384 protein-coding genes, 20 tRNA genes, 3 rRNA genes, 1 other RNA gene, 10 pseudogenes and 3 riboswitches (2 of these 421 only partly in view) are annotated in these 458,095 nt (G+C 72.4%); of the genes and pseudogenes, 229 read left to right on the forward strand and 189 right to left on the reverse strand.

Features of this window, described 5'->3' with window-relative positions:
* Positions 1-852: the 5' portion of a YibE/F family protein gene (locus OG899_RS13680; protein WP_125496722.1), read on the reverse strand. It extends 645 nt beyond the left edge of the window; 852 of the gene's 1,497 nt are visible here — the first part of the coding sequence; the start codon lies at positions 850-852; its stop codon lies off the left edge, out of view.
* A gap of 72 nt (positions 853-924) precedes the next feature.
* Positions 925-1,102: riboswitch (TPP riboswitch) on the forward strand.
* Here OG899_RS13680 and thiC point away from each other — a divergent pair.
* Entirely contained in the window at positions 1,095-2,918 is a 1,824-nt protein-coding gene (gene thiC, locus OG899_RS13685; RefSeq protein ID WP_168131830.1) for a phosphomethylpyrimidine synthase ThiC, read from the forward strand. (Overlaps the previous riboswitch by 8 nt.)
* 456 nt (positions 2,919-3,374) lie before the next feature.
* Positions 3,375-4,289 (forward strand): aminoglycoside phosphotransferase family protein, encoded by a 915-nt coding sequence (locus OG899_RS13690; RefSeq protein ID WP_168131829.1) that lies wholly within the window; start codon positions 3,375-3,377, stop codon positions 4,287-4,289.
* Between the two features lie 3 nt (positions 4,290-4,292).
* Here OG899_RS13690 and OG899_RS13695 read toward each other — a convergent pair whose 3' ends face one another.
* Positions 4,293-5,669, reverse strand: a complete 1,377-nt coding sequence (locus OG899_RS13695; protein ID WP_168131828.1) for a sporulation protein — start codon at positions 5,667-5,669, stop codon at positions 4,293-4,295.
* Between the two features lie 210 nt (positions 5,670-5,879).
* Here OG899_RS13695 and OG899_RS13700 point away from each other — a divergent pair, with 210 nt between their 5' ends.
* Both OG899_RS13700 and OG899_RS13705 read left to right on the forward strand, forming a co-directional pair.
* On the forward strand, positions 5,880-6,422 hold the full coding sequence (locus tag OG899_RS13700; RefSeq protein ID WP_168131827.1) for an ATP-binding protein: 543 nt from the start codon (positions 5,880-5,882) through the stop codon (positions 6,420-6,422).
* Between the two features lie 341 nt (positions 6,423-6,763).
* Entirely contained in the window at positions 6,764-7,063 is a 300-nt protein-coding gene (locus OG899_RS13705) for a hypothetical protein (RefSeq protein WP_168131826.1), read from the forward strand.
* 425 nt (positions 7,064-7,488) lie between these two features.
* On the opposite strand, the gene OG899_RS13710 is transcribed toward OG899_RS13705, so the two are convergent.
* On the reverse strand, positions 7,489-8,253 hold the full coding sequence (locus tag OG899_RS13710; protein WP_168131825.1) for a GntR family transcriptional regulator: 765 nt from the start codon (positions 8,251-8,253) through the stop codon (positions 7,489-7,491).
* Positions 8,254-8,412: 159 nt separating this feature from the next.
* Between OG899_RS13710 and OG899_RS13715 the strand changes: the two genes are divergently transcribed.
* From OG899_RS13715 to OG899_RS13730, 4 genes are all read left to right on the forward strand, one after another.
* Positions 8,413-8,763 carry a hypothetical protein gene (locus tag OG899_RS13715; protein ID WP_168131824.1) on the forward strand — a complete coding sequence of 117 codons (351 nt, stop codon included), beginning with the start codon at positions 8,413-8,415 and terminating at the stop codon, positions 8,761-8,763.
* Positions 8,763-10,064, forward strand: a complete 1,302-nt coding sequence (locus tag OG899_RS13720) for an FtsK/SpoIIIE domain-containing protein (protein WP_168131823.1) — start codon at positions 8,763-8,765, stop codon at positions 10,062-10,064. Before OG899_RS13715 ends, OG899_RS13720 begins: the two co-directional genes overlap by 1 nt.
* Complete coding sequence (locus OG899_RS13725) at positions 10,061-10,258, forward strand: hypothetical protein (protein ID WP_168131822.1); 198 nt, start codon at positions 10,061-10,063, stop codon at positions 10,256-10,258. The genes OG899_RS13720 and OG899_RS13725 overlap by 4 nt, the downstream gene beginning before the upstream one ends.
* A gap of 294 nt (positions 10,259-10,552) precedes the next feature.
* Positions 10,553-11,911, forward strand: coding sequence for a replication initiator (locus OG899_RS13730; RefSeq protein ID WP_168131852.1), 1,359 nt, complete (start codon positions 10,553-10,555; stop codon positions 11,909-11,911).
* 138 nt (positions 11,912-12,049) lie between these two features.
* Here the strand turns inward: OG899_RS13730 and OG899_RS13735 are convergent, their stop codons facing one another.
* Entirely contained in the window at positions 12,050-13,615 is a 1,566-nt protein-coding gene (locus OG899_RS13735) for a recombinase family protein (RefSeq protein ID WP_229814470.1), read from the reverse strand.
* Between the two features lie 50 nt (positions 13,616-13,665).
* On the opposite strand from OG899_RS13735, the gene OG899_RS13740 reads away from it, so the two are divergent.
* Positions 13,666-13,821, forward strand: a complete 156-nt coding sequence (locus OG899_RS13740) for a hypothetical protein (RefSeq protein WP_406311203.1) — start codon at positions 13,666-13,668, stop codon at positions 13,819-13,821.
* A gap of 168 nt (positions 13,822-13,989) precedes the next feature.
* Here OG899_RS13740 and OG899_RS13745 read toward each other — a convergent pair whose 3' ends face one another.
* The 3 genes from OG899_RS13745 to OG899_RS13755 all read right to left on the reverse strand — a co-directional run bounded on the left by OG899_RS13745 (position 13,990) and on the right by OG899_RS13755 (position 17,624).
* Positions 13,990-14,823: a hypothetical protein gene (locus OG899_RS13745; protein ID WP_406311043.1), complete on the reverse strand. Its 834-nt coding sequence runs from the start codon at positions 14,821-14,823 to the stop codon at positions 13,990-13,992.
* A 242-nt stretch (positions 14,824-15,065) separates the two neighbouring features.
* A complete protein-coding gene (locus OG899_RS13750; RefSeq protein ID WP_168131820.1) occupies positions 15,066-16,163 on the reverse strand; it encodes a metallophosphoesterase in 1,098 nt (365 codons plus the stop codon).
* Positions 16,164-16,511: 348 nt separating this feature from the next.
* Positions 16,512-17,624 (reverse strand): LacI family DNA-binding transcriptional regulator, encoded by a 1,113-nt coding sequence (locus OG899_RS13755; RefSeq protein WP_125496726.1) that lies wholly within the window; start codon positions 17,622-17,624, stop codon positions 16,512-16,514.
* A 529-nt stretch (positions 17,625-18,153) separates the two neighbouring features.
* On the opposite strand from OG899_RS13755, the gene hisC reads away from it, so the two are divergent.
* The 4 genes from hisC to cydD all read left to right on the forward strand — a co-directional run bounded on the left by hisC (position 18,154) and on the right by cydD (position 25,831).
* Positions 18,154-19,233 carry a histidinol-phosphate transaminase gene (gene hisC, locus OG899_RS13760; protein ID WP_125496727.1) on the forward strand — a complete coding sequence of 360 codons (1,080 nt, stop codon included), beginning with the start codon at positions 18,154-18,156 and terminating at the stop codon, positions 19,231-19,233.
* Between the two features lie 497 nt (positions 19,234-19,730).
* Entirely contained in the window at positions 19,731-21,239 is a 1,509-nt protein-coding gene (locus OG899_RS13765) for a cytochrome ubiquinol oxidase subunit I (protein WP_125496728.1), read from the forward strand.
* A 20-nt stretch (positions 21,240-21,259) separates the two neighbouring features.
* Complete coding sequence (gene cydB / locus OG899_RS13770; RefSeq protein WP_406311044.1) at positions 21,260-22,264, forward strand: cytochrome d ubiquinol oxidase subunit II; 1,005 nt, start codon at positions 21,260-21,262, stop codon at positions 22,262-22,264.
* A 57-nt stretch (positions 22,265-22,321) separates the two neighbouring features.
* Complete coding sequence (gene cydD / locus OG899_RS13775) at positions 22,322-25,831, forward strand: thiol reductant ABC exporter subunit CydD (protein WP_406311045.1); 3,510 nt, start codon at positions 22,322-22,324, stop codon at positions 25,829-25,831.
* 23 nt (positions 25,832-25,854) lie between these two features.
* Here the strand turns inward: cydD and OG899_RS13780 are convergent, their stop codons facing one another.
* Both OG899_RS13780 and OG899_RS13785 read right to left on the reverse strand, forming a co-directional pair.
* The gene (locus OG899_RS13780; RefSeq protein ID WP_185867796.1) at positions 25,855-26,778 is read right to left on the reverse strand and encodes a Cof-type HAD-IIB family hydrolase; all 924 of its coding nucleotides are present in this window, start codon (positions 26,776-26,778) and stop codon (positions 25,855-25,857) included.
* A 102-nt stretch (positions 26,779-26,880) separates the two neighbouring features.
* A complete protein-coding gene (locus OG899_RS13785) occupies positions 26,881-27,792 on the reverse strand; it encodes an LLM class flavin-dependent oxidoreductase (protein ID WP_125496732.1) in 912 nt (303 codons plus the stop codon).
* A gap of 563 nt (positions 27,793-28,355) precedes the next feature.
* On the opposite strand from OG899_RS13785, the gene OG899_RS13790 reads away from it, so the two are divergent.
* From OG899_RS13790 to OG899_RS13810, 5 genes are all read left to right on the forward strand, one after another.
* Positions 28,356-29,381, forward strand: a complete 1,026-nt coding sequence (locus OG899_RS13790; protein ID WP_125496733.1) for an ABC transporter ATP-binding protein — start codon at positions 28,356-28,358, stop codon at positions 29,379-29,381.
* Positions 29,371-30,270, forward strand: a complete 900-nt coding sequence (locus OG899_RS13795) for an ABC transporter permease (RefSeq protein WP_125496734.1) — start codon at positions 29,371-29,373, stop codon at positions 30,268-30,270. The genes OG899_RS13790 and OG899_RS13795 overlap by 11 nt, the downstream gene beginning before the upstream one ends.
* A 52-nt stretch (positions 30,271-30,322) precedes the next feature.
* On the forward strand, positions 30,323-31,234 hold the full coding sequence (locus OG899_RS13800) for an ABC transporter ATP-binding protein (protein WP_125496735.1): 912 nt from the start codon (positions 30,323-30,325) through the stop codon (positions 31,232-31,234).
* A gap of 10 nt (positions 31,235-31,244) precedes the next feature.
* On the forward strand, positions 31,245-31,964 hold the full coding sequence (locus OG899_RS13805) for an ABC transporter permease subunit (protein WP_189427947.1): 720 nt from the start codon (positions 31,245-31,247) through the stop codon (positions 31,962-31,964).
* A gap of 346 nt (positions 31,965-32,310) precedes the next feature.
* A tRNA-Ser gene (locus OG899_RS13810) sits at positions 32,311-32,396 on the forward strand.
* A 96-nt stretch (positions 32,397-32,492) separates the two neighbouring features.
* Here OG899_RS13810 and OG899_RS13815 read toward each other — a convergent pair.
* From OG899_RS13815 to OG899_RS13855, 9 genes are all read right to left on the reverse strand, one after another.
* Entirely contained in the window at positions 32,493-33,329 is an 837-nt protein-coding gene (locus OG899_RS13815) for an HAD family hydrolase (protein WP_168131816.1), read from the reverse strand.
* The gene (serS, locus tag OG899_RS13820) at positions 33,326-34,603 is read right to left on the reverse strand and encodes a serine--tRNA ligase (protein ID WP_125496738.1); all 1,278 of its coding nucleotides are present in this window, start codon (positions 34,601-34,603) and stop codon (positions 33,326-33,328) included. The genes OG899_RS13815 and serS overlap by 4 nt, the downstream gene beginning before the upstream one ends.
* A gap of 785 nt (positions 34,604-35,388) precedes the next feature.
* Positions 35,389-36,324 (reverse strand): prephenate dehydratase, encoded by a 936-nt coding sequence (gene pheA / locus OG899_RS13825; RefSeq protein ID WP_125496739.1) that lies wholly within the window; start codon positions 36,322-36,324, stop codon positions 35,389-35,391.
* 88 nt (positions 36,325-36,412) lie between these two features.
* Positions 36,413-37,711: an iron uptake transporter deferrochelatase/peroxidase subunit gene (gene efeB, locus OG899_RS13830; protein WP_168131815.1), complete on the reverse strand. Its 1,299-nt coding sequence runs from the start codon at positions 37,709-37,711 to the stop codon at positions 36,413-36,415.
* Between the two features lie 8 nt (positions 37,712-37,719).
* A complete protein-coding gene (locus OG899_RS13835; RefSeq protein WP_406311046.1) occupies positions 37,720-39,723 on the reverse strand; it encodes a copper resistance protein CopC in 2,004 nt (667 codons plus the stop codon).
* Positions 39,724-39,737: 14 nt separating this feature from the next.
* Positions 39,738-40,205, reverse strand: a complete 468-nt coding sequence (locus tag OG899_RS13840) for a copper chaperone PCu(A)C (RefSeq protein ID WP_125496742.1) — start codon at positions 40,203-40,205, stop codon at positions 39,738-39,740.
* Positions 40,202-40,864 (reverse strand): SCO family protein, encoded by a 663-nt coding sequence (locus OG899_RS13845; RefSeq protein WP_189427949.1) that lies wholly within the window; start codon positions 40,862-40,864, stop codon positions 40,202-40,204. Before OG899_RS13845 ends, OG899_RS13840 begins: the two co-directional genes overlap by 4 nt.
* 98 nt (positions 40,865-40,962) lie before the next feature.
* Complete coding sequence (locus tag OG899_RS13850; protein WP_125496744.1) at positions 40,963-41,694, reverse strand: YcnI family protein; 732 nt, start codon at positions 41,692-41,694, stop codon at positions 40,963-40,965.
* Between the two features lie 306 nt (positions 41,695-42,000).
* Positions 42,001-42,852, reverse strand: a complete 852-nt coding sequence (locus tag OG899_RS13855) for a hypothetical protein (RefSeq protein ID WP_125496745.1) — start codon at positions 42,850-42,852, stop codon at positions 42,001-42,003.
* Positions 42,853-43,073: 221 nt separating this feature from the next.
* On the opposite strand from OG899_RS13855, the gene OG899_RS13860 reads away from it, so the two are divergent.
* Positions 43,074-43,520 carry an ATP-binding protein gene (locus OG899_RS13860; protein WP_125496746.1) on the forward strand — a complete coding sequence of 149 codons (447 nt, stop codon included), beginning with the start codon at positions 43,074-43,076 and terminating at the stop codon, positions 43,518-43,520.
* A 140-nt stretch (positions 43,521-43,660) separates the two neighbouring features.
* On the opposite strand, the gene OG899_RS13865 is transcribed toward OG899_RS13860, so the two are convergent.
* Together OG899_RS13865 and OG899_RS13870 are read right to left on the reverse strand one after the other, a co-directional pair.
* Positions 43,661-45,121 carry an aminopeptidase P family protein gene (locus OG899_RS13865; protein ID WP_125496747.1) on the reverse strand — a complete coding sequence of 487 codons (1,461 nt, stop codon included), beginning with the start codon at positions 45,119-45,121 and terminating at the stop codon, positions 43,661-43,663.
* A gap of 142 nt (positions 45,122-45,263) precedes the next feature.
* Positions 45,264-46,745 (reverse strand): PP2C family protein-serine/threonine phosphatase, encoded by a 1,482-nt coding sequence (locus tag OG899_RS13870; RefSeq protein WP_406311047.1) that lies wholly within the window; start codon positions 46,743-46,745, stop codon positions 45,264-45,266.
* A 569-nt stretch (positions 46,746-47,314) separates the two neighbouring features.
* On the opposite strand from OG899_RS13870, the gene OG899_RS13875 reads away from it, so the two are divergent.
* Together OG899_RS13875 and OG899_RS13880 are read left to right on the forward strand one after the other, a co-directional pair.
* Entirely contained in the window at positions 47,315-47,980 is a 666-nt protein-coding gene (locus OG899_RS13875) for a bifunctional DNA primase/polymerase (protein WP_125496749.1), read from the forward strand.
* A gap of 55 nt (positions 47,981-48,035) precedes the next feature.
* On the forward strand, positions 48,036-48,743 hold the full coding sequence (locus OG899_RS13880; protein WP_229814016.1) for a hypothetical protein: 708 nt from the start codon (positions 48,036-48,038) through the stop codon (positions 48,741-48,743).
* Positions 48,744-49,029: 286 nt separating this feature from the next.
* Here the strand turns inward: OG899_RS13880 and OG899_RS13885 are convergent, their stop codons facing one another.
* The 3 genes from OG899_RS13885 to OG899_RS13895 form a co-directional block, all read right to left on the reverse strand.
* Positions 49,030-49,995 carry a DUF5926 family protein gene (locus OG899_RS13885; protein ID WP_168131812.1) on the reverse strand — a complete coding sequence of 322 codons (966 nt, stop codon included), beginning with the start codon at positions 49,993-49,995 and terminating at the stop codon, positions 49,030-49,032.
* Between the two features lie 440 nt (positions 49,996-50,435).
* On the reverse strand, positions 50,436-51,074 hold the full coding sequence (locus OG899_RS13890) for an ATP-binding protein (protein WP_125500836.1): 639 nt from the start codon (positions 51,072-51,074) through the stop codon (positions 50,436-50,438).
* Between the two features lie 63 nt (positions 51,075-51,137).
* Positions 51,138-51,977 (reverse strand): glycerophosphodiester phosphodiesterase, encoded by an 840-nt coding sequence (locus tag OG899_RS13895; protein WP_125500837.1) that lies wholly within the window; start codon positions 51,975-51,977, stop codon positions 51,138-51,140.
* A gap of 274 nt (positions 51,978-52,251) precedes the next feature.
* On the opposite strand from OG899_RS13895, the gene OG899_RS13900 reads away from it, so the two are divergent.
* Both OG899_RS13900 and OG899_RS13905 read left to right on the forward strand, forming a co-directional pair.
* Complete coding sequence (locus OG899_RS13900; RefSeq protein WP_189427952.1) at positions 52,252-53,745, forward strand: S1C family serine protease; 1,494 nt, start codon at positions 52,252-52,254, stop codon at positions 53,743-53,745.
* A gap of 63 nt (positions 53,746-53,808) precedes the next feature.
* Positions 53,809-53,897 (forward strand) — tRNA-Ser (locus OG899_RS13905).
* Positions 53,898-54,364: 467 nt separating this feature from the next.
* Here OG899_RS13905 and OG899_RS13910 read toward each other — a convergent pair.
* The 8 genes and pseudogenes from OG899_RS13910 to OG899_RS13945 all read right to left on the reverse strand — a co-directional run bounded on the left by OG899_RS13910 (position 54,365) and on the right by OG899_RS13945 (position 63,132).
* Positions 54,365-55,752 (reverse strand): annotated as a pseudogene (locus OG899_RS13910) (tyrosine-type recombinase/integrase).
* Positions 55,746-55,952, reverse strand: coding sequence for an AlpA family transcriptional regulator (locus tag OG899_RS13915; RefSeq protein ID WP_069779916.1), 207 nt, complete (start codon positions 55,950-55,952; stop codon positions 55,746-55,748). Before OG899_RS13915 ends, OG899_RS13910 begins: the two are co-directional and overlap by 7 nt.
* Positions 55,949-57,406 (reverse strand): replication initiator, encoded by a 1,458-nt coding sequence (locus OG899_RS13920; protein ID WP_168131810.1) that lies wholly within the window; start codon positions 57,404-57,406, stop codon positions 55,949-55,951. Before OG899_RS13920 ends, OG899_RS13915 begins: the two co-directional genes overlap by 4 nt.
* 150 nt (positions 57,407-57,556) lie before the next feature.
* Positions 57,557-57,721: a hypothetical protein gene (locus OG899_RS13925; RefSeq protein ID WP_229814017.1), complete on the reverse strand. Its 165-nt coding sequence runs from the start codon at positions 57,719-57,721 to the stop codon at positions 57,557-57,559.
* Between the two features lie 1,573 nt (positions 57,722-59,294).
* The gene (locus OG899_RS13930) at positions 59,295-59,654 is read right to left on the reverse strand and encodes an ASCH domain-containing protein (RefSeq protein ID WP_168131809.1); all 360 of its coding nucleotides are present in this window, start codon (positions 59,652-59,654) and stop codon (positions 59,295-59,297) included.
* Positions 59,651-60,768, reverse strand: a pseudogene (locus tag OG899_RS13935) (hypothetical protein). The gene OG899_RS13930 and the pseudogene OG899_RS13935 overlap by 4 nt, the downstream one beginning before the upstream one ends.
* 638 nt (positions 60,769-61,406) lie before the next feature.
* Positions 61,407-61,847, reverse strand: coding sequence for a hypothetical protein (locus OG899_RS13940; protein ID WP_125500548.1), 441 nt, complete (start codon positions 61,845-61,847; stop codon positions 61,407-61,409).
* A gap of 55 nt (positions 61,848-61,902) precedes the next feature.
* The gene (locus OG899_RS13945) at positions 61,903-63,132 is read right to left on the reverse strand and encodes a helix-turn-helix domain-containing protein (RefSeq protein ID WP_125500549.1); all 1,230 of its coding nucleotides are present in this window, start codon (positions 63,130-63,132) and stop codon (positions 61,903-61,905) included.
* 233 nt (positions 63,133-63,365) lie between these two features.
* Here OG899_RS13945 and OG899_RS13950 point away from each other — a divergent pair.
* From OG899_RS13950 to OG899_RS13965, 4 genes are all read left to right on the forward strand, one after another.
* Positions 63,366-63,454, forward strand: a tRNA-Ser gene (locus OG899_RS13950).
* Between the two features lie 934 nt (positions 63,455-64,388).
* Positions 64,389-64,700 carry a hypothetical protein gene (locus OG899_RS13955; RefSeq protein WP_125500550.1) on the forward strand — a complete coding sequence of 104 codons (312 nt, stop codon included), beginning with the start codon at positions 64,389-64,391 and terminating at the stop codon, positions 64,698-64,700.
* Between the two features lie 349 nt (positions 64,701-65,049).
* The gene (locus tag OG899_RS13960; protein ID WP_125500551.1) at positions 65,050-65,607 is read left to right on the forward strand and encodes a SigE family RNA polymerase sigma factor; all 558 of its coding nucleotides are present in this window, start codon (positions 65,050-65,052) and stop codon (positions 65,605-65,607) included.
* Between the two features lie 192 nt (positions 65,608-65,799).
* Positions 65,800-67,455, forward strand: coding sequence for a long-chain fatty acid--CoA ligase (locus OG899_RS13965; RefSeq protein WP_125500552.1), 1,656 nt, complete (start codon positions 65,800-65,802; stop codon positions 67,453-67,455).
* A gap of 91 nt (positions 67,456-67,546) precedes the next feature.
* Here the strand turns inward: OG899_RS13965 and OG899_RS13970 are convergent, their stop codons facing one another.
* Together OG899_RS13970 and OG899_RS13975 are read right to left on the reverse strand one after the other, a co-directional pair.
* Positions 67,547-72,322: a PAS domain-containing protein gene (locus OG899_RS13970; RefSeq protein WP_189427953.1), complete on the reverse strand. Its 4,776-nt coding sequence runs from the start codon at positions 72,320-72,322 to the stop codon at positions 67,547-67,549.
* 375 nt (positions 72,323-72,697) lie between these two features.
* Positions 72,698-73,216, reverse strand: coding sequence for an SSI family serine proteinase inhibitor (locus tag OG899_RS13975; RefSeq protein WP_125500505.1), 519 nt, complete (start codon positions 73,214-73,216; stop codon positions 72,698-72,700).
* A 209-nt stretch (positions 73,217-73,425) separates the two neighbouring features.
* Here OG899_RS13975 and OG899_RS13980 point away from each other — a divergent pair.
* The 10 genes from OG899_RS13980 (at position 73,426) to OG899_RS14025 (ending at position 84,119) form a co-directional block, all read left to right on the forward strand.
* Positions 73,426-73,516: transfer RNA gene (locus tag OG899_RS13980), tRNA-Ser, on the forward strand.
* Between the two features lie 493 nt (positions 73,517-74,009).
* A tRNA-Arg gene (locus OG899_RS13985) sits at positions 74,010-74,082 on the forward strand.
* Positions 74,083-74,263: 181 nt separating this feature from the next.
* Entirely contained in the window at positions 74,264-74,932 is a 669-nt protein-coding gene (locus tag OG899_RS13990) for a Type 1 glutamine amidotransferase-like domain-containing protein (RefSeq protein WP_125500504.1), read from the forward strand.
* 106 nt (positions 74,933-75,038) lie between these two features.
* Positions 75,039-75,641, forward strand: coding sequence for a UTRA domain-containing protein (locus OG899_RS13995; RefSeq protein ID WP_229814018.1), 603 nt, complete (start codon positions 75,039-75,041; stop codon positions 75,639-75,641).
* 88 nt (positions 75,642-75,729) lie between these two features.
* The gene (locus OG899_RS14000; protein WP_373296042.1) at positions 75,730-76,602 is read left to right on the forward strand and encodes a DUF2797 domain-containing protein; all 873 of its coding nucleotides are present in this window, start codon (positions 75,730-75,732) and stop codon (positions 76,600-76,602) included.
* 114 nt (positions 76,603-76,716) lie between these two features.
* Positions 76,717-77,457 (forward strand): response regulator transcription factor, encoded by a 741-nt coding sequence (locus tag OG899_RS14005; protein ID WP_125500502.1) that lies wholly within the window; start codon positions 76,717-76,719, stop codon positions 77,455-77,457.
* Positions 77,458-77,558: 101 nt separating this feature from the next.
* Positions 77,559-79,193 carry a cell wall metabolism sensor histidine kinase WalK gene (locus tag OG899_RS14010; protein WP_229814027.1) on the forward strand — a complete coding sequence of 545 codons (1,635 nt, stop codon included), beginning with the start codon at positions 77,559-77,561 and terminating at the stop codon, positions 79,191-79,193.
* 123 nt (positions 79,194-79,316) lie between these two features.
* Positions 79,317-80,735, forward strand: coding sequence for a bifunctional glycosyltransferase family 2/GtrA family protein (locus tag OG899_RS14015; RefSeq protein WP_189427954.1), 1,419 nt, complete (start codon positions 79,317-79,319; stop codon positions 80,733-80,735).
* A complete protein-coding gene (locus tag OG899_RS14020; protein ID WP_189427955.1) occupies positions 80,732-83,047 on the forward strand; it encodes a glycosyltransferase family 39 protein in 2,316 nt (771 codons plus the stop codon). The genes OG899_RS14015 and OG899_RS14020 overlap by 4 nt, the downstream gene beginning before the upstream one ends.
* Positions 83,048-83,348: 301 nt before the next feature.
* A complete protein-coding gene (locus OG899_RS14025; protein ID WP_189343440.1) occupies positions 83,349-84,119 on the forward strand; it encodes a TetR/AcrR family transcriptional regulator in 771 nt (256 codons plus the stop codon).
* Positions 84,120-84,153: 34 nt separating this feature from the next.
* On the opposite strand, the gene OG899_RS14030 is transcribed toward OG899_RS14025, so the two are convergent.
* From OG899_RS14030 to OG899_RS14045, 4 genes are all read right to left on the reverse strand, one after another.
* On the reverse strand, positions 84,154-84,654 hold the full coding sequence (locus OG899_RS14030; RefSeq protein ID WP_189427956.1) for a PPOX class F420-dependent oxidoreductase: 501 nt from the start codon (positions 84,652-84,654) through the stop codon (positions 84,154-84,156).
* 185 nt (positions 84,655-84,839) lie between these two features.
* On the reverse strand, positions 84,840-85,661 hold the full coding sequence (locus OG899_RS14035) for a YceI family protein (RefSeq protein WP_168132501.1): 822 nt from the start codon (positions 85,659-85,661) through the stop codon (positions 84,840-84,842).
* Positions 85,662-85,795: 134 nt separating this feature from the next.
* Positions 85,796-88,384 carry an MFS transporter gene (locus tag OG899_RS14040; RefSeq protein WP_125500332.1) on the reverse strand — a complete coding sequence of 863 codons (2,589 nt, stop codon included), beginning with the start codon at positions 88,382-88,384 and terminating at the stop codon, positions 85,796-85,798.
* 9 nt (positions 88,385-88,393) lie between these two features.
* Entirely contained in the window at positions 88,394-88,906 is a 513-nt protein-coding gene (locus OG899_RS14045; RefSeq protein WP_125500333.1) for a MarR family winged helix-turn-helix transcriptional regulator, read from the reverse strand.
* A gap of 340 nt (positions 88,907-89,246) precedes the next feature.
* Between OG899_RS14045 and OG899_RS14050 the strand changes: the two genes are divergently transcribed.
* Entirely contained in the window at positions 89,247-89,438 is a 192-nt protein-coding gene (locus OG899_RS14050; RefSeq protein ID WP_168132477.1) for a hypothetical protein, read from the forward strand.
* A 168-nt stretch (positions 89,439-89,606) separates the two neighbouring features.
* On the opposite strand, the gene OG899_RS14055 is transcribed toward OG899_RS14050, so the two are convergent.
* The 8 genes from OG899_RS14055 to OG899_RS14090 form a co-directional block, all read right to left on the reverse strand.
* Positions 89,607-90,524, reverse strand: coding sequence for an RNA polymerase sigma factor SigF (locus OG899_RS14055; protein WP_125500334.1), 918 nt, complete (start codon positions 90,522-90,524; stop codon positions 89,607-89,609).
* Between the two features lie 698 nt (positions 90,525-91,222).
* Entirely contained in the window at positions 91,223-92,056 is an 834-nt protein-coding gene (locus OG899_RS14060) for an RNA polymerase sigma factor SigF (protein WP_229814392.1), read from the reverse strand.
* Between the two features lie 257 nt (positions 92,057-92,313).
* The gene (locus OG899_RS14065) at positions 92,314-92,607 is read right to left on the reverse strand and encodes a Dabb family protein (RefSeq protein WP_125500336.1); all 294 of its coding nucleotides are present in this window, start codon (positions 92,605-92,607) and stop codon (positions 92,314-92,316) included.
* Positions 92,608-92,614: 7 nt separating this feature from the next.
* Positions 92,615-92,791 (reverse strand): hypothetical protein, encoded by a 177-nt coding sequence (locus tag OG899_RS14070; RefSeq protein ID WP_125500337.1) that lies wholly within the window; start codon positions 92,789-92,791, stop codon positions 92,615-92,617.
* 113 nt (positions 92,792-92,904) lie between these two features.
* Positions 92,905-92,992: transfer RNA gene (locus tag OG899_RS14075), tRNA-Ser, on the reverse strand.
* Between the two features lie 59 nt (positions 92,993-93,051).
* On the reverse strand, positions 93,052-93,483 hold the full coding sequence (tadA, locus tag OG899_RS14080; protein ID WP_125500345.1) for a tRNA adenosine(34) deaminase TadA: 432 nt from the start codon (positions 93,481-93,483) through the stop codon (positions 93,052-93,054).
* A 101-nt stretch (positions 93,484-93,584) separates the two neighbouring features.
* The gene (locus tag OG899_RS14085) at positions 93,585-94,118 is read right to left on the reverse strand and encodes a hypothetical protein (RefSeq protein WP_125500338.1); all 534 of its coding nucleotides are present in this window, start codon (positions 94,116-94,118) and stop codon (positions 93,585-93,587) included.
* Positions 94,119-94,713: 595 nt separating this feature from the next.
* Positions 94,714-94,974 carry a hypothetical protein gene (locus OG899_RS14090; RefSeq protein ID WP_229814384.1) on the reverse strand — a complete coding sequence of 87 codons (261 nt, stop codon included), beginning with the start codon at positions 94,972-94,974 and terminating at the stop codon, positions 94,714-94,716.
* 279 nt (positions 94,975-95,253) lie between these two features.
* On the opposite strand from OG899_RS14090, the gene upp reads away from it, so the two are divergent.
* Positions 95,254-95,889 (forward strand): uracil phosphoribosyltransferase, encoded by a 636-nt coding sequence (gene upp / locus OG899_RS14095; RefSeq protein WP_125500339.1) that lies wholly within the window; start codon positions 95,254-95,256, stop codon positions 95,887-95,889.
* 201 nt (positions 95,890-96,090) lie between these two features.
* On the opposite strand, the gene OG899_RS14100 is transcribed toward upp, so the two are convergent.
* The 3 genes from OG899_RS14100 to OG899_RS14110 all read right to left on the reverse strand — a co-directional run bounded on the left by OG899_RS14100 (position 96,091) and on the right by OG899_RS14110 (position 99,412).
* The gene (locus OG899_RS14100; protein ID WP_125500346.1) at positions 96,091-96,717 is read right to left on the reverse strand and encodes a LytR C-terminal domain-containing protein; all 627 of its coding nucleotides are present in this window, start codon (positions 96,715-96,717) and stop codon (positions 96,091-96,093) included.
* Between the two features lie 433 nt (positions 96,718-97,150).
* Positions 97,151-97,447, reverse strand: a complete 297-nt coding sequence (locus tag OG899_RS14105; RefSeq protein WP_125500340.1) for a type II toxin-antitoxin system VapB family antitoxin — start codon at positions 97,445-97,447, stop codon at positions 97,151-97,153.
* A gap of 1,344 nt (positions 97,448-98,791) precedes the next feature.
* Entirely contained in the window at positions 98,792-99,412 is a 621-nt protein-coding gene (locus tag OG899_RS14110; RefSeq protein WP_125500341.1) for an HhH-GPD-type base excision DNA repair protein, read from the reverse strand.
* Between the two features lie 319 nt (positions 99,413-99,731).
* On the opposite strand from OG899_RS14110, the gene OG899_RS14115 reads away from it, so the two are divergent.
* Positions 99,732-99,953: a hypothetical protein gene (locus OG899_RS14115; protein ID WP_168132475.1), complete on the forward strand. Its 222-nt coding sequence runs from the start codon at positions 99,732-99,734 to the stop codon at positions 99,951-99,953.
* Positions 99,954-100,368: 415 nt separating this feature from the next.
* A complete protein-coding gene (locus tag OG899_RS14120) occupies positions 100,369-101,334 on the forward strand; it encodes a hypothetical protein (protein ID WP_229814386.1) in 966 nt (321 codons plus the stop codon).
* Positions 101,335-101,661: 327 nt separating this feature from the next.
* Here the strand turns inward: OG899_RS14120 and OG899_RS14125 are convergent.
* Positions 101,662-101,746: transfer RNA gene (locus OG899_RS14125), tRNA-Ser, on the reverse strand.
* A 73-nt stretch (positions 101,747-101,819) separates the two neighbouring features.
* On the opposite strand from OG899_RS14125, the gene ffs reads away from it, so the two are divergent.
* The 6 genes from ffs (at position 101,820) to OG899_RS14155 (ending at position 111,308) form a co-directional block, all read left to right on the forward strand.
* Positions 101,820-101,916, forward strand: an RNA gene (gene ffs, locus OG899_RS14130) — signal recognition particle sRNA small type.
* A gap of 72 nt (positions 101,917-101,988) precedes the next feature.
* Entirely contained in the window at positions 101,989-104,283 is a 2,295-nt protein-coding gene (locus OG899_RS14135; protein WP_406311048.1) for a DNA polymerase III subunit gamma and tau, read from the forward strand.
* Between the two features lie 321 nt (positions 104,284-104,604).
* A complete protein-coding gene (gene purD, locus OG899_RS14140; RefSeq protein WP_406311049.1) occupies positions 104,605-105,858 on the forward strand; it encodes a phosphoribosylamine--glycine ligase in 1,254 nt (417 codons plus the stop codon).
* 509 nt (positions 105,859-106,367) lie between these two features.
* The gene (locus OG899_RS14145) at positions 106,368-108,599 is read left to right on the forward strand and encodes a hypothetical protein (protein WP_189428438.1); all 2,232 of its coding nucleotides are present in this window, start codon (positions 106,368-106,370) and stop codon (positions 108,597-108,599) included.
* A 181-nt stretch (positions 108,600-108,780) separates the two neighbouring features.
* Positions 108,781-110,307: a N,N-dimethylformamidase beta subunit family domain-containing protein gene (locus OG899_RS14150; protein ID WP_189428439.1), complete on the forward strand. Its 1,527-nt coding sequence runs from the start codon at positions 108,781-108,783 to the stop codon at positions 110,305-110,307.
* Between the two features lie 101 nt (positions 110,308-110,408).
* The gene (locus OG899_RS14155) at positions 110,409-111,308 is read left to right on the forward strand and encodes a phosphoribosylaminoimidazolesuccinocarboxamide synthase (protein WP_125499828.1); all 900 of its coding nucleotides are present in this window, start codon (positions 110,409-110,411) and stop codon (positions 111,306-111,308) included.
* A 62-nt stretch (positions 111,309-111,370) separates the two neighbouring features.
* On the opposite strand, the gene OG899_RS14160 is transcribed toward OG899_RS14155, so the two are convergent.
* The 8 genes and pseudogenes from OG899_RS14160 to OG899_RS14195 form a co-directional block, all read right to left on the reverse strand.
* Positions 111,371-111,446: transfer RNA gene (locus OG899_RS14160), tRNA-Gly, on the reverse strand.
* A gap of 23 nt (positions 111,447-111,469) precedes the next feature.
* Positions 111,470-112,093, reverse strand: coding sequence for a response regulator transcription factor (locus tag OG899_RS14165; protein WP_125499829.1), 624 nt, complete (start codon positions 112,091-112,093; stop codon positions 111,470-111,472).
* A complete protein-coding gene (locus tag OG899_RS14170; protein ID WP_229814388.1) occupies positions 112,090-113,391 on the reverse strand; it encodes a sensor histidine kinase in 1,302 nt (433 codons plus the stop codon). The genes OG899_RS14165 and OG899_RS14170 overlap by 4 nt, the downstream gene beginning before the upstream one ends.
* A gap of 62 nt (positions 113,392-113,453) precedes the next feature.
* Positions 113,454-114,269, reverse strand: a complete 816-nt coding sequence (locus tag OG899_RS14175) for an ABC transporter permease (protein WP_125499830.1) — start codon at positions 114,267-114,269, stop codon at positions 113,454-113,456.
* A pseudogene (locus OG899_RS14180) lies at positions 114,266-115,326 on the reverse strand (ABC transporter ATP-binding protein). The gene OG899_RS14175 and the pseudogene OG899_RS14180 overlap by 4 nt, the downstream one beginning before the upstream one ends.
* Before the next feature lie 268 nt (positions 115,327-115,594).
* Positions 115,595-115,667: transfer RNA gene (locus OG899_RS14185), tRNA-Gly, on the reverse strand.
* An 80-nt stretch (positions 115,668-115,747) separates the two neighbouring features.
* Positions 115,748-115,819: transfer RNA gene (locus OG899_RS14190), tRNA-Gly, on the reverse strand.
* Between the two features lie 505 nt (positions 115,820-116,324).
* On the reverse strand, positions 116,325-116,642 hold the full coding sequence (locus OG899_RS14195) for an Lsr2 family protein (RefSeq protein ID WP_125499832.1): 318 nt from the start codon (positions 116,640-116,642) through the stop codon (positions 116,325-116,327).
* Positions 116,643-116,997: 355 nt separating this feature from the next.
* Here OG899_RS14195 and purS point away from each other — a divergent pair, with 355 nt between their 5' ends.
* From purS to purM, 6 genes are all read left to right on the forward strand, one after another.
* Entirely contained in the window at positions 116,998-117,267 is a 270-nt protein-coding gene (gene purS, locus OG899_RS14200) for a phosphoribosylformylglycinamidine synthase subunit PurS (protein WP_125499833.1), read from the forward strand.
* The gene (purQ, locus tag OG899_RS14205; protein WP_125499834.1) at positions 117,264-117,944 is read left to right on the forward strand and encodes a phosphoribosylformylglycinamidine synthase subunit PurQ; all 681 of its coding nucleotides are present in this window, start codon (positions 117,264-117,266) and stop codon (positions 117,942-117,944) included. The genes purS and purQ overlap by 4 nt, the downstream gene beginning before the upstream one ends.
* A complete protein-coding gene (purL, locus tag OG899_RS14210; RefSeq protein ID WP_125499835.1) occupies positions 117,941-120,199 on the forward strand; it encodes a phosphoribosylformylglycinamidine synthase subunit PurL in 2,259 nt (752 codons plus the stop codon). Before purQ ends, purL begins: the two co-directional genes overlap by 4 nt.
* 138 nt (positions 120,200-120,337) lie before the next feature.
* Entirely contained in the window at positions 120,338-121,135 is a 798-nt protein-coding gene (locus OG899_RS14215) for a maleylpyruvate isomerase family mycothiol-dependent enzyme (protein ID WP_125499836.1), read from the forward strand.
* Positions 121,136-121,363: 228 nt separating this feature from the next.
* Positions 121,364-122,893, forward strand: a complete 1,530-nt coding sequence (gene purF, locus OG899_RS14220) for an amidophosphoribosyltransferase (RefSeq protein WP_125499837.1) — start codon at positions 121,364-121,366, stop codon at positions 122,891-122,893.
* A gap of 43 nt (positions 122,894-122,936) precedes the next feature.
* Positions 122,937-124,016: a phosphoribosylformylglycinamidine cyclo-ligase gene (gene purM, locus OG899_RS14225; protein WP_125499838.1), complete on the forward strand. Its 1,080-nt coding sequence runs from the start codon at positions 122,937-122,939 to the stop codon at positions 124,014-124,016.
* Between the two features lie 141 nt (positions 124,017-124,157).
* On the opposite strand, the gene OG899_RS14230 is transcribed toward purM, so the two are convergent.
* Both OG899_RS14230 and OG899_RS14235 read right to left on the reverse strand, forming a co-directional pair.
* On the reverse strand, positions 124,158-124,415 hold the full coding sequence (locus OG899_RS14230; protein WP_125499839.1) for a DUF3073 domain-containing protein: 258 nt from the start codon (positions 124,413-124,415) through the stop codon (positions 124,158-124,160).
* 857 nt (positions 124,416-125,272) lie between these two features.
* Positions 125,273-126,361: a Glu/Leu/Phe/Val dehydrogenase dimerization domain-containing protein gene (locus OG899_RS14235; protein WP_125499840.1), complete on the reverse strand. Its 1,089-nt coding sequence runs from the start codon at positions 126,359-126,361 to the stop codon at positions 125,273-125,275.
* A 230-nt stretch (positions 126,362-126,591) separates the two neighbouring features.
* On the opposite strand from OG899_RS14235, the gene OG899_RS14240 reads away from it, so the two are divergent.
* Both OG899_RS14240 and bldC read left to right on the forward strand, forming a co-directional pair.
* The gene (locus tag OG899_RS14240) at positions 126,592-127,461 is read left to right on the forward strand and encodes a hypothetical protein (protein ID WP_125499841.1); all 870 of its coding nucleotides are present in this window, start codon (positions 126,592-126,594) and stop codon (positions 127,459-127,461) included.
* A 532-nt stretch (positions 127,462-127,993) separates the two neighbouring features.
* Positions 127,994-128,200 carry a developmental transcriptional regulator BldC gene (gene bldC, locus OG899_RS14245; protein ID WP_003949541.1) on the forward strand — a complete coding sequence of 69 codons (207 nt, stop codon included), beginning with the start codon at positions 127,994-127,996 and terminating at the stop codon, positions 128,198-128,200.
* Positions 128,201-128,882: 682 nt separating this feature from the next.
* Here bldC and OG899_RS14250 read toward each other — a convergent pair.
* From OG899_RS14250 to OG899_RS14280, 7 genes are all read right to left on the reverse strand, one after another.
* The gene (locus OG899_RS14250) at positions 128,883-129,098 is read right to left on the reverse strand and encodes a DUF6274 family protein (RefSeq protein WP_125499842.1); all 216 of its coding nucleotides are present in this window, start codon (positions 129,096-129,098) and stop codon (positions 128,883-128,885) included.
* A gap of 170 nt (positions 129,099-129,268) precedes the next feature.
* Positions 129,269-129,343 (reverse strand) — tRNA-Asp (locus OG899_RS14255).
* Between the two features lie 93 nt (positions 129,344-129,436).
* Positions 129,437-133,414: an ATP-dependent RNA helicase HrpA gene (gene hrpA, locus OG899_RS14260; protein ID WP_189428440.1), complete on the reverse strand. Its 3,978-nt coding sequence runs from the start codon at positions 133,412-133,414 to the stop codon at positions 129,437-129,439.
* Positions 133,415-133,722: 308 nt separating this feature from the next.
* A tRNA-Phe gene (locus tag OG899_RS14265) sits at positions 133,723-133,796 on the reverse strand.
* Between the two features lie 25 nt (positions 133,797-133,821).
* Positions 133,822-133,896, reverse strand: a tRNA-Asp gene (locus OG899_RS14270).
* 49 nt (positions 133,897-133,945) lie between these two features.
* A tRNA-Glu gene (locus OG899_RS14275) sits at positions 133,946-134,018 on the reverse strand.
* Positions 134,019-134,098: 80 nt separating this feature from the next.
* Positions 134,099-135,700, reverse strand: a complete 1,602-nt coding sequence (locus OG899_RS14280) for a metallophosphoesterase (protein ID WP_125499844.1) — start codon at positions 135,698-135,700, stop codon at positions 134,099-134,101.
* A gap of 345 nt (positions 135,701-136,045) precedes the next feature.
* On the opposite strand from OG899_RS14280, the gene OG899_RS14285 reads away from it, so the two are divergent.
* The 6 genes from OG899_RS14285 (at position 136,046) to OG899_RS14310 (ending at position 143,290) form a co-directional block, all read left to right on the forward strand.
* Positions 136,046-136,396 carry a metallopeptidase family protein gene (locus OG899_RS14285; RefSeq protein WP_125499845.1) on the forward strand — a complete coding sequence of 117 codons (351 nt, stop codon included), beginning with the start codon at positions 136,046-136,048 and terminating at the stop codon, positions 136,394-136,396.
* A 1,007-nt stretch (positions 136,397-137,403) separates the two neighbouring features.
* A complete protein-coding gene (locus OG899_RS14290; RefSeq protein WP_189428441.1) occupies positions 137,404-139,665 on the forward strand; it encodes a DEAD/DEAH box helicase in 2,262 nt (753 codons plus the stop codon).
* Positions 139,666-139,909: 244 nt separating this feature from the next.
* Positions 139,910-139,982: transfer RNA gene (locus OG899_RS14295), tRNA-Lys, on the forward strand.
* A 491-nt stretch (positions 139,983-140,473) separates the two neighbouring features.
* Positions 140,474-141,415, forward strand: coding sequence for an STAS domain-containing protein (locus OG899_RS14300; protein WP_125499781.1), 942 nt, complete (start codon positions 140,474-140,476; stop codon positions 141,413-141,415).
* Between the two features lie 163 nt (positions 141,416-141,578).
* Entirely contained in the window at positions 141,579-142,019 is a 441-nt protein-coding gene (locus OG899_RS14305) for a DUF5994 family protein (protein WP_125499780.1), read from the forward strand.
* Between the two features lie 47 nt (positions 142,020-142,066).
* Positions 142,067-143,290, forward strand: a complete 1,224-nt coding sequence (locus OG899_RS14310) for a PP2C family protein-serine/threonine phosphatase (RefSeq protein ID WP_229814390.1) — start codon at positions 142,067-142,069, stop codon at positions 143,288-143,290.
* A 970-nt stretch (positions 143,291-144,260) separates the two neighbouring features.
* Here the strand turns inward: OG899_RS14310 and OG899_RS14315 are convergent.
* From OG899_RS14315 to OG899_RS14335, 5 genes are all read right to left on the reverse strand, one after another.
* Entirely contained in the window at positions 144,261-144,848 is a 588-nt protein-coding gene (locus OG899_RS14315) for a class IV adenylate cyclase (protein ID WP_125499778.1), read from the reverse strand.
* Positions 144,849-144,859: 11 nt separating this feature from the next.
* Positions 144,860-145,522 (reverse strand): SAM-dependent methyltransferase, encoded by a 663-nt coding sequence (locus tag OG899_RS14320; RefSeq protein ID WP_125499777.1) that lies wholly within the window; start codon positions 145,520-145,522, stop codon positions 144,860-144,862.
* Positions 145,440-146,012, reverse strand: a complete 573-nt coding sequence (locus OG899_RS14325) for a hypothetical protein (RefSeq protein ID WP_125499776.1) — start codon at positions 146,010-146,012, stop codon at positions 145,440-145,442. The genes OG899_RS14320 and OG899_RS14325 overlap by 83 nt, the downstream gene beginning before the upstream one ends.
* Positions 146,013-146,073: 61 nt before the next feature.
* Positions 146,074-146,976, reverse strand: coding sequence for a radical SAM protein (locus OG899_RS14330; protein WP_125499775.1), 903 nt, complete (start codon positions 146,974-146,976; stop codon positions 146,074-146,076).
* Between the two features lie 105 nt (positions 146,977-147,081).
* Complete coding sequence (locus OG899_RS14335) at positions 147,082-147,774, reverse strand: HAD family hydrolase (protein ID WP_125499774.1); 693 nt, start codon at positions 147,772-147,774, stop codon at positions 147,082-147,084.
* A 97-nt stretch (positions 147,775-147,871) separates the two neighbouring features.
* On the opposite strand from OG899_RS14335, the gene OG899_RS14340 reads away from it, so the two are divergent.
* The gene (locus tag OG899_RS14340; RefSeq protein ID WP_185867937.1) at positions 147,872-148,645 is read left to right on the forward strand and encodes a helix-turn-helix transcriptional regulator; all 774 of its coding nucleotides are present in this window, start codon (positions 147,872-147,874) and stop codon (positions 148,643-148,645) included.
* A complete protein-coding gene (locus OG899_RS14345) occupies positions 148,632-149,099 on the forward strand; it encodes an NUDIX hydrolase (protein WP_125499773.1) in 468 nt (155 codons plus the stop codon). Before OG899_RS14340 ends, OG899_RS14345 begins: the two co-directional genes overlap by 14 nt.
* Here the strand turns inward: OG899_RS14345 and OG899_RS14350 are convergent.
* The gene (locus tag OG899_RS14350; protein ID WP_125499772.1) at positions 149,087-149,650 is read right to left on the reverse strand and encodes an HD domain-containing protein; all 564 of its coding nucleotides are present in this window, start codon (positions 149,648-149,650) and stop codon (positions 149,087-149,089) included. The two genes, OG899_RS14345 and OG899_RS14350, sit on opposite strands and share 13 nt — an antisense overlap.
* A 113-nt stretch (positions 149,651-149,763) precedes the next feature.
* Here OG899_RS14350 and OG899_RS14355 point away from each other — a divergent pair, with 113 nt between their 5' ends.
* The 7 genes from OG899_RS14355 (at position 149,764) to OG899_RS14385 (ending at position 156,553) form a co-directional block, all read left to right on the forward strand.
* Positions 149,764-150,786, forward strand: coding sequence for a hypothetical protein (locus OG899_RS14355; protein ID WP_125499771.1), 1,023 nt, complete (start codon positions 149,764-149,766; stop codon positions 150,784-150,786).
* A 150-nt stretch (positions 150,787-150,936) separates the two neighbouring features.
* Positions 150,937-151,010, forward strand: a tRNA-Lys gene (locus OG899_RS14360).
* 379 nt (positions 151,011-151,389) lie between these two features.
* A complete protein-coding gene (fabI, locus tag OG899_RS14365; RefSeq protein ID WP_125499770.1) occupies positions 151,390-152,169 on the forward strand; it encodes an enoyl-ACP reductase FabI in 780 nt (259 codons plus the stop codon).
* A 264-nt stretch (positions 152,170-152,433) separates the two neighbouring features.
* Entirely contained in the window at positions 152,434-153,564 is a 1,131-nt protein-coding gene (locus OG899_RS14370; protein ID WP_125499769.1) for a dihydrofolate reductase family protein, read from the forward strand.
* Between the two features lie 102 nt (positions 153,565-153,666).
* A tRNA-Met gene (locus OG899_RS14375) sits at positions 153,667-153,740 on the forward strand.
* A 555-nt stretch (positions 153,741-154,295) separates the two neighbouring features.
* A riboswitch (cyclic di-AMP (ydaO/yuaA leader) is annotated at positions 154,296-154,452 on the forward strand.
* Between the two features lie 11 nt (positions 154,453-154,463).
* On the forward strand, positions 154,464-155,504 hold the full coding sequence (locus tag OG899_RS14380; RefSeq protein WP_168132381.1) for a M23 family metallopeptidase: 1,041 nt from the start codon (positions 154,464-154,466) through the stop codon (positions 155,502-155,504).
* Positions 155,505-155,608: 104 nt separating this feature from the next.
* On the forward strand, positions 155,609-156,553 hold the full coding sequence (locus OG899_RS14385) for an aldo/keto reductase (protein ID WP_125499767.1): 945 nt from the start codon (positions 155,609-155,611) through the stop codon (positions 156,551-156,553).
* Between the two features lie 159 nt (positions 156,554-156,712).
* Here the strand turns inward: OG899_RS14385 and OG899_RS14390 are convergent, their stop codons facing one another.
* The 4 genes from OG899_RS14390 to OG899_RS14405 form a co-directional block, all read right to left on the reverse strand.
* Positions 156,713-158,236: a PrsW family intramembrane metalloprotease gene (locus OG899_RS14390; protein WP_168132380.1), complete on the reverse strand. Its 1,524-nt coding sequence runs from the start codon at positions 158,234-158,236 to the stop codon at positions 156,713-156,715.
* 47 nt (positions 158,237-158,283) lie between these two features.
* Positions 158,284-159,111: a tRNA (guanosine(46)-N7)-methyltransferase TrmB gene (gene trmB / locus OG899_RS14395; protein WP_373296107.1), complete on the reverse strand. Its 828-nt coding sequence runs from the start codon at positions 159,109-159,111 to the stop codon at positions 158,284-158,286.
* A 244-nt stretch (positions 159,112-159,355) separates the two neighbouring features.
* Positions 159,356-160,570, reverse strand: coding sequence for an L-2-hydroxyglutarate oxidase (lhgO, locus tag OG899_RS14400; RefSeq protein WP_373296106.1), 1,215 nt, complete (start codon positions 160,568-160,570; stop codon positions 159,356-159,358).
* Positions 160,571-160,870: 300 nt separating this feature from the next.
* Positions 160,871-162,295 (reverse strand): MFS transporter, encoded by a 1,425-nt coding sequence (locus tag OG899_RS14405; RefSeq protein WP_125499765.1) that lies wholly within the window; start codon positions 162,293-162,295, stop codon positions 160,871-160,873.
* A gap of 746 nt (positions 162,296-163,041) precedes the next feature.
* Here OG899_RS14405 and OG899_RS14410 point away from each other — a divergent pair.
* From OG899_RS14410 to OG899_RS14420, 3 genes and pseudogenes are all read left to right on the forward strand, one after another.
* Positions 163,042-165,129 carry an asparagine synthase-related protein gene (locus OG899_RS14410; protein WP_189428443.1) on the forward strand — a complete coding sequence of 696 codons (2,088 nt, stop codon included), beginning with the start codon at positions 163,042-163,044 and terminating at the stop codon, positions 165,127-165,129.
* Between the two features lie 406 nt (positions 165,130-165,535).
* Positions 165,536-165,910, forward strand: coding sequence for a hypothetical protein (locus tag OG899_RS14415; RefSeq protein WP_125499763.1), 375 nt, complete (start codon positions 165,536-165,538; stop codon positions 165,908-165,910).
* Between the two features lie 233 nt (positions 165,911-166,143).
* Positions 166,144-166,368: pseudogene (locus tag OG899_RS14420) on the forward strand (NUDIX domain-containing protein); the annotation flags it as partial.
* Between the two features lie 228 nt (positions 166,369-166,596).
* Here OG899_RS14420 and OG899_RS14425 read toward each other — a convergent pair.
* The gene (locus OG899_RS14425) at positions 166,597-168,627 is read right to left on the reverse strand and encodes a sigma-70 family RNA polymerase sigma factor (RefSeq protein WP_406311050.1); all 2,031 of its coding nucleotides are present in this window, start codon (positions 168,625-168,627) and stop codon (positions 166,597-166,599) included.
* A gap of 186 nt (positions 168,628-168,813) precedes the next feature.
* Positions 168,814-169,590 (reverse strand): TetR/AcrR family transcriptional regulator, encoded by a 777-nt coding sequence (locus tag OG899_RS14430; RefSeq protein ID WP_125500690.1) that lies wholly within the window; start codon positions 169,588-169,590, stop codon positions 168,814-168,816.
* A gap of 397 nt (positions 169,591-169,987) precedes the next feature.
* On the opposite strand from OG899_RS14430, the gene OG899_RS14435 reads away from it, so the two are divergent.
* Positions 169,988-171,364, forward strand: a complete 1,377-nt coding sequence (locus tag OG899_RS14435; RefSeq protein WP_168132378.1) for an NAD(P)/FAD-dependent oxidoreductase — start codon at positions 169,988-169,990, stop codon at positions 171,362-171,364.
* A 241-nt stretch (positions 171,365-171,605) separates the two neighbouring features.
* On the forward strand, positions 171,606-173,279 hold the full coding sequence (locus tag OG899_RS14440) for a SpoIIE family protein phosphatase (protein WP_125500692.1): 1,674 nt from the start codon (positions 171,606-171,608) through the stop codon (positions 173,277-173,279).
* A gap of 87 nt (positions 173,280-173,366) precedes the next feature.
* Here OG899_RS14440 and OG899_RS14445 read toward each other — a convergent pair whose 3' ends face one another.
* Positions 173,367-174,635, reverse strand: coding sequence for an MFS transporter (locus OG899_RS14445; RefSeq protein WP_406311192.1), 1,269 nt, complete (start codon positions 174,633-174,635; stop codon positions 173,367-173,369).
* 197 nt (positions 174,636-174,832) lie between these two features.
* Here OG899_RS14445 and OG899_RS14450 point away from each other — a divergent pair, with 197 nt between their 5' ends.
* The 5 genes from OG899_RS14450 (at position 174,833) to OG899_RS14470 (ending at position 181,855) form a co-directional block, all read left to right on the forward strand.
* Entirely contained in the window at positions 174,833-175,396 is a 564-nt protein-coding gene (locus OG899_RS14450) for a MarR family winged helix-turn-helix transcriptional regulator (RefSeq protein WP_125500693.1), read from the forward strand.
* Positions 175,397-176,053: 657 nt separating this feature from the next.
* Positions 176,054-177,581 (forward strand): 16S ribosomal RNA (locus OG899_RS14455).
* Positions 177,582-177,891: 310 nt separating this feature from the next.
* Positions 177,892-181,015 (forward strand): 23S ribosomal RNA (locus OG899_RS14460).
* A 75-nt stretch (positions 181,016-181,090) separates the two neighbouring features.
* Positions 181,091-181,207, forward strand: a 5S ribosomal RNA gene (rrf, locus tag OG899_RS14465).
* The 16S, 23S and 5S rRNA genes sit together here, the layout of an rRNA operon.
* 81 nt (positions 181,208-181,288) lie before the next feature.
* Positions 181,289-181,855, forward strand: coding sequence for a GNAT family N-acetyltransferase (locus OG899_RS14470; protein ID WP_125500784.1), 567 nt, complete (start codon positions 181,289-181,291; stop codon positions 181,853-181,855).
* 54 nt (positions 181,856-181,909) lie between these two features.
* Here the strand turns inward: OG899_RS14470 and OG899_RS14475 are convergent, their stop codons facing one another.
* The 6 genes from OG899_RS14475 to OG899_RS14500 form a co-directional block, all read right to left on the reverse strand.
* Positions 181,910-183,547 carry a type VI secretion protein gene (locus tag OG899_RS14475; RefSeq protein WP_189427817.1) on the reverse strand — a complete coding sequence of 546 codons (1,638 nt, stop codon included), beginning with the start codon at positions 183,545-183,547 and terminating at the stop codon, positions 181,910-181,912.
* A gap of 33 nt (positions 183,548-183,580) precedes the next feature.
* Positions 183,581-184,993, reverse strand: a complete 1,413-nt coding sequence (locus OG899_RS14480; RefSeq protein ID WP_125500786.1) for an ATP-binding protein — start codon at positions 184,991-184,993, stop codon at positions 183,581-183,583.
* 14 nt (positions 184,994-185,007) lie between these two features.
* On the reverse strand, positions 185,008-186,567 hold the full coding sequence (locus OG899_RS14485) for an SCO6880 family protein (protein WP_125500787.1): 1,560 nt from the start codon (positions 186,565-186,567) through the stop codon (positions 185,008-185,010).
* A complete protein-coding gene (locus OG899_RS14490) occupies positions 186,564-187,883 on the reverse strand; it encodes a hypothetical protein (protein ID WP_168131685.1) in 1,320 nt (439 codons plus the stop codon). The genes OG899_RS14485 and OG899_RS14490 overlap by 4 nt, the downstream gene beginning before the upstream one ends.
* The gene (locus tag OG899_RS14495) at positions 187,873-188,727 is read right to left on the reverse strand and encodes a hypothetical protein (RefSeq protein WP_125500854.1); all 855 of its coding nucleotides are present in this window, start codon (positions 188,725-188,727) and stop codon (positions 187,873-187,875) included. Before OG899_RS14495 ends, OG899_RS14490 begins: the two co-directional genes overlap by 11 nt.
* Positions 188,728-188,976: 249 nt before the next feature.
* Positions 188,977-189,285, reverse strand: coding sequence for a hypothetical protein (locus tag OG899_RS14500; RefSeq protein ID WP_125500855.1), 309 nt, complete (start codon positions 189,283-189,285; stop codon positions 188,977-188,979).
* Positions 189,286-189,872: 587 nt separating this feature from the next.
* Between OG899_RS14500 and OG899_RS14505 the strand changes: the two genes are divergently transcribed.
* Complete coding sequence (locus tag OG899_RS14505) at positions 189,873-190,865, forward strand: bifunctional lytic transglycosylase/C40 family peptidase (RefSeq protein WP_168131686.1); 993 nt, start codon at positions 189,873-189,875, stop codon at positions 190,863-190,865.
* 249 nt (positions 190,866-191,114) lie between these two features.
* Complete coding sequence (locus OG899_RS14510; protein WP_125500634.1) at positions 191,115-191,825, forward strand: phosphatase PAP2 family protein; 711 nt, start codon at positions 191,115-191,117, stop codon at positions 191,823-191,825.
* Between the two features lie 158 nt (positions 191,826-191,983).
* Here OG899_RS14510 and OG899_RS14515 read toward each other — a convergent pair.
* Positions 191,984-192,443 (reverse strand): annotated as a pseudogene (locus tag OG899_RS14515) (hypothetical protein); the annotation flags it as partial.
* 238 nt (positions 192,444-192,681) lie between these two features.
* Here OG899_RS14515 and pstS point away from each other — a divergent pair.
* The 4 genes from pstS to pstB all read left to right on the forward strand — a co-directional run bounded on the left by pstS (position 192,682) and on the right by pstB (position 196,807).
* On the forward strand, positions 192,682-193,812 hold the full coding sequence (pstS, locus tag OG899_RS14520) for a phosphate ABC transporter substrate-binding protein PstS (protein ID WP_189427814.1): 1,131 nt from the start codon (positions 192,682-192,684) through the stop codon (positions 193,810-193,812).
* A gap of 107 nt (positions 193,813-193,919) precedes the next feature.
* A complete protein-coding gene (pstC, locus tag OG899_RS14525) occupies positions 193,920-194,927 on the forward strand; it encodes a phosphate ABC transporter permease subunit PstC (protein WP_125500633.1) in 1,008 nt (335 codons plus the stop codon).
* Complete coding sequence (gene pstA, locus OG899_RS14530) at positions 194,924-195,988, forward strand: phosphate ABC transporter permease PstA (RefSeq protein ID WP_125500632.1); 1,065 nt, start codon at positions 194,924-194,926, stop codon at positions 195,986-195,988. Before pstC ends, pstA begins: the two co-directional genes overlap by 4 nt.
* Before the next feature lie 42 nt (positions 195,989-196,030).
* Positions 196,031-196,807: a phosphate ABC transporter ATP-binding protein PstB gene (gene pstB, locus OG899_RS14535; RefSeq protein ID WP_125500631.1), complete on the forward strand. Its 777-nt coding sequence runs from the start codon at positions 196,031-196,033 to the stop codon at positions 196,805-196,807.
* A 116-nt stretch (positions 196,808-196,923) separates the two neighbouring features.
* Here the strand turns inward: pstB and OG899_RS14540 are convergent, their stop codons facing one another.
* Together OG899_RS14540 and OG899_RS14545 are read right to left on the reverse strand one after the other, a co-directional pair.
* On the reverse strand, positions 196,924-197,922 hold the full coding sequence (locus OG899_RS14540; RefSeq protein ID WP_168131688.1) for an inorganic phosphate transporter: 999 nt from the start codon (positions 197,920-197,922) through the stop codon (positions 196,924-196,926).
* Between the two features lie 7 nt (positions 197,923-197,929).
* Positions 197,930-198,550 carry a DUF47 domain-containing protein gene (locus OG899_RS14545; RefSeq protein WP_189427813.1) on the reverse strand — a complete coding sequence of 207 codons (621 nt, stop codon included), beginning with the start codon at positions 198,548-198,550 and terminating at the stop codon, positions 197,930-197,932.
* 219 nt (positions 198,551-198,769) lie between these two features.
* Here OG899_RS14545 and OG899_RS14550 point away from each other — a divergent pair, with 219 nt between their 5' ends.
* Positions 198,770-199,132, forward strand: a complete 363-nt coding sequence (locus OG899_RS14550; RefSeq protein ID WP_125500628.1) for a metal-sensitive transcriptional regulator — start codon at positions 198,770-198,772, stop codon at positions 199,130-199,132.
* 17 nt (positions 199,133-199,149) lie between these two features.
* Here OG899_RS14550 and OG899_RS14555 read toward each other — a convergent pair whose 3' ends face one another.
* Entirely contained in the window at positions 199,150-199,332 is a 183-nt protein-coding gene (locus OG899_RS14555; RefSeq protein ID WP_185867999.1) for a hypothetical protein, read from the reverse strand.
* 167 nt (positions 199,333-199,499) lie between these two features.
* Positions 199,500-200,333, reverse strand: coding sequence for a hypothetical protein (locus tag OG899_RS14560; RefSeq protein ID WP_125497188.1), 834 nt, complete (start codon positions 200,331-200,333; stop codon positions 199,500-199,502).
* Between the two features lie 161 nt (positions 200,334-200,494).
* Between OG899_RS14560 and OG899_RS14565 the strand changes: the two genes are divergently transcribed.
* Positions 200,495-200,710 carry a hypothetical protein gene (locus OG899_RS14565; RefSeq protein ID WP_125497187.1) on the forward strand — a complete coding sequence of 72 codons (216 nt, stop codon included), beginning with the start codon at positions 200,495-200,497 and terminating at the stop codon, positions 200,708-200,710.
* A 50-nt stretch (positions 200,711-200,760) separates the two neighbouring features.
* Here the strand turns inward: OG899_RS14565 and OG899_RS14570 are convergent, their stop codons facing one another.
* The 10 genes from OG899_RS14570 to OG899_RS14615 all read right to left on the reverse strand — a co-directional run bounded on the left by OG899_RS14570 (position 200,761) and on the right by OG899_RS14615 (position 211,929).
* A complete protein-coding gene (locus OG899_RS14570; protein ID WP_125497186.1) occupies positions 200,761-201,186 on the reverse strand; it encodes an NUDIX hydrolase in 426 nt (141 codons plus the stop codon).
* Entirely contained in the window at positions 201,183-202,256 is a 1,074-nt protein-coding gene (locus OG899_RS14575; RefSeq protein WP_189427812.1) for a CHAD domain-containing protein, read from the reverse strand. Before OG899_RS14575 ends, OG899_RS14570 begins: the two co-directional genes overlap by 4 nt.
* Positions 202,240-204,477 (reverse strand): RNA degradosome polyphosphate kinase, encoded by a 2,238-nt coding sequence (locus tag OG899_RS14580; RefSeq protein WP_185867817.1) that lies wholly within the window; start codon positions 204,475-204,477, stop codon positions 202,240-202,242. Before OG899_RS14580 ends, OG899_RS14575 begins: the two co-directional genes overlap by 17 nt.
* Positions 204,478-204,865: 388 nt before the next feature.
* On the reverse strand, positions 204,866-205,786 hold the full coding sequence (gene mshD / locus OG899_RS14585) for a mycothiol synthase (RefSeq protein ID WP_168131690.1): 921 nt from the start codon (positions 205,784-205,786) through the stop codon (positions 204,866-204,868).
* 66 nt (positions 205,787-205,852) lie between these two features.
* Positions 205,853-207,346, reverse strand: a complete 1,494-nt coding sequence (locus OG899_RS14590) for a cell wall metabolism sensor histidine kinase WalK (protein WP_189427811.1) — start codon at positions 207,344-207,346, stop codon at positions 205,853-205,855.
* On the reverse strand, positions 207,343-208,083 hold the full coding sequence (locus tag OG899_RS14595; RefSeq protein ID WP_125497185.1) for a response regulator transcription factor: 741 nt from the start codon (positions 208,081-208,083) through the stop codon (positions 207,343-207,345). Before OG899_RS14595 ends, OG899_RS14590 begins: the two co-directional genes overlap by 4 nt.
* Before the next feature lie 111 nt (positions 208,084-208,194).
* A complete protein-coding gene (locus tag OG899_RS14600; RefSeq protein ID WP_125497184.1) occupies positions 208,195-208,422 on the reverse strand; it encodes a hypothetical protein in 228 nt (75 codons plus the stop codon).
* A 151-nt stretch (positions 208,423-208,573) separates the two neighbouring features.
* A complete protein-coding gene (locus OG899_RS14605) occupies positions 208,574-209,731 on the reverse strand; it encodes a S1C family serine protease (protein WP_406311051.1) in 1,158 nt (385 codons plus the stop codon).
* A 123-nt stretch (positions 209,732-209,854) separates the two neighbouring features.
* Positions 209,855-210,877, reverse strand: a complete 1,023-nt coding sequence (locus OG899_RS14610; RefSeq protein WP_125497182.1) for a LacI family DNA-binding transcriptional regulator — start codon at positions 210,875-210,877, stop codon at positions 209,855-209,857.
* A 263-nt stretch (positions 210,878-211,140) separates the two neighbouring features.
* The gene (locus tag OG899_RS14615) at positions 211,141-211,929 is read right to left on the reverse strand and encodes a response regulator transcription factor (protein WP_125497181.1); all 789 of its coding nucleotides are present in this window, start codon (positions 211,927-211,929) and stop codon (positions 211,141-211,143) included.
* A 320-nt stretch (positions 211,930-212,249) separates the two neighbouring features.
* Here OG899_RS14615 and OG899_RS14620 point away from each other — a divergent pair, with 320 nt between their 5' ends.
* From OG899_RS14620 to OG899_RS14655, 8 genes are all read left to right on the forward strand, one after another.
* A complete protein-coding gene (locus OG899_RS14620; protein ID WP_125497180.1) occupies positions 212,250-213,131 on the forward strand; it encodes an alpha/beta hydrolase in 882 nt (293 codons plus the stop codon).
* 69 nt (positions 213,132-213,200) lie between these two features.
* Positions 213,201-213,455, forward strand: coding sequence for a MoaD/ThiS family protein (locus OG899_RS14625; RefSeq protein WP_125497179.1), 255 nt, complete (start codon positions 213,201-213,203; stop codon positions 213,453-213,455).
* 2 nt (positions 213,456-213,457) lie between these two features.
* The gene (locus tag OG899_RS14630) at positions 213,458-214,981 is read left to right on the forward strand and encodes a hypothetical protein (protein WP_189427809.1); all 1,524 of its coding nucleotides are present in this window, start codon (positions 213,458-213,460) and stop codon (positions 214,979-214,981) included.
* A gap of 404 nt (positions 214,982-215,385) precedes the next feature.
* Positions 215,386-216,111, forward strand: a complete 726-nt coding sequence (locus tag OG899_RS14635) for a DUF2993 domain-containing protein (RefSeq protein WP_125497178.1) — start codon at positions 215,386-215,388, stop codon at positions 216,109-216,111.
* A 176-nt stretch (positions 216,112-216,287) separates the two neighbouring features.
* Complete coding sequence (locus OG899_RS14640) at positions 216,288-216,395, forward strand: Ms5788A family Cys-rich leader peptide (protein WP_356849752.1); 108 nt, start codon at positions 216,288-216,290, stop codon at positions 216,393-216,395.
* Positions 216,396-216,546: 151 nt separating this feature from the next.
* Positions 216,547-217,392 (forward strand): sulfurtransferase, encoded by an 846-nt coding sequence (locus OG899_RS14645; protein WP_125497177.1) that lies wholly within the window; start codon positions 216,547-216,549, stop codon positions 217,390-217,392.
* A 58-nt stretch (positions 217,393-217,450) separates the two neighbouring features.
* The gene (locus OG899_RS14650; protein WP_125497176.1) at positions 217,451-217,738 is read left to right on the forward strand and encodes a DUF1416 domain-containing protein; all 288 of its coding nucleotides are present in this window, start codon (positions 217,451-217,453) and stop codon (positions 217,736-217,738) included.
* A 131-nt stretch (positions 217,739-217,869) separates the two neighbouring features.
* Positions 217,870-218,157, forward strand: coding sequence for a DUF3099 domain-containing protein (locus tag OG899_RS14655; protein WP_125497175.1), 288 nt, complete (start codon positions 217,870-217,872; stop codon positions 218,155-218,157).
* Between the two features lie 113 nt (positions 218,158-218,270).
* Here the strand turns inward: OG899_RS14655 and OG899_RS14660 are convergent, their stop codons facing one another.
* Positions 218,271-218,633, reverse strand: a complete 363-nt coding sequence (locus tag OG899_RS14660; RefSeq protein WP_028421438.1) for a DsrE family protein — start codon at positions 218,631-218,633, stop codon at positions 218,271-218,273.
* A 313-nt stretch (positions 218,634-218,946) separates the two neighbouring features.
* Between OG899_RS14660 and OG899_RS14665 the strand changes: the two genes are divergently transcribed.
* The 3 genes from OG899_RS14665 (at position 218,947) to OG899_RS14675 (ending at position 221,076) form a co-directional block, all read left to right on the forward strand.
* Positions 218,947-219,522, forward strand: a complete 576-nt coding sequence (locus OG899_RS14665; protein ID WP_125497174.1) for an FABP family protein — start codon at positions 218,947-218,949, stop codon at positions 219,520-219,522.
* 140 nt (positions 219,523-219,662) lie between these two features.
* Entirely contained in the window at positions 219,663-220,100 is a 438-nt protein-coding gene (locus tag OG899_RS14670; protein ID WP_125497173.1) for a Fur family transcriptional regulator, read from the forward strand.
* Between the two features lie 10 nt (positions 220,101-220,110).
* Complete coding sequence (locus OG899_RS14675; protein ID WP_125497172.1) at positions 220,111-221,076, forward strand: folate-binding protein YgfZ; 966 nt, start codon at positions 220,111-220,113, stop codon at positions 221,074-221,076.
* Positions 221,077-221,108: 32 nt separating this feature from the next.
* On the opposite strand, the gene dtd is transcribed toward OG899_RS14675, so the two are convergent.
* Positions 221,109-221,534 carry a D-aminoacyl-tRNA deacylase gene (dtd, locus tag OG899_RS14680; protein ID WP_125497171.1) on the reverse strand — a complete coding sequence of 142 codons (426 nt, stop codon included), beginning with the start codon at positions 221,532-221,534 and terminating at the stop codon, positions 221,109-221,111.
* Positions 221,535-221,785: 251 nt separating this feature from the next.
* Between dtd and OG899_RS14685 the strand changes: the two genes are divergently transcribed.
* The 3 genes from OG899_RS14685 to OG899_RS14695 all read left to right on the forward strand — a co-directional run bounded on the left by OG899_RS14685 (position 221,786) and on the right by OG899_RS14695 (position 225,401).
* Positions 221,786-222,526 (forward strand): aerial mycelium formation protein, encoded by a 741-nt coding sequence (locus OG899_RS14685; RefSeq protein ID WP_125497170.1) that lies wholly within the window; start codon positions 221,786-221,788, stop codon positions 222,524-222,526.
* Between the two features lie 94 nt (positions 222,527-222,620).
* Positions 222,621-223,958, forward strand: coding sequence for a GNAT family N-acetyltransferase (locus tag OG899_RS14690; RefSeq protein ID WP_189427808.1), 1,338 nt, complete (start codon positions 222,621-222,623; stop codon positions 223,956-223,958).
* 534 nt (positions 223,959-224,492) lie between these two features.
* The gene (locus OG899_RS14695) at positions 224,493-225,401 is read left to right on the forward strand and encodes a winged helix-turn-helix domain-containing protein (protein WP_125497168.1); all 909 of its coding nucleotides are present in this window, start codon (positions 224,493-224,495) and stop codon (positions 225,399-225,401) included.
* 141 nt (positions 225,402-225,542) lie between these two features.
* Here the strand turns inward: OG899_RS14695 and OG899_RS14700 are convergent, their stop codons facing one another.
* Complete coding sequence (locus OG899_RS14700; RefSeq protein WP_125497167.1) at positions 225,543-225,731, reverse strand: hypothetical protein; 189 nt, start codon at positions 225,729-225,731, stop codon at positions 225,543-225,545.
* A gap of 170 nt (positions 225,732-225,901) precedes the next feature.
* On the opposite strand from OG899_RS14700, the gene OG899_RS14705 reads away from it, so the two are divergent.
* The 5 genes from OG899_RS14705 (at position 225,902) to OG899_RS14725 (ending at position 231,782) form a co-directional block, all read left to right on the forward strand.
* On the forward strand, positions 225,902-226,777 hold the full coding sequence (locus tag OG899_RS14705; protein WP_125497166.1) for a winged helix-turn-helix domain-containing protein: 876 nt from the start codon (positions 225,902-225,904) through the stop codon (positions 226,775-226,777).
* The gene (locus tag OG899_RS14710; RefSeq protein ID WP_229813862.1) at positions 226,777-227,520 is read left to right on the forward strand and encodes an HAD family hydrolase; all 744 of its coding nucleotides are present in this window, start codon (positions 226,777-226,779) and stop codon (positions 227,518-227,520) included. The genes OG899_RS14705 and OG899_RS14710 overlap by 1 nt, the downstream gene beginning before the upstream one ends.
* A 47-nt stretch (positions 227,521-227,567) precedes the next feature.
* Positions 227,568-228,461 carry a winged helix-turn-helix domain-containing protein gene (locus OG899_RS14715; protein WP_189427807.1) on the forward strand — a complete coding sequence of 298 codons (894 nt, stop codon included), beginning with the start codon at positions 227,568-227,570 and terminating at the stop codon, positions 228,459-228,461.
* Positions 228,462-228,711: 250 nt separating this feature from the next.
* Positions 228,712-230,859: a phosphotransferase family protein gene (locus tag OG899_RS14720; protein ID WP_229813860.1), complete on the forward strand. Its 2,148-nt coding sequence runs from the start codon at positions 228,712-228,714 to the stop codon at positions 230,857-230,859.
* Positions 230,860-230,894: 35 nt separating this feature from the next.
* On the forward strand, positions 230,895-231,782 hold the full coding sequence (locus OG899_RS14725; protein WP_189427806.1) for a hypothetical protein: 888 nt from the start codon (positions 230,895-230,897) through the stop codon (positions 231,780-231,782).
* Positions 231,783-231,872: 90 nt separating this feature from the next.
* Here OG899_RS14725 and OG899_RS14730 read toward each other — a convergent pair whose 3' ends face one another.
* The gene (locus OG899_RS14730; RefSeq protein WP_189427805.1) at positions 231,873-232,583 is read right to left on the reverse strand and encodes an N-acyl homoserine lactonase family protein; all 711 of its coding nucleotides are present in this window, start codon (positions 232,581-232,583) and stop codon (positions 231,873-231,875) included.
* 362 nt (positions 232,584-232,945) lie between these two features.
* On the opposite strand from OG899_RS14730, the gene OG899_RS14735 reads away from it, so the two are divergent.
* The 3 genes from OG899_RS14735 (at position 232,946) to OG899_RS14745 (ending at position 234,864) form a co-directional block, all read left to right on the forward strand.
* Positions 232,946-233,545, forward strand: coding sequence for a helix-turn-helix domain-containing protein (locus OG899_RS14735; RefSeq protein ID WP_168131698.1), 600 nt, complete (start codon positions 232,946-232,948; stop codon positions 233,543-233,545).
* A 73-nt stretch (positions 233,546-233,618) separates the two neighbouring features.
* Complete coding sequence (locus OG899_RS14740; protein ID WP_125497159.1) at positions 233,619-234,386, forward strand: hypothetical protein; 768 nt, start codon at positions 233,619-233,621, stop codon at positions 234,384-234,386.
* A 133-nt stretch (positions 234,387-234,519) separates the two neighbouring features.
* The gene (locus tag OG899_RS14745; RefSeq protein ID WP_185867818.1) at positions 234,520-234,864 is read left to right on the forward strand and encodes a DUF2516 family protein; all 345 of its coding nucleotides are present in this window, start codon (positions 234,520-234,522) and stop codon (positions 234,862-234,864) included.
* Positions 234,865-235,069: 205 nt separating this feature from the next.
* Here the strand turns inward: OG899_RS14745 and OG899_RS14750 are convergent, their stop codons facing one another.
* The 3 genes from OG899_RS14750 to OG899_RS14760 form a co-directional block, all read right to left on the reverse strand.
* On the reverse strand, positions 235,070-236,455 hold the full coding sequence (locus OG899_RS14750) for a PP2C family protein-serine/threonine phosphatase (RefSeq protein ID WP_189427804.1): 1,386 nt from the start codon (positions 236,453-236,455) through the stop codon (positions 235,070-235,072).
* A 284-nt stretch (positions 236,456-236,739) separates the two neighbouring features.
* The gene (locus tag OG899_RS14755) at positions 236,740-237,855 is read right to left on the reverse strand and encodes an NlpC/P60 family protein (protein ID WP_189427803.1); all 1,116 of its coding nucleotides are present in this window, start codon (positions 237,853-237,855) and stop codon (positions 236,740-236,742) included.
* 135 nt (positions 237,856-237,990) lie between these two features.
* On the reverse strand, positions 237,991-238,728 hold the full coding sequence (locus OG899_RS14760) for a class I SAM-dependent methyltransferase (RefSeq protein WP_229813873.1): 738 nt from the start codon (positions 238,726-238,728) through the stop codon (positions 237,991-237,993).
* Positions 238,729-239,108: 380 nt separating this feature from the next.
* Here OG899_RS14760 and mshA point away from each other — a divergent pair, with 380 nt between their 5' ends.
* From mshA to OG899_RS14775, 3 genes are all read left to right on the forward strand, one after another.
* Positions 239,109-240,446, forward strand: coding sequence for a D-inositol-3-phosphate glycosyltransferase (mshA, locus tag OG899_RS14765; protein ID WP_125497155.1), 1,338 nt, complete (start codon positions 239,109-239,111; stop codon positions 240,444-240,446).
* Positions 240,439-240,939 (forward strand): YbjN domain-containing protein, encoded by a 501-nt coding sequence (locus OG899_RS14770; RefSeq protein WP_125497154.1) that lies wholly within the window; start codon positions 240,439-240,441, stop codon positions 240,937-240,939. Before mshA ends, OG899_RS14770 begins: the two co-directional genes overlap by 8 nt.
* Positions 240,940-241,087: 148 nt before the next feature.
* A complete protein-coding gene (locus OG899_RS14775; protein ID WP_189427802.1) occupies positions 241,088-242,794 on the forward strand; it encodes a glycoside hydrolase family 55 protein in 1,707 nt (568 codons plus the stop codon).
* Here the strand turns inward: OG899_RS14775 and OG899_RS14780 are convergent.
* Entirely contained in the window at positions 242,761-243,630 is an 870-nt protein-coding gene (locus OG899_RS14780; protein WP_125497152.1) for an AraC family transcriptional regulator, read from the reverse strand. The genes OG899_RS14775 and OG899_RS14780 overlap by 34 nt on opposite strands.
* Here OG899_RS14780 and OG899_RS14785 point away from each other — a divergent pair.
* The gene (locus OG899_RS14785; protein WP_125497151.1) at positions 243,629-244,084 is read left to right on the forward strand and encodes a DUF2000 domain-containing protein; all 456 of its coding nucleotides are present in this window, start codon (positions 243,629-243,631) and stop codon (positions 244,082-244,084) included. The two genes, OG899_RS14780 and OG899_RS14785, sit on opposite strands and share 2 nt — an antisense overlap.
* Before the next feature lie 37 nt (positions 244,085-244,121).
* Here OG899_RS14785 and OG899_RS14790 read toward each other — a convergent pair whose 3' ends face one another.
* Positions 244,122-245,414 carry an MFS transporter gene (locus OG899_RS14790; RefSeq protein ID WP_168131701.1) on the reverse strand — a complete coding sequence of 431 codons (1,293 nt, stop codon included), beginning with the start codon at positions 245,412-245,414 and terminating at the stop codon, positions 244,122-244,124.
* A 162-nt stretch (positions 245,415-245,576) separates the two neighbouring features.
* On the opposite strand from OG899_RS14790, the gene OG899_RS14795 reads away from it, so the two are divergent.
* The gene (locus tag OG899_RS14795; protein WP_125497149.1) at positions 245,577-246,338 is read left to right on the forward strand and encodes a phosphoglyceromutase; all 762 of its coding nucleotides are present in this window, start codon (positions 245,577-245,579) and stop codon (positions 246,336-246,338) included.
* A 153-nt stretch (positions 246,339-246,491) separates the two neighbouring features.
* Here the strand turns inward: OG899_RS14795 and OG899_RS14800 are convergent, their stop codons facing one another.
* The gene (locus OG899_RS14800) at positions 246,492-247,466 is read right to left on the reverse strand and encodes a site-specific integrase (RefSeq protein ID WP_406311052.1); all 975 of its coding nucleotides are present in this window, start codon (positions 247,464-247,466) and stop codon (positions 246,492-246,494) included.
* A gap of 71 nt (positions 247,467-247,537) precedes the next feature.
* Here OG899_RS14800 and OG899_RS14805 point away from each other — a divergent pair, with 71 nt between their 5' ends.
* Positions 247,538-247,915 (forward strand): DUF4440 domain-containing protein, encoded by a 378-nt coding sequence (locus tag OG899_RS14805; protein ID WP_125497148.1) that lies wholly within the window; start codon positions 247,538-247,540, stop codon positions 247,913-247,915.
* 88 nt (positions 247,916-248,003) lie between these two features.
* On the opposite strand, the gene OG899_RS14810 is transcribed toward OG899_RS14805, so the two are convergent.
* The 3 genes from OG899_RS14810 to phoU all read right to left on the reverse strand — a co-directional run bounded on the left by OG899_RS14810 (position 248,004) and on the right by phoU (position 249,952).
* Entirely contained in the window at positions 248,004-248,501 is a 498-nt protein-coding gene (locus OG899_RS14810; RefSeq protein WP_168131702.1) for a lamin tail domain-containing protein, read from the reverse strand.
* 480 nt (positions 248,502-248,981) lie between these two features.
* Entirely contained in the window at positions 248,982-249,137 is a 156-nt protein-coding gene (locus tag OG899_RS14815) for a hypothetical protein (RefSeq protein WP_168131703.1), read from the reverse strand.
* A 125-nt stretch (positions 249,138-249,262) separates the two neighbouring features.
* On the reverse strand, positions 249,263-249,952 hold the full coding sequence (phoU, locus tag OG899_RS14820; protein WP_125497146.1) for a phosphate signaling complex protein PhoU: 690 nt from the start codon (positions 249,950-249,952) through the stop codon (positions 249,263-249,265).
* Positions 249,953-250,160: 208 nt separating this feature from the next.
* On the opposite strand from phoU, the gene OG899_RS14825 reads away from it, so the two are divergent.
* Both OG899_RS14825 and OG899_RS14830 read left to right on the forward strand, forming a co-directional pair.
* Positions 250,161-251,576, forward strand: a complete 1,416-nt coding sequence (locus OG899_RS14825) for a cell wall metabolism sensor histidine kinase WalK (protein ID WP_185867815.1) — start codon at positions 250,161-250,163, stop codon at positions 251,574-251,576.
* Positions 251,573-252,253: a response regulator transcription factor gene (locus OG899_RS14830; RefSeq protein ID WP_125497145.1), complete on the forward strand. Its 681-nt coding sequence runs from the start codon at positions 251,573-251,575 to the stop codon at positions 252,251-252,253. The genes OG899_RS14825 and OG899_RS14830 overlap by 4 nt, the downstream gene beginning before the upstream one ends.
* Positions 252,254-252,425: 172 nt before the next feature.
* Here OG899_RS14830 and OG899_RS14835 read toward each other — a convergent pair whose 3' ends face one another.
* The gene (locus OG899_RS14835) at positions 252,426-253,109 is read right to left on the reverse strand and encodes a copper chaperone PCu(A)C (RefSeq protein ID WP_168131704.1); all 684 of its coding nucleotides are present in this window, start codon (positions 253,107-253,109) and stop codon (positions 252,426-252,428) included.
* 727 nt (positions 253,110-253,836) lie between these two features.
* On the opposite strand from OG899_RS14835, the gene OG899_RS14840 reads away from it, so the two are divergent.
* The 7 genes from OG899_RS14840 to OG899_RS14870 all read left to right on the forward strand — a co-directional run bounded on the left by OG899_RS14840 (position 253,837) and on the right by OG899_RS14870 (position 260,895).
* Positions 253,837-254,319, forward strand: a complete 483-nt coding sequence (locus tag OG899_RS14840) for a CarD family transcriptional regulator (protein WP_003953493.1) — start codon at positions 253,837-253,839, stop codon at positions 254,317-254,319.
* A gap of 311 nt (positions 254,320-254,630) precedes the next feature.
* The gene (gene ispD, locus OG899_RS14845) at positions 254,631-255,395 is read left to right on the forward strand and encodes a 2-C-methyl-D-erythritol 4-phosphate cytidylyltransferase (RefSeq protein ID WP_125497142.1); all 765 of its coding nucleotides are present in this window, start codon (positions 254,631-254,633) and stop codon (positions 255,393-255,395) included.
* Entirely contained in the window at positions 255,385-255,942 is a 558-nt protein-coding gene (ispF, locus tag OG899_RS14850; protein ID WP_406311053.1) for a 2-C-methyl-D-erythritol 2,4-cyclodiphosphate synthase, read from the forward strand. Before ispD ends, ispF begins: the two co-directional genes overlap by 11 nt.
* Before the next feature lie 114 nt (positions 255,943-256,056).
* On the forward strand, positions 256,057-256,461 hold the full coding sequence (locus tag OG899_RS14855; protein ID WP_125497141.1) for a PPOX class F420-dependent oxidoreductase: 405 nt from the start codon (positions 256,057-256,059) through the stop codon (positions 256,459-256,461).
* Positions 256,462-256,543: 82 nt separating this feature from the next.
* Complete coding sequence (gene cysS / locus OG899_RS14860) at positions 256,544-257,944, forward strand: cysteine--tRNA ligase (protein ID WP_125497140.1); 1,401 nt, start codon at positions 256,544-256,546, stop codon at positions 257,942-257,944.
* Between the two features lie 153 nt (positions 257,945-258,097).
* On the forward strand, positions 258,098-259,033 hold the full coding sequence (rlmB, locus tag OG899_RS14865) for a 23S rRNA (guanosine(2251)-2'-O)-methyltransferase RlmB (RefSeq protein WP_356850221.1): 936 nt from the start codon (positions 258,098-258,100) through the stop codon (positions 259,031-259,033).
* Between the two features lie 158 nt (positions 259,034-259,191).
* Positions 259,192-260,895 (forward strand): DoxX family protein, encoded by a 1,704-nt coding sequence (locus tag OG899_RS14870; RefSeq protein ID WP_406311054.1) that lies wholly within the window; start codon positions 259,192-259,194, stop codon positions 260,893-260,895.
* A 100-nt stretch (positions 260,896-260,995) separates the two neighbouring features.
* Here the strand turns inward: OG899_RS14870 and OG899_RS14875 are convergent, their stop codons facing one another.
* The 3 genes from OG899_RS14875 to OG899_RS14885 form a co-directional block, all read right to left on the reverse strand.
* Complete coding sequence (locus tag OG899_RS14875; RefSeq protein WP_125497138.1) at positions 260,996-261,727, reverse strand: nucleotidyltransferase family protein; 732 nt, start codon at positions 261,725-261,727, stop codon at positions 260,996-260,998.
* Positions 261,728-261,986: 259 nt separating this feature from the next.
* The gene (locus OG899_RS14880; protein ID WP_125497137.1) at positions 261,987-262,436 is read right to left on the reverse strand and encodes a hypothetical protein; all 450 of its coding nucleotides are present in this window, start codon (positions 262,434-262,436) and stop codon (positions 261,987-261,989) included.
* Positions 262,437-262,749: 313 nt separating this feature from the next.
* A complete protein-coding gene (locus OG899_RS14885) occupies positions 262,750-263,886 on the reverse strand; it encodes an ABC transporter ATP-binding protein (RefSeq protein ID WP_125497136.1) in 1,137 nt (378 codons plus the stop codon).
* A gap of 244 nt (positions 263,887-264,130) precedes the next feature.
* On the opposite strand from OG899_RS14885, the gene OG899_RS14890 reads away from it, so the two are divergent.
* Positions 264,131-264,204 (forward strand) — tRNA-Thr (locus tag OG899_RS14890).
* Positions 264,205-264,346: 142 nt separating this feature from the next.
* Here the strand turns inward: OG899_RS14890 and OG899_RS14895 are convergent.
* Positions 264,347-265,999, reverse strand: coding sequence for an FAD-dependent monooxygenase (locus OG899_RS14895; RefSeq protein ID WP_125497135.1), 1,653 nt, complete (start codon positions 265,997-265,999; stop codon positions 264,347-264,349).
* 335 nt (positions 266,000-266,334) lie between these two features.
* Between OG899_RS14895 and OG899_RS14900 the strand changes: the two genes are divergently transcribed.
* The 7 genes from OG899_RS14900 to OG899_RS14930 all read left to right on the forward strand — a co-directional run bounded on the left by OG899_RS14900 (position 266,335) and on the right by OG899_RS14930 (position 271,693).
* Positions 266,335-267,468 (forward strand): SchA/CurD-like domain-containing protein, encoded by a 1,134-nt coding sequence (locus tag OG899_RS14900; RefSeq protein WP_125497134.1) that lies wholly within the window; start codon positions 266,335-266,337, stop codon positions 267,466-267,468.
* Between the two features lie 73 nt (positions 267,469-267,541).
* A complete protein-coding gene (locus OG899_RS14905; RefSeq protein WP_229814531.1) occupies positions 267,542-267,997 on the forward strand; it encodes a cupin domain-containing protein in 456 nt (151 codons plus the stop codon).
* Positions 267,994-269,262, forward strand: coding sequence for a beta-ketoacyl synthase (locus OG899_RS14910; RefSeq protein WP_125497133.1), 1,269 nt, complete (start codon positions 267,994-267,996; stop codon positions 269,260-269,262). Before OG899_RS14905 ends, OG899_RS14910 begins: the two co-directional genes overlap by 4 nt.
* Positions 269,259-270,497 (forward strand): beta-ketoacyl synthase N-terminal-like domain-containing protein, encoded by a 1,239-nt coding sequence (locus OG899_RS14915; protein ID WP_125497132.1) that lies wholly within the window; start codon positions 269,259-269,261, stop codon positions 270,495-270,497. Before OG899_RS14910 ends, OG899_RS14915 begins: the two co-directional genes overlap by 4 nt.
* A gap of 83 nt (positions 270,498-270,580) precedes the next feature.
* Positions 270,581-270,838, forward strand: coding sequence for an acyl carrier protein (locus OG899_RS14920; protein ID WP_125497131.1), 258 nt, complete (start codon positions 270,581-270,583; stop codon positions 270,836-270,838).
* Positions 270,839-270,840: 2 nt separating this feature from the next.
* Complete coding sequence (locus tag OG899_RS14925) at positions 270,841-271,329, forward strand: SRPBCC family protein (protein ID WP_125497130.1); 489 nt, start codon at positions 270,841-270,843, stop codon at positions 271,327-271,329.
* Between the two features lie 31 nt (positions 271,330-271,360).
* Positions 271,361-271,693: a TcmI family type II polyketide cyclase gene (locus OG899_RS14930; RefSeq protein WP_125497129.1), complete on the forward strand. Its 333-nt coding sequence runs from the start codon at positions 271,361-271,363 to the stop codon at positions 271,691-271,693.
* Between the two features lie 121 nt (positions 271,694-271,814).
* On the opposite strand, the gene OG899_RS14935 is transcribed toward OG899_RS14930, so the two are convergent.
* Positions 271,815-272,852: a methyltransferase gene (locus OG899_RS14935; RefSeq protein WP_125497128.1), complete on the reverse strand. Its 1,038-nt coding sequence runs from the start codon at positions 272,850-272,852 to the stop codon at positions 271,815-271,817.
* A 131-nt stretch (positions 272,853-272,983) separates the two neighbouring features.
* A complete protein-coding gene (locus OG899_RS14940; RefSeq protein ID WP_125497127.1) occupies positions 272,984-274,042 on the reverse strand; it encodes a nitrous oxide reductase family maturation protein NosD in 1,059 nt (352 codons plus the stop codon).
* 179 nt (positions 274,043-274,221) lie between these two features.
* On the opposite strand from OG899_RS14940, the gene OG899_RS14945 reads away from it, so the two are divergent.
* The gene (locus OG899_RS14945; protein WP_125497126.1) at positions 274,222-274,932 is read left to right on the forward strand and encodes a pentapeptide repeat-containing protein; all 711 of its coding nucleotides are present in this window, start codon (positions 274,222-274,224) and stop codon (positions 274,930-274,932) included.
* A gap of 22 nt (positions 274,933-274,954) precedes the next feature.
* On the opposite strand, the gene OG899_RS14950 is transcribed toward OG899_RS14945, so the two are convergent.
* On the reverse strand, positions 274,955-275,455 hold the full coding sequence (locus OG899_RS14950) for a hypothetical protein (RefSeq protein WP_125497125.1): 501 nt from the start codon (positions 275,453-275,455) through the stop codon (positions 274,955-274,957).
* A gap of 7 nt (positions 275,456-275,462) precedes the next feature.
* On the opposite strand from OG899_RS14950, the gene OG899_RS14955 reads away from it, so the two are divergent.
* Positions 275,463-276,914: a M1 family metallopeptidase gene (locus OG899_RS14955; protein WP_125497191.1), complete on the forward strand. Its 1,452-nt coding sequence runs from the start codon at positions 275,463-275,465 to the stop codon at positions 276,912-276,914.
* 260 nt (positions 276,915-277,174) lie between these two features.
* Here the strand turns inward: OG899_RS14955 and OG899_RS14960 are convergent, their stop codons facing one another.
* Positions 277,175-277,468: a hypothetical protein gene (locus tag OG899_RS14960; protein ID WP_229813849.1), complete on the reverse strand. Its 294-nt coding sequence runs from the start codon at positions 277,466-277,468 to the stop codon at positions 277,175-277,177.
* Positions 277,469-277,532: 64 nt separating this feature from the next.
* A complete protein-coding gene (locus OG899_RS14965) occupies positions 277,533-278,108 on the reverse strand; it encodes a TerD family protein (protein WP_125497124.1) in 576 nt (191 codons plus the stop codon).
* A gap of 142 nt (positions 278,109-278,250) precedes the next feature.
* Here OG899_RS14965 and arfB point away from each other — a divergent pair, with 142 nt between their 5' ends.
* Positions 278,251-278,679, forward strand: coding sequence for an alternative ribosome rescue aminoacyl-tRNA hydrolase ArfB (arfB, locus tag OG899_RS14970; protein ID WP_125497123.1), 429 nt, complete (start codon positions 278,251-278,253; stop codon positions 278,677-278,679).
* Between the two features lie 20 nt (positions 278,680-278,699).
* On the opposite strand, the gene OG899_RS14975 is transcribed toward arfB, so the two are convergent.
* Positions 278,700-279,284 carry a flavin reductase family protein gene (locus OG899_RS14975; RefSeq protein WP_168131707.1) on the reverse strand — a complete coding sequence of 195 codons (585 nt, stop codon included), beginning with the start codon at positions 279,282-279,284 and terminating at the stop codon, positions 278,700-278,702.
* A gap of 457 nt (positions 279,285-279,741) precedes the next feature.
* Here OG899_RS14975 and cdgB point away from each other — a divergent pair, with 457 nt between their 5' ends.
* Together cdgB and OG899_RS14985 are read left to right on the forward strand one after the other, a co-directional pair.
* Positions 279,742-281,385, forward strand: coding sequence for a diguanylate cyclase CdgB (gene cdgB, locus OG899_RS14980; protein ID WP_125497121.1), 1,644 nt, complete (start codon positions 279,742-279,744; stop codon positions 281,383-281,385).
* Between the two features lie 139 nt (positions 281,386-281,524).
* Positions 281,525-282,436, forward strand: a complete 912-nt coding sequence (locus OG899_RS14985; protein ID WP_125497120.1) for a carbohydrate-binding protein — start codon at positions 281,525-281,527, stop codon at positions 282,434-282,436.
* 60 nt (positions 282,437-282,496) lie between these two features.
* Here OG899_RS14985 and OG899_RS14990 read toward each other — a convergent pair whose 3' ends face one another.
* From OG899_RS14990 to OG899_RS15000, 3 genes are all read right to left on the reverse strand, one after another.
* Positions 282,497-283,426 (reverse strand): 1-phosphofructokinase family hexose kinase, encoded by a 930-nt coding sequence (locus tag OG899_RS14990; protein WP_125497119.1) that lies wholly within the window; start codon positions 283,424-283,426, stop codon positions 282,497-282,499.
* A gap of 132 nt (positions 283,427-283,558) precedes the next feature.
* Positions 283,559-284,701 carry an N-acetylglucosamine-6-phosphate deacetylase gene (gene nagA / locus OG899_RS14995; RefSeq protein ID WP_125497118.1) on the reverse strand — a complete coding sequence of 381 codons (1,143 nt, stop codon included), beginning with the start codon at positions 284,699-284,701 and terminating at the stop codon, positions 283,559-283,561.
* Positions 284,702-284,708: 7 nt separating this feature from the next.
* Complete coding sequence (locus tag OG899_RS15000) at positions 284,709-285,644, reverse strand: ROK family protein (protein WP_406311055.1); 936 nt, start codon at positions 285,642-285,644, stop codon at positions 284,709-284,711.
* Positions 285,645-285,721: 77 nt separating this feature from the next.
* Between OG899_RS15000 and OG899_RS15005 the strand changes: the two genes are divergently transcribed.
* The 3 genes from OG899_RS15005 (at position 285,722) to otsB (ending at position 288,484) form a co-directional block, all read left to right on the forward strand.
* Positions 285,722-287,017: an extracellular solute-binding protein gene (locus OG899_RS15005; protein ID WP_406311056.1), complete on the forward strand. Its 1,296-nt coding sequence runs from the start codon at positions 285,722-285,724 to the stop codon at positions 287,015-287,017.
* 184 nt (positions 287,018-287,201) lie between these two features.
* The gene (locus OG899_RS15010; protein ID WP_125497190.1) at positions 287,202-287,465 is read left to right on the forward strand and encodes a DUF3263 domain-containing protein; all 264 of its coding nucleotides are present in this window, start codon (positions 287,202-287,204) and stop codon (positions 287,463-287,465) included.
* A gap of 125 nt (positions 287,466-287,590) precedes the next feature.
* Complete coding sequence (otsB, locus tag OG899_RS15015; protein ID WP_189427799.1) at positions 287,591-288,484, forward strand: trehalose-phosphatase; 894 nt, start codon at positions 287,591-287,593, stop codon at positions 288,482-288,484.
* A gap of 40 nt (positions 288,485-288,524) precedes the next feature.
* Here otsB and OG899_RS15020 read toward each other — a convergent pair whose 3' ends face one another.
* A complete protein-coding gene (locus tag OG899_RS15020) occupies positions 288,525-289,964 on the reverse strand; it encodes a trehalose-6-phosphate synthase (RefSeq protein ID WP_356847825.1) in 1,440 nt (479 codons plus the stop codon).
* A gap of 574 nt (positions 289,965-290,538) precedes the next feature.
* Between OG899_RS15020 and OG899_RS15025 the strand changes: the two genes are divergently transcribed.
* Positions 290,539-290,862, forward strand: coding sequence for a hypothetical protein (locus tag OG899_RS15025; RefSeq protein ID WP_406311057.1), 324 nt, complete (start codon positions 290,539-290,541; stop codon positions 290,860-290,862).
* A gap of 61 nt (positions 290,863-290,923) precedes the next feature.
* Here the strand turns inward: OG899_RS15025 and OG899_RS15030 are convergent, their stop codons facing one another.
* Positions 290,924-291,868 (reverse strand): glucosyl-3-phosphoglycerate synthase, encoded by a 945-nt coding sequence (locus OG899_RS15030; RefSeq protein WP_125497112.1) that lies wholly within the window; start codon positions 291,866-291,868, stop codon positions 290,924-290,926.
* A 187-nt stretch (positions 291,869-292,055) separates the two neighbouring features.
* Positions 292,056-292,194, forward strand: a riboswitch (SAM riboswitch).
* A gap of 17 nt (positions 292,195-292,211) precedes the next feature.
* On the opposite strand from OG899_RS15030, the gene thrC reads away from it, so the two are divergent.
* From thrC to groL, 4 genes are all read left to right on the forward strand, one after another.
* A complete protein-coding gene (gene thrC, locus OG899_RS15035) occupies positions 292,212-293,495 on the forward strand; it encodes a threonine synthase (RefSeq protein ID WP_125497111.1) in 1,284 nt (427 codons plus the stop codon).
* Positions 293,492-293,767 (forward strand): MoaD/ThiS family protein, encoded by a 276-nt coding sequence (locus OG899_RS15040; RefSeq protein WP_125497110.1) that lies wholly within the window; start codon positions 293,492-293,494, stop codon positions 293,765-293,767. Before thrC ends, OG899_RS15040 begins: the two co-directional genes overlap by 4 nt.
* A 435-nt stretch (positions 293,768-294,202) precedes the next feature.
* Positions 294,203-294,406, forward strand: a complete 204-nt coding sequence (locus OG899_RS15045) for a cold-shock protein (protein WP_004986573.1) — start codon at positions 294,203-294,205, stop codon at positions 294,404-294,406.
* Between the two features lie 448 nt (positions 294,407-294,854).
* Complete coding sequence (groL, locus tag OG899_RS15050; protein ID WP_125497109.1) at positions 294,855-296,477, forward strand: chaperonin GroEL; 1,623 nt, start codon at positions 294,855-294,857, stop codon at positions 296,475-296,477.
* Positions 296,478-296,903: 426 nt separating this feature from the next.
* Here groL and OG899_RS15055 read toward each other — a convergent pair whose 3' ends face one another.
* From OG899_RS15055 to OG899_RS15065, 3 genes and pseudogenes are all read right to left on the reverse strand, one after another.
* Positions 296,904-297,725 (reverse strand): hypothetical protein, encoded by an 822-nt coding sequence (locus OG899_RS15055; protein WP_125497189.1) that lies wholly within the window; start codon positions 297,723-297,725, stop codon positions 296,904-296,906.
* A gap of 246 nt (positions 297,726-297,971) precedes the next feature.
* Positions 297,972-298,232, reverse strand: a complete 261-nt coding sequence (locus tag OG899_RS15060; RefSeq protein WP_125500363.1) for a DUF397 domain-containing protein — start codon at positions 298,230-298,232, stop codon at positions 297,972-297,974.
* A pseudogene (locus OG899_RS15065) lies at positions 298,219-299,060 on the reverse strand (Scr1 family TA system antitoxin-like transcriptional regulator). Before OG899_RS15065 ends, OG899_RS15060 begins: the two are co-directional and overlap by 14 nt.
* 114 nt (positions 299,061-299,174) lie before the next feature.
* Here OG899_RS15065 and OG899_RS15070 point away from each other — a divergent pair.
* Positions 299,175-299,408 (forward strand): hypothetical protein, encoded by a 234-nt coding sequence (locus OG899_RS15070; RefSeq protein WP_229813845.1) that lies wholly within the window; start codon positions 299,175-299,177, stop codon positions 299,406-299,408.
* Positions 299,409-299,819: 411 nt separating this feature from the next.
* Positions 299,820-300,962: an NADH:flavin oxidoreductase gene (locus OG899_RS15075; protein WP_125500366.1), complete on the forward strand. Its 1,143-nt coding sequence runs from the start codon at positions 299,820-299,822 to the stop codon at positions 300,960-300,962.
* A gap of 341 nt (positions 300,963-301,303) precedes the next feature.
* On the opposite strand, the gene OG899_RS15080 is transcribed toward OG899_RS15075, so the two are convergent.
* The 3 genes from OG899_RS15080 to OG899_RS15090 form a co-directional block, all read right to left on the reverse strand.
* Positions 301,304-301,882 (reverse strand): hypothetical protein, encoded by a 579-nt coding sequence (locus OG899_RS15080; protein WP_125500367.1) that lies wholly within the window; start codon positions 301,880-301,882, stop codon positions 301,304-301,306.
* Positions 301,883-302,005: 123 nt separating this feature from the next.
* Positions 302,006-302,956, reverse strand: coding sequence for an N-acetylmuramic acid 6-phosphate etherase (gene murQ / locus OG899_RS15085; protein WP_168131709.1), 951 nt, complete (start codon positions 302,954-302,956; stop codon positions 302,006-302,008).
* A 125-nt stretch (positions 302,957-303,081) separates the two neighbouring features.
* Positions 303,082-304,029, reverse strand: coding sequence for a MurR/RpiR family transcriptional regulator (locus OG899_RS15090; RefSeq protein ID WP_125500369.1), 948 nt, complete (start codon positions 304,027-304,029; stop codon positions 303,082-303,084).
* 56 nt (positions 304,030-304,085) lie between these two features.
* On the opposite strand from OG899_RS15090, the gene OG899_RS15095 reads away from it, so the two are divergent.
* Together OG899_RS15095 and OG899_RS15100 are read left to right on the forward strand one after the other, a co-directional pair.
* Positions 304,086-304,469, forward strand: coding sequence for a hypothetical protein (locus tag OG899_RS15095; RefSeq protein ID WP_125500370.1), 384 nt, complete (start codon positions 304,086-304,088; stop codon positions 304,467-304,469).
* A 52-nt stretch (positions 304,470-304,521) separates the two neighbouring features.
* Complete coding sequence (locus OG899_RS15100; RefSeq protein WP_189427823.1) at positions 304,522-304,800, forward strand: DUF4031 domain-containing protein; 279 nt, start codon at positions 304,522-304,524, stop codon at positions 304,798-304,800.
* A gap of 556 nt (positions 304,801-305,356) precedes the next feature.
* On the opposite strand, the gene OG899_RS15105 is transcribed toward OG899_RS15100, so the two are convergent.
* Positions 305,357-306,019 carry a hypothetical protein gene (locus OG899_RS15105; protein ID WP_125500371.1) on the reverse strand — a complete coding sequence of 221 codons (663 nt, stop codon included), beginning with the start codon at positions 306,017-306,019 and terminating at the stop codon, positions 305,357-305,359.
* A 586-nt stretch (positions 306,020-306,605) separates the two neighbouring features.
* Between OG899_RS15105 and OG899_RS15110 the strand changes: the two are divergent.
* From OG899_RS15110 to OG899_RS15130, 5 genes and pseudogenes are all read left to right on the forward strand, one after another.
* Positions 306,606-306,695, forward strand: a pseudogene (locus tag OG899_RS15110) (XRE family transcriptional regulator); the annotation flags it as partial.
* 88 nt (positions 306,696-306,783) lie between these two features.
* Positions 306,784-306,930 (forward strand): annotated as a pseudogene (locus tag OG899_RS15115) (Scr1 family TA system antitoxin-like transcriptional regulator); the annotation flags it as partial.
* 41 nt (positions 306,931-306,971) lie between these two features.
* On the forward strand, positions 306,972-307,223 hold the full coding sequence (locus tag OG899_RS15120) for a DUF397 domain-containing protein (protein WP_125500379.1): 252 nt from the start codon (positions 306,972-306,974) through the stop codon (positions 307,221-307,223).
* 187 nt (positions 307,224-307,410) lie between these two features.
* Complete coding sequence (locus tag OG899_RS15125) at positions 307,411-308,097, forward strand: maleylpyruvate isomerase family mycothiol-dependent enzyme (protein ID WP_125500372.1); 687 nt, start codon at positions 307,411-307,413, stop codon at positions 308,095-308,097.
* Positions 308,098-308,200: 103 nt separating this feature from the next.
* A complete protein-coding gene (locus tag OG899_RS15130) occupies positions 308,201-308,929 on the forward strand; it encodes a copper homeostasis protein CutC (RefSeq protein WP_125500373.1) in 729 nt (242 codons plus the stop codon).
* 4 nt (positions 308,930-308,933) lie between these two features.
* Here OG899_RS15130 and OG899_RS15135 read toward each other — a convergent pair whose 3' ends face one another.
* On the reverse strand, positions 308,934-310,922 hold the full coding sequence (locus OG899_RS15135) for a UvrD-helicase domain-containing protein (protein WP_229813869.1): 1,989 nt from the start codon (positions 310,920-310,922) through the stop codon (positions 308,934-308,936).
* 492 nt (positions 310,923-311,414) lie between these two features.
* On the opposite strand from OG899_RS15135, the gene OG899_RS15140 reads away from it, so the two are divergent.
* Positions 311,415-312,602, forward strand: coding sequence for a glycosyltransferase 87 family protein (locus OG899_RS15140; protein WP_189427822.1), 1,188 nt, complete (start codon positions 311,415-311,417; stop codon positions 312,600-312,602).
* Here OG899_RS15140 and OG899_RS15145 read toward each other — a convergent pair.
* Both OG899_RS15145 and OG899_RS15150 read right to left on the reverse strand, forming a co-directional pair.
* Entirely contained in the window at positions 312,568-314,211 is a 1,644-nt protein-coding gene (locus OG899_RS15145) for a DNA repair helicase XPB (protein ID WP_406311058.1), read from the reverse strand. The genes OG899_RS15140 and OG899_RS15145 overlap by 35 nt on opposite strands.
* Positions 314,212-314,345: 134 nt before the next feature.
* Positions 314,346-316,895, reverse strand: coding sequence for a helicase C-terminal domain-containing protein (locus tag OG899_RS15150; protein WP_168131712.1), 2,550 nt, complete (start codon positions 316,893-316,895; stop codon positions 314,346-314,348).
* 271 nt (positions 316,896-317,166) lie between these two features.
* Here OG899_RS15150 and OG899_RS15155 point away from each other — a divergent pair, with 271 nt between their 5' ends.
* Together OG899_RS15155 and OG899_RS15160 are read left to right on the forward strand one after the other, a co-directional pair.
* Positions 317,167-318,222 carry a hypothetical protein gene (locus OG899_RS15155; protein WP_125500607.1) on the forward strand — a complete coding sequence of 352 codons (1,056 nt, stop codon included), beginning with the start codon at positions 317,167-317,169 and terminating at the stop codon, positions 318,220-318,222.
* Between the two features lie 97 nt (positions 318,223-318,319).
* The gene (locus tag OG899_RS15160; RefSeq protein WP_125500606.1) at positions 318,320-318,952 is read left to right on the forward strand and encodes an HAD family hydrolase; all 633 of its coding nucleotides are present in this window, start codon (positions 318,320-318,322) and stop codon (positions 318,950-318,952) included.
* A gap of 272 nt (positions 318,953-319,224) precedes the next feature.
* On the opposite strand, the gene OG899_RS15165 is transcribed toward OG899_RS15160, so the two are convergent.
* Positions 319,225-319,494: a hypothetical protein gene (locus OG899_RS15165; protein ID WP_125500605.1), complete on the reverse strand. Its 270-nt coding sequence runs from the start codon at positions 319,492-319,494 to the stop codon at positions 319,225-319,227.
* Between the two features lie 163 nt (positions 319,495-319,657).
* Here OG899_RS15165 and OG899_RS15170 point away from each other — a divergent pair, with 163 nt between their 5' ends.
* A complete protein-coding gene (locus OG899_RS15170; protein WP_125500604.1) occupies positions 319,658-320,038 on the forward strand; it encodes a cold-shock protein in 381 nt (126 codons plus the stop codon).
* A 130-nt stretch (positions 320,039-320,168) separates the two neighbouring features.
* Here the strand turns inward: OG899_RS15170 and OG899_RS15175 are convergent, their stop codons facing one another.
* From OG899_RS15175 to OG899_RS15190, 4 genes are all read right to left on the reverse strand, one after another.
* The gene (locus tag OG899_RS15175) at positions 320,169-321,041 is read right to left on the reverse strand and encodes a 1,4-dihydroxy-6-naphthoate synthase (RefSeq protein WP_125500603.1); all 873 of its coding nucleotides are present in this window, start codon (positions 321,039-321,041) and stop codon (positions 320,169-320,171) included.
* Complete coding sequence (locus OG899_RS15180) at positions 321,022-321,822, reverse strand: futalosine hydrolase (RefSeq protein ID WP_189427821.1); 801 nt, start codon at positions 321,820-321,822, stop codon at positions 321,022-321,024. Before OG899_RS15180 ends, OG899_RS15175 begins: the two co-directional genes overlap by 20 nt.
* Positions 321,792-322,259 (reverse strand): DUF2771 domain-containing protein, encoded by a 468-nt coding sequence (locus OG899_RS15185; RefSeq protein WP_125500602.1) that lies wholly within the window; start codon positions 322,257-322,259, stop codon positions 321,792-321,794. The genes OG899_RS15180 and OG899_RS15185 overlap by 31 nt, the downstream gene beginning before the upstream one ends.
* A gap of 107 nt (positions 322,260-322,366) precedes the next feature.
* Positions 322,367-323,797 (reverse strand): MFS transporter, encoded by a 1,431-nt coding sequence (locus OG899_RS15190; RefSeq protein WP_229813839.1) that lies wholly within the window; start codon positions 323,795-323,797, stop codon positions 322,367-322,369.
* A 418-nt stretch (positions 323,798-324,215) separates the two neighbouring features.
* Between OG899_RS15190 and OG899_RS15195 the strand changes: the two genes are divergently transcribed.
* Positions 324,216-325,142 (forward strand): DUF3027 domain-containing protein, encoded by a 927-nt coding sequence (locus OG899_RS15195; protein WP_125500600.1) that lies wholly within the window; start codon positions 324,216-324,218, stop codon positions 325,140-325,142.
* A gap of 125 nt (positions 325,143-325,267) precedes the next feature.
* A complete protein-coding gene (locus OG899_RS15200; RefSeq protein WP_168131713.1) occupies positions 325,268-328,420 on the forward strand; it encodes a sacsin N-terminal ATP-binding-like domain-containing protein in 3,153 nt (1,050 codons plus the stop codon).
* Positions 328,421-328,525: 105 nt separating this feature from the next.
* Here OG899_RS15200 and OG899_RS15205 read toward each other — a convergent pair whose 3' ends face one another.
* A complete protein-coding gene (locus OG899_RS15205) occupies positions 328,526-330,976 on the reverse strand; it encodes an HAD-IC family P-type ATPase (protein WP_189427797.1) in 2,451 nt (816 codons plus the stop codon).
* A 60-nt stretch (positions 330,977-331,036) separates the two neighbouring features.
* Positions 331,037-331,330, reverse strand: a complete 294-nt coding sequence (locus OG899_RS15210; protein ID WP_168131714.1) for a DUF2530 domain-containing protein — start codon at positions 331,328-331,330, stop codon at positions 331,037-331,039.
* Between the two features lie 413 nt (positions 331,331-331,743).
* Between OG899_RS15210 and OG899_RS15215 the strand changes: the two genes are divergently transcribed.
* Complete coding sequence (locus OG899_RS15215; RefSeq protein ID WP_125500645.1) at positions 331,744-333,195, forward strand: NCS2 family permease; 1,452 nt, start codon at positions 331,744-331,746, stop codon at positions 333,193-333,195.
* A gap of 35 nt (positions 333,196-333,230) precedes the next feature.
* Here OG899_RS15215 and OG899_RS15220 read toward each other — a convergent pair whose 3' ends face one another.
* Positions 333,231-333,413 carry a ribbon-helix-helix protein, CopG family gene (locus OG899_RS15220; RefSeq protein ID WP_125500644.1) on the reverse strand — a complete coding sequence of 61 codons (183 nt, stop codon included), beginning with the start codon at positions 333,411-333,413 and terminating at the stop codon, positions 333,231-333,233.
* Positions 333,414-333,579: 166 nt separating this feature from the next.
* Between OG899_RS15220 and OG899_RS15225 the strand changes: the two genes are divergently transcribed.
* The 3 genes from OG899_RS15225 to thpR all read left to right on the forward strand — a co-directional run bounded on the left by OG899_RS15225 (position 333,580) and on the right by thpR (position 336,105).
* Positions 333,580-334,017, forward strand: coding sequence for a MarR family winged helix-turn-helix transcriptional regulator (locus tag OG899_RS15225; protein WP_125500643.1), 438 nt, complete (start codon positions 333,580-333,582; stop codon positions 334,015-334,017).
* A 27-nt stretch (positions 334,018-334,044) separates the two neighbouring features.
* Positions 334,045-335,406, forward strand: coding sequence for an MFS transporter (locus OG899_RS15230; protein ID WP_125500642.1), 1,362 nt, complete (start codon positions 334,045-334,047; stop codon positions 335,404-335,406).
* Positions 335,407-335,526: 120 nt separating this feature from the next.
* On the forward strand, positions 335,527-336,105 hold the full coding sequence (gene thpR, locus OG899_RS15235) for an RNA 2',3'-cyclic phosphodiesterase (protein ID WP_125500641.1): 579 nt from the start codon (positions 335,527-335,529) through the stop codon (positions 336,103-336,105).
* A gap of 150 nt (positions 336,106-336,255) precedes the next feature.
* Here the strand turns inward: thpR and OG899_RS15240 are convergent, their stop codons facing one another.
* Both OG899_RS15240 and OG899_RS15245 read right to left on the reverse strand, forming a co-directional pair.
* Positions 336,256-337,248: an aldo/keto reductase gene (locus tag OG899_RS15240; RefSeq protein WP_125500640.1), complete on the reverse strand. Its 993-nt coding sequence runs from the start codon at positions 337,246-337,248 to the stop codon at positions 336,256-336,258.
* Positions 337,249-337,565: 317 nt separating this feature from the next.
* Positions 337,566-338,258, reverse strand: a complete 693-nt coding sequence (locus tag OG899_RS15245) for a GDSL-type esterase/lipase family protein (protein WP_125500639.1) — start codon at positions 338,256-338,258, stop codon at positions 337,566-337,568.
* 127 nt (positions 338,259-338,385) lie between these two features.
* Here OG899_RS15245 and OG899_RS15250 point away from each other — a divergent pair, with 127 nt between their 5' ends.
* Positions 338,386-339,369 carry a WD40 repeat domain-containing protein gene (locus OG899_RS15250; RefSeq protein ID WP_125500638.1) on the forward strand — a complete coding sequence of 328 codons (984 nt, stop codon included), beginning with the start codon at positions 338,386-338,388 and terminating at the stop codon, positions 339,367-339,369.
* Positions 339,370-339,623: 254 nt separating this feature from the next.
* Here the strand turns inward: OG899_RS15250 and serC are convergent, their stop codons facing one another.
* Positions 339,624-340,742, reverse strand: coding sequence for a phosphoserine transaminase (gene serC, locus OG899_RS15255; RefSeq protein ID WP_125500637.1), 1,119 nt, complete (start codon positions 340,740-340,742; stop codon positions 339,624-339,626).
* Positions 340,743-341,091: 349 nt separating this feature from the next.
* Here serC and OG899_RS15260 point away from each other — a divergent pair, with 349 nt between their 5' ends.
* Together OG899_RS15260 and OG899_RS15265 are read left to right on the forward strand one after the other, a co-directional pair.
* Positions 341,092-344,091 (forward strand): FAD-binding and (Fe-S)-binding domain-containing protein, encoded by a 3,000-nt coding sequence (locus tag OG899_RS15260; protein ID WP_125499867.1) that lies wholly within the window; start codon positions 341,092-341,094, stop codon positions 344,089-344,091.
* Positions 344,092-344,546: 455 nt separating this feature from the next.
* Positions 344,547-345,503 (forward strand): DMT family transporter, encoded by a 957-nt coding sequence (locus tag OG899_RS15265; RefSeq protein ID WP_168131761.1) that lies wholly within the window; start codon positions 344,547-344,549, stop codon positions 345,501-345,503.
* A 90-nt stretch (positions 345,504-345,593) separates the two neighbouring features.
* Here OG899_RS15265 and OG899_RS15270 read toward each other — a convergent pair whose 3' ends face one another.
* A complete protein-coding gene (locus OG899_RS15270) occupies positions 345,594-346,694 on the reverse strand; it encodes a citrate synthase 2 (protein WP_125499865.1) in 1,101 nt (366 codons plus the stop codon).
* Positions 346,695-347,116: 422 nt separating this feature from the next.
* Between OG899_RS15270 and pdxH the strand changes: the two genes are divergently transcribed.
* The gene (gene pdxH / locus OG899_RS15275; protein WP_125499871.1) at positions 347,117-347,746 is read left to right on the forward strand and encodes a pyridoxamine 5'-phosphate oxidase; all 630 of its coding nucleotides are present in this window, start codon (positions 347,117-347,119) and stop codon (positions 347,744-347,746) included.
* 372 nt (positions 347,747-348,118) lie between these two features.
* Here pdxH and OG899_RS15280 read toward each other — a convergent pair whose 3' ends face one another.
* Positions 348,119-349,639 carry a PAS domain-containing protein gene (locus OG899_RS15280; RefSeq protein ID WP_125499864.1) on the reverse strand — a complete coding sequence of 507 codons (1,521 nt, stop codon included), beginning with the start codon at positions 349,637-349,639 and terminating at the stop codon, positions 348,119-348,121.
* Positions 349,640-350,007: 368 nt separating this feature from the next.
* Positions 350,008-350,763, reverse strand: coding sequence for an SIS domain-containing protein (locus tag OG899_RS15285; protein ID WP_168131760.1), 756 nt, complete (start codon positions 350,761-350,763; stop codon positions 350,008-350,010).
* A gap of 264 nt (positions 350,764-351,027) precedes the next feature.
* Here OG899_RS15285 and OG899_RS15290 point away from each other — a divergent pair, with 264 nt between their 5' ends.
* On the forward strand, positions 351,028-351,720 hold the full coding sequence (locus tag OG899_RS15290) for a metal-dependent transcriptional regulator (RefSeq protein WP_125499862.1): 693 nt from the start codon (positions 351,028-351,030) through the stop codon (positions 351,718-351,720).
* Between the two features lie 353 nt (positions 351,721-352,073).
* On the forward strand, positions 352,074-352,970 hold the full coding sequence (locus OG899_RS15295) for an alpha/beta fold hydrolase (RefSeq protein WP_125499870.1): 897 nt from the start codon (positions 352,074-352,076) through the stop codon (positions 352,968-352,970).
* A 128-nt stretch (positions 352,971-353,098) separates the two neighbouring features.
* Here OG899_RS15295 and OG899_RS15300 read toward each other — a convergent pair whose 3' ends face one another.
* The 3 genes from OG899_RS15300 to OG899_RS15310 all read right to left on the reverse strand — a co-directional run bounded on the left by OG899_RS15300 (position 353,099) and on the right by OG899_RS15310 (position 356,264).
* The gene (locus tag OG899_RS15300) at positions 353,099-354,715 is read right to left on the reverse strand and encodes a transporter (RefSeq protein WP_406311059.1); all 1,617 of its coding nucleotides are present in this window, start codon (positions 354,713-354,715) and stop codon (positions 353,099-353,101) included.
* A complete protein-coding gene (locus tag OG899_RS15305) occupies positions 354,712-355,485 on the reverse strand; it encodes an ABC transporter ATP-binding protein (protein WP_125499860.1) in 774 nt (257 codons plus the stop codon). The genes OG899_RS15300 and OG899_RS15305 overlap by 4 nt, the downstream gene beginning before the upstream one ends.
* Positions 355,486-355,583: 98 nt before the next feature.
* On the reverse strand, positions 355,584-356,264 hold the full coding sequence (locus OG899_RS15310; RefSeq protein ID WP_125499859.1) for a bifunctional DNA primase/polymerase: 681 nt from the start codon (positions 356,262-356,264) through the stop codon (positions 355,584-355,586).
* A 351-nt stretch (positions 356,265-356,615) separates the two neighbouring features.
* On the opposite strand from OG899_RS15310, the gene OG899_RS15315 reads away from it, so the two are divergent.
* The 10 genes from OG899_RS15315 (at position 356,616) to OG899_RS15360 (ending at position 365,889) form a co-directional block, all read left to right on the forward strand.
* Positions 356,616-358,001: a transcriptional regulator gene (locus OG899_RS15315; protein WP_125499858.1), complete on the forward strand. Its 1,386-nt coding sequence runs from the start codon at positions 356,616-356,618 to the stop codon at positions 357,999-358,001.
* A gap of 605 nt (positions 358,002-358,606) precedes the next feature.
* Complete coding sequence (locus OG899_RS15320; protein WP_189427795.1) at positions 358,607-360,163, forward strand: hypothetical protein; 1,557 nt, start codon at positions 358,607-358,609, stop codon at positions 360,161-360,163.
* A gap of 171 nt (positions 360,164-360,334) precedes the next feature.
* Positions 360,335-360,835, forward strand: coding sequence for an SCO4402 family protein (locus tag OG899_RS15325; RefSeq protein ID WP_125499856.1), 501 nt, complete (start codon positions 360,335-360,337; stop codon positions 360,833-360,835).
* 47 nt (positions 360,836-360,882) lie between these two features.
* Complete coding sequence (gene purU / locus OG899_RS15330; protein WP_125499855.1) at positions 360,883-361,767, forward strand: formyltetrahydrofolate deformylase; 885 nt, start codon at positions 360,883-360,885, stop codon at positions 361,765-361,767.
* Between the two features lie 406 nt (positions 361,768-362,173).
* Entirely contained in the window at positions 362,174-362,542 is a 369-nt protein-coding gene (locus tag OG899_RS15335) for an STAS domain-containing protein (protein WP_125499854.1), read from the forward strand.
* Between the two features lie 626 nt (positions 362,543-363,168).
* Entirely contained in the window at positions 363,169-363,735 is a 567-nt protein-coding gene (locus OG899_RS15340) for an ATP-binding protein (protein WP_125499869.1), read from the forward strand.
* A 502-nt stretch (positions 363,736-364,237) separates the two neighbouring features.
* A complete protein-coding gene (locus OG899_RS15345; protein WP_125499852.1) occupies positions 364,238-364,837 on the forward strand; it encodes a GNAT family N-acetyltransferase in 600 nt (199 codons plus the stop codon).
* A gap of 148 nt (positions 364,838-364,985) precedes the next feature.
* Positions 364,986-365,267: a hypothetical protein gene (locus OG899_RS15350; protein WP_189427794.1), complete on the forward strand. Its 282-nt coding sequence runs from the start codon at positions 364,986-364,988 to the stop codon at positions 365,265-365,267.
* A gap of 71 nt (positions 365,268-365,338) precedes the next feature.
* Entirely contained in the window at positions 365,339-365,755 is a 417-nt protein-coding gene (locus tag OG899_RS15355) for a hypothetical protein (RefSeq protein WP_189427793.1), read from the forward strand.
* 8 nt (positions 365,756-365,763) lie between these two features.
* Positions 365,764-365,889 (forward strand): GNAT family N-acetyltransferase, encoded by a 126-nt coding sequence (locus tag OG899_RS15360; RefSeq protein ID WP_268245743.1) that lies wholly within the window; start codon positions 365,764-365,766, stop codon positions 365,887-365,889.
* Between the two features lie 59 nt (positions 365,890-365,948).
* On the opposite strand, the gene OG899_RS15365 is transcribed toward OG899_RS15360, so the two are convergent.
* A complete protein-coding gene (locus tag OG899_RS15365) occupies positions 365,949-366,614 on the reverse strand; it encodes a pyridoxal 5'-phosphate synthase (RefSeq protein ID WP_125499849.1) in 666 nt (221 codons plus the stop codon).
* 179 nt (positions 366,615-366,793) lie between these two features.
* Positions 366,794-367,429, reverse strand: coding sequence for a TetR family transcriptional regulator (locus tag OG899_RS15370; RefSeq protein ID WP_125499868.1), 636 nt, complete (start codon positions 367,427-367,429; stop codon positions 366,794-366,796).
* Positions 367,430-367,564: 135 nt separating this feature from the next.
* On the opposite strand from OG899_RS15370, the gene OG899_RS15375 reads away from it, so the two are divergent.
* The 3 genes from OG899_RS15375 (at position 367,565) to OG899_RS15385 (ending at position 371,885) form a co-directional block, all read left to right on the forward strand.
* Entirely contained in the window at positions 367,565-368,305 is a 741-nt protein-coding gene (locus tag OG899_RS15375) for a VOC family protein (RefSeq protein WP_189427792.1), read from the forward strand.
* Positions 368,306-368,600: 295 nt separating this feature from the next.
* A complete protein-coding gene (locus tag OG899_RS15380; protein WP_406311060.1) occupies positions 368,601-371,060 on the forward strand; it encodes a PQQ-binding-like beta-propeller repeat protein in 2,460 nt (819 codons plus the stop codon).
* Positions 371,061-371,315: 255 nt separating this feature from the next.
* The gene (locus OG899_RS15385; RefSeq protein WP_229813837.1) at positions 371,316-371,885 is read left to right on the forward strand and encodes a hypothetical protein; all 570 of its coding nucleotides are present in this window, start codon (positions 371,316-371,318) and stop codon (positions 371,883-371,885) included.
* A gap of 231 nt (positions 371,886-372,116) precedes the next feature.
* On the opposite strand, the gene OG899_RS15390 is transcribed toward OG899_RS15385, so the two are convergent.
* Complete coding sequence (locus tag OG899_RS15390; protein WP_406311061.1) at positions 372,117-372,305, reverse strand: hypothetical protein; 189 nt, start codon at positions 372,303-372,305, stop codon at positions 372,117-372,119.
* Positions 372,306-372,567: 262 nt separating this feature from the next.
* The gene (locus OG899_RS15395; protein ID WP_189427791.1) at positions 372,568-375,513 is read right to left on the reverse strand and encodes a BTAD domain-containing putative transcriptional regulator; all 2,946 of its coding nucleotides are present in this window, start codon (positions 375,511-375,513) and stop codon (positions 372,568-372,570) included.
* A gap of 284 nt (positions 375,514-375,797) precedes the next feature.
* Here OG899_RS15395 and OG899_RS15400 point away from each other — a divergent pair, with 284 nt between their 5' ends.
* The 3 genes from OG899_RS15400 (at position 375,798) to OG899_RS15410 (ending at position 380,353) form a co-directional block, all read left to right on the forward strand.
* Positions 375,798-378,383, forward strand: a complete 2,586-nt coding sequence (locus OG899_RS15400) for a bifunctional FO biosynthesis protein CofGH (RefSeq protein ID WP_125500159.1) — start codon at positions 375,798-375,800, stop codon at positions 378,381-378,383.
* 136 nt (positions 378,384-378,519) lie between these two features.
* Positions 378,520-379,089, forward strand: a complete 570-nt coding sequence (locus tag OG899_RS15405; RefSeq protein ID WP_125500160.1) for a hypothetical protein — start codon at positions 378,520-378,522, stop codon at positions 379,087-379,089.
* Between the two features lie 148 nt (positions 379,090-379,237).
* Positions 379,238-380,353, forward strand: a complete 1,116-nt coding sequence (locus OG899_RS15410) for an ADP-ribosylglycohydrolase family protein (RefSeq protein WP_168131754.1) — start codon at positions 379,238-379,240, stop codon at positions 380,351-380,353.
* Between the two features lie 22 nt (positions 380,354-380,375).
* Here OG899_RS15410 and OG899_RS15415 read toward each other — a convergent pair whose 3' ends face one another.
* The 4 genes from OG899_RS15415 to OG899_RS15430 form a co-directional block, all read right to left on the reverse strand.
* Complete coding sequence (locus OG899_RS15415; RefSeq protein WP_125500162.1) at positions 380,376-381,947, reverse strand: sodium:solute symporter family protein; 1,572 nt, start codon at positions 381,945-381,947, stop codon at positions 380,376-380,378.
* A gap of 404 nt (positions 381,948-382,351) precedes the next feature.
* Complete coding sequence (locus OG899_RS15420) at positions 382,352-382,543, reverse strand: DUF397 domain-containing protein (protein WP_125500163.1); 192 nt, start codon at positions 382,541-382,543, stop codon at positions 382,352-382,354.
* Between the two features lie 235 nt (positions 382,544-382,778).
* Entirely contained in the window at positions 382,779-383,636 is an 858-nt protein-coding gene (locus OG899_RS15425) for a helix-turn-helix transcriptional regulator (protein WP_125500164.1), read from the reverse strand.
* A 295-nt stretch (positions 383,637-383,931) separates the two neighbouring features.
* On the reverse strand, positions 383,932-384,738 hold the full coding sequence (locus OG899_RS15430) for a GPP34 family phosphoprotein (RefSeq protein ID WP_125500165.1): 807 nt from the start codon (positions 384,736-384,738) through the stop codon (positions 383,932-383,934).
* Between the two features lie 255 nt (positions 384,739-384,993).
* Between OG899_RS15430 and OG899_RS15435 the strand changes: the two genes are divergently transcribed.
* Together OG899_RS15435 and OG899_RS15440 are read left to right on the forward strand one after the other, a co-directional pair.
* Positions 384,994-387,453 (forward strand): D-alanyl-D-alanine carboxypeptidase, encoded by a 2,460-nt coding sequence (locus OG899_RS15435; RefSeq protein WP_189427790.1) that lies wholly within the window; start codon positions 384,994-384,996, stop codon positions 387,451-387,453.
* A gap of 210 nt (positions 387,454-387,663) precedes the next feature.
* On the forward strand, positions 387,664-389,556 hold the full coding sequence (locus OG899_RS15440; protein WP_168131753.1) for an MFS transporter: 1,893 nt from the start codon (positions 387,664-387,666) through the stop codon (positions 389,554-389,556).
* A 201-nt stretch (positions 389,557-389,757) separates the two neighbouring features.
* Here OG899_RS15440 and OG899_RS15445 read toward each other — a convergent pair.
* Together OG899_RS15445 and OG899_RS15450 are read right to left on the reverse strand one after the other, a co-directional pair.
* Positions 389,758-390,613, reverse strand: a pseudogene (locus OG899_RS15445) (MerR family transcriptional regulator).
* Between the two features lie 176 nt (positions 390,614-390,789).
* Entirely contained in the window at positions 390,790-391,299 is a 510-nt protein-coding gene (locus tag OG899_RS15450) for a glutathione peroxidase (protein WP_168131752.1), read from the reverse strand.
* Between the two features lie 202 nt (positions 391,300-391,501).
* Between OG899_RS15450 and OG899_RS15455 the strand changes: the two genes are divergently transcribed.
* Positions 391,502-391,966: a hypothetical protein gene (locus OG899_RS15455; RefSeq protein ID WP_168131751.1), complete on the forward strand. Its 465-nt coding sequence runs from the start codon at positions 391,502-391,504 to the stop codon at positions 391,964-391,966.
* 163 nt (positions 391,967-392,129) lie between these two features.
* Positions 392,130-392,630, forward strand: coding sequence for an NUDIX domain-containing protein (locus OG899_RS15460; RefSeq protein ID WP_189427789.1), 501 nt, complete (start codon positions 392,130-392,132; stop codon positions 392,628-392,630).
* A gap of 7 nt (positions 392,631-392,637) precedes the next feature.
* Here OG899_RS15460 and OG899_RS15465 read toward each other — a convergent pair whose 3' ends face one another.
* A complete protein-coding gene (locus OG899_RS15465) occupies positions 392,638-392,973 on the reverse strand; it encodes a deoxyxylulose-5-phosphate synthase (protein ID WP_125500652.1) in 336 nt (111 codons plus the stop codon).
* Positions 392,974-393,085: 112 nt separating this feature from the next.
* A complete protein-coding gene (locus OG899_RS15470) occupies positions 393,086-393,523 on the reverse strand; it encodes an ATP-binding protein (protein ID WP_125500651.1) in 438 nt (145 codons plus the stop codon).
* A 166-nt stretch (positions 393,524-393,689) separates the two neighbouring features.
* On the opposite strand from OG899_RS15470, the gene OG899_RS15475 reads away from it, so the two are divergent.
* From OG899_RS15475 to OG899_RS15485, 3 genes and pseudogenes are all read left to right on the forward strand, one after another.
* Positions 393,690-394,961 (forward strand): helix-turn-helix transcriptional regulator, encoded by a 1,272-nt coding sequence (locus OG899_RS15475; protein WP_125500650.1) that lies wholly within the window; start codon positions 393,690-393,692, stop codon positions 394,959-394,961.
* Positions 394,958-395,521 carry a flavoprotein gene (locus OG899_RS15480; protein ID WP_125500649.1) on the forward strand — a complete coding sequence of 188 codons (564 nt, stop codon included), beginning with the start codon at positions 394,958-394,960 and terminating at the stop codon, positions 395,519-395,521. The genes OG899_RS15475 and OG899_RS15480 overlap by 4 nt, the downstream gene beginning before the upstream one ends.
* A gap of 5 nt (positions 395,522-395,526) precedes the next feature.
* Positions 395,527-396,026: pseudogene (locus OG899_RS15485) on the forward strand (tyrosine-type recombinase/integrase); the annotation flags it as partial.
* A gap of 235 nt (positions 396,027-396,261) precedes the next feature.
* Here OG899_RS15485 and OG899_RS15490 read toward each other — a convergent pair.
* From OG899_RS15490 to OG899_RS15510, 5 genes are all read right to left on the reverse strand, one after another.
* Positions 396,262-396,627, reverse strand: coding sequence for an HGGxSTG domain-containing protein (locus OG899_RS15490; protein WP_356849131.1), 366 nt, complete (start codon positions 396,625-396,627; stop codon positions 396,262-396,264).
* A 13-nt stretch (positions 396,628-396,640) separates the two neighbouring features.
* Positions 396,641-397,144, reverse strand: a complete 504-nt coding sequence (locus tag OG899_RS15495; RefSeq protein ID WP_168131748.1) for an NUDIX hydrolase — start codon at positions 397,142-397,144, stop codon at positions 396,641-396,643.
* 146 nt (positions 397,145-397,290) lie between these two features.
* A tRNA-Arg gene (locus OG899_RS15500) sits at positions 397,291-397,366 on the reverse strand.
* Between the two features lie 59 nt (positions 397,367-397,425).
* Positions 397,426-399,075, reverse strand: a complete 1,650-nt coding sequence (locus tag OG899_RS15505) for an IclR family transcriptional regulator C-terminal domain-containing protein (RefSeq protein ID WP_189427788.1) — start codon at positions 399,073-399,075, stop codon at positions 397,426-397,428.
* 112 nt (positions 399,076-399,187) lie between these two features.
* A complete protein-coding gene (locus OG899_RS15510) occupies positions 399,188-400,465 on the reverse strand; it encodes a M6 family metalloprotease domain-containing protein (RefSeq protein ID WP_125500646.1) in 1,278 nt (425 codons plus the stop codon).
* A gap of 526 nt (positions 400,466-400,991) precedes the next feature.
* Between OG899_RS15510 and OG899_RS15515 the strand changes: the two genes are divergently transcribed.
* Positions 400,992-401,645, forward strand: a complete 654-nt coding sequence (locus OG899_RS15515) for a TetR/AcrR family transcriptional regulator (protein ID WP_229813835.1) — start codon at positions 400,992-400,994, stop codon at positions 401,643-401,645.
* 454 nt (positions 401,646-402,099) lie between these two features.
* The gene (locus OG899_RS15520) at positions 402,100-403,647 is read left to right on the forward strand and encodes an MFS transporter (RefSeq protein WP_125500816.1); all 1,548 of its coding nucleotides are present in this window, start codon (positions 402,100-402,102) and stop codon (positions 403,645-403,647) included.
* 143 nt (positions 403,648-403,790) lie between these two features.
* On the opposite strand, the gene OG899_RS15525 is transcribed toward OG899_RS15520, so the two are convergent.
* Entirely contained in the window at positions 403,791-404,330 is a 540-nt protein-coding gene (locus OG899_RS15525; RefSeq protein WP_125500815.1) for a MarR family winged helix-turn-helix transcriptional regulator, read from the reverse strand.
* A gap of 225 nt (positions 404,331-404,555) precedes the next feature.
* Here OG899_RS15525 and OG899_RS15530 point away from each other — a divergent pair, with 225 nt between their 5' ends.
* The 7 genes from OG899_RS15530 (at position 404,556) to OG899_RS15560 (ending at position 412,429) form a co-directional block, all read left to right on the forward strand.
* A complete protein-coding gene (locus OG899_RS15530; protein ID WP_125500818.1) occupies positions 404,556-405,323 on the forward strand; it encodes a dioxygenase in 768 nt (255 codons plus the stop codon).
* Between the two features lie 710 nt (positions 405,324-406,033).
* Complete coding sequence (locus tag OG899_RS15535; RefSeq protein ID WP_125500832.1) at positions 406,034-407,032, forward strand: RNA polymerase sigma factor RpoD/SigA; 999 nt, start codon at positions 406,034-406,036, stop codon at positions 407,030-407,032.
* Positions 407,033-407,800: 768 nt separating this feature from the next.
* Positions 407,801-408,562, forward strand: coding sequence for a DeoR/GlpR family DNA-binding transcription regulator (locus tag OG899_RS15540; protein ID WP_125500831.1), 762 nt, complete (start codon positions 407,801-407,803; stop codon positions 408,560-408,562).
* Positions 408,559-409,506, forward strand: a complete 948-nt coding sequence (gene pfkB / locus OG899_RS15545; protein WP_189427787.1) for a 1-phosphofructokinase — start codon at positions 408,559-408,561, stop codon at positions 409,504-409,506. Before OG899_RS15540 ends, pfkB begins: the two co-directional genes overlap by 4 nt.
* 97 nt (positions 409,507-409,603) lie before the next feature.
* Positions 409,604-411,805, forward strand: coding sequence for a fructose-specific PTS transporter subunit EIIC (locus tag OG899_RS15550; protein WP_406311062.1), 2,202 nt, complete (start codon positions 409,604-409,606; stop codon positions 411,803-411,805).
* 121 nt (positions 411,806-411,926) lie between these two features.
* The gene (locus OG899_RS15555) at positions 411,927-412,061 is read left to right on the forward strand and encodes a hypothetical protein (RefSeq protein ID WP_260604089.1); all 135 of its coding nucleotides are present in this window, start codon (positions 411,927-411,929) and stop codon (positions 412,059-412,061) included.
* A gap of 110 nt (positions 412,062-412,171) precedes the next feature.
* The gene (locus OG899_RS15560; protein WP_125497877.1) at positions 412,172-412,429 is read left to right on the forward strand and encodes a hypothetical protein; all 258 of its coding nucleotides are present in this window, start codon (positions 412,172-412,174) and stop codon (positions 412,427-412,429) included.
* 78 nt (positions 412,430-412,507) lie between these two features.
* On the opposite strand, the gene OG899_RS15565 is transcribed toward OG899_RS15560, so the two are convergent.
* From OG899_RS15565 to OG899_RS15575, 3 genes are all read right to left on the reverse strand, one after another.
* Complete coding sequence (locus OG899_RS15565; protein ID WP_125497878.1) at positions 412,508-413,251, reverse strand: DUF6227 family protein; 744 nt, start codon at positions 413,249-413,251, stop codon at positions 412,508-412,510.
* Between the two features lie 210 nt (positions 413,252-413,461).
* On the reverse strand, positions 413,462-414,670 hold the full coding sequence (locus tag OG899_RS15570; RefSeq protein ID WP_356849140.1) for an Ig-like domain-containing protein: 1,209 nt from the start codon (positions 414,668-414,670) through the stop codon (positions 413,462-413,464).
* Positions 414,671-415,008: 338 nt separating this feature from the next.
* Entirely contained in the window at positions 415,009-416,037 is a 1,029-nt protein-coding gene (locus OG899_RS15575; RefSeq protein WP_125497880.1) for a P1 family peptidase, read from the reverse strand.
* A gap of 512 nt (positions 416,038-416,549) precedes the next feature.
* Here OG899_RS15575 and OG899_RS15580 point away from each other — a divergent pair.
* From OG899_RS15580 to OG899_RS15590, 3 genes are all read left to right on the forward strand, one after another.
* Complete coding sequence (locus OG899_RS15580; protein WP_373296709.1) at positions 416,550-417,326, forward strand: hypothetical protein; 777 nt, start codon at positions 416,550-416,552, stop codon at positions 417,324-417,326.
* 651 nt (positions 417,327-417,977) lie between these two features.
* On the forward strand, positions 417,978-418,199 hold the full coding sequence (locus OG899_RS15585) for a hypothetical protein (protein WP_125497882.1): 222 nt from the start codon (positions 417,978-417,980) through the stop codon (positions 418,197-418,199).
* A gap of 166 nt (positions 418,200-418,365) precedes the next feature.
* Positions 418,366-418,536 (forward strand): hypothetical protein, encoded by a 171-nt coding sequence (locus OG899_RS15590; RefSeq protein WP_125497883.1) that lies wholly within the window; start codon positions 418,366-418,368, stop codon positions 418,534-418,536.
* A gap of 31 nt (positions 418,537-418,567) precedes the next feature.
* Here the strand turns inward: OG899_RS15590 and mscL are convergent, their stop codons facing one another.
* The 6 genes from mscL to OG899_RS15620 all read right to left on the reverse strand — a co-directional run bounded on the left by mscL (position 418,568) and on the right by OG899_RS15620 (position 424,919).
* The gene (gene mscL / locus OG899_RS15595) at positions 418,568-419,041 is read right to left on the reverse strand and encodes a large conductance mechanosensitive channel protein MscL (protein ID WP_125497884.1); all 474 of its coding nucleotides are present in this window, start codon (positions 419,039-419,041) and stop codon (positions 418,568-418,570) included.
* Between the two features lie 57 nt (positions 419,042-419,098).
* A complete protein-coding gene (locus OG899_RS15600) occupies positions 419,099-419,911 on the reverse strand; it encodes an RcpC/CpaB family pilus assembly protein (RefSeq protein WP_168131743.1) in 813 nt (270 codons plus the stop codon).
* 319 nt (positions 419,912-420,230) lie between these two features.
* Complete coding sequence (locus OG899_RS15605) at positions 420,231-421,064, reverse strand: S-methyl-5'-thioadenosine phosphorylase (protein ID WP_125497885.1); 834 nt, start codon at positions 421,062-421,064, stop codon at positions 420,231-420,233.
* A gap of 306 nt (positions 421,065-421,370) precedes the next feature.
* Positions 421,371-421,625 (reverse strand): FmdB family zinc ribbon protein, encoded by a 255-nt coding sequence (locus OG899_RS15610; RefSeq protein ID WP_125497886.1) that lies wholly within the window; start codon positions 421,623-421,625, stop codon positions 421,371-421,373.
* Positions 421,626-421,692: 67 nt separating this feature from the next.
* Positions 421,693-422,991 (reverse strand): MFS transporter, encoded by a 1,299-nt coding sequence (locus OG899_RS15615; RefSeq protein WP_125497887.1) that lies wholly within the window; start codon positions 422,989-422,991, stop codon positions 421,693-421,695.
* 419 nt (positions 422,992-423,410) lie between these two features.
* Complete coding sequence (locus OG899_RS15620) at positions 423,411-424,919, reverse strand: potassium/proton antiporter (protein WP_125497929.1); 1,509 nt, start codon at positions 424,917-424,919, stop codon at positions 423,411-423,413.
* A 415-nt stretch (positions 424,920-425,334) separates the two neighbouring features.
* On the opposite strand from OG899_RS15620, the gene OG899_RS15625 reads away from it, so the two are divergent.
* Entirely contained in the window at positions 425,335-428,181 is a 2,847-nt protein-coding gene (locus tag OG899_RS15625; protein ID WP_406311063.1) for a penicillin acylase family protein, read from the forward strand.
* 130 nt (positions 428,182-428,311) lie between these two features.
* Here the strand turns inward: OG899_RS15625 and OG899_RS15630 are convergent, their stop codons facing one another.
* Positions 428,312-428,935, reverse strand: a complete 624-nt coding sequence (locus tag OG899_RS15630) for a 5-formyltetrahydrofolate cyclo-ligase (RefSeq protein ID WP_125497889.1) — start codon at positions 428,933-428,935, stop codon at positions 428,312-428,314.
* A 174-nt stretch (positions 428,936-429,109) separates the two neighbouring features.
* Between OG899_RS15630 and galU the strand changes: the two genes are divergently transcribed.
* From galU to OG899_RS15665, 7 genes are all read left to right on the forward strand, one after another.
* Positions 429,110-430,012 carry a UTP--glucose-1-phosphate uridylyltransferase GalU gene (gene galU, locus OG899_RS15635; protein ID WP_125497890.1) on the forward strand — a complete coding sequence of 301 codons (903 nt, stop codon included), beginning with the start codon at positions 429,110-429,112 and terminating at the stop codon, positions 430,010-430,012.
* Between the two features lie 4 nt (positions 430,013-430,016).
* Positions 430,017-431,339 carry a gephyrin-like molybdotransferase Glp gene (glp, locus tag OG899_RS15640; RefSeq protein ID WP_168131742.1) on the forward strand — a complete coding sequence of 441 codons (1,323 nt, stop codon included), beginning with the start codon at positions 430,017-430,019 and terminating at the stop codon, positions 431,337-431,339.
* 83 nt (positions 431,340-431,422) lie between these two features.
* A complete protein-coding gene (moaC, locus tag OG899_RS15645; protein ID WP_125497891.1) occupies positions 431,423-431,953 on the forward strand; it encodes a cyclic pyranopterin monophosphate synthase MoaC in 531 nt (176 codons plus the stop codon).
* Positions 431,950-432,456, forward strand: coding sequence for a molybdenum cofactor biosynthesis protein B (locus OG899_RS15650; RefSeq protein ID WP_125497892.1), 507 nt, complete (start codon positions 431,950-431,952; stop codon positions 432,454-432,456). Before moaC ends, OG899_RS15650 begins: the two co-directional genes overlap by 4 nt.
* A gap of 20 nt (positions 432,457-432,476) precedes the next feature.
* Positions 432,477-433,157, forward strand: a complete 681-nt coding sequence (locus tag OG899_RS15655; protein ID WP_125497931.1) for a GNAT family N-acetyltransferase — start codon at positions 432,477-432,479, stop codon at positions 433,155-433,157.
* Between the two features lie 173 nt (positions 433,158-433,330).
* A complete protein-coding gene (glpR, locus tag OG899_RS15660) occupies positions 433,331-434,476 on the forward strand; it encodes a gephyrin-like molybdotransferase receptor GlpR (RefSeq protein ID WP_125497893.1) in 1,146 nt (381 codons plus the stop codon).
* An 84-nt stretch (positions 434,477-434,560) separates the two neighbouring features.
* Positions 434,561-434,634: transfer RNA gene (locus OG899_RS15665), tRNA-Ala, on the forward strand.
* Between the two features lie 103 nt (positions 434,635-434,737).
* Here the strand turns inward: OG899_RS15665 and OG899_RS15670 are convergent.
* Positions 434,738-435,220 (reverse strand): GNAT family N-acetyltransferase, encoded by a 483-nt coding sequence (locus OG899_RS15670; RefSeq protein WP_125497894.1) that lies wholly within the window; start codon positions 435,218-435,220, stop codon positions 434,738-434,740.
* An 85-nt stretch (positions 435,221-435,305) separates the two neighbouring features.
* On the opposite strand from OG899_RS15670, the gene OG899_RS15675 reads away from it, so the two are divergent.
* The 7 genes from OG899_RS15675 to OG899_RS15705 all read left to right on the forward strand — a co-directional run bounded on the left by OG899_RS15675 (position 435,306) and on the right by OG899_RS15705 (position 445,196).
* Positions 435,306-436,109, forward strand: a complete 804-nt coding sequence (locus OG899_RS15675; RefSeq protein WP_168131741.1) for an exodeoxyribonuclease III — start codon at positions 435,306-435,308, stop codon at positions 436,107-436,109.
* Between the two features lie 267 nt (positions 436,110-436,376).
* Positions 436,377-437,168 carry a hypothetical protein gene (locus tag OG899_RS15680; RefSeq protein WP_168131740.1) on the forward strand — a complete coding sequence of 264 codons (792 nt, stop codon included), beginning with the start codon at positions 436,377-436,379 and terminating at the stop codon, positions 437,166-437,168.
* Positions 437,165-439,414 (forward strand): hypothetical protein, encoded by a 2,250-nt coding sequence (locus OG899_RS15685; protein WP_189427783.1) that lies wholly within the window; start codon positions 437,165-437,167, stop codon positions 439,412-439,414. The genes OG899_RS15680 and OG899_RS15685 overlap by 4 nt, the downstream gene beginning before the upstream one ends.
* Before the next feature lie 3 nt (positions 439,415-439,417).
* Positions 439,418-441,142 carry a hypothetical protein gene (locus OG899_RS15690; RefSeq protein ID WP_125497898.1) on the forward strand — a complete coding sequence of 575 codons (1,725 nt, stop codon included), beginning with the start codon at positions 439,418-439,420 and terminating at the stop codon, positions 441,140-441,142.
* A gap of 31 nt (positions 441,143-441,173) precedes the next feature.
* Complete coding sequence (locus OG899_RS15695; protein ID WP_168131738.1) at positions 441,174-441,851, forward strand: hypothetical protein; 678 nt, start codon at positions 441,174-441,176, stop codon at positions 441,849-441,851.
* A 13-nt stretch (positions 441,852-441,864) separates the two neighbouring features.
* Positions 441,865-443,541, forward strand: coding sequence for a protein phosphatase 2C domain-containing protein (locus OG899_RS15700; RefSeq protein ID WP_189427782.1), 1,677 nt, complete (start codon positions 441,865-441,867; stop codon positions 443,539-443,541).
* The gene (locus tag OG899_RS15705) at positions 443,538-445,196 is read left to right on the forward strand and encodes a hypothetical protein (RefSeq protein ID WP_189427781.1); all 1,659 of its coding nucleotides are present in this window, start codon (positions 443,538-443,540) and stop codon (positions 445,194-445,196) included. Before OG899_RS15700 ends, OG899_RS15705 begins: the two co-directional genes overlap by 4 nt.
* Before the next feature lie 26 nt (positions 445,197-445,222).
* On the opposite strand, the gene OG899_RS15710 is transcribed toward OG899_RS15705, so the two are convergent.
* The 3 genes from OG899_RS15710 to OG899_RS15720 all read right to left on the reverse strand — a co-directional run bounded on the left by OG899_RS15710 (position 445,223) and on the right by OG899_RS15720 (position 447,198).
* Positions 445,223-445,942 carry a Crp/Fnr family transcriptional regulator gene (locus tag OG899_RS15710; protein ID WP_125497901.1) on the reverse strand — a complete coding sequence of 240 codons (720 nt, stop codon included), beginning with the start codon at positions 445,940-445,942 and terminating at the stop codon, positions 445,223-445,225.
* A 28-nt stretch (positions 445,943-445,970) separates the two neighbouring features.
* Positions 445,971-446,486 carry a Pycsar system effector family protein gene (locus OG899_RS15715; protein WP_125497902.1) on the reverse strand — a complete coding sequence of 172 codons (516 nt, stop codon included), beginning with the start codon at positions 446,484-446,486 and terminating at the stop codon, positions 445,971-445,973.
* A gap of 85 nt (positions 446,487-446,571) precedes the next feature.
* Positions 446,572-447,198, reverse strand: coding sequence for a MerR family transcriptional regulator (locus tag OG899_RS15720; protein ID WP_125497932.1), 627 nt, complete (start codon positions 447,196-447,198; stop codon positions 446,572-446,574).
* A gap of 179 nt (positions 447,199-447,377) precedes the next feature.
* On the opposite strand from OG899_RS15720, the gene OG899_RS15725 reads away from it, so the two are divergent.
* From OG899_RS15725 to OG899_RS15740, 4 genes are all read left to right on the forward strand, one after another.
* Positions 447,378-448,895, forward strand: coding sequence for an NAD(P)/FAD-dependent oxidoreductase (locus OG899_RS15725; RefSeq protein ID WP_168131736.1), 1,518 nt, complete (start codon positions 447,378-447,380; stop codon positions 448,893-448,895).
* The gene (locus tag OG899_RS15730) at positions 448,892-449,845 is read left to right on the forward strand and encodes an alpha/beta fold hydrolase (protein ID WP_189427780.1); all 954 of its coding nucleotides are present in this window, start codon (positions 448,892-448,894) and stop codon (positions 449,843-449,845) included. The genes OG899_RS15725 and OG899_RS15730 overlap by 4 nt, the downstream gene beginning before the upstream one ends.
* Positions 449,842-450,738, forward strand: a complete 897-nt coding sequence (locus OG899_RS15735) for an SDR family oxidoreductase (protein WP_125497905.1) — start codon at positions 449,842-449,844, stop codon at positions 450,736-450,738. Before OG899_RS15730 ends, OG899_RS15735 begins: the two co-directional genes overlap by 4 nt.
* Positions 450,739-450,827: 89 nt before the next feature.
* Positions 450,828-451,016 carry a hypothetical protein gene (locus OG899_RS15740; protein ID WP_125497906.1) on the forward strand — a complete coding sequence of 63 codons (189 nt, stop codon included), beginning with the start codon at positions 450,828-450,830 and terminating at the stop codon, positions 451,014-451,016.
* 78 nt (positions 451,017-451,094) lie between these two features.
* Here OG899_RS15740 and OG899_RS15745 read toward each other — a convergent pair whose 3' ends face one another.
* Positions 451,095-454,352 (reverse strand): S41 family peptidase, encoded by a 3,258-nt coding sequence (locus OG899_RS15745; RefSeq protein WP_189427779.1) that lies wholly within the window; start codon positions 454,350-454,352, stop codon positions 451,095-451,097.
* Between the two features lie 220 nt (positions 454,353-454,572).
* On the opposite strand from OG899_RS15745, the gene OG899_RS15750 reads away from it, so the two are divergent.
* The 4 genes from OG899_RS15750 to OG899_RS15765 all read left to right on the forward strand — a co-directional run.
* A complete protein-coding gene (locus tag OG899_RS15750; RefSeq protein WP_189427818.1) occupies positions 454,573-455,211 on the forward strand; it encodes a TetR/AcrR family transcriptional regulator in 639 nt (212 codons plus the stop codon).
* 108 nt (positions 455,212-455,319) lie between these two features.
* Positions 455,320-457,548: an MMPL family transporter gene (locus OG899_RS15755; protein ID WP_125497908.1), complete on the forward strand. Its 2,229-nt coding sequence runs from the start codon at positions 455,320-455,322 to the stop codon at positions 457,546-457,548.
* 82 nt (positions 457,549-457,630) lie between these two features.
* Positions 457,631-457,762, forward strand: a complete 132-nt coding sequence (locus OG899_RS15760) for a hypothetical protein (RefSeq protein WP_406311064.1) — start codon at positions 457,631-457,633, stop codon at positions 457,760-457,762.
* On the forward strand, positions 457,759-458,095 hold the start of the coding sequence (locus tag OG899_RS15765; RefSeq protein ID WP_189427778.1) for a DMT family transporter. The gene runs 509 nt beyond the window's last position; 337 of the gene's 846 nt are visible here — the first part of the coding sequence; it begins with the start codon at positions 457,759-457,761; its stop codon lies off the right edge, out of view. The genes OG899_RS15760 and OG899_RS15765 overlap by 4 nt, the downstream gene beginning before the upstream one ends.

Below are 458,095 nucleotides of genomic sequence, written 5' to 3' on the forward strand. Positions count from 1 at the left end.
GAGCAGCATGATGGCGCTCGATCCGACCACCGCCACGACGAGCGGATTCGAGCCCTGCAGGATCGCCGGCAGGATGAACAGGCTCAGCACCACGAAGCTGATGGCCAGCGCGATCAGCGCCATCACGCCCCGCATCCGTCCGACGAGCACCACGGCGAGGGCGAAGACACCGGCCAGCAGGCCCACCGGAAGGCGCCGGTTGACGTCGGTGACCGAGTACTGCAACTCCCGTGGTGCGGTCGGCTCGTAGGCCACCACGACCTTCTGGCCCTCGTGCAGCTGTCGCGGCTGGTCCGGCTGCACGATCTCGGTGAAGGTGCGGCCCTTGTCCTTGCCGGTGTCCACCCGAACGGTGGCCTTGGTGCAGGTACCGCTCCGGCCCGAGGAATCTCCGGCAGCCGTGGCCTGGCCGGTGGGGTCGTCCTCGCCGGCCGTTCCTCCGGACGTGTGAAGGGCCGTGCAGCTCGCCTTCACCACTGCGGTGACCGTGGCCTGCTGCGTCTGCCGGTCGAAACCCACGCCGGTGCGCTGGTGCGCGGGAGTGCCGCCGGGCCAGAGCACGACGAGCCCGACCACCACCGCGACCGCGAACGGGATCAGGACCGCGGCGATGACCGTGCGCAGATGCCGGGAGACCGGCGCGGCGGGCCCATGGGCATGGCTGTGTCCGTGTCCGTGCCCCTGAACCGCGCGGCTGTGCTCGTGGTGGTGGCCGTCACCGGCACGGGCCGGCTCGGCCGGTGGCGCGGGAGCCGCCCACACGGGCTCCCCCGGTGTCGGCGCGCGATGCCCGGCCCCGGGGCCACGCCGTGGGTCGGGCGGTGGGTGCGGGAACTGCTGGGTCGTCGTCACCGACCGATCATTGCAAGAACCGGGAGGGCCCACTGTTCAGCACGCTGTGCATGACGCTAGCGTGGAGGCACCTTTTGCACACGCGGGAGCTCGGAGCACCGGGCTGAGAGGGCGCTGACCTCCGTCTTCGCGATGTTTCACGTGGAACAGCGATGGTCCATCGACAGACATCGGCAGACGGTAACCGCTGCGTCGACCGCCGAACCTGTTACCGGGTAATGCCGGCGTAGGGAGTAGGTCTCATGACCAACAAGGACGTAAGCACGCCTGCCTCCGCCCAGACGTCCCCCGACGGGGCGCAGTCCCATGCCCAGGGAGAGGCCGGGAAGTCCATCGGCTGGCACAAGGCATACATCGAGGGCTCACGCCCCGACATCCGGGTGCCGGTCCGTCAGGTGCACTTGACCAACGGCAGCTCGGTGTCGCTGTACGACACCTCGGGCCCGTACACCGATCCGCACGTCGACACCGATGTCCGCCGGGGATTGGCGCCGCTGCGGCAGAACTGGATCATCGCCCGTGGCGACACCGAGGAGTATCCGGGCCGTCCGGTACGGCCCGAGGACGACGGCATCAGGCACACCTCGCCACGCGGGGGACTGCGCAACCTCGACGCCGTGTTCCCCGGCCGGCCGCGGCAGCCGCGGCGTGGCCGCGACGGCCGGGCGGTGACCCAGCTGGCGTATGCACGGCGCGGTGAGATCACCCCGGAGATGGAGTTCGTGGCGCTCCGGGAGAACGTCTCTCCGGAGGTCGTCCGCGAGGAGATCGCGGCGGGCCGGGCCGTGCTGCCGGCCAACGTCAACCACCCCGAGACCGAGCCGATGATCATCGGCAAGCGGTTCCTGGTGAAGGTCAACGCCAACATCGGCAACTCCGCGATCACCTCCTCCATCGAGGAGGAGGTCGAGAAGATGACCTGGGCCACCCGCTGGGGCGCCGACACCGTCATGGATCTGTCCACAGGCCGCAACATCCACACCACCCGCGAGTGGGTGCTGCGCAATTCTCCGGTCCCCATCGGCACGGTGCCGCTCTACCAGGCACTGGAGAAGGTCGGTGGCAAGGCCGAGGAACTGACCTGGGAGATCTACAAGGACACGGTCATCGAACAGGCCGAGCAGGGCGTGGACTACATGACGGTGCACGCCGGGGTGCGTCTGGCCTATGTGCCGCTGACGGCACACCGCAAGACGGGCATCGTCTCCCGGGGTGGCTCGATCATGGCGGCCTGGTGCCTGGCGCACCACAAGGAGTCCTTCCTCTACGAGCACTTCGAGGAATTGTGCGAGATCCTCGCCGCCTACGACGTGACCTTCTCGCTGGGGGACGGGCTGCGGCCCGGCAGCATCGCGGACGCCAATGACGAGGCGCAGTTCGCGGAGCTGCGCACGCTCGGCGAACTCGGGCGCGTCGCCCGGCGCTTCGAGGTCCAGACCATGATCGAGGGTCCGGGCCATGTCCCGATGCACAAGATCAAGGAGAACATCGACCTGCAGCAGGAGATCTGCGACGAAGCCCCCTTCTACACGCTCGGCCCGCTGACCACCGACATCGCCCCCGCGTATGACCACATCACCTCCGGCATCGGGGCCGCGATGATCGCCTGGTGGGGGACGGCCATGCTCTGCTACGTCACCCCGAAGGAGCACCTGGGCCTGCCCGACCGGGACGACGTGAAGACCGGCGTGATCACCTACAAGATCGCTGCGCATGCCGCCGACCTCGCCAAGGGGCACCCGGGTGCCCAGGCGTGGGACGACGCGTTGTCCGATGCCCGTTTCGAGTTCCGGTGGGAGGACCAGTTCAACCTGGCCCTCGATCCGGACACGGCACGGGAGTTCCACGACCAGACCCTCCCGGCGGAACCCGCCAAGACGGCCCACTTCTGCTCGATGTGCGGCCCGAAGTTCTGCTCGATGAAAATTAGCCAAAGCATCACAAAGAAGTTCGCCGGCGACGTGGCTGAAGGGGCGACGGCCGAGGAGGTCGCCGAGGGGATGATGCAGAAGTCCAGGGAGTTCGCGGAGGCGGGGCACCGGCTGTACCTGCCGATCGTCGACTGAGGCACTGATGCACATCTGCCCGTAAGAGCGGCGGTTCCGATGATCGTCGGCCCTCCATCTGAATCAAGATGGAGGGCCGACGACTTGTTCGGCAACGAGTCCCAAGCAAGACGGCTCTGTACAACCAGCGACTCGGCTCGACCTCGTCCCGGTTCAGGTGCCTCTCCGGATCGTCAGTGGCGGCCGGTACGGTTGCAGCGTCATGGGTGTGATCCGCAGCAGAGGCTCGGTCGAGAAGTGAGAGGGGTGGTCGCACATGGCGACAGGCCGTCTGACTCTGTCGTGGGTTGGCAGAGATAAGGCTCTGCTGAACGCGGATCATGGTCGTCCTTGATGTGCTCTCGCCCTGCTATCTCTGCGGTAGGTACCGTCGGGTCGTGTCTGGTACACGTCGGGGTTGGTCACCTCTAGTCGTGTGCCGGTTGATCGCGCGCGACTAGGGGAGCTGGTGCGGGCATGGCGGTTGACGCTGCTCGGTCGGATGAGGGGTTCACGTCAGCGGAGGCTGCACGGGTGATGAGTGCCGCGTGCCGAGTAGCTGGGTTGGATGACAGAGACGCTGAGCTCATCCGCCTCGGGGAGAACGCGCTGTTTCGGCTGGCCTCGGTCCCGGTGGTCGTGCGCGTTGCCCGTGGTGAGGAGTACCTGCCGAAGGCGCGCACTGAGGTAGGGGTGTCTCGATGGCTTGCTGCGGAAGGGTTTCCGGCCGCACGCGTCGTCGACGACCTGGAGCAGCCGTTGTTGGTCGAGGGCCACCCAGTGACCTTCTGGCACCTCATCGTGGAGGGTGACCGCAAGGCAACCTATGGGGAGCTGGGCAGCGTCCTGCGTGACTTGCACTCCATGACGCTGCCGGCCGGGCTTGAGCTGCCGTCGTTCGACCCTTTCGACAAGCAAGAACTGCGGATCAGCCGAGCTGCGATCCCGGACGACGACAGGGTGTTCCTTCGCAAGCGTTGGCGTGAGCTGCACGACCAATTCGGAGAGCTGAGGTTCGAGACGCCCAAGGGACCGGTGCACGGTGACGCTCACGTGCAGAACCTCATGGTGAACGAGCGGAACGAGGCGGTTCTGATCGACTTCGAAGCCTTCTGCTTCGACCACCCCGAGTGGGATCTGATGGTCACGGCGGTGGAGCATCACAGTCTTGGGTGGCAGACCGATGAACAGTACGCCGACTTCGTCCGGGCGTATGGGCGGGACCTGTACGACTGGTACGGATACGACACGCTTCGGCGGCTCCAAGAGTTCAGCATGACGACGTGGCTCATGCAGAACGTGCAGGAGGATCAGGAGACGGCGGACGAGTACCGTCGGCGTATCGCCGCCCTGCGCGACGATGATGCGCCGCGTGATTGGCGACCGCGATAGCTGTTACTCGTCCTCGTCGTCCAGGCGGGCGAGTGCTTCGCTGACTTGCTCGTTGAAGGTGACGACGGCGGGATGGGGCGCATGCTCGCTGACTTCCGCCTGGAAGTCGGTGACATAACGCTGGAAGCGTGAGGACTGGAGGGAGTCGCCACCGTCCACGGCAAGGCTTGCGGTGGCGATGGCGGCTTCCAAATCGCCGTTCAGTAGCTGGCTCTGGGCGAGCACCATGCGGCAGAAACCGAGGGTGCGGGCGTACTGGGGGTCGGTGCTGTCGACGGCGCGTTGTGCATGCTCGACGGCTTCCCTGCGCATTTTCAGGTCGCGGAAGCAGTGGCAGAACTCACCCAGGAGTTCGGCTTCGTCGAAGTAGCTCAGCCATGTGGGGTCGTCGGCGGTGTCGGCTTGCTCGAAGTGCCGTTCGGCCTGGTTCATGGCGTGGCCGGCCCCGGTGCGGTCGCCTGCGTTGGACAGAGCTCGGGCTTCCATGGCCCAGTAGTTCGCCATGGCGCGTGGGGTGGCTCGGCCTTTGGCGCCCTCGACGGCAGCACGGGCGAGTTGGATGGCTTGGGTGTGGTTGCCCAGATAGTTGGCCTGGTGGCTGAGGTTGCCGAGGATGCGGGCGCCGAACATGCGGTCGTCGATGACCTGGGACAGGCGCAGTGTGGAGGTGAGGTAGCGGTGGGCGAGTCGGTGGTTGCCGATGTCGTACGCGGTCCACGCCAGCAACTGGGACACCTCGGCGGCGGCGCTGAACAGCGCATGGCCCACCTTCTCGCTGTAGCTGGCATTGAGCAGCGGCAGGACCTCATGGCGGAAGTAGTGGCGTAAGGCTCGGTGGCCGTGGCCTCCGCCGTACTTGAAGTCGAGCTGCATGAACGTGGCCGCTGCGTCCCTGATCGCACGCACGTCTCGCATGCCGACTCGTTGACGAGCGGGTCGGTCGGCCTGGATGCCGTCAGGGCGCGCGATCATCCAGGAGAGGACAGTGGTGCTGAGGTCGGCGTCTGCTACGACCAGTCGATCGGTGACCGCCTCCTCGGCGCGCTCTTGGGCGAGTCCGTCCAGCATGGACAGAACGTCAGGGACCGCGCTCGGGTAATTCACGGGCTCCGGGGCGGTCGGCCGGCTGTGGTCGAAGAACCCGAGATCAGTCGGCGTGACGCGGCGGCCCAGCTTCGAGCTGAGCACGTCCGCCATGATCGCCGCGGTCTGGGGCTGGATACCGGCGCCGTTTCGCCAGCGCTGCACTGAGACATGTGTCGTTCCGAGCTTGATGCCTCGCTGGTCTGCGGCATCTCTCATTCGTTTGGCAAGGCCTTTGTTCGAGACTTTCGCCTCGTCCATGACGGCGATCAACTGCGCGTTCGGCTCTCGGTTCATGCTCCCCTGCCAACCCGAGAATGACGGCGAGTGTTCATCGTGTCACAGCAGGCTCTCGCTGGGGGGTTCATTGGTGAACCCCCTTTGCGTTTGTCGGTGTTCACGTGAACCCCCTGGTGAACGCTCCCGGTCAGCGGCCTTCCGCCGTGTACTGGCCTGCATGCGGCAAGCGGTGTCGTGAGGGCTGTCTCAGGCTCGGAAGGGAACGTGATGGATGCGGGGAAAGCCAAGCGTCTGGCGAGTGAGTTGGACGCATACGCCCACTGGTTCGTGGCGCCGGATGCGTCCTCCACGGGGCATTACCTGACACTGACGCTCTTCGCCGAGTGCGGAAACGCGGCACGCATCGCACGGGACCAGACGGCTGAGTTCCTTCGGGGCACGGGTGCCAGTGGCGTAGTGGATGATGCCCGGCTGGTTGTTTCGGAGCTGGTCGGAAACGTGGTGAACCACGCGGTGCCGGATCGGCATCTGGCCCGTCCGGGTGGTTGCCGGCGTATCGACGTGATCTTCAAGGTGTGGCCGAAGTGGCTGTTCATCGGTGTTGCCGATGAGGACTCGACGCCTCCCTTGCTCCCGGTGGGTGAGACCTTCTCGCCGGGGCTGGTGGGAGAGCTGTCCGAGGCGGTGTTGCCGGAGACCGGGCGCGGGCTGCTCATCGCTCAGCGACTGGCCACGTCGGTGTGGTGGACACCGGAGGACGGGGGCGGCAAGACGGTTTGGTGCCGCTTCGATCTGGATGGCGGGGGCTGAGCACAGGCCGCGCTGATGATCTCCGATCCGCCGCCTGCGATGTGCTCCCTCGCGATCGGGAGCAGGCGGCGGATCGGACACCGGCCGGAGTTCGACCAGCTCCGGCCGCGGGCGCGGTCCCTCCGGTCATGGGAGCTCCCCTCCCGGCTGAGGGACCGCGCCTGACAACCACATACCGAGACCGGGCCACCCCATCAGCCCTGGAAAGCGAAGAGGGTGGCCCGGCTGGGAACACGGCGGTTCCCGGTGCCTGATGGTACCGGGGCTGTCGTGCTGCTCGTCTGCCCTGGGCCAAAGGGAGTTGATGACTCGTTACCTAGATCAGGGCAGAGGTGGGCAAGGTGACTGGCTCGGGTGAGAGCTGGCTGAGCGATGACCTCGACGACGTGATGGGCGTCGGCCACGGCCTGTGGGTGCCGGGGGTCGACTACGTGGCGGGCTGGCGGGAGGCCCGGAAGGTCGCCGACCGGTTGAACCGGGCGCTTCTGGGCGCGGGCTTCGAGCTGCCGGCTGTGCGGGCGGTCGCCTCGACGGGTGAGGACGGACGAGGGCTCGTGCGGCTGGCGGGCTGGCCGGACGCAGTGGATCGGCTTGCCGGACTCCTGGAGGGGCTCGCCGACGGTGGTGGCGGTGCCGCGTGAGAAATGCTTTCGCTGGTGAGCGCGGTACGTGGGCACGTCGCCGGCCGGAGAGACTTTGGGCAGTAGCTGCCATGGGGCGAGGGAACAGGGGGCCTTACGCTGGCCCGGCGAATCGGGCAGGTAGCGGACCTGCCCGCGATTGTGCCCGATGGGCCCCCTGTTCTTCGAGGCTCGCCCCATGGGAGCTGCGTAAAGTCTCGGAGGCCGGCGACCCCCAGCCCACCACGCCTTGGCCTGCGACGGCCGGTCGGTGCTGCGGATTCTCTGGCTGGCTGCGGTGTGGGGCGTCCGGCGACCGGACGGGATCGGCGGCCACGCCGCACGCCCGGCCGGGGCGGCCGGGCGGCCCGGCGCGCCGCAGGCGCGCCCTTGAGGAAGTGAAGGCGGTTTCGACCGATGCCGGTCACTGCTCAGGCGTGGGCGCGTCAGGCAGGCTGTTTGTCGGCAGTGATCCGGTAGGCGAGTTCGGCACGGTCTGCGCCGATGCGCAGCTCCTCGAGGATCAAGGGGCGGTCGCCGGTGCCGTGTGTGAGGCGGGCCAGGTGCAGGATCGGAGTCGCGTCGGGAAGCTGGAGCACGATGCGTTCGTCGGGCAGCGGCATACGGGCGCGTACCGTCTCGGTCCACGACAGCTTGTGTCCGGCCTGGGTGAGTACCCAGTAAATCGCTTCCGGAGGCTTGCACGGCTCCTTGCCGAGCAGCGGGACAGCCTCGGCGGTTTCGAAGGGGATCAGGATGCGGTGCATGGCGCGCGTCCCGGTGTTGGGGTCGATGAGCAACCGATCGCAGCCGAACAATGCTTCTTCCTCATCGAGTTGAAGCAGCCGGCCGGTGTCCTTGGTGGTGTGGGTGCGGTAGGTGCTTGGTTCCTCGGCCTCCTGCCAGACGTCGCCATTGGGCATCACGAACTTGCCCTCGGCGGTACGGCCGATGCGGCGTTCGACAGTGAGGACAGGCTGCCTGCTGGAGCGTACGAAGCTGCCCTTGCCGTGGCGCACATCGATCAGGCCCTCGGCGCGCAGTGCGGCGATCGCGTTGCGGACGGTGGGGCGGGAGACACCGTAGCGAGCCATGAGCTGCGCTTCGGACGGCAGCAGGGAGTCGGGAGCGAATTCGCCTGTGAGGATCGCTTCTCTGATCGCGGCGGCCACCTGCTGATAGAGGGCTCCGGGGCGCTGGATCTCCGACATCGACTTATCTCCGGGTCGTAGGCACGTCGCACGCGCGACATCACTCGTCAGCATAAGTGGTTGCGTCCTCGCCGCGCAGGGCCTCATAGTCGTAGCTCGTAAGGACAAGTGACGTCAGAATGTGTCTGGCGTTCTCGACTGGCCAGGGAGGCCGAAGAAATGCAGTCCATTCCCGTGGACACATCACGGCTGGGCGTACTGCGGTGCGCCATCGCGCCGGAAGTGAAGATCAGCAACCCCGAGACACAGGAGGTGAAGAAGGACCGGGACGGCAACCCGGTCTATACCGTCGCCGTCACCGTGCGACAGGACCGACGGCGAATCTCCGTCATCGAGATCGCCGTAACCGGTGAGCCCAAAGGCATCGAGGAAGGACAGATCGTCAAGGTCACCGGGCTGACGGCGTTCGTCTGGTCGATGGGCGAGCGGCACGGCGTCAGCTTCCGCGCTGACGCCATCACCCCCATGCCCGGCCCGACGGCGGCACTCGGCAAGGGCGGTGGCGCCTGATGGGACCGCTCCTGCTTGCCCTTGCACTCGCCGTGCTGGCCTGGGTGCTGGTGGTCGGTGACCTGGTGCGCCGGCACCGTCCGGTCTGGCACTGGTACCTCGTGGGTTACCCGGCCGCCGCGTGCCGGGTGGTGTTCACCTGGCGCAGGGTCGCCCTGCTCAATGACCTCACCGTCTCCCGACGCTCGCCGCGCGGGCTGCTCGGGGACCTGGTGGTGAAGGGCGATCCGCTGCGGCCGGTGGCTCCGCGGATCTCCTTCCCGCGCGCCACCCGTATGGGGCTGACCGTGGTCGTGCGCCTGCACGCGGGCCAGACCCCGGCGACGTACCTGAAGGCGGCGGACGCGTTTGTGCACGCGTGGAAGGTGCACGCAGTGCGGGTCACCTCGCCGGAACGCGGGCTCGTCCTGCTGACGGCAACAGCCACGGACCCTTTGGAGCGGCCCGGCTTGGCCACGGCCCCGGCCGAACTCCTCTCCGCGCTGATCGGCGTGCTGGAGGCCGGCGGGGCGTGGGTGATGAACCTGCGGCTCGTGCCGCACTGGCTGATTGCCGGAGCCACCCGCTCGGGCAAGTCCACGTTGCTGGCCCGGCTGATCACCCAGCTTGCTGGGCAGCCGGTGGCCCTGGTCGGCATCGACTGCAAGGGCGGCATGGAACTGGGCCTGTTCGCAGGACGGCTCAGCGCGCTGGCGACCTGCCGCAGGGAAGCGGTCGCCGTGCTCTCCGCGCTGGTGGTCGACATGCAGGACCGGATGAACGCCTGCCGCTCGGCCGGGGTCCGCTCGATCTGGGAGCTTCCCAAGCAGCTACGGCCGGTGCCGGTCGTCGTGATCATCGATGAGATCGCCGAACTGTACCTGTCGGACGGCACCCGCGACAGCAAGGCAGAAGCAGAACAGTGCTCCACGCTGCTGCTGCGACTGGCCCAGCTCGGGGCCGCGCTGGGGATGCACCTGGTCGTGGCCGGCCAACGCGTCGGCTCCGACCTGGGCCCCGGCGTCACCGCCCTGCGAGCCCAGCTCGGCGGCCGGATCTGCCACCGCGTCAACGACCCCGGTACCGCCGAGATGACCCTGGGCGACCTGAACAAGGACGCCGTGGCCGTCGCCCAGTCGATCACAGCAGAGGAACGCGGCGTGGCCGTGTGCACCGGGCCGGACGGCGGCTGGAGCCGCGCCCGTTCCCATCTCACCCCCACCGAAGAGGCCGTGGCGATCACGAAGAAGTACGCGGCGATCACTCCTGAACTGCCCAGCCTGAACCGTGCCCTTGCGGCGCTGGAAGGGGAGGACAAGTGATCAATGAAGGTGCGGCATTCACGTTCGCGGTGATCTTCGGGATCATCACCGTCCTCCTCGTCCGCTCCCGCGACGTGCGCGTCTGGGAAGCAGTCTGCGTCGGCCTCTTCGGCCTCTACCTCGGCCAGACCCCTGTGTTCTTCACCATCCACGGCCTCGTCACCTGGCTGATCAACGGCTTCTCCCACCCCTGACAGAAAGGACACAGCAGCATGCCCATGCCCCGCGTGAGGTGCCCCCACTGCAAGGGCGACGGAGCTCGCCGCACCTGGACCGGACGACAGCGGCGCTGCCGTGTCTGCCGGGGCACTGGAACCATCCGCTGACCTACCCCCACCCGACCACACAACGGAGGTGATCTCCATGACTCACGACGCACCGCCCATCACCCACCCGGCCGCTACGGCGGTCCATTCCGGAAGGTCGCCACCATCACCCCGCAGATCACACCGACTGACCGGCGCGCCGCCCTGGACCGTGCGGCGCGCCTGCGTCAGCTTTCCGAAGCAGACCGCGACGCCATCCGCCTCGCCCAAGACCCCAAGTTCGGCCGTCGGCTGGAGCAGATCACCGCCACCGGCGGTTGCTCCCATCCCATCCACCTCTCCGGCTTCACCACCACCCTGGACGGCACAACCGGCGAAATCCTCCACCACTACGACACCCGTCACGAGCCTGGTGAACGCCTCCTGGTCCGCTGCCGCAACCGGCGCGCGACCGTGTGCCCGGCCTGTTCCCGCCTCCACGCAGGAGACACCTACCATCTCGTCCGCGCTGGCATCCTCGGCGGCAAGAACGTCCCCACCGCCGTCCGCACGCACCCCCGGCTCTTCGTCACCCTTACCGCCCCGTCCTTCGGCCCGGTCCATCGAGCCGAGGAGCTATGTCGTCCCCGCCGCGACGGCGGAACCTGCGAACACGGCCGTCCCCTCGGCTGCGGCGCCGTCCATGCGCCGGACGCTGCAATCGTCGGACAACCACTCTGCCCCGACTGCTACGACTACGTCGCCCACGTGCTGTGGCACGCACACGCATCCAAGCTGTGGGACCGGTTCGTCATCGACGTGCGGCGGCGCCTCGCCTCCGCTGTTGGCCTCGTACAGTCCCACTTCGCCCGCCACGCCCGGCTGTCCTTCGCCCGCGTCGCCGAGTACCAGAAACGCGCGGCCGTCCACGTGCACGCCGTCGTCCGCCTCGACGGCCCGAACGGACCCGCCGACGAGCCCCCGGCCTGGAGCACTCCAGACCAGCTCATCGGCGCCGTGCACGCCTCCGCCCGGCGGGTCATGGTCCGCACCCCCTACAGCCCGGCCGTGGGCGAGCTGACCTTGCGCTGGGGCGCACAGGTCGACGCCCGGCCCCTGCGTACCGACGGCGACGGACCCGACGATGACGCGGTAGCCGCCTACGTGGCCAAGTACGTCACCAAGGGAGCGAGCGAGACAGGCGCCGGCCTCGACCACGCGCTATCGGCCTGGGCCGACATCGAGTCGGCACCCGTGAGCGAACATGTCCGCACCCTCATGCGCACCTGCTGGCGCCTTGGCGGACTCCCCGAGTACGCGCCCCTCCGGCTCCGGGACTGGACTCACACCCTCGGCTACCGGGGGCACATCCTCACCAAATCCCGCGCCTACTCGACGACGTACGCAGCACTCCACGCCGAACGCGTCCATCACGTGGGTCATACCGACATACCCGACGCAGTCACCGAACGGCACTGGCGCTACGTCGGCTCAGGCCACACTCCCGGCGCCGCACTCATCGCAGCTGGAGTAGCAGAGGACATAGCCCTCAACCGCACGGTGGCGGCCGAATCCCTCCGCGCTGGTGGTGATGCTGCCTGAGCGCGACACGGAGGAAACCGAGCAACACAGACCGAGAGCAGGCGGCAATGCAGGCATGGATTGATCGACAGCTACGTGACTCTCCCCCACTCTCCGACGAACAACTACGGAGTGTGGGGGAGATCCTGGGACTTCAGCTCATTCGGAGGTCCGCCATACGGGCTTGAGCAGGTCCGGATCGAACGTCTTGTTGCCCTTCCCGCCAGGTACGGCGATCACTGCACTCAGTACCTTCTTGATCGCCTCCCGCTTCTGCGTGAGTGTCTTCGACCCCCACGACTTCCTGATGTCCCCCGTGGCCTCCTCGGCCTCCGCCTTCAACGCCTCGTGCGCCCTCTGGTCGGCGCGCAGTTCCTTGATCCGACGCTCGAGGATGGGGAGGTTGCGGAAGAACGTCTCGTCGTCGATGTCCGTGTCTTCGTCATCGTGCCAGCGGCGTTCAAGCTCCCTACGGCTCTTCAGAGCACGTTCCAGTGCATCAGCCTTGTCCCAGTCGGGTACTTCCTGGGCCTTGGTCGCCGCGTCCCGTTCCAGCTTGGCGATCACCAGTTCCTCGATAACGCTGTCTGTCTTGTCGCCACGCTTGTAGGTCTTGTTGCAGCCACCGTCTACTGTCTTCTTGCACATGTAGGCGTGCTCGTATTTGAGCCAGTCGTTCGCCTTGATCCCGATCATCTTGTTGTTGCAGACAGTGCCGTCCTCCAGGACGCTTCCGCAGCGCAGGATGCCGGTCAGTAGGTACTTGTGGACCAAGCCACCGCGTGGCATTCCAGTCCCGCCGCCCCGTTCCCTGATCTTGGCCGTGACGGCGAACCACTGCTTCGGAGTGATGATGGGCTCCCACTCGCCCACGATCGGCTGGTCATCGCCATCGCGGACAAGCTCCCCCTTGATCTCGCGATACCCGCAGAGCCGTGCGTTCATCAGGATCTGCTTGACGGTCTGGTACTGGAAGGGGTTCCCGCGGCTTGTGACGTATCCGGCCTCCTTCCATTGCCGCGTGATCTCTGAGATGGAAGCGCCGGCGATCACGTCGTGCACGGCCTTCCGGATTGCGTCGGCCTCGTTCTGACGCAGCGTTACCTTGTCGTCCTCCCAGCCGAAGGGGCGCCACGCTGAAACGGACTTCCCACGGATCGCCCGGCTGCGATGGCTGTTACGGCTCCTCCGCTGCTTCTTCCTGGTCTCACTGAGGGACATGGCGACTCCCACAAGTCCCTTGATCTCGAACCCTTCGGCATAGAGGTCCTGGATGCCGTTCGAGTCGTGGTAGACGCGCCCCTCATGCGAGGTGAACGCCTTCAGGTATCGCTCCCAGTCGCTTGGGCGCCGGTACAGACGGTCGTCGTTCACGGCCATAACGCCGTGGATCGGGTACCCCTCCGGTGTCACACCTGCCGCAAGGTCGACAAGTAACTGCTCGAAGTCGTCGCGAACGACGTTTTCCTTGCTGGCGCTCTTGTCGTTATCCGTGTAGCGGTAGACGATCAGCCACCCGAACCTCCTAGCGGTCTCCGTCATGTCCCGGTGCTGGTCCTCGACGCCGTGGGCGTCCTTCACCCGGCCGTCAAACGAGATCCGCGCATAGCAGACAACGCACTTCAAGTTGGGATCGGCGGCCAGCATGGCGCGTACCTCCTCGACGGACGGCAGTCCCTCCGGTGCGCCTCGCAGCTTGCTGATCACGTCTTCGCGCTTGCCCACGGCGTTCTCCCTTGGTCCATGTCTGGGCTGCTGGGGCGACCGTAGCGCATATGGTGTTTTTGATGATGCTCTGCTCGATGAAGATCTCGCAGGACATCCGCCGGGAACACGGCATGACGCAGGCCGAGATCGAGGAGGGCATGGCCCGCAAGTCGAAGGAGTTCGCGGCCGCGGGCAACCGCGTCTACCTGCCGATCGCGGACTGAGACCGGCCCTGCCCGTGCGGGGTCCGGTGGCATCGGGGGCTGCTGCCGGACCACGCCGGTACCGCGGCGCCGCCGCCTGGTGCGTGCATCGGGCGGTGCCGCCCCGGCTCGGCCACTAGGTCCTGACGGTCACTCGGCCTGGTGAGCCGGCCCGGTGAGTCGACCCGGTCACTCGGTCCGGTGCTCGGGCCCTGAGAAGTCAGGGCTGGTGTAGTCGGGGCTGGAGAAGCTCGGACGGGTGCTCGGCACACCGTCGTCCGGGCTGCTGAAGCCGGGCCGGTCGTATCCCAGGTGAGGAATGCGGCCTTGCGCGGCGTCCGGCCGTGGCCGCAGGTCCGCCGTGGCTGCAGGGTCGCTGAGCGCGTCGTGCAGAAAGGGCAGGATGCCGCGTTCGAGCAGGGCGGCGCGCCAGGCGTCCCGGGCCCGGGCCACCCGTTCCTCGGCTGCGGTGTACGGGCCCGACGACGCCGAGGGGCGGTTGCGCAGGGCGGTGATCAGCAGTCCGGCGGCGGCGACGAGGATCGCTCCGGCGGCCACCGCACCGAACACCCAGCCGGCGGTGACCAGGGTCTGACCGATGGCCGCATCCGCGTCGAGCGCCCGCAGCAGGTAGCCGATGAGCAGGAAGAACGCCGCGGCGATGACCGCGAGCACCGGAGCGAGCACGGCGACGACCGCTCCGGCGCCCGCCCCGGTCGACTCGGCGACCTCCCCGATCGTCAGGCCGAGGTCCGGGGACGCCTCGCCGGGGTCGGACGCACCGGACGGACGGCGCAGCTCCTCGCGAACGTTGACGTAGTGCTGGTATTCCGCGGCCGCGGCCGCCGTGATGAGAGCCGTGGCGTTGAGCGCCATGGCGCGCAGCTGCTCGGTGGTGAGGCGCCGGTCGGCGGCGGCCGTCTCCGGGCGGTGCGGCGCGGAGCGCAGCGCCTCATCGAGGATCCGCTCGTATTCCAGCCGGTCCTCGCTCAGCAGGTGCTGCGGAACGCTGTTCATGTGCATCCCCCGATGCTCCGTAGGGCTTGGGGCTCGCATGCCTGCGAGCCGTCGGGCAGAAACGGAGGGGAGCCTGCTACGGATAAGCCGATGGTAGAGCCGTAACGGGGCGCGGTGACAGGGGGTTTCCGCAAATTGGGTACTGAGCTGCGCGGATGCCGGCACTCGTCATATGACGGGTGAAGTCTCGGCCCCCGAAGAGGAAAGCCGAAGGAGAAAAAGGGCCCGGGCGTCGCGGGAAACAGGTGTCAGCCGTGCAGCGGAAGGCGGCGCACCAGCAGTTTCCCGGACATGGTCACCCCGCCGTCCATGGCGATGGCCAAGCCGTCGGCGTAGACGTGCGGGCCTTCCACGACCGGGCCGGTGGATTCGTCGCCGTCCTCGGAGCCGACTTCCCCGAGGAGATACGGGATCGGGCTGTGGCCGTGAACGATCCGGTTGCCGCCGTACGTATCCAGCAGCGAGCGCACGGCATCGGCGCCGCCCTCGTCGCGGAAGGCGAAACGCTTGGTGAATTTGCGGAACAGCTCCCAGACTTCGTCCACGTCGTTGCGGGTGAGCGTCTCGCGGACGGTGTCGTTGACCTCTTCGATGGAGGAGCCGTAGTCGAGATAGGCGGTGGTGTCGGAGTGCACCAGCAGATAGCCGTCGACCTCCTCGACCGCGTCGAGGCGTGCCATCCACTGCAGATGGTGGTCCTGCAGACGCTCCATGTCGGACTTCTGGCCGCCGTTGAGCAGCCAGGCCGCCTGGAAGGTGGCGGTGCCCGCGCCGGAGTTGACGGGAGTGTCCCCGAAGCGCTTGGCGCCCAGCAGCAGCAGTTCGTGGTTGCCCATCAGCGCCTTGCAGTAGCCGCCGGCCGCGGCCGCCTCGGCGGACAGCCGCATCACCAGGTCGATGACGCCCACGCCGTCCGGGCCGCGGTCGGTGAAGTCGCCGAGGAACCACAGGCGCGTCGTGCCGGCGCACCACTGGCCCGAGGAGTCGATGAGGCCCTGCTCCTGGAGCGCGGCGACCAGCTCGTCCAGGTACCCGTGCACGTCACCGACGACGTACAGGGGGCCGGGGCCGGAGGTGGGCCGGCCGGACGGGTCCAGTCCGGGCTGCAGGGTGTCCGCGCGCTGGATGACGGGCAGGTCGCGCTGGGTGGGGGTGTAGCCGTCGGGGTACGCGGCAGGGGGCGCGGGGTAGCCCGCGTCGGCCGGCGGCACGGCCTCGGCGGGGTGGTCGGCGGGGTGGGTGCTGGTGACGAACGGACCGGCCTCGTTCACATACGCGGGCACCCGGAAGTCGCGCAACGTCGCCGTCCGCTGCACCTCGGGTCCCTGACCGGCCCCCTGAGTCATCGACCCCTCCACCATTGCGCCGCATCTGCACCGCTTCGGACTGCCTGGTCGCAGCGGCCCGCGGTGTCGTGCGCCCATCATAGGAATGCCGATCGCGCCATGTGATGACCCAGGGGTGGTGAATCGCCACAGGACTCGGCTCCGCCGCGGCTTTCGCCCGGATTAGGAGCTCTTCCCCCCTCCCGTGCCCGGCCCGCCCTCAGTCTGTCGTGCGGCCCGGACCCGGTCGGGACACGGCTTCCGGACCCCGTGGAGCAGGGCACCGAGGGGTGCCGAGGGCACCCGGTGACGCCGCGGCGCGGGCGGGCGCAGGGCCCGCCGGTCCGGGCGTGCGCCGGGCGGAAGGGCCTACCGCTCCTCGGGTGCGCGCGGCGGGCTGACGGTCGTGCGGGGCGGGCGCCGCTGGGACGAGGTGCGCACGATCAGCTCGGTCGGTATGACCTGCTCGACCGGACGGTCGGAGTCGACCCCTTCGATCGCGTCGATGAGCAGCTGCACCACCGCGGTGCCGATGCGGCGGGGTTTCAGCGACAGGGTGGTGATGGGCGGCTCGGTGTTGGCATACACCGTGGATTCGCTGCAGCACACCAGCAGCAGGTCTTCGGGGACGCGCAGCCCGTAGCGGCGGGCGGCGGCGAGCAGATCCGTGCCGTTGGGGTCGAACAGGCCGTAGACGGCGTCCGGCCGGTCGGGCCGGGCCAGCAGGCGGTCCGCGGCGACGGCGCCCGCGCACGGGTCGTGGGCCGGATAGGCCTCGTACACCGGTTCCTGGCCGACGCGCTCGCACCACCGCAGGTAGGCGGTGGTCGACAGATGGGTGTAGGTGTCCGTCGTGGTGCCGGTGAGCAGCCCGATGCGCCGGGCTCCGGCTTCGGCGAGATGGTCGAGGATGCCGAGGACCGCGGCCTCGTGGTCGTTGTCGACCCAGGCGGTGACCGGCAGGGAGCCGGCCGGGCGGCCGTCGCTGACCACCGGTAAACCCTGGCGGACCAGCTCGCTGACGACGGGATCCTGGTCGGAGGGATCGATGACGACCGTGCCGTCCAGGGCGACGTTCGACCACACGTCGTGGCGGGAGGTCGCGGGGAGGATGACGAGCGCGTATCCGCGGGCGAGCGCGGCCGAGGTGGCGGCCCGGGCCATCTCGGCGAAATACGCGAACTCGGTGAAGGTGAAAGGTTCATCCCCGTAGGTCGTCACGGTCAGGCCGATCAGGCCCGACTTGCCGGTACGGAGGGTCCGGGCGGCAGCCGACGGGCGGTATCCCAGCCGGTCGGCCACCTCGCGGACATGGCGCCGGGTGGCGTCCGGGAGCCGGCCTTTGCCGTTGAGGGCATCGGAGACGGTCGTGATGGAGACTCCGGCGGCGGCGGCCACGTCCCTGATGCCCGCCCGGCCCGGCCGGCTGCCTCGGCGTGAGGTTTCCGCGCGGCTCACCTGGTGCTTCCCTGCTGCTGTCATGGCGAGCCGATAGTAGGGCTCATGCGGTGGGGTGGTGCGGCCGCATATGCACGCATTGACAGGCACGTTTCTGCATGGCCGTAAGACGTCAATGTCCTTGGAAAACAAGTCAGTTGACGGCTCATGGGCCAGGTCGTGAAGTTGTGGACGGCATGAGCCTGTCGTGCCGCGCAGGTCTCGAAGAGGTCTCAACTCACCTTGACGAGGGATGCGCGCCACGGCGCAAGCCACCGGCGCATGAAAATGTGTGCGATGCGCCCCCTCGTTCGTGCGGATTGGTGCACTGATGCCCGTGATGCCGGTGTGACCAGTGAGGCGAGGCGCCCTCCGGCCCGGTGAGAGGCCGTCGCGTCGAGCGACGCGGCCCTCCCCTGCCGGACAAGCCCGCCGAGCGACCGATCCGGCCCCCGGCCCGGAGCCGCACCGTCGAGTGATCCGGACGACGGCGTCCGCACCGTACGCAAGACCGCGCGATCCCCATAGGGTGGGCAGTAGTGGCAAGGCCGGTGTGGTCACGAGGAGGACTGCGGTGAGCGAGACGAGCCCGAAGCTGCGCGCCGAGCTGGAGGGTATCCCCACCTACAAGCCGGGCAAGCCCGCCGCGGCCGGGGGACCGGCGGCCTACAAGCTGTCCTCCAACGAGAACCCCTATCCCCCGCTGCCCGGGGTCATGGAGAAGGTGACCGCCGCCGCCTGCTCGCTGAACCGCTACCCGGACCTGGCCTGTACCGCCCTGACCCACGAGCTGGCCGAACGCTTCGACGTCCCGGTCTCCCATGTGGCGACCGGCACCGGCTCGGTCGGGGTCGCCCAGCAGCTCGTGCAGTCCACCAGCGGGCCCGGCGACGAGATCGTCTACGCCTGGCGGTCCTTCGAGGCCTACCCGATCATCTCCCAGATCAGCGGTGCGACCTCGGTGCAGGTGCCGCTGACGCCGGGGGAGGTCCACGACCTGGACGCGATGGCGGACGCCGTCACCGACCGCACCCGTCTGATCTTCGTCTGCAACCCCAACAACCCGACCGGCACGGTGGTGCGGCGGGCCGAGCTCGAACGGTTCCTGGACCGGGTCCCGGACGATGTGCTGGTCGTCCTCGACGAGGCCTACCGCGAGTTCATCCGGGACGAGGAGGTCCCCGACGGCCTGACCCTGTACCGGGAGCGCCCCAACGTCTGTGTGCTGCGCACCTTCTCCAAGGCGTACGGCCTGGCCGGCCTGCGGGTGGGGTTCGCCATCGCCCACGAGCCGGTGGCGGACGCGCTGCGCAAGACGGCCGTGCCCTTCGGCGTGAGCCGGCTGGCGCAGGAGGCGGCGATCGCCTCGCTGCGCGCCGAGGACGAGCTGCTGGGCCGCGTCGGCTCGCTGGTGTGCGAGCGCAACCGTGTGGTCGACGGGCTGCGCGCCCAGGGGTGGACGGTGCCCGAGACGCAGGCCAACTTCGTGTGGCTGCGGCTGGGGGAGCGCACGGTCGCCTTCGCGGAGGCGTGCGAGCGGGCGGGTGTGGTGGTCCGGCCGTTCCCCGGTGAGGGAGTGCGGGTGACCGTGGGCGAGGCCGAGGCGAACGACATCTTCCTCAAGGCGGCGGGCGAGTTCCGCAACGGCATGTGAGCGGCTCCTGCCTCGCCCAGGCGTCGTCCAGGGCCTGTCCGGTGCGGATGCGCCGGGCGGGCCCTTCGTCGTACCCGGGCGCGCCCTTCGTCGTGCCCGGGCGGGCCCTTCGCCGTCCCCCGGCGGCTCGGCGGGTGCCCAGGACTCGGCGCATGCGCCGCGGGACGTGGTCGCGGCACCGCGCGGACGGACGGGGCGGGCCCGCACGCGTCGATGCCGCCGTGGGCTCCTGCGACGGCGGCGGGTGCCCCGCGGGAGCGCCGTGATCCGGGGTCTCGGCCCGGGCGCGAGCGGATCAACGGTCTGTTGAGTTTTGGTCTCAGGGGTTGACGCGAGGAGCGAAGGCACCCCCCCGCCTCATGGTCCGAAAAGCGGTACGTCATAATTGCTTGTGAATGTGAACGCGTTCACAAGCTAGTCCGGTTGCTGCCTTGTTGTGCAGGACACATCGGGGCAAACCGCCGTCGTGACCACGACGACGTAAGGAGAGTGACGACGTGGACCTGGCTTTGGCGCCGGAGACACTGGCGCGCTGGCAGTTCGGCATCACGACCGTCTACCACTTCCTGTTCGTTCCCCTGACGATCTCCCTCGCCGCGCTGACGGCCGGCCTGCAGACCGCCTGGGTGCGCACCGAGAAGGAGAAGTACCTCAGAGCCACCAAGTTCTGGGGCAAGCTGTTCCTGATCAACATCGCCATGGGCGTGGTCACCGGCATCGTCCAGGAGTTCCAGTTCGGCATGAACTGGTCGGACTACTCGCGGTTCGTCGGGGACGTCTTCGGCGCGCCGCTCGCCTTCGAGGCCCTGATCGCGTTCTTCTTCGAGTCCACCTTCATCGGCCTGTGGATCTTCGGCTGGGACAAGCTGCCGAAGAAGATCCACCTCGCCTGCATCTGGATGGTCTCGCTCGGCACGATCCTGTCGGCGTACTTCATCCTGGCGGCCAACTCCTGGATGCAGCACCCCGTCGGCTACCGCATCGACAAGGCCAAGGGCCGCGCCGAGCTGACCGACTTCTGGGCCGTGCTGACCCAGAACACCGCCCTCGCCCAGGCCTTCCACACGCTCTCCGCCGCCTTCCTCACCGGTGGCGCCTTCATGGTCGGCATCGCCGCCTATCACCTGGCCCGCAAGAAGCATGTGCGGACGATGAAGACCTCGCTGCGACTCGGCCTGGTCACCGTCGTCATCGCCGGCCTGCTCACCGCGGTCAGCGGCGATGTGCTGGGCAAGGTCATGTTCAAGCAGCAGCCGATGAAGATGGCCGCTGCCGAGGCCCTGTGGGACGGGCAGAAGCCGGCGCCCTTCTCGGTCTTCGCCTACGGCGACGTGGAGAAGGGGCACAACACGGTCGCCATCGAGATACCCGGCCTGCTGTCCTTCCTGGCCGACGACAGCTTCAGCTCCTACGTCCCCGGCATCAACGACGTCAACAAGGCCGAGCAGCAGAAGTTCGGGCCCGGTGACTACCGGCCCAACATCCCCGTCACCTTCTGGGGCTTCCGCTGGATGATCGGCTTCGGCATGGCGTCCTTCGCTCTCGGCCTGGCCGGCCTGTGGCTGACCCGGAAGAAGTTCCTGCTGCCGCAGCATCTCCGGGTCGGCGAGGACGAGGTGCCGCACCTGGTGCTGTTCCGGACCAAGGCTCTGGGCCCGCAGTGGACCAGGTGGTTCTGGCGCATCGCGGTGTGGACCCTGGCCTTCCCGCTGATCGCCAACTCCTGGGGCTGGATCTTCACCGAGATGGGCCGCCAGCCGTGGGTCGTCTACGGCGTGCTGCAGACCCGGCAGGCGGTCTCCCCCGGCGTCTCCCAGGGCGAGGTCATCACCTCCATGACCGTCTTCACGGTGCTCTACGCCGTCCTCGCCGTCATCGAGGTGAAGCTGCTCGCCAAGTACGTCAAGGCCGGCCCGCCGGAGCTGACCGAGGCCGACCTCAACCCGCCCACGAAGATCGGCGGCGACGCCCGGGACGCCGACAAGCCGATGGCCTTCTCGTACTAGGCCGAGGGAGAGGCACCGTCATGGAACTGCACGACGTCTGGTTCGTCCTCATCGCCGTCCTGTGGACCGGCTACTTCTTCCTCGAAGGCTTCGACTTCGGGGTCGGCGTCCTCACCAAGCTGCTCGCCCGCGACCGGGCCGAGAAGCGCGTCCTGATCAACACCATCGGCCCGGTCTGGGACGGCAACGAGGTGTGGCTGCTCAGCGCGGGCGGTGCGACCTTCGCCGCCTTCCCCGAGTGGTACGCCACCCTCTTCTCCGGCTTCTACCTGCCGCTGCTGGTCATCCTGATCTGCCTGATCGTGCGGGGGGTCGCCTTCGAGTACCGGGCCAAGCGGCCGGAGGAGACCTGGCAGCGCAACTGGGAGCACGCCATCTTCTGGTGCTCGCTGATCCCCGCGTTCCTGTGGGGCGTGGCCTTCGGCAACATCGTGCGGGGCGTCAAGATCGACCGGAACCTGGAGTACGTCGGCGGTCTCGGTGATCTGATCAACCCCTACGCGCTGCTCGGCGGGCTGGTGACGCTGACGCTGTTCACCTTCCACGGCGCGGTGTTCACGGCGCTGAAGACCGTCGGTGACATCCGCGAGCGGGCACGCCGGCTCGCCGGGCGCGTGGGCCTGGTGACGGCCGTGCTGGCGCTGGCCTTCCTGCTGTGGACGCAGGCCCACTCGGGCAACGCCCGGAGCCTGGTCGCGCTGGTGGTGGCGGTGGCCGCCCTGGTCGCGGCGCTGGTGGCCAACCGGGCGGGACGCGAGGGCTGGTCCTTCGCCCTGTCCGGGGTGACCGTCGTGGCCGCCGTGGCGATGCTCTTCCTCTCGCTCTTCCCGAACGTCATGCCCTCCACGCTGAACGCGGACTGGAGCCTGACGGTGAGCAACGCCGCGTCCAGCCCCTACACCCTGACGATCATGGCGTGGTGCGCGGGGATCGCCACCCCGGTCGTCCTGCTCTACCAGGGCTGGACGTACTGGGTGTTCCGCAAGCGGATCGGCACCCAGCACATCGCCGACGCCGCGCACTGAGCCCGACCGGGGTGCACCCCTGGGGCGCACCCCGCTGGACCGAAGGGCGAGTTTCACGTGAAACCGATCGATCCGCGTCTGCTGCGCTACGCCCGGGCCACCCGGTTCTTCCTGGTCGCCGTGGTGGTCCTGGGCGGCCTCGGAGCCGGCCTCGTCATCGCCCAGGCCATGCTCGTCGCCGAGACGGTCGTCGGTGCCTTCCAGCACCGGATGACGGCCGGTGAGTTGCGCACCCCCCTGGTGCTGCTGGTGCTGGTCGCCTGCGGCCGGGCGGTGGTGTCCTGGCTCACCGGACTCGCCGCGCACCGGGCGAGCGCCGCGGTCAAGTCCGAACTGCGCGGACGGCTGCTGGACCGGGCGACGGCGCTGGGCCCCGGATGGCTCGCCGGGCAGCACACCGGTTCCCTGGTCACGCTGGCCACGCGGGGAGTCGACGCCCTGGACGACTACTTCTCGCGCTATCTGCCGCAGGTGGGGCTCGCGGTGGTCGTCCCCGTGGCGGTGCTGGCGCGGATCGTCACCGAGGACTGGGTCGCGGCGGCCCTGATCGCCGGAACCCTGCCGCTGATCCCTGTCTTCATGGTGCTGATCGGCTGGGCCACCCAGTCCCGCATGGACCGGCAGTGGCGGCTGCTGTCCCGGCTCTCCGGGCACTTCCTGGACGTGGTCGCGGGCCTGCCGACCCTGAAGGTGTTCGGCCGGGCGAAGGCACAGGCGGAGTCGATCCGCCGCATCACCGGCGCCTACCGGCAGGCGACCCTGCGCACCCTGCGGATCGCCTTCCTGTCCTCCTTCGCGCTGGAGCTGCTCGCCACCCTGTCGGTGGCGCTGGTGGCCGTGACCATCGGCATGCGCCTGGTCGGCGGGGACCTGGACCTGTACACCGGCCTGGTGGTGCTGGTGCTCGCTCCCGAGGCCTATCTGCCGCTGCGGCAGGTGGGCGCCCAGTACCACGCGGCGGCCGAGGGACTGGCGGCCGCCGAGGAGATCTTCGCCGTGCTGGAGACCCCGCTCCCCGCGTCCGGCACCGGCCACGTCCCCGGCGGGTCCATCGCCGTGGAGAACGTCGGTGTGCGCTACCCCGGGCGGTCGGAGGACGCCGTCTCGGGGGTCTCGTTCACCGTGGAACCGGGAGAGACGGTCGCGCTCGTCGGGCCGAGCGGGGCGGGCAAGTCGACCCTGCTGCACGTCCTGCTCGGATTCGTCCGGCCCACCGCGGGCCGGGTGCGCATCGGCGGCGCCGATCTCACCTGCGTCGACCTCGAGGAGTGGCGCTCACGCATCGCCTGGGTCCCGCAGCGGCCGCACCTGTACGCCGGGACCGTCGCGGAGAACGTACGGCTCGCCCGGCCCGACGCGGACGACGCCGCCGTCCGCGCCGCCCTGGCCGATGCGGGCGCCCTGGACTTCGTGGACGCGCTGCCGGACGGGCTGGACACGGTGCTCGGCGAGGACGGCACCGGACTGTCCGCGGGGCAGCGGCAGCGGCTGGCGCTGGCCCGCGCCTTTCTCGCCGACCGGCCGGTGGTGCTGCTGGACGAGCCGACCGCCGCGCTGGACGGGGAGACCGAGGCGCAGATCGTGCAGGCCGTCCGGCGGCTGGCCGTGGGCAGGACGGTCCTGCTCGTCGTCCACCGGCCCGCCCTGCTGCAGATCGCGGACCGGGTGGTCCGCCTCGACGCCCCGGCCGCAGGGAAACCGCCGCGCCGCACCCCGCTCGCGCCGGGCGACGGCCGGGCACCGCGCCCCGCCACCGGCAGCGCGCCCCTGCGCGGCACCGGCGCCGAGGCCGGTACCGCGTCGGCCTCGGCCGGGCAGGACACGCTGGCCCGTGTCCGCGCGATGTCCGGTCCCCGCCGGGGCCGTCTCGCCCTCGCCCTGCTGCTCGGCAGCCTCGCCCTGGCGAGCGCCGTCGGACTCATGGCCACCTCCGGATGGCTCATCTCCCGGGCCTCGCAGCAGCCGCCGGTGCTCTACCTCATGGTGGCCGTCACGGCGACGCGGGCCTTCGGCATCGGACGCGCCGTGTTCCGGTACGCCGAACGCCTCGTCTCGCACGATGCGGTGCTGCGGATGCTGGCGGACACCCGGGTCGCGGTCTACCGGCGGCTGGAACGGCTGGCCCCCGCCGGGCTGCGCCCGCTGCGCCGCGGCGACCTGCTCACCCGGCTCGTCGCCGATGTGGACGCGCTGCAGGACTACTGGCTGCGTTGGCTGCTGCCGGCCGGAGCGGCCCTGACCGTCTCCGCGCTCTCCGTCGCCTTCACCGGCTGGCTGCTGCCCGAGGCCGGGGTGGTCCTCGCCGCCGGGCTGCTCCTGGCCGGGGCCGGTGTCCCCGTGCTCACCGGTGCGGTGGCGCGGCGCGCCGAGCGGCGGCTCGCACCGGCCCGCGGTGCGCTCGCCACCCGGGTCACCGACCTGCTCACCGGGACGGCGGAGGCGACCGTGGCCGGCGCGCTGCCGGCTCGTGCCGCCGAGGCCCGCCGGGCCGACGGGACGCTGACCCGGATCGCCTCGCGCACGGCCACCGCCACCGCACTGGGCGACGGGCTCACCGCCCTGCTCGCCGGGCTGACCGTCACCGCGGCGGCCCTCGTCGGCGCCCGGGCGGTGGCCGACGGACGGCTGGACGGTGTCGCGATGGCGGTCGTGGTCCTCACCCCGCTGGCCGCCTTCGAAGCGGTCCTCGGCATGCCCCTGGCGGTGCAGTACCGGCAGCGGGTGCGCCGGAGCGCCGAGCGGATCCACGAGGTCCTGGACGCGCCCGAGCCCGTCCGGGAGCCCGAGCGGCCCGGGCCGGCGCCCAGGTCGCCGTTCCCGCTCGCGCTCACGTCCCTGACCGCTCGGCACGCCGGGCAGGACCGGGATGCGCTCGCGGACGTGCACCTGACCCTGGAGCAGGGCCGCCGGGTGGCCGTGGTGGGGCCGTCCGGATCCGGCAAGACGACGCTCGCGCAGGTGCTGCTGCGGTTCCTCGACCCACGGGCGGGCGGCTACACGCTCGGCGGGGTGGACGCCCGCACCCTGGACGGCGACGACGTCCGCCGCCTGGTCGGGCTGTGCGCCCAGGACGCGCATCTCTTCGACAGCTCGGTGCGGGAGAACCTGCTGCTGGCCAAGAAGGACGCCACCGAGGCCGAGCTGCGCCACGCGCTGGCACGGGCCCGGCTGCTCGAGTGGGCCGACTCCCTGCCCGACGGACTGGACACCCTGGTCGGCGAGCACGGCGCCCGTCTCTCCGGCGGCCAGCGGCAGCGGCTGGCCCTGGCCCGGGCCCTGCTCGCGGACTTCCCGGTGCTGGTGCTCGACGAGCCCGCCGAGCATCTGGACCTGCCGACCGCCGACGCCCTGACCGCCGATCTGCTGGCCGCCACCGAGGGCCGGACGACCCTGCTCATCACGCACCGCCTGGCCGGCCTGGAGGCGGTGGACGAGGTGATCGTGCTCCAGGAGGGCCGGGTGGTGCAGCGAGGAAGCTATGCGGAGCTGGCCGCCGTGCCGGGCCCGCTGCGGCGGATGATCGAGCGGGAGGCCGAGGCCGAGCCGCTGGCGGCCACCCGCCCGTGAGGGGGGAAGCCCCGGCCCGCCGGCTACCGCAGCCGGCTCAGGAACTGTTCGATGACGACGGCGACCCCGTCGTCGTTGTTGGCGAGGGTGCGGCCGGTGGCCGCGGCGACGGCGTCCGGGTGGGCGTTGCCCATGGCGTACGACCGGCCGGCCCAGGTGAGCATCTCCACGTCGTTCGGCATGTCGCCGAAGGCGACGACCTCGTCGTGGGAGATGCCGCGCTCCGCGCAGCACAGGGCGAGCGTGCTGGCCTTGGACACGCCCGGCCCGCTGATCTCCAGCAGGGCGCTGGGGCTGGACCGGGTGACGGTCGCGCGGTCCCCGACGGTGAGGCGGGCCAGGGTGAGGAAGGCGTCGGGGTCCAGCGTCGGGTGGTACGCGAGCATCTTCAGCAGAGGCTGCTCGGCGGTGGGGCCGTCCTGCCGGAGCAGCTCCTCGGCGGGGACGGTCGTGTCCGGCAGCTCCCGGTGCAGGTCCGGGTAGTCCGGCTCCTGGTGGAACCCGAAGGTCTGCTCGAACGCGTAGACCGTCCCGGGGGCCGCTCGGCGGAGCAGACGGACGGTGTCCAGCGCGTTCTCGCGGGCCAGCTCCCGTACCTTCACGAACCGGTGCGCCCCGGCCCCGTCATGGAGGTCGACCACGGCGGCGCCGTTGCCGCAGATGGCGAGCCCGTGGCCGTGCACATGGTCGCTGACGACGTCCATCCATCGGGCGGGCCGGCCGGTGACGAAGAACACCTCGATGCCCGCCTCCTCGGCGGCGGCGAGCGCGGCCACCGTGCGGGGCGAGACGGTCTTGTCGTCGCGCAGCAGGGTTCCGTCGAGATCGGTGGCGATCAGCCGGGGTACGGAGGGTATGCCGCCCTCCTCGGACGAGGCCGAGCGCGGGGTGGCGGCCGGGGACTCGGGTCGGCGTGTCGCAGAGGTCACCGCGACATTGTCCCGCATGGGCCGGCACGGCCGTGCGTGGATGCGCACATCTGAGCCGTTGCCTCGGTCATGTCGGCGCCGCGGGCCGCGTGAGGCTCCTGTAGGCGGAGCCCCCGCACGTCACGCCAGCTGTGCCGGGGCCTCCAGGGCGATCTGCTCGAAGATCTTCTGGTCCGCGGCGAAGTCCGAGTCCGGGATCGGCCAGTGCACCACAATCTCGGTGAAGCCCAGCTCCTGGTGGCGGCCCGCGAAGTCGACGAACGCGTCCAGCGACTCCAGGGGGCGCCCGCGGTCCGGGGTGAAGCCGGTGAGCAGGATCTTGTCGAGCTCGCGCGCGTCCCGGCCGGTCGCGGCGCAGGCCTCGGTGAGCTTCTCGATCTGCCCGCGCAGGGCCTGGACGGACTGCTCCGGTGTACCGGTCTCGTACAGCTTCGGGTCACCCGTGGTCACCCAGGCCTGTCCATGGCGTGCGGCGAGCCGCAGACCGCGCGGACCGGTCGCGGCCACCGCGAACGGAAGCCGCGGCCGCTGCACACAGCCGGGGATGTTCCGTGCCTCGTGCGCCGAGTAGAAGGTGCCCTCGTAGGTGACCCCCTCCGGGCCGTCCTCGGTCAGCAGCCGGTCGAGCAGGGAGACGAACTCGGCGAAGTGATCGGCGCGCTCTCGCGGCGTCCACGGGGTCTGTCCCAGCACGGTGGCGTCGAAGCCGGTGCCGCCCGCACCGATGCCGAGGGTGATGCGACCGCCCGAGATGTCGTCGAGGGAGATCAGCTCCTTGGCGAGGGTGACCGGGTGCCGGAAGTTGGGCGAGGTCACCAGCGTGCCCAGCCGGATCCGCTCGGTCACCGCGGCGGCGGCCGTCAGGGTGGGCACCGCACCGAACCACGGGCCGTCCCGGAAACTGCGCCAGGAGAGATGGTCGTAGGTGTAGGCCGTGTGGAAACCCAGCTCCTCGGCGCGCATCCAGGCGGAACGGCTGCCCTCGTGCCAGCGACGGTAGGGGAGGATCACGGTGCTCAGGCGGAGAGTCATGGGCGTGAGCCTACGGTGGCTTCACGTTTCACGTGAAACGCCCATCACGGGCGCCCGGCGCACCGCACCGGCCGCACGTCCGGCCGCACGTCAGGCCTCACACCCGGCCGGACGCACGCCGCCTGCCGCCGGAGGTCCGAGACGAACATCACGCGGATTTCCCCGGCGCGCAGGTTTGATCCACAGCGGAACGCGTTATCCACAGCGGTTCGACGGCCTCTCTGTGGACAACTGGCCGTTGTCCACACGGAGTTCGGAGGTGCGGACGTTCACGCCGCCGGGGCTCCACGTGCCGCGCACCGCCGCGCCGGCCAGGACACGGCACCCTCGGCGGACACGGGTCACACCCCGCGCCGTCGTCCGGCGCCGCACCTCGCCGCAGAACTCCGCGCGGCAGGAGCGCGGCAGGAGCACAGCAGGGCGAAGCAGGAGCGGAGCAGGAGCGCAGCGGCAGAATCGCCCGTGCCCACGCGTCCCCTAGGGTCCCCGTAATACTCGAGACGGACACGGAAACAGCCTTGCGGGCTGACGACCGGCGTGGTCCGCGTCCCTACTGTCGACATGTGACTGTCATCGCGACCGAAAGCCTGAGCAAGCGGTACCCCCGGGTGACCGCGCTCGACCGGCTGTCCGTGGACATCGGACCCGGTGTGACCGGGCTCGTGGGTGCCAACGGCGCCGGCAAGTCCACCCTCATCAAGATCCTGCTGGGCCTGTCCCCCGCCACGGAGGGCCGCGCCGAGGTGCTCGGACACGACGTCGCCACCGAGGGTGCCGCGATCCGCGAGCGCGTCGGCTACATGCCGGAGCACGACTGCCTGCCACCGGACGTCTCGGCGACGGAGTTCGTCGTCCACATGGCGCGCATGTCCGGGCTGCCGCCCGCCGCGGCACGCGAGCGCACCGCGGACACCCTGCGCCACGTCGGCCTGTACGAGGAGCGCTACCGCCCCATCGGCGGCTACTCCACCGGCATGAAACAGCGCGTCAAGCTCGCCCAGGCCCTGGTGCACGACCCGCAGTTGGTCTTCCTCGACGAGCCGACCAACGGCCTCGACCCGGTCGGCCGGGACGAGATGCTCGGCCTGATCCGCCGCGTGCACCGCGACTTCGGCATCTCCGTGCTGGTCACCTCGCATCTGCTCGGCGAACTGGAGCGCACCTGCGACCACGTGGTCGTCATCGACGGCGGCAGACTGCTGCGGTCCAGCTCCACCACCGACTTCACCCGGACCACGACCACCCTCGCGATCGAAGTCACCGACAGCGACGAACACCCCGACGGCACCCGTGCGGTGCGCGAGGCGCTCCGGGCGCGCGGGGTGGCCACCGAGGACGGCACCGGCCTGCCGGGCGCCGGCCATGTCCTGCTCCTGACCGCCGAGGGCGAGGAGACCTACGACCTGGTGCGTGACGTGATCGCGGACCTCGGGCTCGGCCTGGTGCGCATGGAGCAGCGCCGCCACCGCATCTCCGAGGTCTTCCGCACCGGCGACCGGGACCACGGGGACCACGGCGGTCATCACGGCGACGATCACGACGGCGAGCACGGCGGACAGCAGAAGGAGGCGGTCGGCCATGGCGGTTGAGCAGCCCCCGGCGGGTGAGCAGACCCGCATCCACAACATCGGCTACCGATCCTACGACGGCCCCCGGCTGGGCCGCGCCTACGCCCGCCGCTCGCTGTACTCGCAGTCCCTGCGCGGTGCCTACGGCCTCGGGCGCTCGGCGAAGTCCAAGGTGCTGCCGATGCTGCTGTTCGTGGTGATGTGCCTGCCCGCGGCCATCATGGTCGCCGTCACGGTCGCCACCAAGGCGAAGGATCTGCCCGTCGACTACACGCGCTACGCGATCATCATGCAGGCCGTCATCAGCCTGTACATCGCCTCGCAGGCACCGCAGGCCGTCTCGCGCGACCTGCGGTTCAGGACGGTGCCGCTGTACTTCTCCCGGCCCATCGAGACCGCCGACTACGTCCGGGCCAAGTACGCGGCCCTCTCCTCGGCCCTGTTCATCCTGACCGCCGCACCGCTGCTCGTGCTCTACATCGGCGCGCTGCTGGCCAAGCTGGACTTCGCCGACCAGACCAAGGGATTCGCCGAAGGACTCGTCTCCGTGGCTCTGCTCTCACTGCTCTTCGCCGGCATCGGACTGGTCATCGCCGCCGTCACCCCGCGCCGTGGCTTCGGCATCGCCGCCGTGATCGCCGTGCTCGTCATCTCCTACGGCGCGGTCTCCACCCTCCAGGCCATCGCGGACGCCCAGGGCACCACGGGCGCCATCCCCTGGATCGGCCTGTTCTCCCCGGTCACCCTGATCGACGGGGTGCAGAGCGCCTTCCTCGGCGCGACCTCCGCGGCGCCCGGAGGGGTCGCTCCCGGTACGGCGGCGGGCATCGTCCACGTCCTGGTCGTCGTCGGTCTGGTCGCCGCGGCCTACGGACTGCTGCTGCGCCGCTACCGCAGGGTCGGACTGTGACCCCGCCCGCCGTGTCGCCCGCCACCACCCGTCGAAGGAATGGGCCGCGCCCATGAGCACTCTCACCCTCGACCACGTCTCCCGCTGGTTCGGCAACGTGGTCGCCGTCAACGACATCACCATGACCATCGGACCCGGCGTCACCGGCCTGCTCGGGCCCAACGGCGCCGGTAAGTCCACGCTGATCAACATGATGGGCGGCTTCCTCGCCCCCTCCACGGGCACCGTCACCCTCGACGGGCAGCCGGTGTGGCGCAACGAGCAGATCTACCGTCACATCGGCGTCGTGCCCGAACGCGAGGCGATGTACGACTTCCTCACCGGCCGTGAATTCGTCCTTGCCAACGCCGAACTGCACGGCCTGGGCGCCAAGGAGGCCCAGCGGGCGCTGGCCACGGTGGAGATGGAACACGCCCAGGACCGCAAGATCTCCACCTACTCCAAAGGCATGCGCCAGCGCGTGAAGATGGCGAGCGCCCTGGTGCACGATCCGTCGCTGCTTCTGCTGGACGAGCCGTTCAACGGCATGGACCCGCGCCAGCGCATGCAGTTGATGGATCTGCTGCGCCGCATGGGCGACGAGGGCCGCACGGTGCTGTTCTCCTCCCACATCCTGGAGGAGGTCGAACAGCTCGCCTGGCACATCGAGGTCGTCGTCGCCGGACGGCACGCGGCCAGCGGCGACTTCCGCAGGATCCGCCGCCTGATGACCGACCGTCCGCACCGCTACCTGGTCCGCTCCAGCGACGACCGGGCGCTGGCGGCCGCTCTGATCGCCGACCCGTCGACGTCCGGCATCGAGGTCGACCATGCCGAGGGCGGGCTGCGCATCCAGGCCGTCGACTTCGGCCGCTTCACGGCGCTGCTGCCGAAGGTGGCCCGGGACCTCGGCATCCGGCTGCACACGGTCTCGCCGTCCGACGAGTCCCTCGAGTCCGTCTTCTCCTATCTGGTCGCGGCGTAGGAGGCCGATCATGTACGACCCCACAGTCGCGCGGCTCACCTACCGGGCGCTGCTCGGCCGTCGCCGTGCCCTGATCCTCGGCGCGCTGCCGCTGCTGCTGATCGTCATCGCGGTGGCCGTCCGTGCCCTGTCCGGCGCCGACGACCAGACGGCGGTGAACGTCCTGGGCGGGTTCGCGCTCGCCACCATGGTGCCGATCATCGGGGTGATCGCCGGCACCGGCGCCATCGGGCCCGAGATCGACGACGGCTCGGTGGTGTACCTGCTGTCCAAACCGCTGAAGCGGCCGGTGATCGTCTTCACCAAGCTGATCGTGGCGATCGCCGTCACCATGGTGTTCTCCGCGGTGCCCACGCTGGTGGCCGGGCTGATCCTCAACGGCAACGGGCAGCAGATCGCCGTGGCCTACACGGTGGCGGCGCTGGTCGCCTCCATCGCCTACGCCGCGCTGTTCCTGCTGCTGGGCACGGTCTCCCGGCACGCGGTGGTCTTCGGACTGGTCTACGCGCTGGTCTGGGAGGCGCTGTTCGGTTCCCTGGTGCCCGGGGCGCGGACGCTGAGCGTCCAGCAGTGGTCCCTGGCCGTGGCCCACCGGGTGGTCGGCGGCGACCTGGTCACCTCCGACGTCGGGCTGCCGACGGCGACGGTGCTGCTGGTGGTGGTGACGGTCCTCGCCACCTGGTACGCCGGACGGAAGCTGCGGGCCCTCACACTCGCCGGCGAGGAGTGAGACGTGCCGCCGGCACGGCCTGCGGACGGGCACTGTGCGCAGGTGCGCCGAGGGCGTCCGGTGCGGGCACGGATGCGGTGATGGCGGTCGGTACGCGAAAAACGGGTGGCATCGGCCCGGTGTGACCGGCACAGTGGTGATGTCCGCAGCGCCGGCCGTCACCGGCGCCACGGTCCGGGAGAGGAGCGAGGGCGATGCCCGCGCACGGCAGTACGCCGCGCTCCCGACAGGGCAGCCCGCGGCGGGTTCCGGAGTCACGACCGCTCCGTCGAGCCCGCCGCCCTGGGGAGCTGCCCGGGGCGGCCGCTTCGAGCACGCGACCGACGGTCGCGTGGGCCGCCCACCCGGAGGATCGGCCGAGTGGTAAGGCACCGGCTTGCTGAGCCGTGGTCGGGGTTCGCCCCCGCGCACGTTCGATCCGTGCATCCTCCGCGCACACGGCGCCCCGAGCTGAACGTCGCGATCCGCTCGGGGCGCCGGTCGTCGTCGCGGGTCCGTGCGGCCGGCGGTCCGCCGGCCGCCGTGCCGTCAGCCGAGCAGCCGTTCCAACACGACCGCGATGCCGTCCTCGTCGTTGGAGGACGTCACCTCGTCCGCGACCGCCTTCAGCTCCTCGTGGGCGTTGGCCATGGCCACGCCGTGCCCGGCCCAGGAGAACATCGGTATGTCGTTGGGCATGTCGCCGAAGGCCAGGGTGCCGGCCGCCTTCACCCCGAGCCGACGGGCCGCCAGGGACAGGCCGGTGGCCTTGGACAGGCCGAGCGGCAGCAGTTCGACGACGCCCTGGCCGGCCATGGTGACGGACACGAAGCCGCCCGCCACCTGCTCGGCCACTCGGGCGAGTTCGTCGTCCGACAGCGTCGGATGCTGGATGTAGATCTTGTTCAGCGGCGCGGCCCACAGATCGGAGGCGTCGGTGAACGGGGTGGCCGGGAGGGCGCCGACCAGGGCGTACCCGGGGCCGACGAGCACGTCGCCGTCGAGGCCGTCCCGGCTCGCGGCCAGATACAGCGGACCGGTCTCCGCCTCGATCTTGGCCAGGGCCAGGCCGGCCAGGCGCCGGTCCAGGGTGACGGAGGTCAGCAGCCGGTGCGCCGCGGCGTCGTAGACCTGGGCGCCCTGGCCGCACACCGCGAGCCCCCGGTAGCCCAGGTCGTCCAGGACGTGCCGGGTCCAGGGCACCGCCCGGCCGGTGACCACGATGTGCGCGGCACCCGCCGCGCTCACCGCGGCGAGCGCGTCACGGGTGCGTGCGGAGACCGAGTCGTCGGAGCGCAGCAGCGTTCCGTCGAGGTCGGTGGCGATCAGCTGGTACGGGAAGCCGCCGGAGCGTTCTCCGGCGGCCGTTTCGGCGGTGGTGGTCACGAAGCGACGGGCTCCAGGACCTCCCGGCCGCCGAGGTAGGGACGCAGGACCTCGGGCACCCGCACGGAACCGTCGGCCTGCTGGTGGTTCTCCAGGATCGCGACGATGGTGCGCGGAACGGCGCACAGGGTGCCGTTGAGCGTGGCCAGCGGACGGACCTGCTTGCCTTCGCGGACGCGGATCTGCAGCCGGCGCGACTGGAACTCGGTGCAGTCCGAGGTGCTGGTCAGCTCGCGGTACCGGCCCTGGGTCGGGATCCACGCCTCGCAGTCGTACTTCCGCGCGGCCGAGGCGCCGAGGTCACCCGAGGCCACGTCGATGACGCGGAACGGCAGCTCCAGCGAGGTCAGCCACTGCTTCTCCCACTCCAGCAGCCGACGGTGCTCCTCCTGCGACTCCTCGGGGGTGACGAAGGAGAACATCTCGACCTTGTCGAACTGGTGGACACGGAAGATGCCGCGGGTGTCCTTGCCGTGGGAGCCGGCCTCACGGCGGAAGCACGGCGAGAAGCCGGCGTAGCGCAGCGGCAGCCGGTCGGCGTCGATGATCTCGTCCATGTGGTACGCCGCGAGCGGCACCTCGGAGGTGCCGACCAGGTACAGGTCGTCCTTGTCGAGGTGGTAGACGTCCTGGGCGGCCTGGCCGAGGAAGCCGGTGCCGGCCATCGACTGCGGGCGGACCAGCGCCGGGGTGAGCATGGGGGTGAAGCCGGCCGCCGTGGCCTGCGCCAGTGCCGCGTTCACCAGCGCCAGCTCCAGCAGGGCGCCGATGCCGGTGAGGAAGTAGAAGCGCGAGCCGGAGACCTTCGCGCCCCGCTCGACGTCGATGGCGCCGAGGATCCGGCCCAGCTCCACGTGGTCCTTGGGCTCGAAGCCCTCGGCGGCGAAGTCGCGGATGGTGCCGTGGGTCTCCAGCGTGACGAAGTCCTCCTCACCGCCGACGGGCACGTCGGGGTGGACGAGGTTGCCGAGCTTGAGCAGCAGCTCCTGCGTGGTGGCATCGGCGGCATCACGGTCGGCCTCGGCCGCCTTGACGTCGGCCTTGAGCTGCTCGGCCCGCTTGAGCAGCTCGGCCTTCTCCTCGGGCGAGGCCTTGGGGATGCGCTTGCCGAGCTGCTTCTGCTCGGCGCGCAGCTCGTCGAAGCGGACGCCGGACGACCTGCGCCGCTCGTCGGCAGACAGGAGGGCGTCGACGAGCGCGACGTCCTCTCCACGGGCACGCTGCGAGGCGCGCACACGGTCGGGATCCTCACGGAGCAGGCGAAGGTCAATCACGCGTCCAGGCTACCGGTGCGGCGTTCTCGCTCACGACCTGGTTACCGGAACTGTGCACGACATACCGTTATGGATGAATTGCGGTGCGTATCGCGGCTCGCGCGCCGTACGGCGTCCCGCGGTGGATCGAGCCGCCGGATCGGCTTGTGTGCAGCGGTACTTGAGACGGGGTTGTCCACAGTCGAGCGGGGCTGCGCTCACAGTTATCCACAGGCTGTGCGAAAGATCTGTGGACACTGGAATTGATCGCTCCGGAAGTCGTGGCCCGAGAAGCCGGAGCGAAAGCGTCCCGTTTCAAACCCGTCCGACATCCTCTTTCGAAGGAAAGAGGTCGCCCCAAAAGATGAACCAAAGGAAACGAATGGACGAAGGGTGACCTCTCGGTGACTGGTTCCCACCCTGGGGCATGAACGGGATATGTCGGCGGAATCGACCGTTGCCACCCTTCGATGTCGACTTGTCCTCAGGTCGAGAAGGGGACCTGTGGATAACTTCTGTGGATAACCCGTCCGGGCGCATCCGGGCTGAGGATTCCGTTCCGACAGGCGGCGCGCCTCCGCCCGCATCGTCACGCCGGGCCCTCGGCCGTACGGGCCACGCCGGGCCCCGAGACGTACGGCGCGCTGCGCCCCTGCGCGTCGCTCGGCGACGGGGACGGGCCGGCGGCCAGTAGCACCCCGGCCGCGGACGGCACCGCGCCGCCTCCTCGACCCGGCGGCGTGTCACGCGATCGGATCCGGGGGGACGGGGCCCGGCCGCGCTTCGGGGTCCGTCGTTCCGAAACCCTAGAAACGGCCGTCCTGGCAGCGCGCCACCCAGTCCGCCGCCTCCATGAACTCCGCGTCCGAGGTTCCGGGATACGGTTTTCGCGCGTCCGCGACCTCGATGTCCGCACGCGGATAGGAGCCCAGAAATCGCACCTGCAGGCAGATCCGCTTCAACCCCATCAGAGCCTCGGCCATCCGGCGGTCGGAGATGTGGCCCTCGGCGTCGATGCAGAAGCAGTAGTTGCCGATTCCGGCACCCGTCGGGCGGGACTGCAGCAGCATGAGGTTGATGCCGCGGCTGGCGAACTCCCCCAGCAGATCGCGCAGCGCGCCCGGGTGGTCGTCCCGCTGCCACAGCACCACGGAGGTCTTGTCCGCGCCGGTCGCGGCCGCGGGCCGGGCGGGCCGGCCGACCAGGACGAACCGGGTCTGCGCGGTCTCGGGATAGTCGTGGATCCCCGTCTCCAGGGCCACCAGCCCGTACCGCTCGGCCGCGAACTCGCCGGCGAACGCGGCGTCGTAACGGCCCTCCTGGACCAGGCGGGCCCCGTCCGCGTTCGAGGCGGCGGACTCCCAGACCGCGTCCGGCAGATGCGCCTTGAGCCAGTTGCGCACCTGCGACTGCGCGGCCGGGTGGGCGGTGACCGTCTTGATGTCCGACAGGCTCGTGCCGGGTCGGACCAGCAGCGCGAAGGTGATCGACAGCAGCACCTCGCGGTAGATCATCAGCGGCTGTCCGGCGACGAGTTCGTCGAGTGTGGTGGTGATACCGCCCTCGACGGAATTCTCGATGGGCACGAACGCGGCCTCGGTCTCCCCGGTGCGCACGGAGTCCAGCGCGGACTGCACGGACACATAGGGCACCAACTCGCGCGTGGCGGCTTCCGGAAGCGTGCGCAGCGCGACTTCGGTGAAGGTTCCCTCGGGGCCGAGATACGCATAGCTCGCTGGCATGACCTCACCCTAATGGCCTCGGCGCGACCTGGCGCATCCGTCTCACGGCCGCCCCTCCGTCGGGTGAAGGCGCATGCCGCAGCGCGCCTCACGCCTCCAGCAGCCGCTGCCCCACGTACTCGCCCTTCGCCGCCCCGCCCGGCACCGCGAACAGTCCGCTGGCCTCGTGCCGGATGTACGGCGACAGGGCGTCCCCGCGGTCCAGCTTGCGCTGCACGGGCACGAAGCCGCGCAGCGGGTCCGCCTGCCAGCAGATGAACAGCAGGCCCGCGTCCGGGGTGCCGTCGGGGTCGTAGCCGTCGTGGTAGGAGAAGGACCGCCGGAGCATGGCGGCTCCGCCGTTCTGATCGGGCCGCGTGATCCGGGCGTGCGCATTGACCGGGATCACGTACTCGCCGTCGCGGTCCGTCTTCTCCAGGTCCATCTCGGTCGTCTCGGTGCCCCCGGTGAGCGGGGCCCCGTCGGACTTCCGGCGGCCGATGACGTTCTCCTGCTGGGCCAGGGAGAGCTTCTCCCAGTCGTCCAGCAGCATCCGGATGCGGCGCACGACCGCGTAGGAGCCGTTCGCCATCCAGGACGGTGTGCCGTCGGCGGGCACGAAGATCCGCCGGTCGAAATCGGGGTCGGTGGGCCGGGGATTGCCCGTGCCGTCGACCTGACCCATGAGATTGCGCGCGGTCATGGGGTGCGCGGTGGCCCCCGGGGACCGGTTGAAGCCGTTCATCTGCCAGCGCACCCGGGCGGCGCTGCCCGCGTCCTTCTGGATCGCGCGCAGGGCGTGGAAGGCCACCAGGGCGTCGTCGGCGCCGATCTGCACCCACAGATCACCGTTGCTGCGGGCGGTGTCGAGGCGGTCGGAGGAGAAGGCGGGCAGCGGGTCCAGGGCGGCCGGACGCTGCTTCTGCAGGCCGGTGCGGTCGAAGAAGCTGTGGCCGAACCCGAAGGTGATCGTCAGCGAGGACGGGCCGGCGTCCCGGGCGACGTCGGTGTCGCCGTGGGCGGCGGGTTCGCCCGCCATCAGCCGCTCGGCCGTCGTCGACCAGCGCCGCAGCAGGGCGGCCGCCTCGGTGCGGCCCGCCCCGGGGGCCAGGTCGAAGGCGATGAGGTGGCCGCGGGCCTGCAGGGGTTCGGTGATGCCGGGCTGATGTTTCCCGTGAAACGTCGCCCGCCGCGCGCCGAGCGAGGTGAGCGGGGTGACGTCGTCGGGGGCGGCCGCGGCGTAGCCGGCGGCGGCGCCCGCCGCGCCGAGCACCAGGCCGGTGGCACCGGCCGTGCCGAGCAGCCTGCGCCGGGACACCCCGGTACGGGCCGAGCCGTTGTCGGCGCCGGCCTGGCGGGGCACACGGGGACGTTCGGTCGCGGGAAGGGACTGGTTCTGGTCGGGCATGGTGATGTTCAGCCGATCTGCGCGTTCCTGGTGACGGTCACCTCGTCGAAGTCGGAGGTCCGCACGGACACGGCGACCTTCCAGTCGCCCGCCATCGGGATCTGCACCCCGGTCGCGGCCCAGTGGCCGGCGGCGATGCGTTCGACGGCCACCGGCAGCGGCCCGAGGTGCTGTGCGGGCAGGGTGAGGGCCACGGTGATCTCCGGAACGTCGAGGGGCTGACCGTCCGGCCCTTCGACATGGACATGCATCTCGTTGCCTCCGACGCGTGCGGGTTCGACGTCGAGCTGGACGACGCCCTTGCCGCGTGGGCCGCCGGTGTCGAACGGGAGGCGTAGGGCGACCGGTCCCGTCGACGCGGCGGAGGCCGAGGAGGACGGGGCGGCCGCGGCCTCCTGCCGGGTGCGGGCGGGTTCGGTCTGGGTGAGCACGGTGGTGACGGCGAGCACCACGACGGCGACGGCTGCCTCCGCGAGCACACTGCGGCGCAGCCCGGACCGGTTCGGGTCGGCGTCGCGCTCCCGTCGTCGGCGTGCGGCCTCCATGGCGGCACGCTGCCGCGCGAGCTGCGCGGCACGCCGGGGGTCCAGGGTGGCGGTGCCGCCGCCCGGGGTGCCGGCGCTCCGGCTCACCGTTTCCCCACCCGTCCCGGCGGCGCCGGTGCCCTCACCGCTGCCGTGCTCCGTGCCCTCGTCGCTGCTCTGCTTCGTGGCCTCGGCGGTGAGCTGCCCCGGACCGTCCGGCGCACCACGCTTCTCCACCGCCTGGACGTGACCGTCCTCCGCCTCGGCCAGCCGGGCCGTCCAGCGGCGCGAGAACCGCGCGAGGGCGACCAGGGCGAGGACCAGGGCGACCTTCACCAGCAGCAGCTGCCCGTACCGGGTGCCGGTCAGCGCGGACCAGGAGCCGACCTGCCGCCAGGCCTGATACGTGCCGGTCGCGACGAGTGCGAGCACCGCACCGAAGGCGACCGTCGAGAAGCGGCGTACGGCGCCGGCCGGCACCGGTGTCCCGGCGGGCGCCCGGTGGAGCACGGTCAGCAGGGTGACGAGCCCGCCGAACCAGGCGGCGACGGCGAGCAGATGGATCACGTCGACGGGCATGGCGACGGCCGGCTGCAGGCCGGTCGAGGCATGCTCGGCCACCGCCCAGCTGGTGGCGAGCCCCGCCGCGATCAGGACGCCGGCGATCGCCAGCCCGGTGGTCAGGCGTCGCCGGTCCTGGCCGGCCCGCTTGTCGAACATGCCGAAGAGCACCGCGACGAACAGTGCCGCCGCGGCGAGCAGCAGGAGCCGGCCGAGGAGCGCCGCACCCGCCTTGGTCTGCAGCACCTGCCCGAGCAGGTCCAGGTCGACGACGTCGCCGAGCCCGCCGGAGGTGGTGTAGGCGCCCCGCAGGAGCAGCAGCGCCAGTGTGGCGGCGGTCAGCGCGATCCAGCCGCCGACCACCACGCGCTGCACGACCCGCACTCCGGCCCCGCCCGGCCAGCAGGCCAGCACGAAGGCGGCCCCGCCGGCCAGGACGACGTACCCCGCGTACGACACGTACCGCCCGATCCCGTACAGCACGCCGACGGCTCCGCCGCCCGCTTCCCGGCCGCCGACCGTGACCGAGGTCGCGGAGGGCGCGCCGACGGAGAAGGTGTACGCACCGGCCACCGGGTGGCTGTCGGCCGAGACGACCTGATAGGTGACGGTGTAGGTGCCGTCGGCGAGGCCGTCGCGCAGCCGCACGGCGTAGGTGCTCTCGCCGGTCGCGGCGACCTGCCCGGTGTCCACGCGCTTGCCGTGCGGGTCCAGCACACGCGGTGAGCCGGGGTTGAAGGTGACCTTCTCGGAGAAGGTCAGCGACACCTGGGCGGGTGCCCGGTCGACCACCGCCCCCTGCCGGGGGTCGCTTCCGGTCAGCACGGCGTGCGCGGAGGCGGGACCGGCACCGGCCAGCAGCAGGCCGGCGGCGGCCAGGAGCAGCAGCACCAGGGTCCGTGCGCGGGGGGCGACGGTGCGGGTCACGGTGGCCCCTTTCTTCAGTGTCCGGTCGCGGGGTTGTAGGTGGCCGGCTTCACCGGGATCTCGACCTTCAGATCACCGGACGTGGCGAAGTGCAGGTCGACCGGGACCGACTGGCCCTCGACCGGCTTGCTCTTCAGGTGGTCGAACATCAGGTGGTCGCCGCCGCTGCGGAGCACCAGCCGGCCGTGCGCGGGCACGGTGAGCCGGTCCACCTCCTCCATCGCGCCGCCCTCGGTGCGGTGCAGGGTGACGGAGGCGGCGGCGTCGCTGGTGACCGAGGTCAGCTGGTCGGCGGCGTCGCCCTTGTTCTCGATGGTGAGGAAGCCGGCGGCCAGCGAGGCCGTGACCGGCTGGGGCATGTAGGACGAGGTGACGGACAGGTCGGGTTTCCCGCCGGACTCGGTGCTGCCGCATCCGGTCAGCAGGACGGCGCCGGCCAGCACCGCCGCGGCGAGCGGGATCACCGCTGCCGGCCGCCTCACGGGTTCTGCCCCTCTATGAGCTTGGGCAGGTCCTTGGTGTAGTCGTCGACGGTGGCGTCCTCGCCGTAGACGACATAGCCCTCGTCGGTCTTCGGGGAGAAGGCGACCACCTGGGTGCCGTGCACCGAGACGAGCTTGCCGTTCTTGTCCTTCGTGGTCGGCTCGATGGCGATGCCCAGGGTGCGGGCCCCGGCCTGGATGGTGGAGAAGTCACCGGTGAGACCGATGAACTGCGGGTCGATGCCGCGCAGCCAGGAGCCGAGTTCCTCGGGGGTGTCCCGGTCGGGGTCGGTGGTGACGAAGACCACGCGCAGCTCGTCCTGCTCCGCCTTCGGCAGCGACTTCTTGGCGACCGCGAGGTTGTTCATGGTCAGCGGGCAGACGTCGGGGCAGTGCGTGTAGCCGAAGTAGATCAGCGTCGGCCGGCCGGCCGTCTCCTTGCGCAGGTCGTACTTCTTGCCGTGGGTGTCGGTGAGCACCAGGTCGGGCTTCTCGAAGGGCTGGTCGAGGACGGTCGCCGCCTTGTCGGAGGCGGCTTCCTCCGAGACCACCGCGACCGGCTTGCCACTGTCGTCCCCGCTGCCGCAGGCGGTGAGGGTGAGGGCCCCGGCCGCCAGCAGGGCGGCCGCGGCGAAGGTTCTCGTGCTTCGTGTGCGCATAGAAAAATGTCCCAGATATGTGTTCTGCGGTGCGCACCGGGGCCGGACGCGAGCGTCGTAGGGCCCCGGTGCGCGAGGCGGGCGGGAGGCGGGCAGGGTCAGGCGGTGGTGCGCCGGCGGCCGGCGAGGACGCCGTAGGCCACGCCCGCGGCGCCGACGACGATCCCGACGATGCCGAGGATGCGGGCGGTGAGGTCCGTGCTGCTGCCCTCGGCGGCCGAGGCGGTGCCGGTCCGTGCGGCCGCGGCGGGGTCGGCCTCGCCGGAGGCGTGGTCGCCGTCGTCACCGGCCGGGGCCAGCGTCAGCACCGGCGCCGGGTTGTCCGGCTCGTCCTGGCCCTGCTGCGGCACCTCGATCCAGCGGACGACCTCCTTGTCGGAGTATGTCTGCAGGGCCTTGAAGACGAGCTGGTCGGTGTTCTCGGGCAGCCGGCCGATGGACACCGGGAACTTCTGGAAGAAGCCCGGCTGGATGCCGTCGCCGTCGGCGGTCCAGGTGACCTTGGTGACGGCCTCGGAGACCGACTGGCCGTGCGACTGCACGGGCTCGGCCAGCTTGGAGGTGGTGATGTCGATCTTCCAGCCGTCCACCGGCTGCGGCATCACCGAGGCCAGCGGGTGGTCGGTGGGGAAGGCGACCTCGAGCTTGGTGGTGGAGGCGTTGTCGCGCTCGTTGGGGACCTTGAAGTCGACGACCGCGTAGCCGCCCTTGGTCGCGGTGCCCTCCGGTTCCACGGTGACGTGGGCGAACGCCGGGACGGACAGGGCGAGGACGGCCGTGCCCGTCAGGGCGCCGACAGCGAGGAGCCGGGCGGGGGTGAAGGCCTTCATGCCTGGGAGCACTCCACTTCGGGTGAGTCGGGCCCGCAGGCCGCGGGACCGGGCCGGAGCCCGGCCACCGGATGCGTTCCGGTACGGCCGGCGGGATCATGTCCGCTGAGATCCGTTCCGCGGATCCGTGGTGCGGATCCGTGGTGCGGATGTGTTGCCGGGAAGGGCTGCCGGAGCACGGGCAGAGGGCTCGCCGGGGCGGGCCGTGCCGGGCGTGGGCAGCCGTGCGTGCCGCACGACGGCGGCCGCACCCCGGACGGACCCGCTCAGGGACTGCTCCGGTGGGTGCCGGTGTGCCGCGTCGTGTCAGGCAGCGAGACGGAAGGCGGCGGCCGGCGGGCCGCGGCGGATCACCGAGTGCTGCAGTGCGAGGGAGGAAGGCGCCAGGGGCGAGGAGTCGGTGGTGCGCGCGTGGCGCGGGCCGCCGGCGGGCCCCGTGGGCAGTCCGGCGCACAGCGCGCGCACCAGGGCGAGCGCCCCGCGCAGGGCACGGACCAGAGCGGCCTCGGCGACCCCGTGCGCCGACAGTTCGATCAGCCGCAGCAGGGCGAGATCACCGCGCCGCAGCAGCCAGCCCGCCGGCAGGGCGGCGAGCAGATGCCCGAGCAGCATCGGCAGTGACGGCACCATCGAGGCCGTCGCGCCCGCGGCGGACAGCACGTCCGCCGACTGGTGCAGTGCGGGGCGGGGCACCGCCGGGGCGTGCGCGGCGGAGCCGGCGTAGACATGGGCGTCGACGAGCATCCGGTAGGCCCGGGACGGGCTGATGCCGGAGGCGGGGGTGCCGCACGTGAACCGCGCGGCCTGCGCCACCAGCCAGGCGTCCGGCCCGGCGCGCCCCGCCGTGCCCGCGGACACCGCACCCGCAGCGGCGGCCGTGGGGTGCTGTGCGAGACCGAAGAGCGTGTGCAGCGCCGTCTGCCCGACCGCGAGCAGGGCCGCGATCCCCGCGAGCGACCGGGTCCGCCCCGCCAGCGGCGCCACGACGAGCAGCGTCCCGGCGAATCCGGCACCCAGCGCCCACAGCGGCACGGAGGCACAGGAGGCCAGCGCGTGACCGGCCGCGGCCAGCACGACGCAGACCGCGGCGAACACCGCGGCCCGCAGCAGCCGGAGACCGACTCCGGCACACGCCGTGCGCGTGGAGAGGGCAGACATGGCGGCCTCATCATCCCACTCGGCCCTCGCGCCCGGTACGCCAGGCTCGCCCCGTGCACCGGCTTCGTACCGCACCTGCGGCGAACGACGGGGTGTGCATACACCGATCCGCGCGCCACCGCATCCGCCGATCGGGCGGTGTGGCGTCAACGCGGTGCTTATGGCCGGGTACGCGGGGCAATACGTATCGGTACGTCGAGCCGCGGCCGGGAGGCTGGAGCATGAGCATCTGGTGGTCACTCCGTCTGCGGCGCGACGCTGCCAGCGTGCGGCTCGCCCGGCGCCTGTTCCTGGGCACCATGGAGACCGCGGGCGTCGACCCCGACATCACCTACGACCTGTCGGTCGCCCTGAGCGAGGCCTGTGCGAACGCCGTCGAGCACGGCGGCAGCGGCGAGTCCTGCGAGGCCTTCCGGGTCACCGCCTACCTGGACGGCGAGATGTGCCGCATCGAGGTGGCCGACGCCGGCCCCGGCTTCCCCGCCGCCGTGCGCACCCGGCCGCCGTGCACCGCGCCCCCGGACGCCGAGCACGGCCGCGGCCTGTGCCTCATCCAGGAACTCGCCGACCATGTCACCATCGGCACCGAACCGGGCCGCGGCGGGGCCGTGGTGAGCTTCGACAAGCTGCTCAAGTGGCGCGAGGACGCACCGCTGGCGGCGGTCTGACACCGCGCCCCGCAGGGCGCGACCTCGGGAGAGGCACCCCGGGAGAGGCACCCCGGGAGAGGCACCCCGGGAAAGGTGCCCCGGGTACGGCGACGGCCGGGCACCCGGCGTGGGAGGCCCGGCCGCGTGCCGTCCGTCCGTCAGCCCCGCAGCGCGGCCATCCAGGCCTCGACCTCGTCCGACCGGCGCGGCAGCGCGGCGGACAGGTTCCGGTTGCCGTCCTCGGTGACGAGGATGTCGTCCTCGATGCGCACGCCGATGCCGCGGTACTCCTCCGGGACCGTCAGGTCGTCGGCCTGGAAGTACAGGCCCGGCTCGACCGTGAGGACCATGCCCGGCTCCAGGGTGCCGTCGACATAGGTCTCGGTGCGGGCGACGGCGCAGTCGTGGACGTCCATGCCGAGCATGTGACCGGTGCCGTGCAGGGTCCAGCGGCGCTGCAGGCTGAGTTCCAGGACGCGCTCGACGGGGCCCTCCACCAGGCCCCACTCGACGAGCTTCGCGGCGAGCACGCGCTGGGCGGCGTCGTGGAAGTCGCGGTACTTGGCGCCCGGCTTCACCGCCGCGATACCGGCCTCCTGCGCCTCGTACACGGCGTCGTAGATCTTCTTCTGGATCTCGCTGTAGGTGCCGTTGACCGGCAGGGTGCGCGTGACGTCGGCGGTGTAGAGGGTGTGCGTCTCCACGCCCGCGTCGAGCAGCAGCAGGTCGCCGTCGCGCACCGGGCCGTCGTTGCGCTCCCAGTGCAGGGTGCAGGCGTGCGGGCCGGCCGCCGCGATGGTGCCGTAGCCGACGTCGTTGCCCTCCACCCGGGCGCGCAGGAAGAAGGTGCCCTCGATGTAGCGCTCGCTGGTCGCCTTGGCCCGGTCGAGGACCTTCACCACGTCCTCGAAGCCGCGCACGGTGGAGTCCACCGCCTTCTGCAGCTCGCCGATCTCGAAGTCGTCCTTGACCAGGCGCATCTCGGAGAGGAAGACCCGCAGCTCCTCGTCGCGCTCGGCGGTGACCTTGTCGGTCAGGGCCGCCTCGACGCCGGCGTCGTAGCCGCGGACCACGCGGACCGGGCCGGTGGCCGCCTTCAGCTTCTCCGGCAGTTCGCGCACGTCGGCGGCGGGGATGCCGTACAGCTGCTCGGCCTCGGCCAGAGAGTGGCGGCGGCCGACCCACAGCTCGCCCTGGCCGGAGAGCCAGAACTCGCCGTTGCTCCGGTCGGAGCGGGGCAGCAGGTAGATCGTCTCCCGGTGGCCGTCGGCGGTGGGCTCCAGCACCAGCACGCCGTCCTCGGTCTGGTTGCCGGTGAGGTAGGCGTACTCGACCGAGGAGCGGAAGGGGTAGTCGGTGTCGTTGGAGCGGGTCTTCAGGTTGCCCGCGGGGATCACCAGACGCTCGCCGGGGAAGCGTGCGGACAGTGCGGCGCGGCGGCGGGCGGTGTGCGCGGCCTGTGCGACCGGCTTCAGGTCACGCAGCTCGGTGTCGGCCCAGCCGGACTTCATGTTCTCGGCGAGCTCCTCGGACACGCCCGGGTACAAGCCGTTCTTGCGCTGCTTGATCGGCTTCTCGGCCTCGGTCTCCGGGGTTTCCGGAGTTAGCTCCTCCGCCACGGTCTTCCTCCTTGATAGGGCACTGGACCATTCCCCATCGTACGGTCGTGGGAACGGGCCCCCGGGCGGAAACGCCTGTCACCGCGGGGCCCGGGGCCGGTGGAAGCGCCTGTCGCCGCAGGGCCCCGGGCCGGGTGGGACCTCACTCGAAGCGGGCCGCCAGCAGGGCCACGTCCTCGGCTCCGTCGGTGGCGTCCAGGCCGTCGGGCAGCACCGTGTCCAGCACATGGTCGGCGATCGCGCCGGGATCGTGCCGCAGGGCGCGCGGCACCGCGGCGGCGGCCGCGTGCAGCCGGGCGAAGGCCAGGTCCACGGGCTGACCGGTGCGGTGCAGCAGCCCGTCGGTGTAGAGCAGTACCGTCTCGCCCGCGGCCGTCCCGAACTCCACGCTCGGCGCCTCCCAGCAGGCGAGCATGCCCAGCGGCGCGGACACCGACGTCTCCACGAACTGGGTGCGCCTCTCCCCGACCAGCAGCGGCGGACAGTGTCCGGCACCGGCCAGGGTGATCCGGCGCGCCGCGGGCTCGCAGTAGGCGAACAGGACGGTGGCCGAGCGGGCGGGCTCGGTCAGCCGCAGCAGCAGCTCCAGGTCGGACAGGACGGCTACCGGGTCCTCGCCCTCCATCACGGCGTACGCGCGCAGGCACGCGCGCAGTCGGCCCATCGCGGCGACCGCGCCGGGCCCGGACCCGGTCACCGAGCCGACCGCGAGGCCGAGCGCGTCGTCGGGCAGCGTCAGCGCGTCGTACCAGTCGCTCCCGCCGCGCTGGCCCGTGCGGTGCCGGGCGGCGAGCCGGACGCCGTCGCAGCGGGGCAGCCGGGAGGGCAGCAGTTCCTCGTACACGGTGGCCAGGCTGGAGCGGGTGCGCTCGCCGTCCAGCAGGCGGGCCAGATGCTCGGTGGCGAAGCGGGTGTAGAGCGCGGCGAGGTGACGCCGACGGGCGTCCGGCTCGGCGGGTTCGTCGTACAGCCACACGGCCGCGCCCAGCCGGCCGGCGGCCTCGCTGTGCAGGGGCAGGGCGTAACTGGCCGCGTAGCCCAGGCGGGTGGCCACCTCGCGGTGGCGCGGGTCGAGGTCGTCCTCGGCGAACAGGTCGGGCCGCACGATCTCGCCCGGTCCGCCGGGCAGTGCGGCGGTGTCCAGCAGCGCGCCGTGCGGCAGTTCGCCGCGCGGCACGGTCTCGATGTGCCCCAGGTCGGAGCGGCCCAGACCGAGGCCGACGGTGGTGTCGGGGCCGAGCCCGTCGTCCGGTTCCAGCGCGACGAGACCGCGCCGGGCGCCCACGAGGGCGGCACCGGCGCGCAGCAGTTCGTCGAGGGCGGCGTCCAGACGGTCGGTTCTGACCATCCGCTCGGTCAGCTCGTGCAGAGTGCTCAGATCGGAGACCCAGCCGGCGAGCCGGTCCTGCAGGACGGCACCCGCCGGACGCGGCGGACCGGGGGAGCGGGCGTCGTGCGCGGAGGCGGCGGACGAGGTGTCCGGAGTCGCGGACACGGAGGCGGCAGTCTGTGGCGGCGCGGGAACCGTAGGATCGATTCCAGCCACTTTCGAGGGGTGAGGAGCGCTCATGGCGTCCGGCTTTCCGACTGGCGCATACTGCTCGAAAGCATCGCAAACCCCCATGTCTTCTGCGTCGCCAGCAGTGTCTCCACATCTACACGCCCGTGCTCGGGAATGTCCAGCATTGTCCTGCTGGGATTCCTGGTGTCCGAGAGGCGGGAGAGAGGTGTGCCCGACGCTCTTGCCTCCGGCCGGAGTTGGCTTGAAACTGCCTGGGGTACTGGCCGGCTGCGGTCGACTTGATGTGCTCCACGGAGCGTCACAGCGGTCGTGCTGGGTACGTACCCGGAGAAGGCCAGGGACGGCGCGAGCCGTTCGGAACCTGGCGACGGACCCGGGCGTCCTATCCACCGACGACCGTGCCCCATCCTCGCGTGAGGGCGGCGGAGAAGCAGAACAGCGTGACGCGGTACGCCACGCGCCCGCCATCCCACGCCACGCCCGTGCTCTGACAGGCGCATGGACGGGGCTGCCGCTCAAGCAGCTCGAAGCTCGACCCCTGCTGACAGGGTGCCCCGTGTCCGACCGCGGGGAGCGCGATGCGCCTCCAGGTACGACCGGTGAACTGATCGACACATGGTGTGAGTGGCCCACGGTGTTGCCAGCGGTGCAACGGAAAGGAACGAGCGCTCATGCGCGAGATCCCCGGAAGGCGACGCAGGATCCGGTCCCGGCACGGTGACGGGACACCTGAGTCGGTCGACGCGGCCCTGACCTTCGCGACCCGGTGGCAGTGGCCGGTGGTGCCCGGTGTGGGACTCGACGCGCGGCAGCCGGATCGCTGCGCCTGCCCCGACCCGGACTGCACGGTGCCCGGCGCCCACCCCCTCGATCCCGGCCTGCTCGCGGCCACGACCGACGCCCGGATGGTGCGCTGGTGGTGGACCAGCCGGCCCGGTGCGCCGATCGTCCTCGCCACCGGAGGCAAGGCGCCCTGCGCGGTGAGCCTGCCGGCGCTCCCCGCCGCCCGCGCCCTGCGCGCGCTGGACCGGGTCGGGATGCGGCTCGGTCCGGTCGTCGCCTCGCCCACCCGCTGGGCCATCCTCGTCCAGCCCTACTCCATGGAGCAGCTCGGCGAACTGCTCTACGCCAAGGACTTCGTGCCGGGCTCGCTCCGCTTCCACGGCGAGGGCGGCTACCTCGCCCTTCCTCCTTCGCGGACCGGCGCCGGACCGATCCGCTGGGAGCGCGCCCCGCTGCCCGGATCCGCCTCGCCCTGGGTGCCCGGCGTGGAGGCGGTGGTCGACGCCGTGGTGGACGCCCTCACCCGGACGGGCGTGAGCGCGCCCGAGTTCTGACGCGCCCGGGGCGCGCCGGGGCCGGGCGCCCGTCGTGCCCGTTATCGTCCGTTTCATGCTGCGTCATGCCGAGGAGCGCGGACGCCGTGCGGGCGCGGGTCGCGGCCGCGCACGGGACGCCGGCGACTCCGAGAAGCGGGCACGCCCTTCGCCGGACGACGGCCGCGGGCAGGGCCGGGACGGTGCACAGGCCCGCCGCGCGGCGGCGTGGCGCGGGCGCCGGTACGCCCTGACGGCACTCGTGGCGTGCGCCCTGGCCGTGCTGCTGGCCGTGGTGTCCGCGGACCGGGTGGGCGACCGGGACGGTACGGTCCCGCGGCGCGCCGCCGGCCCGCTCGCCCGCGGCGACGACAAGAAGCCGTCCACCGCTCCCTCGTCCTCCGGTGCGGCCGGTGCCGGCCCACGGCTCGGCCTGGGCCTGGCGACCGCGGCCCGCTGCGGCCCCGAGGTCTCCTCGCCCGGCGGTCCGACGGCCCGGACCTGCGTCATGGCGCAGGGGCGCGACATCTGGGCGCGCACCTCCTACCGCACCACCTCCGGCGAGCGCCTGGTGGCCACGCTGACCCTGACGGGGCCGGGCGGCCGCACCGTGCGGACCCGCTGCACCCTCGACGGCGGCGACGAGCAGGGAACCTGCGAGACCCCGCGCGAGCACACCGGCGACGCGGCGGCGTACACGGCCGTCGCGGAACTCACCCGGGCCGGCGACGCCGGTCCGCTGCTGCGCTCGATGGTCAACTCGCCCAGCGAGCACGGGGGTTGACGGCATCCGTGTGGCGCGCGGTAGGCGCGTGGCTGCAGTGTGTGAGAGAGCGCCGGTACGGAAAGGCCCGGTTGCTGGCGACGGGGGATGCACCAGCAACCGGGCTATGGGAACGGTAACAAGAGATCGCCCGTTCGCAAATTCCGACCCGGCTTTCCGGTCACCGCACAGGAAAGCTTTCCGGTCATCGACTAGCCTGCTCGGTAAGGAAATTGACACCGGGTCAGCGCCGTCCGCCGGCGCGCACCCGCCGCTCCGGCGGCCGGCACGCGCACGAACGGGCAGGTCAGCTCAGGGTGACCTGCCGGTTGGTCAGCCCGCTGCGAGCACGGCGCTCCTCGGTGGTCAGGGGTGCCTGTACGGCCAGCGCCTCGGCCAGCCGCTCGGCGAATTCGGCGGCCGGTTTCTCCACGTCCTGGGCGCTCATCCCGCTCGGCAGGTCCCACACGGGCACCGTCAGACCGTGGGCGCGGAAGGAGCCGACGAGGCGGGTGCCCTCGCCCAGTCCGGAGCGGCCGGCCGCGTGCAGCCGCGCCAGGGCGTCCAGCAGCTGCTCCTCCGGGTGCGGCATGACCCACCGCAGATGGTTCTTCTCCGGTGTCCGGCACCAGTACGCGGCCTCGACCCCCTGCAGGCGCACCGTCGGGATCGCGGCGGCGTTGGCGCGCTCCAGGGAGGCGGCGACCTCCGGTGTGGCGTTCTCCGCGTCCGGCACCCAGAACTCGAAGCCGTCGTGCACCACCGGCTCGAACGGTGCCTGCAGGTCCAGCAGGTCCTGCAGACGGGGGCCGTCGGCCGGGGCGCGGCGGCCCTGGACCGGGGTGCCGGGCTCGGCCTGCAGGGCGCGCTGCAGGGTGTCGGCGAGGTCGCGGCTGATGTCCCCGGAGGCCGTGTCGTTCTGCAGGCCGATCAGCACGGAGCCGTCGTCGCGGCGCAGCGCGGGCCAGGCCATCGGCAGCACGGTGGCCAGGGTCAGCGACGGAACACCCTCGGGCAGACCGTCCCGGAGGGTCAGCTGCACGGTGGCGGCCGGGACCAGCTCGCGCAGCGCCACCCAGTCGCACTCCCCGGGCAGCCCCTCGAACGGCCGCCGCACCAGCTCGGTCACCGCGTGCGCGGCCGCCCGGCCGTGGCAGGCCTTGTAGCGCCGCCCGCTGCCGCACGGGCAGGGCTCGCGGGCGCCGACCACCGGGACCTCTCCGTCCGTCAGCTGCGGGCGCTTGGCCTTGGTCTGGGGTCGCTTCTTGGCCATCTGGGTGTCTCCCGGTTACGGCTCGTCTCGTACGGGCGGGAGCCTAGCCGCTTCGGTCCCCGACGCCGGGAAGCTGTGGACGGACGGCGGTCGTGGACAGCGTCGGCCGGTCCGGCCTGCGCCTCGGTGCGCGGTGGGCCGGTGCACGCCGGGTCGGAGCCGTCCACCGGTGCGCCGGTGAACGGGGCGCTCGGAGCGGTGACAAGGGCGCTCGGAGCGGTGACAAGGGCGCTCGGAGCGGTGACAAGGGCGCTCGGAGTGGTGAGAAGGGTGCGAGACCGGCGTGGGGGCGCGTGAAGGGCGTGTGGGCGGTGAGATGGCGGGGCAGGACGTGGTTCCCGGTCCCGGCCATGAGCCCGGACCCATGGCCCCCTGACCTCTTCGCCCCTCGGCCCCCCGACCTCCTGCCCCCCTGCCCCTCTGACCTTCCGCCCCTGCGGTCAGTCCACGTCCTCGAAAGCGTCCGCGAAGTCCAGCTCGGGCAGGGGTGCGACCGACGGTGCGGTGACACGGCTGGCGAAGTCGTCGCGGCGGTGTCCGGCGTCCGGATCGTGCACGTCGTCGTGGACGATCACCCACACGGTGACCTCGCCGTCGACGTCGTCCCTGACGCCCCAGTCGTAGCAGAGCGCCGTGACGATGTTCAGCCCGCGGCCGCCGTGCGCGGTGACCGAGGGCGTGGCCGGGGCGGGACGGGTCGGACCGCCGCCGTCCGTCACCTCGACGATCAGTCGTCCGCGCGCGTCCACCCGCCACGCGGCCCGTACGGCGCCGTCCCCGGCCGCCGCACCGCCCAGGGGCCGTCCGTGTTTGCAGGCGTTGCTGAGCAGTTCGGACAGGACGAGCACGGCATCGTCGACGACCGGTTCCGCCACGCCGCTCCTGCGCAGCTCGTCGCGCATCCGGCGCCGCGCCTCCCCCACGCCCGCAGGGCCATGGGGCACGGCCATGCTCGACGACGTGGGCACCTCCTGTGCCACCACCAACGCCACCCCCGAGACCTCCTTCGCCCCACGCCACGGTGTGGATGCCCCGCTGACCTGGACCGGAAACCGCGCAGTGCCCGTTTGGTGACGCATTCGTCACGGACGGACACCCAGTGAACGCGCCGGAGCACTCCTGGTGACGGTACCGGCGGCCGGTCAGCGGCCGAGCCGGCGCAGCACCGCGCCGGGGCGGTTGGTGATGATGGCGTCGACGCCCAGGCCGATGCACAGATCGACGTCCTCGGGCTCGTTCACGGTCCACACGTGCACCTGGTGGCCGGTCCGCTGCAGCCGCTCCACGCAGTCCGGACGGCCGCGTACGACGCGCAGCGAGGGGCCCGCGATGCCCGCTCCGGCGGGCAGCCGGCCGTCGCGCATCCGGGGGGTGAGGAACTGCGTGAGGTAGACCGTGGGCAGCGTCGGCGAGGCCGCGTGCACCCGGTGCAGGGAGCGGGCCGAGAAGCTCATCACCCGTACCTGCGACGCCTCGGGCGAGGCCGGGGCGTGCAGACCGAACCGCTTGAGCAGCTCCAGCAGCCGCTCCTCGACCTGGCCCGCCCACCGGGTGGGGTGCTTGGTCTCGATGGCCAGCTCGACGCGCCGGCCGGCGTCGGCGACGAGTTCCAGCAGCCGTTCCAGGGTCAGCACGGAGGTGTCCTCGGGGTCCTCCGGCCGCACCTGCCAGTCGGGCTCCTCGTCCCGTCCCCGCCAGAAGGCCCGGGTCCGGCCCGCGCCGAAGTCCAGGGCGGCCAGGTCGGCCAGCTCCAGGGCGGAGACGGCCCCGCGCCCGTTCGACGTACGGTTGACGCGGCGGTCGTGCACGCACACCAGGTGCCCGTCCGCCGTGAGACGTACGTCGCACTCCAGTGCGTCGGCGCCGTCCTCGATGGCTTTCCGGTAGGCGGCCAGTGTGTGCTCCGGGGCGTCCTCGGAGGCTCCCCGATGGGCGACGACCTGGATGGGCCGCTGCCGTGCGTGGGTGCGTACGTGGGTCACCGCGTCATGGTGCCACCGCGCCGGGCGGGTGTGGTTGCGAACCAGCTCCGGTCATGTGTCCCATATATCCATTACGACCCATATGAGAATGTGATTTTTATGGACCGACAACCGGTCCACAGCCACCGCTTATGGTGCTCTGACGGCCGGTGGGAAAAGCTGACGGCATAGACATGACCATGCACAGCTGGAGCACGCCGGGGTCGTCACCAGGTAGGAACGAGCGTGACCGAGTGCGACCGACAAGAACAGCCGTGGATCGAGGAGTAGAGCTGTGAGCACCGAGAACGAGGGCACCGAGGTACCTCCGGCCCCGTCCGCACCTCCTGTGCCGGTGGATTCCCCCGCAGCCTCCCCGCAGCCGTCCTCCGCCCCGCAGGGCGGCGCCACCACGCCTCCGCCTCCCAGCACCCCTCCGCGGGTCCCGGGCACCCCGCCGCAGGGCCCCGCGGCCGGCCCGCAGTCCGGCGAGGCCGCGGCCGGTGCCGCCGCACCCTCGGGCGCGGCTGCCGGACCGGCGCCCCACGGCAGCACCGCCTCGCCCGTCGACGGCTCCTGGCCGCCGCCCGCGCCCCCGGCCATGCCCGCCTCCGGCGGCGGCTGGGGCGCCGGCTACCAGCAGCCCGCCCCGGCCCGTCCGTCCGGCCGGCGCGGCGGACTGATCGCCGCGGTGATCGTGGCCGCGCTGTTCGCGGGCGGTCTGGGCGGCGGCATCGGGTACACGCTGGCCAAGAACGACGACACCGGCTCGACCACCGTCTCCGTCTCCGACAACGGCGCCTCGCAGGTCAAGCGGGACCCGAACTCGATCGCGGGCGTGGCCGCCAGGGCGCTGCCCAGCACGGTCACCATCGAGGCCCAGGGCAGCAACGGCCGGGGCGGCACCGGCACCGGGTTCGTCTTCGACACCCAGGGCCACATCATCACCAACAACCACGTGGTGGCCGACGCCGTGGACGGCGGCCGGCTCACGGCCACGTTCCCCGACGGCAAGAAGTACGCCGCCGAGGTCGTCGGCCACGCGCAGGGCTACGACGTCGCCGTCATCAAGCTCAAGGACGCCCCGTCCTCGCAGCTCAAGCCGCTCCCCCTGGGCGACTCCGACAAGGTGGCCGTCGGCGACCAGACGATCGCCATCGGCGCGCCCTTCGGCCTGTCCAACACGGTGACGACCGGCATCATCAGCGCCAAGAACCGCCCGGTCGCCTCCAGCGACGGCAGCGGCGAGAGCAGGGCGTCCTACATGAGCGCCCTGCAGACGGACGCCTCGATCAACCCGGGCAACTCCGGCGGTCCGCTGCTGGACGCGCGGGGCGCCGTCATCGGGATCAACTCCGCGATCCAGTCGGCCAACAACGGCGGGTTCGGCAGCTCCGGCCAGTCCGGCTCGATCGGTCTGGGCTTCGCCATCCCGATCAACCAGGCCAAGTACGTCGCCCAGCAGCTGATCAAAACCGGTCAGCCGGTCTACGCCAAGATCGGCGCCTCCGTCTCGCTGGAGGAGACCAGCAGCGGCGCCCAGATCACCGACCAGGGCGTCGACGGCTCCGACGCGGTCGAGCCGGGCGGCCCCGCCGACAAGGCCGGCCTCGAGCCCGGCGACGTCATCACCAAGCTCGACGACACGGTGATCGACTCCGGGCCCACCCTGATCGGCGAGATCTGGACCCACAAGCCCGGCGACAAGGTCAAGATCACCTACAAGCGGGACGGCGTGGAGCACACGACCGAGGTCACCCTCGGCTCCCGCGTCGGCGACAGCGACTGACCGGCACAGGAGCGGGACGACCCGTTACTCTTGTCCCCGCGCCGCCGATCACGGGCGGCGCGGGGAGGTGTGCCCGAGCGGCCTAAGGGAACGGTCTTGAAAACCGTAGTGACGTGAGAGCGTCACCGTGGGTTCGAATCCCACCGCCTCCGCAGGTCAGAGACATGCTGGTCAGAAGGGGTGTCCCTTGATGAGGGGCGCCCCTTCTGCATGGGGTCTGTCTCACCTTGATCCGGCCCTGTTGCGTTGTGGATCAGTGCGTGTGGACCAGGCGTGGACCAAGAGCGAGGGGAAAGCCGCAGCTCAGCGTGCATTCGGGACCAGGCCGGTTTCCGGTCCACGATCCGACAGGTGGAGGCCGGCGGGCGGGGGCCCTGCGCTTGTTAGAGGCCATGACAGCCCAGGGAGGCCCCGCCCGTCCAACGGTGCGGTTCCCGGCCCGACGCCGGTACGGAGGTGGAACCGCAGACACGATGGAGTGGGACCGTGTCGGCCTACCAACGAATCGAGGGATGCCTAGGACACGCCCCTATCAACGGTTGGGATGCCACGCGACGAACATGACGAAGTCCCGCTCACCCGGTAGGAGGTGAGCGGGACTCTGTACGGTCTGGCGTGATCAGTCAGCCGCTTCCAACGCCCGCTCGATCTGCTGGTTCGCGCGTTGCTGGTTGCGGTGGATGGCCTTGGCATAGAAGCGGAACAGGACAGCGATGCTGTGGCCCGCTCGGCGCGCGACTTCTGCCGGAGAGACGCCGGACTCAAGCCAGAGCGAGACGCCCGCATGCCGCAGGGAATACGGCACGTCAGCCAGGGGTGAGGCCGCTTCGGTCTCGGTCAGCACGGCGAGTCGAGCTGCCTTCCATACCTCCCCGTACTCCTTGGACAGTAGGTGGCCGCCTTGGGCCGCGCGGAACAGCCGGCCATCTTCGGCGGTACCGAATTCCTTGATGTGCTCGCGGATCAGGCGCACGAGGACGGGGGGAATCGGCACAGGCCGGGTCGCCTTGCGGGCCCGCTTCTTCAGGCCGCGCGTGTCGAATGACTCGCCCGTGTCGGTCCAGCCGGAGCCGACGCGGGGCATGCTCGTGGACAGGAGCACTTCCCCCCAGCCTTCTTCGGGAAGGGTGAAGTCCTCCTCACGGAGCCCAGCGGCCTCACCGGGGCGGTTTGCCGCGTAGTAGAGACAGCCGAAGAACGCCTTCAGGTGGCGCCCGCGCTCGCCCTGCTCCCCGACCGCGTCGATTAGCGCCTTCGCCAGCTTGGGGCCGGGCACGAACCGGAAGCCGATCTCATCATCGGTCTCGGGTGGGGTCCAGTCGACCTTGTCGAGGGGCAGTGTCTTCAGCAACTCCCGCTCCACGGCGTACCGCAGGCAGTTACTGAAGACCGTCCGCTTGCGGTTCACGGTGTTCTCGGCAGCAGGAGTGCCGTTCTGCTTCAGCTTCAGCGCGTCGAGCGCCGTACGCACCACAGAAGGGGTGTCCAAGTCAGTGATGTCCACGGACTTGCGGCTGATCCAGTCCAGCGCCGTCACGATCTCGGCAGGTGGCTCTTCCACGTCGATACGAGGCTTCAGCGTCCCGTCGTCGCCGAGGACGAAGCGGTAGACCCACGAGTAGAGGGCGATACGGAGCACCTTGGGGTCCGGGGCCCCCGGTTGTCCTTGACCAGCTTCGGCGTGATGGTGGCCAGCGTGTCAGCGATGCTCGCACGGTGCTTGGCCGAGGCGCCGGGCCACTTCATCTCCGAGTACGCGCGCGTATGGGCGTACCACGTGGTGGAGTTGAGCGCCTGGACCTCCGAGGTGGGCAGGCCGGTTTCCGTGTCGAACTGTTCACGGTTGCGCAGAGCGGCCAGCAGCTCCGAGCGCCGACCGTCAGCCTGAGCCTTGATCTTGTAACTCTTGGAGAAGGGCCGGTGCCCCACCCGCCAGCGGAGCTGATAGGCCGCCACGCGGTCGGGCCGCTTGCGGATACCCCAAATCTGCACGTCGTAGGTCAGCACGCTTCCCGCACCTCGCAGGAGTCGAACCAGGCGTCGAGGTCGGCCCGGCGTATGCGGATCTGCCCGTTGGGAAGCTTCAGGTGCCTCGGAGCCTGGCCCCGAGCACGCATGCGGTAGAAGGCGGCACGGGACACCCCGATCTCAGCCAGCGCTTCCTCCAGCTTCAGCGTTTGCCTGTCGGCCTTGGTCGGAGTGGTCACAGCCAGGGCTCTCCTTCGGTCTTGATGCGGTCGGCTTCGTTGAGGTCGTGGCGGACCTGAGCGGCGAGGAGTTCTTCGCCGGGGCGGTAGCCGCTGCTCAGGTACGTCCAGGAGGAGGCGGTGACGAGGGTGGTCTCGTCGGTGGTGGGGTGGCCGGCGCGGGCGCGGGCTGCTTCGACCTGGGCAAGGCGCCAGGCCCGGCGCACGTCGCGGAGGGCGCCGAGGGTGGTGGAGTAGGCGCGGGATTTGCTGGAGAAGTGGCCGCGGAAGCCGAGCATGTGAGCCCACTTCCAGAGCTTGAGGTGGGCGAACTCCGGCAGGTGGCCGAGGTCCCAGGCGGTACGGATCATCTGCCGTACGTGCTGCTGGATGGGCAGGGCCTTGATGGGTTCGGCCTGTCCGGTGCCGTCGCAGTCGGGGCACCGGTCGTGGAAGCCATCGGGGCCGCGCAGGTAGCCGCGTCCGGCGCACGGTCGGCACATCAGGGTGCGGTCCACGGTGCCCGCGCCCTCAGCGTTCTTGGTCGCGTACTTGGCGACGTATCCGGCGACCTTGGAGTCTGTGAGTTCGCCGTCGCCCAGGGCGGTGATGGGGTCCACCTTGAACCGGCGGCCCCAGGCGATGACGCGTTCGCCGATGGAGTCGGATTCGATGGTGAGCCGGGCGCGTTCGACGGCCAGGCCCACGGCGGCCTTGAGGGCGTCGAAGGTGGCCCAGGCCGGGGGCGGGGTGGTGTGGCCGTCGGGTCCGTCGAAGCGGATCACGGCGTGGAAGTGGACCAGGCCGCGCTTTTGGTACTCGGCGACCTTGGCGAAGGAGACGCGCAGGGCGGCGTTCAGCGCCTTCTGCGTCATGCCGAAGTGCTTGGCCAGGGCGCGGCGCAGGTAGGTGGTGAAGCGTGCCCAGAGCTGTCCGGCGTGCGCGTTCCAGAGCACGGCCCCGGTGTAGTCGTAGGTGGCCGGGTTGAGCGGGGTGCTCAGGGCCGGGTCGTCGTCGGCGTGCTGGGTGCCGCAGCGGCAGCGGCGGGGCTTGCCCGCGCTGTCGGTGTTGCGGTGGACGGGGCCGAAGGAGGGGGCGGTGAGGGTGACGAAGGCGCGGGGGTGGTCGCGGACGGTTTCGGCGACGTTCTTGCCGCCGGAGAGTCCGGCCCTGATCAGGTGGTAGGTGTCGGCGGCGTAGACGCGGGAGCAGGCGGGGCAGCGGGAGGCGCGGCGGTTGCCGCAGGTGGTCAGCAGGCGTCCGGTGGGTTCGTCTTCGGAGCGGTAGGAGCGGATCACTTCCTTGGTGGCCGCATCGGTGGTGATCGTCCAGCCGTGGAGGTTGACCGGGCGGGAGCAGCCGCGCAGGTTGCGGACCTGCTGCTGTACGCGGTCGAAGTCGTGAGTGTTGGCCAGTTCGATCAGGTCCCGCAGGCCGGGGCTGATGACGTGCCGCAGGTCGAGGGGGCGGCGCATGAGTGGCGGGGTCTCCTCTCTGGCGCGAGGGTGGGACCTGCGGGCAGCAGCGAACAGTGCGCTCGGGCTGCTGCCCGCAGGCATGACGGACTGGGCCCAGAGACGGGCGAGGGTGGGAGATGCCGGGAGGCCGGCGGGGAGAGCGCGGCTCTACAGGGCGGCGTGGAGGGCGGTGGCCATGGGCAGGCCGATGCCGAGTCGCCTCTTGAGCTGGGCCGCTGTGATGGGTTCGCCGTGCTCGGCTTGGTGGGATGCGGCGATGGAGCGTGCTTCGGCGAGCAGCGGCTCAGGGACCTTGACCGCAGGCACAGGCATGGCGGGGGCCGGGGCGCTGGGCGCGGCGACCGGCGCGGGTTCCGGCGTGACGGGGGGTGCGGGCGTCGGGGCGGGTTCCGTCTCGGCTACGGGGGCCGGGGTGTGCTCTCGGGCGGGTTCCGTCGCGGCAACGGGGGCCGGGGCGGGTTCTGGGGCCGTCTCGGAAGCCGGGGCCGGTCCTTCCAGTCGTCCGGGCAGTGCATCAATGGTCTGGAGAAACGCCGGTTTGGCTAACCGGGGATCGTCGGCTATGTTGCGCCGCCCGTTTCGAGCGGACGCCCATAGAGGTCGGTTTTTCGGGTCGCGTGTGACCCTGAACAGATGTGACGCCGACCACTCCTTTCACCTCTTTCGTCGCTAGCTCCGCCGGAGCGGACACCTCCACCGCGACGAGCGATCACCTGCCCTCACTTACAGACAGGTTCGAAAATCCGCTCCGGTGTGACGCCGCCCCTCCGTGACCCGCATCACAGATCATCGGGCATCTGCACTGCCAGTTCATCACTCGCCCCTGACCATGCCGCCTACCACGGAGGGGCGACCAAGGTCACAAGCGCATAACGGCCCGACTCACCACCGAATGGCCAGCACGTCGAACCGACCAGACCGCTTACCACCAAGGCGCCTCCAGGGTCACGAATGCATAACGAGGGCTGTGGTAAGTCGCTGGCTTTTCCACAGGCCACAACCATGCATCGGCCGACCTGTGGATAGTTTCCGCCGACCGCTAGAACAAAGGGGCAGCAATACGGCCATAAGCGTCCAAAGCGTCTCGAAAGTTGCGGAACGGATTGCGAGGCGGGGACAGCGCATGGCCGCATGACCGGCCACGGGCCCAGCGCAGCGGAGCTGTTCAGAGTTTCTTTACTGGATCAAGGCGGCCCGCCTTCGGCGGGCCGCGCGCGCTGGCGGCCACGGGCCGCCGCCGCTCCTGTCTGCCGCCCCGCTCCGGCGGCCCCCACCCGCTCAGCGCGCAGCAACGCCGAGGCGGACAGCCTGAGCAGGAAGCAACCCGACCAGTCCGAGCACCAGGACCAGGCCGACACCGACCAAGCGAGGCCCAGCCACCCGACCAGTCCGCACTTCGCAACCACTGGACTTCACAGCCGCAGGCAGGCCCATATGTCAGGCAGCCGCGTCGGCAACGCCCAGGCCGGGACCGGGGCGAGGGCCGTGACGAATGGAAGAAGCGTGGCTGAGGCCGGCGGGGGGTTGCTGGAGACACACGTGACGGGTGCTCGTTCGGCGGACCCGCCGCCGTGGCTGACTTTCGGTGGTGCAGGTCAGAACTGGGATGCGTCCGACCGAGCTGCAACAGTGACCCTCTCTAACTTCGCGTTGAGGCAAGGGGGTTGCAGTCGCACCCGAGTTCGGGCACGCCGACCACCCCGGTACCATCGGCACCGGGGTCCTGATCAGGGATTCCCCCGACCGGACCACCCGGCACGCTGTCCAGGCTGAGGGGTGGTCCGGTCTCTTCTGTGGGCGCCCGCCGATCGCGGCACGGGCGGCGAGCGGCGGGCGCCAGGGAAGCCGTACGCCCTCTCGGGGGACCGAGGGCGGCACGGCGGGCTTACTTCGGCAGCAGCTCGATCTCGATGGCGAGCGCGCCGAGCGCTTCCTTCTCCGCCGGGTAGATCTCGCGGATGTTGGCGAGCTGCTGCTCGCGGGAGGAGACCGGGTTGACGTTCGCAGGCCCCTCCCCGTCGAGCAGTTCCTCGAACGTCTTGTACTCCGTGACCCGCTTGACCAGGACGTCACAGGTCTCGTCCGTGCCCTTGATGCGGAAGCGGATGACGTCTCCGGCGGCCAGGTCTTCGAGGTGGGGATACTTCACCCGCACCTCGATTGTCTTCTGACCAGCGGCGACAAGGTCGAAGTACCGGCGGTAGAGGTTCAGTTCGTGGACGCGCGCGGCGGCAGTTTCCGTCATCGGGCGGGAACGCTCCTAGCAGTTGCAGTGGACATGAGCCGGCCGAGTTCACCGGCCGAGTACGAGCGGAAGAAGTGGCGGGGGTCGGCGAGTAACACGTCCGTCAGACCGAGCAAGCGGTCGACGTACTCACCCAACGAGCCGGGCCACTCTCGGGTGTCGAGCATCCAGGGGGCCGCACCGTCAGGCAAGGGTGCGCGCCCCTCGCGGATCAGGGACTTGGACAGCTTCGCGCCCGTGTCCGTGACGACCTGGGGGCAGAACAGCCGGGCGGGCAATTGCCCGCGGGTGAGGCCGACCGCCTGTAGGGCACCGTCGACGAGGATGCATCCGGGCATCCAGTCGCTGCCCTTCACCATGACGTACAGCGTGCCGACTGCCCCGCTGATCATCAGTTCCTTGACCAGATTGCGGTAGAGCGTGGCCAGGTCCAGGTAGCCGCCGTCCGCCGGTTCGATGACCACCTCGTACTCACCGTGGTGCAGGCACACGGCCGAGACGGTTGCCCGCTCGAAGCCGTCGTCACGTACGCGGGTGCGCTCGGCGTACTTCTCGGCCCCCCCCCGCAGCCGGGACGCGGGCAGGGGACACGGACGTGCGGCACGCCGGACGACGGGGACAAGTACCAGCGGGCGGCGTCCATGCGCGGCAGCACGCGCAGCCAGGTGCGCCGGAAGTGCGGGGCCGCTTGCTGCTGGGTGTACGTCTCGACCGAGAACGGCACCTTCAGCCGCTCGGAGAGCGCGGTGAACAGCGGCCGGTAGAGCTTGTCGATCTGCTCGGCGATGCCGGCCGCGCCGAGGGCGTGGGCGTAGGCGCGCTGGTAGTGGTGACCGCTCTCCTTGTCGGTGACGATGGCGTACGGGGCGTTGTCCAGTGCGCTGAACTGCACTACGGCCGGGACGCCGAACCGGTCGCGGATGCGGGCCGCCGCGGCGAAGGTGAGCGACTGGACCAGGGACGTTCCGATGTGCGGGGCACCGTTGATCTGCGTTCCCACCACGAACACGATCCGCTCGGGTTCCGCGTTTACGATGTGCGGCCTGAGCAGGTCTTCCGCACTCGTGAGCGCGTTGGCGAGCACGGTGTTCGGCGATACGGGATAGGTGGTCACCGCGTCTTCCCCTCGGTAGATGGGCAGGACAGCGCCGCAGAGCGGCGGGTGTGCTTCAGCGGTCGGGTGGTGGACCCGCCCCCGCGCTGGGGGGAACCAGGAAAAGCGCGGGGGCGGGAGTCATCGGAAGGTGCGCCGCCCTCGCGGTCTTCGGTGGCGGCCCGTCCCCGCCGGGGAGTGGGGTGGGCACCGGGCGGGGACGGGAGCTTGTGGGGGCGCTGGTCGGCGGGTGGGCAGCGGATACACGCGGAGGGAGTACCGGGCGTCGGAGTCCGTCACGGTGAATATGAACGCCCGGCCCGTGGCGAGAGAGCGCAACGTGTGCTCGTAGGCGCGGTCGTCTTCTGCCCACGCACGCAGGGCTGCGTCAGGGCGAGGAACGTCCGGGCCAGCGGCCGTGAGGGGTGCGTCTCGGAGGAACAGAGCGTCAGGGGCCGGGGACAGCAGCCGGGCGAGGCGGTGAGCTTCCGCGCGGAGCCAGCGGGCAGCGAGGCGCGGGGAGCGGCCACGGTAGGTGGCGAGCAGGACCTCGCGAGAGCCGCTGAGGTCGTGGGCGGTCGCCTCACAGCGGAAGGCTATGGGCGACCGCATCGGGGCACGTGCAGAGGCCGGCGGGGCGAGCGTCAGCACGGCCGGGCTCACCGCGTGTGCTCCCGTGCCGATTCCCTCGCGGCGATGAGCTGGGTGAACTGGATGGAGTACAGCTCAACCTGCGCCGGGGTGAGCACGAGCACCGTCTCGCAGGTGCCGCCGTCTTCGTAGTGGACGGTTACGGGCAGCGCGGCCTGCTGGGCGCGGTGGTCGTAGATGGCGTCTAGCCGCATTGGCGTGACGTGCGTGACCGGGACCGGCACGGGGCGCAGGGTGGTCCCGTCCGACTTGGCACGCCAGTCTTCTCCCCCGCCCGGCGGGCGCAGGTGGTACGACGCCGAGGTGTCGCTCGGCAGGGCGACGCATACGCCGATCTTCCCGCCCTTGGCGAGGTCGAGCGCCAGGTCGCCGAGGCGGGGGTGGAACGGGGCGCCAGCGCTTAACTCAGCGCCACGAGCGGGAAGTTGCTTCGCGGTTCGTTCGGCCATGCCCCGAAGCTAGGAATATTTCCGGGGCCGAATATGAACCGTAGGAATACGACCCTCACCCGTCGAGGTGGAAGCGGTCTGACATGCGGCGCAGCTTCTCGCGGGTGCTCGCCCGCTCGGCGTACACGATGCTGCGCAGTGTTGACCGGGCGATGGGGTGATTGCGTACGAGCTGGGGGGCGATGCGCTCGGCCTTCTCCAGTTCCTTCAGCGCCTTGTCGCGGTTCCCGTCCCACAGCCAGGCCCGTGCCAGGTCCATGTGGTGGTGACCCTGCCGGGAGTTGGGAAGCGACTCGATCACCTCCTTGCTCGTGCGCCGGTTGATCGACAGCGCCTCGCGTTGCTCGTGCATCTCCAGGGCGACGCTGATCGCGTGGATCTGCACGTTGCCCGGCGAGAAGGTGAGGCTGTGGCGGTCGTAGACCGGAGGGCCGACGGTCTCCACCATCCGCTTGGCGGCAGCCCGCGCGTGCTTGATCCGGTCTTTCGCTTCGGCCTTGCGACCACCCCGCGCAGCCGAGACAGCCGCACGCAGTTGCAGAGACCCCCACGCCCTCACGGCCAGCGGCTCACCACGGTCGTATTCCTGCTGCACGCTTCGGAGCGCGCGGTCAGACAGGGCAATGGCGTCATCCCAGTCCGCCGTGGCCCACATGTCCCACACGCGCATCCAGTCGGCGACAGCAGGCATGACCGGGTCGCCCGACAGCCGCGCGGACCAAGCGGCCCGTTCACATGCCATGGCGACCAGCTCAGGGTGCCCCAGGGCGTGCGCGGACGTGTGAGCGAACTTGCAGCACACCGCATAGATCGCGTACGCCTCTTCCCGCTCGTGGCCCGTGGCGACTTCGGCCAGGGCGCGCGTCTCACGGAAGAGGTCGGGGAGTACCTCCATGATGGCCGTGTTGGCCGCAGCATCGCGCAGGCGGTGCAGTCGAGTGGTTTCCTGCCACAGCTGACGAGCTGGCCGGGGTGTCCCGTCGAAGACGGGAGCGAGGTCGTAGCGGCGCAGTTCGCGCATGATCGCTGCGGCAGAGACCTGCCACTGATTCTCGGCCGGAGAGCTGTTGTATGGCCGTCCGATCAAGTCGTTCGGGTGTACGTGCAGCTCCGAGGCGATCAGGTTGAGCAGGCCGACGCGATCCAGTTCGATGAGGCCGCGTTCCATCTTGGACACCCAGCCCTGCGTCTTGCCCAGGGCGGCAGCGAGGTCAGCCTGAGTCATGCCCAGGCGGAGCCGGGCGCGGCGTACGCGATTGCCGATCTCTTCGGCTTCTTCCAGCATCAGCGCGCCCCCCTATAGGCGAGGCGCCGGCGGTCCAGCAGGCGGCGAGGCATCGTGCTCCATCCGTCGGGGCTTCTACCCTTGACGGTACCGACGCCGCGTGCCCCGTGTGGAGTGCTCCAGATCGGGAAGTGCCCCGAAACGGAGTCAGTGGACCCCGTGTGGACCACGAGCCCCGCGCGAGGCCCGAGACCGGTAGTCTGTAGGCGCTCCGCCCCAGGTGGGACGGGGCCGAGGTGGGTTGCCCGAGCGGCCTAAGGGAACGGTCTTGAAAACCGTCGTGGCAGCGATGTCACCGTGGGTTCAAATCCCACCGCCTCCGCAGCACCGAGCAGCAGCACGGCCCCCGGCCCGGGGTGAGGGCCGGGGGCCGTCGGCATGCGCGGGCCGTGCCGGGCGGGGCGGGGCCGGCCGCCGGTCCGCGTGATGCCTCCAGCACTCATCCGCACGGGGCCACCGGGCTCACCGCACTGCGCCTTCTCGACGGCGTCCGTGCAGGTCTCGTTCAGATGCCTCATGGCATCGGCGTCCTCGTGGCCAGAGGCACGGACCTGGATGGCCGTGTACAGCGTCCTGTCCCGGTGTGGTGGAACCGCATCGCGATCCTCGCGTTCGCGGGCATTGTCGCCCGGGACGAATGACGGTGCGTGAGCCTCGATGCCGGGGGGCGGAGAGCGCGGTCTGTTCCGGTCGGCGTCCGGCCGGTCCGTCGCAGGCAGTCGTCGTCGCGTCGTCTCCTGCTCGACTGCCCTTCCCGGGCAGTGGTGGTGAGCGTGTATCAGTGCCGGCACCGCACGAGGATGCGCGTGCGCCTGGCGCCGCCCCGGAGTGCAGCCGGTGGTTTTCGCGTCCGGGAGAGGGCGGTCCGGGACGTGTGTCTGTTCGAGCGCCGGGTGGGGGCGCACGGGCGGTGCGCCCCGGGGGCGGGGGTGCGGTCGCCCGGTCGGACGACTGCTGGGGAAACGGTTCACCCCTGGTGGCGCTTGGGGCGACCGATCGCTTGCCGGTGCCTGGGGGAAGAAGAGGGCGAGAAAGGTGGTGAAAGGGGTTTATCGACTTGTCCTCACGCTTAGGTGCGAATCGGGGCCTCAGAGGTGGTCCGGCGGTGATCCGTGGGCAACTCTGATCTTGCGACGTCGTGAGAGAGCGCCGGGGCGGTCGGCCAACTGCCCTGGTGAGAGCCGTAGTTCAGATCGCTTCACGCAGCTTCATGTACTCCCGGCAGGCAGCCGGTGCGTACCTCTCGGAGGAGCAATATGGCAAGCATCCGTACCGCCCGTGTCCTCGCCGCCGTCTCCGCTGTGCCGCTCGCGGCCGTTCTCTTCGGCGGCATCGCCGCCGCGGACACCGGCGCTGTCGCGGGCAACCGATCGAACGCGGGCGTCGCCGGTGTCGTCGGCAGCGGCGTCGGACACAACAACAGCGGCAACTCGTCCACCAGCCAGCAGCAGGCGATCGGGAACGGCGCTTCCAACCAGAGCAACACCGCTCAGGTGAACCGGTCGGCGTTCACGAACGTCCAGCAGGGCAACAGGAACGTCGCCATCACCTTCAGTCCGCTGTGGTGAGCCGGGGTGGGCCGGCGCGCAGCTCGGGGATGCGTCGGCCCTGACCTGGTGGGTGTGCTTGTGGGGATGCAACACGCCGGTGCGGCGGTGCTTCGGTGCCGCCGCACCGGCGCGTTCGGGGACACGGGGACGGGTCCGCCCGGTGCCGCGGCGGCCGTGCACGCGGCCCGCCCGAGGGCCGGCGGACTCCGGACGCGGCGCCTCACTCAGGGGCGAACCCTCAGATGAGGCCGGTGATTCCTCCACCTGCAGGAGGTGCGGCCGGCCCCACCCCTCCGACCTGAGGCGGACTCGGCTCCGACACCTGCGGGCGATCCGCCGGGGCGGGTGCCGCTTCTAGCGTGGTGCCATGACCACACCCGTCTGCACCAGCGCGCCCACCGCCGCCGTACCGGTGTCACCGGGCCCGGCGTATGTGTCGTTCAGCGCCTATGTGCGCCACCGCCGGCCGGTGCTGCTGCGTACCGCCCGGTCGCTGACCGCAAACCCGAGCGACGCGGAGGACCTGCTGCAGACCGCGCTCGCCAAGACCTACGCCGCGTGGGAACGCATCGAGGACCAGCGGGCACTGGACGGGTACGTCCGGCGCGCCCTGCTGAACACCCGCACCTCGCAGTGGCGCAAGCGCAAGGTGGACGAGTTCGCGTGCGGCGAGCTGCCGGAGCCGGAGACGGGGTCCGGCGCGGCCGATCCCGCGGAGCAGCAGGCGCTGCGCGACGCCATGTGGCGGGCGGTCACCAAACTGCCCACCCGGCAGCGGGCGATGGTCGTCCTCAGGTACTACGAGGACCTCTCCGAGGCGCAGACCGCCGAGGTGCTGGGGGTGTCCGTGGGCACGGTGAAGTCGGCGGTGTCCCGGGCGCTGGGCAAGCTGCGCGAGGACGCGGAGCTGGACTGCGTGCGGTGACCGCGGCGGGCCGGTGCGTGCACCGGCCGGGGCGGTCGCGGGCGTGGACGCCGTACGGAGCGGTCGCGGACGCCGACGGGACGGGAAACCGCTGATCGATCACTCCCGCCTAGTGACATACCGCGTGGTATGCGCGCAGAATCGGCGCAACTCGCTACCGCCGCGCAGGCAACGCGCCACGGGAGGACCGCTGTGCTGAGCACCATGCAGGACGTACCGCTGACCGTCACCCGCCTCCTCGACCACGGGATGCGTGTGCACGCACGGTCCCGGATCACGACCTGGACCGGCGAGGGCGAGCCGCGCCGGCGCACCTTCGCCGAGGCCGGTGCACGGGCGGCCCAGCTGGCGCACGCCCTGCACGACGAACTCGGCGTCCGGGGCGACGACCGGGTGGCGACCCTGATGTTCAACAACGCCGAGCACGTCGAGGCGTACTTCGCCGTGCCCGCGATGGGTGCGGTGCTGCACACCCTGAACCTGCGGCTGCCCGCCGAGCAGCTGGTGTGGATCGTCCAGCACGCCGCCGACCGGGTCGTCGTCGTCGACGGGTCGCTGATCCCGGTGCTCGCCCCGCTGCTGCCGCGGATGACGAGCGTCCAGCACGTCGTCGTCTCGGGCGCGGGCGACCGGTCCGCGCTCGAGGGCACGCACGCGCGGGTGCACGACTACGAGGAGCTGATCGCCGGCCGGCCGGTCACCTACGACTGGCCGGAGATCGACGAGCGGCAGGCCGCCGCCATGTGCTACACCTCCGGCACCACCGGCGACCCCAAGGGCGTGGTCTACAGCCACCGTTCGATCTATCTGCACTCCATGCAGGTCAACATGGCGGAGTCCATGGGCCTGACCGACCGGGACACCTCCCTGATCGTGGTGCCCCAGTTCCATGTGAACGCCTGGGGTCTGCCCCACGCCACGTTCATGACCGGCTTCAACATGCTGATGCCGGACCGGTTCCTGCAGCCCGCCCCGCTCGCCGAGATGATCGAACGGGAGCGCCCGACCCACGCGGCCGCCGTCCCCACCATCTGGCAGGGCCTGCTCGCCGAACTGAACGCCCGTCCCCGGGACGTCTCCTCTCTCGCGCAGGTCACCATCGGCGGTTCGGCCTGCCCGCGGTCCCTGATGGAGGCCTTCGACGCGAGAGGCATGCGGGTCTGCCACGCCTGGGGCATGACGGAGACCTCCCCGCTGGGCACGGTCGCCCGGCCCCCGGCGCACGCGGTCGGCACGGACGAGGAACTCGGCTACCGGCTCACCCAGGGCCGCTTCCCGGCCGGTGTGGAGGCCCGGCTGACCGGCCCCGACGGCGAACGCCTCCCCTGGGACGGGAAGTCCGCCGGCGAGCTGGAGGTGCGCGGCCCGTGGATCGCCGGGGCCTACTACAACGGACCGGACGCCGAACCGCTGCGCCCCGAGGACAAGTTCAGCCCGGACGGCTGGCTGAAGACCGGTGACGTCGGCACCATCTCGCCCGACGGCTACCTCACCCTCACCGACCGCGCCAAGGACGTCATCAAGTCCGGCGGCGAATGGATCTCCTCGGTGGCGCTGGAGAACGCCCTGATGGCCCATCCGGACGTCGTCGAGGCCGCCGTCGTCGCCGTCCCGGACGAGCGGTGGGGGGAGCGTCCGCTGGCCACGGTCGTCCTCAAGGACGGTGCCGCCGCGGACTTCGCCGCCCTGCGCACCTTCCTCGCCGAGGAGGCCAGGATCGCCAAGTGGCAGCTGCCGGAGCGCTGGACGGTCGTCGACGCGGTCCCGAAGACGTCCGTGGGCAAGTTCGACAAGAAGGTGCTGCGCCGGCAGTACGCCGCCGGGGAGCTGGACGTCACCCGGCTGTGAGACCGGAGCGGCCCGCCCGCCGCCCCACCGTGCACCGGAGGACGGCGGCGACGGGCGGGCCGCGCCGCACCGTCCCGCCCGCCGCCCGCGGTCAGTTGACGCCGATACGGGCCAGCAGATCCACGATCCGGGTCTGCACCTCGGGACTGGTGGACCGCTCCGCGAGGAACAGCACCGTCTCGCCCGAGGCCAGCCGCGGCAGGTCCGCCTGGTCGACGGCGGCCGTGTAGACGACCAGCGGAGTGCGGTTGAGGTGCCCGTTCGCGCGCAGCCAGTCGACGATCCCGGCGCGGTGCTGCTGCATCTGCATCAGGTCCAGCACGACCAGGTTCGGGTGGAACCGGCCGGCCGTGGTCACCGCCTCGCTGTCGCTCGTGGCCCGCGCCACCTGGATCCCGCGCCGCTGCAGCGCCTCGGTCAGCGCCAGCGCGATCTCCGTGCGCTCCTCGATCAGCAGCACGCGCGGCGGGTGCTGCTCGCTGTCGCGCGGCGCCAGTGCCTTGAGCAGCACGGCCGGATCGGCGCCGTAGGCGGCCTCGCGGCTCGCCTGCCCGAGCCCCGCCGTGACCAGCACCGGCACCTGGGCGGCGACCGCGGCCTGGCGCAGCGACTGCAGCGCCGTCCGGGTGATCGGACCGGTCAGCGGGTCGACGAACAGCGCCGCGGGGAACGCCGCGATCTGCGCGTCGACCTCCTCGCGCGAGTGCACGATCACCGGCCGGTACCCGCGGTCGCTCAGCGCCTGCTGGGTGGAGGCGTCGGGGGCCGGCCAGACCAGCAGCCGGCGCGGGTTGTCCAGCGGCTCCGGCGGCAGTTCGTCGTCCATCGGCTGCGGGCGCGGCGGGTCGGCGACCTCCACCGCGCCGCCCGGACCGTCCAGCGGTTCGGGTCCTTCGGCGGCGTTCTCGTCCGGGGCGCTGATGGCGTACGACCGCCCGGCGCCCTGGGTGGCCCGGGTGAGCCGGGCCGGACCGGCCGGCGGCTGCGGCTGGGCCGCGGGGGCGCTGTGGGGCTGGTCGGCCGGCGGGTGCGGGCGGGCGCCCTGCTGCTCGGACCGCTGCTCGGGGCGTGCCATCGCGTCGGACCGGGTGCCCAGCTTGCGCCGGCGTCCGGAGCCGCCGGACGAGTGCGGGGCCGGGGTCGCCGAGGGCTGCTGCACCTGGGCGGCCTGGTGGCCGAACGGCACCCCCTGACCGAGGGTGCGCACGCTGATCGCGCGGCCCTGCGTGGTGTCGGAGTCGGCCGGCACACCGGTCTCCGCGGGCAACGGCTGCGCCAGGCGCTGCGCCCGGCCGCCGGGCTGCGCCGGGGCGTGCCCCGCTGCCTGGGCGGGGGGCTGCTCGGGCGGCAGCGGGGTGGCGGCCGGTGTCCCCCGGGCCGGTGTGACCTGCGGCTGCGCTCCGGCAGCCGGGGCGGCGGGCGTACCGGCGGCGGGCGCGTCCCCGGGTGCGGGGGCGGCGGCGGGCGTCGGCGCGGTCGCCGTGGGCGGGGTGTCCGGCGTGCCCACCGGGGGCACGGGCGCGGCGGGAGCGGTGCCGTGCGCGGGGACGGGCACGCCCGGCGCGGCACCGGCCGGTGGCACCGGGACACCCGGCGCGGCCGGCGGTACGGGCCCGGCGGTGCCGGTCGGCGGTACGGCGGTGCCCGCGGCCGGGGTGGTCGCGGCGCCGTCGGCGGCCGGCCACGGCTGCGGCGCCGGGGCGGGCAGCTCCGCACCCGGCGCAGGGGTGGCACCGGAGGGCGCGGGACCCTGCTCCGTCGCGCCGGCGGTGCCGGGGGCGGCGGAGGCCGGGTCCTCGGCAGCCGGGGCCGTGGACGGCGGAAGAGGGGCGGCGGGAGCGCTCTGCCCGGCCGTGGCCGTGGTCTCGGCGGGCAGCGGTGCGGCCTGCGTCGACGGGGACTGCGGCAGCGGCTGTGCCGTCGGCCGCGCGGTCCCGGCGGCCTGTGCGGGCGCGGCATCCACGGCCGGCCGACCGGCGCCCGCCTGCGGCGCGCCCGGCACGCCCGTCGGCGGAACGACGGGGGAGAGCTGCGGCATCTCCGGCGCGTCCGGTGCGGACGATTCCTGCGCCGGTGCCCCCGCCGCCGGGCTCTCCGGGGGCAGGGCGACGGCCCGCCGCCGGCGTCCCGTCGGTGTGCCCGTGGGATGCGGCTGCGGCGCGGCGGCGTCGTCCGCGTGGTCGTGCGGTACGGCGTCGGGCTGCCCGTCCGGCTGACCGGCGGCGTCCGGAGCGGCCTGTGCCGGGATCCGGCCCACGGCCGGGGCGGCCTCGGACGGTCCGGGCACGGCCGGTGCCTCCGGTCCGGGCGACGGCCGGTCGGCCTCGGCGGGCGGCAGGGCGAACACCGCACGGGGGTTCGGCTCCTGCGCGGCGCTCCGCTCCGTGGCCGAGGCCAGGGCCCGCCGTCGGCGCCCGGTCGGCTGCGCCCCGGGCGTGCCGGCGGCGGCCACGTCGGGCTGCCCGGCCGGGGCGTGCGACGCGGCGGGCGGCACCGGCTGCGCGACCGGCGCCCCGTGCGGCGGGACGGGTTGTGCGACCGGCGCCCCGTGCGGCGGGACGGGTTGTGCGACCGGCGCCCCGCTCGGCGGGACGGGCTGTGCGGCGGACGGCGCGGGCAGGGCGCCGGCACCGGACGGCAGCGCGTGCGGCGCGTCGCCGGCCCGGCGGGCACGACGTCCGGTGGGCGCGGCGGGCATGCCCTGCGGCGGCACCGTGCCGCCGAGACCGGGACCGGACGCCGCCGTTCCCGCGGCGTGCTCCGCCGCCGTGACCACGGAACCCTGGGCCGCCTCCGCGTCCTCGGCGGGGCGCCCGCGACGCCGACCGGTGCCGCCGGAGACCTCGCCGCCGGCCTGGGCCGGGATCTGCGGGGTCTCCTCGGCCGCCCGCCGCCTGCGCCGCCCGGTCGGAGCCGGTACGGCCGAGGCGTCGCCCTCGGGCTCCAGGAAGGCGTCCGTGGACGCCCGGCGCGCCCGCCGCCGCCCGCCGGACGGCTGCTGCGCGGGCGCGGGCAGCGCGCCCGGCGCGGCCCCGGCGTCCGCGGGTGCGCCTTGCGCCTTCGCGGCCTCAGAGGGGGCAGCGTCCTCGGCGGGGGCGGTCGGTGCGGCGCCGGCGTCCGCTTCCGGCTGCGCCTCGGCGGCCGGGCCGAGGGCGGCCAGGTCGTGAGGGGCCGGCACCTGGTCCTGGCCGGCCATGACGGTGCCCGCGCCGCTGCCGAGCGGCACTTCCAGGACGTACGCGTTGCCGCTCGTCCCCGGCACCTCGTGGGTCTGCAGCACACCGCCGTGCGCGCGCACGATCCCGCGCACGATCGGCTCGTGCACCGGGTCCCCGCCGGCGTACGGGCCGCGCACCTCGATCCGCGCGACCTCGCCGCGCTGCGCGGCCGCCACCACGACGGTGTTGTCCATGTAACCGGTGGCCGACACCGGGGTGTTGCCGGTCGCGTCGACGCCGGCGACGTCCGCGACCAGGTGGGCGAGCGCGGTGGCCAGGCGGTGCGGGTCGACCTCGGCCTCGATGGGCGGCGCGTGCACGGCGAACTGCAGCCGTCCGGGCCCGACCAGTTCCACCGCACCGTCGATGCCGGCGGCCACCACGGAGTCCAGCATCACCTTGGTGCGGGTGATCTCCTCGCTGCCCGCGTCGAGGCGCTGGTAGGCCAGGACGTTGTCGATGAGGGTGGTGATGCGGGAGTAGCCGGCCGACAGGTGGTGCAGGACCTGGTTGGCCTCCGGCCACAGCTGTCCGGCGTTGTCGGCGGCGAGCGCGGACAGTTCGCGGCGCAGCTCCTCCAGGGGGCCGCGCAGGGACGAGCCGAGCAGCGTCAGCAGCTGCCCGTGCCGGGCGGCGAGCGCCTCGTAGCGTTCCTTCTCGCGTTCGCCGAGGGCGGTGTACCGCTCCTCGCTCGCGGCGAGTTCCTCCGCGTGCCGCTCGCCGAGCTTCTCGATCTCGGCGACGTGCTCCTGACGCAGCGCGGTGAGTTCGGAGGCGTGCTCCTCGGCGAGCTTCTCCAGTTCCTCCGCGTGCTTCTTCTCGGCGGCGGCCTTCTCCTCGGCGAGGGCGTCGTACGGCCGCCGGTCGGTGAAGGTCATCACGGCGCCGACGAGCTGGTCGCCGTCGCGCACCGGCGCGGTGGTCAGGTCGACGGGCACCTTCTCCCCGGACTTGGACCACAGCACCTGCCCGCGCACCCGGTGCTTGCGGCCGGAGCGCAGGGTGTCGGCGAGCGGCGACTCGTCGTACGGGAACGGCGAGCCGTCGGCGCGGGAGTGCAGGACCAGGGTGTGCAGCTCGCGGCCGCCGAGTTCGCCGGCCCGGTAGCCCAGGATCTGCGCGGCCGCGGGGTTGACGAGCACGATCCGCCCGTCGGTGTCGGTGCCCACCACGCCCTCGGCGGCGGCCCGCAGGATCATCTCGGTCTGCCGCTGCGAACGGGCCAGCTCCGCCTCGGTGTCCACGGTGCCGGACAGGTCGCGCACCACCAGCATCAGCAGTTCGTCGCCGGTGTAGCCGGAGCCGTCGTAGGCCTGCTGGCCGTTCTGCAGATTCGCGCTGGTGACCTCGACCGGGAACTCGCTGCCGTCGGTGCGCCGCGCCACCATCCGGGTCGGCTTGGTGCGGCCGCGCGGGTCGATGTGGTCGGGCCGGCGCATCGACCCGGGGATCAGCTTGGAGTCGAACTGCGGCAGCAGGTCCAGCAGTCCGCGCCCCACCAGGGCCGTGCCGGGGGTCTCGAACGCCTCCAGGGCGATGGTGTTGGCGTTGACGACGGTGCCGTTGGCGTTGACCAGCAGCAGCGCGTCGGGGAGGGCGTCGAGTATGGCAGCGAGGCGAGCAGCGCCTCGGGATGGCCTGCTGCTCACGAGACGCTTCCTCCCTGTCACCGCACCTTGCCGACCGCGGGGGTCATCTTGCCAACCGGCCCGCAGCGTGTCACGCGAGCGAGTCTATGCGCTGGGGTTGCAGCTGCGACGCCGGACGGGTGGGAGGTCACACGGGCGAACGGCCGTGAACCGGGGGGCGCACGACGGTACTTCGCGCGACCTCCGCAGGACCTTTACGCCTGCTGCTCCCGGGCCCGCGTCGGTCCTCGGACCGCCGGGTCCTGAACGGTCCCGCCCGTCCGGCGCTGTGCCGTGCGGCACACGTCCGGCCCGGTGATCCGGCCGCCCGCCGCGGCCGGACCCGAAGACGGTCCGCGAAGCCGCGGGCGGGGCGGCACCGGGCCGCCGGCGACGTCAGGAGCGCAGGTCGGGCAGGAGGGGCACCAGCCGGTTCCAGCGGTCGATCTCACAGCCGTTGCGGCGGTCGTAGTCCGCGTCCACCCGCCGCCCGGCCCAGACACCGGTGAGGTGCGCGGTGGCCGGCCCGCCGTACTGCAGCGTGCAGGCGCTGCCCTGCGGCACGGGCGCGAAGAGGTCACGCCCCCAGCGCACGCTGCGGTCGAGCAGCGCGCACGCGCCCCGCACGTCCGGGTGCGTGCCGCCCTCGGGGTGGCAGTACAGCTGCCACGTCCCGTCGTGCGCCGCGCCCGCGTGCCGCACCGTGACCGTGAGGTGGTCTCCGGCGCGGTCCTCGTCCCGGACCGGTGGCGGCGCACCGGGGGCCGCGGCGGCGGGCAGGGCGGCCACCGCGGTGAGCGCGGCGGCACAGGCGGAGACGCCGAGGAGCACCCGCCGCAGCACGCGGCGCCGGCCGGCACCCGGGAGCCGTCGCGGCCCCGGGTGCCCCGAGAGGGAAAGATTCAGCTGCATCATGCCCGGACTAACGCACCGCTGCCCGGTACGTTGCGCGGCGCACCCCCGCCCGCACGTCCCGCCGGGGCCCGCCGCCGCGCCGACGTCACGGCGAGGGCTTTGCTCTGGAGCGGTTCCGCCTAGTACCGTGGGCAGCGATTGGTGACACCCCGCGTGGCTGTGTCATCATCTGCACGCACTGCTGATGCGCATGTGTCGGTGGTTGTGCTGGAGGCGTCGCCTAGTCCGGTCTATGGCGCCGCACTGCTAATGCGGTTTGGGCCTTAAAGCCCATCGAGGGTTCAAATCCCTCCGCCTCCGCGCGTGAGCACCGAAGCCCCGGTCGTGAGACCGGGGCTTCGGCGTTCTCGCTCTGTCGTTCTCGCTCTCCGGTTCGTCGTTCCCGGTCTTCGGGGCGGCCGCCCGGGTTCCCGGTCTTCGGGGCGGCCGCCCGGGCGGGTCGGGTCCTCGGGGCGGTGCCTCCGGACTTGGCCGGCCTTCCCTCCCCGTGCCCCCTCGGTCGACCCGCCGGTGCCGCGGGCTGTGGTCCTCCGGGGCGGACGCGCGGGCCATGCGCCGGCGATCCGCCGCCGAACCACCACCGATCCACTGTCGATCTGCCGTCGATCTGGTGCCCACGGGCGTCCTCGACGCCGCCGTCCCCTGCCGCCCGCTGTACGTCACCGGACGCGTTTGCGCAGGTCAGAGGGGGTGCGGGATATGGATTTCACATGACGGCGGGGAATCATGTAATGTTCTTGGTGTCGCCGCGAGGGGCCGAAAGGAACCGGAAGCGGTGACGACAACAGAACAAGCACTCGTAGCTTAACGGATAGAGCATCTGACTACGGATCAGAAGGTTGCAGGTTCGAATCCTGCCGAGTGCGCACAGGGCAGAAGCCCCCGGGATCATCCCGGGGGCTTCTGGCATCCGCTGTCGACAGCGGTCGCTGACATCGACGCGGCCGGAAACCGATCACTCCGTGGCAGCCGGACGCCCCGGCGCACGACCGTGCCCCCCGTTTATGTCCGTTGCGCCGCCCCGATGCGGTGTGCTTGGCTCGCCCGGTGAATCTTCTGCTGACGGCGGGCGGCGTGCGCAACGAGACGTTGCGGGAAGCGTTGCGGGACATGCTGGGCAAGCCGTTCGGATCGGCGAACGTCGTGTACGTGCCCACGGCGTCGGTCGCCGAACCCGGGGATCACGGGTGGGTCCTCGCGGACATGAACCGGCTGCACGGTCTCGGCTGGCGCGAGTTCGACATCCTGGAGCTGAACGGCCTGCCCCGGCGGACGGTGCTCGACCGGCTGCTGCACGCCGACGTCGTCCACGTCGGAGGCGGCAACCACTACCACCTCGCCCGCAGCATCACCGGCAACGGGCTGGCCGACGGTTTCCTCGAGGCCCTGCGGAGCCGGGTCTACGTCGGGTTCAGCGCCGGATCGATGATCTTCAGCCGGCATCTGAACGAGCACTCCGCCGACGTCATCGGGGACAGCGCGGACCTCCATGTGCTCGGTGCGACGACCGTGGAGCCGCCGTTCGGCCTGTTCGACTGGTACGTCAAGCCGCACCTGTACTCGCCGGACTTCCCCGAGCGGGACGACGCCTGGGCCGACCGCATCGTCGCGCGGGCGGACTTCCCGCTCTGGTTCCTCGACGACGACACGGCCGTGCGGGTCCGGGACGGCGAGGTGGACGTCGTCTCCGAGGGCCGGTGGCGGTTCCATCCCTGAGGGACGGGACACACCCCCACGCGGGCCCGTCCCGGTCGGCCGGCCCCGTCCGTCCCCGCAGGCGGGCAGGGGGAAAAGGGAGCGCGTACCGGGGAACCCGGCAGGCATGAACGACGACGAGCGCATGCGGCACCCGACGCGGTGCAGGGCCGTGCGGTCCACGCTGCGGCACCGGTGGGAGAAGGAGCGGACCCACGCCGACCTGCGGGAACGCCGCAGCACCGGGGCCACCGAGCAGGAGACGGGGCTGCCCACCGGCCGACTGGCGTTCCGGGCCGTGTACGACCGGGTGGAGGCGTCGGCGGATCTTGCCGCCGCTCTCGGCGTCGGGACGGGGACCGCGCTGCTCCGGCGGACGTATCGCACGAGGCCGGCCGGTGAGGGCACGCCGTTGAACGTCTGCCGCTCCTGTCTTCCGTACGCCCTGGCCGCGCGGAACCCCGAGCTGCTCGACGCCTCCAACGAGCCCTGGCCCGGCGGGACCATGCACCAGCTGTCCACCGTGGGCGTCGAGGTGGCGCGGGTGGAGGAGGTGGTCACCGCACGTCCGCCGACCGACGCGGAGGCCCGGGAGCTGGGGCTGGCACCGGGGGTGCCGGTCATGGAGATCCGCAAGACGCTGCACGACGTGAGCGGGCAGGTCGTCGAGGTGGCCGACATCCTGCTGCCCGGTGATCGCTATGCCGTCCGCTGCGTGACCCGGCTGTGACGGCGCCGCCGCGCCCCGCTCTCCTGCCGCGCCGGCCGGGTGCAGCGTGCCGGGGCGTTGTCGGTGGGGGCTCGTAGTCTCGTGGGTGATGGCGGTGTGGACGTGCTCGGGGCTGCGCTGGTCGGCGGACGGGCCTGTGCTGGCGTGGCGGGGCGGGCGTGCGAGCACGCTGCCGAGGGGGAAACGCGTGGCCTTCAGGGTCGCGGAAGGGGGAGTGCGCAGATGCTCGGGGGCGCGGGGGAACGCGTGCGCCACCGGTGCGGTGGTGCCGGGGCGGAGCACGGGGGCGCGGTGCGAGGAGTGCGCACGGCTGGAGCGGGCGCGCTCGGTGGCCGCGGACACCGCCGTGGACGATCCCCGGCCGTATCGCGTGTACCTGGCCTGGTTCGGGCCCGGCCTGGTCAAGGTCGGGATCACCGCGGTCGAGCGGGGCCCGGCGCGGCTGCTGGAGCAGGGCGCGGTCTGCTTCAGCTGGCTGGGCACCGGCCCGCTGATGGCCGCCCGGCGCGCCGAGCAGCTGCTGCGGGCCGCGCTGGGCGTGCCCGACCGGATCCCGTACGCCGCCAAGCGGGCCGTACGGTCCGTGCTGCCGTCGGCCGCGGCGGACCGGGCGGCCGAGATCGGGCGGCTGCACGAGCGGGCCGGTGCGCTCGCCGGATGGCCGGAAGCACTGCGGAGGGAGCCGTTCCGGCCCGTGGACCATGTGCCGGTGTTCGGACTGGCGGGTCTGCCGGCCGCGGTCGGCCAGATACGGGAGCTGGTCCCCGGCGGGACGGTGTGCGGTGACCTGGTCGCGGCCGCCGGGCCCGACCTGCACCTGGCGACCGGGGACGGGGTGGTGGTGCTGGACACGCGGCTGATGACCGGCTGGCAGCTCGCTCCGGCCGCCGACGGCGGTCAACTCACCGTGCCCGTGAGCCGGTACACGCCGGTGCCCGGTGAACAGCAGGAGCTGTTCTGACCGGAGGGCGGCGTGCGCGCAGGAGTGCCGGGCGTCGTGGGTGCTCGCGCGTTTCTCAGGAAAATCACAGATCCGCGAAAGACCCCTCTCAGAGGGCGTCGCCAGGGTGACGGCATGACCACGACTACGCCCAAGGGACGCACCGAACTGCTGAGGCCGGACGGGAGCCCCGTCCGGGTGCTGGTGGTGGACGACGAGCCGTCGATCACCGAGCTGCTGTCCATGGCCCTGCGCTACGAGGGCTGGCAGATCCGCACCGCGGCGGACGGCCGCGGTGCCGTGCAGGCCGCCCGCGAGTTCCGGCCCGACACCGTGGTGCTGGACATGATGCTGCCGGACATGGACGGGCTGAGCGTGCTGGGGAGGCTGCGGCGCGAGCTGCCGGACGTGCCTGTGCTGTTCCTCACCGCGAAGGACGCCGTCGAGGACCGGATCGCCGGTCTCACGGCGGGCGGCGACGACTATGTGACCAAGCCGTTCAGCCTGGAGGAGGTCGTCGCGCGGCTGCGCGGGCTGATCCGCCGCTCGGGCGCCGCCGACCGGCGTTCCGACTCCGTGCTCGTCGTCGGCGACCTCACCCTCGACGAGGACAGCCACGAGGTCACGCGCGGCGGCGAGAGCATCCACCTGACCGCGACCGAGTTCGAGCTGCTGCGGTTCCTGATGCGCAACCCGCGCCGCGTGCTGAGCAAGGCGCAGATCCTGGACCGGGTGTGGTCGTACGACTTCGGCGGCAAGGCCAACGTCGTGGAGCTGTACATCTCCTACCTGCGGCGCAAGATCGACGCCGGACGCGAGCCGATGATCCACACCCGGCGCGGCGCCGGGTACCTGATCAAGCCCGCGAGTTCGTGATCGGGCGGCGGGTGTCAGCCGCGCCGGGGCCGGGGCGCACCGAGGCGGTCCCGCGCGCGACGCACTCGGCACGCGCTCCCCGTCCGCCTCGTCCGCCCCGTCTGTTCCGTGCGCCCCGCCCGCCCCGCCGGCCGCGCACGCTGCGGACACGGCTCGTCGTCGCCTCCGTGGTACTGATCGCCGTGGTCTGCGCGGTGATCGGCACGGTGACGACGCTGGCCCTGCGCTCCCATCTGTACGAGCAGCTGGACGGGCGGCTGGACGAGGTCGCGGCGCGGGCGTCCGGTTTCATGCCGCCGGCCGGGCACCGGGCCGACGGCCGCATCCCGCCGTTGCAGCCGGGCAAGAGGATCGACCTGACCGAGTTCGTCACCCACGGCCCGCAGCCGCAGGGCACCATCGTGGCGGCCGTCGAGGACGACTCGGTCACCGAGGCGCAGTTCGGCAAGAAGACCAGCGACAACAACATCCCGCAGCTGACCGCCCAGTCCCTCGGCGCGGCACAGACGGCCGCCCTGGCCTCGGTCGCCCGGGACGGGATGCCGCACACCGTGTCCATCCCCGGCCTGGGCGGATACCGGGCCCGGTACGTCGCCGGACCCAACGGCACGTACGTCGTGGCCATCCCCACCGCCGAGGCCGACAACACCATCAGCACTCTGATCCTGGTCGAGATCAGCGTCACCGCCGCCGGACTGGTCGCCGCCTCGCTGGCCGGCGCCGCCATCGTCGACGTCGCCCTGCGCCCCCTGCGCAAGATGGCCGCCCTCGCCACCCGGGTGTCCGAACTCCCGCTGCACGCCGGCGAGGTGCGGCTCAGCGAGCGCGTGCCCGAGTCCGAGACCGACCCGCACACCGAGGCCGGCCAGGTCGGTGCGGCCCTCAACCGCATGCTCGACCACATCCACGGCGCTCTGCACGCCCGGCAGCTGAGCGAGATGCGGGTACGGCAGTTCGTCGCGGACGCCAGCCACGAGCTGCGCACCCCGCTGGCCTCCATCCGCGGATACGCCGAACTGACCCGGCGCGGCAGGGAGCAGGTCGGGCCCGACACCCGGCACGCCCTGGACCGTATCGAGTCCGAGGCCGCACGGATGACCCTGCTGGTGGAGGACCTGCTGCTGCTCGCCCGGCTGGACGCGGGCCGGCCGCTGCACTTCGAGTCGTGCGACCTCGTCCCGCTCGTCGTGGACACCGTCAGCGACGCACGGGCGGCCGGCCGGGACCACGACTGGCGGCTGGACCTGCCCGAGGAACCCGCCCTGGTGCCGGCGGATCCGGCACGGCTGCAGCAGGTGCTGGTCAACCTGCTGGCCAACGCGCGCACGCACACCCCGCCGGGCACGACCGTCACCGCGCGGGTGCGGCGGGAGGGGACGTGGCTGTGCGTGGACGTGCAGGACGACGGGCCGGGCATCCCGCCGGAGGTGCTGCCGCGCGTCTTCGAACGGTTCGCCCGCGGGGACTCGGCACGGTCCCGTACGACCGGTTCGACGGGCCTGGGGCTGGCCATCGTGCAGGCCGTGGCGACCGCGCACGGCGGCACCGTCACCGTGGACAGCGTGCCCGGACGGACCGTCTTCACCGTCCGCCTGCCCGCCCTCCCGCACGCTGTGCCGCCTCCGCCGCACGCTGTGCCGCCTCCGCCCGTGTGCCCGCCGTCCATGCCCTCGCAGCCAGCGCCGCCGCAGCTCGCGGGCTCGCCGTCCGCACTCCCGCAGCCCAGTCGTCCGTAGGAGACACAGAAGCAGAGCAACGGGAACCGCAGGCACTGCGAGCCGGGGACGGCAGACGAAGTCACAGCTGCGGCACAGCGTCAGCACACAGGCCGTACAGGGCGGTTGAGAACAGTCGCGGTCATGCGAACCGACATGTCCCCCGGCGCGCTGCCGGCGCGGGAGCACCTTCCGGCCACAGATGCCGCAACGCCCGTCCTGGACGTGGTGATCCCCGTCTACAACGAGGAGAAGGACCTGCGGCCGTGCGTGCTCCGCCTGCACGAGCATCTGACGCGCACCTTTCCCTACGGCTTCCGCATCACCGTCGCGGACAACGCCTCGACGGACGCCACCCCGCATGTGGCCGCCCGGCTGGCGGAGGAGATTTCCGAGGTCACCGGTGTCCGGCTGGAGCAGATGGGCCGCGGCCGCGCGCTGCGGACCGTGTGGTCGGCCTCCGAGGCACCGGTCCTCGCCTACATGGACGTCGACCTGTCCACCGACCTGAACGCGCTGCTGCCGCTGGTGGCACCGCTCATCTCCGGCCACTCCGACCTGGCGATCGGCTCCCGTCTCACCCGTGCCTCCCGGGTCGTGCGCGGGCCCAAGCGGGAGTTCGTCAGCCGGATGTACAACCTGATCCTGCGCGGCTCGCTGCACGCCCGGTTCTCCGACGCGCAGTGCGGGTTCAAGGCGATCCGGCGGGACGTCGCCCAGGTGCTGCTGCCGCTGGTGGAGGACACCGGCTGGTTCTTCGACACCGAGATGCTGGTGCTCGCCGAGCGGGCCGGCCTGCGCATCCACGAGGTGCCGGTGGACTGGGTCGACGACCCGGACTCCACGGTGCACATCGTCCGGACCGCCCTCGACGACCTGAAGGGCGTCTGGCGGGTCGGCAAGGCCCTGGCCACCGGTTCGCTGCCGCTGGACCGCCTCGCCCGGCCCTTCGGCGACGACCCCCGTGACCGGGAGATCCGAGACGTGCCCCGGGGACTGGCCCGTCAACTGGTGGGCTTTTGCGTGGTGGGCGTCCTGTCCACGCTGTTCTACCTGCTGCTCTACAGCCTCTTCCGGCAGGTGTGCGGCTCGCAGACCGCCAACGCGCTCGCCCTGCTGGTCTCCGCGGTCGCCAACACGGCTGCCAACCGCCGCCTCACCTTCGGGGTGCGCGGCCGCAGCGGTGTGGTCCGCCACCAGGCGCAGGGCCTGATCGTCTTCTGCATCGGCCTGGTGCTCACCAGCGGCTCGCTCGCTGCCCTGAACACCGCGACCAGCCACCCGGCGCGCTCCACCGAACTCGCCGTCCTGGTCGCCGCCAACCTCGCCGCTACCGTGCTGCGCTTCCTGCTGCTGCGTGCCTGGGTCTTCGCCGACCGCCGCGACCGGCGGACCACCGCTCCGGCACACGGCACGACGGTGGAACAGAGCGCGACGACCGGGGACCACCCGCCGGCCGTACAGCCGTGTCCGACCACCCAGCCGCAGCCCCAGCCAGGGGACGACACCGCCCGACGGGGCCCGGTGCGTCCGCTCGGAACCGACTCCAAGGACCCTCGATGAGCACGGATCACGACCCCACGACCCCCGGCGCAGGCACCGGAACCATGGCGCCGCCCAGTGACCCGCCCGTGGACGAGGGCCCGCCACCGGCGGGCTCTCGTGCGGCGCGGCTCGGCCGCCGCCTGTGGCGGGGCCGGCCCGAGGACCCGGCCTGGGTGCGCCCCTCGCTGCTCGCGCTGCTGCTGGCGACCGGCGTGCTCTACCTGTGGAACCTCAGCGCCTCCGGCTACGCCAACTCGTTCTACTCGGCGGCCGTTCAGGCGGGCAGCGTCTCGTGGAAGGCGTTCTTCTTCGGCTCGCTCGACGCGGGCAACGCCATCACCGTCGACAAGCCGCCGGCCGCGCTGTGGCCCATGGCGCTGTCGGTCCGGATCTTCGGCCTGAACTCGTGGGCGGTGCTCGCGCCGCAGGTCGTCATGGGGGTGCTCACGGTCGCCGTGGTGTACGCGACCGTACGCCGCCGGTTCGGCCCGGCGGCCGGGCTGATCGCGGGCGGGGTGCTGGCGCTGACCCCCGTCGCGGCGCTGATGTTCCGGTTCAACAACCCGGACGCGCTGCTCGCGCTGCTGATGTCGCTCACCGTGTACCTGGTGCTCCGGGGCGTCGAGGACGGCCGCACCAGGTGGCTGGTGTGGGCGGGCGGCGTGGTCGGTCTGGCCTTCCTCACCAAGACCCTCCAGGCCTTCCTCATCCTCCCGGCGCTGGCGCTGGTGTACCTCTGCTGCGCGCCCGTGCGGCTGCGCAAGCGGCTGGGGCAGCTCGCGCTCGCCACGGTGGCACTGGTCGTCTCGGGCGGCTGGTGGGTCGCCGTCGTCGAGCTGTGGCCCGCGTCCTCGCGTCCGTACATCGGCGGATCGCAGCACAACAGTTTCCTGGAGCTGACCTTCGGCTACAACGGCTTCGGCCGCATCAACGGCGACGAGACAGGAAGCGTCGGAGGCGGCGGCGGACCCGGCGGATTCGGCGGTGGCGGCCGATGGGGCGAGACCGGCTGGGACCGCATGTTCAACGCCGAGGTCGGCAGCCAGATCTCCTGGCTCCTGCCGGCCGCGCTGATCCTGCTGGTCGCCGGGCTGGTGTGGACCCGGAGGGCGGTGCGCACCGACCTGGCCCGCGCCTCGTTCCTCGCCTGGGGCGGGTCCCTGCTGATGACCGCGGGCGTCTTCAGCTACATGGCGGGCATCTTCCACCAGTACTACACGGTGGCGCTCTCCCCCTACCTCGCCGCCGTCGTCGGCATGGGCGCGGGCGCCCTGTGGCAGGAACGGTCCCGCCCGTGGGCGTCGCTGACCCTGGCCGCCGCCGCGACGGCGACCGCCGCCTGGGGATACGTCCTGCTCCACCGCACCCCCGACTATCTGCCCTGGCTGAGGTGGGCCGTCCTGGTCGGCGGGCTGGCCGCGGCCCTCGGGCTGATCTTCGTCTCCCGGCTCGGCCGGCGGCTCGCCGTGGTCACGGTCGCCGGGGGCCTGATCACCTGCCTGGCCGGACCGGCCGCGTACACGCTGAGCACGGTGGACTCCCCGCACACCGGCTCCATCGTCACGGCCGGTCCTTCGGGGGCGAGCCGTTTGGGCTTCGGCGGCAGGGGCGGCGGCCCCGGCGGTCCGGCCGGTGCCGGTGGCCCGGGTGGTGGCGGGATGCCGGGCGCGACCGGTCAGGGTGCCCCCAATGGCCAGGGCGGCCAGGGGGGCGGCTCCGGCAATGGCTTCCGCGGGTTCCCCGGATTCCCTGGCGGCGGTGGCGGCATGCCCGGCCATAACGGACAAGGCACACCGAACGGACAGGGCGCGCCGAACGGCCAGGGTGCCCCGGATGGCCAGGGCGGTCCGAACGGGCAGAGCCGGCCCTACGGCCGCAGCGGTGGCGCTTTCCCGGGCTGGGGCCGGACGGGCGAGGGCGGCTGGAGGGGCAGGGGCGGCGGCATGGGCGGCCTGCTCGACGGCGCCCGGGTCAGCGCGGAGGCCAAGAAGCTGCTGCAGCAGAACGCCTCGGCATACACATGGGTGGGCGCGTCCATCGGTTCCCAGAACGCGGCCAGCTACCAACTCGCCACTGGACAACCGGTGATGGCGATCGGCGGTTTCAACGGCACCGACCCGTCCCCGACGCTCGACCAGTTCAAGAAGTACGTGGCCGACGGCCGGATCCACTACTTCATCGCCGGCGGCATGGGCGGCGGCAGGCTCGGCGGCATGGGCGGCCGGGGCACCGCCGCACAGATCAGCGCGTGGGTCGAGAAGACCTTCAAGAAGGTCACGATCGGCTCGGCGACCTTCTACGACCTCACCCGGCGCTCCAGCGGCGACTGACGGCGCACCGGACGGCCGGGGGGCGGTGCCGGCCCGGGTACCGCCCCGTCCCGTCCCCCGGCCTTCCTGCCCTCGCGCCCTCCTGACCCCCTTGCCCCCCTTGACCCCGTGGCCCCCTGACCCTGGCCCCCTGCCCATGGCAGCACCCCCGGCAGCGTTGCGTGCCGATCCAAGCGGGCACACTCGGAGAAGAAGAGGCCGCCGGGAACGGTCGGTGCGGCGCGCCGCTTGTCGGACACGTCCCGGGCCCGCGGCGGGGCCCTTAGCATGACCGCCGTCGTGAAGCTGAGAAAGGTGCACCATGGGGAAGCCGGCCGGGGTGAGGGGTGCGGCGCGGACCAGCGTGTGGCTGGAGGACAGGACACGCCGTAGCGCACGCGGCGGGCAGCCGTCCGGGCTCGACCTCGAGCGGATCACCGAGGCCAGCGTGCGGTTGCTGGACGCCGAGGGGATGGCCAAATTCTCCATGCGGCGGCTGGCCGCCGAGCTGAACGTCACCGCGATGTCCCTGTACTGGTACGTCAGCAGCAAGGACGACCTGCTGGAGCTGGCCCTCGACGCGACCTTCGGCGAACTGCGGCTGCCCGACGAGCAGCACGACGAGGACTGGCGGAAGCAGCTGCGCGACCTGGCCGGGGAGTACCGGGCGCTGCTGGTGCGCCACCCCTGGCTGTCGCCGCTCGTCGGCAGCTTCCTCAACATCGGCCCCAACCACGTGGCCTTCTCGGACGCGGTGCACCGGATCATCCGGCGCACCGGACTGCCCGAGGACCGTCTGGCCGGTGCGATCTCCGCCGTGTTCCGCTTCGTGTACGGCTACGGCACCAACGAGGGCCATTTCGCAGCCCGTTGTGCCGCGGCGGGGATGGCTCCGGACGAGTACTTCCAGCACGCGGTGAGCGTGGCGACGAGTGCCCCGGACGCCGCCGAGGTGATGCGGGAGTCGATCGGCCTGCTGTCGGCCGGCGGCGGCGACACGGTCGCGCAGATGCTCGACCGCGACTTCGACGTCGCCCTGGACCTGCTCATCGCGGGTATCGAGGCGACGGTCGCCCGGAACGCACGGGACTGAGGAGCCGCCCGGCCGGGCCCGGCGGACTCTCCGCCTAGCCTTGCTCCTTCTTCTGCTCCTGCTCGTCCTGCTGCTGCACCAGCCGCGCGGGGAAGCCGCCGGTCGCCACCGGCCCCCAGCGCTCCGGCGTGACCCGGATGATCGACTTGCCCTGCCGGATCATGGCCTGGCGGTACTCGTCCCAGTCGGGGTGCTCGCCGGCGATGTTGCGGTAGTACTCGACGAGCGGTTCCACGGAGTCCGGCGCGTCGATGACCTCGGCGGTGCCGTCGATCTGTACCCACGGCCCGTTCCAGTCGTCGCTGAGGACGACGACACTGACCCGGGGGTCGCGCTTGGCGTTCCGTGCCTTGGCGCGCTCCGGGTAGGTGGAGACGACGATCCGGCCGGAGTCGTCGACGCCGCAGGTCAGCGGGGAGGCCTGCGGGCTGCCGTCGGAGCGGCGGGTGAGCAGCAGTGCGCGGTGGCGGGGGCGGACGAAGTCGAGCAGTTCCTCGCGCGTCACGCGGGTGTTGGTCGCGATGTTCGGTGCCATGCCCGCAGCGTAGGGGCTCCGGCAGCCGGGACGGACGTACGGCGGCTGATCTCCTCGTGTCTGTCACCAGCCGGGTCAGGCACGACGCGCCCCGGACCGGGGTGCCGGGGCGCGAAAGGACCGGGCGCGCACGAGCACCGTGCCGCACCGTGCCGTGCGGCAGCGGTCGCCGTCGTCGCCGAGATTCAGGTGGTGGGGAGGGTGGTGCCTTGGACGGCTTGGATGTCGAGTTCGATTTTGAGTGTGGTGCCGATGGCGGCGATGCCGGCTTGGAGGATCTGGTTGTAGTTCATGGCGAAGTCGTCGCGGTGGAGTTCGGTGGTGGCGCGGAAGGCGGCGCGGGTGCCGCCCCAGGGGTCGGGGCCGGTGCCGAGGTAGGTGAGGTCGAGGTCGATGGGGCGGGTGTGGCCGTGGAGGGTGAGGGTGCCGTGGCAGGTGTAGTGGTCGGGGCCGGTGGGGGTGAGGTGGGTGGAGGTGTAGGTGATGTGGGGGTGGTTTTCGGTGTCGAGGAAGTCGGGGCTGGTGAGGTGTTGGTCGCGGAGGGTGTTGCCGGTGTTGATGCTGTTGGTGTTGATGGTGGCGGTGACGTGGCTTTGGTTGATGTCGTCGGGGTTGATGTGGATGGTGCCGGTGAAGTCGGTGAAGCGGCCGTGGATGCTGCTGATGCCGAGGTGGTGGGCGGTGGCGGCGATGGTGGAGTGGGCGGGGTCGATGGTCCAGGGTCCGGGGGGTGGGAGTTCGGTGCCGCCTTGGCGGGTGAGGGTGTGGGTGCCGAGGTGGGCGTGGCCGCTGGCGGTGACGAGGGCGGTGGCGGCGGTGGGGGTGTAGCCGACGGCGGTGATGATGACGGTGTAGGGGCCGGGGGTGAGGGGGGTGGTGTCGTGGATGGTGCCGTTCTGGTCGGCTTGGGTGCGCAGGATCTGGGTGCCGGTGGTGTCGGTGACGGTGACGACCGCGTGTGGGATGGCCCATCCGTCGCGGGTGCGGATTTTCGCGGTCAGTGCCATCGGTGTGTGTCTCCTTGCGGGCCTTGCGGTGTGGGTGATGCGGCCAGGACCGGGCAGGTGCCTGTGGTGGCCGGGGACGGTGACCGGGTGGGGGCCGGCTGTGGCCGGCCCCCTCTTCTTGTTGTTGGTGTGGGTTATTCGGTGGGGTGGGCGAGTTCGATGGTGTGGTCGTCGATGCCGTGGCCGGTGATGGTCAGGGCGGTGGCGACGGGCGGGTAGCCGGTGGCGATGACGGTGTATTCGCCGTTGTCGAGGTCGGTGAAGGCGTAGGCGCCGTCGGGGCCGGTGGTGGCGGTGGCGACGACGTTGCCGGCGGCGTCGACGAGGGTGACGCGGGCGTCGGCGAGGGGGCCGTGGGGGGCGGTGACGGTGCCTTGGAGGGTGGCGCCGGCGTCGAGGGTGACGTCGATGCGGGTGATGCCGGTGCCGGTGATCTCGACGGGCAGGGCGCGGGGGCGGTGGCCTGCGGCGTTGACGGCGACGGTGACGGGGCCGGGGACGAGTTCGGTGAAGGTGAATTCGCCGGTGTCGTTGGTGGTGCCGGTGGCCATGAGGTCGCCGCGGACGTCGGTGACGATGACCATGGCGTCCTTGACGGGGTGGTTGCCGTCGGTGGTGCGGACGGTGCCGGTCAGGCCGCTGGTGCCGCTGAGGAGGATGTCGTAGGTGACGGGGTCGGTGTTGACGGCGATGGTGGAGGCCTGGGGCTGGTAGCCGTCGGCGGAGGCGATCAGTACGTAGGAGCCGGCGCCGGGGGCGTCGAGGGTGTAGGAGCCGTCGGCCTGGGCGATGGAGCGGCCCAGCTGGCGTCCGGCCAGGGAGATCAGGGTGACCGCGGCGTGCGGGACGGGAGCGTCCTCGGCACCGCGGATGTGGCCGCGCACCGGGACACCGCCACCGCTGCTGTTCTGCACGGGAGCGTCGTGCTCCAGCGTCGCCACCGCAGCCAGACGCTGGGCACTCTGGGGTGCACCCTCCCCGGCCTCGGCGGGCTCGAGCACGTCCGAGGTCGCGGCCCAGCTCGGCCTGCGCTCCTCGGCGGGTGCGGAGGCGGAGGCCTCGGCGACCGGAACCTCGGCCGCGGCCGCTTCGGTGTCGGCCGGCGCGGACGCCTTGCCGGAGTTCTGGCCGGCCGCCTGGGCCAGGGCGCCGGTGGTGCGCAACGGAACCTCCTTGATGAACAGCATGAAGAGGAAGGCGATGAACGCGCACGGCGCGCCGTAGAGGAAGGCGTCGGCGATGCCGTGGCCGTAGGCGGCCTCCAGCCAGGTGCGCACGGCCTGCGGCAGGGCGTTCATGTCGGGCAGCTCGCTGCCGGCGCTCAGCGCCTTGCCGGCGGCGGCCCGTGCCTGCGGGCTCAGCGACATGACCGTGTCCTGGGCGTGGTGCGTGATCCGGGTGGACATCACCGAACCGAGGACGCCGACGCCGACCGCACCGCCGAGGGTGCGGAAGAAGCTGACGGTCGAGGATGCGGCACCCAGGTCCTGCGGGGCGACCTGGTTCTGCGTGGACAGCACCAGGTTCTGCATCGTCATACCGACGCCGACGCCGAGCAGCGCCATGTACAGGGACAGGTGCCAGTACGGGGTGTCGTAGCGCATGCTGCCGAGCAGGCCCAGGCCCGCGGTCAGGCAGGCGCCGCCGGCCACCAGCCAGCCCTTCCAGCGGCCGGTGCGGCTGATGATCTGGCCGGACACCATGGAGGCGATGAACAGACCGCCGATCATCGGGATCGTCATCACGCCGGACATCGTGGGGGACTTGTCCCGGGCCAGCTGGAAGTACTGGGAGAAGAACACCGTGCCCGAGTACATGCCCACGCCGACGAACAGTGAGGCGGCCGAGGCCAGGGCGATGGTGCGGTTGCGGAACAGGCGCAGCGGGATGATCGGCTCGGCGGCCTTGGTCTCCGTGAAGACGAACAGCAGTGCCAGCACGATGGTGCCGCCGACCATCGTGCAGGTCTGCCACGACAGCCAGTCGTACTTGTCGTCCGCGAAGGTCACCCAGAGCAGCAGCAGGGAGGCGGCGGCGGTGATGAAGAACGCACCGGCCCAGTCGATCTTGACCTCGCGCTTGGTGACCGGCAGGTGCAGGGTCTTCTGCAGCACGATCAGGGCGATCAGCGCGAAGGGGATGCCGACGAACAGGCAGTAGCGCCAGCCCAGCCAGCTGGTGTCGGTGATGACACCACCGAGCAGCGGGCCGCCGACCGTGGCGACCGCGAACGTCGCACCGGTGTAACCGGAGTACCGGCCGCGCTCCCGGGGCGCGATCATCGCGGCCATGATCACCTGCACCAGTGCGGACAGGCCGCCGGCGCCCAGGCCCTGCACGACACGCGCGGTGATCAGCATCGCGGGGTTCTGTGCCAGGCCCGCTATGACCGAACCGGCGACATAGACGACCAGGGCTATCTGGACGAGCGCCTTCTTGCTGAGCAGGTCGGCGAGCTTGCCCCACAGGGGAACGGAGGCCGTCATGGCGAGCAGCGCGGCGGTGACGACCCAGGTGTAGGCGGACTGGCCGCCGCCGAGGTCCTTGATGATCGTCGGCAGCGCGTTGGTGACGATCGTCGAGGACAGAATGGCGGCGAACAGGCCGAGGAGCAGACCGGAGAGTGCCTCCATGATCTGCCGGTGCGTCATCGCAGCGCTGTCCGGGGAGCCTCCCCCTTGCTTGGCATGAGCCCGCACACCGGCTGGTGTGGTCGTTGCCATGGGCTTCCTTTACGTATGTGCGTTTGCGGGTGTACGGGTGGTCTCTTCGATCACGGGAGTGTCCGCCGGGGCGTGGACCCGGCCCGGGTGGGGCCGGCAGTCGCCGAAGCTTTCGCGCAGCCGCGACATGAGGTGGATGAGCTGCCCGACCTCGTCGTCGCTCCAGTCGCTGAGCCGTTCGGCGAGCAGTTGCGTGGTCCGCCGGAACAGGTCGTCGAGCCGGTCCAGGCCGGCGGGGGTCAGGTGCAGGATGCGCGAGCGCTTGTCCACGGGGTCCGGCAGCCGTTCGATCCAGCCGCGGGCGACGAGGTGTGCCACTTGCCTGCTGGTCACCGACAGGTCCACGGCGAGGTGTTCGGCGAGCTTGCTCATGCGCATGTCGCCGTGCACGTCGAGAATCGTCAGGACAGCCCCTGAGCCGGCCGGACAGTCGGGCGGCATGATGCGCGCCAGATCCCTTCTCACGGCTCCGACGGCGCTGAGCTGGCGTACCAGCTCTTCGTACTGCGCCTGCCCGGCCACCGCACCTCCCGTGATCGTTGCTTAGGGCAACGATAAGCCTGGTTGGTTGCTGAAATTAACGAAATCAGGGGGTGCGGGCGCAAAAAGTTGGCAAAGGCAAGTATTGCGAATGTAAACCTGCAGGTGAAGGTGTCTACGCGGGTGGATCCGGTTGTCTCGTCCGGGAGTTCGCCGGGGGTGCGCTCGTGCTCGGTGTGCGCCCCGAAACCGGTTCGGCGCCGCGGTGTGCGCCGTCGCTCGGCTGTGGGCGGGCCGGCCGTCCCAACTCCCTTGCTCCCGGGCCGCATCCGCCCAACCCCGCGCTTGGGCGGCACCCGCGTTTTCGCTAGGGTCTCGGGCCATGGCTAACACCCAGGGCCCCCAGGGCAACTACGACCCCGCCGGCAGCACCCAGATGTTCCGCGCGTTCGTCGACGAGGCTCCCCAGGGCAGGCGGCAGGAGGCCTCCAGCGGTCCTCGTGTCGGCCTGATCGTCGGCGTCGTCGCCGTCGTGGTCATCCTCGCGGCGGTTGCCTGGCTGGCGTTCAAGTAGGCGCGTCGCGGCACGTCGCACAAGGCGGCCGCCGGACCGCACGGGAGGCGGTCCGGCGGCCGTGTGCTGCCGTCGACGGTGTTCCCCGGCCCCACCGGCCGCGCGCAGGGGCGCCGACCGGGCCGGGAAGTGGTCAGCCCTCGGTCCTCGGGCCTCAGCCCTCGGTCCTCAGTCCGAGATCAGGCCCTCCCGCAGCTGGGCCAGGGTGCGGGTGAGCAGCCGGGAGACGTGCATCTGCGAGATGCCGACCTCCTCGCCGATCTGCGACTGGGTCATGTTGGCGAAGAAGCGCAGCATGATGATGCGGCGTTCCCGGGGCGGCAGCTTGGCCAGCAGCGGCTTGAGCGACTCGCGGTACTCCACGCCCTCCAGCGCGGTGTCCTCGTAGCCCAGACGGTCGGCCAGGGAGCCCTCGCTGCCGTCGTCCTCCGGGGCCGGCGAGTCCAGGGAGGAGGCCGTGTAGGCGTTGCCGACCGCGAGACCGTCGACGACGTCCTCCTCCGACACGCCCAGTACGGCGGCGAGTTCGGCCACGGTCGGGGAGCGGTCCAGCTTCTGCGACAGCTCGTCGCTGGCCTTGGTCAGCGCCAGCCGCAGCTCCTGCAGGCGCCGCGGCACCCGCACCGACCACGAGGTGTCCCGGAAGAAGCGCTTGATCTCACCGACGACCGTGGGCATCGCGAACGTCGGGAACTCGACCCCGCGGTCGCAGTCGAAGCGGTCGATCGCCTTGATCAGCCCGATGGTGCCGACCTGGACGATGTCCTCCATCGGCTCGTTGCGCGAACGGAACCGGGCCGCGGCGTAGCGCACCAGCGGCAGGTTCAGCTCGATCAGCGTGTCCCGGACGTAGGCGCGCTCCGGGCTGTCCTCGTCGAGTGCGGCGAGCCGCAGGAACAGGGAACGGGACAGCGTGCGGGTGTCGATGCTCTCGGAGGACTCAGGGGCCGGGGCGGGCGCGGCCGGGGCCGGGACGGCCGGAAGAGCCGCCACGTCGTCGAGGGCGTCGAACGGCTCGAACGCCGGGGAAGGCGCCTCGCTCTTCGTGAGCGTCAGCACCTCGGAGCTGCCCTGGTCTGCGGACATGCCACCCCCTCTGGGTCGCGGGACGGTCGCGGGCCTCGTTCTGAGGAGAACTCAGCCCTCACCTGAATACCGGAGCCGAAGCTGCGGCAAACGCGCTTCCCGCAGAATGTCACATGTCGGCAACGCGCTGTAGTGACATGTCGACATCCGAGATGCGAATCGGCCCTGCGTGAACAGGCCTTGACGGTCTTCGGCAGGCAGGTGTCGGTATCCGCCCTGGTGAGCGATTCGCTCGCACAGGTGATGCATCGATCCTGTTTGCGGTCGGGTGGCGGCGAACCCTCCGGTCATCGGACGGCGGCCGCTGCTGTCCTCAGCCGGTCCCTCCTCGTCCGAGTGAGGGGTTCCGCCTTCGGCCGTCGGACGGTGCCGGCTTCGGCCGTGGGGCTGTGCCGGGTTCGGGCGTGGGGCTGTGCCGTCTTCGGTCGTGAGGCGGGTCGGCCGGCTTGCCGCCTCCTCGATCCGGGCGAACCGGCTCCCGGCCGGCTCCGGCCGTCTCCGCCCTTCTCCGGCGCTCTCCGGCGGTCGGCGGGCTCTTGTCGTCGTCCGGACGGTCGGGTTCCGCTCCGGGGCGTGCGGGGCCTTGCAGGGCCGTTGCAGGGCCGTTGCGGGGCTCCTGCGGGTCCTGGTGCGCGGCAGGGCGGGATCGCAGAGGGTCCGCAGCGGTCCCGCAGCGGGATGCGGTGGCCCGTCGCCGGTCACGCGTCGATGCGGTTCGAGGCGCGCAGCCGCTGGAAGCTGCGCGCCAGCAGCCGGGAGACGTGCATCTGGGAGACGCCGAGTTCCGCGCTGATCTGCGACTGGGTGAGATTGCTGTAGTAGCGCAGCAGCAGGATGCGCTGCTCCCGTTCGGGCAGCTGGACGAGGAGGTGGCGGACCAGGTCGCGGTGCTCCACGCCGTCCAGGGCGGGATCCTCGTAGCCGAGGCGGTCCAGCAGCCCGGGCAGCCCGTCGCCTTCCTGCGCGGCCTCCAGCGAGGTCGCGTGGTACGACCGGCCCGCCTCGATGCAGGAGAGCACCTCGTCCTCGGAGATGCGCAGCCGTTCGGCGATCTCGGCGGTGGTGGGGGACCGGCCGAAGGCGGTCGTCAGGTCCTCCGTGGCGCTGTTGACCTGGACCCACAGTTCGTGCAGCCGGCGCGGGACGTGCACCGTGCGGACGTTGTCGCGGAAGTAGCGTTTGATCTCACCGACGACCGTGGGCATCGCGAACGTCGGGAACTGCACGCCCCGGTCGGGGTCGAAGCGGTCGATGGCGTTGATCAGCCCGATGGTGCCGACCTGGACGACGTCCTCCATCGGTTCGTTGCGGGAGCGGAAGCGGGCGGCGGCGTAGCGCACGAGCGGGAGATTGGCCTCGATGAGCGCCCCGCGCACGCGGGCGTGCTCGGGCGTGCCTGGTTCGAGCTGCTTCAGCTGGGCGAAGAGCACCTGGGTGAGCGCCCTGGTGTCGGCACCGCGCCGCTTCTCCGGGGCGGACGGCCGGGCGGAAGCCTCCTTCTGGGGCGGCGCAGTACTGGCCGACACGGTCAACGCCACCTCTTCGTCGATCAACTCATCCGTCAAAAGCGGTCATAGCATCACAAGACATGAGCTACGTGTTCAAGCACCGCATACAGACGTGTTGAGTGACGAATCAGCTGATGTGGGGCATGAAACGCGGTGCGGCCCCGCACCGTCGCGGTGCGGGGCCGGCCGTCGGGCTGCCCGGTCGCACGGCTGCCGGGGGAGTGCGCGCAGGGCGGTCCCCGGGCCGCGGCAGAGGCGTCCGGAACTCGTCCGGATCGGGTCTAGAACTCGTAGTCGGCGATCACCCAGGTGGCGAACTCCCGCCACAGGGCCACGCCCGCCTGGTGGGCCGGGTGGTCGAGGTACCGCTGCAGGGCGTCGGCGTCCTCGACCGCCGAGTTGATCGCGAAGTCGTAGGCGATGGGCCGGTCGCTGACGTTCCAGCCGCACTCCCAGAAGCGCAGCTCGTCGATCTGGCCGCCCAGTGCCCGGAACGCCTCGACTCCCTCGACGACGCGCGGATCGTCGCGCGTCACGCCCTCGTTGAGCTTGAACAGCACCAGGTGGCGGATCACCGCGTCCCTACTTCCCTCCGTGCGCGGCCCAGGTCATGAAGTCGCCGATCGCCTTGGCGGCGTCCGATATGCCCTCGAAGCCTATCTGTACGTAGTCGGCGGCCTGGGCCGGATCCGTGATGATCACGTACAGCACGAAGACCACGATCACGTAGAGGACGATCTTCTTGGCGTGCGCCGCCACCGCGGCCTCCTCTGTCGCTCGTTGCCCGCCCGATGTTGCCATGACGATCGCACGACAGGGGCCCGAAGATCGAGAAAAGGGACCCCGTCCGTTGCCGGACGGGGTCCCTTTCGTGGCGGTAGCGGAGGGATTTGAACCCTCGGTGACTTGCGCCACACTCGCTTTCGAGGCGAGCTCCTTCGGCCGCTCGGACACGCTACCGAGGGAGACCCTACAGCACATCGGGCCGTGGGTTGAAATCGGTTGGCGCGTCCGCCTGCTCAACGGCCGCGGAAGAACTCGGTGAGCAGCGTGGCGCACTCGTCGGCGAGCACGTCCCCGATCACCTCGGGCCGGTGGTTGAGCCGCCGGTCGCGCAGGACGTCCCACAGCGATCCGGCGGCCCCCGCCTTGTCGTCGCGGGCGCCGTAGACCACCCGGTCCACGCGCGAGAGCACCAGGGCCCCCGCGCACATGGTGCACGGTTCCAGCGTCACCACCAGGGTGCAGCCGGACAGCCGCCACCGGCCGGCGCGCGCGGCGGCCCGCCTGAGGGCCAGGACCTCCGCGTGGGCCGTGGGGTCGCCGGTGGCCTCGCGTTCGTTGTGCGCGGCCCCGAGCACGGTCGTGCCGTCCTCGGCCAGCACGACCGCGCCGACCGGCACGTCCCCGCCCCGGACGGCCTGTCCGGCCTCCTGAAGGGCGAGCCGCATCGCGTCCCGCCAGGGGTCGCGGACCGGGTCGGGCTGCCGACCGGGGGTGAGCGGAGTCTGTTGCACGGTCGTCGTCGGGGTCGTCGGGGTCTGCTGCACGGTCAGCGGACGGTCTCCAGCACCTCCGAGGCACCCAGGGCTTCGGCGATCGCGCTCAGCGCGTCGTCGGCCTGCAGGGCGCGCAGCTCCTTCTCGCTGACACCGAGGTCGTCGAGGATCTCGGCGTCGCCCAGCGGGCTGTGCGTGATCGTTCCGAGGGTGTCGGTGTCGTCCTCGTCGTCGGCGGAGGCCGGCTCCCCGTCCTCCGTGCCGTCGAGGTCGAGCGAGTCCAGGTCGGGGCCGTCGTCGCCCGGTTTCCGGCCGAGCAGCTCGTCGGTGAGCAGGATCTCGCCGTACGCACTGCGGGCTGCCGCAGCGGCGTCCGAGACGTAGATACGAGGGTCGTCCTCGCCATCCACGCGGACGACGCCGAACCACGCCTCCTCCTGCTCGATCAGGACGAGCACCGTGTCGTCCTCGGCCGAGGCGTCCCGGGCCAGGTCGGCCAGGTCGGACAGCGTCTCCACATCGTCGAGCTCTGTGTCGCTCGCTTCCCACCCGTCTTCGGTGCGCGCGAGCAGTGCGGCGAAGTACACCGTGACTCTCCCACTGGTCTTAGGCGTGCCGGTTGGGGGTCCCCCCGGCGGAGGTTCTGGGCGGAGAGAGAGCTGGGCTCCGAGCCCCACCCACTCGGAATCGTGGCAGAAACAAGGCGTTCAGGGGATGTCTTCCGCTCCCTGTGTCCGGCAGTTGTGTCGCACGTCGGGAAGGCATCCGCACCGGCGCGCATGTTGCCGCCTTCTGCGGATCGTACGCGGCTTTCCCCGGTGGTTCCGTGCGGCCGCTCCGCAACGCCGGCCGGGGTGTCGGCCGACTGTCGCGGCGGCCCTGGATGCGGGCCTGCGACGGTGCCGGAGGCCGTGTGCGGAAGGACGGTCGCGTCGGGCGTGGCTCCGGGTGTGCCGGGCGTGGCTGAGTGGCTCCGGGAGCACCGTGGTCGGCCGCGTGGCACCGAGAGCACCGTGTTCGGCCGCGTGGCACCGGACGCGCCGGGAACGGCGGGGCGCCGGGTGTGGTCCGGGCGCGGCCGGGACGGGACGGCGCGCTGCGGCGGCCGCGTGGGTGACGTGGGGGCTCTCCTGCCGGTGCCGGTTGCCCGGTCGTGGTCCGTGAAACGCCGGGGCCGCGCTTCTACGAACGGAACGTGCGCATGCGCATGGCCTGCCGGTACCGCGCGGCTCTGGCGCGGCGCGGCTGCACCCGGTCGCGCAGCCGCCGGGCCTGGGCCAGGTCGCGCAGGAACTCGGCTCTCCGCAGATGCCGCTCGGCGTCGGCGGGGACGGCGGTTCCGCCTCCGGCGGCGGTGGCGCCGGGCTGCCGCACGTCGTCCTGGGGCGGGGCGCTGCCGCGGGCCCGCTGCGGTCGGTGTTCGGGTCGGTGTTCGGGCTGCATGGGTTCCGGACCACCGCCTCCGGCTGATCGCGGGGGAAGGGCTGGTGCACGACCCGCGGGACCGTCTGTACGGGCCTCGCGCGCCCTGCGCGCCCTGGTACGTCCTCCCACTGTCCCCCGGACGGCGGGTGTGCTGCCACAGGAGCGGGCACCGGGGTGCCGTGCGGCACGCGGGTGACGGCCGTCCGTCGGTTACCGTGTGCCACCACGACGGGCGGGCGCGGGTGGCGGCGACGGCCGGGCGGTCCGGTCCTCGGCCGCCCGGTTACTGTGGAGCACATGCGTCTCCATGTCGTCGACCACCCCCTGGTCGCTCACAAGCTCACCACGCTGCGCGACCGCCGCACCGACTCCGCCACCTTCCGTCGGCTCGCCGACGAGCTGGTGACCCTGCTCGCCTACGAGGCGACCAGGGACGTGCGCACCGAGCAGGTCGACATCCACACCCCCGTCGCGCCGACCACCGGCGTCAAGCTCTCCCACCCGCGTCCGCTGGTGGTGCCGATCCTGCGGGCCGGCCTCGGCATGCTGGACGGCATGGTGCGGCTGCTGCCGACCGCCGAGGTGGGCTTCCTCGGCATGATCCGCAACGAGGAGACGCTGCAGGCTTCGACGTACGCCACGCGCATGCCCGAGGACCTCTCCGGGCGCCAGGTGTACGTGCTGGACCCGATGCTCGCCACCGGCGGCACGCTGGTCGCCGCGATCAAGGAGCTGATCAAGCGCGGTGCCGACGATGTGACCGCGGTGGTGCTGCTGGCCGCACCCGAGGGCGTCGCGGTCATGGAGCGCGAGCTGGAGGGCACCCCGGTGACCGTGGTGACCGCGTCGGTCGACGAGCGCCTCGACGACAACGGCTACATCGTCCCCGGCCTGGGCGACGCCGGCGACCGGATGTACGGGCTGGCCGGCTGACACGCCGCACGGCGCACGCTCCGGCACGCGAAGACGTTCGAGGGCGTTCGAGGAGGTTCGTCCCGCTTCCCCCGTCTGCGTGGGACGGGGGTGGCGGGCCGGCGCACGGGGGCGCCGACAGGGCCACAGAACCCGCAGGATCACAGGACCGGCAGGACCACAGACCGACAAGGCGTCGGTTGGTCGCTCGGCCGTGCGCCGTCAGCAGCCCTTCGGCGAGGTGCTGGGGGCCGGCTTCGGGGCGCTCAGGTCGGCGAGCGCCTGGTCGGCGGCCGCCCGCTGGGCGAGCTGCTGGAAGCCGTCGCCGATGATCAGGTCGACGTCCTTCCCCGTGCGGGCGTCGGTCCGGCGCTCGGCGTCCGGCAGCTGGGTGCCGAGCACCCGCAGCGCGGTGTCCAGCGACGAGGTGGGGCCCAGCAGGACGCCGACGCCCTTGACCTTCTTGTCGTACTCCTTCGTCGCGTTGTCCACCCGGCCGATGCGGAACCCGCGCTTCTTCAGTTCGTCCGCCGTCTGCTTGGCCAGACCGCTGCGCGGCGTGGCGTTGAGGACGTTGACCGTGATCTCCGCCGGCTCGGGCAGCGCCTGAGCCGTGCTCGCGGGGGAGGGTGACGACTGAGCCGCCGTACCGGTGGCGCAATGGGCCGACGAGTCGGCCGCCGAGGCCTTCCTCCCGCCGGTGAACACGTCGATGAGCTGCAAGGTGCCCCAGCCGATCACCGCGAGCGCGGCCACGCAGGCGACGACGAGGGCCACGAGCCTGCCGTGCCGCCGGGGCCTGCGCATCCGCGGGTACTTCTTCCCCGTGATCCGGTACTGCCCGCCCATGCCGGGGGGAGTGAGCATGCTCATGGGCGCAGCGTAGTGCGCCGGGAGCACGATTCCTACTAGATGATCATTCGATCCCGCCAGCAGAACCCGAAAGGTCCAACAGGCCCGGAACGGGCGGTGGCAGGACGGTGGGCAGGGGCGGTCGGACAGGGCCGTGGGCGGTGGCAGTGCTGGTGCCCGCTCGGACGAGAGGGGCGCGCCCGTGTGCAGCCGACGCGCTCATGCAGAACGGTGCGCTGTGCGGATGCGGCGCGGCATGCGCATGCGGAAGCGGCGCCGTATGCGGAGGCGGCGCGTCATACGGATGTGGCGCGTCCTACAGATGAGGCGCGCGTTCCGGCCGGGGTCGGTGCGTGCTCCGTGCTCAGACCGGTGCCGACCAGGGCCGGTACACGCGGGGTCCGGCTCAAGGAACGCGCGCCTGGGTCAGTCAGTCCAGCTCCAGCACACGCGCGTGCAGCACCTGCCGCTGCTGCAGCGCGGCACGCACGGCGCGGTGCAGGCCGTCCTCCAGATACAGGTCGCCCTTCCACTTGACGACGTGCGCGAAGAGGTCGCCGTAGAAGGTCGAGTCCTCCGCGAGGAGGGTCTCCAGGTCGAGTTGCTGCTTGGTGGTCACGAGCTGATCGAGGCGGACCGGGCGCGGAGCGACGTCCGCCCACTGCCGGGTGCCCTCCCGGCCGTGGTCGGGGTACGGCCGGCCGTTTCCGATGCGCTTGAAGATCACACGGAAAGCCTACCGGCCCGGGGGTTGCGGGCGCAGCCTCCATGACGGGGAGCGGTGCCGGTACAGCCACGGGCAAATCCGGTTGAACAGCGAACAGTTCACGTCGGACCGGGGGTTCCGCGCCGGGCTCCCGTTCCTCTGACGCCCGGCTCCGACCGGCCTGGACCGCCGCCGGACCGGCAGGCGTCGGCCGGCGCGGATCCGGCGGGTACGACCGCTTCGATCCGGCGAGAAACAATCGCTCCGATCCGGCGGGAAAAGACCGCTCCGATCCGGCGGGACATGACCGCTCCGATCCGGCGGGACATGACCGGCTCCGATCCGGTGGCGGGAACCGACTGCGCCGTTCCGGCTAGGACCGACAGCGCTGCTCCGGCCCGGTCGCTGCGCTGCTCCGGCGGCAGTCGACCGGGCCGCTGCGGTGGTCGGCCCTCAGACGTGTTCGGGCGCGTCGGCCGCGGGAGGCAGGTCTTCCGGGGCCCTCGGGGCGGGCGGACCACCGGGCGCCGGCTCCGGCTCCGGCACGCGTCCCGACTCGAGATCCGGCTCCGGCTCGGCACCTGGTTCCGGCTTCTGCTCCTGGTCCGGCTCCGGCTCCGCAGGCGGTTGTCTGCGGGTGCTGCGGACGGCCTCCGCGCGCACGAGGGCGCGCAGGGCCGCATACGGGTCGTGGGGCATGGCTGCGCTTCGCTTCCTTGCGGTGATGCGGTGAAGTACCGCGGTGCAGCGGGGTCGGAATGTCATGCGGCGGACCGACCGGTGCGGCCGGTCGGCCGCTCAGCAGCGCAGGACCACGCAGCGCAGCGCACGCAGGCCAGGGCACGGCCACAGGGGGGACGACGGACACGCGGGGGCGGGTGCCGGGCGCTCCGCGGCGCGCGACGGCGGAGCGGGTGCCGGTACGGGCGTCGGTGCGGACCGGGACACGGGCCGTGGCGGTACGCCGTCCCGCAGGCTTCCTCGCTCCGTACGCTCCGCGCAGCGCAGCACCGCGTCGGGCAGCTCCGGCTCGGCCCCGGACCCGGTGCCGCTTCCCACGGCGGTGGCCACGGCCACCGGAGCGGCGGGCGCCGCCTGTGCCCTGGCGGTGGCCGCGCCCGGTACCAGCAGAACGAGGAGCAGGACGAGCACCCGCACGCCGACGGCGCGGCCGAGCGGTCGCCGGCCGGCGGGCGGTGCGGGTGCGGTGCTCATACCGGGGGTGTCCCCGGCCCTTGTGCGCTCCTCGGCGTGTCGGACGGGCAAACCGCCCGCGCGAGCGCAGCTGAGTCACACGACGTTGACGCGGCGGGCGACGGCGCCCGTACTCCGTCAGCCGCCTGTCGGTTGCGTGTCGGTCGCCCCTCAGCTGCCCGAAGTCTTCATCCGCTGGGCCGACCGGGCGGCCTTCGCCGCCTTCGCGGCGGCTTTCGTCTCCTGCTTGAAGGCGCGCACCCGGGCCAGGGACTCGGGCCCGGTGATGTCGGCCACGGACCGGTAGGCGTCCTCCTCGCCGTACGCGCCCGCCGCCTGACGCCAGCCCTCGGGGCGCACGCCCAGCTGCTTGCCGAGCAGCGCGACGAAGATCTGGGCCTTCTGCTTGCCGAAGCCGGGCAGCTCCTGCAGCCGGCGCAGCAGTTCCGGCCCGCTGTCCGCATCGCGCCAGATCGCCTCGGCGTCGCCGTCGTAGTGCTCGACGAGGTACCGGCACAGCTGCTGGATCCGCTTGGCCATCGCGGCCGGGTACCGGTGCACGGCCGGTTTGTCCGACAGCAGCTGGGCGAAGGTCTCCGGTTCGAACGCCACGATCTCGTGGGCGTCCAGGTCCTGGGTGCCCATGCGCCGGGCGATGGTGGCGGGCCCCTTGAACGCCCACTCCATCGGGATCTGCTGGTCGAGGAGCATGCCGATCAGTGCGGCGAGCGCACTGCGGCTCAGGAGCGCGTCGGCGTCCGGGTCCTGGGCGAGGTGCAGGTCGACGTCCATGTCCCGATGGTCGCCCGCCGGCGCCCGGCACGCAGCCGGGACCGGGCCGGCCCCGCGGGCCGCGCAGCGGGTCGAGGGAGGGGGCTGAGGGCCACAGGCCCACGGGTCCGAGCGCGGCCGTACGGGCCCATGCGAGGGTCCGGCCGTCCGCTGCTCGCCGGGCCGTCCGTGCCGTCCATGCGATGACCCGCAAGTCATCAGGTTCGTCCACCCGAGCACTCCCGTTCTTCCTCCGTGACCGGGCATTTTTCGGTCGCGTTATGCCGGTGTCGCGTCACCACGGTCCGGTGTCGCGTTCGCCACGGCCTTGGAGAGAAACATGTGGAACGTCACCGTATGGACGCTGGTCGTCACGGCATTCGCCGGTGTCGCGGGCGCGGGGTTCCTGCCGCCCTACCAGTGCGGCATGCGCCGGGTCGACGTCATGGAACTGCGGCGCCGCCGGCACCTGGTCGCCGTGCTGCAGGCCAACTGCCGGGCTCGGGCTCTTCCCGCCCCTGCGGCGAGCGGTGCCGTGCCGGTCGGCGCACCGTCCCGGTGACCGATGCCGTACGGCCGGACGACGGAAGAGGCATCCGATCGCATATATCGGTTTAATCAGGCATTTCTTCACCCGTTTGCCGCGCATCCGGGGAAGTCGGGTGGCGTTAGTCGGGATATGAGTGAGGCAACCAGGGATGGGAACGTGGGGCTGCTCGCGGTGTGCGCGCGGCAGGACCCGGGTGCCGGACACGCCACGACGCAGGGATCGCACACATCCCCGCCCCGATCCGTTCACACGCCGCCCGGCAGCTCGCTGACCAGCGCGGATCTCCTTGCTGCACCGGCCGGGACCGAGATGCTGCTGCGGGACTTCCTCGAGGCGATGAGCGCTGTGGAGGCCGACCTCGCCCGCCGCTGGGTCGGCGCGGAGGAACGGTCCGCCGCATTTCGACCGGAGTAGCCGGGTCCGAGCTATGTACGACGAGCGTATCGACCGACGTCCGGGTTACTCCCCCCAGCACGCGTACCTCGGTGTCCACCCCGGCGCTCCCGACGGGCCGGCCCCCGGCACCGGACGGCACCGGGCTCCCACCCCGTTCTACCCCGGCCCTCTCGTCCCGCCGGATTCCGCCTGGGATCCCGCCGAAGAGCTGGCCTTCATGCTCCAGGACGCGATGGAGGAGCAGCGGCGCGAGACGAACTCCGCCGCCGGCAAGGACATGCCGCTCACCGGAATCCCGGACACCTCCGACGCGGCACGGTCCGCGTATGCCGGGGACGCGGATCCCCTCGGCGAGAAACGTGCCGCCACACCCCTGGAGAACCTCCAGGAGATCACCGCGCAACTCCCGCCGCTGCGGGACGTCGCTCATGGCCACCGGAAGGTCCGCGAACGCAGACGTCCGAGCAGACGCCCGGACAGACGCCCGAGCGGAGTGCGAGCCGTCAGCCATCTCATCGCCGCCCTCACCGCGGTGACCGCCTCCGCAGTGAGCTTCTTCGGCGGCGTCGTCGCCTACGACCCGTTGCGCTTCGTGGCCGTCTCCCGCATGGAGGACGGCGTCGCCTCCTGGTGGCCGCTGCTGGTGTACGGGCCGTGGCTGGTGGCGTCCCTGTCGGTGCTGCGTTCCGCCCTGTACCGGCGCCGCGCCGTCCACTCCTGGGGCATGGTGCTGCTCTTCTCGTCCATCGCGATGCTCCTGTGCGTGATCCAGGCGCCCCGGACGATCGTCGACATCTCGGCGGCCGCGCTGCCCGCCCTGGCGTCGCTCGCCTGCTTCCAGCAGCTCGTACGACAGATCACCCTGACCCGCCCGCCCCGCCGTACGGCGCCCCGTCACCGCCTGATGCGCACCCGCGCTCTCGAGATCCCGGCGCAGGACCCGGCGCTCGCCTCCCTCCGCAGGCCCGCGTCCCCCGCCGCGACGCCCGCCCCCTGACACGGGGCCCGTCCGGGCCCGTCTTGCCCCGCCCGGCCGGGCGGCCCCCCGCCGACGGCCGGGCGGGCGTCCGACGGTGGCCGGGCACGCCACCGCACCACGGAATTGCCGCACGACCCACCAGCACAGGACACGGAAGGCCGACCGCGACAGCAGCGGTCGGCCTTCCACGTCTGTTGTCCGCTCTGGTCGGCGTCTGGCGTCGCCTTCAGCATCTGTTGGGCGCGTCCGCTGTCGCGGGCGACAGACGCCGCGCGCGGACGAAGGACGCCGCGGACAACAGACGAGGGGCCCGGTCCACGTTTCCGTGGACCGGGCCCCTTGCGGCGGAGGATACGAGATTCGAACTCGTGAGGGGTTGCCCCCAACACGCTTTCCAAGCGTGCGCCCTAGGCCTCTAGGCGAATCCTCCGCCGGAAACATTACATGACGCGGGGCCGTGCTCGCGAACTCGTTCCCGACCCCGGGCATCGGGTAGTCTTGCGGGCAGCCCCTCACGCGGCGCTATCTGACTGAACTCCCCCAGGGCCGGAAGGCAGCAAGGGTAGGTCGGCTCTGGCGGGTGCGTGAGGGGCCCTTGTGTTGTGGGAGGGCCGCCGGGGACGTCCGTGCGGGCCGGGACCGTTGTCGGTGGTCGCCTATAACCTCGTAAGCGTGTCGTCTCTCGCGCTGTACCGCCGCTACCGCCCGGAGTCCTTCGCCGAGGTCATCGGGCAGGAGCATGTCACCGACCCGTTGCAGCAGGCGCTGCGCAACAACCGGGTCAATCACGCGTACCTGTTCAGCGGTCCGCGTGGCTGCGGCAAGACGACCAGCGCACGCATCCTGGCCCGCTGCCTGAACTGCGAGAAGGGCCCCACCCCGACACCCTGCGGAGAGTGCGAGTCCTGCCGTGACCTCGCGCGCAACGGGCCCGGCTCCATCGACGTCATCGAGATCGACGCGGCCTCGCACGGTGGCGTGGACGACGCCCGTGATCTGCGCGAGAAGGCGTTCTTCGGCCCGGCGCGCAGCCGCTACAAGATCTACATCATCGACGAGGCCCACATGGTCACGTCGGCCGGCTTCAACGCGCTGCTCAAGGTCGTCGAGGAGCCTCCGGAGCACCTGAAGTTCATCTTCGCGACCACCGAGCCGGAGAAGGTGATCGGCACCATCCGGTCGCGGACCCACCACTATCCCTTCCGGCTGGTTCCGCCCGGCACCCTGCGCGACTACCTCGCCGAGGTGTGCCGCAAGGAGAACATCCCGGTCGAGGAGGGCGTTCTTCCGCTGGTCGTGCGGGCCGGCGGCGGCTCCGTGCGTGACTCCATGTCCGTCATGGACCAGCTCCTCGCCGGTGCCGGGGAGGAGGGTGTGACCTATGCCATGGCCACCTCGCTCCTCGGATACACCGACGGTTCCCTGCTCGACTCCATCGTCGAGGCCTTCGCCGCCGGGGACGGCGCCGGGGCCTTCGAGGTCGTCGACCGGGTCATCGAGAGCGGCAACGACCCCCGGCGCTTCGTGGCCCACCTGCTGGAGCGGCTGCGCGACCTGCTGATCCTGGCCGCCGTGCCCGACGCCGCCGAGAAGGGGCTCATCGACGCCCCCGCCGACGTCGTGGAGCGCATGCAGGCCCAGGCGAGTTCCTTCGGGGCCGCCGAGCTGAGCCGCGCCGCCGACCTCGTCAACGAGGGGCTGACCGAGATGCGCGGCGCCACCTCGCCCCGCCTCCAGCTGGAGCTGATCTGCGCCCGCGTGCTGCTGCCCGCCGCCTACGGCGACGAGCGCTCCGTCATGGCCCGCCTGGACCGGCTGGAGCGAGGCGCGGGCGCCTTCGTGGGCGCGCCCGCCATGGGATACGTGCCCGGACCCGACGCGCACGGTGCGAGCGCCGCCGGCGCACCGATGCCCCCCGGTGGCGCGGCCGCCGCCCGGGCCGCGGTGCGCACCTCGGCCGGCACCGGAACGCAGCCCGCCCCGGGGACGGCGGCCCCGAGCGCCCCCGCCGCCGGCACTCCGGCCGCCGCTCCTGCCGCTCCTGCTCCGGCTCCCGCCGCGGGGCCCGCTGTCGCCCCGGCAGGGGGCGACCAGCAGCAGACGCCTCCGCGTCCGGCCCCGACGGCAGGACCCACCGCTCCCGCCGATGCCGGTTCCGCCGCCCCGCCCGCCACCGCGCCCGCCGCTCCCGGTGCGTGGCCCACGCCTGCGTCCCCGGGCAGCGGGCGGCGCCCCGGCGGCTGGCCGACCGCCACCGCGCCCGGCGCCGGCCTCGGTGCTCCGGCCGCCTCGCCCCAGCCGCCGGCCCCGTCCGGGCCCCCGGCGACGAACCCCGGCCCCGCCCCGGTGACCGGCGGGCTCGACCCGCGGCAGCTGTGGCCGGACATCCTCGAGGAGGTCAAGCAGCGCCGCAAGGTCACCTGGATCATGCTCGACCAGTACGCGCACGTCGCGGGCTTCGACGGCACGACCCTCCAGCTCGGCTTCCCGGGACCCGGTCCCCGCGACAGTTTCGTCAACAACGGCAGCGAGGACGTGCTGCGCCAGGCGCTGGCCGAGCGGTTCCACGTCCAGTGGAAGATCGAAGCGATCGTCACCCCGGCCGGCGGTGGCTCCGCGCCCCAGGCGACGGGCGGCGGGCCCGGCCCCCGACCGGCCACCGGCTCCTCTGCGGGAGGCGGCGGCTTCAGCGGCAGCGGTGGTTACGGCGGTGGTGCACCCGCCCAGCCGGCCCCCGCCGCTCCGGCCGCCCCGCCCCAGCCTCCGGCCCCGTCGGCCGCCGCGAGCAGCCCCGCCGAGGCCCCGGCCGCGCGTCCCGCAGCACCCGAGCCGCCGCCTCCCGTCGCGCCCGAGGACGACATCCCGGAGGACGACGATCCCGACCTCGACGAGTCGGCCCTGTCCGGCCAGGAACTCATCGTGAGGGAGCTGGGCGCGACCGTGGTCGACGAGTACACGACGGAGTAGCGGCCGCAGGGCCACCCCGCCCGGCGCCACGGCGGGCTGCCCGCGGCCGGACCGGCGGGTTGCCCGCAGCCGGATCCACCGCCGCAGCCATGGGCCAAGCCATGGGCACCGGCCTCAGCGGCAGCCCCCGGCCCCAGCCCCAGCCCCAGCCTCATAGGCACCACTCCCAGCCGCAGTCGCTGCACCGCGCCGCGACCCCCACAGCCGCGGCCACAGCGCAGGTCGCTCTCGCGGCGTTCGGAGGAACACACAAAGACCGTGCGCCCCGCTCCTTCGGCGGCCCGTACAAAGCGCCGGTCTAGCTGCCGTTAGGCTGGCCCCGTGAAGGTCCTCGTCATCGGTAGCGGTGCCCGCGAGCACGCCCTGTGCCGTTCCCTGTCCCTCGACCCCGCCGTCACCGCGCTGCACTGCGCGCCCGGAAACGCCGGCATCGCGGAGATCGCCGAGCTGCACCAGGTCGACATCCTCGACGGCGCGGCCGTCTCCGCGCTGGCCACGCGGCTCGAAGCCGACCTCGTGGTCGTCGGCCCGGAGGCCCCGCTGGTCGCCGGGGTCGCCGATGTGCTGCGCGAGGCGGGCATCCCGGTGTTCGGGCCGTCCAAGGAGGCCGCCCGGATCGAGGGTTCGAAGGCCTTCGCGAAGGACGTGATGGCGCACGCGGACGTGCCCACCGCCCGGTCGTACGTCTGCACGAACGCCGAGGAGGCCGACTCCGCCCTCGCCGCCTTCGGCGCGCCCTATGTCGTCAAGGACGACGGCCTCGCCGCCGGCAAGGGCGTCGTCGTCACCGACGACATCGAGGCGGCGAAGGCCCACGCGGCGCGCTGCGAGCGAGTGGTGATCGAGGAGTACCTCGACGGCCCCGAGGTGTCGCTGTTCGCCGTGACCGACGGCGAGACGGTGCTGCCGCTCCAGCCCGCCCAGGACTTCAAGCGTGCCTTCGACGGCGACGCGGGCCCCAACACCGGTGGCATGGGCGCCTACTCCCCGCTGCCCTGGGCCGACCCCGCGCTGGTGGACGAGGTCGTACGGACCGTGCTCCAGCCGACGGTCGACGAGATGCGCCGCCGCGGCACCCCGTTCGTCGGGCTGCTCTACGCCGGTCTCGCGATCACCAGCCGCGGCGTCCGCGTGATCGAGTTCAACGCCCGCTTCGGCGACCCCGAGACGCAGGTGGTCCTGGCCCGGCTGCAGACGCCGCTGGCCGGTGTCCTCATGGCTGCCGCCACGGGCCATCTCGCCGATCTGGAGCCCCTGCGCTGGAGCGACGAGGCCGCCGTCACCGTGGTCGTCGCCTCCCACAACTACCCGGGCACCCCCCGCACCGGCGACCCGATCACCGGCCTGGACGAGGTCGCCGCCCAGGACGCCCCGCACGCCTATGTGCTGCACGCCGGTACCCGGCGCGAGGGCGACAGCGTGCTGAGCGCGGGCGGCCGCGTCCTGTCGGTCACCGCGACGGGCAAGGACCTGGCCGAGGCGCGTGACCGCGCCTACACCGCCGTCGGCCGCATCCACCTGGACGGCTCTCACCACCGCACGGACATCGCCGCCAAGGCGGCGGCAGGCGCCTGACGGCCACGGAGGTCCGGTGGCCACCGACGTCCGGTGGCCACCGGCGCCTGGACGACCAGCTGACGTGACGACCACCGGCGGCTCGATGGGCACCTGACAGCCCACGGGCGCCTCCCTCGCTGCCGCTCGGGCCGCCTCGAGGCAGCCCCTCTCCCGCCCCCTGGCGCCCGGACCATCTCATCCCAGCCCCTCTCCCGGCCCGGGACTCGGCAGCGGCTTCCCCCTCCCCTCCCCTCCCATCTCCCATCCCTCGGACTCGTCCGTCACGCACTGCCCCCGCCGAGCCCAGGCCTGACCCTCGCCGTCTGTCGCTCACCTTTGCCCAAAGCCATTCCATCGAGTGACCGAAAGCGCATACGCCTGACGGGGGGCGGAGGCCCCAACTAGGGTGCGGCGCAGGCGTTCCGGCACTTGGCCCACTGACATTGCGATGTCGGTGGTGGGTGTCACAGTGGGGGAGTGAGCACCACAGGGCCGTCAGGACCGTCGGGAGGGGGTGACGTCCGGCCGTGACCGGGATCGGGGTGGAAGCAGGGCTGCAGGCCGCGCGCTCCCGCGCCCTGGCCGTGCTGCATGTGCGCAGCCGGGCGGTGGCCGTCGCGCTGCTGCCCGCCGCCTGTGCCGTGATCCTCCTCGCCGGGCGTCCCGCCGGCCATCTCCTCGGGCCGCACTGGGACCTCGCCCGCTGGGTGGTGGGCGTCGTCGCGCTCGTCGTCCTGCTGGCCGCAGCGGGCGTCGGACTGGTGGTCGCCCGGGCCCGCCCGGCCGTGACCCCGACGGTGCCGATCCCCGAGGAGTCCGCGCCGGACCTGTACCGCCTGGTGCGCGACCTCGCCGAGCGCCTCGATGTGCCGACCCCGTCCGCCATAGCGCTCACCCCGGACTGCGACAGCTGGCTGGAGGACCGCACCCATCCGGCCCACGGGCCGCCGGACGGGCCGGGGCCCAGCGGGCGGCGGGAGGCGCCGGGCGGCCGACGCGGCCGGTCGTGGTCCCGCTCCCGGCGGGAGCCGGCCGCGCCCGTCCTCGTCATAGGCTCCCCGTTCCTGTGGTGGATGCGCGTCGGCGAACTGCGTGCCGTCCTCGCCCCGGTGGTGGCCGGCACGGGCCCTTCGGCGCACCCGGACATATCTGCGGCCCGCCGGTTCGTGCGGGGGCTGGACGCGGCGGCGGCCGTCGCCGCTCCCGGTCGCCGTTTCCCGCTCGGCCCGGTGTGTGCGGTGGTGGCCTGGGTGGCCCGGCTGCTGCTGCGGGCCTGCAGCGGGCCGGCGGCCGCGATGGAGCGGGCGGTGGCGGCCGCCGCGGCCGAGCGTGCACAGGCTGTGGACTACGGGCTGCGGATCGTCGCCCAGGAGCAGGTGGGCCTGGCCTACGCCGGCTGGGACCGGCTGCTGACCCGGGTGGCGCTGCCCGCCTGGCGCATGGGGCGCTGGCCCTCCCGGCTGGACGCGGGCGTCGTGGCGGCCCTCACCGAACTCTCCCGCCGCGACCGGCTGGCCGAGGGCTTCGCCTCCCGGCTCGGCGAGCGGCCCGCCTGCGATCTGCTGGAGGAACCGGGCGCGGTGGACGAGGCCGCCTCGCTGCTGGCCGCGCGGCTGTTCAACGGTGGCCCGGCCGAGCAGGGGCCGCACTGGTCGCCGGTGGACTGGCAGGAGTACGCGCAGGAGGTCGTCGACCGCAAGTGGCGCACCGACGCGGCCCGCCTCCACCGTGTCCTGGACACCCTCGGCGTCCTGGACTCCGGGTCCGGGTCCGCAACCGGTGACGCGTACGGCCCGACCCTGGCCCGCGTACTGGACCATCTGTCCGATCCCGTCCCGCCGCTGCCCTCGCCGCCGTCCGCACCGCCGCCGTCCGCGACCCCGCCCGCCCCCGCCGCACCGGCCTCCGACGTACCGCTTTCCGATACGCCGGTCGCCGACGAACCGTTCTCGCGTGTACCGCTCTCCGACGCGCCGGTCGCCGACGAACCGCTCACCCACGGACCGCTCTCTGACGCGCCGCTCCCCGACGTGCCGGTCGCCGACCGGGCCTCCGCCCCGGCGTCCGAGGGGACCGAGCCCCGCACCACCGCTCCCGCCCCGGGCATACCGGCCACGGCCCCGGCACCCACGGCCCCCGCAGCGGCGGACGGCCAGGCCACCGGCCGGCCGGAGCGCACCCCCGCGGGGCAGGGCCGGGAGCACCTCGAGGACGAGCCGTGTCGTGGCGCGCCCTTCTCCCCGGAGCGGAGCGCGCCGGAGACACCTCCGACGGAGATACGTCCGGCGGAGACATCTCCGGCGGCCCGGCGGGACCTCGATGACGAGGACGACCTCGCCGGATGCGGCAACGAGCGGTGCGCGGCCCTCGCGGCCGGCCTGAGCGCCGAGCTGGCCCGCGAGGAGGCGATCGCGCCGACCTCCCGGACCCCGTCCGCTTCCTCCGTCGGCCGGCCTCTGGGAGCGTCGAGCTGGGACGGGGGCGCACTGCCGCTGCTGCCGCTCCAGCCGCCGCGCACCGGTCGGGACCTGTTGGCCGAGCACGTCACCGCCATGGTGTGCTGCGCCGCGATGGACACCGTAGGAGCCGCTCCCGCCCTCGACTGGCTCGACGGCCCCACCCTGATCGTCAACGGGGAGAGGGCCACGGACCTCGCCCCCCGGGTCCGCGCCCTGGTCGAGGACGGCGACCCGGCGCCGCTGCGGACCTGGCTGCTCGACTCGGGCATACGTCCGGAAAAGCCGGTGCGACTGGTCTGACCTGGGCCTGAGCCCCACCGCCGACGGGCCGGTCGGACGCAGCGCTTCCACTTTCGGTCAAATCGCAACGACAGGTGACCGCATACGCGCATTGTGTGATGTGCTGGGACCGGCCGCGCATATGGCAAGGGCACACGACAGACGCCACATCGGCCGTGGGGGACCAGGGAGGGGAACGGCCATGGGATCGGAGCGCGTCCGGCGCTGGGAGTCAGGCGCCCTCGCACGTGCCGTGACGGACCCCTTCGGTCAGGGACCGCTGCCCTGGCTGCGCGGCAGCGAGCTGTACTTCGACGACACCGGGCGCATGGTGCCCTGGTACGTCGACACACCTCCGTCGGCCGGCGCCACGTCCCCCCGGGCGACCGCGACCGCGACGGCACCTCGCATCCCGGCCCCGCGTTCCTCCGACGACGGGCCCTGGCCCCGCTCCGCCGACGACGTGCACTGCCAGATCAAGGGCTACGCCTCCACCGGCTCCGTCGCCCCCGGCGAGGCGATCGACTTCCACGTCACTGTGAACCCGCCGCAGCAGTTCAGCGTGGACGTCTACCACATCGGCCATTACAACGGCGACGGCGCCACCAAGATCACCTCCAGTCCGCGGCTGTCCGGCATGTCCCAGCTGCCGCCGCTGGCCGCCGACCGCACCGTCTCCTGCCACCACTGGTGGCTGTCCTGGCGGCTGCCGATTCCCTCGTACTGGAGCTCCGGCGCCTATGTGGCCGTCCTGACCACCGTCGACGGCCATCGCTCCCACATCCCGTTCACCGTCCGCGCCACCGCACCGGCGGACCTGCTGCTGGTGCTGCCGGACGTCACCTGGCAGGCCTACAACCTCTTCCCGGAGGACGGCCGCACCGGCGCCAGCCTCTACCACGCCTGGGACGAGGACGGCCGCCTGCTCGGCGAGGCGGACGCCGCGACCACGGTCTCCTTCGACCGCCCCTACGCGGGCTCCGGTCTGCCGCTGCACATCGGCCACGCCTACGACGTCATCCGCTGGGCCGAGCGCTACGGCTACGACCTCGCCTGTGCCGACGCCCGCGATCTGCACGCCGGCCGCATCGACCCCACCCGCTACCGGGGCCTGATCTTCCCCGGTCACGACGAGTACTGGTCGGTGCCCATGCGCCGCACCGTCGAGCTGGCCCGCGACCAGGGCACCTCCTTGGTGTTCCTGTCCGCGAACACCATGTACTGGCAGGTGGAGCTGGGCCCTTCCCCGACCGGCGCGCCCCACCGGCTGCTGACCTGCCGCAAACGCAAGGGGCCCGGGAAACCGGTGCTGTGGCGGGAGATCGACCGCCCCGAGCAGGAGGTGCTCGGCATCCAGTACGCGGGCCGGGTGCCCGACCCGCACCCGCTGATCGTCCGCAACGCCGGCCACTGGCTGTGGGAGGGGACCGGCGCCGGGGAGGGCGACAGCATCGAGGGCCTGGTGGCCGGCGAGGCCGACCGCTACTTCCCGCGCGCCCCGCTCCCCGACCACCAGGACCGCATCCTGCTCGCCCACTCCCCGTACATCGACGAGGCCGGGGTGCTGCGCCACCAGGACACCTCCCTGTACCGGGCGCCGTCCGGCGCCCTGGTCTTCGCCTCCGGGACGTTCGCCTGGTCCCCGGCGCTGGACCGGCCGGGCCACGCCGACCCCCGCATCCAGCGGGCCACCGCCAACCTCCTGGACCGCATCTGCAAACGGGAGTGACCCCGGCGCGGCCTTTCTCCGTTCCCGCGGCCACCCGCTGTCCGCCGTCTTGGTCCGATACGGGAGAATCGAACCATTGGACAGAACCACGGGGAGGAACCGTGTCCGGATTCGTCGAAAAACCCGAACCGATCCAGGTCCCGGGTCTGGTGCATCTGCACACCGGCAAGGTGCGCGATCTGTACCGGAACGAGGCGGGAGACCTCGTCATGGTCGCCAGCGACCGCATCTCCGCCTACGACTGGGTGCTGCCCACCGAGATCCCCGACAAGGGACGCATCCTCACCCAGCTGTCCCTGTGGTGGTTCGACCGCCTGGCCGACCTCGTCCCCAACCATGTGATCAGCACCGAGCCGCCCGAGCATGCTCCCGCCGACTGGGCCGGCCGCACCCTGGTGTGCACCTCGCTGCGCATGGTCCCCGTGGAGTGCGTGGCCCGCGGCTACCTCACCGGATCCGGACTCGCCGAGTACAACGCCTCCCGCACGGTCTGCGGGCTCGCCCTGCCCGAGGGGCTCGTCGACGGCTCCGAGCTGCCCGCCCCGATCTTCACCCCGGCCACCAAGGCCGAGGTCGGCGACCACGACGAGAACGTCTCCTACGAGGAGGTGGCCCGGCAGGTCGGCGCGGAGACGGCGGCTCAGCTGCGCCAGCTCACCCTCGCCGTCTACAGCCGGGCCCGGGACATCGCCCGGGAACGCGGCATCGTTCTCGCCGACACCAAGTTCGAGTTCGGCTACGACGGGGACCGGCTGGTCCTGGCCGACGAGGTGCTCACCCCGGACTCCTCCCGGTTCTGGCCGGCCGACTCCTGGCAGCCGGGCCGCCCGCAGCCCTCCTACGACAAGCAGTTCGTCCGCGACTGGCTGACGTCCCCCGAGTCCGGCTGGGACCGCACCGGCGAACAGCCCCCGCCGCCGCTGCCCGAGCAGGTCGTGGAGGCGACCCGCGCCAAGTACATCGAGGCCTACGAGCGGCTCACCGGCACCAGCTGGTCGTGACGGCCCCGGCCGTCACCCGGGCACGACGAAGCCCCCGGCCGATCAGCCGGGGGCTTCGCTTCTGGAGCGGACGACGAGGCTCGAACTCGCGACCTCAACCTTGGCAAGGTTGCGCTCTACCAACTGAGCTACGTCCGCGTTGCGCGCTTGCGCGACAGCAACTATACCCAACCTTGCTCGCGTGCGAGACGCACGGCCGCATGCCGGTTCTCCACGCCCAGCTTGGTCACCGCCGACGACAGGTAGTTCCGCACCGTCCCCGGGGACAGCGAGGCCCGCTCGGCGATCTCCGCGACCGGCGCTCCGTCGGCGGCCAGCTCCAGCACCTCCGCCTCGCGCGGGGTCAGCGGCGAGTCCCCGGCGGAGATCGCGTCCGCGGCCAACTCCGAGTCCACATACCGGTGTCCGGCGTGCACCGTACGGATGATCTCCGCCAGCCGCTGGGCGCTGACGGTCTTCGGGACGAACCCGCGCACCCCGGCCGCGAGCGCACGTTTCAGGTGACCGGGCCGCCCATGGCCGGTGACGATCAGCACCGCGCAGTCGGGCAGCTCGGCCCGCAGCGATGTGGCTACTGTCACACCGTCCGCGCCCGGCATCTGCAGGTCCAGCACCGCGACGTCCGGCCGGTGCGCCCGCGCCATGGCCAGCGCCTCCGGCCCGCTCGCCGCCTCCGCGACCACCACCAGGTCGTCCTCCAGCGACAGCAGCGCGACGAGCGCACCGCGGATCAGATGTTCGTCGTCGGCCAGGAGTACCCGCACGGGCGCGGGGGGCGTCGTCATCGGGTGACCTCGCTCACAGGGGTCGTCTTGCTCGGGACAGGGCGGGCCGGCGGCTTGTTCGGGGGCAGCGGCACCTCGGCGGTCAGCCGGAACCGGCCGCCGTCGGCGGGTCCGGCCCGCAGGGTGCCGTTCAGGTCGGCCAGACGTTCGCGCAGCCCGGCCAGACCGGAGCCGGCCAGACCGGAGCCGGGCGGGCCGGCGGGCGAGGACTCGGGCAACCCGTCGTTCTCGACGGTCAGGACCGCGCGGCCGTCGGTGACGTCCACGGTCACCGCGCACCGACGGGCGTCGCCGTGCCGCAGCACATTGGTGGCCGCCTCGCGGACCACCCAGCCGAGCGCGGACTGCACCGGTGCGGGCAGCCCCTCGGCCGAGCCGCTGATCGTGCAGTCGATCCCGGCGGCGGTCAGGACGCCCTGGGCGCCCGCGAGTTCCGCGCCGAGGTCGGCCCCCCGATAGCCGCGGACCACGGCCCGCACCTCGCGCTGCGACTCCTGCGCCAGCCGCTGCACCTCGATCATCTGCTCCACCGCCTCGGGCCGCCCGCGCCGCCCGAGCTGCACCGCCAGCTCGGCCTTCAACGCGATCACCGCCAGATCGCGGCCCATCACGTCGTGCAGGTCCCGCCCGAAGCGCAACCGCTCCTCGGCGACGGCGAGCCGGGCCTCCACGTCGCGCGCCCGTTCGGCCTCCCACAGCACGGACAGGGTCCAGGCACTGCAGCGCGATGCCAGCAGCGAGAAGCCCGCGCAGAAGGCGACCATGAGACCGGTCATGACGATGTCGGCGACCCTTCCGCCCGCCAGTGCCACTCCCGCCATGAGCAGCACGGCCAGCACAGCGGACCGGCGCAGGAACACCCGTATCGGCACCACCAGCCCGTACGTCTGGCCGAACGGCACCAGTACGCCACCGAGCGCCAGCCGTGCGATCCATGAGGCGATCCCGCCGATCGCGGTCAACACCAGGAGTAGCACCAGGGCCAAGCCCAACAGGGCGAGAGGTGCTTTCAGGACGGAGGCGGACAGCGTGCGCCGGCCCAGGTAGTGGTCGAGCGCGGGCCGGGTGAGCGCGTTGGCGACCGCGCACTGCAGCATGTTTGCGGCCAGCAGCAGCCCGACCAGAACGACGGGCAGCGGCCGGTGGCGCAGGTCGCCGGCCACGGGCAGCACCAGCCAGACCAGGGAGAACACCCAGACCGAGGTGTACCAGCCGAGCACGCTGTGCATCTCGACGCGTTCGGCTTTGCTGCGCTGCCGCCAGGTGTGCTGCTGCCACTGCCGTATCCTGCCCAGCACCGTTGCTCCCCCTGCCCGCTGAGCCGGCTGCCGTGCCCGGCCCAGGCCGTTCCTCCGCGCGTTCAGCGCCGCGGCTCCCACCGGAACCACCGCCGTACAGCAAACACCGCGACCCCCGTCCAGGCCAGCGCGACCAGTGCCGCGCGTGCCACCTCGGCCGCGCTCGGTTCACCGGTCCAGCCACCGCGCACCAGCGTGATCACCGGGCTGAGCGGCAGCAGCCCGAGCACACGGGCCGGCGTATCCGGCATCATCTCCAGCGGCACGCTCATCCCCGAGCCCACGAACGACAGCATGATGAGCGGGATCGAGCTGACCTGGGCGCCCTCGGTGGTCCGGGTGAACGCCGCGGTGACCGCCGCCAGGGACACGCACAGCGACAGCCCCAGGGCCAGTCCGAGCGCGGCGAGATGCGGTGCACGCGGGGCGGGCAGGTGGAGCAGCACTGTGCAGGCGGCCACCAGGATCAGCGACTGCGCCACGGCCGTGACGACGGCCGGGATCGAGGCACCCGCGAGGATCTCCGCATCGCGCGGTTCACCGGTGCGCAGCCGTTTCAGCACGAGCTGCTCGCGTCGGCCGACGAACACACCGACCAGCGTGGCGTACACGGCGAACAGCAGCGAGGCGCCGATCGCCGACGGCAGCACGACCAGTCCGACGGTGAGCCCGGCGTCTCGCAGGTCCAGCTTTCCGACCGCCGACCGGATGCTGAACGGCAGGACCAGCGGCACGAAGACGGCCGACACCAGCGTGCCCCTGCTCCGCAGGAACAGCGTCAGCTCGGCCCGGGCGAGCGCGGCCATGCGCCCGGCCGCGGTCGTGGTCAAGGGGGAGCGGCCCGAGCGGGCCGTGGCCATGGTCGGAACGGTGCTCATGCCGCGCGCTCCTTGTCCTGCTCGCCGTTCTGCCCACCGGCCGCAAAGAGTCCTCGCCGCGCCGCCGCAAAGGCGCCTCGCTGTGCCACCGTCGAGGCATCGTGTGGTGCCGCCGGTGCGGACGACTCCCGGGCGATGCCGAGGAACGCCTCCTCCAGGGAGGCCGACCGGACATCCAGCTCGCGCAGCTCCACTCCGGCCCGCCGGGCCCACAGCAGCAGTTCGGTGGCCGTGCGCTGCAGCTGACGTGTGTGCAGCCGGATTTCGTCGGCCCGCGTCTCATGACCGCACACCCCCAGTTCCGGCAGTGGGGGAAGGTCTCCCAGGGCGTAACCCTCAGGCAGGCGGAAGGAGATGCGGGAGGGCTGCGCCGCCGTCACCTCGGCCGGGGGGTGCCCAGGGCGGCGATGCGCCCCGCGTGCAGGATCGCGAGGCGGTCGGCGAGAGCCTCGGCCTCTTCCAGGTAGTGGGTGGTGAGCAGCACGGTCGTTCCCGCGTCCCGGAGCGACCGCACCAACTCCCAGGTGTCGCGGCGTCCTTCGACGTCCAGACCGGTCGTGGGCTCGTCCAGGAACAGCACGTCGGGCCGTCCGAGCAGCGCGAGTGCCAGGTCCAGCCGGCGCCGCTCCCCGCCGGACAGCTGCTTGACCCGTACCGTGGCCCGGCCCTGCAGGCCGACGAGCGCCAGCGCTTCCTCGACCGGGCCTGCCCCGCTCACACAGCCCGCCCACATCCGCAGGGTCTCCGTGACGGTCAGCTCGGCCGGGAAGCCGCCCTCCTGCAGCATCACCCCGGTGCGGGGCCGGACCATGTCCCGCTCGGTGTACGGGTCGTGGCCCAGCACGCGTACCCGGCCCGAGGCCGGGGGCGCCAGCCCTTCCAGCAGCTCCACCGTCGACGTCTTGCCCGCGCCGTTGGTGCCCAGCAGCGCGAAGATCTCGCCGCGTTTCACGTGAAACGAGATGCCTCGAACAGCTTCGAACCCGCCCCCGTACACACGGCGCAGATCGGTGACTTCGATCACATGCTCGCGTTCCGTGCATTCCGTTGATCCCATGGGCCCAGCGTCCCGCCCCAGGGGATCCGGCGGCAGTGCGCAATGTCATCACGCGACATGACACATGTCAGGGTGCCGGGCCGAACCGGGCCGGGCCGACGCACCGGTGGTCAGCGGGCAGACGAACATAGCGAACGGCACGCACGTGCCACCTGTGAAACAGGGCACGCAGGTGCCACCCGCGGAGAAGTGCACCATCGGCGCGCGGGTGGGAAAAGGCAGACACATGAGAAAGACCCCGATCCGAAGACCGGGGTCTTTCTTCCCGAGCGGACGACGAGGCTCGAACTCGCGACCTCAACCTTGGCAAGGTTGCGCTCTACCAACTGAGCTACGTCCGCATTGCCTCCGACCGGCTCCCACCGATCGGTGCGGGCACCAGCTTACCTGATCCACCGGAGTGGTCGGGACCGCGGTGCAGAGCGGGTGACAGGAATCGCACACTGCGCCTTCCCCCTGGAAGGGGGATGTTCTACTACTGAACTACACCCGCAGGTACTCCGTGGGTTTCGGCCTTTCGGCCTCGCCCCTCGGCGTGCCTCAGACATTAGCTGATCAACAGGGGGGTAGCGCAAGTCGGTTGCCGGCGGGGGCTGCTGACGGTCCTTGAGGTCGCCACCGGGGGCGGCGCATCGAGGCGGACGGCCGCACGCGGCCGGGGTGCGGACAGGCGCAGCAGGCGCACACCGTGGCGCCCGTCCGGGGCCGAGACCGACCCCCCGACTCCGTCGGCCGGAACGGCCGGCCAAGGCGACCACGGAACGCTCAGGCAGGCCAGGGAGACCAGGGAGACCGAGGCTGCCAGAGACGCCGGCGGCCAAGAACCCCGGAAGTCGGTGAACCCGAGAGTCGGGCACCCCGGAAGCCAGGCATCCCGGAAGCCGGGCGTCCCGGAAGCCGGGGAGCCAAGGACCGGGAGCCACCGGAGATGCCGACCCCGGAAGTCCCGAGCGCATCAGCTCCCGGCGACCCGAAGCCCGCGGGACCGCGACCGGCCCTCAGTGGGCCGCGCTGAACGCCTCGTACACCTTCTTGGGGATGCGCCCACGCGCCGGCACGTCCATCTTGTGGGCCTTGGCCCAGGCGCGGACGGCCGCGGGGTCGGGGGCGACCTGCGTCTGGCGGTACGCCTTGCCGGAGCGGGCGCGCTTGCGGCCGGCCTCCACGTAAGGCTCGAGCGCCTGACGCAGTTTCTTCGCATTGGCTCGATTCAGGTCGATCTCGTAGAACGCGCCGTCGAGTCCGAAGGCGATCGTCTCCGCCGCTTCCGAGCCGTCGATGTCGTCAAAGAGAGTGACCACGACACGCTGCGCCACGAATATCGGTCCCTTCGTGCGACACCTCTGCGCGCCAGTGCTCGGCCATGACCTGGGAGCCTGCGGAGATGTCGGCTGTTCATCTGTTGCCGGAAAAAGTATCGGCTCTCGCCAATTCATTTGTACAGCGCCGGGCAATGCGAAGTGAAGCCCCCGCTTAATCCGCCCGCGTGTCCCGGGGCAATAACCTGTGTCCAGCGGGAAACGCCGGACTTTCCCAAAACTTTTCACAAACACGCCCGGTCACTACGCGAACGTGACCGGCATCACGTATGTTTCTACTACTCTACTCGCGTAGAAATTCTGGTTGGGTAGTCTGAAGGAACCTGCTCAGCACCACACACCGGGAGTGCCAGTGGCACGCGTCGTAGTCGACGTCATGCTCAAGCCGGAGATCCTCGACCCCCAGGGCCAGGCGGTGCAGCGTGCGCTGCCGCGACTGGGTTTCGACGGCATCTCGGACGTACGTCAGGGAAAGCGGTTCGAACTCGAAGTGGACGGCCCGGTCGACGAGGCCGCGCTCGCACGCATTCACGAACTCGCCGAAACCTTCCTCGCCAACACCGTGATCGAGGACTTCACCGTGAAGGTCGAGTCCGGTGACACCGCGGAGGCCGTGAAGTGACCGCTCGCATCGGCGTCGTCACTTTCCCCGGCAGCCTCGACGACCGGGACACCCAGCGCGCCATCCGTCTCGCGGGCGCCGAACCGGTCGCCCTGTGGCACAAGGACAAGGACCTCAAGCAGGTCGACGCGGTCGTCCTGTGCGGCGGTTTCTCCTACGGCGACTATCTGCGCGCCGGCGCCATCGCCCGCTTCTCGCCCGTGATGGAGCCCCTCATCGAGCAGGCCAGGGCCGGCCTGCCGGTCCTCGGCATCTGCAACGGCTTCCAGATCCTGACCGAGGCCCATCTGCTGCCCGGTGCCATGCTCGGCAACGACCACCTCCACTTCATCTGCCGCGAGCAGAAGCTGAGGGTGGAGAACGCGGACACCGCCTGGACCGCCGACTACACCGCCGGCCAGGAGATCCACATCCCGCTGAAGAACATGGACGGCCGCTACGTGGCCGACCGCTACACCCTCGACAAGCTGGAGGCCGAGGGCCGGGTCGCCTTCCGCTACCTGGACGGCAACCCCAACGGCTCGCTCAACGACATCGCCGGCATCACCAACGAGGCCGGCAACGTCGTGGGCCTGATGCCGCACCCGGAGCACGCCGTGGAGCCGCTGATCGGCACCGGCCGCACCGACGGTCTTCCCTTCTTCACCTCCATCCTCAAGAAGCTGGTCACCGCATGAGCAGGACGCCTCTGGACACGGTCGAGCACGCGGCCGCGACCCCCGACGTCGAGCTGCCCTGGGCCGAGCTCGGCCTGAAGAAGGACGAGTACGAGCGGATCGTGGAGATCCTCGGCCGCCGCCCCACCGGCGCCGAACTCGCCATGTACTCCGTGATGTGGTCCGAGCACTGCTCGTACAAGTCGTCCAAGGTCCACCTCCGCCAGTTCGGCGAGAAGGCCCCCGAGAGCGACGCCCTGCTCGTCGGCATCGGCGAGAACGCCGGTGTCGTGGACGTCGGCCAGGGCTACGCCGTCACCTTCAAGGTGGAGTCGCACAACCACCCGTCCTACGTCGAGCCCTACCAGGGCGCGGCCACGGGCGTCGGCGGCATCGTCCGCGACATCATCGCCATGGGCGCCCGCCCGGTCGCCGTGGTGGACCCCCTGCGCTTCGGCGCGGCGGACCACCCGGACACCAAGCGGGTCCTGCCCGGCGTGGTCGCGGGCATCGGCGGCTACGGCAACTGCCTGGGCCTGCCCAACATCGGCGGCGAGGTCGTCTTCGACCCCTGCTACCAGGGCAACCCGCTGGTCAACGCCGGCTGCATCGGTGTGATGCGGCACGAGGACATCCACCTCGCCAAGGCGTCCGGCGCGGGCAACAAGGTCATCCTGTACGGCGCCCGCACCGGCGGCGACGGCATCGGCGGCGCCTCCATCCTGGCGAGCGAGACCTTCGACGACGCCAAGCCGTCCAAGCGTCCCGCCGTCCAGGTCGGCGACCCCTTCCAGGAGAAGCTGCTCATCGAGTGCACCCTGGAGGCCTTCGCCGAGAAGCTGGTCGTCGGCATCCAGGACCTCGGTGCGGCCGGCCTGTCCTGCGCCACCAGCGAGCTGGCCTCCAACGGCTCCGGCGGCATGCGCATCACCCTGGACGACGTCCCGCTGCGCGACTCCACGCTCTCGCCCGAGGAGATCCTCATGAGCGAGTCGCAGGAGCGCATGTGCGCCGTCGTCGAGCCGGACAAGGTCGAGCGCTTCCTGCAGATCTGCGAGAAGTGGGACGTCATCGCCACCGTCATCGGCGAGGTCACCGACGGCGACCGCCTGGAGATCTACTGGCACGGCGAGAAGATCGTCGACGTGGACCCGCGCACCGTCGCCCACGAGGGCCCCGTCTACGAGCGCCCGTACGCCCGCCCCGACTGGCAGGACGCCCTCCAGGCCGACGACGCCGCCAAGCTGCCCCGGCCGCAGAGCCCCGAGGAGCTGAAGGAACAGGTCCTCAAACTGGTGGCCTCCCCGAACCAGGCCTCCAAGAAGTGGATCACCCAGCAGTACGACCACTTCGTGCAGGGCAACACCGTGCTGGCCATGCCGGAGGACTCCGGCATGATCCGCATCGACGAGACCACCGGACTCGGCGTGGCGATCGCCACGGACGGCAACGGGCGCTACACCAAGCTCGACCCGTACACGGGCGCGCAGCTGGCGCTGGCGGAGGCCTACCGCAACGTCGCCACCACGGGCGCCAAGCCGCTGGCCGTCTCCGACTGCCTCAACTTCGGCTCGCCCGAGGACCCGGCGGTGATGTGGCAGTTCGCCGAGGCCGTGCGCGGTCTGGCGGACGGCTGCCGGCAGCTGGGCACCCCGGTGACCGGCGGCAACGTCTCGCTGTACAACCAGACCGGCGACGCCGCCATCCACCCGACGCCCGTCGTCGCCGTGCTCGGTGTGATCGACGACGTGGCCCGCCGCACCCCGGTGGCCTTCCAGGAGGAGGGCCAGCTGATCTACCTCCTCGGCGACACCCGCGAGGAGTTCGGCGGCTCGGCCTGGTCCCAGGTGATCCACGGCCACCTCGGCGGCCTGCCCCCCGAGGTCGACCTGGAGCGGGAACGCCTGCTGGCCGAGATCCTCATCTCCGCCTCCCGCGACGGCATGGTCGACTCCGCGCACGACCTGTCCGACGGCGGCCTGATCCAGGCCGTGGTGGAGTCCGCCCTGCTCGGCGGCAAGGGCGCGCGCCTGATCGTCCCCGACGGCCTGGACGCGTTCACCTTCCTGCTGTCCGAGTCCGCCGGCCGCGCGATCGTCGCGGTGCCGCGGTCGGAGGAGCTGCGCTTCACCGACATGTGCCACGCCCGCGGCCTGCCCGCCACCCGCATCGGTGTCGTCGACGGCGACACGATCGAGGTCCAGGGGCAGTTCGAGCTGACCCTCGAGGAGCTGCGCGAGGCCCACGAGGGCACCATCCCGGCTCTGCTGGCCTGACGGACACCGCCGCGCCCAGGACCCCGGCCCCCGCGCCGCCGGGGTCCTGGGCGCCTTCACAGCCCCGCGAAAGCCGCACCGGGCGACACGGCGGCCCGACCGGCCCGGGGCGGTTCGCGACGCCGTTAGGCTCCCGCCATGCCCTCGGCCAAGAAACGCACCCGGAGCTACGACCCCGCCAGGACGCGTGCCGCCGTGCTCGCCCAGCTCGGCCACGTCCGGCACGCCGTCGACCGGCTGACACCCGAGCAGCTGGCCCTGCCCACCCGCCTCGCGGGGTGGACCGTGCGGGAGCTGGCCGCACACATCGGCATGGCGGTCTCGGCCGTCGGACGGGCCCTGGAGCAGGACGAGCCGGCCCGGCAGGACGCGGCGTTGCTCGACTGGCCCTTCGCCACCGCCGCGAACGCCGCGGCCGTCGACGACTTCACCCGGCGTCTCGCCGGGGAGCGGCCCGACCTCGGTGCCTACCTCGCCGAGGTGGAACGGGACCTGACCGAGCAGCTCGACAGCCACCCCGGCACCCGGCTGCTCGCCACGCACGTGGGCGCCCTGCCGCTCACCGACTACCTGGTCACCCGTGCCGTGGAGCTGGTCGTCCACACCGACGACCTGAACGCCGCGGTGCCGGGCCTGGACGTCCCCCAGGACCGCCAGGCCCTCGCGGCCGCCACCCGGCTCCTGGCCGACGCGCTGGCCGTCAAGGCACCCGGCGCCTCCACCGAGGTGCGGATCCCGCCCTACGCGGTCGTGCAGTGCGTCGAGGGGCCGCGGCACACCCGGGGCACGCCGCCCAACGTCGTCGAGACCGACCCGTTGACCTGGATCCGGCTGGCCTGCGGACGGACCGCCTGGCGGGACGCCGTCGCGCAGGCGAAGGTGAGCGCGAGCGGGGAGCGGGCCGACCTCGCGGGTCTGCTGCCGATGCTGGCCTGACCTGCACGCATGCGCCCGAGGCACCTGCCGGATGTGTGGCACCTCACGTGCACCCGCCTCGCGCGCGGCCGGTGCGCCGCCGCGGGGCAGGACCGGGACCGCGCCCCACCCGACCCGCCTGACCTGCGCAAACGCCGGACGGAGTGCCGTGGGGGCGGGCCGGGGCGGCGCGGGGCGCCGTTCGTCCCCAATTCGGACCAGTGGACGGCCTCGCCTACACTCGGGGGCGTGCCACGTGGTGACGGACGACTCAACCACGACCTGCTCCCCGGTGAGAAGGGCCCCCAGGACGCCTGCGGCGTCTTCGGAGTCTGGGCTCCGGGTGAAGAGGTCGCCAAGCTCACGTACTTCGGGCTCTACGCCCTCCAGCATCGGGGTCAGGAATCCGCGGGAATCGCGGTCAGCAACGGCTCCCAGATCCTCGTCTTCAAGGACATGGGCCTGGTCTCCCAGGTCTTCGACGAGACGTCGCTCAGCTCGCTGCAGGGCCACATCGCGGTCGGCCACGCCCGCTACTCGACCACCGGCGCCTCCGTCTGGGAGAACGCCCAGCCCATCTTCCGCGCCACGGCGCACGGCTCCATCGCGCTCGGCCACAACGGCAATCTGGTCAACACGGCGGAACTCGCCGAGATGGTCGCCGCGCTGCCCAACGACAACAACAGCCGCTCCACCCGGGTCGCGGCCACCAACGACACCGACCTGCTCACGGCCCTGCTGGCCGCCCAGGTCGACGACGACGGCAAGCCGCTGACCGTCGAGCAGGCCGCCCACCGGGTCCTGCCGAAGGCCAAGGGCGCCTTCTCCCTCGTCTTCATGGACGAGCACACCCTCTACGCCGCCCGTGACCCGCAGGGCATCCGGCCGCTCGTGCTGGGCCGCCTGGAGCGCGGCTGGGTCGTCGCGTCCGAGACCGCCGCGCTGGACATCACCGGCGCCACCTTCGTCCGGGAGATCGAGCCGGGCGAGTTCGTCGCCATCGACGAGAACGGGCTCCGTGCCTCCCGGTTCGCACCGGCCAGGCCCCGGGGCTGCGTCTTCGAGTACGTCTACCTGGCCCGCCCCGACACCGACATCGCCGGCCGCAACGTGTACCTCTCCCGCGTGGAGATGGGCCGCCGTCTGGCGAAGGAGTCCCCGGTCGAGGCCGACCTGGTGATAGCGACACCGGAGTCGGGCACCCCCGCCGCCATCGGCTACGCGGAGGCCTCCGGCATCCCCTTCGGCAACGGCCTGGTGAAGAACTCCTACGTCGGCCGCACCTTCATCCAGCCCTCGCAGACCATCCGCCAGCTCGGCATCCGCCTGAAGCTCAACCCGCTGAAGGACGTCATCAAGGGCAAGCGGCTGGTCGTCGTCGACGACTCGATCGTGCGCGGCAACACCCAGCGTGCCCTGGTCCGCATGCTCCGCGAGGCCGGCGCCGCCGAGGTCCATGTGCGGATCTCCTCGCCGCCCGTGAAGTGGCCGTGCTTCTTCGGCATCGACTTCGCGACCCGCGCCGAACTCATCGCCAACGGCATGACCATCGAGGAGATCGGTGCCTCGCTCGGCGCCGACTCGCTGGCGTACATCTCCCTCGACGGCATGATCGAGGCGACCACCATCGCCAAGCCGAACCTGTGCCGCGCCTGCTTCGACGGCGAGTACCCGGTGGAGCTGCCCGACCCGGAGCGGCTGGGCAAGCAGCTGCTGGAGACCGAGCTGGCCGCGGGCCCCGCCGCCCCGGCCGCGGCCGACGCGGTCCGTCGCCCGTAGGCGCCCGTCAGCCCCGTAATCACGACCCGAAAGATCCCAGGCAATGTCTGAGACCACCACCGGTGCGTCCGGTGCTTCCTACGCGGCTGCCGGCGTCGACATCGAGGCGGGCGACCGCGCGGTCGAGCTGATGAAGGAGTGGGTGAAGAAGACCCGGCGCCCCGAGGTCCTCGGCGGCCTCGGCGGTTTCGCCGGCCTCTTCGACGCCTCCGCCCTCAAGCGCTACGAGCGCCCGCTGCTCGCCTCCGCCACGGACGGCGTCGGCACCAAGGTCGACATCGCCCGGCAGCTGGGCGTGTACGACACCATCGGCCGCGACCTGGTCGCCATGGTGATGGACGACATCGTGGTGTGCGGCGCGGAACCGCTGTTCATGACCGACTACATCTGTGTCGGCAAGGTCCACCCCGAGCGGGTCGCGGCCATCGTCAAGGGCATCGCCGAGGGCTGTGTGCTGGCCGGCTGCGCCCTGGTGGGCGGCGAGACGGCCGAGCACCCCGGTCTGCTCGGCGAGGACGACTTCGACGTCGCCGGTGCCGGCACGGGTGTCGTGGAGGCCGACCGGCTGCTGGGCGCCGACCGCATCCGCGAGGGCGACACCGTGATCGCGATGGCGTCCTCCGGGCTTCACTCCAACGGGTACTCGCTGGTGCGGCACGTCCTGCTGAACCAGGCCGGGCTGTCGCTGGACGCGCACATCGACGAGCTGGGCCGCACCCTCGGCGAGGAGCTGCTGGAGCCGACCCGGATCTACTCGCTGGACTGCCTGGCGCTCACCCGCACCACCGAGGTGCACGCCTTCAGCCACATCACCGGCGGTGGGCTCGCCGCCAACCTCGCCCGGGTGATCCCGGACGGACTGCACGCCGTGGTCGACCGCTCCACCTGGACCCCGGCACCCGTGTTCGACCTGGTCGGCCGGACCGGCGCGGTGGAACGGCTCGAGCTGGAGAAGACCCTCAACATGGGCGTCGGCATGATCGCGATCGTGCCCGCCGACTCCGCCGACGTGGCCCTGGCCACGCTGGCGGACCGGGGCGTCGACGCCTGGGTCGCGGGCGAGATCACGCAGCGTGGCGAGCACACCACGGGCGCGGCGCTGGTGGGTGACTACGCGAACTGACCTGCGGGGCCGGGGAACCGGCGGCCGGGAGACCGGCCGGGGGACCCGGCCCGCCGCCCGGGGCACCCTGTGCCGTGTGCGCGAGCAGCACAGAACCCGGTCCGTGGCGGAATCACGGACCGGGCAGTGGTCGATGCAAGGTCAAGCGCCGCGGCGACGCTGGTGCGAGGCCGAGGAGTCCTCGTCCTCTTCGTCGTCGTCGTCCTCGTACAGGTCGGCGTACCGTGCGTACAGGTCGTCGTCGTGCTCATCGTCCGCGAAGCGGTCGCCGTTCGGCGACTGGCTCGACGTCGATGCGCCCAGCTCCTCGGCCAGGCGTGAGAGGTCCATCCCACCGCTGTTGTACTTCAGCTGGCGGGCGACCTTCGTCTGCTTGGCCTTGGCCCGGCCGCGCCCCATGGCTCGACCCCCTCAACGACGGGGCTCGACAGCCCCAGAGTCTTGACACGCGTTCATGATCTGGAACGGGCTCTCGTCCGGAGAGACCGGTCCGTAGGGCTTCCACGGTACCTGAGCCCGCGGCCATACGGTACGTCGCCCGCAGGACGCGCGTGTGCGCAGGACCGTCCAGGAACCCCGTCCTTGCTGGTCAGTGGCGATTTTAACCACTTCCGGGCGGACGACCCGCCGGTCGACGTGAGAGTTGTCTCCATCCCTCCACCGGCAGGTACCGGTCAAAGATACGTCATCGGTGCGCGCACGGACGTTCACGGTCCGCAGGGACAGGGGCTGATTCGCGCCAAGCGCGCACCCGCCGTCACCCCGGCGGTGGCCCGCACCCCGGCGGTGGCCCGTCGGCGAACCAGCGGGGGCCGGCCGGGATCGCCGCCCGGCCCCCGGTGTGGTTCGTCGCACACGCAACGCCTCATCGCCCGGCTCCTGGACCCGACCTGTGGGCCGTGGCCCGGAAAGAGCGGAGGCGTGCCGGGGAGGTCGTGAGGTGCGTGCGGCCGCAGCCCGGCCCGTGCGCGGCCGCAGCCCGGCCCGGACGCCGGCGGGGCGGCCCGGTGACCGCCCGTGCACCGTCCCGCGGGCAGCGGGGTCCGCGGCGCGCCGGGCCCCGGCACCCACCGGCACCCGTCCCGCCGCGCCCGTGCGGAGCGGCTTGCCGTGCCCTGAGGGGGGCCGGGGCCCGGACGGCGTCCGAGAGCCGTCCGTGAGCCGTCCGACGGCCTGCCCGGGTGCGTCCTGCCCGGCGCGGCGGGCAGGACGCGGGTCCGGCGCCGAGCCGTCGGCGACGCCGCGGACCGCGGCCGTCACGCGCGGGCGTCGGCCATCCGCTGCTCGGCGATCCGGTCGGCCGCGGCGGCCGGCGGAATCCCGTCTTCCTTCGCACGTGCGAAGATCTCGAGCGTGGTGTCGAAGATCTTCGCGGCCTTGGCCTTGCACCGGTCGAAGTCGAAGCCGTGCAGCTCGTCGGCGACCTGGATGACACCGCCGGCGTTCACCACGTAGTCGGGTGCGTAGAGGATCCCGCGGTCGGCCAGGTCCTTCTCGATGCCCGGGTGCGCGAGCTGGTTGTTGGCCGCGCCGCACACCACCTTCGCGGTCAGCACCGGCACCGAGCGGTCGTTCAGGGCGCCGCCGAGAGCGCACGGGGCGTAGATGTCCAGGCCCTCGGTGCGGATCAGCGCCTCGGTGTCGGCGACCGTGGTGACCTGCGGGTGGGCGTCGACGACGCGCTGGACCGCCTCCGGTCGCACGTCCGTGATCACGACCTCGGCGCCCTCGTCCAGCAGGTGCTCCACCAGGTGGTGCCCGACCTTGCCCACACCGGCGATGCCCACCCTGCGCCCGCGCAGCGTGGGGTCGCCCCACAGGTGCTGGGCACTGGCGCGCATGCCCTGGTAGACGCCGAACGCGGTGAGCACCGAGGAGTCGCCGGCGCCGCCGTTCTCCGGGGAGCGGCCGGTGGTCCAGCGGCACTCGCGCGCCACGACGTCCATGTCGGCCACGTAGGTGCCGACGTCGCAGGCGGTGACGTACCGGCCGCCGAGGGAGGCGACGAACCGGCCGTAGGCGAGCAGCAGCTCCTCGGTCTTGATCAGCTCCGGGTCGCCGATGATGACGGCCTTGCCGCCGCCGTGGTCGAGCCCGGCCATGGCGTTCTTGTAGGACATGCCGCGCGAGAGGTTCAGCGCGTCGGCGACGGCCTCCTGCTCGCTGGCGTACGGGTAGAACCGGGTACCGCCCAGCGCGGGACCGAGGGCGGTGCTGTGGATGGCGATGACGGCCTTGAGGCCGCTGGCGCGGTCCTGACAGAGCACGACCTGCTCGTGACCGCCCTGTTCCGAGCGGAAGAGGGTCTGCAGGACGTCAGTGTGCGCGCCGGTTACGTCGGTCACGGTGGTGACTCCCATGAAGTAGCGGCGGGTGGGACGGGTCCCCGTGAGGGTGGCGGGGACCGTGCCAGGAGATTAGACCCTGACCCGGTGTGTCCGGGGAGCAGTGGTCGGCATCACCCTCCCCCGGAGTACGTTCCCACTCGGGCGTGGGACGATTTGCAGTGTTTTTCCGTCCGTCCGGGCGCGGGCCGGGAGGGTTCCGCCCCGGTCCGGTGGGGGAGGGAGCAGACGTGCCCACGGTGTCCTCGGTGGTCGTGCCGTACGCGGCCTACTTGCGGGTGTACGAACCGCTGGCCGCCTTCCCGGAGCCGGAGCGCAGCCACTGGTCGCACTACGCCCGCCGCTCCGACCGGCCCTCCTACCAGGACGAGCTGCGCCGTTCGCTGGCCGATCTGGTGCCCACCCCGCCGGTGGCGGTGCCGGTGCACGAGAGCCGGGACGCGTTCGTGCTGGACGTCGACGGGGTGGTGTGCGTGTGCCCCTGGCGGACCCGGCTGCGCGGCTGGCAGGCCCTGGACGGCCTCGCCGACGAGCTGCCGGCGGTGGTCCTGGACGCGGTGCTGCCCCCGGTCGTACGGCGCCAGGCCACCCAGGACTACGAGCGCTGGCGGATGGCCAACCCCGACGCCCGCCCGTGGATCCGCACGGCGACCTGGCAGGTGCCGCTGAGCTGGTTCGTGCTGGTCTCCGACGAGGAGCGGGAGTACGTCAAGGGCCCCGGGGAGCCGGACGGCGCCGGTGATTCCCTCGACGAGGCGCCGCTGCTGCGCTATCGCACCCCGATGGTGCAGGCGCGGCGGCGGGTGGCGCGGGCGCTGCGCACGCTGCGGCAGACCGTCGACGAGTCGCCGCTGATCGACGCGCTGGTGGACGTCGGGCGCTGGCTGGAGGAGTTCCACCCGCGCTCCCTGGTGGAGCTGGACTACGGCGGGCTCGTGCATCTGCTGTCGGCCGGCGACCTGGAGGACGACCACTCGGCGGCGGATGTGACCGAGGGCATCGAGGCGCTGCGGCGCGGTGACGGAGCGGGGGCGGGCGAGGCCTACGCCCGTCTCGTCCAGCGATGGCGGGCGGTGCGTGACCTGCGGTCCGCCAACTGACGCGTCATCAGAAGTGATCCCGGTCACGGACCGGGCGGGTCTCCACCGCGTACCGTCGAGGCTTATTCACGCCTGACGGGACGTAGGGCGGCGATCCGTGCCTTTGTCGCAAGGGTGACGGACGGCACGTACAAGACTCTTGCCCCGGTTGCCGCTCCTCGTGCCAAAATAGGACAAGGAGTCCGGGGAGGGCTCTCTCCGTCCAGATGTGGTGCACTATGGACGGAATCGCCGCATTGCACGCTTTGGGGGGTCCCGTGATGTCCTGGACGCCCCGTGACTGATCGTCACGGCGGCGTGACTGTCCGCTATGGCATGGTCCATCGGGTTCCGTCGCTGATGGACGCCTGGGAGGGCAATTCCATCGGTTTGGCCGACGGGGCTGGACAGATGGTGTAGTTGTAGTGCCGAGGACAAGCCGTTCGTCCTATAACCGACTCGACTCGCGTCCGCCATTTCGGGCAACGCGGGTCAAGGTGCAGAATTTAGAGGAAAGAACCGAGAAGGTTCGGTTCTCCCGAGGAGGCCGCTCATGACCGCTCGCACCCCTGATGCCGAGCCGCTGCTGACCCCGGCTGAGGTCGCCACCATGTTCCGCGTCGACCCCAAGACGGTCACGCGCTGGGCGAAGGCCGGCAAGCTCACGTCGATCCGCACGCTCGGCGGGCACCGTCGCTACCGCGAGGCCGAGGTCCGCGCCCTGCTCGCGGGCATCCCGCAGCAGCGTAGCGAGGCCTGAGCCCCCGCAGAACCGGACGAAACGGCCGGGTCCCCCAACCTGCCGAGGCGTCCGGGGCACCTCTGGCTCCATCTGACGCGGGACCTGCCCCAACAGGTTCCACACCCGGACCGCCCGAGCGATCGGGCGAGTGACGCGGGTACGTCGTCGATCGCGCTGGACTCCGCCGGGTCCAGCGCGATCTTTTTGTGCTCTTCCGCGGGCCCGTGCGGCGCGCCGGTGTGCGGCCCTGGCGGGCCCTGGGAGAGGCTGTGCGGTCGCTGCGGAAACGCCCCGCAGGGCAGTGCAATTGCACATATTAAATTGAGGCCGTGCGCGGCGGTGGTAAGGACCGTACGCGTGCAATTTCATGGCGTGACACCCGTCACACGAACGGGTGCTTGTGTCACACCGCCCAGGTGCGCTAAGAGGCGGCTTCATCCTCATCGGCCCCTGCACACAAGGGAGTTGACCGTTCAACGACCACGCGGGCAGCCGGCCCGGAAGGCGGCCGACGGGACACGCCGACCGCCCACCGGCGGCGCCCCGCGGTGCCCGGACCCGGCGGCACACCGCTCGAAGACCTGCGTGACCCGCGCCACCCGGCCCGTGTGTGACACACGGTCAGGCGCCTCTGAAAGGCCCTCAGAAGCCGCACCCGCGCCGTCCCGGACCCGCACGTGGAGACACGGCTGAAACGCCCTCACAGGGGCCTCGGAGCCTTCCGGGCTCGCACCGGCACCACGGACTGTGCACCCCCGGCGGCGCCGGGCCCGGCCGTCGGCGCCGCACCGTCCATGGCCAGCCGCAGCAGACGACGGCACACCGGGCAGCAAGGGGTGAGATGACCGAAGGACGAGGCGGCCGCGAGATGGGCGCGGAGCAGAGCCCGTGTCGCGTGCCTGGGGGATGCCGACATGCGCCACCTCCAGCGGGCCGTACGGGAACGGCCCCTGCCCTCTGGCGTACCCAGGGGACGTGACGCCGTCAAGGCACCGCGGCACACACCGGACACCACCCCGCACCCCGCCCCGCCGCGGGAGCAGCACGAAGGCCCGCCCCCTGTTCCGGGGCGGGCCTTCTCCGATGCGGTCCTGACGGGATTTGAACCCGCGGCCTCCACCTTGACAGGGTGGCGAGCACTCCAAACTGCTCCACAGGACCATCAGCGGCGCGATCGCTTGTGCGGTGCGCTGCGAGAAGAAACTGTACAGGAGCCGGGGCCCCCGGTCGAACTCACGCAACGTACCCGCACGCTCACGCCAACGCCGCGTCGATCGCCTTCACGATCCGTTTGTCCGACACCGGATACGCCGTCCCCAGCGCATGCGCGAAATAGCTGACCCGCAGCTCCTCGATCATCCAGCGGATCTCCCGCACCCGCTCCGGCACCGGCCGGCCCTGCGGCAGCTGCTCCAGCAGCCAGGCGTACTCGTCCTGCATCTCATGGACCTTCTGCATGCGCGTGGTGTCCCGCTGGACGTTCACCGGCATCTGCTGCAGACGACGGTCCGCGGCCACCAGATACCGCATCAGATCCGGCAGCCGCCGTATGCCCGCCTCCGTCACGAAGCCCGGTTTCACCAGGGCGTCCAACTGCTGCCGCACATCCGCCAGATTGGCCAGCAGCGCCGGGGAGCGCACCCCCTTCAGCCGGCGCTCGCACGCCTGCCAGGCCGCCAGCACCTGCTGCACCTGACCCACCGTCCGCACCGTCAGATCCACGATCTCCGCACGGACCGTGTCGAACAGCTTCCGGTACGACTCCTCGTCCCAGACCGGGCCGCCATGGTCCGCGATCAGCCGGTCCGCCGCAGCCGTCGCACAGTCGTCGAACAACGCCTGCATCGAACCGTGCGGATTCGCCGACAAGGCCAGCTTCTGCTGGTTCGTCAGCCGGTCACTCGCGAACTTCGCCGGATTGACCGGGATGTTCCGCAGCAGCAGCCGCCGCGTCCCCCGCCACATCGCCTCGGCCTGCTCCGCCTCGGTGTCGAACAACCGCACAGACACCGTGTCCCCGTCGTCCACCAGCGCCGGATACGCCTTCACCGGCTGACCCGCCCGACGGGTTTCGAACACCCGCGGCAACGTGCCGATCGTCCAGTCCGTCAGACCCGAACGCTCCAGCGACACACCGCCCGCACGCTCCGCACTGGCCGCGGCCGCCCGCGACAACGCCTTGCGCGCCTTGGGCTTCAGCCGCAGCTTCAGCGCCTCCAGATCCTTGTCCTCCGCCAGCTTGCGCCGCCGCTCGTCCACCACCCGGAACGTGATCTTCAGGTGGTCGGGGACCTTCGACCAGTCGAAGTCCTCCGGCTCGAACGGCACCCCGACCATCCGCTTCAGCTCACGCGCCATGGCCACCGTCAAGGGCTCCGACGACACCTGCGCCTTCTCGAGGAACGCCTTCGCATAGTTCGGTGCCGGCACATAGTTGCGGCGGATCGGCTTCGGCAGCGAACGGATCAGCTCCGTCACCAGCTCCTCGCGCAGCCCCGGGATCTGCCAGTCGAACCCCTCACCGGTGACCTGGTTCAGCACCTGCAGCGGAATGTGCACCGTCACACCGTCGGCGTCCGCACCCGGCTCGAACTGATACGTCACCCGGAACTTCAGATCCCCCTGCCGCCAGGTGTCCGGATAGTCCGCCTTGGTGACCTCCTGAGCCGACTCCCGGACGAGCATCTCCCGCTCGAAGTCCAGGAAGTCCGGCTGCTCCTGCCGCTTGCGCTTCCACCAGGAGTCGAAATGCGCCCCGGACACCACATGCGCGGGCACCCGCTGGTCGTAGAAGTCGAACAGCGTCTCGTCGTCCACGACGATGTCCCGGCGCCGCGCCCGGTGCTCCAGCTCCTCGACCTCGCTCAGGAGCCGGCGGTTGTCCGCGAAGAACTTGTGATGGGTGCGCCAGTCGCCCTCCACCAGCGCATGCCGGATGAACAGCTCCCGGCTCACCTCCGGGTCGATCCGCCCGTAGTTCACCTTCCGCCGGGCGACGATCGGCACCCCGTACAGCGTCACCTTCTCGTACGCCATCACCGCCGCCTGGTCCTTCTCCCAGTGCGGCTCGCTGTACGTCCGCTTCACCAGGTGACCCGCGAGCGGCTCCACCCACTCCGGCTCGATCCTGGCGTTCACCCGCGCCCACAGCCGCGACGTCTCCACCAGCTCCGCCGCCATCACGAACCGCGGCGGCTTCTTGAACAGCGCCGACCCCGGGAAGATCGCGAACTTCGCGTTCCGCGCCCCCAGGTACTCGTTCCGGCCACCGTCCCGGCGCGCCCCGGGACCCGAGTCCTTCGACTCCCGCACATCCTTCATCCCGATGTGCGACAGCAGACCCGCCAGCAACGAGATGTGAATACGGTCCGCCGGAGCATCCTGCTCGTTCAGATGGATCCCCATCTGCTTGGCCACCGTACGCAGCTGCGTATAGATGTCCTGCCACTCCCGGATGCGCAGGAAATTCAAGAACTCCTGCTTGCACATCCGGCGGAACGAACTGGACCCCCGCTCCTTCTGCTGCTCCCGCAGATACCGCCACAGATTCAAAAACGCGAGGAAATCGCTCGTCTCGTCCTTGAAACGGGCATGCAGCTGATCGGCCTGCGCCTGCTTGTCCGCCGGCCGCTCCCGCGGATCCTGGATCGACAGCGCGGCGGCAATGACCATGACCTCCCGCGCACACCCGTTCTTGTCCGCCTCCAGCACCATCCGCGCCAGCCGCGGATCCACCGGCAGCTGCGCCAGCTTGCGCCCGATCGGCGTGAGCCGCTTGCGCGGATCCTTCTGCGTCGGATCCAGCGCCCCCAGCTCCTGCAGCAGCTGCACACCGTCCCGGATGTTCCGGTGGTCCGGCGGATCGATGAACGGGAACTTCTCGATGTCCCCCAGACCCGCCGCCGTCATCTGCAGAATCACCGACGCCAGATTCGTCCGCAGGATCTCCGCATCGGTGAACTCCGGCCGGGAGAGGAAATCCTCCTCGCTGTACAACCGGATGCAGATACCGTCCGACGTACGGCCACAACGACCCTTGCGCTGATTCGCGCTCGCCTGCGAGATCGGCTCGATCGGCAGCCGCTGCACCTTCGTGCGGTGACTGTACCGGGAGATCCGCGCGAAACCCGGGTCGATGACGTACTTGATGCCCGGCACCGTCAACGACGTCTCCGCGACATTCGTCGCCAGCACGATCCGACGGCCCGTGTGCGGCTGGAACACCCGATGCTGCTCCGCATGCGACAGGCGCGCATACAACGGCAGCACCTCGGTGAACCGGTACTGCTTCTTGTTCAGGGCGTCCGCGGTGTCCCGGATCTCCCGCTCGCCCGAGAGGAACACCAGGATGTCCCCCGGACCCTCCGCCATCAGCTCCTCGACGGCATCGGTGATCGCGGTGATCTGGTCCCGGTCCGCGTCCTCCGAGTCCTCCTCCAGCAGCGGCCGGTACCGCACCTCGACCGGATACGTCCGCCCGCTCACCTCGATGATCGGCGCATCACCGAAATGCCGGGAGAACCGCTCCGGATCGATCGTCGCCGACGTGATCACGACCTTCAGATCCGGCCGCCGCGGCAGCAGCTGCGCCAGATACCCCAGCAGAAAGTCGATGTTCAGCGACCGCTCGTGCGCCTCGTCGATGATGATCGTGTCGTAGGCGCGCAGCTCCCGGTCGTTCTGGATCTCCGCCAGCAGGATGCCGTCCGTCATCAGCTTGATGAACGTGGCCTGTGGATCCACCTGATCGGTGAATCGCACCTTCCAGCCGACCGCATCGCCGAGCGGCGTCTCGAGTTCCTCCGCCACCCGCTCCGCAACCGTCCGGGCGGCGATACGACGCGGCTGGGTGTGCCCGATCATCCCGCGCACCCCACGGCCCAGCTCCAGACAGATCTTCGGGATCTGCGTCGTCTTCCCGGACCCGGTCTCACCGGCGATCACGACCACCTGATGGTCCCGGATCGCCTGCGCGATCTCGTCCTTCTTCTGGCTGACCGGCAGCTGCTCCGGATAGCGGACCTTAGGCACACGGGCGCGCCGCGCCGCGATCCGTGCCTCGGCCTTGTCGATCTCCCCCTCGATCTCGGCGAGGACGGCCGCGCGGGCCTCCGGCTTGCGGATCCTGCGTGCGCCGTCGAGCCGCCGCCCGAGCCGGTGCGCATCACGCAGCGACAGCTCGGCCAGACGGGAGGCGAGGGAGCCCAGGGCGGGGGCGGAGTGCGTAGACATACGCGAACCAGGATCTCACCTCCGGGAAATCCCACGCGAACCCATTTACGGCGGGCCGCGGCACCCACCCCGAAGCGGCCGCCGCCCCGGGGCGCCCCTGCGAGTGACGGACAGGTGCTCGCCCGTCCCGCCGGCGTCACCGACAACCGCCGCCTGCGCTCCCTGGGCCGACAGCCGGGGCTGGCTCCCCGGCAGCGGACGTGGACGCTCCTACCCGGCCGCCCCGGCCGCTGACCGGTCGAAGGGCACCAGCCCGGGACACCCCGGGACACAACAAGGCCCCGATCCGAAGATCGGGGCCTGTGCTGTGGCTGGGGCCGGGGTCGAACCGGCGACCTTCCGCTTTTCAGGCGGACGCTCGTACCAACTGAGCTACCCAGCCGCCAAGACCTCTTCCGAAGTCTTTGCGGTCCTGACGGGATTTGAACCCGCGGCCTCCACCTTGACAGGGTGGCGAGCACTCCAAACTGCTCCACAGGACCATGTGGTTGCGCGGAACCGATGAAGCCAAGTTTCGCACATCGTCTTGCGTGCCCCCAACGGGATTCGAACCCGTGCTACCGCCTTGAAAGGGCGGCGTCCTAGGCCGCTAGACGATGAGGGCTATCGGCCCGCCTGGGCGCTTCTCAGCGCGTCGGGGACGTGAGAAGCATATGGGATGGTGAGGGGTATCGCCAAAACCGTTCATCGGGGCGAGGGCGAGGAGGACGTCGGCGCGGGGGAGGCGCCGGGCCGGTTCTCCTCCGGGAGATGGCGGCTGACCTCGGCCGTCGCCTCGCCCAGCCCGCCCAGTTCGATCTCGTCCCAGGCCTGCAGGCGCCGGTTGTCGCGGTCGAAGTAGAGGATCGAGGCCTCCACCGGTGCGGGGCGCTCCTGCTCCACCGCGCGCAGCCCGCTGCCGCCGGTCGAGCCCTCCACGCGCAGCCGGGTGCCGAAGGGCAGGATCTCGGTGTCCTCGTGATGCAGGTGGCCGCAGAGCACCAGCGGCACGGTGCCGTCCGTCTCGCGGGCCGCGGCCGGTTCGTGGACGACGGCGACGTCCACCGGGGTGCCGGCGGAGCGCTGGGCGCGCAGTGCGGTGGCCAGGCGGTCGCCTGCCAGGCGTTCGGCGGCGTCTCCGCCGGGTGCCACGGAGCGGTCGGGGGTGAACTGGGGGTCGCCGATGCCGGCGAAGCGCAGGCCGGCGACGGTCTCGGCGCGGCCGTCGTCGAGGACGTGCACGTTCTTCATGCGCTCCAGGTAGCGCTGGGTGGTGGCCGAGTCGTGGTTGCCGCGGACCCAGACGTACGGCACGCCGAGGTCCTCGATGGGGTCGAGGAAGCTGTTCTCGGCGGCGGTGCCGTGGTCCATGGTGTCGCCGGAGTCGACGATCACGTCGACCTGGTACTGCTGCACCAGCGAGTCGATGATCTTCCAGCTCGCCGGGTTGAGGTGGATGTCGGAGACGTGCAGGACCCGGATGGTCGTGGGGTCGGGCCGGTAGACGGGCAGCGTGGAGGTGGTCTCGTACAGCTTGGTGACGTTGGTGACGAGGCGGGCCAGCTCCTGCTGGTAGGCGTCGAACTCGGTGACGATGCTGCGTGCGTTGCCGACGAGCGAGGGGGCCGAGGACAGCAGGCCGGAGTACCTCGGTTCGAGTACCGATTTGGGGTTCCAGGTGGCGTAGGCCGTGGCTCCCGAGGCGCCGAGCAGGGCGAGGGCGAGGCCGCCGGCTGCCAGGGCGCGGCGTGGTCGCCGGTAGACGGCCAGGCCGAGGGTGGTGGCGCCGAGGAGCACGGCGGCGCAGGAGCGCAGGGCCACGTCGAGGGCGGCGTGCTCGACGTCGTGGACCACCTGGTGTTGCAGGCCGGAGATCCGTTCGGGGTGGTTGACGAGGTCCTGGGCGCGTTCGGGGTCGAGCTGGTCGACGTCGACGTCGAGGCGGACGGGTGCGGTGTGGCTGTCCAGGCGCAGTGCGCCGAGCGGGGAGACGGTGATCTCGGTGCCGCCGCCGAGGGAGGGGCGCAGGGCCATCGTGGTGTTCACGGGGCCGACGGGGACGTGGACGGTGCCCACGGTGAGCAGTCCGAGCCAGGCTCCGGCGAGGGCGACGGCGATCAGGCCGAGGGCGCGGAGCCAGGGGGTGCGCCGTGGTGCCAGGGCGGGTGAGGCGGGTGCTCGTCCCGCGCGGTGCTTCCACCGGGTGCGGCCGGTGCCGCCGGGGCCGGTGGTGCGGTGGCGGCGGCCGGTGGGGTGGGTGAGGCGGGTGACGAGGCGGCTGAGGGCTGCGAGGCGGAGGCGGGCCATCGGGCTCCTACGCCGGGGTCAGGCCGGGTGCGCCGGCCCGGGGGCCGTGCTGTCGGGGTCGGTGGGCTGGTGGGGTGAGCGGGCGGGCCGGCCCTGTGGGTGTGCGATGCCCGGGCGCCGCTGTGGCGCCGTGTTCCGCCCTGCGCTGCACGGCACGAGACCCCGCTCCTCGGTTCGGCGTGATCGAACGAATGGCCCTAGTCGGCTATGCCCGTCCGTGGCGCCGGATATGCGTGGTGTGTACGCCCGGTGGGGGCGGGGTGAAGCGGGCCGGGCCGGGAGGTGCGCCCGGGAAAGGGGGTGCGGGCCGGGTGCGGGGGCGGGGGTGTCCCGGACAATGGCCGTGTGCTGGAGATGACGCGCGAGGAGTTCGAGGAACTGGTCGCCGAGGCCCTGGACCGGATCCCGCCGGAGCTGGCGCGGCTGATGGACAACGTCGCGGTGTTCGTCGAGGACGAGCCGCCCGCGGACGATCCCGAGCTGCTCGGGCTGTACGAGGGTGTCCCGCTGACCGAGCGCGGGGAGTGGTACGCGGGCGTGCTGCCGGACCGGATCACGATCTACCGGGGACCGACGCTGCGGATGTGCCAGACGCGGGAGGAGGTCGTCTCGGAGGCGGAGATCACCGTGGTGCATGAGATCGCCCACCATTTCGGCATCGACGACGCCCGCCTGCACGCGCTGGGCTACGGCTGACAAAGGCGCCGGCGGCGCCGCGCCCGGCGCGGTGCGGGTGCGGCGTGTCCTCTTGCGGGCGTGGGGAGTTGGGCACGGGGACTTCGTCGTTGTCGAAAGGTGGCTGCCGTGCGCCCCGTGTACGCATCTGTCCGTCTTGCCGCCGCGGTCGTCGCCGTCACGGCCGCAGCGGGCTGTGTGAGCGTGGGCGGGGATGCGGGGGACACGGCGCGGCCGTCGCACTCGGCGGGGCGGCGGGCCGGTTCGACTCCCGACGGGGGGACGGAGGTGTCCGGCGGTATCACCGGGCGGGCCGGGGGCGGCAGGGGCGGCTCCGGTGGGCCCGGGGCGGACCACCGGCCCGGCGGGGACGGTGCGCGGCCGTCGGCCGAGGCTTCCGGGACGGTGACGGGCAGCGCGCCGGCGGCGACACCGGGCGGCCGGACGGAGCCGTCCGAGCGGCCGGGTCCCGGGGTTCCGGTCCCGGAGGAGCCGGAGCCGTCCGCGACGTCCGTGGCGCCTCCGTCGGTACCGCCGGAGTCCTCGCCGTCGCCGTCCCCGACGGCGGAGCCCACACAGGCCGAGCCGTCGCCGTCGGCTTCCGAGACCGGCGCCGGTACGCAGCTGGATCATCAGGAGCTGGTCCCGGAACCCGAACCGGAACCAGAGCGGGTGCCGAGGTGGGCGGGGCTGGGCCGGGTGGGGGAGGTGCGGGTCTGACGCCGGGCCGGCGGTCGGGCCGGGTGCCCTCGGGGCCGGCCCGTGGCCCGGTCCGGGTGGCCGGCCGGGCTGCTGATGGCCTGCGGACGGCCACGGTCGGCCTGCGGTTCGTCGGCCGGTTTGCTTTCAGGGCCGGTCGGTGCGTATGGTGGTAGATCGTTTGATCCCATTTGCCCGGCGCCCCTCAGAGCGCGCCGTGTGGCGCGTACTCTCCTTTGCCGTGGCGGACCGCATCGAGGCGGTCATGATGCGAAAACACGGAGTTGACGGGCGCGTGCCGACAGGACTCCGGAAGGTTTCGCATTCGCATGACCCTTGCCAGTACCGACCACGTCGTCGTGCCCGTCAGCGCCGAGGACACCGCCGGGAGCCAGGAGGCTCCCGAGACCACCGTTTCCGTCGCCGAGGGGACCGCGGCGCCTGCCGGGGAGTCCGGAGCGCGCGAGCTGACCTTCGCCGATCTGGGGCTGCCCGAGAGCGTGGTGCGCAAGCTCGCGCAGAACGGCGTGACCGTTCCCTTCCCGATCCAGGCGGCGACCATCCCGGACGCCCTGGCGGGCAAGGACATCCTCGGCCGGGGCCGCACCGGTTCCGGCAAGACCCTCTCCTTCGGTCTGCCGACCCTGGCCCGGCTGGCCGGCGGCCGCACCGAGAAGAAGCGTCCGCGGGCCGTGATCCTCACGCCGACCCGTGAACTGGCCATGCAGGTGGCGGACGCGCTCCAGCCGTACGGCGACGTGCTCGGGCTGCGGATGAAGGTGGTCTGCGGCGGCACGTCGATGGGCAACCAGATCTACGCCCTGGAGAAGGGCGTCGACGTCCTGGTCGCCACCCCGGGCCGGCTCCGCGACATCATCGACCGCGGTGCCTGCTCGCTCGAGGACGTGCGCATCGCGGTGCTCGACGAGGCGGACCAGATGTCCGACCTGGGCTTCCTGCCGGAGGTCACCGAGCTGCTCGACCAGGTCCCGGCGGGCGGCCAGCGGATGCTGTTCTCCGCGACGATGGAGAACGAGATCAAGACACTCGTGGACCGCTATCTGACCGACCCGGTCAGTCACGAGGTGGACGCCGCCCAGGGTGCGGTGACGACCATGTCGCATCACATCCTGATCGTGAAGCCCAAGGACAAGGCGCCGGTCACGGCCGCGATCGCCTCCCGCAAGGGCCGCACCATCATCTTCGTGCGCACCCAGCTGGGTGCCGACCGTGTCGCCGAGCAGCTGCGTGCCGCCGGGGTGAAGGCCGACGCGCTGCACGGCGGCATGACCCAGGGCGCCCGGACGCGCACCCTGGCCGATTTCAAGGACGGGTACGTCAACGTCCTGGTCGCCACGGACGTCGCCGCGCGCGGCATCCACGTCGACGGCATCGACCTCGTCCTCAACGTGGACCCGGCCGGTGACCACAAGGACTACCTGCACCGTGCCGGCCGTACCGCGCGGGCCGGCCGTACGGGCACCGTGGTGTCGCTGGCCCTGCCGCACCAGCGTCGGCAGATCTTCCGCCTGATGGAGGACGCGGGGGTGGACGCCACCCGTCACGTCATCCAGGGCGGTGCGGCCTTCGACCCGGAGGTCGCCGAGATCACCGGTGCCCGGTCGATGACCGAGGTGCAGGCGGAGGCGGCGGCCAACGCGGCGCAGCAGGCCGAGCGTGAGGTCGCGTATCTGACCCGGCACCTGGAGCGGGCGCAGCGCCGCGCCGAGGAACTGCGCGAGGAGGCCGACCGGCTGATCGCCCGCGTGGCGCGGGAGCGGGGCGAGGACCCCGAGGCAGCGGTGGCCCAGGCGCAGGCAGAGGCGGCGCGGGTGGCCGAGGCGTCGGTGCCGGAGCAGCCGGGACCGCAGGACGTGGACCGTACGGAACGCGGCTTCCGCCGGGACGACCGTGACCGTGACCGTGACCGCGACCGCGACCGTGGCCGGGGCTTCGACCGCGACCGTGGCGGGCGTTCGTACGAGCGGCGGGACGACCGGGGCGGCTTCCGCCGGGAGGACAGGGGCGACCGTGGCGACCGGGGTTTCCGCCGGGACGACCGGCCCGCGCGCTCCTTCGACCGTGACCGGGACCAGGACCGCGACCGCGGTTTCGCGCGCCGCGACGACGATCGTGGTGACCGGGGTGACCGGGGCGGCCGGGGCTTCCGCCGGGACGACCGTGACCGCGACCGGGAGCGCGGCTTCGACCGCGACCGCTTCGACCGCGACCGTGGCGGACGTAGCTACGACCGGCGGGACGACCGGGGCGGCTTCGGCCGTGACCGAGGAGACCGTGACCGGGACCGTGGTTTCGACCGGGACCGTGGTTTCGACCGGGACCGTTCCTCCCGCTCCTTCGACCGGCGGGACGACCGGGGCGGTTTCCGCCGGGACGACCGTCCGGCGCGCCGTGACGAGCGGGGCGGGCACCGGGGCGGCGACCGCCCGTACAACCGGGACCGCCGTGACGACCGCCCCGGCTTCCGCTCGGGCGGCCACGAGCGGCCCCACGGCCGCCGGGACGATCACCGCGGTGGCGGCTCCTTCGGCCGCCGCGAGGACAAGCCGCGCTGGAAGCGCAACGGCTGACGCCGTGTGAGGCGATCCGGCAGGGCCCGTACGACCTGGTTCGTACGGGCCCTGTCCGTCGGGTGCTGGGCAGGATCGATTCGGAACGTGGCGCGGATCACACTCTCCGGCTCGCCCGCCCGCCGGGTGACCGGCGCCCCGCACCCGCCGACCGGCCGATCCGTGACGCGCAGGTACCGGCTTGCCGATACCCGATCTGCGCGGCGGCCTCCTCGGGCTATGCTCGGGGAGGCACCATCGCCCTGGGCCCTTAGCTCAATTGGCAGAGCAGTGGACTTTTAATCCATTGGTTGTGGGTTCGAGTCCCACAGGGCCTACGGCTGGTAGGCGGGGGATATGGCCCCTGACCTGCTACGCAGCGTCCGAGCCGGCGTCAGCTGGCTCGGACGCTGCTTCGTTTCCGGGCTCCTGCGTGAGCGATGCGTGAGCGGGAAGCGCGGCCACCTGCGGCGGTTTTGTGTGAGACCGCCCTCAGCGGATACCCGGCGGGCGTGAGGTACGGCAGTGTGCCCCACGAGTGGGCCGTCTGCCCCGGATGTCTCCATGAGCCTCGGCAGGCGGTGCGCTCCTTACGGGCCTTACGGGTGAGCCCGTCCGGTGCTGCGGGTCGAGTCGGCCGGCGGCGTACGGTGGAGATACCGAGGGCATCACGCACTCCGGCCGTCCTGCCGGGTCGTCCTCGGCGAGAGACGAACCCCGGGCCGTCCGAGCGGCGGTGCGGAGACGGGTCGGCAATCATGCCCGCCGCGATCACAACAACTCCGCACCCTTCCCTGGTCGTTGCGTTTCCCTGCCGAAGGGCGGGGTGATGGCCGTGCAGCGCCTGGACATCCACCGGCGTGACCGGGGGGAGCGGGCCCTCGTCACGCTCGTCGGCGACATCTGGCCGGCCTCGGCGCCCCTGCTGCGGGCCGCGCTGGAGCAGTGCCTGCGCGACGGCATGACCGCCATCGACGTCGATCTCACCACGGTCGGCTCCTGTGACGCCAAGGGCCTGGACGTCTTCCTGGCGGCGTCACGGCATGCCGGCCGCGTGCACGCCTGCCTGCACCTGCACCATCCGTGCGCGCAGATCACCCGGCTCCTCGCCTTCACCGGCTCCGCGCCCCTGCTCCGCGATCTGCTGGACCCGTCCGCGGCGGGTCCGTCGGCCGGCGGGACGCAGACGTCCGGCGACCGCGCCGGTGCGCCGGTCGTCAAGGACGGGATCCGCCTGCGCAGGCTGACTCGCCGGCAGGTGGAGGGGATGAGCGAGGACATCGCCGACCTGGCCGTGGCCGGCCCCTTCCTGCGGGACGACTTCCTGCGGCGGCTTGCCGTCAGCGCCCGACGGCCTGGCTTCGCGCTGCTGGTGGCCGAGACGACGGTGTTGGTGGGGTGCGTCTTCGGGTTTCCGGTGAGTCCCGTCAGCCGGTCCGAGCAGGGGTTGCAGGAGAGCGTCCAACGGCTCACCGGCTGTGCCCGGTTCCTGCTCCTCACCCAGGTCGTGGCGCACCAGCACCCACAGCGCCGCGACATCGGCCGCCGTCTGCAACAGCGTCTGCTGGCCGATGAGCGCACCGAGCTCGGAGTGGCCTTGCTGATTCCGGCCGACCGGGCCGGACAAGCCGCCTACGACTCGTGGGGCTGGCGGAACCACGGGGAGATGGTCGGGCTGCCCGGTCGGGGCGCTCCTTGCGTGCTGACCCTGTTCCGGGAGAGCGGATCTTCGCTGCCTGCGCCTCGGGCCGCCGTTCCAAGCCGGGCGTAGCCTTGAAGACACCGAGAGCATGTCGGGCGCATGATCAGGACAGCGCCGTTCCCGGCGAGTGGCGAACGAGGGCAGCTCCAGGCCGCCCGGACGGGATCGCACGATGGACTCCCCCACACCGCCCGCAGGAAACCGGCCGCCGAGTGACGCGCACACGTACAGGATGCCGCTGGCCCGGCTGAGGCTCACGCCGGAGGCCAGCCACGGCCCGCTGGACGGAGCGTGGTGGCCGCGTTGCGACGCCCTGGAACTGGAGCTGCCCGCGCTCGTGGGCTCGCTCGACCCCGGCCGTGGCACGGTCACCCGCGTCACGGTCGGCGCTGCGGCCTGGCCTGACGCGCCACTGACCGTGTCGGCGCCGGACCACGTGATCGAGGTCGTCCTGAGCGACGCCACCGCCGAGGAGCATGCCATCACCCTGGACTGCGGCACCCTGGGGCGCTGGGAGCTGCTGGTCGTCCCGCCCGACGAGCCGGCCGGAACCGCCGAATGCCTGTTGACCGCCGCCGCCGATCCGTGGAATCCGCTGTCGGCTCAGCGCACCTTGGCACATGTCGAGGACAGCTTCGGCCGGGAGGGCGCAGGGGAACAGCACGGCCCATGATGGAGTGATGGGACGGGTAGTCCATTCGCCGGTCGACCCCGCCGCCGATGTCCGTGTGGATCACGGTGGGTGAGCTGATGACGGCCGAACCGGGCACGGACCGCTCCGAGAGCTTCGGGGAAGCGCTTCTGGGGGCGGTTCTCGACCGGGCGCACGAGCTCCCGCCCCACCTCATCGGACCGCTGGTCGCCGACGTGGTGGAGCGGCTCGGCGGCCGCCGTCCGCAGGTGCTGCTCCAGGACTACGGCCAGTTGCTGCTCGTACCTCTGCGCGGTGAGGGCCTCACGGGCGGGGATCCGCAGGACATCGACGCTTCCGTCGCGGGCCGGTGCTTTCTCGACGCCCAGCCCGTCGAGATGCCCGAGGCCGACGGCGTACGGGTCCACCTGCCGCTGCTGGACGGCGGCGACCAGGTGGGCGTCATGGCCGTGACGCTGGACCGGGTCGATGACGACGACCGGCGGCTGCTGGCCAGGCTCTCCGGCCTGGTTGCCGACCTGCTGGTGACCAAGCACGGCTACTCCGACCTGTTCTTCTCCACCCGCCGCGGTGAACCGATGAGCGTCGCCGCCGAGATCCAGTGGTCCCTGCTGCCGCCTCTGGCCATGGTCATGCCGCGGGTCGCCGTGGCCGGGATCCTGGAGCCCGCCTACGACGTGGCGGGGGACAGCTTCGACTACGCGCTCAACGGTGACATCCTCCACGTGGCCATGATCGACGCGATGGGGCACGGCCTGGGCGCGGCCACCATGGCCACCGTGGCCATCGGCGCCTACCGTCACGCCCGCCGCCTCGGCACCGGCCTGTCGGAGATCTACGCCGCCATGGACGTCGCCGTGGTACACCAGTTCGGCCCGGACCACTTCGTCACCGCCCAGATGATGCGGCTGGACACGGCCACGGGGCGGATGCACTGGGTCAATGCGGGACACCCGCCACCGATACTCGTGCGCGATCACCGCGTCGCGCGTCGGCTGGTCGCCCCCACGACCCTCCCGGTCGGCCTGGGCGGGCCGGCGCCGGAGGTCAGTGAGCTGGACCTGGAGCGTGGAGACCGCGTCCTCTGCTTCACGGACGGACTGATCGAGGAACACGCCGTGGGTGAGGAGCAGTTCGGTGAGGACCAGCTGATCGACTGCGTGAACCGGCTGGAGAGGACCGGTCGCGGGGTCCGGGCGGTGGCGCGCTCCCTGTCGCACACCCTCAAGCGAGCACGGGGCGGACACACGACGGACGACGCGACGCTGCTCCTGGTGGAGTGGCGCGGCTGACCGCACCACCGGCAACGACGAAGGTCAGCCGGGGGGCCGTCGCGACCTTCCTGGGACTCTTGAAGTTCATCGCCACGGCAAGATCCTCCGTCGCGAGTCGTTCTCGGAAGCCGCGGACCGTGGAAGCGTCAGGCCACGCCGATTGGAGACGAAGAAGCCTCGGCCGAAGTGTCAGTTCATATTTACAGCGCGCGTGGAAGCTGGCGTCGCAGATGACAGCGCCCATGTGGGTCCACCCACCTGGCGGGTGGAACGGGCCGTCGCCGAGGACAGACCGAACGTGTGCAGCGAGCCGCTGAGCGGGGCTGAGCAGGGCCATGGGCCTATGTTGGCTCGTCGGTCCGAGAATCGGGGCGGGAACAAACACGAATGTTCCGGGGTAGGGCATGGCGGCGCTGGTGGCGAACGTCGCCTCCTTGGCACCATGCGTCGCGGATCGTAAGTTCGAGTCGGCTCCCAGGAGCCTCCCCGGTGGAGCTGGCCGCCGCTTACACGCTGGGGTACCACTGGAATCCCGCCCTGGCCACGGGGCTCGTGCCGCGGGGGAACGGCAGGCTCTTCCGAGACCAGGGCGGGGGCTCAACTGCGTCGCAGGAACCTGCTCTGGCCGCGGTGCCTGCCGGTACGTCGGGCCGAGGGCGGTCCCGCGACCGTGGCTGCGGGAGAGGGATCAGAGGAAGCCGGTTCGTCCCTGCTGAGCAGCGACTCCCAGACGCGCGCTTGGAGTTCGCGGATGCAGGGCCCGCACGCGTACATGGGAGCCTGAGCGCCGGCGACGCTCGCGGGGCCGATCCACAGCACGCGTGTCCAGCGTCGGCCGCAGTAGAGCCAGCAGAAACCGTCGACCCATTCGTTGCCGTCGTCCGTGGCTGCTGGGGCGGGTAGCCCGCCCCGGGCGAATTCCGCGATCCCGGGTATCACCCTGTGCTGTAAGGCGATTTCCGTCAGCATGGTTCGTCGGCTTCCTCGATCAGGATCCCTGGGTCACCGCGGAAGCACTCTCCTGCTTCTCGCCGTCGGAGAACAGCAGGGTGGGCTCGGCGAGGATGTCGCGGCCGGCCTCGCTCTTGTAGATCTCGTCGACGCTGCCGAACCGGGCCTGGGAGTAGTCGAGCCCCAGAAGATCGGCGGCCTGGCGAACGGACGCCTCGTCGGGCCCCTCGATCTCCAGGAACGTGGGGAGGTCGGGCCAGGTGTCGAAGTCGAAGGCGACCTCTCCCAGGCGCCACTCCTCGCGGTAGTTCTCCTGGTAGCGGACCTCGGTGAGGCCGACCCGACGGAGGATGTCGGCCATGGCGTGCAGGTCGGCGACCTCGGTCTCGATCTCCTTGGTGCCGTCGATCGTCGTGGCGTCGGTGACCTGCTTGAGCGTGAGCGTTGAGCGGGTGCCCTCGTCCCGCAGACGGAGCCACGCCCCGCCGTCGAGGGAGTCGTTCTCGAAGATCTTGCGGGTGAGGAGAGTGCGGGGAAGCGCCTGGACGGCGCCGAGGGCAGCCAGCTTGGCCTGCAGGCCGGCGACGTCGACGGCCAGGAACTTCGCCTCATACTCGTGCTTCATGGATCCTTCTCTCAGAGACGGTCGGTGAGGGTGGACGAACGGGCCGCCAGGAGCAGGCCCATGCGATGGATGTGGTCGTGTGGCTGGCCGATGTGAGGCCGCTCGGTGAACTCGTTCGTGCGCAAGGTGAGCAGCACGTCCCAGCCCCCGAGGAAGTGACGGTGCAGGCGCTCCGGAGAGGTGTAGTGCTCCACCAAGTGATGGCGCTTTTCCACGGGCATCATGAACTCCGCACCGAACACACCGCCCGGGCGGACCAGGCGCTGCATGCGATCGACGAACTCGGCGAGAGGGCGGTGGTGGTTGGCACTGTAGTGCCACGAGCAGCTAGTCCAGACCGCCTCGCACGGCACGTCCAAAGGTTTCCCCGAGAGGAAGTCCTCTTCGATCACCTGCACACGGTCGTGGAGTTCCTCCAGCTTGAGCCGGTCGATCAACCCCATGGCGTGCACCTGGCTGTCACCCGGGAGGCGTACCTCACCTCCATGCACGGCGAGCGCGTCGCGTTCGATGGCCACTACGCGGTACCCGGCGGCGGCCAGGGGCAGGACGAACTTGCCGTCGCTCGCACCGACGACGGCGACGGTGGAGTCAGGAGCAACACGTTCCCGCAGGGTCGCGAGGTACTGAGGGAAGAAGGTGAGGGTGTGCTCCCACAAGCTCTGTGTCTGCATGGGAGGGCGCTCCTTGCGTATCGGTGGCGGTGATCACGCGGAGGACTTGTTCGGGGGTGAGCCCTGTGGTGTCGATGCGTCGCATCGGGAACGAGGCGTAGGCATCCGCCACTTGGTCCGTGACGGTCTCCGCCAGCGCGTCCCATCGCGATATCGGCTTGTCCCGGGCTGCGAGGCGGCGCCGGCGTTCGTCGTCAGCGCAGACGAGGTAGTACGTGACGGGAGTCGGCAGCCAGGCCGGCAGAGTGACGCCGAGCCGGGCGCCCAAGGCTCGGTGGCTGGTTAGACACCGGGCGAAATAGCTCTCCACGACAACCGGAACGCCGCTTCTGAGGAGCCGCTGGATCTCTTCGGCTGCTGTGAACAGTGCGGAGAGGTAGAGGCACATCCGAGCCTCGACGTTCGTCCGCCTGTCCACCTCGCGCCTGAGGGGCTGGTAGAAGGCTGGCACGGTGGGCACAAGGACGGCTTGACGGGCAACGGCGAGCATCGGAGCGATCGTCGACTTCCCAGTGCCCCGTAAGCCTTCCAGGCTCTCGAATCTCGGCTGGTCAGGCACGGGCGTACACCACGTCCGGTACGGAGAGCGTGAGCTCGTCGGTGGCGGAGGGCCTGTGAACGATGCGGTTCGCGGCCTTCTCGTACCAGAACGCGTGGGAGTCCTTGCCCACCGCCTTGCAGGACATGGTGAGCGCACCGCGCGGGTCGGCCTCGATCCGGTCGATCTCGCGAGGACCGCCGGGCGGAGCGCAGACCTCCGGAGCACCGTGCTCGGAGAGGTCCTCGTCGACGATCACCTCAAGCGGCAGCCTGGTCTGCGCGAGCTCTTCGCGGAGCCGGCCGTAGGCGGCCGTGTCCGTGACCAGCAGCTCGGGGTGGTCGGCTGCATTGCCTACCGGCCGCAGGTGGTGGAGCTTCAGTTGCCGGACTCCGAGCTGCCCGAGGATGCTGGCGAGAGGGAGGACCTCGCCGATGTTGTGAGAGGTCACGGTCATGGTCGCGCCCGTCGGGACACCGAGGTCCCGTGCGAGGCTGAGTGAGCTGAGGGCGCTCTGGTAGCTGCCGCGCTTGCGGATGCCGTCGTTGGTCGAGCCAACGCCCTCCAAAGAGACCCGGAGCAGGTCCAGGTGTGGAGCGATCTCGGTCAGGCGGCGCTCGATCCGGTATCCGTTGGTGCAGATCTCGACGCGCTGGCCCAGTTCCTCCTTGGCGTGCCGGACGACCTGCGGGAGCTCCCGGTGGACGAACGGTTCCCCGCCAAGGAGGGTGACGGCCTCCGTGCCGTATTCGTCTCGCATCAGGGTGAGGAGTCTGACGGCTTCCTCGGCGGTGAAGGCGTCGGCGTACTGAAGTCGCTTGCCGTGGAAGCAGTGCAGGCACGTGAAGTTGCAGCGGTACAAAAGCTGCAGGTACAGCATCCGGATCTTCCTGATCCCGGTGACTTCCCCGATCACATGGGCTCGTTCGGCTGACTGCCTGGTGGGAACCCCGATGGTGGCGGTTTGCCAGGGGACCTCGTCACCGCGTTCGGGGACGGTCCGAGGACGTCCTGGGACGTTTTACGCGTCCGCGAAGGACTCCAGGATTCCGAGAACCCGCCTGGTGTCCGACAGGTCGGGGAGGATGTCGTAGGCGCCGGCAGCGGCCAGCTCCTCGGCACTGTGGACACCAGAGGCGACCGCAAGGATTGCGGAACCAGTGGCGAGGGCGGCTTCCACGTCGCGGGGGGTGTCTCCCACCAGGACGACGGGCACATCGGCCGCAACGCCACGGAGCTGCTGTATGCGTTCACGCGCGACCGCGACAAGTTGGGGACGGAGCTCGGCGTCTGCTCCGTAGGCGCCAGCAGGCAGATCCAACAGCGAGTCGAGGCCGAATGCGGAAAGCTTCACCTGAGCGTTGGCGGCGATGTTGCCGGTCAGGACAGAGGAGACCCAACCACTTCGTGCGGCAGCGGCCTTGAGTACCTCGTGAACCCCTGGCAAAGCCGTCCCGCGCAGGCGCAGATCATCAAGGCGGTCATGCCCAGCTTGCGCGAGGGTGGCCTCGATGACGGACCACTCGGGTACAGGTAGCCCGTCACGAAGGAACATGTCGCGCATGATGAGTCGATCCGTGCGCCCCTCGGTACGCGCCGGCTCCGACGGTTCGCGTCCCGCGAGTGATGAGAAAGCGGCAGCGTAGATCTCCTTGCTGACCCCCGCGTTCTCGATGAGGGTGTGGTCGATGTCCCACAGGACGATGAGCTCCATGGCGCCAGGGTAGGCAGTCCCTTCGGAGCTCTGCTTCCGTGACAACGTCCCATAACGTCCTTGCGCGATCATGCATGGGGCCGCTTCCATGGCTCCTGTGAACGACCGACTGCACTCTGTGCTCGCGCAGCGCGGCGTCTCGCCCGAATCGCTCGCGGAAGTCTGCGAGGTGGACCCCAAGACGGTGAGCCGGTGGCTGGGAGGGCGTGTTCCACACGCACGGCATCGCTTCCGCGTCGCCCGCCACCTGCGCGTGGAAGAGACCTTCCTTTGGCCGGCGTCGCCTCGACGGCCCGGCCGAGCGCGTGACGGGTTAGGCACCGAACTGGTCGGCACTTATCAGAACCGGGCCAGTGTGCCGCGGGACGTCTGGCTCTCGCTGCTGCGCGAAGCCCAGCACGAGATCGGTGTCCTCGTCTTCTCCGGCACGTTCTTCGCGCAGTCCAATCCGCACGTAGCCAAGATGCTCTCCGAGCGCGCGGCGGAGGGGGTCCGGGTGCGCCTGTGCTTCGGTGACCCGGACGGTCAGGCCGTCGCGATCCGAGGCCGCGAAGAGGGAATCGGCGACACTCTTGCTGCCAAGATCCGAGCATCACTGACGTACTACCGACCCCTGCTGGGCGAGGCAGGGTGTGCCGTACGCCTCCACGACACCACGCTCTACACGTCCATGTTCCGCTACGACGACAACCTCCTGGTCAACCCCCACATCTGGGGGCAACCGGCCAGCGCCAACCCCCTGCTCCACCTCAAGAGGACTGAAGGCACTGGGTGGTTCGACAGTTACGCTCAGAGCTTCGATGCCGTCTGGGCCGCCGCGCGGCCGTGGACGCCCGACCACGAGAGGACCACCGCCCATGGGCAGGACTGAGTACTACAACGACCCGGCCGCCCCGAAGGCAAACACCCTCATCCCTGCCAGCAACCTGCTCGTCGTCGACGAGGCCGGAGCCATTCTTCTCCAGCGCCGCCGTGACACCGGCCAGTGGGCGCTTCCCGGGGGCGCACAGGACATCGGCGAGACCGCGGCAGAGTGCGCGGTACGCGAGTGCCTGGAAGAGACCGGCATCATCGCCGAGATCACCGGCTTCCTCGGCGTCTACACCAACCCGAACCACATCGTCGCCTACAGCGACGGAGAGATCCGCCAACAGTACGAGAACACGTACATCGGCCGTCCCATCGGCGGAGCTCCCACGATCAACGACGAGGCTGACGGGGTGCGCTTCGTCCAGCCGGCCGACCTCGACCAGTACGACATCCACCCGAGCATGCGCCAGCAGATCGGGGACTACCTGGCCGGCACCTATCCCTACCTCGGCTGAGCCGCCAGCGCCGCCTCGATCCTCTGCACAGAAGAGAGGATCTCCGGCGCCGCGCGGCGGATGAACCGGCCGACCACACTGTCCGCGCCATACCGACTGTTGATCTCCGCGATCCGCTCCGGCGCACTGGTCCGGGCGCCGTCGGGCGTCGTCGTCATGTCGCAGTAGACGAGAGCGTCCACCAGTAACGGCTCCTCCAGCAACGGAAACTCCGACGCCAACTCGTCCCGCAGCCCGCGCTCCTCAGCCTCCAGCAGGGCAAAAGAGTGGTTCGCGACCAGCCGCACCAGCCGCTCGTCGGCCCCATGCTCGTCACGGAGGAACCTTGCCCCGTCCAGCGGGTGGAACCCGGTCACGGCCAGCCGAGGTGCGTACCCGATGTCGTGCAGGGTGGCGGCAGCGACGAGAAGAGCGCTGTGCTCCCCGAGAAGCCCCCGGACTTCGGTGGCGCGCTCGGCCACTCCTTGCGTATGGGCCCACCTCCGGGGAAGCCCAGCGGCTAACTCGGATTCGGCTACCTCCATCGCCCACTTCGTGATCAGATCGGCCATGTCTGGCTTCATGCCCCCAAGGTCTCTCGAACACACCACGGCGCCCCCACCAAGCGGCACCAAACTAGGTCGAGTCGGCAGCGAGTGTCAGCGCTCCACGCCAGGATCCTCCTATGCACATCGACTTGGAGCGCATAGCCGCGATCCAGCGGTCGGTCATCGGAGCTGTGTTACTCGTTGCCATAGTGATGGTGACGTACCGATCGCTTGCCTGGGTCGCGCGTCGGATCCGCCGGATACAAGAGTGGTGGTCGGCCTGGAACGCGAGGGTTGCCGATCGGGACATAGCGCCGACAGCTCAGGCGCTCCAACGGCTTGGTTTGGCAGACCTGCCGATCCATGATCTCCGTGAGGCTGGCCGGAAGACCGCCGGATCCGTAAAACTCCGCTATCAACTGCTCACCTTCGCGGTCAGCATGGGGGCCTTCGACCTGTTGATCGCCGTGATCAAAACCATCGACACTCAGCGGGTGCAACCGGACCTGAGGCCACCGGCGCTGATGCTCGCTGGTGTGACGTTGCCCCTCCTGATGTGGGCCGCCCGGCGTGGCAAGGCCATCGTGGGTTACAGATTCCTGCTCTCGATCATGGCTGCCATCGAGGCGTGCGAGGCTGTGGCCAGCGCGGATACGAGCGCCAGGCATCAGGCGCTTCGGCATCTGGATGACACGTGCTCCATCGTTTGGCGGTCGCTTCTGCGGGTCCACCGGATCTCGAACAGCGTCAGGCGTGGATCTCCCCGGCAGCGCAGCACAAAGCGTCACGCCGCCCTCGTAGTGGCAAAACTGCAGCTTGCCGAGGCGCAGGTTGACACCAAGGGCATTGGTGGGCTCCGCAGTCTGGCCGCGCTGCTCGCCAAGATCGGCAACAGCTACGCTGCCGGAAACGCTGGCAGGCTTCTGCCAGAGCAGAGGCTTCGAGGCACGGTTCCGGTGGCCAACCGAGAAGGGCTTCGGCTGGTTGCCGTGGTCTCCGCTCCAGTAGCAGCGGTTTGCCTGGCCGTTCTGACGGGGCTTCCCTCAGGAGTCGAGACCGTCTTGGCGGCCGCTGTAGCTGTGGTGGCTGCTGCGGCCGCATACGGGCCGCGGGTCGCAATCGCCAAAGCGGCCGAGATCATGAGCATTTTGAAGCAGTAGTACTGCGCTCATTGGTACTGAACGCGCTGCTCAGCAGGTTCTTTTTGCGTGAGCGATGCGTGAGCGGACGATGCGGCACGAGCTGTCACGAGCCACACCGCCCGTCACGGCGCACATGCCCTGACCAGGTGGTTCCGGACCCCGAAGCACGGCCCGGAACCACCCGGCAAGCCTTGGCCAGGACTTTTAATCCATTGGTTGTGGGTTCGAGTCCCACAGGGCCTACCGCGCGGCCCCCGGTCGGACAGCTCCCGACCGGGGGCCGCATGTGTGTCCGCGGGTGGCCGGGCGTGCGTGCAGGGGTGCCGGTCGGGCGGCCGGAAGGAAGCACCGCACACCAGCACCGCACACCCGCCCTGGCCCCGCCTCCGTGATCCGCAGGACCGCAGGACTGATCCCTCGAACGAAGGAATCCGTCGGGAAGGGGTTCGTCCGCGGGGACAACCGCTCGCCGACTGCGGAATGTTGGGCGCGCAAGCCGCCCGTGGCGCGGAGTCGGGCGAGGCCGCTCTCCGGGCGTGGGCCTGATCACCGGCCTGGACTTCTGCTGCCGCCCGTACGCGGACGGCGTCCGTGGCCCGGCCGGGGCGAAAGGACGGACACGTGGATCTGACCGGCAGGAGGATCCTGGTCTTCGGTGTTCTCACCGAGACCAGCATGGGGTACCGGATCGCCGAGGCGGCGACGAGGGCGGGCGCGGACGTGATCCTCGCGAACGCCCCGGGCCGACCGAGTTCCATCATGGGCCGTATCGCGGGACGGCTGCCGAAGGAGCCGGTGGCGTGCCTGTCCGCGGACATCACCGAGCCCGGTGATCTGGCGGCGCTGGCCGACGGGATCGCCGGGCACTGGGAGGCCCTGGACGGAGTGGTGCACGCCGTGGCGTTCGCGCCGCAGGACGCGCTGGGCGGCAACTTCCTGAACACGCCGTTCGAGTCGGTGGCCACCGCGATGAACGTGTCGGCGTTCTCGCTCAAGGCGCTGACGGTGAGCGTGCTGCCGTTGCTGGAGAAGTCCGAGAACCGTGGATCGGTGGTCAGCCTCACCTTCGACGCGTCCGTCGCCTGGCCGGCCTACGACTGGATGGGGCCCGCGAAGGCCGCGCTGGAGGCCACCAACCGCTACCTCGCCCGGTACCTGGGTCCCAAGGGCATCCGCGTGAACGCGGTCGACTCCGGCCCGATCACCACCATGGCGAGCAGGTCCATCCCGGGGTTCGAGGAGCTCGCGGAGGAGTGGCCCCTGCGGGCTCCGCTGGGCTGGGACACCTCGGACGCCTCGCCGGTGGCCGATGCCGTCGTCTTCCTGCTCAGCGACGCGGCCCGGGCCATCACGGGGCAGGTCCTGCACGTGGACGGCGGTGTCTCCGCCGTGGGCGCCTGACGGCGGCGCGGGGGCCGTCTCGCCGGGCCCGCGTCCGTGCGCGGTGGTCGCCCGACCGGCCCGGCCGCGGGAACGGCAGGTCCGGCGGGAACGGCACATTCCGTGCGAACGGCGGGCTCGACGAGAGCGGGTGGGGCTGAGCGAGACTGGACCGGGGCGGCCCGGAGCCCGGCCGGGGCGCGGGGCCGCTTCCGTCCGTCCGGCTCCGTCTGTGCCGCCGCGCCGCCCCTTGTGGCCGTCGGCTCGTGAGGAAAGAGTGCGTCGATGCCGCTGCCCCATGTCCTGCTGTCCGCCGCCGTCTCCCTCGACGGCTGCCTGGACGACGCCGGGCCCGACCGGCTGCTGCTGTCCTCGCCGGCCGACTTCGACCGGGTCGACGAGGTACGGGCGTCGGTGGACGCGATCCTCGTCGGGGCGGGCACCCTGCGGGCCGACGATCCGCGGCTGCTGGTCGCCTCGGCCGAGCGGCGCGCCGCGCGGGTGGCGAGCGGCCGGCCGGAGCATCCGCTGAAGGTCACGGTCACCGCCTCCGGCGATCTCGATCCGGGGGCGCGTTTCTGGCACACCGGCGGCGAGAAGATCGTCTACACCTCCGACGAGGGCGCCCGGCGGCTGCGGCGGGCCGGTGTCGCCGCCGATGTCGTGCCGTTGGGGGCCGAGCCGGACTGGCGGCGGCTGCTGGAACATCTGCACGACGTCCGAGGAGTGCGCCGGCTGATGGTCGAGGGCGGCGGCACGGTCCACACCCAGCTGCTGCAGCGCCGGCTGGTCGACGAGATCCAGCTGGTGGTGGCGCCGCTGCTGGTCGGGGACCCGCGGGCGCCGCGGATGTTCGGGCCCGGCGCGTACCAGAGCGGGCGGCTGCGGCTGCTGGAGACGCGGGCCGTCGGGGACGTCGTCCTGATGCGGTACGAGCCGACCGAGCCCGGCACCGGGGCGGACGCCGTGCCCGCGGACCGGCACTGGCTGCGGATCGCGTGCGAGCTGGCGGCGCAGTGCCCGCCCTCGCGGACCGCGTTCAGCGTGGGGGCCGTGGTGGTCGCGGCCGACGGCACCGAGCTGGCCCGTGCGCACTCGCGGGAGGGCGGTGACCCGGTGGTGCACGCGGAGGAGGCGGCGCTCGCCAAGATCGATCCCGCGGATCCGCGGCTGCCCGGTGCGACGGTGTACAGCAGCCTGGAGCCGTGCGCCCGGCGTGCCTCCCGGCCGCGTCCGTGCGCCCGGCTGATCCTGGACGCGGGAGTGCGGCGGGTCGTCACGGCCTGGCGGGAGCCGGACACGTTCGTGCCGGGCGCCGACGGGGCCGGGCTGCTGGCGGGTGAGGGCGCCCAGGTCGTGGAGCTGCCGGAGTTCGCCGATGCGGCCCAGGCGCCGAACCGGCATCTGCTGCAGTGAGCGATGCGCGAGCGGACCGGACGCCTGCGGGGTGCGTGACGAGCGCCTCACCGGGGTGTGTGCGAGCACTGCCGCGCATGGCGTACACTGGATACACACCGACGCGGGGTGGAGCAGCTCGGTAGCTCGCTGGGCTCATAACCCAGAGGTCGCAGGTTCAAATCCTGTCCCCGCTACTGAAGGCTCAGGGCCGGAATCCCATCAGGGTTCCGGCCCTGAGTGTTGTTCGGCGGCCTGGGCGGCCGCGCTCGGACGGCCTCCGTGGCCGGTGCGATCGGTGCGGTCGACTGCCAGGGCGTCCGGCGCCGGCGGTACACGGTGCCGGTGCTCTGGGCGTGACGCTTGGTTCGCGGTGCCGGTGCTGTGGAGGTGACGCTTGGTTCGCGGTGCCGGTGCTGTGGAGGTGAGGCCCGGTCCGCGGGGCGGTGCGCGAGGCGTGGACGGCGAACCGGGGACGGTGGCCGGGTGGTGACGGTGTGTGGTCACACGGTCCCCGTCCGCATCACGACTGACGAACTGTCATATGACGTCGGCGTGGGACGGGGAGCTTTTTTCGGTCGTCGCTGGCCGGATTCCCGGGTCAACTCGCCCTGGTTTCGCCGGTGATGAGGCGTATGTCCTGGCCTGAAAAGCTGCAAGGAACCAGCCGTACGGGCTTGGAAACGGTGCCTCGCTTCTATTAACGTTCGATAACGCAGCGCGGTCGTCCCAGCCGTCACAAGAGGCGGCTCCGCGTGCGCACGCCGAATCCCGCAAGGGAACCGGGGAACCATCCATCAGGGGTGAATCGGGCCCGACTGCCCTGCTCTGCACGGCAGTTGACGCGCGTAGGAGACCTTCCTGCTCCGAACCCGTCAGCTAACCCGGTAGGCGAGACGGAAGGAAAGGAGTGCGCCTCCGTGGCGTCCAACCCGCCCGCTCCCGAAGCCCCGTTCCTGCCCAGCCCGCACACCGAGACCTTCGGCCACGACGCCGGTCGGTCCGACGAGGGCACCTGGACGGAGTGGAACCCCACCGAGGAGTCCGTCCGCCCGGTGCGCGGCCGGCACCGGGTCGTCAAGCAGCGCGGCGGCGGATTCGCCCGCAGTTCCACCGTGCTCGGCGTGGGTGTGATCGCCGCGGTCGGAGCGGGCGGCATGGCCAGCGCCAACCCGGGCAAGCCGCCGGTGTCCATCTCCCTGCCGGACCTGCCGTCCGTCGGTTCGCTGCTCGACACCTCCGCGCAGCACACCGACACCGAGCAGGGCTCCGCGACCGCGCTCAGCGACGTCACCCAGGTCACCGCCGAGACCGACGGGAACACCGACGCCGGCCGCACCGACGCCGGAGAGGCCCTGCGCAACCGGATCATCGCCCAGGCCGAGCAGCAGCGGGCCCAGGTCGAGATCAAGGCGCAGGAGGAGGCCGACGCCGCCGCCGACCGGCAGGCCGAGCAGGCCGCCGCCCAGGCGCAGAAGGAGGCCGCCGCCGCGAAGCAGAAGGCGGAGGAGGAGGCCAAGAAGAAGGCCGAGCAGGAGCGGCTGGCCCGGCTGGCCAAGCAGTACACGCTGCCGACCTCGTCGTACACCATCACCTCCACCTTCGGCGACGCCGGCTCGATGTGGTCCAGCGGCCACCACACCGGCCTGGACTTCGCCGCGCCCACCGGCACCCTGATCAAGGCGATCCACAGCGGCACCATCACCCAGGCGGGCTGGGCCGGGGCCTACGGCTACCGCACGGTCCTCACCCTGGACGACGGCACCGAGCTGTGGTTCTGCCACCAGTCGTCGATCACCGTGTCCGTCGGCCAGAAGGTGAACACCGGCGACGTCATCGGCCGGGTGGGCGCCACCGGCAATGTGACCGGTCCGCATCTGCACCTGGAGGTCCACCCGGACGGGCAGGCCGCCGGCATCGACCCGATGGCGTGGCTGCAGGGCAAGGGACTCCAGCCGTAGGCGTCGACCGGCCCCGCGCGGCACCGTGGGGCCGTTCGCGTGATCTTCGCCGATGGGCCCGGCGGAGGGCGAAATGACCGGTCCCGGCCGGCGTTGACGTGGGTATGAGTCCTGTGCGCACGCTCGGTCCGTCAAACCTCGAGGTCTTTCCGCTCTGCCTGGGCGGCAACGTCTTCGGCTGGACCGCCGACGAGAAGCAGTCCTTCGCCGTCCTGGACGCGTACACCGCCGCGGGCGGCAACTTCATCGACACCGCCGACTCGTACTCGGCCTGGGCGGAGGGCAACAAGGGCGGCGAGTCGGAGACGGTGATCGGCCGGTGGCTGGCGAAGCGGGGCAGCCGCTCCGACGTCGTCATCGCCACCAAGGTCAGCCAGCACCCGGAGTACCGGGGCCTGTCCGCGGCCACCATCAAGGCCGCGGCCGACGCCTCCCTGCGGCGGCTGGGCACCGACCACATCGACCTGTACTACACGCACTTCGATCAGCCCGAGGTGCCGGTCGAGGAGATCATCGGCGCGCTGGACGAGCTGGTGCGGGCGGGCAAGGTCCGGTACATCGCCGCCTCCAACATCTCCCCGGAGCGCCTGCGGGCCTCGCTGGAGTTCTCCGACCGGGAGGGGCTGGCCCGGTACGTGGCGCTCCAGCCGCACTACAACCTGGTCTCGCGCGACACCTACGAGGGCGAGCTGCGGGACGTCGCCCGGGGCTGGGGCCTGGCGGCCGTGCCGTACTGGGCGCTGGCCGCTGGATTCCTCACCGGCAAGTACCGGCCCGGTGTCACGGTCGACAGCGCGCGGGCGAGCGGTGCCGGGGCCCACCTGGAGACCGAGCGCGGGCGGAAGGTCCTCGCCGCGCTCGACGAGGTGGCCCGACGGCACGGCGCCGAGGTCGCCACGGTGGCGCTGGCGTGGCTCGCGGCGCAGCCGACGGTGGTCGCCCCGATCGCCTCGGCCCGGACGGTGGAGCAGCTTCCGGCGCTGCTCGCCATGGCGGACCTGCGGCTGACGGACGACGACCTGGCCGAGCTGAACCGCGCCTCGGCCTGAGCGGTCCGGGCGGGGCGGACGGCAGGCGGAACAGGCAGAACAGTCAGCCGGAGCAGACGGAGCAGGCAGAACAGTCAGCCGGAGCAGACGGAGCAGGGCCGGTACCCCGTCGGCGGGGTACCGGCCCTGACGCGTCTCGACGGCCTCGAGGGTGCGGCCTCAGGGCTGGTGCGGGGCCCATGGGTCGTGGCCGTGCCAGGGGCCGTAGGGGCCTGCCGGTCCGTGGGTTCCTGGTCCCTGAGGCCCCGGTCCGTGGGGTCCCGGGGCAGGGGAGGGCGCGGTCGGCCCCTGAGCTGCTGCGGTGGGCCCGCTGACGGGGGCCGCGGGGCCGGTGACGGGGAACGGATACGGCTGGACGGCCGGCGGGGTGTGCGGGTACCGCTGGGACTGGCCGTACACCCCGTACACCGGCCACGGGGGTGCGGCCACCGGCACCGGTGGTGCGGTCATGCGGGCGGCGTGGTCGAGGGCGGGCTGGGCCACCTCGCGCCGCCGCCACATCTCGTGCAGCAGCGCCTGCTCCCGTGCCACGAAGTCGGCCCCGGCCCGGCCCAGACGGCCCCGGCGGCGCAAGAACGCCAGCGAGGTCGCGTACGCCTCGTACTCGGCCACCGCCCGCGCCCCGGACCTGCCCAGGTGCCGTCCGGCGTAGTCGCGGGCCAGCCGTCGGGCCCGCAGGGAGCCCAGCGCGAAGGGTTCCGCGGGGGTGAGCCACCCGGCGGCGGCGTACCCGGGCAGCTCCTCGCGTACGGTGCGCAGCTCCCGCTGCCGGGACCAGATGACCAGCCAGGTCAGCAGCCCGAACGCGGGCACCATGAAGGCGACGTAGACGGCGAGGAAACCGAACCGGCCGAAGCTCGCCGAGCCGTTCCACAGGGCGTGCATGCCCATCGCGAGCAGCAGCCCAGCGGGCGGCAGCAGGTGGCGGCGGAGCTGCCGCTGCCGTCCGGTGGGGCCGCGGTCCCCGGTCAGGGCGGCCGCCATGCCGAAGCCGATGCCGGTCAGCACGGTGAACAGCGGGTGCGCGAACGGCGACATGATCACGCGGACGAAGAAGGTCGCCAGGGTCGCGGAGGCGATGCCCCGGTCGCCGGTGAGCTGGTCGGTGCCGAACGCGTTGCCCAGGTAGAGGATGTTCTCGGTGAACGCGAAGCCGGTCGCGGTCACGCCCGCGATCACCACGCCGTCGACGATGCCGGTGAAGTCGCGTCTGCGGAACAGGAAGATCAGCAGGACGGCGGCGGCTTTCGCGGACTCCTCCACCACGGGCGCGATCACGGTGGCGCCGAGGGTGTCGGCGCCCGACGGGTCGGCGGTGGCCGTCGCGATCCACCGGGTGGCGAAACTGTTGGCGACGATCGCGATGAGCGCCGCCGCGCAGGCGCCCCAGGCGAAGGCGAACACCATGTTCCGCCAGGGGCCGGGGTCGACCCGGTCCAGCCAGCGGAAGGCCGCGGTCAGCAGGGGAACGGGCAGCACGGCCAGCCCCAGCCCCACCAGGAATCCCTCGGTGCCGGTCTGGCGCCGCACCAGGGCGAGGATCACCAGCCCGGACAGGGCGAGCAGGGCGGCGAGGGCGCCGTAGCGCACCCGGCGCCGCATCCACCAGTGCCGGTGTCCTGGCCGGCCGCCGTGGGGCACAGGGCCGTCGGGATGGGTCGGATATGGGGGACTGATGGCCACGTCATGACCCTAACGAGGGAACGCTCCGCCCGCGACGGAGTTGCCGTTCACCCCCGGCCGGCGTCCGTGTCCCGGTGCGGGATGCGACGGAACAGCAGGTCACGCACCACGTGGCCCTTCTGGAGGCCCTGGCTTTCGAAACGGGTGAGCGGCCGGAACGCGGGGCGGGGGGCGAAGCCGCCCTCGGGCACCGTGTTCTCGTAGTCGGGGTGCGCGGTCAGCACGTCGAGCATCTGCTCGGCGTACGGCTCCCAGTCGGTCGCGCAGTGCAGCACCGCGCCCGGCTTGAGCCGGGTGGCGGCCAGCGTCAGGAACTCCGGCTGGATCAGCCGCCGCTTGTGGTGCCGCTTCTTCGGCCAGGGGTCGGGGAAGTAGACGCGCAGCCCGTCGAGGGAGTCGGGGGTGAGCATCTCGCGCAGCAGGATGATCGCGTCGCCGTTGCCGACCCGGATGTTGGTCAGTCCGTTGCGGTCGGCGAGGTTCAGCAGATTGCCCTGGCCGGGGGTGTGCACGTCGACGGCGAGGATGTTGGTGTCCGGGTCGTCGGCGGCCATCTGCGCGGTGGCCTCGCCCATGCCGAACCCGATCTCCAGCACCACGGGGCGGGTGTTGCCGAACAGCTCGGCGAGGTCGAGCACCCGCTGTCCGTCGATGTCGAGTCCCCAGACGGGCCACAGCCGCCGCAGGGCGTCGGCCTGACCGGCGGTGACCCGGCTGCGGCGCGGCTGGAAGCTGCGGATCCGCCGCTCGAAGTGCGATCCGGCCGGGTCGGCCTGGGGACCGCCCGGGAACCGCGGCTCGCCCTTGGCGCGGCCACGGGGCACGGACGTCCCGGCGGAGGCGGCACCGGAGACTTCGGAGACGTGGGATTGCACAGATTCAGACACGGTGACACCGATTGTACGGTCCACCGGGCCGCACCCGGCCTGGTCGGTCCGGTCATGGGTCCGGGACCGGCCTGGTCGTTCCTCGGTCCGGTCATGGGCCCGGGACCGGCCTGGTCGTTCCGCCGCCGGGTGCGAACCGGTCTGCTTGTTCCGTCCGGCGGGCCCGGACCTGCCGCTTCGTTCCGTCCACGGGACCGGGACCGGACGGCCGGGCAGCCGGGCGGTGTCCGGATCACCGCACCTGCTCCAGCACCTCCAGCGCCCTGCGGGCCACCTCCCTGCCGATCGGCAGCGCGGCGGTGGCGGCCGGCGAGGGTGCGTTGAGCACATGCACCGTCCGGACGCCCTGCCGGATGAGGAAGTCGTCCACCAGCGTGCCGTCCCGCAGCACCGCCTGGGCGCGCACACCGGCCGGCGCGGGCACCAGATCCTCCTCTCGCACCCCGGGCAGCAGTCGCCGCACCGCCGAGGTGAACGCCGCCTTGGACACCGACCGTCGCAGCTCCCCGGCCCCGTGGCGCCAGTGCCGGCGGGCGAGGTGCCGGCTGCCGGGCCAGCCGAGCGTGGACGCCAGCTCCCGGGGCCGCACCACCGACCAGGCGTAGCCCTCCCGGGCCAGCGCCGGTACCGCATTGGGTCCGATGTGGACGCTGCCGTCGATGCCCCGGGTCAGATGCACCCCGAGGAACGGGAACGCCGGATCCGGCACCGGGTACACCAGTCCGCGCACCAGCTCGGGGCGCGCGAGCGTGTAGTACTCCCCGCGGAACGGCACGATCCGCACGTCCGGGTCGTCGCCGGCCAGCCGGGCCACCTCGTCGCAGTGCAGCCCCGCGCAGTTCACCAGCACGCGGGCGCGCAGCACGTCGCCGGCGGCCGTGCGCACCGCCACCCCCAGATCGGGCCGCCGGTCCACCTGGACCACCCGGGCCCCGCAGCGGATCTGCGCGCCCGAGGCCTCGGCCAGCTGCCGGGCCACTGCCGTGTAGTCGCAGATGCCCGTGGTGCCCACATGGATCGCGGCGACTCCGCGCACCTCGGGCTCGTACTCGGTGATCTGGGCGGGGCCCAGTTCGCGCACCGGGATGCCGTTCTCCCGGCCGCGCTGCACCAGGGCGTGCAGGCGGGGCAGCTCCTCCCGGTCGGTGGCGACGATCAGTTTGCCGGTGACGGCGTGGGCGATGCCGTACTCCGCGCAGAACTTGACCATCTCGGCGGCGCCGCGCACCGCGTAGCGGGCCTTGAGGGAGCCGGGGCGGTAGTAGATCCCGCTGTGGATCACCCCGCTGTTGCGTCCCGTCTGGTGCCGGGCCAGGTCCGGCTCCTTCTCCAGCACGATCACGCGTGTGCCCGGCGCGGCGCGGGTGATCGCCCAGGCCGTCGACAGGCCGACGATCCCGCCACCGACCACCAGCACGTCACCGTCATGAGCGATCCTGTCCCGCACCCGCCGCACCTCCCGGATCCGATCGTGCACTGCGCCACTGACAATGCCGGGAAGAACGGCAGAACGCAGCCCGTCCGGCAGCCCGGCGAGCGCCTTCGCGCACGAGCGAGGCGAAACGGGCGAGGCGAAACGAGCGAAGCGAAACGGGCGAGGCGAAACGGGCGAGCGGGGCCCCGAATGCAGGTGCGCCGGACGCGGGGCCCCGAATGCAGGTGCGCCGGACGCGGGTGCGCCGGACGCGGGTGCGCCGAATGCAGGTGCGCCGGACGCGCGGGGGCCGGAGCCGGGACCGTGCGGGGCTCAGGCGGGCGCCGTCAGCAGAGGCCGGGCGCGCTCGCGCAGCTCCGCCACGCACGGTTCGTCGCCGTAGGGCTCCAGGCGGTGCAGCAGGTCCTTGACGTACTCCGTGGTGCGCGCCGAGGAGATGCGTCCGGCGACCTCCACGGCCCGTTGGCCCTGCTCGCAGGCGGTGTCCAGGTTGCCCGACTCCAGTTCGGCCACCGCGGAGACGACCAGGCGCAGGCCGTGCGAGCGGACGTACTCCTCGGTCGGCTGGGACAGGGCCTGCTCCGTGAAGCGGCGGACCTGCCGGGGCGCCTTGAGGTCGCGGTAGCACTCGGCGGCGTCGGCGGCGAACCGGTCGTAGCCGTAGAAGCCGAGCCAGGAGGGGTCGTTGTCGCCGTCCCGGCTGCGCTCCAGCCAGCTCTCCGCGGCTTTCAGGGCGGCGCCGGCGGCCTGGGCGTCGCCCGCGCGGGCGTGGGCGCGGGCCTCGACGAGGTGGAAGAAGCTCATGGTGCGTGCCGTGGCCAGGCCGCGGTTGCGTTCCAGGGCGGCCTGCGCCAGGTCGACGCCTTCGTCGCCGAAGCCGCGGTAGGTGGCCTGCAGGGACATCGACGCGAGCACGTAGCCGCCCAGAGGGACGTCGGCCGCGGCCCGGGCCAGCCGCAGCGCCTGGATGTAGTAGCGCTGGGCGGCTTCCTGCTGGCCGGTGTCGAAGGCCATCCAGCCGGCGAGGCGGGTCAGTTCCGCGCTCGCCCCGAACAGGGCCCGGCCCACCTCGTCGGAGTACGAGCCGAGCAGCAGCGGCGTCGCCTCCACCCGTAAGCACTCGGGCACCATGGACGAACGCCAGTCGCCGCCGCCGTACTTGGAGTCCCAGCGCCGGGCGTCCTCGGCGGCCTCCCGGAGTTTCTGCACATCGCTGTGGCCGACCTTGACCGGTGCGCCGGAACCCTCCGTCGCGGGGGCCTCGCGCGCCACCGAGCTGTCGGCCGGGGATATCAGCCACCGGGAGGCGGGGGTGGCGTAGGCGCTGACCGCGAACGACCCGGCGAGCGACTGCCAGATGCTGCCGGACCCGGCCCGTCGGCCGGCCAGGTCGAGCCGGTACAGCTCGGTCGCCGACTTCACCGCCTGACTGACGTCCCGGGGGAAGGAGAGCCCCACCTCGGGCGCGGGATCCGCCTCGGCCAGGCCGATCTCGTGGAGCGGCACCGGACGGCCGAGCTTCTGCCCGATGGCGGCGGCGATGAGGTGCGGCGCGGCGCCCTGCGGCACCATGCCCTTCGACACCCAGCGCGCCACCGAGGTCTTGTCGTAGCGAAGAGTCAGCCCGCGTTGGGCGCCGAGGTCGTTGACGCGTCGCGCGAGCCCTGCGTTGCTGATCCCCGCGAGGGCGAGAACGGCGCCGAGTTTCTCGTTCGGCCCGCGTTGCTCCCTGGACATGCGCCACCCCTCGAACAGACGGCTGCCGCTTGGCATAACCCCGCGGCATTCGTAAACCCAGCGTAGTTCGCCGCATCCCAAGCGTTAAGGGGCATTCTGTCGGATGGCGGGAATGTGGCCCGCGCCGCCGGCGGGGGTCCTCACGCACCGTCGTCGTGTGCTCCCGCTGTGTGGCCGTGCGCCCGTGTGTGCGCTCTCCTCCGGCCGGCCGGGGGGCGGTTCCATGGTGGTGCGTGGGTCGGCCCGCTGTACTGGAGCCAGTGGGCTGGGGGACACCGCCGCTTCGATCCCCGCGGGCGGCGGAACGGTCCGGGAGGCGTCCTCCGTCTCCCGGACCGCGCGCCGGTCGTGCATGGTGCGCGGCATGCACGGAGCGTGCTCGCGCCTGCGGTATGTTCTCCCTATTTGGCTGAAAATCGATTCAGCTTCTCGCCATCAACTCCCTTTGTCACCACGGCACTTGGGTGTGCGCGGGGTGCCGGGCCGGGCGCATCAGGGGCGCATTCAGGTCGACGGGCACATGCCGGGCGGACGCGCGGCCGACGCGTGCCGGATCGCCGGCGCCATGCGTCCGCGTCGTCATCTCCCGTGTCAGACACAGTGGTTCGCCGCAGCAGACGGGTGCACGGGGGGCGCACCAGGTGCCATGACGGTCGCTGCGCCTGCCCGCCCGTGCGCCCTCTTCGTGGCAGCATGGGACCCGGTTCGTACCGTGCACTGGATGTCCACAGGCCGTGGAGGCGTCGATGCGGTGGTTGGTGGGGTGGAGCAGCGCCGCCGCGAGAACGGGCGGCCTCGGCTTCGCGGGCGCCGCCGGCGACGACGGGGAGACCCTGTCTCCCGTGGGGTCCCAGCTGCTGTGGGGCGACCCCGATCCGCTGTGGGCGGTCGGCGACTGGCGTCCGGACGAGATCCGGCTGGTGGAGGCCGACGCGCAGACCAGGATCGCCGTGCTCGGCATCTGCGGCGCCACCGACGAACAGCTGCGGGTCGGCCTGCTCGCCGCGCGCGGGGGCGCACTGCGTCATCTGACCGCCTGGCCGGGCAGCTACACGGCCGTCGTCCAGGTCGGCCGCCGCATCACCGTCTGCGGCGACCTCGCCGGAGTCCGCCCCGTCTTCCACACCCCGTGGGCCGGCGGCACGGCGTACGCCACGGCCGCGCTGCCGCTGGCCGACCTCGTCGAGGCCGACCTCGACATCGCCCACCTCGCCGCCCTGCTGGCCGCCCCGGACGTGCCCGCCGCGCTGCAGGACTCCACGCCCTACGCCGGGGTGCGGCGCGTCCCGCCGGGACACGCCCTGATCCTGCGCACCGGTGCCGCCGAGATCGCCGGGTACGAACCGGTGGCCTCGCTCGCCGTGGCGGCGCCACCGGCCGACCCGCGCAGCGCCGTGGACGCCGTGAGGGACGCCCTGGTCGAGGCCGTCCGGGTCCGGCTGACGGCACCCCGCCACGTGCCCGCGGTCGATCCCGGGCCGGTGCCCGGGATGGGCCCCGCCGACCGCCGTGCCGCCCGCGGCATGCCGGTGCCGGGCGTGGGCGCGGACCTGTCCGGGGGACCGGCCTCGGCGACGCTCGCGCTGCTCGCCGCCGGCCTGCCCGGCAACCCCGGCACCCTGCACGGCCACGGCACCGGCGCCGGGGAACGCCTGCTGGCCGTCACCTTCAACGACCTCGTCACCGGCGGCGGCGAGGCGGAACTGGAGCGGGCCGGCGCGATCGCGGCCAACCCGCGCCTGCACCACGTGGTCGTCACCGGCGGCGAGGACGTCCTGCCGTACGCCGTCCTGGACGGCCCGCTCACCGACGAGCCCGGCCCCGCACTGGTCACCGCGGCACGGCACCGTGCCCGCCTGGCCGCGGGCAGCGCCGACCACTTCACCGGGCACGGCGCCCGCCAGGTGCTCGACGCCCACCCCGCGCGCCTGGCCGACCTGCTGATGGACCGCAAACGACGCCATCTCGTCCGGCCCGTCGCCGCCCTGGCCAAGGCCGACGGCTCGGTGACGGTCCCCGCCCGTGTCTACGCCGCGGCACGCCGGCTGGCCCGCACCCCGTACCGGGCGGGCATCGACCTGCTCGCTCAACGGCTGCTGCACCGCCACCTCGACGAGCCCGCGGGCGCAGCGGGCGCCTCGCTCGCCGCCCTGTCCTGGGCCGGACCCGGGCCCGCCGCACGCTGGCTGACAGGCGAGGCCCTGGCTGAAGTATCGGTTCGCCTGCAGAGTGCGACGGGCCGTTCCACGTTCGGCCCGGGCCAGCGCCCGGGCGATCACCGCGCGCGGGCCGCACTGGCCCGGCACGCCGCCGACCTGCGGGTCCTGGAGCAGGCGGCGGAGATCCGCTCCCAGCGGCTGCACGCCCCGTTCCTCGACAACCAGGTCGTGCGCGCCTGCCGTGCCCTGCCGGAGGCACTGCGGGTGAGGCCCGGAGCGCGCGCGGCCGTGCTGCGCACCGTCCTGGAAGGCGCCGGAGTGGGCGAACTGCCCCCCGGCTGGGGCACCCCCTCCCCCGCGGAGGCGTCCGCCGCCGCCCGCGCCGGGCTGCGCAGAGCGGCCGACGACCTCATCTCCTTGTTCGCCGCCCCTTTGCTCGCCGACGCCGGGCTGATCGAGGCGCGCGTGGTCCGCAAGGCCGTGCGGGCCGCGGCCCAGGGCGCGCCGCTGCCGCTGGACGGCCTGGCCCACCTGGTCTCCATGGAACTGTGGCTGCGGCGGCTGCTGACCCGCCGCGGCACCTGCTGGACCGGCACCCCGGGCCGGGCGCGTGCCGTACCCGCCGGCATCACACCCCAGCGGGGGCTGCTCGCCTCCGGTGGGCGCGCCTCGTAGCGGGGGATCGTCACAGCCGGGGCACGTGGTCCTCGGGGCCGTCGTGGCGGGGGCGTGCGGTGGACGGCCGTCGTGGCGGGGCGCGTGGTGGACGGCCGTCGCAGCAGGGGCGCGTGCTGGCCGGGGAGCGTCGTGAGCGTCGTAGCGGGTGGGCGTCGTGGCCGGGGTGCGGCGGCCGAGGGGACAGCGGGTGCCCCGGCGGCCTCTCCCGGCGGCAATGTCCCGATGCGGTACACGATCCTGGGCGTCACCCAGGCGGAGGACGACCAGGGCACAGCTCTACCCGTGGGCGGCCCCCGCGCGCCGGCTCTGGGCGCGGGCCTGCTCCCAGTGGGCGCGCGCCCCGGCCAGGTCCCCCTCGCACTCCACCACCGCAGTTCGAGGCGGGGCTGCGGGGGCTGGGTGCGTGCATCACGGCCGGCGAGTCGGGACCCCAGCGGGGCTGCCCCTGCTGGCGGACGCCCTGCGCCTGGCCGTCGAGCAGCGGTGCTCGCGGATCGTCACGGCGGCGCTCGCGGAGATGGCCGCGCAGATGCTGGCCGACCTGGGGGACGTGCCCCGTGCGCTGCGGCTGCTCGCGGCCGCCGGTAAATGGCGGGACGGTTCGCCGCGCAGCGTGCCCGAACGGGCGCGGGCGCAGCGGATCGAGGCCGCCGCCCGCGCGGCCCTCACCCCCGAGCAGCGCACCGCCGAGCACGACCGGGGCGCCGCTCTCACCCCGGACGAGGTGCTGTCCGAACTGGACGGGGCCCGGCGGGCCTGCGCACCCGCCGGCCGCTGAACCGCGACGCGCATCCCCACGGCCGTCGACCGACCGGGAGGACGTTCCTTCATGTCCGACTCCATCGGCTGGACACGGTCCCGAGCCGGAACGTCCCCTCTCCAGCTCGACTTCGCCGCCGCGTGCGTGGTGACCGAGGGAGGCGTTCTGCTGCGGCGGCGCGGGGACGACGGCGCGTGGGGTTTCCCGCGCGGTGCGATCGAACCGGGCGAGTGCCGGCGGCCGAGGCGTCGGTGCGGGAGACGGAGGAGGAGACCGGACTGCGGGTGCGCCTGGACGCGCTGCTCGGCGTGTACACCAAGGGCGGGCACCGCTGCCCCGATGGTGACGCGGTGCAGCCGATCACCGTGTTCTTCCGCTGCTCGGTCGCCGGCGGGCAGCCGGGCGGACGGGACGCGGAGACCCTTCAGCTGCGACAGGACGCGGAAACCCTTCAGCTGCGGTACTTCCCGCCGGCGCAGAGGCCGCTGCTGACCGACCGCCAGCACCAGGAGGCGTGGTCCGACCTGCGCGACGGCCGGACCGGCGTCGTCCGTGCAGCTCCCGTCCGGGCGCCGGTGTCCGGACGCCGATGCCCGGACACCGTTGTCCGGATGCCAGGGATCGGACGGCAGCGTCAGGGAGCCCGTGCCCGGAGGGCAGGGGCTGGATGGCGGAGTCAGGAAGCCGGCGTCGGGACGGTCGTGTCAGCGGCAGACGAATCGCGCCTGCGCCCAGTCCGCGAGGGCCAGGCGGCCGAGGGGGCGGTGCGCCTCGACGACCAGTCGTACGGTGCGGTGGCCGGTGAGGTCCACCCGGACCGGCAGGGCGGGGCCGCCGGGTTCCGGTGTTCCGGTCCACAGCCGGACGCCGTCGGCGTACACGGAGAAGGTGAACCCGCCGTGGCCCAGAGCCGCGGTCAGATCGTCCCCGCCGACTCGTGCCCGGTAGGCCGAGCACGGGCGGTTGAGGTCCACGGTCACCGTGGACCGGCCGTGGACGGTCACCCCGTGCCGGTAGCGCGTGCGGCCGATCCACTGGCTGTGCCGTCGCCAGATCCACCCGCTGTCCCGCAGACGGATCGCGGGCGCGGTGCCGTCCGAGGTGACGTCGTAGTGCAGCCGGTTCAGCGCGAAGACCGTCGGCGCGGGTGGGGGCGTGGGCGCGGGGGTCGGCACCGGGGTGGGCGTCGCGGTCGGCATGGGGGTGGGGACGGGTGTGGGTGGCGAGGTGCGTGTGGGGGATGGGGTGGGCGCGGGTGTGGGTGCTGAGGTGCGTGTGGGGGATGGAGTGGGCGCGGGTGTGGGTGCCGAGGTGCGTGTGGGGGACGGCGACGGAGTGAGTGTGCGGGCGGGGGTCGGGTCCGGGCGCCCTGCGGCGGGGACGGTGGGCTGCTTCGGGGCGGGGCGGGACGTCGGCTCAAGCGGGGCGGGGGCCGGCGCCGGAGGAGTCACGGGCGCGGGCGGGGTCGCGGGGGACGGTGCCTGCGGCGGCACGGGGGAGACGGAGGCCGGCGCCTGCGGTGCCGCCCGGTGCTGCGCGGCCGGGGTCTGGTGGCCGACCAGGGCGAAGGCGGCGGCTGCGGTGGCCACGGCGACGACACCGGCCGCGATGCCGGCCTTCACCGCGGTGCCCAGCCCCTCGGAGGACGCGCCGCCGGCCGGTGAACCGCCCCCGGCGGATGCACCGTTGCCGGCCACGGCCGTCCCGGCGGCCCCCGCCGCGCCCGCGGCACCGGCGCCGCCCGCGACGACGCCGAGCGCCTTGGCATACCCGGCCGCGCCGAACCAGCCGATGACGGCGACGGGAACGACGGCGGGGATGCCGCCGGCCACCTCCTCGATCTGCACGGCCGCGAGCCGGCACCGGGCGCACTCCGCCAGGTGCTTGCGCAGGCCCCGCTCGGCGCGGCTGCGCAGCTTGCCCCGGGCCCAGCCGCCGAGCTGGTCGGCGTACCGGGCGCACTCCGCGTCGTCGGTCAGCGCGGCGCTGACATGAGCCTGCAGGTAGGCCTGTTTCAGGCCCTCGCGGGCCCGGCTGGCCAGGACCCGGGTGCCGTTGGCGTCCAGTCCGAACAGGCGGGCGATCTGGCTGGGCGGCTCGTCCTCCACCTCGGTGTGCCACAGCACGGCCTGCCACCGCTCGGGCAGCGAGCGGAAGGCCCGCATGGCCAGGGACCGTTCCGCCTCCCGCATCGCCCGCACCTCGGCGCCCAGGTCCAGGGCCTCGTCGTCGGAGGCCTCCAGCAGGCGGGCGGCCTGGGCGGCGAACACCGCGAAGTCGTCCACCAGGTGCTCGCGGCGGGTCGTCCTGGTCCAGTGCGCGGCGACCCGGCGGACGGTGGTGAGCAGATAGGCGCGGACCGCGTGCTCGGGGCCGGCACCGCCGCGGACCGCCTGCAGCATGCGGGCGAACACCTCGGCGGTCAGGTCGTCGGCGGTGTCGGCGTCACGGCAGCAGGTCCGCGCATACCGGCGCACGGCCTGAGCATGGCGCCGGTACAGCTCCTCGTACGCCGTGTCGTCGCCCCCGCGCACCCGGGTGATCAGCTCGGCGTCGGACGGCGGCCGGGAGCCGGCGGACGGCGCCGGCCCGGTCTTCTGCGCGGGTACGGCACCGGCCGGCCTGCGCCGCGCGCGGCTGCCGGGTCCGCCCTGGCGCGGCACCTGCGGGCGGCGCGTGCCGCCCGCATCGGCCTCGCCGTCGTCGTGAGGCTCGTCCTGCCTCCCCGCGCTCATCGCCGATAGCCCCCGCCGCACGCCGAGCCCGTCCCTGTCACCGGGTCAGCGTGCCACAGCGGCAGCAGCCGGACGGCGGGCAGCGGTGCTTCGCCATCCATCCGTGCTGCTCTTCCGCGAGGAGAACAACGGAAGTTCACCCGAACGGGTGATGCGGTGGGGGTGTGCCGGAGCGCACGCCCCCGTTCACGCGGGACGGGACCGCAACCCCTCCAGCAGGATGTCCAGCAGCCGTGCCGAGGCCGCCGCCTGCTGGGCCGCGTCCGGCAGCGAGGGCGCCGCCGTGGCGATCACCAGCAGCACGTCCGACACCGTCACGTCCGGCCGCAGCTCGCCCGCGTCCCGCGCCCGCTGCACGAGCCGGCCCACGACCTCCAGCAGCGCCGCCACCCCGGCCTCGTCCTGCTCCCGGTCCGCACCGGCCACGGAAGCACCCGCACCCCGCACGGACCGCGACCGTCCGGCCTCCGGCTGCGTCCGCTGCGCGGGCACCCGTGCCTCGCCCTCCGCGGCCGCCTCCTCCGCGACACCGACCCGCAGCACCTGCGGCGGCAGCAGCCGGCCGGCGCCGGAGGCCACCGAGGTGCGCAGGAAGCGGGACAGCGCCTGCCACGGTTCTTCCTCCTGGCCCAGTGCGGCCCGCGCCTGCTCGGTCAGCCGCGCGGTCTCCTCCTGAGCTATGCGCCGCACCAGGACGTCCTTGCTCGGAAAACGCCGGTACACCGTGCCGACGCCGACCCGCGCGCGCCGCGCCACGTCCTCCATCGGCGCGCCGTAGCCCAGCTCGCCGAAGACCTCGCGCGCCGCGCGCAGCACATGCTCCAGATTGCGCTGCGCGTCCACCCGCAGCGGCGCCGTCCGCGCCGGTGCCGGCCCGCGCCCGCCACCCCCTGTCACGCCCCTTCCCCCGCCGTCGGCCGCGACGGCGGACGTGCCCGACCAACGAGTCTCCTGAATGTGCATGAGTGATCCCCCGGTCATCACGTCTCCCCCCGGAGACTTCCCCGCCTGTGCGCAACGCGGGTGCACGGAAACGGAGAACGCACGCTCGGCCGAGCCGTTGTCCGGATCCGGCGGGACCCCTCCGACGCCCGGCCACCTCCTCCACACCCCGTCGCCAGACGAACATAGTTGAGAGCGTGTCAATTAAGAAGAGGCCCGTTCCGGGCGGAGCGCCGCCCGATCGGAGGACGTCCCTCCGGTGCGGTCACCGCCTCCCTGTCTCCACCCCCGAACACCCCCGCTGACCTGCGCACAAGTCGCTTTCCACAGCCGCGCGGACCGCATCGGCCCCGCACGGCCGCCGGTCATACGAATTGCGGGGCCTGTGGACAAACGACAGTCACGGGTGCGTCATGGGATGGTGAAGGAACGCGCGCGCATTCTCGTTGTCGGCGGCGGCTACGTCGGGATGTACACGGCTCTGCGCCTGCAGCACCGGATGAGACCGGAGATCGCCCGGGGCGAAGTGGAGATCACGGTCGTCACCCCCGACCCCTATATGACGTACCAGCCGTTCCTGCCGGAGGCGGCCGCCGGTGCGATCTCGCCGCGCCACGTCGTCGTACCGCTGCGCCGGGTCCTGGACCGCTGCCGCGTGATCACCGGCGAGGTGACCCGCATCGAGCACGCGCGGCGCACCGCCCACCTCACCACCCCCGCCACCCGTGAGAAGGGCGGCGCGGAGACGCTGACGTACGACGAACTCGTCCTCGCGCCCGGATCCGTCTCCCGCACCCTGCCCGTCCCGGGCCTCGTCGACTACGGCATCGGCTTCAAGACCGTCGAGGAGGCCATCGGGCTGCGCAACCACGTCATCGAGCAGATGGACATCGCCTCCTCCACCCGCGACCCGGCGATCCGCGACGCCGCCCTCACCTTCGTCTTCGTCGGCGGCGGCTACGCCGGCGTGGAGGCCCTGGCCGAGCTGGAGGACATGGCCCGCTACGCCGCGCGCTCCTACCACAACCTCACCCCCGAGGACATGAAGTGGATCCTCGTGGAGGCCTCCGACCGCATCCTGCCCGAGGTCGGCGAGGAGATGGGCCGCTACGCCCTCACCCAGCTGCGCCGCCGCAACATCCAGGTCCTGCTGCGCACCCGCCTCACGTCGTGCGCCGACCGCGTCGCCGTCCTCAGCGACGGTCAGCGCCTGCCGACCCGCACCCTCGTGTGGACCGCGGGCGTGCGGCCGCACCCCCTGCTCGCCGCCACCGACCTGCCGCGCGACGACCGAGGCCGCCTCAAGTGCACCGCCCAGCTGGCCGTCGAGGGGGTGGAGCACGCCTGGTCGGCCGGGGACGCCGCCGCGGTCCCCGACGTCACCGCGGCCGGGCCCGGAGCACTCACCGCCCCCACCGCCCAGCACGCCGTCCGCCAGGCCAAGGTGCTCGCCGACAACATCGCCCACGCCCTGCGCGGCCGGCCGCTGCGGACCTACGCCCACCGGTACGCCGGCTCGGTCGCCTCCCTCGGCCTGCACAAGGGCGTCGCCCAGATCCGCGGGCACCGGCTCAGCGGCTACCCGGCCTGGTTCCTGCACCGTGCCTACCACCTCAGCCGGGTGCCCACCGTCAACCGCAAGGTCCGGGTGCTCGCCGAATGGACCCTCGCCGGCCTGTTCAGACGGGAGATCGTCTCCCTCGGATCACTGGAACACCCACGGGCGGAATTCGAACTCGCGGTCAGGGGAAAGCATCCTCTCGACCCGCGCATCAACCCGAAAGGGTCGTCCTGAGCGGACCCAGGAACTCCGCCGTACGGCCCGGCGTCCGACGGTTGTCGGCGGCGCGCGGCCGCGCTGCCAGACTGGTCGACGACCACCGGGCGGCCGGCCGTCCGCCCCGGCCGCCGACGACCACCCCCCGCTGTGCCGCACCCCCACGGGGCAGCGACCCCGCGCGGTCACCGCCGCATGTCCCCCCACCCCCCGACCGGGCCCGGAGCCGGCCCGGACGACAGACACGAGGCAAGGATTCGTGAACTTCACGCGCTGGAGCGCCCGGCTCCCCGCACTCCCCGGCACCCACCGCCGCGCCGCGGCACGGACCGCGCTGGCCACCACGCCGGAACACCGGTCCGACGGATCCGTCCCCGCCGCCCGCGCCGAACAACCGACCGGGCGGACGACGACGCTCGCCGTGGACGACCTCCCCACCCGCCACGTCCTCGACCGCGTCCCCGCGCTCGTCGCCCTCGTCCACGGACCCGACCACCGCATCGCCTACGTCAACGCCGCCTACACCTCCGCGTTCGGCTGCCGCCCCCTGGGCGAACCCGCCCGCGACGCCCTGCCCGAACTGCGCGACCTGGGCCTGCTCCCGCTGCTCGACCAGGTCCTGCGCAGCGGCAAGTCCCGCACCCTGAAGTCCCGCAAGGCCCCCGACGGCCGCTCCTACACCTTCACCTGCACCCCCGTCACCGACTCCGGCTCCGCGAACGGACCCCTCACCGAGCCCGGTGTGCTGGTCTTCGCCACCGACGTCACCGACCACGCCGAGGCCGCCGAACGCCTGCGCGCCGGCGAACGCAGCCAGCGCGAGACCGCCGTCACCCTCCAGCGCTCCCTGCTGCCGCAGGTCCTGGAACAGCCCGACGACCTGCGCGTCGCCGCCACCTACCAGCCCGGCGGCACCGAAACCGCCGTCGGCGGCGACTGGTACGACGTCATCACCCTCGGCGGCGGCCGCACCGCCCTCGTCATCGGCGACGTCATGGGCCGCGGAGTGCGCGCCGCCGCCGTCATGGGCCAGCTGCGCACCGCCGTCCGCGCCTACGCCCGCATGGACCTGCCCCCGCACGAGGTCCTCCAGCTGCTCGACGGACTCGCCGCCGAGATCGACGCCAACCAGATCGCCACCTGCGTCTACGCCGTCCACGACCCCAACGAGGGCCGGCTGGTGTACGCCTCCGCCGGCCATCTGCCGATCCTCGTCCGCGACGAGAACGGCACCGTGGTCCGTGCCGACGAGCCCACCGGACCCCCGCTGGGCACCGGCGGCTGGATGCACTCCTCCGGCTCCGTCCCGCTCGCCCCCGGCGCCACCGCCGTGCTCTACACCGACGGACTGGTCGAACGCCGCGACGAGGACATCGACGAGGGCATCTCCGCCCTGGAACGCGCCCTGGCCGGTGCCACCGGCACCCCGCAGGTCGTCTGCGACCGCCTGGTCCGCTCGGCCGGTCTGCAAGCCGGCCACGACGACGACGTCGCCGTCCTCGTCCTGCAGCATCCCGCCCGCACCGGCCCGGAGAGCGAGCTGTTCCGCAACGCCACGCTCGAACTGCTCGGCGGGGTCGAGGCCGCACCCCGCGCCCGCGCCTTCGCCTCCGGGGTCCTCACCAGCTGGCGTTTCCCGCCCGACCTGCACGACGCCGGTGTCCTCGCGGCCAGCGAACTGGTCGCCAACTCCCTCCAGCACGGCACGCCTCCGATGCGGCTGCGGCTGCGCCGCACCGACCGCCGCCTCATCGTCGAGGTCACCGACGGCGACGACCATCTGCCCCGGCGCCGCCAGGCCCAGCCCGCCGACGAGTCCGGCCGCGGCATCGCGATCGTGGCGACCATCGCCTCCCACTGGGGCGCCCGCCGCACCCCGGGCGGCGGCAAGGCGGTCTGGTGCGAGTTCCTGCTGCCGACGGCACGCCCCTAGGCCGCGTCCGGGGCTGCCGGCCACACGCAAGGGCGGCCGCCACCCACCGGTGACGACCGCCCTCGATACCGGGACACAGGGCCGGGCTCAGGCGTCCGCGGTCATCGTCTCCGCGGCGGGGCCGCCGCGCGCCACGACCCGGCCGCGCACCGCCCACGGGTGATCCTGGGCGACCGTCAGGCTCCGTCCCAGCCGCAGCGCGAGCACGCTGACGGCCAGGGACACCACCGTGAACGCCAGCACGTACGGCCCCGGCAGCGCGGCCGCCAGCGGACCGCCCACCGCCGGACCGATCGCCAGCGCCAGCTGCTTCACCAGGGCGAACGCCGAGTTGTACTGCCCGGCCATGCCCTCCGGCGCCAGATCCGCGACCAGCGGCGCGAGCGTCGGCGACAGCATCACCTCGCCCAGCCCGAACAGCGCGTACGTCGACACGAACGCCGCCGTCGCCATGGCCCGGCTGCCGTCACCGAGCCCCGCGTACGCCGCGACGGCCCACGCGACGGCCCAGACGACGCCCACCGTGGCGAGCACCCGGGTGCGCCGCCGGCGTTCCACGAACCGCAGCACCACGAACTGCGCCACCACGATCATCAGCGTGTTCGCGGCCAGCGCCGTCCCCAGCGTGGACGTCGACACCCCGGCCGCCTCCACGCCGTAGGCGCTCAGCCCCGACTCGAACTGGCCGTAGCAGGCGAAGAAGAGGACGAAGCCCAGCACGCACAGCTGCACCATGGTCCGGTCGCCCAGCAGCTGCCGCCAGCTCGCCCTGGCCGTGCCGGCCTGCGCCGCGGTCTGCTGCAGCCGCGGCGCCTTCGGCATCCGCACCGTCGCCATCAGGGCCACCAGCAGCAGGAACACCGCGGCCTGGAGCGAGAACAGCAGGGTGAAGGAGGACAGCCGTGTGGTGTCCACCAGGTGACCGCCGATGAGCCCGCCGACACCCAGCCCCAGGTTCTGCAGGAAGAACTGCATGGCGAACGCCCGCGACCGGTTCTCCGCCGTGGAGCAGTCCACGATCATCGTGGCCAGCGCGGGCTGCATCACCGCCTGTCCCGCACCGAGGGCGGCCGCCGACAGCAGCACCGGCGCGACCCCGCCCGACAGCCCCAGGCACAGCGACCCCAGCGCGGCCAGGACCAGGGCGGCGAGCAGGACCTGAAGCGGTCCGCGCCGCACGATCGCCCGGCCGGCGAACGGCAGCACGACCAGCGCGGCCGCCGCGAACACGGCGAGGACCAGCCCCGCCGTCACCGATCCCAGCCCCCGTACCTGTGCCACGTAGACGTACAGATACGGGACAGTGAAACCGAGCCCGAACGCGCTGAGTGCGTTGCCCACGTGGATCCGGCGCATCGGTGCACCCACCGCCCTGGTCACGTTCCCCTCTCTTCTCTCCGCTCGTCTCTTCTCTCCGCTCGTCGTGGCTCGTCGACCGAGATCCTTGCCGAGCCTCGGTAGTGAGACCTGAAGACTTCGAACCTAAAATTCGAAGCTAAAGAGTACACAGTGAAGGACTTCAACGCCAATCAGTCGCGTGCGATACTGCGGACATGGGAGAGACCGACGGCAGCATCGACAGCATCGGCAGCGAGCCGACCCTCGAGGAGCAGATCGCCGCCTACCAGCGCGAGTTCCAGGACCTCGACCCCCAGGTGGAGAAGATCGTCTCCGCGCTCGGCCGCCTGAACCGCCGGATGAACGTCGCCTACGGCCGGCAGACCGCTGCCCTCGGTATCACCAATGCCGACTGGGAGGTCCTCAAGGCGCTGGTGCTCTCCGGCCCGCCCTACCGCATGGGCCCCAGCGACCTCGCCAAGCGTCTGGGGCTGACCCCGGCCGCGATGACCCACCGCATCGACCGCATGGTCGCCGAGGGCCTGGTCACCCGGGAGCGCGACGAGTCCAACCGGGTCCGCGTCATCGTCGAGCTGACCCCCGAGGGTCGCGCGAAGTGGCTGGAGGCCATGCGCCTGGCTTCCGTCTTCGAGGGTGATCTGCTGCAGGATCTCTCCCCGGAGGAGCGCACGACTCTCGGCGAGGTGCTGACCAGGCTGCTGCGCCGGGTCGAAGACGCCCAGCCGGACGCCGGCGGCCGGCTCACCGACCTGGACTGAAAAAATCTTGACACGACGGCTTGACGCGCCCCTCGCTGATCCGTAAGGTTCTTCGGGTTGTCACGGGGCCGTCGAGCTTCCAGGGCAGCATCCTCGCCGCACGAGCGGCACACCAACCCTCAGCACGATCACCCCGTCGGGTCGATTTCGGCGTGCCCGGAATCAATTCGCACGGGACTTCGCGTTTCCAGATCCGGATCCGCACGGACCCGATTGGGAATCGCGGAAGGAATCGGCTAAGGTTTGAGGCGTCGGAAGGGCCCAACAGCCCGGAAGACGAACCCCGCTGACCGGGGATCAGCTCGAAAGAGATCTGATAGAGTCAGAAACGCAGGAAAGGGAAACGCGAGAGCGCGAACCTGGAAAGCGGAAACCGCCGAGGACATCGGATCGGAAAGATCTGATAGAGTCGGAGACACCGAAGGGAAAACGCCCGGAGGAAAGCCCGAGAGGGTGAGTACGAAGGAAGCGTTCGTTCCTTGAGAACTCAACAGCGTGCCAAAAGTCAACGCCAGATATGTTGATGCCCCGTCTGCCGAAACTTCGGTTTCGGTGACTGGGTTCCTTTGAAAACACAGCGAGGACGCTGTGAACCGGAGGAATTATTCCTTCCTCTGGTTCCGCTCCCGTGTGTGTGAACCGGATCACCGGTAGGCATTCACGGAGAGTTTGATCCTGGCTCAGGACGAACGCTGGCGGCGTGCTTAACACATGCAAGTCGAACGATGAAGCCCCTTCGGGGGTGGATTAGTGGCGAACGGGTGAGTAACACGTGGGCAATCTGCCCTGCACTCTGGGACAAGCCCTGGAAACGGGGTCTAATACCGGATACGACCCAGGACCGCATGGTCTCTGGGTGGAAAGCTCCGGCGGTGCAGGATGAGCCCGCGGCCTATCAGCTTGTTGGTGAGGTAACGGCTCACCAAGGCGACGACGGGTAGCCGGCCTGAGAGGGCGACCGGCCACACTGGGACTGAGACACGGCCCAGACTCCTACGGGAGGCAGCAGTGGGGAATATTGCACAATGGGCGCAAGCCTGATGCAGCGACGCCGCGTGAGGGATGACGGCCTTCGGGTTGTAAACCTCTTTCAGCAGGGAAGAAGCGCAAGTGACGGTACCTGCAGAAGAAGCGCCGGCTAACTACGTGCCAGCAGCCGCGGTAATACGTAGGGCGCAAGCGTTGTCCGGAATTATTGGGCGTAAAGAGCTCGTAGGCGGCTTGTCGCGTCGGTTGTGAAAGCCCGGGGCTTAACTCCGGGTCTGCAGTCGATACGGGCAGGCTAGAGTTCGGTAGGGGAGATCGGAATTCCTGGTGTAGCGGTGAAATGCGCAGATATCAGGAGGAACACCGGTGGCGAAGGCGGATCTCTGGGCCGATACTGACGCTGAGGAGCGAAAGCGTGGGGAGCGAACAGGATTAGATACCCTGGTAGTCCACGCCGTAAACGGTGGGCACTAGGTGTGGGCAGCATTCCACGTTGTCCGTGCCGTAGCTAACGCATTAAGTGCCCCGCCTGGGGAGTACGGCCGCAAGGCTAAAACTCAAAGGAATTGACGGGGGCCCGCACAAGCGGCGGAGCATGTGGCTTAATTCGACGCAACGCGAAGAACCTTACCAAGGCTTGACATACACCGGAAACATCCAGAGATGGGTGCCCCCTTGTGGTCGGTGTACAGGTGGTGCATGGCTGTCGTCAGCTCGTGTCGTGAGATGTTGGGTTAAGTCCCGCAACGAGCGCAACCCTTGTCCCGTGTTGCCAGCAGGCCCTTGTGGTGCTGGGGACTCACGGGAGACCGCCGGGGTCAACTCGGAGGAAGGTGGGGACGACGTCAAGTCATCATGCCCCTTATGTCTTGGGCTGCACACGTGCTACAATGGCCGGTACAAAGAGCTGCGATACCGTGAGGTGGAGCGAATCTCAAAAAGCCGGTCTCAGTTCGGATTGGGGTCTGCAACTCGACCCCATGAAGTCGGAGTCGCTAGTAATCGCAGATCAGCATTGCTGCGGTGAATACGTTCCCGGGCCTTGTACACACCGCCCGTCACGTCACGAAAGTCGGTAACACCCGAAGCCGGTGGCCCAACCCCTTGTGGGAGGGAGCTGTCGAAGGTGGGACTGGCGATTGGGACGAAGTCGTAACAAGGTAGCCGTACCGGAAGGTGCGGCTGGATCACCTCCTTTCTAAGGAGCACTTCTACCGTGTCTCTTTCGGGGGATGCGGTCAGAGGCCAGTATGTGAGCGAGTGTCTCGCACTGGTTGCTCATGGGTGGAACGTTGACTATTCGGTCGGAGTCTCGGCTTGGAGGCTGCTAGTACTGCTCTTGGAGCGTGGAACGTGGTCGTCCGGGGGGATTCCGGTCCGGGCACGCTGTTGGGTCCTGAGGGAACGAGGTTTTCCTCAGTGCCGGCCCCGGTGTAGGTCTGCGGAAGTGGGCTGTGACGGGTGGCTGGTCGTTGTTTGAGAACTGCACAGTGGACGCGAGCATCTGTGGCCAAGTTTTTAAGGGCGCACGGTGGATGCCTTGGCACCAGGAACCGATGAAGGACGTGGGAGGCCGCGATAGGCCCCGGGGAGTCGTCAACCAGGCTTTGATCCGGGGGTGTCCGAATGGGGAAACCCGGCAGTCGTCATGGGCTGTCACCCGCTGCTGAACACATAGGCAGTGTGGAGGGAACGCGGGGAAGTGAAACATCTCAGTACCCGCAGGAAGAGAAAACAACCGTGATTCCGGGAGTAGTGGCGAGCGAAACTGGATGAGGCCAAACCGTATGCGTGTGAGACCCGGCAGGGGTTGCGTATGCGGGGTTGTGGGGTTGCTCTTCCACGGTCTGCCGGCCGTGGGGCGAGTGAGAAACCGTATGGATAGGCGAAGGGCATGCGAAAGGCCTGGCGTAGAGGGTAAGACCCCCGTAGTCGAAATCTGTGCGGCTCGCTTGAGTGATTCCCAAGTAGCACGGGGCCCGAGAAATCCCGTGTGAATCTGGCGGGACCACCCGCTAAGCCTAAATATTCCCTGGTGACCGATAGCGGATAGTACCGTGAGGGAATGGTGAAAAGTACCCCGGGAGGGGAGTGAAATAGTACCTGAAACCGTGTGCCTACAAGCCGTGGGAGCGTCGCTGGCGGGTTTTCCCGTCAGTCGTGACTGCGTGCCTTTTGAAGAATGAGCCTGCGAGTTTGCGGTGTGTTGCGAGGTTAACCCGGGTGGGGTAGCCGTAGCGAAAGCGAGTCCGAAGAGGGCGTTTGAGTAGCACGCTCAAGACCCGAAGCGGGGTGATCTAGCCATGGGCAGGTTGAAGCGGAGGTAAGACTTCGTGGAGGACCGAACCCACCAGGGTTGAAAACCTGGGGGATGACCTGTGGTTAGGGGTGAAAGGCCAATCAAACTCCGTGATAGCTGGTTCTCCCCGAAATGCATTTAGGTGCAGCGTCGTGTGTTTCTTGCCGGAGGTAGAGCACTGGATAGGCGATGGGCCTTACCGGGTTACTGACCTTAGCCAAACTCCGAATGCCGGTAAGTGAGAGCGCGGCAGTGAGACTGTGGGGGATAAGCTCCATGGTCGAGAGGGAAACAGCCCAGAGCATCGACTAAGGCCCCTAAGCGTGCGCTAAGTGGGAAAGGATGTGGAGTCGCAGAGACAACCAGGAGGTTGGCTTAGAAGCAGCCATCCTTGAAAGAGTGCGTAATAGCTCACTGGTCTAGTGATTCCGCGCCGACAATGTAGCGGGGCTCAAGCGTACCGCCGAAGTCGTGTCAATCCAGCATGTGGGTTAACGCCCGCTGGGTTGGGTAGGGGAGCGTCGTCTGCCGGGTGAAGCAGCCGTGGAAGCGAGTTGTGGACGGTTGACGAGTGAGAATGCAGGCATGAGTAGCGATTCACACGTGAGAAACGTGTGCGCCGATTGACCAAGGGTTCCTGGGTCAAGCTGATCTGCCCAGGGTAAGTCGGGACCTAAGGCGAGGCCGACAGGCGTAGTCGATGGATAACCGGTTGATATTCCGGTACCCGCTGTGAAGCGCCCGACATCGAATCCAGTGATGCTAAGCCCGTGAAGCCGCCCGTCTTCAGCTTTGCTGTTGGTGGGAGTGGTGGAGCCGGTGGCCCGAGCTGGTAGTAGGTGAGTGATGGGGTGACGCAGGAAGGTAGTCCATCCCGGGCGGTGGTTGTCCCGGGGTAAGGGTGTAGGACGGTGTGTAGGTAAATCCGCATGCCATTGAGTCTGAGACCTGATGCCGAGCCGATTGTGGTGAAGTGGATGATCCTATGCTGTCGAGAAAAGCCTCTAGCGAGTTTCATGGCGGCCCGTACCCTAAACCGACTCAGGTGGTCAGGTAGAGAATACCGAGGCGTTCGGGTGAACTATGGTTAAGGAACTCGGCAAAATGCCCCCGTAACTTCGGGAGAAGGGGGGCCAGTCCTGGTGATGGGCCTTGCGCTCGGAGCTGGGGTTGGCCGCAGAGACCAGCGAGAAGCGACTGTTTACTAAAAACACAGGTCCGTGCGAAGCCGTAAGGCGATGTATACGGACTGACGCCTGCCCGGTGCTGGAACGTTAAGGGGACCGGTTAGCTGGCTTTCGGGCTGGCGAAGCTGAGAACTTAAGCGCCAGTAAACGGCGGTGGTAACTATAACCATCCTAAGGTAGCGAAATTCCTTGTCGGGTAAGTTCCGACCTGCACGAATGGCGTAACGACTTCTCGACTGTCTCAACCATAGGCCCGGTGAAATTGCACTACGAGTAAAGATGCTCGTTTCGCGCAGCAGGACGGAAAGACCCCGGGACCTTTACTACAGTTTGATATTGGTGTTCGGTTCGGCTTGTGTAGGATAGCTGGGAGACTGTGAAGCCTGGACGCCAGTTCGGGTGGAGTCGTCGTTGAAATACCAGTCTGGTCGTGCTGGATGTCTAACCTGGGTCCGTGATCCGGATCAGGGACAGTGTCTGATGGGTAGTTTAACTGGGGCGGTTGCCTCCTAAAGGGTAACGGAGGCGCCCAAAGGTTCCCTCAGCCTGGTTGGCAATCAGGTGTTGAGTGTAAGTGCACAAGGGAGCTTGACTGTGAGACCGACGGGTCGAGCAGGGACGAAAGTCGGGACTAGTGATCCGGCGGTGGCTTGTGGAAGCGCCGTCGCTCAACGGATAAAAGGTACCCCGGGGATAACAGGCTGATCTTCCCCAAGAGTCCATATCGACGGGATGGTTTGGCACCTCGATGTCGGCTCGTCGCATCCTGGGGCTGGAGTCGGTCCCAAGGGTTGGGCTGTTCGCCCATTAAAGCGGTACGCGAGCTGGGTTTAGAACGTCGTGAGACAGTTCGGTCCCTATCCGCTGTGCGCGTAGGAGTCTTGAGAAGGGCTGTCCCTAGTACGAGAGGACCGGGACGGACGAACCTCTGGTGTGCCAGTTGTTCTGCCAAGGGCATGGCTGGTTGGCTACGTTCGGGAGGGATAACCGCTGAAAGCATCTAAGCGGGAAGCCTGCTTCGAGATGAGGGCTCCCACCCACTTGATGGGGTAAGGCTCCCAGTAGATGACTGGGTTGATAGGCCGGATCTGGAAGCCAGGTGACTGGTGGAGGTGACCGGTACTAATAGGCCGAGGGCTTGTCCTCAGGTGCTCGCGTTCACTGTGTTGGTTCTGAAGCAATGAACAGCCGATGGCTGGTTGGTTGATTGTTTCATAGTGTTTCGGTGGTCATAGCGTAGGGGAAACGCCCGGTTACATTCCGAACCCGGAAGCTAAGCCTTACAGCGCCGATGGTACTGCAGGGGGGACCCTGTGGGAGAGTAGGACGCCGCCGGACTATTTTTGGGAAAGGCCCACACCGTACGGTGTGGGCCTTTTTCGTTTCCCTGCCGATGGTGCTCTGCACTAGCGTGACTCCATGTGTAGTTTCGCGAGCGACGGCACCTACCTGGTCCGGGCCGTACGGGCGCACGAATGGAGCGCGGTGAAAGCGCTGCGGCTGGAAGCACTCCAGGATCCCGTGGCCCACCTCGCTTTTCTCGAGACCTATGCCGACGCCGTCACCCAGCCGGACTCGTTCTGGCAGGAGCGGACGGCCGGCGCCTGCGCGGGCGCCACCGGGGCCCAGCAGTTCATCGCGGAAGGCCCGGACGGCACGTGGGTGGGGACCGTGACCGTGCTCCTGGAGGAGCCCGGCACCACCGACTGGTCGGGGCAGCCGGTGCAGCAGCGGCAAGGACACGTGGTCGGTGTCTACGTCCGTCCCGAGCACCGGGGCAGCGGGCTCACCGAGGTGCTGTTCGACGAGGCCGTGCGGTGGGCGCGGCAGGCCGGTGCCGAGCGGATGCGGCTCTTCGTGCACGAGGACAACGGGCGGGCGGAACGCTTCTACCGCAAGGCCGGGTTCACCTTCAGCGGCCGTACGACACCGCTGCCCGCCCGGCCGGAGGAGAAGGAGCTGGAGTACGTCCTGGACCTCGCCTGACGTCGCCTGCCGGACGCTGGGCCCGGCCCGACGCCCGGTCGGCGACGGCCGTCGTCAGTACGGGAGTTCGTGATGGGGCCAGCGGGCGCGGGCCTGCTCGCGGGAGCGGAGCAGCACCAGTGTGGGCATGCCGCACTCCGGTCCCCAGGTGAGCAGCTCGGGAAGCTGAGGGAGCGGTGCCACGGCGGCCACGTCGTCCAGGACGAGCGTGAGTGGTGGGTCGAGCCGACCGGAGGATGACCGTTCGGCCATGCGCCGGCCGCGCTCGACCACGCTTGCGGCGAGCCCCGTCAGCAGAGGCATCGCGCCAGGATCCGTCCGGGGATCCTCCAGGGACTCCCCTACGAGATACAGCGTTCCCCCTTCGCAGACGAAGGAATCCAAGGCGAGGGCATCGGCGCGGTTCGGGGCGCAGGACTCGCGGACGTTCACCGTGGACAGGGCGGCCAGGGCCCGGGCGACCAGCTCCTGGGCCATGTCCCGGCGGTCCGGGTGCGAGGTGAGCGCCGCCTCCAGTTCGCCCGCCGAGCCCGCGGCCGCCTTGGGATGGGTGCGCAAGGCCTTCACGGCGTCCTGCAGTTGGGTGCCCTGGGCCCAGCGGTGGAGGTGACGGATGCTGCGGCCGTCGAGGGCGGCGGCGTGCAGGAAGCTGCGCAGCAGGGTCTGTGCGGTGTCCGCCAGTGGCTGGTCGATCCGGGCGGTGGGGCGGACCGGGGCGAGGACGGCGGCGGCCCGGGCGGCCGCCGTGTGCTGGTCCTCGCAGCCCTGGATCGGGGACCAGTGCAGGCGGGCCGGGGTGTCGCACAGGTGCGACGGGTCGTAGAGGAGGACCGGGCCCAGCTTGGCGCGGGCGTTCTTGGTGTCCTGCCACAGCGCCGGGTTCGAGGTGACGACGACGGCCGGTCCGGCGGCGTCCAGGACGGCCTGGGTCGCCGTGGCCAGGCGGGCGTCCCGCGGACCCGTGACGACCGCGGCTGCGGCGCCGCTCGGCCGGTCCGTCGGCGGCAGCGGGCCGGTGCCGGTGCCGGTGAGCGGTGCGGCCTGCTGCGGGGACGCCGTCGCCGGGCCGCCGCCGGTGCGCGGGGCGGACACCTCGCCGTCGGCGGGGAATGCCGGGGCTTCCTGCGGTGCCTGCGACGGCAGGTGGGGCCCGGCCGGTGGGGTCTTCTGCAGGACCGCCGTCTCGTGCGGTGCGGGAGGTGCCTGGGGCGGGGACGGCGCGGGTGCCTCGGCGGCCGGCGGGGCCGGGGCGGCGGGCGGCTCGGTTTCCGGGGTGCGCTGCCGGGCCGCGGCGCGCTCGGCGCGTCGTCTCAGCCGGACGGCGCGCCAGCGGGCGAGCGTTCCGAGCACGAACACCGCCAGCACGAACAGCACCATCAGCTGGCCGATGAACACGCCCCAGAACAGCCCGTACCCGGACAGCTGCCCGTCGGGCACGTCGGGCCAGGCGCCGGCGAGGTCGTGCGGGTCGCCGATGAGGTGGCGCATGGCGAGCGGGGTGCGGGTGAAGCCGATGCCGTCCGGCCAGGCGCCGTGGGCGAGCAGCGCCGCCAGGCCGGTGGCCGTCCACACCAGCAGGGTGATGCCGAGGAGGAAGGCCAGGATGCCGACCAGCAGCCCGTCGGGGATGCCTCCCTGGCCCCGTGCCTGGTTGCCCTGGCCGTTCGCCTGGCCGCGGTCGCCCACTCGCACGCCCCTCCTTGTCCGCCTCGGTGCCGTCCGCCGCTATGCCACCGTCGATTCGGAGTCACCGAGGTGCTGCTCCACGAAGGCCGCCGCCCGCTCCTCCGCCTCCCGCTCGGCGGCGCGCAGGGCGTCGTCGTAGCCGGGGGAGGACGCGGACTCGGTCATGGCGCGGTCGGTGAAGACCAGCGGCCGCTCGGTCTCGGTGACCAGGTGCTTGACGACCTGGACGTTGCCGTTGACGTCCCAGACGGCGATGCCCGGGGTGAGGGTGGGGATGATCTCCACCGCCCACCGGGGCAGGCCCAGCACCCGGCCCGTGGCCCTGGCCTCGTCCGCCTTCTGGGCGTAGATCGTCCTGGTCGACGCCATTTTCAGGATCGCCGCCGCCTCCTTGGCCGCCGCGCCGTCGACCACGTCGGACAGATGGTGGACGACGGCCACGAAGGACAGGCCCAGCCGGCGCCCGAACTTCAGCAGCCGCTGGAACAGCTGCGCGACGAACGGGCTGTTGATGATGTGCCAGGCCTCCTCGACCAGGAAGATGCGCTTCTTGCGGTCGGGGCGGATCCAGGTGTGCTCCAGCCACACGCCGACGATCGCCATGAGGATGGGCATGGCGATGGAGTTGCGGTCGATGTGGCTGAGGTCGAAGACGATCAGCGGGGCGTCCAGGTCGATGCCGACGGTGGTCGGGCCGTCGAACATGCCGCGCAGGTCGCCGTCGACCAGGCGGTCCAGGACCAGGGCGACGTCCAGGCCCCAGGCGCGGACGTCCTCTATGGCGACGTTCATCGCCTCGGCGGACTCCGGTTCCGGGTGGCGCAGCTGTTCGACGATGTCGGACAGGACGGGCTGGCGCTCCACGATCGTCTCGTTGACGTAGGCGTGGGCGACCTTCAGCGCGAAGCCGGAGCGCTCGTCCAGGCCGTGGCCCATCGCGACCTCGATGATGGTGCGCAGCAGGGCGAGCTGCCCGGTCGTGGTGATCGCCGGGTCCAGCGGGTTGAGCCGGATGCCGTGGTCCAGGGCGGCCGTCGGGTCCAGCCGGATCGGCGTTATGCCGAGCTGCTCGGCGATGAGGTTCCATTCGCCGACGCCGTCCTCGCCCTGGGCGTCGAGGACGACGACCTGCCGGTCGCGGAAGCGGAGCTGGCGCAGGACGTACGTCTTCTCCAGGGCGGACTTGCCGTTGCCGGACTCGCCGAGGACCAGCCAGTGCGGGGCGGGCAGCTGCTGGCCGTAGAGCTGGAAGGGGTCGTAGATGTAGCCCTTCCCGGAGTAGACCTCCCGGCCGATGATGACGCCGGAGTCGCCGAGGCCGGGCGCGGCCGTGGGCAGGTAGACGGCCTGGGCCTGGCCGGTGGAGGTGCGCACCGGCAGCCGGGTCGTCTCGACCTTCCCGAACAGGAAGGACGTGAAGGCGTCCGTGAGCGCGGTCAGCGGGTCCCGCATCAGAGCATCAGTCCCTACCGTCGGATTCCGGTGGCGAACGGGAGCGTGTTCACGAAGGCACGGTGGTGCTCGCGGTCGCACCACTCCAGCTTCAGGTAGGACTTTCCGGCCGAGGCGCGGATGGTCCGCTTGTCGCGGGCCAGGGCCTCGGGGGAGCGGGCGGAGACGGTGATGTAGCCGACGAGGTTGACGCCGGCGGCACCGCTGGCGAGGTCCTCGCCGCGCTGGTCGAGGCGCTGGTGGGCCTGGATGTCGCGCGGGTCGACGGTGCGGTTCATCTTGGCGGCGCGGCTGGCCTCGGCGACGTCGTTGGTCTTCTCGGTCAGCATGCGCTCGATGGCGACCTCGGTGGGTTCGAGGTCCATGGTGACGGCGACCGTGCGGATGACGTCCGGGGTGTGGACGAGCAGCGGCGCGAGGAAGTTCACGCCGACCGGGGTCATCGGCCACTCCTTGATCCAGGCGGTGGCGTGGCACCAGGGTTCGCGGGTGGCGGACTCGCGGGTCTTGGCCTGCAGGTAGGTCGGCTGGCGGGCGTCGAGTTCGGCCGGCCAGGCGTTGCGCTGGGTCATCGCCTGGATGTGGTCGATGGGGTGGTCCGGGTCGTACATGGAGTGGATGAGCGAGGCGAGGCGGCTCTGGCCGAGGGGCTGGCGGACCCGGATGTCGGCCTCCTGCAGGCGGGAGCAGATGTCGGTCAGCTCACGGGCCATGACGACGGCGAGGCCGGCGTCCCGGTCGAGTCTGCGGCCGGTCTGGGCGCGGGCCGCGCGGGCCATGGCGGTGGCCTCGGCCGCGAGCTCGCGGTCGTAGTGCATGCAGGCGACCAGGTAGGCGCGGTGCTGCTCGCTGCTGGTGGACACCATGGACTGCAGCTGGTCGTAGGAGTGCCGCAGCCAGGCCGGTGCCCGGTCGTCGCCGCGCAGGGCGACGTCCTTGGCGTGGGCGTCGGGGTCGGCGGGCAGGGTGCGGGCGAGCATCTGCAGCCGGGTGACGAAGCCGTCGCCGTTGGCGACGTGCTTGAGCAGGGTGCCGAACCGGTCGACGAGGGCCTCCTGGTCCTCGGAGTCGCGCAGGCCGACACCGGGGCCCTCGATCTCGATGGCGGCGGTGACGGTCTTGCGGTCGGCGTGCAGCAGCACGGCGATCTCGTCGGGTCCGAAGGGTGCGGACAGCCAGGTGATGCGGCCGATGCCGGGCGGCGGCCCGATCTCGACCTCGCGTCCGTCGAGCCGGGTGCCGGCCTCCATCGCGCCCGAGCGGTAGACGGCGCCGCGTTTGAGGGTGCGCTTGTAGCTGCGGTTGATCTCGAACCACTTGTAGAAGGTGCGGCGCCGGTAGGGCACGTAGACGGCGGCGAGCGCGAGCAGCGGGAAACCGACGAGCAGCACGATGCGCACGGGCAGCACGGGGACGACGAGGCCGCTGAGCATGCCGAGGAACGCGCCGACGATGATCAGCATGATCTCGCCGGTCTCGCGGTTGCGGCCGATGATCGCGTTCGGCCGGGCGCGGCCGATCAGATATGTACGGCGGGGCGTGACCGCGGGGGACACGTGGGACTCGGTCGTCAACGCCCTTCACCTCCCGTGCGGTTGCTGCTGGTGCGGGTGTTGCTGGCGTGCGGGGTGTTCACCGGGCTGGCCGCGCGGGGAGTGGGCGCGGGGGCGGGGGCCGGGACGGACCCGCCGCCGTCGGGAACGCGTGCCGAGTGCGCGGCCATGCCGCCGGAGGCGGGGTTGGCCGGCCGGCTGCCGGTGCCGTTGCTGTCGGCCCGGGTGCTGTGGGTCCTGATGCCCTGGGCGACGAGGGTGGCCGGGGAGCTCATGACGGCGGCGGCCTTGTTCTCCGCGGTGCGCATGAGGCGGTTGTTGCGGCCGGCGGCGATCTCGTCGCCGAACCCGGGCACGAAGCGGTAGATCATCGCCGAGGCGAAGATCGCGAGCAGGATGATGGCGAGGCCGGAGACGACCGCGCCGAGCGCTTCGGGGCCCTCGTCCGTGGTCAGCGCGCTGGCCAGGCCGAGCACGATGACGATCACGGGCTTGACCAGGATCACGGCGATCATGACACCGGCCCAGCGGCGCACGTGGCCCCAGAGGTTCTTGTCGACGAGGCCGGAGTAGACGACGACGCCGAGCAGGGCGCCCACGTACAGCAGGACGGCCCGCAGGAACAGTTCCAGGTACAGCACGCCCGCGGCGAGGGTGGAGACCAGGGACACCAGGATCAGCATGATCGGGCCGCCGCCGATGTCCGTGCCCTTGTCCAGGGCGTCGGCGAACGCCCCGAAGAAGGTGCCGGTCTGGTCGCCGGTGGTCTTGGCGAGGACGTCGCTGATGCTGTCCGTCGCGGAGACCACGGTGTAGAGGATCAGCGGGGTGAAGGCGGAGGCGAGCACGGTCAGCCAGAGGAAGCCGACCGCCTCGCTGATCGCGGTGGTCAGGGGCACGCCGCGCACGGCCCGCTTGGCGACCGCGATCAGCCACAGCAGCAGGGTGAGGAAGACCGACGCCCCGAAGACGATGGCGTACTGCTTCAGGAACTGCCCGTTGGTGAAGTCGACGGTGGCGGTCTCCTGGGTGGCCTTGCTGAGCTGCTTGACGGTCCAGGAGGCGGCGTCGGCGCAGCCCTTGGCGAGGGAGGAGAGGGGGTCGAGGGAGGAGGTGGGGTCGGGGGTGGCGGGTGCGTCGCCGTTGCTGGAGACGTTGCCGCGTTCGCAGTACTTCTTGGCCTCGCCGAAGATGAGGTCGCAGTTGTTCTCCTGGTCCGTCGGCGTCGGCGTGGGGGTGGGCGCGGCGACGGCACGGGTCGCCAGCAGCACGACCGAGGTCTGTACGGCTGCCACGACTCCGGTGAGCTTGAGCGCGCGGGGCGTGCTACCGGGCATACGTGAACCCTCCGTACTCTTCGGTGGCCTTGCGGATCTCGTCGGAGGTGGCGGCCTTGTCGTCACCGGGGACAGGGGCAGGGCCGTTCTGCTGGGTGTCGGACACGATCTTCCAGTCGCCCTGAGACCAGCTCAGGTCGAAGGTCCAGGTCTTCCAGGACGAGGTGACCGGGTCGGTGGAGTTCTTGGCGGACATGCCGATCAACCCGACGTACCAGACCGCGACCTTGGCGTCGGTGCCGGTGTACTGCTGCACGGAGGTGCCCACCGGGATCACGCGGGACACGAAGGTGCTGCCGGCCGGTGCGTCTCCGTTCGCGTCGAGGCCCATTCTGGCGAGGAAGTCGGCGGAGTACGCCTCGTCCATCGGGCCTTGCAGCTCGGCCGCGGCCTCGGGCGTGTAGAGACGGTCGACGATCAGGTGCCGGGTGTCCTTCTTGAACATGTCCGTCGAGCCGAGCGCCACCGCATAGTTCGCCGCAGCGCTCTGCGCCCCCTGCTCGTCGTGGGCGAAGCCGGCGGGGATGCCGTCCTTCTTGGTGGTGACGGGCTGTCTGCCGGTCGGGGCGGTCGCCGCCGCCTTGGGGGCGTGGTCGCCGGCGCGGCTGTCGGTGGCGCCGGAGTCGCCTCCTCCGCTGCGGTTGGCGATGGCGATCGCAGCGATGAGGAGGACGACCACGGCGACCACCGTGATCAGGCCACGCGTGGAGGACCGGCCGGTGCGCCGGGCCCCGCCGTAGATGTCGCCCGTTGTGTCGGGCAGCCGGGTGCGGGTCTGGCCGCCGTACGCGTCGTCGTCGGCGCGCGCCAGGTCACCATGTCCGTGCTCGTCTCCGAGACTCATGCCCGGTGTGCCCCCTCGACCTCGTCTCCGTGGCGGATCGCCTGGATGTACGACGGTAGCCGTGCTGGTTTCCGCGCGGGCGCGGTGTGGTGACTCGACATCAGGGAAACGCAACCTCGGCCGGTGGGCACGGTGGACAGGTGGGGGCAGTGGAGGCACCGGACGCGCCCGGTGGGGCCGGACGACGGCGCGGGCGGGGCATCGTGCGCGGCATGCGCGGGTCTGCGCCGGGCGGGGGATGGCGGTGTGCTACACCGCCATGCCGTAGACGATGGTGAACAGGGTGCCGAGCGAGCCGATGATGAACACTCCGGTCAGGCCGGCGATGATGAGACCCTTGCCCTGTTCGGCGCTGAAGGTGTCGCGCAGTGCGGTCGCACCGATCCGCTGCTTCGCGGCGCCCCAGACGGCGATGGCCAGGCAGAGCAGGATGGCGACGGCCATCACCACCTCGACCATCACCTTGGCCTCGTTGCCCAGGCTGCCGAAGGGGCCCCAGTCCGGAGCGATACCGCCGATGATGGTGTTGATGTCTCCCTTGTCGGCCGCAAAGAGCATGTAAGTCACCGCCCCTGGTGGGTAGTTCCGCCTCCCCTGCGGTCGTTGCAGGGTCAGACTTCATTGTCTCCGACAATGCGGCCTGGTTATGTCGACTTGGCGCCATCGAGTGGCGGATTTTGTACGCATGGTCACTGTGTGTATCACGCCTGGTCACGGTGGGCAATGAAGCCGGTGCGAAACCTGTGACGTGGGTGGGTCGTTAACGCTTTTTCCGTCTGAGTGCGGCTGGTGTCGGCCGGTCAGGTGAGACGGTGCCTCGATGGTCTCACGCAGCGGGCCGGCGGGCGCCGTGCCGCGAGGGGTGAGGTGGGCGGCGGGCCGGCGGGGACGGAGGCGCGGCGGGGGTCGGCGGGATCTGCGAGCGGCCGGGGACCGCAGAGGCGGCAGAGGCGGCGGGACCGGTGAGCGGGCGGGGCCGGGAGTCGTGGCGCCGGGAGCCGTGGCGCCGGGAGCTGTGGGGCCGGGAGTGGCCGGGGAGCCGGGTGGCCGGGGTGGGCCGGGCGGCTTGTCGCCCTCTGGCGTCCGTGAGCAGCGCACCTACACTGACGAGAGCGTAAGTGCCGTGCTGCGAAGGGTGGTTGACGGTGCGAAGGGCGTGGGTCCTGGTGGGCGCTGCCGTGGGCGGCGTGCTGGCCTTCGTGCTGCTGCTCGTCGTCGGGGTGTACCTGGTCGGCGGCACCGTCGCGGGCGGGGGCTCCGTGGGGCTGGCCAAGGGAGCGGTGCCCGCCGCCTACAAAAGGCTGGTGGAGAAGTGGGGCAATCTCTGCCCGGCGCTGAACCCGGCCCTGTTGGCGGCCCAGCTGTACCAGGAGAGCGGTTTCAACCCCCGGGCCCAGTCCCCGGCCGCGGCGCAGGGCATCGCGCAGTTCATCCCGAGCACCTGGGCGACGCACGGCGTGGACGGCAACGGTGACGGCAAACGGGACGTGTGGGATCCGGCCGACGCGATCCCGTCGGCCGCCTCCTACGACTGCAAGCTGGCCCGGTACGTCAAGAGCGTGCCCGGCGACCTGACGCAGAACATGCTCGCGGCCTACAACGCGGGGCCGGATCCCGTCATCAAGTACCAGGGGGTGCCGCCGTACGCGGAGACCCGCACCTACGTGAAGACGATCAAGACGCTGGAGAAGAGCTTCGCCGCGCCCGTCACCCGCGTCGATCCGTCCCGGCAGGCCGCCGGTGCCATCTCCTTCGCGCAGAGCAAGCTGGGCACGCCGTATCTGTGGGGCGGCGACGGCACCGCCGAGGAAGGCGGGCGGTTCGACTGCTCGGGGCTGACCAAGGCGGCGTACGAGAGCGTGGGCATCACGCTGCCGCGGGTGGCGAACGACCAGTACAACGCCGGTCCGCATCCCCGGCGGGAGGAGCTGCTGCCCGGAGACCTGGTGTTCTTCTCCGACGACCTGACGAACCCGCGGGCCATCCGGCACGTGGGCATCTACGTGGGCGGCGGGTACATGATCGACGCGCCGAAGCCGGGGGCGGTGATCCGGTTCGACCCGATCGACACGCCGGACTACTTCGGGGCCACCCGGGTCACCGAGGATGGCGCGAAAGCGCTTCCCACCACGGTGTGAACGGAGCGTGAAACTCCCCCCTGAGCTGCGACGACGCGTATCTCTTCGATAACGTCTGCGTGATCATTCGGTGGAGCGCGGAACGCCTCCGGCCGCGCCGTGCGTTGCTGTTGGCGTAGTCAAGCGGACGTCGGACCCGGTGCGTGTCGCACGCGTGTGCAGCGGAAGCGGATCTACGACCACGGGGGGTGCCAGGGGCGGTGCACACACAGTGCGCCCGAGACCGTACGACGAAGGGGCCGCAGCACGATGGCTGGACTCGCCGAATCCGGGTCGAACCCCGACGTCGACCTGCTCTACGACATCAACGGCCTGGCCGAGGACGCACCGCGCTGGTTCGACCGGGTCATGGAGTTCGTCGGTGAGTACGGTCTGGTGCTGGCGTCGGTGCTGCTGGTGCTGTGGTGCTGGTGGTCGGTGCGCCGGCGGGGCGGCGAGGACGCCGCCGCGTCCGTGGCCGCGCTGGTGTGGGCGCCGCTGGCGGCGGGCATCGCGGTCCTGGTGAACGTGCCGATCCGCGACTTCGTGGCCCGGCCCCGTCCCTTCCAGGACCACCAGGGGCTGGACGTCCTGGTCACGGGCAAGGACGACTACTCCTTCGTCAGCGACCACGCGACCCTCACCATGGCGCTGGGCGTGGCGCTGTTCCTGGTCAACCGCCGGTTCGGGCTGGCCGGCATCGCCGTCGCGCTGCTCGAGGGCTTCTGCCGGGTCTACATGGGCGTGCACTACCCGACGGACGTGGTCGGCGGGTTCGCGCTGGGCACGGCGGTGGCGCTGCTGCTCGCCCCGGTGGCCATGGCCGCGCTGACGCCGCTGCTGACCGCCGTGGAGCGTTCCCGGTGGGGCGGCCCGCTGGTGCGCGCGCGGCGGGCCGAGACCGAGCAGGGCCCGGTGCTGTCCGAGGCGCGGGAGCAGGAGCCCGCCCCCGCCGCCGAGGAGCGCGACCTGGCCGCCTGACGCGGCGACCGGCACGGCCGACGGTCACCGGGCAGTGCTGCGGCGCGCGGGGCCCGTCACACATCCTGCGGGTGGCCGAAGAAGCGGTCCGGGTCGTACGTCCGCTGCATCATGGCCAGGCGCGGGGCAGCGGCACCGCGGGAGGCCGTGCGCCAGTGCCGCTCGAGCGTCACGCTCGACGCGGAGGCGCCGATGCGGGCGGTCAGGGGTCCACCGCGTTCTGCGGTTCGTCGTGGGTGCCCAGGGAGAAGGCGGCCACGGAGAGAGACGACAGGGACGACAGGGGTGCCGCCCGGGTGGCGGACAGGGGCCGGGAGGACCAGATCTCGTCCGGCTGATCCGGGCCCCCACTCCTGCCAGGCCGTCACCACTGTCGTCGCCGCCCCCTCGTCCACGGCCGCTTCATGTGTAGGCCGAGACGGCCTGGGCGCGGCACGGGGTGCGGAAGCGCGGCCCGGTGACGACGCCGAAGGTGCCGTTGCCGGCGCCGCGCGGCGCCCGGAACAGGTCGGTGCTCGGTGGCGTTCGCGGTCGGCCGTCGGCGTCGGCGGTGACGATCGTGGCCCGGGTGAGGCTGTCGCAGGTCAGGCCGTGGGCGGGGGAGACGACTCCGTGGCCTCACTCCGGTCGTACGCGGCCCGACAGCGGCCGTGCCGGCCCTCGTCGCGGGCCGCGCGCGGCCTCACCGCTGCGACGGGAGGGGTTCACCCCTCGTTCACTTCCGGCCATCGGCGGCTTCACCTGTTCTGCCTACTTTCGGCCGTACCCGGTGCTGATGCGTGCATGTCGGTGCATCGGCGTCCTCAGTCCTCGCACGCCGCCGAACAGGACGGCGGCTGATGGAAGGAACTCTTTCGTGAAGCTCCAGCGCATGAACCGGCGAGCCCTCGCCCTCGGCGCTCTCGCCGCCTGCGGCGCCCTGACCCTCACGGCGTGCGGCTCCGACGACAACGGCGGCACCGGCGCCTCGGCCGGCTCGTCCTCCGCGGCCGCCACGAGCGCGATCGACTGCGGCGGCGCCAAGGGCCAGGTGCAGGCCTCCGGTTCGTCGGCGCAGAAGAACGCCATCGACGCCTGGGTCAAGGTCTACGGCCAGGCCTGCAAGGACGTGCAGATCAACTACAACCCGACGGGGTCGGGCGCGGGCATCACCGCGTTCCTGCAGGGGCAGACCGCCTTCGCCGGGTCGGACTCGCCGCTGAAGCCCGAGGAGATCGAGCAGTCCCGGAAGGTGTGCTCCGGCGGCCGGGCCATCGACCTGCCGATGGTGGGCGGCCCGATCGCCGTCGGCTACAACGTGCCGGGCGTGGACAGCCTCGTCCTCGACCCGCCGACACTCGCCAAGATCTTCGACGGCAAGATCACCCACTGGAACGACGAGGCGATCGAGAAGCTCAACCCGGACGCGAAGCTGCCCGACCTGAAGATCCAGGCCTTCCACCGCTCCGACGAGTCCGGCACCACCGACAACTTCACCAAGTACCTGATCGCCACCGCCAAGGCCGACTGGCCGTACTCGGGCGGCAAGGCCTGGCAGGCCAAGGGCGGCCAGTCCGCGCAGGGGTCCTCCGGCCTGGCGCAGCAGGTCAAGCAGACCGCCGGCGCGATCTCCTACTTCGAGCTGTCCTACGCCTCCGACGGCATCAAGACCGTCGACCTGAAGACCGCGGCCGCCACCCCGGCCAAGGCCACCGTGGAGAACGCCACCAAGGCGATCGCCGCCGCGAAGGTCACCGGCACCGGCAAGGACCTGGCGCTGGAGCTGGACTACGCGCCCCAGGAGGACGGCGCCTACCCGCTGACCCTGGTGACCTACGAGATCGTCTGCGACAAGGGCAACAAGCCGGCCACCCTGCCGGCGGTGAAGTCCTTCCTGTCCTACATCGCCTCCGAGGACGGCCAGAAGCAGCTGGCCGACGCCGCCTACGCGCCGATCCCCGAGGAGATCGCCGCCAAGGTCCGCGCCACCGTCGCGGACCTGAGCTGAGCACGCGGCCGGCGCCCCGCCGCACCCGCGGGAGCCGGCCGCACCGTCCGGTGCACCGCCGCCAGGAGCCGTCCCGAGAGGTACGGCTCCGCAGACCGGAGAAGCCGATGCAGACATCCACCCGACCCACCGACCCCGCCCCCGCCGTGACGGCGCCGGTCCGGGCCGAGGACCGGCCCGCCGCCCGGGGCGTGATGCGCCCCGGCGACCGCGTCTTCCTCGGTCTGTCCCGCGGGGCGGGCATCCTGCTCCTGGTGATCATGGCCGCGATCGCGGTCTTCCTCACCTACCGCGCCGTCCTCGCCATCGGCAAGGACGACGGCAACTTCCTGACCACCTTCGAATGGGACACCGGCGTGGTGCCGGCGAGGTTCGGCATCGCCGTGCTCGCGTTCGGCACGCTCGTCTCGTCGGTCGTCGCCATGGCCCTGGCGGTGCCCGTCGCCGTGGGCATCGCGCTGTTCCTCACCCACTACGCGCCGCGCCGGCTGGCCGGCCCCATCGCCTATGTGATCGACCTGCTGGCCGCCGTGCCGTCCATCGTCTACGGCCTGTGGGGCGCCCTGGTGCTGGTGCCGCACCTGAGCGGCCTGTACGGCTGGCTCGACACCTGCTTCGGCTGGACCGGGGTGCTGTCCTGGCAGGGGGGTGCGCCGCGTTCGCTGCTCACCGTCGGCATCCTGCTGGCGATCATGATCCTGCCGATCGTCACCAACGTCAGCCGTGAGGTGTTCCGGCAGGTGCCGCGGATGCACGAGGAGGCCGCCCTGGCCCTGGGCGCCACCCGGTGGGAGGTCGTCCGCATGGCGGTGCTGCCCTTCGGGCGCTCCGGGGTGATCTCCGCCTCGATGCTCGGTCTGGGCCGGGCGCTCGGCGAGACCATGGCCGTGGCCACCGTGCTCTCCCCGTCCTTCGACATCCGGGCCAGCCTGCTCGACCCGGGCGGCGGCACCTTCGCGCAGAACATCGCGAGCAAGTTCAACGAGGCCACCGAGTTCGGGCAGGACGCGCTGATCGCCTCCGGTCTCGTGCTGTTCGTGATCACCCTGCTCGTCAACGGCGCCGCCCGCCTGATCATCAACCGCCGCACGGAGTACTCGGGGGCTCACGCATGACACCACCGGCCGTCACCGACCGTCCCGCCGGCGCGCTGCGCGGCGGCCGCCTGCCGAGGTGGTTCCCGCTCGCCGTCGTCGCGGCCTCGATCGTCGTCGCCGTGGCCGTCGGCCTGGGCGCGGGCCTGCGCAGCACGGTGCAGTGGGGGCTGATCGCCGCGCTGCTCGCCGTGGTCGGCACCTACGTCGTCGCCGCCCGTGTCGAGGGCCGCCGGCAGGCCAGGGACCGGGTGGCCACCAGCCTGGTCTGGCTCTGCTTCCTCGTCGCCGTGATCCCGCTGGCCTCCCTGATCTGGGCCACCCTGCGGCGCGGCGTGAAGGTGCTGGACGGCTACTTCCTCACCCACTCCATGGCCCAGGTCGCCGACACCGAGCCCGGCGGCGGCGTGTACCACGCCCTGCTCGGCACCCTGGAACAGGTGGGCCTGGCCACCGTGATCGCCGTGCCGGTCGGTGTGCTCACCGCGGTCTACCTGGTGGAGTACGGGCGGGGAGCACTGGCCCGGGCGGTCACCTTCTTCGTCGACGTCATGACGGGCATCCCGTCGATCGTCGCCGGGCTGTTCGTGCTCAGCTTCTGGATCCTGATCCTGGACATGGGCTACTCCGGCTTCGCCGGCTCGCTGGCCCTGGCGATCCTGATGATGCCGGTGGTGGTCCGCTCCACCGAGGAGATGCTCAAGCTGGTGCCGCGCGAGCTGCGCGAGGCCTCCCTGGCCCTCGGGGTGCCGAAGTGGCGGACGATCCTGAAGGTGGTGCTGCCGACCTGCCTGGGCGGCATCGTCACCGGTGTGATGCTCTCCATCGCCCGGGTCACCGGCGAGACCGCCCCGGTGCTGCTGCTGGTGTGGGGGACGAACTTCATCAACGCCAACCCCTTCAGCGACCCGCAGGCCTCGCTGCCGCTGTTCATCTACCAGCAGTACGCCAACAGCGCCGGCGCCGGAGCCGCCTACGACCGTGCCTGGGCGGCGGCCCTCACCCTCATCGCCTTCGTGATGATCCTCAACCTGGTGGCGCGCGGCATCGCCCGTTTCACGGCGCCCCCGAGCGGTCGCTGACGCGACCTCGCAAGCGACCGAGACGCAACGGAAGGGACAGTCATGTCCACACGCATCGATGTGAGCGGGCTCACCGCCTACTACGGCACCCACAAGGCGATCGAGGACATCTCGATGACCATCGAGCCGCGCACGGTGACGGCGTTCATCGGGCCGTCCGGCTGCGGCAAGTCGACGTTCCTGCGCACCCTGAACCGGATGCACGAGGTCACCCCGGGCGGCCGGGTCGAGGGCAAGGTGCTGCTGGACGGCGAGGACCTGTACGGGCCCGGGGTGGACCCGGTCGCGGTGCGGCGCCAGGTGGGGATGGTGTTCCAGCGGCCCAACCCCTTCCCCACCATGTCCGTCTTCGAGAACGTGGCCGCCGGGCTCCGGCTGAACGGGGTGCGGAAGAAGAGCGAGCTGAGCGACATCGTGGAGAAGTCGCTCAGGGGCGCCAACCTGTGGAACGAGGTCAAGGACCGCCTGGACAAGCCGGGCGCGGGGCTCTCCGGCGGTCAGCAGCAGCGGCTGTGCATCGCCCGTGCGATCGCGGTCGAGCCCGAGGTGCTGCTGATGGACGAGCCCTGCTCCGCGCTCGACCCCATCTCCACGCTCGCCGTCGAGGACCTGATCGGGGAGCTGAAGGAGCGGTTCACGATCGTCATCGTGACGCACAACATGCAGCAGGCCGCGCGGGTGTCGGACCGGACGGCGTTCTTCAACCTGGCCGGGGTGGGCCGGCCGGGCCGGCTGATCGAGATCGACGACACCGAGCGGATCTTCTCCAACCCGTCGGTGCAGGCGACGGAGGACTACATCTCCGGCCGCTTCGGCTGAGGGCAGGGCGTCAGGACTCCTCGCGGTGCTGCATGGCGGTGCCGCCGCGAGGACGCGAAAAGGGCCCGTCCCCGCATCCGGGGGACGGGCCCGCGCGCTTCACGGGGCCGGCCGGCCTACAGGATCGCCAGCTTTATCAGCCAGAAGACGACCGCCGAGACGATCGCGGCCGCCGGCATGGTGATGAACCAGCCCACCACGATGTTCTTCGCCACGCCCCAGCGGACCGCGTTGACCCGCTTGGTGGCGCCCACGCCCATGATCGCCGAGGTGATCACATGGGTGGTGGAGATCGGCGCGTGGAACACGAACGCGGTGCCGAACATGATCGACGCGCCGGTCGCCTCGGCCGCGAACCCCTGCGGCGGGTCCAGCTCGATGATCTTGCGGCCCAGGGTGCGCATGATGCGCCAGCCGCCCGCGTAGGTGCCCAGCGACAGCATCAGGGCGGAGACCAGCTTCACCCACACCGGGATCGGGTCGCCGTAGGTCTCGACGCCGCCGATGACCAGGGCCATCACCACGACACCCATGGTCTTCTGGGCGTCCTGCAGACCGTGGCCGAGGGCCATGCCGGCCGCGGAGACGGTCTGTGCTATGCGGAAGCCGCGCTTGGCCTTGTGCGGGTTGGTGCGGCGGAAGATCCACATGATGGCCGCCATCACCAGGTAGCCGACGATCAGGCCGATCACCGGCGACAGGAACATCGGGGTGACCACCTTGTCGACCACGCCCGACCAGTGCACGGCCGTGCCGCCGGCGAGTGCCGCGCCGACCAGGCCGCCGAACAGGGCGTGCGAGGAGGACGAGGGAAGCCCGAAGTACCAGGTGATCAGGTTCCAGACGATCGCGCCGAGCAGGGCCGCGAAGAGGATGCCCATGCCCCGGCTGCCGGTGGGGGGCTCGATCAGGCCCTCACTGACGGTCTTGGCGACGCCGCTGCCGAGGAAGGCACCGGCGAGGTTCATCACCGCCGCCATGCCGAGCGCCGCCCGCGGGGTCAGCGCCCGCGTGGAGACGGAGGTGGCGATGGCGTTGGCGGAGTCGTGGAAACCGTTGGTGTAGGCGAAGCCCAGGGCGACCAGGATGGTCAGGATCAGAGCGAAGGTGTCCATGGACGCCTCAGGACTCCTTGACCGCGATGGTCTCCACCGTGTTCGCCACGTGCTCGAAGGCGTCCGCCGCCTCCTCCAGTACGTCCACGATCTGCTTGAGCTTGAGCACCTCGATCGCGTCGTACTTGCCGTTGAACAGGTGGGCGAGGAGTTTGCGGTGGATCTGGTCCGCCTGGTTCTCCAGGCGGTTCACCTCGATCCAGTACTCGGTGAGGTTCTCCATCGTGCGCAGATGCGGCATGGCCTCGGCGGTCAGTTCCGCCGCCCGGGCCAGGACCTCGATCTGCTGCTCGACGCCCCGCGGCAGCTCCTCGATGTTGTAGAGGACGACCAGATCGACGGCCTCCTCCATGAAGTCCATGATGTCGTCCAGGGACGACGCCAGGGAGTAGATGTCCTCACGGTCGAAGGGCGTGATGAACGAGGAGTTCAGCTGGTGGAAGATCGCGTGCGTGGCGTCGTCGCCCGCGTGCTCCGCGGCCCGCATACGCTCTGCGATCTCGGCCCGGGCGGAGGCGTCCGCCCCGAGCAGTTCCAAAAGGAGCTTCGAGCCCGCGACGATGTTGTCCGCGGACGCGGCGAACATGTCGTAGAAGCTCGTCTCCCTGGGGGTCAGACGAAAGCGCACGTGGGGTCCTCGGGGTGCATCGGTGTCGGTCAGGGTGATGCTAAGCGCATCATCCGGCCACGGCTAAGAGCCCGGGGCTCTCGCAAGGGGCCGTTCCCCAGTGTCACCCATGCCGCGCGGTGATCTTCCTGGAGGGGCCCGTGCAGCGGAGAATTCGGTACGATATACCCGCCAGGGGTATATCGGGCCCCGGTGACGGTGTACCGACAGGAGGACGCGATGACGACCACCGAGGCCGGCGTGCCGGCGCCCTCCGGGGCCACCGTCGACGAGCCGCACGGGCACGAGCATCAGCACGCGACGTACGGCTACCACCAGCAGAAGGACGAGCACCTCAAGCGCCTGCGCCGGATCGAGGGGCAGATCCGCGGGCTGCAGCGGATGGTCGACGAGGACGTCTACTGCATCGACATACTCACCCAGGTCTCGGCCTCCACCAAGGCGCTGCAGTCCTTCGCCCTGCAGCTGCTGGAGCAGCATCTGCGCCACTGCGTCGCCGACGCCGCCGTCAAGGGCGGCACCGAGATCGACGCGAAGGTGGAGGAGGCCACCAAGGCCATCGGGCGGCTGCTGCGCACCTGACCGGGCGGCACCGGGCTTCAGAAGGTGTCGGCGGGGCGCTCCTCGGTCTCGCGTACCCGCAGCACTCTGTCGATGCTCTCCAGACTGAGCCGCCCCCGCGCCGCCGAGGCGGCGATGATCAGCTCTCCGCACAGCTCGATCTCTGCGAGGGCCACGTGGTCCTGCACCGTCGCACCGCACACCGGAGCCACGCGCACCACCTCTTCTCCGCTGTCACCTGAACGGCCGGAATCTGCTGCTGCGCCCCCTGCCCACGGGCAGCGCGGGGCGGCTGGACGCGCCGGCGGAATCAGGGTAGGGAGCGGGCCATGTGCCGCGCATGGCACCAAAGGGCTAGTTCGCCGGTCATTTCCGCCCCGGGGCCCCGTCAGCCCTCGGCGATCCGCCCGGTGTAGATGTCCTTCTCGTCCGGCAGCGTCACGCTCACCGGGGTCCCGAAGCCGAACAGCAGGGTGGTGGCGTAGACGGCCACGGCGTCGTCGCGGCGGCCGCCGGGGAAGGAGAAGCGCTGCCGCAGCTTGCGGATGCGGCCCTGGTCGTCGAGGTAGACGTCGAACGGGACGTCGGCCGTGGCGAACCCGTCGGCCGCCGCGCGCAGCGAGGCCGCCCCGGACGACGGGGCGTTGCGGGCCGCCAGGTGGAGATCGGCCGTGCCGCGGTAGTGGCGCACCGCGACCCCCGCCACCCGGGTCTCGCCCACGTAGGACGCCGTGCGGGTGCCGCGCAGCACCTCGGCCGCGGCGCAGGGGTCGGTGGCGCCGCCGGTGACGAGATTGCCGTCGGAGAGGGTGTCCGTGTCCACCCGCACCCACTTGTCGGCCGGCACCCCCGCGCCCCGGTTCTTCATGTACAGGGCGCCGGGGGCGAGGAGTTCGGTGATGGGCCGGTGCACCGGGACGCCCGTCGGGCCCGGCGGCAGCACCAGCGTCAGCCGGCCCAGCTGCCGGCGGAAGTCGTACACGCCCTTGCCGCGGATCGTCACCCGGGTGCCGCCGACGGCCGTCTCCAGCGATGTGTGCGCCTGGGAACTGCCCGCCGCGCGCAGGGCGTCGGGCGCCTGCCGCAGCAGCTGCACCGGGGTGACGAACGCGCGGGCGTCCTGCGCGGCGATCCCGTCCCCGGCGCAGCCGCCGGTGCCCGCGCAGACCGCCAGGACCGCGGCGAGCACCGCCGCCGCCCGCCGCCGCTGCCCCTGAGCCATCGCCGTCCACCCCCAGCCGCTCCGCGTCTCCCGGGCCCTCGCCGTCCCTGGGACGACGGGTCGTCCGGTTAACGACGAGTAGGGAACGCCGTCACGCCCCGGCCGTGAGGCGGCCATGCGGAGCAACCTGCCGTTCACCTGCGACCGCTAGGGTCCCCGCCGTGACCCGGCAGACGAAGGACGGCGGCGCCCGGCGGCAGCCGGAGCGGCGCCAGGACGGCGCGGAACACCGTGCGGAGCAGGGCGTCCACCGTACGGAGACGGTGGAGCGGGGACGGTTCTGTCCGGCCCGCTGCACCTGCGGCCGGCGCGGCCCGGCCCGCCGGGTGCGCAGTCCGGCCCGCAGGGACGCGGAGCAGCACGCCGACGGGGAGTGACCGGGCGGGCGAGCCGGGCGGCGGAAGGCCGAGCCGCGGGCGCGAGCGGGTCAGGACGGGCGCAGGACGGCCAGCAGCTCGTCGACCAGGGCCCGGTCCCTGACCTGGGTGAGCCGGGCGCGCGCGGCCGCGGGCGGCAGCCAGGCGATGCGGTCCACCTCGGCGTCGGGGGTGAAGCGGTCGCCCCCGGTGACCTCGGCCGCCCAGTACCGCACCTGCTTGGGGCGGCCGTGCGCCCAGTAGTGCACGCTGCTCAGTTCCGCGCCGGGCACGGCCGTGCACCCGGTCTCCTCGGCCACCTCGCGCAGGGCGCCGGCGAGCGGGTCCTCGCCGCGCTTGAGCTTGCCCTTGGGCCAGGACCAGTCGTCGTAGCGGGGACGGTGGACCAGGCACAGCTCGATGCCGCCGTCCACCGGGGAGCGGCGCCACAGCACGCAGCCCGCCGCCCGGACGGTCTCCTCAGGTGCGGACGTCATCGGTCACCTCCTCGTCCGGCGCCGACCGGCTGCCGCAACCAGGCGCGCTGGAAGGCGAACCGTGCCGCCTCCACCGCGTGCCGCTGGTCGGCGTGGAGCACCCCGAGCACGTACGCCGTCGCCGGGGCGATGCGCGGGGTGCGGGCGGCCGAGGCCGCGGCGGCGGCCGCCTCGGCGGCGTCGCGGTGCCGGTCCAGGGCGCGGCTCGCCGCCGGCAGCCGGGGATCCGCAGGGGCCTGGTCGTGCAGCACCTCGCGGGCGTAGCGGTGCAGCCGCAGCAGCAGCCGGACCTGGTGCCAGGGGGCGTCCTGCGGGTGCACGGCGGTCTGCGCGGACAGGCCGTCGGCCAGCGCAGCGGCGTTGTACGGGCTGCCCGCGGTGAGCAGCGGCAGGGCGGCGACGGCGTCGGCGAGGCGGTCCTCGGCGGCACGTGCCGCGGCACGCAGGTCGACGTCGCGCGCGCCGGGGGCGAGGGGGACGTCGCCGGCGAGCACGGCGACCTGGTCCGCCAGGGCGTGGAAGCGGGCCGAGCCGAGGGCCTGCAGGGCCTCGGAGTGGGCGCGGGCACGGGCCAGGGTGAGCCGGCGGTCCAGCAGCGCGCCTGCCTTGGCGGCGCCCACGGTGAGGTCGCCGGTGCCGTGGTGGCCGGCCGGCGGTGCGGGCGGAGCGAGGGCCGGCCCGTCGCGGCCGGTGGACGGTGTGCCGTCGGGCGCCGAGGGCTGGGGGGAGAGCCGGTGCAGGGCGAGCAGCAGCCGCTCCCTGCGCTCCTGCAGGGCGTGCTCACGGGCCAGGGTGCCGGACAGCCAGGCCAGTTCGGGGCGCAGCTGCTCCGCCCAGGTCTCCTCCAGCAGACAGCGGAAGGTGTGCAGGGTGCCGCTGATGCGGCGGGCCGCGCGGCGCAGGGCGCGGGCGGTGTCCGCGGAGGCGGCCCGGGCGGCGCCGGATCCCCGCTGCGGGCCGAGCGCCCGCAGGAACTGGGTGGCCTGGCAGCGCAGATACGCCGCGAGGGCGTCGGCGGGCACCCGGGTGCCGGCGGCGGGGGCGGCGGCCGGGTCACGGTGCTGTGCCACGCCGGCGCCTCCGGGCGTCGATGAGCATCTCCTGGATGCAGGGCAGCGGCCGGCCGTCCGCGTCGACGGCGTGCCGGGTCCACTCGCCGTCCGGGCCGAGGTGCCAGGAGGCGGTGGTGTCGGACATGCCGGTCTCCACCAGCCGGTTCAGGGTGGCCCGGTGGCCGGGGTCGGTGACCCGGACCAGGGCCTCGATCCGCCGGTCGAGGTTGCGGTGCATCATGTCCGCGCTGCCGATCCACACCTCCGGTTCGCCGCCGTTGCCGAAGACGAAGACACGGGAGTGCTCCAGGAAGCGGCCGAGGACCGAGCGGACCCGGATGTTCTCCGACAGGCCGGGCACGCCGGGCCGCAGCGCGCAGATGCCGCGCACCCAGATGTCGACCGGCACCCCGGCCTGGGAGGCGCGGTAGAGGGCGTCGACGATCGCCTCGTCCACCATGGAGTTGACCTTGATGCGGATGAAGGCGGGCCGGCCGGCGCGGTGGTGCTGGATCTCCTTCTCGATGCGGGTGATCAGCCCGTCCCGCAGCGACTTGGGCGCGACCAGCAGCCGGCGGTAGGTCTCGCGGCGGGAGTAGCCGGAGAGCCGGTTGAACAGGTCGGACAGGTCGGCGCCGACCTGCGGGTCGGCGGTGAGCAGCCCGAGGTCCTCGTACAGCCGGGCGGTCTTGGGGTGGTAGTTGCCGGTGCCCACGTGGCTGTAGCGGCGCAGGGTGTCGTTGCCCTCCTGGCGGACCACCAGGGACAGCTTGCAGTGGGTCTTCAGCCCGACCAGGCCGTAGACGACATGGCAGCCGGCCTCCTCGAGCTTGCGCGCCCATTTGATGTTGGCGTGCTCGTCGAACCGGGCCTTGATCTCCACCAGGACCAGCACCTGCTTGCCGGACTCGGCGGCGTCGATGAGCGCGTCCACGATCGGGGAGTCGCCGGAGGTGCGGTACAGGGTCTGCTTGATGGCCAGCACGTCCGGGTCGGCGGCGGCCTGTTCCAGGAAGGCCTGGACGGAGGTGGAGAACGAGTCGTAGGGGTGGTGCAGCAGGATGTCCCGGTTGCGCAGCGCGGCGAAGATGTCCGGCGGGGACGACGACTCCATCTCGGCCAGGTCGCGGTGGGTGCCGGCGACGAACTTGGGGTACTTCAGTTCGGGCCGGTCCAGGTCGTGGATGCGGAACAGGCCGGTGAGGTCGAGCGGGCCGGGCAGCGGATACACCTCCGCCTCGGAGATCTTCAGCTCGCGCACCAGCAGGTCCAGCACCTCGCGGTCGATGGACTCCTCCACCTCCAGGCGCACCGGCGGCCCGAAGCGGCGCCGCATCAGCTCCTTCTCCAGGGCCTGGAGCAGGTTCTCCGCGTCGTCCTCCTCCACCTCCAGGTCCTCGTTGCGGGTGAGCCGGAAGGTGTGGTGCTCCAGCACCTCCATGCCCGGGAACAGCTCCTCCAGGTGGGCGGCGATGACGTCCTCCAGCGGGACGTAGCGGCCCGGGCTGCTCTCCAGGAAGCGGGACAGCAGCGGCGGCACCTTCACCCGGGCGAAGTGCCGGTGCCCGGTGAGCGGGTTGCGCACCACCACGGCCAGGTTCAGCGACAGGCCGGAGATGTACGGGAAGGGGTGCGCGGGGTCCACGGCCAGCGGGGTGAGCACCGGGAAGATGCGCTGCCGGAACAGGGTGAACAGGCGGGCCTGCTCCTTGTCGGTCAGCTCGTTCCAGCGGACCAGGTGGATGCCCTCCTCGGCGAGGGCGGGGGCGACGTCCTCGTGGAAGCAGGCGGCGTGCCGGGCCATCAGCTCGCGCGAGCGCGCCCAGATCATCTCCAGCACCTCGCGCGGCTGCAGCCCGGAGGCGGAGCGGGTGGCCACGCCGGTGGCGATGCGGCGTTTGAGTCCGGCGACGCGGACCATGAAGAACTCGTCCAGGTTGCTGGCGAAGATCGCGAGGAAGTTCGCCCGCTCCAGCAGCGGCGTGTTCGGATCCTCGGCCAGCTCCAGGACCCGTTCGTTGAAGGCGAGCCAGCTGCGTTCCCGGTCCAGGAACCGGCCCTGGGGCAACTGGTCGCCGCCCTGGCCCGTCGCCTCGTAGGTGTCGAGGTCGGCGTCGAGGTCGGGGTCCAGATCGGGCACCGGCGCGGCCACGGTGTGCGACCGGTGGGCTGCTATGGAGCCCACGGAGGGCTGACGCGGCGGTACCGGCGTGGCTGCCTGGGTGTCGGGCTGGCTCATGACCTTATTCTTCCGCGCCTGCGGCCAGTCAGGCGCGTCGAGAGGGGCGGGCGGGAGCACGGAGGCGGGCGCGGCTTCGGGCCCGTGCGAGCCGGTCACACCGGGTTCGCCGGCCGGGGTGGCGGGCCGTGCCGCGTCGCCGGCCGTCCCGGCGCCGCCACGGCGTCCCGTTCCGGTGCGCGGCGCACGGCGCCGGACGGTCGTGCCCTGCCGGCCGGCCCGGTCCTGCGGGGTGCCGGGCGGGGAGGGCTCTGGCACAGCGGGTTCCATTGCGTGAGCGTCGCAAGGCCGTCCGAACGGCAGGTTACGGCTGCGTGACCTGCGGGAAAGCGCCGGGCGGCCCGCGGGCACCGACCCGCGGGCCGCCCGGGGCGGACCGGCCGCACGATCAGGTCTCGGTGCGGTACATCAGGTCCGTCTCGTACGTGGTGAAGCCGAGCCGCTCGTACACCGACACCGCCGCCTTGTTGTCGGCGTCGACGTAGAGCATGGCGGTCGGCAGGCCCTGGCCGGCCAGGTGCCGCAGGCCGATCACGGTGAGCGCCTTGCCCAGGCCGCCGCCCTGGGAGCCGGGCCGCACCCCGAGCACGTACACCTCGCCCAGCTGCTCCTCGGCGTGCACCTTGGTCCAGTGGAAGCCGATCAGCCGGCCGTCGCGTTCGGCGAGGAAGAAGCCGTCCGGGTCGAACCAGGGCTCGGCCTTGCGGTCGTCCAGGTCCCGCTGGGTCAGCGAGCCCTGCTCGGGGTGGTGGGCGAACGCCTCCGCGTTCAGCTCCAGCCAGGCGGCGTCGTCCTCGCCGGGCACGAAGGTGCGGACGGTGACGCCCTCGGGCAGCACCGGATCGGGCAGGTCGAAGCCGGTCAGCGGGCGGCGCATCTGGCGCAGCTCGCGGAACAGGGTCAGGCCGAGGACCTGGGACAGGTGCCGGGCGGCCGCGTGCCCGCCGTGCGCCCACACCCGCAGCCGCCTGCCGGAGGCGTCGAGCAGCGCGGTGCCCAGGGCCCGGCCGTGGCCGCGTCCACGGTGGGCGGGGTGGACGACCAGCTCGGCGGCGGGCGCCTCCACCGGGTCGGTGTCCTGCAACTGCGCATAGCCGACCAGCTCGTCGTCGGCGTACAGCAGCAGATGGGAGACGCCTTCCCGGGGGCCGCCGCGCAGCTGCAGCCGGCCCTGCTCGGACACCGCCTGCCGCCCGTCGGCACGGGCGGCCGCCGCCAGCAGGTCGCCGACGGCGTCGGCCTGGTCCGGGGAGAGTTCGGCGAGGGTCTGCGGTGCACGGGCCATCGGTGCGGTGTCGTCGCTGGTCATGCGACCGAGCGTACAGAGCGCGTGCACCGCCCGCCGCCGTGTCCGCCACGCCCGTGGGACGGGCGATCAACGCGGCTGGTCCGCGGGGTGGGCGGGCAGCTCCGGGGGCGGGGTCGGGGCGCCGGGCAGCCGGAGTGTGGCGACGGTGCCGCCGCCCTCGGCCGGGGCGAGACGGACCTCGCCGCCGGCCTGCTGGACGGTGCGGGCCACGATGGACAGACCCAGGCCCGAGCCGGGCAGGGCGCGGGCGCTGGGGGAGCGCCAGAACCGGTCGAAGACATGGGGGAGTTCCTCCTCCGCGATGCCCGGGCCGTGGTCCCGCACGGTCAGCTCGCCGGCGTGCAGCCGCACCTCGACGGTGCCGCCGTCGGGGCTGAACTTCACCGCGTTGTCCAGGATGTTGACCACCGCCCGCTCCAGCGCGGCCGGCTCCCCGCGCACGTACCAGTCGTCCAGCTCGGCGGTGATGATCAGCTCCGGGCCGCGCAGCCGGGCGCGGCGCAGCGCCTCCTGCACGGTGTCGTGGAAGGCGATCACCTGGATCCGTTCGCCGCGCTGGCCCTCGGAGCGGGACAGCTCCTGCAGGTCGCCGATGAGCGAGGCCAGCTCGGTCATCTGTGCCTTGACCGAGGCGAGCAGCGCCTTGCGGTCCGCCTCGGGCAGCGGGCGGCCCGTCTCCTCGCTGCGGCTGAGCAGTTCGATGTTGGTGCGCAGCGAGGTCAGCGGGGTCCGCAGCTCGTGCCCGGCGTCCGCGATCAGCTGCTGCTGCAGCTCCCGGGAGGACGCCAGGGAGGCGGTCATGGAGTTGAAGGACCTCGACAGGCGGGCGATCTCGTCCTCGCTGTCGTCCTCCACGGGGATCCGGATGGTCAGGTCCTCGGTGCGGGCGACATGTTCCACGGCCTCGGTGAGCCGGTCCACGGGGCGCAGCCCGGCCCGGGCGACGGCCAGGCCCGCGGCGCCCGCGCCGACCACTCCTATGCCGGAGACCAGCAGCAGGATCAGCGCCAGGTCCTTCAGCGTCGCCTGGGTGCTCTTCAGCGGGCTGGCCACGAGCAGCGCGGTGCCGGGGAACAGGTGCGGCTGGTCGCCCAGGCCCTGGGTGACGATCAGCGGCAGGGTGAGGACCCGCACCGCGTTGCCGTCGCCGTCGACGCCGTTGCGGAACACCAGCCGGCCCTCGCCGGCCGCCGCCTCGCGGATCACGGCCTTGTCGGAGGCGGTCACCTTCACCACGCCCGCCGAGTTGGAGGAGACGCACGCCGTCCCGTCCGCCTTCACCAGCTGCAGGTAGTAGGCGTCCCGGGTGCGCAGCTCGTTGGGGGTGGTCTCGGGGATCTGGGTGCAGTCGGCGAGGGCGCCGACCACCTCCGAGTACTGCTGCGGACGTTTCGTGGCCTGCTTCAGGTCGTCGTCGACCTGGTCGTACAGCTTGCCCTGGACGAGGAACCAGCAGGTGACCGACACCGCGGCCACGCCGAACGCCACCGCCGCCGCGACCAGCAGGGCCAGCCGCGAGCGGATCGGCAGCGACCGGAAGCGGCGCCGCAGTGCGTTCACTCCGCGCCGCCCTGCCGCAGCACGTACCCGACGCCGCGCACCGTGTGCACCAGACGCGGCTCGCCGCCGGCCTCGGTCTTGCGGCGCAGGTACATCACGTACACGTCCAGGGAGTTCGACGACGGCTCGAAGTCGAAGCCCCACACCGCCTTCAGGATCTGCTCACGGGTGAGCACCTGCCGCGGGTGGGCCATGAACATCTCCAGCAGCGTGAACTCGGTGCGGGTCAGCTCCACCGGGCGGCTGCCGCGGGTGACCTCGCGGGTGGCGAGGTCCATGCGCAGGTCGGCGAAGGTGAGCACGTCGTCGTCCTCGGCCGCGCCCGACACGGCCTTGGCGTAGGAGCTGCGGCGCAGCAGGGCGCGGATCCGGGCGAACAGCTCGTCCAGTTCGAACGGCTTGACCAGGTAGTCGTCGGCGCCGGCGTCCAGGCCGGTGACGCGGTCGCCGACGGTGTCGCGGGCGGTGAGCATCAGCACCGGGGTGGTGTCGCCGGCGGCGCGCATCCGGCGGGCGGCGGTCAGGCCGTCCATACGGGGCATCTGGATGTCGAGGACCACCAGGTCCGGCCGGTAGGTGTCGGCCTTCTGCAGTGCCTCGGCGCCGTCGGCGGCGACCTCGGTGTCGTACCCCTCGAAGGCCAGGCTGCGCTGGAGTGCTTCGCGCACCGCGGGCTCGTCGTCGACGATCAGGATGCGCTGCGGGTCACGGTCACGGTCGCCGTCGGCGGGGCTCATCGCTCGCAGTTCCTCGGTTTCCTCGTCGGTCGTCGGGGACTCTCTCAGCCTCCCACGTCCCGCCGCGGCGGGACGCCCACCGGCCCCGGCTGCCGTGGGCCGCGGGACGGCTCAGGCCGCGATCGCGGTGAGGCGGTGCAGCGGCACCTTGGCGCGGCGCGGGCGGACGGCCGGGGTGCGCAGCCCCATCAGTTCGGGCACCGCCACGACTCGCGGGGCGCCGGCGGACGGGCGGTGCAGGTCCTCGGCGACGACGACGGCGAGGGCGATGCCCTGGGGGCGGCCGGCGTCGGCGGTGTCGGCCTTGGCGTGCACAACCGGGTGGATCGTGGCGTACATGGCGTACTCCTTGTCGTGCGGGCTGCCGTTCGTCGTGCTGGTCGTCGTGCGGGGTGCCGTTCGTCGTGCTGGTCGTCGTGCGGGCTGCCGTTCGTCGTGCGGGCTGCCGTGGAGGAGTCCTCGCCGCCGGGCCGGGCCGCGGCGGCACCCGTCAGCTCCGGGCGCCGGAGCGCAGCTGGGCCAGGTCGGCCTTGACGGTGTTGATCGGGATGGCGAAGCCCAGGCCCACGCTGCCGGCACCGGAGGAGTCCGAGCCGGAGGCCGCGTACATCGCCGAGTTGATGCCGATGACGTTGCCGTGCGCATCGATCAGCGCACCGCCGGAGTTGCCGGGGTTCAGGGAGGCGTCGGTCTGGATGGCCTTGTAGGTGGTGGTGGAGGAGCCGGGGTCGCCGTTGAAGTGACGGCCGCCGAACTCGAACGGCCACCAGCCGCCGTCCTGGCTCCGGTTCTCGTCGGTGGACACGGTGACGTCCCGGTTCAGGGCGGAGACGATGCCGGCGGTGACGGTGCCGGTCAGGCCCTCGGGTGAGCCGATGGCGACGACCGGGTCGCCCACCGCGACCCCGTCGGAGTCGCCGAGGGCGGCCGCCTTCAGACCGGAGGCACCGTCCGCCCGGACGAGGGCGAGGTCCTTGGAGCTGTCGGTGCCGACGACCCGCGCGTCGTAGCTGCGGCCGTCGCTGGTGCGCACCCGGACGGAGCCGGCGTTCGCTATGACGTGGTTGTTGGTGAGGATCTCGCCACCGCTGCTGATGATCACACCGGAGCCGGTGGAGGTGCCGTTCGGCAGGGACGCGGTGATCTCCACGACGCTGGGGCTGACCGCCTCGGCGATCGCGGCGATGCTGCCGCGCTCGCCGGTGGGCACCACGTCGGTGCTGGTGGCGCTGGAGGCGACCGTGTCGTGGCCGGTCAGCTCCTGGAGGGCGTACGCGGTGCCGCCGCCGACGGCCGCCGCGGCGATCGCCACGGCGGCGAGCAGGGCGAGCGGCCCCTTGGCGCGCTTCTTCGGCGCGGGCGCGGCGGCGGGCGGCACGGGCGGCACGGGCGGGACACTCGGTCCGGCCGGTCCGGCCGGACCGCCGGGCGCGCCGTAGGAGGGGAGCACCGCGGTCGGCAGCACGGCGGTGCCGTCGCCCCCCTGCGCCTGCCCGCCGTGGGAGGGGACCGCGGAGCCGGCCGGCGGGGGCGGCCACTCCGCGCTGGCGTCGAACGAGGCGTGCTGCTGCCGGTACGGGGACGGAGTGGCGCCCTCGCTCGGCGAGGGCTGGGCGTACGCGTCGCTGCGGCGGATGCTCTCGGTCATGTCAGTGAGAGTGACCCGGGATCATGAGAGCCGCCTGAGTGCTCGCTGAGAAGCCCGGCAGAACCTTGTAGGCGCGCCATGAGGACGCAGGCCCGGCGGCTGCCGGTGCCGCCGCCGGGGCGGCTACGCGCAGCCGCAGGAGCGGCGGACGACCAGACGGGACGGGAAGACCTTCAGCCGCTCCCGCCGGGACCCGGCGAACCGCGGCCCGTCGTCCAGCACCAGGTCCACGGCCGCGCGGGCCATCGCCGACCGGTCGGAGGCGACCGTGGTCAGCGGCGGGTCCGCCAGCGCCGCCTCCTTGATGTCGTCGAACCCGGCCACCGCCAGCTCGCCCGGCACGTCGATGCGCAGCTCCCGGGCCGCCCGCAGCAGACCGATCGCCTGGTCGTCGGTGGAGCAGAAGACCGCCGGGGGACGGTCGGGGCCGGAGAGCAGGTCCAGGGCGACGCGGTAGGCGTCGTAGCGGTTGTACGGCGCCTGGAACAGCCGGCCCTCGGTGGACAGCCCGGCCTCGGCCATGGCGCGCCGCCACCCCTCGACGTGGTCGGAGACCGGGTCGCCCACGGGCGGGGTCTCCGCGGTGCCGCCCATGCAGGCGACGTACTCGTAGCCGTGCTCCAGCAGGTGCCGCACGGCCAGCTGGGCGCCGCCCAGGTCGTCGGTGACCACGGCGACGTCGTCGATGGCCTCCGGGCGCTCGTGCAGCAGCACCACCCGGGCGTCCCAGGCCTCGATCTCGGCGGCCGCGAGGTCGTTCAGCGCGTGCGAGACGAGGATCATGCCGGAGACCCGCATCCCGAGGAAGGCCCGCAGATAGTGGACCTCGCGTTCGGCGACGTAGTCGCTGTTGCCGACCAGGACCATCTTGCCGCGCTCGGCGGCGGCCCACTCCACGGCGTGCGCCATCTCCCCGAAGAACGGCTGCCGGGCGTCGGGGATGATCAGGCCTATCAGGTCCGTGCGGCGGGAGGCCATGGCCTGGGCGACCCGGTCGGGCCGGTAGCCCAGCTGTTTGATCGCGGCGAGGACGCGCTCACGGGTGGCCGGGGCGACCGGCCGGGGTCCGTTGTTGATGACATAGCTGACCACGGCGGTGGAGGTCCCCGCCAGCTTCGCCACGTCGTCTCTGGTCACCTTGGCCACGCGCGGAGTCTACGCGGATGGACCGCCTTCTGGGCAGCTGTTTCGCGTCGTGGATGGGGCGGACGCAACGGCCGGCACAGGCCGTGGGCGCCCGGCGCGGGGCGTCATCGCCTCCGCCCGGGCGCCCGCTGTCGCCCGGGGCGGGCGTCCGGCGTCCGCCCGCCGTGCGCCCCGGTCGGGCGGCACGAAGGCGGCGACGACGCGGGCGCGACGGGGCCCCTCACCGGCGGGGAAGCGCGGTGCGGGCCCCGGCCGTCCGACGCTCAGGTCTTCGCGCGTGCCTTGGCCGGAGCCGGGGCGTCGGCGTCCTGCGCCCGGTGGTCCGCCTTGCGCCGCTCCGCCTTCGGCTTCGCCGCGCTCTCCTCGGTCCCGCGCTCGGTCTTCTCCGGTGTGACGAAGCGGTAGCCGACGTTGCGCACGGTGCCGATCAGCGACTCGTGCTCCGGGCCCAGCTTGGCGCGCAGCCGCCGGACGTGGACGTCGACCGTCCGGGTGCCGCCGAAGTAGTCGTAGCCCCAGACCTCCTGCAGCAGCTGGGCGCGGGTGAAGACCCGGCCGGGGTGCTGCGCGAGGTACTTGAGCAGCTCGAACTCCTTGAAGGTCAGGTCCAGGACCCGGCCCTTGAGCTTGGCGGAGTACGTCGCCTCGTCCACGGACAGATCGCCGTTGCGGATCTCCATCGGCATGTCGGCGCCCGCCATCTGCTGCCGGCCCAGGGCCAGCCGCAGCCGGGCCTCGACCTCCGCGGGACCGGCGGTGTCCAGCAGCACGTCGTCGATGCCCCAGTCCGCGGTCACGGCCGCCAGACCGCCCTCGGTCACCACGAGGATCAGGGGGCATCCGGGCCCGGTGGAGCGCAGCAGCTGGCACAGGCTGCGCACCTGCGGCAGATCACGCCGCCCGTCGATCAGGATGACGTCCGCACCCGGGGTGTCGACCAGAGCCGGTCCCTCCGCCGGGGCCACCCGGACGTTGTGCAGCAGCAGCCCCAGGGCCGGCAGCACCTCGGTCGACGGCTGGAGGGCGTTGGTCAGCAGCAGCAGAGAGCTCACGACGCCCCACCTGCCCGGGTCGTCGTATGGTCGTGCACGGTTCGCTCGTCCATGGCGTCTGGTTCCTCCTCGGGTCCCGGCGGCGGGGGCACCGCCCACGCGTCGAGCTATGGGGGAGTGTGTGTGCGGCTCTGCTTCGTCGGTTCGTTCCTGCTGGTGCGAATCCCGCGCCCCTGGGACCCGCCGCGGTCCGGGTGGACCGCTATGCGATCGACGGCCCGTACACCTGCGGTTTCCCGCGTCGTATACGACGCTGCCCGAAAGCACGAAAGGACCCGGTGGCGTCTTCGCCCGAGTCCTCTTCCCAGCAGAATAGCCGCATGAGCTGGCCATCGGCAGGACTTGTGACGTGTTCGACGGACGTCCCGCGGAGCGAGACAGGGGCGTGGACGCGTCGGCGCACCGTCCTGCGCACCTCGGACGGGGTGGCGCTCGACGCCCGGTACGAGCCGGGCCCGCACGGCGCGGACCCCGACCGGGTGTTCGTGGTCGCGCACGGCTTCACCGGCGACCTCGACCGGCCGCACGTCCGCCGGGTGGCGCGGATCCTCTCCGGCCACGGGGCCGTGGTCACGTTCTCCTTCCGGGGCCACGGCGCCTCCGGCGGGCGCTCCACGGTCGGGGACCGCGAGGTGCTGGACCTGGCGGCGGCGGTGGCCTGGGCGCGCTCCTTCGGCCACGGGCACGTGACCACGGTCGGCTTCTCCATGGGCGGCTCGGTGGTGCTGCGGCACGCGGCCCTGTTCCGGCGCGAGCACGCCGACGGCACCGGGCCGACCGGCGGCCCGCGGGAGGGCGTGGTGGAGAACACCTGGACGGACGCGGTCGTCTCGGTGAGCGCACCGGCCCGGTGGTACTACCGGGGGACCGCCCCCATGCGCCGGCTGCACTGGCTGGTCCTGCGCCCCGAGGGCCGCCTGCTCAGCCGCTACGGCCTGCGCACCCGCATCCACCACCGCGACTGGGATCCCGTGCCGCTGTCCCCGGTCGAGGCGGTGCCGCGCATCGCGCCCACCCCGCTGCTGATCGTGCACGGCGACCGGGACGCCTACTTCCCCCTCGACCACCCGCGGATGCTCGCCGAGGCCGCCGGTGACCACGCAGAACTCTGGCTGGAGCCCGGCATGGGGCACGCCGAGAACGCCGCCGGCGACGAGCTGCTGCACCGCATCGCGCGCTGGGCCTCGGCGGCGGCGGGCTAGCCTGACCCTGTGTCGACCACCGGTTCACCGGTCGGTCACCGGTGCGAAGCCGAGAAGCGAAGGAACGGGATGGCAAAGGTCACGGTGCGCTACTGGGCGGCGGCGAAGGCCGCGGCCGGGGTCGCCGAGGAACCGTGCGAGGCGGAGACGCTCGCCGACGCGCTGGCCGCGGTGCGCGAGCAGCACCCCGGTGAACTCGTCCGCGTGCTGCGGCGCTGCTCGTTCCTCGTCGACGGCGACCCGGTGGGCACGCGCGCACATGAGACAGTACGGCTGACCGAGGGCGGCACGGTCGAGGTGCTCCCCCCGTTCGCAGGAGGGTGAGGATGGCCGACCGGCCGTATGAGCAAGGGGCCGCGTACGAGGGGCCCGAGGGCCAGGCGTCCTACGGAGGGGCTCCGTACCAGGGCGGCACCGCGGGGGCGTACGGCGGCTCGTTCGGCGGCGCGTACCAGGGCGCGTACGGCGAGCCCCAGGCGCAGGCACCGGCACACCCGCAGGCACCGCAGCAGTCGTGGCCGCAGCCGGAGACGTACGCACAGCCGTCCCCCGCCCAGGCCCAGGCGCAGGGCTACGGGCAGGCGGCTCACGGTCAGGCGGGCTACGGGCAGACGTCGTATCCGTCGCAGCAGCAGCCGTCCCCTGCGCAAGGTTTCGGGCAGTCCTACCCGTCGCCGCCGCAGTCACCGTCGCAGCCGTCCGCGGCACAGGACTACGGACAGGCGTTCCCGTCCGCGACGGGGCAGCAGCCGTCCGCCGCGCAGGCGTGGCCCGGGCAGCAGCAGGGCGCGGACGACGCGCAGCAGGCCGATCCGTACACCCAGCGCTGGCAGGGGCAGACCTGGGAGACCCAGACGCACGCGCGGCCCGTCGTCGCGGACCCGGCCGCACAGACCGCGTACCTGCCCGCGCTGGACGGCACCCAGACCCCCGGCGCCGCCGCCTCCGTAACCCCCGCCGCCTCCGGCACGCCCGCCGCCTCCGGCACCCCCGTCGCATCCCCGGCCGGCACCGGCGCCCCCGCGCAGCCGGCCGCCCCCGCGCAGCCGGCCGAGCCCGCCTACGGCCCGGCCACCCTGGCCGGGAACGCCCGGATCACCGACGCCCAGCGGGCCCGGGCCGAGGGCCGCTCCCCGATCATCGAGCCGGGCATCCAGCCGGCCGGGCTGACCGCCCTGCTCGGACTGCTGCTGGCCGGCGCGGCGGAGATCGGCACCTACGCGCTGCTGGTGCCGCTGGTGGTGCTCCAGGCCGTGACGGCGGCCGGCTGGTTCCGGCTGAACGGCATGTGGCCCGCCCGGCAGGGCATCGCCCTCGGCTTCGCGGGCGCACTCGTCGCGGACGTCGCGGTGCTGGCCGCGGGCACCGATCACGCGCCCGCCGCGATCATGGGCACGCTCGGGGTGTGGGTGCTGCTGTCCCTGGTGCTCCAGCTGCGCTCCCAGGCCGACCCGGACGAACGGATGTACGGCCTGATGGCGACCGTCGCCTCCGCGGCGCTGGCGATCATGGCCACCGGCTATCTGGCCGGGGAGGCGCACGCCGTCGCGGTCGGCGCGATCGCGGTCGCCGTGGCCGCCGTGGTGCGGGCGCTGCCGATGGCGACGGTGGCCTCGGCGGTGGTCTCGCTGCTCGTGGCGGCCGGTGCGGGCCTCGCGGTCGGCGGCATGACGGACCTGGGCGTACGGGGCGCGCTGCTCGGCGCCGCCGCGGCCGCCTGCGGCCTGATCGGGCACCGCACGGCCAGCTACGACTACCCCTCGCGGTTCGTGCACTTCACGGCCGGGGTGGCACTGCCGCTGACGGCGGCGGCCCCGGTGGTGTGGCTGCTGGGCCACGCCCTGGTCTGACGGCACGCGGCCCTCGGGATGCCCCGGGGGCCGTACGCCGTTCGTCCGGGGGCGCGCCTGGGGAGCGGCGCGGTCCGCACACCCTGCTCGTCCGGGGGCGGCGCGGTCCGCACGTCCTGCTCGTCCGGGGAGCGGCGCGGTCCGCACACCCTGCTCGTCCGGGGGGCGGCGCGGTCCGCACGTCCGGTTCGCCCGGAGCCGTACGACCCGCCGCCCGCCGACCGGGCCCCGCCCCGCCCGGTGCGCGGCCCCCGTCTCCCTCACCCGCGGCCGCCGACACGGCCGTGTGCGGGGCATGTCACAGCTGATCGACAAAATTCCGGCCACCGCCGGGCCGCGAGTTACGCTGCGCCCGCGGGACGACCACCCGGACGTCCTGGACCGCCGAGGTGGGGGAACACCGGATGCGCTCGCTGCGAGTACTGCTGATCGTCGTCGTGATCCTGGGCGTGCTGTTCGTGATCGTGGACCGGGTCGCGGTGCACTTCGCGGAGGGCCAGGTGGCCGACCGGCTGCGCAGCTCCGAGCACCTGGCGAGCACCCCGGACGTGTCCATCGAAGGCTTCCCCTTCCTCACCCAGCTCGCGGGCGGCGAGCTGGACGACGTCGAGGTCGGCATCGAAACCCTCGAGGCGCCGACCGGCACCGCCGGGCGGACCCTCCGCATCGACGACCTGCACGCCGAGATGAAAGGCGTGCGGTTCTCCGGCGACTACAGCTCGGCCACCGCCGACTCGGCCACCGGCACCGCCACCATCGCCTACGACGAGCTGCTCAAGGCGGTCAAGCCGGAGCCCACCGACATCGGTCTCGGCGTCACGGCCCAGGTGGTGGGCCTGTCCGACGGCGGCAACGGCAAGATCAAGGTCGCGGTGAAGGTCTCCGTGCTGCCCACGCCGGTGTCCGTGCTCGGCTCGGTCAGCGTCAAGAACGACCGTCTGCAGGTCCACGCCGACTCGCTGCCCAGGCTGCTGCCCCAGCAGCTGGTCGACAGCCGGGTCCGTGAGATCACCGACTTCCAGCAGGCCGTCGACACGCTGCCCGGCGGCATCCGGCTGGACTCGGTGCGGGCGGAGAAGGACGGCGTGCACATCACGGTGAAGGGTTCGCACGTCAGGCTGGCCGGGTAGTGTCCGTCAGACGAGACGGCGGCGTCCGCACAGAGACCGCGGCGGTCTCGGGACGCCGGTCCGGCTCCCCGCGCCGGCGGCCCGGCGGGCGGAGGGGTCCCGTATATCGGATGATTGCGTCTCATCATGCGACACACCGGTGACACGCCCCCCTCGGGCTCCCTACGATCGACCGCATGCGGTGCCAGACGAGTGTCCTCAGGTCACGGGGACAGGCGGATCTCACGAAGCGGCGGGCAGTAGACCTGTGCCGCGTCGCCGCCATGCTCTGTCGCCCCTTCTGAGTAGTGCGGGAGTCGTGTCTCCCGTGTCCGTCCGGCCCCGCGCCCGATCCGGGGCCGTCCACGCGCCCCGTACGCCGGCCTCGGCGGCCGCGCGTCCGCGCGTCTCTTCGCACCCGTTGCCCCGCCGTAACTGCCCCGGAGGAGATTGAGCATGAGCCGTAGCGACGTCCTGGTCGACGCCGACTGGCTGCAGGAGCACCTGGACGACCCGAGCATCGTCATCGTCGAGGTGGACGAGGACACCTCGGCTTACGACAAGAACCACATCAAGAACGCCATCCGGATCGACTGGACCAAGGACCTCCAGGACCCGGTGCGCCGTGACTTCATCGACCAGGCCGGCTTCGAGAAGCTCCTGTCGGAGAAGGGCATCGCCAACGACCACACGGTGATCCTCTACGGCGGCAACAACAACTGGTTCGCGGCGTACGCCTACTGGTACTTCAAGCTCTACGGCCACGAGAACGTCAAGCTCCTCGACGGCGGCCGCAAGAAGTGGGAGCTGGACGCCCGCGAGCTGGTCGACGGCTCCGAGGTGCCCGAGCGCCCGAAGACCGAGTACAAGGCCAAGCCGCAGGACACCTCCATCCGCGCCTTCCGCGACGACGTGGTGAAGGCGATCGGCGTGCAGAACCTGGTCGACGTCCGCTCGCCCGACGAGTTCTCCGGCAAGCTGCTCGCCCCGGCCCACCTGCCGCAGGAGCAGTCGCAGCGTCCCGGCCACGTGCCGACCGCGAAGAACATCCCGTGGTCCAAGAACGCCAACGACGACGGCACCTTCAAGTCGGACGAGGAGCTCAAGGCCCTCTACGCCGAGGAGAACGTCGACCTCGGCAAGGACACCATCGCCTACTGCCGCATCGGTGAGCGTTCCGCGCTGACCTGGTTCGTGCTGCACGAGCTGCTCGGCGTGCCGAACGTGAAGAACTACGACGGTTCCTGGACCGAGTACGGCTCCCTGGTCGGCGTGCCGATCGAGCTGGGCTCCGGCAAGTAGGCCGCACGCGGCGGATCCGACCCCACGACCTTCCCCGACCCCCGATCAGGAGTACGACATGTGTGGAGCGAAGGCCGGCGGCCCCGACGCCTCGTCCATCCGGCCCGGTGAGACGACCATCCAGGGCCAGGTGACCCGCGACGGCGAGCCGGTGGCCGGCTACGTCCGGCTGCTGGATGCCACCGGCGAGTTCACCGCGGAGGTCCCCACCTCCGCCACCGGCCAGTTCCGGTTCTACGCGGCGGAGGGCACCTGGACCGTGCGCGCCCTCGTCCCCGGTGCCACCGTCGACCGCACGGTCGTCGCCCAGAAGGGCGGTCTGGCGGAGGTCGCGATCGCGGTCTGAGACCCCGGCCGGCCTGGGGCCGCATCCCGGAGTCACACCCCGGGGCGCGGCCCCTCGGCATGCCCGCCGACGTCCGCCGATGCCCGGCGGCGACCGACGCACATCCGTGCGAACCGCCCTATCCTGGACATGTGTACGCACGACGCCGGCACGCGTATTTCGCCTTGATGGGCACGTGCATCACGCTGTTCGTCCTGGCGTGGGCGGTCGTGCGCCTGTGGTCGGTCACCGCCGCCGTCGCCATGTGCCTGGTCGCCATGGTGATCCCGCCGGTCGCCGCCGTCGTCGCCAACCGCCGCGGCCCCGACGACCGCTGGTGGGACGACCCCTCGGGCGATCCGCAGTCCGATGAGTGGTGGGACGAACTCGACGGCAAGAAGCGGCCCCGCGACGACCACCGCCGGGACAACCGCTCGTGATCCGCGCCCACGCCTTTGCCCACGTCTCCGGCCGCGTGCTGCCCGCATCCGCGCCCACACGGTGCCCGCACGGCTCAGCAGGCCGACGGCTGCGTGCAGCGCCCGCGTGCGGCTCAGTAGACCAGCGCCTGCGTGTCCTCGCCCAGCGCCTCCTGCACGAAGACCTGCGCCCCGGCGATCCGCACGCCTTCGATCACGTCCTTCTCGGTGATCTCCCGACGGGCCGCGCACTGGGTGCACAGGGTGATCCGGCCGGCTGCGAGGATCGAGTCGATCAGGTCCGGCAGCGGCGCGGCGTGCGGCAGCTCGAACTCGGCGGCGCGCCCCGGCAGCGCGAACCAGGACGACTCCCCGGTCAGCCACAGCGAGACGTCGACACCGCTGGCCACGGCCACCGCCGCGACGGTGAACGCCTGCGAGCACCGCTCCGGGGCGTCCGCTCCCGCCGTCACCTTGATCACGAGCTTCTTCGCCATGGCGGAATCGTAGTCACGCCCGGCCCGGGACGGCCGACGACGGCCGCTCGGCGCTGCGCACCGGCCCGGCGGCCGCACGAGGGAGCACCTCCGCACGTGCGCCGACGGCGGCCCGACTAAGCTGGCCTCCGGCCCCTGGTACGCACGTACCGCACCGCGCTCGACAAGGAGCACTCCCGTGGAGATCTTCTTCGAAACCCTGCTGGTCCTGGTCTGCGTCGGCGTCCTCGCCTTCGCCTACCTGACCGTGAAGAAGCTGTACCAGGGCCAGCGCTGACCCCGACCAGCTGACCCCGACCAGAAAACGCCGCTCATGATCGAGATTCCGTCCGACCTCCACAAGGACCTGGTCCCGCTCGCCTTCCTCCTCGGCGACTGGGCCGGCGCCGGTGTGCACGACTTCCCCGGGGCCGAGAAGTGCAACTTCGGCCAGGAGGTCACCTTCACCCACGACGGCCGGAACTTCCTGGAGTACCACTCCCGTACCTGGGTGCTGGACAACGACGGCAACAAGGTCAAGCCGCTGGAGAACGAGCACGGCTTCTGGCGGGTCGACGCCGAGCGCAAGGTCGAGGTCACGATGACCCGCGACGACGGCGTCGTCGAGGTCTGGTACGGCGAGCTTGCCCACAAGAAGCCGCAGATCGACCTGGTGACGGACGCCGTGGCGCGCACCCCCGGCTCCCGGCCCTACACGGGCGGCAAGCGGCTGTACGGCTACGTCAAGGGCGACCTGATGTGGGTCGGCGAGAAGACGACCCCCGAGGTGGCGCTGCGGCCGTACATGTCGGCCCATCTGAAGAAGGTCGTCACCCCCGAGGACGTCGAACGCTGGGCGAAGGCCCTCCCGGACGACCTGCCGGACGACGGGATCGCCTTCTTCAAGTAGTCCGGACAGCCCTCACGCGGTCCGGATCCCGCAGGACGTCCGAAGGCCGTGCTCCGCACCGTCCGAAGACCGTCCCCGGGGGACCGGCGGGCCTGCGCGGGCCAGCCGTGATCCTCACGACACGGCCTAGACTTCCAGATGTGGTGAGCACCGACTGGAAGAGCGACCTCAGGCAGCGTGGTTACCGGCTGACGCCGCAGCGGCAGCTCGTGCTCGAAGCCGTGGACACCCTGGAGCACGCGACCCCCGACGACATCCTCTGCGAGGTGCGGAAGACGGCGTCGGGGGTCAACATCTCCACCGTCTACCGCACGCTGGAGCTGCTGGAGGAGCTGGGCCTGGTCAGCCACGCCCACCTCGGCCACGGGGCGCCCACCTACCACCTCGCCGACCGCCACCACCATCTGCACCTGGTCTGCCGGGACTGCGACGACGTCATCGAGGCCGACCTGGAGGTCGCCGTCGAGTTCACCGCCAAGCTGCGCCGCGAGTTCGGCTTCGACACCGACATGAAGCACTTCGCCATCTTCGGTCGCTGCCAGAACTGTTCGGGAAAGCGGCCGGACGGCGCGTCGTAGGCTTGCTCGTATGAAGAGCCCTCTGCTGTCCCTGCCCGGCGCCGTCGCCGCCGAAGGCGCGGACGAAGGTGTCGCCGCGCACTACGGTGATCTGTTCCGCGAGCAGCGTGCCCTCGCCGACGGCACCGGCTTCGTCGACCTCTCGCACCGCGGCGTCGTCACCGTCTCCGGCGAGGACCGGCTGAGCTGGCTGCATCTGCTGCTCACCCAGCACGTCAGCGAGCTGCCCGCCGGACAGGCCACCGAGGCGCTGATCCTGTCCGCCCACGGCCACATCGAGCACGCGCTGTACCTGGTGGACGACGGCGAGGCGGTCTGGGCCCATGTGGAGCCCGGCACCCAGGAGGCGCTGCTGGCCTACCTGGAGTCGATGAAGTTCTTCTACCGGGTCGAGATCGCCGACCGGACCGCCGACACCGCCGTCGTGCACCTGCCGGCCGGTTCGATCACCGAGGCACCCGAGGGCACCGTCGTCCGGGAGACCCCGTACGGCCGCGACCTGTTCCTGCCCCGCCGCGAGCTGGAGGCGTTCGCCGAGAAGGCCGGCCCTGCCGTCGGGATCCTCGCCTACGAGGCGCTGCGCGTGGAACAGCACCGGCCGCGGCTCGGCTTCGAGACCGACCACCGCACCATCCCGCACGAGCTGGGCTGGATCGGCACGGCCGTGCATCTGAACAAGGGCTGCTACCGGGGCCAGGAGACCGTGGCCCGGGTGCACAACCTGGGCAAGCCGCCGCGCCGCCTGGTCTTCCTGCACCTGGACGGCAGCGAGGTCCATCTGCCGGCGCACGGCGACGCCGTCCGCCTCGCCGACGAGGGCCCCGACAGCCGCAAGGTCGGTTTCGTCACCACCTCGGTCCGCCACCACGAGCTGGGCCCGGTCGCCCTCGCCCTGGTCAAGCGGACCGTGCCGGTGGATGCACGCCTGATGGCCGGTGACACGGCGGCGGCGCAGGAGGTCGTCGTCGAGCCGTAGGGCCTCGGCCTTCGGGCCTCCACCTGCGGCGGTCAGATCTCCAGCAGCACCGTGAACGGGCCGTCATTGGTCAGCGACACCCGCATGTGCGCCCCGAACCGGCCCGTGGCCACCGTCGCGCCCAGCGCGCGCAGCTGCGCGACCACCTCGTCCACGAGCGGCTCGGCGACATCGCCGGGCGCGGCCGCGTTCCAGGTGGGGCGGCGGCCCTTGCGGGCGTCGCCGTAGAGCGTGAACTGGCTGACGACCAGCAGCGGTGCGCCCGTGTCGCTGCACGACTTCTCGTCGTGCAGCATGCGGATCGACCACAGCTTGCGCGCCAGCTGCGCCGCTTTCTCCTTGGTGTCGTCGTGGGTGACCCCGACCAGGACGCACAGCCCCTCGCCCTCGATGGCCCCCACCGTCTCGCCGTCCACGACGACGCTCGCGCCGTCCACCCTCTGCACCACTGCACGCATGCCGACCATGATGCCGGGCGCCGGGAGGTGCCCCTCGACGGGGGCCGCAGCGATGACATGCCCCTCGGGACACGCCTCTCGGGACACGCCCTTCGGACATGTCCCTCGTCGAAGGGCGGCAGACAATATCGTGCTTCTTTCTGCTTCGTAACCCCCATCCGGGGCTGATCGAGCGTATTCGGGGGCATATCCACCGCTACCGGTGGCACGATGATGACGTACGCGCCGGTCGAGGGGACGGTTGAGAGGCAATGAACACATCAGTCACGGGAGCACCCGGTGATTCGGCTGTCACCGCCGGGACCGATGTGACCGGACTGGCCGGGGTGCTCGGCGGCACGGAGCGCTGTCGACCGCCCGTGCAGCGCACCGACAGCCCGCCGATGCCCGGGACGCTGCCCTCGCCCGGTCGGCGCCCGTCCGCCCCCGCTCCGGCCGCCGACGGTGAACCGGCGCAGCCCGCAGAGCAGCAGGAGGAGCAGCCCGATCTCGCCCTGCTGAGCCTGCCGAAGCTGCGCGCCCTGCGCCGCCGGGCCCAGCGCGACGAGGCCGACCTCAGCTATGTGCGCCGGCTGCTGCAGGGGCGGATCGACATCCTCCGCGCGGAACTGGACCGCCGCGCCTCCGGGGCCGCGGCGGACACCGGAGCGGAGCCCTCCGGCGCGCACTCCTCCGTGGTCGAGCGACTGGCGGAGATCCTCCGCGACGCACCCGCCCGGCAGCGCTCCTCGGCCCGGCATCTCGACATGGGCACCCCGCAGGGCGAGGAGTACCGGGAGCTGGCCGCGCGGATACTGGGCGAGGTCCAGCTCTCCGACCTCAGCGCCCGCACCGACATGGAACTGCGGGTGGCGATGGGCCGGCTGACGGGCTGCGAGCGGAAGGTCTCCCGGCGCCGGCAGCGCCTGCAGCGCACCGCCGACGAGTGCAGCGCGGAGATCGCCCGCCGGTACCGCGAGGGCGAGGCGCAGGTGGACGACCTGCTGGTCTGACGTCCGGGACGTTTGCCGGTGCCCCGCACAACGGCCGCGCCCGGCCGGAGGAAACGGCGTGACACCCCCTGTCGGGGGGGCCTAGGGTCGGGGCATGACCCGCGCGCGCTCCCACACCGGCACCGACGTACAGACCGGCACCGACGTGCAGGCCGGCACCGACGTGCACACCGGCACCGACGTGCACACCGGTATCGCCGTACGCCCGATCACCGAGGCGGAGATCCCCGACTGGATCCGCGCCCACCACAGGGGCTTCCTGCGCACTCCCGAGGTCCCCGAGGACGAGATCGCTGTCCGGCGCTCGCAGATGGATCTCTCCCGCACCCTCGGCGCCTTCGACGCCGGACGGTGCGTGGCCACCTTCCGCTCCTTCGCGCAGGAGTTGACGGCGGTCGGCGGGGCCGCCGTGCCCGCCGACGCCATCTCCCAGGTCACGGTCACCGCCACCCATCGCCGACGCGGCCTGCTCACGCGGATGATGTCCCACGACCTCGCGGCGGCCAAGGAGCGCGGTGACGTCGTCGCCACCCTCATCGCCGCCGAGTACCCGATCTACGGCCGCTTCGGCTTCGGCCCCGCCACCTGGACCACCGAGTGGACCGTCGACGTGCCCCGGGCCGGCCTGGACCCGCGCTGGTCCGGTCCCGAGGACGGCGGCCGCATCGACCTCGTGGACGGCGACGAGGTCCGCAAGCTCGGCCCCGAGCTGCACGAGCAGCTGCGGCGCAAGCAGCCCGGAGCGATCGACCGCTCCGACGTCTGGTGGCAGCTCAACACCGGAGCCGTCCGCCTGGGCAGCTGGCCCTGGACCGAGCCCTTCTACGCCGTCTACCGGGCCGCTGACGGCACGGTGCAGGGACTGGCCGGCTATGTCTGCGACGACACCTGGTCGGACGCCAAGCAGCCCGGGGTCACCGCGGCCGTGAAGGAACTCGTCGCGGTGACGCCGGCCGCCGAGCGCGCCCTGTGGCTGCATGTGTGTTCCGTGGACTGGGTGACGCGGGTCAAGAGCGGCAAGCGGGCCCCGGACGATCTGCTGCCGCTGCTGCTGCCCGACCCGCGCGCCGCGGCGGTCACCACGCACGCGGACTGGCTCTGGGTGCGGATCCTGGACGTGCGGCGCGCCCTCGAGACGCGGACCTACGAACAGCCGGGCACGCTGGTGCTGGACGTCGTCGATCCGGACGGACTGACCGGTGGCCGCTTCCGGCTGGAGACGGCGGACGGCGAGGCGTCCTGCACCCCCACCGACCGCCCGGCCGATCTCACGATGCAGGTGCGGGACCTGGCGAGCCTGTGGCTCGGTGACGAATCCGCGGTGCGGCTGGCGGCGCTGGGCCGGGTACAGGAAGAACGAGCGGGCGCCGCCCGCGTGGCCGACGCCCTGCTGCGTACCTCCAGGCGACCGTGGTGCCCGGACCTGTTCTGAAGCCGCGGTGCTCCTTCCTGACGGGAACGGTGGTGCGGTGCGATGTATCCGTAGCGTGGCTGTTCAGTTGTGGCTGTGCGTGACGATGTCGAGTTGTGGCTGTGCGTACGGTGTTCAGTTGTGGCTGTGCACACGGTGTTGAGTTGTGGCTGTGCGAGACGGTCTTGAATTGTGGCTGTACGAGACGCTTTTGAGTTGTGACGGTGCTGGAAGCCGCTGGTACGGGCTCCCGAAATGACGCTGTTCAGTTGTGGCTGTGCGGGAAGCTTCGGTGTCGTGCTTCCGTTCTGGCACTGTTCAGTTGTGACTGTGCCTCGCAGCTGTCCGCTCGCGGCCGTGCCGTACGGCTCCCGGCTCCCCTCCGGAAAGGAGCGCGTCCGGCCTTCCTCAACTGTCACCCTGGTGGCCAACCTCACGAGATAGCAACCAGGTTGTTCGAGTTGGTCACCAACTCTGTTCTCCTTATCTCCGTTTGGAAGCGACTCATAACCACCCATCGCGGAACTGCCTGAAGATGGCGGGAAGTTGTAGGGTTTGGACGTGGACCGGGAATCCGCCGCCGCCCGTGCGTCGAACAGGTCACATCGGCCACGGGCGTCACACCGTGAAGTGGCCGACGAGTTGAGACGCCGGATCAAGTCCGGTGTTCTCCGGCCGGGTGAGCGCATGCCCACGCAGGCCAAACTGGCCGAGGAGTTCGGCGTCGAGCGCGGTGCCGTGCGCCAGGCTCTGCGCATCCTGCAGTCCGAGCGTCTGCTGACCAATGTGTCCAAGGGGAGCCCTGCGACGGTGGCGCTCGATCCGGCGAGCACCCTCGCCGGGCCGTCCGCGCAGCCGCAGCCGACCACCGCCTTGCTCGCGCCTCGGATCGCAGCCGCCTTCCGGGGGCCCGAGGTGCAGGTCGACGCCCTGTGCCTGACGGCGGTCTCGCTCACCCTCGCCATCGGCGAGCCCCTGCGGCAGATCTATGCCCGGCAGCTGAATCCGGCCAAGATCGACGTGCGGGTGCTGCTGCCGGCCCGGGACATTCCCCTCGCCTTCCCTGCCCCGGTCGACTCGGCCGACGCGGACCCGCTGCGCCGGCGCTGGCTGGCCCAGCGCAACGCGCAGGGACAGGTGCTGCGGCACAATCTGCTGTCCCTGCGCGCCACGCACGGCATCGATGTGCGCGTGTCCTTCCGGGCGCTGCCCTTCACCCCGCCGGTCAAGCTGTACCTGCTCAACGACACCGAGGCGCTGTTCGCCTACTACACGGTGCAGCGTCGCGAGGAGGAGATCGACCAGCGGCAGCTCGAGCTGTACGACGCGCTCGGCTCGCAGTCGATGCTGTTCTCCTTCGCGCGGGGTGCCGGGCCGCGCGACACGGCCTTCGTGGAACAGTCGCGTCTGTGGTTCGACGCGCTGTGGGAGACGATCAGTTCGGACCTCGACTTGTCGAACTGACGTGTAAGTAGCGGACGTCAGGCCTACGGACGTCTCGGATACCGACGGACAAGGACGTCTCGGATAGGGACGTCTCGGATAGGGACGTCGACCGGCCGGGCCGACGACGCGGCGGGTGTGACGGACCCGCCGCACCGCCTGTCAGAGGGCCGGGCCGGCGACCAGCATCGCCAGCACCACGGCGCCGACGGAGCTGAGGGTCGGGCTCTTGGCCTTCAGGCCGGCGCTCAGCAGCATCAGGCCGACGACGCCCACGATGCCGTACTTGACCTGGAGAAGCTGCTCGAAGCAGACGACGAACAGCGCGGACACGATCGCGAGAGCGGGCATGGGCGGTTCCCCCTTCCGACGTTCTGGGCGGGTTGGTAACGGGGGCACTTCGAAGCTAAGCCAACTCCGGCCAAGTTGGCAACCAACTTCGCCTTACTTGTGCCCACTTGGCAGCGAAACGTAAACCAAGTCGAGTTCATCTCCCGCCAAGTGGAAGGGAGTTGTAGCGTTTGGTTGTGACCCAGGAGAACGTGGCCGTGAACGGCAGCCGCAAGAGCTCGGCCCAGGAGATCGCCGACACTCTGCGGGAACGGATCCGTGCCGGTGAGCTGAAGCCCGGGGACCGTCTGCCCACGCAGGCCGAACTCGCCGAGGAGTTCGGGGTGGAGCGCGGTGCCGTCCGTCAGGCGCTGCGGGCCCTGCAGGAGGACGGCCTGCTGACCAACGTGACCAAGGGCAGCCCGCCCACCATCGCCGAGGGCCGGGCAGGACGCGAGGAGCCGAAGCCGACCATGGTGGGTCTCGGCCCCCGGCTGACGGAGGCCTTCCGGGCACGGCGGGTGAGCATCGACGTGGTCTGTCACACCGCGGAGACCTTGATGGTGGCGCTCGGCGAACCGTTGCGCCTGATCCACGAGGGAACTCTGCATCCCGACGCGATCGACGTACGGATCATGCTCCCGTCCCGCAACATCTCGTTGGCCTTCCCGGTTCCGGCCGGCGAGGGCGGGGACGAGGTGGTGCACCAGCGCTGGCTGGGCATGCGCAACGCCCAGGGCAACGTCCTGCGGCACAACCTGCTGGCGCTGCGTGCGACCCACAACATCGACGTGCACGTGTCCTTCCGTGCACTGCCGTTCACCTCGCCGGTCAAGCTCTATGTGATCAACGGTGAGGAGGCACTGCTCGGCTACTACACCCTCACCCGCCGGGCCGAGGAGTGGGGCGGCGAGACGCTCGACATGTACGACGCGCTCGGCTCGCAGTCCCTGCTGTTCTCCTTCGCCCGCAACGGCGGGCGGCGCGACGCCGCGTTCGTCGAGGAATCGCAGAAGTGGTTCGACGCCCTCTGGGAAACGATCACCACGGAGATGACACTCTCCTAGTGACCTCTGACCAGACGCACACCGAAGGGGCGGCGGCGCGGTCCGCTGCCGAGGCGGGAGATCTGCGGAGTCTGATCGAGGGCGCCCGGGTGGTGCTCTGGGACTTCGACGGCCCGGTCTGCCGGCTGTTCGCCAGGCACTCGGCCGAGCGGGTGGCGAAGGGGATGGTGGACTGGCTGGCGGGCCGGGGGCTGAGGGGGCTGCTGTCGGAGGACGAATCGGAGCTGTCCAATCCGCACGCAGTCCTGCGCGCTGTGGCGAGTCAGCGGCCCGACAGCGGCCTGGTCATCGAGCTGGAGGCACGATTGACGGAGGAGGAACGTCGCGCTGCCTCTACCGCCTGGCCCACGCCGTACGCCGACCCGCTGATCCGTACCTGGACGAAGCGTGGCCGACGGCTTGCCGTGGCGACCAACAACTCACCCGTCGCGGTGCGCACCTACCTCAAGAGCCGCGGATTGGACGCCTGTTTCACTCCGCATGTTTACGGGCGGACACGGGACTTGAGCCTTCTCAAGCCGAACCCGTACTGCCTGAATCGCGCCCTCGATGCGACGGGTACGGCCCCTTCGGAGGCGTTGATGATCGGAGACAGCTCCTTCGACTACGAAGCCGCTGCGAGCGCCGATGTGCCTTTCCTCGGTTACGCCTGTACTCCAGAGAAGGCTCGACTGCTCAGGGAGTCCGGCACCACGGTGATCGTTGACTCCTTGGAACCGGTACTGCGAATCCTGCGTGGGTAGACCTATCCCTCGGTTTGCCTGCGGACCGCCGGCGGTACCGTCCGGACATGGGCGTGAAGCGTGGCGACGGCGGGCGCAGGGCCTTCGACCGGCTGTCCGGTGAACTCCGAGCCCGGATGACGGACGGCACCTATGCGCTCGGCTCCTCCTTGCCGTCCCAGCGGGACATCGCGGAGGAGTTCGGGGTCTCGCGGGACACCGTCCAACGGGTGTTGCGCGAACTGCGCAACGAGGGGTGGATCGAATCCCGACAGGGCAGTGGCTCGCGTGTCGTCAAGACCCAACGCATACACTCCTCCGCCGCCAAGGCCACCCGCTCCCGCAGGGGAGTGACGCTCGGTCCGTTGATCAGTGAGGCGTTCGAACAGTCCGAAGTGACGTTGGACGTCTACACGTTGACGTCGGAGTCGCTGGACGCGCACATCCGGCTCCAGGCGGAGCGGATCAGGGGCGGCTTCATCCATCCGCGCCGCATCGCCCTGCGCATTCTGCTGCTCTCCCCCACGCTTGAGCTGCCCTATCCACGGGGACTCGACGAGGCGGACACTCCCCGTCTGCGGGGCCGCCTGCACGCCATCACCGCCAGGCACACCGAGTCGCTGCGCGGTGTGCTGCGAGACCTGCTCGCTGAAGACCTGGTCCCCGAGGTCGACGTGCAGATCCGGCACGTCCCGCTGGCCCCGGCGTGCAAGCTGTACGTGATCAACGGTGCTGAGGTCCTCTTCGGGCCGTACGAGGTGATCGAGCGGCCGGTGGTCCTGGACACCGGGGAGGAGGTCAGGGCCCTGGACGTGCTGGGGCTCGGCGCCACTCTCATCCACCATGTGCGCGAGGCGAACCCCGATGCGCCCGGCTCCGTCTTCGTCACCTCCATGCAGGCCTGGTACGAGTCGCTTTGGGCCAAGCTGTCGACCCCGTCCACGGTAGTCGGCCACGAGTGAGCCCTGGGGCCGGCGAGACGCCCGTGCTGCTGTAGCATGCCCGCACCGTCGCAGCAAGATCTTGGGCACGCCACCCCGCCGTGCCGGTCCAAGGGGCGAGCAGGCGTCATGACATGACCGCACGTGTACCTTTTGTCATAATGTGACCATTATGTGAGTGCTGGGAGCGGTCGTGAGTGCATCTCCTTCTTCCCGTCCTCTCCGCGGGGAACGCGCCGCTCGGGTCGTCCACGCATTCGCACAACTCGCTGTGGCGAAGGGCCTGGAGAGCAGGGGCCAGCACCATCGCAACTACGTGCTTCCCCTGACCGAGCTCGTGGCGCGGCTGCTGAACGTCGAGGCAGGGACGTTGGTGACCGTTCGGTTCCGCCGGGCGGATGTGCTTCCTGTGGTGATCCGTACCTGGGACGAAGAGGCCCGGGTTGTTGACGCCGTGCGGGATGCGGTGCCGGCGACACCCGCATGCTTGGTCCGGCTGGACGGCTTCTCAGTGCACGCATATGTGGAAGGCGTTCCTCTGTCGAGCGTGTGCGCGGACGGCAAACCCGTCGACACTCTGCTCGTCAATGCGCTGGCTGAGCTGCTGGCCCGTATGACTCATGTACGCCGGGAGGCGCTGCCTCCGCTGCCGCCCGAGTGGCCGCGCAACGACAAGGACAGCCAGGGGTTTTTGCGTACCCTGGTTCGCCGCGCGGACCGGCAGATTCGTCAGCCCAACGAGCCTGACTTTGGTGGACTGTTCGCGGCCTTGGGCATTCCAGAGGACGCGCTTGTACGGCTGGCCGACCGGATTCCGGCCATGGCGCGGCGACCATACAGCTTGCTTCATGCGGACCTGCACCGTGACAACGTGATCAGACCGTGCGGTGGTGATCCGCTCCTCGTCTGCATCGACTGGGAACTGGCCACCTACGGCGATCCCCTGCACGACCTCGCCGTGCACCTCGTCCGGATGCGCTACCCCCGTCATCAGTGGGGCGAAGTGATCGACGCCTGGGCCTGTGCCATGGACCGGGTCCGGCCCGCTGCCGTCAACGGACTGGGCAAGGACCTGCGGCACTACCTGGCCTTCGAACGGGCCCAGTCCGTCTACCCCGACGTGATGCGCACGGCCGAGGCCCTGCAGCACGCACCTGACCAGGACGGCCTGGACGAGGCGGCGGCACGGGTGCACCGGGCGCTCCAGACAGCGGCCGAACCGCTGGGATTGCGGAACGTGCCGGACCGTGCCGGGGTCGAACGGGCCCTGTATCGCTGGCGGGCCTCACGCACCGCTCTGCGCGGCGGACCGGGCCGGACACGCGGGAGGATCGAGTGGTTCCCGGACCGGCGGCTTCCCGAACGGCCGGACTTCCCGGCCTTTGCCGTCGACCACGCCCTGGTCGCCGAGGGCATGGCACCGGCCGGCCGGGTGTTCAAGGGCACCGCTCACCTGAACTCCGTGGTGCGGGTGCCCGGCGTGGCGAGCCCGGTCGTGGTCCGGCGAGAGCTGCCCTCCTTCTGCCGCCGGGAACCCAGTTACCTCAGCGAGCACGCGGTGCTGCGGGCCATCGAACAGTCCGGGGCGCCGGTCGCCGCGCCCCGCGTGCTCGCCCTGGGCCGCAGTCACCGTGACGAGCAGTTCGCGATCCACACCTATGTTGGCCCGGAAGACACCGGCCGCCCGCCCGGCCACCCGGTGCACGGACTGCTGCCGCACGAGGCGGACGGCCTCGTCGACCAGCTGTGCGCACTGACGAAAGTGGACTACACGGGGCTCGACCCCGTCGGGGGCCGGGAGAACTTCTTCGGCTGGCTCTGCGAGGAGTTGGTGCGCCTGGTGAAGGAGCTGCCGCAGGATTCGCAGCGGCTGGCCTGGCACCTCGGGCTCCCCGACGCCGACCGGCTGCACCAGATCCTGAGCCGGTACCGCGTCGGCACCCGGCGCCCCGCCCTGCTACATGGCGACCTCAATCCCTGGAATCTGGTCCGCAGCGACCACCCTCTCGCGTTGACGATCATCGACTGGGAGATGGCGCTGATCGGCGACCCGCTGTATGACCTGGTCCGGCACATGCACCTCACCCCGACCCGTCCGGAGATCCGTGCGCGGATGTTCCGGCGCTGGGAGCGCGGACTGCCCGAGGAGTACACCGCCGGCTGGCAGCGGGACTGGCCGGTGTACCGGTGGGTCGAGACGGTCCGCTCCGCCTACATTGACCTGGACCGTTTGGTGACCGGAGTCGGCCTGGACGCGCCCAATGTCTCGCGGGCTGTCGACTCGTACGTGCTGACCCTCGAGGCAGCTGTGGGATTTTTGGGTCTGAAGACTCGCTCCGAGGTGCACCCATGTCTTGCCCGGTTTCTGGGCTGGAGAGACCATGGTCTGACGCGATCCGGTTCGTGCGCGACCGTGTGACGAAATGTCGAACGGGTCGAGGGACGGGGGCGTACATGGCCGAAGGTACCAGGATTCGTTCTGACGACGGCATGGGCCGCAGGATCAAACGTTTCCAGGATCGTTACGAACCCATGGTCACCCGTCTCGTGCTCCTGGGCATCTTCGCCAGTGGTCTGCTGGGTCAGTTCGTCAAGCCGGTCGGCGACGCCCTGGAAGGCAAGGTGTTTGTCGGCGGCGCGCTGCTCAGCCTCGTCGCCTATGTACTGTACGACCAGGTCAGGGAGCTGACCTCCTCGGTACGTCCGGCCGCTCGCGCACTGGTGAGCTCGACTGAAATCGGAATGTTCGTCCGGGAGGCCTTCCAGGCCCGTAGGGTGGAGATCGCTTTTCTCGGATATACGGGTGAGACGTTGTACAACGCGCTCTACCACCGTCTGGAGGACCTTTTCGACAATCCCGGGCCCACTCGACGGGTGAGCATTCGCATGCTGGTGCCCGACTTCGGGATGCCCATGACCGTGCCGTCACGGGTGGGTTCCGACGGGCGTCCGGTGGACGATCCTGATTTCCGCAAGCGCCTGGAGAGGCGTTGCCGGGAGTACGATCATGTCCTCTCGGGCCTTGCCGAACGCCTCACGGAGAACAGCAGGGTGACTGTGGAGTGTTCGTACCGGCTCTATCCCGGCATCCCACGAGACAAGATCTGCATCTTCAACCGCCAACAAGTCCTGCACGGTCTGTACGACCTGTCCGCGCGTATGCGTCTGGAGCATGCGGGGCCTGAGTATTACGACCCGAAAGGATTCAGAACCGACCTCAGTGTCTGGTCCAGGAAGGGCACGGCTGCGGCAGGGGCTGCCGTGAGCATCTGGAGCAAACACTTCGACGACTTGTGGAATCTCGCCGTACTTCCGCCGTGGCGGCAGGGCGTCGGTGGATGACCGCTCGACGCATTGCGGCGTGATCGGTGACGGACGGTTCTGCTGCTGCGCGACGGGGTGATAGAGCGTGCACCCCGCGAGCCCCCTGGCTCAGCAGCCCCCGTCCGCCGGCTCCCACACCGAGCAGTCGTGGGCGAACAGCACCCGGCGCGGATCGAACGCGGCGAGCCGGTCCAGCCACGACCGGTAGGGCGGCAACGGCTGTTCGACGCCGTCGAGGGCCGCGCGGCGGGCCAGCTGCGCGGACGCGAACTCGGAGGCGAAGTCGTGCGCCTGGCCGGCGAGGACCACGGTGCCGTCGTCCTGCCGGACGACCAGCGACTGATGGCCTGCGGTGTGCCCGGGCGTCGGAACGATCCACACACCCGGCCGGATCTCGGCCTCGCCGGTGATCTCCTCGTAGCGCGCGCCCGGGAAGTCGATCAGCTCGTCGACGGTGTAGCCGCTCCGGCGGGCGGCTTCCAGCTCGGCCGATTGCACCACGACGGGCGTGCCGGCCAGGAGCGGGTTCCCGTCGCAGTGGTCGAAGTGCAGGTGACAGTTGACGACCAGGGAGACGTCGTCGAGGGCGACGCCGGCGGCCGAGAGGGCGTCCGGCAAGGCCCTCCGCCGTGGCCGGTAGTGCGCCTCGGTCTCGGGGTCCGCGTCGCCGATGCCGGTGTCGAAGAGGATCGGTCCCTGCTCGTGGCGCACCAGGTAGGCGAGGACGGGCTCCACGCGCGGGTGCGGTCCGCCGGTCTCCGACGCCGGCCGGACGAAGTGTCCGAGGTCGAGCCGGCGCACTGTGCTGTTCGTGCCCATGCGCTCATCCTGTCCGGGTGGCCGTGGCCTGTCCCGCGGCTCTGCCGACGGCAGAACGGCACGCCGACGGTCACTGCGGCATCCCGGCGAGGAAGGCGTGATCGTGCGCCGCGAGACAGGCGTCATCCGGTGCCCCGTCGGCGCGTACCGCAGGTGGTGCGCACCGTCGTCCAGGGTGACCCGCCGCTCGGACGGCCCCCGCGGACCACACGGAACATGCAGGACGGCGGACCACGCGAAGCACGCAGGACACGCAGGACACGCAGGACGTGGGGCCGGCCGGGGGAGGGGGCACCCGTAGGTGTGCACTCTTGCAAGCGGTGTGCTTGCAATTGTTAGCAGGGCTGGGGCATGGTGAAGTCATGGCATCGCTCAACGTCGGCAATCTCGGTGAGTACCTGCGCGAGCAGCGGCGCAACGCCCAGCTGTCGCTGCGGCAGCTCGCCGATGCCGCCGGGGTGTCCAACCCGTACCTGAGCCAGATCGAGCGGGGGCTGCGCAAGCCCAGCGCGGAGGTGCTCCAGCAGGTCGCGAAGGCGCTGCGCATCTCCGCCGAGACGCTGTACGTCCGCGCCGGCATCCTCGACGCCGAGCGCGACCGGGACGAGGTGGAGACCTGCGCCGTCATCCTCGCCGACCCCACGCTCACCGAGCGCCAGAAGCAGGTGCTGCTGCAGATCTACGAGTCCTTCCGCAAGGAGAACGGCTACGGCAAGGACGGATCCGGCAAGGACGGATCCGGCAAGGACAGCGGAGCCGGTGCCGGGGACGGCGCCGCCGCGGACCGAGCCGGGGACGCAGCCGAAGACGGCGCCGACGTCCCCGCGGCCGGCGCGGCGCGCGGCGGCGGCATACCGTCCGCCGCCGTCCCCGAGCCGGACGGCGGCCGCCCCGCCTTTGCCGAGCGCCGCACCCGCACGTCCGGCGGCAGTGACACCGAGCCGCGGCCGGCGGCCGGCTGATCCACGGCCCTTGCGCCGGCCCCGCGCGGCACCCCAGACCCCAGCCGAACGCGATCCGAAGGGATCAACACCGATGGCCATCACCGACGATCTGCGCAAGACGCTCAGCGACCCGAGGCCGCTCTACTTCGCCGCGGGCACCGCGGACCTGGCTCTGCGGCAGGCCAAGAAGGTGCCCGCCCTGGTGGACCAGCTGCGCGCCGAGGCCCCGGCGCGCATCGAGGCGGTGCGCACCACCGACCCGAAGGTCGTCCAGGAGCGGGCCACCGCCCGCGCCAAGGAGGCCGCCGACCGGGTCAAGGAGACCCAGGTGACGCTGCAGACGAGGATCAGCCAGTTCCTCACCTCCCTGGACTCCGATCTGAAAAAGCTCAGCACCAGCCTGGACGCCGATCTCAAGCGGCTCGGCGAGACCGCCCAGGACCTCGCCCTGCGCGGCGTGGGCGTGGCCGCCGAGTACGCCGTGAAGGCCCGCGAGACCTACGAGAAGGTCGCCGAGCACGGGGAGCAGGCCGTGAAGACCTGGCGCGGTCAGGCCGCCGAGGGCATCGAGGAGGTCGCGGAGGAGGTCGAGGAGCTGGCCATCGCCGTCGAGCCGAAGGCCGAGCCCACGACCGAGTCCAAGGGGCAGGCGAAGACCGAGCCGAAGGCCGCATCCCCGGCCGCCGCGGCGAAGACCGCGCCGGCCGCGAGCCCGCGGACCGGGGCGGTGCAGGACCGGTCCGCGACCACGGCGAAGAAGACGACGGCGAAGAAGACCCCGGCCCGCAAGACCACGGGCACGAGCGTGAACAAGACCACGGGCACGACCGTGAAGAAGAACACGCCGCCCGCCAAGTAGCGGCGGACGGCCCCGGTCACGGGGCCGTCGGAGAAGTGGACGGTCGAGCGGGCCGGGCACGCGGGCGGTGCCCGGCCCGTTCTACGGGTACGGTGGCCGAGGACCTAATCGGAGGAAACGGGCGGTGGGCGACATGCTGATGATGGGCTTCGCGGGGTTCCTGGGTCTGTTGAAGATCCTTCTGATGGCTCTGGCCGCGTTCGGGCTGGTGGATGCCGCGTTCCGGCGCGAGGACGCCTTCCGGGCGGCGGACAAGCAGAACAAGGGATTCTGGCTGATCGTCCTGGGCCTGGCGCTCGTCGTGAGCTACCTGTTCTCGATCTTCATGTTCCTGCCGGTGATCGGCGCCATCGCGAGCATCGTCTACATCGTGGACGTGCGGCCCGCGCTCAAGCAGGTGTCCGGCGGCAGCGGCTGGGGCCGTCGCCGCGGCAGCAGCAGCGACGGCCCGTACGGGCCGTTCAACGGCGGCCGGTAGGCCCACCGGGGCCGCGGCGCGACAGGCCCACCCGGGCCAGCGCCCGGCCCGCCCGACTACGCGACAGGCCGGGCCGCCGGGTCCGCGCCCGGCGGCCCGGCCGATCGTCGTCCGCCGTCACCGCCGCCGTCGCAGGGCGGTGTGCACCTCTCCCGTCGTCAGCCGGCGTGCCTGCCCCGGTCGCGGCCGCCGCCGTTGCGGCATCTCACGGCCGCCGCTCCAGCATGACCACCGCGACGTCGTCGTTGAGCTCCCCGCCGTTGAGGGCGCGCGCCTCGTTCACGGCCGCCCGCAGCAGCTCCTCGCCGTGCAGTCCCTGATCCAGCTGGCGGCGGACCATGTCCACCATCCCGTCCTGGCCCAGCCGCTCGCCCCCGTCGCCGACCCGGCCCTCGATCAGGCCGTCGGTGTACAGCATCAGGCTCCACCAGGGCCCCAGCTCGACCTGCGTCCGGGGCCAGCGGGCACCCGGGAGCAGGCCGAGGGCGGGGCCGTTGTTGTCGTACGGCAGCAGCCGGGCGGGCCGCTGCGGGGTGATGACCAGGGGGGACGGATGCCCGGCCAGGCACAGGCCGGCGTGCCGGCCGTCCGGCGATATGTCCACCGTGCACAGCGTCGCGAAGATCTCGTCGTTGGTGCGCTCGTGCTCCAGCACCTGCTGCAGCGTGTTCAGCAGATCGTCGCCGCACAGCCCGGCCAGCGTCAGCGCCCGCCAGGCGATGCGCAGTTCCACGCCCAGCGCGGCCTCGTCCGGGCCGTGCCCGCACACGTCGCCGATCATGGCGTGCACGGTGCCGTCGGGGGTGCGCACCGCGTCGTAGAAGTCGCCGCCGAGCAGGGCGCGGGAGCGGCCGGGCCGGTAGCGGGCGGCGAAGCGCAGCGTGGAGCCGTCCAGCAGGGGGGTCGGCAGCAGGCCGCGCTCCAGCCGGCGGTTCTCCTGCGCGCGCAGCCGGCCCTCGGCCAGCCGGCGTTCGGCGATGTCCGAGCGCTTGCGCTCCACCGCGTACCGGATGGCCCGGCTCAGCAGACGTCCGTCCAGCTCGTCGCGGAACAGATAGTCCTGGGCGCCGACGCGGACCGCCTCCGCGCCGCGCTCCGCATCGCCGGACGCGGTCAGGGCGAGCACGGCGTGCCGGGGCGCGAGCCGGAGGACGTGCTTGAGCACGGCCAGCTCGTCGTCGTCACCGTCGTCGGCGTCGGAGCCCGCGGGTGCGGCGGTGCCGGTGCGCGACGGGGCGGGCAGCGCCAGGTCCAGCAGGATGCAGTGGACGTCGTCGGTGAGCAGCCGCTCGGCCTCGGTGAGGTTGCGGGCCGTGCGGACGCGGATCGGCTTGCCGGCCGAGTCGAGCAGCCGGGGCACGATCGGCGAGCCCGCCGGGTCGTCCTCGATCAGCAGCAGCGTGAGCGGGCCGCTGTCGGCAGCGTGCTGAGCGGTGGTCCGATGAGTGTCCTTCTCGACCGTCGTGTCCTTCGGCTCGGTGGTGGTCGTGTGCGGGGCCGGTGCCGCGACGGCGCCGTCGTGGGTCACGGTGGGCGCCGGGCCGCGCTCCGCGGCCGGGATGTCTCGCTGCCGCGGTATGGGCACGGGCATCGTCCTGCGTTTCCTTCCCTCCCCCCGAGGGCGTGGGTGGGTACGGGGTACCGCCCCACCGACGGGGACCTTAGCGGCAGTCGGCGGCGCAGCGGAACGGTGCGGACAGGGGTGCCTCGGCATGGGCGGGTGGCATATGCCGCGAGGAGTACCGGAGTTGGACAGCGCGGCCGCGCTCCGGGATGACGAAGGTCACGTCCCTTCGGGGTTTCGACGGCCGGTGAGGGTGCGGTGGGTCACATGGTCCAGGTCACCGCCGAGTCGCCCGCCGCGGGCGGTGCGGGTCAGTCCGGGTCCGGGCGGACGACCCCCAGGATCGGCATCTCACCGGCGCCCGCCAGGGTCACCGTACGGCCGGGGCGCGGGGCGTGGACGATCCTGCCGCCGCCGACGTAGAGCGCGACATGGCTGGCGTCGTCGAAGTAGATGATCAGGTCGCCGGGCCGCATGTCCTTCAGTGCCACGTGTGTCAGCTGTCTCCACTGCTCCTGCGAGGTGCGCGGGATGGGGTGGCCGGCCGCGGCCCAGGCCCGCGAGGTCAGCCCGGAGCAGTCGTACGTCCGCGGTCCCTCGGCGCCCCACTCGTACGGCTTGCCGATCTGGGCCGTGGCGAAGGCCACCGCCTTGCGTCCCGCCCGGGACGCCGCGGTGCGCAGGTCCTTCAGGACGCCCGAGCCCAGCCAGGCCGCCTGTGCCTTCCGGGCCGCCTGCCGCTCCAGCTCCGCCAGCTGCCTGCGCTGCTCCTTCTCCAGCGTGGCCTGCAGTTTCTCGGCTTCCTCGATCCGCTTCTCGATCCGGGCCCGGGCGGTGTCCTTGGCCTTGCGGGTGGTCTCCAGCGAGGCCAGTTCGCTCTCGGCGCGGTCGGCCAGCTCCCGCAGCTGTGTCTGGGTGCGGGTCATGTCCTCGAGCAGGTCGCGGACCGCGCGCTCGCCCTGCACGGCCCAGCCGGCTCCCTGGAGGAAGGCCTGCGGGTCGTCGCCGAGCAGCAGCCGCGCCTCGGGCGGCAGTCCGCCCGAGCGGTACTGGGCCTGGGCCGCGGCACCGGCCCGGCTCTTGAGGTCGTCCAGCTTCCGGCGGCCCTCGGCGATCTGCTTCTTCAGCCGGTCGACCTCGGCGGCCTGCTGCCGCGCCTTCTCCTCGGCGGCGTTGTAGGCGTCCGTGGCGACCGCGGCGTCGTGGTAGAGCCGGTCCAGTTCGGCGCGGACGGCCTCCAGCCGGCCGTCCACCCCGGTGCCCGGCGTAGCGGCGGGGGAGCCGCCGGTGCCCGGTGGCGGGGAGGGCTCCCGTGCGGAGGCGGACGCCGTGCCCGCCGTCGCCGGCACGACGGCCCCGCACAGAGCGGTCACGGCCGCCGCGAGCACACTGCGTCTGCTCCGTCCCCGACGCACTCCCCGATGCATACGCCCCCACCTGATTTACCGTCGGTAACATCCGGCTCGGTGGGATCGTGCCATGCTCACGGCCAAAACAACAGACTGCCGCAGCCCCGCGTGCCCCTCGCGCGTGCTCCGGTGGCAGGGGAGCGATGCGCCGGGTCAGGTGCGCGGTGCCAGCGCGGCCCACCGCACGGTGACCTCGCCCTGCCGCCAGCGCCCCGGCCCGTCCGTCACCGGCCAGTCCGCGCTCAGGTCGCGGACCGCGCGGATCCACCGCTGCCGGGCACCGTAGGCGGCGTACGGCGCGGCGGCCGCCCAGGCGCGGTCGAAGTCGCGCAGGAAGGCATGCACCGGCTCCCCGGGCACATTGCGGTGTATGAGCACCTTCGGGAGGCGTTCGGCCAGGTCGGAGGGGCGGTGCAGGAAGCCGAGCCGGGTGGCGAAGGTGACCGTGCGGGGCCCTTCCGGGCCGAGGGCCACCCACACGTGCCGCCGCCCTATCTCGTCGCAGGTGCCCTCCACCAGCAGGCCCCCGCGCGAGTGCGTGGTTGCCGGGGCCAGGCGGGCGCACAGCCGTTCCCAGACGGCGGCGACCTCCCCCTCGTGGTACTGGCGCAGCACATTGGCCGCCCGTATCAGCACAGGGCGTCCGGGGACGGGCACCTCGAAGCCGCCGTGCCGGAAGGTCAGCCCGTCGCGCTCGTACGGCCGGGCCGCCGCGACCCGGGCCGGCTCTATCTCCACCCCGACCACGCGCACCCGAGGCGCCGCGGTGCGCAGCCGGCCCAGCAGCTCGACCGCCGTCCAGGGAGCCGCGCCGTAGCCGAGGTCGACCGCCACGGGGTCGGCGGCCCGGCGCAGCTCGGCGCCGTGCACGGCGGCGATCCAGCGGTCCATGCGGCGCAGCCGGTTGGGGTTGGTCGTCCCCCGTGTCACCGTGCCCACCACCGGTGCCCGCCCGTTCGCCTCCGGCCGCCGCGGGTGGGGGAGCAGGGGCGTGCGCACGGTCATGGATACGAGGGTAGGGGGGCACCCGGCACCGAACGCCCCCGCGTCCCGGCGCCGCACGGTGGTGTATGTCACCCGTGCGGGGTGGATGAATGCCAACGGCCGGGTGAGATCCCGTAACGATCGGGCAAAAAACGCCGTGGCGGGTGGGAGTCGGAAATGGAGGCCTTCCGCGCGGTGTTGCCGTTTCCGGGTGCCGCACGCCGTCCGTCCGGCACGCCCGCATCACGACCGGCAGCAGCAGAAGCCCGCACAAGGAGGAACGCCAGGTGGGCCAGTACGTCAGCAGGCTCGGGCGTCGCTCCGCGGCGGGTCCGGCGCGGCTGCGGCTGCACCGCCGCCCCCGGCGCGTCGCCATGCTCTCCGTGCACACCTCGCCGCTGCACCAGCCCGGCACGGGCGACGCCGGCGGCATGAACGTCTACATCGTGGAGCTGGCCCAGCGGCTCGCCGCGATCGGCATCGAGGTGGAGATCTTCACCCGGGCCACCGCGGGCGGGCTGCCGCCCACCGTGGAGCTGGCCCCGGGCGTCCTGGTCCGGCACGTGGACGCCGGCCCCTACGAGGGCCTGGCCAAGGAGGACCTGCCCGCCCAGCTGTGCGCCTTCACCCACGGCGTCATGCAGGCGTGGGCCGGGCATCGCCCCGGCTACTACGACCTGGTCCACTCCCACTACTGGCTCTCCGGCCATGTCGGCTGGCTGGCCGCCCAGCGCTGGGGAGTGCCCCTGGTGCACGCCATGCACACCATGGCCAAGGTCAAGAACGCCCACCTCGCCGAGGGCGACACGCCCGAACCGGCCGCCCGGGTCATCGGCGAGACCCAGATCGTCGCCGCCGCCGACCGGCTGATCGCCAACACCGAGGAAGAGGCCGAGGAGCTGGTCCGGTACTACGACGCCGACCCCGGCAAGGTCGCCGTGGTGCACCCCGGGGTGAACCTCGCCCGTTTCCGTCCCGCCGACGGCCGGGCCGCCGCCCGGGCCCGGCTCGGGCTGCCCCAGGACGCGCTGATCCCGCTCTTCGCCGGCCGGATCCAGCCGCTCAAGGCCCCCGATGTGCTGCTCAAGGCCGTGGGCGTGCTGCTGCGGGAACGTCCCGAGCTGCGCTCCCGCATCGTCGTGCCGGTGGTCGGCGGACCCAGCGGCAGCGGGCTGGCCAAACCGGAGGGGCTGCAGAAACTCGCGGCGCGGCTCGGCATCGCCGACGTCGTACGGTTCCGGCCCCCGGTCGGGCAGGAGCAGCTCGCCGACTGGTTCCGGGCCGCGTCCGTGCTGGTGATGCCCTCCCACAGCGAGTCCTTCGGGCTGGTGGCGATAGAGGCGCAGGCCACCGGCACACCGGTGATCGCCGCCGCCGTCGGCGGGCTGCCCGTGGCGGTACGGGACGGCGAGACCGGTTTCCTGGTCCGGGGCCACGACCCGGCCGACTACGCGCGGGTGCTGCGGCGCTTCGCCGACGAGCCGGAACTGACCGAGCGCATGGGCGCCCGGGCCGCCCGGCACGCGCAGTGCTTCGGCTGGGACTCCTCGGCGGCCGCCACCGCCGAGGTGTACACGGCCGCGGCCCACTGGCACCGCCGTCGCGTACGCTCCCCCCATGGGTGATGTGCAGCAGGCCGGGCAGGTTCTCGAAGCCGTCTTCGCCGACGCCGAGTTGGAGTGGGAGTCTCCCCGGCCCGGGAACTACGTGGTCAAGCTCCCCGGTACGCGCAAGCTGTCCACCACGGTGTCGTTCCTGGTGGGCCGGCATTCCCTGTCGCTCAACGCCTTCGTCGTCCGCCACCCGGACGAGAACGAGGCGGGCGTCCACCGCTGGCTGCTGGAGCGCAATCTGAAGCTGTACGGCGTGAGTTACGCCGTCGATCAGCTCGGCGACGTCTACCTCACCGGACGTCTGCCGCTCTCCGCGGTCACCCCGGAGGAGATCGACCGGCTCCTGGGCCAGGTCGTGGAGGCCGCCGACGGCGCCTTCAACACCCTCCTGGAGCTGGGCTTCGCCTCCGCGATCCGCAAGGAGTACGCCTGGCGGGTGTCGCGCGGCGAGTCCACGCGCAATCTGGAGGCGTTCAAGCATCTGATCGAGCGTCCGGCCGACTGAGGTCTTTCGCTCCCTTCCTCTCGTCCCTTCCCTATCCCACCTCGTCCCGTACGCCCTCTTCCCGGGCGTCGGGTGCGGTGGCATGCTCACGGCCAGCACATTCCTGAACAGCGTTCATGTGCATGAATTTCTGGAAGGGGTGGCGGCCATGACCGACGCGCACCGGGACACCGGGCGGCTGACCAGACGGACCCTCCTCACGGGCGCCACCGCCGTGGCCCTCGGCGCCACGGCCGGCCGGGCGGCCGCCGCCCCCGACCGCACCGGGCGGGCGGCGGCGGGACGAACGCACCAAGTCCCCGCGCTGTGGCGGGAATTCACCCGCACCCCCCTCACCCACCCGCAGATCCCCTACATCGGCCGCGCCGGATACCGCGCCGGCACGGCCCGCCTCCCACGCCCCCGGATCGTCGCCGACGTCACCGACTACGGCGCCGTCCCCGACGGCACCACCGACTGCGCGCCCGCCGTCAACCGCGCCCTCGCCGAGGCCGGCCGGGCCGGCGGCGGCACGGTCCTCGTCCCGCCCGGCACCTACCGCATCGACGGCCTGATCCGCATCGGCCACTCCGGCGTCGTCCTGCGCGGCGCCGGCAGCGGCCGCACCACCCTGTACGCCACCAAGAACCTCACCGAGCTGATCGGCGTCTACGGCTCCCGCTACGGCGGCGACAAGTCGTCCTGGTCCTGGGCGGGCGGCCTGATCTGGCTCGCCCCCGAGGCCCGCTGGAACTCCCTGGTGGCCGCGATCCGCGCCCAGGCCTGGCCGTTCGAGGGCTGGACCGGCAACCGGCGCGACGAGTGGACCACCCTGACCACGCTCGCACCGGCCCGGCGGGGCGACCGGACGGTGACCGTCGCCGACCCCTCCCGGCTGCACCCCGGCCGACTGGTCCTGCTGCGCCTGGCGGACGACGCGGACCACACCCTGCTGAAGCACATGGCGGGCGGCGGCCCCGGACCCGAGACCTACGACTGGGACGACAAGACCAAACTGCTCTCCTACGTGCCCTACGAGTGGCCGGTGCGGATCAGCCGCGTCCACGGCCGCACCGTCACCCTCGAACGCCCCCTGCCGCTCGATGTGCGCCCCGCATGGGAACCGCGGCTGACCACCCACGTCGAGGAGCTGACCGGCGCGGGCGTGGAGGGCCTGACCCTGGAAGCGGTGGAGACCGAGCAGTCCCCGCACCTGCTCGACAAGGGCTACAACGGCGTGGTCCTGCAGTGCGCCTACGACTGCTGGGTGGACGACGTGACCGTCCGGCACGTCGACAACGGCTTCGGCCTGGTGGCCGCCTCCGCCTGCACCCTGCGCCGCACCCGCGTCGCCGGCCGCGGCTCCCACCACCCGTACTTCTGCCGCGAGGGCTCCCACGACAACCTGGTCGAGGACTTCACCATCGAGCAGCGCACGGTGCCCGCCCCGCCCGGCACCCAGCTGCACGGCATCAACGTCGAGGGCCTGTCCTCCTCCAACGTCTGGTCGCGCGGCGAGATGCAGATGGGCACCTTCGACTCGCACCGCGGCCTGCCCTTCGCCGACGTCCGCACCGACATCACGGTGAACAACGACGGGCAGCACGGCGGCGACGCCAGTGCCGGCCCGCTCTTCGGCGCCCGCTTCACCCACTGGAACATCCGCGTCACCAACGGCCGCGCCGGCCTGATGAAGATCGACGGCCTCGCCCCCTGGTCGGCCACCGTCGGCATCAACGAGGTCACCGAGTTCGGCCAGATCGACGTCCCCGACTTCACCGGCGACCTGCACTCCCGCCTGGAGCTGTACGGGACGACCGACGTGGTGCGCCCCCGCAACCTCTACGAGGCCCAGCGCGCGCTGCCCGTCCGGTAGCGCCCCGGAGTCACCCCGACCAGCTTCTTGAAGTGCCGGGTGAGGTGCGCCTGGTCGTAGAACCCGGTCACCGAGGCCACCTCGCCCGGCGGCACCCCGTCCAGCAGCAGCCGCCGGGCCCGGCCGATGCGGCGGGACATCAGGTACTGGTGCGGGGCGATGCCGTACGCGGTGCTGAACGCCCGCACCAGATGCGCCGGATGGGCGTGCAGCAGCCGCGCCGCCTCCTCGAGCGTGACCCCGGCCGCCACCCGCGCGTCCAGCAGCTCCCGCAGCTGCCGGGCCAGCGCCGGGTCCCGGCGTGGCGGGGCGGGGTCACGGCGCGTGAGATGGACGCGCAGCCGCTCGGCGACCAGGGTCAGCCGGCTCTCCGCCTCCAGTTCGTCGCCGGGCCGCCCGAGCGCGGCGTGCAGCTGCCCCACGCGCCGCCGCAGCAGCGGATCGGGCAGGTCCGGCCCGTCCACGGCGGCCCCGATCAGCCCCGCGCTCAGCCGGCTGCCGTCCAGGTACACCACACGCTTGCGGAATCCGTCCGGGGTGGCCGGGGAGCCGTTGTGCGGCACGTGCGGCGGCAGCAGGGTCACCGTGCCGAGCGGGGTGCCGTGCTCGTGCCGGTCCAGGTCGTAGCGGACGGCGCCGTCGTCCACGATCAGCAGCGTCCAGGCGTCGTGGACGTGCATCGGGTAGGCGTACTCGGTGAAGCGGGCGTGGAACACCTCCACGACACCCGGGACCCGCGGACGCCACGCGGAGACTTCGGCCTGTTCGGCCCGTTCGGCGGCCACGCAAAGAACGTACAAGACCCGTCGCACGGCCGCCGGGCAGTCTCGGTCCATGAACACCGAACCGAACCAGGCCGCCGACGCACCGCTCCCACCGGTCCGTTTCGACACCAAGATCGCCGTGCTGCTGCGCGAGGACCTGCAGACCTGGCAGCGGCTGAACGTGACCGCCTTCCTGGTCAGCGGCCTGGGCACCGAGATCCCGGAGGTCGTCGGCGCCCCCTACGAGGACGCCGACGCGGTGCCCTACCTGCCGATGTTCCGCCAGCCGGTCCTGGTCTTCGAGGGCTCCAAGGAGACCCTGGCCCATGCCCACACCAAGGCCCTCGCCCGCGCCCTGCCCCGCGCGGTGTTCACCTCCGACCTGTTCACCACGGGCAACGACCGCGACAACCGCGCCGCGGTCCGGGCCGTGCCGACCGCCGAGCTGGACCTGGTCGGACTGGCGGTCCACGGCCCGAAGAACGCCGTGGACAAGGTGCTGAAGGGGGCCCGGATGCACCCGTGAGCCGGAAGCCCGCTCGCCGCAGACCGCCCCGGACCGCTCAGCCGCCCTCGGCGACGACCCCCGACGGCGTCCCCGTGGCCGGGGCCTGCGCCGCCGAGGCCTCCTCGGCTCCCTCGGCCGGCGCCTCCGGAGGCAGACGCCGCATCAGGGCCGCGTACCCGAGTCCGGCCGCCGTCCCGACCGCCGCGCACAGCCCCCACAGCCAGCCGGAGCCCAGACGGTCGATGACCGCGCCGGACATCACCGGGGCGACCAGGGCGGCCAGCGCCCAGGACAACGAGTAGACCCCCTGGTAGCGGCCGCGCCCGTGCACCGGGGAGAGCCGGACGACGAGCCCGGTCTGGGTCGGCGCGTTGATCATCTCGCCGAGGGTCCACACGCACACCGTGAGCGCGATGACACCGACCGACCCCGCGAACGCGGTCAGCCCGAGCCCCCACCCGGCGAGCAGCGAGGAGACGAGCAGCAGCCGACGCGGATCGCGGTGCTCGATGAGCCGGGTGACGGGGATCTGCAGGGCGACGATCAGCACCCCGTTGAGGGCGATCGCCAGGCCGTAGTCGGCCGGGCTGAACCCGGCCCGGCCCATCGCGACCGGCAGACCGACCATCCCTTGCTGGAACACCAGGGCGACGAGGAAGGACAAGGTGACGACGCCCATGAACCGCCCGTCGCGCAGCACCGTCCCCAGCCGCACCTCGTCGCCCGCCTCCTCGCTCGCGCCGGAACCGGCGGCCGGACGCGACTCCGGCAGCGTGAGGAAGACCACGACCGCGCAGACGAGCGTCATGCCCGCCTCGATCAGGAAACCGGCGAGATAGCTGACCTCGGCGACGAACCCGGCCGCCGTGGAGGAGACGGCGAAACCGAGGTTGATCGCCCAGTAGTTCAGGGAGAAGGCCCGGACCCGGTCCTCGGGCCGCACGATGTCCGCCATCATCGCCTGCGCCGCGGGCCGGGAGGCGTTGGAGGCCACGCCGACGAGGAAGGCCACGACGGCGATCGCCACGGGACCGCGCATGAACCCGAGCAGCGCGACGAACACGGCCGTGGCCACCTGGGCGACCAGCAGGGTGGGCCGGCGTCCCAGCCGGTCGGCCATCACCCCGCCGCCCAGGGAGGCGACGACCCCGCCCAGCCCGTGCAGCGAGACGACCAGACCGGCGTAGAAGGCGGAGTACCCGCGGTCGAGGGTGAGGTACAGCGCCATGAACGTGGCCACGAAGGAGCCGAGGCGGTTGACCAGGGTGCTGATCCACAGCCACCAGAAGGCCCGGGGGAGCCCGGAGACGGTGTCGAGCGCGGCACGCCTGAGACTGGCGACGGACATGGACGACGACCCCCGGGGCTGCGAAGCGGTAGGCGAGGCGACAGGCGGGCACACCGTACGAGAGCCTGCTGTGACGGGGCCACTCATTTGCCGGGGAGCGTCAAACGTCCGCCTGCCGGGCGCGGGGACAGCGTGCCGAATGCGTGCTTTAGGCTCGGAAGCATGGCCGACGCACCGTACAAGCTGATCCTCCTCCGCCACGGCGAGAGCGAGTGGAACGCGAAGAACCTGTTCACCGGCTGGGTGGACGTCAACCTCAACGACAAGGGCGAGAAGGAGGCCGTCCGCGGCGGTGAGCTGCTGAAGGACGCCGGCCTGCTGCCCGACGTGGTCCACACGTCCGTCCAGAAGCGCGCCATCCGCACCGCCCAGCTCGCGCTGGAGGCCGCCGACCGCCACTGGATCCCGGTCCACCGCTCCTGGCGCCTCAACGAGCGCCACTACGGCGCCCTCCAGGGCAAGAACAAGGCCGAGACCCTGGAGCAGTTCGGCGAGGAGCAGTTCATGCTGTGGCGCCGCTCCTACGACGTCCCGCCGCCCCCGCTGGACCGTGACGCCGAGTACTCCCAGTTCTCCGACCCGCGCTACGCGTCGCTGCCGCCCGAGCTGCGCCCGCAGACGGAGTGCCTGAAGGACGTCGTCGCCCGCATGCTGCCGTACTGGTACGACAGCATCGTCCCCGACCTCCGCGCCGGCCGCACCGTCCTGATCGCCGCCCACGGCAACAGCCTGCGCGCCCTGGTCAAGCACCTCGACCAGATCTCCGACGCCGACATCGCGGGCCTGAACATCCCGACCGGCATCCCGCTCTACTACGAGCTGGACGCCGACTTCCGCCCGGTCACCCCCGGCGGCAAGTACCTCGACCCGGAGGCCGCGGCCGCGGCCATCGAGGCGGTCAAGAACCAGGGGAAGAAGAAGTAAGCGCCCACGAACAAGCCCCCTGCCTGCGGTTTTCTCCGCGAGCAGGGGGCTTGTCGCTGCACCGGGGCCGTCGCTGGGCCGTGAACGGGATTCCGGGCCGTTGCCGAGCGATTCTGTGTGCCTCGACGGACAGCGACGGGCCCGCTGTGCCGGTCACGCCTCTCGGTGGTCGAAGAGCGAAGCCACAGCCTTACGGGTCCGTTCCTGGCTGGACGGCATCAGGTGTGCGTACACACGGAGCGTCAGGCCCGGATCCGAGTGGCCCAGGTACTCGGCGCGGGCTTTGATGCTCTCACCCGCGCCCAGGAGCACCGAGGCGTAGAAGTGGCGCAGCGCGTGCATGCCGTTCTCGCGTGACTCCGCGTACGGCTGGCCTCGCTCGGGCACGGGGATGACGCCGGCTGCGGCGAGCGCGGGTTTCCACGCTTCTTCATCGAGGGACGTCCGCCAAACGTGCCCGCCACGCGGTCCGGTGAAGATCAACCGCTGGGTCACCGGGGGCCCGTCCGCCACCTTCCACGGCAAGGTGATCTCGACCGGCGGGAACCGCTTCATGTGCTCCCGAAGCGCGTCGGCGACGGGACCGGGAAGCGGCACATCCCGCAGCTTGCCGCCCTTCGGAGGCGCGAACACGGCCTTGCTGCGGCTCGGCTTCAGTTGCTGGACCACGTGGAGCGTGTCCGACTCGAAGTCGATCGCGTCGACGGCGACGCCCAGGATCTCGCCCTGCCGCAGACCACAGCCGGCGCCCAGATCGACCATGGCACGGTAGCGCTCAGGCATTGCGGCGCGCACGGCGAAGACGCGTTCCGGCGTCCAGGGGACGATGCGCTTGTTGTCGACGGTCGGCGGCCGGACCGAGCGGGCAGCACACGGGTTTCGGGGAAGGTGCCCGTCGTCCACGGCCGCGTTCAGGACGGCGCGGACGTCGGAGAAGATCGTCCGGGCGTACGACCCGCGGACACCGTTCTCCTGGAGCTGCCGCACCCAGTCGCGGATGTGGGCAGGCTGGAAGGAGCCGAGCGGACGCGAGCCGATGTAGGGAAAGGCATGCAGCCGGAGCTGCGATTCCGTCGTGGCTCGCTGCCCCTTCAGGGGTCCAGAGCGTGGACGACGGTGACCCCGCACGCCATACGTCCCGGGGGCTGAGCTGACCGGGTCGTTCCCGCCGCCGCACGCCGTCCGTAGGCTGTGCGCGCATGGCCGAGGAAGACGAGAGGGACGACAGGGCCGCGGTACGCGCGGCCGTCGACGGGGAGTTGCGGTTGCTCGATCCCGGGGTGCGGGCCCGTCCGGAGGCGGTGAGGGAGTTGCTGGACCCGGAGTTCGTCGAGGTCGGGGCCTCGGGCCGGAGATGGGACGCGGAATCGATCCTGACGGTGACGAGCTCGGGCGCGGTGTCCGAGGACCGGCCGGTCGAGGTCTCCCGGATGTCGGGCGTGGTGCTCGCGCCGGGCGTCGTGCACCTGACGTACCTCAGTGACCATCAGGGGCGGCGCGCCTGGCGGAGCTCGCTGTGGCGGCTGACCGAGGGCAGGTGGCGGCTGTACTACCACCAGGGGACGCCGACCGACTGAGGCAGCCGCCCCGCAGCCAGGACAGGGGCCCCCGCTCCCGGTGACCTTGTGGGAGTCCGGCGAGCGGGGGCCTGAGGGGCGGGGTGGATCAGTGAGGGCCGCCCCAGGTGAGCGCGTCGACGAAGCGGTGCCGGTCGTCGCGCAGCACGGCGGTGTCGCCGTGCCGGTCCCAGACGGAGCTGCGGCGGTCCTGGAAGAGGTCGGTCCGGGTGTCGCGGCCGTAGCCGCTGTGGACGCGGACCGTGGCGCCGCCGTCGAGCCGGTAGTGGCGGAAGGTGTAGGTGTGGCCGTGCCGGTCGGACAGTGTCCAGCCGTCGAGGTCGACGGCGCGTCGGCTGCGGTTGCTGATCGCCACCCACTCCCGGTTCAGGGAGAGGATCGCGCGGTGGTCGAGACGGTTGCGGTGCTCGCGGTGCGCCCGGTGCTCGGGGTTGAGATGGACACCGCTGATCACCACGGCGTGGCGGTGGGTGCGGTGGGTGTGGTCGGCCGCGGTGGCCGGCAGTGCCGTCGCTCCCAGCAGGGCCGCGGTCGCGGCACCGGCAGCGGTCAGGCGACGGACGGTCGCGGAGCGGGAAGCGGACACAGGCTCTCCTGATGCGTGTGCGTAGGTCCGTGGGTCCTGCGGGGACCGAGTGGTCACCCTGCGCACAGCCTGGCCGCCCAAGCGGAGAAATCGGGCATGTACGCGCGCGGTGTTACCAAGTGTGGGGGGAATGATGACCTTTTGAGGGGAATGGGTGGGGTCGGTGGCTGCCGCTGTCGGGCGGGTCGGACGGTCCGGACGGTCCGGACGGGGACGAACGGGAAGAGCGGGCTGCCGCATGCAGCAGGGCCCCGGCGTGGAGCCGGGGCCCTGCGGACGACGGCGACGACAGAGGGCGGAGGTCGGAGGGCAGACGGCAGACGGCGGTGCGCGGCGCCGTGGCCCATCGGCCGGCCGCCCGGTCGGCCCGAGCCCATCGGCTCGATCGGTCCCAGCCGTCAGCCCGATCAGCCCATGCCCGGTGAGCCCGGTCGCCGGCCGGTCAGCCCGGTCGACCCGGTCAGCCGGCCGGTCCGGTGGTCAGCCGCACTGGCACGAGCCGCCCGACTGGCAGCCGCAGCCGCAGCCCGAGCCGCAGCCGCAGGAGGCCAGCAGGGGCAGGCTCCTGATCTCGGCGGGCTGGTCGGTGTCGCGGCTCTGCGCCGGGTTCGGCGTCACACGGGGAGATTCGGCCATGGGTCCCTCCTTCAGGGCGGATGCGTGTGCGAACATTGCATGCCCGGTTGCTGACATTGCATGCCTGGTCAGCCGGGGCGCGTCAACGGCGCACGGTGGCTCACGATCGGGCCACCGGCGGTCCGCTATGCCCCCTCGGCGCCGGTCGGCGGCAGGACGTCCGGCCGATGCTCGGCGGCGTGCTCGCCTGTGACGAGGTACACCACCCGCTTGGCCACCGCCACCGCGTGGTCGGCGTAGCGCTCGTAGTAGCGGCCCAGGAGGGTGACGTCCACCGCCGTCTCGATGCCGTGCTGCCAGCGGCCGTCGATCAGGTGCTGGAACAGGGTGCGGTGCAGCAGGTCCATCGCGTCGTCGTCCTGCTCCAGTTGCAGTGCCAGGCCGATGTCCTGGGTCACCAGCACCTCGGCCGACTTGGCCATCAGTCGCTGCGCGAGCTGGCCCATCTCGAGGATCGTGGCGTGCAGGTCGTGCGGGACCGCGCGCTCGGGGTACCGCAGGCGGGCGAGCTTGGCCACGTGCCGGGCGAGGTCGCCGGAGCGTTCCAGGTCGGCGGACATGCGCAGCGAGGTGACGACGATCCGCAGGTCCGTCGCCACCGGCTGCTGGCGGGCCAGCAGGGCGATCGCCCGCGCCTCCAGGTCGTGCTGCAGTTCGTCCACTGTGCGGTCGGCCTCGATGACGCTCTCGGCCAGGGCCAGGTCGGCGTCGAGGATGGCGGTGGTGGCGCGTCCGATCGCCGATCCCACCAGCCGGGCCATCTCCACCAGACCGTCGCCGACGGAGTCCAGTTCCTCGTGGTACGCGTCCCGCATCGTCGGATCCCTCTCGTGCCTCGTCCTCGGGCCGCACCCCCTGCCTCGTCCCGGTGGGCCCACGCGGCTACGGTCGGGGGTCCACGCGTCGGTGTCCGCGCCCGCCGGTGAACCGTTCCTGGCCCCCAGGTGAACTTCCGGCGACGAGTGTCCGAGCTCGCACCCGGACGGCTGTGGGCATGTCCCGTCCCGTGCCTAACCTGTGGGTATGGACGTGAACGCGGCGGTCGCCGCAGCGGCAGCGATCGCCGGCGTGCTCACCGGTGTGATCGCGATGCTGGCGCTCCGTTTCAGCGAGCGTGAGCAGAGCCGTCCCACACGGACCTCCCCGCACACCGAGCCCGTGCTCCCGCCCGGGGTCGACACCGTCCTGTCGGTGCTGCGTTCCTCGGCGGTCGTCCTCGACGAGTCCGACGCCGTCGTCAAGGCCAGCTCCGCCGCCTACGCCCTCGGACTGGTCCGCGGCGGACGGCTCGCCGTCGAGCCCATGCTGAAGATGGCCCGGGAGACCCGGCGGGACGGGGAGATACGGCAGGTGGAGCTGGACCTGCCCCGGCGGGGCACCGGGCGGGGCGAGTCCCTGGCCGTCTCCGCCCGGGTGGCGCCGCTGGGATCGCGGCTGGTGCTGCTGCTGGTGGAGGACCTCACCGAGGCCCGGCGGATCGAGGCCGTCCGGCGGGACTTCGTCGCCAATGTGAGCCACGAGCTGAAGACGCCCGTCGGTGCGCTGTCCCTGCTGTCCGAGGCGGTCATGGGGGCCGCGGACGACCCGGAGGCCGTGCAGCGCTTCGCCGGCCGGATGCAGGTGGAGGCGACCCGGCTGACGAACCTGGTGCAGGAGCTGATCGACCTCTCCCGGGTGCAGAACGACGACCCGCTGGAGGACGCCGAACCGGTTCCCGTGGACGAGCTGGTCGCCGAGGCCATCGACCGCTGCCGGCACCAGGCCTCCACCAAGCAGATCGCCATGACCACGAACGTGCCCGTGCCCGACGGCGGCGCCGACGGCCCGGACGGGCAGCCGGCCGGTGCCGGCAGCGGCCTGGCCGTGTGGGGCAACCGGGGCCAGCTCGCCGCCGCCCTGGGCAACCTCGTGGAGAACGCCGTCAACTACTCCCCGGCCCGCACCCGGGTCGGCATCGCGGTGCGGCGGGTGTCCGCGCCCGGCGGGGACCTCATCGAGATCGCCGTCACCGACCAGGGCATCGGCATCTCCGACAAGGACAAGGAGCGCATCTTCGAGCGCTTCTACCGCGTCGACCCCGCCCGCTCCCGCGCCACCGGGGGAACCGGTCTGGGGCTGTCCATCGTCAAGCATGTGGTCGCCTCCCACGGCGGGGAGGTGACCGTGTGGAGCGCCGAAGGCCAGGGCTCCACGTTCACCCTGCGGCTGCCCGAGGCCGGCGCGGGCCCCCGGCCCCGGAAGAGCGCGGGCCGTGCCGCAGGCCGTGAGCAGCGCGAGCGGCCCGCCCTCGACGACGAGGCCGGCTCCGGCGCCGGTGAGGCCGCCGGAGCCGCCGCTTCCGCCGATCCTGCCGCTTACTCCGCTTCCTCGCCCCCCGCGTCCCCGTCAACCACCTCATCACCGTACGAACCGCTTACCGCCCCGGAGGTCCTTCCGTGACCCGAGTGCTCGTCGTCGAGGACGAGGAGTCCTTCTCCGACGCACTGTCGTACATGCTCCGCAAGGAGGGCTTCGAGGTCGCCGTGGCGGCCACCGGCCCCGACGGGCTCGACGAGTTCGAACGCAACGGCGCCGACCTCGTCCTCCTCGACCTGATGCTGCCGGGGCTGCCCGGCACCGAGGTGTGCCGCCAGCTGCGCGGCCGTTCCAACGTCCCCGTGATCATGGTGACCGCGAAGGACAGCGAGATCGACAAGGTGGTCGGCCTGGAGATAGGCGCCGACGACTACGTCACCAAGCCGTTCTCCTCGCGGGAGCTGGTCGCCCGGATCCGCGCGGTGCTGCGCCGGCGCGGCGAGCCGGACGAGGCCGCGCCGACGACGCTGGAGGCCGGCCCGGTCCGCATGGACGTCGACCGGCATGTGGTCACCGTCTCCGGCACCAAGGTCGATCTGCCGCTGAAGGAGTTCGACCTGCTGGAGATGCTGCTGCGCAACGCCGGCCGGGTGCTGACCCGGATGCAGCTGATCGACCGGGTCTGGGGTGCCGACTACGTCGGCGACACCAAGACCCTCGACGTCCACGTCAAGCGGCTGCGGGCCAAGATCGAACCGGATCCGGGGGCGCCGCGTTATCTGGTGACGGTGCGCGGCCTCGGCTACAAGTTCGAGCCGTAGAGCGCGCGGCCCCGGCGTCACGCACCCGGTCCGGCGCCGTGTGCGGCGGGTGCCTCGGACGGCCGGGTGCCTGAGACGGCCGAGGGCGGCACTCCCGGGTGGGAGTGCCGCCCTCGACTGCGGTCTGCGGGAATCGTCCGGACGCGGCCGGCCGGTCCGTGGCTCGACCCGGTCAGTGGCTCGACGCCGACTGGGACGCGGAGTCGCTCGGGTCGGCCTCGCCGGTCTCGGAGCCGGCCGGGGAGCCCGACGCGGAGTCGGACGGCGCCTGCGACTGCTCCGGCTTGCCGGACTCACCGGCGGTGGCGGTGGCCGTCGGGGCCGGGGCGCCCGCCGCACCCGGGATGCTGCTCGGGCCCCACTTGTCGAAGTAGCTCTCGGCCGGGACGACGTAGGCGCGCAGGCTCACGTCGCCGTCCTTGCTGAAGGTGAACGTGACCTTCTGGGCGTTGCCGTCCTGGACGCTCTCGCCTAGGTCGGGCAGGGCGGCGGAGGCGTTGCCCTTGCCGCCGATGATCAGGGAGCCGTTGGCCGGGATGGTCAGCTTGCCCTTGCCGGAGGCCGGGGTCAGCTGGGCGTCGCCGGCGCCCGCGACGCGGACGGCGTCCAGCGTCTGGTCGGTGTCGCCGTTGTTGAACACCGTCACCGCGACGACCGCGGGGCCCTTGGTCTGGGTGCCGGGCTGGGTGATGATCACCGCGTTCTGGACCCTGATGTCGCCGACCGTGGTGGCCGCGTTGTCCGGCTTGATCTGAAGCGTCTGGGCGTCGTTGCCGGCGCCGCACGCGGCGAGCGAGGCGATCGAGAACGCGATGGCGGCGGCGGCAAGGGCGCCGCGTCGAAGGCTGCTGCTCACGGCGGCGGCAACTCCTTGTACGTGGGCGGTCCAGGGCGGCACCTGATAAAGCCACCCTAAGTGTCTGTCAGCGGCCTTAGGGTACCGAGCCGTTCTCCGGGCATCGCACCCGACCCGCCTCTCGGCGTTCCGAACGCCCTTGGGAGCGCTCCCGCGCGGGCCTGGGAGCGGGCCGTGCACGGCTTCGCGCCGCCCCCATTGCCGCGCCTTCGTCCGTCTTTCGCATAAGCGCCCCGAGCAACTGGTGTGGCGTCCGTGTTCTCCCGTGCTCTCGCCTTGCGCCCTCCTCTCGGGGATTTCTCCGCAAGGCCGCGGTGAAGGGGGCCGGGAAGGCGGGCGGAAGGAATGCGCGGCGAGTGCCGGAATTGATCACCAGGCGGCCGCTCGGGGTGGTGTCGCGCAGACCGTGATCAATTCCGGATTCGTCCGGGAACCGACGCACGGCCGCCGAACGGAGTAGCGGAAGTCATGCGCGCGGGGGCGGATGAATCAGGACATACCGCCGATCGGGCGGGTGGCCGGAGGCATGTGACGCGCGTGTTGCGTCGTGCCGGAAGAACCCCTCCGACCTGCGGATACCTGTCGGCGGGCGGGGCACGGAAGGTGGCCGAAGCACGCCCCGCGCACTGTTGTCAAGCCCCGAGATATGCTCTGACCTGCGAAAACGCCATTCAGAAGACGGCGTATCCGTGTTACCCTGGATAGCCACGGAAGGGGTACCTGTCACATGACGTTCAAGGTTGGCGACACCGTGGTCTATCCCCATCACGGGGCCGCGCTGATCGAGGCCATCGAAACTCGCCAGATCAAAGGCGTGGACAAGACCTACTTGGTGCTGAAGGTCGCCCAGGGTGACCTGACGGTGCGTGTGCCAGCGGACAATGCGGAGTTCGTCGGCGTGCGTGATGTGGTCGGACAGGACGGACTGGACCGGGTCTTCGAGGTGCTGCGCGCACCGTACGCCGAGGAGCCCACGAACTGGTCCCGTCGCTACAAGGCAAACCTGGAGAAGCTCGCCTCGGGTGACGTCATCAAGGTGGCGGAGGTCGTGCGCGACCTGTGGCGCCGTGAGCGCGAGCGCGGACTCTCCGCGGGTGAGAAGCGCATGCTCGCCAAGGCGCGCCAGATCCTGGTGAGCGAGCTGGCCCTCGCGGAGAACACCAACGAGGACAAGGCCGAGGCGCTGCTCGACGAGGTCCTCGCGTCCTGACCCGACGCGAGGCGACGAACGGTACGACACCCGCCTGACGTTCCTTCTGTCAGCACAGCATGATGCCGCGGTGCCCGTGGACGCGAATCCGTGTCGCCGGGCGCTGCGGCATGTGCGCATCCGCGCATGAAGCGGTGCACAGCACGCCGGAGGGTGAGGGGCGTGCGACGGGGAGTGGTCCCCCCGGTACTGTGTGCCGGGCCGGGGCAGCCGGCTCGACCGGGGTCACGGAAGGGTCCGGTCAAAGGCGTCTCGTCCGGCACGGGTGGCCATACCCAGGCCGGGCCCGCTCACAAACCTGACAGGAACCGATGTCTGACGAATCGCGTCCCCTCGCCGCGGGAGCCCGGAGCGAGGCCCCCGTCGCCGCCGTGATCCCGGCCGCCGGCCGGGGCGTGCGCCTCGGTCCGGGCGCTCCCAAGGCGCTGCGCACGCTGGGCGGCACGCCCATGCTCATCCACGCCGTCCGTGCCCTGGCGGCCTCCCGTGCCGTCCGTCTGGTGGTGGTCGTCGCCCCGCCGGAGGGCACCACCGAGGTGAAGTCCCTGCTCGACGCGCACGCCCTGCCCGAGCGCACGGACATCCTCGTCGTGCCGGGCGGCAGCTCGCGCCAGGAGTCGGTCCGGCTCGGCCTGCAGGCCCTGCCTCCCGGCCACGACATCGTCCTGGTGCACGACGCCGCCCGCCCGCTGGTCCCGGTGGACACCGTGGACGCGGTCATCGAGGCGGTCCGGGCCGGGGCACCTGCCGTCGTCCCGGCGCTGCCGCTCGCCGACACCGTCAAGCAGGTCGAGCCGGCCGCGGCCCCCGGCGAGCCCGAGCCGGTCGTCGCCACCCCGGACCGCTCGCTGCTGCGTGCCGTGCAGACCCCGCAGGGCTTCGACCGGGCCACCCTGGTGCGCGCCCACGAGACCGTCACCACCGATGTGACCGACGACGCGAGCATGGTCGAGCAGCTCGGCGAACGGGTCGTGACCGTCCCCGGGCACGAGGAGGCGTTCAAGGTCACCCGCCCGCTCGACCTGGTCCTCGCGGAGGCGGTCCTGGCCCGGCGGAGGCTCACCGATGGCTTCTGAGCAGCAGGCACCGACGGCTTCCGAGCAGCAGCGACAACGGACGGCCCCGGAGCGGCCCGTGGTGGAACCACTGCTTCCGCAGGTGGGCATCGGCACCGACATCCACGCCTTCGAGGAGGGCCGCGAACTGTGGTGCGCGGGCCTGAAGTGGGAGGGCGAGGGCCCCGGGCTGGCCGGGCACTCCGACGCCGACGTCGTCGCGCACGCCGCGTGCAACGCGCTGTTCTCCGCCGCCGGGCTCGGCGACCTCGGGCAGCACTTCGGCACCGGGCGCCCGGAGTGGTCCGGCGCCTCCGGGGTGACGCTGCTGACCGAGGCGGCCCGGATCGTGCGTGAGGCCGGCTTCCGCATCGGCAACATCGCCGTCCAGGTCGTCGGCCCCCGGCCGAAGATCGGCAAGCGGCGCGAGGAGGCGCAGAAGATCCTCTCCGAGGCGGCCGGCGCCCCGGTGTCCGTCTCCGGTGCGACCACCGACGGGCTCGGCTTCCCCGGCCGGGGCGAGGGGCTGATGGCGGTCGCCACCGCTCTCGTGGTGCGAGTGGGCTGACGCGGTGAGGACGGGCGGTACCGGCCGGCGCGGGGCGTGTGAGCCGGCAACGGGCGTGGAAGGTACCCGCACAGCCACACCGTCACCATTCGACTCACCAGGACCGGAGGGTGCATGTCCGCCGTACTGTCCGACCGTCTGAAGAACCTGCTCGACAGTCCCGTGTTCGTCACCGTCGGCACCGTCCAGCCGGACGGCAGCCCGCAGCTGTCCCCGGTGTGGGTCAAGCGGGACGGTGACGACCTGCTGATCTCCACCACGGTGGACCGCCGCAAGAAGAAGAACCTCGACCGGGACCCGCGGATCAGCGTCGTCGTCGTGGACCCGCAGTCCCCGTACGAGTACGCCGAGATCCGCGGCACCGCGGAGATCACCACCGAGGGCGCCCGCGACCTGATCGACGAGCTGTCGGTGAAGTACACCGGGAAGAAGTACGCGGAATTCAACCCGGCCTCGGTGCACGACGCCGACCGGGTGATCGTGCGGATCCGGCCCACCAAGGTCGTCGGACGGCTGTGAGCGGTCCGGCGCGGAGCGTGACCTGCTCCCCGATGGGGGGAAAGGGCGCAAGGCACTGCCCCGCGCCCACTACTCTGGAGTGGTGACTATTCGCCTGTACGACACCAGCGCCCGCCAGATCCGTGACTTCACCCCGCTCGTGCCGGGTCGTGTCTCGATCTACCTGTGTGGCGCCACCGTGCAGGCGGCCCCCCACATCGGGCACGTCCGCTCGTACCTCAACTTCGACATCATGCGCCGCTGGTTCGCCTACCGCGGCTACGAGGTGACGTTCATCCGCAACGTCACCGACATCGACGACAAGATCATCGCCAAGGCCCACGAGCAGAACCGGCCCTGGTGGGCGATCGGCTACGAGAACGAGCGCGCCTTCAACGAGGGCTACCACGCCCTCGGCTGCCTGCCGCCCACCTACGAGCCGCGGGCCACCGGGCACGTGCCCGAGATGATCGAGATGATGCAGCGCCTCATCGACCGCGGCCACGCCTACGCGGCCGACGGCAACGTCTACTTCGACGTGCGCTCCTTCCCCGGCTACCTGCAGCTGTCCCGGCAGGACCTGGAGAACCTGCTGCAGCCCTCCGGCGAGGGCGAGACCGGCAAGCGCGACCCGCGCGACTTCGCGATGTGGAAGGCGGCCAAGCCGGGCGAGCCCACCTGGCCCACTCCCTGGGGCGAGGGCCGGCCGGGCTGGCACCTGGAGTGCTCGGCGATGGCGCACAAGTACCTGGGCCGCGCCTTCGACATCCACGGCGGCGGCCTGGACCTGATCTTCCCGCACCACGAGAACGAGATCGCCCAGGCCAAGGCCTACGGCGACGACTTCGCCCAGTACTGGGTGCACAACGCCTGGGTGACCATGGCCGGCGACAAGATGTCCAAGTCGCTCGGCAACAGCGTGCTGGTGTCCGAGATGATCAAGCAGTGGCGGCCCATCGTGCTGCGCTACTACCTCGGCACCCCGCACTACCGCTCGATGATCGAGTACAGCGAGGAGGCGCTGCGCGAGGCCGAGTCCGCGTTCGCGCGGATCGAGGGCTTCGTCCAGCGCGTGGTGGAGAAGGCCGGCATCGTCGAGCCGGCCGCGCAGGTGCCGCCCGCCTTCGCCGAGGCCATGGACGACGACCTGGGCGTCCCGCAGGCGCTCGCGGTCGTCCACACCACCGTCCGGCAGGGCAACAGCGCGCTGGCCGCCGACGACAAGGAGGCCGCCGTGGCCCGGCTCGCGGAGCTGCGCGCCATGCTCGGCGTCCTCGGCCTCGACCCGCTCGACGAGCACTGGGCCGGCGAGGGCGGCGACCGCGGCGACGACCTGCACGGCGTGGTCGACTCCCTGGTCCGCATGGTGCTGGACCAGCGCGAGGCCGCCCGCGCCCGCAAGGACTGGGCCACCGCGGACGCCCTGCGCGACCAGCTGAACCAGTCCGGGCTGGTCATCGAGGACAGCCCGCAGGGCCCCCGCTGGAGCCTGCGCGCCGACTGAGACGCCGGCCGGATCCCCCCGGGGCCCGCGAGGGCCCGGCCGTGCCGCCCGGCCGCCCGGACGGCACCCACCCGGACGTACGCTTTCTGCGTCACCGACGTACGCACGGGACACATACGCACGTACTGAAACGCTCCGACAGACAGGTAGGTCATGGCCGCTCACAACCGCCGCATGTCCGGCAAGAAGGGCGCGCAGGTCGGCAGCGGCGGCAAGCGGCGCCGGGGCCTGGAGGGCAAGGGCCCCACGCCCCCCGCCGAGCTGCGCAAGGGACACCCCAAGCAGCGCGCCGCCCAGGCGAAAGCCCGCCGCGCCCAGGGCCGCCCGCGCCGCGGCGCCGGCCGGTCCTCCGCCGAGCTGGTCGTCGGCCGCAACCCGGTCGTGGAGGCGCTGCGCGAGGGCGTGCCCGCCTCCACCCTCTACGTCCAGCAGTTCATCGACAACGACGAGCGGGTGCGCGAGGCGCTGCAGCTGGCCGCCGAGCGCGGCGGGATCAACCTCATGGAGGCCCCCCGCCCGGAGCTGGACCGCATGACCGGCGGGCTCAACCACCAGGGCCTGGTCCTGCAGGTCCCGCCGTACGAGTACGCCCACCCGCAGGACCTGGCCGACGCCGCCGCCGACGCGGGCGAGGACCCGCTGATCGTCGCCCTGGACGGGGTGACCGACCCGCGCAACCTCGGCGCGGTCGTCCGCTCCGTCTCCGCCTTCGGCGGCCACGGCGTGGTCGTGCCCGAGCGGCGCGCGGCCGGCATGACCGCCGGCGCCTGGAAGACCTCCGCCGGCACGGCCGCCCGCACCCCGGTGGCCCGCGCCACCAACCTCACCCGCGCGCTGGAGGCCTACAAGAAGGCCGGGATCATGGTCGTCGGCCTGGCCGCCGACGGCGAGACCGACCTGTCCGAGCTGGACGTCCTGGAAGGTCCCGTGGTCGTCGTGGTCGGCAGCGAGGGCAAGGGCCTGTCGCGGCTCGTCGGGGAGACCTGCGACGTGCGTGTGCGGATCCCGATGCCGGGCGGCGCGGAGTCGCTCAACGCCGGTGTCGCGGCGGGCATCGTCCTGTACGAGGCGGCACGCCGGCGCCGCTGAGCCGGATCCGGGACGTCCTGCCCGCCGCCGGGCGGGCAGGCGTCCGTACGGTCACTCGAATGGGTGGTTCCGGATCGTCCGCGGCCCTTTGACGGGGCCCGGACAGATCGGGCGGGTCACAGCAGTGTCCTAACTCCTCGTCACTCGGTTAGTTGAGTGTGGACACCAGAACACCCCGCACACCCACGGGGGACCGCTCGTCGGGGTACGACGACGCTCCCGCGCTGAGCATGGTGAAGGTGCCGAGCGATCCGGCGCAGGTCATCGTCACGCACGCCAGTTTCCGCGTGCAGCTGGGCGCCTCCTCGCGGCGCGCTCGCTCCCCGCGGATCGCCCGGCACCCGGGCGCCCTCGAGCACACCGCCCGGGTGCCCGCGGCACCCCACCGCCGCCCCGTCGTGTGGAGCGGCAGATCGGCGCCCGACGACACCGGAGCCCATCGGCTGCTGCAGGCCGTGCGCAGCGGCGGTGTGCGGCACGGCGACCAGCCGGCGGGTGACGCCGGGGCCACCCAGGTCCTCCCGCGCATCGACACCTCCGGCGGCCACGGCGCGGCCCCCGCCGGCGGCGACCTGGACGAGACCGTCGAGACCCCCGTCGTCGGCGCCCAGCGCGGTCCCGGGGCCGGCGAGACCCGGCTGCTGCCGCAGATGCGGACCGCGGGCAGCGCCCACGAGGAGCGGACCGGCCACCACCCGGCGTACGTCGGCCCCGCGGACGGCGCGGACGACGGGGCCGGCGAGCACGGGGACACGGCCGCTCCCGCGGCCGGGGACCAGCCGCGGCGCTCCCGGCGGACCGGCGACGACCCCGCCCGGCACGCCTACTACCCGGGCCGCCGGATGAACCTCGGTGTCGTCCTGCTCCCGCTGCGCATCTTCCTGGGGTTCGTCTCCCTGTACGCCGGCATGGGCAAGCTGTGCGACCCGCTCTACTTCGACGGCGGCAGCCGCGGCTCCCTGGTCACCTGGCTGCACCAGCTGCACCCCTGGGCCGTCGCCGCGCCGCTGCACCACTTCGCGCTGCAGCACCCCGTCGGCTCCGGGCTGGCCGTCGCCTTCCTCCAGGTGATCGTCGGGGTGCTCACGGTGCTGGGCTGCTGGCAGCGGCTGGCCGCGGTGGTCGGTGCGCTGCTGTCCGCCGCCATCGTCGTCACCGTCAGCTGGCGCTCGGCGCCGGTCTACGACGCGCCCGACATCATCTACCTCGCCGCCTGGTCGCCGCTGATCATCGCCGGTGCCCCCGTGTACTCCGTCGACGGGCGCCTGGCCGCCTCGGCGTGGCGGCGGCTGGGTCCGCGCGCCGGCATCTGGGATCTGCGCCGGTACGTGCTGCGCCGCGGCTCGGTGCTCACCGTCCTGGTCACCGGGCTGACGCTGGTGGTGGGGTCCGTGCTCGGCGGTGCGGTGCGCGACGCCGACCGGGTCGTGGTGCCCGGTCCGGGCGAGGCCCCGCGCAACGAGCTGCCCGGTTCACCGCTGCCCAGCACCTCCGCCTCCCAGCGGCAGTCCGCGTCGCCGTCGGCCCCGGCCTCGCCCACCTCCCGCGGGGCCTCGTCCGGCCCGTCCGGCGGCCCGTCGGCCTCCCCGGACACCGGGCAGGACCGCGGCACCGCGACCGCCGGCACGCCCAGCCACACCCAGGGCATCACCGGCCGCACCACGCCGCGTCACTCCTCCCCCGAGCAGCGGGTGCCCAGCACCAGCTCCGGCCCGGCCTCCGGCGGCACCGCGACCGGCGGCGGCCCGACCGGCGCCTCGGGCACCTCGGGTGCCACCGGCGAGTCCGGGGACACCGGCTTCGGCGGCGGCAGCTCCTCCACGGGGCAGCCGGGCGGCCTGGTCGGCGGCCTGCTGGGCTAGCCCCGTCTCGCTGCGTAGCGCTCCGCATTCCGCCCACGCGGGCGACGGGGGTCCGCACCGGCCGGTGCGGACCCCCGTCGCCGTCGTATCGGACGCGTGCTCAGCGGGTGAGGGCGGCCAGCTCCTTCGCGGCCTGCGTCAGGTCCTTCGCGGTGTCGATGGCCCGCCAGTAGGCGCCCTGCGGGATCGGGAACCCCGCCAGCCGCCGCTCCCGGGCCAGCCGCGGGAACGTGGTGCGTTCGTGGTCGCCCCGCTCCGGGAGCAGGTCGGCGAACGAGGGCGCGAACACGTACACGCCCGCGTTGATCTCGACCGTGGACGGCGGGGCCTCGATGAAGTCCGTGACATGGCCGAAGCCGTCGGTGCGCACGGCACCCCACGGGATGCGCGGACGGGCCAGCGCGAGCGTGGCCAGCGCGTCCCGCTCGGTGTGGAAGTCCGCCATGTCACGCAGCGAGAAACGGGTCCAGATGTCGCCGTTGGTGGCGTACCAGGCCTGGTCGGGGCGGGGCAGATGAGCGGCGGCGAAGCGCAGGGCGCCGCCGCGGCCGAGGGGTTCGGGCTCCACCACGGTGGTGACCTTCGCCGGCAGGGACGCGGAGGCCAGCCAGTCCTGCAGGACCTCGGCGAGGTGGCCGCAGGAGACCACCACATCGGTGACGCCCTCCTCGGCCAGCCAGGCGATCTGGTGCCCGATGATCGGCACGCCCGTGCCGGGGATCTCGACCATCGGCTTGGGCCGGTCGTCGGTGTAGGGGCGCAGCCGGGACCCCTGGCCGCCGGCGAGGATGACGGCTTGGGTGGGGCGCAGCGCCGCGTTCGGATGGGTCATGGCGGCACTTTACGTGCCGGCCGCCCGCCGGCCGTGGCGGTCGGGGCCGGGCGGTCCACCGGTCGGGGCGGCTGGGCCGCACGGATCGGCGCCGGTGGGTCGCCCAGGCTAGGCGTCGAAGAGGGCCGTCCAGGCGTGGGAGAGGGCCGTCCAGGCGAACGCCCCGCCGGGGTGGACGCGGCGGGGCGGGAGCGGAGGAAGAAGGAGGCGCGGGCACCGGTCGCCGGGGGCACGGGCCGGTGCGGTGTGTCGCGGGCCGTCAGCTGTGGGCGGCCATGACGCCGGAGGCGAAGGAGGTGTCGCAGACCGGACGGGCGTAGGACTGGGCGCGGGAGGGGCCGTAGATGCGGACCGCGGCACGCCCCAGGGTGCGGGCGATGGAGGCGCAGTGCCGGGCCAGCGCGGGGCGGCCGTTGACCGCCTCCTGCAGATGGGTCAGCGCCACGCCCGGGTTCTTCTCCTGCAGCTCCGTCAGCAGACGGTCGCGCAGCACGTCCTGCGGGGCGCGGGAGCGGTCCGAGGGGCCGGTCAGGGACGCCTCGGACGCGGTGAGCACCGAGTTCGACCCGGTCCCCGACCAGTTCACTCGGGTGACCGCGAGGGTCCCGGAGAGCACCAGGACGACGGGCAGGACGAGGGCGAGGGAGCGGCCGATCCGGCGGGCGGGGCCCCGGCCGCGTCGCGTGGTGTGGGTGGTGGAGTGCTTCACGCGTCGCAGCGTAGCTGCTGGTAGTGATTTGGCGACATTTAGTCACCGTTTCGAGGGATGGGCGGCGGCCGGTTCCGAGGTGTCGTGTTGACGAACGCTGGTCGAAACGTCCCCGCGCACCGGGTGGTTCCGCGGGCATGCGGAAGGGCCCCGTGGCTGTTCACGGGGCCCTTCGTCACGGATCGGGTGAAGCACCCGGAGGCATTCCGGGTTTCAGCCGTAAGGCGTCAGCAGGACGGGGGACGTCGCGCCCCTTTCGTCCCGCCGGACCGTACGGCCCGCGCGGGAGGGCCGGCGTCGGCCGGACCCGGCGTCAGTCGGACAGCCGCTCGCCCGTCGAGGTGGAGAACACGTGGGTCTCGCCCGGCCGCGGCACGACGTGCAGCGTGGAGCCCTTTGCCGGCACCGCGCGGCTGTCGACGCGGACCACCAGCTCCTTGTTCTCGCCGCCGACCTCGACGGTGCCGTAGACGTAGGCGTCGGCGCCGGTCTCCTCGACCACGGTGACGGAGACGGCGAGGCCGGCCGGGGCGTCGGAGCCGTCCTTGGACAGCGAGGAGGACGCGGAGCCGCCCTCGCCGACCACCTCGAAGTGCTCGGGGCGGACACCGACGGTGACGGTGCGGTCGCCCTTGTCCGCGGCGGCCTTGACCGCCTCGCGGTTGACCGGCACCACGCTGTTGCCGAACTTCACCCCGCCGTCGGTGAGCGGCACCTCGACCAGGTTCATCGCGGGCGAGCCGATGAAGCCGGCGACGAAGAGGTTGGCCGGCTTGTCGTACATGTGGCGCGGGGTGTCCACCTGCTGGAGCACGCCGTCCTTGAGCACGGCCACCCGGTCGCCCATGGTCATGGCCTCGACCTGGTCGTGGGTGACGTACACGGTGGTGATGCCCAGGCGGCGCTGCAGCGAGGCGATCTGGGTGCGGGTGGACACACGGAGCTTGGCGTCCAGGTTGGACAGCGGCTCGTCCATGAGGAAGACCTGCGGCTCGCGCACGATCGCGCGGCCCATCGCGACACGCTGGCGCTGACCACCGGAGAGCGCCTTCGGCTTGCGGTCCAGGTACTGCGTCAGGTCGAGGATCTTCGCGGCCTCCTCGACCTTCTTGCGGATCTCCGCCTTCGGCACGCCGGCGATCTTGAGCGCGAAGCCCATGTTGTCGGCGACCGTCATGTGCGGGTAGAGCGCGTAGTTCTGGAACACCATGGCGATGTCCCGGTCCTTCGGCGGCAGGTGGGTGACGTCGCGGTCACCGATGCGGATGGCGCCGGCGTTGACGTCCTCCAGTCCCGCCAGCATGCGCAGCGAGGTCGACTTGCCGCAGCCGGACGGGCCGACCAGGACGAGGAATTCGCCGTCCGCGATGTCGATGTCGAGCGCGTCGACGGCGGGCTTGTCGGCGCCCGGGTAGATGCGGGTCGCCTTGTCGAACTGGACAGTGGCCATGGTGTGGGCCCCCTTCTACCGGCAGGAACGTGCCGGACGATCCGTTGTAGGAAGGTGGATGCCACGACGGATGTGCCGTTGTGGTGTGGTGTAGTCCACACGTGTGAACTGGCACAGGACGGTACCTGGCGTTCACCTGGTCTGTCAGTAGGTGAGAGCCCGTGAACTTCGCGGGAATTCCCGGCGAGGCCGTGCGGCGGGCTGGGTACACTGCACGGGCACGGCGCTGTGCGCCGGTGCACTCGCCTCCTTAGCTCAGCTGGTCAGAGCAGCTGTCTTGTAAACAGCAGGTCGTCGGTTCGAATCCGACAGGAGGCTTCGGACGACGAAGGCCACCCCGGGCGGGGTGGCCTTTGTCACAGGTGCGGGCGCGGATGCCGGCACGGGTCGGGGACAGTCCCGCACGGGTGCCGGCGGGCGGCCAGGCGCGGTCGTTCCTCCCGGCCGGTGGGCGCGGGATTCAGTCCCTGCGCAGCACGGCCGTCAGGACCTCCCGCAGGGTGCCCTCCGGGTCGGGGACGGCGCCGGGCGAGCGCCAGGCGACGAAGCCGTCCGGGCGGACGAGGACCGCGCCGTCGGTGCCGATGCCGTGGGCGCGGGCCCAGTCGGGCCGCTCCGCCTCCGGGCCGGCGGCGCCCTGGTCGTCGCAGGTCAGCTCCGCGCCGATGCGGTACGACTCCAGCGGGACGCCGGTGGCCTGCGCCACGCGCCGGGCCGCCGCGTGCCAGTCGGCCGCGGACCCCGCGTCGCTGAGCAGCACCGGGACGCGCTCGTACAGGTCGAGCGTGGAGATCCGGGTGCCGCTGCGCCGCACCCACAGGTGAGGGGCGCGGGTGCCGGGCTCGCCGGTCAGGCGCAGGTCGTCGGGCACCACGTCCCGGCCGGGGTCGGCGCCGACGACGGCGCCGTCCGAGTAGCGGTAGCCGAGGACGACGCCCAGGATGCCGCCCCGCTTGCCCTCGCCGATGCCGGGGGCGGGGGCGAAGCCGGGGTGGCTGTGCTCGACGGAGCGGGCGGAGGCGCGGGCGCTGGTGGCGACGGCGACGGGACGGCGCTCGGTCTCGTAGGTCGCCAGCAGCCCCGGACCGGCCCAGCCGGCCAGCACGGCGGCGAGCTTCCAGGCCAGGTTGTGGGCGTCCTGGATGCCGGTGTTGGAGCCGAAGGCGCCGGTGGGGGACATCTCGTGCGCGGAGTCGCCGGCGAGGAAGACCCGGCCGTCACCGTACCGGTCGGCGACGCGTTCGGCGGCACGCCAGGACGCCTTTCCGGTGATCTCGACGTCGAGGTCGGGGACGCCGACGGCGCGGCGGATGTGCCGCTGGAGGCGGTCGTCGGTGAACTCCTCCAGGGTCTCGCCGCGCTCGGGGTGCCAGGGGGCGTGGAAGACCCAGTGCTCCTCGTTGTCGATGGGCAGCAGGGCGCCGTCGGCCTCGGGGTCGGTGAGGTAGCAGCAGATGAAGCGGCGGTCGCCGACGACGTCGGCCAGCAGCTTGGAGCGGAAGGTGACGCTGACGTTGGCGAACAGGTCGCCGGGCCCGCTGTGTCCGATGCCGAGCCGGCGCCGCACGGGGCTGCGCGGGCCGTCGGCGGCGACCAGGTAGTCCGCCCGGACGGTGAAGCGCTCGTCGCGGGTGCGGTCCAGGACGACGGCCGTCACCCCGTCGGCGTCCTGCTCGAAGGACTCCAGCTCGTGGGAGAAGCGCACGTCGCCGCCGAGTGCCCGGGCGCCCTTGAGCAGCACGGGCTCCAGGTCGTTCTGGCTGCACAGGCACCAGCCGGTGGGGCTGAACCTGGCCAGGCCGCCGCCCGGGTCGATGTGCTTGAACAGCCATTCCCCTGCGTCGCCGACCAGGGTCGGGGTCTGCAGGATGCCGTGGTTGCCGGCGAGCAGGGCCGCGGCCTGCTTGATGTCGGGCTCGATGCCGGCGACCCGGTACAGCTCCATGGTGCGCACGTTGTTGCCGCGTCCACGGGGGTGGACGGACGTGTCGGAGTGACGCTCGACCAGCAGGTGCGGCACGCCGAGACGGCCGAGGAACAGCGACGTGGACAGGCCCACCAGAGAGCCGCCGACGATCAGGACGGGTACCCGGTGGTCGGCTTCTTGGTGCATCGATGCCTCCAGGTGCGGGGTGCGGGATGTGGGCGCATCCCTGTTTCCATGCCCGGTGCGGGCCCGCGCGGCATGCGTTCGCGGGACGGTTCACCCGCCTGATCACCCACGTGGTGCACACGAGTCGCGCGCCGATCCCGGCGGGCACAGGATCGAGATCACGCTGACGTCGCGTCACGCGCGCCGGCGCTCCCCGTCGGCCGTGACGTCCCGTCAGGCCCTGTCCGTCACGAGACCCCCGACCGCACGACCCGACCCGTCCCCGCCGGCTCGCCGGCCCCACCATCACCAGCCCCGTCCGTGCCCGCCCGTTCCGGCAAGGAGACGTACCGCAGATGACCGCCCTCACCGAGCATGCCCCTCGCACCGTCCAGCAGCAGTCGGCCAAATGTGTCTCCCAGTCCGTCTTCGACGGCTCCCGGCTTCGTGTGGTGCTGCTGGTGGACGTCTACGAAGGCGCCCAGCAGCAGTTCCTGGAGGCCTACGAGGAGATGGGCAAGCAGGTCGCGTCCGTGCCCGGGCACATCAGCGACCAGCTGTGCCAGTCCATCGAGAACCCCTCCCAGTGGCTGATCACCAGCGAGTGGGAGAGCGCCCCGCCGTTCCTGGCGTGGGTCAACAGCGAGGAGCACGTGCGCACGGTGCGGCCGATGCACAGCTGCATCCGCGACACCCGTTCGCTGCGGTTCCACATCGTGCGCGAGACGGGCCGCGGGCTCGACGAGACGGAGCCCGGGCGACGGCTGCAGGCCTCGCCGCGCATCGGCGACGGGGTGATCCGTCACGCGCTGACCTTCACCGTGAAGCGGGGCAGCGAGGAGAAGGTCGCCGAGATCCTCGCCGGGTACGACTCGCCCGAGTCCCGTGTGGACGACACCACCCGGCTGTGCCGGACCTCGCTGTTCATGCACGGCAACCGGGTGGTGCGCGCCATCGAGGTGCGCGGCGACCTGATGGCCGCGCTGCGGCACGTGGCCCGGCAGCCGGAGATCCGGGCGGTGGAGGAGCAGATCAACCCGTACCTGGAGCAGGAGCGGGACTTCACCGACGAGGAGTCCGTACGGGTCTTCTTCACCCGGGCGGCGCTGCCCGCCGTGCACCACGTGACGAGCGGTCACGAGGAGGTGCCGACCGAGCGGCAGGCGCTGTACTACCCGGCCCGCCCCGGCATGGGCATGAAGCTCGCGGAGCTGCTGGCCCGCGAGGCCGAGCGGGCCGCCGACGACCCGGAGGGCCCGGTGCTGCGCAGCACGGTCTACGAGCGCAACGACGTGGTCGTCCGCCTGTTCGACGTGCGGGCGGGCCAGGAACTGCCGCCCGCGACCGCGCTGGGCCTCGCCGACCCGGCGCAGGTGGCGCAGCTGACCACGCTTCTGGACGGGGACGCGGCGGCGAAGGACGGCGACCTGACCCGGCTGCTGTCCCTGGCCCGGATGCGGCTTGTCACCGACCGCCGGGCCGAGGCGTGAGCCCCGGCCCCGTCCCCGCCCCGGCGAAACGATCCGCTTCGTGCCGACCCACCACACCACCGGAGGAGACGTCGTGATCAAACCCCGACCCAGAATCGTGGACCTCAGCGACATCGAGCCCAACGTCAAGCGCGGAGGCGATCTGCGCGCCATGCTCACCCCGGCCACGGTCGGTTCCACCAGCGGCTTCATGGGCGTGGCCATCGTGCAGCCGGGCGAGCGCATCGGCGAGCACTACCACCCCTACTCCGAGGAGTTCGTCTACGTCGTCTGCGGCGACCTGGAGGTGGACCTGGACGGCGAGCCGCATCCGCTGCGGCCGGAGCAGGGCCTGATGATCCCCGCCTACACCCGTCACCGGTTCCGCAACGTGGGCAACGTGGAGGCGCGCATCGTCTTCCACCTCGGCCCGCTGGCCCCGCGCCCGCAGCTCGGCCACGTCGACACCGAGGGCACGGAGACCGTCCCGGTGAGCGCGGCCCAGGCGGCGGAGCCGGAACCGGCCGGTGCCTCGGAGGCCGGGTCATGACCAGGCGGGTCGCGGTCACCGGCATAGGCGTGGTGGCGCCCGGCGGCATAGGCGCCGACGCGTTCTGGGACCTGCTGGCGAACGGGCGCACCGCGACACGCGGCATCACCTTCTTCGACCCGGCGGGCCTGCGCTCCCGCATAGCCGCCGAGTGCGACTTCGACCCGCGGGCGGCGGGACTGAGCGAGGAGCAGATCGCACGCTGCGACCGCTACATCCAGTTCGCGCTGGTCGCCGGCGAGGAGGCGGTGCGGGACGCGGGGCTGGACATGACCCGGGTCGACCCGTGGCGGGTCGCGGTCTCGCTGGGCACCGCCGTCGGCGGGACCACCCGCCTGGAGAGCGACTACGTGCTGGTCAGCCACCACGGCGAGCGCTGGGAGGTGGACCACGAGCGGGCCCGGCCGCATCTGGAGCGGGCGTTCACACCGAGCACGCTGGCCTCGACGGTGGCCGAACGGTTCGGGGCGCGCGGCCCGGTGCAGACGGTCTCCACCGGCTGCACCTCCGGTCTCGACGCGGTCGGGTACGCGCTGTACACGGTGCAGGAGGGGCGGGCCGACATCTGCATAGCCGGCGCCTCGGACTCGCCGATCTCCCCGATCACGATGGCGTGCTTCGACGCCATCAAGGCGACCAGTCCGAACAACGACGACCCCGAGCACGCCTCGCGGCCCTTCGACAACGACCGTGACGGGTTCGTCATGGGCGAGGGCGGCGCGGTGCTGGTGCTGGAGGAACTGGAGCACGCCCGGGCCCGCGGCGCGCACGTCTACTGCGAGCTGAGCGGCTACGCCACCTTCGGCAACGCCTACCACATGACCGGCCTGACCAGCGAAGGCGTGGAGATGGCGAAGGCCATCGAGCAGGCCCTGGACCACGCCCGGCTGGACGGCTCGGCGATCGACTACGTCAACGCGCACGGCTCCGGCACCCGGCAGAACGACCGGCACGAGACGGCCGCGGTCAAGCGGGCGCTGGGGCACCACGCCTACGAGACGCCCATGAGCTCCATCAAGTCCATGGTGGGCCACTCGCTGGGCGCGATCGGGGCGATCGAGGTGGTGGCGTGCGTGCTGGCCATGGCCCACCAGGTGGTGCCGCCCACCGCCAACTACGAGACCCCCGATCCCGAGTGCGACCTGGACTACGTCCCGCGGGTGGCCCGCGAGCGACGGCTGGATGCCGTGCTGTCGGTGGGCAGCGGCTTCGGCGGGTTCCAGTCCGCGGTGATCCTGACCCGGCCGAGGGAGAGGTCATCATGAGCGCACCTGGCACACGGCGGGCGGTGGTCACCGGTATCGGTGTCGTCGCCCCCAACGGAACCACGGCCGAGACGTTCTGGAAGGCCACCCAGGAGGGCGTGACCGTCCTGGACCGCATCACCCGCGAGGGCTGCGGGCATCTGCCGCTGAAGGTGGCCGGGCAGGTGCCGTCCTTCGACGCGTCGGCGGCGATCGAGGAGCGGATCCTCGTCCAGACCGACCGGTTCACCCACTTCGCGCTGGCGGCGGCCGACGAGGCGCTTCAGGACGCCCGGCTCGGCCGGGCCGACACCGAGGACGCCCCGTTCTCGGCGGGCGTGGTCACCGCGGCCGGCTCCGGCGGCGGCGAGTTCGGCCAGCGGGAGCTGCAGAAGCTGTGGGGCAAGGGCAGCCGCCATGTCGGCCCCTGGCAGTCCATCGCCTGGTTCTACGCGGCCAGCACCGGCCAGATCTCCATCCGGCGCGGCTTCAAGGGGCCGTGCTCGGTGGTGGCCGCCGACGAGGCGGGCGGCCTGGACGCCCTGGCGCACGCGGCCCGGGCCGTGGCCCGCGGCACCGACGTCCTCGTGGCCGGATCGACCGAGGCGCCGCTCGCGCCGTACTCGATGGTGTGTCAGCTCGGTTACGGCGAGCTGAGCCCGGTGGCCGACCCGCAGCGCGCCTACCGCCCCTTCACCGGCGACGCCTCGGGCTTCGTGCCCGCGGAGGGCGGGGCGATGCTCGTCGTGGAGGACGAGGAGGCGGCCCGCGCGCGGGGCGTGCCGGTACGGGCGGTGATCGCCGGGCACGCGGCGACGTTCACCGGCGCCGGCCGCTGGGAGCTGTCCCGGCAGGGCCTGGCGGAGGCGATCCGCGGCGCCCTGGCGCAGGCCGGCTGCGCGCCCGAGGAGGTCGACGTCGTCTTCGCCGACGCGCTCGGGACGCCGCAGGCGGACCGGGCGGAGGCCCTCGCCGTCACCGACGCGCTCGGCGCGCACGGCCGGCAGGTGCCCGTGACGGCACCGAAGACCGGCATCGGCCGGGCGTACTGCGCGGCGTCGGTGCTGGACGCGGCGGCCGCGGTGCTCGCCCTGGAGCACGGCCTGATCCCGCCCACCCCGAACGTCGCCGACATCTGCCATGACCTCGATCTGGTGACCGGCCGTGCCCGCCCCGCACCGGTGCGCACGGCCCTGGTCCTCAGCCGGGGGCTCATGGGCTCGAACTCGGCGCTGGTGCTGCGGCACGGCGTCTGAGGATCCGCCGCCCCCGTCGGGGGCGGCCGGAAGCGGCCGGACGCCCCCGGGCGGCGGCCGCGCGCAGGAAGGAGAGGAACCGCATGAGTGACCGCATCACCGTGGAAGAACTGTCCGAACTCATGAAGCGGACGGCCGGGGTCACCGTCAGCCCCGAGGAGCTGGCGGAGCGGACCGACACCGCCTTCGAGGAGTTCGGCATCGACTCGCTCGGCCTGCTCGGCATCGTGGGCGAGCTGGAGAACCGGCACGGCACGCCGATGCCGCCGGACGCGGAGCACTGCAAGACCCCCCGGACGTTCCTCGACCTCGTCAACAGCACTCTTCTGGCAGGAGCGTAGACATGGCCGGACACACCGAGAACGAGATCACCATCGCCGCGCCGGTGGACCTGGTCTGGGACATGACCAACGACGTGGAGAAGTGGCCGCAGCTGTTCAGCGAGTACGCCTCCGCTCAGGTCCTGTCCCGGGAGGGGAACAAGGTCACCTTCCGGCTGACCATGCACCCCGACGACAACGGCACCGTGTGGAGCTGGGTCTCCGAGCGCGAGGCGGACCGGGACACGCTCACCGTCCGGGCCCGCCGGGTCGAGACCGGGCCGTTCGACCACATGAACATCGTCTGGCGCTACGAGGAGGTGCCCGGCGGCACCCGGATGGTGTGGACGCAGGACTTCGCGATGAAGCCCGAGGCACCGGTGGACGACGCCTGGATGACCGACAACATCAACAAGAACTCCAAGGTCCAGATGGCGCTGATCCGCGACAAGATCGAGAAGGTCGCGGCCGAAGGCGGGCACCGGGCCGAGCCGGCCCTGGCCGGCGAGTGAACCGGACGCGGAGACACAAGGGAGAAGGCCCATGCACCAGGCCCTGATCGTGGCCCGGATGGCGCCGGGCTCCGCCCCGGACATCGCCAAGATCTTCGAGGAGTCGGACCGGGGAGAGCTGCCGCACCTGGTCGGGGTGACCCGGCGCAGCCTGTTCCAGTTCCACGACGTGTATCTGCACCTGATCGAGGCGGACCGGGACCCGGGCCCGGCCGTCGCCGCGGTGGCCGACCATCCGGAGTTCCGCGGGATCAGCGAGCGGCTGTCGGCGTACGTCAGCGCGTACGACCCCGAGACCTGGCGGTCGCCGAAGGACGCCATGGCGCACCGCTTCTACCTCTGGGAGCGCGACGGCGGCAGCTGACGCCGCCGGGCCGCCCGGTGGCGAGCGGACACGGACAACGGCCGCCGGGCCCGCGGCGCATCGCGGGCCCGGCGGCCGTCGGCCGTCCCCGGCTGGGCGATATCCGGGTCGTCCGGTCCGGTCAGGCGGGGACGGTGCAGTCGAAGGCGTGCAGATAGGCGTTGACGGGGCTGATGTCGTCGATGACCAGTCCGGCCGCCCGCAGCCTGCTCACCATGGACTCGGTGGTGTGCTTGGCGCCGCCGACGTTGAGCAGCAGCAGCAGGTCCATGGCGGTGCTGAACCGCATCGACGGGGTGTCGTCGACGAGGTTCTCGATGACCACCACCCGGGCGCCGGGCCCGCCGGCCGCCATCACATGGCGCAGGCAGCGGGCGGTGGAGTCGTCGTCCCACTCCAGGATGTTCTTGATGATGTAGACGTCGGCCTGGACGGGCACGGCCTCCCGGCAGTCGCCGGGCACGATCGTCACCCGGTCGGCGAGGGCACCGCCCGGCCGCAGCCGCTCGTCGGCGTGGTCGACCACGCGCGGCAGGTCCATCAGGGTGCCGTGCAGGTCCGGGTACTTCTCCAGCAGCCCGGCCACCACATGCCCCTGGCCGCCGCCGATGTCGGCGACCGACTTGGCGCCGGACAGGTCCAGCAGCGCGGCGACGTCCTGCGCGGACTGCCTGCTGGACGTCGTCATGGCCCGGTTGAACACGTCCGCGGACTCGGGGGCGTCCTCGTTGAGATAGACGAAGAACTCCTTGCCGTACAGGTCCTCCACGACGTTGCGGCCGCTGCGCACCGCCTCGTCCAGCTTCGGCCAGGCGTCCCAGGTCCACGGCTCGGTGCACCACAGGCAGATGTCGCGCAGGCTGCCCGGGTCGTCCTCGCGCAGCAGCCGGGACATCCCGGTGTGCGCGAAGGTGCCGTCGGGCTGCTCGGCGAAGACGCCGTAGCAGGTCAGCGCGCGCAGCAGCCGGCGCAGCGGCCCGGGCTTCGCGTGCACCGCGGCGGCGAGGTCCTCGGCGCTCATGGGGGTGTCCCCGAGCACGTCGGCCACGCGGAGCCGGGCGGCGGCGCGCAGGGCGGCGGCACATGCCGCCCCGAACGCGAGTTCCCTCAGCCGCATGGGCGGCGGCGGAGCGGGGTGAGCGGTCTGGGCGGTCGTCATGCCGCCTTCCTTCCTTCTCGTCGTCTGTCTCGGATCCGGCGTGAACGCGTCCGTCCCGGATCCGGCGTGAACGGGCGGTGGATGCGCGTGCGGTCGGGGCCGCACGGGTCAGGGCCGCACGGGGCGCGGCGTCAGCACAGGCCGGCCGGGGTGGATGCCTTGCAGGTGTTGCCCTGGAAGGTGTTGCCGCTCTTGGCGTTCTCCTGGTCGACCAGGTCGGCGGGGGAGTTGTCGCGCACCGTGTTGCCGTGGATGCGGTTGCCCTCGCTGGTGGCGCCCACGAAGCTCTTGAACAGCACGATGCCGCCGGACAGCGGCGAGGTGCCGGAGTTGCCGGTGACCGTGTTGCCGGTCACCTCGGTCTTCTCCACGCCGGTCAGCACGATGCCGGAGCCCTGCAGGAAGGGCAGCCGTTCGGTCTTCGCGCAGTACTTGTTGTTCTTGGCGACCCGGTTGCCGCGCACCGTCACGTCCCCGGTCTTGGGCTTGTTCTCGTCGCCGACGACGAAGACGCCCGCACAGTTGCCGGTCACGTCGTTGCCGGTGACGCTCACCGCACGCAGCCGGCGCACGGTGACGCCGATCCGGTTGTTCTCCAGGCGGTTGTCGGCGATCCGGGTGCCCTTGGTGTCCGTGGCGCCCTGCTCGGCGGTGACCGTGTTGGCGAGGAACAGCCCCGCGTCACCGTTGTTCCGGGCGGTGTTCTGCCGGTACACGCTGCGGGTCGCGCGTTCCTCGGCGATGCCCCAGACCCCGTTGTCGGCGGCGGTGACGCTGCGCACGGTCAGATGGTCGGTGCCCACGGCCATCAGCCCGGCACGGGAGAAGCCGCGCACGGTCAGGTGGGAGACGGTGACGTCGCGCAGCGGGGCACCCTTGGCGCCCGCCACGCAGATGCCGTTGCCGCGCTTGCCGCACTCGTCCTGCGCCTTCTCGGCGGGCTGCAGGATCGTGCTGCTGCCCATGCCGCGCAGGGTCAGGCGCGGAGTGGTGATCTTGACGCTCTCGCGGTACGTGCCGGGCAGCACCAGGACGGTGTCGCCCGCCTTGGCGGCGTCCACCGCCTTCTGGACGGACTCGCCGGGGTGCACCAGGTGGACCTTGCCGGAGGAGGTCGCGGGAGCTGCCGCGACTCCGCAGCTGACGAGCGCCGCAGCGCTCAGAAGCAGGGCGATATGGCGTTTCGTCATATTCCGTACGGTATGACTCGGTTGTCTCCGGGCTCCCGGATGCGCCGTCCGGCGGCGTGTCACCGCCGTACCGCGGCGCGGTCCGGGTCCCTGCCCGGTCCGGGTCCCTGCCCGGCCGGGAGCGGGACGGCCGGGAGCGGGACGGCCCGGTTGTCGGTGGCGGGGTGCACGATGGCGGCATGGTGAGGAGAACGACCGGGGCGGGAGCCGGCGGGGCCGGACGGGGCCGAGCCGGGGCGCGGGTGAGGGCGGCCCGGCGGCCCGAGGTGCGGCTGCCGCGGCTGCGGGCGCACGACGGCCGTCCGCTGGCCCCGGACGGCGACTTCGACTCGCTGGAGTTCGACGGTGCGGACTTCACCGGGCAGGACGGCGCGGGCGCCCGCTTCCTGGACTGCGCCCTGCGGACCTGCGTGCTGGACGACGTCTCGCTGCGCGGGGCCCGTGTCCTCGACTCGGTGCTCACCGACGTCCGGGGCGTGGGCTGCGACCTGGCGGAGACCACCTGGCGCGATGCGGAGCTGGCCGGCGTCCGGCTGGGCGGGGTGCAGCTGTACGGCGCGGTCCTGGAACGGGTGCACATCCGCGGCGGAAAGATCGACTACGGGAATCTGCGCGCGGCACGGCTGAGGGACGTCGTCTTCGAGAACTGCGTCCTGGTCGAACCGGACTTCTCGGGTGCGCGGCTGGAGCGGGTGGAGTTCACGGACTGCGCGCTGACGGGCGTGGACTTCGGCGCGGCCACGCTGCGCGACGTGGACCTGCGCGGGGCCGCGCCGCTGCGGATCGCCCGTGGCGCGGACCGGCTGTCGGGCGCGGTGATCGGCACCGCCCAGCTGCTGGACCTGGCACCGGTGCTGGCCGCCGAACTGGGCATCACCGTCGCTGACTGAGCGCGCCCCGCCACCGGCGGACTCAGGGCACCCGGGGGAAACGCGCCTGGAGGGTCCAGATCGCCGGGTTCTCGCCCAGGTCCTCGTGCAGGTCGACCAGGTCCGCGATCAGGTCGTGCAGGAAGTCGCGGGCCTCGCGGCGCAGCTCGCGGTGGGAGAAGGTCAGCGGGGGCTCCCCGGCGGGCATCCAGTCGGCCTCGATGTCCACCCAGCCGAAGCGGCGCTCGAACAGCATGCGGTCGGCGGACTCGGTGAAGTCCAGCTCGGCGCGCTGCGGGCGTGCCTGGCGCGAGCCCGCCGGGTCCCGGTCCAGCTGCTCCACGATGTCGCACAGCGCCCAGGCGAAATCCAGCACCGGCACCCAGCCCCAGGCCGTGGCCAGCTCCCGGTCGGACGCGGTGTCGGCCAGGTACACGTCGCCGCAGAACAGGTCGTGCCGCAGCGCGTGGACGTCCGCGCGGCGGTAGTCCGTCTGCGGCGGGTCGGGGAAGCGGGTGGAGAGGGCGTAGCCGATGTCGAGCACGCCCACGATGGTGTCACGGCCGCCGCTTAGGATCGCACGCGTGTGCCGATCTGCCCCGGTTGTCCGGACCGCCGCCCGCCGCCGTGCCCGGACCGTCGTCGCCGTCACCGCCCTGCTCGCCCTGGCCGCGGTGGCCTGCGACGGCGGCGTGCACGGCCGGCCCGGCGGCTACGGTCTGCGCGACCCGTACTTCCCCAGGGCCGGCAACGGTGGCTACGACGTGAGCCACTACGGCCTCACCCTCGCCTACGACCCGGCCGTCGGCCGACTCACGGGCACCGCGGTGATCACCGCCCGCGCCACCGCCGACCTGTCCGCCTTCGACCTGGACCTCAGCGGTCTGCACGTGACCTCCGTGACGGTCGGCGGGCGGAGCGCCCGCTTCCACCGGGCCGGGCAGGAGCTGACCGTCCGGCCGCACGACGCGCTGCGCCGGGGCGACCGGTTCGAGGTGACCGTCCGGTACGCGGGCACCCCGCACACCGTCACCGACCCCGACGGCTCCCAGGAGGGCTGGCTGCCCACCGCCGACGGCGCCCTCGCCCTCGGCGAACCGGTGGGCTCCATGGCCTGGTTCCCGGGCAACCACCATCCCTCGGACAAGGCCGCCTACGACATCACGGTCACCGTGCCCCAGGGCCTCACGGCCGTGTCCAACGGCGAGTTGACGAGCGAGACCAGCAGCGGGGGCAGGACGACGTTCCGCTGGCACAGCGCCGAGCCGATGGCGAGCTATCTGGCCACCCTGGCCGTCGGCCACTACGAGATCAGCCGCCCGGTGCTGCCCGGCGGCCTGCCGGCCTACGTGGCCGTCGACCCCGCCGAGGCCGCAGCGAGCCGCGAGGTGCTCGCCCGGCTCCCCGAGGTCGTGCGGTGGGCCGAGGACACCTTCGGCCCGTACCCGTTCGCCTCCGCCGGGGTGATCGTGGAGCGGCCCGGGGACGCCGGGTACGCCCTGGAGACGCAGACCCGGCCGGTCTTCCCCGGTGCCCCCGAGCCGTCCACCCTGGTCCACGAACTCTCCCACCAGTGGTACGGCGACTCGGTCACCCCGAGGACCTGGCGGGACATGTGGCTCAACGAGGGGTTCGCCACCTACGCCGAGTGGCTGTGGGACGAGGACCACGGCGGCCCCACCGCACAGCAGCACTTCGACGAGCTGTACCGGTCGGACGACGAGGACCTGTGGGCCTTCGCGCCGGGCGATCCCCCCGACGCGGCCCGTCTGGCCGCCCGGCCCGTCTACGACCGCGGCGCCATGGTGCTGCACCTGGTGCGCCGCGCCGTCGGCGACCGTACCTTCCGTGCCGTGCTCAAGGACTGGGCGGCCGCGCACCGTCACGGCAACGCCGGCACCGAGGACTTCACGGCGTTCGTGGAGCGGCGGGCGCCGGGCGCGGACCTCGAACCGGTCTGGCGCGACTGGCTGTACGGGGACGGGAAACCGGCGTACCCCTGAGCAGCGGGGCGCGTCGCGCAGCCGGTGCGGGTGCCCGGCGCACAGCAGCGGCGTGCGCAGCACCGCGCAGGGCCGGCCGCGTGCCCGGTCCCTGCGGTGGTCGATCACCCGGTGGCCGAGGGCGGTCCAGAAGACGAGGCCGCCGGTGTTGTCCTCCGGCACGGCACAGCGTACGGCGGTGCGTCCCGCGGCGCGGCAGCGGTCCTCCACGGCCCGCGCCGACTCCCGCCCGAACCCTGCCCGTTGACGGTCGGCGTGCATCAGCAGCAGGCCGATCCACGGTCCGGGTCCGCCGGGTCGCGGTGGTGGTCCAGGGTGATCGCCAGGCCCACCAGCCGGCCCTCGCTGCGGCCGAGCAGCACCGTGCTGCCCGTCACGGCCCGTTCGTCCGTGAGCGCGGCCGCCACCTGCCCGGAGGTGAGGGCGTCCGGGGCGGGGAAGTCGCCGCTGAGTGCGTGGACGTCGCGGTTCGAGGCGTACAGCGCGGTGAGTTCGCGCAGCAGCCCGTCCGGCAGGCCGACGTCCGGAGCGAGGGAGAGGGGTTCCGGGTCCACCGGGGCACGGCAGCGCGGACGCCCGCCGCCGCGGAGGGCGTCCGCGTCACCGCACCGGCGGCCGTCAGACGTTGACGCCGAAGTCCTGGGCGATGCCCGCCAGGCCGGAGGCGTAACCCTGGCCCACCGCGCGGAACTTCCACTCCGCGCCGTTGCGGTACAGCTCGCCGAAGATCATGGCCGTCTCGGTGGCCGCGTCCTCCGACAGGTCGTAGCGGGCGATCTCGGTGCCGCCGGCCTGGTTGACGATGCGGATGTAGGCGTTGCGCACCTGGCCGAAGTTCTGGCCGCGGTTGTCGGCGTCGTAGATGGACACCGGGAAGACGACCCGGTCCACGTCGGCGGGCAGCGCCGCGAGGTTGACGTTGATGGCCTCGTCGTCGCCGGCGCCCTCGCCGGTGCGGTTGTCGCCGGTGTGGACGATGGAGTTGTCCGGGGACTGCTTGTTGTTGAAGAAGACGAACCAGGCGTCGGAGTACACCCGGCCCTGGGCGTTGACCGCGATGGCGGACGCGTCCAGGTCGAAGTCCGTGCCGGTGGTGGTGCGGACGTCCCAGCCGAGGCCCACGGTGACGGCGGTCAGGCCCGGAGCTTCCTTGGTGAGCGAGACGTTGCCGCCCTTGGACAGGCTTACAGCCATGGTTGGGGAGTCCCTTCCCTCGTTGCGTGTGCGGACGAAGCTATCGCCATCACTGGGAACGGCGAAGAGGGGCCGCGTGGTTCCGCAGCCCTTTACTTTTTTCACGCATGACGTCACCGGCGGAAGACGGGACCATGGAGGCATGTCCGGTCCCTATGTCATCCGCGGTTCCGTCACGCTGCCCATGGCCGAACTCGCCTGGCGTTTCTCGCGGTCCTCGGGGCCCGGCGGGCAGCATGTGAACACCAGCGACACCCGGGTCGAGCTGAGCTTCGACCTGGCGCGCACCGAGGCGCTGCCCCCGGTGTGGAAGGAGCGTGCGCTGCGGCGGCTGGCGGACCGGCTCGTGGACGGGGTCGTCACCGTGCGCGCCGGTGAGCACCGCTCCCAGTGGCGCAACCGGGAGGCCGCGGCCCTCCGCCTGGCGGCCCTGCTCGCCGAGGCGACCGCGCCGCCGCCCCGGGCGCGCCGGCCCACCCGGGTCCCGCGGGCCGTCACCGAGCGGCGGCTGCGGGAGAAGAAGCAGCGCTCGGAGATCAAACGGGGCCGCTCGCGCCGGAACTGGGACTGACCGGCCGGCGCACGGCAGCCTCAGCCCAGGTGGCGGTAGCTGCCGCGGAAGTACAGCAGCGGGCCGCCGTCCGCACTGGGCAGCCGGGCCGTCAGCACCCGGCCGATCACCAGGGTGTGGTCGCCGGCGCTCACGCGCTGCTCGGTGCGCAGCTCCAGGGTGGCCAGGGCGCCGCCCACCAGCGGGGCGCCGGTGACCTCACCGCGCACGTACGGGATGTCCTCGAAGAGCAGACGGTCGCTGACCCGGCCCCTCATCGCGAAACGGCCGGCGATGTGACGCTGGCTCTCGGCGAGGACGGACACCGCCCACAGCGGCTGCTCGGCCAGCAGGTCGTCCATCCGTGAGCCCTCGCGCAGGCTGACCAGGGCCAGCGGCGGGTCCAGGGACACCGACACGAACGCCGTCGCCGTCATGCCCACGTCCTCGCCGCGCGGCGCCATCGGGTCGTCCGGGTCGAGCGGCGGTTCCTGTGCGGTCACCAGGACCACGCCGGCGGCCAGCCGGGACATCGCGGCGCGGAACTCGTCGTTGCTCACCCCCTCAGCATGCCCGGCGAGGGCGGCTGGGGAGGCGGAGGACGGCACGGGAGATGTGTTCAGCACACATCAACGCTAATGACCGGCCGCGCCGGGCCGCATCGGGCCCTGGCCCCAGGGGGGTCCTAGGACCGGCGGCCCATGCGCGGCGCACCCCGGACGCCCGCTCGGCCCGTGCCCCGGCCCGAGGCGCGGGCCGCGCGGGCCGAAGGCCGACGGGGCGGGGCGGATCCGGGGCGCCGTGGCTGAATCAGTGCACTTCATGCGGCTGTTGCCCCACCGATGCACCCGCCCGGCCGCGCACCCGTTGTGGCGGTGAACGCACGGGAAAAACGAAGAATCTCCCCGCAATTGTTCAGCTTTTTCTGTGACTTGAGTCACAAGGTAGGGCAATTGTTGACCCTGTGTACCGAGTGGGCTCCGCGCTGTGATTCAGTGGCGTAGACCGACGGTGCGAGCCGACGGAACGATACGCCGATGACAACCCTTTGAAGTGCTGCGAGGTTTCGGGGGGAGGGCGAGCATGGAGACCGAGTCGGAGCCCTACGTCCGTCTTGCGACCCTGCGACAACTGCACCAGGTCATGGCGGACCTGAACACCGCGCGCAGCCTGGCGGACACGCTGCAGACCGTCGCCGACGGCGTGGTCACCGGCCTCGGCTACGAACTGGCGTGCGTCAACCTCGTCCGCCCCGACGGCGATCTCGTGGTCGCCGCGTTCGCCGGGGACCCCGCCGCCGAGGCCCTGATCACCGGCCGGGTCGGCTCCCGCGCCTCCTGGGAGCGCCGGCTCAGCATGGGCGAGCACTGGGGCGACCTGGTCTTCATCCCGCACACCGAGGGCTGGGTGCTCGACGACGACGACGTCCCGCAGTGGCACACCGACGGACCCGAGCCGCGCTTCGAGGGCGAATGGCACCCGGCCGACCGTCTCTTCGCGCCCATGTACGCGCCCGCCTCCCACGGCTCCCCCGGGGAGCTGATCGGGGTGCTCTCCGTGGACCGCCCGCGCAACGGCCGCCGCCCCGGCGCCTGGGGCCGGGAGGCCTTGCAGGTGTACGCCTTCCAGGCGGCCATAGCGATCAGCAACGCCCGGCTGCGCGCCAACATGCAGCGCGCCCTGGTCCGCCTCGAGCGCGAACAGCAGGCCCTGCGCGCCAGCGAGGAGAGCTTCCGCCAGGCCTTCGAATACGCGCCCTCCGGCATGGCCATCGCCGAGATGGGCGGCGACCAGCACGGCCGGATCCTGCGCACCAACGACGCCCTGTGCCGGCTGCTCGGCCGTCCGGCCTCCGCGCTGCGCCGCTACTCCTTCGCCGACCTGGTCCACCCCGAGGACGTGGGCACCCTGCTGCGCACCTGCGGCTCCGGAGGCCGGGCGGAGCTGCGCCTGGCCCGCCGCGACGGCAGCTACGTCTGGGTCTCCCTGCGCAGCTCCGTGGTCGCCGACGCCGCCGACGGGCCCCGTTTCCTGCTCACCCACGTCGAGGACATCGAGGACCGCAAGCGCCGCGAGCTGCACCTGGCCCACCGCGCCTCCCACGACTCCCTGACCGGCCTGGCCAACTCCGCCGAGCTGCGCGCCCGGCTGTCCGCCCGGCTGTGCCGGCGGCCGCAGCACGAGCAGGGCGACGACCAGCCGCTCGCGGACGCCGCCTACGGGCACCCCGCCCTCGACGCCGACCCCGACTTCGGCTTCGGCATGCCCCCGCAGCAGTGCGACCACCATGTGCACGCCGTCGCCCCGCAGGACGACCGGGACGACGGCACCAAGGGGCTCGCGGTCCTCTTCTGCGACCTCGACGGCTTCAAGTCGATCAACGACCGGTTCGGGCACAACGCGGGCGACGCCGTGCTCATCGAGGTCGCCCGGCGGCTGAGCAACGGCGTGCGCGAGGGCGACACCGTGGCGCGGCTCGGCGGTGACGAGTTCGTGATACTCGCCGACGGTCTCGGCCGGGCCGACGCCCAGGACCTGGCCGTCCGGCTGCGCAACGAGATCATCCAGCCGATCCGTGCCGAGGGCCGCGCCGTCCGGGTCGGCGCCAGCTTCGGCATCGGCTGGGCGCACTGCGGGATGACGGCGGACGAGGTGCTCAAGTCCGCCGACGAACGGATGTACATCGAGAAACGATCTCGTCCCAAACAGCACCGCCGGGCCGGCTGAACCGCAGGTCACAGCGGTGCGGCTCCCCGCGACACCGTTCGGGGAACATCAGAGCGGGTAGGCTCGTCGAATCCGACGACGTTTCCACGACGTACCGCACACCGACCCGCACACTGCACCTGTTTGAGGAGACCTAGGGATGACGCCCGGCAACAACGGCGCGAGCACGCCCGAGGACGACGACCCGTTCGGGTATCTCTACGCCGACGGTCAGGCCAACGGAGCCCAGCCGCCCTCCGGTGGCTACGGCTACCCGCACTCGGTCAACCGGGTCCGCACGGTCGGTCAGCGTCAGTACGGCCAGGTCCCGCAGCAGCAGGGGGCCTACGGCCGGCCGAACGCCCACTACGCCGCCCCCGAGACCCTGCCGGGCGGCGCCCAGGCCAGGCGGCAGGGCGCACCGGCCGCCCCGGGCGGCGGGCGCGGTCGCGGTCCGAACACCAAGGGCCTGCTCATCGGCGCCGTCGCCGTGGTCGCCGCGGTCGTCGCCGGCATCGGAGTGGCCATGCTCGGCGACGTGTCCGGCGGCACCGAGGACGACGCGGGCGCCAGCCCCACCCCGACGGTCAGCGAGACCACCCAGCCCACCCCCTCGGCGACCAGCAGCGTGGCCCCCGACGGGGAGCTGCCGAAGATCGACGCCAAGGCGCTGCTGCTGGGCGGCGGCGCCACCATCGCCAACGACGTCAAGGGCGCCCAGGCCGACGGCGGCGTGTACGTGACCAACTTCAACCACGTCGGCGCCTCGGTGACGTGGACCGTCAACGGCATCCCGGAGGACGGCAAGTACACGGTGTTCCTCGGCTACGGCGTCCCCGGCAAGGACGGCACCGCCACCCTCACGGTCAACGGCACGGCCCTCAGCACCCCGGTGAAGCTGAAGAACTGGGCGGGCGCCCCGGAGGGCGACTACGAGAAGGGCTGGACGAAGACCTACAACTACGTCCAGCTCACCAAGGGCACCAACACCATCAAGCTCTCCTGCGAGGAGGGCAACCAGTGCGACGCCAACCTGGACCAGCTGTGGCTGGAGAAGGGCTGGGTCAAGTAGCGCCCGTGGGACGGGACCTGCCCGGGACGGCCGGTCTCAGGCGGCCCGGGACGGCCGGTCTCAGGCGGCGGTGACCTCTCCGGTCACCGCCACCCGGCCCAGCAGGTCCTCGTAGGCGGCCCGGTCGAACTCGCCGGCCGCCGGGGCCAGCACCGTCGCCGTGGACAGGGCGACCGCGCGGGTCAGCCGGTCGGGCCACGGCAGCTGCTCCACCAGGCCGGACAGCAGCCCGGCCACCGCCGAGTCGCCGGCGCCCGCCGGATTGCCCTGCACCCTGGCGGGCGGGGCGGCCCGCCACAGCCCGTCCGGGGTGGCGGCCAGCAGGCCGTCCGGGCCGAGCGAGGCGACCACGGCCCGCGCGCCGCGCCGCCGGGCGTCCTGGGCGGCCCGCAGCGGCTCATGGGCACCGGTCAGCTCGGCCAGCTCGTCGGCGTTCGGTTTGATCAGGTCGGGGCGGGCCGCGATGCCGCGCCGCAGCGCCTCGCCGGCGGTGTCCAGCAGCACCGGCACCTGCGCGGCACGGGCCGCGCGCACCAGCTGGGCGTAGGCGCCCACGGGCACCCCGGGAGGCAGGCTGCCGCACAGCGCGACGGCGGACGCGGAGGACAGCAGGTCGGCGTAGACGTCCTGGAAGGCGGACCACTCGTCGGGGGAGATCTGCGGCCCCGGCTCGTTGAGCTGGGTGGTGTCGCCGGAGCCGGCGTCCACCACGGCCACCGTGCGGCGGGTGGTGCCGGCCACGGTCACCAGCGCGTCCGTCACCTTGGGGGTGCCGGTGAGCCGCTCGTGCACCTCGCGGCCGGTCGGCCCGCCCGCGAAACCGGTGACCGTCACCTCGTGGCCGAGGGCCGCGAGCACGCGGGCGACGTTGACGCCCTTGCCGCCGGGCCGCTCGGTCACCTCGGACACCCGGTGGGAGCTGTGCGGCCGCAGGGACGGCACCCGATAGGTGATGTCGAGAGCGGTGTTCAGCGTGACCGTGAGGATCACGTGGGCCGACCTCCGCCGAGTGAGTGCGCCTGTCACGATGGGTCCGGACGTGGTCCGGGCTTCGATCATGCCAAACACGCGGCTCAGCGCCCACCCCGCGACCGGCCACGTCCGGGCGGCGGGCGGTACGGATCAGCCCAGTTGGGGATCGACCACCCACGTGCCGCGCCGCATCACGCCCTTGAGCGTGAACTCCTCGTCCAGCAGGACCAGGTCGGCGTCCTTGCCCGGCTCCAGCGAGCCCACCCGGTCGTCCAGGCCGAGCAGCCGGGCCGGGTTGGCGGACAGGGCGGCCACCACGTCCGTCACCGGCAGCTTGTCGACGGTCACCGCGCGTTTGAAGGCCCGGTCCAGGGTGAGGGTGGAGCCGGCGATGGACCCGCCGTCCACCAGCCGCGCCACTCCGCCCGCGACCTCGACCTCCAGGGGACCGAGCAGGTAGCGGCCGTCGGCGCTGCCGGCCGCGTCCATCGCGTCGGTGATGAAGGCCACCCGGGAGGCACCCGCGTGGTGGAAGGCCAGCTGGAGGGCGGCCGGGTGCAGATGGACCCCGTCGTCGATCAGCTCGACGGTGACCCGCTCGTCCTGCAGCAGGGCCGCGATGGGTCCGGGGGCGCGGTGGCCGAGCGGCGGCATGGCGTTGAACAGATGGGTGGCCACGGTGGCGCCGGCCTCGATCGCCTCCACGGTCTGCTCGTAGGTGGCGTCGGTGTGGCCGATCGCGGCGATCACGCCCTCCTCGGCGAGCAGCCGCACCGCGTCCAGGCCGCCGGGCAGCTCGGGGGCCAGGGTGACCATCTTCGCCCGGCCGCGGGCGGCGTCGAGCAGCTTGCGCACCTCGGCCGGGTCGGGGTGGCGCAGCAGTGCCTCGGAGTGGGCGCCCTTGCGGCACGGCGAGATGAACGGGCCCTCGAAGTGGATGCCGGCGATCTCCCCCTGCTCGGCCAGCTCCGACAGCAGCCCCGCCTGCCCGGTCAGCACGTCCATGTCGTCGGTGACGGTGGAGGCGACCAGGGTGGTGGTGCCGTGCCGGCGGTGGGTGGCCACGGCGGTGAGCACATCCTCGGCCGAGCCGCCGAAGGAGGCTCCGCCGCCGCCGTGGTTGTGCAGGTCCACGAAGCCGGGGACCAGCCAGTGCCCGCTGACGTCGATCGTCTCGGCACCGGCGGGGGCGGACGCGGCGATCTTCGTGCCGGCGACGACCAGGCGGCCGCCCTCCTCGATCCCGGTGGGCAGCACCACCCGGGCTCCGGCGAAAACCTTGCAAGGGGCCATCAGTCGGCTACCTCCGGGACGTTGTGGACGGGTCGAGCAGATCCCAGGCGAGGAGCCCCGCGCCCAGGCAGCCGGCGGCGTCCCCGAGGGCCGCGGGGACGATCGACGGAAGGGTCTGGAAGGTGAGCCGGCGGCCGACGGCCCGGCGCAGCGGCTCGAACAGGACGTCCCCGGCCTCGGCGAGCCCGCCACCGACGATCAGCGTGTCCGGGTCCAGCAGGGTCAGCGCGGTGACCAGGCCGTCGGCGAGGGCGTCCACCGCCTCCTGCCACACCGTGCGCGCCCGCGGGTCGCCGGAGGCGACGGCCTTGGCGCAGTCGGCCGCGTCCGCCTCCGCATCGCCGCAGGCCGCCGCCCAGGCCCGGCCGACGGCCGCGGCGGAGGCGTACCGCTCCAGGCAGCCGCGCTGCCCGCAGGGGCATGCGTGCCCGCCGGGGCGGACGACGATGTGGCCGATCTCGCCGGCGACGCCGTGCGCGCCCGCCTCCACCCGGCCGTCGATGCCGATGGCGCCCGCGATGCCGGTGCCCAGCGGCACGAACAGGAACCGGGCGGCGTCCCGGCCCGCCCCGATCCGGCCCTCGGCGAGCCCGCCGGTGCGCACGTCGTGGCCGAGGGCCACGGGCATGCCCAGCCGCTCGGTGAGCTGCTCGCGCAGGGGCTGGTCGCGCCAGCCGAGGTTGGCCGAGTACACGGCGACGCCGCGGGCCTCGTCGACGACACCGGGGACGGCCACGCCCGCGGCGGCGGCCGGCTCGCCCAGGTGCTCGGTGCCCCAGGCGTACAGGTCGGCGGCGAAACCGGTGATCGCCTCGACGACGGCGCCGGGGCCGCGCTCGCGGCCGGTGGGCCGGCGCGCCTGGTGCAGCAGGGTGCCGTCCGCGCCGACCAGCGCGGCCTTCATCCCGGTGCCGCCCACGTCGAGGGCGATGACATGTCTCACGGGACCAGTGTGGCCCGCCGACCCGCGAAAGGTCTAGTCCACTTCCTGGTGTAGACCTGTGTTCGGAAAGTGAACAGATGGACGACAGGGGCGGGAGGCTTCCGGTGCGGAGGCGTGCACAAGGGGCGATCGCGGCGGTGGCCGCACTGGGCCTGGCGGCAGGGCTGAGCGGCTGTTCGGGGACCTCGTCCGCCGATGTCACCCTCCGTCTGGTCGCCGCCGACTACGGCACCTCCGCGGCCGACAGCACCCGGGCGTACTGGGACCGGCTGGTGAAGGACTACGAGTCCCGCCACCCGGACGTGCACATCGAGGTCACCGTCCAGCCGAGGGACCAGGTGGACCGCACGGTCCGCCGCATGGCCGACGCCGGCGACCCACCCGACCTGGCGCAGAGCACCGACTACGCCGGCTACGCGGCCCAGGGACTGCTCTACCGGGCGGACGAACTGCTCTCCATCCCGGTCCAGGCCGACTTCCTCGGGTCGCTCTCCGACGCCGGGCAGGTGCAGCACGTGCGGTACGGCATCCCGTTCGCCGCCTCCACCCGCGTGCTCTTCTACAACAAGACCCTCTTCCGCGCGGCCGGCCTCACCCCGCCCACCACCTGGGACGAGCTGGCCCACGACGCGCAGGTGCTCAAGGCGCAGGGCGTGACGTACCCCTACGCCCTGCCGCTCGGGCCGCAGGAGGCCCAGGCCGAGGCCCTGCAGTGGATGCTCGGCGGCGGCGCCGGCTGCACCGACGACCTCGGCACCTACACCCTCAACTCCCCGCGCAACACCGACACGTTCACCTGGATCCGGGACGAGCTGGTCGGCGCGGGGCTGACCGGCCCCGTCCCGCCCGCCGACCTGGACCGCTCCGAGGCCTACGCCGCCTTCGCCGCCGGCGACGTCGGCATGGTCGACGCGCAGCCCGCGCTCGTCCGGCAGGCGCAGCGCACGGGCGTGACGTTCGGCACGGTGCCCGTACCGGGCAGGGACAGCACCTCGAAGACGTCCCTGGCCACCACCGACTGGATGATGGCCTTCAAGAAGAACGGCCACCGCGACGAGATCGGCGACTTCCTCGACTTCGTCTACGACGACAACAACGTCCTGGACTTCTCCCGCACCTATGACCTGCTGCCGGTCACCACCTCCGCCTCCGACGCGATGGCCGCCTCCGCGCAGGACAAGAAGCTCGCCCCGTTCCTCGACCAGCTGCCGCTCGCCGAGCTGTACCCGGCGGGCAAGCCGTCCTGGCCTGCGGTCGGCGCGGACATGACCCGGCGCATCGGGCAGGCCGTGGCCCCGGACGGCGACCCCGCCGACGTCCTGGACCAGCTGCAGTCCGCGGCCGTCGAGGCGGAGGGCGCGACGGCCGGCTGAGCCGCACCGCGCGGCGGTGTCGGCGGCGGGGACTACGGTGGCTGCCATGGCGCACGACGAGCCGGACGACGAGCACAGTCCCGAGGCAGGCGACGCGCACGGTCCCGAGGCCGAGGCCGGGAGCGAGCCCGAGACGGCGCAAGGACCCGTGGCCGGGAGCGAGCCCGAGACGGCGCAAGGACCCGTGGCCGGGGACGAGTCCGGGGCCGGTGCCGGCCCCGCGGGCGGGCTCGGGCGCCGGGAGCGGGCCATCCTGGCCCTGGAGCGGCGCGGCTTCACCGGCCCCGGCGCCAAGGAACGCGCGATCCGCGAGCAGCTGGGCCTGTCCCCGGTGCGCTACTACCAGCTGCTCAACGCCCTGCTCGACGACACCCGCGCGCTCGCCCACGACCCGGTGACCGTCAACCGGCTGCGCCGCATCCGCGACGCCCGCCGCGCCGAGCGCTGACCCCGCCCGCGCCCCGGGCCCGCCCACGCGCACGCGCCCGCAGCCGTTCACGCGGACGCGGGCCGGGCGGGGGAGGGGCGCCCCGGACAGGCGTGCGACCGGCCGGGGGTGGATAGGTTCGCCCCATGGGCAGTCACCACCGTCACGACAGCCAGGACACCGTCGCCGCGTCCGGCGCCGCCCTGCCCGCGCCCGCCACCCGGGCCGGGCAGGACGGCCTCGCCGCGCTGCTCGCACGGCCCGAGCGCGCGGTGATCGCCCTCGACTTCGACGGCACGCTCGCACCGATCGTCCCCGACCCCGACCAGGCCCGCGCCCACCCCGAGGCGGTCCCGACGCTGGCCGCGCTCGCCCCGAAGGTGGCCTCCGTCGCGGTGGTCACCGGCCGCCCGCCCGGCGTCGCGGTGCGCCACGGCGGATTCGCCGGTGTGCCCGGCCTGGAGCACCTGGTCGTGCTCGGCCACTACGGCGCCGAACGCTGGGACGCCGCCACCGGCACCGTCACCGCCCCGCCCGAGCACCCCGGAGTCGCCGCCGTCCGCGCCGAACTGCCCGGCGTCCTCGACCGCTCCGGCGCCGGGGAGGGCACCTGGATCGAGGAGAAGGGCCGCTCCCTGGCGGTGCACACCCGCCGTGCCGCCGACCCGCAGGCCGCCTTCGAGCAGCTGCGCGAACCCCTGGCCGCGCTGGCCGCCGAGCACGGACTGATCGTCGAGCCCGGCCGCATGGTCCTGGAGCTGCGCCCGCCGGGCATGGACAAGGGCGTCGCCCTGCTGGACCACGTCCGTGCCCTGCACGAGGACAGCGGTGTCAGCGCGGTCCTCTACGCCGGCGACGACCTCGGCGACCTGCCCGCCTTCGCCGCCCTGGACCGGCTCCGCGCCGACGGCGTGCCCGGCCTGACCGTGTGCAGCGGCAGCACCGAGGTGACGGAGCTGTCGCAGCGCGCCGACCTGGTGGTGGACGGCCCCGCGGGCGTCGTCGCCCTGCTGCGGTCGCTGGCGGACCGGATCCGGTAGCCGGGAAACGGGCCGGGGAGGTGCGCCCCGGCCCGCCCGCTCACCGCGACAGCGCCTGCAGCTCCTCCAACTGCTCCACGAACCACCGGGCCGGCGGCAGAGCGGTGGCCGCGGCCGCCAGCCGCTTGGTGCGCTCCGCCCGTTCCGCGCCGGCCATGCTCAGCGCCTCGTGCAGCGCCCGGGCGGTGCCGATCACGTCGTAGGGGTTGACCACCAGGGCGTCGTCCTTCAGCTCCGCGTACGCCCCCGCCTCCCGCGACAGCACCAGCGCGCACCCGGAGTCGGACACCACCGGGATCTCCTTGGCGACCAGGTTCATCCCGTCCCGGATCGGGTTGACCAGCGCCACGTCGGCGATCCGGTACGCGGCCAGCGAGCGCGCGAAGTCGTCCTTGACGTGCAGCACGACCGGCCGCCAGGCGGGCGTGCCGTACTCGGCGTTGATCTCCTGTGCCAGCCGCTGCACCTCCGCGGTGTACTCCCGGTACACGGCGAGGTCCTGCCGCGAGGGGTAGGCGAACGCCACGTGCACCACCCGCTCGCGCCACTCGGGACGGTCGGCGAGCAGCTGCCGGTAGGCCAGCAGGCCGCGCACGATGTTCTTGGACAGTTCGGTGCGGTCCACCCGCACGATCGTCCTGCGGGCGCCGCCGTCCGGGGCGGTCCCGATCTCCTCGCGCAGCGCCAGCATCCGTTCCTTGACGTCGAAGCTCTGCGCCCGCTCCCGCAGGAACGCGCCGTCCGCGCCCAGCGCGTGCACCCCGCACCGGGTGGTGCCGAGCCCGCCCACCAGCTCCTCGCAGCAGGCGGTGAAGGCGTCCGCCCAGCGCCGGGTGAGGAAGCCCAGCCGGTCCGCGCCGAGCATGCCGCGCAGCACCTGCTCGGCGATGTCGTCGGGCAGCATCCGGAAGTACTCCACCGGAGCCCACGGGGTGTGCGAGAAGTGCCCGATGCGCACGTCCGGCCGCAGCTCGCGCAGCATTCCCGGCACCAGTGTCAGGTGGTAGTCCTGCACCACCACCGCCGCGCCCTCGGCCGCCTCCTCGGCCAGCGCCTCGGCGAAGGCCCGGTTGTAGGTCACGTAGGACGCCCACTGGCGGCGGAACTCCGCGTCGAAGACCGGCTCCAGCGGCGTCTGGTACAGCATGTGGTGGACGAACCACAGCACCGAGTTGGCGATGCCGTTGTAGGCGTCGGAGAACACCCCGGCGTCGATGTCGAGCATCCGCACCTGCTGCCCGCCGGTCACCTCGGCCGGCAGCCGCCCGGCCCGAGCCGTCCGCCGTACCGCCTCCCGGTCGGCCTCGCTGAGCGCCGCGCACACCCACACGGCGCCCGCGTCCGGTCCGATGGCGGACAGTCCGGAGACCAGCCCTCCGCCGCCGCGCCGGGCGTTGAGGGAACCGTCGGGGAGCACTTCGTACGAAACCGGGCCGCGATTGGACGCGACCAGCACCTCGGCACCGTGCGTTGCAGCCATGGTCCTCAACCTAGCCCGGCCCCCCGGCACTCAAACGTCGGCCCGGTCCGCCCCGGGGCGGCGCGGACCGGACCGTCGTCGGCGACTTGTGACAGACATGTGATGAGCATGAGGATACGGTGTGCAGTCGAGCGACCTCCGTCCGTGCGGTCCGCGCGGACGGGTCGTGACCTATGACATGACCTATGGGGGGGGGGATCCATGCGTCTCATATCCGTTGCGCGCGTGCGCCGGTCCGCCGCTGCGGCGGCGCTGCTCCTGGCCGGTGCGCTCGCGCTGACCGGCTGCGGCGGTGACGACTCCGGCACGTCGAAGGCGGCCCACGCGGTCACGGCGACCCCGAGCGACACCGCGCAGACCTCCGCGGAGCCCACGGACACGGACACCGCGAGCCCGACGCCCAGCCCGGCCGCCACCCTGCGCGACTACACCGGCTCCCGCCATCGGCACGGCCATCGCCGCCGCCGAGGCCGACCACATCACCTACGCCGTCCAGCTCGAGGGCACTGGACGCCGGGCCTCCGCCTGGAGCCCCGACGAGAAGGTCTGCGACCAGGACACCGGCGCCGACGGCGTGACCTTCACCCTGGCCCGCGACGGCCACGACTGCGCCGGCCGGCTGCTGCACACCCCGGCGCCCGCACACGCCGGCTCCTCCGGCGGCAGCAGCGGGGGCGGCGGCAGCGGCTCCGGCGGCACCAGCGGCGGCACGAGCAGCAGCGGTGGGGGCGGCAAGGCCTGCGCGATCACCAGCCCGGCCGGCAACTGCTACGCCGACGGACAGTTCTGCGCCCAGCGCCACCACGGCCTGAGCACCTACGGCAAGGGCGGCGAGTACCTGACCTGCCGGCCGGACGGATCGGGCCGCTGGCGCTGGTCGGACGGCGTGGCCGGCTGATCCGCCCGGCGGCGCCGGAACGCCCCGCGACAACGCCCGCCCCGGTGAGCCGCCGCCCGGCTCAGGCCACCTTCCGCGCCGCGTACTCCGCGATGTGCGCCATCGGCGGGCGTTCCTCGGTGTCCACCGGATAGGTCCGCGGCTCGAAACCGTCCGCGCCCCGCTCGAACTGGGTCAGCAGCGGGCGGACCAGGTGGCCGCGGGCCAGGCGGAGCTGGGCGGTGCGGTAGATCGCGGCGGCCATCCGGCCCAGCGCCTGGCCGTCCTGATGCCGGTGGACGCGCACGCCCACGTCGACCTGGGCGAGCGCGTCCAGCCCGACCAGGTGCAGGGCGTCGACCAGCATGCCCAGCTCCACCCCGTAGCCGACCGGGAACGGCAGCCGCTCCAGCAGCGAACGGCGGGCCGCGTACTCGCCCCCGAGCGGCTGCACGAAACCGGCCAGCTGCGGCCAGTGCATGTTCAGCAACGGACGGGCCATCAGCTCGGTGACCCGCCCGCCCTGCCCGGCGGCACCCGCCAGCGGACGGTCGTACATCGCCTTGACCAGCTGCACGTCCGGGTCGGTCAGCAGCGGCCCGACGATGCCGGTGACGAAGTCGGCGGAGAACTCCCGCAGGTCGGCGTCGACGAAGCAGATCACGTCGCCGCGGGTGACCAGCAGCGACCGCCACAGCACCTCGCCCTTGCCCGGCACCGCCGGGATCCGCGGCAGGATCGCGTCCCGGTGCTCGACCCGGGCACCGGCCGCGGCGGCCACCTCGGCGGTGCGGTCCTTGGAGCCGGAGTCGACGACCACCAGCTCGTCCACCAGCGGCACCCGCTCGATCAGCTCCCGCCGTATCGCGGAGACGATGTCGCCGACCGTCTCCTCCTCGTTGAGCGCGGGCAGCACCACGCTGACCACCGACCCGCCGGCCCGTTTGGCGGCCAGGATCGTGTCGAGCGGACGATCGGTCACCGACCAGGAGCGTGTCCTCAGCCAGCGCTCGACTTCTTGCAGCACGGTCGGCGGCTCCTTCACCCCTGCTCGTGAGGCCGCTGCACGCCCTTGTCGACGCAGCAGCACATGATCGTGTGATCCGTCTCGCGGTTCGGACGACCCCTTTCGGTCGTCCGGCCTTCGGTTACAGTCTTGACCAACGCGGAGGACCGTCGCATGCCGGGGTCGTCCGCGATCCACAACCGCATACCGCTCATCCAGAGGGGCAGAGGGACACGGCCCGATGAAGCCCCGGCAACCCTCCAGCCGGTCTCGTCCGCGCGAGGCTCCCGGCTAGGGAAGGTGCCAAATCCGTCTCACGACGAGATGCGTCGTGAGGAAGATGAGGAGAAAGGGCCTCGCCTCCATGGCTGTGCACACCGTTGCAAGCAGCACGTCCTCCACCGTCGATCTGGGCCCCGCCGCCGCGCTGAGCTGTCGCGAGTGCGGGCACCGCGTGCCTCTCGGCCCGGTCTTCGCGTGCGAGGAGTGCTTCGGCCCGCTGGAGGTCGCCTATGACTTCTCCGCCTACGACACCGACACCCTGCGCAAGCGGATCGAGGCCGGTCCCGCCAGCATCTGGCGCTACGCACCGCTGCTCCCGGTCCCCGAAGACGTCGCCGACAAGCCGAACCTGAACCCCGGCTGGACGCGACTGGTCAAGGCCGACCGACTGGCCGCCGAACTCGGTGTCACCGGCGGGCTGTACGTCAAGGACGACTCCGGCAACCCGACCCACTCGTTCAAGGACCGCGTCGTCGCCCAGGCGCTGGAGGCCGCCCGCGCCTTCGGCTTCACCACGCTGTCCTGCTCCTCCACCGGCAACCTGGCCGGCGCCGTCGGTGCCGCCGCCGCCCGGGCCGGACTGCGCTCCTGCGTGTTCATCCCGCACGACCTGGAGCAGGGCAAGGTCGTCATGGCCGCCGTCTACGGCGGCGACCTCGTGGGCATCGAGGGCACCTACGACGACGTGAACCGTTTCTGCTCCGAGCTGATCGGCGACCCGGCCGGCGAGGGCTGGGGCTTCGTCAACGTCAACCTGCGCCCCTACTACGCCGAGGGCTCCAAGACGCTGGCGTACGAGATCTGCGAGCAGCTCGGCTGGCGGCTGCCCGACCAGATCGTCGTCCCCATCGCCTCCGGTTCCCAGCTCACCAAGGTCGACAAGGGCCTGCGGGAGCTGATCGAGCTGGGCCTGGTCGAGGACAAGCCGTACAAGATCTTCGGTGCTCAGGCCGCGGGCTGCTCCCCGGTGTCCACCGCCTTCAAGGCCGGTCACGACGTGGTGCGCCCGCAGAAGCCGGACACCATCGCCAAGTCGCTGGCCATCGGCAACCCGGCCGACGGCCCCTACGTCCTCGACATCGCCCGCCGCACCGGCGGCGCGGTGGAGGACGTGACGGACGAGCAGATCGTCGACGCCATCAAGCTGCTCGCCCGCACCGAGGGCGTCTTCGCGGAGACCGCCGGCGGCGTCACCGTCGGCGTGACCCGCAAGCTGATCGAGAACGGACAGCTCGACCCGTCGAAGACCACCGTCGTCCTCAACACCGGTGACGGTCTCAAGACCCTGGACGCGGTGGCCGGCACCGGCCTGACCGCGACCATCCGCCCGACCCTGGACTCCTTCCGAGAGGCTGGCCTCGCATGAGCGTGACCGTTCGCATCCCCACCATCCTGCGCACCTACACCGGCGGCCAGGCCGAGGTGACCGCCGAGGGCGCCACCCTCGCCGAGGTCATCGCGGACCTGGACAAGAAGCACACCGGCATCGCCGCCCGCGTGCTGGACGACCAGGGCAAGCTGCGCCGGTTCGTCAATGTCTACGTCAACGACGACGACGTCCGCTTCGAGCAGGGCCTGCAGACGGCCACACCGGACGGCGCGGGCGTGTCGATCATTCCGGCGGTCGCCGGCGGCTGAGCCCGACACCGCACCCAGCGACCGCGGTCACCGTCCGTTCACCGGGATGCCCCCTCCGCGAGAAATCCGGAGGGGGCAATTCCGTGTGATTGAACGCGATAGAATCGGGGAACGCGCTCCCGATCGTCTCCCGACGGGGCCCTGGATTCACCCCGCACGCCGACAAGATGCAGCCAAAGTGTGCGGGTCTTTTGTGGCTTTTTCCTTGTTCGTGCGGCCCGACTTGCCCTGAGAACAGAGGAATTCTCGGCATATTCCCGACCGTGCGCGTCCGGATTTCTCGTCCGATTGACCTGTTGCAGACGGCAGTTGGGCAGATACATTCAGCCGCGGTCGACGCGTTCCGGCGCACGCCCCCGATGCACGGGGGGTGAGGTCTGACCCGGATCCGCGAAGTGTGGATCTGTGCAAGGGCCAGTATCAGGGGAGTTAGGCATGGCTCAGGGCACCGTCAAGTGGTTCAACGCGGAGAAGGGCTACGGCTTCATCGCGGTCGACGGTGGTGCGGACGTCTTCGTCCACTACAGCGCGATCCAGATGGACGGCTACCGCACGCTGGAAGAGGGCCAGCGGGTCGAGTTCGAGATCTCGCAGGGCCAGAAGGGCCCGCAGGCCGACATGGTTCGCGTCACCGCCTGAACAGTCCACGACAAGGGGCCCGCACCCGGCACCGGGTGCGGGCCCCTCGCCGTGCGCACGCGGCACGGCCACCCGGCACCGGCCGGTGCTCTCCACCGCCCGCGTCCACCACCGGCCGCGGACGTCCTCCCGCCCGCGTCCGACACCGTCCGCCGCTCACATCAGGCGCCGGGTGCGGGCCCGTCGCCGTGCGCCGCGTGCCGCACGTGTGCCTCGGCCGGCGGCCGCCGGACGGGGCCCGCTCCGCCGGTGCGCCTTGCACTCGGGCATGCCGAGTGCTAATCATTGGTGGCGTTAGCACTCTGAAGGTGAGAGTGACAGCGAAGGACCGGGTCGGTGAGGCCCGCAGGCCGGGTGGGGCAAGGAACCACGAGGCCGGCGAGCCGTCCGTCGCGGGCGCGGGCGCGGTCCGAAGGAATCACCCCCAGTCCTGGAGGGACCACTTCACATGGCCAAGATCATCGCGTTCGACGAGGAGGCGCGGCGCGGCCTCGAGCGCGGCATGAACCAGCTCGCGGACGCCGTCAAGGTGACCCTCGGCCCCAAGGGCCGCAACGTCGTCCTCGAGAAGAAGTGGGGCGCCCCCACGATCACCAACGACGGTGTTTCCATCGCCAAGGAGATCGAGCTCGAGGACCCGTACGAGAAGATCGGCGCCGAGCTGGTCAAGGAAGTCGCCAAGAAGACGGACGACGTCGCCGGTGACGGTACGACCACCGCGACCGTGCTCGCCCAGGCCCTGGTGAAGGAGGGTCTGCGCAACGTCGCCGCGGGTGCCAACCCGATGGCCCTCAAGCGCGGTATCGAGAAGGCCGTCGAGGCTGTCTCCACCGCCCTGCTCGACCAGGCGAAGGAGGTCGAGACCAAGGAGCAGATCGCTTCCACCGCGTCCATCTCCGCCGCCGACACCCAGATCGGTGAGCTGATCGCCGAGGCCATGGACAAGGTCGGCAAGGAAGGCGTCATCACCGTCGAGGAGTCGCAGACCTTCGGTCTGGAGCTGGAGCTCACCGAGGGCATGCGCTTCGACAAGGGTTACATCTCCGCCTACTTCGCCACCGACATGGAGCGCATGGAGGCGGTGCTCGAGGACCCGTACATCCTCATCGCCAACTCCAAGATCTCCGCGGTCAAGGACCTCCTCCCGCTGCTGGAGAAGGTCATGCAGTCGGGCAAGCCGCTGCTGATCATCGCCGAGGACGTCGAGGGCGAGGCCCTGTCCACCCTGGTCGTCAACAAGATCCGCGGCACCTTCAAGTCCGTCGCCGTCAAGGCTCCGGGCTTCGGTGACCGCCGCAAGGCCATGCTCGGCGACATCGCCATCCTCACGGGCGGCGAGGTCATCTCCGAGGAGGTCGGCCTCAAGCTGGAGAACGCCACCCTCGACCTGCTGGGCCGCGCCCGCAAGGTGGTCATCACCAAGGACGAGACCACCATCGTCGACGGTGCCGGCTCCGCGGAGCAGGTCAACGGCCGCGTCAACCAGATCCGCGCCGAGATCGAGAACAGCGACTCCGACTACGACCGCGAGAAGCTGCAGGAGCGTCTGGCCAAGCTGGCCGGCGGTGTGGCCGTCATCAAGGCCGGTGCCGCCACCGAGGTGGAGCTCAAGGAGCGCAAGCACCGCATCGAGGACGCCGTCCGCAACGCCAAGGCGGCCGTCGAGGAGGGCATCGTCGCCGGTGGTGGCGTGGCCCTGCTGCAGGCCTCCCAGGTCTTCGAGAAGCTGGAGCTGGAGGGTGACGAGGCGACCGGCGCCAACGCCGTGCGCGTCGCCCTGGAGGCCCCGCTGAAGCAGATCGCCGTCAACGCCGGCCTCGAGGGCGGCGTCGTGGTGGAGAAGGTCCGCAACCTGACCCCGGGCCACGGCCTGAACGCCGCGACCGGCGAGTACGTCGACCTGATCGCCGAGGGCATCATCGACCCGGCCAAGGTGACCCGCTCCGCGCTGCAGAACGCCGCGTCGATCGCCGCGCTGTTCCTCACCACCGAGGCCGTCATCGCCGACAAGCCGGAGAAGGCCGCCGCGCCGGCCGGTGGCGGCATGCCGGGCGGTGACATGGACTTCTGATCCGCTTAGGGCCCCGGCCCAGGCAGATCGATGTCTCACCGAGGGCGGCACTCCCCGCACACAGCGGGGGGTGCCGCCCTCGGGCGTGTCCGGGCACGGTACGGCACCGGCGCACCGTCCGCACCGGCGTACCCCTTGCGACAGGTGCCGACCTCGAGCTGCTGCTCGGGGGAGAGGGCCGGTTCCGGGCGCACCCGCATCACGAGCCGCATGGGCCGCACGACGATGCCCCCGTGACGCTGGTCCGGCAACGGCTCGACCGTCGGTGCCGGGCCGATGAGCGCGAGCTGCGCGCCCTCGGGCGTCCTGCTCGCCGGTGCCTCGACGTCCTCGGCGGACAGAGCGGGCGCCGGGCGCTGGAAGGGGGTATGGCGGCGTCTGCTTCGGGCGGCGTGCCCGGGGCCGGTCCCGGCGGGCCGTGGGGCGTCATACGGGTGTTGCTTCGCCTCGCCGGGCGGCCATGGCGGCGCGGATGCCTGCTGCCCGGGCGTGGACCGCCGAGGGAGCCAGGGGCGCGAGGACGCGTGCCGGGGCGCTGCCGTCCCTGCAGCCCGCGCACCGGCCTCCGGGGAGCGCCTCCGGTCGTCCGGGCACCCCGCACTCCGCGCATTCCAGCAGGCGCCGGGGCGCCGGCCGGGGCACCGGTTCCGGCGGCAGCTTGTCGATCAGGCGGCGGCGGACCAGCGCCGCCGGGTGGTGCACCGGGGACGGCAGCCCCTCGGTCAGGGCGCAAAGGACGGCCTCGTCGGTGGCCCCGCGGGCGAACCACTCCGTGACCAGGGGTGCCAGGGCCGCGCAGTCGGCGGCGGACAGCGACAGCACGGGGGCGGTACGGCCCAGGGCGGCGAGCAGGATGTGGGCGCGGGACCGGGTGGGGCCCGGCGACGCCGCGGCCGCCTCCTCGGGCACCTCGCCCCGGATGAACGCCGTCCACCACGCGTCATCACGAGCGGTACGCGACCACCACGATCGGGTGATCCATCGCGTACCGCCCGATGCCGTCTCCAGCCGCTCCCGGCCGCGCCGCAAGTGCCCGGCCGCCTGAAGCCGGTTGAGGGCAGTGCGCAGCGCGCACTGCCCGTACGGCAGCTGCTTGGCCAGCGTTTTCACCGAGATGTCGGCGCCTTGCGGAAGCCGGTCGAGATACGCCGCGACGGCCGCCTCGCGCGGCGGAAGATGGCAGAAGTCGTCGTCCCTGTGCGGGAGTTGACCGGGCACCGACCGTTTCCCGTACCCCGGCTTGGCCATGGGGTGCGAGGTCGCGTGCGCGGACAGGGAGGCATGGCTAGAGTGAGTGGCAGCCACGGGATCGCCCTTTCGATCTCGGTGGTCAGACCCCCGCAGGTGTTGGTAGCGCCTGACGGGGGTTGTTCGTTGTGCGGGCACGCTAGAGCGTGATGACCGTCCGTGGCAAATCGACCGCGCAGCGTCAACACGCGGGGCGGGTGGGTGGGTTGAGCCCTCCACCCTTTCCTTGCACAGAGGGCTCGAAGCTCAAGGCTTGAGCCCCGAGACGAACGCGGACCAGGCCTCGGCCGTGAACACCAGCTTCGGCCCGTCGGGATTCTTGGAGTCGCGGACGGGGACGAGGGTGGGGTGACCGGGGGCGAATTCGAGGCAGTTACCGGCGTTGTCGCTGTAGGTGGACTTGCGCCAGTGGGCGACTTCGAGGCAATTGCCGCCCCCGCCCCCGCCCCCGCTGTAGCTCGACTTGTGCCATTCGGTCGTGCTCAGGTCGTCCTCAGGGTTCCTCATGCGTGTAATCCTCCGCCAATGCCTCAATGAACGTTAGGGACTTGTCCGGTGACAATGCGGAGGCCGCGAGGAGGTCGAAGACGGACCTCAACTGGGCGACCGTCGCAGGGTCGTCCTCCAGCCGCCCGCTCCGTACTCCTTCCAGGTAGACGACGGGAGGGGCGTCGTCGAAATCCATGAGCTTCAGGGCGCTTTCCATCGCCGTGTGTGCTCCGGCGTCCAGGGGCAGCACCTGCGCGATGATCCGGCGCCTCCGGCACAGGTCGGCGATGTGGTGCAGAGCCTCTGCCATGACCGCCGGACCGCCGGTCGTCCTGCGCAGTGAGGCCTCGTCGAGCACTGCCCGAACCATCGGCTTTGTTGGGTGTTCGAGCAGACGGATGCGCGCCATTCGGTTGCTCACCCAGCGTTCGATGGCCTCTTCCGTCACAGTCGGGTCGTAGGCGTAGGTCACTGCACGTGCACAGGCGGCGGTCTGGAGCAGTCCCGGGATCAGAAGCGGGGTGTATGCCTGATGGCCGTGGCTTGAGCTTCGAGTTCGAGTTCCACCGCCTCGGCGAAGTGATCCTGATACTTCGACGTGGCCGCGGCCCTGCAGTTGCGCAGGAAGAACCCGTCCGTCCCCAGGATGTCGTCCAGCATCCGTGCGATCTCCGGCTGCATCCGCCGCGTGCCCGCCTCCAGTTGCCCGACGAACGAGCCGCTCACGAAGAGCAACTGACCCAACTGCTCCTGACTGAGTCCCTTCTTCTCGCGGGCGTGCCGGAGCTCGGCGCCCAGGAGGGCGCGCGGTGACGACGAGGGGTCCAGGTCCTTCGGTCCTGCCATGGAGACTCCCGGTCCGACAGCAGAGATTGTTGCGGTGCCGCTGCTGGTCAGGGTAAGGCCGTTTCGGACACGCTGTGTGGTGACATAACAACTCACTGTGGAGGGATCACGGCAGTGGACACGGTGAAGGTGACGGACGGCGACCGGCCGGCGCGGACCGCCGAGGAAGCGGTGGAGCGGCTGCGGGCCGCCCTGCGGGACGTGGGGATCGTCCTTCCGTCACTGCGGGTGGACCCGGTGACCGGCGCGCAGGGGCATCCGTACGCCCTGATCGACCTGGGCCGGTGCAACCTCGGTGTGGCCTCGCGGCTGGCCGCCGTGCTGCGGGACAGGCAGGGGGACGCGTGAACGGTGACACGGGCCGTCCGGCACCTGTGGTCGGCGCGTATGTCGTGGACGTGCGCGACGGGCGCATCGGTCAGGTCATGGGACGCGAGGGAGGATACGTGCAGTTGCGCCCGGTGGGTGGCGGACGGGAGTGGGACTGCCCGCCCGAACGCCTGGGGGAAGCGGCACCGAGGGATGTGCTGCGGGAACGGGTGCGGCGGCTGAACCGGGAGGCTCGCCTGCCGTGAGATGACGGCGGTGTCCTGGTGAGGCGGTGCCGTCGGTGCGGCGGGGGCCGAGCGGCGGAGTGTTCCCGGTCACAGCTGTGGGTCCCGGGAAATGTCTCCGGCGGGTCGTGCCGTTGCTCCATGCAGAAAAGATGAACGTGCACATACCGCACGGTCTTCAGTCCCCCCGCTGAGGAGTCTCCCTATGAGCACCGCCTCCGACCCCGCCGTGTCGGATGCCGCCGCCCGTGCGGCCCGCGTCCTGTCCCGCCCGGTCACGCTGAACGGCCTGACGGTCCCCAACAGGATCGCGATGGCGCCGATGACCCGGATGTTCTCCCCGGGCGGCATCCCCGGTGAGGACGTGCGGGACTACTACGCCCGCCGTGCCGCCGCGGGCGTCGGCCTGATCGTCACCGAGGGCACCTACGTGGGTCACCCTTCGGCCGGTGAGAGCGACAGCGTGCCCCGGTTCCACGGCGAGGAGCAGCTCGCCGGCTGGGCGAAGGTGACCGAGGCCGTGCACGAGGCGGGCGGCACGATCGTGCCCCAGCTGTGGCACATCGGCATGATCCGCAAGGACGGACAGCCGCCGTTCCCCGAGGCGCCCGCGATGGGCCCGTCCGGTCTCGTCACCGCCGGCGCCGAGCCGACCGGCAAGGCGATGACCCAGCAGGACATCGACGACGTCGTCGCCGCCTTCGCCCAGGCCGCCGCGGACGCCGAGCGCATCGGTTTCGACGGCGTGGAGATCCACGGTGCGCACGGCTACCTCGTCGACCAGTTCCTGTGGGAGGGCACCAACCGCCGTACCGACGCCTACGGCGGCGACCCGGTGGCCCGCACCAAGTTCGCGGCGGAGATCGTCGCGGCGGTCCGTGAGAAGGTGTCGCCGGAGTTCCCGGTCATCTTCCGCTTCTCGCAGTGGAAGATGCACGACTACACCGCCCGCCTCGCCGAGACGCCCGAGGAGCTGGAGGCCATCCTCACGCCGCTGGCCGCCGCCGGTGTGGACGTCTTCCACGCCTCCACCCGCCGCTACTGGCTGCCGGAGTTCGACGGCTCCGACCTCAACCTGGCGGGCTGGGCGAAGAAGCTGACCGGCAAGCAGGTCATCACGGTCGGCTCGGTCGGCCTCGACGGCGAATTCACCGACTCCTTCAAGGGCGAGGGCGCCCCGGTCAAGAACATCGACAACCTCCTGGACCGCCTGGAGGCGGACGAGTTCGACATGGTCGCCGTGGGCCGTGCGCTGCTGCAGGACCCGGAGTGGGCGGCGAAGGTGCTCCAGGGCCGCTTCGCCGAGCTGAAGCCGTACGACGCGGAGTCCGTGAAGACGCTGTACTGAGCGGCGACGCCGTACTGAGCGACGAGGCTGACTGAGCGACGAGGCTGTCCTGCGCGTCGGCGCAGGTGAACGGGGGTGCGGTCCGCAGGGGCCGGCCCCCGTTCCCGTCTCGTACGGTCACGGTCGTGCGGTCGTCCGCCGGTCCCCGTCCGGTTGGTCCCCGTCCGGTCACCCGGCCAGAGGCCGCCACCGGTCCGCTCGACTCGCTTGCCGAGACCGCGGGACAGGTCCGACGCCGGGGCTGTGCGGATGACCCATCCCGGTCTGCCGGTGCGCGACGAACGGGCGAGCGGGCGCTGGTGCCCGGCCAGCAGCGACCCGCCGCCGCGTGCCGTCCGCCGCTACAGGTGCCCCAGCGGTTCGATGCCCGTCCGCACGGGGGTGCCCCACACGCGGACCACCTCGTAGTCGGTGAACTCGTGCACCAGCCGGTAGGCCGACGCGGCCCGCGGCCCCCGGCGCTGGGCGGCGATGTACAGCTCGGCCTCCCGGCGGTCGTGCCGTGGGGTGCCGCACAGCTGCCACTCCCGGCCGTTCCACAGCTCCGGCAGCCACCGCTGCTGGGGTTCCGGCCGGTCACCGCGCACGCCGTACCGCGAGGGCACCGGCCCCTCCTGCGCCGGCGCGGGCGCGTGGCGCGGCCCACCGGTGTACTGCGCCCGGCGTGCGGCACGGCGCCGGGTCTCGCAGAGCAGGCACAGATCGGGCGCGTCCTTGTCGACCGGCCCGTGCGGATGCTCGGCGCACCGGGTGGTGGGCCGCTCCTGCGACACGCTGTCCTCCAGCAGATCGAGAGCACGCCGCAGGTCGTCCCTGATCTCGTGCAGCCGCGCGTCGGTGGCCTCGGCGGTCAGCTGCTCGCCGTGCTCTCCGACCAGCCGCAGGGCCCGTCCGAGCGCGGTGAACTGTGCGTGGTTCATACCGGCCAGCGTCGCACATGAGGGGCGCGAGGCGCGGTGGGGAGAGGCGGTCGGCTCGGGGTCCGGGCGGGCTTGTGACCCCGTCGGACCGGACCCGCGGGCCTGTTCCTCCCTGGGTGCTGATCAGTCCTGGGTGCCGGCCGCCCCGCCGGCCGTGAGGGCGGCGCGCAGGTGGCCGCCGGAGGCGTCGAGGAGGCGGGCGGCCTCAGGGCCGTCGACGCCGGCCAGGATGACCAGGATGGCGTTCTTCACCTCTCCGTCCGTGGCCTCGAGCGCCCGCTCGATCTCCTCGTCCGTCGCGCCGGTGGCCAGGGCGACGATGCGGCGGGAGCGGGCGCGCAGCTTGTCGTTGGAGGCGCGCACGTCGACCATCAGGTTCCCGTAGGTCTTGCCCAGCCGGATCATCGTGATCGTCGACAGCATGTTCAGCACCAGCTTCTGCGCGGTGCCGGCCTTCAGACGGGTGGAGCCCGTGAGCAGTTCCGGGCCGACGACGACCTCGATGCCGTGCTCGGCGGCGGCCGCCAGCGCGCTGCCCTCGTTGCAGGACAGGCCGATGGTCAGGGCGCCGAGCGCGCGGGCGTGCCGTACCGCGCCGATGGCGTAGGGGGTGCGGCCGGAGGCGGAGATGCCGACCACCGTGTCGTCCGGGGTGAGGCCCAGCTCGTCCAGTGCCCGCACCGCCAGCTCGGGGGAGTCCTCGGCGCCCTCCACCGACGTCACCATGGCGCCGGGGCCGCCCGCGATCAGGCCGACGACCTGGGTGGGGGCGGCGTTGAAGGTGGGCGGGCACTCGGAGGCGTCGAGCACGCCGAGCCGGCCGGCGGTGCCCGCGCCGGCGTAGATCAGCCGGCCGCCGCGCGCCATCCGCTCGGCCACGGCGTCGATCGCGGCCGCGATCTCGGGCAGGCGCTCGGCCACGGCGGCGGGCACGGTGGAGTCCTCGGCGTTCATCAGCCGGGCGATCTCCAGCGTGGGCAGCCGGTCGATCTCGGACAGCTCCGGGCGGAACGCCTCGGTGGTCAGCGACTCCAACTCGGCGCGCAGCTCGCGGTAATGGGGGGTGGAGGTCATCGGGGTCGGCTCTTTTCGGGCTTGAGTGTCGGACTTCGGCTCGACTCGGGGCGAGGTGACAGGGGGGAGGTGACAGGGAGTGAGGGGTGACAGGGAGGGGAAGCGGGCGCGGGCGGTGGCGGGTGTCAGGAGCGTGCGGTGGGGCCGCCGCGGGGGCTGTGGCGGTGGGCCAGGGCCTCGTAGGAGGCCGCCAGCGCCGGTGCCGCCGTCTCGTAGGTGCGCTGCGCCACGCCCACGAACAGGCAGTCCACGACGAGCAGTTGACTGGTCCGCGACGACATCGCCGCCGGGCGCAGTTCGCTCTCGCGGGAGCTGGACGTGGTCAGCACGTGGTCGGCGTACTGGGTGACGGGCGCGTCGGGACGGCCGGTGATGGCGATGGTGGTGGCACCGCGTTCGAAGGCGACGCGCAGCGGCTCGATCACATCGCCGGTGGAACCGGAGTGGGTGATGGCGATGGCGACGTCGCCGGTGCGCAGCTGCACGGCGTTGGTCACGGCCAGGTGCGGGTCGGTGGGCGCGTGCGCCACCAGCCCTATGCGGAGCAGCTTCTGGGTGAGGTCCTGGGCGACCAGGCCCGAGGCCCCGATGCCGTACACGTCGGTGCGGCGGGCCGTGGCCAGGGCGGCGACGGCGGCGCCGAGCTGGGCGGTGTCCAGGGCGGCGGCGGTGTCGGCGAGGGTCTGCTGTTCCTCGTAGGCGAGCTTGGCCACCACGTCGGCGATCGGGTCGTCCACGGCGATGTCGGTGGTGATGGCCGGTGCGCGGCCGGACTGCTGCTGGGCGGCCAGGCCCGCGAGCGCCAGGCGCAGATCGCGGTAGCCGGGGTAGCCGAGCAGCCGGGCGGTGCGCACCACGGTCGCCTCGCTGGTGCCGGTCAGTTCGGCCAGGCCGGTGACTGTGAGGGCGGCGCAGCCGGCCGGGTCGTTCGCGACGGCCTCCGCGACACGCTGCATCGATCGCGTCATGGACGGTGCGAGGGTGCGCACCTTGGCCGCCAGTGCGGCGGGCGCCGGGGGCGCCGCGGTCGGGGAGCCCGAGCCTGCGAAAATTTCCTTCACGTCCTGGGTCACGCTATGAAAGATATTTTCCGTTCGGACGAAAGGTCAAGACTGCGCACAATGGAGGCATGAACCCCATCAGCCCCTTGGAGCAGGCTCTGCATGCCGCTCGCGCCCTGGTCCTGGCCGACCTGGTCGCGGGCGAGGTCGCGCAGGCCGACGTGGTGTCGCTCGTCGAGGACTCCGTCGCCCAGCGGCGCTGGTGGGTGGAGCAGTGGCCGGACGGCGCGTCGTTCGTGGCCGGACTGATCGCCCAGGACGTGCAGGACGCGCTGCTGGAACGATACGGCCGCTGGCCGCTGTGCCCGGTGTGCGGGCAGGGCGACCCGCACGCGCTGGACGTGGAACCCGAACTCGGCCCCGACCCGCACTGGGTGTGCCCCAAGGCGGGCGTGAAGGTCGCCGCGGTGGGGTCGCTGGCGGACGCGATGGGCGGGAAACCGTCCTCGTGAGCGCCGGGCACGCGACAGCCGGCCGCAGGACTCAGGGGTGGGCCGCGGCACGGTGACCGTCTACATCGACCCGCCCACCTGGCCCGGCCACGGCCGCCTGTGGTCGCATCTCATCAGCGACGTCCCCTACGCCGAGCTGCACGCCTTCGCGGCACGGCTCGGCGTGCCCCGTCGCGCCTTCGAACGCGACCACTACGACCTGCCCGCCCACCGCTACGCCGACGCGGTCGCGGCGGGCGCCGTCGAGGTCCGCAGCCGCGAGGTGGTGCGGCTGCTGCACGCCTCCGGGCTGCGTCGGCGCAAGCGACGCGATCAGCAGGGCAGTGCGTAGACGAGCAGGTCGCTCTCGGCGGCCGCACGGGTGAGTCGGGCCCGCTCCGCGACCCGCCGGGACGACTCGTGGTCCCGGTCGATGCACGCGAGCAGCCGCCGCACCTCGCTCTCGCCCCAGGCCGGAGCACCCCTCCTCGTACGCCGTCACCACCATCCCGGCGGCATCCCGCGTCCCCGGGTACGGTCCTTTGCCCGCCCACCGGAGGCCCTCGTCACCGCCCGGGCGCAGTTGCCGTGCGGCCGCCGGAGTGACGCCCAGGAGAGTGAGCCGTGCGGCCGGGATCACGGGCGGGGCGTGCCGGGATCACGAGCGGGGCGTGGCGGGATCACGAGCGGGGCGTGGCGGCGTCACGCGGTGACCGGCGCCCTGCCGGGCGGTTCGCCGCGGCCGGTGGCCCGCAGCAGGTCCGGCCAGGGCTGCGGGCCATCGGCCGCACCTGCGGGTAGATCCGGCCCAGCACGTCCTCGCACAGCCGGGCAGGGGGCGCGGAGCACAGCCGGACCCCGCGACGCCGGGATGATCCGCACGACAGGCCCGGGGCGGGGCCCTCGCCTCACCGTGACAGCTTCTTCAGCTCCGCCAGCTCTGCGGCAAGATTCCGGCGGGCCGCAGCCTCCCAGTGGCGTTGCCCGTGCGGAGTGCGGAACAGGCGTGGGTGGCCGAGGAGTTCGCGGAGGATCGCGGACCGTCCCTCACGGAAGGCGTCCTCGGGGACGAAGTGGTACTCCTCCCGCACGGCCGCTGCGTAGGCGGCGTACACCTGTGCCGGTGCGGCCAGGATCGCCAGGTCGGCGTCGCACAGCACCTGGCCGTCCGGGTCGTCGTCCGCCGGGTCGTGCGTGACGGTGAGGCGCACCAGCCGGGCCACCTCGGCGGTCTTCTCCTCGGGCACCCCGGCCTCGGGCAGCGCCCGCTCCGCCAGGCGGGCGGAACGCTCCTCGTTCTCGGACCGCTCCGGCAGATAGAACGCGTCGTGGAACCACCCGGCCAGGCGGACGACGTCCGGGTCGGCGGCGTACTGCTCCAGCGTGTCGATGTGGTCCAGGACCGCCGTCAGGTGCGCGACGGTGTGGTAGCGCCGGTGCGGCTGCGACCAGCGGCGCAGCAGGTCGTCGGCGTAAGGGACGGGATCGGGCCCGTCGGCGGTGGCGCGGGCACCGTGCAGTGCGCGCGCGAAACGGATCCGCAGGGCGTCGAGGTCGGGGTGTTCGGCCATGGAGTCATTGTTCTGGGAGGTGTGCGGGTTCAGGGGGCGGAGGGCGGGGGGCAGACGCAGTTCGGCTCGGACCGTCTTTCCGGGACCGCCCGCTTCACGTGGCTCGACGGACAGCCGGTTCGCCGGACAGGTCACCGGCCACAATCCACGGCCCCGATTCCGCCTCCGGATCCTCGGGCGCGCACGGCCGGGCCGCCGGTCGTCTCTCGTGTCGGTGACCTCGACGCGTGCCCGGTCGCGGGTGGCCGTCAGCGTCAGGCTCGGACGGAAGCCGCGGCCGGGGACACGGCCGTGCGTCACCGCGTTCGCGGCGCGTTCCGCCACGATCAGGGTCAGCGTCTCGTTGATGTCCGAGCCGTACGGGAAGCCCCAGGCGTCCAGGCGTTCGGACGGGAGCCGGCGGGCCAGGCGGGCACCGCGCGGCGTGGAGACGAAGGTCGTCGCGAACTCTGCCTCGATTCGCGTGAGTTTTGTGTCGTTTTCCCGAACGGGCGATTTCCGGTCGTCATGTCGGTGAGCTGTGTGTATCACCCCTACGGTGACCAGTGACGAACCCCTTGCACAGCGTGCTTTCGAGATCGAGGAGATGGTGGCGGCGCGGCCGGCCCGCCACAAGATCTACGAGAGAAAGCCTGCGCCGACGCTGAGCTTCGTCATCGAGGAGTCCGTGCTGCAGCGGCCGTTCGGCGGGGTGGACGTCTTGCGCGGTCAGTTGGAGCACATTCGGCTGATCGCCGAGAACCCCCCATGTCGAGATCCAGGTCATGCCGACCCAGGTCGTCGACCACGCGGGCGCGGACGGCCCCTTCACGCTGATGACCCCGGAAGGCGGGGAACAAGTCGCGTATGTGGAGAGCCAAGGTAATGGGCGTGTGATCACCAACCGGGAAAGCGTACGCGGCTTCGCCGTGCGGTATGGAGTTCTGCGGGCGCAGGCGCTGTCCCCTGCCGAATCTGTGCGTCACATCGAGAAGTTGCTGCAAGGAGACCTAGGAACACCGAGCAGTCCCAGGCACAGCGGCTCTCCTGGGTCAAGTCCAGCTACAGCGGTGGAGAGGGCGGCGAGTGCGTCGAGGTCGCCGTTTCCCCTGGTTCCGTTCACATCCGCGACTCCAAGGGCACCGGTCGGGGCTTCTTCACCGTGTCCCAGGCCACCTGGTCGGCTTTGTCGACCACACCGGTCGCCGTCACTGAGGAACACTGAGGAACACGGACGTCAGCACGTCGGTGACGGTCGACGTGACCGTCACCGACGTGCCTCGGCCGTAGCGAACAGAAGCAAGGTGCATTCGGCTGCACCAGGTCCTGGGGCCGCTCCTTCGGGGCGGCTCCAGTGTCGTCCAGGAGCGCGCATCAGTGCCCGGCGCGCCCCGCGCACGTAGCGTGGGGACATGACTTCTGCTGCTGTGCGCCAGGTGCGGGATCGGGATCCGGAGTTGCCCGGGCGGTTGCTCGCCGAGGAGCGGGACGCGCTGATCCCGCTGCTCAGGTCGCGGGTGGAGGCGGACTTCGCGCGGCCGGTCGCCGCGTGTCCCGAGTGGACGGTGCGGGATGTGCTCGCCCACTGCTCGGCCGCGCTGCGCCGGGTCGTGGAGAACCGGTTCGAGGAGGGCGTCTTCTCACCCGAGTCCAACGCGCGGGACATCGCCGAGCGGGCCGAGTGGTCCCACGAGCGCGTGCTGGACGAGCTGGAGCGCGGGATGACCGAGGCCGGGCCGCTGATCGCGCAGGCCGGCGGGCGGCTGGACAAGCTCGCGCTGGGGGAGTGGGTGCACGCCGGTGATGTGCGCGAGGCCCTCGGCGCGTCCGATGCGTACGCGGGCGCGGCGCTGGAGTACGCGCTGCCGCTGCTCGCCCACGTCACCCGGGAGGCGGGCCATCTGCCCCTGCACGCCGATCTCGACGACGTGGACGAACCGCTGCGGCTGGGCGACGCGAGCGGGCAGCGGCCCCCGGCCCGGTACATCGGCGACGCCGCCACACTGGTCCGGCTGTACGCCGGGCGGCCTCTGCCGGACGGCGGGGACGGGTTCGAGCTGGCCGGTGCGGAGGCGGGCGAGCTGAACATCTTCGCGTGATCGCGACATCTTCGTGTGATCGCGACCGGTCGGGACCTCCTCGGCGTACCCTGAGATTGGACTAGACCTGTCGAGCCCCAGGGGAACCGAGGAAAGGGGTCCTATGAGCGTGCGTGCAGTCCTGGAGGTGATCGCCCTCGACGTCGAGGACGCGGTCGCCGCCCAGGCCGGAGGCGCGGACCGCCTGGAGCTGGTCACCGACATGGCGGCCGACGGGCTCACCCCGCCGGCCGCCACCGTCGCCGCCATCCGTGCCGCCGTCGACGTCCCGCTGCGCGTGATGGTGCGGCTCACGGACGGGTTCTGTGCCGGTGGTCCCCAGGGTGTGGACAGGCTGACCGGTGTGGTGGAGGAACTGCGGGAGGCGGGCGCGCGGGAGTTCGTGCTCGGGTTCCTCGACGAGCACGGCGCGGTGGATCTGCCGGCGGTGGAACGGGTCGTCGCCGCGCTGGACGGGTGCCCCTGGACGTTCCACCGGGCCATCGACCGGGCCGCCGACCGCGACGCCCTGCGCAAGGAGCTGGACGGCATGCCCGGTCTCGACACCTACCTCACCGCGGGCGCGGCGGGCGGGGTCGACGAGGGACTGCCGACGCTGCTCGCGGAGGCCGCGCGGCGCGGCGGGCCCGGGCACCGGCAGCAGATCATGGTGGGCGGCGGGCTGCGCCTGGACCACGTGCCGGCCCTGTCCGCCGCCGGGATCGACGCCTTCCACATCGGCGGCGCGGCCCGCCCGGACGGCTGGGCCGGCCCAGTGTCCGCCGACGCCGTCGCGCGGTGGCGTGCGGTGCTGGACGGGCGGACGGCGCCGGCGGAGCCGTCCGCGGTGTGAGGGGTCAGCCGGCCAGCTGAGCCGGCAGGGGCGTCGCGTGGGTGACGATCAGGCCGGAGACCGCGCGGGTCAGGGCCACGTACAGGCGGCGCAGCCCGGTGCGTTCGTCCGGTTCGCCGTCGACCACCGCCTGAGGTTCGTCCAGCACCACGTAGTCGTACTCCAGGCCCTTGGCGAGGGAGGCCGGGACCAGGGTGAGGCGGGTCTCGGCGGTCGTCTCCTCACCCGGGGAGAGGTGGGCGAGCCCGGCGGCGGTGAGCGCGTCGGCGAGGGCCGGGATCCGGGCGTCGGCGGCGATCAGCCCGAGGGAGCCCTCGCGGCGCAGCAGCTCCTCGCAGGCGGCGACCACCTGGGCGTCGCGTGCGGCGGGATCCGCGTCCGGGTCGAGCGCGCGGACCTCGAAGAAACCCGGGTTCTCGCGGACGGAGGCGACCGGGGTCAGGCCGGGCGCGATGTGCGGCAGCAGCCGGGAGGCGTAGGTGATCACGTCGGTCGGCACGCGGAAACCGGCGGTCAGTTCCTCGACCACCCCGTCGGGCTTGCCGAGGTGGGACAGCGCCTCCTCCCAGGTGCGGGTCGCCCACGGGGTGGTGCCCTGGGCGAGGTCGCCGAGGACGGTGGCCGAACCGGTGGAGCAGCGCCGGCCGACCGCCCGGTACTGCATGGGCGACAGGTCCTGCGCCTCGTCCAGGACCACGTGCCCGAGGGAGGGCGTGCGCTCCACCAGGTCGGCGGCCTCGTCGATCAGCACGGCATCGGCCGGTGACCACTTCGCCGACCTCACCGACCGGGCGGGCTTCGTCCACAGGATCGCCTTCTGCTCCTCCTCGGTGAGGATCCCCTCGGCGTGCTCGGCGAGGAAGGCGGCGTCCGACAGCAGCCGCAGCACCAGCTTGGCCGGGTCGACCTGCGGCCAGATCGCCTTCACGGCGGCCTTCACCGCGGCGTTGCGGGCGACGGCGTCCTGCACCCGGTCGTCCGGGGCCTCGCCCGCCCGCTCCATCTGCACCAGCACGGCGTGCGCGATCCGCTGCGGCAGCGCCTCGCGCGCGGCGCCGTAGCGGATGCCGCGCCGCAGCAACTCCTCGACGATCTCCCGCAGTTCGTAGTCGGGGACGCGCCAGCGGCGCGAGCCGCGCACCACCACGACCGCTTCGGTGGGCATCGTGACGTGCGCGTACAGGGCTCGCCTGAGCACCTCGGCCATCCGGGCGTCGCCCTTGACGAGGGCGGCCCGCGCGTCGTCCGTGCCGCGCACCTCCACCCGGGCGACCAGGTCGTCCACGGTGGCCTGCTGCACCGTCAGCTCGCCGAGCGCGGGCAGCACCTGCTCGATGTACTTCAGGAAGGAACGGTTCGGCCCGACGACCAGGGTGCCGGTGCGGGCCAGGCGCTCGCGGTGGGCGTAGAGCAGATAGGCGACGCGGTGCAGGCCGACGGCGGTCTTCCCGGTGCCGGGCCCGCCCTGCACACACACCGTGCCGGACAGATCCGACCGGACGATCTCGTCCTGCTCGGGCTGGATGGTCGCCACGATGTCGCGCATCGGGCCCACGCGCGGGCGCTCGATCTCCCGCTGGAGCAGCGCGCTGGTGGTGTCCGCCTCCGTCGGGTCCGACAGGTGCTCGTCCTCGTACGCCGTCAGCTCGCCGCCGGTGTAGCCGAAGCGGCGGCGCAGCGCGATGTCCATCGGGTCCTTCTTGGACGCCCGGTAGAACGGCTGCGCGACCGGCGCGCGCCAGTCGATGACCATCGGGTCGCCGGCCGCGTCGTGCACATGCCGCCGCCCGATGTAGAACCGCTCGCCGTCCGCCCCCTCCGCCTGGTCGGCGCCGGGCGCACGCAGATAGTCGAGACGGCCGAAGAACAGCGGGGTGTCGCTGAGGTCGGCGAGCGCCTTGATGCGTTCGTCGATCTGCCGGGTGAGGATCTGGGCGTTCACCCAGTTCGCGGTGACGTCGCGGATGTCGAGCGCCTCGACGTCGGCGCGCATGGCGCGCAGCGCGGCCCGGGAGGCGGCCAGATGGGCCTGCTCACGCGCGAGCGGATCGTCGGGGTCGGCCCCGGCGGGGACGGTGGAGCGGTCGGACGCGGACGTGGACGCGGACGCGGACGTGGACGGTGTGGACAAGGACGGGCCTCCGTAGGACCTGCGGGGTGGGCGGCGGGCGTCGTCCTCGGCGGTGCGGGAGCGGCACCGTCGGGCGGCTGTGTGATCTGCCGCCGGTTTCCGACCGGTCGGCGGCGCTCCACCGGGCCGGGAAGCTCTCGGGGGAGGCGGGCAAGAGCGGGCATTCTAGAGCGCGGGCGGCGCCGGGTGCCAACCGGTTTCCCGGGCGGGGGCGGGCCGGGGCGGGCGGGTGCCGCCCCTCGCACACCCGCGAGCCGGTACGCCGAGGCGGGGCGCCGCGCTCGGTCTGCCGGGCCGGGAAAGCGATGTGTGCCGGACATGACCCACTAGGGTCGATCCGTGACAGAACGGATGATGGCCCTCCGGTCGCGCCCCGCTCCCGCGCTCGTCCTGCTCGCCGTCTCCTTCACCGCCCTTGTGCTGCTGTTCGTCCTGGCGGACGTGAAGATGCCCGACGCCTTCGTGTACCGGGCCGAGGGCGCGGCCGTCGCCCACGGCCGGGACCTGTACGGCTTCGAGGTCACCGAGGGACGCCTGCCGGCGACGTATCCGCCGTTCGCGGCGCTGCTGTTCCTGCCGACGGCGCATCTGCCCGCGCCGGCGCTGAAGGCGCTGTTCCTGCTGGGCAACGCCGTGCTGCTGGCCTGGCTCGTCCAGCTGTCCGCCCGGCTCGCCGGCCACCGCCTCGCCTGGACGGGCCCCGGCCTGCCGCTGCTGTGCACCGCCACCGCCCTGGCCCTGTGGCTGGAGCCGGTCTTCCAGACCTTCGCCTACGGGCAGATCAACCTCGCCCTGGCCTGCCTGGTCCTGTGGGACCTGACCCGGCCCGAGGGCGCCCGCGGCCGGGGCGCCGCGATCGGGGTGGCCGCCGGGATCAAACTCACCCCCGGCCTGTTCGCCGTGTACCTGCTGCTGCGCGGGCGCCGTCGGGAGGCGGCCACGGCCCTCGCCGCCTTCGCCGCCACGGTCGCTCTCGGCGCGCTCGTCCTGCCCGCCGCCACCGTCACCTACTGGACGCGGCTCGTCGTCGACACCGACCGCGTGGGCAAGGGGTGGATCGTCGACAACCAGGCCCTGCAGGGCCTCGTCGCCCGCGCCCTGCACACCCCCGCGCCCGGCGCGGCCTGGCTGCTGCCCGCGGTGGTGCTCGGCGCGGCGGGCCTGTGGCTGGCGAGCCGGACGGACCGCCGCGAACCGTGGGGCGTGCTGCTGACCGGCCTGACCGCCCTGCTGGTGTCCCCGATCAGCTGGTCCCACCACTGGGTGTGGTGCGTGCCGCTGATCGCCGTGCTGCTGGCCGACGGCCACCGCACCGGGGCGGCGCTCGTCGCCCTGTGCTTCACCGCCCGCACGATGTGGCTGGTCCCCCGGGACGGTGACCTGGACCTGCACCTGGCGTGGTGGCAGCAGCCGCTCGCGGGTCCGTATGCGCTGCTGGCGTGCGGGGTGCTGGTGGTGGCCGGGCTGAACCGGCCGGCCACCCGCACGCCGCCCCGCCGGCGCTCGCTCAGCTCTCCGCCAGCAGTTCGTCCGCGTCCATGATCCGGTAGGCGTAGCCCTGTTCGGCCAGGAAACGCTGGCGGTGGGCGGCGAAGTCCTGGTCGATGGTGTCGCGGGCGACCACCGAGTAGAAGTGGGCCTGGTGGCCGTCGGCCTTGGGGCGCAGGACCCGGCCGAGGCGCTGGGCCTCCTCCTGGCGGGAACCGAAGGTGCCCGAGACCTGGATGGCGACCGTGGCCTCCGGCAGGTCGATGGAGAAGTTGGCCACCTTCGACACCACCAGCACGTTGATCTCGCCGTTGCGGAAGGCGTCGAAGAGCTTCTCGCGCTGGGCGTTGGTGGTCTCGCCCTTGATCACGGGGGCGTTCAGGTGCTCGCCCAGTTCGTCGAGCTGGTCGATGTACTGGCCGATGACGAGGATCTGCTGCCCGGCGAAACGGCGGACGAGGGCCTCGGTGACCTTCCGCTTGGTCTCGGTGGTCGAGCAGAAGCGGTACTTCTCCTCGGCCTCGGCGGCGGCGTAGGCCAGGCGCTCGGAGTCGGTCAGGTTCACCCGGACCTCGACGCAGTCGGCGGGCGCGATGTAGCCCTGCGCCTCGATCTCCTTCCAGGGCGCGTCGAAGCGCTTGGGCCCGATCAGGGAGAACACGTCGGACTCCCGGCCGTCCTCGCGCACCAGCGTGGCGGTCAGGCCGAGCCGGCGCCGCGCCTGCAGATCCGCGGTGAACTTGAACACGGGGGCGGGCAGCAGGTGCACCTCGTCGTAGACGATCAGGCCCCAGTCGCGGGAGTCGAACAGCTCCAGGTGGGGGTAGATGCCCTTCCGCTTCGTCGTCAGCACCTGGTAGGTGGCGATGGTGACGGGGCGGATCTCCTTCTTGGTGCCGCTGTACTCGCCGATCTCGTCCTCGGTCAGCGAGGTCCGCTTCACCAGCTCGTGCTTCCACTGCCGCGCCGAGACGGTGTTGGTGACCAGGATCAGCGTCGTGGACTTGGCCCGCGCCATCGACCCGGCGCCCACCAGGGTCTTGCCCGCGCCGCACGGCAGCACCACGACACCGCTGCCGCCGTGCCAGAAGTTCTCCACGGCCTGCTTCTGGTAGGGGCGCAGCGCCCAGCCGTCCTCGCGCAGCTCGATCGGGTGCGCCTCGCCGTCGACGTACCCGGCGAGGTCCTCGGCGGGCCAGCCCAGCTTCAGCAGCACCTGCTTGATCTGCCCGCGCTCGGAGGGGTGCACGGCCACCGTGTCGGCGTCGATACGGGCGCCCACCAGCGGCTTGATCCGCTTGGACTTCAGCACCTCCTCCAGCACCGGCCGGTCGGTGGTGGTCAGCACCAGGCCGTGCGCCGGATGCTTGACCAGGGTCAGCCGCCCGTAACGGTCCATCGTCTCGGCGACGTCCACCAGCAGCGCGTGCGGCACCGGGTACCGGCTGTACTGCACCAGCGCGTCCACGACCTGCTCGGCGTCGTGCCCGGCCGCGCGGGCGTTCCACAGGCCGAGCGGGGTGACCCGGTAGGTGTGGATGTGCTCCGGCGCCCGCTCCAGCTCGGCGAACGGGGCGATGGCCCGCCGGCAGTCGTCGGCCTGCGGGTGGTCGACCTCCAGCAGCAGGGTCTTGTCGGACTGGACGATGAGGGGACCGTTCACGTGCAGCACACACCCTTTCCACGACGGCCAAACGTCCAGTGTGCCTCAGCCGTCCGCCATCGTCCTCGTCGTCGTCCTCGTCGTCGTCCTCGTCCTCGTCGTCGTGCGGAGTCTTCGGTCCTCGTGCGGAGTCCTCAGTCCTCCTCCAGCTCCGCCACGCCGGTGATGCGGTGCAGCGGGTAGGTGCGCACCTCGTCGGCGGTGTGGTCGAAGCCGGTGACGTAGCCGCCCTCGACGCGGACCGGGGCGAGGACCCGCTGGCTCGCGGCGCCGTCGGCGTTGACGTAGCCGACCCACACGGCCTGGCCGGTGAGGACCGCGGCCTGCAGCGTGGCCAGGGTCTCGGCGGAGGAGGTGCGGGGCAGCTCGCCGGGTGCCTGCGGGGTGCCGGACGGGCGGCGCGGGGCGGTCGCGGCCAGGTCGCCCGCCCGGATCGCGCGGATCGCGGCGGACAGCAGGGTGTCGTCCGGGACGGGCGGGCCTTCCGGCACCGGCTCGGGCGGGGTGCGCGGCGGGGTGCGGTGCGAGTCGGCACGGGTGATCACGACGTCCCCGGCGGCGGACTCGGCAGCCGGGGCGTAGCCCATGGTGCGCAGTCCCTCCAGCAGGGCGGCCGGGTCGGCCTGCGCGGCCAGCACGGTCGGCGCCAGGCGGCGCAGCCCGAGGGCGGCGGCACGCTTGTCGGCCAGGATCTCGTTCAGCAGCGCCTCGTCGTCGCAGCGCACGTACGACGAGGCCGCGCCCACCCGCAGATGGCCGTGTCGGCGGGCCACGTCGTCGATCAGGTACGCCAGCGGCTGCGGCACCGGGGTGCGGGAGTGCTCGGCGAGGAAGGCGTGCAGGTCGGCGGCGGTCCGGCCGGCGTCCAGGGCGCGGCGGACCGAGGCCGGCGTGAACCGGTACACCGTGGCGCCGCCCTTGGACTCCACGTCCGCGAGCACGTCCAGCATCTCGGCGAGCGGGCGCTGGAGCGGGCCGGGCGCCACCGCCGTCAGGTCCGCCTGGAGCAGCACGTGGTCCAGCGGCTCCGGCAGCAGCGGGGCGAGCAGCCGGGCGGCCCGCTCGGCGGCCTCGGCCCGCTCGGCGGGGGGCGGGACGGGCGGGGGCGGCGTCCAGTGGTGGTGCACGGGCAGCTTGTCGCCCGGGCCGGAGGGCTCCTCGGCGGACCGCGGCGGCTGCGGGGCGCCCAGCAGGGCCCGCCCGTGGGCGGCAAGCGCACCCCGGCCGGTCACGCCCAGCAGCTCCGCCTCGGACAGCGTCCACCGGGCCAGCCGGGTGCGCAGATCCTCGCCGTCCTGACCGTCCTGCTCGCGTTCGCGCAGCGGGCGCTCCCAGCGCAGCCGGGCCAGCACCGACTCGGGATCCGGGGCCGACCCCTCCGGCAGGCCGGCGAGCAGCGTCAGCACCCGGTGTCGCACCTCCGGCGCGGCCGAACGGTCCAGGCCCGGGCCCAGCGCGGACAGCGCGCGGCCCTTCGCGTCCCGCCCGCCGACCAGGCCGGGGGTGCGGGTCGCCGCCAGCCATGCCTGCGCCAGCCGGCTCCAGCGGTCGGCGGCGGGCTGCTCCAGCCACTCGTCGTACGCCGGGGTCGCCGCATACCGTTCGTCGGCCTCGCCGTCGGAGGCGACCAGCCCGGCGGCGTAGGCCAGCTCCACCCAGAACGCCGCCATCGGCTCGGGCACGTCCAGGGCGACGGCGGTGCGCTTGAGGTCGCGCACGCTCAGCCCGCCGGCGCGCAGCACGGCCGGGCCGCCCTCGTCCCAGTCCTTCAGCAGCTCCTCCACGGTGGCGAGCGCCGTGTACGCCTGCCCGGCCGCCGTGGCGTCCACCACGTCGGGGCGGTGGGTCCTGGCCGCCGTCACGGCGGGCGGCACCGGCTCGGGCGAGCGATGGGCGCGGCCGCCGCGCAGATGCAGCGCCACCTCGCGCGGCAGGACGACCGTGCCGGGCGCGGTGGGCATCAGCAGCCCCCGGTCCAGCAGCAGCCGCAGATGGGGCGCGGGGTCGGCGGTGACCTGCCCGTACGGCGGGCCCCACGCGAGGCGCTCCAGCGCCCGGCGGGAGTCGGCGGGCAGGGCGGCGAGCAGCGCGTCCAGCCGCTCCCGGTCGGTGAACAGCGCGGTCAGCGCCGCCACCGCGGAGACCGAGTCGTGCGTGGTGGGCAGCCCGGCGGTGGTCAGGATCTCCTGGATGCGCCCCGGCGACATCCCGGCCGTGGCCTCCTTGACCGTCGGGCCGAGACCGGTCGGCGAGGGCCGCTGCGGGGTGGGCGCCAGCAGCTCGCGGGCGGTGCGCACCAGCCGCAGCCGGTCGTCGCCGCCCCACACCAGCGCCTGGGTGCGCAGGGTGCCCAGGGCGCGCGGCAGGGCGGACTCCACGGCCGCGTCACCGGCGTGACCGGCCATCAGGCCGAGCAGCTCGCCGTAGCTCGCCGGGTCGCCGGCCACCGCCAGGGCCTGGGCGGTCTGCAGCGCGAACCGGTCGAGACGCTCCAGGGCCCGCGCCACCGACGCGCGGGTCGCGGCGCGGGTGGCCAGCTGGGTCAGGTCGGTGGGGACGGGGGTGATGAGGTCGGGGCGGCTGCGCAGGAGTGCGGCCAGGCCGGCGTCGTCCCGCGCGCGCAGCGCCTCCGCGAGCGAGCGGGGGGCCGCCGCCGCGTCCGCCGGTTTCTCATCGCTGCTCATCCGGTCCACGGTAGCGGGTGGGTACGGCGACGGGGACCGTTCGGTCGTCGGCGGCCGCGCACGGATCCCGGTACGGGGCGGTGCGGTTGCGCAGGTGGCGGGCGTGGGTGCGGTGGTGCGGTGGGCCGGCTCGCGGGTGTGGGTGCGGTGGTGCGGTGGGTCGGCTCGCGGGTGTGGGTGCGGCACGTGCGTGTGCGGCTGGGGCGGGCCGTGGCCCACGCGGTACCGTCGTGCCGCGGATTGTCCGGCCAGTGCCCCGGAGGGGTTGTCCGTGGGGATCGAGAGCGATCAGGTCGTCTACGAGTATCTGAGCCGCGTCGGGGACGTGGCCCAGCAGCGGCAGCTGTCCTCGGCCACCCGGATGCAGCTGGTGGCGCAGCTGCGGGACGAGATCGACCGGCGGCGCGCCAAGGCCGTCGTGGACAGCCCGGCGGCCGTGCGCCGCATCCTCGACCGGATCGGCAGTCCCGACGACGTCGTCACGGCGGCGGGCGGTGCGGGCAGCGCCCCGACGGCCCCGGCGGGTGCCGAGCCGCCGCAGGCCGCCGTGCCCGTGCAGCGGGAGGCGGGACCGTCCCAGGGCCCGGGCCAGGACACCGCCGCGGAGGCCGGCGGGAAGCGGCGCAAGGACCAGCGCAGGGCGGAGCAGCGACGGACGGTGCCGGGACCCCGGCCCGGCAAGGCCCGTGCCGGCGCCGCACCCTCGTCCTCGGCACCGTCCGGTGCGGCGGCCCGCTCCGACTGGTGGCGCACCCCTGCCGACGACGCCGGCCTCGGCGACGGTGTGCCCGGATTCGTGGGCGGTGTGGAGATCCCGGACCTGCTCAAGCCGCCGTCGGCGACGAAGGACGCCGGAGGGGCGGAACCGGGAGCCGCCGACGCGGCCGAGGAGGAGGCGGCACGATCCGGGGAGCAGGCGGAGCAGGCCGGACAGCAGTCGGGAGGGAAGACCGCCCGCTGGGGCCTGGGGCTGCTGGCCCGGGGTCTGCGCGGCCGGCGCAATCCGCTGCTGCTGTGCGCGGCCGTGCTGCTGGTGGCCGGGGCGGTGCTGGGCAGCTGGCTCGCGCTGGCCCTCGGCTGGGTCATCGCCTACGGATCGCGCCGGCTGACCGCCACGGAGACCAAGTGGGCCGTGCTGGGCATGCCCGGCCTGGCCGTCGCCGCCGGCTGCGTGTGGCTGTGGGGCCGCAGCACCGGCCGGTGGGGCGAGCCCGTCCCCCAGGACGGCATGCACGACGTCCTCGCCCAGACCTGGCCGTGGGTGGTGCGCGGCGCGGCCGTGGCCTCGGCGCTGTTCCTGGTGTGGCGGTCGCAGCGGCAGCGCTGACGCCCGCCGCCCGCCCGGTGACGGAGGTCGTGTCGAGCCGATCGCGGCGGGCCCGGCACCCCCACCCCGCCCGGGCGGTCCGGGGCCGCACGGCACAATGGCCCCCATGACTTCCCCCGTGCCGACCGTCGGCTTCGACCTGGACATGACGCTCATCGACTCCCGGCCGGGCATCCGCGCCTGCTACCTGGCGCTGTCCGAGCGCACGGGGACGTACGTCGACGCCGACCTGGCCGTCACGCGGCTCGGGCCGCCGCTCGCCGACGAGCTGGCCCACTGGTTCCCGCCCGAGCGGATCGAGCAGGCCGCGGAGCTGTACCGCGAGCTGTACCCGCAGACCGCCATAGCGCCCACCCGCGCGCTGCCCGGCGCCCGGGAGGCCGTCGCGGCGGTGCGGCGGGCCGGCGGGCGGGCGATCGTCGTCACCGCCAAGTACGAGCCGAACGCCAAGCTGCACCTGGAGCACCTGGGGATCGAGCCGGACGCGGTGATCGGCGGCCTGTGGGCCGAGCAGAAGGCCGAGGCGCTGCGCGAGCACGAGGCCCGTGTGTACGTCGGCGACCACCTCGGGGACGTCCGCGGCGCCCGCGCGGCCGGCGCCCTGTCGGTGGCGGTGACCACCGGGCCGTGCGGCGAGCAGGAACTGCGCACGGCCGGGGCGGACGTGGTCCTCGCCGACCTCACCGCGTTCCCGCAGTGGTTCGCGGACCACCTCGGCGGCCGGGTGTAAGGAGCCCCGCGGGTAGGGCGCAGGGAGCCCCGCGGGTAGGGCGCAGGGAGCCCCGCGGGTAGGGCGCAGGGAGCCCCGCGGGTAGGGCGCAGGGAGCCCTGCGGTTCGGGTGCGCAGCCCTGCGGGTTCGGGTGCGAAGCTCTGCGGTTCGGGTGCGAAGCTCTGCGGTTCGGGTGCGCAGCCCTGCGGGGCGGGTGCGCAGCCCTGCGGGGCGGGTGCGCAGCCCTGACGAGCCGGGCGCAGGAGACCCTGCCGGCCCGGAGTGCGCCGCTCTACCGGGAGCCGGCCGTCTCCTCCGTGCCGGAGCGTGCCGCGCGGCGGCCGGCGCCGATCGAGCGCAGCAGCCCGGCCCCGGCGAGCACGAAGCCCACGGCCATGAGCATGCTCAGCCCGTACATGAACGTCGGGAACGGCTTCGCGCCGAGGAACAGCGGTGCCACCGTGACGACGGTGGCCACCACCCCGATGAAGAACACGATCGCGCCGGCGGTGATCAGCCGGTCGCCGGGCCCGGCGGAATTCGTTTGGGTTTCGTCACGCACCGGACCAGGGTAGTTCCAGCGCGGGGGAACGGCCGGGCGACGTCTTGTCACCCGCCCCACGACCATTAGCCTGGGTACCGGCGGGTCCGCAGCGGCCCGCCCCAGTGCTATCAGAGCCGTTTCAAGAAGCAGTTTTCCGACGAGTACGAGGACGAGGACGGACGTGCCCACCGGCAAGGTCAAGTGGTTCAACAGCGAGAAGGGCTTCGGCTTTCTCTCCCGCGACGACGGCGGTGACGTCTTCGTCCACTCCTCGGTCCTGCCCGCCGGAGTGGACACGCTCAAGCCGGGACAGCGCGTGGAGTTCGGCGTGGTCGCCGGGCACCGCGGTGACCAGGCGCTCTCCCTGACGCTGCTGGAGACCCCGTCGGTGGCGGCCGCCCAGCGCAAGAAGCCCGACGAGCTGCTGTCCATCGTGCAGGACCTGACCACGCTGCTGGAGAACGTCGGCCAGACCCTGGAGCGCGGCCGCTACCCGGACAAGTCCTCCGGCAAGAAGGTGGCCGGCCTGCTGCGGGCGGTCGCCGACCAGCTGGACGTCTGACCGGACGGACCGTTTCCGGCCACCGGTCGCACGCCGTCCGGCCGGTCGGGTGACCGGCCGGACGGGTGGATCGCCCGCGGTGCGCGCGGCGCCGAGCCTCACGGGCCTGACGACGGCAGGCGCCGCAGTCTCACGCCGGGAAGCGCAGCGCCTCGTCGTCCAGCTCCGGCAGCAGCCCCTCGGCCGCGGCGCGGCCGAGCAGCCCGCGGATCGCCGCGTAGCCGTCCTCGCCGAGGTCGGCGGTGAACTCGTTGACGTACAGCCCGATGTGCTGGTCGGCGACCGCCGGGTCCATCTCCTGGGCGTGCTCCATGACGTACGGGCGGGACGCCTCGGGGTCGTCCCAGGCCGCGCGGACCGAGGCGCGGACGGCGTCGGCCAGCCGGGTCAGCGTCGCCTCGCCCAGCGACCGCTTGGCGATGATCGCGCCCAGCGGGATCGGCAGGCCCGTGGTGGCCTCCCAGTGCTCGCCCATGTCGGCGAGCTTGTGCAGGCCGTAGTTCTGGTAGGTGAAGCGCGCCTCGTGGATCACCAGGCCGGCGTCGACCTTGCCGTCCCGCACGGCCGGCATGATCTCGTGGAACGGCATGACCACGATCTCGCCGACCCCGCCGGGCACGGTGTCCGCGGCCCACAGCCGGAACAGCAGATAGGCCGTCGACTTCTCGCTCGGCACCGCGACCGTCCGGCCGCTCAGGTCGGCGCCCGGCTCCCGGGTCAGCACCAGGGGACCGCAGCCCCGGCCGAGCGCACCGCCGCACGGCAGCAGCGCGTACTCGTGAAGGACGTACGGCAGCACCGCGTACGACACCTTCAGCACGTCGAACTCGCCGCGTTCGGCCATGCCGTTGGTGATGTCGATGTCGGCGAAGGTGACGTCCAGCGCGGGCGCGCCGGGGATGCGGCCGTGGGCGAGGGCGTCGAAGACGAAGGTGTCGTTCGGGCAGGGCGAGTAGGCGATGCGCAGCCGGTCGGGCTGCCGCTCAGGATTCTGCGGGCTCATGTGCGTTCCAACTCTCCAGTGCGGCGGCGAGCTTCCCGAAGCCCTCGGTCAGGGCGGTCAGGGCGTCGCCGATGCGCCAGGCGGCGCGGTCGCGGGGGCCGACGGCGTTGGAGACGGCGCGCAGCTCCAGCACGGGCACACCGTGCGCGGCGGCCGCCTCCGCCACACCGAACCCCTCCATCGCCTCGGCCAGGGCGCGCGGGTGGCGTTCTCGCAGCGCGGCGGCGCGGGCCGCGGTGCCGGTGACCGTCGACACGGTCAGCACCGTGCCGGTGGCCGCACCGGTCGCGGCGGCCGCCGTGCGGACCAGGTGCCCGGGCGGACGGTGGGTGACGGTGCCGAAGCCCAGCTCGGTCACCGGAACGAAGCCGTCGGCGGTCTCGGCGCCCAGATCGGCCACGGTGACCTCGTCGGCCACGACGAGGCTGCCCACGGGCGCCTCGGGCAGGAAACCGCCCGCGATGCCCGCGCAGACGACGAGGTCGTACGGGGCGCCGTCGAGCACGGCGGCGGTCAGGGCGGCCGCGGTGGACGCGGCGGCCCGGGCCGGGCCGACCCCGGCGGCCAGCAGACCGAACCCGCTGCCCGGGCCCTCGGCTCCGGACGCGCCCGGCGCGGCGACACGGTGCACGGTCGCCGCCGGCAGGCGCGTCGCGTCGGGCGGCGCGGACGTCAACGCCCGTGCCACCGCGTCCCGTTCGGCCGGGACGGCGGTGGCGACGAGCACACGGGGAAAGGACACCGAAGAGGTCAGGACGCCTTCGTGAGCTTGAAGGACCAGATGCCCGTCACGTCCTTCTCGCCTTCCCTGACGGCGACCCAGGTGGTGTTGCCGCTCGCACCGTACTGGGCGTTGAAGAAGACGCTGCCCGGAATGGTGCGGTACGTCTTGGTGCTGGAGTCGGTGAGCGGCTGACCGTTCATGAGAATGGTCCAGCCCTTGTCCGCGATGTCCGGGTCGACGCCGAACCGTACGGTGTCGTCCGGGTCGACCTCGATCGTGTGGTCCGACTTCAGGCACTTCGGCAGCTCGGTGGTCGCGATCGCCTTGCCGTCGGCGTAGCAGGTGGCCTCGGCGTTCACCGAGTCGCCGCCGACGGTGATCGTGGCGATCGGCGTCGGGTGGGAGCAGGCCGACAGGGCGAGCAGTCCGGCGGACACGGCGCCGGCGGCGGCGACGACGCGGCGGCGTCGCACGGCGGATTGCAGCAAGGTCATGGCCGAAGGCTATCGGGCATGTCCATACCCCTGCCCAAGCGGGGTGCGGCGTGCCGCACCACGAGGCCCCGGGCGCAGGCCACCGCACGGGGCGGTCGGCGCCACGGTCAGGACGGGCCGGGCCGGCCGGGCGGGCCCTGCCGGGCGCAGGCGAGCAGGCCGCGGACCGTCGGCAGCCAGCCGGCCGCCACGATCGCCGCACCCGTCGCCAGGCCCAGCACGCCGCTCAGCGGCAGCACGATGCCGATCGCGCCGCCCAGCACCCAGGACATCTGCAGCAGCGTCTCGGAGCGCGCGAACGCCGAGGTGCGCACCAGCTCGGGCACGTCCCGCTGGATCAGCGCGTCCAAGGACAGCTTGGCCAGCGCCTGCCCGAGACCGGCGACCGCCGCCAGGCACGCCACCAGCAGCGCACCGAAGAAGACCGCGGCCGTCACCGCGACCCCCAGCACGATCGCCACCACCGTCACCACGATGACCTCCGGCGCCCGCGCGCGCAGCCACGCCCCGACCGCCGTGCCCAGCGCGTTGCCCGCGCCCGCCGCGACCCCCACCGCCCCCAGCGACACCGCCGCGCTCTGCCCGGCCAGCGGATGCTCCCGCAGCAGGAAGGCGAGGAAGAAGATCAGGAAGCCGGACAGGCAGCGCAGCGCCGCGTTGGCGGCCAGGGCGTGGGTGACGGCCGGGCCCACCGTGCGCAGCCCCGGACGCCTGCCCCGGCCCCGCGGCCCGTGCAGCCGCCCGGCGTCGGCCGCGAGCAGCGCCCGGTGCTCGCCGCGCGCCGAGTCCACCGTCGGCGGCAGGGAGAACGACAGGAACGCTCCCGCGACGAAGATCACGAAGGCGCCGTACAGCGGCCAGCGCGGCCCGATCAGATGCAGTCCCGCCGCGACGGGCGCGGCGGCCCCGGTGGCCAGCAGTCCGCCCAGCGTCACCCGCGAGTTGGCCTTCACCAGCGAGATGCGGGGCGGCAGCAGCCGCGGCACCACCGCACTGCGCACCACCCCGTACGCCTTGGAGGCGACCAGCACGCCCAGCGCCGCCGGATACAGCTCCAGCCCGCCGCCGGCCGCCGCGCCCGCGATGACCAGGGCGAGCAGCGCCCGGCCGAGCATCGCGGCGGCCATCGCGGCCCGCCGCCCGTGCGGCAGCCGGTCCAGCAGGGGGCCGATGACCGGGGCGAGCACGGTGAACGGCGCCATGGTGACGGCCAGATACAGCGCGACCCGGCCGCGGGCCTCGTCGGTGGGCACGGAGAAGAACACGGTCGAGGCCAGCGCCACGGTGATCATCACGTCGCCGGCGCCGTTGACCGCGTGCAGCTCGATCAGCCGGCCCAGCCCCGACTCCCCGGCGCCGTGGGCGTGGGTGACGCGGCGGATGCCGCGCAGCGTGCCCGTCACCGGGAGCCGCAGGGCACGGCCCAGCGCGCGGACGGACCCGGCGACGGGGCCCGAACCGCTGCCTCGGCTGCTCTCCTCGCACCCCTGGGGCTCACCGGTCCCGGCGGTCTCGGAGGGCGTCCTCGCGGCTGCCACCCCGTCATAGTGCCCCCTGACCCCCGCCGGTGGCGCCATTGCGGCACGGACGAGGCGGCGCACCGGAGGCACGGCCACCCGCACGGCGACCGTCCGCGCACCCGGTGGCGCGTCCGCCCGACGGCCGCGACCTGGACCGATGCCCTCGGTCGGCGCGACGGAGCGCATCCGGTGCCGTCCCGGCGGCGAGGTGCCCACGGCGGTGTGGGCCGCGCGGCGGCGAGAAGGTAGCGTGCGTAACGCGCCGTGGCGAACGTTCTCGGCCGCGCGCCTTACCGCCATACCGCAGAATGGATGACGTAGGTGTGCCCGAGCGCGTTCCGGGCGCGGACGTCGACGCGGTCCACGGGTCCGCTCCGTCCGCCCCGCTGCCTTCGGCGGCGCACCCGGAAGACGGCGTAGGAGAGAAGCGATACCTGTGAGCGCAGCGAGCACGCGAAGCCGCACACCCGACCGTCTGTGTGCCGAGGCCGTCGACCTCGCCCGCGCAGCAGCGGAGGAGACGGCCGCGCCGGGCGTGGTCGGCGAACACGTGGGTCTGGTCTCCGAGGGCGACCGCGTCGTCACCCACTTCTTCGAGTGCAAGGAGCTGGGCTACCGCGGCTGGCGGTGGGCCGTGACGGTGGCCCGCGCCTCCCGCGCCAAGGTCGTCACCCTGGACGAGGCCGTCCTCCTGCCCGGCCCCGACGCGCTGCTGGCGCCCGAGTGGGTGCCGTGGAGCGAGCGCCTGCGCCCCGGCGACCTCGGTCCCGGCGATCTGCTGCCCACCGACGCCGACGATCTGAGGCTGGAGCCCGGATACACCGGTGAGGACGAGCCGCCGCCGAACTCCGCCGTGTCCGAGGAGATGACCGAGCTGGCGGAGGCCGAGGACGCCGACGTCACCGCAGGTCCGCCGCGCACCCTGCCCACCGCTTGCTCGCGCGGCTCCATCAGCGCCGTCGCCGAGGAACTGGGCATGCGCCGCGCCCGGGTGCTCTCCCGCTACGGCCTGCGTCTGGCCGCCGAGCGGTGGGAGGAGGCGTTCGGCGCCAAGACCCCGATGGCGCAGGCCGCCCCGGCGTCCTGTGTCAGCTGCGGCTTCCTGGTGCCGATCGGCGGCTCGCTCGGCCAGGCCTTCGGCGTGTGCGCCAACGAGTTCTCCCCGGCCGACGGGCGTGTGGTCTCCCTCTCCTACGGCTGCGGCGGCCACTCCGAGGCCGCGGTCATGCCCAAGCCCCCGCAGCCGGCCCCGCCGGTGATCGACGAGACCCGCGTCGACCCCTTCCCGCTCCGCCCCGCCCGTGACTCCGGCTCCGTCCCGGACACCTCGGACGAGGAGACCGAGGAGCTCGGGCACTCCTGACGCCCACCGCCCGGAACGGGCCGCGCCGCTCGCCGGCCGCCGGGCGCGCCCCGTACCGGGGAGCCGGTCCCGCCCGCCCTCCGGCGCGGTACCTTCGGTGCACCTTCGTGAGGAGAATGAACGACGTGAGCATGTTGGTGCAGCCGTCCGCCGGAGGGGATCCGTTCGGGACCGCGCGACTGCGGCGCGGGGTGCTGGACGCATGGGCCACCAGCCCGGCCCGGTTCCGGGAGGACGCCAACGCCGAGGAGGACCTGGTCCTCGGCGGCTACCGCGACCGGCTCGTCGTGGAGCTGGCGCAGAACGCCGCGGACGCCGCCGCCCGCGCCGGTGTGCCCGGCCGGCTGCGCCTGACCCTGCGGGACGGGGTGCTGCTGGCCGCCAACACCGGCGCCCCCCTGGACGCGACCGGCGTCGAGTCGCTGGCCACGCTGCGCGCCTCCGCCAAACGGGACACCTCCGCCACCCGCACCCCCTCCGTCGGCCGGTTCGGTGTCGGCTTCGCCGCCGTGCTGGCCGTCACCGACGAGCCCGCCGTGGTCGGCCGGCACGGCGGCGTGCGCTGGTCCCTGGCCGAGGCGCGCGAGCTGGCCGAGCGGACCGCCCGGCACAGCCCCGGCCTGGGCGACGAGATCCGCCGCCGCGACGGGCACGTCCCGCTGCTGCGGCTGCCCTTCGCCGCCGAGGGCACCGCCCCCGACCCCTACGACACGGTCGTCATCCTGCCGCTGCGCGACACCGCCGCCGCGGACCTGGCCGAACGGCTGCTGCGCGGTGTGGACGACGCCCTGCTGCTCGCCCTGCCCGGCCTGACCGAGGTCGTGGTGGAGATCGGCGACGAGGAGCCGCGCACCCTCACCCGCCGCACCGACGGCCCGTTCACCGTCGTCGAGGACTCCCGGCCCTCCGCCGGCACGGACACCGCCCCCGCCGTCACCCACTGGCGCACCGCCGGTGCCGACGGCCCCCTCACCCCCGACCTGCTCGCCGACCGGCCGGTGGAGGAACGGCTGCGCCCGCACTGGTCGGTGACCTGGGCCGTGCCCGTCGACGCCTACGGCAACCCGGTGCGCCCCCGCACCAGCCCCGTCCTGCACGCCCCCACCCCCAGCGACGAACCGATCGGCGTGCCCGCCCTGCTGATCGCCACCTTCCCGATGGACAGCACCCGCCGGCACGTCGCGCCCGGCCCGCTCACCGACTTCCTGGTGCAGCGCGCCGCCGACGCCTACGCCGGGCTGCTCGCCGGCTGGCGGCCGGTCACCGAGGGCGTCATCGACCTGGTGCCCGGACCGCTCGGCACCGGCGAGGTGGACGGCGCGCTGCGGCAGGCGATCCTGCAGCGGCTGCCCCGCACCTCCTTCCTGCCGCCGGCCGTGCCTCCGAAGTCGCCCGAGGACGACCTGCCCGAGTCGCTGCGCCCCCGGGACGCGGAGATCGTCGAGGGCGCGGGCGCCGAGACCGTGCGGGTGCTCGCCGAGGTGCTGCCGACCCTGCTGCCCGCCGGGCTGGAGCGCCGGGCCGAGCTGCGCACCCTGGGCGTGTCCCGGCTGCCGCTGACCGACGCCGTCGACCGGCTGGCCGGCCTGGAGAAGGACCCCGCCTGGTGGCGGCGCCTGTACGACAGCCTCGCCGGCGTCGACCCCGACCGGCTGTCCGGGCTGCCGGTGCCGCTCGCCGACGGGCGCACCACCATCGGGCCGCGGCAGGTGCTGCTGCCCGCGGGGGACGCCACCCCGGTCGACCCGGAGACGCTGGCCCGGCTCGGGCTGAAGGTCGCCCACCCGGACGCCGCGCACCCGGTGCTGGAGAAGCTCGGGGCGCTGCCCGCGACGCCGCGCGCGGTGCTCACCACCCCGCAGGTGCGGGCCGCGGTCGCCGCCTCCCTCGACGAGGACGCCGGAGGCTGGGACGAGGACACCCCCGACGCGGAGGAGCTCGCCGACACCGTCCTCACCCTGGTCCGGCAGGCCGGCCTGGAACCCGGCGACGAACCCTGGCTGGGCGCGCTCGCCCTGCCCGACGAGGACGGCGAACTCGCCCCCGCGGCCGAGCTCGTCTTCCCCGGCGGCCCGTTCCACTCCGTGATGCGCGAGGGCGAACTGCCCTGCGTCGACGCCGAACTGGCCGAGAAATGGGGCGAACAGCCGCTCGCCGCCTGCGGTGTCCTGGTCGACTTCGGCCTCGTGCGGGCCACCGATGTCGTCCTCGACCCGGACGAGCTGGAGCCGCGCGAGAGCGACTGGCCGGAGCCGGACGACCCCGGCCTGCTGGACGCCGTGGACGTCTGGTGCGAGGACGTCCTCGACCGCTTCCCGGACACGCCCGTGCCGCCGGTCGCCACCGAGATCGTCGCCGTGCGCGACCTGGACCTCGTCGACGACGACCGGTGGCCGCGCGCGCTCGCCCTGCTGTCCCGGCCGCCGCTGCGCGACGCGCTCACCCAGCCGGTGCGCGTCCTGCTGCCCGACGGCACCCACGAGACGGTGCGGCCCTACACCGCCTGGTGGCTGCGCGGCCACCCGGTGCTCGGCGGACGCCGCCCGGCCGGACTGCGCGCCGCCGGCTCCGACCCGCTGCTGCGCGGCCTGTACGACGAGGCCGACGCCACCGGCTTCGACGACGAGCAGGTGCTGCACGCCCTCGGGGTGCGCACCTCCGTCGCCGCGCTGCTGGACGAGCCCGGCGGCGCCGCCGAACTCCTCGACCGTCTCGCCGACCCCGACCGCCCGGTCACCGCGGCCCAGCTGCACGCCCTGTACGGGGCGCTGGCCGAACTCGACCCGGAGCAGGTGACGCTGCCCGACGAGCTGCGGGCCGTGGTCGACGGACGGGTGGAGGTCGTGGACGCCGCCGACGCCGTGGTGTGCGACTCCCCGGACCTGCTGCCGTTCACCTCCGGGGTGCCGCTGCTGCCGGTCAGGCCCGCGCTCGCCGCCGAGCTGGCGGAGCTGTTCCAGGTGCGGCGGCTGAGCGAGACCGTCCCCGGAACCGTGGACTCCGAGGGCACCGAGCACGAGGTCCCGGAGGCCGTGCGGGTCCTGCTCGGCCCGCGCACCCCCGCCACCTACGTCGAGCACGAGGAACTCGTCGTCGACGGCACCGAACTGGACTGGCGGCTCACCGACGACGGCGTGCTGCACGCGGCCACCCTGGAGGGCGTGGCCGCGGGACTCGCCTGGGCGGCCGGACAGTGGCCGCGCCGCTTCGAGGTGGCCGCCCTGCTCGAGGACCCCTCCCGCACGGAGGAACTGGCCCGCGACCGCTGGTTCGACTGAGGCCTCCACCGGGAACACGTCCACGTCCCGAACCCGGCGCGCCGGGGAGCCGTCCGGGTGCCGGGGCGGGACGTCTCCTCCGCGGGGCCGCGGCGGGACGCCGGCTCACGGCGTGCTCGACCCGGAGCCTGCCGGTGCGACGGAGGTGCCCGGCGGGACACGGCGGTCGGCCCAGCGCCACAGAACCTCCAGAACGCCCGCCGCCACCGCCGCGACCCCGACCGCCAGAAGCGGCATCGTCGTGCCCACCAGCCGCAGCGCGAAGAAGTCCTGCAGCCAGGGCACGGCCAGCACGCACAGGAACGCCGCGCCCATCGCGGCCACCAGGGCGACGCGCCACCACGTCCAGGGGCGGGCGACGATCGCCAGCACCCAGCCCGCCACCAGGAACAGGGTGAGCGTCGCCACGCTGGTCTCGGCGGCCAGCGCGTCCGGCCCGGTGTAGTGGGCGCGGGCCACCAGATACACGGTGAAGGCGGCCGCCGCGGCCACCGCACCGCCGGGCAGCGCGTAGCGCATCACGCGCCGCACGAAGTGGGGCCGGGCCCGCTCCCGGTTCGGGGCGAGGGCCAGGAAGAACGCCGGGACACCGATGGTCAGCGTGGACAGCAGCGTCAGATGCCGGGGCAGGAACGGGTACTCCACCTGCGCGCAGACCACCAGCACCGCCAGCAGCACCGAGTAGACGGTCTTCACCAGGAACAGGGTCGCCACCCGCGTGATGTTGCCGATCACCCGGCGGCCCTCGGCCACCACCGACGGCAGCACGGCGAAGCTGTTGTCCAGCAGCACGATCTGCGCCACCGCCCGGGTGGCCTCCGCGCCGGAGCCCATGGCCACGCCGATGTCGGCGTCCTTCAGCGCCAGGACGTCGTTCACGCCGTCCCCGGTCATCGCGACGGTGTGGCCGCTCGTCTTCAGGGCGCCCACCATCTGCCGTTTCTGCTGCGGGGTGACCCGCCCGAAGACGGTGGCCCTCTCCAGCTCGCGGGCCATGTCCTGCGGGTCGGCGGGCAGTCGGCGCGCGTCCACGGCGTCACCGCGCAGACCCACCTGGGCGGCCACCGCGCCGACCGAGACCGCGTTGTCGCCGGAGACGACCTTGGTACGGACGTCCTGCTCGGCGAAGTAGCGCAGGGTGTCGGCGGCGTCCGGACGCAGTCGCTGTTCGAGGACGACCAGCGCGGCCGGGATCACCGACCGGGTCACCTCCGCATCGTCCAGGTCGCGGCGGGCGCGGGCGAGCAGCAGCACCCGCAGGCCCTGCTCGTTCAGGCGCGCGGTCTCGGCGAGGGCGGGCGCGTCGGAGGGCAGCAGCACGTCCGGGGCGCCCAGCAGCCAGGTGCTCGACTCGCCGTCGTCCTCGATGAACACCGCACCGCTGTACTTGCGGGCGGAGGAGAACGGCAGGGACTCCACGCAGTGCCACGTCTCACCGTCCGGGCAGGCGTCGATGACCGCCTGCAGGGAGGCGTTGGGGCGCGGGTCGGACTCGCCGAGGGCGCCGAGCGCGGTGCGGACGTACGCCTCGTCGTGGCCGCCGAGCGGACGCACCTCGGCGACCCGCATCCCGCCCTCGGTGAGGGTGCCGGTCTTGTCCAGGCACACGGTGTCGACGCGGGCCAGGCCCTCGATGGCGGGCAGCTCCTGCACCAGGCACTGCCTGCGGCCCAGCCGGATCACGCCGATCGCGAAGGCGACGGAGGTGAGCAGGACCAGCCCCTCCGGGACCATGGGGACGATGCCGCCGACGGTCCGGGCCACGGAGTCCGCGAGGTCGGCGTGCTCCACGACGAGCTGGCTGATCACCAGGGCGACGGCCGTCGGCACCATCATCCAGGTGACGTACTTGAGGATGGTGGAGATGCCGCTGCGCAGCTCGGAGTGGACCAGGGTGAACCGGGAGGCCTCCTCGGCGAGCTGCGCGGCGTAGGCCTCCCGGCCGACCCGGGTGGCCTGGAAGGCGCCGCCGCCGGCGACGACGAAACTGCCGGACAGCACGGGATCACCGGGCCGTTTGGCCACCGGGTCGGCCTCGCCGGTGAGCAGCGACTCGTCGATCTCCAGCCCGTCGGCCTCCACGCAGGTGCCGTCCACGACGATCTTGTCGCCGAGGCCGACCTCGATCACGTCGTCCAGGACGATGTCGGCGGTGGACACCACGGTGGCGGTGCCGTCGCGGCGCACCGTGGGCCGGGCCTCGCCGACCACCGCGAGCGCGTCCAGGGTCTGCTTGGCCCGCCATTCCTGCAGGATGCCGATGCCGGTGTTGGCGAGGATCACGAAGCCGAAGAGGCTGTCCTGGATCGGCGCGACGCACAGCATGATCACCCACAGCACGCCGATGATCGCGTTGAAGCGGGTGAGGACGTTCGCGCGGACGATGTCGGTCAGGGACCGGCTGCTGCGGACCGGGACGTCGTTGACCTCGCCGCGGGCGACACGCTCGGCGACTTCGGCCCAGGTCAGCCCGGTCGCCGGCGGTACCTGCGCTCTGCGCGCCGGCGGCGCGGGCCCGGCACGTGCCGGCTGCGCGTCCGCGTCGAGACGGGTCATGTCATCGACGGTACGTAAGGATGCGCCGCTTCACCGCTCGAGCGGCGGCAGGGGCGCCGGTCAGTCCCGGGACGCCGGATGGCCGTCGGGCGCCGGGGTCTCCTCGCGCCGGGCCGCGGCGCGTTTGATCGCCGCGTCGCGCCGGCGGACGTACCAGATGCCGACGACACCGAGGCCGGCGCCCGTCAGGCAGGTCCACAGCCACCAGGTGTGGCCGTGGTCGGCGAACCAGCCGTAGAAGGGGAGCTGGACCAGGAAGAGGACGAACCAGACGATCGTGCCGCCGGTGATGGTGGCGACCACGGGGCCCTCCAAGGGCTCCGGTGCTTCGTGCTTGGGGGTCCACTTCGCCATGGCCTCAGCTTACGGCCCGGGGCGAGGGCGGTGTCCGGCCGCCGGGGGCCGGGGGAGGGCGGCGGGCCGGGCGGCGGACGCCGCGCCGTCCGGGTGGCAGACGCCGGGAAGACCGGGAGGCCGGTGGCCGGGAGGAACGGGAGGGCGGGTGCCGAGCGGCCTGGGAGGCGGGTGCGGCGGGGCCCGGGACAACGGCGCGGAGAGACCTGAGAGACAGGCGCAGAGATTAGCCTTTTCGGGCTTCATATGTTCATACTGAATCGGTCCGAGCTTGACCGCTTCTCTTCGTAGGAATCTACCAACGACCCCCTCGAGGGGCCTGTCGGTGACCGACGGCGGCCAGGCTCGATCACGCATGTCCCCGTCCCAGCCCCGGTACGCCCCGTACCTGCCGCATCTTCGAGGTCATTCGCATGCCCACCTCGGCCACCGCCCAGGTCCCCGCCCCCGAGACGCCGGGGACACCGCCCCGTTACGGCGCCCTGGACCGCTACTTCAAGATCTCCGAGCGGGGGAGCACCCTGGCCCGCGAGATCCGCGGCGGTTTCGCCACCTTCTTCGCGATGGCCTACATCATCGTGCTGAACCCGATCATTCTGGGCAGCGCGAAGGACATGTACGGGCACCAGCTGGACAACGGGCAGCTGGTCACCGCGACCGCCCTGACCGCCGCGTTCACCACGCTGCTCATGGGTGTCGTCGGCAATGTGCCGATCGCCCTCGCCGCCGGTCTCGGCGTCAACACCGTCGTCGCGCTGCAGCTCGCCCCGCGCATGTCCTGGCCCGACGCCATGGGCATGGTGGTGCTGGCCGGTTTCGTGGTGATGCTGCTGGTGGCCAGCGGCCTGCGGGAGCGGGTGATGGCCGCCGTGCCGTACGGCCTGCGCAAGGGCATCGCCATCGGCATCGGCCTGTTCATCATGCTGATCGGTCTGGTCGACTCCGGCTTCGTCTCCCGGATCCCGGACGCCGCCAACACCACCGTTCCGCTCCAGCTGGGCGCCGACGGCCATCTCAACGGCTGGCCGGTCCTGGTCTTCGTGCTGGGCGTGCTGCTCACGCTCGCCCTGCTGGTGCGCAAGGTGCCGGGCGCCATCCTGATCTCGATCATCGCCATGACCGTGGTCGCGGTGATCATCGAGGCGGTCGCCCAGGTGCCGTCCTGGGGTCTGACCACCCCGAAGTGGCCGGGCAACCCGGTCTCCACCCCCGACTTCGGCCTGGTCGGTCAGGTCAGCCTGTTCGGCGGGTTCGAGAAGGTCGGCGTGCTCAACGGCGTCCTGTTCGTCTTCACGGTGCTGCTGTCGTGCTTCTTCGACGCCATGGGCACGATCATGGGCATCGGCGACGAGGCGAAGCTCACCGACGCCGAGGGGCAGATGCCGGGCATCAACCGGGTCCTGTTCGTCGACGGCATCGCGGTCGCGGCCGGCGGTGCGACCTCCTCCTCCGGCACCACCTGCTTCGTGGAGTCCACGGCGGGCGTCGGCGAGGGCGCGCGGACCGGCTTCGCCAACGTCGTCACCGGCGTGCTGTTCGCCCTCTCCCTCTTCCTGGTGCCGGTGGCCACCATGGTCCCGTCCCAGGCGGCCACCCCCGCCCTGGTCGCGGTCGGCTTCCTGATCCTGGCCGGCTCCATCCGGGAGATCGACTGGTCGGACTTCACCATCGCCATCCCGGCCTTCGTGACGATGCTGATGATGCCGTTCACCTACTCCATCACCAACGGCATCGGCATGGGCTTCATCACCTTCGTGGTGCTGCGCCTGGCCACCGGTCGTGCCCGGGAGATCCCGGTGGCGATGTACGTGGTGGCGGCGGTCTTCGCCTTCTACTACCTGATGCCGGCCCTGAACCTGACCTGACCCGTGGGCCCGGCCCGCCAAGCGGTCCCGCGGGGTCAGGTGACCCCGTAGAACCGCTCCGTCTCCTCGACGGCGGCCTGGAACCGTTCGTCGAAATCACTGCGGATGAGCGTCCGGACGACATAGTCCTGGACGCTCATTCCTCTTCTGGCGGCATGACGGCGGAGCCGCTCGAGCAGCTCGCGGTCCATGCGCAGGCTGAGCACGCTGGTGGCCATGGAGTCGAGGGTTGCCGCGATGATCGGCGCCCTGTGGTGCGTTTCCGGCCTACATCACTCGTACGGGTGATTCTCGGCGGACACGAACGGCGCAGTGGCCAGGATCACTGCCAGACGGGTGATATGCATTGGTATTTAGCTAGGGTAATGAGTTACCCTAAAGACCATGCCGGACCTTAGCCATGGCGACGACGCGGCCGCCGTGAACTCGCTGCGCTCCGCCCTCATGCGACTCTCCCGCCGTCTCAAGCACCAGCGGGTGGACGAGTCGCTCAGCCCCACCGAGATGTCGGTGCTCGGCACCCTTGCCAACTGCGGCAGCGCCACCCCGGGCGAGCTGGCCCGCAAGGAGCACGTGCAGCCGCCGTCGATGACCCGCATCGTGGCCCTGCTGGAGGCCAAAGGGCTGGTCCGTCTGGAGCCGCACCCCGAGGACCGGCGCCAGAAGGTCGTCACCCAGACGGAGCAGGCCGTCACGATGCTGGAGGAGAGCCGCCGCAAGCGGAACGCCTTCCTGGCCGGTCTGATCGACGGTCTCGACGACGACGAATGGGCGAAGCTGCGCGCGGCCGCTCCCGTGCTGGAGAAGCTCGCTCATCTGTAAGCACGCCCAGCGAGGAGGCGAACCCTTTTGAGTACGGGATCGGGAGACAACTCGGCCCCCGCACCGACCACCCACGATTCCCAGACCTCCACCGACTCCCCCCGTAATTCCTCGATGTTCAGCTCCCTGAAGATCAGGAACTACCGCCTGTTCTTCCTGGGGCAGGTCGTCTCCAACACCGGCACCTGGATGCAGCGCATCGCCCAGGACTGGTTGGTGCTCAGTCTCACCGGTTCCTCCGCCGCGGTCGGCATCACCACCGCCCTGCAGTTCCTGCCGATGCTGCTGTTCGGCCTGTACGGCGGCGTCCTCGTCGACCGCCTGCCCAAGCGGCCGACCCTGCTGTGCACCCAGTCCGTGATGGCCCTGACCGGCCTCGCGCTCGCCGGCCTCACCCTGTCCGGCCACGTCCAGGTCTGGCACGTCTACCTCGCCGCCTTCGTCATGGGCCTGGCCACCGTCCTGGACAACCCGGCCCGCCAGACCTTCGTCTCGGAGATGGTCGGCCCGCAGCAGCTGCAGAACGCGGTCAGCCTCAACTCCGCGAACTTCCAGTCCGCCCGGCTCATCGGCCCCGCCGTCGCCGGCGTGATGATCACCTCGGTGGGCACCGGCTGGGCCTTCCTCGTCAACGGCCTGTCCTTCGCCGCCCCCATCACCGGCCTGCTGCTCATGCGCGCCCGTGAGCTGCACGTCGTCGAGCGCGCCCCGCGCGGCAAGGGTCAGCTCCGCGAGGGCCTGCGCTACGTCGCCGGCCACCCGAACCTGCTCTGGCCGATCGTGCTGGTCGGCTTCATCGGCACCTTCGGTTTCAACTTCCCGGTGTGGCTGTCCGCCTACGCCGACGACGTCTTCCACGCGGGCGCCGGCGCCTACAGCCTGTTCAACACCGTGATGGCGGTCGGCTCCCTGGCCGGAGCGCTGCTCGCCGCCCGCCGCGGCACCGCCCGGCTGCGCCTGCTGATCGCGGCGGCCGCCGCCTTCGGCGCGCTGGAGATCGTCGCCGCGGTGGCCCCGGAGTACTGGCTGTTCGCCCTGCTGATGGCGCCGATCGGGGTCTTCGGTCTGACGGTCAACGTCACCGCGAACACCACGGTGCAGATGGGCACCGCCCCTGCCATGCGCGGCCGGGTGATGTCCCTGTTCATGATGGTCTTCGTGGGCGGCACCCCGCTGGGCGCGCCGCTGGTCGGCTGGATGACCGACACCTGGGGCGCCCGCGCCGGCTTCGCCGTGGGCGGGGCGATCTCCCTCGTCGCGGCCGTCACCATCGGCCTGCTGCTGGCCCGCGCGGGCGGGCTGCGGCTGTCGGTGGGCTGGAACCACGGCCACCCGCAGGTGCGATTCGTGCCGAAGGAGGGCCGGGAGGAACTGGCCCCGGCGGCCTGAGGACCGCTGACGCACGCCCCGCGAACGGCCGGGGGACCGCGCCGTCGTCCACCGGATCGCGGGGCGCTGCCGGGGATCCGCGCACTGGAGCGCGGGGCGACCGCCGGGGACACTGGCCCCATGAGACTCTTCGCGGCGCTGGTGCCGCCGGACGACGTCGTCGACCGGCTCGCCCGCACGGTCGCCGAACTGCGGCGGCTGCCCGGCGCCGACGGCCTGCGCTGGACCGGACGCCCGGGCTGGCACCTCACCCTCGCCTTCTACGGCGAGGTGGACGCCGACACCGTCCCCGAGCTGTCGGACCGGCTGGGCCGCGCGGCCGGACGCACCCCCGCCTTCTCGCTCGCCCTGCGCGGCGGCGGGCAGTTCGGGCGGGGCAGCGCCCTGTGGGCCGGCGCGGACGGCGATCTGCGCACCCTGGGGCTGCTGGCCTCCCGAGCGGAGGCGGCCGCCCGCAAGGCCGGAGTGCCGATGGGCGAGCACCGGCCCTACACGGCGCATCTGACGGTGGCGCGCGGCCGCGGCCGCCACACGGTGGACGTCCGGCCCTGGGTGCGGGCGCTGCAGGACTTCTCCAGCCGGCCGTGGACCGTGGACGAGCTGCTGCTCGTGCGCAGCCTGCTCCCCGGGTCCGGGGTGCCGGGTGCACAGCCCCGCTATGAAACGGTCGGCCGCTGGCCGCTGAACGGGGCCCGATAGTCTCGAAGGGTGGACCCGAAAACCCGGAACCGGATCATGGCCGGTGCGCTCGTGCTGATGTTGGCTGTCGTCGCCCTGGCGGCCGCGCTCGGCAAGTGAAGCCGGGCACGGCCGTCGACGGTCACCGGTGACCGGTGGCCCGAGGGCGTCTCACCAGGCGAAGGCCTCCGGGGACGGACCCGGGCCCGGGAAGATCTCGTCCAGGCCGGCCAGCAGTTCCTCGCCGAGCTTCAGCTCCACCGCCCGCAGCGCGGACCGGAGCTGTTCGGCGGTGCGCGGGCCGATGATGGGCCCCGTCACCCCGGGACGGGTGAGCAGCCAGGCCAGCGCGACCTCGCCGGGCCGCAGACCGTGCTTGTCGACCAGGTTCTCGTAGGCCTGGATCCTCGCCCGCTGGGCCGGGTCGTTCAGCGCGTCGGCCGCGCGGCCGGAGGAGCGGCGCCCGCCCTCGGTCTCCTTCTTGATCACTCCGCCGAGCAGCCCGCCGTGCAGCGGCGACCAGGGGATGACACCGAGGCCGTAGTCCCGCGCGGCCGGGATGACCTCCATCTCGGCGCGCCGCTCGGCCAGGTTGTACAGGCACTGCTCGCTCACCAGGCCGATGGTGCCGCCGCGGCGCGCGGCGATCTCGTTCGCCTGGGCGATCTTGTAGCCGGGGAAGTTGGACGAGCCGACGTACAGGATCTTGCCCTGCTGGACGAGGACGTCGACGGCCTGCCAGATCTCCTCGAACGGGGTGTCCCGGTCGATGTGGTGGAACTGGTAGACGTCGATGTGATCGGTCTGCAGCCGCTTCAGGCTGGCGTCGACGGCCCGGCGGATGTTCAGCGCCGAGAGCTTGTCGTGGTTGGGCCACGCGGGACCGTCCTGGCCCATGGTGCCGTACACCTTGGTCGCCAGGACCACCTTGTCGCGGCGGTCACCGCCCTTGGCGAACCAGTTGCCGATGATGGTCTCGGTGCGGCCCTTGTTTTCGCCCCAGCCGTAGACGTTGGCGGTGTCGAAGAAGTTGATGCCGGCGTCCAGCGCCTCGTCCATGATCGCGTGGCTGTCCGCCTCGTCGGTCAGCGGACCGAAGTTCATGGTGCCGAGGACCAGCCGGCTGACCTTGCAACCGGTGCGTCCGAGCTGCGTGTATTCCATGGTCCCCAAGCCAACGCCGGGGAACGGCCCAGGACAAGATCCAAAGCCGGTCGGTCGCGCGGAACCTCACCGGTGTGCAGGACGAGACCGACGGGGTGGCGGTCATGTCGCCGTCGGTGCCGAAGGCGACGGTCAGTCGCCGAGGCGGTCGCCGTCCCGGGGCCGGCGGTACCGGTGGCACGTTCCCTGGCAGGGACCGACCACGAGGTGGACGGGTGCCTCAGCGGTGGCGTACGCGGCCGGCTGCCGTACGTACGGACGCGCGCACCCGCGCGGTACAACAGGCCGCACGTCCGCAAGGACACGCCGCTGCCCGCTCATGCCGTGCGCGGGGCCGCGTACTCCCCTCCGATGCCCCACGCCTGATGCAGTGTCGCGGCGAACGCCGCCGCGAGGGCGTGCTCGCCGCGCTCGTTGGGGTGGGTGCCGTCGTAGGTGTGGGTGTCGATGGCGTAGTCGTCCGGCGGGGACGCCAGCAGCAGCGGGGAGCGGGGCTCGTCCAGGTCGGCCACGGTCTTGGCCAACAGTTGGTTGAACAGGTCCACCTGGGCGGCGAACGGCTCGTCCTCGCGGGCACGGATGTTGGGGATCACCGGCAGCAGGATCATCCGGATGCGGTCGTTCGCGGCCCGGGCGCCCGCCACGAAGGCGCGCACGTTGGCGATGGTCTGCCCGGCGTCGGTGTAGAAACCGAGGTCGATCAGGCCCAACGACACCAGCAGCACGTCCGCGCGGCAGGTGCGCACCGCGTCCTCGACGACCGGGGCCATGTGGATCCAGCCCTCGCCCCAGCCGGCCAGATGGCAGCGGGGGAAGCCGGGGTCACGGCCGGCGTAGTCGAGGGAGACCGGCGCGTCGGCGGCCTTGTCGTACAGCGCTTCGCGGGGGCCCACCAAGGTGAACTCCCCGTCGCAGGTGGCGCGCAGATGCTGCCACAGCCGGTAGCGCCAGGTGTGCTCCCCCGCGCTGCCGATCGTCATGGAGTCACCGATGGGCATGAACCTGAGCATTCGCTCATCATGGACGACTCCGAGCGCGCGTGTCGCGTGACGTCCCCCACGGGCGGGATGTGCACGCCTGAGGCTTGACGGTCCCGGACCGGCCCGCACGGCGCGCGGGGGATGGCAGGCTTGGCCCATGCGCCGACCGTCCGTCCTGTTCGCCACGGTCCTCCTCGCCGGGGGCCTGTCCGCCGCGCCCGCCCTCGCCGCCGACGGGAACCAGAGCTTCACGATCAAGGATCCGCGGATCACGGAGTCCAGCGGGCTCGCCGCCTCGCGGCTGCATCCCGGTATCTACTGGACGCACAACGACAGCGACGACGGCCCCTACCTGTACGCCGTGGACAGCGCCACCGGCAGGACGGTCGCCCGCATCACGCTCAGCGGCATCGGCTCGCCCCGCGACGTGGAGGCCATCTCCATCGGCCCCGGCAACCAGATCTACGTCGGCGACATCGGCGACAACCTCGGCGGCACGTGGCCCTACGTCTGGATCTACCGGCTGCCCGAGCCGGAGAAGCTGGTGGACCAGACCGTCCGGGCCACGCAGTACGTGGTGAAGTACTCCGACGGCCCCCGCGACGCCGAGTCGCTGATCGTGGACCCGAAGACCGGACGCCCGTACATCATCGACAAGCACCAGGACGGCGGCCACCTGTACGAGGGCCCGGCGCAGCTGTCGCCCACCGGCGTCAACGTCTTCCGGCCCGTCGCCCCCGTCGACCTGTGGGCCACCGACGCGGCCCTGTCCCCGGACGGCACCCAGCTCGCCGTGCGCGGCTACTTCGGAGGGATCTACTACGACTGGAACGGCGGGAAGATCGAGCGCAAGGGACGGCTGAACGTCCCGCTGCAACGGCAGGGCGAGTCGATCACCTACAGCGCCGACGGCACGCATCTGCTCTACGGCAGCGAGGGCGCCGACAGCCCGGTGACGGCGGAGAAGGCGCCGGGCGGCGGGGCGGGCGACGGCGGCGCCACCACACCGTCCCCGAGCGGCAGTTCGGGCCTGTCCGGTGCGGTGGGCGACCACGGCACGCCGCTCACGCTCGGTGCCCTGGCCGCGGTCGCGGTCGTGGTCCTCGCGGGCATCGGAGTGCTGCGGCGGCGACGGGGCTGAGGGCAGTGAGCCGGGAAAGACGGGGCTGAGGGCAGAGAGCCGGGAAAGACGGGGCTGAGGGCAGAGAGCCGGGAAAGACGGGGCTGAGGGCAGAGAGCCGGGAAACGCGAAGGGCGCCCGGTGGATCACCGGGCGCCTTGTCGCGGTCGTGACACCGCATCGGGCCGCACACAGGTCGTGCACGCCGTACACACTGCCGAACGGCGGTCGGCGGTCGGCGGGTTGCCGGTCGACGGTCGGCCGTGGACGGGCGGCTACAGCTTCTCGATCACGTAGTCGATGCACGTGGTCAGCGCCTCGATGTCGGCCGGGTCGACGGCCGGGAACATCGCGATGCGCAGCTGGTTGCGGCCGAGCTTGCGGTACGGCTCGGTGTCCACGATGCCGTTGGCCCGCAGCGCCTTGGCGACGGCGGCGGCGTCGATGTCGTCGGAGAAGTCGATCGTGCCGATGACCTGGGACCGCTTGGCCGGGTCGGCCACGAACGGGGTGGCGTACTTGGCCTCCTCCGCCCAGGTGTACAGCCGGGTCGAGGAGTCCTTGGTGCGGGCGGTGGCCCAGTCCAGACCGCCCTGGCCGTTGATCCACTCCAGCTGCTTGTCGAGCAGGAAGAGCGTGGCGAGGGCCGGGGTGTTGTACGTCTGGTTCTTGCGGGAGTTGTCGATCGCCGTGGGCAGCGAGAAGAACTCGGGGATGTGCCGGCCGGAGGCGTGGATGCGCTCGGCGCGCTCGATCGCGGCCGGGGAGAAGATGCCGATCCACAGGCCGCCGTCGGAGGCGAAGGACTTCTGCGGGGCGAAGTAGTAGACGTCGGTCTCGGCGATGTCGACCGGCAGACCGCCGGCGCCGCTGGTGGCGTCCACCAGGACCAGCGCGCCCTCGTCGGCGCCCGCGACCCGCTCGATGGGCATGGCCACGCCGGTGGAGGTCTCGTTGTGGGTGAAGGCGTACACGTCCACGCCGGCCTCGGCCTGCGGCTCCGGGTGGGTGCCCGGGTCGGTGGCGATGACGGTCGGCTCGGCCAGCCACGGGGCCTTCTGCGCGGCCTTGGCGAACTTGGAGGAGAACTCGCCGAAGCTGAGGTGCTGCGACTTGTTCTCGATCAGACCGTGGGTCGCGATGTCCCAGAACGCGGTGGAGCCGCCGTTGCCGAGGATCACCTCGTAGCCGTCGGGGAGCCGGAACAGCTCACGGATGCCCTCACGCACCTGGCCGACCAGGTTCTTCACCGGGGCCTGACGGTGGGAGGTGCCCATGAGGGACGTGCCCGTGGCGGCGAGGGCGTTCAGCGCCTCGGTCCGCACCTTGGAGGGACCCGCGCCGAAACGTCCGTCCGCGGGCTTGATGTCAGAGGGAATCCGGATCTCAGCCACGTGCCGGAGGGTATCTCCTCGGCGAAACCGGGCCGAATGGTGTCCGTTCGATGAGACGACGAGCGCCGCCTCGTGGACTGGTCGGGATCTACGAAGAGCGGCGGGGCGCGGTCGTCCGTGTTCACCCGAAATGGGGAGTGGGTGGCCTCTGGGGGCGGGGTGACGAGATGCGGGGCCGAGCGGGTCGGGGTGGAGTGACGAGATGCGGGGCCGAGCGGGTCGGGGGCGACGAGGCAGGGCGCCCTAGCGGGCGGGGCGGGTGTCCTGCCGTTGCTTCCGTTCCGTGGGTGCGCGCCGTGGCCCCTCGTTGCGTGGTCGTGCCGGACGGGGACGTGGGCATGCTGACACCATGAGCGATCAGCATGCCCCGCACGGATCCGCCGGTGACGACGGTGACACGGGCGATCTCGCGGCCCGGCTGCGCCGGCACGTCCGCGGGGAGGTGCGGTGCGACACCACCGCGCGGGCCCTGGTGACCATGGACGCCTCCAACTACCGCAGGGTCCCGTTGTGCGTGGTCGCGCCGCGGGACGCCGACGACGTGTCGGCGGTGCTCGAGGTGTGCCGGGAGCGTGGGGTGCCGGTGGTGGCGCGCGGCGGCGGCACCTCCATCGCCGGGCAGGCGACCGGCACCGGCGTGGTCCTGGACTTCACCCGGTACATGAACCGGCTGCTGGACCTCGACCCGGACGCGCGGACCGCCGTCGTCCAGCCCGGCCTGGTCCTGGACCGGCTGCAGGAGGCCGCCGCACCGCACGGGCTGCGCCTCGGGCCCGACCCGTCCACGCACAGCCGCTGCACCCTCGGCGGCATGATCGGCAACAACTCCTGCGGCTCCCACTCCGTGGCCTGGGGCACGACCGCGGACAACGTGCGCGAGCTGTCGGTGGTCACCGCGCGCGGCGAGCGCCTGCGGCTCGGCCGGAACTGGGCCGGGGCACCGGGCGGACTGCGGGAGCTGGTGGAGGGCGAACTGGCCCGGCTGCGCACCGGCTTCCCGCAGCTGCCCCGGCGCATCTCCGGGTACGCCCTGGACGCCCTGCTGCCGGAGCGAGGCGCGGACGTGGCACGGTCCTTCTGCGGCTCCGAAGGCACCCTCGCACTGCTCACCGAGGCCGTCGTGGACCTCGTGCAGGCACCTGCCGCACGGGCGCTGGCGGTGCTGGGGTACGCCGACGAGAGCGCGGCCGCCGAGGCCGCCGCCCAGCTGCTGCCGCTCGAGCCGCTCACCGTGGAGGGCATGGCCCGGGACCTGGTGCCCGGAGCCGGGACCGCCCTGCCCCGCGGTGACGCCTGGCTGTTCGTGGAGACCGGCGGGCGGACGGAGGGCGAGGCACGCGCCAGGGCCGAGGCGATCGTGCGCGCCGCCGACGTCGTCGACGCGCAGGTGGTGACCGACCCGGCCGGGCAGCGCGCGCTGTGGCGCATCCGGGAGGACGCCAGCGGCACCGCCACCCGGATGCCCGACGGTTCGGAGGCCTGGCCCGGCTGGGAGGACTGCGCGGTGCCGCCCGCCCGGCTCGGCGACTACCTGCGGGAGTTCCGCGCCCTGCTCACCGCCCACGGGCTGCGCGGCACCCCCTACGGGCACTTCGGGGACGGCTGCATCCACGTCCGCATCGACTTCGACCTGCTGACCGAGGCGGGCGTCGCCCGCTTCCGGCGCTTCTCGGAGGAACTGGCGGACCTGGTGGTGGCGCACGGCGGCTCGCTGTCCGGGGAGCACGGCGACGGCCAGGCCCGCGCCGAGCTGCTGCCGAAGATGTACGGCCCCGAGACGGTGGCCCTGTTCGAGCGGACCAAGGCCGTCTGGGACCCGGACGACCTGCTCAACCCGGGGATGCTGGTCCGCCCCGCCCCGCTGGACGCCTCGCTGCGGTTCGCCGTGCTGCCCGGAGAGCCGGTCGAGGTGGCCTTCGGCTACCCGGCCGACGGCGGCGACTTCACCGCCGCGGTGCGCCGCTGCGTGGGCGTCGCCAAGTGCCGCACCACACAGGCGCAGGGCGCGGCGGTGATGTGCCCGTCGTTCCGGGCGACCGGCGAGGAGGAGCACTCCACGCGCGGGCGTGCCCGGCTGCTGCACGAGATGCTCGCCGGGGAGCTGATCACCGACGGCTGGCGCTCCACCGAGGTCAGGGACGCGCTCGATCTGTGCCTGTCCTGCAAGGGCTGCCGCTCCGACTGCCCCGTCGGGGTCGACATGGCCACCTACAAGGCGGAGTTCCTGCACCACCACTACGCGGGGCGGCGCCGCCCGGCCGCCCACTACAGCATGGGACGGCTCCCGCAGTGGCTGCGCTGGACGGCCCGCACCCGCACCGCCCCGCTCGTCAACGCCCTCACCGCTCTGCGTCCCCTGGCCGCCGTGGCCAAGCGGGTCGCCGGCATCGCTCCCGAGCGGGACGTCCCGCACCTGGCCGCCGAGCCGTTCACCCGGTGGTGGCGCCGCCGGCGGCCGCGGTCCGATGCGGGGGCGGGCGAGCTGGTCGTGCTGTGGCCGGACACCTTCACCGAGCACTTCTCGCCCTCGGTGGGCCGGGCAGCGGTACGGGTGCTGGAGGCGGCCGGGCTGCGGGTGGCGCTGCCGCCGACCCTGCGCCTGCCCCGGCCGCCGGTCGGCGACGGGCGGTCGGTCACCGTGAACCCCGTCGCCCTGCTGCGCGGCCGCGGCCGGGTGTGCTGCGGTCTGACGTACATCTCCACGGGCCAGCTCGACCGGGCCCGTACGGTGCTGCGCCGCACCCTGGATCTGATGGACCCGGTGCTGCGCAGCTCGGCCCCCGTGGTCGTGCTGGAGCCGAGCTGTGCCGCCGCCCTGCGCTCCGACCTGCCCGAACTGCTGCCCGACGACCCGCGCGCCCATGCCCTGGCCGCGCGCGTGGTGACCTTCGCCGAGACCCTCCAGCGGCACGCGCCGCACTGGACGCCGCCCCGGGTGGACCGCCCGGTCGCCGGGCAGACCCACTGCCATCAGCACGCCGTGCTGGGCGACACGGCGGACCGCCGGCTGCGCGCGGCCGCGGGCCTGCACGGCGACCTCTCGGGCGGCTGCTGCGGCCTGGCCGGCGATTTCGGTTTCACCGCGGGCCACTTCGAGGTGTCCCGGGCCTGCGCCGAGGAGCAGCTGCTGCCGGCGGTGCGGCAGGCCGCGAAGGGCACGGTGGTCCTGGCGGACGGCTTCTCCTGCCGCACCCAACTGGCCCAGCTGGCCGGGGTACGGGCCCGGCATCTGGCGGAGACGCTGGCCGAGGCCCTGGACGCCGTCGAGGGGCCGGGCTCGGGGAGCGGGAACCCGGCGGAGCGGGAACCCGGCGGGTCCAGGGGTGACACCGGGGAAGGGACACGGTGACGCCAGAGGACGGACACGGTGACGCCAGAGGACGGACACGGTGACGCCAGAGGACGGACACGGTGACGCCAGAGGACGGACACGGTGACGCCACGGGAGGGACTCGGCGGCACCAGGGGAGGGGCGCGGTGACGCCGCTTCGGTGGCCGGCCTCCGACGCCCGCAAAGCCGATCCGGTGACCACGCCGGGGCGGCACCGGCGGCCGGCACCGCCTCCTGCCGCAAGACAGCCGAGACGGCCGACACGGGCCGACACGGGCAGAGACGGGCCGACACGGGCCGGGACGGCCAGGACGGCCGAGGCGGTCGAGACAGTTGCGTCTGCGTTTCTCACCCCTGACGCGGGCCACTACGCTGAGCGTTTCGGGGTGACTCGTCCCGCGCGGACCCACCCGAGAAGCGCCCCGACGTGACCCCGAGACAGACCCGTACGCCCTCGCCTTCCTGGACCGCCCGTGAGCACGCCCCGTACCGCCACCGGGTCCTCACCGGACCCGGTCACCACCGCCCCGGGACCCGGCGGAACTCCCCGCCCCAAGGGACGGTTCGCCTCGCTCGGTCCGGTCGGCCTGGTGCTCGCCGGCGGCGTCTCCGTGCAGTTCGGCGGCGCACTGGCGGTGAGTCTGATGCCGCGCGCGGGCGCGCTCGGCGTCGTGACCCTGCGGCTGCTGGTCGCCGCGGTCGTGCTGCTCGCGGTCTGCCGGCCCCGGCTGCGCGGGTACTCGCGCTCCGACTGGGGCACGGTCGTCGTGTTCGGCATCGCGATGGCCGCGATGAACGGCCTCTTCTACCAGGCCGTCGCCCGCATCCCGCTCGGTCCCGCCGTCACCCTGGAGGTGCTCGGCCCGCTCGCCCTGTCCGTGCTGGCCTCCCGCCGGCTGATCAACGTGCTGTGGGCGGGGCTGGCGCTGTGCGGGGTGTTCCTCCTGGGCGGCGGAGGCTTCGACGGGCTCGACGCCGCCGGCGTCGGCTTCGCGCTGGGCGCGGGCGCCATGTGGGCGGCGTACATCGTCTTCAGCGCGCGGACCGGGCGGCGCTTCCCGCAGGCCGACGGGCTGGCCCTGGCGATGGCGGTCGGCGCGGTGCTGTTCCTGCCGCTCGGCATCGCCGAGTCGGGGGCGAAACTCGTGGACCCGACGACGTTCGGGCTGGGCGCGGCGGTGGCGGTGCTGTCGTCCGTGCTGCCCTACACCCTCGAACTGCTCGCGCTGCGCCGCCTGCCCGCCTCCACCTTCGCGATCCTGATGAGCCTGGAGCCGGCCATCGCCGCCACGGCCGGGTTCCTGGTGCTCGGCCAGGCCCTCGTGCCGCTGGAGGTGGTCGCGATCGCCCTGGTCATCGTGGCCAGCATGGGCGCGGTGCGCACACAGGCCGGGCGGGGCGCACGATCCCGCCCGGCCCGCGACTCCTGACCGCCGGGGCTGTTCGCCGCGCGGGGCCGCGCCGTACGGCGGACCGGCGCGAGCCCTCCCGCCGGTCCGGCTCAGTGCGGGAACGTGGGCTCAGTGCGCGAGGTGGCCGTACCCCGGGATCTCACGCACGCTGCGCGGGCCCGGACCCACATAGCGGGCCGTGGGGCGCACCAGGCGGCCGGTGCGCTTCTGCTCCAGGATGTGCGCCGACCAGCCCGCGGTGCGCGCGCAGGTGAACATCGAGGTGAACAGGTGCGCCGGCACCTCGGCGAAGTCCAGCACGATCGCCGCCCAGAACTCCACGTTGGTGGCCAGCACCCGGTCCGGGCGACGGTTGTGCAGCTCCTCCAGCGCCGCCTTCTCCAGTGCCTCGGCCACCTCGAAGCGCGGCGCGCCCAGCTCACGGGCGGTACGGCGCAGCACCCGCGCCCGCGGGTCCTCCGCCCGGTAGACGCGGTGGCCGAAGCCCATCAGCCGCTCACCGCGGTCCAGTGCCGCCTTGACGTAGCCCTCGGCGTCCCCGGTCCGCTCGATCTCCTCGATCATGCCCAGCACCCGGGAGGGCGCCCCGCCGTGCAGCGGGCCGGACATCGCGCCCACCGCCCCGGACAGGGCCGCCGCCACGTCCGCTCCGGTGGAGGCGATGACCCGGGCGGTGAACGTGGAGGCGTTCATGCCGTGCTCGGCGGCCGACGTCCAGTAGGCGTCCACGGCCGCCACATGCTTCGGGTCCGGCTCCCCGCGCCAGCGGATCATGAACCGCTCGGTGATGGTGCGGGCCTTGTCGATCTCCCGCTGCGGCACCATCGGCAGCCCCTGTCCGCGTGCCGACTGGGCGACGTAGGACAGCGCCATCACCGCCGCCCGGGCCAGGTCCTCGCGGGCCTGCTCGGCGTCGATGTCCAGCAGCGGTCTCAGTCCCCACACCGGCGCCAGCATCGCCAGCGCGGCCTGGACGTCCACCCGTACGTCACCCGAGTGGACGGGGATCGGGAACGGCTCGGCGGGCGGCAGCCCCGGGTCGAAGGCGCCGTCGACGAGCAGCCCCCACACGTTCCCGAAGGAGACGTGCCCCACCAGCTCCTCGATGTCGACACCCCGGTACCGGAGGGCGCCGCCCTCCTTGTCCGGTTCGGCGATCTCCGTCTCGAACGCGACGACTCCCTCGAGTCCGGGCACGAAATCGGACATCAGGCGGCTCCTCGTGGTCGGTGCGGCAGAGGGTGCGTGCACTGGATGACGACGGCCCAGTGCCGGCGGGTCGGGAATGCGGCGGTGTGGGTTGCGTGGGACGTGCGGGCCCGAGCGGTCCGCGGTGGGTACGCCGGCGCGCGGACCGGGACGGCACCCGAGTGAGTGCCCCGCGTGGCCGGCTCTCACCCGGCCGGGGACGGGAGCAGCACCATAACCCCGGGTGCCACGATTGAGGAGGGTCTGCGACACCCGGTGCCATGCGTGAGACGGGACACCTCCGCCGCCGGATGCCGCCGGGCATGGGGCAAGATGACCGCGTGACCGCTCCAGACGCCGGAACACCAGACGCCGGACCGCACGACGTCCGGGACGCCGAAGCAGCGCAGGCGCAGGAGACCGCGCCGTTCGACCTGGCCGCCATGCGGAAGCACTACCGTGCGGAGGGCCTGACCGAGGCGGACCTGGCCGCCACCCCGGTGGAGCAGTTCGCCCGCTGGTTCCGGCAGGCCGCCGCGGAGGCACACCTGTTCGAGCCGAACGCCATGGTGGTCTCCACCGCCGACGCCGAGGGCCGGCCCAGCTCCCGCACCGTGCTGCTCAAGCACTTCGACGAGCAGGGCTTCGTCTTCTACACGAACTACCACTCCCGCAAGGCCCGCGACCTCGCCGAGAACCCGTACGTGTCGCTGCTGTTCCCCTGGCACCCCATGGCCCGCCAGGTCATCGTCCAGGGCGTGGCCCGCCGCACCGGACGGGACGAGACCGCCGCGTACTTCCGCACCCGCCCGCACGGCTCCCAGCTGGGCGCCTGGGCCAGCGCCCAGTCGACGGTCATCGCGAGCCGGGCGGAACTCGACGCCTCCTACGCCGCCCTGGCCGCCCGCTACCCGGAGGGCGAGCAGGTCCCCGTCCCGCCGCACTGGGGCGGTTTCCGGGTCGTGCCCGAGTCCGTGGAGTTCTGGCAGGGACGGGAGAACCGCCTCCACGACCGGCTGCGCTACGTCGCCGGACCGGACGGCGACTGGCGCGTGGAGCGGCTCAGCCCCTGAATCGCGGGCCCGGGACCTTTCCGTGCACGCAGACGGTCTGTGCACGCAGACGGTCCGTGCACGGAGACGGTCCGGGACGGTCCGTGCACGGGGACGGCCTGGGACGGTCCGTGCACGGGGACGGTCTGGGACGGTCTGTGCACGCAGACGGCCCGCGAGCTGGGTCCTGGCGCCTGGGGCGCAAGGAGCCGGCCGGACGTACCGGCAGCTCGCGGGCCGGGTGACTGCTTGGGATTGGGCCGGCTGCACGCATCGCGCACGTGCTGGTCCGGCACCGCACTCGGTGGGTGACGGGCCGCTAGCCCGCAGCCACCTCACGCGTCCGGTAGTCAAACATCTGCCGAACCACCTCCCTTCTCGTGTACCGCCACCCTAGGAACCGCCTCGGCGGCGCTCAACCGCTTTTTCCCCGCCCGCGCTCAGAGCCAGGTCCAGGGCGGCGGCGACATGTGCGGCGACGTCCTCGGCGTGGGCGGTGTCGCCACGGTCGAAGGAGGAACGGCTGGGGCCGCGCAGGAAGGTGAGGACCCCGAGGGTGCGGCCCCGGCTGCGCAGCGGGGTGCACAACGCGTGCACGGTCTCCGCCGGCCACTGGCGGGCCAGGGCCCAGGAGCGGGCGCGGTCGGCCGTCGTCGTGCCCGCACCGGCCCGCACGGAAGAACCCCGCTCGAGGCACTGCAGCGCGGGGTGCCCCTCCCCGTAGCCGACGGGCAGGCCCGCACGGCCGGTGACCACGCTGGGCCCGGCACCGGTGGCCGGGGTGGCGGCGACACGGACCAGCCGCACCGGAGTTCTCTCCGCCTTCTCCGTGGTCTCCGTCTCCGCCTTCTCCACGGCGTCGTCCGGCGGTGCCGGGCCGCTCACCCGGTCCAGCAGGGCGTGGTCGGCGAACCCGGCCAGCGCGAAGTCGAGGTGGGTGGTGGCGGCGTCCCACGGGTCCTCGCACTCGGCGGCGACCCGGACGGCGCGGTGCAGCTGCTGGGTACGGAACCGCAGCAGCGCCGCCTCCTGCTCGGCCCGCTTGGTGTCGGTGACGTCGGTGAACAGCCAGGCCACCCCCAGCGGAACCGGTTCTTCGGCGAGCGGGGACGACAACCGGACGAAGCCGCTGCGCCAGCAGCGGCGCCGCTCGCCCTCCGGGCCGCGCACCCCCACCCAGATCTCCGCGGGCGCCGGCGGCGCACCCTCCGCCAGAACGTGGGCCAGCGCGCTCTCCAGTTCCTCCACGCCCCGGCACAGCAGGTCGCCCAGCGGACGGCCGAGCGCGGCCGTGCGGCCGACGCCGAGGGCGCGGGCCGCGTGCGCGTTGACGACGGCCGGCCGCAGATCGGCGTCGACCAGGACCACACCCCAGGCGGCGTTCTCGAACAGCGCCTCGCTGAGCGCGATGGACCGCTCCAGGTCGATCTGCGCATGCACCTCGCTGAAGGCGCAGTACACGCCCGCGGGTGTGCCGTCGGGGCCGCGCACGGCCGCGGACTGGGTGCGCACCAGGACCCGGCGGCCGTCCTTGGTGACCAGCGCGAACTCGTCCACCTGGCGGCCGGGCGCGTGCATCGCCGACATCAGCCGCCGTTCGACCTCCTCGGCGTCCGCGCTGCGCACCGCCCACCCGGCGAAGCCGTGCCGGCCGACCGCCTCGGCGGCGCTCCAGCCGAGGATGCGCTCGGCCTCGCGGTTCCAGTGGGTGACGGTGCCGTGCGCGTCGAAGGCGCACAGCGCCGCGTCCATGCCGTCGAGCAGGGCGGCGAGCAGATCGGCGCCGGCACCGTCGGCCGGGCCGGCGGCGTCCTGCTCGCCCGGGCCGCGCTGCTCCCGCGGTCCGGCACGGTCCGGTCCGGGACCGTCCGGCGGGATCGCGTCCGCGGCCCCACTGCGCCGGGAAGCACTCACCTCAACCCCCACTGCAGGTGCGTCCGCACGTACGGTGCGCGGATCCGCTCACTGGCCATCATTCAACTCGAACGTGACGCAGCGCACACCGGGTTCCCCAAGATCGGTCGGCTCTCACCGCACCGGGCCCGCCGGCGCCGCGCCGCCGTGTGCCGTGTACCCGTCACGGCGGGGCTCACCACGGGCACGGCCCTGCGGGCGCGGGTGCGCGTCCGGGGACGGCGCGGACGCGCACCGGACCGGGCACGAGTGCGGGCCGGCCTACGCGGTGCCGGCAGGACACGCGAGGCCGGCGGACGACACGATCAGGGCCGGCGGACGAAGCGGTCGGCGCCGGTGGAACACGCGCTCAGCGCCGATACGAGGATTCAGTGCCGATAGAAGATGCGGTCCGCGTACTTCTCGAAGACGCGGGCGTTCCACTCGTGACCGCCGTCGACGTTGCCGGAGCGCAGCAGGGGCGGCTCGATCCCGCGATCGGCGAGGGTGCTCGCGGCGGTGGCCAGGACGGCCTGGAGCAGGGCCGAGGTGACGACCGTGGAGGCGGGGGCGAAGGGCGCGGCGACGCCGTCGAGGGTGAGTTCCGCGTCGCCGACCGCGATCTTGGAGTCGAGGACGAGGTCGCAGTGGTCCTTCAGGAAGGTCCCCGAGGAGTGCCGCGAGGTGGTCTCGGCGGCATAGGCGACGGAGGTCACGCCGATCACCTTCACGCCCCGCGCGCGGGCGCCGAGGGCCATCTCCACCGGCAGGGCGTTGCGCCCGGAGAGCGAGACGACGATCAGGGCGTCGCCGGAGCGCAGCGGCGAGCTGTCCAGGACGGCGCCGGCCAGCCCGTCGACGCGTTCCAGGGCGGAGCCCAGGGTGGCGGGCACCACGTCGACGCCGACGGCGCCGGGCACGGCGAGCAGGTTCATCAGGGCCAGGCCGCCGGCGCGGTAGACGACGTCCTGGGCGGCGAGGGAGGAGTGTCCGGCGCCGAAGGCGAACAGGCGGCCGCCGTCGGCCACGGTGTCCGCGAGCAGGGTGCCGGCCGCCGCGATCGCCTCGGCCTCCTCGTCGCGGACCCGCTCCAGCAGCCCGATGGCCGCGTCGAGATAGCGGCCGGCCGGTGTGCGCTCGCTCATGGGATCCCTCCGGGTGCCGGGCCGCGGCGTCGGTGCCGCGTGCCGCCGATCACGGTGGGCTCCGCGCCGGAGCGCTGTCAAGAGGCCGCCCCCGGGCCGGCCGCCGGGAGGGCGGGCGACCGGAGGCCGAGGCTCCGGGCCCGTGGCCCCGCGGGCTTGCGCGGGACGCCTCGATTGTCCGCGGGATGCGTCAGAATTGAAGCCAGGGCCAGCGCACGCGCCGGAAGCGGTCGAGCCTCCGGCAGAGGTAATCGAGGGGCACGTATGTCCGGACTGATCGACACGACGGAGATGTATCTCCGCACCATCCTCGAACTGGAGGAGGAAGGCGTCGTCCCCATGCGCGCCCGCATCGCCGAACGGCTCGACCAGAGCGGGCCGACGGTGAGCCAGACGGTCGCCCGGATGGAGCGGGACGGGCTCGTCTCGGTGGCCCCGGACCGGCATCTGGAGCTGACGGAGGAGGGCCGCCGGCTGGCCACGCGCGTGATGCGCAAGCACCGGCTCGCGGAGTGTCTGCTCGTCGACGTGATCGGCCTCGAGTGGGAGCAGGTGCACGCCGAGGCCTGCCGCTGGGAGCACGTGATGAGCGAGGCCGTGGAGCGCCGGGTGCTGGAGCTGCTGCGGCATCCCACGGAGTCCCCCTACGGCAACCCGATCCCGGGCCTGGAGGAGCTGGGCGAGAAGGACGGCGCCGACCCGTTCCTCGACGAGGGCATGGTGTCGCTGGCCGACCTGGACCCGGGCGCGGACGGCAAGACGGTCGTGGTCCGCCGGATCGGCGAGCCGATCCAGACGGACGCCCAGCTGATGTACACGCTGCGCCGCGCGGGCGTGCAGCCCGGCTCGGTGGTGAGCGTGACCGAGTCGGTGGCCGGGGTGCTGGTCGGCAGCGGCGGCGAGGCGGCCGAGCTGGACTCCGACGTCGCCTCCCACGTGTTCGTCGCCAAGCCCTGACCGCGGCCGGGCTCCGGGGCCATGGCCGGCACCCCGGGGCAGACGGGGCGTGCGGGCCGGGAGCGTGCGAAGGCCCCGGCGCCGCGTGGCGCCGGGGCCTGTCCTCCCCTTGCGTTCGACCCGGAGCCCCGAGCTCTCAGGGTCGTCCCCCTCGGACCTGTATCCCCGAGCGGTCCGCCTCCCGCTGAAGATCTCCCCGCGGCAGCGGCGATCATGCATCGCGGGGGGTCACTCGAACGAGGGGTGTTGCCGGTGTGACCGGCATTTTCGAATACGCATTCGATAGTGTGCGGGCGACGGGCCGCACACGTCGCACGACGGCAGGGAAGCGGCACAGCCAGGGGGTGGACGTGGTGGCGCGGCGCATCGACGTGACAGGAGCGGGCGGCGTACGGCTGGCCGCCTGGGAGTACGGCGGGCCGGAGACGGCCGCCGCCCGGGACGGGGCACCGGACGCCGTCCCGGCGAAGGGCACGGACCCGCGGCCGGGCGTGCTCCTGCTGCACGGGCTCACCGGCCGCGCCTCGCACTGGGCCACCACCGCCCGCTGGCTCTCCGCGCGGCACCGGGTCGTCGCCCTGGACCTGCGCGGCCACGGCCACAGCGGCAAACCCGCACCGGAGGCGTACACCCGCGAGGCCTTCGTCGCGGACGTGCAGGCCGCCGTGGAGCAGCTCGGGCTCGGCCCGGCCGTCGTCGTCGGGCACGCGATGGGCGCGCTGACCGCCTGGCAGCTCGCGGCCGCCCGCCCCGACCTGGTGCGCGCGCTGGTCGTGGGCGACATGCGGGCCTCGGCGCTGGGCTCCGCCTCGCAGCGGGAGTGGGAGTCCTGGCTCACGGCGTGGCCGCTGCCCTTCGCCGGCCTGGAGGCGGCCCGTACCTGGTTCGCCGAGCAGGACCCCCGCGTGGACCGCCCGAGTCCGGCCCGCGGCGCCTTCTACGCCGAGGTCCTGCGCGCCTGCGCGGACGGCTGGCGTCCGGTCTTCGACCCCGCGCACATCCTCGCCGCCCGCGCGACCTGGGCCTTCGACGCCCACTGGGACGAGCTGGCCCTCGTCGGCTGCCCCGCCCTGGTCGTGCGCGGCCTGGACGGCGAACTGGGCCGCGCGGAGGCCCAGGAGATGGTCCGGGTCCTGCCCCGCGGCCAGTACGCGGAGATCCCGGACGCCGGCCACTACCTGCACTACGAACACCCCGAGGCCTGGCGCGCCGTCCTGGAACCCTTCCTCGGCACGGTCCTCGCCGGCTGACCGGCCGGCCGGGGGAGACCTGGCCGGGGAAGGGACCGGGCGGGCGGCGGCACCGGCGCGAAGGCACCGCCCGGGGAAGACGCCGCCCCGGGGAGGGCACAGGACCGGAGCGACGGGGCTCGCCCCGCTCAGCCCTTGCTGACCGCGTCCAGGATCTCCGGCAGCCGGGCGGCCGTGCGCGGGGCCGCCAGCCGCAGCCCCAGCCAGGTGATCGCCGCGCCGTACACCGCGCCGACCGGCAGGAGCACGGCGCTCACGGCGCCGCCGTCCGTGCCGAGGTGCACCCAGACCGCCAGGGCGACGACGGGGGCGCACAGCACGACCGCGGCGACCATGCCGCCGAAGACGGAGATCCAGGCGAGGCCGGCCTGCCCGGGCATCGCGTTCTTGAAGCCCTCCTGCGGGATGGAGTACGGAAAGCGCGCCGAGGCCCACGCCCCGGTCGCCAGCATCGCGCCGAGCAGTGCGAAGGACAGCCCCAGCACCTCCGGCAGGTGCACCCAGTCGCCGCGCACCGCCATCGTCACCACCGTGACCAGCGTGGCGTAGGGAAGGGTGATCAGCAGCAGGGCCAGGGCGCGGCCGCGCAGCTCCAGCCAGGCGTCCCGCGGCGAGGAGATGGTCAGCGCCACCATCCAGAACGCGGAGGAGTCCTGCCCGAACTGGTTGTACATCTGCGCGCCGAGCATGCCCGCCGCGAAGCAGGCGATGTACGGCGAGCCGGTGCCCTGCGCGGCGTTGACCAGCGGCACGAGCAGGCCGACGGCCAGCGAGGTGGCCCAGGCGGCCTTGGTCTTCGGGTCCCGCCAGATGTAGCGCAGGCTGCGCTCCATGACGGTGCCGGTACGCCCGGCCGGCAGCAGCCGCAGCCCGCCGCGGGTCCGGCCGCGGCCGCCTCCGGCGGTGTCACCGGGCTGCAGGGTGGAGGAGTCCGGGGCGGTCATCAGCCGGGTCAGGCTGCGCGCCCAGATGCCCAGCAGCACGGCCACGGCCGCCGCGGCCAGGGCGAGCTGGGCCGCCGCGGTGCCGTAGGAGCCGTGGGCGGCGGAGTCCACCGCGCCGATCGCCGAGGCGGGCGGCACCCACCGCAGCACGTCCGCGACCGGGTCGAGCTGCCCCAGGCCCGCCTGCCCGATGTGCTGCGCACCGAGGTTGACCAGCTGCGCGCCGACCGCGATCACCAGTCCGCTGAGCACCGCCAGGTCCCGCCCCTTGCGGCTGGACAGCAGCCGGATGTTGGTGGCGGCCACGGCCCGCGCCAGCGCCACGCACCCCAGCAGCCCCAGCAGCACCGCGAGGACCGCCACGGCGGACGCCGCCGCCCCGTCGGCCACCGCGACCACACAGCCCACCAGCACCAGCACCGTGAACACCGGCCCGAAGCCGACCAGGGAGGCCGCCAGCAGCGCACGCACCAGCGGCCCGGGACGCAGCGGCAGCAGCGCCAGCCGGGTCGGGTCGAGCGTCTCGTCACCGCCGGGGAAGAACAGCGGCATCACCGCCCAGCCCAGGGCCAGCACGGTCGCGCCCAGCACGGCCACCGACGCGATGTGCGGCAGGTCGCGCAGCAGGACGAACCCCCACAGCTGCGCCGCACCGAACAGCAGCGCGACGACCGCCGAGGCGAGGTAGGCGGCGCGGCGCCCGGAGGACCGGCGCAGCCCGCTCAGCAGCAGCGCCAGCTTCAGCCGTACGACGACGGGTGTGATGCTCCGGGGCGGAACGGGGACGGTCGTGGCGCTCACCGGGAACCGCCGCCCAGCCAGTCCAGGTCGGAGCCGGCGTCGCGGCCCTGCGCGCCGACCAGGCGGAGGAACGCCTGCTGCAGGGTCGGGGCCTGCCCGCGCACCTCGGCCAGCGGGCCGTGGGCACGGATGCGGCCGGCGGCCATGACCGCCACCCAGTCGCACAGCGACTCCACCAGTTCCATCACGTGGGAGGAGAACACCACGGTCGCGCCGGAGGCGGTGTAGCGCTCCAGGACACCGCGGATGGTCTGCGCGGACACCGGGTCGACGCCTTCGAACGGCTCGTCCAGGAACAGAACTTCGGGGTTGTGCAGCAGCGCGGCCGCCAGGCCGATCTTCTTCCGCATGCCGGTGGAGTAGTCGACGACCAGCTTGTGCTGGGCACCCGCCAGGTCGAGCACGTCGAGCAGCTGGGTGGCCCGCCGGTCCGCCTCGGCGCCGGGCAGCCCCCGCAACCGCCCGGAGTAGGACAGCAGTTCACGACCGGACAGCCGCTCGAAGAGCCGCAGCCCCTCCGGCAGCACCCCGATCCGTGCCTTCACGGCCACCGGGTCCCGCCACACGTCGTGCCCGGCGACCTCCACCGTGCCCTCGTCCGGCCGCAGCAGTCCGGTCACCATGGACAGGGTGGTGGTCTTCCCGGCACCGTTGGGCCCCACCAGCCCGATGAACTTTCCGGCCGGAAGCTCCAGATCGATGCCTGCGACGGCTGTGTGCCCTCCGAAGCGCTTCCAGAGCCTGTCGATGCGCACCGCGGCTGTGGCCATGGTCGCTCCTCCTTTCTTCCCGCACGACCCTACGGGGCGGGCGGAGGAACGGCTCCTGTCGCTTGTCCGGAGCGCGGCGCCTCGGGGCGCGACGGCGGTCAGCGGTCCCGGGCGCAGGCGTAGGCGAGCGCCGGGATCAGCTCCTGCGCGTCCGGCAGCCAGCGGTTCGCGGACGTCGGGTGGCGGGCCCACTGCACGGCCCCGCGCGTGCCCCACCGGGTGGGCGGCGCCACCACGTACCCGCCCTCGCCCAGCGCGACCAGGTCCAGGGAACCCGGTGACCAGCCCAGCGTGCGCAGCACCTCGGGCAGTTTGCCGCTCGTCCCCGGCAGGACGAAGAACTGCATCCGGCGCAGCGGCGTGAGCGTCACCGGCCCGAGGGCCGTCTCCATCCGCTCCAGCCGGGCGAGGGCGAGGAAACCGGCCGTCTCCGGAACGCAGAGCGCGTCGAACGCACGGCCGGTGGGCAGCAGGACCGAGGCGTCGGGCCGTGCCTGCCACAGCCGGCGGGCGACGGTGGGGCTGCCCGTCGCCGTCGCCGCCCAGTCCCCGCGCGCCGGGTGTGCGCCGGGCGCGGCGCACGCCGGGTCGCCGCAGGAGCAGCGCTGCGCCGCGCCGTCGGACACCAGCCAGGTGCCGGGGACCACGTCCCAGTGGCGTTCCCCGGCGTAGCGCACCGCGGCCTGCAGCGATGTCTCACCGCGCTGCAGCGGGATCTGCTGCAGGGGGATCTGACCGGCAGTCCGTACGGCGTGCGTGCCCGCGATCGTCTCGTCCACGCCCCACTCAACTCCCGTACTCCTGACCGGTTACGCGGACAGCGCGTGCCCGGGCGGTGCATCGATTCGCCGCACGGGGCGCATGGATGCACGAACGGGGGCGCGCGGGAGGGCGGTCGGCGGATACGGGGTAGATCCGTGAAGGGCGACATGCGCCTTTACCCCGGCAATCCGTGCATGTCCCGCATTGTCGGTATGCCGGTGGGGCATTGATCTTCACGGCCGGACCGTCGCCCGGCCCGCGACCCGGGTCGCGGGAGGCGAGGCGGGCCGGCCGCAGAACACGTCAGCGTCGGTGCGTGGGCAGGCACCGCAGCCACGCGAGCCGCCAGGAAGCAGGGGGTTTACGCCATGGCCGCAAGGCCTCTCGTCGCGCGGCAGCCGAACGAACGGCTGCAGGCGCTCATCCAGGAAGCGGGCTGCTCCAACGCCGGACTGGCCCGCCGGGTCAACATGTGCGGCGCCGAGCACGGCCTCGACCTGCGGTACGACAAGACGTCCGTGGCGCGCTGGCTGCGTGGACAGCAGCCCCGCGGACGGGCCCCGGCCATCATCGCCGAGGCGCTGGGCCGCAAGCTGGGCCGCACGGTCACGATCGACGAGATCGGCATGGCCGGCGGCAAGAACCTCGCCTCCGGGGTGGGCCTGCAGTTCTCCCCGACGGTGACGGGAGCCATCGAGCAGGTCTGCGAACTGTGGCGCAGCGACGTGGGCCGCCGGGACTTCCTCTCCGGTTCGTCGGTGGCCGCCTCGGCGCTGGTCGAACCCAGCCGTGACTGGCTGATCTCCGCGCCGGACGGGCAGGTCGCGCGCTCGGCGGGCCCGCGGGTGGGGCAGTCCGACGTGGCGGCCGTGCGCGCCATGACGCAGGCACTGGTCGACCTCGACCACGCCTACGGCAGCGGCCATGTGCGCCCGGTGGTCGTGCACTACCTCAACAGCGTGGTCTCCGGGCTGCTGTCGGGCTCGTACCGGGAGGCCGTCGGCCGCGATCTGTTCGCCGCCGTCGCGCGGCTGACCGAACTCGCCGGGTACATGGCCGTCGACACCGGCCAACCGGGCCTGGCCCAGCGGTACTACATCCAGGCGCTGCGCCTCGCCCAGGCGGCCGGGGACCGCGGCTACGGCGGGTATGTGCTCGCCGCCTCCATGAGCCACCTCGCCGCCCAGCTCGGAAACCCGCGGGAGATCGCGCAGTTGGCGCGCGCGGCGCAGGAGGGCGCCCGCGGGCGGGTGACCCCGCGCGCGGAGGCGATGTTCCACGCGGCGGAGGCCCGCGGCCACGCGCTCATGGGCGACGTACGCTCCGCGCAGCTGGCGGCCGGCCGCGCGGTGAGCGCGATGGAGGCGGCCGAGACGGACTCGGGTGACGACCCGGCCTGGATCGCCCACTTCGACCAGGCCTACCTCGCCGACGAACTGGCCCACTGCCACCGGGACCTGGGCCAGGCGGACGCCGCGGCCCGGCAGGCCGAGGCGGCGCTGGCGGCACATCCGCCCACCCGGGCGCGCCGCCGGGCGATCGGCTATGTGCTCCTGGCCACGGCACAGGTGCAGCAGCGCGAGGTCGAACAGGCCTGCGCCACCGGCCTGAAGGCGGTGGAACTGCTGGAGGGCCTGCGCTCCCGACGGGGCACCGAGTACCTGGAGGACCTCCAGCAGCGGCTCGAACCGTACCGTGACGAGGCCGTGGTACGGGAGTTCGGCGCCCGGCTGGAGACACAGCTGGCCGCCTGACGGACCGTACGGGGCTCCCCGCGCGTCGGTCGCGGCTGCCACCCGGCCGTGCTGCGGGGAGCCCGCCGGGGAACGCCTCCGCGGGAACGCCTCCGCGGCCGCGGCAGCGGGCCCGGGGTGCCGGCCGGAGCACTTCGGGCCGGCGGTGCGCCCGGCCGTACGTCCGCACGGGGCCTGCGCCGGGGACGGTGCGACGGTGCAGGTCATGTGCGCATGCCGTGGGCATTTCGTGCGGCCTGCGGCATGTGGGTTTCCTCACTGCGGCGGAGGGGAAGGAGCGTGCCCCGCTCCTCATCCCGGTCCGGTGCAGGGGGAGTTGGAGGCATCCGCTCCGGTCTGTCACGGCGGGAGCCGCCGCCCCGCGCTTCGGCGAAGGCCGTGGTGCCGCGCGGTTTCCGCCGCACCGCGCACCCTTCGCCGCCCGTTCCGCTCCTCACCGCGTCCGCCCGGGCCGCCGGCCGCGCCCGGCCGACTCGGCGCCCTCGCACCCGTGTTGACGTCCCGCCCAGGCCGGGTCCGCACGCCCTGCGTGCCCCACACGGACGTGAACGGATCCGGTAGCGTGAGCCGACGATTCCGAAGGTCCCCCAGTCGTAGGAGTCCCGGTGACGCAGAGTGGACAGGGCGAGGAGCCCTCGGCGCGGGTGCCGCGCGAAGGCATCGTGCTGCCCTCCGACGGCGGGCAGCCTCTGCTGCCGGGCACGGCGGGTCGTCCGGCCGGACCCGGTGGTCTGCCGCCCGCTCAGCCCGCCGGTGCCGAGCCGTACGCCGCGGCCCCGGCCGGCGGACAGGCCTGGGGCGGGCCGTGGGGCCCCGACGCGGGGCAGACCGCACCCCCGCAGCCCTCGGGCCAGGACTGGCCGGCCGCACCCGCCGAGTCGTGGAACGGCTACGGCACGGCAGCGCAGACCCCCGCGCCCACCGGGGCCGGACCGCTGCCGCCGGAGGGCGCACCCGCGCCCGGAGCGCAGGGCGGCTCCTACGGCTACCCGGCCGCCTCGTCGCCGCAGACGTCCGGCTCCTACGGCTACCCGGCGCCGCAGAGCGGCGCGCCGCTGCCCCCGGCGGACCAGGCCGGCCCGGCAGGGCAGGCGTACGGCGCCGCCGGCGCTCCCTCCGCCGCGGAGGCGGCGACCCAGTACCTGCCGCCGGTCGGCGCGTCCCCCGCCGGGGACGAGGGGGCCACCCAGTACATACCGCCCGTGGCCGCCGCACCGGCGGACGAGGGCGCGACCCAGTACCTGCCGCCGGTGGCGCCCGGTGCGATGGCCACGGCCGCCGCCGGCAACCCGGACGCCGAGCCGACGCAGTACATGCCCCCCGTGACCGCCCAGGGCGGCCCCGCCTACGGCGCGGGCCAGGGCGGGCGGCAGACGCCCGCGGAGTTCGACAACCTCTTCCGTGACGGCGCCGGCAGCCAGCCGGCCACCCAGCAGATGCCCCGCCTCCAGCAGCCCGCACCCGCGGGCCCGGCCGGACCGTCCGCCCCCGTGGGAAACCGGGGCGGCGGCGGCCGCGGCGGGCGGCGGTCCGGCTCCCGCGTGCCGATGATCGCGGCCGCCGGTGTCGGCATCGTCGTGGTCGGTGTGGGCGCCGGCGCCCTGCTCAGCGGCGGCGGCGAGGACGACAGCGCGAAGAAGAACACCTCCGTCGCCTCGGCCGCCCCCTCGGCCTCCTCCGCCGCCTCCCCCTCGCCCACGGTCGACCCGGCCCGGGAGCAGGCCGTCGCGCTGGACCAGCTGCTCGCCGACAGCGGCAGCAGCCGCGCCTCCGTGATCAAGGCGGTCGACGACGTCAAGAAGTGCGACAACCTCGAACAGGCGGCCTCCGACCTGCGTGCGGCGGCCCAGCAGCGCAACGAACTGGTGACCCGGCTGGGCACCCTCGCCGTCGACAAGCTGCCCGGGCACGCCGAGCTGACCGACGCCCTCACCAAGGCGTGGAAGGCGTCCGCGTCGGCCGACCAGCACTACGCGGCCTGGGCCGACCAGACCCGCGGCAAGAAGGGCTGCCACAAGGGCAAGGCCCGCACCACCTCCCAGGCCCAGGCCGGCAACCAGCAGAGCGGGGTGGCCAGCGCCCAGAAGAACAAGGCCGCGCAGCTGTGGAACACCATCGCGCAGCAGTACGGCCTCACCGAGCGCCAGCCCACCGAGCTGTGACCCGCCCGCCCGGGCCCGGGCCCCGGGCGGCCCGCCCCGGCGACGGACAGGAGACGACCCCGCGCGACGGCCGGGTGACGTGGGTCACGCGCGCGTGCGTCACCGGCCCGGGGCCCGCGGGCGGGTGCGGGGAGGGCCGGACGGAGGCCCGTTGAGAAGACCGTACGATCGATGTCCGTGCACAGTTCGGAGAACCCTTCACGCCGCGGCCGTCGCTCCTCCACCATGGGCGCCATGCCGCTCAACGACATGCCGTGGTGGCGCTGGCGCAGCCATGTGCGCTCCGCGCTGCACATGCTCTCCGACCCCGTGTTCCAGCGGGACGTCTGGCAGGCGGGCGTCGACGGGTACGGCGACGTCACCGACGCCGTCTACCGCCTGGTCGAGGACACCTGGCTGGACAACTGGTCCGCCGAGAAGTACATCGGCACGATCTTCCGGGACGCCGAGGAGGCCGCACTGGTCGACGCGGCCGTGCTGAGCGTGCTGCGGATCATGCACGAGGTCGGCCCGGACGCCCCGGTGGCCACCTACCTCGAGCATCCGGGCTGGCCGGAGGCGGTGCGCGCGGCGCGCGAGGCGCATGTGCGGATGGCCGCCGCCGACGGCGACGACCCGGACGCGCCGCCGCGCAGCCTGGAGGTGCTGCGCATCCTGACCCGGTCCGCGTAGCGGACGGTGCGCCCCGGTCCCGAGCCCGGCATGAGACCCTGTGCTGCATGAGTGAGCAGTCCCCCCGAGCCGCGGCCCCGGCCGCCGGCCAGTACGTTCTGACCCTGTCCTGCCCGGACAAGCGGGGCATCGTGCACGCCGTGTCGAGCTACCTGTTCATGACCGGTTGCAACATCGTGGACAGCCAGCAGTTCGGCGACCAGGACACGGGACTGTTCTTCATGCGGGTGCACTTCTCCGCGGAGGAGTCGGTGACCCTGGAGAAGCTGCGCGCCAGCTTCGCGGCCGTCGGGGACTCCTTCGCCATGGACTGGCAGATCCACCGGGCCGAGCAGAAGATGCGCGTGTTGCTCATGGTGAGCAAGTTCGGGCACTGCCTGAACGACCTGCTCTTCCGCGCCCGGATCGGTGCGCTGCCGGTGGAGATCGTGGCGGTGGTGTCCAACCACACCGACTTCGCCGAGCTGGTGGCGTCGTACGACATTCCCTTCCACCACATCCCGGTCACCAAGGAGACCAAGCCCGAGGCCGAGGCCCGGCTGCTGGAGATCGTCCGCGAGGAGCAGGTCGAACTGGTCGTGCTCGCCCGCTACATGCAGGTCCTCTCCGACGACCTGTGCAAGCGGCTCAGCGGCCGGATCATCAACATCCACCATTCCTTCCTGCCGAGCTTCAAGGGCGCCAAGCCCTACCACCAGGCGCACGCCCGGGGTGTGAAGCTGATCGGTGCGACCGCCCACTATGTGACGGCCGACCTGGACGAGGGCCCGATCATCGAGCAGGAGGTCGAGCGGGTCGGCCACGACGTCACCCCCGACCAGCTGGTCGCCATCGGCCGGGACGTGGAGTGCCAGGCGCTCGCCCGCGCGGTGAAGTGGCACGCGGAACACCGCATCCTGCTCAACGGCCGTCGGACGGTGGTGTTCGCCTAGCCGTCGGCGCACCTTCTCACCGCCGTGCTCCCCGCACCGCCGCGCCGTCCCACGGATGTGCGGGCGCCGCGGTGCGGGGCGACGGGGGAGGAGGGGGACACCGGCACCGGCGTGTACGGTGGCCGACGCGCGCCGCGTTGTGCACCCCGGCTTCCATGTCCCGGAACCCGCACCGCGCAGCCACCGGTGCGCACCGATGCGGCCGGCGTGCACCGATGCGCGTCGACGCGGGCCGATGCACCGGCCCGCACCGCACCTGACCAGAAGATGTGCGCCGATCCACGCGCACGGTTTGCCGCGCGGTGTTTGGGGGAACGGCCGCTGGGCAGCCGCGCGGAAAGAGGCGTAGGAACTGCCTCCGTTTCCGGGCGGTTCCCGGCACGATCCGGCGAGCGGAGGGCAGGCCGTGGCGTTCAAGGTGACCGGCGACGAGCGAGGCGAGTGGAGCGTGCTCCAGGTCACGGGTGAACTGGATCTGGTGACCTCGCCGGTCCTGCGCCAGCGCATCCACGACGTCGTGGCGGACGGACGACACGACCTCGTGCTCGACCTCGGGGAGGTCTTCTTCTGCGACTCCAGCGGGGTCGGTGTCCTCATCGCCGCACGCCGCCTGATCCGTTCCTGCCGGGGCAGACTGCGTCTGATCCTCCCGGCGGGCGGCGCCGAGGACGGCTCCCACGTCAACCGGGTGCTCGGAGCGCTCGGCGTCCGCCGCCTGTTCGACGTGTACCCGCACCTCGCGGCGGCGGTCGACGAGGAACCCCTGTCCGCCTGACCCGCGCACCGGCCCGCGCGGCTGGAGTGGCCGGCCGGGGTGCGCGGCTGGAGTGCCCGGCCGGAGTGCGCGGCTGGAGTGGCCGGCCGGGGTGCGCGGCTGGAGTGCCCGGCCGGAGTGCGCGGCTGGAGTGGCCGGCCCGGAGTGCCGGCCGGCCGCTACGGAGCGTCATGCCCGGGGTATCACTCTGCGTGATCATGGTGCGGTCGCCCCGACGGGGAAGTCGTCACGTACCGGAGTCGCCCTCGCACTCCGGTACCTTGTGTGGGGTGCGCGTGGTTCCGAGGACCTGCCGTCCCGGTGCGGCCCTGGTGATGGCCCCGGACCGGGCGGTGCATGCCGCGGCTCGCCAGGTCGGACGGTATTCGCTGCCCGCCTGTTCGACTCCCCGCGGCCAGCGTCGCACAGTATGCCGCACGAGCACTCCTTCGCGCGGGAATATGCCCGAAGCGCTTGTTGCGGTGACGGTCCGTCAACCATGCTGTTCCACAAGGGGGTCACGTTCCGTGATCCCTGCCGTGGCCGTGGTGCCGGCCATACAGGAGATGGCTGCGATCGTGGGCCCCGCCCGATGCGGGGCCGCGCGTCCGCCGGTTCGGATGGTGTGAGCGGTGCAGGTGCTACAAGTGCAGCTGGAGATCCGGCCCGATCCCGCCGAGGTGGGGCGAGCCCGCAGGTGGACCCGCGCCCGGCTCGCGGTGTCCGGGATAGCGGCCGAGGACCCGCTCGCCGAGACGCTCGTCCTGCTCGTCTCCGAACTCGTCACCAACGCCGTCGTGCACACCGGTGCCCCGGCCGTGCTCCGGCTGTCCCTGCCGTGCGAGGCGGTGGCGCCCGTGCGGCTGGAGGTCGCCGACGCCAGCTCCCGTGCCCCCGTGCCGCGTTGTCCGGACGACGACGCCACCGGCGGACGGGGCCTGGCCCTCGTCGACGGCCTGGCCGACCGCTGGGGCTGGAGCACCGACGGCACGGGCAAGCGGATCTGGTGCGAGCTCGACCGCTGCGCACCGCCCCGGGCCCCCGGCGCCGCCGCGGCCCCGGCCGCCCGCGGCGGCCGCACCGCGCGCGACGACGGACGGCCGCGCGAGGCCGCCGGATGCGAGGAGGCCGCACGCCGTCAGCCGTACGACAAGCCCGTGTTCGGCGGGCCGGCGTACGAAGCGGTGCAGACGGCCACGCGGTTGGCTCCGTAGCGGGCGCACCCGGGCACGGGGCGAGGCGGGCAGCCGTGCCCGTGCTGTGCGGTGCCTCGCACGAGTGCGCGAGGAAACGGCCGGCCGTGCGCCGGGGTTGCTCCCGTGCGCGCCCGTTGCGATACCGGCATAACGGGTAAATCTCCGAGGGGCTGTTGACGCCTCGTGGCCGGTTGATCACGCTGGTGGCAGCGATTCGCCGTGAGGGGACGTCGAGGGCGGGCCGGGATGCCGCAAGCCCTCGGCGAGTGTGAGTCGTGCGATCGGCGTCCGTCGGTTCCTTCGGGGCCCAGGGGTGGGGGCGGTGCGCCGGAGCCGGATGGCGGCGCGCGGTGCCGTGCTCGGGCGGGCACGAGCGCGCCGCCACCCGGACCCAGGTCCGCGAACCGGACCGTGTCACCGGCCGGCCGTCCCGCCGGCGATACGCACGGCCGGTGACACGGAGCCGGCCGGTGACACGAACCGCCGTTGACACGTCCGGCGCCCCGGCAAGAATGATGCGATGGACGACATAAGCCGCAGGTCCTCGGCTGCCGCCGCTCCCGAACTGCGCGGAGACGGGCTGCGGTTGCGCCGGTGGGACCCGGACCGCGAGGACGACGTCGAGGCCTGGCTGCGCGGACGCACCGACCCCGAGTTCCGGCGCTGGAACACCCCGCTGCTGCCGGTGGAGACCCGGGACGACGCACGCTCCTCGCTGGTCTTTGCCGCATCCGGTGCCGTCGACGGCACGGCGATGCCCTTCTGCGTCACCGACGAGGCGACCGGGGCGATCCTGGGCCACATCACCATCGACGACATCAGCCGCCACCTGCGCAGGGGCCGGGTCGGCTACTGGGTCCTGCCCGAGGTCCGCGGCCGGAAGGTCGCCACCCGCGCCCTGCGGCTCGTGACCCGCTGGGCCTTCACCGACCACGGCCTGCACCGCCTGGAGCTGGGCCATGCCGTCGGCCACACCGCGTCCTGCCGCATCGCCGAACGGTGCGGTTTCCCGTACGAGGGCACACTGCGCGGCGCGATGTGGGCGGAGGGACGCCGGGACGCCTTCCGCGACTGCCATCTGCACGCCCGGCTGGCCACCGACCCCGAACCGCCCCGGTGAAACTCCCTGGCCCGGCAACCGCCGCCCGTCGCACCCTGGGGCATTGACCCGTTACGACTGGTACCTCACCGGTGACGTGGACGCCTCCCTCGCCCGCGCCGGAGCGTTCCTGCGCTCCTGACCCGCCGCGCACACCGTCCCGCTGACCGTGACGGAGAATCTGCGTTCGCACGGGGCCGGCGCCTACGGCGACGCGCGACCGGAGTTCGGCGTGCTGGAAGGCCCGGCCGGCCGGGACAGCACCCGCGCGGTGCGGGCCGCCTACATCCGCACACCCCCGTACCCGGGCGTCCTGACCGCCCTCACCGAGCAGGAGGCGGACGCCCTGGCACGGCTGCTGGCCGCATGCCACGACGGCACGCGCGGAACGGCCCCGGACGACGCCCGGCCACCCCTGACGACGGCCCCGGACGGCGCCCGGCCACCCTGACGACGGACCCGGACGACGCCCGGCCACCCCTGACGACGGACCCGGACGACGCCCGGTCACCCCTGACCGGGGTGAGCGCCGACCGCCACACCGCCGAGATCTTCGCCGCGGCCTGGCAGCGGACCACCGGCGCCGGGATCACCCTGCGCCGATGGCAGCGGCTGTACCGGCTGGGCGAGCTGCACCCTCCCCGCCCGCTGCCGCCGGGCCGGGCCAGAGGCGTGACCGACCAGGACCACGAGCTGCTGGCCCGCTGGGACGAGGAGTGCTGCGCCGCCGTCGGCGAACCCACCGGACGGGGCGGGCACGCCTGGGCGCAGAACCGGATACGGCGGGGTGACGTGCTGCTCCGGGAGACCGAGCAGGGCGAGCCGGCCGCCATGCCGGCCGGTCCCCGCAGGTCGTCGGACAGGTGCGGATCATGGGAGTCCACACCCCCGCGCCCCTGCGCGGCCGGGGCTGTGCGGGCGCCGTCACGGCCGAGCTGAGCCGGGCCGTGCACGCCTCGGGCGCGCGGGAGGTGGTGCTCTTCACCGACCTGGCCCACCCCACCGGCAACGCCCTCCACCAGCGCCTCGGCTACCGTCCGGTGTCCGATTTCGCGCAGTACGACTTCACCTGAGCGGCCCAGGCCCAGGCCCTGGCTCGTCGCCCGACCCGCGTTGCCAAGACCGCCGGCCCTCACGGCCACAGCAGCTCGCGGACCCACCCCTGCGGGGTGCGGCGGTAGCGCAGGCGGCCGTGGCGGCGCCGGGCCTCGCCCTGGAAGAACTCCACCTCGTCGGGCGCGAGCCGGTACAGGGTCCAGGTGGGCACCTCGGCCTCCGGCTCGCGCCCGGCCCGCTCCCAGGCCTCCTCCGAGGCGCGGGCCAGTTCCTCCGGCGAGGTGAGCAGCCGGCTCTGCCGGCCGGTGAGCGCGGCGGCCAGGGCGCCCGTGGACCGGGCGTGCAGATCGGCCTGCGCCTGCTCGTACGGGGCGGTCGTCACCGGGCCACGGACCCGGACCTGGCGGCCCAGCCGCGGCCAGTGGAAGGCCAGCGCCGCATACGGGCGCCCCGCCAGCTGGCGGCCCTTGCGGCTGTCCGCGTGCGTGGCGAAGGACCAGCCCTCCTCGTCGGCGCCGTGCAGCATCACGATGCGCACGTCCGCGCGGCCCTCGGCGTCGGCGGTCGCCAGGGACATCGTGTGCGGCTCGCGCTCACCGGCCTCGACGGCCTCCGCGAACCAGCGCACGAACAGGGGCAGCGGTGCCTCGGGCGCGCTGTCCGGGTCGAAGGGGGGCAGCCGGGTGACCTCCGGGTCCCACACGCGCAGTGATCTCAGCAGGGCGTCCAGATCGGTGTGCATGCGCCGAGTATCGCCCCGTCCGGTGCGCCCGCCGGACGGGCGTCGCGGCGCTCGGGCCCTGGCACAAAGGTCCCCGCAGTGCAGCAGGCGGCGGTCCACTCGGGTGAACCGCCGCCTGCCTGACAGGACTTGGGGGACCGGACAGTCATGGGCCCGGTCGGTTCCGGGGTGGCTCCGGGTTACTTCGTGGGCTTTCTTCCGGTGACACCCAGGTGCACCAACAGCGCGAGGTTCGGTTTCAGTTCGGCCTGCTTCACGCCCCAGGAGGAGAAGCCCTTCTGGTGGGCGGCGACGGCCGCGAGCATCGCGACGAGGGCACCGGCGATCGCGGCGGGGTTCACGTCCTTGTCGATCCTGCCCTTGGACTGGAGTTCGGCAACCGCGTCCGTGAGGGAGCTGTTCACGGCGTTCAGGATCTTCATGCGGAGCTTGTAGAAACGTTTGTCCCCCTCGGCGGCGCCGAGATCGACCACGCGCAGAATGGCGTCGTTGCGCCGCCAGAAGTCCAGGAAGCCGTCCACCAGATCCTGGGCGGTCTGCCAGCCCGCCTTGCCGGCCCAGGAGCGCCCTTCGAGCAGTTCGGCCAAGGCGGAGCTCTCCGAGGCCATTTGCTCGGCGATCTCCAGAACGGCCCCCTCGACGTCGGGGAAGTACTGGTAGAAGGTCGCGGGCGAAGTCCCCGCCTTCCGGGCCACGTCGATCACCTTGACGTCCCGGTAGGGGGAGGAGCTGAGCATGTCACTGAGGCAGTCGAGCAGCTTCTGCCGCGTCGCCTGCCCACGCCGGCCGGCCACGCGGCCGTCAACGGTGCGCACTTGTCCTGTCATGTCGTCAGCTTACCGACGGGGCGAGGGGTCGCGATTCGGCCGACTGCAAATGGGGTGAACGGGGGCCGGGAGGCCACAGTGCCTGGTCTGCGGGGTGCGGGCGGTGCGGGTTAGGTTGGCGTCATGGCCGAAAACAGGGCATCCGCATACCGGGAGGGCGTCCCCTGCTGGGTGGACGCGCAGCTCCCCGACGTCGAGGCGGGCAAGCGGTTCTACGGTGAGCTTTTCGGGTGGTCCTTCGAGACGGAGGCCGAGGACGGGACGTCCTACGGCGGCCCGGTGCTCGCCCGTCTCGAGGGCGCCCCGGTCGCCTCGATGTCCGCGAAGACGGACGGCCGCCTGCCCACCGTGTGGACCGTGTACTTCGCCGCCCCGGACCTGGCGGCGCTGGCCGGGCGGATCCAGGCCGGCGGCGGCCGGCTCCTGGGCGAGCCGCGGGCGGTCGGCCCCTACGGCACGGCCGCGCTGGCCGCCGACCCCGAGCACGCCGTGTTCGGGCTGTGGCAGGCGGGCCGGCACCCCGGCTTCGGGCGGCGGCACGAGCCGGGCACCTTCGGCTGGGCGCAGCTGTACACCCGGGGCACCGAGGCCGCCAACGCCTTCTACGGCGGCCTGTTCCACGAAGCCCTCTTCGGCCCGGACGCCCGCCCCGACTTCGGCCGCAGCACCGTCACCGACGTCTTCCCGCCGCCGATGCCGCCGCACTTCCTGGTGCACTTCCGGATCGCGGACACCGGGGCGGCCCTCGACACCGTCACCCGGCTGGGCGGCCGGGTGCAGGTGCCGCCGTTCACGGCCTCCTACGGAACCGTGGCGGTCGTCGCCGACAATCAGGGGGCGTCCTTCGCCCTGCTGCAACGGTGACCGGCCGGCGGGCGGACACGGTGACCGGTGCGGCCGCGCACCGGGTGACCGGCCGCGCCGCAAAGGTGACCGAAACTGCCGCAGTTCCGACCAGAACGGGTACGGTCGGCGCCCCAAGAGCGGTGTTCCACGGCGTTTGCGGCGGGACATCCCGATTCGTCGGCCGGTTCGCAACCGGTGCCGCGGCCAGGAAGAATCGGGGTGCGTGCCGCCACGGCGGTGCGGTGGTGAGACGCTGCACTTCGGTCGCGTACACATGGAGGTGGCGCGGCTCGTACGGGGAGGTGGCAGGCAAGTGGTGGATCAGCTGACGGAGCACGATCCGCGGCGGATCGGGCCGTTCGAGGTACTGGGACGGCTCGGCGCCGGCGGCATGGGGCTGGTCTATCTCGCCCGCTCGGCGTCAGGCCGACGGGTGGCGATCAAGACGGTGCGCTCCGAGCTGGCCGAGGACCAGCTGTTCCGGGTGCGCTTCACACGCGAGGTGGAGGCGGCGCGGGCCGTCTCCGGCTTCTACACGGCCGCGGTCGTCGACGCCGACCCGCGCGCCGCCGTGCCCTGGCTGGCCACCGCCTATGTGCCCGCCCCCTCGCTCGAGGAGATAGTGACCGAGTGCGGGCCGCTCCCGGTGCAGGCGGTGCGCTGGCTCGCCGCGGGCGTCGCCGAGGCACTGCAGTCCATCCACGGCGCCGGCCTGGTCCACCGCGACCTGAAGCCGTCCAACGTGCTGGTGGTCGAGGACGGGCCACGGGTGATCGACTTCGGCATCGCCTCCGGGGTGTCGAACACCCGGCTGACGATGACCAACGTCGCCGTGGGCACCCCCTCCTACATGTCGCCCGAGCAGGCCAAGGACTCCCGCAGCGTGACCGGCGCCAGCGACGTGTTCTCGCTCGGCTCCACCCTCGTCTTCGCCGCCACCGGCCACCCGCCCTTCCACGGCGCCAACCCGGTCGAGACGGTGTTCATGCTGCTGCGCGAGGGCCCGGACCTCGACGGCCTGCCGGACGAGCTGCGTCCGCTGATCGAGTCCTGCATGCAGATGGACCCCGCCGCCCGGCCCACCCCGGCGGACCTGCAGGCCCAGCTCGCCCCGCACCTGTTCGCCGGCGGCGACGACAGCGGCACCGCCTCGGCGTGGCTGCCCGAGCGTGCCGTCAGCCTCATCGAGGCCCGCCGCGGCGGCCGTACCACCGTGCCGCAGGCACGCTCCGGCAGCCGTCCGCCCGTGCCGCCCCCGCCGTCGCACGACCCGGTGGTCCCGGCGCCCGCCGCACCCCCGGCGCCCGCCGCACCCCCGGCGCCCGCCGTGCCTCCCGCCCCCGCGGTGCCCCCGGCACCCTCCGTGCCCCCGGCGCCCGCGAGGCCTCCGGCGCCCGCCCCGGTGCCCGTCGGCGCACCCTCCGCGGCCGGCGGCTCCGACACCGGCCCGGTGCTGCTGGCCGGCACCACGGTGCCCATCGGGCCCGGCCCGCGGGTCGCCGACGCCCGCGCCGCCGCCGCGGCCGTGCTGCTGCCGGCCGAGGGCCTGGCCGCCTCCTGGACCAAACCCGTCCCCGGACCGGGCGGCGCGACGGCGCCCGCGCCCACCCCGCCGAAGCCCGCCACGCCCCCGGAGGGCCCCTCCGGCTGGCGTCCGTGGCGCTTCCGGATGTCCAACGACGTCTGGGGCACCCCCGTCGTCGCCGGCGACCTGGTCTACGTCACCTCCTTCGAGGTGCACGCCCTGGACGTCGCCACCGGCCGGCGCCGCTTCAAGACCCGTGACGTGGCCTGGTCGATGACGGTGGCCGACGGCCGCATCCACGCCTCGGACGGGCCGACGCTGTTCGCCCTGGACGCCCGCGAGGGCACCGACGTCTGGCGGGTGCGCACCGACGCCTGGGTGTACTCGCTCAAGACCGACCGGGGCACCGTCGTCACCGGCAGCCGTGGCGGCGGCGTGCAGGCCTGGGACGCCGCGAGCGGCGGCAAACTGTGGGAGATCGGCGGCTGCCAGACCGACTTCGAGTCCGCCGAGGCCGGCCCCGTCGTCCACGACGGCACGGTGTACGTCTGGCAGAACGCCCGCCTGCGCGCCCTGGACGCCCGCAGCGGCGAGGAACGCTGGTCCTACCCCATCGGCGACGCGGCCTCCTGCGGCGGCGTCCCGGTCCGCCTCACCCCGGCCTCGGACGGCACCGTCTACGCCGCCGCCGGCACCCGCGTCCTCGCGCTGGAGGTGGCCACCGGCCGCCTGCGCTGGCACTTCGAGGCACCCGCGGTCTTCCTCTGCCCGCCCGCCTTCTCCCCGGGGCCCGCCGTCACCGGCGGCGGCGTCTACCTGGCCGACTACCTCGGCACGGTCTACGCCCTGGACTCCGCCGACGGCCGCGACCGCTGGCGCATCGCCACCGAGGCGCGCTCCGGCGTCGACCCGGTCCTGGTGGCGGCCGGCCACGTCCATGTCGGCAGCGGCAACGGCCTGTACACCCTGGACGCGGTCACCGGCACCCCCAAGTGGCGGTTCCAGGCGGGCGGCGAGGTCGTCGGCTCCCCGGCGGTCGCCGAGGGCCGCATCCACTTCGGCTCCACCGACCACCTGCTCTACACCCTCAAGGCGGACGACGGCCGCCTGCGCTGGAAACTCGCCACCGGCGGCGAGATCACCGGCTCCCCGGTGGTGAAGGACGGAGTGGTGTACGCCTGCAGCAAGGACCGCTGCGTGTACGCCCTGGACGCGGAGAAGGGCACCGGCACCGCACGCTCCGCCTGACCGCCCGGCACACCACGGTGGACGGCCGCCGTACGGGGCGCACGCCGCGCCCCCGGACGGCGGCCGCCCGTCCGTCCGGGGCCCGCGCACGGCGAGCCCCGCCCGCAGTGCCGGCCGCACGGTGCACGCCGTCCGCCCCGAGGCTTTCGGCCGGATCTCGCCGTGACGGCTCCACGGTTGCTGTGCCGTGGCTAGACTGCCGCCATGCCGATACGGGGGCGTTCAGCGAGATTCACGGTCGTCATGGTTGCGGTGGTGCTGGCTCTGACCGGCTTCTCACGCGGCGGACACGGCCGGGGACACGGTTCGGACGGCGAGGGCGGCGGCAGCGGATGCAGCAGTTCCCGCCAGAACCACGACAGCTCCTCGGGCAGCGGCGGCGTGTCCAAGGACGACGGCTCGGACTACGACTCCGGGTACGGCTCGGGCTACAGCTCCGGGTACGGCTCGGGCTACGGCGGCGGCTACCGGGGCTCGTACCACCACGGCCACGACGACACGGACGACGACACGTCGGGCAGCGGCGGCAGCGGCACCGGCTACTCGACGCTCGAGTCCGCGACCACCGAACTGCTCAGCTGCGCCACGTCGAAGAAGCGGTACGCGATGGTCAAGGTCACCAACCCCAACGACGTCTACGGCACCTTCGAGGTGACCATCCGCTTCACCGGTGCCGGCGGCATGCTGATCGACTCCGTGGTGAAGGAGGCGTCGGTGCCCGCGGGCGACTCGGTGACCGTCCGCATCGAGCCGGATCTGTCGGCCGATGGCGCACGCCGGCTGAAACACTGCGACCTCAACCCGACGGCGCCCGCCACGTCCTGACGAACGGCGCCCGCCACGTGCCCGGCACCGGTGGCGTTCCGGCACCGGCGCCGGAACGCCACCGGTGCCGGAACGCACTCGCGTGGCGCATCCGACGACGGACAGCCATGTGTGTCGCGCCGGCGGCCCCGGCCCGGCACCCGTGCGACCGGACCGCGTCCGGAAACGACACGGCGGCCGCGACGGCTCCCCCCTGGGCCGTCGCGGCCGTCTCCCCCGTGTCCCCGATGCCTACTGCGCCGGCTCGAAGGGCTCCGAGGTGGCGTGCATGTCCTTCGTGGTGACCGGCTCGCCGGTGGCGTGCATGTCGTCGGTGGTGTCCTCACCGTTGCCGGTCCGAGCGGCATCCGCCGCAGTGGCGGTCCGGGTGGTGCCGGTGGCGTGCATGTCCTGCGGCGTGATGTCCGACTCGTCGCTCATGGTGCGTACTCCACTTGGTTGTCCGTCTCAGGGCCGGCTGTCCGTCCGGTCACTCCCCCTGGCATGACCGGACGGACCTCCCCGGGCGCGCTTCCCCCAGATCCCCCGATCCCCGGTGCGCGGCCTGCCGAGCCGACCCCCACGCCCCCCGACGCGACGGGCCGACTGAGTCCAGCATGGCCCGCGGCGATAAACGAACGATGAACGCCGCCGCCGACGACGTTCAGCCGACGGTGTGCAGCCGATACGTTCCTCCACCCCATCAGGCCGCCTGCACCGGGTTGAGCAGCTCCCGCACGGCGGCCGCCTCCGGAGAGCCGAGGGTCTCGTAGATGTGCAGGGCCTCCTGCCAGCACACCTGGGCCCGGTCGGTCTGGCCGATGCGGGACAGCGCCTGCCCGAGCACGGTGAGCACATTGCCGCGCCGCCACTCGCCGCCGATGCCGCGCAGCACGGTCAGGGCCCTCTCGGCGTTGGCGGCGGCCTGCGCCGGGCGCTGCGCGGCCAGGTCGACCTCCGCCAGCCGGAACAGCGTCATGCCCTCCCACAGCCGCTGCCGGCTGTCGCGGAAGACGAGCAGCGCCTCGTGCAGACTGCTCGCGGCCGCGTCGAGCCGGCCGCTCTCGGTGAGCGCCAGGCCCAGGGCGTAGCGTCCGTTCGCGCCCCGCATGGAGTTGCCCATGGCGTCGTAGATGCCGATGCCCTGCTCGGCGAGGTCGACGGCGCTCCGCAGCCGGCCGGCCGCCAGGCGGATGCGGGACAGATTGCACAGCGCGCTCGCCTCGCCCGGGCGGTCGCCCAGCTGCCGGAAGAGCCGGATGGCCTCGCTGAGATGCTCCTCCCCGTCCGCGGTGCGGCCCTGGTAGAGCGCGATGATGCCGCGCGCGTTGCGCGCCCAGCACACCGGCAGCGGATCCTCCGCCTGACCGGCGAGCCGGATCACCTGCTCCGCCTCCTCGTCCGCCCTGTCGAAGCGGCCGCCGTCGACGTGGGCGTGGGCCAGGGTCATCAGGGCGCGGGCCGAGATCCGGGCCACGCCCAGCTCGCGTGCCGCCTCGTACAGCGCCGTGGCGGTGGCCTCGTACTCCTTGGAGTTCGCGCCCGACTCGGACAGGTCCAGGGCCGCCCAGAGCAGATCGATGGCCGCGCCCAGCCCGGCCGGCCGGTCCGCCTGCCGGCGGGCGGTGGCCAGCAGGCAGTTCGCCTCCGTGTACAGCCAGTCCCGGGCACTGGTGCGGGAGGTGAACCGCAGACCCGGACGGCGGGTGGGCGTCAGGTGCTCCACCAGCTTGTCCCCGGGCCGTTCGATCGCGTACACCCCGGCGGTCGTGGCCAGGTAGAAGTCCAGCAGCCGCGCCAGCGCCGCCTCGCTCTCGCCCGGCTCCTGCTCGTCGCGCTCGGCGCGGTCACGGGCGTAGAGGCGGACCAGGTCGTGGAAGCGGTAGCGGCCCGGAGCGGCGGACTCCAGCAGGGAGATGTCCACCAGGGACTCCAGCAGGTCCTCCGTCTCCTCCTGCGGCAGGTCCAGGACGGCGGCCGCGGCGGCGAGGGAGATGTCCGGGCCGTCGGCCAGGCCCAGCAGACGGAAGGCACGGGCCTGGGCCGGCTCCAGCTGGCCGTAGCCCAGTTCGAAGGTGGCCTTGACGGCGAGGTCGCCCGCTCTCAGTTCGTCCAGCCGACGGCGTTCGTCGGCGAGCTTGGCCGCCAGCACCGACACCGTCCAGGTGCGGCGGGCCGCCAGCCGGGACGCGGCGATGCGGATGGCCAGCGGAAGAAAGCCGCAGGCGGCCACCACGTCCAGCGCGGCCTCCCGTTCGCTCGCCACCCGCTCCTCGCCGACGATCTTGGTGAAGAACGCCAGCGCCTCCTTGGGGCTCATCACGTCCAGGTCCACCAGGTGGGCGCCCGCCAGGCCGGTCATCCGGGTGCGGGAGGTGATGAGGGCGGCGCAGCCCTCCGCGCCCGGCAGCAGCGGCCTGACCTGGGCCGCGTCGCGCGCGTTGTCCAGCAGGACGAGGACCCGGCGGCCGTCGAGGAGGGAGCGGTACAGGGCCGCGCGTTCCTCCAGGGAGTCCGGGACGGCCGAGTCGGCCGTGCCCAGGGCGCGCAGGAAGGACCCGAGCACCGTCTCCGGATCGGTCGGCGACGGACCCGCGCCCCGCAGGTCGACGTAGAGCTGGCCGTCGGGGAAGGCGGGGCGCGCCTGGTGGGCGACGTGCACCGCGAGCGTCGTCTTGCCCACGCCGCCGATGCCCGCCAGTGCCGACACGGCCATCACCCGGCCCTTCGCCGAGGCGAGTACCTCGCTCAGCTCGCTGACGAACGCCGCTCGGCCCGTGAAGTCCGACACGGTTGCCGGGAGTTGAGCCGGACGCGCCACCGTGGGAGCCGGTGCGGGCGCGGGCGTCGCGGGCCGGGCCAGAGCCGGGTCGGTGCGCAGGATGCGCTGCTGCAGCTCGCGCAGCTCCGGGCCCGGGTCGACCCCCAGCTCGTCGGCCAGCAACCGGCGGGTGTCGGCGTACACCGCGAGCGCCTCGGCCTGGCGGCCGCTGCGGTACAGGGCCAGCATCAGCAGCTCCCGCAGATGCTCCCGCAGCGGGTGGGCCGCCGTCAGCGCCGTCAGCTCGGAGACCACCTCGGCGTGGCAGCCCTGCTCCAGATCCAACTCCAGCCGCATCTCCACCAGTTGCAGCCGCCACTCCTGCAGCCGGGCACGCTGGGTCTCGGCGTACGGGCCCGGCACCCCGGCGAGGGGCTCGCCGTCCCACACCTCCAGGGCGCGGCGCAGCGCGGCCCGCGCACTGCCGAGGTCACCGGTCGCGCGGGCCTTCTCCGCGGTGGCGACCAGCGTGCGCACCCTCGTCAGATCCAGGGCGTCCTCGCCCAGTCCGCGCACCGCGTACCCGCCGGACTCGCTGACCAGCATCCCCGGGTCGAGCAGCTTGCGCAGCCGGGAGGCGTAGGTGCGCACCGTGGCCAGGGCCTGCGCGGGCGGCTCCTCGCCCCACAGCGCGTCGATCAGTTCGGCCGCGGTCGCGGTACGGCCCTCGCGCAGCAGCAGCGCGGCCAGCAGGGCGCGTTGCTGAGGCGACCCCGTGGACAGGGCTTCCTCACCGCGCCAGGCACGCACCGGGCCGAGCAGGCCGAAGCGCAGCGGCACCGGCTGTTCGGGCACCCGCTGCTCGGGTACTCGTGGCACACCGTCCATCGCTGCTCCCTGGCCCCCCGGTGTTCGCTCACTGCCAACCAGGAGGCCAGTTTGCCTTGTTCATGGCAGTAGCGTCAGCCACGGGCGGGTGCGCTCACAGCTCGTCGCGCCCGGCGTCACATCGCCCCCACAACCTCTCCGCAGCGCCCGTCCGAGCCGGCCGGGAAGGCCGGACGCCGGCGCCGGCGGCCTCGCCCCGCCCCACGGCCCGCACCCACCGTGCACCGTCCCACCACGTGGTCGCCCCCTGCTGCACCGCCCCGCACCCCTCCTATCCTCGAAGGATGACGACTTCCGCGACCTCCGGAACGGGTCCCACCGAGAACTCCCTGCGTCGCGCGCTGAAACGTGCCCGGGACGGCGTCGCGCTGGACGTCGCCGAGGCGGCGGTGCTGCTCCAGGCTCGCGGGCCGCATCTCGACGACCTCACCGCGTCGGCCGCCCGGGTCAGGGACGCGGGGCTGCGGGCCGCCGGCCGGCCCGGCGTCATCACCTACTCCAAGAGCGTCTTCATCCCGCTGACCCGGCTGTGCCGGGACAAGTGCCACTACTGCACCTTCGTCACCGTGCCGGGCAAGCTGCGCCGTGCCGGGCACGGGATGTTCATGTCGCCGGACGAGGTGCTCGACATCGCCCGCAAGGGCGCCGCGCTCGGTTGCAAGGAAGCCCTGATCACCCTCGGCGACAAGCCGGAGGACCGCTGGCCCGAGGCACGCGAGTGGCTGGACGCGCACGGCTACGACGACACCCTCGCCTACGTCCGCGCGATCTCCATCCGCATCCTGGAGGAGACCGGGCTGCTGCCGCACCTCAATCCGGGCGTGCTGAGCTGGACGGACTTCCAGCGTCTCAAGCCCGTCGCGCCCAGCATGGGCATGATGCTGGAGACCACCGCGACCCGTCTGTGGTCCGAGCCGGGCGGCCCGCACCACGGCTCCCCGGACAAGGAGCCCGCGGTGCGGCTGCGCGTCCTGGAGGACGCGGGCCGCTCCTCGGTGCCGTTCACCTCCGGGATCCTGATCGGCATCGGCGAGACCTACGAGGAGCGCGCCGAGTCCCTGTTCGCGCTCAGGAAGGTCGCCCGCGCCTACCACGGCATCCAGGAGGTGATCGTCCAGAACTTCCGCGCCAAGCCGGACACGGCGATGCGCGGCATGCCCGACGCCGAGCTGGACGACCTGGTCGCCACGGTCGCCGTGGCCCGCCTCATCCTCGGCCCGAGCGCCTGCATCCAGGCCCCGCCGAACCTGGTGGACGGCGAGTACGAGCGGCTCATCGCGGCCGGCATCGACGACTGGGGCGGTGTCTCCCCCCTGACCATCGACCACGTCAACCCGGAGCGTCCCTGGCCGCAGATCGAGGAACTGGCCGAGAGGTCCCGCGCCGCCGGTTTCGAGCTGCGCGAACGGCTGTGCGTGTACCCGGAGTTCGTCACCCGTGGCGAACCCTGGCTGGACCCGCGGCTGCTGCCGCACGTGACCGCCCTGGCCGACCCGGACACCGGCCTGGCCCGGCAGGACGCCACCGTCGAGGGCCGCCCCTGGCAGGAGCCGGAGGAGGTGTTCACCGCGGGCGGCCGCACCGACCTGCACCGCACCATCGACACCGAGGGCCGCAGCAGCGACCGCCGCGCCGACTTCGACGAGGTCTACGGCGACTGGGGCGCCCTGCGCGAGGCCGCGGCCGGCGGCATGGCGCCGCAGCGCATCGACACCGACGTCCGGCAGGCGTTGCGCACCGCCGCCGACGACCCCACCCGGCTCACCGACGACGAGGCCCTGGCCCTGCTGCACGCCGACGGCGCCGCCCTGGACGCCCTGTGCCGGGTGGCCGACGACGTCCGCAAGAGCGCCGTCGGCGACGACGTGACGTACATCGTCACCCGCAACATCAACTTCACCAACGTCTGCTACACCGGCTGCCGTTTCTGCGCCTTCGCGCAGCGTCGCACCGACGCCGACGCCTACACCCTGTCCCTGGAGCAGATCGCCGACCGGGCCCAGCAGGCCTGGGACGTGGGCGCGGTGGAGGTGTGCATGCAGGGCGGCATCCACCCGGACCTGCCCGGCACGGCCTACTTCGACATCGCCCGCGCGGTCAAGGAGCGCGTGCCCGGCATGCATGTGCACGCCTTCTCCCCGATGGAGGTCGTCAACGGCGCCACCCGCACCGGCATGTCCGTCCGCGAGTGGCTGACGGCCGCGAAGGAGGCGGGCCTGGACACCATCCCGGGCACCGCCGCGGAGATCCTGGACGACGAGGTCCGCTGGGTCCTCACCAAGGGCAAACTGCCCACGTCCACCTGGATCGAGGTCATCACCACCGCGCACGAGCTGGGCATCCGCTCGTCGTCGACGATGATGTACGGCCACGTGGACCAGCCCCGCCACTGGCTCGGGCACCTGCGCACCCTGGCCCGCATCCAGCAGCAGACCGGCGGTTTCACCGAGTTCGTGACCCTGCCGTTCGTGCACACCAACGCCCCGGTGTACCTGGCGGGCATCTCCCGGCCCGGCCCGAGCATGCGGGACAACCGCGCGGTGACGGCCATGGCCCGGCTGCTGCTGCACCCGCACATCCCCAACATCCAGACCAGCTGGGTGAAGCTGGGCACCGAGGGCGCGGCGGAGATGCTGCGCTCCGGCGCCAACGACCTGGGCGGCACGCTGATGGAGGAGACCATCTCCCGCATGGCGGGCTCCTCCTACGGCTCGTACAAGTCGATCCGGGACCTCGTCGCGGTCGCCGAGGCGGCCGGCCGTCCCGCCAAGCCCCGCACCACCCTGTACGGAGAGGTCCCGGAGGAACGGCAGCGCGCGGCGGCCGCCTCGGACGGCCATCTGCCGGAGCTGCTGCCGGTTCTGGAGTGACCCGGGGGCGCGGGACGGCCCCGCACGCGCCGTCCCGCGCACCGCGCCCGCCCTCCGCCTGACAGACGGCGCGGCGCGTCACAGTACGATGAGCCGACCGTTCCGGGGGCGTCCACAGCTGAGGAGATGCGTGCCCGTGCCTGCCCGAATACCCTCGTGGGCCTGGGTCAGCGGCCTGACCGCGGGAGCGGTCGCCGTGCTCGGAGTGCTGGCCTTGCAGGCGAGCCACGGCCCGCACCCCACGGCCGCGACCGCGCGCCCGAGCAGCTCCGCGTCGGCGAGCGCGCACCCGTCCCCCAGCCCGAGCCCCACCCCGACCCCGCCCGCGATCCCGGACGACTCGGGCACGGGCCGTCGCATCGTCTACTCCCTCGGCCAGAAGCGCGTGTGGATCGTGGACGAGCGTGGCATGCCGGCGCGCACCTTCCCCGTGTGGCCGGGCACGGTCAGCCCGGACCCGGGCAGCTACGCGATCTCCCAGCGGGTGCCGTCCACCAAGGGCTCCGACGGCGTGCAGATCGAGCACATCATGTACTTCGCCGGAAAGTCGGGCGTGTTCATCGCGTTCTCCAACGCCGTCGACGGCTCCTCGCCGCCACCGGTCGGCCCCGGCATCAAGACGGGTGGCATCCGCACCGGCAAGGAGGACGGCGACGCGCTGTGGGCGTTCGCCACCGTCAAGACCCGGGTGGTGGTGGTCCCCTGACCTCCGGCCCGCGCACCCGATCCGGGCGCGCGGGCCGGCACCCCGCGGCCGCCGCGCCCTGCCTTTCCGACAAGCCCTGACGGACGGTTCCTGTTCGATTACAGTGCTCGGCGTCACACGTGCGGACGGTGCCGTGAGGGAGGTCTGGGTGGGCAGGACATCCGGTGCCGTCTGGGGGCGTACCGAGCAGCAGGACTTCCGCAGCCGGGTGCGCGGCACGCTGCTCGGGGTGGCCCTGGGCGACGCGCTCGGGGCACCGGTGAACGGGCTGGACCTGGACGCGATCAAGGGGGCGTACGGGCCCGAGGGCGTCGTGGACCTGGTGCCGGCCCACGGGCGGCGCGGCGCGGTCACCCACTTCACCCAGCTGACGCTGTTCTCCGTGGACGGGCTGATCCGGGCGCAGGTGCGGCGCGACACCGGGGCCTGGCACCCGCCGACGGACCTGCACCGTGCCTACCGGCGCTGGGCGGCCACCCAGCGGGACTGGGGGCCGGACGAGCGCCGCGCGGAGGACGGCTGGCTGGCCCGCGAGGAGTGGCTGTACGCGCGGCGGGACGCGACCCGGGCGCTGCTGGTCGGGTTCGGCGACGACATCATGGGCACGCCTCAGACGCCGAAGAACCCGGGGGAGCGCGGGCCGGAGGCCGCCGTCCGGTCGGCACCGTTCGGGCTGCTGGTGGGCTGGGACCCGCATCTGGTGGTGCAGCTGGCGGTGGAGTGCGCGGCGCAGACCCACGGGCATCCGGTGGCGTGTCTGACCGCGGGCGCGTACGCCGCGGTGGTGCACGCGCTGGCCCGTGGGGACAGCCTGGACGGCGCCGTGCAGAGGACGCTGGCGCTGCTGGCGCAGCGCCCCGGGCACGAGGCGGTCTCCGACGCGCTGCAGCACGCGCTGGGCGCGGTGCGGCAGGGCATGCCGACCCCGGCCCGGGTGGAGGAGCTGGCCGGCCAGGGCAGCGCGGAGGGCGTGCTGGCCGTGGCCGTGTACTGCGCGTACGTCGGGGAGGACGTCCGGCACGGGCTGTGCCTGGCGGTGAACCAGTCCGGCCCGTCGGGCGCGGCCGGTGCGCTCACCGGTGGTCTGCTCGGTGCCCTGCACGGCGAGACGGCCCTCCCGCCGGCCTGGCTGGCCGAGCTGGAGGGCCGTCCCACGGTGCTGGCGCTGGCGGACGACTTCGCGATGGAGATGACCCAGGGGCCCGCGCTGCACGGTCCCGCCGGATCGTCCCCGGGCTGGCTGGCCCGCTACCCGCGGGCCTGACCGGGCGACCGGGCGGGACCTGCTACGGCCGCCTGCCCGCCACACCGTCCTCGGCGCCCGCCGGTGCCGGGACCGCGGCCGTCGCGGACCGGTCGCCGTCGTCGTCCGTGTTGACCTTCTCGACGATCTCCAGCCGTTCGGGGGTGTCCTCGGGCTTGAGGTGGCCGACGACGACGAACAGCACCAGGGACACCGCGAGCGGCACGGACACCTGGTACTGCAGCGCCACGCCGCCGACGGCCGCGTCGATCGGGTAGTTCACCAGGTAGAAGGCGATCAGACCGGCGGCCCAGCTGATGAGCGCGGCCGTCGGGCCGGAGCGGCGGAAGGGCCGCAGCAGGCCGAGCATCATCGGGATGGCGATCGGGCCCATCAGACCGGCCACCCATGTGATGACGACGGTGATGATGTCCTTGAACGTGGGGGAGTCGACCTGGGTGGCCACCGCCATGGACAGGCCGAGGAAGACGACGGTGGTGACGCGGGCCGCGATCAGGCCGCTGCGCGCACCCCAGGCGCGGGCCCGCTGCGACAGCACGGGTGCCACGTCCCGCGTGAAGACGGCGGCGATGGCGTTGGCGTCGGAGGAGCACATGGCCATCGTGTGCGAGAAGAAGCCGACGACGACCAGGCCCAGCAGGCCGTGCGGCAGGAGCTGTTCGGTCATCAGGCCGTAGGAGTCGGAGCCGTCCGGCTTCTGGGCGTGCACCAGCAGCGGCGACATCCACATCGGGTAGAACAGCACGACCGGCCACACCAGCCACAGCACGGACGACAGCCAGGCGGACCGCTCGGCCTGCCGGGCGTTGCCCGTCGCCATGTAGCGCTGGGCCTGGTTGAGCATGCCGCCGTTGTACTCGAACAGCTTGATGAACAGGAACGCCAGCAGGAACACCGTGCCGTAGGGGCCGACCAGGGGCTTGGCGTGGCCGTGCAGGGCCGGCTCGTCCCAGGCGCCGAGGAAGCCGATGCCCTTGTCGTTCAGCTTCAGCACCACCGCGACGAACATGGACACACCGGCGAGCAACTGGATGACGAACTGGCCGAGTTCGGTCAGCGCGTCCGCCCACAGGCCGCCGATCGTGCAGTAGACGGCGGTGATCACACCGGTGATGAGGATGCCCTGGTTGAGGGTGACGCCGGTGAAGACGGACAGCAGGGTCGCGATCGCCGCCCACTTGGCGCCCACGTCCACGATCTTCAGCAGCATGCCGGACCAGGCCAGTGCCTGCTGGGTGGGGACGTTGTAGCGGTTCTTCAGGTACTCCAGCGGTGAGGCGACGTGCAGCCGGGAGCGCATGCGGTTGATGCGGGGCGCGAACAGCCGGGCGCCGATGGCGATGCCGAGGGCGATCGGGAACGACCAGGTGACGAACGAGGTGACGCCGTAGGTGTAGGCGATGCCCGCGTACCCGGTGAACATCACCGCGCTGTAGCCGGACATGTGGTGCGAGATGCCCGACAGCCACCAGGGCATCTTGCCGCCCGCGGTGAAGAAGTCGCTGACGTTGTCCACGCGCTTGTGCGACCAGATCCCGATCGCGACCATCACGCCGAAGTAGCCGATCAGCACGGCCCAGTCGAGACCGTTCATGTGCCCCCTTCCAGGGTCCGCCTTGTGAACTCCGCTCAGCTGGTTGGCACTTCGCATGAGCGGGGTAGGGGCGAGGCAGGCCGCGAAGTGCCCGCTCATCGTGGGTGTGCGTGCAGGGGCACGACAAGCGAGCAACAGGTCAAGAGCGGGTAAAAATGTTCCTCGTCCTGACCGTTGTTCATGATGGTGAACAGCGCCGGGAAGGGGTGGCCAGACGGAATCCGAACCCGGTGCGGGCATGAGAAGAGCCCCCTCGGCAAGGACGGCGGACTGGTCGAGAGGGCTCTTGAGGCGGCGTCGCCGGCGGTGCCGGAACGCCTGTCGCTCCGATTCAGTTGTGTCGGCCGGGCCGGGTGGGAGATCCCGGCCGGGACGCGGCAGGAGGATCGCGACGATCCGCCCGGTCACGCCCTGATCGACGCCACGAAGGACTTCCAGGCCTCGGCCGGGAAGGTCAGCACCGGACCCTGCGGGACCTTCGAGTCCCGGACCGCCATGGAGGCGACGACCGGCGACTTGACCTCGACGCACGCGCCGTTGCCCGTGGAGTACGAGGACTTGGTCCACGTCTGGGTGGCGCCCTGACGAATTGCCATTTCAGCTCCGGAATGCAGTGGAGTGGTTGAGTCGCTGTCACCGCACGACGTGTTCGCCGTGAACCCACTGCGCGGTTCCGGGAACCCTGCGCGCGGCGTGCACCACCGTCGTCCACGGTGGCGTGATCGACGCTACCCGCCACTTCCGGGCTCGTGCCGGATCGTTCACTCGACCGGATGGCATATTCCCAGGCGTCTTCCGAGAAAGCGGAAGGAGGTGTACCGTGCGCCTTTCTCAGCTCGCGTACGACTTGGCCATGTCGGCGATGAACTGGCGCGACTGCTCCACGTTCAGCGCCTGCGCCCGCAGGTGCTCGTACAGCACACTGTATTTCCGTACGTCGTTCGCCTTCTCCAGATACAGGTCGCTCGTGACACCCTCGATGTAGACGACACTGGAGTCGGCGGCATCCGGGAACTCCAGAATGGCGTACTGTCCGTTCAGACCGGGATGCGCGCCCATCTCGAACGGGATCACCTGGACGGTCACATGCGGCAGCTGGGACTGCTCCACCAGATGCTCCAACTGCTCGCGCATCACCGCCTTGCCGCCCACCACCCGGCGCAGGGCGGCCTCGTCGAGCACGGTCCACAGACGCAGCGGATTCTCGGTGGCGGAGATTCGTTCCTGCCGCCGCATGCGCACCTGCACCCGCTTGTCGATGTCCGCGGGCGCCGTCTCCGGCAGCGCACCCGTGATCAACGCCTGCGCGTACGCACGGGTCTGCAACAGGCCGGGCACCACCTGCGGATCGTAGACTCTCAGGCTCGCCGCGTCCGTCTCCAGGCCGATGTAGACGCTGTACGGAATGTCGCCGAAGGAATGCCACCAGCCCTGCTGGCGCGAATCCTTGGCCATCTGCATCAGCGACTCGACGACCCGCTGATCCTCCACCTCGTAGACCCCGCACAGATCGCGGACATCACGCTGGCTGATGCTGCGCCGGCCGTTCTCCAGACGGCTGATCTTCGATTGCGACACCAGCAGCCGTTCCGCCACCTCCTCGGCCGTCATGCCCTTGAGCTCCCGGAGCCTGCGCAGCTCCTGGCCCAGCCGGCGTCGCCTGACGGTGGGGTTGACATTGGACGCCACGGGACGTGCACCTCCGGCTGCATGCCTCTGCTTTGCGTATCTGCTGCTGAGCAGACTGCCACCAAGGTGCGCGCTTCCGCTGGAAAACGGCGGATATACGGTACGAGAACGCCACTTCGGGGTCGCGCGCGGTCGACGGCCGCCCGGCCCCGTGCGCGTCCGGGCGGAGCGCCGCGACGCCGCCGCGGCGCTCCGCCCGAACCCGCGTCGGCTCCCGGACCGGTCAGGGACTGCGCGTGGTGCCGGTCCGGTCGCCGTGCTGCCGGCCGTGCCGGGTGGAGCTGCGCAGTGCCGCTCAGCGGGATCCGGCCCGCGCCATGGACCCTCGGCGCGGCTGCATCGGCACCCCGCGCGCGGGTTCCGCCGCGGACCTGCCCGCGGCGGCCGCCCGGGCGGCGGTCGCCCTGGCCGCGGCCGTGCGGCCCGCGGCGGGCGGACGGCCGCCCGCGGACCCGCCGGACGTGCGGCGCGACTGGCCCGCCACACCGTTCTGCACGTCCATCACGGCGTGCGCCACCAGACCGCCCATCGGATCGTGCCGGATCAGATCCCGCAGCCGGGAACGGGACGAACGGCCCTCGTTGCCCGGATACAGGTGCTTGCCCAGCCCGACCGCGTGCGCCAGGGCGGCGAGGGCCGCGGTCCGCGGGTCCGGCGGGACGCCGGTGCGGATCGCGGCATCCAGCCGGGCCCTGATCTCCCGGCTGATGGCCGTGTCCGTGGCCTGGTAGCGCGTCGTCGGCAGCACCCCGCACATCTGGCCGGGAACGGCGGCCACCATGCCGCACCGCTCCAGATGTGCCAGGTAGGTCTGGCGGAGCCCGAGCCGGGGCCCGCCGATCCAGTGGACCGCCCGGACCGGAGCGCCACGCCTGCGCAGCAGCTCCAGTGCGGAGTCCAGAGGAGGATCTCCTGTCGGCCGTGGCATCACCACAGCGATACGATCCCCGTCTGGGGCTATCCGCCCGGCCAGTGCAAGCTCCACTAGCTGCGCTCCGGCCAGACCGAGGTCGAGCGACTGCGGCTGCGCAGTGGTACCCGTGGCCGGGTCCAGTGCGAGCAGCAGAAGCTCCTCCGGAAGTGTTCTGCGGCTCCTGCCCATCCATGCCTCCCCGCGTGGATGAATGACAGGGTGACCCCTCTCACATTGGTCTGTCGAGGGTGCGTGACCGCTTCGTAGTGGAACCGGTAGGTATGTCGTGCCCGTCTTCCGCGTGGGTTTGGCCCGTACACAGGACACTGGTACATGGTTCGACACAGCGGTGCGGCCACGCGACCAAGCACGTGGCAGGGCCCGTTGGACGGCCCCGGTCCGGGTGACGGTTCACGGTTCGACAGCACGCGGGGCGTGCGGTGCATGGAGGAGGCATCGGTGGCGGGCGAGTCCCCCGACAGTTCGAAGCAGCGCGAGTCGTCGGCGAAACCGGCGTCGGGGAGCGCGGGTCCGGAAACCGAGGCCAGGAGCGACAGCGGCGCGGCCCGCGGCACCCTCGATGCGCGCGTCGTGCTCACCAAGGAGGACGAGGGGGCCGGTGCGTCCGGCTCGACGGGTACGTCCGTTCCCGACGCGGCCGGCGAGGGCGGTGGAGTGGACACCGCCACCCGGGTGCTGTCGGTGCGTGAGGTCGTGACGACGGCGGAGAAGTCCGGGAAGCCGTCGGACATCCCGGAGAACTCCGGCGAGTCCGACACATCCGATACGCCCCGAGCGGATGCCGCCCAGGGCGACGCGTCGCGTGGAGGCGGTGCGTCCGAGACCGGCCGCGAGGACGGGCGGAAGAAGAGCGAGGAGTCCGCGACGCGCGCCGGGAAGCAGTCCGCCGACACCGGCAAGGCCGCCTCGCGCACCGAGGACGGCGAGCCCGAGGCCGGCAAGGGCGAGGCCGGCGAGCCGGCGGGTGCGGCGAGCCCGGACAGCGAGCCCAGGACCGCCACGTCCGAGAAGCCCAAGACCGTCAACCTGAAGAAGGACGACGCACCCGAGGGCCGCGGCGAACCCGAGAAGTCGGGGGAGCCCAAGCGCGTCGACCTGACGAAGGACGACGCACCCGAGGCCGCCAAGTCCGGCGCCCGCAAGGCCGGGAACGCGACCGGCGCCACAGCCGGCTCGACGGGCGGGCCGAAGGCGGGTGCGTCCGTCGACCAGCCCACGACCGTCTTCACGACGGCCAAGCGGCCCGCCGTCGACCAGCCGACCACGATGCTGAAGCTCGGCGGCGCCACCAAGGACGCCAAGCAGACCGGGGACGCCAAGGGAGCGAAGGACGCCCAGGGCGTCCAGGACGCCCCGAAGACGGGTGCCCGGCCCGCCGCCGGCTCCCGCTCCGGTGCGTCGGACGGCGAACGGACCAGCAAGTTCGTCGCGCTCAAGCCGCTCGACGACCCCTCCACCCGCAAGCCGCAGCCGCGCACCCCGCAGGCGCCGGCCGCGCAGACCACGCCCCCGGCGGGCGCCATGGGCGCCGTGGGCGCCGCGGACCCCACGGTCGTCGTGCCCCGGGCCACGGCCGAGCGCACCGCGCAGCAGCCGCTGCCGCCCAAGCCCCCGCTGGACCTGCTGGCCGAGCTGACGAACACGCCGCCGCCCCCGCAGACCCCGCTGCGCACCCTGCTGCGCCGCATCAAGATCTGGTCGCCGGTGGTGGTGCTCCTCGCGATCATCTTCGCGGTCGTACAGGCGCTGCGCCCGCTGCCGTCCCCCACCCTCGTGCTGTCCGCGAAGGACACCTTCACCTTCGACGGCGCGAACGCCGGCCTGCCGTGGCCCGACGAGGGACAGGGCTGGATGGACGTCGACGGCATCGGCACGATGAGCCACTTCGGTGAGCAGACGCCGGTGGCCATCGGCTCGGTCGCCAAGACGATGACCGCGTACATCATCCTGCGCGACCACCCGCTCAAGCCGGGCCAGGAAGGCCCGAAGATCAAGATCGACGAGCAGGCGGAGAAGGAGGGTGGTTATGACAGCAGCGGTGAGTCCACCCTCAACACGGTCAAGGCCGGCGACTACCTCACCGAGAAGCAGGCCCTGGCCGCCGTCATGATCCCCTCCGCGAACAACATCGCGCGGCTGCTGGCGCGCTGGGACGCCGGCTCCGAGGAGGCGTTCGTCAAGAAGATGAACGCCACGGCCAAGGAGCTGGGCATGACCGACACCACCTACACCGACCCCTCCGGCCTGACGGCGACCACCGTCTCCACGGCCCGGGACCAGGTCAAGCTCGGCCACGCCGTGGTGAAGAACCCGGCGCTGGTCGCCATCACCAGCGCGGCCAGCTGGACCGACCCCTCCGGCCGCAACTGGCCCAACTACAACGAGCTGCCGTACACCATCGGTGCGATCGGCATCAAGACCGGCACCACGACCGCGGCCGGCGGCAACCTGCTGTTCGCCTCCCGCAAGGAGGTCGACGGCCAGACGGTCACCGTCGTCGGCGCGATCCTCGCCCAGCACCAGGGACCGTCGATCCTCGACACGGTCAACAAGGTCAGCCGGATCGCGCTGACGGCCGCGGAGGACGCGCTGACCTCGGCGAAGATCCTGAAGAAGGGTGATGTCGTCGGGTACGTGGACGACAGGCTCGGCGGCCGCACCCCGGTCGTCGTCACCAAGGACGTCACGGCGGTCGGCTGGTCCGGCCTGAAGGTCAAGCTGGCCCTCACCGGCAACGACCTGCCGCACGAGGCCGAGGCCGGGACCACCGTGGGCCGGCTCACCGTGGGCGACGGCGCACAGGGCGCGGTCCAGGTGCCCGTCGCCCTGCAGACGGACCTCAGCGAGCCCGGCTTCACGGACAAGCTGACCCGCCTCGGCTGACCGCCGCGGCACCCCGGCCCGCCCGCCGGCCGACCGCTCACCGGCCGACGCGGGCGTCCCCGGGGGCGTGCGGCCCTCGCGCACCCCGTCGCCGAGCCCCACCCGCGGGCTCTGCGGCGGGGTGCGTGCTAGCGTCACGAATCGGGCACGTGGCCGGTTGCGCGGGACGCGGCCGCGAACTCATGGACAGGACACGGGGAGTGCCTTGCAGTGGCCACAGCGGAGTCGACACGCGCGGACGACGCCGAGCCGGGGCCGGGAACCGGCCCGCGAATAACAGCGCCGCAGACCACCACACACCCTGACGGACAGCACACCGGCACGGGGGGCGGCGGCGGGGACGGCCCGCCGCCGACCGGGCGGCTGCCGCGCACCCGGGCGGCCGTCACGGCCCTGCGGAGGTGGATGCTCGGACACCCCGCCCTGTCGATCACCGCGCTGGCCGGTGTGCTGCACATCGTCTGGTTCTTCACCGTCGCCAACAGCGGCGGCGACCTCGCCGCGCAGGACGCGTGGGCCGAGTTCGTCGGCCGGCACCCGGACTCGGCGTACAACCTCGCCTGGTACGGCGGCATGCACCCGGTGTCCTACAGCATGGTCTCGCCGTATCTGATGTCCCTCCTGGGCGTGCGGACGACCATGATGATCGCGGGCACGGTCTCCGCGGGCCTGCTGACGCTGGTGCTCGTCCGCAGCCGCCGGGTGCGCAACCCCCTGTGGGCGGCGCTCGTCGGGGTCTTCGGCCTGCTGTGCAACGCGGCGTCCGGCCGGGTGACCTTCGGCCTGGGCACCATGTTCGGGCTCGGTGCGGTCGCGGCCGTGTTCTGCTGGCCGTACCGCTGGCGGCACAAACGCTGGGCGAAGGCGCTGGTCGCGGCACCGCTGGCGGCACTGGCCACCATGTCCTCGCCGGTCGCCGGCTTGTTCGTCGGGCTGGTCGCGGTGGCGCTGTTCCTGCAGAAGCGCCGCCCCGGCGCCTGGGCGCTCGGGCTGGCACCCACCGCGGTGGTGGCCGCCTCGGCGCTGCTGTTCCCGTTCTCCGGCACCCAGCCCATGGCCTTCGGCTCGGCGGTGCTGCCGCTGCTCTACGCCGTGCTCGGCGCCGTCCTGGTGCCCAAACGGTGGAAGACCGTCCGGATCACCTCCTGGGTGTACGCCCTGTTCGTCGTCGGGGTGTGGCTGATCAGCTCCCAGATCGGCTCCAACATCACCCGCCTGGCGATGCTGTTCGCCGGGGTGGTGCTCGCGGCCGCGCTGCCCTTCACCGTGCCGCGCACCCGCAAGTGGTACGCGACCGTCCTGGCGCTGGTCGGCTTCGTCGTGTGGATCGGGATCAAGTCCGTCGACGACGTCGTCCACACCGCCCCCGCCGCGTCCTGGTCCCGCGAGCTGGCCCCGCTGGTCCACCAGCTGCAGAAGGCCGGCGCGCAGAAGGGCCGCGTCGAGGTCGTCCCGGCCAGCTCCCACCGGGAGGCGTCCGCGCTGGCGCCGTACGTCAACCTGGCCCGCGGCTGGAACCGCCAGGCCGACATCGAACGCAACCCGCTGTTCTACGACGACACCCTCAACGCCGAGAACTACCACGAGTGGCTGCGCCGCTGGGCCGTGCACTACGTGGTCCTGCCCAAGGGCGAACCCGACGGCGACGGCGGGCACCGTGAACGCGACCTGGTGCTCGGCGGCCTGCCCTACCTGAAGCAGATCTGGGGCGACGCCAACTGGCGGCTGTACGCGGTGACCGACCCGACCCCGCTCGCCGAGCCCGACGCGGTCGTCCAGCGCGCCGAACAGGGCGAGCTGACCCTCGAGGTGCGCAAACCCGGCCGGATCCTCATCCGGGTGCCGTACTCGCCGTGGCTGAGCCTGGTCGACGACAACGGCAAGAAACTCAAGGCACCGCAGGAGACCGAGGCATCCAAGCACCGCGCCCCGGGCACGCCGAAGACGTACGACAACATTCACGGCTGCCTGGCCGAGGCCGCCGAGGACGCCCTCGGCGACAAGTGGACCACCCTGCTCGCCCCGCGGGCGGGCACCTACCGTCTGGCCGCCCCCTACCAGCTCCCCCGGGGCACCCCCTGCCCCGACGAGCTGAAACCGTGACCGCCCCGACGGTCTGAGACCACAGGCCACAACCTCCGATGCACTGAGCGGAACACCGCCCGGGCCGGCCGCCCGACGCCGGACCCGGGCGGTGCCGCAGCACGAGGCGAAACCGTCGTCACCGCGCCCGGCGGTCACCTCGCCCTGTCGCCGTTGCCCTTGCCGTGGCCGGAGCCGTTTCCGCTGTTGCCGTCGGTCCCGTCACCGCACCGGGAAGGCCACATCGCACACCGGGTCATCGGGCCCCGCCGCGTCCCAGTCGGCGAAGTACACCTCGCGGGGCGGCCCGGCCTGCTCCAGCCCCTGCGCGGCGATCCACCGCTCCACCGCCTCGAACGCCGCCAGAATCCGCGGAAACGCCACCTGCGCCCTGGTGATCCGGGTGTACGCCAGCCGCCGCGCCGGCTCCACCCGCACACCGGTCCGCCAGGCCCGGGCCCGGCCGCCCTCCCCGGCCCACACCCGTGCCGCCGCCTCGTCGGCGACCGGCAGACAGCACTCGGCGGGCCCGTCGCTCTCCATGGTGACCTCGGCGTGGTGGACGACGAACGGCGCCCCCGCACCCCCTCCGCACGCACCGGCCGCCTCCTCCAGGCGGTTCAGCGACGCACCGATCCACGCGGGCAGCTCCGGCACCGGCGTGCGCCGGGTCTCGGTGATCAGCACCTGTTCCGGCACGTCGACCGTCTCGACCGGGAACTCTCCGTCCATCTCCGGGCTCCTTCCCGACAGCTGTCCACGCAGGTACGCGGCGAGGGCACGCTGCCCGGTCACCCGGGTCTCCACATCCGCCCAGTACACGCCGAGCCGCTGCGCCGCCTCGGGCCCGTCGGCCTCGAGCACCTCGGCGATCCGAGCCGGCGGCATGTCCAGCCGACGCAGCAGCGTCACCAGCCGGGACCGCTCCATCTGGTCGGCACGGTAGGAGCGGTAACCGCCGACCTCGTCGACCCGCGCCGGAACCGAGCAGGCCCAGGCGGTCGTACAGCCGCAGCGCCTTGGGCGACAGCCGGGCCCGGGCGGCGAACACACCGATCGTGAGCAGCTTTTCGGCCACGTTCCGGTCGCCCTCGTCCTCCGTCGCCGGACGGGCCGTTCCCGCCCGGCGACGAAGACGCTGCACCCTTCCCCAGGGGCAGGGGCAGGGGCAGGGGCAGGGGCAGGGGCAGGGGCAGGGGCAACGCCACCGGCGCGCCCGGCCCGGCTGCTCCGGCGCGGCCCAGCTGCCTTCGCTCAGCCCAGCTGCTCCTCCACGGCCGCGACGACCTGAGGGGCCTCCGGGTCGGTCTGCGGGGAGAACCGTGCGACGACCCGCCCGTCCCGCCCGATGAGGAACTTCTCGAAGTTCCAGCGGATGTCCCCGCTGTGCCCCTCGGCGTCCGCGAACCCGACCAGACGCTGGTAGAGCGGGTGCCGCCCCGGCCCGTTGACCTCGACCTTCTCGGTCATCGGGAAGGTCACCCCGTACGTCGCCGAACAGAACTCGGCGATCTCCTCCGCACTGCCCGGCTCCTGCCCCGCGAACTGGTTGCACGGCACCCCGAGCACCGTGAAACCCCGCTCGGCGTACCGCTCGTGCAGCCGCTCCAGCCCGGCGTACTGCGGGGTCAGCCCGCACTTGGACGCCACGTTCACGACGAGGACGACCCGCCCCGCGTACTGCCCCAGATCCGCGGACCCACCCTGCAGCGCGCCGATCTCCACCTCGAGAGGCGCCGCACCGTTGCTCTCCGTCATGGTCATGCGGGCGATCGTAACGCTCGGCTGTGACACTCCCCAGGCCCGCGCGCGCCCCGACCCCTCGGAAGCCCGCGCTCCGCCCCTTTGTCCACCGGCCGGACGAAGCCGCCCCCGCCCGGCCGTCCACCCGTTCGGGTGGCCCCACCTGGCGACCGCACGCCCCCGCGCACACGGTGGAGCCACCCCCTGCAGAGAGGACCCCACCATGACGCAGCAGCCGACGACACCGGGTGGCCACCCTCACGACCGGGACCGCACCGACACGACCGACACGCTGTCCGGCGCCGGCTTCTGGGCGACCGGCGGCACGATCTTCGCCGGAGTGGTGCTGCTGGTCGACGGACTGCTGAACATCCTCAAGGGCATATCGGCCGTCTCGTCCGACCGCATCTACGCCCAGGTCGACAACTACATCTACCGCTTCGACCTCACCGGCTGGGGCTGGGCCCTGGTCATCGTGGGCGCGATCGCCGTCCTCACCGGCCTCGGCCTCCTCGTGGACGCCCTGTGGGCCCGGATCGTGGGCGTGTTCATGGCCTCGATCAGCCTGGTCGCCAACTTCCTCTGGCTGCCCCACCTGCCCCTGTGGGGCCTGATCTCCATCGCCCTCGACGCCTGGGTGATCTGGGCCCTCACCGCCCACCGCCCCCAACGCCCGGCGACGCTGTGAGCTGAGCGGCGCATCGCCCGGCAGACGCCTGAGCACCTCACCCAGCAGGCGCCGGCCGGCCCGGCGCGCCCCCGGTCACCCACGCTGTTCCACACCCCGCACCGGATGCGCCATCGTGTTCTCCACAGCCGCCGTCGCGGCGGAAACCCACGAGAGGTAGGGCATGAAGCGCATCATCGCCCGGCTGTGGCGCGCGATCCGCGGCCCCGTGCAGTGGCGCATCCTGTGGCTCGCCAATTCCACGTTCATGGTCGGGGTGACGGGCATCGTCCGAGACGACCAGGGCCGGGTGCTCGTGCTGCGGCACCGCATGTGGCCACCGGGACGCGAATGGGGCCTGCCCACGGGATTCGCCAAGGCCGGTGAAGACTTCGGCACCACCGTCGTCCGCGAGGTCCGCGAAGAGACCGGCCTGGAGGTCGAGCCCGGCCGGCTGGTCCGCCTGAAGAGCGGTTACAGGCTGCGCGTCGAAGTCGCCTACGAGGCCCACCTCGTCGGCGACGCGACGCCCCGCGTCGACGACTTCGAGGTGCTGGAGGCCCGATGGTGCCCGCCCGACAGCTTGCCGGCCGGGATGCAGGAGGCCCACAAGCAGCTCATCGCCGACACGGCACCGGACGACCAGGTGAACGGTGCCTGCTCGCCTGCCGAAACGGTGAAATGATCGGGTGCTAGGGGAGTTCGCGGCGGACCAACGCCCGAGCGAACGGTTCTCCTGTGGCCCGTGCGTAGGCCATCCGTTCACGCACCTCTCGCAGGGTGCGCGGGCGATAGCCGGGGCCACCGGAGCAGCCTCTGTGAAAGCGCACACCGGCGTGCAGCAGCACGGAGAGGGCGCGCCAGGCCGCGGTGTCCCGCTTCCTGGGAGTCGCGAAGGCAGAACCGACGTGGATCATCGGCCCGGCGCAGCGCGGACAGACCCGGTCGCGGTCCTGGTCGTAAGGGCTGGGGAACGGCTTCTTGTACGCGGCCCTGCAGGGCAGACAGACATACGACGTCGTGTCCATGCGCGCAGAGTAGGTGCGCCGCAGAACGGGATGCGACAGATTTTCGGGTGAGCGAGTGCCTGCGCGGGCACGCCCCGTCGGCACCACACCCGAGGCACCGTGGCCGGCGTCATCAGCCCCTTTGCAGAGGCAGCGAACAGCCGACGTCTCGGTGGGACGTGCTGCTCAGGTCGATCTCGGCCCAGCAGCGTTTGCCGGCCTCGGTCGGTTCGGCGTCATACCGGTCGGCGAGAGCGGCGACGAGGAACAGGCCCCGGCCGCTCTCGCTGTCCGGGCAGGGCAGAGCAGGCGTGGGCAGCACCGGGCTGGAGTCGCGGACCTCGATCCGCAGGACGACGTCGTCGAGGCTGACGGCGAGCAACACGCGCTCGGCGCCGGCGTACTGCACCGCATTGCTGACGAGTTCACTGATCACAAGCTCGGCCGTCTGCACCACCTCGGCATGCAACCCCGCGTTCCATCCCGCTATCACCTCAACGGCACGGTGCCGGGCAAGGCGCGCAGCGGCGGGCGTCGCGGGGAGGGACAGCGTGAGCTGATGCTCGGGCATGTGCAGGCTCCGATCCGGGCGACGTCACCTCACGTAACCATGACATTGCGCTGTGTGGCGAGTCCTTGGTGTGGGTACCGCATGGCTTATGCAGGAACCGCATCACCGCCCTCCCCTGAGCGCATCGCGCTGGCAGGATCAGCGACGGTGGACGGGGCCGCGGCAGATGGCCGACGCGCAGGAGGAAGCAAGACGGATCGCGGAACGCATCCGTCGGGCGCGGGTGTCGCAGCGGCGTTCCCAGCACGACGTGGCCGCAGCGCTCGGGTATCACCAGTCCAAGGTGAGCCGTCTGGAGAGCGGACGCGGCACGCAGGACATCCGCGTACTGCGCGCCGTCGCCCGCGAACTGGACATCCCGCCGCACGAGTTGGGCCTCGCCCCGCCTCAGGACGTCTCCGCCGCCGATCAGGAGGCTGACGACATGCGACGCCGCACCTTCCTCTCCGCGAGCATCGCAGCGCTCACGGCTCCGGCCGGCTCCCCGCCCTCGCACACCGCCCTCGTCCAGGCCCTCCTGCCCGGTGCCGACCCTCCGGGCACCGGTGACCCGCAGGACACGGCCGTCCTGCACGACCGCGTCGCATCAGCACTCAGGCTCCTCCACACCTGCCACTACGCGGAGTTGGAGCGCGCCCTCCCCGGCCTGATCGCCGACCTGCGACAGGCAGCCGACGACGCGACGAACAGGGACACGGTGTCCCGGCTCCTGGCCACGGCGTATCAGACGACCACAAGCCTGCTGCTCAAACGGCACGACCAGGGCACCGCATGGCTCGCCGTCGGCCGCGCGATGGCCGAGGCCGAACGGTCGGGAGATCCGGTCGTCCTCGCCTCCAGCGTTCGCGTCCAGGCCCACGTCCTGGTCCGCGAACAGCACGCCACGCAGGCCGTCACCCTGGTCCGGCACACCGCCGGCCGGCTCGCCGGCTCCTACGACCGGCGCTGTCCGCAGTACCTCGCTGCGGTAGGACTGCTGCTCCTGCGCGGCGTGACCGCGGCCAGCCGCCTCGGCGATCGCGCGGCCACGCAGGAATTCCTCACCGAAGCGAAGGACGTCTCGCGGTACGTCGCTCTCGACCGGCCCGGCGCGTGGGCCACCTTCAGCCCGACCAACGTCGCCCTGCACGAGCTGAGCGCTCTGGTGGCCTTCGGCGACGCCGGCCTCGCCCTGCGGGCGGCACAGCCCCTCATGCGCCGCCCCATCCCGGTCCCCGAGCGCCGCGCCGCACTCTGGATCGAGACGGCCCGCGCCTACAGCCAGCAGGGCCGCCTGGCCGACGGCTACCAGGCGCTGAGGATCGCCGAGTCCTGCGCCGCCCAGGACATCCGCCGTCCGGACATCCGCAGCCTGGTCGCCGACATGGCCGCCCGCGACCGCCGACGAACACTGCCGGAACTGCATCATTTCAGCCGCCAGTTGGGAGTCCCCACGTGACAGAACCGACCGCCCTGGACACCAAGCCCTTCCTGTACGTCGTCGTGTGCGCGTCGGGCGTGGCCCCTGACGTCGGCACGCTCATCACCGCCGCCCAGAAGGCCGACTGGAACGTCGGCGTCATCGCCACACCGCAGGCACTGGGTTTCATCGACACCAGGGCGATCGAGGCGCAGACCGGCTACCCGATCCGTTCCGCCTGGCGTACACCGGGGCAACCGCGTCCCCTGCCGCCGGCGGACGCGATCGCCGTGGCTCCCGCCACCTTCAACACCATCAACAAATGGGCCGCCGGCATATCGGACACCCTCGCCCTGGGCATCCTGTGCGAGGCCTACGGCCTGGGCATCCCGACTGTGGCCCTGCCCTACGTGAACTCCGCCCAGGCCGCCCACCCCGCCTACCGGCAAAGCCTCGACCGGCTGCGGGACATGGGCGTCCTGATCGGCTCCTACGACCCGCACCGCCCCAAGGCCGGCGGCGGCGCGGAACGCTTCCGCTGGGAGGAGGCACTGGAGTTGCTGGCGTCGGCGACCGGGGGCGTGGACCGGAACCGATGAACCCCCTGGTGGCCTTCGCCACTCTGCGGTTCGGGGAGCTGGCGGCCTTACGGCGCCGGGACATCGACGTGGAGGGGTGGACCGTGACGGTGCGCCGTGCGCAGGCCGAGCTGCAGGACGGCCGGCTCGTCGACAAGGCGCCGAAGTGGACCACTTCGCGGCTCCGGGACATGACGGTCATGTCTTCGTCGGGCCGCAGGGAGGGCAGCTGCGGCGGAGCAACTTCCGGGACGACTGGGTGAGGGCCCGGAAGGCGGCGGGCGTGACGGAGGAACTGCACTTCCACGATCTGCGGCACACGGGCAACACGCTGGCGTCGACGGCCGGCGCCAGTACGCGGGAGCTGATGACCCGGATGGGGCACAGCAGTTCCCGGGCGGCGCTGATCTACCAGCACATGACCAGTGACCGGGACCGGGTGATCGCGGACCGGCTCGGCGCCATGATTCGGGACGGTGGGGGAGCGGGCTCCGCGTCGTCCGACGGGGGTCGCGTGACGTCGTAGTGGCACGGTTGTGGCACGACCCCGGATATGCCGAAGGGCCAGCCTGGGAAGAGAACCCTCCTGAGCTGGCCCTTTGTGCTGTGCCCCCGGCAGGAGCTGAACCTGCTTCACCCGCGTTCCGCTTTCGATCCGAACGCGGTCGGCAGAGCCCGGCCCCATCGGACAGTGCGTGCTGAGACGCGCATGGGTGCCTGCGTCCGGTGCCGTTGATGTCACCTGTGGATGTCAGCCGGAGTCAGCGCTTCTTGCGAATCTTGCGCTTCTTTTCCTTGGCCTCCTTCTCCTTGCGCTGGGCAACTCCGTACGCGGACCACGGCCCCTGGTGAACCGGACAGCGGGAGGTGCCTGTCACCACCTTCCGCTGACACGGCTTTCCTGTCTTGGTCCTCGCACCGCACTTGGCCATGCTTCTTCCCCCTCCAGCCTCGTCACGCAGAACGTAAGCCCTAGACACCATGACTTGGCTTCCGCCGGTGGGGAAGGCGCACGCTGGCTCCGCAAGATACACGCGGGAGCACACTGGGGCTCTCAGGTGGAACATGAGACAGGTGGCTCCGGCTGACCGACACGCATGCGGCTCCGGAGGCTGTACGACAACCATTCAACTGGGCAGGTCACGGCCCTGCACCTGGCGGATAGGGCGAGGTGCGTCCATGGACAGTCCACGGTTGCTGGAGCCCCGCCTTGGGGATGAGGTTCACGCCGTCGTGGGCGCGGATGGCCGGCGGGGTCGTCGCGTCGAGGGCGTCCAGGACGCGGATCGCGTACGCCTCGTCGGCAAGCTCGGTGACCTCTTCGCGGGTGGCCCAGCGCAGTGCGCGGGTCTCCTCACCGGTGGTGGGCACGCCGTCGGCTGCTTCACATCGGAAGACCAGCGAGACGATCAGGCCCTTCATGTTCTTGTAGACGCCGGTCAGGGTCGCCGGAAGAGCGATCTTGATTCCGGTCTCTTCGAGGACTTCACGCTGGAGGGCTTCCGGGATGGTCTCGTCACGTTCGAGAACACCGCCCGGCGGCTCCCAGTGGCCGTTGTCGCGGCGCTGTATCAGCAGAGCACGGCCCTGGTCGTCCACGACGACCCCGGCGACGCTCACGGAGTGCGGGCGTTCAGTGCTCACGATCCTCGGCCCTCTCGGCTCACAAGGCTCGCCGCCGGAGCAACAGAGCTCACTGCACGTGCCGGTTGCCGGACACCTGAGCGGCGGTTGCTGTCGAACGCCGCCGTCACAACGGCCCGGACCATGATCGTCCGGGCCGTTTGCGCTGGTGCCCCCGGCAGGATTCGAACCTGCGACACCCGCTTTAGGAGAGCGGTGCTCTATCCCCTGAGCTACGAAGGCGGATCGTGGCGACGTGGGCCACAGCCGTCAGGGTACCGGATCCGGGCGGGGGCGTGGGGTCAGGTCAGGGGGACCTGGGTGAAGCGGGAGGCGACGTGGAGGTCGGCCTCGATGCGGGACGCGGTGTCGCGCAGGGCGGGGAGGAGGTGGTCGAGGCAGGCCTCGCGGGTGTGGCGGGCGGCGTGCATGGCGAGGTTGGCGGCGGCCACGGTGCGGCCGGTGCGGTCGCGGACGGGGACCGCGAGGGCGCGCAGGCCCTGTTCGAGTTCCTCGTCGGCCAGAGCGTAGCCGGCGCGGGCGGTCGGGGAGGACGGGTCGGCCAGGAGGACGCGGCCCAGGGCGGTGGCGTGGGCCGGGAGGCGGGTGCCGACGGTGATGTCGACGGCCATGATGCCGTGGGTGACGGCGCGGGCCGTGTACTGGATCTCGTCGGCGGACGGCGTGAGGACCGCCAGGGACGCGGACTCCTGGACGCGGGCCGCGAGGTCCTCCAGGTGGGGCTGGGCGATGCGGGGGAGTGAGGTGCGGGACAGCGGGGGGAAGCCGAGGGAGAGCACCCGTGGGGTGAGGGTGAAGGTGCGGGTGTCGGGGTGGTGGCGTACCAGGCCCAGGTGTTCGTAGGTGATCAGGGCTCTGCGGGCGGTGGCGCGTGCCAGGCCGGTGGCCCGGGCGACCTCCGTGAGGGTGAGGGCGGGCCGGGACGCGTCGAAGGCGGTCAGGACGGTCAGGCCGCGGGCCAGGGATTCGACGAAGTCCCTGCCCAGTTCCTGTTTCGACGCGGCCGTCCAGGTGGCCAGGTCGGCGGGGGGCGGTCCCTGGGGTGCGGGCGGGGCGGTGGCGAGGTCCCGTTCCATGGCCGCGACCGTTTCGCGCAGGCGGGGCAGCAGGGTGGCGCGCAGGTCCTCGGCGGTGTGGCGGCTGGTGTGGCTGACCACGTTGGCCACGCAGGCGATCCGGGCGGTCGCCGGGTGGCGTACGGGGGCCGAGACGGCCACCAGGCCCGGCTCGATCAGCTGGTCGTCCAGCGCCCAGCCCTGCCGTGCGGCGTCGGCGGTGCGCTGCTCGAAGTCGTCCCGCAGGTGGGGGCGCGGCGGTACGGCCGGGAAGGTGCGGTCCTCCGGGTCGGCCGCTCGGCGTCGGCGCCAGTGCTGCCAGTCCGTTTCCGTCCACTCGGTCGCGAAGAGCGGCCCCGGTGCGGTGCGTTCGGCGGGCAGCAGGTCGCCGATGCGGAAGCTCAGCGACATCGCGCGGCGCCGGGTGGCCTGGTGGATGAAGCGGATGCCGTCGCGGTCGCCGACCGCCAGGGACACCGACTCGTCCAGTGCGTCGGCGAGTGCGTCCGCGTGTGCGTCGAGCAGGGCGGGCAGGCGCAGAGCGGCCAGGTAGGCGTTGCCCAGTTCCATCAGGCGCGGGGTGAGGACGACGTCCCGGCCGTCGAGGCGGACGTATCCCATGCGGGCCAGGGTCGCGGTGATGCGGTCCACCGTGGAGCGGGCCAGGCCGGTGGCCTTCTCCAGCATGCTGGGGGTGAGGGTGCCGCCCGCCTCCGTCAGGCGGTGCAGGACCGTGATGCCGCGGATCAGGGGGGTGACCGCCTCGGCGGGGACCGTGGGTGTCTCGGGGACGTCGGAGGCCTCGGGGGCGGTGGCGGGTGCGGCGCCGGCGGCCCCGGTGGGCCGTGTCGTCGGGTGCGCGGGCGTCGCGGGCATCGTCGGTCTCTCTCCCGTGCGGGACTCAGGGGCGGCGGGCAGCACGCCTACGGTAGTCCGGGCGGGGCGGGAGGAGATGCGGAGAGGAGAAGGAAGGGCAGGTCGGGGCGGGTCACTGTCGCGTGACGCGGACCCGGTAGTTGCCCTCCAGGTCGGCTGCCGTGACGTCGATGCGTATGCCTGCCTCGGGGTCCTTGAAGGTCTCGCCGGGGGCGAAGGGGGCGTCGGAGAGTTCGGCGTGGACGTTGGGGCTGTTGGTGCAGCCGCCGGTGTCGCGGTGGGCGTCGAAGACCTTGATGGGGCCCTGACCGGTGTCCACCCCGGCGTCGACCTTGTAGATGAGGATGCCGGGGCAGCACACCTCCTCGTCGTTGCCGTCGCGGGTGCGCAGTTCGAGGGCGTAGCCGGTGCGGCCGTCGAGGGGGACGAACACCAGCTTGGGTCCGCCCGGCCGTCCCAGCGGGGTCAGCGTGTACTCCTTGACGCCGCGTCCGCTGGCGCAGTGCACCTGGTCGGCATCCAGCCAGCCCAGCTTCCATTTGTGCCAGCCGAGCAGGTCGTTGTTGGCGCCCCAGTCCTCGCTCATGATGTCCCAGTGGCCGACCGCGCCCCCGCCCTCCTGGGTGTACAGGTCGGGCAGGCCGAAGACGTGGCCGTTCTCGTGGGGCAGGACCCGGTAGCCGGTGTGGGGGTAGGAGCCGGAGCCGTCGTCCTGGCGTGAGTAGACGAACGAGGCGTTGGCGATCGGGACGCCGTCGGCGACGGGGGCGGCGGTGTTGCCGGCGAAGGTCACCGACAGGACCGTCTCCAGGGCGGGCGGGCCCGCGTTGGGGGTCATCAGGACGTTGAGCAGGTCGTACTGGCGGAAGTCGACCTTGGGATCGGCGGCGGCCACGATGTCCTGGACGAGGCGGCGGTAGCCCGGGTCGAAGGGGGCGCCGCGTTCTATGCCGTAGTCCTTGAACGGTTTCGGCATCCGCAGCCAGTCGCGTATCGGGGTCTCCGGGCGGTAGGTCAGACGGCCGTAGGAGGCGGTGCGGAACCACTCCTGGGTCTGCGGGAAGAACTCGTGGAAGCGGTCCATGGCGGTGCCCTCACCGGGGGCGTCGGAGAAGTCGATCATCAGGGTGAGGGCGTGCACGGTGCCGGTGGAGCGGGCGTAGTGACCGCGGGTGGGTATGCCCTCCGCCATCTGCACCGCCGAGCTGCCGCTGATCAGGCAGGGCACGAGGGCGGGGGTCAGGGCGACCGCTCCCGCCCGGGCCGCCGTGTCGCCCGCCGTGAAGTGCGCCGTGCCCGCCGAACTGACCGCGAAGGTCAGCAGGGTGACGGCCGCGAAGGCGGCCGCGCGACGGTGGGGTATCCGGCATCGGGGCGGCTGCGGCTGCATGCGTGGACCTTTCGCTCCAGGCAGCCACCGGTTCGCTCCGAGAAGCCACCGGTATCCGGCTGCACCCTTTCGCTCACCCTGTGTCGCGGCGCCGCCGGTCGCGCGCTGAAGAGGTCCGGTCGTGGGACGGGGGGATCCGGGCGGGGGAACGGAGGAAGGGGAGCGGCCGGACGGGGGAACGGAGGAAGGGGGCGGGCCGGTGGTGAGCGGGGGCGGCGCGGAACCAGCCGGAGAACGCGGTCCGGCCGGGCGGCGGGGCAGGGGCGGTGGTGGGACGCGGGGGTGCGGCGCGGCGCCGTGCCGGGTGGGGCCGCGTGTCCGGGGCGGGGCTCGATCCGTGGGAGGGGACGACGTCTCGCCGGATGTGCCGCACGTCACATGGACATGTCGTACGAGGGGGAAATAACCGGGGATCTGTTCCCCGTTTGGACCAGTGCCCGCACGAAACGGAGAGATGTTCCCCGGATCGCGCGGCTCACCGATCCGTACCGATCAAGCAACCGAGTCATCGACCCAGGAGTACGCCGTGAACGCCCCGACGACCGCGCGGCCCGTGCAGCGCAAGGCGACCCGGCCGCGTGCCGACGCCGTGCGCAACCGGGAGCGGATCGTCACCGCCGCCCGGGAGATGTTCGTGGAGGACGGCCCCGAGGTGCCGCTCGACGAGATCGCCCGCCGGGCCGGCGTCGGCAATGCCACGCTGTACCGCAACTTCCCGGACCGTGACGCCCTCGTCCGCGAGGTCGTCTGCTCCGTCATGGACCGCACGGCGCACGCCGCCGAGGAGGCGCTCGCTCGGACCGGCGACGCGTTCGAGGCGCTGTCGCGCTTCGTGCACGCCGCGGCCCGCGAACGGATCAGCGCGCTGTGCCCGATGCTGTCCAGCACCTTCGACCAGCACCATCCCGACCTGGTGGCCGCCCGTGACCGGGTGGAGCGCCTCGTCGCGGAGGTCATGGACCGCGCCAAGGCGGCCGGGCAGCTGCGCGAGGACGTGGGCGTGGGCGATCTGATGGTCGCCCTCGCCCAGCTCAGCCGCCCGCCGGCCGGTACCGGTTGCCTCGTCCACGACCGCTTCGTCCATCGTCATCTGCAGCTGCTCCTGGACGGACTGCGGGCCCCGGCCCGTTCGGTCCTGCCCGGGACCGCCACGACCCTGGAGGATCTCCGCCACGCCTGACCGGTCGCCGCGGCCGGGGCACGACGTGACCGGCCCGCGACCGCCCGTCGTACGCACCGTACGCAGTCGTACGTCCTAGCCGGGCCGACCGTGCACCGGGCCTCGTCGGACAGCGTCCGACAGGTGCCGGGCGTCCGTCCGCTGACTCGCTGACCGAAGGTCACGCTCCGGGCCGCCGCCGGTCGCCGGCCGGTGGTCCGTGGCCGGTGGCCGGTGGCCGAGGCGAGGGGTACAGCGCCGTACCCCCGGTGTACAGCGCCGTACCCCGGTGTACAGCGCCGTACCCCGGTCCCTCGGTCTTCTCCGGCGGCCGTCCCGGCGGCCGCTTCCTGGATCTTCTCCGCCCTTTGCGGGGCGGGTGTCGTCCTGTGACGCGCTCGCTCCTCCCTTTTTGTCACGCAACGTCACACAACGTCATCGTTCTCGTCTCCGACGTCCCGAAGTGGATACATCCATGTCCGAAACAGCCGCACAGGCTTCCGGAGTCCGCGCGCAGTCCGCGGACGCCAACCGCTGGAAGGCGCTCGTCTTCATCGCGCTGGCCCAGCTGATGGTCGTGCTGGACGCGACCGTCGTGAACATCGCCCTGCCCTCCGCCCAGCGCGACCTGGGCATCTCCGACGGCAACCGGCAGTGGGTGGTCACCGCCTACGCCCTCGCCTTCGGCGGACTGCTGCTCTTCGGCGGCCGGATCGCCGACAAGTGGGGCCGCAAGCGGGCCTTCGTGGCCGGCCTGGCGGGCTTCGCCCTGGCCTCCGTGCTCGGCGGCGCGGCCACGAGCGGCCCGATGATGTTCGGCGCGCGGGCGTTGCAGGGCGTCTTCGGCGCGCTGCTGGCACCTGCCGCGCTGTCCCTGCTGGCGGTGACCTTCACCGACGCCAAGGAGCGGGCGAAGGCGTTCGGCATCTACGGTGCCATCGCCGGCGGTGGCGGTGCCGTCGGGCTGCTGCTCGGCGGGTTCCTCACCGAGTATCTGGACTGGCGCTGGACGTTCTTCGTGAACATCCCCTTCGCCGTGGTGGCCGCCGTGGGCGCGGTCTCCGTCGTCCGGGAGCCGGAGGGCGGCCGCAACCGTGCGCCGCTGGACATCCCGGGCGTGCTGCTGTCCACCCTCGGCCTGGTCGCACTGGTCTACGGGTTCACCCGCGCCGAGTCCGACGGCTGGGGCGACGCCGTGACCGTGGCGATGTTCGTCGCGTCCGTCGTCCTGCTGACCGCCTTCGCGGTGGTGGAGGCGAAGGTGAAGGCGCCGCTGCTGCCGCTGCGCGTGGTGACCGACCGCAACCGCGCCGGTGTCTACCTCTCCCTCGGCCTGGCGATCATCGGCATGTTCGGGCTGTTCCTGTTCCTGACCTACTACCTGCAGGTCGTCCAGGGCTACTCGCCGGTGGCGACCGGCTTCGCGTTCCTGCCGATGGTGGCCGGCATGATCACCGGTTCCACGCAGATCGGTGCCCGCCTGATGACGCGGGTGGCGCCGCGGCTGCTGATGGGCCCGGGTTTCCTGGTGGCGGCGATCGGCATGCTGCTGCTGACCCGGATCGAGATCGGCTCCTCGTACCCGGCGCTGCTGCTGCCGGCGATGGTGCTGCTGGGGCTCGGCATGGGCACGGCGTTCATGCCGGCGATGTCTCTGGCCACCCAGGGTGTGCAGCCGCGTGACGCGGGCGTGGCCTCCGCGATGGTCAACACCTCGCAGCAGGTGGGCGGCGCCATCGGCACCGCCCTGCTGAACACCATCGCCTCCTCCGCGACGGCCTCCTACATCACGGGCCATATCGCGGCCGCCGGCACCGGGACGGGCCGACAGCTGGTGCAGCTGCAGGGCCTGGTGCACGGCTACACCCAGGCCATCTGGCTGGCCGTCGGCATCCTCGTCGTGGCCGGCGTGATCGCGCTGACCTTCGTCACCGCGGGCCGGCCGGGCAGCATCCGGGTCACCGGCTCCGACCGGACCCCGGGCGCGGACGACGAGGTCGCGGTGCCGGTCGTCCTGCACTGACGGCGGGCGGCACGACCGGACCGTCCGGGACGGACTTCCGGGACGAGGGCACGGACACCGGCACAGGGACACGGATACGGACGAACGGATCCGGATCCTGTTCGAAGGGCGGTCCGGGCTCGGCGGAACCGGGGCAGGTCCGGTCAGCGCAGCCAGGGCAGGTCCGCGCCCGCGTCCTGCGGCTGCAGTCCCTCGGCGACGATCTGCATGATCTCGCCGAGGGACTGCTGCTGTTCGGGGGTGAGCCGGTCGAACAGGGCATGGCGCACGGCGGCGACATGGCCGGGAGCGGTGCGCCGCAGCACCTCGTTCCCCTCGTCGGTCAGGACCGCGAACTGGCCCCGCTTGTCCGAGGGGCAGTCCTCGCGGCGCACCCAGCCGTTCTTCTCCAGGCGGGCGACGGCGTGCGAGAGCCGGGAGCGCGTGATCTTCATGTTCTTGGCCAGCTCGGTCATCCGCAGGCGGCGGCGCGGTGCCTCGACGAGCTGGACGAGAAGGCCGTAGTAGATGTGCGGCATGCCCGCGTCGCGCTGCAGCTGACGGTCGAGATGGTCCTCGAGCAGCGTCGTGGCGTGCAGGTAGGCGCGCCAGACGCGCTGCTCCTCATCGGAGAGCCAGCGGGGTGCCTCGGCGCTCTGCGGTGGACGGTCGAGGGCGGCTGCGGATGTGGGGAGAGTGCTCATGTGTCCACTCTACGAGCCTGCTACTTGAACATTGAACGAATTGCACGGCGTGCCCGTGGGGCGTAACTTGAAAGTTCAAGTGATGGTTGGTCGGCAGGCCGCCCGACCGCCGCCGACAGGTCGCACGACCGGTGAGGAGCCGCCGCCATGTCCGCTGCCGCCTCGAGCAGGATGCCCGCCCCCCAGGATGCGAAGGCCGGCTCCGCGCCCGCCGCCTCGGGGCGCATGCCCGCGCTGTACCTCAGCCACGGTGCCCCGCCGCTCGCCGACGACCCCGTCTGGCCCGGTCAGCTCGCCGCGTGGGCCGCCTCGCTGCCCCGCCCGAAGGCCGTCCTCATGGTCTCCGCCCACTGGGAGGAGGCGCCGCTCGCTCTCGGAGCCACCCGGACCGTCCCCCTGGTCTACGACTTCTGGGGCTTCCCCGAGCGCTACTACCAGGTGACCTATCCCGCCCCCGGCGCCCCCTGGCTGGCCGACAGCGTGCGCAAGCTGCTGCGCGCCCCCGGCGTGCCGGTGCAGGATGTGCCGGACCGCGGCCTGGATCACGGCGCCTACGTCCCGCTCGCCGAGATGTTCCCCGCCGCCGACGTCCCGGTCCTGCAGGTCTCCATGCCCACCCTCGAACCGGCCCGGCTCATGGAGATCGGCCGCAGGCTGGCGCCGCTGCGCGACGAGGGCGTGCTGATCGTCGGCTCGGGTTTCTTCACCCACAACCTGGCTGCCCTGCGTCATGCCGGGGAAGGTGTGCCCAGCTGGTCGTCCGAGTTCGACGACTGGGGGCGGCAGGCCCTCCAGGCCCGCGACTGGGACGCCCTGCTGAACTTCCTGGACCGCGCACCCGCCGGCCGGTACGCCCACCCGCGCACCGAGCACTTCGCCCCGCTGTTCGTGGCCATGGGTGCCGCCGAGGCCGGCGGGGGGCTGGACGCGCCGGAGTCGGTGATCGACGGCTTCTGGATGGGGATGGCCAAGCGGTCGGTGCAGTTCGGCTGAGGGGTGTCGTCCGGGGATGTGGGGGTGCGGGGGCCTCGGGTGTGTCGGGTGTGGGATGCGGAGTGCGGGGTGCGGGGGTGTGGAGAGGGCGCGCGGGGGTGCGGGGTGCGGGGTGTGGGGTGCCGGGTCCGGAGGCATGGCGGAGGTGGAACGGCAAGGTTCGGCAAAATGGTGCGCAGAGTTCCCCAAACGTCCGGGTTTGCGGCAATCTGTCCGGGTGGGCTTGTCCCGGCGTCCCGCCGAGAGGGGCTGTGCCCGGGGTGAGGGCCGGGGTCGCGTACCGGCGGCACGGCTCGCGCCTGGGTCCGGTTCCTCGCTGCTCGCCCGCACCCGAGGTGCCCCCGGGGTGCGCTGCCGTTCAGTGCCGTCAGTGCGCTTCCGTCGTGGGTGGCGCGGGGGCATGGCGCGGGGCTGCGGCGTCCTGTGACGCGGGTCTCATGTCCGGGGTGCCGGGCGAGATCGTTCCGGGATCGCCGGGAAGTCCGGCCTGTGTCCTGACCTGGGGATCCGGGCTCGTTCGCGTGGTGTACGGCGCGGTGTGGCGGGACAGGGTACTGCATGATCAGAAAAGTTGCGGGTCAGGTTGGGAATTCTGTCCTGATTCCAGTCGTTGTTTCCCTCGGATGCCGGGCACCCGAGGGCAGTTCCCAGCAACGTGCCGAGCGCGTCCCAAGGACCACCTGCTGACCCACCATCGCAAGGGAGCACGCATGGCAACCCGTGCCGTCGCCCGTCGTCAGTCCGCCGCCGGCGAGACGGTCGACGCGGCAAGCAGTGTTCGCGCCCAGAGCGGCGAGATCGCCGATCGCGACCTGGTCGGCATGTACCTCGACGAGATCGCGCGCACACCGCTGCTGGACGCCGCCAAGGAGGTCGAGCTTTCCCAGGTCATAGAGGCGGGTGTGTACGCGCGGCAGATTCTCGACGGGTACGAGGAGTCCTCGGTGGACGCCACCCGGGAGGAACTCGAGGCACTGGTCGCCGAGGGTGAGCGCGCCAAGGACGTCTTCATCCGGTCTAACTTGCGTCTGGTGGTGGCCGTGGCCCGCCGGTACCCGCGCAGCGGGCTGCCGCTGCTGGATCTGATCCAGGAGGGCAACGCGGGTCTGGTGCGTGCGGTGGAGAAGTTCGACTACCGCAAGGGCTTCAAGTTCTCCACCTACGCCACCTGGTGGATCCGCCAGGCGATCACGCGGTCCATCGCGGACCAGTCCCGCACCATCCGGCTGCCCGTCCACCTGGTGGAGGAGCTGGGCCGCATCCGCCGGGTGCAGCGCGAGTTCAACCGCGAGCACGGCCGCGACCCGGAGCCCCAGGAGATCGCCGCCGAGCTGGGCTCCACCCCGGAGCGCGTCTCCGACGTGCTGGACTGGGCCCGTGACCCGGTCTCGCTGAACATGTCGGTCGACGACGAGGGCGAGACCCAGTTCGGGGATCTGCTGGAGGACACCTCCGCGGTGTCGCCGGAGCAGTCGGTGATGACGCTGCTGCGCAGCGAGGAGCTGGACGACCTGATCGGCCGCCTCGACCAGCGCACGGCCTCCATCATCAAGATGCGCTACGGCATCGAGGACGGCCGTGAGCGCACGCTCACCGAGGTCGGCAAGGAGCACGGCCTCACCCGTGAGCGGATCCGGCAGATCGAGAAGCACGCCCTGCTGGAGCTGAAGAAGCTGGCCCGCGACACCGGCTTCGACGCCGCCGCCTGACGCGGACCCGCCCGAGTGGACGTGATCCGGCCCGGCCCCCGGCCGTGGCCGGCACTCCCCCGCGGCGGCCGGGACCTGGACTTTCGGCACAACGCCTCTCGTGCGCCCGCGCGCGACCGGTGGTGAAAGACGGCGCAAACATGGCCGTCCCGCCCTGCTTCAAAGGCCCGTCACCCGGGAACAACCCAGCTGACACACCCCGCCGAACCAGGCACCCATCGCACCACGTCGCACCATGTCGCACCGCTGAACGATCCGCGGGCCGGGTGCGTCCCCTGCGGGCACACCCCGGTCCGCGCGGCGGACGGGCGGGCGCGCGGGCCCCGCACCCCGGGGCCTCGCAAAGGCGTCCGTTACGCCGCCGCACACCGCACCGACCGCGAGCCGGCCGTCCCCCCCTGCACGGCCGGCCCACGCACCAGGTCCCGACGCTCTCCCCCGGCGCCGGGACCCTTCCCGAGCCGGGTCTGGCGCCTTCCCCCCCGGGCGCCGGTCCCGGCTCCCTTCGTTTCCCTTCCGTGTCCCTTCGTCGCGGGCGCCCGTGTGGCTCCTGGCGTGTGGCTCCTGGCGTGTGGCTCCGTGCGCATGCCTCCTTCGGTGCGGGGCGTCCGGTGTGTGCCGGCGTCGGCCCCTTGTCGCGCGGCCGCGATGCTCATGACCGGGCCGGGCCGCGCCCGGATCATGCCCGAACCTGTTTACTTCTCCGCTCTCCCGTCGTAGCCTCCCGGGAAACCACACGTTCGGGCATACGGTCGGAGGTAAACGGACATGTATGCGCCGGAGCGGCAGCAGGAGATCCTGCGGCTGGCCCGGGAGAGCGGCCGGGTGGATGTCGTCTCGCTGGCCGAGGTGTTCCAGGTGACGGCGGAGACCATCCGCCGCGACCTGAAGACCCTGGACCGGGCCGGGCTGCTGCGCCGGGTGCACGGCGGTGCCATCCCGGTCGGCCGGCTGGACTTCGAGCCGGACCTCAGCGAGCGGGAGGCGACCGCGGCCGACGAGAAGGACCGCATCGCCAAGGCGGCCCTGGCCGAGCTGCCCGCCGACGGCACGGTGATCCTGGACGCCGGCAGTACCGTGGCCCGCCTGGCCGCCGCCCTGCCGCTGGACGCCGGCCTCACCGTCGTCACGCACTCCCTGCCCATCGCGGCCCGCCTGGCCGACCACCCCGGCCTGCAGCTCCACCTCGTCGGCGGGCGGGTGCGGCACCGGACCCGGGCGGCCGTGGACGCCTGGGCGCTGCGCGCCTACGGCGAGATCCGTGCCGACGTCGCGTTCGTCGCGGCCAACGGTTTCTCCGCCGAGCACGGGCTGACCACCCCCGACCTCGCCGAGGCCGCCGTCAAACGCGCGGCCGTCGCCGCCGCTCGCCGGGTGGTGCTGCTCGCCGACTCCTCCAAGCACGGCCAGGAGCACTTCGCCCGCTTCGGCGCACTGAGCGACGTGCACGTGCTCGTCACCGACAGCGGGCTGAGCCCCGAGGACGCCGCGGCCGTCGAGCGCGCCGGCACCCAGGTGGTGCGCGCATGATCGTCACCGTCACCCCGAACCCGTCGCTGGACCGCACCTACGAGGTGCCCGCCCTGGACCGCGGAGAGGTGATCCGGGCGGTCGCCGAGCGGGTGGACCCGGGCGGCAAGGGCGTCAACGTCTCCCGGGCCGTCGCGGCCGCCGGACGGCGCACGGTCGCCGTACTGCCCCTGGGCGGCGCGCCCGGCGCGCTCGTCGCCGACCTGCTGCATGCCCAGGGCATCGAGGTCGCCCCGGTGCCCGTCGCCGGGGCCACCCGTTCCAACATCGCGCTCGCCGAGTCCGACGGCGTCCTGACGAAGATCAACGCACCGGGCCCGGAGCTGTCCGGGCAGGAGCAGGAGGCGCTGCTGGAGACCGTGCGGCGGTGCTCGCGCGGGGCGGACTGGATCGCCTGCTGCGGCAGCCTGCCCCGTGGACTCGCCCCCACCTGGTACGCCGACCTGGTCGCACGGGCGCACGCGGCGGGCGCACGGATCGCCCTGGACACCTCCGGACCCGCCCTGCGCGCCGCCCTGCGCGAGGGCCCGGACGTGGTCAAGCCGAACGCCGAGGAACTCGCCGAGGCCGTGGGCCGCCCCCTGGCGACCGTGGGCGACGCAGTGAAGGCCGCCGAGGAACTGCGCGGGCTCGGCGCCCGTGCCGTCCTGGCGAGCCTGGGCGCCGACGGCCAGCTGCTGGTGGACGATGCGGGCGCCTGGCACGGCAGCGCACCCGTGCGAGCCGTCCGCAGCGACGTCGGCGCGGGGGACGCCTCGCTGGCCGGTTTCCTGATCGCCGGCGGCACCGGTCCCGAGGCGCTCGCCTCGGCCGTCGCCCACGGTGCCGCCGCCGTCCAGTTGCCCGGCAGCGTGATGCCGTCCCCCGGCGACCTGGATCCGGCGGCGGTCACGGTGACCGCCGAGGTGCCCATGGACCGCCCCCTGACACAGCCCGCGGCATGACCACCGGCGGTCGGCCGCCCCGTCCCGCCCCTTGTCTCCGCCCCCGCCCCACCCCCGCCCGGCCTCACCGGACGACACGCGTGCGAAGGAGCCCGCGATGAGCGAGATGATCACCGCGGACCTGGTCGACCTCGACCTGTCCGCCGACAGCAAGCAAGCAGCGGCCCGCTCGCTCGCCGGACGGATGGCGGCGCTGGGCCGGGTGACGGACCTGGACGGATTCCTCGCGGACGTGGCCGCCCGTGAGGCACAGGCGCCGACCGGTCTGGACGGTGGCATCGGCATCCCGCACTGCCGCAGCACCCATGTCACCGAGCCGACGCTCGCCTTCGGACGCAGCGCCGCCGGGATCGACTTCGGCGCCCCGGACGGCCCCGCCGACCTGGTGTTCCTGATCGCCGCCCCGGCCGGCGCCGACGACGCCCACCTGACGATTCTGTCCGCACTGGCCCGGCGGCTGATGGACGCCGACTTCACCGCCGCGCTGCGCTCGGTGCGCCACCCGGCGGCCGCGGCGGCCCTCATCCGCGGCGACCGGGCGCCGGAGCCCGCCGCGGACAGCACGGAGGGCGCGGAAAGTACGGACGATACGGAAGGTACGGAAGGCAAGGCAGGCAAGGAAGACAAGGCAGGCAAGGAAGGCACGGAGGGCGCCGGCGGCGCGGTGGAGGCTGTCGGCTCGCCTGCGAGCACGGCCGCCGACGGCCGGCCCTCGGACGGGACCTCGGACGAGCGCGCGGGCTCCGGGGGCGAGGCCGCCGGGCCGCCCGTGTTCCGGATCGTCGCCGTCACCTCCTGCCCCACCGGCATCGCGCACACCTACATGGCGGCCGAGGCGCTGGAGAACGCCGGACGGGCGGCGGGCGTCGAGGTGGTGGTCGAGACCCAGGGATCGGCCGGCTTCACCCGGCTCGACCCGGCCGTGATCGCGGCCGCGGACGGGGTGATCTTCGCGCACGACGTCCCCGTGCGGGACAAGGACCGCTTCGCCGGGAAACCCACCGTCGACGTCCGGGTCGCCGCGGGCATCAACCGGCCCGGCGAACTCATCGACGAGGTACGGCGCAAGGCGGCACGCGGCGAGACCACTCCGGCCGCCGCACACGCTGCGGGAGCCGGCGGGGCTGGGGCCGGCACTCCGGTGGAGCGGAGCGGGGAACGCGGCGACGGCTACGGCACCAAGCTGCGCACCTGGCTCATGTCCGGCGTCAGCTACATGGTTCCCTTCGTCGCGGCGGGCGGCCTGCTGATCGCGCTCGGTTTCGCGATCGGCGGCTACCGGATCGACAAGGCGCCCTCGGTCGTGGACCACTTCGTGTGGACGCAGGCCGGCAGCTGGGCGGCGCTGCTGTTCCAGATCGGTCAGGTCGCCTTCGCCTTCCTCGTCCCCGTCCTGGCCGGTTACATCGCCTACGGCATGGCCGACCGCCCCGGCCTCGTGCCCGGGTTCGTCGGCGGCTCGGTCGCGCTCACCGTCGACGCCGGTTTCCTCGGCGGCCTCGCGGCCGGCCTCATCTCCGGCGGCGTGGTGATGGCCGTTCAGCGGGTGCGCATCCCTGCGGTGATGCGCGGCATCATGCCGGTGGTGGTGATCCCGCTGCTCTCCTCCGCGGTGACCGGCTTCCTGATGTTCGTCGTCATCGGCAAGCCCATCGCCACCGCGCAGCGGGCGATGACCGACTGGCTGAGCGACCTCACCGGCACCAACGCCGTCCTGCTGGGCGCCCTGCTCGGCCTGATGATGTGCTTCGACCTCGGCGGGCCGGTCAACAAGGTCGCCTACACCTTCGCCACCGCGGGCATCGCCGTGTCCGACCCGTCCGGAAGCGCGATGAAGATCATGGGCGCGGTGATGGCGGCGGGCATGGTGCCGCCGCTGGCGATGGCCCTGGCCACGACCGTGCGCGGGCGGCTGTTCAACCGCACCGAACGCGAGAACGGCAAGGCCGCCTGGGTGCTGGGCCTGTCCTTCATCACCGAGGGCGCCATTCCGTTCGCCGCGGCCGATCCGTTGCGCGTCATCCCCTCGGCGATGGCCGGTGGCGCGGTCACCGGCGCTCTGTCGATGGCCTTCGGCGCCACGCTGCGCGCCCCGCACGGCGGCATCTTCGTGGTCCCGCTGATCGGCAACCCGCTGCTGTACCTGGTCGCCATCGCCGCAGGTGTCGTCACGACCACGGCCCTGGTGATCGTGCTGAAGACACTGCGCAGGCCCGCACCGGACGCCACGGCAGGCGCCTCCGGGGCGACCATCGGTCAGGAGGACTCCGCCGACGTCGCGCAGCCGGTGACGGTGTGACGCGAAGGCGGCCCACGGCGGTGGTGCGGAGACCGCTCACGGCGGTGGTGCGGAGACCGCTCACGGCGGTGGTGCGGAGACCGCTCACGGCGGTGCTGCGGAGGCGGCACACGGCGGGGACGTGGTGACGGTGTACGGCGGTGGCGCGGAGGCGGCCCACGGCGGGGACGTGGTGACGGTGTACGGCGGTGGCGCGATGGCGGCGCACCGCGGTGCCGCGGTGACGGTGCCCGGCGGCGACGCGGCGACGGTGTGACGGACGGCACGCCGGGCTGTCCCTTTGCGGTGCTGTGAGTAGTTCACGTCACCTGCGATGTACGTCACGATCCTGGGTTGTCGTCCCGAATCGTGGTGTTCACTGGAGACATGCCTGCGCATGTCTCGCTCCTGCTGTTGTTCGGTGTGGTGCTGCCCGCCGCGCTGGTCCTCTTCTGTGCGGTCGGACTGGCCGGTTACCGGTTCGGTCTCCGTCTCGAGATACGCCACAGGCATCCCGGAGGCATCGTCCGACCCGTCCTGCCGGCCCAGCGCCGGGCCGGACCGCACCGCGAGTACGTGGACCTCACCCCGGCCGAGCGGGCCGCCTTCGCGGGCCTGGCGCGGCAGCTCGGCGAGGGGTACTGACCTCGCGGGGACGGCGGCACCGGCCCGGCCCGCCGTCCCGTCGGCCGGGGCCGTCCTCCCGCACGGCCCCGGCACCGCTCACGGCACCTGCGCCGCCCTGCGCTCCATGGCGTTCCGGGCGGCGTCCTCCGTCTCGTAGACCTCGCACATGTGCCGGCCGTCGGGGGTCGCGGTGTGCTCCACCTCCCACAGGGTCAGCTCCCTGCCGCCGTCCAGCAGGAACGCGTGCGCGTAGAGCGAGAAGCGCAGCCCGGGCCGGGACGTGCGGGAGGGGCGGCCGAACGCCTGCGTGATCCGGTGTCCGGCCGCCGCCGCCAGCAGGGCCGAGATCTCGGCGCCGGGCCGGTCGGCGTTCTCCGCCCGCCGCAGCAGCCGGCGCGCGTGGTCGGCGGAGTTCTCCCTGATGTAGGCGGGCCGCATCCTGGGCACGACGGACAGCTGTGTCAGCGCCGCGAGGTCCAGCGCAGGGGTGTCGGGCGGGAGCGGCAGCCGCTCGGTGGCGGTGCGCAGTTCCTCCTCGTCGACGTACACCTCGTGCTGCGGCTCCGCGCCGGGCACGGTGGTGTGCACGAGTTCCCAGAGGGTGAGTGCGGACCCGTCGGCCAGCAACCAGGTGTGGCGGTAGGTCTCGCGGCGCAGCCCCGCACTGTGCAGCGCGGAGTGCAGCGAGCCGTCGTAGGCCAGGGCGCACTCCAGACGCCGTATCGTCTCGTCGGGCAGCTCGAAGGAGTTCAGCGCGCGGCCCAGAAGCCGCGTGAGATGGTCCTCGGGGGACTCGGGCGACCGTTCCGGCTCCTGCGCCGTCTCGTACGGAACGCTCAAGGCATCTCCTGGCGTTGCTGCATGTCACCTGATGGGTGCATACCGTAGTCCTCGGCCCCGCCTCATGTCCGGGAACCGGGGAAACATGATGCGGAGAAACGGACGGGCCGCGCGAGGAATTCCCGCGCGGCCCGGAACGGCTGAAATCCGCTGCTCAGCGGCTTGTTCACAGTGTTTCGAGGGGGACTTGCGCGATCTGTGGTGCGCGCCTCAGACGGCGCTGCCCGCGGTCCACTCGCTCCACGGCATGTTCCAGCCGTTGAGTCCGTTGTCCGGGGTGACCGTCTTGTCGGGGGAGTTCTTGACGATCACGACGTCGCCGATGAGGGAGTGGTCGTAGAACCACTTGGCGGGGGTGTCGCCCTGGGTGCCCTGCACGTCGCGCATGCCGACGCAGCCGTGGCTGGTGCCCTCGCGGCCGAAGGGCGGATTGCCCTTGTTGTACCAGTAGTTGCCGTGGATGAAGGTGCCGGAGGTGGTCAGGCGCATCGCGTGCGGCACGTCCGGGATGTCGTACTCGCCGCCGAGACCGACCGTCTGGCTGTTCATGCGGGTCTGCGCGAACTTCTCCGAGATCACCATCTGGCCGTTGTAGGTGGTGTGCTGGGGGCTGCCCGTGGAGACCGGGATGGTCCTGACGGTCTTCCCGTCCCGCACGACCGTCATGGTCTGGGTGTTCGCGTCGACCGTGGAGACCTGCGAACGGCCCACGGTGAAGGTCACCGTCTTCTTCTGCACGCCGAAGATGCCGGGGGCGCCCTCCACGCCGTCCAGGTCGATCTTCACCGTGACCTTGGAGCCGGCCTTCCAGTACTCCTGCGGGCGGAAGTCGAGGCGCTGCGCGTTGAACCAGTGCCCCACCACCTGCTGGCCGCTGCTGGAGGTGACCGAGATGTGCGACTGCACGGCCTTCTTGTCGGTGATGGCCTTGTCGAACGTGAACGACACGGGCATGCCGACGCCGACCGTCGTGCCGTTGTCCGGCGTGTAGGTGCCGATGTAGCTGTGGTCCGTGGTGACGGTGGTGAAGATGGAGTTGGCGGCTGCGGGCCGGCCCTCGGCGTCCTTCGCCTGCGCCGAGATCCGGTACTTGGTGCCGCGCTCCAGCTGCTCCTTCGGCTTCCACGTCGTGCCGTCCGCCGACAGGGTGCCGGGCACGGTCTCGCCGGAGTCCGCCTCGGTCATCGTCACCTCGGTCAGCTTGCCGCCGCTGACCTTCACGCCGGTGGTGTTGATGGACGCGCCGGTCGAACCGTCCTCGGCCGAGATGGTGATACGGGCTTCGGAGGTCTTGGCGGTGTCCTTGCCCCCTTCGTCGGCCGTGGCGTCGCCGCCGCAACCGGTCAGGGTGAGGGTGCCGACCACCAGGGCGGCACAGGCCCCCAGGAGGCGCCGCGCTGTTATGTCGGACCGTGTCACGGGCTGCTCCAGATTCGGTGTGAGGTCATGATCGGCTGCACTGCGTAGGTGAAGAGGCGGCCGGTCCCCCCACGGTTCCGCCGGAAGCCGCCACGAAGGGCACGCGTGACGAAACTGCGACAATCCCGATGTGACGCCCCGTCGGTTCGCCGGTCCGCAGGGCTCGCCACGGGGATGCTCCGCGCAGCCGCCTTCCGGCCGGCCGCCCGGACGGGAAACCCGCGGTGCGCGGCGGACGCCGCCTGGAGCGGCCCGGCCGCGTCCACGGGACTCACCGCCGTACCGACGGCGGGGTCCCGCCGTCAGCGGGATCCCACCGTCACTGGGGGCCCGTACCGTCACCTGGGCCCGTACAGCTCCTCGTACGCCGGCCAGACGCCGCCCGGCCCGTCCACCGACTCGGCGGCACGGACCGCGTTGACGATCGCGCGGGTGACCGTGTCCGCGCCCGCCGCGAGGACGTCGTTCAGCGCCAGGGGCTGCTCCCCGTCCAGCGGGCGTGCGCCGGTGGCCAGGGCGAAGACGGTGTCGCCGTCGTTGAGCAGATGCACCGGACGCACGGCTCGTGCGATGCCGTCGTGCGCGGTGCCCGCCAGCTTCTGGGCCTGCGCCTTCGACAGGGCCGCGTCGGTGGCGACCACGGCGAGCGTGGTGTTCAGCGGCGGAGTGGTCTGCCGTGCGGCCACCTCGGCGAGACGGCGGCGCGCGGCCTGGTGCACCCGCGGGGCGGGACGCTCCACCCGGCCCTGGAACAACTCCCCGTACAGCACACCCGTCTCCGGGTCCAGCGCCGAGCCGGCCGCGTTGGCCACCACCAGCGCCGCCACGGTGACGCCCGAGTCGAGCACGGTGCTCGCGGTGCCCACCCCGCCCTTGACGGAGCCGACGACCGCCCCGGTCCCCGCACCCACGCATCCCTGCGCGACGCGCCCGCCCGGCTCGCTCGCGGCGGCCGCCTCCACCGCCTGACGCCCCGTCGCCGCGTCCGGCCGGGCCCGGAAGTCACCGCCGCGGCCCAGGTCGAAGACGCAGGCGGCGGGCACGACCGGGACCACCTCGCCGGGACGGGGACCGACGCGTATCCCGCGCCCCTGTTCCTCCAGCCACGCCATCACCCCCGACGCGGCGTCCAGCCCGTAGGCGCTGCCCCCGGTGAGGACGACCGCCTCCACCGTCCGCACCAGGTTGCGCGGATCGAGGGCGTCGGTCTCCTTGGTGCCGGGCCCGCCGCCGCGCACGTCCACCGCGGCGACCGCGCCGCCCGGCGGCGCCAGCACGACCGTCGTCCCGGTGAGCCAGCCGTCGCCCCGGCGCGTGGCGTGCCCCACCCGCAGACCGGCGACATCCGTCAGAGCGTCCACTGTCATGCGGCCGAGTCTGCCCGGGGGCGCGGCCACGGGGAACGAAGGAGCGCGTTCCTGCTCCCGGCGTGGCGCGGTGGTACGGGGCGTCCGGTCCGCACGAGGGCCGGGGCGTGTGCGACGCCGGGGGACGGGGAGGGGAGGAGCAGGTCGTGGCGGCGGTGGGAGGTGCAGGCCGAGGCGGCGGTGGGAGGTGCAGGTCGTGGCAGCGGTGGGAGGTGCGGGCCGCGCCGACGGTGGGAGGTGCGGCCGCCGGCCGCCGCGAACTGTGCACCTTCAGCCGTCCGGTACTGCCCTCGGGTACCTGGTCATCCCGCGGCAGGCCGTGTACGCAGGAAGTCCGCCACTCGACACGACCTTCGAAGGCCCTCATGCACTCCCAAGAGAACATTCGTCAGCCTGCCGTCGGCGGGGGCCGGGCTCCGGCCCGCGTACCGTCCAGGGCCCGGTCCGGTGGTGGTGATCCCTGGGGCCTGCACGCCCTGCAGCGCGCAGCGGGCAACGCCGCGGTCGTGCAGATGCTCCGCCGGGCCGGCCATCCGGGGGCGGAGCAGCATCAGCACAGTGCGCATTGCGGCCACCAGGACACCGGGCTGCGGGCGGTGCAGCGCGCTCCCGCGGACTTCGACGCCATGGACGCGCAGGACGAGTACTCCGACGCCGAGTACGTGGGCCTCGACTATGAGTCCGACGCGTATGAGGAGGACCAGGCCAGTTTCGACAGCAAGGCGAACCGGTACCGGCGCGAGACGTCCGAGACTCCGCAGCCCGCGGTCGGCTTCGGCCAGAGCCGTCTGGGAGCACTGCCCGGTCTGGTGAAACCCATGCGCCAGGACGCGAAGGGCCGTGCACTGCCGCCGGTGAAGTACCGCACGGACAACGAACCGCTCTACCGTTACGACACCCGCGGCCCGGATGTGATCTTCGCGGAGGGGTTCGCCCCCCGGAGCGACAAGCTTCCCCGCAGCCTCAGGCTCTATCAGAAGATCCTGCACAGCGGGGAGAACGGCACGGCGTTCGTGAGCACCAGCCGTTCGCCCGGCGACTACATCCCGGAGTGGGCGAAGCAGTCCAACGGCGACGCCTTCCGCTACGTGATCAACGCACCGGGCGGGATCGACCTCGTGGCGACGCTGGGGACGACCTCGTTCGTCGAGCAGCAAGAGGTGATCTTCTGGAAGGGGATCCGCCCGGAGTACATCGACCGCGTCGAGGTCCTCGACTCCAGCAAGAACGTCAAGCAAGTCCTCAGGCGGACCGATTGGCAGAATCCGGACCGCATGGACCTGGACTGATCCGTCACCGTCGGGCACGGTGCGGATGCTCGGCGTCGTGCCGCCCGAGGAATCCGCGGCGGTCCCGGCCCTCGAGGTGCGGTCCGTCATCGCGAAGCTGCGCGGAGGGCGGCGCGCGCCGATGTGCGGTCGTGGCAGGAAGGCGTGAGCGGGGCCGCCGGGTGGCGTGTCGTCATGGGGAGTGCGCGCCTCGGCGGACGGCCGGCTCGGCTGCGCCGACTCGCGAGCCCGAGTCAGGAGGCTCTGTCCGGGCGGCCCGGCCGGCGTCACACGCTCGCCGTGTCCATCGTGAGTGATCTCCGGGCACTGTCCTGCCGTCCGCCCGGGCTGCGAGGACTCGCAGACTTTCCGGGCGTCACGGTCCGATCGCGTCGAAGTGGGACGTTTCGTCCCTGGCTTCCTCGCCGCACCGGGAGGAAGATCGATGCCCCATTCGGTGCAGCGGAGGGACAGCATGACCGCGAACCAGGCCAGGGGAACGGCGTGGGAGACGGTGGCCGTCGAAGGCCGTACGACGAGCGAGGCTCGGGCGGGATCCGGGGGAATCGTCCGGAAGGTCCAGGCCTCGGACGCCGTGGCAGCGTGCGACCGGCAGATCGGCGAGCACCCCCACAGGGCCGCCGACGCTGTTCCGTGTCGGGAGGTCGTCCGGTGACCGAGCCTGTGCGTCATCCCGGCCCCGTCGTCGTGCTCCCGCTGGACAGCTGGCTGTACGAGGCACGGCCGGCCGCCGGATGCCGGACGTGCGAGGAAGCGGCACGGGCGCTGGAAGCGGCCAAGCGCGCCGGCAAGGCGTGGGAACGGTTCGAGGCGGCGCGAACGATCCGCCGTCACCCGCACGACCAGAGCAGCCCGAGCGGCCGGAGCACGTGACCGAGCACATGACCGAGGCGTGGGGAGCGCGCAGGCGGACGGCTCGGGAGGGTCGCCGCCAGGCCGGCCGGTCCCGTCGCCCCGGGAGTGCCCGGCAGCGAGGTCCGGGGTCCGGAGGCATGTCTCCCGGGACGGCCGCATCCGCCGGTGACCGTACCCTGGAGGCATGAGCACCGCCTCTCCGTCGCCCGACCCGAAGAACGCGCTGATCTTCGACGACCCGCTGGACCAGCAGTCCAGCGACGACACCGACCGGGGCTGGGGCGAGCGCCCGGACGGGGACGCGGCGGCCGACCTCAAGCGCTTCCTCGACGAGAAGCCGCCCCACCACCTGTGACGCCGGCCGACCACGTCCGCGAGAACCGGGTCTAGCGCCGCTCGTACTCCGCGTCGCGGCGCTGGGCGACCAGCTCGTCGCGGATCTCCTTGAGCAGCTGCAGCTCGGTCTCCTCGACGACCTCCTGCGCCTCGCTCTGCGCCGCCTCCTTGGCCTTCTTGCGGGCCTCCTGCCGGGCCAGGACCTTGGCCATGGGCAGCACCATGAGGAAGTAGACCACCGCCGATGTGATCAGGAACTGCAGGGTGGCGCCGAGGACCGAGCCCCACATGATCTGGATGCCCTTGTCGCCCTCGCAGGAGACGCTCAGGCACGAGCTGTAGTGGTCGAGGTTCTGGGTGCCGATCGCGCCGACGACCGGGTTGATCATGCCCTTCACCACCGCGTCGACGATGTTGGTGAAGGCCGCACCGACCACGACCGCGACGGCCAGGTCGACGACGTTCCCCCGCATCAGGAAGGCCTTGAAGCCCTGCCAGATCGACGGGTCCTTCTTCGCGCTCATGGGGCGCCACTCCTCGGACAAGCAGGTTGTGGAACAAACAGCTCGGCAACCTACGGCTCACCACAGGACCACCGCCAATCGGGCCGTCGCGCCCGCCCGGGCCAGATCGGCCGCTCCGTCCCGCGGGACGTCCAGACAGACCAGCGCACCGTCCCCGTTGCCCCCGTCACCGACCGCGTCCGCCGGAACGGAGGGGGCGGGGGTGCGCGGCGAGCCGGCGTCCGTGTCCCGGACGAGATCGGGCTCGTTCCCCGGAACTCGGCTGACCTGCGCCCCGCGTGCGACCACGTGCGCCGTGCCGACCTGTGCCAGGTCGTCCGAGTCGTCCACGGCGACGACGTCCACCCGGTCGCCCGGCCGCAGCAGCCGGGCAACGGCCGCGTCGGCGAGGCGGACGGGCACGGTGGCCGTCGGACCGGCGGCGTCCCCGGTGCCGGTGCGGTGACCGTCCCCGCCGGTCAGGCGGACGCGGCCGTCGTGGGCGTCCTGGTCACCCTGCCCGGCGGTGCCGTCGGACGGTGCGGCGGCCGTCTGCTCCGGCTGCCCGCGGGCCGGGGTGCCGTGCGGCGGATCCGGGGTGCTCACCGGTGCGGCCGCGATCAGCGTGGCGGCGGTGACCGCCAGCCCGGCCGCCAGGAGGCGTCCGCGGTGCCGCACGAGCCGATACAGCCCGTACCGTGCGCCGCGCACGCGCACCGGCGGGAAGTGGGGCACCTCGCGGGTGGGCGGGCAGTCGGCACCGGGAGGCGGGACGGAGACGGGAGGGACGGACGCGGATGAGGGGGCAGAGGGGGAGACGGCGGGGGAGACGGTGGGAGGGGCGGACAGGGGCGGGGTGTGCGGGGGCAGGTACGCGGGTGGCGTGGACATCGGCGTGGACGATGCGGACAGCGATGCGGACAGCGGCATGGACATGGGCGGCACCACCTGTGGCTGCGTCGGTGTGGACGGGGTTCGTGCAGCCACGATGAGGCATCGCGCCCACGGCCGTTGGAGCCTGTGTCCTACGCACAGGTTGTGGACAACTCCGTCACCGGAACGTGGACTTCCGCAGGTCCTGCCGCCTGTGCCACGAGCTCCGCTTCTCCCGCCGCCCGCTGACGCAAGGCCTCAAGGCCTCAAGGCCTCACGGCCTCACGTCCCCCTGCGTCGGCTCCGCCCACCGCCGCAAGCACCGGAGACGGTGCCGTCACGGCAGCACGATGCCCGGGTCCATGCCGCCGAGGGCCTTGGTGCACAGGCAGGCGCGGTCCTCGGTGGCGGGCAGGGCGGCCACCACGTCGAAGAGCACGCCGCGCAGCCGCTCCACATTGGCGGCGAACACCTGGAGCACCTCCTCGTGCGAGACACCGTCGCCGGTCTCCGCGCCCGCGTCGAGGTCGGTGACCAGGGTCAGCGAGGTGTAGCAGAGCTCCAGCTCCCGGGCGAGTGCCGCCTCCGGGTGACCGGTCATGCCCACGACCGACCAGCCCTGCGCCCGGTGCCACAGCGACTCGGCGCGGGTCGAGAAGCGCGGCCCTTCCACCACCACGAGGGTGCCGCCGTCGACCGCGTCCCAGCCCCGCCCGCGCGCCGCCTTCAGCGCCGCCGCCCGGCCGGTCGGGCAGTAGGGGTCGGCGAGCGAGACGTGCACCACGTTCGGCACGGTGCCGTCGGGCAGCGCCACGCCGTCGAAGTAGGTCTGCTTCCGGGACTTGGTGCGGTCCACGTACTGGTCGGGGATCAGCAGCGTGCCCGGCCCGTACTGCGGCTGCAGCCCGCCCACGGCGCACGGCCCGAGGACCTGGCGCACCCCGACCGAGCGCAGCGCCCACAGATTGGCGCGGTAGTTGATGCGGTGCGGCGGAAGGTGGTGGTCGCGGCCGTGCCGGGGCAGGAAGGCCACGCGCCGGCCGCCGACCTCACCGAGGAAGAGGGAGTCGCTGGGCGCCCCGTACGGCGTGTCCACCCGGACCTCGGTCACGTCGTCCAGGAAGGAGTAGAAGCCGGATCCGCCGATGACCCCGATGTCTGCGTTCGCCATGGGAGCACAGTAGGGCCTTGCGCGGGCTTCGGCCCGGGTCGGAGGGCCGCCGGTGCCTTACCGGTCCATGACGAAACAGCGGGACGAGACGGGACCGGTGCCGAGTCCGATGCCCGACGAGGCCGACGAGTGGGATGCCCGACGAGGCCGACGAGTGGGATGCCCGACGAGGCCGATGAGAGCGATGCCCGACGAGGCCGACGCCTTACGAGACCCCGCCCGCGCACGCCCCCCTGCCAAAGCCGGAGGACCCCACCGTCGCACGACAGCGGGGTCCCGGGAAGGCTGACAGCTTGAGGCCGGGGATCAGGCGGCGGAGCTGGCCGCGGACGACTCCGAGCCGGAGGAGCTCTTGGACTTGGCCGGGTCGCTGCTCGACGAGGTGCTGCGGCTGTCGTTGCGGTAGAAGCCGGATCCCTTGAAGACGATGCCCACGGCGGAGAAGACCTTCTTCAGCCGGCCATTGCAGCTGGGGCACTCGGTGAGCGCGTCGTCGGTGAACTTCTGCACCGCCTCGAGGCCCTCGCCGCACTCGGTGCACTGGTACTGATAGGTGGGCACTGTCTTCCTCCTGGCACTCTCACTCGATGAGTGCTAACGATGCACCATAGTGACGTATTCCGTGGCCTCAGTCCACTGCGACAGAGGAGCGGTGACCGACGCCACGCGCGACGGTGCGGCCGGAAGGCGGAGGCACGAGCCGGGAACGCTGCGCCAGCAGAGTGATCAGGGCGAGCACCGTGCCGGCCATCGGGACGTAGAAACCGGAGCCGTCCCCGAGGCGGTCCTCCAGCTGTCCGGCCACCGTGACCGCGGCGGCCTGGCCGAAGGCGACCGCGCCGGTCATCCAGGTGAACGCCTCGGTGCGGGCCTCGGCCGGGACCAGCCGCTCGACCAGCGTGTAGCCGGTGACCAGGGCCGGGGCGATGCACATGCCGAGCAGCAGGCCCAGCGCGGCCAGCAGGGGCACCGTGTGCGCCGTCCACAGCGAGGAGGCGGCCACCGCGAGGGCGGTGTAGCCGACGAGCAGCCGGCGCTGCGGGGCCACCTTCCAGGCGATGGCACCGCAGACCAGCCCGGAGAGCATGTTGCCCGCGGCGAACGTGCCGTACAGCGCGCCGTTCAGGCCGGGGCGGCCGATGGACTCGGTGAACGCGGACAGCGACACCTGCATGCCGCCGAAGACCGAGCCGATGCCGAGGAAGCCCACGACCAGCACCCGCACGCCGGGCACCCGCAGGGCGGAGCCGTGTGCGGCGCGGGCGGGCCCGTGGGAGGCGGTGACCGGCGGCTGGGTGCGCTTCTGCGCGGCGAACAGCAGCCCGCCGAGCAGGGTCAGCGCGGCCTCCGTGACCAGGCCCGCGGCCGGGGCGACGGAGGTGCACAGGGCGGTGGCCAGCAGCGGTCCGAGGACGAAGGTCAGCTCGTCGGTGACGGACTCGAAGGCCGCCGCCGTGGCCATCAGCGGCGAGTCGTTCAGGACGACGCCCCAGCGGGCGCGGACCATGGGACCGATCTGCGGTACCGAGGCGCCGGTCGGCACGGCCGCGACGAACAGGGCCCACAGGGGGGCGTGGGCCAGGGCGAGCGCGGTCAGTCCCGAGGCGGCCAGGGCGTGGACCAGGACGCCGGGGAGCAGGACGGCGCGTTGCCCGTAACGGTCGGCCAGGCGTCCGCCGAACGGTGCGAACAGGGCCATGGATATGCCGGTGACGGCCGCGGTGGCGCCGGCCGCGCCGTAGGAACCGGTGGTGTGCTGCACGAGCAGCACGATGGAGAGCGTGAGCATCGCGAACGGCTGACGTGCCGCGAAGCCCGGCAGCAGGAACGTCCAGGCGCCGCGGGTGCGCAGCAGCTGCCCGTACCCCGGGCGGGCGGAAGCCGTCGTCTTCTTCGCAGGTCCGGTGCTGGTGACCGTGGATCCCACGGCCCGTGCCTTTCTGCCGCCTGGTAGCGCGGCCCCGCGTGCGGGCGCGCCGAGAGCTGTCCTCTTTGCGCTAACTGCGGTAGATACCGGCGCCCACTGCGGGGGGCGACCCGGCCGCCATACGGTCGCGCCAGCTCTGCGTCAGGCAGAGTTGGTTCGATCAAGGTGCGCCTTCATATTACCGAGGAGGCGGGAGCGTACACCTGTGAAAACGTTCACGGTGCCCGCCCCCCGCCTGCGTTCCCAGACCCTTGGCCAGAGGTGTCGGCGGCCCGCTGGGGCCTCGCGATCATCGGCCCGGGCCACATCCGGATGCCGTCCCCCTCGGGTCTCTCGACGCGGTCCTCCTCGGGTCTCTCGACGCGGTCCCCCTCGGGTCTCTCGACGCGGTCCTCCTCGGGCCCCTGACGCCGTCGGCCTCAGACCCCCTCGACGCCGTCGGCGTCGGTGTGCAGCCAGCCCGCCAGCTTGCCGCCGCGGCCGACGGCCCGCAGTCGGCGTTCCGCCGCCTCGCGGACCGGGTCGGTGGCCACCACCAGCAGCTCGTCGCCGCGCCGCAGAACGGTGCTGGGCAGCGGAACGAACGATTTTCCGTCGCGCACGACGAGGGTGACCGCGGACCCGGCGGGCAGCCGCAGCTCGTTGACCTCCACACCGTGCATCCGTGACCCCTCCGGGATGGCCACGGACAGCAGATGCCCGCGCAGCCGCTCCAGCGGCGCGGACTCGATGCCCAGGTCGGAGGCCGGCTGCTCCTCGCCGAGGCGGAGCCGGCGGGCCAGCCAGGGCAGGGTGGGGCCCTGGACGAGGGTGTAGACCACGACCAGCACGAAGACGATGTTGAAGATCCGGCCGCTGGCGTCGACGCCGTTCACCATGGGGATCGTCGCCAGGATGATGGGCACGGCGCCGCGCAGGCCGGCCCAGGACATCAGGGTCTGCTCCCGCCACGGCACCCGGAAGGGCAGCAGGCTGACCAGCACGCTCAGCGGGCGCGCGACCATGGTCAGCGCCAGGCCGATGACGACGGCCGGCAGCACGTCGTCGACCAGGTCGTGCGGGGTGACCAGCAGGCCCAGGAGGATGAACATGCCGATCTGCGCGATCCAGCCGACCCCCTCGGCGAAGCTCCGGATGGCCGGCCAGTGCGGCAGCTTGGCGTTGCCGAGCAGCACCGAGGCCAGATAGACGGCCAGGAAGCCGCTGCCGTGGGCGAGGGCTCCGGCGGCGTAGGCGGTCACCGCGATGGCCATCACGGCGATGGGGTACAGACCGGAGGCCGGCAGGGCGACGCGTTTCAGGCCCCAGGATCCGAGCCAGCCCACCGCGAGGCCGACGGCCGCGCCGATGGCCAGTTCCAGGGCTATCTCACCGATCAGGACGTACCAGTGCTCCACCGGGCCGGTGGAGGAGAAGGCGACGACCAGGATGACCACCGGGGCGTCGTTGAACCCGGACTCCGCCTCCAGCGTGCCCGTCACCCGCGCGGGCAGGGGGACCCGGCGCAGCACCGAGAAGACGGCGGCCGCGTCCGTGGAGGACACCACCGCTCCGACGATGAGGGCCTGGCGCCAGCCCAGGCCGACGAGATAGTGGGCGCCGACCGCGGTGACGCCGACGCTCACCGCGACCCCGAGCGTCGCCAGCACGGCGGCGGAGGGAAGGACCGGCCGGACCTGTTTCCACTTGGTGCCCAGACCGCCCTCGGCGAGGATCACCACGAGGGCCGCATAGCCGATGAGCTGGGTGAGTTCGGCGCTGTCGAAGCGGATGTGACCCAAGCCGTCCGCGCCCAGGAGGATGCCGATCCCCATGTAGACGAGCAGGCTGGGCAGCCCGCTGCGCGAGGAGACCCGCACCGCCGCCACGGCGAGGAGCAGGGTGAGGGAGCAGGCGAGCAGGAGCTGGTTGAGGTGCTGAACAGTCAGTGGCGGGTCCTTCCCCGAGGTCTCCCCGTGTGTGCGATAAGCCGGTTGTGTGCGATAACCCTGTTTCTCCGTGTGTCTGGTGGATGGAGATGTATCTGATGGTCTGAGACGTGTCCGATGGATCGGAGCCGCCTGGCGGGTCGAGTCGTCCGGTCGAGTCGTCCGATAGGGCGAGTGTCCGGGATGTCCGCGCGCCCGGTGTCCGTTCGGGGCGGAAGTTCCGGCTTCCACCCTTCCAAATTACTTCATTACCTTACCTAACTCTTGACCCAATCGTGACGCTCCGCACCCTGCGTCGCGGCGCCCGTCCGCCCCTGGATCCGACTCCGCGTCAAGCGGGACGGCGTCCTGCGCCTATCGTTGCTCCAGCACTCCAGTACCGCCTGCCGCTCGCGTTAGGACAGCAAGGACAGCGATGCCCCCCAACACCACCGCCTCAACGGGTGACAAGCCCGGCAAGTCCGGCAGGAAGAAGGGGCGAAAAGCCCGACTCATCGTGCTCGTGCTGGTGCTGGCCGTCATCGGAGGCATCGCCTACGGCTCCTACTGGTCGGTCAGCACCGTGCGAGCCTCCTTCCCGCAGACCGAGGGCACGATCACCGTTCCGGGCCTGTCGGGGCCGGTCGACGTGAAGCGGGACGGCTACGGCGTCCCGCAGATCTACGCCGACAGTCCCGAGGACCTGTTCATGGCCCAGGGCTTCGTCCAGGCCCAGGACCGGTTCTACGAGATGGACGTGCGCCGGCACATGACCGCCGGGCGTCTGTCGGAGATGTTCGGCAAGAGCCAGGTCGACAACGACGCCTTCCTGCGCACCCTGGGCTGGCACCGGATCGCCCAGCAGGAGTACGACAAGAAGCTGTCGGACTCGACCAAGAAGTACCTCCAGGCCTACACCCGGGGAGTCAACGCCTACCTCAAGGACAAGAAGGCCGAGGACATCTCCCTGGAGTACGCGGCGCTGGGCTTCACCAGCCACTACACGCCCCAGCCGTGGACCCCGGTCGACTCGGTGGCCTGGCTGAAGGCCATGGCCTGGGACCTGCGCGGCAACATGCGCGACGAGATCGACCGCGCCCTGATGACCAGCCGCCTGGGCCCCCAGCAGATCAAGGACCTGTACCCGGACTACCCGTACAGCCGTAACAAGCCGATCGTGACGGAGGGCCAGTACGACGCGCTGGCCCAGGCCTTCGAGGCGGGCGGAAGCGACTCGTCCTCCGGCTCCGGCACGGGCCTGTCCTCCGGGACCGGCCTCGGCGGCGCCGGAGGCGGCACGACCGGCACCGGCATGGGCACGGCCGGCACGGGCATCACCGGCGGCGTCCCGGCCGGCGGCACCACGGGCTCCGCCGGCTCCGGCCTGCAGAGCCAGCTGCTCGGCCTGCGCACCGTGATGCAGGACCTGCCCACCGCCGTCGGCATCAACGGCAGCGGCATCGGCTCCAACTCGTGGGTCGTCGCCGGGAAGTACACCATCACCGGCAGGCCGCTGCTGGCGAACGACCCGCACCTGTCGCCCTCGCTGCCGGGCGTGTGGTACCAGATGGGCCTGCACTGCCGCACCGTCTCGGCCAAGTGCCCCTTCGACGTCACCGGCTACACCTTCGCCGGCATGCCCGGCGTGGTCATCGGCCACAACCAGGCCATCGCCTGGGGCCTGACCAACTCCGGTGTCGACGTCACCGACCTGTACCTGGAGAAGATCAGCGGCGACGGCTACCTGCGCGACGGCAAGACGCTGCCGTTCCGCACCCGCGAGGAGACCATCAAGGTCGCCGGCGGCGCGTCCAAGCGCATCGTCGTCCGGGAGACGCAGGACGGCATGCCGCTGCTGTCGGACCGGGACGACGAACTGGTCCAGGTCGGCAAGAAGGCGACCGTGGACACCGTGGCCCCCGACCGCGGCGACGGCTACGCCGTGGCCCTGAAGTGGACCGCGCTGGAGCCGGGCACCACCATGGACGCCGTCTTCGCCATCGACCGGGCGACGGACTTCAGCGAGTTCCGTGAGGCGGCCGCGCTGTTCGACGTGCCCTCGCAGAACCTGATCTACGCGGACACCAAGAACAACATCGGCTACACGCTGCCCGGCCGGATCCCGATCCGCGCCGAGGGCGACGACGGCTCGATCCCGGCGCCGGGCTGGGACTCGAAGTACGACTGGACCGGCTACATCGAGCAGGACGAGCTGCCGTACGAGTACAACCCGAAGCGCGGCTACATCGTCACCGCCAACCAGGCCGTCGTCGCCCCGGACACGTACCCGTACACGCTCACCACGGACTGGGGCTACGGCACCCGCAGCCAGCGGATCACCGATCTGATCCAGTCCAAGATCGACGGTGGCGGCAAGATCTCCACCGACGACATGCGTCAGATGCAGATGGACAACAGCAGCGAGATCGCCAAGCTGCTCGTGCCCATGCTGCTGAAGATCGACATCGACGACACGGACGTCCGCCAGGCGCAGAAGCTGCTGGAGGGCTGGGACTACACCCAGGACCCCGACTCGGCGGCGGCCGCCTACTTCAACGCGGTCTGGCGCAACATCCTCAAGCTGGCCTTCGGCGACAAGCTCCCCAAGGAGCTGCGGGTCGAGGGTGAGTGCCTGTGGGTGGAGCCGGCCGACAAGACCGGCCCGGTGGACGACACCTCCAAGGTCCGTGAGTGCGGTGAGCGCGCCCCCGACCAGGCGCAGCCCGACGGCGGCGACCGCTGGTTCGAGGTCGTGCGCAACCTGGTCGAGAAGCCGAACAGCGACTGGTGGAAGGCCCCGGCCTCCGGCACCCGTCCCAAGGCCGACAACCGCGACCAGCTGTTCAAGCGCGCCATGATCGACGCCCGCTGGGAGCTGACCGCCAAGCTCGGCAAGGACATCGACACCTGGAACTGGGGCCGGCTGCACCGCCTGTTCCTGAAGAACCAGACCCTGGGCACCGAGGGACCCGGCTTCCTGCAGTACATCCTCAACCGGGGTCCGTGGAAGCTCGGCGGCGGCGAGGCGGCGGTCGACGCCACCGGCTGGAACGCCGCCGGCGGCTACGACGTGGTGAACGTGCCGTCCATGCGGATGGTGGTCAACCTCGCCGACCTCGACAAGTCCAAGTGGATCAACCTCACCGGCGCCTCCGGGCACGCCTACAGCGCCCACTACACCGACCAGACCGACCTGTGGGCCAAGGGCGAGCTGCTGCCCTGGTCGTACTCGTCGAAGGCGGTGGACCAGAGCACGCACGACACCCTGGTGCTCAAGCCGTGAGGCACTGACCGGCCCGGACGGCACCGGATGCGAGGACGAGGGGCTCTCCACCCGTGGGTGGAGAGCCCCTCGTCGTATCCCGTGCCCGGTGCCGGGCGGTACGCAGGGCCGGCCGGGTGCGTCCGCGGGCTCAGCCCTGCCCGGTGAAGCGGCGCACCCCGCTCGGCGTCACCACCGCCTGCACCGGCCGGTCGTGCGGCTGGTCCGGCACCCGCGCCACGACCTCGCCGTCGTACAGCAGCACGACCAGCGCCGGACGGACCCCGGCCGTCTCCAGCCGGGCCAGCACCCGGTCGTAGGAGCCGCCGCCGCGCCCCAGCCGCATGCCGCGCGTGTCGACGGCGACGCCGGGCAGCAGCACCACGTCCGCCTCCGTCACCGCCTGCGGCCCCAGATGCGGTCCTGCGGGCTCCAGCAGCGCCATCCGCCCGCCGTGCCGGACCCGGGCGAGCGAGTCCCGGCCGGCGTAGACGCCCCAGTCCAGGTCGTTGTCGGGCAGCAGGGCGGGCAGCAGGACCCGCACGCCCCGCGCGCGCAGCGCGTCGAGCAGCGCCAGGGTGCCCGGTTCGGCGCCCACGGAGACGTACGCCGCGACCGTGCGCGCCTGCGCCAGTTCGGGCAGCGCGAGCGCCTGCCGGGCCAGCGCCCGCTCCGCCTCACGCAGCTCGTCCGCGCCGAGCGCCTCGCGTGCGGCGAGCAGGCCGCGGCGCAGCTCTCGCTTGGCGGACCGTGCCGCCTGTCCGGTCTCGCTCACGGCCACCACCGTGCCTTTCCCGCGCCGCCTCCGCGCGCCCGACGTTCGGACCACCGGGGCGCCGATGGTAGCCGCGCGGGACGTCGCCGCCGGTCCCGGGCCCGGCCGGCCACCCACCCACCGAGTCCCCCTGGTCACCGTCCGCCGACAGATCAAGCCGATAAGGTGACCGGCATGAGTCAGTCGCGCCCCAGGATCAGCAAGGCCGTGATCCCCGCAGCAGGCCTCGGCACCCGGTTCCTGCCGGCCACCAAGGCCACCCCCAAGGAGATGCTGCCGGTCGTGGACAAGCCGGCGATCCAGTACGTGGTGGAGGAGGCCGTCGCCGCCGGCCTCGACGACGTCCTCATGGTGACCGGCCGCAACAAACGGCCCCTGGAGGACCACTTCGACCGCAACTACGAGCTCGAGTCCGCCCTGGAGCAGAAGGGCGACACCGAGCGGCTGGCCAAGGTGCAGGAGTCGAGCGACCTGGCGTCGATCCACTACGTCCGCCAGGGCGACCCCAAGGGCCTGGGCCACGCGGTGCTCTGCGCCGCGCCGCACGTCGGGCAGGAACCGTTCGCCGTGCTGCTCGGCGACGACCTGATCGACCCGCGCGATCCGCTGCTGCAGCGCATGATCGAGGTCCAGCAGACCCGCGGCGGCAGCGTGGTCGCCCTCATGGAGGTCGCCCCCGAGCAGATCCACCTCTACGGCTGCGCGGCCGTGGAGACCACCGAGGACAGCGACACGGTCCAGGTGACCGGCCTGGTGGAGAAGCCGGACCCGGCGGAGGCGCCGTCCAACTACGCGATCATCGGCCGGTACGTCCTCGACCCGCGCGTCTTCGACGTGCTGCGCACCACCGCCCCCGGCCGCGGCGGCGAGATCCAGCTCACCGACGCCCTGCAGCAGCTCGCCCAGGACGTCACGATCGGCGGCCCGGTGCACGGCGTCGTCTTCAAGGGCCGCCGCTACGACACCGGCGACCGCGGCGACTATCTGCGTGCCATCGTCCGGCTCGCGTGCGAACGTGAGGACCTGGGCCCGGACTTTGCGGCCTGGCTCCGCCGTTTCGTAGCCGAGGAGATGTGACGCCTTGAGCAGTGCCGGTCACGACAGCGCCGCCGCCGACCGCCTGTGGTCGGTGGAGGAGCACCTTCAGGACGTCCTCAGCACCGTCCGCCCCCTGGACCCCATCGAGCTGCCGCTGCTCGACGCCCAGGGCTGCGTGCTGGTCGAGGACGTCATGGTGCCCGTCTCCCTGCCGCCGTTCGACAACAGCTCCATGGACGGGTACGCGGTCCGGGTCACGGACGTGGCCGGCGCGAGCGAGGACTTCCCGGCCGTGCTGGACGTCGTCGGGGACGTGGCGGCCGGCACGGCCGACCCGGTCCGGGTGGGCCCGGGGCAGGCCGCGCGCATCATGACCGGCGCCCCGCTGCCGCCCGGCGCCGAGACCGTCGTGCCCGTGGAGTGGACCGACGGCGGCCTCGGCCAGGGACCGGTGCAGGGCATGCGCGCCCGCAGCCTGGCGCCGCAGGGCGCCACCGGCCAGGTGCGGGTGTACCGCCAGGCACCGGCCCGCGCCCATGTGCGCGACAAGGGCAGCGACGTCAAGGCCGGGTCGCTGGCGCTCGAGGCGGGCACGGTCCTCGGCCCGCCGCAGATCGCCCTGCTCGCCGCGATCGGCCGGGGCACGGTCAGGGTCCGTCCCCGTCCCCGCGTGGTGGTGCTCTCCACCGGCAGCGAACTCGTCCAGCCCGGTGAGGACCTGGGCACCGGCCGGATCTACGACGCCAACAGCTTCGCGCTCGCCGCGGCCGCCCGGGACGCCGGCGCCCTCGCCTACCGGGTCGGTGCCGTCGCCGACGACGCCGACACGCTGCGCTCCGTCGTCGAGGACCAGCTGGTGCGCGCCGACCTGCTGGTCACCAGCGGCGGGGTGAGCGTCGGCGCGTACGACGTGGTCAAAGAGGCGCTGGCGCACGCCGGTGACGCGGACGAGCCCGGCGGCGGCGTGGAGTTCCGCAGGCTGGCCATGCAGCCCGGCAAACCGCAGGGCTTCGGCACGATCGGCCCCGACCACACCCCGCTGCTGGCCCTGCCCGGCAACCCGGTGTCGTCCTATGTCTCCTTCGAGCTGTTCGTCCGCCCGGCCATCCGCACCCTGATGGGCCTTCAGGACGTGCACCGGCCCACCGTCCGGGCCCGGTTGACCGCCGACGAGCCGCTGAGTTCGCCCAAGGGCCGCCGTCAGTTCCTGCGCGGCAGTCACGCCGACGGCACCGTGCGGCCGGTCGGCGGCAGCGGCTCCCACCTGATCGCCGCCCTCGCTCGGGCGAACGCGCTCATCGTCGTCCCCGAGGACACCGAGTCCGTGGCACCCGGCGACGAGGTCGAGGTGATCCTGCTCGGCTGAGCCGCCGGGGCGCGCGATACCGTGTCGCGCACACCAGGCCCGCGCGGCACCGCGCCGGGCCCCGACCGGGAGCGCCACAGAGCATGACGACGCCTACCCCGGGGCACACCCCCGGACCCGCGCAGGAGCCGCAGGGCCGCGAGCCCGGACGGCTGACGCACCTCGACGACGCGGGCGCCGCCCGCATGGTCGACGTCTCCGGCAAGGAGGTCACCGCCCGCACCGCCCGAGCCGGCGGCCGTGTCCTCGTCTCGCCGCGCGTGGTGGAGCTGCTGCGCGGCGAGGGCGTCCCCAAGGGCGACGCCCTGGCCACCGCGCGCATCGCCGGGATCATGGGGGCCAAGCGCACCCCGGACCTGATCCCGCTGTGCCATCCGCTGGCGCTGTCCGGTGTGACACTGGACCTGTCGGTCACGGACGACGCCGTGGAGATCGAGGCCACCGTGAGGACCACGGACCGCACGGGCGTCGAGATGGAGGCGCTCACCGCGGTGTCCGTCGCCGCGCTCACCGTGATCGACATGGTCAAGGCGGTCGACAAGAAGGCGGTCATCACGGACGTGAAGGTTCTGGAGAAGACGGGCGGCGCCTCGGGCGACTGGAGCCGGGCATGAGCTACCGCGCGGTGGTGGTGACGGCGTCCAACCGGGCCGCCGCCGGGGTCTACGAGGACACGGGCGGCCCGCTGATCGTGGCCGGCCTGGAGCGGCTCGGGTTCGCCGTGGACGGGCCGCGGGTGGTGCCCGACGGGGATCCGGTGGAGGCCGAGCTGCGCGCCGCCGTCGCGGCCGGGTACGACGTGGTGGTCACCACGGGCGGCACGGGCGTCTCGCCCACCGACCGCACCCCCGAGGCGACCCGCCGGGTGATCGACCACGAGGTTCCGGGCATCGCCGAGGCGATCCGGGCCCACGGCCGGCAGAAGGTGCCCACCGCGGCGCTCTCCCGGGGCCTGGCGGGCGTGGCCGGGCGGACGCTGATCGTGAACCTGCCGGGCTCGGCGGGCGGGGTGAAGGACGGACTGGCCGTCCTGGAGCCCCTGCTGACGCACGCCGTGGACCAGCTGCGCGGCGGCGACCATCCGAGACCCGGCACCGGCAGTGGGGGTGCGCGCTGAACGGATCGTCCTGGCCCGTGGTGCTGACGGAGGGCGACGTCGTCCTCAGGCCGATAAAGCTGCGCGACCAGCGGGCCTGGCGCGAGGTGAACCGGCGCAACCGGGAGTGGCTCAGGCCCTGGGAGGCGACGATCCCGCCGCCCGGGCCGGGCGGCCCGATCACGCAGCGGCCCACCTACCGCCAGATGGTGCGGCACCTGCGGGCCGAGGCCAGAGCCGGCCGGATGCTGCCGTTCGTCGTGGAGTACCAGGGGCGGCTGGTGGGCCAGTTGACGGTCGCCGGGATCACCTGGGGTTCGATGTGCTCCGGGCACATCGGCTACTGGGTGGACGAGGCGGTGGCCGGGCGCGGGGTGATGCCCACGGCCGTGGCGCTCGCCGTGGACCACTGTTTCCGTACCCTCGGACTGCACCGCATCGAGGTGTGCATTCGCCCGGAGAACGGGCCCAGCCGCCGGGTGGTGGAGAAACTCGGATTCCGCGAGGAGGGACTGCGGCCCCGGTATCTCCACATCGACGGGGCCTGGCGCGATCACCTGGTCTTCGCGCTCACAGCGGAAGAGGTGCCCGGCGGTCTGCTGGACCGCTGGCGGCGCACCCGCCGCACCCCGCGCACGGACGACGCACAGGGAGACCGCAGGGGTGACCTGCGCGGCGACCGGCAGAACACGGAAGGGAATGCCACCCGCCCCGGAAATTGAATAAATGTTCGAAAATAAGGGCTGGGTGACCACTCGAGTGGCTTTCTTTTCACCGCCTTGACGGCCTGCTGATCGGATCGGTCACAAAAAAAGTTCGGAGTATCAGCCAGATCGTGCGACACACCGGCCCAATTGGCGTATGCGCTCACGCAAACCCCTCTACCGTGTGAGGCGTGAGCAGCAGCGGCCTCATCTACGCAGTCATCGTCGGGGCCTGGGCCGCCTACTTGGTGCCGATGTGGCTCCGTAGGCAGGACGAGCTGAACGAGGCCCGTCCGACGGAACGCTTCAGCACCGCCATCCGGCTGCTGTCCGGACGGGCGGGCATGGAGCGCCGGTACGCCAGGGACCGGGCGCGCTCCGCCGAGACGGGGGAGAGCGGCATCGTGGACCCGGACGTGATCACCGACTCGGTGGACGTCCGGGCCTTCGCCGTGCCCCCCACCGGCGAGCACGAGCGCCCCTCGGCGCGCGAGGGGGCAGGGCCGCCGGACGCCCTCGCGCGGTCCGCCGCCGACGGCGCATCGTCGCGCAAGCAGGCGCCCGCGGGCCGAGGGCCCGCGCCCGGCGCCCAGGCGGCCGCAGCGCGCGCTCGGCGCTCGAAGGTCCTTGCGCGCCGTCGCCGCACCACCATCGTGCTCTTCCTCGCCTTCACCCTGGGCACCATCGTCGCCGCCGTCGGCGGCGTCGCCTTCCTGTGGGCGCCCGGCGTGCCCGCGGTGCTGCTCAGCGCGTACATCGCCTACTTGCGCACCCAGGAGCGCCGCCGGTTCGCGTTCCAGATGGACCGCCGCCGGGCCGAGGCCGCCGCGCAGCGCCTGCGCGAGAGCAGACGCCCGCCGCACCACCGCACCGGCGCGGACGTCGAGGACGAGCCCGGCGAGGGCCCCGGACCGCACAGCGACCCGGGCCTGTCCGCGCTCGCCGCCGACCGCCGCGCGCTGGTGGAGCAGACCGATCACGCCGAGTGGCTGGACCAGCAGCGCGAGCGTCGCCGCTGCCCCGGCCGCGGCGAGAGCTGGGACCCGGTGCCGGTGCCGCTGCCCACCTACGTGACCGCGCCGGTCGCCCCGCGCGCCACCTCCGACGTGGACCTCGGCGCCCCCGACACCTGGAGCTCGGCCCGCTCCTCCGCCGCCGTCCCGGAGCAGGAGGCCGCCGCGGCCGGGGACGGAAAGCCGGGCGAGGACCGGCCCGCCGCCGGCGGCCGCACCGACGCACGCCGTGCCGCCTCGGCGCGCCGCTCCCGCGAGCGCGGCCGCACCCCGCTGTTCGACCAGTACGAGGACGGCGACCGGCCGCGCGCCGCCAACGAGTAGCCCCCGGTCGCCCGCACCACCGGCCGGTCCGGGAGCGGATTTCCGACCACCGGGATCGGGGTGCTACAGTTTCACTCGTTGCAAGGGCCTGTGGCGCAGTCCGGTAGCGCACCTCGTTCGCATCGAGGGGGCCAGGGGTTCAAATCCCCTCAGGTCCACGCAGCACGAAGCCCCCGTCGGGAAACCTGACGGGGGCTTCGCCGTTGCCGTGACACCGTGGCCGGGGCCGGTGCCGAAGAAGCCGGCCCCGAGTCGAACGTCCTAGTCCTGCAGTCGCTTGGCGAAGCACAGGCTCGACTCGTACTCCCGGTAGTAGCCGAACTTGGCGCACGGCTCGTAGCCGCTGGAGGTGTACAGGGCGATCGCCTCCGGCTGCTGGTCGCCGGTCTCCAGCACCATCCGCAGCCGCCCGGCGGCGCGGGCGTCCTCCTCCAGCGCGGCGAGCATCCGGCGGGCCAGGCCCCGGCCGCGCATCGCCGGGATCACGTACAGGCGCTTCAGCTCCGCGTCGCCGTCCTCGTTGCCCTCGCCGTTGGCGTCCTGGCTGCGCCAGCCGCCCGAGGCCACGGGGGTGCCGTCCGTGTCGTAGCCGAGCAGGTACAGGCCGCGGGGCGGCTGGAAGTCCGACGGGTGCAGCGGCGTGGCGTCGCCGCCGTCGCCGTAGCGCTCGTGGTACTCGGCCTGGACCTCGTCGTTGAGCTTGACGGCGTCCGGGTGGTCGAAGGGAACAGGGCGGATGATCATGTCGGTGTCCGTACGTCCATGCGGGAGCTGATGCGGGGCGCGGCCTGGCCGCGGGCCCTGTCCAGTGTGCCGGTACAGTGCCGGGGTGCTGACAGTGACCTCCGCCAATGTGAACGGACTGCGCGCCGCCGCCCGCAAGGGCTTCGTGCCGTGGCTCGCCGCCACCGGCGCCGACGTGCTGTGCCTGCAGGAGGTGCGCGCCGAGCCGCACCAGCTCCCCGAGGAGGTCCGCGCCCCCGAGGGCTGGCACGTGGTGCACGCGCCGGCCGCGGCCAAGGGCCGTGCGGGGGTCTCCCTCTACACCCGCCGCGAGCCGGACCGGGTCCGCATCGGCTTCGGCTCGGCGGAGTTCGACACCAGCGGCCGCTATGTGGAGGCCGACCTGCCGGGTGTGACGGTCGCCTCCCTCTACCTGCCCTCCGGCGAGGTCGGCACCCCGCGGCAGGAGGAGAAGGTCCGCTTCATGGACGAGTTCCTCGCCCACCTCAAGCAGCTGCGCGACAAGGCCGCCGCCGACGGGCGCGAGGTGCTGGTCTGCGGCGACTGGAACATCGCCCACACCGAGGCCGACCTGAAGAACTGGCGCGGCAACACGAAGAACTCCGGCTTCCTGCCGGAGGAACGCGCCTGGCTCGGCCGTGTCCTCGACCCGGACGACGGCGGCTACGTCGATGTGATGCGCGCACTGCACCCGGACGTCGAGGGCCCCTACAGCTGGTGGTCGTACCGGGGCCGGGCGTTCGACAACGACACCGGATGGCGCATCGACTACCACATGGCCACACCCGGTCTGGCGGCCAGGGCCGTCAAGGGAGTCGTCGAACGTGCCGCCACGCATGCCGAGCGGTGGTCGGACCACGCGCCGGTGACGGTCGTGTACGACCTCTGAATACGCGGTCGTGTACGACCTCCGGCCTCTGAGCAGGTCTGAGTGCGTCTGAGTACGGCCCTCTGCGGCGGACGGCACCGCCGCCGCCCTTGCTCGCCCGCGCAGATGTGAGTCGAACACATACGTGGCAACTGAACGCCTGTCAGATTTTTTCCAGCCAATCCGGCGAATGCGCCAAATGGCGTAGACCCGTTCCCCCGACGTGCCGTCTACTGGTGGGGCCGCGAGCCCGGCGGCACTTCACGGGGAGCACGGGGAGGCACGCTCATGGCGGGAGAGGCCACGCACCGCTGGATCCTGGCGCTGGACGTCGAGAACTTCAGCACGCGCCGGGATCCCGTCCAGAAGCGGGTGCGGGCGGCGATGTACCGGGCGCTCGCCTCCGCCATGGAGCGGGCCGGCCTCGCCGCGGCGGACACCGTGACGGAGGACCGCGGCGACGGGGTGCTGATGCTGGTGGCTCCGACGGTCTCCCCGCTGCTGATCGCCGGGCCCTTCGTGGACGAACTGCGCCAGGAGCTGCGCGAGTACGCGGAGCAGACCAACGCGGAGCACGCGATGCGGCTGCGCCTGGCGCTGCACCAGGGGCTGGCGGCCCGGGACGAGCGCGGCTGGTCCGGTGACGCCGTCAACACCGCGTGCCGGCTGGTGGACGCCCGGCAGCTGCGGGACGCGCTCACCGCCGCGCCCTCGGCCCACCTGGTGTTCGCCGTGTCCGGGGAGGTGCACCACGCGGTGATCCGGCACGGCCACCGGGGCATCGACCCGGCGGCCTACCTGCCCTGCACCGTCACCACCAAGCACGGCGAGACGATCAGCTGCTGGATCACCGTCCCCGGCCGTCCGGCCCCGGCAGGCCTGACCGGCACGGCTCCCGGCACGACCCCCGGTGCGGCGACGCCCGGACCGGCCGGTGCGCCGTCCGGCCCGTCCGGCGCCCAGGGCTCGGCGCCGGCCGCCCGGCCCGGTGTGGCCCAGCACGCCGGAACCGTCCGGGGCGACCAGATCGCCGGGGACAAGAACGTGACCGTCCACACCAGCGGGAGCGTGCGGCTGTGACGGGCGGCGCGTCTCCGGCCGCCGGCGCCACCGGGGGCAGCGCACCGGCGGCCGGTCCGGGGGGATCCGCGGCGGACGCGGCGGGGAGCACCACGCCGCCGTCCGCCGCGGGCCCGGCCGGCCAGAAGCCTCAGGACGCCCACGAGACCACGCCCGCGTCCGGCGGGGAGGAGAGCACGGCGCCGCAGCCGCCGCAGTCCGGTCCCGGCGCCGAGTCGTACGAGGCGACCGGCCGGCTCGGGCAGGGCTCGCAGCGGCGCGGGCACCTGCGCAACGCCGTGGCCAACGTCGAGGGCGACCTGGTCGGCGGCGACAAGTACGTGGTGCTGCTGGGCGGCACCCGACGCGGACTGCGCGTGCTGTCCCCGCTCGTCGCCGAACGCGTCCGGTTCGCCTACTGCGCTCCGGCCGACTTTCCCGACGCCCGGGACGCGCTGCTCCGCCAGCGGCTGCTGATCCTGCGCGGGCCGGCCGGGTACGGCAAGACGGCCATGGCCGTACGGCTGCTGCTGGGCGCGTGCCAGGGCACGGTGTACCACCTCGACGGCGGCGTGGACCTGTCCACCCTGGCCGACCGGCTGGAGAGCGACAGCGGGGTGATCGAACCCGGCGCCGGCTTCCTGCTGGAGCAGCCCGACGACATCGGCGGCCTCAGCCGTGAGACGTACGACAAGGTGCAGGGCGCGCTGGCGCAGGCCGATGCCTGGATGGTCGTCACGGTGAGCACCGGTGAGCTGTCCGATGCCGAACTGCTCGCCGGCGTGCGGGACGTCACCGACGCACCGCACCCGTCGGAGGTGGTGCGCGCCCACCTGCGCTGGCGGATCGGGGAGCACGACGCCGACCGGCTGATGGCCCGCGGCGACGTCCGCGGCGTCGTCACCGAACTGCTGGGCGACCACCCGGCCTGCCGGCAGGCCGGTGAACTCGCCGCCGCCATGAGCGAGCACTACGAGCTGCACGGCGCCGTCGATCCGGACCGGCTGCGGGAGCACCGGGCCCGTCTGGAGGCCGAGGACTTCGAGATCTGGGCCGAGAGCCTGCCCGACGCCGCCACGCGCAGCTTCGCGCTCGCGCTGGCCGTGCTCAACGGGCTGCCGCAGGAGGACATCGCCCAGGCCGCGCGCTCGCTGCGCAGCCGGCTGGAGGACGGCAGCCCCTACCTGAGAGCACCCGGCCCGGACGGACACGTTCCGCGCGACAGGCACCTGTTCGACACCCCGCGGCGGCGGCAGCTGCTGCGGCTGCGGGCCAGGGAGGTGGACCCGCCCGGCGGCGAGCCCGGGAGACTGCTCGAGTACAAGGACCCCGGCTACGCACGCCGGGTCATCGTGCACGCCTGGACCCAGTACGAGGTGCAGGCCGAGATCCTCGACTGGCTTCAGGAGCTGGTCGTCCACCCCTCCGAACAGGTGCGCGTGCACGCGGCCGCCACCGGGCTCGGGGTGCTCGCCGCCGAGTCCTACCGGACCGTCGAGCGCCGGGTCCTGACCCGCTGGGCACTCAGCGACAGCCCCGCGCGCCGCACCGCCGTCGCCTACGCGCTGGCCGTGGCCTGCCAGAACGGCTGGGTGAAGGAACAGGCGACCGGCCTGGTCGAGGGCTGGTACGCCGACCAGGACCGCCCGGCGCTGCAGGCGACCGCGGCCCGGGTGCACGGTCTGGGCGCGGTGTCGGACCAGCCGGTCGGGGAACTGACGCGGCTGCTCGCCGTGGACAGCGTGACGGTGGCGGTGGCCGTCGGGTCCGCGCTGGCCGACCTGGTGGCCGCCGACCCCGACGTGACCGGGTCCGTGCTGGCCATGCTGCGCGGCAGGGCGGAGCAGCACCGTTCGAGCCGGGCCGCGACGCTCGCCTTCCTGATCGTGGCCGCGCAGGTCGTCGTGGAGACCAAGGAGGCGGAGCCCGACGCGGCGGTGCCGGAGTGGCCGACCCTGCTCCATCTCGCCCACCGGCGCCACGAGTTGCGCGATCCGTTCGTGCGGTTGTGGCGCTGCGCGCTGAACGAGTCGTTCTTCCACCACGAGGCGAAACAGGTGCTCCTGCAGTGGGCGCGGCTGGCGGAGCGGGACGCCGAGCTGCGCGAGCGGTTCCGCCTGCTGGTCGGCGCGATCGCGCACGAGGACGTGCGCTCGGGACGCATCCTGCGCGGCTGCGCCGAGGACTGGGTGCACCCGGACCGCATCGTGCAGCTGCCGCTCACCGCCCGCGTGGTGCGTGCGCAGCTCGACGTCGAAGGGGTCTGACGGATGTCTGTACGGCTGATTCTCAACGATCGCGCGATCGCCCGCGGTCAGGTGGGCGATCTGCCCGACCTGCCGCCCGCGGTGGCGATCGTCTACCCCAAGGAGGGAGGCCCGTTCGAGGTCGAGAGAGTCCGTACCCGCACCGAGCGCTGGTTCGGCAGGGGCCGGCCCTGCTACGTCGTCGACCTGAGCGACCACCGGCGCCGGGCCAATGTCACCAAGACCCCGCTGACCTGCAAGGACGGTGGGCACCGGTTCCAGGCGACGGTCGACGTCGGCTTCCGTGTGCACGATCCGGTGACGGTGGTCGCCCGCAATGTGCGCGACGCCCTGGCCGTCGTCTACGGCTATCTGACCGACCGCATCCGGCTGTGCGCCGCCCGCTTCGCCATCACCGAGGCCATGGCGGCCCAGCTGGCGATCAACCAGGAACTGGACCGGGAGATCCTGCTGCCCGAGGGCATCGCGATCTACTACTGCAAGGTCCAGATGGAGCCGGACGCGGCGGCCGCCCAGTACATCCGGGACCTGGAGGAGGCCCGCAGGCGTGCCCGGCTCGACGTGCACCAGCACGAGGCGAAGCTCGGGCGGGCCCGCTCCGAGGAGGAGATCGAGGATCTGCGGGCGGCGGCGCGCAGGCGCCGCGAGGCGGAGGAGCGGGCGGCGCTGGCCGGCGGGACGCTGGACTTCGAGCGCCTCATCCGGGAGCACCTGGCGCGGCACCCGGGGGAGACCTCGGAGGCGATCGCCCAGCTCGTCCAGCTCCGTGCCGGCGAGGCCACCCAGCACGAGCTCCGTGACCAGCGGCACGCCGAGATGGTCAAGTACCTGATCGAGCGGGGCGTGGTGCGCGAGGTCGATCTGCCGGGGCTGCGGCAGGGCGTACTCGGCCCGAGCGCCGCGGGCACGGGAGTGTCCGGTGTGCTGGAGCGTCCCGACGCCGGCACCGCCCCGTCGTTCGGCTCCGGGGTGGTGCCCCAGCTGCCCGACTACTCGGCGTCCGCACCGGTGTCCGCGCAGGCGGGCGGGGCGGTGCAGTGGGGCGGAGGCTCCGCCGCGGCCGCTTCCGCACCGCCGAGCGGGCTGATCCCGGTGTATCTGGTCCTGGACATCTCGACGGAGTCGTCCGGCTGCCTCACCGATCTGCAGAACATGCTGCGGTCGGTGCAGACCGCGCTGGCGAACAGTCCCGACGTGGCGGCCGCGGTGCGCCTGTCGGTGATCACCTACGCCGACGGGGCCGATGTGGTGCTGCCGCTGACCCAGGTGTCCTGGCGCACCGGCGTGCCGTCCCTGGCCGTGGCGCCCGGCTGCCGCTACCGGCCCGCGCTCAAGCGGCTGCTGCAGCTGGTGCCGCTGGAGACCGAGCGGCTGAAGGAACAGGTCCCGCGGGTGCTGCGCCCGGTGGTGTTCTTCCTGGCCGTCGGCGAGGCCGAGGACGACACCGAGTGGCCCGCGGCGCATGCGGAGCTGATGGCGCACACGTACCACCCGCACCTCGTGGCGTGCGGCATCGGGCGGGGGCGGGCCCGTGCGGTGCAGCGCCTGGCGTCGCGGCCCGAGCTGGGTGTGGTCGCCGTGGACGGAGCGGACACGGCGCAGTCGGTCGTGCAGTTCTCCGTACTGGTGCAGCAGACGCTGCTGCACCTGGGGCGGAGTGCGCTCGCCGGCCGGATGGAGCTGCGGCTGGACTGCCCGCAGGGGCTCCGGCCGGTGGCCGGCGAGTGAGGAAGCGGAAAGGGCGAAGGGAAGAAGTGGGATGGCTGACACGCTGGGGCAGCTGCTGCCGGTGTACGTCCTCGCGGACGAGTCGGGGTCGATGACGCCGTACGTCGGCGACCTCAACGAGGGGATGAAGTCGCTGCACGTGGCGCTGTTGGGGGAGCCGATGGCGGCGGCGAAGGTGCGCTTCTCGGTGCTCGGGTTCGCCAGCGGTGTCACCGAGCGGCTGGTGCTGGCGGATCTGCGCAGCGAGGCCGAGCTGCCGCGTCTGTCGGCGGGCGGCGGAACGGACTACGACGCGGCGTTCGGGGCGCTGCTCGAGCGCATCCCGCAGGACGTGACGACGCTGAAGTCCCAGGGGTACCGGGTGCACCGGCCGGCCGTGTTCTTCCTGAGCGACGGGCAGCCGACGTGCGGCGAGGAGTGGCGGCAGACGCACCGCCGGCTCGTCGACCGGTCCGTGACCCCCGCGGCGCCCAACATCATCGCGTTCGGGATCGGCGAGGCACGCGCGGAGACGATCCTGTCCGTGGCGACGCAGCAGGACTTCGCGTTCGTGTCCCTGCCGGGGGCGCAGCTCGGTGAATCCATCGCCCGGTTCTTCACCGCGCTCACCAAGAGCGTGGTCGAGTCGGGCAACGCGGTGGCCTCGGGGCAGGCCGAGCTGGTGGTGGAGAAGCCGGAGGGCTTCCGGCTCGCGATCGACGAGGTCTGAGGTGGAGGAGCGGGTGCGGTTTCGCTGGAGCAAGGACCGGGCGGGCCGGCGGCAGGGCGCACCGGACCGGCCGTCGGACGAGACACGCGACGACACGCGGCACGTCCCCCTGGGCCCGCCGGCCGCCGGGCGGCAGCCGGACCCGCCGTACCAGGTGCCCGACTACGCGGTGCCGGACTACCGGGTGCCGGACTACCGGGTCCCGGAGTACTCCGGCCCGGACCTGACCGCCCCGGACCTGACCACCCCGGACCTGACCGCTCCGGACCTGTCCTCCCCGGCCACCGGATCCGGCCCCGGGTGGGCGTCCTCCTCGCAGGGCGGCCCGGCGCGGCAGGAGACCGAGTGGTGGCACGGCCCGCCGACGCCGGGGTCCGGCAGCGGCCAGCACGCCGCAGGCCCGGGCACCTCCCCGCCGCTCCCGCCCGCCACGACCGGCCCCGCGGTCCCGTCGTACACCGCCGCACCGGGACCGGGCCCCGAGCGGTACGGCGCCCGCTCGATGCCCGGCCCGCAGCCGCCGCAGACCCGCAGCCCGCAGCCGGACGAGATCCACGGCACCCCGGTGCGCCCCGCGTCGGGGGCTGCCCCGCAGGGCGGCCGGGCACCCGCGCCGTCCGCGGCGGATCCGGCGCGGCACGGCGGCGCCCCGTCTCCCGCGCAGCCCTGGCCGACGCCGGTCCACGGTGCGTCGGGCCGGCACGCGGCCCCGCCGTCGCCGTACCAGGGGCCCGTCCCCGCGGACCGCCGGGCGCGGCCCGGACCCTCCTGGCCGGGGAGCACGCCGGGTGCGGCCGGCCGGACGGAACGGATCGTGATCGACCGGCCCGCCGTCCGGTTCGAGCCGAAGCCGCCGCCCGCCGACCCCTACCGGCCGGACACCGTCTTCGACGGCTGGTCGACGTCGCAGCTGACGGTGCGGCTGGCCTCCGTGCGCGGGGACGCGCACCGGTCCGCGGGGCTGCCCCGGCAGGACGACGTGGTCGTCGCCTGCCACGAGCCGACCGGCACGGTGGTCTTCGCGGTGGCCGACGGGGTCTCGGCCGCGCCCCGGTCGCACGTGGGCGCGGCGCTGGCCTGCCGCACGGCCGTCAACGACCTGCTGGTGCAGCTGGACGAGGACCGGCCCGGCCCGGACTGGTCCCGTGTCGTCCGGTCCGCCGCCTACCAGCTGCTGATGCGGGTGGCGGGCGGCCGGGAACCGGACGAGCAGGACCGGGTGCAGGCCGTCAGGACACTGGCGACGACCCTGGTGACCGGCACCGTCGCCCCGACCCGGGACGGCGCCCTGCAGGTCACGCTGGTGCGCGCCGGCGACTCCTCCGCCTGGTGCCTGCACCAGGGCCGGTACGCGCCGCTGCTGCACGACGAGGACCCGGGCGCCGACGGTGTCTCCAGCACCGCGGTCGTCGCCCTGCCGCGGATCGCGGGGCAGGTGCGTCCGCTGACGCGCACCCTGCCCGGGGACGCCGTGCTGCTGGTGGGCACCGACGGCTTCGGTGTGCCGCTGGGGGACGGCACCGGACTGGTCGGGCAGATGTTCGCGCGGGAGCTGACCGTGCCGCCCGTGCAGCCCGGGACGCTGGCCCGCCTGCTGGACTTCTCCCGGGAGACGTTCGACGACGACCGCACCCTGCTCGCCGTCTGGTCCCGTCACCGTCTGCCCGGCGAGCCGGGGGAGAAGCGGTGACGCACACGGAGGTGACCCGGATCGGCCACGCGGACCTGACGCTCGGCCGCGAGCTGGGCAAAGGGGGGCAGGGCACGGTCCGGGAGATCGAAAGGCTGCGGATCAACGGAAGCTGGCCGGTGGCGTACAAGGAGTACACGCCCGAGGCGCTGCGGCAGCTGCGGACCGACGTGCTGGAGCGCATGGTGGCGTTCCTGCCCGCCCAGCCGGCCGCGGTCGGCGAGTGGCTGGCGCGGAACACGGCCTGGCCCGCGGCGCTGGTGACCCGGGGAGCGGACGTCAGCGGTTTCCTGATGCGGCAGATCCCGGACGAGTTCTTCCTCACCATGCCCTCGGGCGACAGGAAGACGGCCGGTTTCGAGTTCCTGCTGAACGAGCTGTCCTATGTGCGCCGGATCGTCGGTGAGGTGTCGCCGCGTCAGACGATGGGGCTGCTGCTGGCGCTGGCCGGGACGCTGCATCGGCTGCACGGGCTGGGCGTGGTCGCCGGTGACCTGTCGCCGAAGAACCTGCTGTTCAGCCTGTCCGGTGCGGAGCCGGGCTGTTTCCTCATCGACTGCGACGCGATGGGCGTGGGCGGCGACTGGGCGCTGAAGCCGGTGCAGACGCCGGACTGGGAACTGCCGTCCGGTGAGGCGCTCGGGACGCCGCAGGGCGACGTCTACAAGTTCGCGCTGCTCGCGGTGCGGCTCTTCCTGCACGCACAGCAGGGCAAGGACGTGGAGGCGCTGCGGCGCGCCGACCGGGCCGTCGGCGACCTGGCGGAGCGTACCCTGTGCGCCCCGGCGGCCGGCCGTCCCGCGCTCGGCGAGTGGCTGGAGCCGCTGCGCCGGGCCTGTGCCACCGCACCGGTCACCTGGCCGGCGACGGCGCCCAGGCCCGGGGCGGCAGCGCCGCAGTCGGGCCGGCCGGCCGCCGGGGCGAACCGGCCCGGTGCCCCTGCCGGGGCGGGCACCGCGCACGTGCCGCCGCCGACCCCCAAGCCCCCGTCCCGGGCCCGCTCCACCGCCGCCGTGCTCGCGGTGATCGCGCTCGTCATCGTTGTACTGGCCTGGCGGGCGCACGACCGAGACGACAGCGACGGCGGGTACGACGGCAGCACCGATGGCAGCAGCTACAGCAGCACGGTGGAGAACGACACCACGAACGGCACCACGAACGACACCACCACCGACGACACCTCCACGAGCGACTCCGTGACTCCCGAGGACACCCGCGCGGACCAGGTGGCCGAGCTGGGCAGGCTGCTGGCCGACAACGCGGGCCGGCGCGACGACGTCGCCGATGCCGTGCGGTCGATGACGCGGTGCACCGGCCTGTCGTCCGCCCGTGAGGTGTTCGTCGAGGCGGCGGCGACCCGCACCTACCTGGTGACCCGGCTCGACTCCCTGAGCGACAGCGCCCTGCCCGTCGGCCTCACCTCCGTCCTGCGCACCGCGTGGGACAGTTCGGCGGACGCCGACCGCGCGTACGCGCGCGTGGTGGACGAGGTGGCGGGCGACTGCTCCGGGTCCGCCGTCGTGCACTCCGCGGCCTGGCAGGACGCGGACGAGGCGAGTGCCGAGGCGACGCGGGCCAAGCAGGAGTTCGTCGCACGGTGGAATCCGCTCGCCGAGGAGTACGGCGAAAGGACGCTGGAATGGACGGACCTGTGAGGGAAGCACGGACGCACCTGTGAGGGTCAGCCCGCACCGCCCTCGCTGACGCGTTTCAGCGCGTCGGGGTTGTCGAGGACCAGCCGGGTCCGGCCGGTCCTCACCCAGCCGTCGGCACGCCACTGCTCCAGCACGCGGCTGACGGTCCTGCGGGAGCCGAGGACGAGCCCGGCGATGTCGTCCTGGGACAGCGGCAGCGCGATCTCGACGGCACCGGAGGCGTGGCGCCGGCCGTGGACCGCCGCGAGGTGAAGCAGCAGTCCGGCCAGCCGGGAGGCGAGCGGGTCGGCGCCCGCGGCCGTGCGGTGCCGGTCGGCGTCCCGCAGGCGGGCCGAGAGCATCCGGTGGACGGCCTGGGTGACGACGGGGTGGTCGCGGGCGGCCGCGCGGAAGAGGTCGGCGGGGATCACCAGCGCCCGCACGGGGGTGAGCGCGGTGACCGTCGCCGAACGGGGGCCGCGGTCGAGTCCGGCCTGTTCGCCGATCAGGTCGCCGGGGCCGCGCAGGGCGAGCACCGCCTGGTAGCCGGCGGCCGACTCGCTCGTCACCTTCACGCAGCCGTCGCCGATGACGATGAGGTGGTCGGTGAGGTCGTGCTGGTGCAGCAGGTGGTGCCGGGCCGGGTAGGTGGTGATGCGGCCCGCGTTCCGCAGCGCGGTGCGTGCGGGCGCGTCCAGCAGGTCCCAGAACGAGGCACGGCCGGGCCCGCCGCCCGGCGGGCCGCCGGTGGGGAAGTCCGTGCCCATGACCGTCCCTTCTGCGCAGCCGAGGCGGTCAGCCCGTCAGTGCGCCGACCGCGATCAGGGCACCACCGCCCACCGCGACGAGCAGCGACTGGCGCACCAGCCGCTGTTTGATCCACAGAATGCGGCTCATGGCGACGATCTGGCGGCTGAGCGCGGGCAGCGGGTCGTGTTCGCGCAGGCTCTCCTCCAGTTCGGCGGGGGTCAGGTGCCGGATGTGACCGTAGAACACGAAGTCGTCCCGGTGGGCCGGTCTGCGGTGGCCTTCGCGGTCGTGGCGCGGCAGCACGGCGAGGACGGCCAGGACGACGGAGACCGCGAGCAGCGCCACCCCCGCCCACAGCACCGTCCGCGCGAAGGCACCGGAGATGCCCAGGCCGTGGTCGGAGCCCGCCAGGGTCACCACGGCGGCGAGCATCGCGGACTCGATGGCCAGGGCGAAGGACGCCTTGGCGTCGGCCGTACGTGTCGACTCCGCGAGCGTGCCCTGCAGCTGCCAGGCGTGTCGCGTCGCGTCCTCCTGCGTGACCTGTGATGGCTCGGACACGGTCGCCCCCCTTGTGTCTCCCCGGTGCCGCCGGCACGCCCTCTGCCTCCCGGGGCGGCACGGGCACATGGCGACGCAGGGGACGTTACCCGTCCCCCTGCTTCTGCAACCGCCGGTCCAGGGCCAGCGACAGTTCGGCCTCCACCACGCTCTTGGCCAGGGGGCGCAGGCGGTGCAGGTCGTCCAGCGGGGCGTGACGGGTGATCAGGTCGGTGAACAAGTCCGCGAGTGCTTCGGCGTGTTCGCGCACCTGTCGGCCGGCGTCCAGGACCTCGGCGAGCGGGATGCCCTCGCGGACCAGGGTGGCGGAGACCTCCAGCAGGCGGCGGCTGATGTGGACGAACTCGTCGCCGTCGGTGCCGACATAGCCGAGGTCCATGGCGGCGGCCAGGTTCTCGGCGGTGACCTCGCCGGCGAAACGGTCGGCGAGTTCCTCGGGGGTGAGGCGGACCGGGACCTCCTCGGTGGGGGTGCCCAGGCCCAGCAGGTCGGCGACGTCGCGGCCGTGGTCGAAGGCCTCGGCGAGTTCGGCGATGCCGTTGAGGGTGTGGCCGCGTTCCAGCAGGGCGGTGATGGTGCGCAGACGGGCCAGGTGGTGGTCGTCGTACCAGGCGATGCGGCCCTCGCGGCGGGGTGGCGGGATCAGCTTGCGTTCGCGGTAGAAGCGCAGGGTGCGCACGGAGATGCCGGCCAGCCGGGCCAGTTCCTCCATGCGGTACTCGCGTCTGCCCTGTCGGTTCTCCGTGTCCTCTGCCACGGTCGAAGCCTATGGCGTACCGCCGGTAACTTCCTGCCTCCGCACCCCTACCGCTCGGTACGGGGCTGTTCTACAGTCCCATTGCGCCAGTGTTCACTGGCAAGGTTCCGAGGGGATGCGTGGAGGCTTCGCAGATGGCCGAGCACGAGCATGTACGGGTGGCGGTGATCGGGTCCGGCTTCGGCGGGCTGGGAGCCGCGGTGCGGCTGCGCCGCGAGGGGATCACCGACTTCGTCGTCCTGGAACGGGCGAGCAGCGTCGGCGGCACCTGGCGCGACAACAGTTATCCCGGGTGCGCCTGCGACGTTCCCTCGCACCTGTACTCGTTCTCCTTCGCACCCAACCCCGACTGGCCGCGCACCTTCTCCGGCCAGGAGCACATCCGCGTCTACCTGGAACACGTCGCCGACACCTTCCGGCTGCGCCCGCACATCCGCTTCGACACCGAGGTCAAGCGCGCGACCTGGAACGCGGAGCAGGTGCGCTGGGACATCGAGACCACCAGCGGCACCCTCTCCGCCGACGTCGTGGTCAGCGCCACCGGCCCGCTGTCCGACCCGAAGATCCCGGACATCCCGGGCCTGGACACCTTCCCCGGCGAGGTGTTCCACTCCGCCCGCTGGAACCACGACTACGACCTGACGGGCAAGCGGGTCGCCGTGATCGGCACGGGCGCCTCCGCCATCCAGATCGTGCCCGCCATCCAGCCCGAGGTCGGCCGGCTCACCCTGTTCCAGCGCACCCCGGCCTGGGTGATGCCCCGCATGGACCGCCCGATCGGCTCCCTGGAGCGCTCCCTGCAGCGCGCGCTGCCCCTCCTGGGCCGGCTGCGTCGCGGAGTGCAGTGGGGCATCCGGGAGTTGCAGGTCCAGGCGTTCACCAAGCACCCCGACGAGCTGCGCGTCGTCGAACTGCTGGCCAAGCGGAACATGGCCCGCGCCATCAAGGACCCGCAGCTGCGCGCCAAGCTCACCCCCGACTACCGCATCGGCTGCAAGCGGATCCTGCTGTCCAACACCTACTATCCGGCGCTCGCCCAGGACAACGTGGACGTGGTGGCCAGCGGGCTCAGCGAGATCCGCGGCTCCACCGTGATCGCCGCCGACGGCACCGAGGCCGAGGTCGACGCCATCGTCTTCGGCACCGGCTTCCACGTCACCGACATGCCGATCGCCGAGCGGGTGGTGGGCGCCGACGGCCGCACCCTGGCCGAGAGCTGGAAGACCGGCATGGCCGCCTTGCGCGGCACCAGCGCCGCCGGCTTCCCGAACTTCATGATGGTCATCGGCCCCAACACCGGCCTGGGGAACTCCTCGATGATCCTGATGATCGAGTCCCAGCTGAACTACATGGCCGACTATCTGCGGCAGTTGCGCGTCCTCGGCGGCAAGGTCGCCCTCGACGCCCGGCGCAGCGCCGTCGACGCCTGGACCGACCGGGTGCAGGAACGGATGAAGCGCACCGTGTGGAACACCGGCGGCTGCACCAGCTGGTACCTGGACGCCAGCGGCCGCAACACCACCATCTGGCCCGGCACCACCACCGAGTTCCGCCGCGCCACCCGGCGGGTGGACCTCGCCGAGTACCAGGTGATCCGGGCACCGCGCGAGGGGGCGGGACACACCGCGGCCGCCACGGAGGTGACGGCGTGAGCCGCCTGCCCCACGACCCCTACGCCCCCGTCACACCCGTGCGCGAACTGACCGTCACCTCCGCCGACGGCGCCCGGCTCCACGTCGAGCTGCACGGCCGCGTCGGCGACCCCGCCGCGCCCGCCGTCGTCCTCGCCCACGGCTGGACCTGCTCCACCGCCTTTTGGGCCGCGCAGATCCGCGACCTGGCCGTGGACCACCGGGTCATCGCCTACGACCAGCGCGGCCACGGCCGCAGCCCGGCCCACCCCCGGTGCAGCACCGACGCGCTCGCCGACGACCTGGAGGCGGTGCTGGCGGCGACCCTGGAGCCGGGGGAGAAGGCGGTGATCGCGGGCCACTCCATGGGCGGGATGACGGTGATGGCCGCTGCCGGACGCCCCGGCTTCCGCGAGCACGCCGCGGCCGTCCTGCTGTGCAGCACCGGCAGTTCGCACCTGGTGGCCCGCTCCACGGTCGTGCCGATCCGGGCCGGCCGGCTGCGCACCTGGCTGACCGGACGGATCCTCGGCTCCCGCGCCCCGCTCGGCCCGGTCACACCGGCGTCCCTGCGGATCCTGAAGTACGCCACCATGGGCCCGTACACGGCACCGCACGTGGTCGAGGCCGGCGCGCGGATCGTGCACGCCTGCCCGCGCCGGGTGCGCCACGCCTGGTCGCGGGTGCTGGACCAGCTCGATCTCGACGACGGGGTGCGGCAGTTGACGGTGCCGACGGCGGTGGTGCAGGGCACGGCCGACCGGCTGACCCCGCCCGTGCACGCCCGCTTCCTGAAGTCCGCGCTGCCCGAGTGTCTCGGGGTGAGCGAACTGGCCGGCGTCGGGCACATGACGCCGCTGGAGGCGCCCGAGCACATCACCGGAGGGATCCGGGACCTGGTCGCCGCGTATCTGCGCGGCGCCGACCACACAACGGACGACAACGCCGAACGGATCGGAGAGGGCGCATGAGCACAACGAGCCTGGAGGGGAAGGTCGCGGTCGTCACGGGGGCCGCGCGGGGCGTCGGGGAACTGCTGGCCCGCAAACTCTCCGCACGCGGCGCGAAGGTGGCGCTGGTCGGCCTGGAACCGGACGCGCTCAAGCAGGTCGCCGAGCGGCTGCACGGCGAAAGCGCCCACTGGTACGCCGACGTCACCGACCACGAGACCATGGCCCGCGTCGCCGCCGAGGTCGAGGAGCACTTCGGCCGGGTGGACATCGTGGTCGCCAACGCCGGTGTGGCCACCGGCGGTCCGTTCACCGACTCCGACCCGGTCTCCTGGCGGCGCGTCATCGAGGTGAACCTCATCGGGTCGGCGGTCACCGGCCGGGCGTTCCTGCCGGCGCTGCTGCGCAGCCGCGGCTATCTGCTGCAGATCGCCTCCCTCGCCGCGATCACCCCGGCGCCGATGATGTCGGCGTACTGCGCCTCCAAGTCCGGTGTGGAGGCGTACGCGCACAGCCTGCGCGCCGAAGTCGGCTTCCGCGGCGTGCAGGTGGGCGTGGCGTACCTGTCGTGGACCGACACCGACATGGTGCGCGGCGCCGACCAGGACGAGGTGATGCGGCAGTTGCGGCAGCGGCTGCCGTGGCCGTCGAACAAGACCTACCCGCTGGGCCCGGCCGTGGACCGGATCGTGGACGGCATCGAACGCCGCGCCGCCCATGTCTACGGGCAGTGGTGGCTGCGGGGCATGCAGGGCGTGCGCGGCTACCTGCCGGGGGTCATCGCCACCGTGGGACGGCGGGAGATGCGCCGGTTCGCGGACCGGCTGTCGGAGATCCGCACCGGGCTCGTGGGGGCGGGCGGGGCCGCCGACGAGCAGCACCGCAGCACCGCGTCGGCCACCGTGCGTAGTTGATCGACATGCGCAGGGTCACCGCCCGTGTGAGCCTGAACGAGGCCGATCCCCTCGCCCACCGGGGGGATCCACCCACACGGGAGTGAACCATGGGTATCAAGGACAAGATCCAGGACCAGGCCGGGCAACGGCAGCAGCAGGGCCGTGAGCGCGCCCAGGAGAGCCGCGAGAGGGCCGGCCGGCGGTCGTCGCAGCCGCAGCACGAGCGCGGCCGCCGGGACATCGACGACATCCACGACGAGATGGACGAGCGCATCGACCGGGACTACGACCGGTAACCGGCCTTCTCGAGGCTCGGCTCCGGCCGGGCCGTGCGGGGTGCCCCCGGTGACCGGGGGCACCCCGCCCGCGTGTGGTCAGCGGTGCCGCGGGGGCAGCTTGGGGCGGGACCGGTCGGGGACGGCGTCGTAGCCGGGCGGCGCGGCCACCGGTGTCGTCTCCAGCAGCTTCAGCGCGAGCTCGATCGCGGTGTCCATCTCCACGTGCCGGCCCTCGGCCCAGTCCAGCGGGGTGCGCAGCGACTCCACGTCGGGGCTGACACCGTGGTTCTCCACGTCCCAGCCGTAGGCGTCGAACCAGGCCGCGTTCATCGGCACGGTGATGACGGTGCCGTCGCCCAGGCGGTGCCGCCCGGTCATGCCGACCACACCGCCCCAGGTGCGCTGGCCCACCACCGGCCCCAGCTTCAGCAGTTTGAACGCCGCGGTGATCATGTCGCCGTCGGAGGAGGTCGCCTCGTCGGCGAGTGCCACGATCGGTCCGCGCGGCGCGAGCGTGGTGTACGACACCGGCTGCGCGCCCCGGGTCAGGTCCCAGCCCAGAATGGGACGGGTCAGCTTCTCGATGACCAGCTCGCTGATGTGGCCGCCGGCGTTGCCGCGGACGTCCACGATGAGCGCCGGCCGGGAGATCTCCATGCGCACGTCCCGGTTGAACTGCGCCCAGCCGGACCCGCCGAGGTCGGGGATGTGCAGATAACCGCAGCGGCCGTCGCTCAACTCCCGCACCACGGCGCGGCGTTTGGCCACCCAGTCCTGGTAGCGCAGCGGCCGGTCGTCGACGAGCGGGACGACCGCGACCCGGCGGGGCGGACCGTCGCCGTCCCCGGACGCGAAGGTCAGCTCCACCGTCGTCCCGCCGGTCCCGGCCAGCAGCGGCCCCGGACCGGCCACCGGGTCCACCGGGCGGCCGTCGACATGGGTGAGCACCGCGCCCGGGCGGATGCCGGTGCCGGCCAGCGGGGAGCGGGCCCGGGAGTCGGAGGAGTCGCCGTGCAGGATCCGTTTGACCACCCAGCGGCCGTCCCGGCACACCAGGTTGGCGCCGAGCAGGCCCTGCCAGCGCTGGTAGTGCGCCGGTCCCTCGTTGCGCCGGGCGGCGGCGACATAGGCGTGGGAGGTGCCCAGCTCGCCCAGCACCTCGCGCAGCAGATCGGCGAACTCGTCCGGGGACGCCACCTCGTCGACCAGCGGACGGTACTGGGCGAGCACCCCGTCCCAGTCGATGCCGCTCATGCCCGGGTCCCAGAAGTAGGCCCGGATCAGCCGTCCCGCCTCCTCGTAGGCCTGCCGCCACTCGGCGCCGGGGTCGGCGATGTGCCGGATGCGGCGGGTGTCGATCCAGGTGGTGCTGTCGCTGTCGCCGATGTCGGTGGACGGCACCGAGCGCAGATCGCCCTCGTCGGCCACGACCAGCCGGGTGCCGTCGCCGCTGACCCGGAACCAGTCCAGGTGCGGGACGAGTTCGCTCTTCTTCGCCTTGCCGAGGTCGAAGTGCTCCAGCGTGGGCCGGCCGGTGGTGTCGGCGGGGTTGGCGAAGGTCTCGCCGAGCGCCCCGGAGATCGGCCAGCGCAGCCAGACCAGGTCGCCGCCTGCGACCGGGGTCAGCGCCGAGTACTTGGAGGCGATGACCGGGAAGGGCGTCACCCGCATCTCCAGCCCCTCCACCTCCACGGTGACCGCGCCGGACTCGCCGGTCTCCTCCAGCGGGTCGAGACCGCCCGCGGCCGGCCGGCCCTCGGGGTTCAGCGCGAACGGCGAGGGGGTCGCCGAGGACAACGGCACCAGGTAGGGCTTGCAGCCCAGCGGGAAGGACAGGTCGCCGGTGTGCACGTCGTACACCGGGTCGAAGCCACGCCAGGACAGCAAGGCCAGGTAGCGGCCGTCCCGGGTGAAGACCGGATTCTCGTCCTCGAACCGGCCGTTGGTGACGTCCACGACGAACCGGTCCTGGATGCGGGCCATCTTGATCTGCCGCAGGGCGCGGCCGACGGTGGGATGCGACCAGGTCAGCCAGGCCCCGTCCGGGGAGAAGGCGAGGTCGCGCACCGGCCCGTTGTCGGAGCGGACCAGCTCGGTGACCTCCTCGCCGTCCGGTGCGCCGGACCTGTCCTCCGCCACGTCGAGCAGCAGCAGCCGTCCGTCGTGGCTGGCCAGGGCGAGCCGCTCGCCCTCCGGGTCGGAGACCAGCTCCAGGACGCGGCCGAGCTTCCCCGAGGCGAGCCGGCGCGGGGGACGGGCGCCGGTGGCCCGCGGCAGATCGGCGATCTCGACGGCGTCGTCGCCGTCGGCGTCGGTGACGTAGGCGATCCTGCCGCTCGCGCCGAGCATCTCCGGCAGCCGGATGCGGACCCCGGGGGTGTCGACGAGGGTGCGGGCGGGGCCGTCGCGGTGGGTCAGCCAGTACAGGGAGCCGCGGACGACGACGGCGCTGGCCCGGCCGGTCTCGTCGACGGACAGGCCGTCGATGTTCTGCGCGGCCGGCACCGGGTAGGGGCGGCGGCCGGCCCGCGGACCGCTCAGCCGCACGGTCAGCTTGCGCGGCTCGGCGTCCGGGGAGAGGTCGTCCACGATCCACAGCTCGCCCGCGCACTGGTAGACCACGCGTCGGCCGTCGCTGGCGGCGTGCCGGGCGTAGAAGGCGTCGTGGTCGGTGTGGCGGCGCAGATCGCTGCCGTCGTGGGCACAGGAGTAGAGGTTGCCGACGCCCTCGTGGTCGGAGAGGAAGGCGATCCGGTCGCCGACGAACATCGGGCAGGCCAGGTGGCCGCCGATGTCCGGCAGCAGCCGCTGTCCGTGCAGCCACAGCCGGCCCATGGCGCCGCCGCGGTAGCGCTTCCAGGAGGCGGGCTCGTGCGGCGGGGTCCCGGTCAGCAGCAGCGTCTTGCGTTCCCCGTCGAGGTCGGCGACCTGCAGATCGGACACCGGACCCCAGGGCAGCTTGCGTCCGGGGGAGCCGTCGGTGTCCACCTTGTAGGCCCAGGTGAAGTAGGAGAACGGCTCGCTCTGCGAGGTCACGGCGAGGATCTCGGTGCGGCCGTGCTCGTCGGGCGGGCTCCAGCCGCACACCCGGGTGTCGGTGCAGCCCCAGTAGGTCAGCTGCCGGCCCGGGCCGCCCTCCACCGGGACCAGGTGGATCTCGGGTGCGAGGCTGCGCCAGCTCGTGTACGCGATGTGGCGTCCGTCGGGCGAGAAGCGGGGGTGGCCGGTCTTGGTGCGGTCCACGGTGAGCCGCCAGGCACGGCCGGCGCCGTCGAGCGGTGCCAGCCAGAGGTCGTCCTCGGCCACGAAGCACAGCAGGTCGCCGCTGAGGTGCGGCAGGCGCAGATAGCTCACTCACCCATGCTTCGTCCGCGGCCCGGCGGCAGCAACTCGTACGCCGATCGGGTCAGGCACCTGGGCCTTCACGCGGGGCCTTTATACGGATCCGACAGTCGTGACCCAATACACGTACGAAACGGTTTCGTTTCGTTCGAGGGGTGGGATAGATTCTTCCCCGTAGGACCGAGCCTGACGTCGGGGGGACCCCGTCATGGCGGAGCGGGAGGGCAAGCCGATGGCCGAGTCAGCCAGGGGGGCGGCGATCGCCGCACAGGACGCGGCATCCGCCCCGGCGCGCCGCAGTCGGATCACACCCGAGCGCGAGGCCGAGCTGTACCGGGCCGTGCTCGACCTGCTCACCGAGGTCGGCTACGACGCCCTCACCATGGACGCCGTGGCCGCCCGCACCCGCTCCAGCAAGGCGACGCTCTACCGCCAGTGGGGCGGCAAGGCCGAGCTGGTGGTCAAGGCCCTCCGGCACAGCAGTCCGGGCCAGACCGGCGAGATCGACACCGGCTCCCTGCGCACCGACCTGCATGCCCTGGTGACCCGCCAGGACGACTGCGTCGTCGAGCAGAACTCCGCGCTGATGCGCGGCCTGGCCATGGCGATGCACGCCAACCCCGACCTCAGACAGGCCTTCCGGGACCACTACATCGAACCGGAGACCCGTGAGTTCCGGCGACTGCTGCAACGCGCCGTCGACCGGGGCGAGGTACGACCCGACTGCCCGGCCATGGACTTCATGGTGCACATGCTGGCCGGCGGCTTCACCGTCCGCACCCTGATCGAGGACCAGCCGCCCACCCAGGAGTTCCTGCGCTCCTACATCGACGCCGTGGTTCTCCCCGCCCTCGGCGTCCACACCGACTGACACCCGACACCATCCGCACCCCCCACCACCTGACGCGGCCGCTCACGTCGTCGGGCCGATGACCCCTGCCCCCGTGACCCTCAACGACCTGACCGGGAGTACGCCCTCGTGGCCACGTTCCTGTACAAACTGGGCCGAACCGCCTTCCGGCGGCGGCATCTCGTCGCGCTGATCTGGGTGGCGCTGCTCGCGCTCGCCGGCATCGGCGCCGCCACCGCGCCCCCCGCGGGCAGCACCTCCTTCGCCATACCCGGCACCGAGGCCCAGCGGGCCTTCGACCTGCTCGAGCAGCGCTTCCCCGGCGCCGGCGCCGACGGTGCGACCGCGCGGGTGGTGTTCCGGGCACCCGACGGCGAGAAGGTGACCGACGCCGGCCGCAAGGCCGCCGTGCAGAAGACCCTGAAGGAGCTGTCCGCCTCACCCGAGGTGGCCTCCGTCACCGACCCCTACACCACCGGCGCCGTCAGCAAGGACGGCACCATCGCCTACACCTCGGTGCGCTACCAGGTCCCCGGCATCCAGCTGGAGGACTCCTCCCGCACCGCGCTCCAGGACGCCGCGCAGGACGCGCGGGAGACCGGGCTGACCGTGGAGATCGGCGGCGACGCGCTGAGCACCGTGCCCGAGACCGGCGCGACCGAGGTGATCGGCGTCGTCATCGCCGCCGTGGTGCTCGTCGTCACCTTCGGCTCGCTGGTCGCCGCCGGGCTTCCCCTGGTCACCGCGCTCATCGGCGTCGGCATCGGGGTGAGCACGGTCACCGCCCTCGCCGAGGCCCTGGACCTGGGCTCCACCACCTCCATCCTGGCCTCGATGATCGGCCTGGCCGTCGGCATCGACTACGCCCTGTTCATCGTCTCCCGCTACCGCGCCGAACTGGCCGAGGGAGCGAGTCGCGAGGAGGCGGCCGGACGGGCCGTGGGCACCGCCGGCTCCGCGGTGGTCTTCGCCGGCCTGACCGTGGTCATCGCCCTGGTCGGCCTGGCCGTCGTCAACATCCCGATGCTGACCAAGATGGGCGTCGCGGCGGCCGGCACGGTCGTCGTCGCCGTCCTCATCGCGCTCACCATGATCCCGGCGCTGCTCGGCTACGCCGGACGCCGGGTCAAGCCGGCCGGCGCCAAGAGCCGGCTGCTCGGCGGCGGCCGCGCCGCCGGCTCGTCCGACCGCCCCAACCTGGGCACCCGCTGGGCGCGCTTCGTCGTCCGCCGGCCCGTCGTCGTGCTGCTGCTCGGCGTGGTCGGCCTGGGCGCCGCCGCCCTCCCCTCCGCCTCGCTGGAACTCGGCCTGCCCGACGACGGCTCCCAGCCCGTCTCCACCACCCAGCGCCGTGCCTACGACCTGCTCTCGGAGGGCTTCGGCCCCGGCTTCAACGGACCGCTCATGGTCGTCGTCGACGCCGCGGACAGCTCCCGCCCCGCCGCCGCCTTCAGCGCGGTGCGCGACACCATCACCTCCCTGCCCGACGTCGTCTCGGTCAGCCCCGCCCAGCCCAACAAGGCCGGCGACACCGCGATGATCACGGTGGTGCCCGGGTCCAAGCCGTCCTCGGCGAAGACCGAGCAGCTGGTGCACGCCATCCGCGACGCCTCCGCCGGCATCACCCCGAAGACCGGCGCGACGGTGCTGGTCACCGGCTCCACGGCGATGAACATCGACGTCTCGCAGAAGCTCGACGACGCCCTGCTGCCCTACCTGGCCCTGGTGGTCGGCCTCGCCTTCCTGCTGCTGATCGTGGTGTTCCGCTCGGTGCTGGTGCCGCTGAAGGCGGCCCTCGGCTTCCTGCTGAGCGTGCTCGCCGCGCTCGGCGCGGTGGTCGCCGTCTTCCAGTGGGGGTGGCTGTCCGGCCCGCTGGGCGTGGAGCAGACCGGCCCGGTGATGTCGATGATGCCGATCTTCATGGTGGGTGTCGTCTTCGGCCTCGCCATGGACTACGAGGTGTTCCTCGTGACCCGCATGCGCGAGGCCCACGTCCACGGGGAGGAGCCCCGCCGGGCCGTCGTCACCGGCTTCCGGCACGGTGCACGGGTCGTCACCGCCGCGGCCGTCATCATGATCGCCGTCTTCTCCGGCTTCGTCGGCTCCGGCGAATCCATGATCAAGATGATCGGCTTCGGCCTGGCCGTCGCCGTCCTCTTCGACGCCTTCGTCGTGCGCATGGCCCTCGTCCCGGCGGTCCTCGCCCTGCTCGGCCGCCGGGCCTGGTGGCTGCCGGCCTGGCTGGAGCGCATCCTGCCCGACGTGGACGTGGAGGGCGAGGGCCTGCGCACCGCGCAGCAGCGCCGCCCCGACCCGGACGCGGACCCCGACGGAAAGCGCGAACTGGTCGGCGCCTGACGGCGTCCGCGCCCGCGAGGACGAGCGGCAGGAACCGTGAAGCCGGGACCGGTCCGGCCCACGGATCCGTAGCCTGCTGCCCATGACGACCACGTCCTCCGCGACCCCCGCTTCGACGTCCTCCGCCTCGGCGGCCCGCCTCCGGTCCGCCGAGGCACCGCGCATCCCGCGCCCCGGCCCACGCCGCGCGGACGCGCGCAGGGGCATGGCGTGACGCCGGTCGTCACCGCGGCCGTGCTGCTGGCCGCGGTCACCCACGCCAGCTGGAACGCCATAGCCCACCGGATCACCGACAAACTCGTCGGGTTCACGCTCATCTCGGGCGGCGGGCTGCTCATCGGGCTGCTGCTCGCCCCGTGCGCCGCCGCCCCGCGCGCGGCCGCCTGGCCGTATCTGCTCGTCTCGGCCGCCATCCATGTCACCTACTACGCGCTGCTGATGACGTCCTTCCGGCTCGGGGACTTCGGGCAGGCCTACCCGATCGCGCGCGGCACCGCGCCGCTCGTCGTCACCGTGCTCGCCGCCCTGTTCGCCGACGAGGTACCCG

The sequence above is a fragment of the Streptomyces thermoviolaceus genome, from assembly GCF_045209695.1.
Taxonomy (GTDB): domain Bacteria; phylum Actinomycetota; class Actinomycetes; order Streptomycetales; family Streptomycetaceae; genus Streptomyces; species Streptomyces thermoviolaceus.

What these genes read in the sequence shown, in the direction of transcription:
- OG899_RS15285 (WP_168131760.1), bottom strand. Translation starts at nt 350,763, where the DNA reads ATGAGCGAGCGCACACCGGCCGGCCGCTATCTCGACGCGGCCATCGGG.
- OG899_RS15580 (WP_373296709.1), top strand. Translation starts at nt 416,550, where the DNA reads ATGCTCCGCCGGGCCGGCCATCCGGGGGCGGAGCAGCATCAGCACAGT.
- OG899_RS14290 (WP_189428441.1), top strand. Translation starts at nt 137,404, where the DNA reads ATGACCCTTGCCAGTACCGACCACGTCGTCGTGCCCGTCAGCGCCGAG.
- OG899_RS15020 (WP_356847825.1), bottom strand. Translation starts at nt 289,964, where the DNA reads ATGGCTGCAACGCACGGTGCCGAGGTGCTGGTCGCGTCCAATCGCGGC.
- OG899_RS14115 (WP_168132475.1), top strand. Translation starts at nt 99,732, where the DNA reads ATGTGGAACGTCACCGTATGGACGCTGGTCGTCACGGCATTCGCCGGT.
- OG899_RS14640 (WP_356849752.1), top strand. Translation starts at nt 216,288, where the DNA reads ATGCGGTGCCAGACGAGTGTCCTCAGGTCACGGGGACAGGCGGATCTC.
- OG899_RS14320 (WP_125499777.1), bottom strand. Translation starts at nt 145,522, where the DNA reads ATGCAGACACAGAGCTTGTGGGAGCACACCCTCACCTTCTTCCCTCAG.
- OG899_RS15535 (WP_125500832.1), top strand. Translation starts at nt 406,034, where the DNA reads ATGGCAACCCGTGCCGTCGCCCGTCGTCAGTCCGCCGCCGGCGAGACG.
- OG899_RS15760 (WP_406311064.1), top strand. Translation starts at nt 457,631, where the DNA reads ATGACGACCACGTCCTCCGCGACCCCCGCTTCGACGTCCTCCGCCTCG.
- OG899_RS14480 (WP_125500786.1), bottom strand. Translation starts at nt 184,993, where the DNA reads ATGCGGGACCCGCTGACCGCGCTCACGGACGCCTTCACGTCCTTCCTG.
- moaC (WP_125497891.1), top strand. Translation starts at nt 431,423, where the DNA reads ATGACGACGCCTACCCCGGGGCACACCCCCGGACCCGCGCAGGAGCCG.
- OG899_RS14795 (WP_125497149.1), top strand. Translation starts at nt 245,577, where the DNA reads ATGGCCGACGCACCGTACAAGCTGATCCTCCTCCGCCACGGCGAGAGC.
- OG899_RS14750 (WP_189427804.1), bottom strand. Translation starts at nt 236,455, where the DNA reads ATGCCCGTGCCCATACCGCGGCAGCGAGACATCCCGGCCGCGGAGCGC.
- OG899_RS15345 (WP_125499852.1), top strand. Translation starts at nt 364,238, where the DNA reads ATGGACGACATAAGCCGCAGGTCCTCGGCTGCCGCCGCTCCCGAACTG.
- rlmB (WP_356850221.1), top strand. Translation starts at nt 258,098, where the DNA reads ATGGCCGCTCACAACCGCCGCATGTCCGGCAAGAAGGGCGCGCAGGTC.
- thiC (WP_168131830.1), top strand. Translation starts at nt 1,095, where the DNA reads ATGACCAACAAGGACGTAAGCACGCCTGCCTCCGCCCAGACGTCCCCC.
- OG899_RS14495 (WP_125500854.1), bottom strand. Translation starts at nt 188,727, where the DNA reads ATGAGTCTCGGAGACGAGCACGGACATGGTGACCTGGCGCGCGCCGAC.
- OG899_RS14410 (WP_189428443.1), top strand. Translation starts at nt 163,042, where the DNA reads ATGCGGTGGTTGGTGGGGTGGAGCAGCGCCGCCGCGAGAACGGGCGGC.
- purL (WP_125499835.1), top strand. Translation starts at nt 117,941, where the DNA reads ATGAGCAGGACGCCTCTGGACACGGTCGAGCACGCGGCCGCGACCCCC.
- OG899_RS14110 (WP_125500341.1), bottom strand. Translation starts at nt 99,412, where the DNA reads ATGGACGTCGACCTGCACCTCGCCCAGGACCCGGACGCCGACGCGCTC.
- OG899_RS13995 (WP_229814018.1), top strand. Translation starts at nt 75,039, where the DNA reads ATGAACGACGACGAGCGCATGCGGCACCCGACGCGGTGCAGGGCCGTG.
- OG899_RS13690 (WP_168131829.1), top strand. Translation starts at nt 3,375, where the DNA reads ATGGCGGTTGACGCTGCTCGGTCGGATGAGGGGTTCACGTCAGCGGAG.
- OG899_RS13750 (WP_168131820.1), bottom strand. Translation starts at nt 16,163, where the DNA reads ATGACTCAGGGGGCCGGTCAGGGACCCGAGGTGCAGCGGACGGCGACG.
- OG899_RS15530 (WP_125500818.1), top strand. Translation starts at nt 404,556, where the DNA reads ATGCCCGCGCTGTACCTCAGCCACGGTGCCCCGCCGCTCGCCGACGAC.
- OG899_RS13890 (WP_125500836.1), bottom strand. Translation starts at nt 51,074, where the DNA reads ATGCGTCACCAAACGGGCACTGCGCGGTTTCCGGTCCAGGTCAGCGGG.
- OG899_RS15430 (WP_125500165.1), bottom strand. Translation starts at nt 384,738, where the DNA reads ATGGGCAGGAGCCGCAGAACACTTCCGGAGGAGCTTCTGCTGCTCGCA.
- OG899_RS14470 (WP_125500784.1), top strand. Translation starts at nt 181,289, where the DNA reads ATGTGTAGTTTCGCGAGCGACGGCACCTACCTGGTCCGGGCCGTACGG.
- OG899_RS14595 (WP_125497185.1), bottom strand. Translation starts at nt 208,083, where the DNA reads ATGAGCCCCGCCGACGGCGACCGTGACCGTGACCCGCAGCGCATCCTG.
- OG899_RS13875 (WP_125496749.1), top strand. Translation starts at nt 47,315, where the DNA reads ATGCGCGAGATCCCCGGAAGGCGACGCAGGATCCGGTCCCGGCACGGT.
- OG899_RS13955 (WP_125500550.1), top strand. Translation starts at nt 64,389, where the DNA reads ATGGCAAGCATCCGTACCGCCCGTGTCCTCGCCGCCGTCTCCGCTGTG.
- OG899_RS14910 (WP_125497133.1), top strand. Translation starts at nt 267,994, where the DNA reads ATGACCAGGCGGGTCGCGGTCACCGGCATAGGCGTGGTGGCGCCCGGC.
- OG899_RS14315 (WP_125499778.1), bottom strand. Translation starts at nt 144,848, where the DNA reads ATGAAGCACGAGTATGAGGCGAAGTTCCTGGCCGTCGACGTCGCCGGC.
- OG899_RS13925 (WP_229814017.1), bottom strand. Translation starts at nt 57,721, where the DNA reads ATGCCTGTGCCTGCGGTCAAGGTCCCTGAGCCGCTGCTCGCCGAAGCA.
- OG899_RS14715 (WP_189427807.1), top strand. Translation starts at nt 227,568, where the DNA reads ATGGGCGTGAAGCGTGGCGACGGCGGGCGCAGGGCCTTCGACCGGCTG.
- OG899_RS13785 (WP_125496732.1), bottom strand. Translation starts at nt 27,792, where the DNA reads ATGACTCTCCGCCTGAGCACCGTGATCCTCCCCTACCGTCGCTGGCAC.
- OG899_RS15490 (WP_356849131.1), bottom strand. Translation starts at nt 396,627, where the DNA reads ATGGTTGTCGTACAGCCTCCGGAGCCGCATGCGTGTCGGTCAGCCGGA.
- OG899_RS15720 (WP_125497932.1), bottom strand. Translation starts at nt 447,198, where the DNA reads ATGGAGGAACTGGCCCGGCTGGCCGGCATCTCCGTGCGCACCCTGCGC.
- OG899_RS15725 (WP_168131736.1), top strand. Translation starts at nt 447,378, where the DNA reads ATGGCCGAGCACGAGCATGTACGGGTGGCGGTGATCGGGTCCGGCTTC.
- OG899_RS15695 (WP_168131738.1), top strand. Translation starts at nt 441,174, where the DNA reads ATGGCTGACACGCTGGGGCAGCTGCTGCCGGTGTACGTCCTCGCGGAC.
- OG899_RS14985 (WP_125497120.1), top strand. Translation starts at nt 281,525, where the DNA reads ATGACGCCCGGCAACAACGGCGCGAGCACGCCCGAGGACGACGACCCG.
- OG899_RS14840 (WP_003953493.1), top strand. Translation starts at nt 253,837, where the DNA reads ATGACGTTCAAGGTTGGCGACACCGTGGTCTATCCCCATCACGGGGCC.
- OG899_RS13700 (WP_168131827.1), top strand. Translation starts at nt 5,880, where the DNA reads ATGGATGCGGGGAAAGCCAAGCGTCTGGCGAGTGAGTTGGACGCATAC.
- OG899_RS14150 (WP_189428439.1), top strand. Translation starts at nt 108,781, where the DNA reads ATGGGATCGGAGCGCGTCCGGCGCTGGGAGTCAGGCGCCCTCGCACGT.
- OG899_RS14090 (WP_229814384.1), bottom strand. Translation starts at nt 94,974, where the DNA reads ATGCAGCCCGAACACCGACCCGAACACCGACCGCAGCGGGCCCGCGGC.
- OG899_RS14040 (WP_125500332.1), bottom strand. Translation starts at nt 88,384, where the DNA reads ATGGCAACGACCACACCAGCCGGTGTGCGGGCTCATGCCAAGCAAGGG.
- OG899_RS14310 (WP_229814390.1), top strand. Translation starts at nt 142,067, where the DNA reads ATGTCCGTGTGGATCACGGTGGGTGAGCTGATGACGGCCGAACCGGGC.
- bldC (WP_003949541.1), top strand. Translation starts at nt 127,994, where the DNA reads ATGACCGCTCGCACCCCTGATGCCGAGCCGCTGCTGACCCCGGCTGAG.
- OG899_RS13710 (WP_168131825.1), bottom strand. Translation starts at nt 8,253, where the DNA reads ATGTCGGAGATCCAGCGCCCCGGAGCCCTCTATCAGCAGGTGGCCGCC.
- OG899_RS15250 (WP_125500638.1), top strand. Translation starts at nt 338,386, where the DNA reads ATGCGCCGACCGTCCGTCCTGTTCGCCACGGTCCTCCTCGCCGGGGGC.
- OG899_RS15520 (WP_125500816.1), top strand. Translation starts at nt 402,100, where the DNA reads ATGTCCGAAACAGCCGCACAGGCTTCCGGAGTCCGCGCGCAGTCCGCG.
- pdxH (WP_125499871.1), top strand. Translation starts at nt 347,117, where the DNA reads ATGCGGAAGCACTACCGTGCGGAGGGCCTGACCGAGGCGGACCTGGCC.
- OG899_RS15750 (WP_189427818.1), top strand. Translation starts at nt 454,573, where the DNA reads ATGGCCGAGTCAGCCAGGGGGGCGGCGATCGCCGCACAGGACGCGGCA.
- OG899_RS15435 (WP_189427790.1), top strand. Translation starts at nt 384,994, where the DNA reads ATGGAGGAGGCATCGGTGGCGGGCGAGTCCCCCGACAGTTCGAAGCAG.
- OG899_RS15305 (WP_125499860.1), bottom strand. Translation starts at nt 355,485, where the DNA reads ATGGCCACAGCCGCGGTGCGCATCGACAGGCTCTGGAAGCGCTTCGGA.
- OG899_RS15080 (WP_125500367.1), bottom strand. Translation starts at nt 301,882, where the DNA reads ATGAACCACGCACAGTTCACCGCGCTCGGACGGGCCCTGCGGCTGGTC.
- OG899_RS14250 (WP_125499842.1), bottom strand. Translation starts at nt 129,098, where the DNA reads ATGTCGGCATCCCCCAGGCACGCGACACGGGCTCTGCTCCGCGCCCAT.
- OG899_RS15625 (WP_406311063.1), top strand. Translation starts at nt 425,335, where the DNA reads ATGCCCCCCAACACCACCGCCTCAACGGGTGACAAGCCCGGCAAGTCC.
- OG899_RS14805 (WP_125497148.1), top strand. Translation starts at nt 247,538, where the DNA reads ATGGCCGAGGAAGACGAGAGGGACGACAGGGCCGCGGTACGCGCGGCC.
- OG899_RS14005 (WP_125500502.1), top strand. Translation starts at nt 76,717, where the DNA reads ATGACCACGACTACGCCCAAGGGACGCACCGAACTGCTGAGGCCGGAC.
- OG899_RS14875 (WP_125497138.1), bottom strand. Translation starts at nt 261,727, where the DNA reads ATGACCCATCCGAACGCGGCGCTGCGCCCCACCCAAGCCGTCATCCTC.
- OG899_RS14665 (WP_125497174.1), top strand. Translation starts at nt 218,947, where the DNA reads ATGATCGAGATTCCGTCCGACCTCCACAAGGACCTGGTCCCGCTCGCC.
- OG899_RS14580 (WP_185867817.1), bottom strand. Translation starts at nt 204,477, where the DNA reads ATGAGCCAGCCCGACACCCAGGCAGCCACGCCGGTACCGCCGCGTCAG.
- OG899_RS15710 (WP_125497901.1), bottom strand. Translation starts at nt 445,942, where the DNA reads ATGGGCACGGACTTCCCCACCGGCGGCCCGCCGGGCGGCGGGCCCGGC.
- galU (WP_125497890.1), top strand. Translation starts at nt 429,110, where the DNA reads ATGAGTCAGTCGCGCCCCAGGATCAGCAAGGCCGTGATCCCCGCAGCA.
- OG899_RS14740 (WP_125497159.1), top strand. Translation starts at nt 233,619, where the DNA reads ATGGCCATCACCGACGATCTGCGCAAGACGCTCAGCGACCCGAGGCCG.
- OG899_RS15125 (WP_125500372.1), top strand. Translation starts at nt 307,411, where the DNA reads ATGACTTCTGCTGCTGTGCGCCAGGTGCGGGATCGGGATCCGGAGTTG.
- purM (WP_125499838.1), top strand. Translation starts at nt 122,937, where the DNA reads ATGTCTGAGACCACCACCGGTGCGTCCGGTGCTTCCTACGCGGCTGCC.
- OG899_RS14450 (WP_125500693.1), top strand. Translation starts at nt 174,833, where the DNA reads ATGGGAGAGACCGACGGCAGCATCGACAGCATCGGCAGCGAGCCGACC.
- OG899_RS13795 (WP_125496734.1), top strand. Translation starts at nt 29,371, where the DNA reads ATGGCGGTTGAGCAGCCCCCGGCGGGTGAGCAGACCCGCATCCACAAC.
- OG899_RS14335 (WP_125499774.1), bottom strand. Translation starts at nt 147,774, where the DNA reads ATGGAGCTCATCGTCCTGTGGGACATCGACCACACCCTCATCGAGAAC.
- OG899_RS15060 (WP_125500363.1), bottom strand. Translation starts at nt 298,232, where the DNA reads ATGAGGAACCCTGAGGACGACCTGAGCACGACCGAATGGCACAAGTCG.
- OG899_RS13885 (WP_168131812.1), bottom strand. Translation starts at nt 49,995, where the DNA reads ATGGCCAAGAAGCGACCCCAGACCAAGGCCAAGCGCCCGCAGCTGACG.
- groL (WP_125497109.1), top strand. Translation starts at nt 294,855, where the DNA reads ATGGCCAAGATCATCGCGTTCGACGAGGAGGCGCGGCGCGGCCTCGAG.
- OG899_RS15365 (WP_125499849.1), bottom strand. Translation starts at nt 366,614, where the DNA reads ATGCACACCGATCTGGACGCCCTGCTGAGATCACTGCGCGTGTGGGAC.
- OG899_RS13755 (WP_125496726.1), bottom strand. Translation starts at nt 17,624, where the DNA reads ATGACAGCAGCAGGGAAGCACCAGGTGAGCCGCGCGGAAACCTCACGC.
- OG899_RS14620 (WP_125497180.1), top strand. Translation starts at nt 212,250, where the DNA reads ATGAGCTGGCCATCGGCAGGACTTGTGACGTGTTCGACGGACGTCCCG.
- OG899_RS15510 (WP_125500646.1), bottom strand. Translation starts at nt 400,465, where the DNA reads ATGCAGCCGCAGCCGCCCCGATGCCGGATACCCCACCGTCGCGCGGCC.
- OG899_RS14385 (WP_125499767.1), top strand. Translation starts at nt 155,609, where the DNA reads ATGAGTCCTGTGCGCACGCTCGGTCCGTCAAACCTCGAGGTCTTTCCG.
- OG899_RS14925 (WP_125497130.1), top strand. Translation starts at nt 270,841, where the DNA reads ATGGCCGGACACACCGAGAACGAGATCACCATCGCCGCGCCGGTGGAC.
- OG899_RS14775 (WP_189427802.1), top strand. Translation starts at nt 241,088, where the DNA reads ATGACCGACGCGCACCGGGACACCGGGCGGCTGACCAGACGGACCCTC.
- OG899_RS15400 (WP_125500159.1), top strand. Translation starts at nt 375,798, where the DNA reads ATGACGACTTCCGCGACCTCCGGAACGGGTCCCACCGAGAACTCCCTG.
- OG899_RS15210 (WP_168131714.1), bottom strand. Translation starts at nt 331,330, where the DNA reads ATGGCGAAGTGGACCCCCAAGCACGAAGCACCGGAGCCCTTGGAGGGC.
- OG899_RS14355 (WP_125499771.1), top strand. Translation starts at nt 149,764, where the DNA reads ATGCACATCGACTTGGAGCGCATAGCCGCGATCCAGCGGTCGGTCATC.
- OG899_RS15175 (WP_125500603.1), bottom strand. Translation starts at nt 321,041, where the DNA reads ATGAGCCCGCAGAATCCTGAGCGGCAGCCCGACCGGCTGCGCATCGCC.
- OG899_RS13975 (WP_125500505.1), bottom strand. Translation starts at nt 73,216, where the DNA reads ATGATGCAGCTGAATCTTTCCCTCTCGGGGCACCCGGGGCCGCGACGG.
- mshD (WP_168131690.1), bottom strand. Translation starts at nt 205,786, where the DNA reads ATGACCAGCGACGACACCGCACCGATGGCCCGTGCACCGCAGACCCTC.
- OG899_RS15130 (WP_125500373.1), top strand. Translation starts at nt 308,201, where the DNA reads ATGAGCGTGCGTGCAGTCCTGGAGGTGATCGCCCTCGACGTCGAGGAC.
- OG899_RS13920 (WP_168131810.1), bottom strand. Translation starts at nt 57,406, where the DNA reads ATGCGCCGCCCCCTCGACCTGCGGCACGTCATCAGCCCCGGCCTGCGG.
- OG899_RS14955 (WP_125497191.1), top strand. Translation starts at nt 275,463, where the DNA reads ATGGTGTCACGGCCGCCGCTTAGGATCGCACGCGTGTGCCGATCTGCC.
- OG899_RS15225 (WP_125500643.1), top strand. Translation starts at nt 333,580, where the DNA reads ATGCCGGACCTTAGCCATGGCGACGACGCGGCCGCCGTGAACTCGCTG.
- OG899_RS14605 (WP_406311051.1), bottom strand. Translation starts at nt 209,731, where the DNA reads ATGACCGAGAGCATCCGCCGCAGCGACGCGTACGCCCAGCCCTCGCCG.
- OG899_RS13695 (WP_168131828.1), bottom strand. Translation starts at nt 5,669, where the DNA reads ATGAACCGAGAGCCGAACGCGCAGTTGATCGCCGTCATGGACGAGGCG.
- OG899_RS14730 (WP_189427805.1), bottom strand. Translation starts at nt 232,583, where the DNA reads ATGGGCACGAACAGCACAGTGCGCCGGCTCGACCTCGGACACTTCGTC.
- OG899_RS14630 (WP_189427809.1), top strand. Translation starts at nt 213,458, where the DNA reads ATGGCCGACCGGCCGTATGAGCAAGGGGCCGCGTACGAGGGGCCCGAG.
- OG899_RS14430 (WP_125500690.1), bottom strand. Translation starts at nt 169,590, where the DNA reads ATGCACATTCAGGAGACTCGTTGGTCGGGCACGTCCGCCGTCGCGGCC.
- pstB (WP_125500631.1), top strand. Translation starts at nt 196,031, where the DNA reads ATGTCCACACGCATCGATGTGAGCGGGCTCACCGCCTACTACGGCACC.
- OG899_RS14510 (WP_125500634.1), top strand. Translation starts at nt 191,115, where the DNA reads ATGGCTGGACTCGCCGAATCCGGGTCGAACCCCGACGTCGACCTGCTC.
- OG899_RS15105 (WP_125500371.1), bottom strand. Translation starts at nt 306,019, where the DNA reads ATGGCCGAACACCCCGACCTCGACGCCCTGCGGATCCGTTTCGCGCGC.
- OG899_RS14685 (WP_125497170.1), top strand. Translation starts at nt 221,786, where the DNA reads ATGAACACATCAGTCACGGGAGCACCCGGTGATTCGGCTGTCACCGCC.
- OG899_RS14725 (WP_189427806.1), top strand. Translation starts at nt 230,895, where the DNA reads ATGGCCGAAGGTACCAGGATTCGTTCTGACGACGGCATGGGCCGCAGG.
- OG899_RS14855 (WP_125497141.1), top strand. Translation starts at nt 256,057, where the DNA reads ATGTCCGCCGTACTGTCCGACCGTCTGAAGAACCTGCTCGACAGTCCC.
- OG899_RS14570 (WP_125497186.1), bottom strand. Translation starts at nt 201,186, where the DNA reads ATGACGTCCGCACCTGAGGAGACCGTCCGGGCGGCGGGCTGCGTGCTG.
- OG899_RS14050 (WP_168132477.1), top strand. Translation starts at nt 89,247, where the DNA reads ATGGCTAACACCCAGGGCCCCCAGGGCAACTACGACCCCGCCGGCAGC.
- OG899_RS14895 (WP_125497135.1), bottom strand. Translation starts at nt 265,999, where the DNA reads ATGCACCAAGAAGCCGACCACCGGGTACCCGTCCTGATCGTCGGCGGC.
- OG899_RS14035 (WP_168132501.1), bottom strand. Translation starts at nt 85,661, where the DNA reads ATGGCACTGACCGCGAAAATCCGCACCCGCGACGGATGGGCCATCCCA.
- pstA (WP_125500632.1), top strand. Translation starts at nt 194,924, where the DNA reads ATGACACCACCGGCCGTCACCGACCGTCCCGCCGGCGCGCTGCGCGGC.
- OG899_RS15670 (WP_125497894.1), bottom strand. Translation starts at nt 435,220, where the DNA reads ATGATCATCCGCCCTGTTCCCTTCGACCACCCGGACGCCGTCAAGCTC.
- OG899_RS14425 (WP_406311050.1), bottom strand. Translation starts at nt 168,627, where the DNA reads ATGAGCGCGGGGAGGCAGGACGAGCCTCACGACGACGGCGAGGCCGAT.
- thpR (WP_125500641.1), top strand. Translation starts at nt 335,527, where the DNA reads ATGAGACTCTTCGCGGCGCTGGTGCCGCCGGACGACGTCGTCGACCGG.
- OG899_RS15680 (WP_168131740.1), top strand. Translation starts at nt 436,377, where the DNA reads ATGGCGGGAGAGGCCACGCACCGCTGGATCCTGGCGCTGGACGTCGAG.
- OG899_RS14790 (WP_168131701.1), bottom strand. Translation starts at nt 245,414, where the DNA reads ATGTCCGTCGCCAGTCTCAGGCGTGCCGCGCTCGACACCGTCTCCGGG.
- ispF (WP_406311053.1), top strand. Translation starts at nt 255,385, where the DNA reads ATGGCTTCTGAGCAGCAGGCACCGACGGCTTCCGAGCAGCAGCGACAA.
- OG899_RS15420 (WP_125500163.1), bottom strand. Translation starts at nt 382,543, where the DNA reads ATGGCAATTCGTCAGGGCGCCACCCAGACGTGGACCAAGTCCTCGTAC.
- OG899_RS15540 (WP_125500831.1), top strand. Translation starts at nt 407,801, where the DNA reads ATGTATGCGCCGGAGCGGCAGCAGGAGATCCTGCGGCTGGCCCGGGAG.
- OG899_RS14770 (WP_125497154.1), top strand. Translation starts at nt 240,439, where the DNA reads ATGGGTGATGTGCAGCAGGCCGGGCAGGTTCTCGAAGCCGTCTTCGCC.
- OG899_RS14780 (WP_125497152.1), bottom strand. Translation starts at nt 243,630, where the DNA reads ATGGACCGAGACTGCCCGGCGGCCGTGCGACGGGTCTTGTACGTTCTT.
- OG899_RS15140 (WP_189427822.1), top strand. Translation starts at nt 311,415, where the DNA reads ATGGCCCTCCGGTCGCGCCCCGCTCCCGCGCTCGTCCTGCTCGCCGTC.
- OG899_RS15160 (WP_125500606.1), top strand. Translation starts at nt 318,320, where the DNA reads ATGGCCCCCATGACTTCCCCCGTGCCGACCGTCGGCTTCGACCTGGAC.
- pheA (WP_125496739.1), bottom strand. Translation starts at nt 36,324, where the DNA reads ATGCCAGCGAGCTATGCGTATCTCGGCCCCGAGGGAACCTTCACCGAA.
- OG899_RS14120 (WP_229814386.1), top strand. Translation starts at nt 100,369, where the DNA reads ATGTACGACGAGCGTATCGACCGACGTCCGGGTTACTCCCCCCAGCAC.
- OG899_RS14650 (WP_125497176.1), top strand. Translation starts at nt 217,451, where the DNA reads ATGTGTGGAGCGAAGGCCGGCGGCCCCGACGCCTCGTCCATCCGGCCC.
- OG899_RS15450 (WP_168131752.1), bottom strand. Translation starts at nt 391,299, where the DNA reads ATGACCATGACGGAGAGCAACGGTGCGGCGCCTCTCGAGGTGGAGATC.
- OG899_RS14230 (WP_125499839.1), bottom strand. Translation starts at nt 124,415, where the DNA reads ATGGGGCGCGGCCGGGCCAAGGCCAAGCAGACGAAGGTCGCCCGCCAG.
- OG899_RS15505 (WP_189427788.1), bottom strand. Translation starts at nt 399,075, where the DNA reads ATGCCCGCGACGCCCGCGCACCCGACGACACGGCCCACCGGGGCCGCC.
- cydB (WP_406311044.1), top strand. Translation starts at nt 21,260, where the DNA reads ATGGAACTGCACGACGTCTGGTTCGTCCTCATCGCCGTCCTGTGGACC.
- OG899_RS15475 (WP_125500650.1), top strand. Translation starts at nt 393,690, where the DNA reads ATGGCCGACGCGCAGGAGGAAGCAAGACGGATCGCGGAACGCATCCGT.
- OG899_RS15205 (WP_189427797.1), bottom strand. Translation starts at nt 330,976, where the DNA reads ATGACCCGTCTCGACGCGGACGCGCAGCCGGCACGTGCCGGGCCCGCG.
- OG899_RS15150 (WP_168131712.1), bottom strand. Translation starts at nt 316,895, where the DNA reads ATGAGCAGCGATGAGAAACCGGCGGACGCGGCGGCGGCCCCCCGCTCG.
- OG899_RS13945 (WP_125500549.1), bottom strand. Translation starts at nt 63,132, where the DNA reads ATGCTGGAAGAAGCCGAAGAGATCGGCAATCGCGTACGCCGCGCCCGG.
- nagA (WP_125497118.1), bottom strand. Translation starts at nt 284,701, where the DNA reads ATGGCCCCTTGCAAGGTTTTCGCCGGAGCCCGGGTGGTGCTGCCCACC.
- pfkB (WP_189427787.1), top strand. Translation starts at nt 408,559, where the DNA reads ATGATCGTCACCGTCACCCCGAACCCGTCGCTGGACCGCACCTACGAG.
- OG899_RS14025 (WP_189343440.1), top strand. Translation starts at nt 83,349, where the DNA reads ATGGGGAAGCCGGCCGGGGTGAGGGGTGCGGCGCGGACCAGCGTGTGG.
- hrpA (WP_189428440.1), bottom strand. Translation starts at nt 133,414, where the DNA reads ATGTCTACGCACTCCGCCCCCGCCCTGGGCTCCCTCGCCTCCCGTCTG.
- OG899_RS14940 (WP_125497127.1), bottom strand. Translation starts at nt 274,042, where the DNA reads ATGACGAAACGCCATATCGCCCTGCTTCTGAGCGCTGCGGCGCTCGTC.
- arfB (WP_125497123.1), top strand. Translation starts at nt 278,251, where the DNA reads ATGTCCGGTCCCTATGTCATCCGCGGTTCCGTCACGCTGCCCATGGCC.
- OG899_RS14015 (WP_189427954.1), top strand. Translation starts at nt 79,317, where the DNA reads ATGCGAACCGACATGTCCCCCGGCGCGCTGCCGGCGCGGGAGCACCTT.
- OG899_RS15600 (WP_168131743.1), bottom strand. Translation starts at nt 419,911, where the DNA reads ATGTCCACGCCACCCGCGTACCTGCCCCCGCACACCCCGCCCCTGTCC.
- OG899_RS13740 (WP_406311203.1), top strand. Translation starts at nt 13,666, where the DNA reads ATGGTGTTTTTGATGATGCTCTGCTCGATGAAGATCTCGCAGGACATC.
- OG899_RS13860 (WP_125496746.1), top strand. Translation starts at nt 43,074, where the DNA reads ATGAGCATCTGGTGGTCACTCCGTCTGCGGCGCGACGCTGCCAGCGTG.
- OG899_RS14540 (WP_168131688.1), bottom strand. Translation starts at nt 197,922, where the DNA reads ATGGACACCTTCGCTCTGATCCTGACCATCCTGGTCGCCCTGGGCTTC.
- OG899_RS14305 (WP_125499780.1), top strand. Translation starts at nt 141,579, where the DNA reads ATGCCGCTGGCCCGGCTGAGGCTCACGCCGGAGGCCAGCCACGGCCCG.
- ispD (WP_125497142.1), top strand. Translation starts at nt 254,631, where the DNA reads ATGTCTGACGAATCGCGTCCCCTCGCCGCGGGAGCCCGGAGCGAGGCC.
- OG899_RS15135 (WP_229813869.1), bottom strand. Translation starts at nt 310,922, where the DNA reads ATGCGCGCCGACGTCGAGGCGCTCGACATCCGCGACGTCACCGCGAAC.
- OG899_RS14660 (WP_028421438.1), bottom strand. Translation starts at nt 218,633, where the DNA reads ATGGCGAAGAAGCTCGTGATCAAGGTGACGGCGGGAGCGGACGCCCCG.
- OG899_RS15245 (WP_125500639.1), bottom strand. Translation starts at nt 338,258, where the DNA reads ATGCTCAGGTTCATGCCCATCGGTGACTCCATGACGATCGGCAGCGCG.
- OG899_RS15055 (WP_125497189.1), bottom strand. Translation starts at nt 297,725, where the DNA reads ATGGCCAAGCCGGGGTACGGGAAACGGTCGGTGCCCGGTCAACTCCCG.
- OG899_RS15040 (WP_125497110.1), top strand. Translation starts at nt 293,492, where the DNA reads ATGAGCGTGACCGTTCGCATCCCCACCATCCTGCGCACCTACACCGGC.
- OG899_RS13800 (WP_125496735.1), top strand. Translation starts at nt 30,323, where the DNA reads ATGAGCACTCTCACCCTCGACCACGTCTCCCGCTGGTTCGGCAACGTG.
- thrC (WP_125497111.1), top strand. Translation starts at nt 292,212, where the DNA reads ATGGCTGTGCACACCGTTGCAAGCAGCACGTCCTCCACCGTCGATCTG.
- OG899_RS14690 (WP_189427808.1), top strand. Translation starts at nt 222,621, where the DNA reads ATGACCCGCGCGCGCTCCCACACCGGCACCGACGTACAGACCGGCACC.
- OG899_RS15415 (WP_125500162.1), bottom strand. Translation starts at nt 381,947, where the DNA reads ATGAACGGTCTCGACTGGGCCGTGCTGATCGGCTACTTCGGCGTGATG.
- OG899_RS14405 (WP_125499765.1), bottom strand. Translation starts at nt 162,295, where the DNA reads ATGTCCAGGGAGCAACGCGGGCCGAACGAGAAACTCGGCGCCGTTCTC.
- OG899_RS15455 (WP_168131751.1), top strand. Translation starts at nt 391,502, where the DNA reads ATGACGCAGCAGCCGACGACACCGGGTGGCCACCCTCACGACCGGGAC.
- OG899_RS15075 (WP_125500366.1), top strand. Translation starts at nt 299,820, where the DNA reads ATGAGCACCGCCTCCGACCCCGCCGTGTCGGATGCCGCCGCCCGTGCG.
- OG899_RS13720 (WP_168131823.1), top strand. Translation starts at nt 8,763, where the DNA reads ATGGGACCGCTCCTGCTTGCCCTTGCACTCGCCGTGCTGGCCTGGGTG.
- OG899_RS13940 (WP_125500548.1), bottom strand. Translation starts at nt 61,847, where the DNA reads ATGGCCGAACGAACCGCGAAGCAACTTCCCGCTCGTGGCGCTGAGTTA.
- purU (WP_125499855.1), top strand. Translation starts at nt 360,883, where the DNA reads ATGAGTGAGCAGTCCCCCCGAGCCGCGGCCCCGGCCGCCGGCCAGTAC.
- OG899_RS14755 (WP_189427803.1), bottom strand. Translation starts at nt 237,855, where the DNA reads ATGCATCGGGGAGTGCGTCGGGGACGGAGCAGACGCAGTGTGCTCGCG.
- OG899_RS14745 (WP_185867818.1), top strand. Translation starts at nt 234,520, where the DNA reads ATGCTGATGATGGGCTTCGCGGGGTTCCTGGGTCTGTTGAAGATCCTT.
- mscL (WP_125497884.1), bottom strand. Translation starts at nt 419,041, where the DNA reads ATGAGCGCGAAGAAGGACCCGTCGATCTGGCAGGGCTTCAAGGCCTTC.
- OG899_RS14280 (WP_125499844.1), bottom strand. Translation starts at nt 135,700, where the DNA reads ATGGCCCGCCTCCGCCTCGCAGCCCTCAGCCGCCTCGTCACCCGCCTC.
- OG899_RS15560 (WP_125497877.1), top strand. Translation starts at nt 412,172, where the DNA reads ATGCCTGCGCATGTCTCGCTCCTGCTGTTGTTCGGTGTGGTGCTGCCC.
- OG899_RS15650 (WP_125497892.1), top strand. Translation starts at nt 431,950, where the DNA reads ATGAGCTACCGCGCGGTGGTGGTGACGGCGTCCAACCGGGCCGCCGCC.
- OG899_RS14345 (WP_125499773.1), top strand. Translation starts at nt 148,632, where the DNA reads ATGGGCAGGACTGAGTACTACAACGACCCGGCCGCCCCGAAGGCAAAC.
- OG899_RS14175 (WP_125499830.1), bottom strand. Translation starts at nt 114,269, where the DNA reads ATGAGCACCGTTCCGACCATGGCCACGGCCCGCTCGGGCCGCTCCCCC.
- OG899_RS14445 (WP_406311192.1), bottom strand. Translation starts at nt 174,635, where the DNA reads ATGCGCCGGATCCACGTGGGCAACGCACTCAGCGCGTTCGGGCTCGGT.
- phoU (WP_125497146.1), bottom strand. Translation starts at nt 249,952, where the DNA reads ATGCGGGACGCGTACCACGAGGAACTGGACTCCGTCGGCGACGGTCTG.
- OG899_RS14945 (WP_125497126.1), top strand. Translation starts at nt 274,222, where the DNA reads ATGGTGAGGAGAACGACCGGGGCGGGAGCCGGCGGGGCCGGACGGGGC.
- OG899_RS14370 (WP_125499769.1), top strand. Translation starts at nt 152,434, where the DNA reads ATGCCGCTGCCCCATGTCCTGCTGTCCGCCGCCGTCTCCCTCGACGGC.
- OG899_RS15575 (WP_125497880.1), bottom strand. Translation starts at nt 416,037, where the DNA reads ATGACAGTGGACGCTCTGACGGATGTCGCCGGTCTGCGGGTGGGGCAC.
- pstC (WP_125500633.1), top strand. Translation starts at nt 193,920, where the DNA reads ATGCAGACATCCACCCGACCCACCGACCCCGCCCCCGCCGTGACGGCG.
- OG899_RS14785 (WP_125497151.1), top strand. Translation starts at nt 243,629, where the DNA reads ATGAACACCGAACCGAACCAGGCCGCCGACGCACCGCTCCCACCGGTC.
- otsB (WP_189427799.1), top strand. Translation starts at nt 287,591, where the DNA reads ATGGGCAGTCACCACCGTCACGACAGCCAGGACACCGTCGCCGCGTCC.
- OG899_RS13845 (WP_189427949.1), bottom strand. Translation starts at nt 40,864, where the DNA reads ATGCGCACACGAAGCACGAGAACCTTCGCCGCGGCCGCCCTGCTGGCG.
- OG899_RS15550 (WP_406311062.1), top strand. Translation starts at nt 409,604, where the DNA reads ATGAGCGAGATGATCACCGCGGACCTGGTCGACCTCGACCTGTCCGCC.
- OG899_RS14435 (WP_168132378.1), top strand. Translation starts at nt 169,988, where the DNA reads ATGGTGAAGGAACGCGCGCGCATTCTCGTTGTCGGCGGCGGCTACGTC.
- OG899_RS14625 (WP_125497179.1), top strand. Translation starts at nt 213,201, where the DNA reads ATGGCAAAGGTCACGGTGCGCTACTGGGCGGCGGCGAAGGCCGCGGCC.
- OG899_RS14635 (WP_125497178.1), top strand. Translation starts at nt 215,386, where the DNA reads ATGCGCTCGCTGCGAGTACTGCTGATCGTCGTCGTGATCCTGGGCGTG.
- OG899_RS15325 (WP_125499856.1), top strand. Translation starts at nt 360,335, where the DNA reads ATGTCCGTGCACAGTTCGGAGAACCCTTCACGCCGCGGCCGTCGCTCC.
- OG899_RS13715 (WP_168131824.1), top strand. Translation starts at nt 8,413, where the DNA reads ATGCAGTCCATTCCCGTGGACACATCACGGCTGGGCGTACTGCGGTGC.
- OG899_RS15390 (WP_406311061.1), bottom strand. Translation starts at nt 372,305, where the DNA reads ATGAGCGACGAGTCGGACATCACGCCGCAGGACATGCACGCCACCGGC.
- dtd (WP_125497171.1), bottom strand. Translation starts at nt 221,534, where the DNA reads ATGCGTGCAGTGGTGCAGAGGGTGGACGGCGCGAGCGTCGTCGTGGAC.
- OG899_RS15185 (WP_125500602.1), bottom strand. Translation starts at nt 322,259, where the DNA reads ATGACCTTGCTGCAATCCGCCGTGCGACGCCGCCGCGTCGTCGCCGCC.
- OG899_RS15315 (WP_125499858.1), top strand. Translation starts at nt 356,616, where the DNA reads ATGGCCGCAAGGCCTCTCGTCGCGCGGCAGCCGAACGAACGGCTGCAG.
- OG899_RS14020 (WP_189427955.1), top strand. Translation starts at nt 80,732, where the DNA reads ATGAGCACGGATCACGACCCCACGACCCCCGGCGCAGGCACCGGAACC.
- OG899_RS15220 (WP_125500644.1), bottom strand. Translation starts at nt 333,413, where the DNA reads ATGGCCACCAGCGTGCTCAGCCTGCGCATGGACCGCGAGCTGCTCGAG.
- OG899_RS15740 (WP_125497906.1), top strand. Translation starts at nt 450,828, where the DNA reads ATGGGTATCAAGGACAAGATCCAGGACCAGGCCGGGCAACGGCAGCAG.
- OG899_RS15395 (WP_189427791.1), bottom strand. Translation starts at nt 375,513, where the DNA reads ATGGACGGTGTGCCACGAGTACCCGAGCAGCGGGTGCCCGAACAGCCG.
- efeB (WP_168131815.1), bottom strand. Translation starts at nt 37,711, where the DNA reads ATGCCCGACCAGAACCAGTCCCTTCCCGCGACCGAACGTCCCCGTGTG.
- OG899_RS14675 (WP_125497172.1), top strand. Translation starts at nt 220,111, where the DNA reads ATGAAGAGCCCTCTGCTGTCCCTGCCCGGCGCCGTCGCCGCCGAAGGC.
- OG899_RS13930 (WP_168131809.1), bottom strand. Translation starts at nt 59,654, where the DNA reads ATGACGGAAACTGCCGCCGCGCGCGTCCACGAACTGAACCTCTACCGC.
- OG899_RS15735 (WP_125497905.1), top strand. Translation starts at nt 449,842, where the DNA reads ATGAGCACAACGAGCCTGGAGGGGAAGGTCGCGGTCGTCACGGGGGCC.
- OG899_RS15460 (WP_189427789.1), top strand. Translation starts at nt 392,130, where the DNA reads ATGAAGCGCATCATCGCCCGGCTGTGGCGCGCGATCCGCGGCCCCGTG.
- OG899_RS15095 (WP_125500370.1), top strand. Translation starts at nt 304,086, where the DNA reads ATGAACCCCATCAGCCCCTTGGAGCAGGCTCTGCATGCCGCTCGCGCC.
- OG899_RS13855 (WP_125496745.1), bottom strand. Translation starts at nt 42,852, where the DNA reads ATGTCTGCCCTCTCCACGCGCACGGCGTGTGCCGGAGTCGGTCTCCGG.
- cdgB (WP_125497121.1), top strand. Translation starts at nt 279,742, where the DNA reads ATGGAGACCGAGTCGGAGCCCTACGTCCGTCTTGCGACCCTGCGACAA.
- OG899_RS14600 (WP_125497184.1), bottom strand. Translation starts at nt 208,422, where the DNA reads ATGTACGCCACGATCCACCCGGTTGTGCACGCCAAGGCCGACACCGCC.
- OG899_RS14030 (WP_189427956.1), bottom strand. Translation starts at nt 84,654, where the DNA reads ATGGCACCGAACATCGCGACCAACACCCGCGTGACGCGCGAGGAACTG.
- OG899_RS13880 (WP_229814016.1), top strand. Translation starts at nt 48,036, where the DNA reads ATGCTGCGTCATGCCGAGGAGCGCGGACGCCGTGCGGGCGCGGGTCGC.
- OG899_RS13745 (WP_406311043.1), bottom strand. Translation starts at nt 14,823, where the DNA reads ATGCACATGAACAGCGTTCCGCAGCACCTGCTGAGCGAGGACCGGCTG.
- OG899_RS14935 (WP_125497128.1), bottom strand. Translation starts at nt 272,852, where the DNA reads ATGACGACCGCCCAGACCGCTCACCCCGCTCCGCCGCCGCCCATGCGG.
- OG899_RS15375 (WP_189427792.1), top strand. Translation starts at nt 367,565, where the DNA reads ATGGCCGAAAACAGGGCATCCGCATACCGGGAGGGCGTCCCCTGCTGG.
- OG899_RS14550 (WP_125500628.1), top strand. Translation starts at nt 198,770, where the DNA reads ATGACGACCACCGAGGCCGGCGTGCCGGCGCCCTCCGGGGCCACCGTC.
- OG899_RS15290 (WP_125499862.1), top strand. Translation starts at nt 351,028, where the DNA reads ATGTCCGGACTGATCGACACGACGGAGATGTATCTCCGCACCATCCTC.
- OG899_RS15005 (WP_406311056.1), top strand. Translation starts at nt 285,722, where the DNA reads ATGGACGACAGGGGCGGGAGGCTTCCGGTGCGGAGGCGTGCACAAGGG.
- OG899_RS14735 (WP_168131698.1), top strand. Translation starts at nt 232,946, where the DNA reads ATGGCATCGCTCAACGTCGGCAATCTCGGTGAGTACCTGCGCGAGCAG.
- OG899_RS14885 (WP_125497136.1), bottom strand. Translation starts at nt 263,886, where the DNA reads ATGGCCACTGTCCAGTTCGACAAGGCGACCCGCATCTACCCGGGCGCC.
- OG899_RS14325 (WP_125499776.1), bottom strand. Translation starts at nt 146,012, where the DNA reads ATGCTCGCCGTTGCCCGTCAAGCCGTCCTTGTGCCCACCGTGCCAGCC.
- OG899_RS14930 (WP_125497129.1), top strand. Translation starts at nt 271,361, where the DNA reads ATGCACCAGGCCCTGATCGTGGCCCGGATGGCGCCGGGCTCCGCCCCG.
- OG899_RS14215 (WP_125499836.1), top strand. Translation starts at nt 120,338, where the DNA reads ATGCCCTCGGCCAAGAAACGCACCCGGAGCTACGACCCCGCCAGGACG.
- OG899_RS14920 (WP_125497131.1), top strand. Translation starts at nt 270,581, where the DNA reads ATGAGTGACCGCATCACCGTGGAAGAACTGTCCGAACTCATGAAGCGG.
- OG899_RS14350 (WP_125499772.1), bottom strand. Translation starts at nt 149,650, where the DNA reads ATGGCCGATCTGATCACGAAGTGGGCGATGGAGGTAGCCGAATCCGAG.
- OG899_RS15470 (WP_125500651.1), bottom strand. Translation starts at nt 393,523, where the DNA reads ATGCCCGAGCATCAGCTCACGCTGTCCCTCCCCGCGACGCCCGCCGCT.
- OG899_RS14915 (WP_125497132.1), top strand. Translation starts at nt 269,259, where the DNA reads ATGAGCGCACCTGGCACACGGCGGGCGGTGGTCACCGGTATCGGTGTC.
- OG899_RS13780 (WP_185867796.1), bottom strand. Translation starts at nt 26,778, where the DNA reads ATGCGGGACAATGTCGCGGTGACCTCTGCGACACGCCGACCCGAGTCC.
- OG899_RS15465 (WP_125500652.1), bottom strand. Translation starts at nt 392,973, where the DNA reads ATGGACACGACGTCGTATGTCTGTCTGCCCTGCAGGGCCGCGTACAAG.
- OG899_RS15045 (WP_004986573.1), top strand. Translation starts at nt 294,203, where the DNA reads ATGGCTCAGGGCACCGTCAAGTGGTTCAACGCGGAGAAGGGCTACGGC.
- OG899_RS14900 (WP_125497134.1), top strand. Translation starts at nt 266,335, where the DNA reads ATGACCGCCCTCACCGAGCATGCCCCTCGCACCGTCCAGCAGCAGTCG.
- OG899_RS14825 (WP_185867815.1), top strand. Translation starts at nt 250,161, where the DNA reads ATGGACGTGAACGCGGCGGTCGCCGCAGCGGCAGCGATCGCCGGCGTG.
- OG899_RS15590 (WP_125497883.1), top strand. Translation starts at nt 418,366, where the DNA reads ATGAGCACCGCCTCTCCGTCGCCCGACCCGAAGAACGCGCTGATCTTC.
- OG899_RS13960 (WP_125500551.1), top strand. Translation starts at nt 65,050, where the DNA reads ATGACCACACCCGTCTGCACCAGCGCGCCCACCGCCGCCGTACCGGTG.
- OG899_RS13805 (WP_189427947.1), top strand. Translation starts at nt 31,245, where the DNA reads ATGTACGACCCCACAGTCGCGCGGCTCACCTACCGGGCGCTGCTCGGC.
- OG899_RS14500 (WP_125500855.1), bottom strand. Translation starts at nt 189,285, where the DNA reads ATGCTCTTTGCGGCCGACAAGGGAGACATCAACACCATCATCGGCGGT.
- OG899_RS13850 (WP_125496744.1), bottom strand. Translation starts at nt 41,694, where the DNA reads ATGAAGGCCTTCACCCCCGCCCGGCTCCTCGCTGTCGGCGCCCTGACG.
- OG899_RS14560 (WP_125497188.1), bottom strand. Translation starts at nt 200,333, where the DNA reads ATGGCTCAGGGGCAGCGGCGGCGGGCGGCGGCGGTGCTCGCCGCGGTC.
- OG899_RS14965 (WP_125497124.1), bottom strand. Translation starts at nt 278,108, where the DNA reads ATGGCTGTAAGCCTGTCCAAGGGCGGCAACGTCTCGCTCACCAAGGAA.
- OG899_RS14645 (WP_125497177.1), top strand. Translation starts at nt 216,547, where the DNA reads ATGAGCCGTAGCGACGTCCTGGTCGACGCCGACTGGCTGCAGGAGCAC.
- OG899_RS14490 (WP_168131685.1), bottom strand. Translation starts at nt 187,883, where the DNA reads ATGCCCGGTAGCACGCCCCGCGCGCTCAAGCTCACCGGAGTCGTGGCA.
- tadA (WP_125500345.1), bottom strand. Translation starts at nt 93,483, where the DNA reads ATGCGGCTCGCCCTTCAGGAGGCCGGACAGGCCGTCCGGGGCGGGGAC.
- OG899_RS15605 (WP_125497885.1), bottom strand. Translation starts at nt 421,064, where the DNA reads ATGGCGAACGCAGACATCGGGGTCATCGGCGGATCCGGCTTCTACTCC.
- OG899_RS15525 (WP_125500815.1), bottom strand. Translation starts at nt 404,330, where the DNA reads ATGAGCACTCTCCCCACATCCGCAGCCGCCCTCGACCGTCCACCGCAG.
- OG899_RS14000 (WP_373296042.1), top strand. Translation starts at nt 75,730, where the DNA reads ATGGCGGTGTGGACGTGCTCGGGGCTGCGCTGGTCGGCGGACGGGCCT.
- OG899_RS14100 (WP_125500346.1), bottom strand. Translation starts at nt 96,717, where the DNA reads ATGGGCGGGCAGTACCGGATCACGGGGAAGAAGTACCCGCGGATGCGC.
- OG899_RS14165 (WP_125499829.1), bottom strand. Translation starts at nt 112,093, where the DNA reads ATGACGACGCCCCCCGCGCCCGTGCGGGTACTCCTGGCCGACGACGAA.
- murQ (WP_168131709.1), bottom strand. Translation starts at nt 302,956, where the DNA reads ATGACCTCCACCCCCCATTACCGCGAGCTGCGCGCCGAGTTGGAGTCG.
- OG899_RS15240 (WP_125500640.1), bottom strand. Translation starts at nt 337,248, where the DNA reads ATGGAATACACGCAGCTCGGACGCACCGGTTGCAAGGTCAGCCGGCTG.
- OG899_RS15270 (WP_125499865.1), bottom strand. Translation starts at nt 346,694, where the DNA reads ATGTCCGATTTCGTGCCCGGACTCGAGGGAGTCGTCGCGTTCGAGACG.
- OG899_RS14300 (WP_125499781.1), top strand. Translation starts at nt 140,474, where the DNA reads ATGGCCGTGCAGCGCCTGGACATCCACCGGCGTGACCGGGGGGAGCGG.
- upp (WP_125500339.1), top strand. Translation starts at nt 95,254, where the DNA reads ATGCGTCTCCATGTCGTCGACCACCCCCTGGTCGCTCACAAGCTCACC.
- OG899_RS14815 (WP_168131703.1), bottom strand. Translation starts at nt 249,137, where the DNA reads ATGGCCGAATCTCCCCGTGTGACGCCGAACCCGGCGCAGAGCCGCGAC.
- OG899_RS15215 (WP_125500645.1), top strand. Translation starts at nt 331,744, where the DNA reads ATGCCCACCTCGGCCACCGCCCAGGTCCCCGCCCCCGAGACGCCGGGG.
- OG899_RS14700 (WP_125497167.1), bottom strand. Translation starts at nt 225,731, where the DNA reads ATGCCCGCTCTCGCGATCGTGTCCGCGCTGTTCGTCGTCTGCTTCGAG.
- OG899_RS14055 (WP_125500334.1), bottom strand. Translation starts at nt 90,524, where the DNA reads ATGTCCGCAGACCAGGGCAGCTCCGAGGTGCTGACGCTCACGAAGAGC.
- OG899_RS14760 (WP_229813873.1), bottom strand. Translation starts at nt 238,728, where the DNA reads ATGGACCGCTGGATCGCCGCCGTGCACGGCGCCGAGCTGCGCCGGGCC.
- OG899_RS15690 (WP_125497898.1), top strand. Translation starts at nt 439,418, where the DNA reads ATGTCTGTACGGCTGATTCTCAACGATCGCGCGATCGCCCGCGGTCAG.
- OG899_RS13870 (WP_406311047.1), bottom strand. Translation starts at nt 46,745, where the DNA reads ATGGGGGTTTGCGATGCTTTCGAGCAGTATGCGCCAGTCGGAAAGCCG.
- OG899_RS15260 (WP_125499867.1), top strand. Translation starts at nt 341,092, where the DNA reads ATGAGCGATCAGCATGCCCCGCACGGATCCGCCGGTGACGACGGTGAC.